A 460,338-nucleotide genomic window follows, 5' to 3' on the forward strand; every position below is an offset into this window, starting at 1 on the left:
CGTGTTTCGGTGGTCATAGCGTGAGGGAAACGCCCGGTTACATTCCGAACCCGGAAGCTAAGCCTCACAGCGCCGATGGTACTGCAGGGGGGACCCTGTGGGAGAGTAGGACGCCGCCGAACAACTTTTACAGTGAAGCCCCCTGACCATCGGTCAGGGGGCTTCACTGCGTTACGGACTCACATCAGCAGCCGCAGGGCGAGACCGGCCGCGAGTGCCCAGACCGGCGCCCCGACCCCGTAGGCCGATACCCCGGATGCAGCAACGACGAAGGTGAGAACCGCTGCCTCGCGTCCCTTCTCCTCCGCGAGGGCGGCGGCGAGTGCGGAGCCGAGCGTGGGGAGCAGGGCGAGACCGGCGATCGCCTCGACCAGCTGGGGCGGGGCCTGGGTCAGCAGGGCGGCGGAGACGCCGGCGGTCAGGCCGAGCAGGATGTAGCAGGCGCCCGCCGTCACGGAGGCGATCCAGCGGCGACCGCGGTCCGGGTGGGCGTCGGGGCCGGCGCACAACGCGGCGGTGATCGCGGCGAGGTTGACGGCGTAGCCGCCGCCGAGGGCCGTCGCGGTCGTGGTGAGACCGGTGGCCGTCAGGACGGATCGGATCGGCGGGTCGTAGCCGAAGTGACGGAGCACGGCGATGCCGGGGATGTTCTGGGAGGCCATGGTGATGACGTACAGCGGCACGGCGATCCCGATCACCGCCGACCAGGTGAGCGTCGGTGTCGTGAGGGTGACCCGCGGCAGCAGGGAGTCGGCGGTGCCGCCGAGGTGCAGGGGGGTGCGGACCGCGAGGACCACCAGCAGCGCCACGAGAGCACCCGGGGTCGCCCACCGGCGTGCCCAGCGCAGCAGAAGGGCCCACACGGCGAGGACCGGCAGCATGAGGCCGGGCAGGTGGAAGGCGGCCTGGACGGGGGCCAGACAGAGCGGCAGCAGTACGCCGGCGAGCAGCCCGGTGGCCAGCCCCGTCGGGATGGCGGCGACGAGCGAGCTGAGCCGGGGCCAGAGACCCGTCAGGGTCAGCAGCAGTCCGCAGACCAGGAACGCGCCCACCGCCGCCCGGTAACCGCCGGCCGGGATGCCGGCGCTCGCCAGCAGCGCGGCGCCCGGCGTGGACCAGGCGATGCTGATGGGTTGGCGGTGACGCAGGCCGAGCCAGACCGCGAGGCCGCCCATGCCGAGGCAGAGCAGCAGCAGGCCGCTGACGGCCTGGTCGCGGTCGGCGCCGACGCCGCGCAGGCCCGTAAGGACCAGGGCGAAGGAGCTGCTGAAGCCGACCACGGCTGTGATCAGTCCTGCGGTCAGTGGTTGGACGGGTATCCGTCCCGGCGAGTGTTCCATAAACGGAACGCTATCGGGCGCGAGATACTCGGGGCCATGGAGAATTCCGGGCCCTGGTCGGCGGAGGCCGCCGTAGCGACGGGCGGACGTATCCGTGCGCTGCGTGCCCAGCGCGGGATCAGCCTGTCCGAGCTGGCACGGCGGGCAGGGGTCGGCAAGGCCACGCTGTCCGGCCTGGAGACGGGCACCCGCAACCCCACCGCCGAGACGCTCTACGCGATCGCCGGACAGCTGGGCGTCCCCCTGGCGATGCTGTTGTCCACGCCGGGAGGGCCGCTGAGCGTCCCCGAGGTGCGTGGCACGGCCGTCGCGGCGCAGTTGTTGGAGGCCTTCCAGGACGGCGGGGTCAGCACGGAGCTCTACCGTCTGGAGATCCGGCCGGGCGTGCTGCAGACCTCGCCCGCCCATCCGGCCGGCGTGGTCGAGTACCTGACGGTGTTCTCCGGCACGGCCCAGGTGGGCAGGGTCGGGGAACCGATCGTCGTGCGCGCCGGGGAGCACGCGTCCTGGGACTCCGACACGCCCCACACCTACGCCGCGCTCGGCGACGAACCGGTCCGGGCCTCGCTGCTGATCCGCCACCCGCTGGAGCCGGTGGGCTGAATCCGACCCGGCGCGCGCATCGTCACAGGTAGGCACTACGGTGAGCGCATCGAAAGGGGGTCGGCGCCGTGCAGAACCTGACGCTGGACTGGCAGTCGGCGGGCACGCTGGCGGTGGCGGCCTTCGGGGCGTCGCTGGCCGCGCGGCGCGTCGGCTCGCCCTCGCCGCGGCGGGTCAATGTGGGGCTCGTGCTGCGTGAGGCGGCGACGGTGATCGCGCTGTTCGCGGTCTGGCAGTACGCCGGCCAGCTGTCGGTGATGAGCACGGACGGTGCCTTCTCCCGGGGCCAGGCGATCTGGGATGCGGAGCGGTGGCTCCATCTGCCCAGCGAGGCGACTCTGCAGAACTGGGTGCTGCCGCATCCGTGGTTGGCGCAGGCGGCGAACTACTACTACGCGTCGATGCACTTCGGCGCCGTCATCGTGATGCTGGTCTGGCTCTTCCTGCGACACCGGCAGGCGTATCCGTGGGTGCGCATGTCGCTGGTCCTGGTCACGGCCTGGTCGCTGCTGGTGCAGCTGATACCCGTGGCCCCGCCGCGGCTGCTGCCTGGCAGCGGCATGGCGGACCTGGCGGTCCAGTACGGGCAGTCCGTCTACGGGACGACGATCGGTGGGCTGCAGGCCGACTCGTACTCGGCGATGCCGTCGGTGCACGTGGCCTGGTGCGTGCTGGTGGCCGTCGCGGTGATCAAGGTGAGCAGCAGCCGGTGGCGCTGGCTGGTGATCGCCCACCCGCTCCTGACGGTGGCCGTCGTCGTGGTGACCGCGAACCACTACTGGCTGGACGGGGTCGCCGCGATCGCGCTGCTGCTGCTGGCCTATCTCGTGCAGTGGTACGCGGCCCGGTTGCGGGCCGCGTACCTGCTGCGCCATGCCCTTGCAGGCGAGGCGGAGGCTCCCCTCGGGTCTCCGCCCGCCCCCGTGCGATCGGTCAGCGGACGGGGAGATTGAGCCCGGCCCAGCTGCTGCCGCCGAGCGAGACCGTCGCCGCGTACCAGGAGAGCAGGCCTGCGACCGCGGCCACCCAGCCGGCCGTCTTGTCGAGGCCGGAGCTGCTCGCGAAGGCGCCGACCGCCCACAGCACCAGGGCGACGGTGAACAGACCGTAGACCCCGCGGAGCAGCAGGCTCGCGCCGCGCCACTGCGATGCGGTGAGCGCGAGTGCCAGCAGGGCCCAGAGGATGAAGAAGAGTCCGGCCGCGTTGGCCGACGAGGGTGAGGTCTCGGCGGCGACGACCCAGAGGGCGCCGAGGCCGGCGAAGGCGGTTCCGGTGGCGTTGCTGCCGGCCCGGAACTCGACCAGCCCGCAGATGAACAGGGCGATCCCGCCGACCCAGAAGGTCAGGGCGTGGGTGTCGGCGGCGGTGGTGTTGTGGATGACGCCGGTGGAGACGATGCCGTAGGCCAGGAGGGTGAGGCCGAGGGCGAGGTAGCCGAGCGATCCTGCTGCGGCACCGAGAGTGAGGGAGCGGTTGTTTGCCACCGCGGCTTCGTTGCTCACGGGGGCTCCTTTCACTGGTGATGCTGGTCGACGGTCGGGTCGGTTTCCGGCCGCCGGTGTCCGACAACTGTCCAGTACCCGACAGTGACGGGGCGTCAACATACCGTAATCAGAGTGATATCGAGCAATTCCGAAAATCTGCCGCAGAGGCGCTGGTGACGGGTGTAAAGGGCGTGTCCGATCGATGGCCGGGGCGCCTCAGCCGATGGACAGGCGGTAGTCACCGGCTGCACAGCCCGTGACGCGCCACCCGCCGGGCACCTGGTGCACGGTCAGCTGGGTGAGTCCAGTGGCGGTCGGCGTCGGTTTGGTCGTGCCGGGGTACCAGACGTCGAGGGTGCAGGCCGGGCCGGTCGTCGTCGCGAGCGGGGCCACACCGGTGAGCGAGAAGGCGCCGCTGACGGTGTCGGAGGTCAGCGCGGTGAGGGTGCCGGGGGCGGTGCGCGGGTAGGCGCGGGACAGTACCGCGACGGTCCCCGCCGAGGGGGCGACGTCCTTGCCCGTCGCGCAGTCGACGCCGACGAGGTTGCCGACCACGGTCGCGTGCTGGTCGCTCTCGGGGCTGCCGCAGGCCTGCTTCCAGACCCAGTAGGCGTCGCCGATCCGCGCCTGGTCCTCGGCGGCGGCGAAGCGGTGCAGCATCGCCGGGTTGCCGGCGGGGTCCGCGGGGCTGCCCGTGGTGGACGTGGTGGAGCCGAACCAGCCCCACTCACCCGCCCACAGTGGCATCCCGTAGACCTTGGCCTGCTGTTCGGCCAGTGCGAAGCCGCGCTCGACGGATACCAGCGTCAGGCCGAGCGACTGGTCCATGGTGATCGACTCGCTGTACAGGTGCGGTGCGAAGACCAGGTAGGGGTCCGTGCTGAAGCCGCGCGGCGGCGCGGCGTCGAAGCCGAGCCCCGACCAGAGGACGCTGGGCTCGATGAAGACCAGGTGCGGGAAGCCGCCGGTCGCCTGCCGTTCGGCGGCGCGGATCGCCTGGACGGCCCGGTTCTCGTAGGCGCCCAGCAGCACGGAGGAGGTGGCCGGAGCGTCGTCGCCGACGCCGGGCTCGTTCAGCACGCCGTAGCCGGCGACGGCCGGGTCGTTGGCGAAGGTGCGTGCCACCAGGGACCAGGTGCGGACAAGTTCGCTCTGGATGCCGTCGGTGTCGTGGTAGAAGGCGCTGAACGCACGGGTGTTGGCGGGGGTGAGGTCGCGGCTGAGGGCCTGGCAGCGGGAGGCGCCGTCGATGAGGGTGGCCCAGGCGGGTGCGCCGTCGTAGCCGAGGGAGGGGGTGCTGCCGCTCGGGCAGGTCGTGCCGGCGGGTGCGGCGAGGGCCGGGCCCCAAGCGTCCTCGTGCATGTCGATGTCGGTGTAGAGGCCGTGCCGGGCGGCCATGGCGACGGTGGCCTTGATCCGGTCCAGGTAGGCCTGGTCGAACTGTCCGCGGCTGGGCTCCAGCGCCGACCAGGAGACGTCGAGCCGCACCACGTCGAAGCCGAGGGCCGCCATCCGGGCGAAGTCGCTGTCGCCGAGCGGGCGGACGGCGGCCCGGCCGGGCGTCGGCGGGGCGGCGTAGTCGACGAGTTGGTTGACGTTGACGCCGCGCAACAGCACCTGGCGGCCGTTCACGTCGCTGATCAGGGCGGGCGCGGTCGTGGTGGCCGGTCGGACGGTGAGCGCGGGCAGCGGCGCCCCGGCGGTGGCGCGGGCACCGGCGTCGACGACGGGTGTGGCGGTCGCCGTGCTGGGGGTGGCCTGGGCCAGCAGCCAGGAGCCGAGAGCCAGCGCGGTGGCCGAGGCGAGGACCGTCGCGATGCGGCGCCGCTGCCCGGAGATCACCTCGAGCAGGCGGCTGATCAGCAGCAGTGTGGGGACGACGCCCCAGCCGAAGGCCACGCCGAGGGAGAGCCCGGTGCCGATGCGGAGCCCCGCGTCGGGGATCACGAACAGGTCGGTGCCCTGGAGATCGCGAGGCAGCGCGAGCAGGGTCTGCACCACTCCGGCGGCCGCGCCGCCGCCGAGGGCGGCGAGCCAGCCGCCCAGCAGCAGGTCGGCCGGACGGGTGTAGTCGAAGCGCCGCGAGGACCGGGCGAGCAGGATCGCGCCCACGATCGCGGCCGTCACCAGCTCCACGGCGAACCGTGCGGGTCCGAGGTCGAGCCCGAACGGCTGGCGGCGCAGGCTCAGTTGCTCGCCGTAGAAGGCCGCGGCGGGGGAGCCCTCCCAGAGCATCGGCCCGACGAGCGGGCCGAGCAGGGCGAGCGGCAGCGCCGTGCCGGTGAGGCACCAGCGCCACCCGTAGTGCGGCTGCGCCGACAGGCGGCGTCGCTTCGGCTCCTCGGGCCGGGGCCGGTACCGGTGCGCGTAGGCGCCGAGCACGGCCGGGATCCACCCGATCAGTGCGACCCGCGAGGCGGGCAGTCCGCAGTCCCACAGGGCGGTCGCGACGAGCGTCCGGGCGCCCCCGTGCACGCCTGCACCGGCGGTCTCGGCGACCATCTGGGCGAGGCGCGCGAGGGCGGTGGCGAGGACGGTGACGCCCCACAGCCGGAACACCATCCGCTTGCGTCCGGTGCTCTCGGCCGCGCCGCGGAAGGAGACGGCGGTGCCCCACGCGGTGACCAGCACCAGCACGGGCAGGAACACCGCGACCCCGGCGACGGACCAGAGCCCGCGGAGGGGCGTCACCTGGAACGCGGACCACGGCAGTGGTGCGAAGAGCGAGGTGGGATCGGCATAGGCGGCGGCCGCGCAGACCGCGACCAGCGAGCCGGCGGTGACGACGGCTGCGAACGGGGCGCGGCGTGAGGGGCGGGACACGCGGCCGATGCTAGGGACGCGCGTAGGCGCGCAACAGGGGTCACTCCTGTCTCACAGCAACTCGGCGTGCCCAGACCCGGACAAGCCGGGGCGACCCGGCTGTGAAAGTTTGGCGCAGGGAACCGGGCTCGTGGTCCTCGCCGTCCTGGGCTGTCATGACTGCTCTCGGGCAACTCTTCCGTTTCGGCTGGACCCAGGCGCAGTGCTGCGCGTTCTCGGTTCTGCTCTTCGCCGGCATGGCCGCTGTCCGCCTCGCCCCGGCGCTGCCGCTCGCGCGCTACGACCTGCTCCTCGCCTGCGGCATCGCGCTGACGGCGCTGATGTGGACGCTGGGCGTCGAGTCCGGCCGCGACGTGCTGGCGGTGCTGGCCTGCCACGTGCTGGGGCTGGCGCTGGAGCTGGTGAAGGTCCACGTCGGCTCCTGGAGCTACCCCGAGCACGCCCTCACCAAGCTCGCCGGGGTCCCGCTGTACAGCGGCTTCATGTATGCGGCGGTCGGCAGCTACGTCTGCTGCGCCTGGCGTCTCCTCCGCCTGCGCGTCACGGGCTACCGCCCGCTCGCCGTCCCGCTGCTCGCGGCCGCGCTCTTCGTCAACTTCCTCACCGACCACTGGCTCCCGGACGTCCGCCTGCCTCTCGCGGCTCTTCTTGTCGCGGCGCTGTGGGGTACCACGGTCCGTTTCACTGTCGGCGGCCGCGACCACCGCATGCCGCTGACGCTCTCCTTCGTCCTCATCGGCTTCTTCCTCTGGCTCGCCGAGAACATCGCCACCTTCCTCGGCGCCTGGCGCTACCCGTACCAGCGTCACGGCTGGCAGCCGGTCTCGACCCACGAGTGGGGCTCCTGGACCCTGCTGATCGCCGTCCTCTTCGCCCTGGTGCGCCTCTTGGCGCCGGGAGCGCAAGAGAGGAACGGGCGGCGTGTCCGAGCAGCCCGCTGACGCGGGAGGACTGAGGGCCGGGCTCGTCAGCGCGCCTGGGGTGCCGGGGCGCCCAGGACCCGTAGGGCCAGGATCGCCATGTCGTCGGAGGCGGGGTCGGCGGCGAAGCGTTCCACCGCGCGCAGGACGCGGGTGGCGACGGCGCCGGCGGTGAGGCCGGTGCAGGTGGTCAGGACGGAGGCGAGGCCGTCGTCGCCGAGCATGCGGGGTCCGTCGCGGCGTTCGGTGATGCCGTCGGTGACGCAGAGGAGGACGTCGCCGGGGTCGAGGACGAGGGTCTCCGTCTCGAGGTCGAGCTCGTCGAGGACGCCCAGCAGCGGCTGCGGCGAGGCTGCGGGGGTGACGGTGCCGTCGGGGCGCAGGCGCAGCGGCAGGGGGTGGCCCGCGCAGACGGTGCGCAGTTCGACGGTGCCGTCCTCGCGCGGGGTCATCTCGCCGTAGAGGAGGGTGAGGAAGCGGCCGCGGTCGCCCTCGTCGAGGATGGCGGCGTTGAGACGCTGCAGCACTTCCGGCGCGGAGAGACCCTCGCGGGCGAGCAGCCGCAGCGAGTGGCGGGCCAGGCCGGTGACCGAGGCGGCCTCGGGGCCGGTGCCGCAGACGTCGCCGATGGCGAAGCCGTAGGTGCCCTCGCGGATCGGGAAGATGTCGTAGAAGTCGCCGCCGACCTCGTTGCCCTCGCCGGCCGCGCGGTAGATGACCTCGACCTCGACGCCGGGCACCCGCGGCACCGCAGGCGGCAGCAGACTGCGCTGCAACGCCCGTGAGGTGGCCGTGCGTTCGAAGTAGAGGCGGGCGTTGTCGAGGGCGAGCGCGGCCCGCCGCGACAGGTCCTCGGCCAGCTCCAGGATCTCGCGGCGGAACTTCTCCTCGGCGGGCTTGCCGAGCGTCAGCATGCCGATGACGCGGTTACGGGCGACCAGCGGCAGCACCACGGTGTCGCCGCCGACGGTCGCGACGGTGGCCAGCGCGGTGCGCTGGGCCGCGGTCTCGCCCGCGCCCTGGGTGCGGGCGCGCAGGGTGGCACGCAGCGCGGCGTCCTGGGCGGCGTCGGTGGGCGCGGGCCACTCGCGCGCGCCGGGCGTGTTCAACGGCTCCGGGGGCGCGATGCGCTCCAGCAGGGCGCGCAGACCGTCGATCTGCTCCTCGTCCTCGTGCAGGACGTAGGCGAGCTCGGGGACGGAGGGGTCGACGCCCGTGTAGGTCGTGTAGACGGCGCACCAGGAAGCGAGCGTCGGCACGGTCATCTGTGCGACGAGCGCGAGGGTCTGGTCCCGCTCCAGCGTGCCGGCCAGCAGGTCGGAGGCCTCGACGAGGAACGACAGTGAGCCGCGTCGCAACCGCTCCAGCTCCGTCAGCCGGGCGCTCTCGACGGCGAGAGCGATCCGGTCGGCGGCGAACTGCAGCCGCAGCGCGTCGTCGTTGCGGTACTGGCCCGGTGACTGCGCGGCGACGCCGAGGGAGCCGGTGAGGCGGCCCTCGACCTTGAGCGGCACCGTCACGACCGAACGCAGACCGGTGCCACCGAGCAGCGGCACCGCGCCGGGGGAGTCGGCGAGGTCGTCGTGGACGGTGGGCAGCCGGGCGGAGTCGTAGCGGCCGACGCCGGACTCCACGGGCACCCGGGCGAAGCGCTGTCGGCCGGACGGCAGTCCGCAGCTGGCGCGGACCTCCAACTCGGTCTCGTCGTCGGTGGCGAGCAGCAGGTAGGCGGCGTCGCCGTCGAGCAGGTCGCGGGCGCGCTCGACGGTGCGCTGGAGCAGGCCGTCGAGGTCGTCGGGCGCCTGGCCGCCGGTGAGCGGGCCGAGGAAGGCGTCGAGGGCGGGGCCGTCGGCACGGGTGCCACCCTCCGCGCCACCCCCCTTGGCGGCGCGCGAAGGGGTCTGCAGCACCGCGCGCTCCTCCTCGCGCACGAGCAGGCAGACGGTGGAGGGGTTGCCATGGGTGTCACGCACGCGCAGGTGCGCGCCGTAGACGCCGAGCAGGCGGCCGTCGCCGCGCCGCATCGCGTAGCTGCCCTCCCAGCGCGACAGCCGCAGCGCCTCGTCGACGCCGAGACTGGTGCCGGGCGTCTGCGGCCACGCGGCCAGCTCCGCGAAGGGGCGGCCGACGGCCTTGACGGCGGGGTGCTGGAAGAGCAGCTCGGCGTCCTGGTTCCAGGCGGAGACCAGGCCTTCGCCGTCCACCTGCACGACGGCGACGTGGACCTGCTCCTCGGCCTCGGGCAGCTGCGCGTCGGGGGTGACCGGGCCGGCGGCGCGGGTGCCGGTGGGGCGTGCGGGCAGGTCGAGGGTGAACCAGACGCGCTTGTCGGTGGCGGTGTAGTCGACGCCCCAGCGCGAGGCGAGCGCCGCGCACAGCAGCAGGCCGCGGCCGCCCTCGCGCTCCAACTCGGCGGTGGGGGCCGGGCCCTCGTCGGCGCCGGGGTAGATGGGCAGGGCGCGGCGCGGGTAGCGGTCGCCGACCTCGATGCGAACCTGCTCGCCCTGGCGCAGCAGTTCGACCAGGGCGGCGGTGCCCGCGTGCACGACCGCGTTCGTCACCAGTTCGCTGACCAGGACGACGGCGTCGTCGACGACCTCGCCGAAGCCCCAGCCCTGGAGCGTGTCGCGGACGAAGGCGCGTGCGCCGGCGACGGAGCGGCCGACGGGTTCGAACGTGGCGGCGGCCCGCGCGGTGGCCTCACCCACGAGCGCCTCCTCCTTCATCTGGGCTGCCGGGTCACTGGGACAAACACCGACCCACGCCGCCAGGTTACTGATCCGCGGTACCACTTGGGGAGCTAAGCCGGTACGTTCGGTGACTCGATCTGCACCTGACAGGCAGGGTCGGACCAGGTGACGCGGTTCAGCGGAGCCGATACCCGTCCACGGCCCTCCCTCAACCCGTCGCGGTCGTTAGATTGTGTGGAAGCGTCCCACGCGCGGCAATCAACGCAACTCTGGAGGCACGCCGGTGGATTCGAGCAGGGCGACGGCGGTCGTGGCGAAGCCCGGCGGCACGCGGCCACCGCGCCGCAGCGGCCCCGGCGCGGACGCGGCCGATCTGCGCAAGCTGCTGACCGCGCTGACGGCCATGCGCGACGGCAACTTCCGCAAGCGGCTGACCGTGCCCGGGGACTCGGTGATCGCGGAGATCGCCGCGGTCTTCAACCAGGTCGCCGAGCGCAACCAGCACCTGACCGGGGAGTTGGCCCGGGTGCGGCGCGCGGTGGGGCGTGAGGGCCGGCTCGGCGAGCGGCTGGAGGTGGGCTCCTGCGAGGGCGCCTGGGCGACGGCCATCGACAACTCCAACGCGTTGATCGACGACCTGGCCCGACCGATGGCCGAGGTCGGCCGGGTGCTCGGCTCGATCGCCGAGGGCGACCTGCAGCAGCGGATGGAGCTGCGCGCGCTCGGCCCGGACGGCGGTTCGCACCCGCTGCGCGGCGAGTTCCTCAAGGTCGGCCGGACCGTCAACGGCTTGGTCGAGCAGCTCTCGGAGTTCACCGACGAGGTGACCCGGCTCGCCGTCGAGGTCGGCACCGAGGGCAAGCTGGGGGGCCAGGCGCGGGTGCGCGGCATGTCGGGCTCCTGGAAGGACCTGACCGACTCGGTCAACATGATGGCCAGCCGGCTGACCGCGCAGGTGCGCGACATCGCGCTGGTCACCACGGCCGTCGCCAAGGGTGACCTGTCGCGCAAGGTCACCGCGCAGGTCGCGGGCGAGATGCTGGAGTTGAAGAACACCGTCAACACGATGGTGGACCAGCTCTCCGGCTTCGCCTCCGAAGTCACGCGCGTGGCGCGCGAGGTGGGCACCGAGGGCAAGCTCGGCGGCCAGGCGCAGGTGCCGGGCGTGGCCGGCACCTGGAAGGACCTGACCGACAACGTCAACCTGATGGCGGTCAACCTCACCGACCAGGTGCGCAGCATCGCCCAGGTGACCACCGCCGTGGCGCGCGGCGACCTGTCCCAGACCATCGAGGTCGACGCCCGCGGCGAGATCCTCGAACTGAAGAACACCATCAACGCGATGATCGGCCAACTCTCGGCGTTCGCCGACGAGGTGACGCGCGTCGCGCGCGAGGTCGGCACCGAGGGCATCCTCGGCGGCCAGGCGATGGTGCCCGGTGCCGCGGGCGTGTGGCGCGGCCTGACCGACAACGTCAATCTGATGGCGTCGAACCTCACCTTCCAGGTGCGCAACATCGCGACCGTCGCCACGGCGGTCGCGCGCGGTGACCTCACCCAGCGGATCACGGTCGACGCCCGCGGCGAGATCCTGCAGCTGAAGACGGTCCTGAACACGATGGTCGACCAGCTCTCCGCTTTCGCGGACGAGGTGACGCGGGTCGCCACGGACGTGGGCACCGAGGGGCGTCTGGGCGGTCAGGCGCGGGTGCCGGGGGTCTCCGGCACCTGGAAGGACCTGACCAACTCGGTCAACCTGATGGCCAACAACCTGACCAACCAGGTCCGCAACATCGCCGAGGTCACCACGGCGGTGGCGCGCGGCGACCTGTCCAAGAAGATCACCGTCGACGCGCGCGGCGAGATCCTGGAGCTGGTCACCACCGTCAACACCATGGTCGACCAGCTGTCCGTCTTCGCCGACGAGGTGACCCGGGTGGCCCGCCAGGTGGGCACCGAGGGCATCCTCGGCGGCCAGGCGCGGGTCAAGGGCGTCGAGGGCATCTGGCGCGACCTGGCCGAGAACGTCAACGGCATGGCGTCCAACCTCACCTTCCAGGTGCGCAACATCGCCCAGGTCGCGACGGCGGTGGCCGGCGGCGACCTGTCGAAGAAGATCACCATCGACGCGCAGGGCGAGGTCGCCGCACTGGCGGACACCCTCAACACGATGGTCGACCAGCTCTCCGGCTTCGCCGACGAGGTGACCCGCGTGGCCCGCGAGGTGGGCACCGAAGGCATCCTGGGCGGGCAGGCGCGGGTGCCGGGCGTGGCCGGCATCTGGAAGGACCTGACCGACAACGTCAACCTCATGGCCGACAACCTGTCCGGCCAGGTCCGCAACATCGCCCAGGTCACCACGGCCGTCGCCAAGGGCGACCTGACCCGCAAGATCGACGTCGACGCCCGCGGCGAGATCCTGGAGCTGAAGACCACCATCAACACCATGGTCGACCAGCTCTCCGCCTTCGCCGACGAGGTCACCCGCGTCGCCCGCGAGGTCGGCACCGACGGCCGCCTGGGCGGCCAGGCCCGCGTCCCCGGCGTCGCCGGCACCTGGCAGGACCTGACCGAGTCCGTCAACGAGCTGGCGGGCAACCTGACCCGCCAGGTGCGCGCCATCGCCCAGGTCGCCACCGCGGTGACCCGTGGCGACCTGAGCCTGCGGATCGACGTGGACGCGGCCGGTGAGCTCGACGAGCTCAAGGACAACATCAACCAGATGATCGCCAACCTGCGCGAGACCACCCGGACCAACCAGGAGCAGGACTGGCTGAAGACCAACCTGGCCCGGATCTCCGGCCTGATGCAGGGCCGCCGGGATCTGGAGGCGGTCAGCTCGCTGATCATGAGCGAGCTGACCCCGGTGGTCTCCGCCCAGCACGGCGCCTTCTTCCTGGCCATGCCGGCGCTGCGCAACGAGATGACGGTGGACGCGGGCGAGGAGGCGATCGAGCACGACACGGTGCTGCGGCTGATCGGCTCCTACGGCTACCAGCGCCGGGCCATGCCGACCTCGTTCCACCTGGGGGAGGGGCTGGTCGGGCAGGCGGCGATCGAGAAGAAGCCGATCCTGCTCAAGGACGCCCCGCCCGGATACCTGAAGATCGCCTCCGGGCTCGGCGAGGCCGCGCCGGTCAACGTGATCGTGATGCCGGTGCTGTTCGAGGGCCGGCTGCTGGGCGTGATCGAGCTGGCCTCGTTCAACCCGTTCACCAAGATCAGCATGGACTTCCTGGACCAGATCGCCGAGATGATCGGCGTCACCGTCAACACCATCGCGGTCAACACCAAGACCGAGGGCCTGCTGCTGGAGTCCCAGCGCCTCACGGCCGAACTGTCGATGCGGTCGGCGGAGTTGGAGGCCCGGCAGGAGGAGCTGCAGCGCTCCAACGCCGAGCTGGAGGAGAAGGCCGAGCAGCTCGCGGTGCAGAACCGCGACATCGAGATCAAGAACTCCGAGATGGAGGAGGCCCGGCAGGTGCTGGAGGAGCGCGCCGAGCAGCTCGCCCTCTCCACCCGCTACAAGTCCGAGTTCCTCGCCAACATGTCGCACGAGCTGCGCACCCCGCTCAACTCGCTGCTGATCCTGGCCAAGCTGCTCTCCGACAACGCCGACGGCAACCTCAGCCCCAAGCAGGTGGAGTTCGCCGAGACCATCCACGGCGCCGGCTCCGACCTGCTCCAGCTGATCAACGACATCCTGGACCTGTCCAAGGTCGAGGCGGGCAAGATGGACATCCGTCCGGCCCGGATCGCGCTGGTGCAGCTGGTCGACTACGTCGAGGCGGGCTTCCGGCCGCTGACGGCGGACAAGGGCCTGGACTTCGCCGTCCGGGTCTCGCCGGAGCTGCCGGTCACCCTGCACACCGACGAGCAGCGGCTCCAGCAGGTGCTGCGCAACCTGCTCTCCAACGCGGTCAAGTTCACCGACTCCGGCGCCGTCGAGCTGCTGATCCAGCCCGCGGGCGGCCCCGGCGGCGAGCACCCGGTGCCGCAGGCGATCCGCGAGCAGCTGCTGGAGTCCGGCGCGATCGCCGACCCGGAGGAGCCGCTGATCGCCTTCTCGGTCACCGACACCGGCATCGGCGTGCCGCAGAACAAGCTGGGGGAGATCTTCGAGGCGTTCAAGCAGGCCGACGGCACCACCAGCCGCAAGTACGCCGGCACCGGCCTCGGGCTCTCCATCTCCCGTGAGATCGCCCGGCTGCTCGGCGGCGAGATCAACGCCGAGAGCGAGATCGACCGGGGCTCCACCTTCACCCTCTACCTGCCGTTGCGCGAGGCCGCCGAGAACGAGGCCGTCGCTGCCGACGGCCACGGTCAGGCCGGGGTGAGCCCGGCGGAGCTGTGGGCCCAGGAGGTCATCGAGGCGGCCCACGAGCGCCGTCGCGCACCTTCCGTCCAGACCGGCGGCTCCCACGCGGGCTCCGCCGACCGGTTCGTCGCTCCGGCCCAGGTCGCCGCGCCCGCGCCGGAGCCGACCTCCCTGGCCCGTCCGGAGGAGATCGAAGCCGGGGAGCAGGAGGGGGCGCGCGAGGGGACATTCGCGCCGTTCTCCGGCCGGTTCAGTGGCGAGAAGGTGCTCATCGTCGACGACGACATCCGCAACGTCTTCGCGCTCACGAGCGTGCTGGAGACGTACGGGCTCTCGGTGCTGTACGCGGAGAACGGGCGCGAGGGCATCGAGGTGCTGGAGCAGCACGAGGACGTCGCGCTGGTGCTGATGGACATCATGATGCCGGAGATGGACGGCTACGCCACGACCGAGGCGATCCGCTCCATGCCGCAGTTCGCGGGTCTGCCGATCATCGCGCTGACGGCCAAGGCGATGAAGGGCGACCGGGAGAAGAGCCTGGCCGCCGGGGCGTCCGACCACGTCACCAAGCCGGTCGACACCGACCACCTGCTGGGGGTGATGGAGCACTGGCTGCGGGCCAGGCGGCCCTGAGGGCCGATCGTCCAGGCGTGCACGGGACCGGGGCATATGCGTCGCACACCGTGCGCGGGACGGTTGGCGGGGGTGGACGAGAGGGCATCTGACCGGAGCCTGATCTCCCGTGATCCCCCAACGGTCCGTCAGTACCGAGTTGTCCCCACTCGTCAGGGTGGTGGCTCGGTGGCACAGGAACGGGATAAGGTCACTCGGCGTTGCCAACGGTGCTGGGACGGTGACCGGAGGCGGGCAGTTCACCGGGTGCGGGCAGTGAGGTGCGGCTAGCATGACCGTCGGCAGGACAGTGGTGGACACACGGGTGACGTACGAATCCGACACGTACCGCGGCGCGGCCGCGCCCGCGGTGGGGGCGGCGCGAGGAGGGCAGGCCAAGGTGCAGAAGGCCAAGATCCTCCTGGTCGACGACCGGGCGGAGAACCTGCTCGCGCTGGAGGCGATCCTCTCCGCGCTCGACCAGACCCTGGTCCGGGCCGGCTCCGGCGAGGAGGCGCTCAAGGCGCTGCTCAACGACGACTTCGCGGTCATCCTGCTCGACGTGCAGATGCCCGGCATGGACGGCTTCGAGACCGCCGCCCACATCAAGCGCCGCGAGCGCACCCGTGACATCCCGATCATCTTCCTGACGGCGATCAACCACGGCCCGCACCACACCTTCCGCGGTTACGCGGCCGGCGCGGTGGACTACATCTCCAAGCCCTTCGACCCGTGGGTGCTGCGAGCCAAGGTCTCCGTCTTCGTCGAGCTCTACATGAAGAACTGCCAGCTCAAGGAGCAGGCCGCGCTGCTGCGTCTGCAGCTGGAGGCCGGTCAGGGCCCCGGCGCCGGGCTGCTGTCGGAGCTCTCGGCCCGGCTCGCCGCCGTCGAGGAGCAGGCCGAGGCGCTCACCAAGCAGCTCGCCGAGGGCACCGACCAGGCCGCCGTCGCCACCGCCACGCACCTGGAGCGCCGCCTCGCCGGTCTGCGCCGCGCCATCGACGCCCTCGAGCCCGGCAACCCGAACCGGAACGGCACGACGGACGCCTGACGGCGTGTCGCGCTTGACGGGCGGCCCTTTCCCGCCCGTGCCGCGACACGACCGGAGCAACCTCGTGCAGCACGTGTTGCGCCCCTGCCCACGCTAGTAATCTGAACGCCATGGCCACACGCACGTCCGGAAGCGGTTCGTCCACCCGAGGCGCGGGGACGGCGAAGAAGGCCACACCCGCCAAGGCGCCCGCGAAGAAGGCCGCGGCGAAGGCACCCGCCAAGAAGGCCGCCCCCGCGAAGAAGGCACCCGCCAAGAAGGCGGCGCCCGCCGCGCCTCCGCCGAGGCCACCGAAGCCGATGGCCTACCGTGCCGTGCGCGGGAGTTGGCTCGGCGTCGCCAACGGTGTCGGCGCGGTCGCCCGGGGCTTCGGCAACGGCGCCAAGAACCTGCACCCGGCCCACCGCAAGGACGGGCTGGCGCTGCTGCTCATCGCGCTCGCGCTGCTCATCGCCGCGGGCTCCTGGTCCGACCCGCAGGGCTGGCTCGGCATCGCCGTCACCGACGTGGTCAAGGGTGCCTTCGGCAAGCTCACCGCCGTCGTGCCGGTGCTGCTCTTCGGCATCGCCGTCCGGCTGATGCGCCATCCGGAGCGGCCCGAGGCCAACGGACGGATCGTCATCGGCCTCGGCGCGCTGACCGTCGGCGTCCTCGGCCTGATCCACATCAGCTACGGCGCGCCCAGTCTGTCGGCCGGTGCCCCGCGCATCCGCGAGTCCGGCGGGCTGATCGGCCTGGCCGCCTCCCGCTGGCTGATGGCCGCCGCGGGCCCCGCGCTCGCCGTGCCGTTCCTGACGCTGGTCTCCTTCTTCGGGCTGCTGGTCGTCACCGCCACGCCCGTCAACCAGATCCCGCAGCGGCTGCGGCTGCTCGGTGAGCGGCTCTCGATCGTCGAGCCGCGCCCCGACGCCTACGGTCACTTCGACGAGGAGGCCGGGCTCGACGGGCTGGACGGCCTCGACGGGATCGGCTTCGGTGACTTCGAGGGGGAGCCCGGCACGCCGGAGGAGCGCGCGGTCCTGGAGGCCAAGCGCAGGCAGATGGAACGCGACGGCGAGACCGCGCCGCGCCGTCGCCGCCCCCGCCGCCGCGTGGGCACGGCCGCCCCGGACGGGGAGCAGCCGGACCCCTTCGACACCATCGGCGTCGCCGCCGCGGCCGCCGCCGAGCTCGACGGCGCCGTCATGCACGGCGTCCAGCCCTCGGCCGCGCTGGCCGACATGCTCGGCCGCGTCAAGGACCGCACCCCGCCGTCCGACCTGCCGGTCGACGTCCCGCCGATGCCGGACCACGCGCCCGAGGCGCCGGTCCCGGCCGCGCGCACCGAAGCCGCCGACCACGAGCGGGGCGCCGCGACGCCGGACGACGCCATCCCGCCGCTCCGCTCCGAGCAGCTGAAGCTGCCCGACGGCAACCACTACCGGCTGCCCTCGGTGGACCTGCTGACCCGCGGTGGCCCCGGCAAGGCCCGTTCCAAGGCCAACGACGACGTGGTCGCCTCGCTCATGGGTGTCTTCGCCGAGTTCAAGGTCGACGCCGCGGTCACCGGCTTCACCCGCGGCCCGACGGTCACCCGCTACGAGGTCGAGCTCGGCCCGGCGGTCAAGGTCGAGCGGATCACCGCGCTCGCGAAGAACATCGCCTACGCCGTCGCCAGCCCCGATGTCCGGATCATCAGCCCGATCCCGGGCAAGTCCGCGGTCGGCATCGAGATCCCGAACACCGACCGGGAGATGGTCAACCTCGGCGACCTGCTGCGCTCGCCGGCCTCCACCAGCGACCCGCACCCGATGCTGGTCGGCATGGGCAAGGACGTCGAGGGCCAGACGGTCATGGCCAACCTCGCCAAGATGCCGCACATCCTCGTCGCCGGCGCCACCGGCGCCGGCAAGTCCTCCTGCATCAACTGCCTGATCACCTCGGTGCTGATGCGGGCGACGCCGGAGGAAGTGCGGCTGGTCCTGGTCGACCCCAAGCGCGTCGAGCTCACCGCCTACGAGGGCGTGCCGCACCTGATCACGCCGATCATCACCAACCCGAAGAAGGCCGCAGAGGCGCTCCAGTGGGTCGTCCGCGAGATGGACCTGCGCTACGACGACCTGGCCGCGTTCGGCTTCCGCCACGTCGACGACTTCAACCGCGCGGTGCGGGCCGGCAAGGTCCAGCCTCCGCTCGGCAGCGAGCGCGTGCTGCAGCCCTACCCGTACCTGCTGGTGATCGTCGACGAGCTCGCCGACCTGATGATGGTCGCCCCGCGCGACGTCGAGGACTCGATCGTCCGCATCACGCAGCTCGCCCGTGCCGCCGGCATCCACCTGGTGCTCGCCACCCAGCGTCCCTCCGTGGACGTCGTGACCGGTCTGATCAAGGCGAACGTGCCCTCCCGACTCGCTTTCGCCACCTCCTCGCTCGCCGACAGCCGCGTCATCCTCGACCAGCCCGGCGCCGAGAAGCTGATCGGCAAGGGCGACGCGCTCTTCCTGCCGATGGGCGCCGGCAAGCCGGTGCGCATGCAGGGCGCCTTCATCACCGAGGAGGAGATCGCCGCCGTCGTCGAGCACTGCAAGGCGCAGCTCCAGGCCGAGTACCGCAGCGACGTCACGGTCGGTTCGGGCCCGAAGAAGGAGATCGACGAGGAGATCGGTGACGACATGGATCTGCTGATCCAGGCCGCCGAGCTGGTCGTCTCCACCCAGTTCGGCTCGACCTCGATGCTGCAGCGCAAGCTGCGGGTCGGCTTCGCCAAGGCGGGCCGGCTGATGGACCTGATGGAGTCGCGCGGCATCGTCGGTCCGAGCGAGGGCTCCAAGGCCCGCGACGTACTGGTGCAGCCGGACGAGCTCGACGGGGTTTTGCTCACCCTCCGGGGGGAATGAGCGCGCGTACGCGTATCCGTTCGGTTCTGCTGGTCGTTGTCAGGACCTGGCGGGAACCATCGTGCGCGCTTTTGCGTGTCGACTTCCGACACTCCGTCAACACGTGCCTCAGCGGTGCGCGGAAGGTCCTGATAACGATCAGGACGCAGAGCTTCCCTTTCGGCCGAATCCCGGTTGAGCGGGGCTCAGACCCGCCCCCTAGACTGGTGTTTCGACGGCGTTCCCGGGGGGTCGCGACTTCCTTGCGAAGCCCCTGAGAAGCCTGGCCGCCCACGTTCGAAAGGCGCCCCTTGTGACCACCGGCACGACCGCCACCGGATCGACCGAACCCCTCGCGAACGAGCCCTCCATCGGTCAGGTGCTCGGTAACGCTCGCGTGGCCGCCGGGCTGACCGTCGACGAGGTCAGCGCCGACACGCGGGTCCGCGTGCCGATCGTGCAGGCCATCGAGGAGGACGACTTCAGCCGCTGCGGCGGCGACTTCTACGCCCGCGGCCACATCCGCGCGCTGGCGCGCGCGGTCGGCGTCGACGGCGAGGAGCTGGTGCGTCGCTACGACGCCGCCCACGGCGGCGCGCCGCAGGACGCCAAGGTCCCGCTGTTCGAGAACGTCGGCGACCGCCGCATCTCGGCCGAGCGCCGCCGCCCGAACTGGACCGCGGCGATGGTGGCCGCGATCGTCGTGGTCGTCGCCGTGATCGGCTTCAACCTCGCCCAGTCGGGTCCGCACTCGACCCCCGCGGCGGCGAACACCCCCTCCGCGGCGGCCACCCCCTCGATCGGCCCCGTCCTCCACCCGACCCTCCCGTCCTCCTCCCCGGCCCCCGTCAAGGGCAGCGCGATCGCGGCGGCCCCGGCCGGCAAGGTCACGGTGAAGCTGCTGGCGCAGAACGGCGACAGCTGGATGATGGTCAAGGACGGAACCGGCCAGGTCGTCTTCGAGGGCGATCTGGCCCAGGGGCAGAGCAAGACCTTCACGGACAACAAGCAGCTCAAGCTCGTCTTCGGCAACGCCGGCGGCGTCCACGTCTGGGCCAACGGCAAGGACCTCGGCACCGCCGGCGGCGACGGCCAGGTCGTCAACGTGACCTACACCCCGGGCGACCCGGTCGCCGGCTGACCTTTCGGCAGTCGGCGCGGTTGCACCATCAGGGGCGCGGGGAACTGCGCGAGCAACCACCCGGGGCGGATGGCCCTGCACGTTCAGGACCATCCGCTCGTCGGTGGCGTGTCGCGCAGTTCCCCGCGCCCCTGTTGGGCTTCTCTCCTGCCCAATGCTCAGGCTTCCGGAAAACCTCGGTAACCTTGGCGACATGCCCGAACGCCGTACAGTCGCTCTCGTCACCCTTGGATGCGCCCGCAACGAGGTGGATTCCGAGGAACTCGCCGGGCGGCTGGAGGCCGACGGGTGGGAGCTCGTGGCCGACGCCGCCGATGCGGACGTCGCCGTCGTGAACACCTGCGGCTTCGTCGACGCCGCCAAGAAGGACTCCGTCGACGCCCTGCTGGAGGCCAACGACCTCAAGGGTCATGGCCGCACCCAGGCCGTCGTCGCGGTCGGCTGCATGGCCGAGCGCTACGGCAAGGAGCTCGCCGAGGCGCTGCCCGAGGCCGACGCCGTGCTCGGGTTCGACGACTACGCGGACATCACCGAGCGTCTGCAGACCATCCTCTCCGGCGAGAAGCACATCTCGCACGTCCCGCGCGACCGCCGCAAGCTGCTGCCGCTCTCGCCCGCCGACCGCCAGTCCGCCAAGGACGACGTCGCGATCCCCGGCCACGGCGAGACCCCCGAGCAGAAGATCGACGACCTGCCGGAGGGCCTCGCGCCCGCCTCCGGCCCGCGCACGCTCCGCCGCCGCCTCGACGACAACCCGGTGGCGAGCGTCAAGCTCGCGTCCGGTTGCGACCGCCGCTGCAGCTTCTGCGCGATCCCGGCCTTCCGCGGCAGCTTCGTCTCCCGCCGTCCCTCGGACGTGCTGAACGAGACCCGGTGGCTCGCCGAGCAGGGCGTCCGCGAGGTCATGCTGGTCAGCGAGAACAACACGTCCTACGGCAAGGACCTCGGCGACATCCGCCTGCTGGAGACCCTGCTGCCGGAGCTCGCCGCCGTCGAGGGCGTGGAGCGCGTGCGGGTCAGCTACCTGCAGCCCGCGGAGATGCGGCCGGGCCTGATCGACGTGCTGACCTCCACCGAGAACGTCGCGCCCTACTTCGACCTCTCGTTCCAGCACTCGGCGCCGAACGTGCTGCGCCGCATGCGCCGCTTCGGCGACACCGACCGCTTCCTGGACCTGCTGGACCAGATCCGGGCCAAGGCGCCGGAGGCGGGGGTCCGCTCGAACTTCATCGTCGGCTTCCCCGGCGAGACCGAGCACGACCTGGCCGAGCTGGAACGCTTCCTCACGGGCGCGCGTCTCGACGCCATCGGCGTCTTCGGCTACTCCGACGAGGAGGGCACCGAGGCCGCCGGCTACGACGGCAAGCTCCCCGAGGACGAGGTCGCCGAGCGCCTCGCGCGCTTCAGCCGCCTCGCGGAGGAGCTGACCTCGCAGCGGGCCGAGCAGCGGATCGGCAGCACGATCCGGGTGATGGTCGAGTCCAACGACGGCGAGGACGGCGTGATCGGCCGCGGCGCGCACCAGGCGCCGGAGACCGACGGGATCACGATCCTGCTCGGCGACGTCGAGGACCTCGCACCGGGCGACTTCGTCGAGGCGAAGGTCACCGCGAGCGAGGGCGTCGACCTGTACGCCGAGGTGACCGGGCCGGTCGGAGCGCGAGCGTGAATCAGACCTCGGGGGGCGGGGTCGCGAGAACCGGCACCGGCGCTCCTCCGGCCTCGGAGCCCGGTGACACCGGCGGTCAGGCGGGACTGTGGAACATCCCGAACCTGCTGACGATGCTCCGTCTGGTGATCGTCCCGATCTTCGCGGCGCTGTTGTTCGCTGACGGCGGACACGACCCGAAGTGGCGCGCCTACGCGTGGGCCGCCTTCGCGATCGCGATGATCACCGACCTCTTCGACGGCGAGTTGGCCCGCCGGATGGGTCTGGTCACCGACTTCGGCAAGATCGCCGACCCGATCGCCGACAAGGCGATCATGGGTACGGCCCTGATCGGCCTCTCCGTGCTGGGCGATCTGGCCTGGTGGGTGACGGTGGTGATCCTGGTCCGGGAGATCGGCATCACCCTGATGCGCTTCTGGGTGATCCGCTTCGGCGTGATCCCCGCCAGCCGCGGCGGCAAGATCAAGACGCTGACCCAGGGAATCGCGGTCGGCATGTACGTGTTGGTGCTGACGGGCCCGCTGGCGTCGGCACGCTGGTGGTTGATGGGCGTCGCCGTCCTGCTCACCGTGGTGAGCGGCCTCGACTACGTGCGCCAGGCGCTGGTGCTGCGTCGTGCGGGCCTGGCGGCACGCGCCGGGCAGCCGGCGGCGTGAGCGCCGAGCGGGCGCTCGCGGAGCTGGTCCGCGTGGGCGCGACCCTCGCCGTCGCGGAGTCGCTGACCGGCGGCCTGCTGGCGGCGGAGTTCGTGGCCGTGCCGGGCGCCTCCAAGGCGTTCCGCGGCTCGGTCACCGCTTACGCCACCGAGCTCAAGGGTTCCGTCCTCGGGGTGGATCCGGAGTTGCTGGCCGCGCGCGGCGCGGTCGACCCGGACGTCGCCGCGTCGATGGCCCGCGGCGTCCGTCTGCTGATGGGTGCGCATTTTGCGCTCGCGACGACGGGCGTGGCAGGACCGGACCCGCAGGACGGTCAGCCGGTCGGCACGGTCTTCGTGGCCGCATCATGGACCACCCCCGCCGGGGAGAGTGGAGAATCCGTCTCTGCCCTACGCCTGTCAGGGGATCGTGCCACAATCCGACGCAAGGCGGTTTCGGCCGCCGTGGACTTGCTCGTCAGCGTACTGGAGGGCAAACCGGTGGGTTAGGAACGCCGTTCCCACCGGGAAGAACACAAGGGATGGGCCGGAAAGATTCGCGGACGATACCGCGAACAACAGGGGAGGGGCCATGGATGCAGCCCAGAGTGAACACGACCAGGCTCCCCGCACGTGATGCGGGGCAGGCGGTACGGTGGGGCTGTGAGGTTCCGAGCCGCGGTCCAAGGAGGGAGCAACCGATGATCCTGCTCCGTCGTCTGTTGGGTGACGTGCTGCGTCGGCAGCGCCAGCGCCAGGGCCGCACCCTGCGCGAGGTGTCGGCTGCCGCGCGGGTCTCGCTCGGCTACCTCTCGGAGGTCGAGCGCGGACAGAAGGAGGCCTCGTCCGAGTTGCTCTCCGCGATCTGTGACGCCCTGGACGTGCGCATGTCCGAGGTCATGCGAGAGGTCAGCGACGAGCTCTCGTTGGCCGAGCTGGCCGCCGGTGAGGCGGTCCGTCCGGCCCTGCTGGAGCCCGTGCCGGTACCGCCGGCCGAGCGTGTGCCCTCGCTGGTGCCCAAGTCCAGCGCGATGGACGTCGTCGCGGCGTAACCGCTGCCGCGTCGTGTCAGCCCCTCTCCCGAGCCCCGTGTGGCCCAGGGGAGGGGCTGTTCTTGCTGCGCACGCATACGCTGAGGCTGGTTCCGTTCCCCGTGCGGGAGGAGATCGATGCTCTCGATACCCCGGCGCAGGCCGCTCGTCTGGGCGCTGTGCGCGGTGCTCAGCGCCGCCGCATGGGCGCTGCTCCTCACCGGCGCGCTGACCGGCCGTGAGACGGCCGGGGTCGGCCTGCTGTTCGCGGGCGGCTGGAACGTGAGCCTGCTACCCGTCCACGCGCGCCCGTGGGCCGCGCGGCGCGATCGCCACGCGGCCCCGACGGAACAGGTCCCGCCGCAGGAGCCTCAGAACGCGGAGGCGTGATCGCGCACCCAGGAGTGGAAGCTCCGCGCCGGACGGCCGGTCACCTTCTCGATGTCCGCCGTGGTCGGGACCTGCCGGCCGACGGAGCCGGCCCACAGGGTGAGCATCGCGTCCAGGATCGGCGCCGGCACGTGGGCACTCAGGGCCTGCCGCACGGCCTCCACCGGCAGCTCCTGGTAGCTCAGCGGGCGACCCAACGCCTCGCCGATGATCCGCGCCTGGTCGGCGTGGGTCAGCGATTCGGGTCCCGTCAGCCAGTAGATCTGCCCGCCGTGCCCGTCCTGGGTGAGCGCGGCCACCGCGACAGCGGCGATGTCCGCCTCGTGGACCGGCGCAGACGCGGCCTCGGCGTAGGCGCCACGCACCACGTCCCCGGCCTTGGTCTGGCCGGCCCACATCAGCGTGTTCGCGGCGAAGACCTGCGGCCGCAGGAAGGTCCACTCCAGCGAGGAGCCGCGGAGCGCCTGCTCCGCCTCGTGGTGGTAGGCGGCGATCAGGTCGCTCTGCGCCTCGGCGTCGTCGTCGACCGCGCCGGAGGAGAGCAGCACGACCTTGCGGACGCCGGCCTTCTCGGCCGCCGCGACGAAGCCCGCGGTCGCGCCCGGCACGGCGAACAGGAACACCGTCTCGACACCGGTGAGCGCCTGCTCCAGCGAGGCCGTGTCCGCGAGGTCCCCGGTGGCGACCTCCGCCTCGGCCGGCCAGGCGGAGTCCTGCGGGGCCCGGCTCAGCGCGCGGACCGAGTGGCCCTGCTCGACCAGCTGCTCCAGCACGTTGCGGCCGACGTTGCCCGTGGCTCCGGTGACCAGAATCATCGCGTTCCCCATTCGCAGATCCGTTGTTCCGCCGTCCTTCCTGGGCGGCAGAAGAGACACTAGGACCCGTTGCGGACAGGTCCGGTCCTCAAGGGACCGGAGGAGTCGAAGGGATTTCGGGACCTTGCTGGAGACCTCGGCACGGCTGCTGCGTCTGCTCTCCCTGCTCCAGTCACGGCCCGACTGGCCCGGCGCCGAGCTGGCCTCCCGGCTGGGCGTCACCACCCGGACGATCCGCCGCGACGTCGACCGGCTGCGGGACCTCGGCTACCCCGTCGAGTCCACGACCGGTACCGCGGGCGGCTATCGGCTCGGCGTCGGCGCGGCACTGCCGCCGCTGCTCCTGGACGACGACGAGGCGGTCGCCGTGGCGGTCGGCCTGCGGGCCTCGGCGGCGGGCTGCGTGACCGGCAACGAGGAGAGCGTGCTGCGGGCGCTCGCCAAGCTGGAGCAGATGCTCCCCGCACGGCTCCGCTACCGCGTCAGCGCCATCCAGGCGGCGGTGCAGCCGTTGACGGCGCCCGGCGGGCCGAGCGTCGCCCCCGATCTCCTCGCGGCGCTGGCCGGCGCGTGCCGGGCCCATGAGGGCGTCCGCTTCAGCTACCAGGGCCGCACCAGGCGGGTCGAGCCGTACCGCCTGGTCCCCACCGGCCGCCGCTGGTACCTGCTCGCCTTCGACCTCGACCGTGACGACTGGCGCACCTTCCGCGTCGACCGGGTGGACGGCTCACTGCAACCGGGCGCCCGCTTCACGCCTCGACCGGCACCGGCCGAGGACCTGAACGCCTACCTGGGTGACCGTCTCACCTCCAGCCCGTACCGCTTCCAGGCGACGATCCGGTTCTTCGCCCCGCTGGAGCAGGTCGCCGAACGGACCTCGCCGACGGCGGGCCGGCTGGAGCCGGAGGGTGAGTCCACCTGCCTGTTCCACGCGGGGGCGTCGTCACTGGACGAGCTGGCGGTGCATGTGGCGCTCAAGGGAGTGGACTTCGAGGTCCTGGAGCCGCCCGAGCTCAGGCACCACCTGGCCCACCTGGCCGAGCGCCTCAGCCGGGCCGCGAGCGCCGCCACGCGCGAAACCGCGTGACGGCCCCCGGGCCTGCGGGCCTGCGGCCCTGGCCCTCGGCGCTGCGCGCGGAGCCCGGCTTCGGCCTCGGGGCCGGGGGCTTCCGGTCTCTGGCGCCGTGCCGGGCCTCCGGCCTGCGGGCCTCGGCGCTGGGGGCGGAGCCGGGCTTCGGTCTCGGGGCGGGTGGTCGCCGGTCTGCGGCGGTGTGCCGGGCGACCGGCCTGTGGCATTCGGGGCGTGGCGCGGGTGGAGGGCCCGGCTTCGGCCTCGGGGGGCTTTCGGTCTCTGGCGCCGTGCCGGGCCACCGGCCTGTGGGCCTCGGCGCTGGGGGCGGAGCCGGGCTTCGGTCTCGGGGCGGGTGGTCGCCGGTCTGGGGCGGCGTGCCGGGCGACCGGCCGGGGCCTTCGGGGTGTGGTGCGGGTGGAGGGGGCGGGGTGGGCCGGGATGCCTGCGGCCGCGCTTGCGACGGGCGGTGGGGCTCAGCCCCGGACGCGGAGCCCCCGCGGTGTCGGGACGAAGCCTGCGGCTTCGAGCGTCGGGCCGAGCGAGGACGTGAGCGCGGGCTCGCCGTTGATGCGTTCCACGACCAGGTCCCGCAGCGCTCCCTCGTGCACGGCCCGGACCAGCGCCGTCGCCGCGTGGCCGAGGCGGACCGGATCCGTCGCCCAGGTGAGGAGTGTCTTGCCCCCGCGTTCGACGTAGGCGACCAGCTCGCCGTCCACCAGGGAGACCAGCGCGCCCGCCTTGCGGCCCGGCTTGTGGGCCGACGCGCCGCCACCGCCCGGTGGCTCCGGCCACCCCAGCGCCGCGCCGTAGGCGTTCGCCGGGTCGGCCGCCGCGAGGACCACCGCCTGCGGTGCCTCCTCGGCACCGCCCTCCGCGCGCCGGTCCAGCGCGGTACTCACCGCGCGCAGCCGGTCGATCGCGCCGTCGGAGGCGAACTGGGCGGCGCCGAGGCCGTCCACGACGTAGCCGCGGCGGGTGCGGCCGGTGTCCTCGAAGGCGGACAGGACCCGGTAGACGCCGGCGAAGCCACCCGGCGCCCGCTCGGCCTGGACCGCGCCGCGGGTGACGACGCCGTGGCGGTCCAGCAGCGTCTGGGCGAGCGCGTGGGCGCGCTGCGTCGGGTCGGTGACCGCCGCGGGCAGGAGCGACCAGCGGCCGGCCGTCGTCGGCAGCTGCGGGACGCGCGGCATGGGGCGGGCGACGCCGTAGCGGGCGCGCGGGGTCGCGCGCGGGGCACGGTGGGCCGTCGCGCCCGGGGTGCGGCCGGAGCCGAGCACCGCGCGGAGCGGGGCGAGGGTGTCGTTGGTGATCCGGCCCGACCAGGTCAGGTCCCACAGGGCCGCGGCGAGCTCAGTCGGCGAGGTCTCGGCCCCGGGCAGCTGCCGCGCGACCTCCTCCGTCAGCTGACGGAAGAACAGCCCGTAGCCCGGCGCCAGCGCCGCGAGGACCGCGTAGTGCAGGGGGGTGAGCTCCAGCGGCAGCGCCTCCGGCAGCAGCAGCGGGGCGGCGTCCGCCGGGTGCAGGGCGACCCAGCCGTCCTTGCCGGGCAGGGAGCCCGCACCCGCCCAGAAGACCTCGCCCTGGGAGGTCAGCTCGTCGAGCATCGCGGGGCTGTAGTCGGCGACGCGGGAGGGCAGGATCAGCCGCTCCAGCGCGGACGCGGGCACGGGAGTGCCCTGGAGCTGCTCGACGGCCCGCAGCAGCCCGTCCACGCCGCGCAGCCGGTTCCCTCCGCCGAGGTGCTGCCACTGCGGCAGGAACGCCGCCAGGGCCCGCGGTGGCACCGGCTCGACCTCGTGCCGCAGCGCCGCGAGCGAGCGGCGGCGCAGGCGGCGCAGGACCTCGGCGTCGCACCACTCGGTGCCGGAGCCGCCGGGGCGGAACTCGCCCTGGACGACGCGGCCGGTGGCGGCGAGGCGCTGCAGGGTGCCGAGGACGACGGCCGGGCCGAGGCCCAGCCGGGTGGCCGCGTCGGCGGCCGCGAAGGGGCCGTGGGTGCGGGCGTGGCGGGCCAGCAGGTCGGCGAGCGGGTCCTTGACGGGTTCGGTGAAGGCCTCCGGGACGCCGACCGGCAGGGGCGTGCCCAGGGCGTCCCGCAGCCGGCCCGCGTCCTCGATCGCGGCCCAGCGCTGCTCGCCCGCGATGCGCACCTCGATCGCTCGCCGCGAGGCCTGGAGCTCGCGCGCCCACCCCGCCTCGGCGCCGCGCTCGGCGAGCTCCGCGTCGGACAGCGGACCGAGCAGGCGCAGCGCGTCGGCGACGCCCTCGACGTCCTTGACGCGGCGGTCGGGGGTGAGCCGCTGCAGCTCCGCCTCCAGCTCGGCCAGCACGTTCTCGTCCAGCAGTTCGCGCAGCTCGGCCTGGCCGAGGAGCTCCGCGAGCAGCCGCGAGTCCAGCGCGAGCGCGGAGGCGCGGCGCTCGGCGAGCGGTGAGTCGCCCTCGTAGAGGAACTGGGCGACGTAGCCGAAGAGCAGCGAGCGGGCGAAGGGCGAGGGTTCGGGGGTGGTGACCTCGACGATGCGGACCCGGCGTGACTCGATGTCCCGCATCAGCTCGACGAGCCCGGGGACGTCGAAGACGTCCTGCAGGCACTCGCGGACGGCCTCCAGCACGATCGGGAAGGACCCGAACTCGGCGGCTACGGAAAGCAGTTGGGAGGCCCGCTGGCGCTGCTGCCAGAGCGGGGTGCGGCGGCCCGGGTTGCGGCGCGGCAGCAGCAGCGCCCGGGCGGCGCACTCGCGGAAGCGCGAGGCGAACAGCGCGGAGCCGCCGACCTGGTCGGTGACGGTCTGTTCGATCGTGGTGGCGTCGAAGACGACGGCCTCGGCGCCGACGGGCGCCTCGTCGGCGGCACCGGCTTTGAGCGGGGCCTCCGGGTCGGGGAAGTCCAGCAGGTCCGCGTCCGGCAGGCGCAGCACGATGCCGTCGTCGGCGTGCATGACCTGCGCGTCCAGCCCGTGACGCTCGCTCAGCCGGGCGGCCAGCGCGAGCGCCCACGGGGCGTGGACCTGCGCGCCGAAGGGGGAGTGGACAGCGATCCGCCAGTCACCCAGTTCGTCGCGGAAACGCTCCACCACGATGGTGCGGTCGTCGGGGAGGTGGCCGGTGGCCTGGCGCTGCTCGGAGAGGTAGGCGAGCAGGTTGCCCGCCGCCCACGCGTCCAGCCCGGCTTCGGCGAGGCGGCCGGTGGCCTTCTCGGTCGGCAGTGCGGCGATCTCGCGCAGGAACCCGCCGACGGCGCGGCCGAGCTCCAGCGGGCGGCCGAGCGCGTCGCCGTGCCAGAACGGCAGCTTGCCCGGCACGCCCGGGGCGGGGGAGACGAGCACCTTGTCGTGGGTGATGTCCTCGATCCGCCAGGAGCTGGTGCCGAGGGTGAAGACGTCGCCGACGCGGGACTCGTAGACCATCTCCTCGTCCAGCTCGCCGACGCGACCGCCGCCCTTCTTCGGGTCGGCCCCGGCGAGGAAGACGCCGAAGAGCCCGCGGTCGGGGATCGTCCCGCCGGAGGTGACGGCGAGCCGCTGGGCGCCCGGCCGGGCGGTGACGGTGCCGGTGACGCGGTCCCAGACGATGCGGGGACGCAGCTCGGCGAAGGCGTCGGACGGGTACCGCCCGGCGAGCATGTCGAGCACACCCTCGTAGGCGGAGCGCGGCAGCCCGGCGAACGGCGCGGCGCGCTGGACCAGCGTGAGCAGCTCGTCGACGTCCCACTCGTCCATGGCCGTCATCGCGACCAGCTGCTGCGCCAGCACGTCGAGCGGGTTGCGCGGCACCCGCAGTGCCTCGATCTTCCCCGCGCGCATCCGCTCCGTCACGACGGCCGACTGGACCAGGTCCCCCCGGTACTTGGGGAAGACGACGCCGGTCGACACCGCGCCGACCTGGTGTCCGGCGCGGCCGACGCGCTGCAGCCCCGAGGCGACGGACGGCGGCGACTCGACCTGCACCACCAGGTCGACCGCGCCCATGTCGATGCCGAGCTCCAGGCTGGAGGTGGCGACGACGGCCGGCAGCCGGCCGGACTTCAGCTGCTCCTCGACCTCGGCGCGCTGCTCCTTCGACACCGAGCCGTGGTGTGCGCGGGCGAGGACGGGCGGTGCGGCCTTGTTCGCCCCCGCCTGCGCCATCAGCTGCGCGGGCGCGTGGGCGGCCGGGAGCGCCTCGCCCGCGGCGCGCTCGACGGCGATCTCGTTGAGCCGGTTGCACAGCCGCTCGGCAAGACGGCGGGAGTTGGCGAAGACGATCGTCGACCGGTGCGCCTGCACGAGATCGGTGATCTTCTCCTCGACGTGCGGCCAGATGGAGGCGGCCTGCTGCGGGTCCTCCTCGGGCGTGCCGTGGGTACCCCGACCGCCGGAGAGCTCGCCCAGGTCCTCGACCGGGACGACGACGGAGAGGTCGAACTGCTTCTCCGACGGCGGTTGGACGATCGTCGTGCTGCGGCCCGGGGAGAGGTAGCGGGCGACCTCCTCGACCGGGCGGACGGTGGCGGAGAGCCCGATCCGTCGGGCGGGCTTCGGCAGCAGCTCGTCGAGGCGCTCGAGGGAGAGCGCGAGGTGGGCGCCTCGCTTCGTCCCCGCGACGGCGTGGACCTCGTCGAGGATCACCGTCTCGACCCCGCGCAGGGCGTCCCGGGCGTTGGAGGTGAGCAGGAGGAAGAGCGACTCGGGGGTGGTGATCAGGATGTCCGGCGGGTGCGTGGCGAAGCGCCGCCGCTCGGCCGGCGGGGTGTCGCCGGAGCGGATCGCCACCTCGATCTCGGGCTCCGGCAGCCCCATCCGCGTGGCTTCCTGCCGCAGGCCGGTGAGCGGCGCGCGGAGGTTGCGCTGCACGTCCACCGCGAGCGCCTTCAGCGGCGAGACGTAGAGCACCCGGCAGCGCTTCTTCGCCTCCGCGGGCGGCGGCGCGGACGCGAGCCCGTCCAAGGCGGAGAGGAACGCGGCCAGTGTCTTGCCCGAGCCCGTCGGCGCGACGACCAGCACGTCGCTCCCGGCCGCGATCGCCCGCCACGCCCCCTCCTGCGCCCCGGTGGGCGCGTCGAACGCCCCCTCGAACCACGCCCGTGTGGGCGCGCCGAAGTTCTCCAGGGCGGACGGTGCGGGCTTTGCGCGTGCCATGCGCCCATCGTGCCCGCTGGGACTGACAAACGCGGGCCTTCACTTGCAGCGACCCCAGGGGCGCGAGGAACTGCGTGAGGAACCCTCCCCAGGCGGACGGCCCTGCTCGCTCGGGATCGGACTGCCCGGGGTGGCTTGTCGCGCAGTTCCCCGCGCCCCTGGGGCTGCGCCCCTGAAGGCCCCCGGCTGGCGGAGCTCGACGGGCGAAATCCGGCAAACCGTACATATCGTCGGAACATCCCTCGCCCGGGGCGCGGTCACGCGCCACGACCTCTGGAGGCCTGGTGGCGCGTGCCGCGAAGGGCCTGCGATCGGCGACGGCGCGGTGCGCCGTCGTGCTGGCGCTGGTGACCCTGCTCCTGGGTGGCGCCGTGCCATACGTCGGCGGCACCGGCCGTCTGTACCTCGCCTACCTCGTGGTCGCCGACCGCGCCGACTCCGGTGGGGTCGCCGTAGCGGACCAGGCGATCAGGGACGAGGAGGGCATGGTCGGCCAGGAGTACCCGCAGATCGGTGTCGTCCTCGCCTACGCCTCCGCCGCCGACTTCGGCGCGCGGGTCCGGGCGCACCCCGGGATCGCCGCGGCCGGTGCGAGCCGGACCGCTCCGGTGCCGGATCCGCGGGTGGGTACGCCCTACGGCGGGGCGCAGGGCACGGCCTCCGTGGTGTCCGCCAAGCGCGGCGGCGACGTCGCGTCCGGCGGCGACCTCGCCCCCGCCGACGACGTCCCGCTCGCCGCCGACCCGCACGGCCGCACCCAGTGGAACCAGCAGATGGTCGGCGAGAGCGACCGCCTCTCCGCCGCGGACAGCGCCGCCCTGAAGGACGTGGTCGTCGCCGTGCTGGACTCGGGCGTCGACGACACCCACCCGGACCTGCACGCCGCCGTCGACCCCTCCCGTTCCACGTCCTGCGCGACGGGCACGCCGGACACCCGGGCGGGCGCCTGGCGGCCCGACCCCTCGCTGGGCGAGAGCGGGCACGGCACGCACGTCAGCGGGATCATCGCCGCGGACCGTCCGGGTGACGGCGTGGTCGGTGTCGCGCCCGGCGCCCGGATAGCGGCGGTGCGGCTGCTCGGCGAGGCCGGCCAGTACTACGGCGAGAACATCGTCTGCGGCTTCCTGTGGGCCGCCGACCACGGCGCTTCCGTGATCAACGACAGCTACTTCGCCGACCCGTGGAAGTACAACTGCCCGGAGAACGCGGACCAGGCGGCCATCACCGCCGCCGTCGGTCGCGCGGTCAAGTACGCGCAGGACAAGGGCGCCGTGGTGGTCGCCTCGGCGGGCAACGACGGTCAGGACCTGGCCGGCGCGCGGATCGACGACCGCAGCCCGAACGACCGCGCGGACGGTGCCGCCGCCCCGATCCGGCACCTGGGCGCGGAGTGCATCCGCCTGCCCGGCGGCCTGCCCGGCGTGCTCGACGTGAGCGCGCTCGTCGCGGACGGCAGCCTGGCGGCCTACTCCAACTGGGGCTCCGGCCAGATCGCGCTGGCCGCCCCGGGCGGCGACCCGGACGGCGGCGTGGCGCAGGCCATCGTCTCGGACTGGCCGGGCGGCCGCTACGCGGCCCTCGCCGGGACCTCGATGGCGGCGGCGACGGTCAGCGGCGTCGCCGCGGTCGAGGCGGCCCGCCACCCGGACGTCCGCGGCGCGGCGCTTGCGCGCCTGCTGGAGCAGCGGGCCATGCCGCTGGGCTGCCCCTCCCGCAGTCCGACGGGCAAGGACTGCCCCGGCGGCCCCTACTACGGATACGGCCTGGCCGACGTGCGGTGACCCGGCCTCAGACGGTGAGCAGCCGTTCGAAGTAGCCGACGAACAGGTCCTGCAGCTGTTGTGTCAGGGCCGGGACCTGTTCCTCCGGGGCCTCGACCAGCAGTGGCAGCACGCCCTTGTACGCGGCGAGCATGACCGTCGCGCCGAGCTCCAGTCGCGTCGCGGGAAGGTCCGGCCCGTAGAGGGTGAGCAGGGCCGTGATCCGCTGGTGGGTGCGTGCCATCAGTGGCGCCTGGAGGTCCATCACGTGACCCGGCGCGCTGCCGCCGACGAAGAGGACGATGCAGGCCGGGTTGACCCGGTGGAACTCGACGATCGGGCCGAGCGAGACGGCGAGTGCCTGCTCCAGCGTGACCACGGACGGGTCCAGCACCGCGAACGGGGCGAGCAGCGCGTCCAGGTTGTCGGCGTAGTACTCCGCGAGGGCCGCCGCGATCGCGTCCTTGTTCGGGAAGTACTGGTAGAGCGAGCCGGGGGAGACGCCCGCCCGTGCGGCGATGGCGTTGGTCGTGGTGGCCGCGTACCCGGACTCGGCGAAGACCTGGCCGGCGGCCTCCAGCAGCTGGGCGATCCGGCGCTCCCCGCGGGCCTGACGCCGCTTCGGGCGTTCGGTGGCCGGCGGTTCGACGGGGGACGAGGTCTCGGCTGTCACCTTGCCGATGGTAGGGCCGTTGACGAATGCGAGCAATCACTCGTAATCTCGTGAACAGGAAATGCGAGTAAAGACTCGCGTTCTTGTCCGGGCCTTGACCTGCCCTTTTTCGGTGCATCGCGCCATCTGCCACCTCTTCCGCTCGTCCAGGGGGACACCCATGTCCGCAACCGTCGACACCGTCGGCACAACCGCTCTCGCCGCGCCCGCGCCCGCGCCGGGCGAGCGTGCCCCGGGCCGGGGCTGGACGCTCGCGATCGTCTCGATCGCGACGTTCATGCTGATGCTCGACCTGACCGTCGTGAACGTAGCCCTGCCCGACCTGCGCAACGCCCTGCACGCCGACTTCTCCGGCCTCCAGTGGGTCCTCGACGCCTACGCGCTGACCCTCGCCGCCTTCCTGCTGACCGGCGGCTCGCTCGCCGACCGGCTCGGTCGCAAGCGCGTCTTCATCGCGGGCTTCGCCGTCTTCACCGCCGCCTCCCTGCTCTGCGGCCTCACCCCGGACGTGCTGACCCTCAACCTCGCCCGCGGCCTCCAGGGTGTCGGCGCGGCCGTCCTCTTCGCCGTCGGACCGGCCCTGCTGGGCCACGAGTTCCGCGGCAAGGACCGGGCCATGGCCTTCGGCGTCTTCGGTGGCGTCTCCGGCCTCGCGATCGCCTTCGGCCCGCTCATCGGCGGTGCACTGACCAGCGGCGTCGGCTGGCGGTGGATCTTCCTGGTGAACGTCCCGATCGGCGTCGTCGCCATCGTCCTGAGCTCGCTTCGGATCCGCGAGTCCCGCGAACCCGGCACCCACGGCGTCGACTGGGCAGGCCTGGGCCTCTTCTCCGTCGCCCTCGGCGCGCTCGTCCTCGGCTTCCTGCGCGGCGAGGCGGAGGGCTGGACCAGCCCGCTGATTCTCTCCCTCCTCGCCGGATCCGTCGCGCTGCTCGCCGTCTTCGTCCTGGTCGAGCGGCGGCTCGGTGCCGCCGGGATGCTGGACCTCGCGCTCTTCCGCAACCGCACCTTCAACGGCATCTCCGCGGCCACGCTGCTCGGCAACGCGGCCGGCATGTCGTCGATCTTCCTGGAGGTCTCCTACGTCCAGAACGTCCTCGGCGCGACGCCGTGGCAGGCGGGCCTGCGCTTCCTGCCGCTGACGCTGATGCTGTTCGTCGTCGCGGCGGTCACCGGCAGCCTGACGGTGGCGGTCCCGCCGCGGCTCCTCGTCGGCACCGCGATGGCCCTGATGGCCGGCGGGCTCTTCGCGATGCGGTTGATCGACGTGCACAGCGACTGGACCGCGATGCTGCCCAGCATGCTGCTGACCGGCGCCGGGATGGGCATGTTCAACCCGCCCCGCGCGTCGCTCTCCATCGGCGTCGCGGAGCCTGCGCGGGCCGGTATGGCGGCCGGCATGGGCGAGACGTTCCAGCAGGTCGGCATCGCGATCGGCATCGCCGGGTTCGGCGCGCTCTTCCAGCACCGCGTCGGCGACCTCTTCGCGGCGGCGGTCCCGTCGCTCCCCGCGTCGGCGCGGGAGGCGGTCGCGGCGGGTGCGGGCGACCAGGTCGCCCGCACCGCGGGCCCGCTGCGGACGGCTGTCGCGGAGGCGGCACGGGCGTCCTTCGTCCACGGGCTCTCCGACGTCCTCACGCTGTGCGCGATCTGCGCGGCCCTCGCCTCGGCGATCGCCTTCGCGACGATCCGCCGCCGCGACCTCCACGAGAGCGCGATCGCTGGGCACTGAGGCCCAGTTGCACCCTCCGGCGGCGCAGCCGCCAGGGGCGCGAGGAACTGCGCGACAGGCCACCCACGGCCTTGAGATCCCGAGCGGACAGGGCCATCCGCCCCCGGAGGGTTGCTCGCGCAGTTCCTCGTGCCCCTTGGGGTGGCAACCACCTGCGGGAGCACGGCCCTGACCGGTCGCGCCCACACGGAGGAGCCGCACATCAGCAGAGCCCCGTGCCGCTCGGGCTCTGCATGGCGGACGTTTCAGCACCGCTCTCCGGTGGCGTGGGAGTCTTCCTGGAGGGGAGGGTGATGTCATGGGCGAAGAGCGCGCACACTACTGGCAGCATCCCGCGCTGCCGGGCGTGGACCTGCTGCGGGCGCACTACGTGCACCACACCTTCGGCAAGCACACCCACGACACCTACGTGCTCGCCGCCATCACCGAGGGCGTCGAGGCCTTCCAGTACCGCGGAGCGCTCGAGATCGCCCCGGCGGGGAGCGTCGCCCTCGTGGAGCCGGACCGCGTGCACACCGGGCACGCGGGGGAGCCGGACGGGTGGAGCTACCAGGTGCTGTATCCGAGCGCCGAGCAGGTCGTCGCCGTCGCCGCCGAGTTGGGTGCCACACCCGGCGCCCCCGGTTTCGGGACGGCGGTCGTGCACGACGACGAGCTCGCCCGGCTCGTTCTGCGGACCCATCTGGCCGCCGAGCAGAACCAGGCGCTGGCCGCCGGGACCTTCCTGCGCCTCGCGCTCGCGCGCGCCGTGCGCCTGCACTCCTCACAGCGGCTGGTCCGCGACCTGCCCGCGGCCGGGCGCGACGCCGCCCGCACCGCGCGGGACCTGCTCGCGTCCGGGCTGGAGGCGCCGCCCACCCTGGAGCAGCTCGCCGCCGCTGTCGGGACGGGACCGTTCCCGCTGCTGCGGGCCTTCCGGGAGGCCTACGGGCTGCCGCCGCACGCGTGGCTCACGCAGTACCGGGTGCGGACCGCGCGCACGATGCTCGACGCGGGTGTCGCACCGGCCGACGCGGCTGTGGCCGTGGGCTTCGTCGACCAGGCGCACCTGACCCGGCACTTCCGGCGGATCGTCGGCGTCCCGCCCGGCGCCTACCGGCGGGCGCGCAAGAACGTACAAGAAACAGGCGGGCCTGCACCGGCAGCATGAGCCGCATGACGGCACCCGCTCACCCATCCACGACCACCCCGCCCCCACCGACCTCCACCACGACCACCAGCACGACCGCGAGCGCTCGGACCGACCGCGCCGTGATTCGGGACTCGCTCGGGGTCGGCGTGGCGGTCGGGGTCTCCGGCGTCGCCTTCGGCGTGGCCGGGACCGCCGCCCACCTGACGGTGTGGCAGACCTGCGCGCTCAGCCTGCTGGTCTTCACCGGCGCCAGCCAGTTCGCGCTGATCGGCGCGCTGGCCGCGGGTGCCGCGCCGCTCGCCGCCGTCGTGGGCGCGCTGTTCCTCGGGGTGCGGAACTCCTTCTACGGGCTGCGCCTCGCGGAGCGGTTGGAACTGCCGCGCTGGGTGCGTCCCCTGGCGGCGCAGACGGTGATCGACGAGACGGCGGCGGTGTCGCTGGTCCAACCCGACCGGCGCTCGGCGCGGCTCGGTTTCGCGGTCACCGGGATCAGCCTCTACCTGATCTGGAACGCGACGACCCTGGCCGGGGCGCTGGGCGCCGACGCGCTGGGTGACCCGTCCCGCTACGGACTGGACGTGGCCGGTCCCGCGGTCTTCCTCGCCCTGCTGGCCCCCCGTCTGCGCGAGGGCGGCGCGGAGCGGGCGACCGCGCTGGTCGGCGCGGTGCTGGCGTTGGTCGCCGTGCCACTGGTCCCGGCGGGCGTCCCGGTGTTGATCGCGCTCGCGGCCGTGCCGGCCGTGCTGCTGCTCGGACCGCGACGGCAGGCGCAGGAGCAGGCTCGGCACCAGGCGCAGGAGCAGCAGCAGGAGCAGGCACGGGAGGACGGACGATGAACACGACCTGGCTGGCGATCCTGGGCACCGCGGTGGGCTGCTACGGCCTGAAGCTGCTCGGCCTCTCCGTCCCGACGGGCCTGCTGGACCGGGCCGCCGTTCGGAGGTTCGCCGCGCTTGCGCCCGTCGCCCTGCTGGCCGCGCTGACCGCGCTGCAGACCTTCGGGCAGGGTGCCCACGGGCTGACCCTGGACGCCCGGGCCGCCGGCCTCGCCGCGGCCGGGGTGGCGGTCTGGCGGCGGGCACCGTTCCTGCTCGTGGTGGTGGTCGCCGTCGCGGTCACGGCCCTGGTCCGCGCGGTGGCCTGAGGGCGAGGTCGGCCGCGCGGGCGGGAAGACCGCCGTCAGCCCGCCGCGCGCGGCCCGTCCAAGGGGGCGTCGGACGGGACGCCCAGCCGGTCGGCGTCCCGCTCCGGGCGGACCAGCAGGGCCACCAGGACGCCCGTGACGCCGACCATCGCGGCGCTCAGCAGGTAGGCCTCGCGGTAGCCGGCCGCCAGGTGACTGCCCGTCGTCAACGAGCCCACGACCAGCGGTGAGAGGACCCCGGCGAGGGAGTAGACGAAGGCCGTCGCGCCCAGCACGACACCCCGGCGGTCCGGCGGCGTGATCCGGGCGACCGCCGTCTGCGCGAGGATCAGCATGATGGTGGAGAGCACGCACGGCCCGACCGCGAGGACGATCTTGAGCGGCACCGAGTCGGTCAGCGCGAACCCCGCGCCCGAGACCGCCGCGACCACCGCCGCGGTACCGGTCCAGCGCGACAGGGCGGTGAACGTCCCGCCGCCCAGACGCGAGCGCTGGGCGAGCAGGCCGAAGCCCGTGACGGCCAGCGCGGAGCTGAGCCCCGTGCCCATGGTGACCAGGCCCGTCTGCGTCGCCGTCAGCTTGGCGACGTTGCGCAGGTAGTCCGCACCCCAGGTGAGCGAGGAGACGGTGGCCCAGTAGGAGGCGAAGGCGCCGAGCGAGCAGGCGATCCAGGTGCCCGTCAGCAGGATCCGCCGCAGCGGCAGCGCCGCAGCGGTGGGCGGGAGGGCCCGTGATGCCGCCTCGCCGCGGATCGACTCGGGGCCCTCGCGCCCCAGCCGCAGCCAGACCACGGCCCAGGCCAGGCCCGCCACGCCCACCGCGCCGAAGCCCCAGCGCCAGCCCGCACCGTTGATCACGGCCGTGAGCAGCGGCGCGGCGACGGCGACCCCGGCCGCCGAGCCGAGGCCCAGCACCGCCGTCGGCAGGCTGCGCTCACGGTCCGGGAACCAGGTGTAGAGGCTGTGGGTGGCGACCGGGAACGCGGGCCCCTCCGCCGCGCCGAGCAGCACACGGGTGGCCACCAGTGTCCCGAACCCGGCCGCGCCGAGCAGCATCGGCAGCTGCGCGACGGACCACAGCAGCGCCAGCACCAGCAGCAGCGTCGTGGTACTGATCCGGCGGGTGAGCGCGGAGACGCCGAACGCCGCCAGGCTGAAGAGCGCGAAGAAGGCGGCTGCGGCGCGCCCGTACTGGGCGTGAGTGATGCCGAGGTCGTGCATCATCGGGGTCGCGGCGAGCCCGAGGACGGTCTTGTCGGCGAAGTTGACCAGCATGAACGCCAGCAGCAGCCAGGTGGCCCGCCAGCCGGCGGACCGGACGGCCCGGCCCGAGGAGCCGTCGGCCTGGACGGCGGGACCGTCGGCCGCGTCCGGGGTCACGGTGGTCACGAGGTACCTCCACACGATCATGCCTGCCTGCTTGCACGCGCTGCGTGCAAAGGAGCCTGCCTGCCGTCGGCGGACGGCGACAACGGACGGCGTCACACATGACCGCCCCGCATACTGTGATGCGTCACAGAGGGGTCGGAGGAGCACGGATGGCCGAGGATGGCTGAGGGCGCGTCCCAGCTGCCGCTCTCGCCGCAGGCGCGGGCGCTGGCCGCGCGCTGCGAGGGGCAGGTCAACGAGCTGGCGCGGCGGATCACGCGTGAGGACTTCGCCGTCTTCCCCGGCTACGAGGTGCTGCCGGAGGACATGAAGCACACCGAGATGGCCGCCACGGTCCGCTACGGCCTGCGTCTCTTCTTCACCCTGGTCCGGGAGGACCGGGTCGGCCGTGGCGAGGAGTTCCGGCTGTTCCAGGAGCGCGCGGCCCAGCGCGCCGAGGAGGGCTGGCCGCTGCACCTGCTGCTGCGCACGCACCTGATCAGCCGTCACGCACTCTTCCGCACGCTGCGTGCGGCGGCGGAGCCGGGGGAGGAGGCGGCCCTGGCCGAGCTCGCCGACCTGCTGCTCGGCAGCTCGGCCGAGGTGATCGGCGCGGTCGCTGAGAGCTACCAGGTCGAGCAGTCCGCGCTGCTCGTGGAACGGCGCGAGCAACGCCGCACGCTCGCCCGCGCACTGTTGGCCGGGTTCCCGGTGCTGCCCGGACGCCTGGAGGAGGCCGGCCTGCAGCACGGAGCGCTGGTCCTCGCCTTCGACGTCGCGGCGCCCCGGACGCACTCGCCGGAGCAGCCGCCCTCCGTCGCGCTCGGACGTCGGCTGCGACGGGTGCAGGCCGTGCTGGAGCGGACCTTCGAGACGGAGGTGCTCGTCGTCGCCGAGGCGGAGGGCGGGTACGCGCTGGTGCCGGCCGAGGCCCTCGGCCCGCGCGGAGCGGAGCCGGCCCGGGTGCCCGACACGCTGGCCGCGCGGCTGGGCCGCACCTGCGAGGCCGACGTCTGGCTGGCCGCCGCCGCGGCGCCGGACGGCCCGCGGATCGCCTCCGCGGGCCGCACGGCGAGCGAGGTGCTGCGGCTCACCCGCGCGCTCGGACGTCGCCCCGGCGTCTACCACCTCGACGACGTGCTGCTCGAGTACCACCTCTCGCGCTCCGACGAGGCGAGCGCGCCCCTGGCCGCGCTGCTCGACCCGCTCGCCGACCGCCCCGAACTCCTCGACACCCTGCGCGCCCACCTCGCCCACCAGCAGGACCGCAGGGCGACGGCGCGCGAGCTCGGCCTGCACCCCAACACCGTGGACAACCGGATGGCCCGCGTGGGCGAGTTGATCGGCATCGACGTCACCGCGCCACGCGGCTACGCCCTCGCGCTCACCGCGCTGACTCTGCGCGATCTTCGTGGACCGGCCTGAGCGGACGCGATACTGGGCGCATGCGCCTGACCGAGTTCTGGAAGCGGATGTACGCCCACTTCGGCGAGAGCTATGCGGAGAGCTTCGCCACCGACCACGTGATGACGGAGTTGGGTGGCCGCACCGTCCAGGAGGCGCTGGCCGCGGGCTGGGAGGCGAAGGACGTCTGGCGCGCGGTCTGCGTCAGCATGGGAGTCCCGGAGTCGAGCCGGTAGTTGCATCCGCCCCTGGGTGGTGCAACTGCCTCGTTTGCCGGAATTCGACCTGTCTGCGTAAGACTGTCCGCGTGGCAAGCAGTGAACAGACCCCCGATCCCGTCGTCGACCCCGCCCGCCCGCGCCCGAGCGGCATGCCCCGCTGGCTGCCCCGCGCCGTCGTGCTCGTGCTGCTGCTCGTCGGGCTGTTCCAGCTCGCCAGTTGGGCCTTTCTCCAGCTGACCGGATTCCTTGCGACACTGCTCGTCTCGTTCGTGATCTCCCTGGCCATGGAACCCGCCGTGGACCGGATGGCGGCCCGTGGCATGCGTCGCGGGCTCGCCACCTTCCTGGTGTTCCTCGTCACGATCGTCGTCACCGCCGGCTTCGTCGCCGCGATGGTGACGCTCCTGGTGGACCAGGCCGGCCAGGTGGCCACGCAACTGCCGCACCTGCTGCAGGAGGCGCTCGACCGGTGCAACAGCACCTTCGGCACCGACTTCTCCATGGACAAGCTCCAGCAGGCCCTGCTGAACAACGCGGGCAGTGTCGAGCAGTGGGCACAGAAGGCCGCCAACAACATCTGGGGCGTCTCCAGCTCTCTCCTCGGCGGCGTCTTCCAGCTCTTCACCATCGCCCTGTTCACCTTCTACTTCACCGCCGACGGGCCCCGGCTGCGGCGGGTCGTCTGTTCGGTGCTGCCGCCGCACCGCCAGCAGGAGGTGCTGCGGGCCTGGGAGGTGGGCATCGAGAAGACCGGCGGCTACCTCTACTCCCGCGCGTTGCTCGCCTTCTGCTCCGCGGTCGCGCACTTCGTGGTCCTCGCACTGCTGGGCATCCCCTACGCCGCCGCGCTGGCGATCTGGGTCGGTGTGGTCTCGCAGTTCGTGCCGACCATCGGCACCTATCTGGCCGGCGCGCTGCCGATCCTGGTCGCTCTCACGGTGAACCCCTGGTACGCGCTGTGGATCCTGGTCTTCGTGATCGTCTACCAGCAGGTCGAGAACTACCTGCTGCAGCCGCGGATCACCGCGCGGACCGTGGAGATCCACCCTGCGGTCGCGTTCGGGTCGGTGATCGTCGGTGCGGCGCTGCTCGGCGCGGTGGGTGCGCTCATCGCAATTCCGGTGACGGCGACGGTGCAGGCGTTCGCCGGCTCCTACATCCGACGGTACGAACTGGTTGATCATGCGCGAGTCGGACGGGAGGCTGGACCGAAGAAACGGGAAGAAGCGAACAATGCAGACAAATAACCGCTTGACTTAAATTCGAACGCACGTTCCCTATACTGGATTGCGGCACGTTATCCACAGGCTTGCCCTCAACGGGGGCCGTTTGTCAGTGGTGCGCGCTAGCGTCTTCGGTGATGAAGCGTTCAGCACAGACCCCCAAGGTGGCACCCATGGCAGCAGCGAACGATCGCGAGCGGGCCCTCGAGACAGCCCTCGCACAGATCGAGCGACAGTTCGGCAAGGGCTCCGTCATGCGCCTCGGCGACGAGGCCCGAGCTCCGATCGCGGTGATCCCCACGGGGTCGATCGCCCTCGACGTGGCGCTCGGCGTCGGCGGCCTGCCGCGCGGCCGCGTCGTCGAGGTCTACGGCCCCGAGTCCAGCGGTAAGACGACGCTGACCCTGCACGCGGTCGCCAACGCGCAGAAGGCCGGCGGCGTCGTCGCCTTCATCGACGCCGAGCACGCGCTCGACCCGGACTACGCCAAGAAGCTCGGCGTCGACACCGACGCCCTGCTGGTCTCCCAGCCGGACACCGGTGAGCAGGCGCTGGAGATCACGGACATGCTGATCCGTTCCGGCGCCGTCGACCTCATCGTCATCGACTCCGTCGCCGCACTCGTGCCGCGCGCCGAGATCGAGGGCGAGATGGGCGACTCCCACGTCGGTCTGCAGGCCCGGCTGATGAGCCAGGCGCTGCGGAAGATCACCGGTGCGCTGAGCCAGACCAACACCACCGCGATCTTCATCAACCAGCTGCGTGAGAAGGTCGGCGTCATGTTCGGCTCGCCCGAGACGACGACGGGTGGCCGCGCGCTCAAGTTCTACGCCTCGGTCCGCCTCGACATCCGCCGGATCGAGACGCTGAAGGACGGCACGGAGGCGGTCGGTAACCGCACCCGCGTCAAGGTCGTCAAGAACAAGGTGGCCTCGCCGTTCAAGCAGGCCGAGTTCGACATCATCTACGGCCAGGGCATCAGCCGCGAGGGCGGCCTGATCGACATGGGTGTCGAGCACGGCTTCATCCGCAAGTCCGGCGCCTGGTACACCTACGAGGGCGACCAGCTGGGCCAGGGCAAGGAGAACGCCCGCAACTTCCTGCGGGACAACCCGGACCTGGCCGACGAGATCGAGAAGAAGATCAAGGAGAAGCTGGGCGTCGGCCCGAAGCTGGACACCCCGGCCGAGGCCGCTCCGGCCGTCGGTGAGGCTCCGGCCGCCGCCGCCGCCGCCGGCGCCAAGGCGCCCGCCGCTCGCGGCAGCAAGGCCAAGGCCGCCGAGGCCGTCCCGGCGGAGGTCAAGGCCTGAGCGCGGTGACGCCGTCGTCGACCGAGAGCGCGTGGGGTCCGCGCGATTGGTCCTCCCACGGGGGCGGCGGCAGCTGGCCGGAAACGCCGGCTGACCTCGCCCCCGCCCCGGGCTCCAGGCCGAGCCCCGGGGCGGAGCCCCAGCCGGGCGAGGCCCGGTTCGGCGACGCCCCGTTCGGCGAGGCTCGCTCCGACAAGCCGGCGCCCGGGCGCGGTGCACGCGGGCGGCGGTCCGACCGACGGGGCGGCCGACGATCCGCGGACGCGGCCGGTGGGGCGTCCGACGAGGCTTCGGGTGAGGACGCGCCCGTCGGGGCCGCGGCCGATCCCGCCTCCCGGGCCCGGGACATCTGCCTGCGGCTGCTGACCGGGCAGGCCCGCACCCGGCGCCAGCTCGCCGACGCGCTGCGGCGCAAGGAGATCCCCGACGAGGTCGCCGAGCAGGTGCTGGACCGGCTGACCGAGGTCGGGCTGATCGACGACGCGGCCTATGCACGCTCCTGGGTGGAGCAGCGGCAGCGCAGTCGGGGCCTGGCCCGGCGCGCCCTGGCCGGGGAGCTGCGGGCCAAGGGCGTCGACAGCGCGTTGGTCGCCGAGGCCGTGGCCGAGGTCGATCCGGACGACGAGGAGGCGGCGGCCCGCCGCCTGGTCGAGCGCAAGCTCTCCTCCACCCGCGGTCTGGACCGTCAGGTCCGGCTGCGCCGCCTCGCGGGCATGCTGGCCCGCCGCGGCTATCCGGAGGGCCTGGCCCTCCGCGTCGTCCGCGCCCTGCTCGACGAGGAGGCCGCCGAGGACGACGAGTCCGCCGTCGGCCTCGAGAACGACCACCTCGACTCCGGCGAGGAGTGACGCGGGTGCGTCCCGGTGCTGTTGCGTACCGGTGTTGCCTCCTGAGGCGGACGCGACCCGCGCCGCCGCTGCTACCGAACGGTCAGGAGCAGTCGCCATCTTGACCGTTTCGTAACCCGGACCTAGCCTCACCATGAGTGATGAGGGGCCGATGCCAGCCTCGCACCGAGATCGCACTGTGATCACGGCGTGATCCCGCGCCGGACGGGGAGGGCTGATGACGCTGGCAGTCGGCACGACGACGGCAGTCCCGATCCTGATGCTGGTTCTCGGCCTGATCCTGCTCTGCGTCGCGGCGTTGGCGGTGCGCCAACTTCTGCACGGTGCCCGGGAGCGGGCGTTGGAACTGGACCGGCGCGAGGAGCGCAGCGCGGAGCGCGAGGCCCGCATCGACGAGGAGCAGCGACGGCTGCTGCAGCGGGAGTTGGACACCGCCCAGGCCCAGGCCGAGGTCTCCGTGCGTACCGAGGAGCTGCGTGCCGAGCGGCGGCGGATGCTGGAGGAGGTGGCCGGCCTCAGCGCGGCGGAGGCGCGGGCCGAGGTGGTCCGCTCGGCCGAGCAACAGGCCAAGCGCGAGGCCGTGCTGACCGTCCGCGAGATCGAGCGGCAGGCGCGGGCGGACGGAGAGGCCCGGGCCCGGGAGATCGTGGCCTCCTCGATCCAGCGTGTGGCCGTCCAGGGCACCACCGACTACGTCGTGACCGCCGTGCGCCTGCCGGGCGAGGAGATGAAGGGTCGGATCATCGGCCGCGAGGGCCGCAACATCCGCTCCTTCGAGTCCGTGACGGGCGTCAACCTCGTCATCGACGAGACGCCCGAGTCGGTGCTGCTCTCCTGCTTCGACCCGGTTCGTCGGGAGGTGGGCCGGCTCACCCTGGAGGAGCTGATCGCCGACGGCCGGATCCATCCGCAGCGCATCGAGGACGCGTACCAGCGCAGCCTCGTCGAGGTGGAGCGGCTCTGCCAGGCGGCGGCGGAGGAGGCCGTCGCCCAGGTCGGCATCGACGAGCTCCACCCCGAACTGCTGCGCCTGCTGGGCCGGTTGCGCTACCGCACCTCCTACGGGCAGAACGTGCTGGGCCACCTGGTGGAGTCCGCGCACCTGGCCGGGACCATGGCGGCGGAACTCCACGTCGATCCGACCCTGGTCAAGCGCTGCAGCCTGCTCCACGACATAGGCAAGGCCGTCACCCACGAGGTCGAGGGCAGCCACGCCCAGATCGGCGCGGAGCTCGTCCGGCGCTACGGCGAGTCGGAGGAGGTGGTGCACGCGGTGGCGGCGCACCACAACGAGATCGAGCCGCAGACGGTCGAGGCGGTCCTCACCCAGGCCGCGGACGCCTGCAGCGGCGGACGCCCCGGCGCGCGCCGGGAGTCGGTGGAGCTGCACGCGCGCCGTCTGGAGAAGCTGGAGCAGATCGCGCGGCGGCACGAGGGCGTCTACAAGGTCTACGCGATGCAGGCCGGTCGCGAGGTGCGGGTGATGGTCCTGCCGGAGGCGGTGGACGACCTGCAGGCGCAGGTCATCGCGAAGGACGTGGCCCGCGAGGTGGAGAACGAGCTCACCTACCCGGGCCAGATCCGCATCACGGTGATCAGGGAGAGCCGGGCGACGAGCTTCGCCCGGTGAGACCCCCGGGTGGGCCGCTACTTCGAGACGGTCAATCCCTCCGCCTTCCAGGCCTGGAAGCCGCCGATGAGGTCCGTTGCGCGGTGGAGGCCCAGGGCCTGGAGGGAGCGGGCGGCCAAGGAGGAGGCGTAGCCCTCGTTGCAGACCACGATGACCAGGCGGTCGTGGTCCGTCGTCTCGGGCGAGCGGTGGCTGCCCTGGGGGTCCATGCGCCACTCCAGCTCGTTGCGCTCCACGACGAGCGCGCCGGGGATCAGCCCGTCCCGGTCCCGCAGTGCGGCATAGCGGATGTCGACCAGCAGCGCGTTCTGCTCGACGAGCGCGGCGGCGGCCTCCTGCGGCGTCAGCCGGTGAAGGTGGGTGCGCTCCCGCTCCAGCAGCGCGTCGATCCCGATGGGTGTGCTCACCAGTCCTCCTGCGTCTCGACCGCGGCCACGCTCAGCACGTCGCCCTGCCGGGCGTAGCGGCGCAGTTGCGGCAGCGGCGGGTGGTAGACGTGCACCGAGACGGCGTGGCCGGTCGCGGACGGGTTGATCACCTGGTGCACGTGGTGGGGGCCGAAGGCCCGGCCGCGGCCCGCTTCCAGTGTGCGCTGCCGGTCGACGCCCTCCTCCAGTTCCAGGCTGCGCCAGCCCGCGCTGGGCAGCGGCATCACGAGCGACAGTTCGCTCAGCTCACCGAGCGCGGTGACGAACGCGCCGCTGGAGCCGCCGTGGTCGTGCCAGCCGGTCTCGGAGCCGGGCGGCCAGCCGATCAGCCAGGCCTCGCTGCCGCCGGGGCCCTCCAGCCGGATCCAGGTCCGCTCGGTCGGATGCAGGGCGAGCCGGGCCAGTACCTCCGGATCGGTGGCGGTGGCGCGGGCGAACTCCAGCAGCGTCGCGAGGTCGGGTGCGGAGGATGAGGATGAGGGTGCGGGCACGGGTGACGGGGGTGCGGAAGTCTGCAGCACGGTGGCGTCCTGGGGTCGTCGGAGCGATGACGGGGCGCCGCCGGGCAGCGGGACCGGGCGTGCGTGCGCGTCAGGGCGCGACGGATGCGGTCAGCGGGCGCGGCGGCGTGGGGTGCCGTGTGAAGGGCTGTCCGTGACGACAGCGAGAAGTGTTCTTCTCCAGCCGGGCGTCAGGTCAGCCCGGGGTACAGAACAGGCGGGGGCACCGGACGACGTCCAGTCGCGTGCTGCGGACTGACCGCAAGACGATGATCCCCATGGCGGGAGTAGAGCACGCGCTCAGAAGATGGTCAAGAAGGCTTCCACCATGAGGACGGGCCTCAGGGCTGTCCGGCAGGAAGCGTCTCGAGCCGAGGGGCGCCCTCGCCGGTGCCGGCGCCGCGGGGGACGGGTAGCTCGGAAGCGGCGTTGCGGGCCCGGTCCGCCAGTGCCACGAGCTCCTCGGGCCGGCTCCCGGGTGTGGCGGCCACCAGGTGCCCGTCGGGGCGGATCAGCAGCACGGTGTGGGCGGGGGCGCCGGGGTAGCTCTCGGTGACGAGCAGTTCGGCGGGGACGGGCAGCTCCTGGGTCACCTCGGTGAGCTGCGGCATCAGCCCGGCGCCGAGCCAGTGCTCGGTGGCCCACACGCCCGTGCCCGGGGCGACGAGTACCACCAGGAAGCCGCGCCCGAGCCGGGCGCGCAGCCGGTCCCGGGTGCCGTCCGCGGTGATCACGGACAGGTCCTGGACCAGCACGCCCGGGCTGGTCGGGCTGAGCCCCGGCGTGAGCGCGGCGCGGCCCTGGCCCGGCGCCGGGTAGGCGGGCGCGCCGCCGAGCCGGCCGGTGCCGAGGCTCCCGTCGGAGAGCAGCTCGGCGTTGCGGCGCAGCGAGCCCGAGAGGAGGCTGCGGCGCGCCTCCAGCAGCGGGGTGCTGGGCTGCAGCAACGGCATCGCCTGGTCGACGGCGCGCAGCCGCGCGATGACCGCGCTGCGGCGCTCCTGCTGGTAGGTGGTCAGCAGGCGTTCGGGCGCGTGACCGTGCCAGACCAGGCCGAGCTTCCACGCGAGGTTGTCGACGTCGCGCAGGCCCTCGTCGAGGTTCTGCATGCCGAGCGCGCCCAGCAGGTGCGCGGCGTCCCCGGCGAGGAACGCGCGGCCGACCTGGAAGCGGGTGGCGAGGCGCTGCTGCACGACGTGGTCGGCGCTGGAGATCAGCTCGTAGCCGGGCACCCGGCCGTCGTTCCACGCCGCGAGTGTCGCCCGCAGCTGTTCGATCAGTTGGTCCGGGCTGAACCCGGGCGCGCGCGGGGGCAGGCGCCAGTCCAGCCGCCAGACGCCGTCCGGCAGCGGCCGGGCCACGACCTCGCGCGCCGAGGGCGCGCCGGAGTGGCGCGGCTGGTCGCGGTGGAGCAGGGCCTCGCCGGGGAACGGGAGGTCCGCGCGGATCGTCGCGACCGCGTAGTGGTCGGCGGCGGCACGTCCGGGGAAGCGCAGCGCGAGCCGCTTGCGGACGGTCGAGCGCGGGCCGTCGCAGCCGACCAGGAAGCTGCCGTGCAGCCAGGTGCGCTGCGTGCGCACGCTCACAGCGGCCTCGCCGGGCTCCTGCTCCAGCTCCAGCAGCGCGGATTCGGGCATCAGCTCGACCAGCCCGGTGGCGGAGACGGCGTCCCGCAGGCCGCGCAGCAGCCGGTGCTGGGCCAGGTGCAGGACGTCGTCGTGGCGCAGCTCGACGCTGTGCAGTTCGCGGCCCCGACGCAGGGTCCGCCAGGCGGTCCAGCCCCGACCGTCGGCGGTGACCCGGCCGTACCCGATGCGCTGGAGCAGTTCGACGGTGTCGGCTCGCAGGACGGTCGAGCGCGCGCTCTCCGGGGCGAGCCCCGTGCCCTCGTCCAGCACCAGGCTCGGCACGTCGTGCCGGGCGAGGGCGAGCGCGAGCGCGAGGCCGATGGGACCGGCACCGGCGATGATCACGGGGTCGGAACCGGAGGGGGCTGGGCCAGTCATAGAAGGAAATGGACCAGATCGCCTGTACCGCCGTCAAGCAGCGTCAGGCGTACGCCGGTTCACTTCACACGCCCGTGCGAACGGCTACCCGTTTCTGCGAGGCTGAAGATGCACGATCAGGGGTGCGGGGAACTGCGCCACAAGCCACCCACGCAGGTGGTGCACCGAACGCGCAAGGCCATCCGCACAGGGTGGTTTCTCGCGCCCGGGCGGCGGAGCCGCATGTGTCGGAGCCTCGCGCCCCCGGGGGTGCAACCGCAGGAGGGGCCTATCTCCTGCGGAGGCGGGAGACGAAGTCGCGGGCGCGGAAGGTGCGGGGGGCCGAGAAGAACTGCTCCGGGGGTGCCGATTCGACGATGCGGCCCCCGGACATGAACAGGACGCGGTCCGCCGCGGCGTGGGCGAACCCGGGGTCCTCGGTGACGATGAGCATGGTGCGGCCGTCGGCCGCCAGCTCGCGAGCGAGCTCGTGGAGGTCCGCCGCGGGTTCGTCGAGGACCAGCACCTTGGGGTCCAGGACCAGGGCGCGGGCCAGCGCGACCCTGCCGCGACCGGACGGGCCCAGCTGCCGGCCGCGCAGGGCCGCCTCCGACTCCGCGCCGACCTTCCGCAGCGCGCCCGCCGTGCGCTCCGCGGCCACCTCGGGCGCGGTGCCGCGGGCCTCGATCTGGCAGCGGGTCAGTTCGCCGAAGACGGTGCGGCCGAGGCCCAGCGCACCGGCCAGGGCGTGTTCGACGGTCTCCGGCGGCGGCACCAGGCCGACGTCTGCCCGCGCCCTGCGCCGCGCGCGCCCGCGCCCGCCGGTGGGGAGGGGTGCGCCGTCGAGCAGGATCTCCCCCGAGTCGATGCGCTCGGCGCCGTGGATGGCCCGGCACAGGGTGGTCTTGCCGGCGCCGGGCGGCCCGACCAGGGCGACCACCTCGCCGCGCGAGAGCTCCAGGTCCACCTCGTGCAGGGCCTGCACCAGCCCGTGCCGCTTGCTCACGCCCCTCAGCTGCAGCAGCCCGGCGGGCGGCGCGGCGGCGGAGGTCACGGCGGTCCCACTCCTCGGGGCGTTGCAGGGGCGTTGCGTCGGTGCGGAACTTCAGGCGGTTCGGTCGGGCAGACTCCAGGTCTTCCGGATGGAGGTGGAGGACGCCCGTTCCCGACTCTACGGGGCCGTTCGCGCGCGCATCACACTTCTGAGGGTGATTTGAGGATCATGTGTTCTCCGGGTGCCGATCCGCGCTCCGGATCATCGCAGCTCGGTAACGGAACCCGCCGGTCACGCGCCGCCACTTGACCTGAGCCGGTCCGATGAGGGTGGATGCCTGCTGGAGACCGACCCAACCCTGGCGGGAGGAGTGACCCGTGCGCCTGCTCCTGGTCGAGGACGACGAACACGTCGCCGCCGCCTTGATGGCCGTGCTGGGCAAGCACGGGTTCGAGGTGCGCCATGCCCGTTCGGGGAACGAGGCGCTGGACGCCCTCGTGCCCGACGGCCGTCCGCAGTTCCGGGTGGTGCTCCTCGATCTCGGGCTGCCCGACCGGGACGGGTTCGACGTGTGTGACCAGATCCGGCGCCGCTGCGGCATCCCGGTGATCATGGTCACCGCGCGGGCCGAGGTCCGCGACCGTATCCACGGGCTGAACATCGGCGCCGACGACTACATCGTCAAGCCCTACGACATGGGCGAGCTGCTGGCCCGGATCCACGCCGTGGCCCGTCGCGACGCCGCCGCCCGCCCGGTTCCGGCGCAGGCCCAGGCTGCGGGGGACGACGCGCAGGGGCTGCTCGACCGGGCCTTCGGGCTGGTGCTGGACCAGGCGTCGCGCCGCGCCACCGTGCACGGCGAGGACGTCGCGCTGACCCGCAAGGAGTACGAGCTGCTGGCGCTGCTCGCCCAGAGCCCCGGCGTGGTCTTCCGGCGCGAGCAGATCATCAGTGAGGTGTGGCGCAGCAGCTGGGACGGGACGGCCCGGTCGCTGGAGGTCCACGTCGCCTCGCTGCGCCGCAAGATCGGCCTGCCCGGCCTGATCGAGACGGTGCGGGGCATCGGCTACAAGCTGGCCGTGCCCGACCATCTGGTCCGCGACTGACACGACCGCCGGAACCCTCCCATGCGTACCCGCCTGCTCGGCATCCTGCTCGTGCTGCTCGCCTGTGTGCTGCTCGCGCTCGGCGTTCCGCTGGCCGCCAGCGAGGCCCAGACGGAGCAGCAGCGCGTCGTGGTCGACCGGATCGACGACACGGCGCGCTTCGCCGCGCTCGCACAGAACCCCTTCGGCCAGCCGGACTCGGCCGACGCCGGCGAGCAACAGCGCACCCTCGACGCCGAGCTCCGTCGCTACCACGACGTCTACGGCATCTCGGCCGGGATCTTCGACCTCTCCGGCAAGGAACTGCACGCCTACCCGTCGAGCTGGCAGAACGCGCTGAGCGGTGACTCCGCCGAGCCCTTCCGCGAGGCGCTGGACGGGCGCCGCAGCCACGACCCCGCCCAGGTCTGGCCGTGGGACGGCCCCTCGGCCCGGCTCGTGATCGCCTCCCCGGTCGTCTGGGACGGGGACGTGGTCGCGGTGGTGGTCACCGAGTCGCCGACGGACGGGCTGCGCGCCCGGGTGCTGAGCGCCTGGCTGTGGCTGATCGGCGGGGAGTCCCTTGCCGTGCTCTTCGCGGTCGGCGGCGCCGTCGTGCTGACCCGGTGGGTGCTGCGGCCGGTGCACGACCTGGACAAGGTCACCCACGACATCGCCACCGGACGCCTCGCCTCCCGGGTCGCCCCGGCCGGCGGACCGCCGGAGCTGCGCCGTCTGGCGCACGCCTTCAACGAGATGGCGGACCACGTCGAGCTGGTGCTCGACCAGCAGCGGGCGTTCGTCGCGGACGCCTCGCACCAGCTGCGCAATCCCCTGTCCGCGCTGATGCTGCGGGTCGAGGTGCTGGGCATGGAGCTGCCCGACGGCCACGACGAGGAGATGGCGGGCGTGCGCGAGGAGGGCCGCCGCCTCGCGCAGGTCCTCGACGACCTGCTGGGCCTCGCCCGCGCGGAGAACGCCCGCCCGGCGGCGCTGCCGACCGACGTGGGCCGGATCGTCGCCGACCGGGTCGAGGGCTGGAGCGCGTACGCGCGGGAGCGCGGTGTCTCCCTCGACCTCCGCGTGCCGCAGGGCGACCCGCTGACGGCGCTGGCCGATCCGGTGGGGCTGGGCAGCGCGCTGGACGCGGTGCTGGACAACGCGCTCAAGTTCACGCCCGAGGGCGGCGCGGTGCGGGTGGAGACGCAGGCGGAGGCCGCTGCGGTGGTGATCCGCGTGACGGACGGCGGTCCGGGCCTGGACGAGGACGAACTCGCCCGCATCGGCGACCGTTTCTGGCGCAGCCCGCGCCACCAGAACACCGACGGCTCGGGCCTCGGCCTGTCCATCGCCCGCGCCCTGCTCACCGCGAACGGCGGCGCGATCGACTTCGCGGCCCAACAGCCCAAGGGGTTGACGGTCACCGTGACGCTGCCGGTCGGATAACCGGAGCCTCGCGGCCCCGAGTGGTGCAACCCATTGACCGAGCCAGTGGGCACTGGGACATTGGCCGATGGGAGCGTCAGCCCGGCGCTGCGGGGAGGGCCATGATCGACGGGGCGCGCGAGCATCGGGTCGTCACCGACGACGGCGTGGAGCTGGCCGTGGTGGAGGCGGGTGATCCGCTGCGGCCGACACTCTGGTTCCTGCACGGGTATCCCGACTGCCGGGATGTCTGGGCGCCCGTCATGGACCGGCTGCGGGACCGCTACCACGTGGTCGCCTACGACGTCCGGGGCACCGGTCGCTCCACCGCGCCGCCGTCGGCCGACGGCCGGGACGGGTACACGCTGGAGCGCCTGGAGGAGGACTTCCTCACCGTGCTGGACGCGCTCGCGCCGTACGGGCCGGTGCATCTGGTCGGGCACGACTGGGGGTCGGTGCAGGGTTGGGAGTTCGCGACCTCGCCGCGGCTGCAGGGCGGGCTCGCGTCGTTCACCAGCATCAGCGGGCCCTGTCTCGACCACGTCGCGCTGTGGGCGCGCACGCGCCTGCGCCGGCGGACCTCGGCGGACCTGCGGGCCCTGCTCGACCAGGCGGTGCGGTCCTGGTACATCACGGCCTTCCGGCTGCCGCGGCTGCCGGAGGCGCTGTGGCGCGGACCGCTGGCGCACGGCGGGTGGGCGGCGCTGTGGCGGGCGCTGGAGCGGACCCGGGTGCCGGGGCATCCGGCGCCGACACTGGCCCGGGACGCGGTCGCGGGTCTCTGGCTCTACCGTGCCAACACCCGCCGTCGTGCCCGCGAGCCGCGCCCGGACCGGGTGGCGCGGGTGCCGGTGCAACTGGTGGTGCCGGAGCGGGACCCGTTCCTCGGGCCGCGCCTCTACGACGACCTCGACCGATGGACACCGGTCCTGCGTCGGCGCACCGTGGACGCGGGGCACTGGCTGCCGCTGACCCGCCCCGCACTGGTGGCCGACCTGATCGCCGAGTTCGTCGACGCCGTTCGCGTCGGTAGCATCCCGTCCGTGGGTCGCGATCATCTCGTGGACCCTTCCCCGGCCCTCGGCCGGGGGCACCCCCATCCGGCGCTCTGACGGCGCCTGACGGAGCGTCGCGGGCAACCAGGCAGGCGGCGGGAGCGGAGGAGGACGTCATGAGCGACGGCATGAACACGGTGCCGCGCCCGAGCCGGGAGTACCTGATCGACCACCTGGCCCAGGCGGCCGGGACCACCGTGCGCAACGTCCGCGCCTACCAGGACCGCGGCCTGCTGCCCCGCGCCGACCGACGCGGCCGGGCCAACGTCTACGACGACACCCACCTGGAGCGGCTGCGTCTGATCGCCGCCCTGCTGGACCGCGGACACACCCTGGCCGGCATCAAGGAGCTGCTCGACGCCTGGGAGGACGGTCGCAGCCTCGGCGGGGTGCTGGGGCTGGTGGCCGAGGTGACCGCGCCCTGGTCCGACGAGCGCCCCGAGTACCTGGACCGGGCCGACCTGACGGCCCGCTTCGGCGGCCTCCGGGACCCGCAGGCCATCGCCGCCGCCGTCGGCCTCGGCGTGCTCGAGCCCGTCCGGGACGGGGACGGCGCGGCGGTGGCGCAGCTGATTCCGCAGCCCAGAGCCGTCCCGGAGCTGGGAGCGCTCCCGGACGCGAGTGGCGGTTCAGGGGGCGACGAGGAGCCCTTGGCCGAGCGTTACCGGGTGCCGAGCCCGGCCCTGCTCGAGGCTGCCGCGCGGCTGCACGAGCTGGGTGTGCCGCTCGCGGCCAGCATCGCGCACCTGCAGGAGGTACGGCGCGACATGGAGCACCTCGCCCGCCGGTTCGTGCACTTCGCGGCCGTCGAGGTGTTCCCGCGCTACGTCGGCTCCGCGCCGCTCACCGACGCCGACGCGGCCCGCGCGGCCGAGGTGGTGCGCCACATGCGGCCGCTCGCGCAGTCCGTCGTCGACGCGGAGCTGGCCCGCGCCATGCGGCACGAGGCGACGCTGCTGCTGGAGGCCTCCGTCGCCTCCCTGCCGGGCCCCGTCCGCGACGCGGTCGCGGAGGAGCTGTGAGAGCCGCGGGACAAGCGGTGGGCGTCAGGGCTTGACCGAGACGTAGTAGCGGCGGGCGCCCTCCGCCAGCGGCAGCGGTTGCGTGTAGATCGCGGACCGGACGTCCACGAGCTGGGCGGCGTGCACGCGCTGGCCGATCGCGTCGCGGCTGCTCATCACGACCTCGGTCATCCGCTCCACCAGTGAGCTCGGCACGTCCGCGCGGGTGACCAGCAGGTTGGCCACCGCCAGCGTCGAGACGGACTCGTCCGGCTCACTGGCGGGGTAGGCCCAGCGCGGCACCGTGGACGCGCGGTAGATCTGGGTGTTCCGGGCGCCCGGGTCGACCTGCTGCGCCAGCTCGTCCATCTGCGTCGAGAGCGTGCCGAGCGGCACCAGCCGCACGTGGTCCTGCTTGGTGAGGGCGATGATGCCCTCGGTCGGCAGGCCACCGGACCAGAAGAAGGCGTCGATGCGGTGCGCCTTCAGCGCGGCCGGCGCGTCCGCGATCCCGTACGGCAGCTCCTGCAGGTCCCTCCCGGCCTGCAGATGGGAGATGGCCAGCACCCGGTGGGCGATCAGCTGCACGCCGCTGCCGGGCTGGCCGGTGCCCACGCGCAGGCCCTGGAGGTCCTTGACGGACTTCACGGGGGAGTCGGAGGGGACCACGAGCTGCACGTAGTCGTCGTAGAGCTGGCCGAGCGCGCGGAGCTGGTCCTTGCCCGGTCCGGAGAAGTGGGCGACCGCGTCGGCGGTGGCGATGCCGAAGTCGTCGCGTCCGTCGGCGACCCGGGCCAGGTTGTCCGGACCGCCGACGCTCGGGTCCAGCGCCAGCCGGACGCCCGGCAGCCCGTGGTCCACCGCGGCCTGCAGCAGCGTCCCGTAGAGCGCGTACACGCCCGAGGGCGCGCCGGTGGCCATCCGGAAGGTGCCGGTCGGGTAGTCCGGACCGCTGTCGGTGCCCAGCCAGCCGCCCAGTGCGGTCACCGCGACCAGCGCGAAGGCGAGGCCCAGCCGCACACGGCGCAGCCCGAGCAGGCGGCGCAGTCGGGGCGGCAGGGTCACAGGCATGCCGGGATCCTGTCAGCCCCGAAGGCCAGGGCCAAGGGGGTGACCGAGAATCGGACGGAGCGGCCGCGTCGTGGGGCGGGCGGACCGGTCAGCCGCGGGAGCGCTCCCGCGGGGCATCCGCCCGTGGGGCCTTGCCCCGGCCGCGACCGGCCCGGGCGGCTGTGGTCCCGGCCGTGGTCGGTGTCTTCCCGGACCCCGACCCGCCCGACTCGGACTGGGCCTCGACCTCGGCGGTCGCGCGCTCCGCCTCCTGGTGTGCCCGGACCAGCCGTTCGCCGCGGTCCGGTGCCATGTCCAGCCGCACCAGGATCGACGGGACCGCGATGCTGGGCAGCAGCAGCTGCTGCATGCCGGCGATGTACTCGGGCAGGTCCTGGTAGCCCGTCAGCAGGCCGGACATCATCTGCAGGCCGGCGAAGGCGCCCACGCACAGACCCGCCGTCCTCGGCACGTCGACCTGGGGCAGCAGCTCGCCCTGCTCCCGCGCGGCCTCCAGGACGCGCAGGATCGAGTCGTTCCAGTCGTGGAACGGCTGGGACCGCGCCGCGATGGGCGTGCGCTCGTCCAGGGTGAGCCGGACGCTCGCCCGCACCAGCGGTTCCGTGCGCAGCCGCTGGGCCAGCACCTGGGCCGTGTCGATGAACTCCTGGAGACGGATGGGCTGCGGCAGCACCGCGGACTCGTCGCTCTGTGCCTCCAGGACGGCGTTCGCCAGTTCCTCCTTGGAGGCGAAGTGGAAGTAGAGCGCCCCCTTGGTCACCTGGGCGACGCTCAGCACCTCGGCGATGGTGGCCGCCTGGTAGCCGTCCCGTTCGAAGACCGCCGCCGCCGCCTCGATGATCTTCCGTCGTGTGGCGACGGCCCGCTCCTGCTGGGCCAAGAATCCGTCCTTCCGCGCGTAACCGGTATCAGACCTATCAGTTTGTTCCTCGCCAGGTTACCTCTTTGTGTCGTCCCCGGGGAGCCTTGAAAAAAAACCACGTGCCTCGTATGTTTTCAGTCGCGCTAGCCAGTCCGGGGCATTCCATCCGAATCAGCACCATCCGACTGGAACGGGGAACCGCAATGAGTCCCAGCCTCACCGCCTCCGCCTCCTCCCTCGCGGAGCTCACACACCGGATCGAGCAGGTCGAGGTCCTGCCGACCGACTGGATCAGGCTCGGGGGCGATCGCTACCTGATCTCCGCCCGCTGGCTCCACCCCTTCTTCGTGCCCGTGCACGGCTACTCCTTCGACCCCTTACTCGTGGTCGAGAGCATGCGCCAGAGCAGCATCCTGGTCAGCCACGTCGGCTTCGGGGTGCCGACCGACCATCGGTTCGTGATGAACAGCATGTCCTTCGCCGCGGAGCAGGGCGCGCTGTCCGGCGCGGAGCGGGGCTGCACCGAGACGGGCGGCGACGCCGTGATCGAGGTGCACTGCACCGACGTGCTGCACCGCGGCCGCCAGCTGGCCGGGCTGCGCACCGAGGTCCAGGTGCGGTTCGGCGGACGGCTCGTGGCGACGGGGGCCGGGAACATCGGGTTCGTCCGCCCCTCCGTCTACGAGCGGCTGCGCGGACACTGTCCGCTCAGCACCGATGCCGCGGTGCGGACGGCGCCGCTCCCCACGCCGCTGGACCCCTGGCTGGTGGGCCGGGCGAGCGAGGAGGACGTGCTGCTCGCGCCGAGCGGCCAGCAGGACTGCTGGCAGCTGCGGTGCGACCCCACGCACCCCGTCCTCTTCCACCGCCCGAGCGACCACGTCCCCGGGATGATGTTGTTGGAGGCCGCCCGGCAGGCGGCCCACGCGGCCACCGTGTCCAGCAGACCGTTCGTGCCCCTGGGCGGCGGGCTGAAGTTCCACCGCTACGCCGAGCTCGACCAGCCTGTCTGGATCCAGGCGTACGCCGTGGACCTCGGTCGGGACGGCTGTTCCGTCGTCGTGCGCGGGCGGCAGAACGACACCCTGGTCTTCGAGGGCGTGCTCGCGGCCGGGGCCGACGCGTGATCCTGGTGACCGGTGCCACCGGCCGGGTGGGCCGCGAGGTGGTGCGTCTTCTCGCGGACCGCGGTCCGGTGCGGGCGCTCGTGCGCAGCCCCGAGCGCCTCGCGGCACTCGGTCCGTGCGGGGCCGGGGTGGAGGTGGCCGTCGGCCGCTACGAGCAACCGGAGACGATCGCCGCCGCGTTGCGCGGGATCCGCCGGGCGTTCCTGGTCACCACCGACCCCTTCCGCCCCGACGACGAGGTCTTTCTCGGCGAGGCGCGCAGGGCGGGGGTCGAGCACGTGGTCAAGCTCTCCGCACTGGCCGCCGCCGAGGAGGACGCCCAGGACCTGATCAGCCGTCGGCAACGCGCGGCGGAGCAGGCGCTGCGGACCTCGGGCCTCGGTTGGACGCTGCTGCGTCCCCGCGCCTTCATGTCCAACTCCCTGGCCTGGGCGGACGACATCCGCTCCACGGGCGTCGTGAGCGCGCTGCACGGTGACGCCCCCGCTGCCGTGATCGACCCGCGGGACGTGGCCGAGGCGGCCGTCCACGCGCTGACGCAGGCCCGGTGCGTGGACACCGCGCTCGCACTGACCGGCCCCGAGGCCCTCTCCGCCCGGGAGCGGACCGCCCGGCTCGCCGGGCTGCTCGGCCGGCCGCTCGGCTTCCGCGAGCTCACCGTCGAGGAGGCGCGGGCGGGCCTGGTCCTGCGCTACCCGCCGCAGGTGGTGGACGCCCTGCTGGAGAGCGCGGTTCGGCTCCTGGACGGCCGCAAGGCTGCCGTCGAGCCGGACTTCACCGCGACGACCGGCCTGCTGCCGCGCTGCTTCGACGTCTGGGCCGCCGACCACCTGTCGGCCTTCGCGGCGGTGGCGTGAGGCCGCTGCGCCCCCACGGCCCGCCGGTCCGCGCCCCTGTTCCGCCCCACCCCTTCCGCCGCACCCCTTCCGCCGCGCACCCGCTCCGACCGTGACCCGGCCGGAGCGGGTGCGCGGCGTTGCGGGCCGCCGCCGCGAGCCCGGCACCGGGTCACTGGACCGGTGCCGGCCCGCTCGCCGACGCCAGCAGCGTCGCCGCCTGCGGGGTGGCGATCCGGGGCAGGACGAGGCGCCAGAAGGAGCCGAGCCTGCTCGGCTCCAGCCAGCACAGACTCTCCTGGCTGAGCATCACCAGGCCGTGGAGCAAGGCTGTGAGCACGGTCTCCAGCTCGTCGAGGGCGGCCTCGTCGGTGAGCTCGCCCTCCTGCCGCGCCCGACGGAGCAGCGAGGCCACCAGCTCCTGCCAGGCCTGGCGCAGGCGCCCACCGCTGCGGTGGCGTTCGAAGCCGAGCCGGACGCCGGCGCGGACGACCGGGTTCACGCTCAGGGTGTCCATCACCCGGTGGGAGACCTGGATCAGTTCTCCGAGCGCGCCGCCGGGCGTCCCGTGGGCCGCGGCACGGGCGGTCGCCACGCAGCGGCGCAGGTCGTCCTCCGCGTACTCCTCCACCGTCGCGGCCAGGGTGGCCTTGCTGTCGAAGTGGAAGTGCAGGGCCCCCGTGCTGACGCCACAGCGCAGGCTGATGTCGTTGAGCGTGGTCTCGGCGTACCCGCGACGCTCGAACTCCTCCGCGGCAGCTCGGATCAAGGCGGTACGGGTCCGCGCCGCACGCTCCTGCTTGGTCACTGTGGCCTCCTGACGCCAGGCAGCGGCGTGTGATGGGTGGTGCGTACAACTGAGTTGTCCGCATCAGCAAATAATAGACCGTACGCGCTGTTTTAGGGACCGGTGTGCCGGTGTTCGGACCTCGTTCGACCCTGGTGGTGGGCGTGCTCGGAGTGGTCGAGGCCTGATCTGGTGGGCCCCGTAGCGTCCTGAGAGGTTCTGAGGTTTGACAAACGGACCGCGCGGTTTGTAAATTTTCAGCCAGACACCCGCGCCGGCGTGGACCGGAAGCGAGCGAGATTTGGGGGATTGATCGTGAGTCTTCCTCTACGAAATCAACAGGACCAGGCGTTCGGGGCGTGGCGGGTCCTCGTCGTCGAGAACGACGAGGTGGAGGCCCAGTTGCTGGCGCTCCGGCTCAGACGCCACGGACACGAGGTGGAGAGCGTCGCGACCGGCGACGCCGCGTTACGCCGCTGGGACCAGGCCGATCTGGTGCTGCTGGACCTGGAACTGCCCGACCTCGACGGGCTCGAGGTCTGTCGGGGCATCCGCGAGACCAGCATGCTGCCGGTCATCGCGGTCACCTCGCGCGACTCCGAGCTCGACTGCGTCCTGGCGCTGCAGGTCGGCGCCGACGACTACATGGTCAAGCCCTACGGCTTCCGGGAGCTGATGGCCCGGATCGAGGCGGTGATGCGGCGCTCCGGCCCCCGTCGGGTGTTGCCGGTGACGATCGCCTACGGGGAGCTGCGCATCGACGCGGGCACCCGCGAGGTCTTCCTGGCGGGGCAGCGGATCGAGCTGACCCGCAAGGAGTTCGACCTGCTGCGGCTGCTCGCGGCCAACCCCGGCGTGGTGCTGGAGCGCGAGCGCCTGTTGGAGGAGGTCTGGGGCCAGACCTGGTCGCGCCGGACCCTCGACACCCACGTCAGCAGTCTGCGGGCCAAGCTCGGCGCGAGCGACTGGGTGATCACCGTGCGCGGCGTCGGCTTCCGGCTCGGCCCGGCCGAGCGTGGCGCCGCGCGCGACGGCCGCAGTGACGACGAGCGCGACGGTGACCGCGACGACGATCGGAGGTCGGCATGACGCCGGCGGCGTACGGGGAGGAGGGGCTGCCGCGCTGCGTCGGCCACGACTGCTCCGAGGGGGAGCGGGCGCAGGAGGGCGCGGCACGGGAGGGCGCGACCTCGGCGGAACCCGTCGGCCGGACGGTCCTGCCGGACCTCCGGCTCTGTCACCGCTGTCTGCGCCGCTTCCGCGTGCGTCTGACCGAACTCCCGCAGCTCCACCGGAGTCTGGAGGACCTGCTCGGCGGTGGGCCGCAACGGGGTCTGCGCGAGCGGGTCTCGGGCGCCGCCCGGGCTCCCGGGCTGTTCTTCAACGAGCGTGCGGCCGAGGCGCGTTCCGGGATCCTGACGACACTGGGCAGCTGGGCCGGCCTGGTCGCCGCCGAACGCGGCGTCGGCGTTCCGGAGCGCAGCGTCGAGGCGCTGTCCCGGTTCCTGCTGCGGCATCTGCTCTGGCTCGCCGCACACCCCGCGGTGGCGGACGCGACGGGCGAGACGGCCCGCCTGGTCGGTGCGGCCCGTGCCGTCACCTATGCCGAGCCGGTGCGCCGGACCTTCGTGGGCGACTGCGAAGTACAGGACTGCAGCGGCCGGTTGAGCGTCTCCGTGGGCGGTGGCCGGGCGGTGTCGGAGGCCGGCGTGCGATGTGACGCCGATCCGGCGCACCGCTGGACCGTCGAGCAGTGGTCCCAGCGGGAGGGCGCCGCCCGGGCGCCCGAGCGCTGGCTGGGCGCCAAGGACGTCTCGCTGCTGTGGGGCGCCTCCATGGGCACCGTCTACCGGCTGGCGAGTGAGCAGTCCTGGCGCCGGGTGAGCCGCGGCGGTCGCACCTTCTACGCGGAGAGCGACGTGCGTCGCTGGTTCACCCGCCGCACGTCAATTCTCTGACAGTCGGCTGCGCAGGATTGACCCAGCTCTGAAATCAAGGGCGTTGAGCCCCGGACCCGGACCGAAGAACATATTCATCAGGGTCCGGTGCTCTGTCCGCACGAGCATCGGGCCCTTCTTCACGGGCACATTCCCCGCCGTCAACGAAAGGGAATCCAATGTTCAGCACCCTGATCGTGGCCCGCATGCAACCCGGGTTCAGCGACGATGTCGCCGGGCTTTTCGGTGAGTTCGACGGGACCGAGATGCCGGAGCTCATGGGGACGCGCGGGCGGCAGCTCTTCAGCTACCGCGGCCTCTACTTCCACCTGCAGGACTTCGACGCCGACCACGGTGGTGCGGTGATCGAGGAGGCGAAGACGCACCCGCTCTTCGTGAACATCAGCGAATCCCTGAAGCCGTTCATCGGCGCCTACGACCCGGCGACCTGGCGGTCCCCCGCGGACGCGATGGCGACGCGTTTCTACCACTGGCAGAAGAAGAGCTGACGAGCCGACCGGAAGGGAGTGCGCTACATGTCACGCCGTGTAGTGATCACCGGAATAGGCGTTGTCGCCCCCGGTGGAATCGGCGCCAAGGAATTCTGGAACCTGCTCAGCCAGGGGCGTACGGCGACCCGTGCCGTCACTTTCTTCGACGCCTCGCCGTTCCGTTCCCGGGTGGCCGCCGAGGTGGACTTCGACCCGCTGGCGCACGGGCTCGGCCCGCAGGAGATCCGCCGGATGGACCGGGCCGCGCAGTTCGCCGTGGTGGCGACCGGCGAGGCGCTGGCCGACAGCGGGATCGGCGCGGACGGCATCGACCCGTACCGCACCGGCGTCAGCGTCGGCAGCGCGGTCGGTGCCACGATGAGCCTGGACCGGGAGTACCGGGTCGTCAGCGACGGCGGCCGGCTGGACCTGGTCGACCACCGCTACGCGGTGCCGCATCTCTACGACGCCTTCGTGCCCAGCTCGTTCGCCCGCGAGGTCGCCTGGGCGGCCGGGGCCGAGGGCCCGGCCGCGGTGATCTCCACCGGCTGCACCTCGGGCCTGGACTCCGTCGGCTACGCCGTCGAGCTGATCCGCGAGGGCGGCGTGGACGTCATGGTCGCCGGCGCGACCGACGCGCCCATCTCGCCCATCACGGTGGCCTGCTTCGACGCGATCAAGGCCACCACCCCGCGCAACGACGACCCCGAGCACGCCTCCCGCCCCTTCGACCGCAGCCGCAACGGCTTCGTGCTGGGGGAGGGGTCGGCGATCCTGGTGCTCGAGGAGTACGAGCACGCCAAGCGCCGCGGGGCTCACCTCTACGCCGAGATCGCCGGGTTCGCCTCCCGCTGCAACGCCTTCCACATGACGGGCCTGCGGCCGGACGGTGCGGAGATGGCCGAGGCCATCAAGGTCGCCCTGACCGAGGCCAGGATGAACCCGGAGGAGATCCACTACATCAACGCGCACGGTTCGGGCACCAAGCAGAACGACCGCCACGAGACCGCCGCGTTCAAGCGCAGCCTGGGGGAGCACGCCTACCGGACCCCGGTCAGCTCGATCAAGTCCATGATCGGGCACTCGCTGGGGGCCATCGGCTCCCTGGAGATCGCCGCCTCGGCGCTGGCGATCGAGCACAACCTGGTCCCGCCCACGGCCAACCTGCACGAGCCGGACCCGGAGTGCGACCTCGACTACGTGCCGCTGACCGCCCGCGAGCAGACCACCGACGCGGTGCTCTCCGTCGGGAGCGGGTTCGGCGGCTTCCAGAGCGCGATGGTGCTGCGGAGGGTGGCATGAGCCCGACCGACACGAGGACCGAGGCGGAGCAGGCGGTGGCCACGGAGCAGGGGGGCCGCGCCGCGACCCGGCCGGCGCCGCCGGTGGTGACCGGCCTCGGCGTGGTCGCGCCCAACGGCCTGGGCACCGAGGCGTACTGGGCGGCCACCCTGCGCGGTGAGAGCGGGATCGGCCCGGTCTCCCGGTTCGACGCCAGCGGCTACCCGCTGCGGCTGGCCGGCGAGGTGCCGGGCTTCGCGGCGGAGGAGCTGCTGCCCGGGCGGCTGCTGCCGCAGACGGACCACATGACCCGCCTGGCACTGGTCGCCGCCGACTGGGCGCTGGCCGACGCCGACGTCCGGCCGCAGGAGTGGCCCTCGCTCTCCCTGGGCGTGATCACGGCCAGCTCGGCGGGCGGCTACGAGTTCGGCGAGAACGAACTGCGGGCGCTGTGGAGTCGGGGCGCGCAGTACGTCAGCGCCTACCAGTCCTTCGCCTGGTTCTACGCGGTGAACACCGGTCAGATCTCCATCCGCAACGGGATGCGCGGACCGAGTGGTGTCGTCGTCGCGGACCAGGCGGGCGGGCTCGACGCGGTGGCGCAGGCGCGCCGGCAGATCCGCAAGGACACGATGCTGGTGCTGACCGGTGGCGTGGACGGCTCGGTCTGCTCCTGGGGCTGGGCCGCCCGCCTCGCCGGTGGCCAGGTGAGCACCTGCGCGGATCCCGCGCTGGCCTACCGGCCCTTCCACGCCGAGGCGGCCGGGCACGTGCCCGGCGAAGGCGGCGCGCTGCTGGTCCTGGAGGACGCCGGTTCGGCCCGTGAGCGCGGTGCCCGCGTCTACGGAGAGATCGCGGGCTACGGCGCCACCTTCGACCCCGCTCCCGGCAGCGGCCGGGTCGGCGGGCCGGAGCGGGCGATCCGGGCCGCGCTGGCCGACGCCGGTGTCGCAGCCGAGGAGGTCGACGTCGTCTTCGCCGACGCGGCGGGGCTCCCGGAGAGCGACCGGGTCGAGGCCGAGGCGATCGGAGCCGTCTTCGGGCGGCACGGCGTGCCGGTGACGGCACCCAAGACGATGACCGGACGACTGCTCTCCGGTGCCGCCCCGCTGGACCTGGCGGCGGCCCTGCTGTCGATCCGGGACGGTGTGATCCCGCCGACCGTGAACACCACCGCGGCCGCCGAGCTCGGCCTGGACCTGGTGGCGGGCGGGCCGCGGGTTGCTCCCGTCAAGACCGCGCTGGTGCTGGCCCGCGGCGAGGGCGGCTTCAACTCCGCCATGGTCGTCCGCCGCTGAGCGCGGCGCCGACACCCCCGCACGCAGCAACCAGACCTACCGAAGAGAGGTTCCGCTCATGCCCAGCAAGGTGATGGCGGCGCAGCCGGCCGTGCCGGCCGGCGCCAAGCCGACCGAATGCGACGTGCTCATCATCGGGTCCGGCCTGGCCGGATCGGTGAGCGGCGCGATCCTCGCCCGTCAGGGCGCCTCCGTCGTGCTGATCGACGCGGCGCAGCACCCCCGGTTCGCCATCGGCGAGTCGATGACCCCGCAGCTGGTGGAGTGGCTGCACATCCTGAAGTCGCGCTTCGACGTCCCCGAGATCGGCCACCTGATCGACACCAGGTCCGTGGCGGAGCACATCGGTCCGCAGCACGGCAAGAAGCAGAGCTTCGGGTTCATCAAGCACGAGGCCGGTCAGGAGCCGGACCCGGAGCAGGCGAACATCTTCGTCATACCCAAGGCGCTGACCGAGGCGAGCCACCTGTTCCGGCAGGACACCGACGCCTACTACTTCAACGTCGCCGCGAAGTACGGCTGCACCACCCGGCAGAACTGGCGGGTGCAGGACCTGGACTTCGACGACGACGGCGTCACCGTCACCGGGGCGAACGGCGAGCAGTTCCGCGCCAAGTACCTCATCGACGCGAGCGGCTTCCGCTCGCTGCTGGCGGAGAAGATGAACCTGCGCGAGCAGCCGGCGCGGTTCAAGCACCACGCGCGCTCGATGTTCACCCACTACATCGGGGTCAAGCCCTTCGACGAGGTCTCCCACCACCCGCAGAGCCTGCGCCCGCCGGCGCCCTGGCACGGCGGCACGCTGCACCACCTGATCGAGCGCGGCTGGTTCTGGATCATCCCCTTCGACAACCTGAAGGGTTCGCGCAACCCGCTGTGCAGCGTCGGCCTGACCATCGACGAGCGGACCTACCCCAAGCCCAAGGACCTGACCGGGGAGCAGGAGTTCCGTCAGTTCCTGGACCGCTATCCGGCGGTCAAGCGCCAGTTCGTCGGGGCCAAGCGGGTGCGCGAGTGGGTCTCCACCGACCGCCTGCAGTACTCCTCCTCGCACTCCATCGGCTACCGCTGGTGCCTGATGTCGCACGCGGCCGGCTTCCTGGACCCGCTCTACTCGCGCGGCCTGTCCAACACCTTCGAGGTCGTCTTCGCGCTGGTCACCCGCATCCTGGACTCGCTCAAGGACGACGACTGGTCGGTCGAGCGCTTCCAGTACGTCGACCAGCTGGAGCGCGGCCTGCTGCAGTACAACGACGACCTGGTCAACGCCTCCTACATCTCCTTCTCCCACTACCGGCTGTGGAACGCGGTCTTCCGGGTGTGGGGCGGCTACCTCACCCCCGGCGTGATGCGGCTGCACCGGGCCCGTGTGCAGTACGAGCTGGACGGCAACGAGCAGCACCTGCGGGACCTGGAGAAGGCGCCGTACCCGGGCCTGTGGTGGCCCACCGACGAGTTCAGGCAGCTGCTGGAGCTCACCTCGGACGCCTGCCTGCGCTACGAGGCCGGCGAGATCGACGGCGACAAGGCCGCGGACCTGGTCTTCGAGGCGCTGAACAACTGCGAGGGGCTGAACCCGGTCTTCGGCTGGAAGGACGACGAGGACACCCGCTTCGTCTACCCCTCGACGCAGATGGTGGCCAAGTTCATGTACTGGTCCCTGCGCAAGGCCCCGAACGGCGAGATGCGCGACCTGGCCCACTCGCTCGTGGGCAGCGCGGTGCGCTCCGCCCTCCGCGGCCGCAAGCCCCTGTGACCCCTCCCGGCCCGCGTACCGAAAGGCGACCTCCCGTCATGTCCGAAACGACGATGCCCAAGACCGGCGGCCCGGAGACGGCACCGCAGGCGGCCGCGGACCAGAGCGCCACGCTGTCGTCCTGGTCCACCACCCGGCCGCAGATGGAGAACACCTCGGCCCTCACCCAGGCGTTCACCCGCTTCAACGTGTACCTGTACTCGAAGCCGCCGTCCCCGGCGATCAAGAAGATCAACCGCTCCTTCCTGCACCTCAACATCTTCCTGTACCGGGCGTCCAAGGGCCGGATCCTCGGCCGCTTCGGTCGCCTCGACGCGATGCTGCTGACCACGAAGGGGGCCAAGTCCGGCCTGGAGCGGGTCACCCCGGTCGGCTACATCTACGACCGCGGCCGCTACATCGTCTGCGCGGCCCCGGGCCACTTCGACGTGCCCGGCGGACCGCAGGCCAAGCACCCGGCCTGGTACCACAACCTCCGCGCCAACCCGGGCGCCCACGCCCACATCGGCCCGGAGCAGCTGGCGGTGACCGCCGAGATCCTCAAGGGCGAGGAGCGCGACCGGATGTGGACGCGCTTCACCGAGGTCTTCCCCTTCATCGCCGAGTTCCAGAAGCGCGCCAGCCACCGGATCCCGGTGATCGCGCTGACCCCCGACGACCGCGACCCCCAAGAGCTCTGACCGCTCCCGAGATCCAGGAGACCCGCATGAAGATCGACCACCTCGACCCGGCCGTCCCGCTGATGGCCCAGTTCGGCACCGAGACCGGCCCGATCGTCCTGGTCAACACCTTCGTGGTGCCCGCCGACCTGTACGAGGAGTTCCTCACCATCTGGAAGGAGGACGCGGCCTACATGAAGTCCGCCCCCGGCTGCATCTCCACCCAGCTGCACAAGGGCACCGCCGGCAGCAGCCTGCTGGTCAACGTCGCCGTCTGGGAGTCCACCGCGGCGCTGTTCGCGGCCTTCAGCAAGCCCGAGTTCCAGCAGTCCGCCGCGAAGTACCCCGAGGGCATCGTCGCCTACCCGCACATCTACGAGCGCATCGCCGTCGAGGGCATCTGCGTCGCCTGACGCCCCTTCCACCGAAGAGATCGAAGGAGCAGGGGAAGCCATGAAGCAGGGCAAGGTCGCGCTGGTCACCGGCGCGTCCCAGGGGATCGGCCGGGCCGTCGCAGCCCGGCTCGGCGCGGACGGCCACAGCGTCGTGGTCAACTACCGCGCCGACGCGGCCGCCGCCGCCGAGGCGGTGGCGGCGGTGGAGGCGGCCGGCGGCCGCGCCGTCGCCGTGCAGGCCGACGTCACCGAGCCGAAGGAGGTCGTCCGGCTCTTCGACGCGGCGACCGAGCACTTCGGCGGCGTGGACGTGCTGGTCAACAACGTCGGCGGGATCCGCTTCGCGCCGCTGGCGCAGGCGTCCGACGAGGACTTCGACTGGCACTTCGACCTCAACACCCGTTCCACCTTCACCGCCCTGCGCGAGGCCGCCCGGCGCATCGGCGACGGGGGACGGATCGTCGTCATCTCCAGCGGCATGACGCTGACCCACCGGGCCACCGCCGGGCTCTACATCGCCAGCAAGGCGGCGATCGAGGCGCTGGCCGGTGTGCTGGCCCAGGAGCTCGGGCCGCGCGGGATCACCGTCAACAGCGTCCGGGCCGGGCTGACCCTGCAGACCGGATCCGAGCGCGACCTGACGGACGAGATCGCCGCCCAGGTGATCGCGCGCACCCCGCTGCGGAGGCTCGGCCTGCCGGACGACATCGCGGAGGTCGTCGGCTTCCTCGTCTCCGAGCAGGGCCGGTGGGTCACCGGCCAGTCGATCTCCGCCGGTGGCGGCGGGTTCTGACGCGCCGCCCCACAAGGACGACCGCACCCCAGGAAGGGCCACAGCCATGTCGCACAGCCACCCCGGCTCCGCGCCGACCGCCGGTCTCGACGGCTGGGAGCGTGCCCCGTTCACCGCGGCCGGGATCACCCACGAGGTCCTGCGCAAGGGGAGCGGCCCGGGTGTGGTCCTGCTGCCCGAGCTGCCCGGCATCACCCCCGAGGTGCTCGGCCTCGCGCAGCACCTGGTCGACGCCGGCTTCGCCGTGGCGGTCCCCTCCCTGTTCGGGACGCCGGGCCGGCGTGCCACGGCGGGCGCGATGCTCACCGTGACGCCGAAGGTCTGCGTGGCGAAGGAGTTCCGCGCCCTCGCGACCGACGCCGAACGGCCGGTGGCCGCGTACGTCCGGGCCCTGGCCCGGGACCTCGCGGGACGGACCGAGGGGCCGGGCGTCGGGGTCGTCGGGATGTGCTTCACCGGCGGCTTCGCCCTGGCGGCGGCGGTCGAGAAGAGCGTCCTCGCCCCGGTGCTGAGCCAGCCCTCCGTGCCGCTGCCGCTCGGATCGGCCCGTCGGGGCGATCCGGGCGTGTCCGAACGGGAGCTGGCCGAGGTACGGCGGCGTGCCCGGGAGGACGGACTGTGCCTGCTGGGCCTGCGGTTCAGCCGGGACGGGCTCAGCCCGGCGGAGCGCTTCACCGGGCTGAGGCGCGCGTTCGGCGACGCCTTCGAGGTCATCGAGCTCGACTCGGGCCCGGGCAACCCGGCCGGCCTCCCGGCGAGCGCCCACGAGGTGCTCACCGTCCAGGTGCGCGAGCAGGAGGACCATCCGGCCCAGCAGGCCCGGGCCCGGGTCGTCGCCTTCCTGCGCGAGCGGCTGGGCTGACGTCGTCGGCGCGCGGAGCCGACACCCCATCACCATCACGAAGGAGGAACTGTGTTCCGCAAACTGCACGGCAACCCGTGGGCGATCCTGGTCGTCCTCAGCCTCGGGTTCTTCATGACCCTGGTCGACCTGACGATCGTCAACATCGCCATCCCGAAGCTCACCGACGACCTGCACGCCTCGCTCGACGAGGTGCTGTGGGTGGTCAACGCCTACACGTTGGCGCTGGCCACGCTGATCATCACCGCCGGTCGCCTGGGTGATCTACGCGGCAAGTCGCGGATCTTCATCAGCGGTGTGGCCCTGTTCACCCTCGCCAGTCTGGCCTGCGGCCTGTCCGCCAACGCTGGGGAGCTGATCGCGTTCCGCGCGGTGCAGGGTCTCGGCGCGGCGATGCTGATCCCGCAGACGCTGTCGATCATCGCCGACGTCTTCCCGGCGGAGAAGCGCGGCGCGGCGCTCGGCATCTGGGGCGCGGTCGCCGGTGTCTCCGGCGCGGTCGGCCCGACCCTGGGCGGCCTGCTGGTCAGCCACTTCTCCTGGCGCTGGGTCTTCTTCGTCAACATCCCGATCGGCGCCGTGGTGCTGCTGTTCGCGATCCCGGTGATGCCGAAGGCCACCCGCAGGATCGCGCACAAGCTGGACATCCCCGGGGTGGTGCTGATCTCGGCCACCCTGTTCTGCCTGGCCTTCGCCCTGACCGAGGGGGAGCGCTACAACTGGAACGGCTGGATCGTGGCGCTGATCGTCGCCGCCGCGGTGCTGCTGGTCGCCTTCCTCGCCTACGAGCGCAGCCGCCAGCACGACGAGCCGCTGCTGCCCTTCTCGCTCTTCCGCGACCGCAACTTCTCCGTGGTCAACGTGGTCGGCGTGGCCGTCTCCTTCGGTGTGCTCGGCCTGCTCCTGCCCACCACCATCTACCTGCAGTCGGTGCTCGGCTTCAGCCCGCTGAAGACCGGCCTGACGCTGGTGCCGCTGGCCATCGGCTCCATGATCACCGCAGGTCCGGCCGGCATCCTCGCCGAGAAGTTCGGTGGCCGGTTCATCCTCTTCGTCGGCCTGGCGGCCTTCGGCGGCGGCATCACCTGGATCCTCGCCGAGGCGAGCACCACCAGCTCCTGGACCGCGTTCATCGGCCCGCTGGCCCTGTGCGGCCTCGGCGCGGGCTGCACCTTCGCGCCCATGGGCTCGGAGATCATGCGCAACGTGCCACCGCGACTGACCGGTGCCGCGTCCGGTGCCAACAACGCGCTGCGGCAGATCGGTTCGGTGGTGGCGGGGGCGATCCTCGCCGCCGTCCTGCAGAGCCAGCTGCTCTCCCAGCTGCGCACCCACGCGCAGACCAGCGCCGCCCAGCTGCCCGCGGCCTACCGGGGCGGCTTCGTGGACACCTTCGCCCGCGCCGGTGCGAAGAGCCTGGAGGTCGGCACCAGCGGCAACCAGGGCGGCTGGAGCACCTCCGGCCTGCCGGCCGACGTGGCCGCCACCTTCCACCGGCTGGCGGGCGAGGTCTACCAGGGCGCCTTCGTGGACGCGCTGCGGCCGACCATGCTGATCCCCGCCGTGGTGATGTTCGTCGGCGCCCTCTCCTGCCTGCTGCTGAAGGGCGGCCCCGTCCCCGGCGGCGGCGGTCACGGCATCCCGGCCCCCGCGGCCGAGGGCGCCGAGCGGTCGGACGCCGAGCCCACCGCGGCGCACAGCTGACCCGCTGACACCTTCCGCACCCACCCCCACCCGCGGCCCGGGGTCCCCACGCCCCGGGCCGCCCCATGCGACGAACCCCACGAACCCGACGGACAGGAACGACGATGATCAGCCGAAGAACCCTTCTCGGTGCGGGTGCCGCCACCCTCGGCCTCACGACGCTCGGGGTCACCCGGGCCCCGGCGCTGACCTCGACGCAGTGGAGCAGCCTCGCCTCCCGACTGACCGGGACCCTCGTCCTGCCGACCGACAGCACCTACGCCACGGCCAAGCAGATCGAACTGATGCAGTTCGACTCGATCAACCCCCAGGCGATCGCCTACTGCGCCACCCCCGCCGACGTGTCGCTCTGCCTCGGCTTCGCCCAGCAGAACGGCGTGTCCATATCCGTCCGCAGCGGCGGCCACAGCCTGGGCGGCTACTCGCTCGGCAGGGGCCTGGTGGTCGACGTCTCGCGGATGAACTCCGTATCCATATCCGGTGGTTCCGTGCAGGTCGGCGCCGGCGCGGAGAACGTCGACGTGCTGGACGCGCTCGCCCCCTCCGGCCTGGCCCTGGTCGGCGGGGCCTGTCCGACCGTCGGTGCCGGCGGCTTCGTCCAGGGCGGTGGCCTCGGCTTCCTCAGCCGCAGCTACGGCATGGCCTGCGACCAGCTGACGGCGGTCCAGCTGGTGACCGCCTCCGGCCGGCAGCTGACCGCGTCCGCGACCCAGAACACGGACCTGTTCTGGGCCCTGCGCGGCGGTGGCGGCGGCAACTTCGGCGTGGTCACCGGGTACACCTTCGCGCCGGCTCAGCTGAGCATGGTCTCGATCAACAACCTGGTCTTCGATCCCGCGAACACCGTCGACATGCTGGACGGTTTCCAGAACTGGCTGGTCGACGCACCCTGGACGATCGGCGGGGCGGCCGTGGTGGCCCTGAACGACGCCGCTGCGGGCAACCCGGTGAGCCCCACCGTCCTGCTGGTGTCCACCGGCACCGCCACCGAACTGGCCGCCGAGGTCACCCGGCTGCTGACGTACACCGGCGCGGCCGTCGCGCAGAACCCGGCGACCATGCCCTACCAGGCGCTGATGACGAACATCTACGGCTGCGCCTCGCTGACCGAGCTCCAGTGCCACCTGGTCACCGCGCCGAGCGGACAGCTGCCGCGTACCGCCTACGCCCGCGAGCGCAGTCGGCTCTTCAGCGGCCCGGTCTCGCGTGACATGTGGTCCGCCGCGCTCTCGGTCTTCGACAAGGACCGGATGACGGGGCAGACCCACGAGCTCCAGGTGATCTCGATGGGTGGCGCGGTCGGCGACCTGGCCCGGACCGACACCGCCTTCGTGCACCGCGACTCGCTGTTCACCACGGTCTTCTCCGGTGTCGTGCAGGGGAGCAGCGCGAGCACGACGGCCGCCGGCACCGCGCAGGCCTGGGTCGACGCCGGCTTCAACGCGATCGACCCGTACTCCAACGGCGAGACCTACCAGAACTTCATCGACCCGGAGCTGAGCGGCTGGCGCAGCGCCTACTACGCGGAGAACTACTCGCGGCTGGCGTCGATCAAGCAGTCCTACGACCCCAACGGGGTGTTCCGGTTCGCCCAGAGCATCCTCTGACCGCCTCGAGGACGCTCCGAGAAGAAGCTCCGAGAAGGAGCTTCGAGAAGAGGGGACATGACCGTCTCGGACATCCAGCAACCCGACCTCTCGCCCGCCGTCGACGGCCGGACGCTGCGCAGCGTGTGCGGGCTCTTCGTCACCGGCGTCACCGTGATCACCAGCGGGGCGGGCGACACCGCCACCGGGACCACGGTGAACTCGTTCACCTCCGTCTCGCTGGACCCGCCGTTGGTGCTCTTCTGCCTGCACCGCGACTCGCGGCTGCGTTCCGTGGTGGAGCAGTCGCAGGCCTTCGCCGTCAACTTCCTCTCCAGCCGGCAGGAGCAGCTGGCGCTGTCCTTCGCCGGCGCGCAGACGGCGGACTTCGGCGGGGTCCGGCACCAGGGCTCGGCCACCGGCGTGCCGGTGCTGAGCGAGGCGCTGGCCTACCTCTCCTGCCGTCTGGTCAACGAGTTCGACGGCGGGGACCACGCGATCTACCTGGGCGAGGTGGTGGAGCTCGGCCTGCCGCAGCGCCACCACGACCCGCTGATCTTCTTCCGCGGTTCGCTGGGCGCGCTGGAGGACCAGACGCCGCCGCACCACCCCATCTTCGACGGCTGAGCGCGTCGAGAGCTCACCGAGAGGGAGTACCGATGACGACCAACCAGAGGCGGGCGGCCCGCTTCAACAAGGCGTTCGGCAACCGCCTTGCCGGGCCACTGCTCTCCCGTATGCCCGGCTTCGGCGCCGTGCTGCACAAGGGCCGCAGGTCCGGACGCGTCTACCGGACGCCGGTGAAGATCTTTCGGACCGCGGGCGGCTTCACCATGTCGCTGCCGTACGGGCCGAAATCCGACTGGGTACGTAACGTCCAGGCGGCCGGCGGCTGCCAACTGGTAAGCCTGGGACGGCGGTTCGATCTGGTGGAGCCGCGGGTGTACCACGACAGGGAACAGCGGGTGATTCCCCGGCCGCTGCGCCCGCTGCTCGCCCGGTTCAAGGCGTTCGACTTCATCGAGCTGCGGCTCGCCCCGGCGGGCGCCGGGCGGGCTGAGCGATGAGCGCGCCGTTGGCGCCGGAGACCGTCGCCATCGCGGACGTCGCGGTGGTGCTGCTGGTGGCCCTGCTCGTGGGCCGGTTCACCCGTCGGCTGCACCAGCCGCCGGTTGTCGCCGAGATCCTCACCGGCATCCTGCTCGGGCCGAGCCTGCTGGGCCTCTTACCGGGGCACCTGCCGGCCCACCTCTTTCCCGACCAGTCCCGTTCACTGCTGAACGGGATCGCCCAGGTCGGCCTGGTGGTCTTCATGTTCCTGGCCGGCTGGGAGCTGGACCTGCGCAGCTTGCGCGGACGGGGCCGCTGGCTCGGCGCGACCGCCGGGCTGACCATGGCGGTGCCCTTCGCCGTCGGCGCCGGCGCGGGTGCCCTGCTGGTCGGCGGCTTCGGGCCGAAGGGGGTGAGCCACGGAGACTTCGTGCTCTACCTGGCCACGGCCTTCTCGATCACCGCCTTCCCGGTGCTGGCCCGGGTGCTGCGCGACAACGGTCTCTCCCGCAGCCGGGTCGGTAATCTCGCCATGGCCTGCGCCGCCGTCGGGGACGTGCTGGCCTGGTGCCTGCTGGTGCTGGTGGTGGCGCTGGTCTCGGCCAAGGGACAGTCCCAGTTCTGGACCGTGCTGGCGGAGACCGCCGGCTACGGGCTGGTCCTGGTGGTCGTGGTGCGTCCGCTGCTGTCCCGGCTGGTCGACCGGGCGGGAGCGCGCGGAGGCTACGGGACGCTGTTCACGGCGACCGCGGCCGGGCTGATGCTCTCCGCCTACGCCACCGGGTGGATCGGCATCCACACCATCTTCGGCGCCTTCGCCTTCGGCCTGGTGATGCCGCGGCGTCCGGCGACCGAGCTGCACGAGCAACTGGGCGTCCCGATGGAGCGCCTGGCCGCGCTGCTGCTGCCGGTCTACTTCGTGGTGACCGGGCTTTCGGTGGACGTCAGCGCGCTCGGCGGACGGGGCCTGGTGGCGCTGCTGGTCGTCCTGGCGGCCGCGGTGAGCGGCAAGGCCGTCGGCGCGGTGGTCCCGGTGCGGCTGTCCGGACTGGGCTGGCGCGAGTCGTTGGCCTTCGGGGCACTGATGAACACCCGCGGCCTGACCGAGCTCGTCGTGCTCGGTATCGGGCGCCAACTCGGCCTGATCACGGGCGAGATGTTCACCATCATGGTGCTCATGGCGCTGCTCACGACGGCCATGGCCGGCCCGCTGCTGCGGGCGCTGAGGATGGTCCCGGCCGCCGTGCCGGGCCGGGCCGAGGCGGAGACGGTCACCGACCGCCAGCCGCGCCCGGCCGCGGTGAAGTAGGCCCTGGACAGGGCCGGGCGCTCACTCGTCCGGATCCGAGTTGAGCGAGCCGAGCTTGTCGGGGTTGGTCACCGCGTAGATGCCCTGGACCCGGTCGCTGGTCGGCTCCAGGTCCACCACCAGGACCGCGTAGGGCGCCTCCGCGGAGAAGATCACCGCCGAGGGGTCGCCGTTGACCGGTCGGTAGCGGATGTCGAGGTCGTGCGGTGCCCGGTTCGCGTAGCCCGCGAGCAGGCGCATCACCTTCTCCCGGCCCGCCACCGGGCGCAGCCCGGCGGTGCGCACCTTGCCGCCGCCGTCCGTCCACATGGTGACGTCCGGCGCCAGGATCTCCAGCAGGGAGCTCAGGTCGCCGCCGAGCGCGGCGGCGATGAAGCGCTCGGTCACCTCCGCCTGCACCCGCGGGTCGGTCTGGTAGCGCGGCCGGCGGGCGTGCACGTGCCCGCGGGCCCGGTGGGCCAGCTGGCGCACCGCCGAGGGGCTCCGCTTGAGGATGTCCGCGATCTCGGTGTGCGCGTAGCCGAACACCTCGTTCAGCACGAAGACCGCGCGCTCCAGCGGGGTCAGCGTCTCCAGCACCACCAGCATGGCCAGCGAGACCGACTCGGCGCGCAGCGCCCGCTCGGCGGTGTCCGAGACCGGGCCGGCCGCCATCTCCTCGGTGATCAGCGGCTCGGGCAGCCAGGGGCCGACGTAGGTCTCCCGGCGCCGGGTGATGCTGGCGCGCCGGGCCAGCGCGTGGTTGACCGCGATCCGCACCAGGTAGGCCCGGGGGTTCTGCACCTCCTCGTGGCCCGCCTCGTCGGAGCGCTGCAGCCGGCTGGTCCAGGAGAGCCACGTCTCCTGCAGCACGTCCTCGGTGTCGGCCACGCTGGCCAGGAGGTTGTAGACGATCGAGAACAGCAGCTCCCGGTGGCTGACGAAGACCCGCGTCGCGCCGTCGAGGCGCTCCGCCTCGTCCGCCGCCCGGGCCTCACCCGGCTCGTCGAATGACCCGTCGAACATCCGCGTTCCTCCTGTCCCGCAACCCTTCGCAGCTGAGATGCCCGCAGGGGCGCGAGTGTGACATCCGCCCGCGGATTGTGTTTCGGGTCACACTCGCCCGCCGTCACGTCACGCCTGCGGGCCCCCGAACCCTCTGATGAACGGACCCGCCCGGACCCACCGGACGCGTCCCCTCCCGGATCGAGAAAGGCACGACCATGGTTGCCACCAAGGAAAAGATCAACTTCGCCGTCATGTACGCGACCCACGACGCGTTCCGGCGCGACCTGGGCCGCCTCGAGCGCGCCGTCACCGCGGGCCGGGCCGCCACCCCCGAGGTGCGCGCCGGCTGGGAGAACTTCAAGCGCCAGCTGCACGTCCACCACACCGTCGAGGACGCCGAGCTGTGGCCGCGGGTGCAGCGCGCGGTGGCCGGGCGGCCGGCCGATCTCGCCCTGATGGGCGAGATGGAGGCCGAGCACGCCAAGCTCGACCCGCTGCTCGTGGCGGTCGACAAGGCGATGGCCGTCAACGCGCCCGACCTGCCCTCCCTGGTCGGCGAGCTGTCCCAGGTGCTGCGCGACCACATGAAGCACGAGGAGGAGAGCGCCCTGCCGCTGATCCAGGAGGTGCTGACCCTCAAGGACTGGGGGGCGTTCCGCGGCGGCATGGCCAAGGCCCAGGGCCCGAAGGGCGCCGCCGTCTACATCCCCTGGATCATGGACGGCGTCAACAACCAGGGCCGCGAGGAGTTCCTCGCCGAGATGCCCGCCCCGGTCAAGGTCATCAACAAGCTCTTCTGGGAGTCCCGCTACCAGAAGCGCAAGCTCTTCGGCGCCTGAGCCGTCCTGAACCGTCCTGACCAGATCGCGCCCCTGGCGTGTCCGCCTCCCCTCGCGGACCGCCGGGGGCGCGGTCGTTTTCCGACCTGCATCGTCCCGAAGGGAAATCACCCATGAGCAGCTCCGCCTTCACCCTCGACGACCTGCGCCGCATCCTGCTCGAGGGCGCCGGTGCCGACGAGGCCGTGGACCTCGACGGCGACATCCTCGACAAGGACTTCGAGGAACTCGGCTACGAGTCGCTGGCCCTGCTGGAGACCGGCGGCCGGATCGAGCGCGAGTACGGCATCCGCCTCGACGACTCGGTGCTGACCGAGGAGCCCACCCCGCGCTCGCTCATCGAGGCCGTCAACACCGCCCTGGCCGCCCAGCGTCCGGCCGCCGCCTGACCGGCGTCCCGAGCGCCCCGCAGGAAGGAGCGAACATGTCGCAGCAGGAGCAGCACGAGCAGCAGAAGGGCCGGGTGGCCCTGGTCACCGGCGCCACCAGCGGCATCGGCCTCGCGGTCGCCCGGCTGCTGGCCGGCACCGGTCACCGTGTCTTCATCGGCGCCCGCAGCGCCGAGACCGTCTGGGCCACGATCAAGCAGTTGCGCGAGGAGGGCCTCGACGTCGACGGCGCCGAGCTGGACGTGCGGTCCGGCGAGTCGGCCACGGCCTTCGTACTCGCCGCCGTCGAGCGGTTCGGTCCGGTGGACGTCCTGGTCAACAACGCCGGCCGCAGCGGCGGCGGGGTCACTGCCGACCTCACCGACGAGCTGTGGGACGACGTCGTCGAGACCAACCTCACCAGCGTCTTCCGGATGACTCGTGAGGTCCTCAACTCCGGTGGGATGCGCCACCGGACGTGGGGCCGGATCGTCAACATCGCCTCCACGGCGGGCAAGCAGGGCGTGATCCTGGGCGCCCCCTACTCCGCGTCCAAGCACGGGGTGGTGGGCTTCACCAAGGCCCTGGGCAACGAGCTGGCCCCGACCGGCATCACCGTCAACGCCGTCTGCCCCGGCTACGTGGAGACCCCGATGGCCCAGCGGGTCCGCCAGGGCTACGCGGCCGCCTACGACACCACCGAGGACGCGATCCTCACCAAGTTCCAGGCCAAGATCCCGCTCGGCCGCTACTCGACGCCCGAGGAGGTGGCCGGTCTGGTCGGCTACCTGGTCTCGGACACGGCGGCGTCCATCACCGCGCAGGCGCTCAACGTCTGCGGCGGGCTCGGCAACTTCTGACCGTTCCGTGGCGCGGGCCGGCCGGAGGACCCGGTCCGGCCCGCGCCACGGTCCTGCCCCGAGGAGGACCGGAATGACCACGTACGACCTGCGTGAAGTCGAGCACGAGATCACCGTCGACGCCCCGGCGGAGAAGGTGTACGCGTTGATCTCGGCGGTGGAGAACTGGCCCCGCGTCTTTCCGCCGACCATCTGGGTGGACAAGCTGGACGAGGAGGGGGCCGAGGAGCGGATCCAGATCTGGGCCACCGCCAACGAGCGGCCCGCCGGCTGGACCTCGCGCCGCCGGCTGGACCCGGAGCAGCTGCGGATCACCTTCCGCCAGGAGGTCTCCACCCCGCCGGTCGCGGCGATGGGCGGCGCCTGGCTGATCGAGCCGCTCCCGCAGGGCGGCACCCGGGTCCGGCTGCTCCACGACTACCGTGCCGTCGACGACGACCCGGCCGGCCTGCGCTGGATCGACGAGGCGGTGGACCGCAACTCCCGCAGCGAACTGGCGGCCCTCAAGCGCAACATCGAGGAGGTCGTCGCGGAGGACGAGCTGACCTTCTCCTTCGAGGACACCGTGCACGTCGCCGGGTCCGCCAAGGACCTCTACGACTTCGTGCTGGAGGCCGACCGCTGGGCCGAGCGGCTGCCGCACGTCGCCTCGGTCACGCTGGAGGAGGTGCAGCCCGGCCTGCAGAGCCTGGAGATGGAGACCCGGGCCAAGGACGGCTCGGTGCACACCACCAAGTCCTACCGCGTCTGCCGGCCGCACCACCGGATCGCCTACAAGCAGGTCACACTGCCCGCGCTGCTGGCCCTGCACACCGGCTACTGGACCTTCACCGAGGTCGAGGGCGGTGCCACGGCCTCCTCGCAGCACACCGTCGTGCTCAGGCGTGAGGCGATCACCACGGTGCTCGGCCCGGACGCCACCGTCGCGCAGGCGCGGCAGTTCGTCCAGGACGCTCTGAGCACCAACAGCCTGGCGACGCTCGGCCACGCCAGGGACTTCGCCGAGGCCCGGGCCTGACCGTGGCCCCGACCAGGTGGGACACCGACGTCGTCGTCGTGGGCGCGGGACCGGTCGGGCTGCTGCTCGCCGGTGAACTGCGCCTCGGCGGCGCCGAGGTGATCGTGTTGGAGCAGTTGGGCGCCCCGACGACCGAGTCGCGGGCGTCCACCCTGCACGCCAGGACCCTGGAACTGCTCGACAGCCGGGGCCTGCTGGAACGTTTCGGCGCCATGCCCCGGGAGTTCCGCGGCCACTTCGGCGGGCTGCCCCTGGACCTGGCCCGGCCCGGCCCCTGGCCCGGTCCGTACCCGGGCCAGTGGAAGGCCGCGCAGACGCTGACTGAGAAGGTCCTCGGCGCCTGGGCCGCCGACCTCGGTGCCCGGGTGCTGCGCGGCCACCGGCTGCGGGCGCTGCGGGCGGACGACACAGGGGTCGAGGCGGTCGCCTCGGCCCATGGCGGCCCGGTGCGCGTGCGGGCCCGCCACCTGGTGGCCTGCGACGGCGAGAACAGCACCGTCCGCCGGCTGCTGGACGCTCCGTTCCCCGGCCAGGACGCCCGGCGTGAGCTGCTGCGGGCCGACGTGGCCGGTCTCGACATCCGCGACCGGCGCTTCGAACGGCTCCCGCAGGGCCTCGCCATCGCCGCCCGCCGCCCCGACGGCGTCACCCGGGTCATGGTGCACCGCTTCGGCGAGCCCTTCCGCACCCGCCCCGGCGCGCCCGACTTCGCCGAGGTCGCCAAGGACTGGCTGGCCGTCACCGGCGAGGACATCTCCGGCGGCGAGCCGCTGTGGGTCAACGCCTTCGGCGACGCCAACCGCCAGTTGGCCCACTACCGGCACGGACGCGTGCTGTTCGCGGGCGACGCCGCCCACGTGCAGATGCCGGCCGGTGGACAGGCGCTCAACCTCGGTCTTCAGGACGCGTTCAACCTCGGGTGGAAGCTCGCCGCGCAGGTCCGCGGCACCGCGCCCGAGGGGCTGCTCGACAGCTACCACGCCGAGCGCCGGCCGGTCGGCCGCCGGGTGCTGGCCGACATCGCCGTCCAGGCCGACCTGCTCATGGGCGGTACCGAGGCCCAGTCGCTGCGCGAGCTGCTCGGCGAACTGCTCACCCTCGGGCCGGTCCAGGAACAGCTGGCGGGCCTGATCAGCGGTGTCGACGTGGACTACGGGCGCGAGACGCCCGACCTGCTGGCCGACGGCGCGTGCGGCCGCCGACTGCCGCCCCTGCCGCTGCACACCGACGCCGGCCCGACCACCACCGCCGCGCTGCAGCGCACCGCCCGCGGTGTGCTGCTGGTGCTCGACGAGGAGGCGGCCCAGGCCGCCGTCCTGCACGCCCGCGCCTGGGCCGACCGCGTCGAGCTGGTCACCGCCCGCGCGGACGCCGACGGGCCGGGTCCGCTCGCCGGGGTCGGCGCCCTGCTGCTCCGCCCGGACGGCCACCTCGCCTGGACCTCGGACGACGGGGACGACCCCCGTCCGGCCCTGCGCCGCTGGTTCGGGGCGCCCGTCACCCCCGCACATCCCCTCCCCGCCGCACCTCGGTCTGTGAAGGACAGTCGATGAACACGAACCTCACCGGCCCCGCGCCGGAGAAAGCGCCGGAGAGCGCGCCGGCCACGTCGCCGGAGAACCGCTACGACGTGGCCGTCCTCGGCGCCGGCATGGCCGGCGGGATGCTCGCCGCGGTGCTCGCCCGACACGGCGTCAAGGTCCTGCTGCTGGACGCCGGCACCCACCCGCGCTTCGCGGTCGGGGAGTCGACCATCCCCTACACCTCGACCATGACGCGGGTCATCGCCGAGCGCTACGACGTGCCCGAGCTGCTGCCGCTGGCCAGCTTCGCCGGGGTGCGCGAGCACGTCGCGCCGATGTCCGGTCGCAAGCAGAACTTCGGCTTCGTCTACCACCGCGAGGGCCACCCGCAGGACCCTGAGCAGATCAACCAGCTCGTGGTGCCCGAGTGGCAGCGCACCGAGACGCACCTGTTCCGCCAGGACGTGGACGCCTACCTCTTCCACCTCGCCGTCCGCCACGGCGCCGAGGCGCGCACCGCCACCAGGATCACGGAGATATCCGTCGACGCCGCCACCGGAGCCGTGCTGCGTTCCGACCGCGGCGAGGAGTTCCACGCCTCCTACGTCGTCGACGGCAGCGGCTTCCGCTCGCCGCTCGCCGACGCGTTCGGCCTGCGCGAGCAGCCCACCCGGGCGCGGCACCACTCCCGTTCGCTGTTCACGCACATGGTCGGGGTCACCCCCTACGACGACGCCCCCTCGGCACGCGGCCACAAGCAGCCCAGCCCCTGGCATGCGGGCACCCTGCACCACGTCTTCGACGGCGGCTGGCTGTGGGTGATCCCCTTCGACAACCACGACGGCGCACTCAGCCCGCTGTGCAGTGTCGGGCTCACCCTGGACGAGCGGGTCTTCCCCAAGGGCGAGGCCGACGCGCAGCAGGAGTTCGACGCGTTCCTGGCGCGGTTCCCGCAGATCGCCGAGCAGTTCCAGGACGCCCGGGCGGTCCGGCCGTGGGTGAGCACCGGCCGCCTCCAGTACTCCGCCAACCGCACCGTGGGCGACCGCTTCTGCCTGACCGCGCACGCCGCCGGATTCATCGACGCGCTCTACTCGCGCGGCCTGACCAACACCATGGAGATCGTCAACGTGCTGGCCTGGCGCCTGATCGAGGCCTCCCGCGACGGGGACTGGTCCACCGAGCGCTTCGCCCACGTCGACCGCCTGCAGCAGGGGCTCTTCGACGTCCACGACGACGTCGTCTACAGCTCCTTCGTCGGCTTCCGCGACTACGAGCTGTGGAACGCCGTGCTGCGGGTCTGGGAGGCGACCAGCATCATGCCGACGATGACGCTGGAGCGCGCCTACCGCAGCTTCCTGCAGTCGCGCGACGACCGCGTCTTCCGTGAGCTGGAGGCCTCGGACACCCCCGGCCTGCCGGCGCCCGTCGGCGCCGACGTCTCGGCGCTGCTCACCTTCACCCGCGAGACCTGCCAGGCGGTCGAGGCCGGGGAGTTGGCGTCCGGCGAGGCCGCGGCCCGGATCCTGGCGCGGGTCGAGGCGGCCGACTTCCTGCCGCGTCCCTTCGCACTGGGCGACCGGGACAACCGCTGCTTCGAGGCGACGCCGGAGCTGATGCAGCGGGCCATGGAGTGGGGTCGCACCGAGGCCCCCGCCCACATCGGCGCACTCTTCGGCTGACGGCCGTCGACTGATCACAGAGGAGGACTGATGGACACGGACGTGATCGTCGTCGGGGCCGGACCCACCGGGCTGATGCTCGCCGGGGAGCTGCGTCTCGGCGGCGCGCGGGTGATCGTGCTGGAGCGACTGACCGAACCGACGGGCCAGTCCCGCGGGCTGGGCTTCACCACGCGGGCCCGCGAGTCGTTCGAGCAGCGCGGTCTGCTGCCGCGGTTCGGAGAGGTCACCAGCAGCCCGCAGGGACACTTCGGCGGCATGCAGTTCGACTACGCGGTGCTGCCGGGAGCCGACTTCGGCGCCCGCGGGATACCGCAGTCGCGCACCGAGGCCGTGCTCGAGAACTGGGCGCTGGAGCTGGGCGCCGAGGTGCGCCGCGGCGTGGAGTTCCTGGACGCGGTCGACCTGGGTGACTCCGTCGAGGTGACCGTGAGCACCAAGGACGGCGTCCGCCGGATGAGCGCCGGCTACCTGGTCGGCTGTGGCGGCGGGCACAGCCCCGTCCGCAAGGCGGTCGGATTCGACTTCCCCGGCAGCGCGCCCTCGCGCGGGATGTACCTCGCGGACGTGTCCGGCTGCCGGATCCGGCCGCGCTTCCTCGGCGAACGCCTACCCGGCGGCATGGTGATGGCGGCGCCGATCGGGCCGGACACGCACCGGATCATCCTGGTCGAGGACGGCGCGCCGCCGGCCGAGCGCGGGCGCGTGCCCGACTTCGTCGACCTGGCCGCCGCCTGGCAGCGGCTGACCGGCGAGGACATCAGCTCCGGGCGGGCGGACTGGGTCGGCACCTTCTCCGACGCCAACCGCCAGGTGATCGAGTACCGGCGCGGCCGCGTCCTGCTGGCCGGCGACGCGGCGCACGTCCACCTCCCGGCCGGCGGCCAGGGGTTGAGCACGGGCGTGCAGGACGCCGTCAACCTGGGCTGGAAGCTGGCCGCCACGGTGCGCGGCTGGGCCCCCGAAGGACTGCTGGACAGCTACCACAGCGAGCGGCACCCCGTCGGGGCCCGGCTGCTGATGAACACGGCGGCCCAAGGGATGCTCTTCGTCGGGCCCCCGCAGTTCGACCCGCTGCGGGAGCTCTTCGGCGAGCTGATGAACTACGAGGACGTGCGGCGGCACCTGGCCGGCGTGGTCAGCGGCGTCGACATCCGCTACGACGTCGGTGACGGCGACAACCCGCTGCTGGGCCGGCGGCTGCCACCGCGCCGCCTGGTCGGCGGCGCGCCCGCGGCCACCACCGCCGAACTGCTGCACCCCGCCCGGGGCCTGCTGCTCGACCTGGGCGACGACCCGCTGCTGCGGGAGGCCGTGGCCCCCTGGGCGGACCGGCTCGACGTGGTGACGACCCGTCCCGAGGCGGAGGGGCCGGACGACGCCTTCGCCTCCAGCGTCGCGCTGCTGGTCCGCCCGGACGGCTACATCGCCTGGACCGACTCGGACCGCGACCGGCTGGAGACGGCACTGACCCGCTGGTTCGGCGCCCCGGCCGCGCCTGGCGTCGCCGGGGTCGGCGGTGCCCCGGCCGCGGTCGGCGCGGGCACCGGCGTGGCGTCCGAGGGGAGGTGAGCGGGCGGATGACCGTCACCACTGAGGCACCCCGCCGGGACGCCGCCGCCGTCGGCACCGTCGCGACCACCCTGGACGCCGCGGGTGTCCCGCTCTCCGCCCTGCTCCAGGAGCCGGACCGGACGCCTCCGCGCGCGGTGATCGTCGCCCTGCACGGCGGCGGCATGCGGGCCGGCTACTTCGACGGGCGGGCGCATCCGGACGTCTCGCTGCTGCGGCTCGGCGCCCGGCTCGGCTACAGCGTGCTGGCGGTGGACCGTCCCGGTTACGGCCGGTCCGCCGCCCGCTTCCCGCAGGGCCGCACCCTGGCGGAGCAGTCGGCGCTGCTGCACGCCGCGCTCGCCGACTTCGCCCGGCGTTACCCGGTCGGTGCGGGCTTCCACCTGCTCGGCCACTCCTACGGCGGCAAGCTCGCCCTGACCGCCGCGGCCGAGGACGGCGACAGCACGACGCCGAGGGTCCTCGGGGTCGACGTCTCCGGGTGCGGGCACCGGTACGCGGACGACGCCGTGGACGCCGGCGGCAGGATCCGGCGGGTGCCGTGGACGTGGAACTGGGGCGCCCTGCGCTTCTACCCGCCCGACACCTTCCGCTCCAGCGCCGCCATCGTCTCCGCCATGCCCGAGCAGGAGGTGGCCGAGGCCGCGCGCTGGCCCCGGCTCTTCCGCGGGATCGCCGCCCGGATACGGGTGCCGGTCCGGTTCACCTTCGCGCAGTCGGAGAGCTGGTGGCGCCACGACGAGGCCGCGACGGCCGAGCTGTCCGCCGCCTTCCCGCGGGCACCCCAGGTGGTGATCGACCGTCAGCCCGACTCCGGCCACAACCTCAGCCTCGGCTGGGCGGCCCGCTCCTACCACCTGCGGGCGCTCGGGTTCTTCGAGCAGTGCCTCGGCGCGCCCGAGATCCAGCTCGCCCAGGCACCCCTGGCCGTGGGCTGATGGGGGCCGCTGCCACGCGTCCGGTCCCGGGCGCCGCGCTGACGCTGCCGACCGTCGGCTCCCAGCTGCACCTGTGGGTGCTCTGGCACGAGTGGCTCGGCGACCGTCCCGAGGAGATGGTGACGGCGGAGCTGAGCGAGCAGGAGCAGCGCCGCGCCGCCGGTTTCGTCCGCGACTACGAACGGCTGACCTACTTGTCGGCGCACATCTCACTGCGCCGGGTGCTCTCCGCCTACACGGGCATCGCGCCCGGAGATCTGCCACTGGCCCGGGAGCCCTGCTCCTGCGGCCACGGCGGCGGCCAGCACGGACGGCCCGTGCTGGCCGGCCCCCGTCCGCTGATCCAGTTCTCGCTCTCGCACAGCCACGGGGTGGTCCTGATCGCCGTCGCCCGCGAGCGCGTCGGCGTCGACGTGCAGCGGGTTCCCTCCGCGCGGACCACCGAGCGGTGCATCCCGGAGCTCCACCCGCGGGAACAGGCGGAGCTGAACGCCCTGCCCGACGAGGACCGCCCGCTCGCCTTCGGCGAGCTCTGGAGCAGGAAGGAGGCCTACCTCAAGGGGCTCGGTTCGGGGCTGACCCGCAGTCCCGCCCTGGACTACCTCGGGCGCCACAACGACGGACCGCAGGGCTGGCAGGTGCGGAACGTGCCGAGCTGTCCGGTGCACGTCGCCGCGGCGGCGCTGCTCTCCCCGGACCCGATGGACGTCGTGGCCCGCCGGCTGCCGACCGAATCCCTCTACGTGGACGACGCCACCCAGCTGATCGCCTCGGAGCGGCGCGTCTGCCCCAACTCGACAACCTCGAGCCATCAGGAGTGAGCGAACATGCCGACAGCGCACACGGGGGCGACCGGACTGGCCGCGAGACCGCTCGGGCACGAGCCGGCGGCGGCACCGGCCTCACCACCTCGGGACCGGCCCGCCGAACACCCCGGTGACGGGGCCGCCGGACACCCTGGCGACCAGGTGCCGGACCTGGAGCGGATCAGGGCCTCGGCCCATGCCGGTCCGGACGAGTCGGCGACCGAACGCCAACACGCCAAGGGCAAGCTGACGGCCAGGGAGCGCATCGGGCTGCTGCTGGACGAGGGCAGCTTCACCGAGATCGAGACGCTGCGCCGGCACCGGGCCACCGGCTTCGGGCTGGAGAAGAAGCGGCCCTACACCGACGGCGTGGTGACCGGCTGGGGCACCGTCTTCGGTCGGACCGTCTTCGTCTACGCGCACGACTTCCGGATCTTCGGCGGCGCACTGGGCGAGGCCCACGCGCAGAAGATCCACAAGTTGATGGACCTCGCGCTGGCCTCGGGCGCACCGCTGGTCTCGCTCAACGACGGCGCCGGCGCCCGGATCCAGGAGGGCGTCAGCGCGCTGGCCGGCTACGGCGGCATCTTCCAGCGCAACACCCGGGCGTCGGGCGTGATCCCGCAGATCTCGGTGATGCTCGGCCCCTGCGCCGGTGGCGCGGCCTACAGTCCCGCGCTGACCGACTTCGTCTTCGCGGTCCGCGGCATCTCGCAGATGTTCATCACCGGCCCCGACGTGGTCCAGGCGGTGACGGGGGAGAAGGTCACCCAGGACGGTCTGGGCGGGGCCGACGTCCACGCCGCCAACTCCGGTGCGGCCCACTTCGTCTACGACGACGAGGAGACCTGCCTGGCGGAGGTGCGCTACCTCCTCTCGCTGCTCCCCTCCAACAACCGCGAGCTGCCCCCGGCCGCCGCCTGCGAGGACCCGGCGGACCGCGGCAACGAGGTGCTGGAACGCGTCGTGCCCGCCAGCGGCAACCAGTCCTACAACATCCGCGAGGTGATCGAGGAACTCGTCGACGACGGCGAGTTCATGGAGGTGCACGCAGCCTGGGCGCCCAACCTCGTCTGCGCACTGGGCCGCCTGGGCGGCCACGTGGTCGGGATCGTGGCGAACCAGCCGGCGGCGATGGCCGGGGTCCTGGACATCAAGGCGAGCGAGAAGGGCGCGCGGTTCGTCCAGTTCTGCGACTCCTTCAACATCCCGCTGGTCACCCTGGTCGACGTCCCCGGCTTCCTGCCCGGCGTGGACCAGGAGCACGAGGGCATCATCCGGCGCGGTGCCAAGCTGCTGTACGCGTACTGCAACGCGACCGTGCCACGGATCTCCGTCGTGCTGCGCAAGGCCTACGGCGGCGCCTACATCGTCATGGACTCCCGCTCGATCGGCGCGGACCTCGCCTACGCCTGGCCCACCAACGAGATCGCGGTGATGGGCGCCGAGGGCGCGGCCAACGTCGTCTTCCGCCGCGAGATCGCCGCCGCGCCGGACGCCGAGGCGATGCGGCGCGAACGGATCGAGCAGTACAAGCGCGAGCTGGTCCACCCCTACTACGCGGCGGAACGCGGACTCATCGACGAGGTGATCAGCCCCGCCGAGACCCGATCGGTGCTGGTCCGCGCGCTGGCGATGCTCGGCCGCAAGGACGCCGCACTGCCCCGCCGCAAGCACGGCAACCCACCCCAGTGAACGGAGTCGACGATGGAAGCCACGAACGAGGCGCCGACACCCGTCGTGCTGCGGGTGGTGCACGGTCGGCCGACCGCTGAGGAGCTGGCCGTGGTCACCGCGGTTCTGCTCGCCCGCGCGGCGGCCGCGGCCGACGCCCGCACGGCGACGGTGCTCTCCCTGATCTCCCGCTCCGACCAGGCCGGCTGGCGCCGGCTGGAGCGGGCGGGTGGCTTCGAAGGCCCCCGCAGCTGGCAGCGTGCGGCCGCGTGACCGTCCCCGGTCGACCCGCGCGCCCGACCGGCCGTCCCACGATCCGACCCCGATCCGACCCCGATCCGACCCACGAGGAGGCTCCGCCACCATGTCGATGACCAACGACGACATCGCCGGGATGCTGTTCACGCAGCTGCGTGAACTCAGCGACCGCGACGAGGTCACGCGGCTCTGCGACCGCTACGTGTTCCACCTGGACCGCGACCGCTACGACGACTCCTGGCTGGGCACCGTCTTCACCGACGACGCCCAGCTCAGCTTTCCCTTCGGTGAGTACCACGGGCTGTCCGGCATAGCCGAGTTCCAGGAGATGACCCGGCGGGTCGAGCGCACCCACCACATCAGCGCCAACCACGTGATCGAGCTGGAGGGCGACAGCGCCCGCGTCCGTGCGCAGCTGACCGCGGTGCACGTGCCCCGCGCCGCCGCGCCGAGCGAGCACTTCGGCATCGGCGGCCACTACCACGCCGACCTGGTCCGCGGCGAACAGGGCTGGCGCATCCGTAAGTTCGTCTTCGAGCTGGCCTGGCAGTCCGGGCACGCGCCGGGGATCGAAGAAGCGGCCTGAGCATGGACGCGCCGGCGACTCCCGCCGATGCCGATGATCCCTCCCCACCCGACATCGGCAGAGCCCTGCGATCCGCGGGGCTGCGGCTCGCGCAGCTCAACCGCCGGATCGGCGTCGCGCTCGGGCTGCGCGACGTCGACATGGACTGCTTCGAGCTGATCACCCGGCTGGGCCCGATGACGCCCGGCGGGCTGGCTCGGGCGGCGTCCCTGCACCCGGCCACGGTCACCGGCATCCTGGACCGCCTGGAGCGCGCCGGATGGGTCGGTCGCACGCGCGATCCGGCCGACCGGCGGCTCGTCCGGATCCAGGCCCTGCCGGAGCGCTACACCGAGGTCTTCACGCTGTTCGCGGGGATGAACGACGCCGTGGAGCGGATCTGCTCCGGGTACCGCGACGATGACCTCCGGCTGATCGCGGACTTCCTGCAGCGGGTGGCGGAGGCCGGCCGCGTAGCCGTCGCCGCCCTCGCCGAACGCCCGGCCGCCCCACGTCCCGCCGAGCGACCGACCGATCGTCCGACCGCGTCCGCCTGACCGCGGCAGCCGCCCGGCCCGCACCGCCGGGCGGCTGCCCGGTCCTGCCCGGTCCTACCCGTTCCCGCCCGTTCCCGCCCGTTCCGGCCCGGAACTCGAACCGGACCGCAACCTGGAGCCACGCCGATGACCGACCTCGCCCTGCCCCGTTCGCTCGACCCCCTCGACCTGTCCCGTCCGCTCGCCCTGGCGAGCGCCCTCTCCCTGGCCGCGGAGGCCTTCCCCGTTCTCGGGGTCGACTCGGTGGAGTTCGCCGTCGGCAACGCCAAACAGGCCGCCCACTACTACTCCAGCGCCTTCGGCCTGCGGCTGGTCGCGTACCGCGGGCCGGAGACCGGCTGCCCCGAGTCCGCCTCCTACGTCCTGGTCAGCGGCCGCATCAGGTTCGTGCTGACCTCGGTGGTCCGCGCCGAGACCGAGCGGGCCGAGTGGCTGGCCGACCACGTCGCCCGCCACGGGGACGGGGTCGTCGACGTCGCCATCGCCGTCCCCGACGCCGCGCGGGCGCACCGGCTGGCCGTCGCCCGGGGCGCCACCAGCCTGCTCGAACCGACCGAACTCGCCGACGAGCGTGGGTCGGTGCGGATGGCGGCCGTCGCCACCTTCGGCGACACCCGCCACAGCCTGGTCGAGCGCGGCGCCTATCCCGGTCGCCACCTGCCCGGCTTCGTCGACCGCGAGCCACTGACCGCGCCGCCCGCCCGGGAGCTGCTGACCGCCGTCGACCACTGCGTCGGCAACGTCGAGCTGGGCCGCATGGAGCACTGGGCCGAGTTCTACCGCCGGGTCTTCGGGTTCCGCGACATGAAGGAGTTCGTCGGCGACGACATCGCGACCGAGTACTCGGCGCTGATGTCCAAGGTGGTCGCGGACGGCGCACTGAACGTCAAGTTCCCCCTGAACGAGCCGGCCGCGGGGCGCCGCAGGTCCCAGATCGACGAGTACCTGGAGTTCTACGGCGGTCCCGGTGTCCAGCACATCGCGCTCGCCACGGACGACATCGTCACCGCGGTGCGCCGGCTGCGCGCCTCCGGCGTGGAGTTCCTGACCACCCCGGGCAGTTACTACGACACCCTCGGCGAGTGGGTCGGGGAGACCAGGGTGGCCGTCGACGAACTGCGGGAACTCGGCATCCTCGCCGACCGCGACGAGGACGGCTACCTGCTGCAGATCTTCACCAAGCCACTCCAGGACCGGCCGACGGTCTTCTTCGAACTGATCGAGCGTCACGGCGCGGAGGGCTTCGGCAAGGGCAATTTCAAGGCGCTGTTCGAGGCGATCGAGCGCGAGCAGGCCCGGCGCGGCAACCTCTGAAGGGAGAGGACCCCATGACGACACCCACCGTTCCACAGGCCCGGAGAGTCGGGCAACTGCCCTCGCTCACCGGGCTGCGATTCCTCTGCGCACTGTCCGTCTTCTTCACCCACGCCTGGTTCGTGGCGGACATCTTCGCCGGTGCCCATGCGCAGCAGGCGGTCAAGGCCGTGCTGCCGCTCGGCATGGTCGGCGTCTCGGTGTTCTTCGTGCTGAGCGGGTTCGTGCTCACCCTGACCGCCCCCGCGCAGGAGTCCGCCCGGCTCTTCTGGCGGCGTCGCGCGGCCAAGATCTACCCCAACCACCTGGTGGTCTGGGCGCTGCTGCTGGTCTTCGTCCTCGCCACCGGCCAGGCCGTGACCGGCGGCAAGGGCGGCGCCTTCCCCTGGCTGCCGGCCCTTTCGAACCTCCTCCTGGTCCACGCCTGGCTGCCCGGGCCCGGCTTCACCGCGGGCCTGAACATCGTCACCTGGTCCCTGTGCGTCGAGGTGTTCTGCTACCTCATGTTCCCCTGGCTGCTGCCGAGGATCCGCAGGATCCCCGCGGCCCGGCTGTGGATCGCCGCCGGGGCCACCGTGCTCGTGGTCTGGTCCGTGGCCGCGATCGCGGCGCAGTTCACCGGCGGCCGCACGGTGCCGGGGGTCGGCGTCAACCAGTGGCAGTTCTGGATCCCCTACTTCTTCCCGCTGGGCCGCCTGCCCGAGTTCGTGCTCGGCATGCTGCTCGCCCGGATCCTGAGGGAGCGTCGGGTGCGCGTGCCCGGCATGGCCCTGTCCGGTCTCGCCGTCGTGCTCGCGCTCGGAGCGGCCCTGCCGGTGCTGCCCTTCGCCTTCCTGCCGGCGGCCGTGACCGTCGTCCCCGTCGGCGCGCTCGTCCTGGCGGCGGCCCGCGCGGACCTGGAGGGCCGGCGCTCCTGGCTGCGGCGCCCAGGCCTGGTGCTGCTGGGCGAGGCCTCTTTCGCCTTCTACGTCGTGCACTGGCCGGTGATCATGGTGGCGCACTGGGCCGTCGGCGGAGGCCGCTGGTCAACGCCGGTCGCCCTGGCCGCCACCGGCGGCTTCTTCGTCCTGGCCCAGCTCGTCGCCCTGGCACTGCACCGCGGCGTGGAACTGCCCGCGATGGCCCGCTTCGCCCGCCCGCGCCCGCGCCCGCACCTTGCGGTGGCGGCGACGGCAGCGGCAACGGCGACGGCGACGGCGACGGCCGGGACGCAGGCAGCGCCCGTCGCCGAGGTCCGGGTGCCGGCCGCCGGCGTCCCGACCCGGAGGTGACCGGTGAGCGGCACCCTGCCCCGCACCTCCCCGCCACCCGTCGTCCGGCCATACGTCCCGGCACCTGTCGTCCCGGCACCGGCTCCCCCGCCGGCCGAACGTCGCCTGCTCGCCTTCGTCCGGCTCGGCCGCCCCAAGTTCCTGGTGCAGAGCCTGATGGTGGTCGGCCTCGGCGTCACCATGGCGGTCCGTGACGGGCACCCGTTCCGGCCCGGGTGGTTCCTGCTGACCCTCGGCTTCGCCTGGTGCACGCACCTGATGACCCACTACTGCAACGAGTACTTCGACCTGGAGGCGGACCGTGCCAACGCCGCGCCGACCTCCTGGACCGGAGGCAGCCGGATCCTGGTCAGCGGGCAACTCCAGCCCGAGGTGAGCCTGTCGGCGGCGTTCGTCCTGGCCTTCGTCGCCCTGGGCCTGATCGCGCTGATGCCAGGAACCGAGGCCCGGCTGACCGCGGCCGCCATCGCCACCCTCGCCTGGTTCTACACCGCGCCGCCGCTGCGCCTGAACTACCGGGCGCTGGGGGAGCTCGCCTGCGCCGTCGTCCTCTACGGCCTCGGTCCGCTGCTGGCCTGCCTGCTCCAGGCGGACCGGCTCACCGCCGACGACGTGGTCGGCGCCGGCCTGGTCTGCACCCTGCAGTTCCTGCGCATGTCCGTGATGAACCTGTCCGACATCGACGGTGACCGGGCCACCGGCAAGCGCACGCTGGCCGTCGCGCTCGGCGAGCGCCGCCTGGTCGCGGTGTACTGCCTCGGTCAACTGCTTGCCCCTGCAGTCCTGCTGACGGCCTGGGCGCTGAGCCGGGCGCTGCTGCCGGACCTGCTGGCCGTCGCGGTGACCGCCCCGGTCGCCGCCTGGGTCGCCCGGGAGCTGCTGCTCGGCCGGCTCCGCGACCCGGCGCGGGCCAACGCCATCACCTTCCGCGCCTCCATGCACATGCCGCTGACCGCGTGCGCGCTCACGCTGGCCCTGCTCGGTGACGCGCTCACCGGTCCGCACGGCGTCCCGGTCTCCTGGCTCGCCGTCTACGGCATCGCGCTGGCGGGTTTCTGGACCTGGCTCGGCCGGGCGGTCCGCGCCAACGGCGTCGCCGCCCACGGCGTTCCCGCCGACCCACCGACGACGCAGGAGGATCCGCGATGACCACGACCGTGCAACCCGCGTCCCCGCCCGCGTCCACCCGGGCGCTCGCGGCCGACCTGACCGGTCGGGCGCGGGACCTGGTCGAGCCGTACCTGCGCGAGTCGGTGGCCCTGCTGGAGCCCGGCCTCGCCGCCATCTGCGGCTACCACCTGGGCTGGACGGGCCCGGACGGCTCACCGGCCGTTCCCGCCGTCCCGGCGGGCAAGGCCGTGCGTCCCGCCTTCGCCCTGCTGGCCGCCGAGGCCGTCTGCGGATCGGTCCGCCACGCGGCCCCGGCCGGCGCGGCCGTCGAGCTGATCCACAACTTCAGCCTGATCCACGACGACATCATGGACCGCGACGAGGAGCGTCGTCGTCGCCCCACCGTGTGGAAGCAGTTCGGCGTGCCCGCGGCCATCCTGGCCGGCGACGCCCTGCAGACGCTGGCCTTCGACGTCCTGCTGCGCCACGGCGGTCGCCGTGGCCCGCAGGCGGCCGAGCGCCTGGCGGACTCGCTGCGCGAGCTGGTCGACGGGCAGGCGCGGGACCTGTGCTTCGCCGAGCGCCCGTGGACCGGTCCGGAGGCGGTCACCGTCGAGGAGTACCGCGCCATGGCCCTCGGCAAGACGGGAAGCCTGCTGGCCTGTGCCTCCGGGCTGGGCGCCCTGCTCGGCGGCGGCACCGCGCTGCAGGCCGCCACGCTCGCCGAGGCCGCGGGCCAACTGGGCCTGGCCTTCCAGTGCGTGGACGACATCCTCGGCATCTGGGGCGATCCGGCGCTGACCGGCAAGCCGGCCCGTGGCGACCTGCGGGAACGCAAGCGCAGCCTGCCGGTGCTCGCCGTGCTCTCCGGCGCCGATGCCCCGGCCCGCCACCTCGCCGACCTGCTGACCGCCGAGCCCGGCGAGGCGGAGCTGCTGGTCGCGGCGGACCTCATCGAGGAGCAGGGCGGCCGCGCCCTGTGCGAACACGAGGCCACCACGGCCCTCGCCCGCGCCCACGCGCTCCTCGACCGAGTCGCCATGCCCGCCTCCACCCGCGCCGGCTACGCGGCCCTCGCCGCCGCCTGCGTCGCCCGCACGAGCTGAGCCCTCCGGGGCCCTCGGGGGGTGTTCCGTCCCGTTCGCTCCGGATCACCTGCGACGAGTCCTCAGGGAGGGCCTCTCATGACCACTGTTCAGAACGGCCTGCCGCGCCCTGGGCGCGTCGAGCCCGAGCGGGCTGCGTCGACGACGGCCGACGCCGTCAGCGCGGCGAGCGGGCGGCTGCTGGCACTGCAGCGCGAGGACGGGTCCTGGGACAACCCGCGCCCCGGCGCGGTGTCCGGCGCGGGCGGGGCCGTGCTCGCCTTCGTGCTCGCCCACGAGTCGGGCGAGCCGGGGGAGCCCGGGGACGTCGCGTTGACCGACCGTGCCTGCGCCTGGCTGCTGCGCGTGCGCCGCAGCGACGGTGGCTGGGGCACCCTGGACGGCTGCCCCTCCGACGTCGTCGCGACGTCCATGGCGGCGACCGCCCTCGCCCTGTGGAGCCGAAGCCGTCGAGGCTCGGAGCTCCCGGACGCGGCCGCCGCCGTCAGCGAGGCCCTGGCGTGGCTCGGCGAGCACGGCGGCGTGCCCGGCATCGTCGACCCGACGGTACGTCAACTCTGCGGACTTGTCCTGGCGGCGGCCGATCTGGCCAGACCCCGGGGACTGCCCGGGGTGCCCGTCGAGGTGGTCCTGCTGCCGGCGCGGCTGCGGCGGCGCGCGCTGTCCTACCTGTCGCCGCCGCTCGTCGCACTGGCGCTGCTGCAGCGCCGTTTCGGACACCTCGGCCCGCTGCGCCGGGGCGTGCACCGGCTCGCGCGCCCCGCGGCGCTCCGGCTGCTCCACGAGGTCACCCGGGCCGAAGGCGGCGTCGGCTCCTTCGGTGGCGACCCGTGGCTCACCGGCCTGGTCACCGCGGCGCTCGCGGTCAACGGCGCCGCGCCCGACCTGGTGCGTTCCGGCCTCGCCTACCTGCGTCGCACCGCGCAGCCGGACGGCTCCTGGGCGATGATCCACGGCATGGAGGCCGAGCGGGTCGAGCTGACCGGCCCCGCCTTCGCCGCCGCCGCGCTGGGCGACGCGGGACACGCCGCCTCCGCGCGGCTGACCACGACGCGCGCCTGGCTCGCCGACTGCCGGCAGAGCCGACCCTTCCCGCTGTACGACTGCCCGCCCGGCGGCTGGACCTGGTCCGGTGCGAAGGGCTGGCCGAACGTGCTGGACTCACTGGCGGTCCTGGAGGTGCTGGCCCAGGGTCCCGCCGACGGGCCCGCCCTGACTGAGGGCCTGGCCTGGCTGCGCTCGCGCCAGGACCGTCGCGGCACCTGGAGCACCTTCGTGCGCAACACGCTGGTGCCGCTCGACGGCCCGTGCCCCTACATCACGGCGAGGGCGTTGCGGCTGCTGTTCCGGACCGGGGTGCCCATCTCCGATCCGGACTGGAGCCGGGGGCTCCGCGCGCTCTTGAGCCGCCAGCAGGCCGACGGGGGTTTCGAGGCGCTGTGGCACCGAGGGCCGGTTCCGGCCACCGCCGCCGTCCTGCGGCTGCTGGCCGAGCTCGGCCTCGCCACGACGCCGGCCGCCCGCCGGGCCGCCGCGCGGCTGGTCGCACTGCAGCGACCCGACGGCTCCTGGTCGACCGAGGACCCGGCCGAGCCCGGCACGGTGGACGAGACGGCCCGGGCGGTCCTCGCCCTCACCGCCCACGGCGCGCACCCGGCCGCCGCGCGCGGCGAGCGGTGGTTGGTCGACCGGCAGCGGCCCGACGGTTCCTGGGAGCCGGGCCAGACCTGCGTCTACATCCGCGGCCACGTGCACTACAGCGACCATCTGATGGCCCAGGGCCTGGCGCTGTCGGCCCTCGCCGCCCGGCTCGACACGGAAGCGAGAGTCTGATGCGCGACCTGCCCCCTGCGAACGGGACATGCTGGGACGTGATCGTCTGTGGTGCGGGCGTGGCCGGACTGTCGGCGGCCCGCGCACTGGAGCTGCTGGGGCTGCGGGTGCTGCTGCTGGAGAAGCAGCGGGTCCCCGTCGCGATCGCCAAGGGCGAGGTGCTGCAACCCAGTTCACTGGAGGTGCTGCGGGAGTGGGGCGTGCTGCCGCTGCTGCGGCGGCGTGGCGCCGTGCCGCTGCACGGCCTGGCCGTGCGGGAGCCCGACGGGCGGGCCCTGATGCATTTCGACTACCAGGCCGTGCCCGGCCGCGATCGAGGGCTGCTCTCCCTGGACTATCCCGCGATCCTGGACGCCTTCCGCGAGTCCCTGGGGCCCGGCGTCGACACCCGCGCCGGGGTGTTGGTGGACGCGCCCGTCATGGACGGCGACCGGGTGGTCGGCGTCCACTGCCGCGCGCAGGGCAGGCCTGAGCTCTTCCACGCCCCGCTCGTGATCGCCGCCGACGGTCGGTCCTCCCGGCTGCGCCGGGCGACCGCCGTCACCGCCGAACCGAGCGGATACCCCCACCGGTTGCTCTCCTTCGAGCTGCACGCCGCCGGCCCCGAGGGCCAGGAGGTGACCAGCTACCTCAGCCCGCAGGGACTCCGGCTGCTCTACCCCCTCCCCGACGGCCGGCTCCGCCTCTACGCGCAGGTCCGCCCGGAGGAGCTGCGCGGCGCCGGGCGGGCCGAGTTGGAGCGCTGGTGCGCCGACGCCGTCGCGGGCACGCCCGCGCTGGCGCCGCTGGCGGCGCCGCTGCGCGCCGCGCTCGGGACCCGGCAACTGCTGACGCTGTGGCGGTTCACCGCCACGGCGCTCACCGCGCCCGGCCTCGCCCTGATCGGCGAAGCCGCCCACTGCGTCCACCCGATGGCGGCGCAGGGCATGAACACCGCGATCGCGGACTCGGCGACGCTCGCCCGCTCCCTCGCGGCCTGCCGCCGCGTCACCGGCGCCGCGGACGGCGTGCCGCTGGCCGCTTCGCAGGTGGACCGGGCCCTCGCCCTCTACGCGGCTGAACGCCGCGACTGGGTGCGGCACATGGACCGGATGAGCCACGACGCCACCCGGCTGGTCACCCAGGTCTCCTGGCCCGCCCGCGCGCTGGGTCGCCGCGTCCTGCGCCGGATCGACGCCAACCCACGGCTGCGCCACCGCGCCACGGTCAACATGGCGGGCCTGGTGATGGAGCCGTTCACGGTCCTCGACAGACTCCACCAACTCGGCCTCCCGGACCCCCGGTCCCGCCGAGTCCCGACCAGCTGACCCCCCTGCACCCCGGGTGCTTCGCACCCGTGCCCGCGCGCTGCGCCGGTGACCGCGCGCACCAACGCGCGCACCCGTCGCCACGCGTTGCGCCCGTCACCGTCCGCACCCGTGACCGCGCGCTGCGCCCGTCCCCATGCGCTGCGCCCGTGATCACCCGCCACGCCAGTCATCACCGGTCACCACGCGCTGCACCCGTCATGACCCGCCGCGCACCTCATCACCCGTCACCAGGAAAGGAAGGTCGACCATGACCGGAACCGGCCACGCCGTCGTGCTCGGCGCAGGCTTCGCCGGGCTGCTGGCCGCCGCCGCGCTTGCGGACCACGCCGAGCGGGTCACCCTGGTGGAGCGGGACGTGCTCCCGGCACAGCCCCCCTGGCCGGCGGGCCCGTTCTGCGGGGTGCCGCAGGCGCGACACGGGCACCTGCTGCTCCAGTCGGGCGCCACCGCGCTCGAGCGGCTGCTGCCGGGCTTCACCGCCGAGCTGTCGCAGGCGGGAGCACGGCGGCTCGCCATGCCGGGGGACCTGCTCGCGCTCACCGCCGCCGGCTGGCTGCCGCGGACCGGGGAGGCGTCCCACGCCTGGAGCCTCAGCCGGAACCTGCTGGACTCCCTGGTCCGCACCCGGACGCTGCGGCGGCCGGCCGTCACCGTCCTCGCGCGGACCCGCGCCACCGGGCTCGTCGGTGACGCCCGCCGGGTCACAGGCGTGCGGCTGCGCTCGCTCGACGCCGGGACGGACCGCACCCTCGCCGCCGACCTCGTCGTCGACGCGACCGGCCGCGGCTCCGCCGCGCCGCGCTGGCTGGAGGAGCTGGGTCTCACCCCGCCGACCGAGGAGCGGGTCGACTGCGGGCTCGTCTACGCCACGCAGCTGGTCCAGCCACCCGAGCCGCTCGCCCACGACTTCCCCAGCGTCTCGGTGCAGACCGGAGCCGGACACGGGCCCGGACGGTCCGGCGTCGTCTTCCCGATCGAGGACGGCCGCTGGCTGGTCTCCCTGTCCGGCACCCGCGGCGCCGAACCGGGCCTCGGCCAGGCCGCCTTCCACGCCTTCGCCCGCGCCCTGCCCTCCCGGCTGCTCGCCGACCTGCTGGAGCTGTCCGAGCCGCTGGACCGGATCCACCGCTTCGGCAACACCGCCGACCGGCGCCGCCGCTATGACCGGCTGGTACGCGGCAACGGCCACTGGCCCGAGGGCTTCGTGGTCGTCGGCGACGCCGTCGGCCACACCAATCCCTCCTACGGCCATGGGCTGTCGGTGGCGGCCCTCGGCATCGCCGCATTCGCCGCCGAGCTGGACCGGCGCGGCCTGTGCGCCCCGGGGCTCGGCCGACGCGTTCAGCAGCGCCTGGCGGTCGCCGGCCGGGCCGCGTGGACCTTCGCCGTCGGCCAGGACCTCCTCTACCCCGGCGTCGTCGGAGCCTCCCCGACCACCGCCGACCTGCGCGCCGCGCGGCTGGGGGAGCGACTGCACCGGGCCGCGTTCCGGCCCGAGGGGCGCCGGCCCGCGGACGACGCCCTCCTCGCCGACCTGGTCCGGATCGGCACCCTGACCGCCTCCCCTGCGGCCCTGCTCCGCACCGCCCCCCGCGCCCTGCTGCGTCGCGCCGGGGCCGCCTCCGCGACCGCCTCCGGCGCCGCCTCCCGAGCCGCGGTCCGGGTGCCGGCCGTCCCCGCGCCACCGCTGACCGCCCACGAGCGCTCGGCCCTCTCCCTGGCCCGGGCGGTCGCGCCCGTGTGAGCCCTTACCCTTGCTGTGTGAGCGAGGGTGTGATGAGCGACAGCAGAAGCTACGAGATCCGTACCTACGGATGTCAGATGAACGTCCACGATTCGGAGCGGCTCTCCGGTCTGCTGGAGGACGCCGGCTACGTCCGTGCCGCCGACGGCGGTGAGGCGGACGTGGTCGTGTTCAACACCTGCGCCGTGCGCGAGAACGCGGACAACCGCCTCTACGGCAACCTGGGCCGCCTCGCCTCGGTCAAGGCGCAGCACCCGGGCATGCAGATCGCCGTCGGCGGCTGCCTGGCCCAGAAGGACCGGGACACCATCGTCAAGAAGGCCCCCTGGGTCGACGTCGTCTTCGGCACCCACAACATCGGCCACCTCCCCGCGCTGCTGGAGCGCTCGCGGGTCCAGGAGGAGGCCCAGGTCGAGATCCTGGAGTCGCTGGAGGTCTTCCCCTCGACGCTGCCGACGCGACGCGAGTCCGCCTATGCGGCGTGGGTCTCCATCTCCGTCGGCTGCAACAACACCTGCACCTTCTGCATCGTCCCCGCCCTGCGCGGCAAGGAGAAGGACCGCCGTAGCGGCGAGATCCTCGGCGAGGTCGCGGCGCTGGTGAACGAGGGCGTCGTCGAGGTCACCCTGCTCGGCCAGAACGTCAACGCCTACGGCTCCGACATCGGCGACCGTCAGGCCTTCGGCAAGCTGCTGCGCGCCTGCGGCGAGATCGACGGCCTCGAGCGGGTCCGCTTCACCTCCCCGCACCCCAAGGACTTCACCGACGACGTCATCGCCGCGATGGCGGAGACCCCGAACGTGATGCACCAGCTGCACATGCCGCTGCAGTCCGGCTCCGACGAGGTCCTGCGCGCGATGCGCCGCTCGTACCGGCAGGAGCGCTACCTCGGCATCATCGAGCGGGTGCGGGCGGCGATGCCCGACGCGGCGATCACCACGGACATCATCGTGGGCTTCCCTGGCGAGACCGAGGAGGACTTCGAGCAGACGATGGAGGTCGTCCGCCGCGCCCGCTTCGCGCAGGCCTTCACCTTCCAGTACTCCAAGCGTCCCGGCACGCCGGCGGCGGAGATGGAGAACCAGATCCCCAAGGAGGTCGTCCAGGCCCGCTACGAGCGCCTGGTCGAGCTGCAGGAGCAGATCTCCTGGGAGGAGAACAAGAAGCAGGTCGGCCGCACCCTGGAGGTGCTGGTCGCCGAGGGCGAGGGTCGCAAGGACGAGGCCACCGCCCGCCTGTCCGGGCGGGCGCCCGACAACCGGCTCGTGCACTTCACCCGTCCCGAGGAGCCGGTCCGACCCGGTGACATGGTGACGGTGGAGATCACCTACGCCGCCCCCCACCACCTCCTCGCGGAGGGCCCCACCCTCTCCGTCCGCCGCACCCGCGCGGGCGACGCCTGGGAGCGCCGCCAGGCGCAGGCCGCGGCGGCGAGCGCGAAGCCGGCGGGCGTCATGCTCGGCCTCCCCACCATCGGCGCCCCGGCGCCGGCGCCCGCGGCGGAGTCCAAGGGCTGCGCCTGCTGAACCGGGTTTCGGCACGGGAGCCGGTTGCCCGGTGCGGACGGCCCTGCGCGTTGAGGACCATCGCATGTCGGCGGCCTGTCGCCCCCGCGCGGCGGAGCCGCACAGGCAGAGCCTCCCGCCCCTGGCGGCCACGCCGCCAGGGGTTGCTGCAACTGGCCGGTTGTCGTGCGGCGTTCTGCGGGTAGGGTCGGGATCATGTTCGTCGCCGCCGCAGTCTGCCCCTGCCCGCCGCTGCTGGTGCCCGAGGTCGCCGTCGGGGCCGCACCGGAGCTGGATCCGCTGCGGGAGGCCTGCGACGAGGCGTTGCGCGAGCTGCTCGCGCAGAAGCCGGACCTGATCTGGGTGATCGGCCCGGGCCCCGACCACCGGCTGTTCGACCGGGGTGGGGTCGGCGGTTTCCAGGGCTTCGGGGTCGACCTGACCGTGGGTCTGGGGGAGCGGCACGAGGGCGACACCCTGCCCGCCTCCCTCGCCGTCGGCGCCTGGCTGCTGGAGCGTGCGGGCTGGGCGGGCCCGGCCCGCGCCCTCGCGGTGCCGGACTACCTGGAGTGGCCGATCTGCCGTGAGAACGGCACCGAGCTGCGCGATGCCGCGCCGCGCGTCGCGCTGCTCGTGCTCGGCGAGGGCAGCGCCCGCCGCACCGTCAAGGCTCCCGGGTACCTGGACGAGCGGGCCGAGCCCTTCGACGCCGCGGTCGCGGCGGGCCTCGCCGCCGGCGCCCTGCCGGAGCTCGACGCGGAGCTGGCGTTCGAGCTGATGGCGTCCGGCCGCGCCCCGTGGCAGGTGCTGACAGGTGCCGCCGGCAGCGACGAGCAGCCGGCCGCTTCGGCTCGGCTGCTCTACGACGACGCCCCGTACGGCGTCGGCTACTTCGTCGCGTCCTGGTTGTCCTCGGGCGTCTGATCCGGGGCCGCGTCGGTCGGCTTCTCGTCCTTCGGCTTCTCGGTCGCCTCGCCCTGGATGGTCTCCTGCGGTCCGCCCATCTTGTTGACGGCGTCCTTGGCCTTGTTGCGGCCCAGGTCGATCTGGGACTTGTACTTGCCCTTGGTGGCCTTGTCGGCCATGTCGCCGACCTTGTCCACTCCCGCGCCGATCTGTGACTTGTGGCTGCCGGCGTAGTCGGTGGCCTTCTTGGTGGCCTGGTTCATGGCTTCCTTGAGGGAGTCCGTGATGCCCATGACCGCTCCGTTCCTTGCCGAGGGCTCGAGAGCCCAGAACCGGGCAATAAGCCCATCAATACCCATATGGTATTTCCGCTCGACGGATTTGCCAGACTAGAGGGGTGACCAGTCCCGCTCCCGCGTCCCCCGCACCGGCCCTCGGCCGGGCCCGCGTCGTCGCCGTCGTCGGCGCCACCGCCGTCGGCAAGTCCGACCTGGGCGTCGCCCTTGCCCGGCATCTCGGCGGAGAGGTCGTGAACACCGACTCCATGCAGTTGTACCGGGGCATGGACATCGGCACCGCCAAGCTCACCCTGGACGAGCGCGGGGGCGTGCCGCACCACCTCCTCGACATCTGGGATGTCACCGAGGCCGCCAGCGTCGCCGAGTACCAGCGTCTGGCGCGTAAGCAGATCGACGCGCTGCTCGCCGAGGGTCGCACGCCGATCCTGGTCGGCGGATCGGGCCTGTACGTGCGCGCCGCGATCGACGAGCTGGAGTTCCCCGGCACCGATCCCGAGGTCCGCGCCCGGCTGGAGGCGGAGCTGGAGGAGCACGGCTCCGGCGCGCTGCATGCCCGCCTCGCGGCGGTCGACCCGCAGGCCGCGCTGGCCATCCTGCCCAGCAACGGCCGCCGCATCGTCCGCGCGCTCGAGGTCGTCGAGATCACCGGCCTGCCGTTCACCGCCAACCTGCCCGGCCACGACTCCGTCTACGACGCCGTGCAGATCGGCGTCCGCATGCCGCGCCCGCTGCTGGACGAGCGGATCGCGCTGCGCGTGGACCTGATGTGGGAGGGCGGCCTGATCGACGAGGTCCGCGCGCTGGAGGCCCAGGGTCTGCGCGAGGGGCGCACCGCCGCGCGGGCGCTCGGCTACCAGCAGGCCCTGGCCCAGCTGGACGGCGACTACGACGAGACGGAGGCCCGCGCCGAGACGGTTCGGGCCACGCGGCGGTTCGCGCGCCGCCAGGAGTCGTGGTTCCGCCGCGATCCGCGCGTCCACTGGTTGGACCGCGACCCCGCGACTCCGGCCGCCGAGATGCTGGAGCAGGCCCTCGCCCTGTTCTGAGCGGTCCCGTCCACCTGTCGACCGCTGGTCGGCCAGCATTCGCACGTCTGTTGCCGACGATCGGACGCCCGGTTACGACCTGATCACGTCATGGCCACGGATCACCGAGAACGCCATGTGCGGGCGTCGCCGCACACCCGCGCCGTGCCATCATCGAGCATCGAGAGCATCGGTGGTCCGGTGGAGCGTGAACTCCCCGGCGAATGGCGCAGGGGAGGCCGCGTGTCCATGGATACCGGCCCCGACACGCATCGCCTCCCGGACGACCCCTTCGACTCCGAGGACCAGGACGCGGTGCAGGCACAGGAGCTTCGAGCACGGGAACTGACGCCGCTTCCGTCGCTGCCCGCGCAGGACGAGAACGCGCTGCACCCCCGTGAGCTGCGCCCCGAGGGGCGCCTGCGGGTCTGGCAGGTTCTCCCGATCGCCGCGCTGGCCATCCTCGGCTCACTGATGTTCGCCTTCCCGTTGGCCTTCGAGGGCGGCGCAGGCGGTTCCGGCGACTCCGGCGGCAGTCTGGTCGGCATGCTGGGTCTGCTGCTGACCGCCGCCTCCGCGGGCTGGGGCGCGATGGCCGCGCGCCGAGCCGGCTACGTCTTCCCCGGCCTGCCGCGCGCCGGTTCCGGCAAGCGCGCCGGCTGGCGGCCGTTGCTCGCCTACACGGCGACGGCGCTGGTCCTGCTCGCCCTGGGCCTCTGGCGCGTCGCCCACCTGCACGGGTAGTTCCCCCGCACGGTCGGCGCCGGAGGCTGCTGCAGCCGCCACGTGGGGCGCGATGTGATCACCCGTACCATGGATCACGTGAACGACATGGTGAAGGGCATCCGCTTCCTCAAGGGCCACGGGACCGAGAACGACTTCGTCATCCTCCCCGACCCCGACGGTCTGCTGGAGCTGAGCCCCGCCCAGGTGGCGCTCCTCTGCGACCGCCGCGCCGGTCTCGGCGCGGACGGCATCCTGCGCGTGGTCCGTTCCGCCGCGCACCCCGAGGCGCGCGAGCACGCCGAGGCCGCACCCTGGTTCATGGACTACCGCAACGCCGACGGCAGCATCGCCGAGATGTGCGGCAACGGCGTCCGCGTCTTCGCCCGCTACCTCGTCGAGGCCGGGCTGGTCGAGCCCGGGGAGTTCGCCGTCGCCACCCGCGCCGGCGTGCGCCACGTCCGCACCTCCGCGGAGGGCGACGTCACCGTCGGCATGGGCAGGGCACTGCTGCCCGGCCCGGACACCGGTATCGAGGTGACCGTCGGCGACCGCCACTGGCCCGCGCACAACGTGAACATGGGCAACCCGCACGCGGTCGCCTTCGTCGAGGACCTCGCCCACGCCGGCAACCTGTTCGGCGCACCCGAGGTCGCCCCCGCCGCCGTCTACCCCGAGGGCGTCAACGTCGAGTTCGTCGTGGACCGCGGCCCGCGCCACGTCGCGATGCGCGTGCACGAGCGCGGCTCCGGCGAGACCCGCTCCTGTGGGACGGGCACCTGCGCGGTGATGGTCGCGACGGCCCGCCGCGACGGCGTGGACCCGGCCGTGACGGGTGAGCCCGCGACGTACACCGTCGACGTGCCCGGCGGGCGCCTGGTCATCACCGAGCGCCCGGACGGCGTCATCGAGATGACCGGCCCGGCCGTGATCCTCGCAGAGGGCGAGTTCGACGCCGACTGGCTCGCCCGCGCCTGACCTCCGAGGGGCCGCCCCCGCGCGGCGTGAGGCCACCTGGTCCGGGTTGGTTCGGCGCGATCCGCCGTGATCCAACGGATCCAACGGATCAAGCGGATCCGCCGTGATCCGGTGAACCTCTTATCCTTGCCAACCGAGGGCCGGTTCAAATCCCCCGAATGGGTGATCAAGGTGACGTTGGGAACACGTGGCGTCGCTGTGTGTGTTGCACTCGCTAGCATGGACCACCGGAGCTGCCGCCTGCGCCGGTGATCGCTGCCGGAGGTGCGCATGAATGCCGGTGATCTCCACGCCGTACCGGGCGTCCCCGGCGTCCCCCTGGAGGGGGCGCCGCTGGAGGGGCGCAGAACCGTCTCTGCAGTGTCGGCCTCTGCGGTGTCCGCAGTCCGCGCGCTGCCCGGGCTGCGCCGCGCCGCCCTCGGCCGGACCGGCCTCGGGCGCGCCGGGATGGCCGCGCTGCTGGCCGGAGGGCGTGCCCAGCCGCCGAACGCCCTGGTGCCCGTGGTCCGCGCGCACCGCCTGCACCATCCCCAGGCGCGCCTCGACCTCGCCCTGCTCGACCGCGCCTACCGCGTCGCCGAGGCCTCGCACCGCGGTCAGATGCGCAAGAGCGGCGAGCCCTACATCACCCATCCGCTGGCCGTCGCCATGATCCTGGCCCAACTCGGCGCCGAGACCACGACGCTGGTGTCCGCCCTGCTCCACGACACCGTCGAGGACACGGCCATGACGCTGGATCAGGTACGTGCGGACTTCGGTGACGAGGTGGCCTACCTCGTCGACGGTGTCACCAAGTTGGAGAAGGTCGACTTCGGCGCGGCGGCGGAGGCCGAGACCTTCCGGAAGATGCTGGTGGCCACCGGCCGGGACGTCCGGGTCATGGTCATCAAGCTCGCGGACCGGCTGCACAACATGCGCACGATCCGCCACATGAAGCCCGCCAGCCAGATCCGGATCGCCACCGTCACCCGAGACGTGCTGATCCCGCTCGCCGAGCGCCTCGGCATCCAGGTGGTCAAGACCGAGCTCGAGGACATCGTCTTCGCCACACTCCACCCGGAGGAGTACGCGGCCACCAGCGTCCTGCTCGGCGCCCACAGGGCCCGTTACGAGGGCGGCGGCCCCGGCCCTTCCCCCGCTGTCGCCCCGCCGGGCGCTGCGGGCGCTACGAGCGCTACGGGCGCTGTGGGCACGGCGGGTCCGGCGGGCGGCGCGGGGTCGGCGGCCGGCCTGGTGCCCGCCGCGAGCACCGCCACTGCTCCCGTCCCCGGTGCCTCCGTCGACGGTGCTCCCGTTGACGGTGACGGGGTCGCCGCGGCTCCCGCCGCCGGTGCTGCCGCCGACGCGGAGGGGCCGGTCACGGCCCCCCTGGAGCTGTTCGCCGCACAGCTGCGCCGTCAGCTGCGCGACGCCCGGGTGTCCGCCGAGGTCAGCATCCGGCCCCGGCACTGCGTCTCGCTCCAGCGCGCCCGCCTCCGGGGCCGCGCCGAGCTCGGGCCCACGGACTTCGGCCGCCTGCTGGTCGTCGTCGAGGAGAACGCCGACTGCTACGCCGTCCTCGGTGAGCTCCACACCTGCTGGACGCCGCTGCCCGGTGAGTTCAAGGACTTCATCGCGGCCCCCAAGTTCAACCTCTACCAGTCCCTGCACACCTCGGTCGCGACCGAGCAGGGCGCGGTGGTGGAGGTGCTGGTGCGCACCGCGCGCATGCACCAGGTCGCCGAGTTCGGCGTCGTCGCCCTCGGTGCCGACGCGACGGGTGATCTGCCGGGCGGCACGTCCGGAGCCCCGCTCGCCGAGGTCGACGGCCGCGACCCGCTCGACCACACCGACCCGGCCCGGCCGGGCTGGCTCGCCCGGCTGCTGGACTGGCAGCGCGAGACGCCCGACCCCGACACCTTCTGGTCCCAGCTCACCGCCGACCTCGCCGGCGACGGCGAGATCACCGTCCTGGCCGGTGACGCCCGCGACGGCGGCCGGCCCGCACGGCTGCAGCTGCCCGCCGGCGCCACCGGCGTCGACGCCGCCTACGCCGCCGGCGAGGAGCAGGGCCACCGATGTATCGGCATGCGGCTGGGCGGCCGCCTCACCGCCCTGTCCACCCAACTCCGCGACGGCGACACGATCGAGCTGCTGACCGAGCCGCCGGGGGAGGAGACGGTCGGGCCCGCCCCCGAGTGGCTGGCCCACGCCCGCACGCCCGGCGCCCGGATCGCCATCGAACGCTGGCTCGCCACCCACCCCGACCAGGAGTCCGGCCTGTCCACCGGCCCGCTGCTCGGTGCCCCGCGCGGCCACCAACTGCTCGGCGGCGGCCCCGTCGACGTGGGCCGCGCCGTGATCGCCGCCCCCGCCCTGCCTGAGGCCTCCGTCCGTCTGGCCCGCTGCTGCACGCCGGTGCCGCCGGACGAGCTGCTCTGCTTCGCGATCCGCGGCGGCAGCCTGGCGGCCCACCGCGCGGACTGCCCCACCGGCACGGCCATGCGCGCCGCCGGGCGCCCGCCGGTCGAGGCCCGCTGGCTGGAGAGCCCGACCCCGACGGGTTACCGGGTGACCATCCAGGCCGACGCGCTCGGCCGTCCCCGCCTGCTCGCGGACCTCACCGCCGCCATGTCCGGCGCGGGCGTCGACATCATCTCCGCCGAGGTCGAGCCCCCCCGCGAGCTGCAGGTCCGCCACACCTACACCGTCGAGCTGCCCGACCCCGAGGCGCTGCCGGAGCTCATGCGCGTCATGCTCCGCGTGCCGGGCGTCTACGACGTCTACCGGGCGGCGGCTCCCGGCGGGCTGCGCGGTTTCGGCAGCCTCGGTGGGCTCGGCGGGCTGTCCGAGCGCTCGGGGCTCTCCGGGCGAAATGATGGTGACCGGAGCCCGAGGGGCGTGCGACCATCGAGGGGATCGAGGGGAATGCGCGGCAGACCTGCTGCGTTGTCATCCCTGGGGGATTCCTCCCAGCAGGAAGACTGCGACCCTGAAGACCGACTCCTCTAAGGATGCGATGACCTCCACGTTCGAAACCCGCGACGCCGACGCGAACGACGGCCGCGGCGCCCGCCGCCCGGCCGACCTGCGCGCAGAGGCACTGATGGACGAGGACCTCGCGGGAATCGACGGGGTTCCCGGGCGCCTCTACACCAACGACTACGACGGCGACCAGTACGACCGTTCCGACCGCGCCTCGCTGCGCCGTGTCTCCGGGCTCTCCACCGAGCTCGAGGACGTCACCGAGGTCGAGTACCGACAGCTCCGTCTGGAGCGTGTGGTGCTTGTCGGCGTGTGGACGGACGGCACCGTCGAGGAGGCGGAGAACTCACTCGCCGAGCTCGCCGCCCTCGCCGAGACGGCCGGCTCCGAGGTGCTGGACGGCGTGATCCAGCGCCGTGACAAGCCCGACCCCGCCACCTACATCGGTTCCGGCAAGGCTGCCGAGCTGCGCGAGATCGTGCTCTCCACCGGCGCCGACACGGTGGTCTGCGACGGTGAGCTCTCGCCCGGCCAGCTGATCCACCTCGAGGACGTCGTCAAGGTCAAGGTGGTCGACCGGACCGCGCTGATCCTGGACATCTTCGCCCAGCACGCCAAGTCCCGAGAGGGCAAGGCCCAGGTCTCGCTCGCGCAGATGCAGTACATGCTGCCGCGCCTGCGCGGCTGGGGTCAGTCGCTCTCCCGGCAGATGGGTGGCGGTGGGTCCGGCTCCTCGGGCGGCGGTATGGCCACCCGTGGTCCCGGTGAGACCAAGATCGAGACGGACCGGCGCCGGATCCGCGAGAAGATGGCGAAGCTTCGCCGGGAGATCGCGGACATGAAGAAGGGTCGCGACACCAAGCGCCAGGAGCGCCGTCGCAACCAGGTGCCCTCGGTCGCGATCGCCGGCTACACCAACGCCGGCAAGTCCTCGATTCTCAACCGGCTCACCGGAGCCGGCGTGCTGGTGGAGAACGCCCTGTTCGCCACCCTGGACCCGACGGTCCGCCGCGCCGAGACGCCTGGCGGCCGCGTCTACACCCTGGCCGACACGGTCGGTTTCGTCCGGCACCTGCCGCACCACCTGGTCGAGGCGTTCCGCTCGACCATGGAGGAGGTCGCCGACGCGGACCTGATCCTGCACGTCGTCGACGGCGCGCACCCCGAGCCGGAGGCCCAGCTGGCCGCCGTGCGCGAGGTCATCGTCGAGGTCGGCGCGCACAACGTGCCCGAGCTCGTGGTGATCAACAAGGCGGACGTCGCCGACCCGCTGGTGCTGGCGCGCCTGCTGCGGCGCGAGCCGCACGCGATCGCCGTCTCGGCCCGCTCCGGCATGGGCATGGAGGAGCTGCTCAAGCTCATCGAGTCCGAGCTGCCGCGTCCTTCGATCGAGGTCACCGCGCTGGTCCCGTACACGCGCGGCGACCTGGTGGCCAAGGTTCACCGCGACGGCGAGGTGCTGGGCGAGGAGCACAACGGCGAGGGCACCGTGCTGCGCGCCCGCGTCGGCGCCGAACTCGCCGCCGAGCTGGAGGCGTTCGTGCTGGAGCCGCTGGCCCTGGCGGCCGCCGAGGGCTGAGCCCCGCAGCCGTCCCTGGTCACAGGCCCGCACGTCCCCCGAACCCCGGGGACGTGTGGGCCTTCGCCGTTCCCGCAGCTACGTGCAGCTGGTGTGCGGGGTTTGTGCAAAGCCGTTTCTCCTTGGCGCTCATGGTCGTTGAGCCGGATGGAACGTCACCCGAAGGGGGTGCGTACCACCGCAACCGGGGCTGCTCGTTCGGGTGGTTGCCCGTCCGCGAGGAGGTACTTGAGCCCATGTCCAGCAGGGCCCCCAGGTCTGCCACGGCGCCGACGACCGCGAGGAACCAAGGGAGCGCGAGCAGTCGCAGCGCGAACAGCGGTACTGCGGACAGCCTGAGCGCGAACAGCTCCGGTGCGAGCAACTCCGGCGCGAGCACCCTCGGCGCGAACAGCTCCGGTGCGAGCAGCTCCGGTGCGAACGCTCTCGGCGCGAGCAGCTCCGGTGCGAACGCTCTCGGCGCGAACAGTGGTGGCGCGGAGGCGATCCTCGGGCGGCAGGCCGCGCGAGAGTCGGCCGCCCGTACCTACGCCCGCTCGCTGCCGATCGTGCCGGTCCGCGCCCGAGGCATGACCGTCGAGGGGGCCGACGGTCGCCGCTACCTCGACTGCCTGGCCGGCGCCGGAACCCTCGCGCTCGGCCACAACCACCCCGTGGTGCTGGAGGCCATCCGCGCCGTGCTGGAGGCTGAGGCCCCCCTGCACGTCCTCGACCTGGCCACGCCGGTCAAGGACGACTTCACCACCGCGCTCTTCGAGACCCTGCCGCCGTCGATGGCCCGCGACGCCCGCATCCAGTTCTGCGGCCCCGCCGGGACGGACGCCGTCGAGGCAGCCCTGAAACTGGTCCGCCTGGCGACCGGCCGCAACGGCCTGCTCGCCTTCACCGGCGGCTACCACGGCCAGAGCGCCGGCGCACTCGCCGCGACGGGCGACGTCGCCGTCCGTGCCGGGCTTGGCGAGGGGGGTGGCGCGGGCGCCTCGGTGACCCGGCTGCCCTATCCGTACGCCTACCGCTGTCCGTTCGGTGTCGGTGGCGCGGCCGGCGCCCGCTTGGGCACCCGCTGGACCGCCTCCCTGCTCGACGACCCGAAGGGCGGCGTCGAGCGCCCCGCCGGCATGCTCGTCGAGGTCGTGCAGGGTGAGGGCGGTGTCATCCCGGCACCCGACGCATGGCTGCGCGAGCAGCGCGAGTTGACCGCGCGCCACGGCATCCCGCTGATCGTCGACGAGGTGCAGACCGGCGTCGGCCGTACCGGCGCCTTCTGGGCCGTCGAGCACTCCGGCGTGGAGCCGGACGTGATGGTCGTCTCGAAGGCCGTCGGCGGCAGCCTCCCGCTCGCCGCCATCGTCTACCGCGCGGAGCTGGACGTGTGGTCGCCCGGCGCCCACGCCGGCACCTTTCGTGGCAACCAACTCGCCATGGCCGCAGGCGCGGCGACCCTCCGCTTCGTCCATGAGCAGGGCCTTGCCGCCCGCGCCGCCGAGCTCGGCGCCCGCATGCTGGCCCGCCTGCGCGGCCTCCAACGCGAACTGCCCGTCATCGGCGACGTGCGCGGCCGAGGCCTGATGATCGGTGTCGAGCTGGTGGACCACCAACTCGCCCCCGACGACCTGGGTGCCCGCCCAGCCGCCCCCGAGCTCGCCCAGGCGGTCCGGGCGGAGGCCCTCCGCCACGGCCTGATCGTGGAGCTCGGCGGCCGCCACGGCTCAGTGGTCCGGCTGCTGCCCCCGCTCACCATGACGGACGAGCAGGCGGAGGCGGTGCTCGAGCGTCTCGCCGACTCCATCGTCGCGGCCGGCCGCGCGCTGTACGGCCCGGCCTGGCTGTCGGCCGCCTCGGCGGTCCCAGGCACCCTCGCGTCTTCGGTCTCCCCACGGGGCGAGGCCACAGCACCACACCGCGTCCCTGCCGCCCGATCCGCCGCGCCGGAGCCCACGACTCTGCCCGGGTCCGCCGCCGGGCCTGCGTCCGCAGCCGGGTCCGGGTTCGCTTCCGGGCCTGCGTCTGCTGCCGGGTCCGCTTCCGGGCCCGCATCTGCTTCCGGGCCTGCGTCCGCCGCCGGGTCCGCTTCCGGGCCTGCGTCCGCCGCCGGTCCTGCGTCTGCTTCTGGGCCAGGGGCCGCCGCCGGTCCTGCGTCTTCTTCTGGGCCTGCGTCCGCCGCCGGTCCTGCGTCTGCTTCTGGGCCAGGGGCCGCCGCCGGTCCTGCGTCTTCTTCCGGGCCTGCGTCCGCCGCCGGGCTCGTGCCGGCTTCCATGCCCATGCCCATGCCCCGTTCCGGCGGTGCGACGTGAGCCCCGGACGCCCGCGTGGCCAGGGCCCTGAGGAGGGCGGCGCGATCGAGCGCGGTGGCGTTGCCGATGCCCGCGACGCGGCTGGTGCCGATGGGTCCGACGGCGCCGACGGCTCTGCGGAGACGGTCGGCTCGGGTGGTGAGCAGCTTGCGGGCGGCACCGACGTCACCGGCCGACGTCTGGGCGAGCTCCCCTTGGGAGCGGCGACTGCGACCACATCCCCCCACGCGCCTGCAACGGGGGTGGTGACCGGATCTGACCCAGGGCCGGCGCCGGCCCGCCTGCGGGGGGATGTCGCCGGCATGGAGGTCGCGCAGCGCAGCCTCGCGCCGCGCAGCCTCGCGCCGGGCGCCGCGCTCGCGGGGGGAGCGGACGGCCCGGAGGCCCTCGCCCCCTACCTGGCCCAGGTGTTGGGCGCGCTGCGGGTCGGCGCGGAGGCGCGTGGCGGGCCCCTGCCCGCCGGCGGGCCGACCGGTGTGGCGAGCGTGCTGCGTGACCTGCTCACTCCCGGCGCCCTCCTGCCCGAGACGGGAGACCCGGACGCCCTCGCGGAGCTGACCCGCGCGCTCGCGTCGACCGCCGTGGATCCCGCCGATCCGCTCTGCGCGGCCCACCTGCACGTCCCGTCGCTGGCTGTCGCGGCCGCGGCCGATCTGGCGGTCGCCGCACTGAACCCCTCCCTCGACTCCTGGGACCAGGCGCCGGGTGGGACCGAGTTCGAGACGGCGGTGCTGCGCCTGCTCGCGGAGACGGTCGGGTTCGAGCGGCCCGAGGCAGCCCGCGGTGTCTTCACCACGGGCGGCACCGAGTCCAACCTCATGGCCCTGCTCGTGGCCCGCGACGCGGTCCTGGCGCGCGAGTTCGGTGTGCAGGGGGGTGGCGCGATCCCCACCGAGGCCGCCGGACGCCTCCGGATCTTCTGCTCGGCGGTCGCCCACTTCTCGCTCGCCCGTGCCGCCGGGGTCCTCGGCCTCGGCGCACACGCGGTCGTCCCGATCGAGACCGGCGACGACGGAGCCCTCGACCCGCGCCTGCTCGACTGGAGCCTCGCCGACGCCCGCACCGCCGGGAACGTCCCGTGCTGCGTCGTCGCGACAGCCGGAACCACGGACCGTGGAGCGATCGACCCGCTGCGCAGCATCGCCGCCGTCGCCCGCCGCCACGCCGTGCCGTTCCACGTCGACGCCGCCTACGGCGGCGGCGCGCTGTTCTCCCGCCGCCTGGCTCCGCTGCTGGACGGGCTGGGCCTGGCCGACACGGTCGCCCTCGACCTGCACAAGCTCGGGTGGCAGCCGGTCGCCGCGGGTGTCCTGCTGTCCGCGGACGCGGCCACGCTGAGCCCGCTGGAGCAGCGCGTCGCCTACCTCAACCCGGCGGACGACGAGGAGGCGGGCTACACCTCGCTGCTCGGTCGTTCGCTGCGAACGACCAGGCGCCCTGACGCCTTCAAGGTCGCCGTCACGCTGCGAACCCTCGGCCGGTCCGGCCTCGGTGCCCTGGTCGACCGCTGCCACGATCTCGCACGCCACGCGGCTCGCGTGATCGCAGCCGAACCCCGCCTCGAACTGGTGGCGGAACCGGTGTTGACGACTGTGCTCTTCCGCTATCTCCCGGAGGGCGAGGGGGGCTCGGACGACACCGTCCGCGCGTCCGAGAGCCCGTCGCGGCAAGCCGCTTCGGCGGCATCCCTGCCGACGGCAGTCCCTTCGGCGGCGGCCTCACCGGCAGCTCCTTCGGCAGATCCTCCAGCAGCTCCTGCGGCAGTCCTCTCGGTCGGCGACGAGGTCAACGCCGAGTTGCGGCGACTGTTGCTCGCCAACGGGACGGCCGTCGTCGGACGCACCGAACTGCCCGGGCCCGGCGGGGGAGTCCGGCTCAAGCTGACCCTGCTCAACCCTCACACGACCGAGGCCGATCTCGACCGCCTGCTCGCCCTCGTCGTCGCGGCCGGTGCCGCCGTCGAGCGCGACCGACGCGGCGGTGACGGACCCGGCCGGCGCCGCCCCAGCACGACCCAGGAGAAGCCCGCGTGACCACCGTCCCCGCGCAGCAGTCCCCCGCCTCCAGCACCCCGGCCGAGCCCGTGCGCCCCGAGTCGGTTCGTGAGGGGCGCGCTCGCGCCGAGTCGGCCGAGGAACCGTTGCACCATCCCGATCCGTCCGTCGTCGCGGACGCTGCGGCCACCGAGAACCTGCTGCGGTGCTGGGTCCGTGAGACCGGGACGGCGGTGCCCGAGGCCGGGCAGTGGTTGGACGTCCCCGTGGCGGACGGGCTGCTGCTGCGCGCACCCGTCCGCTACCGTTCCGCCGCCGGTTGGCACCGCTTCGGCCGGGCCGTGCTGCAACCCGCGACAGGAACGGCCACCGGCCCTGCCGCCGCCGACGCCGTCATCGTGGCTGCCCTGCTCGCCCGTACGGCGGGGGTGCGCGGAGGCACCGAGCACCACCTCGCCGACTCGCCTGGTCCCGCCGGCTCCGCCCATCCCGTCGCTCCCGCTGATCCCGCCGAGCGGGCCGACTCCGCGGACCTCGCCGGTCGCGTCGCCGACTCGGTGCGCCGCACCGCCCGGTTCGTCGCGGAGCGGAGAGCGGCCGCCGAGCCGGGGCCGGCCGCGACGCCGTTCCTCCGCTCCGAGCAGGCCCTGCTGCTCGGACATCCGCTGCACCCGACCCCGAAGAGCCGCGAGGGTCTCGGCGACGCCGAAGCCGCCGCCTACGCGCCGGAGTTGCGCGGCGCCCTGCGGCTGCACTGGTTCGCCGTCGACCGCGCGCTGGTTGCCGCGGGTGAGGGTCTGCTGCCGGCGTGGGCGGCGTCGTCGGGGCACACCACCGGTCGGCCCGACGGCTCCGTGACCTGCGCCGGTCCGCAGGACGACCGGCTCGGCGTGGACGGCACCGCGCGGATCACCGCCGCGCTGCGTGGCGAGGACGCGCCACCCCCACCGGAGGGCACTGTCCTGGTCCCCGTGCATCCCTGGCAGGCCCGTGAGTTGAGCAATCGGCCGGAGGTGCGTGCGCTGCTCGACGACGGGCGGCTGCACGACCTCGGGCAGGCGGGTGGCCTCTGGTACCCGACCTCCTCCGTGCGCACGGTCTACCAGCCGGGCACCCCGTGGATGCTCAAGCTCTCGCTCGGGCTGCGCATCACGAACTCCCGGCGGGAGAACCTGCGCAAGGAACTCCTGCGAGGTGCCGAGGTGCACCGCCTGCTGGAGGCCGGGTTGGGCGCCGAGTGGCGCCGTGCGCACCCGCGGTTCGACATCGTCCGCGACCCGGCGTGGATCGGCGTCGACCTCCCCGGCACGGCCGGTGACCCGGGTGCGGCCGGAGGCTTCGACACCGTGCTGCGGCAGAACCCGTTCGGCGCCCAGGACCGGGCCCACTGCCTGGCCGGTCTCGTCGCGGAACGGCCGTGGCGGGGCGGGTACGCCTCGCATCTGGCCGAGCTCGTCCTCCGGCTCTCCGCCCGGACCGGTCGGCCGGTCCCGACCGTGGCGGCCGAGTGGTTCCTCCGTCACCTCGACGCCGTGGTGCTCCCGATCCTCTGGCTGGACGGCCACGCGGGCATCGCCCTGGAGGCGCACCAGCAGAACACGCTCGTCATCCTCGACGAGGAGGGCTGGCCGGTCGGCGGCCGCTACCGGGACAACCAGGGGTACTACTTCCGCGAGTCCGCAGCGTTGTCCCTCGATCGGCGTCTGCCCGGTCTCGGACGCGCCAGTGACACCTTCGTCCCGGACGCCGTCGCTGACGAGCGGTTCGCCTACTACCTGGGCATCAACCACCTCCTCGGTCTGGTGGGCGCGTTCGGCTCCCAGGGGCTGGCCGACGAGCGCGTGCTGCTCGCGGCGCTGCGCAGCTTCCTGGCCGGGCGCGCGGCCGGTACCGGATCTCCGCTGCCCGCCCGGCTGTCGCAGACGCCCACCCTGCGCTGCAAGGCGAACCTGCTGACGCGCCTCCAGGGCCTGGACGAGCTCGTCGGCCCGGTCGAGACACAGTCGGTCTACGTCCCCTTCGCCAACCCCCTGGCGGTCGCGCCGATCACCGGTTCCGCCCCCTGCGGGCCGACGGCGGGGCACGAGGCGCTCGCGGGGGCCGGCGCGTGAGTGACCAGCACCACCCCTGGGCGGGCGTCGACCCCGTCGGGGCCCCGGCGGGGTCCGCAGCCTCGGCGCCTCTCTCGTCGGTCCGTCCGGCCGTCGGGGCGCCGTCCTCGGCACCGCTCTCGGCGACGAGGTCCGCAGCCGCGCTGCCCGCGCAGCACCGACCCCCGGCACCGGCCAAGGCCGCACCGACGCTCTGGTCGCGCCCGCCCCGGCCGCGACGGGACGACCTGCTCGACGGGGTGGCCCGCTGGGGGGTGATGCACACCCGCCACGGGGGCTTCCGGCTCCAGCCCGTCCGGCTGCCGCGAGATCTCGCTCTCCTCGTGGAGTGGATGAACGATCCTGTCGTCTCCGCCTTCTGGGAGCTGTGCGGGCCCGCCGACCTCACCGACCACCACGTCCGCGACCAGCTCGACGCCGACGGGCGCAGCATGCCCTGCCTCGGGCTGCTGGACGGGACGCCGATGAGCTACTGGGAGGTCTATCGGGCCGATCTCGATCCACTGGCCCGGCACTATCCGGCCCGGCCGCACGACACCGGTCTGCATCTGTTGATCGGTCCGGCCGCACAGCGCGGACGCGGCCTCGGCGGGACCCTCATCGCCGCCCTCACCCAGCGGATCCTGCGCGAGCGACAGGCCTGCCGCCGCGTCGTCGCCGAGCCCGACGTGCGGAACCTGCCCTCCGTGCGGGCCTTCCTCCGGGCCGGATTCCGCTACGACTCCGAGCTGCTGCTGCCGGAGAAACATGCCGCGCTCATGGTCTACGACCGGGTGCGATGAGCGCCCGCGTCCGCAGGCCGCGACCATCCTGTCCCCTCCCTTCCCCCTCCTCAGTCGTCGTGCAGTCACGCTGCAGTCACCGTGCGAAAGAGCCATCCCGTGGATCCCTCACGTTCACCGGTCGGAGCCGGCGCCCACCGCCGACCGGACCAGCCCGACCCGTCCCGCCGTCTGCAGCCCCTCGAGCCGCTGCCCTTCGTGTCGCAGCCCTTCGAGTCGCAGCCCTTCGAGTCGCAGCCCTTCGAGTCGCAGCCTCTCGCTCCGCTGCCCCTCGGCCCGCAGCGACTCGACGGTCAGCGCCAGGCCTCGCAGCCCCTGGGCACACCCGGCGTCGTCCATGACCTCGTCGGCGTGGGGCTTGGCCCCTTCAACCTCTCCCTGGCGGCCCTGGCCGACCGGGTACCAGGACTGCGATCCGTCTTCCTCGAGGCCAAACCGGAGTTCAGCTGGCACCCCGGCCTGATGATCGAGGGCGCGCGGATGCAGGTGCCCTTCCTCGCAGACCTCGTCTCGCTGGTGGACCCGACCAGCCCATGGTCGTTCCTGGCCTACCTCGGTGACCGTGACCGGCTCTTCCCGTTCTACTTCGCCGAGCAGTGGCACCTGACCCGCCGGGAGTACGCCGACTACTGCCGCTGGGCCGCCACCCGCCTGCCGAACTGCCGCTTCGACAGCCCCGTCAAGGCCGTCCGCTGGAACGCGGAACAGGCGCTCTTCGAGGTCGAGGTGCCGGGCTACGAGCCCTACCTCGCCCGGCATCTGGTGCTCGGCGTCGGCACCGAGCCCGTCGTCCCGCCGGCCTTCGCCGAACTGCTCGCCACCGCAGGCCCCGTGCTGCACTCGGGGGAGTACCTCACCTCTCCTCGCTCACCCCTCACGCCGGCGGAGGGCAGTGACAACGGTGGCGGCCTGCGCCCACTCGGTGACGTCACCGTCGTCGGCTCGGGCCAGTCCGGTGCGGAGGTTTTCCTCGACCTGCTGCGCCGGCGGGGCCAGGCGGCCGGACCGAGGCTCCGCTGGATCACCCGGAGCGCCGCGCTGGCGCCGATGGAGTACTCCAAGCTCGGCCTCGAGCACTTCACCCCCGACTACACGCGGTACTTCCACGGCCTCCCGGAGCCCGTGCGGGACACCCTCGTGCCACGTCAGTGGCAGCTCTACAAGGCGGCCAGCGCCGAGACCCTCGCCGCCATCCACGAGGCCCTGTACGAACGCACCGCGGCTCACGGCGCGCCGGACGTGGAGATCGTCCCGGGCACGGAGGTGCTCGCGGCCCGTCGGGGCCCCTGCGGTGGGCTCGAACTCCACTGCGTGCACCCGCAGTCGGCCGCCGAGTACACGCTCCGCACCGATCTCGTCGTCCTCGCGACCGGCTACGCCGCACGTCGACCGGCCCTGCTCGACCCCATCGACCACCTGGTCGACTGGGACGCCAAGGGCCGGTACCGCGTCGGCCTGGACTACCGGGTCGGGCTCTGGCCCGGAGTCACCGCCGGCCTGTACGTCCAGAACGCCGAGCTGCACACCCACGGGGTGGGCACGCCGGACCTCGGCCTCGGTGCCCACAGGGCCGCGGTGATCCTCAACGCCGTCTGTTCCGATGTGCTCGGCCGTCCGGCGCACCGGCTGCCCGAGGCCACGGCATGGACCACCTTCGGTCGCCCGGGGAGTGCTCGGGACCTCCCGGCCGAGCACGTCGAGCGCTCCGCTCCTGAAAGCCCCGCAGCCCTGGTTCACCCCTGACATCCAGAGCCGGGAGCCACTAGGCTCGCCACATGGATGATCTTTCCCGGGTGCCCTCGGCCCTGCCCACCGGCCCACTGACCGTGGCCGCCGGCCAGGCCGCCTGCACCGCCCTGGACCTCGTCGCCAACGCGGCCACCGCCGCCGACCTGGTCCGCCGCGCCGCCGATCGCGGCGCCGACCTGCTCGTCCTGCCGGAGCTCTTCCTGACCGGCTACGAGCTGCCCGGCATCACCGCCGACCCGGACCGCCACACCAGCGGCGCAGCCGACCCTCGCCTCGACCCCCTGCGCGAGGCCTGCGCCCACCACCGCACCGCCCTCGTCGTCGGCGCGCCGACCCGCACCGAATCCGGGGCGCTGCACATCTCCGCGCTCGCCTTCGACCGTGACGGAAACGTAGCAGCCACCTACGACAAGCAGCATGCGACGCCCTCGGAGCGTGCGGCCGGCTTCTCCGCCGGCTCCTGCGGCGCCACCGTGGTGCTGGACGGCTGGCGGCTCGGCCTCAGCATCTGCTTCGACTCGTCCTTCCCGGAACACGCCCGCGCCGCCGCGCTCGACGGCTGCCACGCGTACCTGAACGGTGCGATGTTCAGCGGCCCGTTCGCGGCCAAGGCGGGCGGCTTCCTCTTCCCGGCCCGCGCCATGGACAACACCTCCTACACGGTGCTGGCCAACCACTGCGGTCCCAGCGGCCCCTATGTCGGCGGCGGGCGCAGTGCGATCTGGGGTCCGCTCGGCGAACTGCTGGCCGACGCGGGCACGGCCGATCCGGGCCTGGCCGTGGCCGAGTTCTCCCCGCAGGTGCTGCGCGCGGCGCGCGAGGAGGAACCCGTGCTGGTGGATCCGGGTCTGAGCGCACCCGTCCGGCCGCGAATTGTCGGTGGTGCCCTCTAGGGTGGGAGGGCTATGAGTGACAGCATCCTTGAGCCCGAACCGGCCGTTTCCGGCGCCGCCTCCCAGTCGACGGTCGAGCCGACGGTCGAGCCGACCGGCGAGGCCGGTCCCGACGCGGACAACCCCTCCCGCATCCGCGAGCTGCTGCATGCCGCAGTGACCGCGGTCGGCGGTGTCGAGCGGCCCGGCCAGGTCGCGATGGCCGAGGCCGTCGCCGCCGCGGTGGACAACGGGGAGCAGTTGCTCGTCCAGGCCGGCACGGGCACGGGTAAGTCGCTCGCCTACCTGGTCCCGTCCCTCGCGCACGGCGACAAGGTGGTCGTCGCCACGGCGACGCTGGCGCTGCAGCGCCAGCTGGTCGAGCGCGACCTGCCGCGCACCGTCGACGCGCTCCATCCGCTGCTGCGGCGCAGGCCCACCTACGCCATGCTCAAGGGCCGGTCCAACTACCTCTGCCTGCACCGGGCCCACGAGGGTGCGCCGAGCGACGACGAGGACGGTCTGTTCGATCCGGCCGAGGTCCTCGGCGGCCCCAGCAGCAAGCTGGGCCAGGACATCGTCCGCCTGCGCGACTGGGCCGACGAGACCGAGACGGGCGACCGCGACGACCTGTCACCGGGGGTCTCCGACAAGGCCTGGCAGCAGCTCTCGGTCAGCTCCCGTGAGTGCCTGGGCGCCACCAAGTGCCCCTACGGCGGCGAGTGCTTCGCCGAGAAGGCGCGCGAGCGGGCCAAGCTCTCCGACGTCGTGGTCACCAACCACGCGCTGCTCGCCATCGACGCGTTGGAGGGCGCGCCGGTCCTGCCGGAGCACAGCCTGCTCGTCGTCGACGAGGCCCACGAACTGGTCTCCCGGGTCACCGGTATCGCCACGGCGGAGCTCACCACGACGGCGGTGAACCGGGCCGTCAAGCGCGCGGCGAAGCTCGCCAACGAGAAGGCCGTGGACAGACTCCAGGCCGCCGCGGAGAACTACCACGGCCTGATGGAGATCGCCGACGGCGGTCGTGTCGAGGAGCTCCCGGAGAACCTCTACTTCGCCGTCGCGGCGATCCGCGAGGCCGCGCGTGAGGTGATCACCTCGCTGGGCGAGATCCGCGACCGGGGCGTCACCGACGAGGACGCCGTGCGCAAGCAGGCGATGGCCTCGCTCGAGACGATCCACGACACCACGGATCGGCTGCTCGAGGGCAGCGTCTACGACGTCGTCTGGATCGACCGCAACGACCGCTTCCTGGCCGCGCCCGCCTCCCTGCGGGTGGCTCCGCTCAGCGTCTCCGGCCTGCTGCGGGAGAACCTCTACACCGAGCGTTCCGTCGTACTCACCTCCGCCACCCTGAAGCTCGGCGGCGACTTCACCGGAGTCGCGGCGTCGCTCGGGCTCTCCTCCACGGGGCGCGACGACGTGGGGGAGACCCTGGACGGCACGGCGGCCGTGCCGGTGTGGCGGGGGCTCGACGTCGGCTCGCCCTTCGACTACCCCAAGCAGGGCATCCTCTACGTGGCGCGCCATCTGCCGCCCCCCGGCCGCGATCCCGAGCGCCCGGAGATGCTGGACGAGCTGGCCGACCTGATCGGTGCGGCCGGCGGCCGCACCCTCGGTCTCTTCTCCTCCATGCGCGCGGCCCAGAATGCCGCGGAGGCGCTGCGTGACCGGGTTCCCGGGGAGATCCTGCTCCAGGGCGAGGACACGTTGGGCGAGTTGATCAAGCGCTTCTCGTCCGACGCGGAGAGTTGCCTCTTCGGCACACTGTCGCTCTGGCAGGGCGTCGACGTTCCGGGCTCGGCGTGTCAGCTGGTCGTGATGGACCGGATTCCCTTCCCGCGTCCGGACGATCCGCTGATGAGCGCGCGCCAGAAGGCGGTGGAGGAGCACGGCGGCAACGGATTCATGGCTGTGGCGGCCACCCATGCGGCGCTGCTGATGGCGCAGGGTGCCGGGCGCCTGGTCCGGTCGGCCGCGGACCGTGGCGTCGTCGCCGTCCTGGACTCCCGTCTGGCGACGGCCCGTTACGGCGGCTTCTTCCGGTCCTCGATGCCGGAGTTCTGGTACACCACCGACCGGAACCAGGTTCGACGCTCCCTGGCTGCCATCAACGCCTCGGCGGAGCCGATTCGAGTGCGCTGACCGCGACCCGCCCGGAGGCGTCCGGAGGGCCGACATGCGAATAGCGGGCCGTCATCCCGGTGCTGCGAGGCACCGACGGCCCGCGGTGTGGCGACGCGTCTTCGACTGCGCGTCGCCACCCGACCTCAAAGACGCCGGAGAACGGCTACGACCTTGCCGAGAATCGTGGCGTTGTCGCCCGGAATGGGCTCGTAGGCCGAATTGTGCGGCATGAGCCAGATATGTCCGTCTTCGCGCTTGAGGCGCTTCACCGTGGCCTCGCCGTCGATCATCGCGGCGACGATGTCACCGTTCTCGGCGACGGGCTGGCGGCGGACGGTGACCCAGTCGCCGTCGCAGATCGCGGCCTCGATCATCGAATCGCCGCTGACCTTCAGTACGAACAGCTCACCGTCACCGACGAGCTGGCGCGGGAGCGGGAAGACGTCCTCGACCGACTGCTCGGCGAGGATCGGGCCGCCGGCCGCGATACGGCCGACGAGCGGCACGTAGGAGGTGGCCGGGCGACCGCTGTTGGCCTCGGGGACCGGGCGGGCGACCTCCATGCCGCGCACCTCGTAGGCGCGCGGACGGTGCGGGTCGCGACGCAGGAATCCCTTGCGCTCCAGCGCCATCAGCTGGTGGGCGACGGAGGAGGTGCTGGACAGGCCCACGGCCTGGCCGATCTCCCGCATGCTCGGCGGATAGCCGCGACGCTGCACGGAATCCCGGATGACCTCGATGACGCGGCGCTGGCGCTCGGTCAGCCCCGCCTCATCCGTACGGATGCCCGGCGGGCGCCCCGGGAGCGCGCGTGCGGGGCTTTCTTGAATATCCAAGGAGTGTCCCGAGGAGTGCGTGACGGAAGCGCCGCTAGCCTGGTCCGGAACGAGCCCGGAGGCGAGGTTTCGCGTTTCTTCCTGGGTGGCGAACTGGGAGCGTTCCTGCACCGGGACGGTGCTGCTTTCGGCGATGGTCACGGCGGCCCCTCTCAACCTACGGACGTTCTCCCTTGAATAGGCCAACGGTAGGTCCTATCGAAAGGTTGCGCCAAACACACGTTCGAGTGAATTATTGCCAGAAACCCTGAAGTGATCAAGGTTCCGGGTGTATTTCTACTCGCTCGTACGATCGCTTGTTCGAGTCGAATCCTCTCACGGATCACCTCCGGATGTGCTCGAAACCCCTTCCTTGCGACCGGTCGGCGCCCCTTTCGCGGCGCCTCGCGACTGACCTGCACCGATCGCGAAGCGTGAGCCGATCGACACGACACGCGGTGGCGCGTCGGTGCGTGACACACCAGATCTAGTGGTTAGATAGGGGACCGCAGCCCACAGATTGTGGTCTGCCTCGGAACGAGCACAGCCAGGCCAGGAGGGGAGCGGGACGTGCACTGCCCCTTCTGCCGTCACCCGGACAGTCGAGTCGTGGACTCCCGTACCACCGACGACGGCAGCTCGATCCGACGCAGGCGCCAGTGCCCCGACTGCAACCGCCGGTTCACGACGGTGGAGACCGCCGCCTTGATGGTGGTGAAGCGCAGCGGGGTCACCGAGCCCTTCAGCCGCGACAAGGTGATCAACGGGGTGCGCAAGGCCTGTCAGGGCCGGCCGGTCACCGAGGACGCCCTCGCACTGTTGGGTCAGCGGGTCGAGGAGGCCGTCCGCTCCACCGGGAGCGCCGAGCTGTCCGCTCATGATGTCGGCCTGGCCATACTGGGCCCGCTCAGGGAGCTGGACGTCGTGGCCTACCTCCGGTTCGCCTCGGTCTACCGGGCCTACGACTCGCTCGAGGACTTCGAAGCCGCCATCGCCGAGCTCCGCACCGAGCTGCCCGGCGAGCGGACCCCCGTGCCCGCGCCCACGCCCTGACCCTCGGCACGTCCCAGGCTGCGCGCGGCACCACCATCGGCACTCTGTGCCGATCTGTACGACATGAACCAAACGAACCAGCAGGCGACCCCGGGAAGCAGCGGGGCGCTCAGGGCGTTTGCCCAGGAGGAGGCGGCAATGACAGACACCACGAGCGGCTCCCGCGCCGGCCGGAACGGAGCGGCCAAGGGCAAGGCCGAGGCGAAGGCCAAGGCCGGCGCCGGGCTGACCGTCGAGCGCATCTTCACCACCCCGGGCGTGCACCCCTACGACGAGGTGACCTGGGCGCGTCGTGACGTCGTCATGACCAACTGGCGTGACGGCTCGATCAACTTCGAGCAGCGCGGCGTCGAGTTCCCCGACTTCTGGTCGGTGAACGCGGTCAACATCGTGACCAGCAAGTACTTCCGCGGCGCGGTGGGCACGCCCCAGCGCGAGTGGAGCCTGAAGCAGATCATCGACCGCGTGGTGAAGACCTACCGCGCCGCCGGTGAGAAGAACGGTTACTTCGGCACCGCCGCCGACGCCGAGATCTTCGAGCACGAGTTGACCTACGCCCTCCTCCACCAGGTCTTCTCGTTCAACTCGCCGGTCTGGTTCAACGTCGGCACCACCCAGCCCCAGCAGGTCAGCGCCTGCTTCATCCTCGCCGTCGACGACTCCATGGAGTCGATCCTCGACTGGTACAAGGAAGAGGGCATGATCTTCAAGGGCGGCTCCGGCGCCGGCCTGAACCTCTCCCGCATCCGCTCCTCCAAGGAGCTGCTCTCCTCCGGCGGCAACGCCTCCGGTCCGGTCTCCTTCATGCGCGGCGCCGACGCCTCCGCCGGCACCATCAAGTCCGGTGGCGCCACTCGCCGCGCGGCCAAGATGGTCGTGCTCGACGTGGACCACCCGGACGTCGAGGCCTTCATCGAGACCAAGGTGAAGGAGGAGGAGAAGATCCGCGCGCTGCGCGACGCGGGCTTCGACATGGACCTGGGCGGCGACGACATCACGTCGGTGCAGTACCAGAACGCCAACAACTCGGTGCGCGTCTCGGACGAGTTCATGCAGGCCGTGGAGAAGGGCGAGCAGTTCGGTCTGCGCGCCCGGATGACCGGCGAGGTCATCGAGACCATCGACGCCAAGGGCCTGTTCCGCAAGATGGCCGAGGCCGCGTGGGCCTGCGCCGACCCGGGCATCCAGTACGACTCGACGATCAACCACTGGCACACCAGCCCCGAGTCCGGCCGCATCAACGCGTCCAACCCCTGCTCGGAGTACATGCACCTGGACAACTCCAGCTGCAACCTCGCCTCGCTGAACCTGATGAAGTTCCTGCGCGACGACGACAGCTTCGACGCGGAGACCTTCGCCAAGGTCGTCGAGCTGGTCATCACTGCGATGGACATCTCCATCTGCTTCGCCGACTTCCCGACCGAGAAGATCGGCGAGACCACCCGCGCCTTCCGCCAGCTGGGCATCGGCTACGCCAACCTCGGCGCCCTGCTGATGGCCACCGGCCACGCCTACGACTCCGAGGGCGGCCGGGCGTTCGCCGGTGCCATCACCTCGCTGATGACCGGTACCGCCTACAAGCGCTCCGCCGAACTGGCCGGTGTCGTCGGCCCGTTCGACGGCTACGCCCGCAACGCCGAGCCGCACCAGCGGGTCATGCGCCAGCACGCGGAGGCCAACGACGCTGCCCGGCGCATGGACGACCTGGACACCCCGGTCTGGGCCGCGGCCACCGAGGCCTGGCAGGACGTCGTCCGCCTCGGCGCGAAGAACGGTTTCCGCAACGCGCAGGCCTCCGTGCTGGCGCCGACCGGCACCATCGGCCTGATGATGGACTGCGACACCACCGGCGTCGAGCCCGACCTGGCCCTGGTCAAGTTCAAGAAGCTCGTCGGCGGCGGCTCGATGCAGATCGTCAACGGCACCGTCCCGCGGGCGCTCAAGCGCCTGGGCTACCAGGACGAGCAGGTCGAGGCGGTCGTCGCCTACATCGGTGAGCACGGCAACGTCGTGGACGCCCCGGGCCTGCGGCCCGAGCACTACGAGGTGTTCGACTGTGCGATGGGCGAGCGCTCCATCTCCCCGATGGGCCACGTCCGGATGATGTCCGCGATCCAGCCCTGGATCTCCGGCGCCATCTCCAAGACCGTCAACATGCCGGAGAGCGCGAGCATCGAGGAGGTCGAGGAGATCTACTTCGAGGCCTGGAAGCTCGGCGTCAAGGCCCTCGCGATCTACCGCGACAACTGCAAGGTCGGCCAGCCGCTCTCGGCCAAGACCAAGTCCTCGGACGAGGCCAAGGCCGTGGCCCCCGTGTTCGCCGCTCCGGCCGCGGTCACCGAGAAGGTCGTCGAGTACCGCCCGGTCCGCAAGCGTCTGCCCAAGGGCCGTCCGGGCATCACCACCTCCTTCACCGTGGGTGGCGCCGAGGGCTACATGACCGCCAACTCCTACCCGGACGACGGCCTCGGCGAGGTCTTCCTGAAGATGTCCAAGCAGGGTTCGACCCTCGCGGGCATGATGGACGCCTTCTCCATCGCCGTCTCGGTCGGCCTGCAGTACGGCGTGCCGCTGGAGACCTACGTCTCGAAGTTCACCAACATGCGCTTCGAGCCGGCCGGCCTGACCGACGACCCGGACGTGCGCATGGCGCAGTCGATCGTCGACTACATCTTCCGTCGCCTGGCGCTGGACTTCCTGCCGTTCGAGACCCGCTCGGCGCTCGGCATCCACTCGGTCGAGGAGCGTCAGCGCCACCTGGAGACCGGTTCGTACGAGCCGGCCGACGAGGAGGACGTCGACGTCGAGGGCCTGGCCCAGTCCGCCCCGCGCGCCGCGGCGGCCCCCGCCCCGGTCGTCATCCAGACGGCGACCGCGGCCCCGGCGGCCCCGCACAACACCGCGGAGCTGCTGGAGATCCAGCAGGGCATCAACTCCGACGCCCCGCTCTGCTTCTCCTGCGGCACCAAGATGCGCCGCGCGGGCAGCTGCTACCTGTGCGAGGGCTGCGGCTCCACCAGCGGCTGCAGCTGACAGCCGGCCTGACCGCCGCGGCGGACCGGTGACGGTTCGCACGGATTGACCGACAGTGTCCCCCGGAGCCTCCGCTCCGGGGGACATTTCGTCGTTGCACGGAACAACGCAGGTCACTAGGGTGCGCGCGTGACTGCGGATGATCAGGGGACGGGCGACGAGCTCTGGGACGAGTTCGTCCGGGAGTTCCACAAGAGCAAGGGGATCCACGAGCCCAGTGCGGCCGAGCGCACGCCGGTGGCTCAGTCGGCCGGGCGCTCGTGGCGGCGGTGGCTGCTGATCGGGGCCGCCGGTGCCGGGACGCTGGCCGTGCTGGCGGGTGTCGGCCTGTTCTCCAGCTCGCCGCGGCACTCCGCCGCGGCGGGCACGGCGGATTCCTCGCCCCGTCCGGGAGGGAGCACCCCTGTCCAGGCGGCTGCCAGGACCCCGTCGGCGGGCGGATCGGCTGAGGCGGTCACAGCTGCGCAGGCGTTCCCGGCACGGGTCGGCGGATACACGCGGGTCGCCTCGGTCACGGACAAGGTGTGCACCGGGACGGACACGGTCGGGCCGACCCTCGCCGGGCTGATCACCCAGAGCCGCGGTTGCCGGGGTGTCGCCATCGCCCTCTATCGGGATGCGGCCGGTGACGAGTTCGACCTCGACGTGTTCAGCATGAACGACCCACAGGACGCGGCCCACCTCGTCTTCGCCCTCGGAGCGAACCCCACCGACGACGAGGTGGTGGTGCAGGTTCCGCCCGCGAACTCCGGGCTGCGGGCGCTGCCGGCGGACAGCGGCCTCGTGCAGGCGTTCGCCGGGACCAAGCGCCTTGCGGTCGTCGGTCTCGCCCAGTGGTCGGACGGACGTTCGAGGGACTTCCAGGCGCTGACCGACAAGCTCTCGCCGCTGCTGGACGCGGTGACCAAGGAGGCGGGTGGCCATGCCGGTGCGTGACGGAGCGCAGGGTGGTCCGGGGCTGGTCACGGCCGACGATCTGGCGCACGGGGTCGCCCTGACCGTGGCCATGCTGCGGCAGCCCGCCGCCCTGGAGGCGGACTGGAGCCGTCCCGCCGGATCGCTCACCTGGGACTGCTGGGAGACCGCCGAGCATCTGGCCGACGACCTGTTCGCGTATGCGGCCGAACTCGGGTCCCCGGTGGGGGCCACTCCGGAGCCCGTGCCGTTCGTGTTGGCCCGCACCGCTCCGGACAAGCCCAGGAGCACGATCTTCGCGCAGCGGGACGCCGGGCCGTCCGGGCTGCTCCGGGTGCTGGAGTCCTGCGGAGCGCTGCTCGTCGCCATGGTGCGGACCGCTCCGCCCGAGGCCAGGGCGTTCCACGGGTTCGGAATCGCCGACGCCGAGGGCTCGGCGGCCATGGGGCTGGTGGAGACGCTCGTCCACGCCGACGACCTCGCGCAGGGGCTCGGGATTGCCTGGGAGGCTCCGGCGGACCTCTGTGCCCGGGTGCTGCACCGACTCTTCCCGGACGCCCCGGGCGGCTTCGCGCCCTGGCCGACGCTGTTGTGGGCCGCCGGCCGCGGTGAGCTGCCGGGGTTGGCCCGGCAGGAGTGGTGGCGCTGGGACAGCTCGGTGCGGTGAGACGGCGAGGCCCGTCGGCCCCCACTGGGTTACGGTGGCCGGTATGGCGCGGCCGAAGCGAATTGTCCTGATCCGACATGGTGAGTCGGAGGGCAACGTGGACGAGACGATCTACGAGCACGTCCCGGACCACGCGCTCACGCTGACCGCCCGGGGACGGGAGCAGGCCCGCGCGGCCGGTGCGGAGCTGCGGGCGCTCTTCGGCGTGGAGCGGGTGCAGGTGTACGTCTCGCCCTACACCCGCACCTGGCAGACCCTGGAGCTGCTCGGCCTGGAGCAGGCGCGCATGCGCGTGATGGAGGAGCCCCGTCTGCGCGAGCAGGACTGGGGGAACCTCCAGGACGTCGACGACATCCGCAGACAGCGCAAGCTCCGTGACGCGTACGGGCACTTCTACTACCGCTTCACTCAGGGTGAGTCCGGAGCCGACGCCTACGACCGGGTGGGCGCCTTCTTCGAGACGTTGCACCGCAACTTCCAGCGAGCCGACTACCCGCCCAACGTGCTGCTGGTCTGCCACGGGCTGCTGATGCGGCTGTTCTGCATGCGGTGGTTCCACTGGAGCGTGGACGAGTTCGAGGTGCTGTCCAACCCCGACAACGGGGAGATGAGAACGCTCGTTCTGGGGACGGACGGCCGCTATACGCTGGACCGTCCGTTCGACCGCTGGACCTGATCCGCCGGTCCTGATCTGCTGGTGTCGCACCGGCTAGGAGCCCAACCGTGTTCATCGTCACCCTCTCCTACACCGCCCCGATCGAGCAGGTGGATGCGCTCCTGCTGGAGCACCGGGCCTGGTTGGACGAGCAGTACGCCAAGGGCGCGATGCTCGCCTCGGGTGCGAAGGTGCCGCGCACGGGCGGCATCCTCCTCGTCGGCGGCCTGGACCGGGCCGCCCTGGACGCCCTGCTGGCCGAGGACCCCTTCGCCAAGGGCGGCGTCGCCCACTACGACGTGGTCGAGTTCACCGCGACCAAGACCGCCGAGTGCCTCGCCGACTACCGGGAGCAGCCGGCGTTCTGAAACGCCGTTCGCAGCCGGTCGCGCAGGTCCGGATCGGCCTCGACCAGCGGGGGCCGGACGGGGCCCGCAGGCAGGCCCGCGTCGGCCAGCAGCGCCTTGGCGGTCACGGTTCCCGGCGCCTCGTCCATCATCGTCTGCACCAGCGGCAGCAGCTGCTGGTGCAGACGCAGCGCCTCCGCGTTGTCCCCGCGCGCGTAGGCGTCGAGCACGGCCAGGGTCTGCCGGGGAGCCACATTGGCGACGGTGCTGACGACCCCGACGGCGCCGATCGCCAGCAGGGGAAGGTTGAGCTCGTCGGCGCCGCAGTAGTAGTGCAGGCCCGTGTCGGCGATGGTCCGTGCCGCTCCGGCGAGGTCGTAGCTGACATCCTTGACCGCGACGATCCGCGGATGCTCCGCAAGGGACCGCAGGGTCTCCCCGGACAGCCGGGTCCCGGTGCGGTGGGGGATGTCGTAGAGCATCACCGGGAGTGAGACCGCGTCAGCGACGGCGCTCAGATGGCGGCGCACGCCCTCCTGTTGGGGGCGGCTGTAGTACGGGGTCACCACGAGGAGGCCGTCGGCGCCGGCACGCTCGGCCGCTCGGGCGAGAGCGACGGACTGCGCGGTGTCGCTGGTCCCGACGCCCGCGATCACCCGGGCCCGTCCACCCACGGCCTCGACGACGGAGCGCGTCAGCAGGTCCTTCTCCGCGTCGGTGGTGGTGGGCGATTCCCCGGTGGTTCCGCTGAGGACGAGGCCGTCGCATCCGGAGTCCACCAGGTGCGCGGCGAGCTTCTGTGCGCCGTCGGCATCGAGCGTTCCGTCCGGATGGAACGGCGTCACCATGGCGGTCAGGCAGCGGCCGAGGGGGAGGGCGCGGGAACCGCGGAGGCTGGTGTCGTTCATGCTTCCAGCCTGAACGGCACCAGCCGTGTAGCACCAGCAATGATTACTGCAGCCAACAGTTCACAGTTGCTCATCGATGTGAGGGCTGTGACCCGTGGGGCTCGTCATGCGGCTTCAGCATGGGGTGGATCCGAGGAGGTGGGCGGTGCGGGCGGCGGGGCCGGCTGCGCCATCAGACCGAGGCGTTGCGGAGGCTTCATCACGAAGAGCGCCATCAGCAGGGCGATACCTGTGAAGACCAGGGACACCTGGAAGGCGGAGGTCATGCCGTGCACGAAGACCTGGTTCGGATCACGGTGCGGGAACAGCGCCTTGGCCTCGTTCCGCTGGGCGGTCGCGAAGACCGTCACCAGGATGGCCAGTCCGAGGGAGCCGCCGACCTGTTGGGTCGTGTTGAGCAGGCCCGTTGCGGAGCCCGTCTCGTGCGGGGCCACCCCGGAGACGGCGGTCAGCATCACCGGTACGAAGATGCAGCCCATGCCGAAGCCGAAGATCATCGTCGGGCCCAGTACGCCGCCCGCGTAGCTGCTGTGCACGTCCAGCTGGGTGATCCAGTAGGCGCCGCCGTTGATCAGGACGGTGCCGAGGATCATGAACGGTTTCGCGCCGAATCGGGTCTGCAGCCGCGCCGAGAGCTGCGCGGCCACGATGATCGAGAGGCTCATCGGCAGGAAGCCCAGTCCGGCCTGGATGGGGCTGAAGCCGAGGATGTCCTGGATGAACTGGGTCATGAAGAAGAAGATCCCGAACATCGCGGCGGCGAGGCAGAGCATCAGCACGTAGGCGCCGGAGCGGTTCCTGTTGCGGAACATTCGCAGCGGGGTGATCGGCTGGGCGGTCCGCGACTCGATCACCAGGAACGAGATCAGCAGGACGGCGGCCGCGGCGAACGAGGCCAGGGTCCAGACGTCGGACCAGCCGTCCTCGGCGGCGCGGATGAATCCGTAGACCAGCGAGACCATCCCGAGCGTGGAGGTCAACGCGCCAGGAAGGTCGAACCGGCCGGGGTGGCGTTCGGAGTCGTTGATGTAGAGGGGGGCCAGCAACGCGAGCGCGATGCCGATCGGGACGTTGACGAACAGCACCCAGCGCCAGGAGAGCCAGGAGGTGAGTATGCCGCCCATGAGCAGACCGATGGCGCCGCCGGCGCCGGCCACGGCCGAGTAGACGCCGAAGGCACGGTTCCGTGCGGGGCCCTCCTTGAAGTTGGTGGCGATCAGCGCGAACGCCGTCGGGGAGGCGATCGCGCCCCCGATGCCCTGGAGGGCCCGTGAGGCCAGCAGCATCCAGGACGTGGTGGAGAGTCCGCCGAGCAGCGAGGCGCCACTGAAGATCAGCACGCCGGTGATCAGTGTGGGTCTGCGGCCCAGGATGTCGCCGATGCGGCCGCCGAGCAGCAGCAGGCCGCCGAAGGTCAGTGTGTAGGCGTTGAGTACCCACGAAAGGCTGGTCGGGGTGAAATGCAGCGCGGTGGAGATGTGGGGCAGCGCGATGTTGACGATGGTGATGTCCAACACGACCATCAGCTGCGTGGTCGCGATGACCGCCAGGGAGATTCCGGCATGCTGGCCACGCTTGGCCTGGGCCGGAACGCTGCGGGTCAGGGTCTTCGAAGTGGCCACGGTTCCCCCTGGGAGGTGTGCCACGGTGGATGGTTTCGGGAAAAGGCTTGGAATGAACGGAGGCGTTCACTAACGTCGACCCTAGACCCGGACAAATACGGACACAAGACTCAGATGCCGTCAGCTTCGGGGGTGGAGAGGAATGCACAGGACAACGCCCCCCGTCCCGTCACCCCCGGTCGCGGTCAGGCGCCGGGGTCGAGCTCTTGAGCAGGCGATCTTCGAAGCCACCCTGGAGCAGCTGATCGCCTCCGGCTACGCCCGGCTGAGCATGGAGGCCGTGGCCGCGGCCGCGCAGACCGGCAAGGCCTCCCTCTATCGCAGATGGGGGAGCAAGGAGCAGCTGGTGCTCGACGCACTGGGCGCCAACCTGCCGCCCACCGGAGCGCCTCCGGACACCGGGGGCCTGCGCACCGACCTCCTGGCCGTGCTCGACCGGCTGCGCACGGCCATGAGCTCCCGCCCCGGCTGTGCGGCCCGCGCGGTGATCAGCGAGCTGGACCACGAGCGCGCGGCGGCCTTCATCGGCCTGGTCCACCAGCTGATCCTGGACCCGGCCCACCTGCTGCTCCTGCAGGTGGTGCGGGCGGCGGCGGAGCGCGGTGAGATCCATCAGGAGGCCGCCACGCCGATGGTGCTCGACATCGTTCCCGCGATGATGATGTACCGGGCCAAGACCCGGCAGGGGCGCTTCACCGAGGCCGAGGCGCTGGCCCTCGTCGACGAGGTGCTACTGCCGGTCCTGGGATTCACCGGCCGAGCCTGATCCGCCTCGGACGGGGCCAGGTCCGGGTGGGGCCGGGAGGGCAGGATCGTGCCGTTCCGGGGCCGTTAGGCTGAACGCATGCCTGTGGATCCGCCCTCCCATTCCGTCGAACGCTCGCTGCGCCGAGCCGGCGCCCAGCTGGTCGCAGGAGTCGACGAGGTGGGACGCGGTGCCTGGGCCGGTCCGGTCACGGTCTGCGCCGCGATCACCGGTCTGCGCAAGCCACCCGCGGGGCTCACCGACTCCAAGCTGCTCACCCAACGGCGCCGGGAGGAGCTCGAGCCGCTGCTGGCCAAGTGGGTCCACGCCTACGCCCTCGGGCATGCCAGCCCGCAGGAGTGTGACGAGCTCGGCATGACCGCCGCCCTGCGCCTCGCCGCCGTCCGGGCGCTCGAGGCGTTGCCCGAGCAGCCCGACGCGGTCATTCTCGACGGCAAGCACGACTACCTCGGCGGCCCCTGGCGGGTCCGCACGGTGATCAAGGGCGACCAGTCCTGCATTGCCGTCGCCGCAGCCTCGGTGATCGCGAAGGTGCGTCGGGATGCGCTGATGGCACAGATGGGGGAGCGCTACCCCGACTTCGCCTTCGCGGACAATGCCGGCTACCCCTCGCCCGTGCACCGGGCCGCGCTCGAACGGCTGGGGCCGACCGAGCAGCACCGCCTCTCCTGGGCCTATCTGGAGGAGTTGCCCGAGTGGCGGCACCTGAGGGTCCACCGTGAGCCGGTCGACGCCGGCGAGCAGCTCTCGCTGGGGTTCTGACCGAGCGGCTCTCGCCGGTGTTCTGACCTGGCGTCGGCAGCGGTGACCGGCATTCCGGTACCGGTCCGCGATGGCCTGGAGGCGACATCGGGTCTGCTTCCAGGAGACCCGCGCGTGCACGTTCGGCCATGGAGCTGTCCGACGGGCGAGCCCCCCTATCCGCTGCTCACAGGCAACGAGTAAGCTCTGGGGCGCTGTTCGGCGCCATCCAGTGCGCCGCCAGAAATCGTGCCGAGGAGCTGGAGATCCACAAGACCGACTCGGGCCAGGGCGTTCCATCCACCGACGAGACGGACCCGGTAGCCCGCACCGCCGCGACCGCAGTACCTTCCCCTACCAGTGTGGCCGCCGCGCCGCGTCCCGGGCCCCGTCCCGGTCCGCCCGCCCGGCGTCCCGTTCCCGGCCCCCCGGCCGGGCCCACGCGCTCCGCCAAGCCGGGATCCCCGGCCCGCCGGAGCGCCGACGCACTGCCGACCCTGCCGGAGCTTCAGTTGCTTCCGGCTGCTCCCGACACCGCGCTGGACCGCGCGGACGAGGCGGTCGACCTGTTGCTCGACGCCGGTCGCGCACCCGGGCAGATCCTGGTGCTGACGACCGATGCCGCACACCCGTGGCAGCAGCACGAGCAGTCCTTCGGCGCGGAGCGCTACTGGGCTCAGCTCGAGGCGGGTGACGACGTCTTCTACGCCTCCGCGCAGGACTGCAGGGCGACGCGCCGCGAAGCCGTCGTGCTGGCGGTCAACGGCGGGGACACCAGTACCGTCCAGGACGCGCTCGCCGTCGCGCTGGCGCGAGCCACGACGCTGCTGATCGTCTGCGGGGAGACCCCGCTGCCGGCGCAGCGTTAGGGCCTGTCCGGCATGGCCGTCCCGGCGGTTCCGGTCCTCGGACCGGAACCGCCGAGGCGCTGTGCGAGAAGAGGTCGCTTCGGGTGTCAGTGGGCTACGGCCTGCGCGACCGGGGCGGCCGGCATCAGCGCGGGGCGAGGCCGTGTGCCCTCGATGGCGACCGCCATCGAAGAGAGTGCGGGTGCGCGTTCTCTACTGGGAAGTTCGCTGACCGTGCTCACGGCGCGACGTGCCCAGGACCCGGCCTGCGGACTGCGTCCACGGCGGTGCTCGCCAAGGACCTGCCAGCCCTCCTCGGTCAGCGTGATGTAGGCGCCGCACCGCAGCCCGTGCAGGACCGAGGCGTCCTGGAGGGCCCACATCCAGGCGCCGTCGAGTTCGGTCCAACCCGCCGGGGTGTCGCGGCACTGCAGGACCACCGTACTGTGCACCGGCGACTGCCGACGCAGGCCGTGCGGGACGACGTGACGCAGATGCGCGAGCAGGACGTTGCGCAGATGCCAGCCGTCGGTGATCCGCTCCGGGACCACGAAGGAGGCGCCGGCCACGACCCGCCCGTCGCCGGCGAGTACGCCGAGCACGGTGACCCCGGGGTGGGGGAGGTGGATGCGGTGCAGCTCGTCCACCACGGATCGGGGGTCGAGCAACGTGGGCAGGCTCGACTCGGCCCAGGTGGTCGGGTCGACTGAACGCTCCGGTGCCGGGATGCGCGACTCCCCGGACAGCTTGAGGGGATGGCCGATGCTCAAGATCCTCCTTCCCCGTGCCCGCGCGCGGGCACCTCGCACACCAGCCGTGGACGGAGCGTCTGGCCGGGATACCTGCCAATTCTCACGTGCTCCGCACGGACCGGCAACGGTGATCCCGCCGGAAGTGTCCCTGCTTCTGGTGATCCGGTGGATAAGTCCCGCTCGGCACGCCGCATGGTCTCCACCGTTCGGCCGTGCTGACGGCCGACAGCGGGTCAGGAGGACTGCGCCAGAACCAGCGGGAGCACCGCAGGCGCGCCGGCCCGGCGAAGCAGCCGCGAGACGACCGCCAGCGTCCAGCCGCTGTCAGCGAAGTCGTCGACCAGCAGCAACGGACCACTGCGGGCTCCGTCCTGGCCGCCCTCGGCCAGGGCGGAGACCAGATCGGCGGGCAGCACGAAGGCGTCGTGGAGCTGATTGAGGCGCTGGGCGCTGTTGCCGCGCCCGCCCCGTCGCATGTCGACGCCGGGGGCGTACTCGACCTGGCCGAGCAGCGGCAGCCTGCCGATCCGGGCGATCCCTGCGGCCAGGCTCCCGATCAGTTCAGGCCTGGTCCTCGAGGCGATGGCCACGACGGCCGAGGGGCGCTGCTCCCAGGCGGAGGGTCCTCGGGACCAATCCGCCAAAAGGGTGACGACGCCGTCGAGCACCTGGGACGGCACCGGTGCGTCAGGTGTCTCGGGGGAGAGCAGGGCACGCAGTCTCGTGCCCCAGCCGATGTCGGAAAGACGCCCCAGCGCCCGCCCGGTCGCGGCCTGCTCACCGGCCGGGATCCGCCCCTTGAGCGCGACTCCGACGGCCGACATGCCCGTTGGCCACATCCGGCGGGGCTCGATCTCGATGCCCGGCCGGCCCAGAACGGCCCGTGCGGCCGTGAGCGTCTCGGCGCTGACCTCCGTGGAGCGGTGCTCGCCGGTGCAGTTGTCGCACCGCCCGCAGGGCGCCGCTTCGGGGTCGTCCAGCTGACGACGGAGGAACTCCATGCGGCAGGTCTCGGCAGCCGCGTAGTCGAGCATCGCCTGCTGCTCGGCGACCCGGGTCTCGTTGACCCGGGCGTATCGGGCCGTGTCGTAGGCCCAGGGCTGCCCCGTGGCCACCCAGCCGCCTCGTACGCGACGGACCGCGCCGTCGACGTCGAGCACCTTGAGCATGGTCTCCAGGCGGGTGCGCCGCAGATCGACCCGGGCCTCCAGGGCGGGGGTGGAGAGCGGCAGCGGCTCCCCCGCAGGGGTGGCGTGGCCGGCGAGCGCCTCGAGCGTCGTTCGGACCTGCTCCTCGCCGGGGAACGCGAGCGAGGCGAAGTAGCGCCAGATGGCGGCGTCCTCGGCTCCGGGCAGGAGCAGCACCTCCGCGTGCTTGATGCCGCGCCCGGCCCGGCCCACCTGTTGGTAGTAGGCGATCGGGGAGTTGGGCGACCCGAGGTGGACCACGAAGCCGAGATCCGGCTTGTCGAAGCCCATGCCCAGGGCGGAGGTGGCGACGAGCGCCTTGACGCGGTTGGCCAGCAGGTCCGCCTCGGCGGCCTGTCGCTCCGCGTCCTCGGTGCGACCCGAGTAGGACGCGACGGTGTGGCCGCGCTGCCGCAGGAAGGACGTCACTTCCTCGGCTGCGGCGACGGTCAGCGTGTAGATGATGCCGGAACCGGGGAGCTCCTCGAGCCGGTCGGCGAGCCAGGCGAGCCGGTGAGCCGGGTCGCCCAGGTGGAGGACCCCGAGGCTGAGGCTCTCCCGGTCCAGCGGGCCGCGCAGGACCAGGGCCTCTCCTCGGGCACCGGGCTGCCGTGCCGGCCCGGTGTGGGTGCCGAGCTGCTCGGCGACGTCGGCGGTGACGCGTGCGTTGGCCGTGGCCGTCGTGGCCAGGACCGGGACACCGGCCGGGAGATCCGCCAGCATGGTGCGCAGCCGGCGGTAGTCGGGGCGGAAGTCGTGGCCCCAGTCGGAGATGCAGTGTGCCTCGTCGACCACCAGGAGACCGGTGGCGGCCGCGAGCCGGGGCAGTACCTCGTCCCGGAAATCCGGGTTGTTCAGCCGCTCGGGGCTGACCAGAAGGACGTCGACCTCTCCGCCGGCGATCTCGGCGTGGACCGACTCCCACTCCTCGGTGTTGGAGGAGTTGATGGTGCGCGCCCTGATCCCCGCACGGGCGGCGGACTCGACCTGGTTGCGCATCAGGGCGAGCAAGGGCGACACGATGACCGTCGGCCCGGCGCCGGAGGCCCGCAGGAGGGCCGTGGCGACGAAGTAGACGGCGGACTTGCCCCAGCCGGTGCGCTGCACCACCAGCGCCCGACGCCGGTCGACGACGAGCGCCTCGATCGCGCGCCACTGGTCCTCGCGCAGCCGGGCGTCGCCGCCGGCGAGCGAACGCAGCACCGCGTCGGCCTGCGCCCGCACGGCGGTGCGGTTCTGGAGCTGGGTGTCATCCATGCGCTCATTGATAGTCGGCGGCGCCGGCAAAGGCGAACCCGGCGCGTCAACCTGTGGATAACTGGCCTGCGCGATCAGGACTCACTGGATCGGGTGATCGGGTTTTCCACAGCCCCCGTGTTGTCCACAGATTCGGGGCGGTCCGCACGCGACGCCTTGCCTTTCGACACGCTCGCCGCATGAACGAGCACAGCACTCCGCCGCACTCCGCGGCCTCGCCCTCCCCGTCCGACCCTCCCGTGTCGGCCTTCTCCGCCTTCGAACCGCCCGTGGTGCGGATGAAGTCCCCGGCCGACATGGCCGACGCGCTGCCCTACCTGTTGGGCTTCTATCCGAGCGACAGCGTGGTGGCGCTCGGGCTGCAGGGTTCGCGTCGCCGGCAGGGAGGTTCCGTCCGCGTCGACATCCCCGCCTCGTCGGCTTGGCCGGCCGCCGCCGAGGAGGTGGTCGGATTCCTGCTGGCGCTGTCGGAGCAGCGCGACCGCCCGCCGGACGCGGTCATCCTCTACCTCTGCCAGGACCCCGAGCTCGGCGGGAGCCCCCGCGCGGTCGCCGAGCGCCTGCGGCCCCTTGCCTCGTTGCTGGCCGAGGGGTTCGCCGCCGCCGGCGTCCCGGTCCACGAGTCCCTCTGCGTCTCGCAGGGGCGGTGGTTCTCCTACACCTGCACCGACTCGGCCTGCTGTCCCGCCGAGGGGGCTCTGGTCCGGCCTCCGGGCAGCACCTCGGCCGTCGCCGCTGCGGCGGCCTTCGCCGGGATCCAGGTCCGCGGCAGCCTTCGGGACATGCACCGGGAGTTGGAGCCGGTGGTGGCCGAGGCGGCGGGTCCCCTGCTGCAGGCCTTCGAGCGGGAGATGCCCGCGATCTCGGCCGAGCTCGCCCGCGAGGGGGGTCGCGAGCGGCTGCGGGAGGCCACGGCCGCGCTCGTCGACGCCGCGGTGCTCCGGTTCGGGCGCGGCGACCGCGAGCTCGACGACCACGACGCCGCACGGATCGTGTTCGGCCTCCAGGACCGGCTGACCCGCGACCGGGCGGCCGAGTGGCTCGACCCGCCCGACGTCGCCCACGCCGCGACCTTGTGGCGCTATCTCGCCAGGCGCTGCGTCGGCCCCTTCGCCGATCACGCCGCCGCCCCGCTGTCCCTGCTCGGTTGGACGGCCTGGGTGACGGGTGACACAGTCACCGCAAGGGTGGCCCTGGGGCGTGCCCTGGCCGTCGATCCGACGTACACCTTCGCGAACCTGCTGTACGAGGCGATCAACTGCGGAGCGGTCCCCGACACGCTGTGCGCCACCCTTCGGGCGGAGCGCGCCGCCCGCATCCGGAGGGGCGGCCGGCGTCGGCGGGGGAGGCTTCCTCGCTGTCTGGGCCGATCAGTCGATTGAGGCCCCACTGTTTATCGTCACTGAGACGACTAAGATGCGGCGCATGTCGCGTTACGATCCGTCGGCCTTCCCTCCTTTTGCGGTCACCGTCGACCTGGTGGTCCTGACCGTGCGCGACCACGTCCTGTGCGCGTTGATGGTCCGCCGAGGCGAACCGCCCTTCCAGGGCTTCTGGGCACTGCCGGGCGGATTCGTCCGTCCCGACGAGGGCCTGGTCGAAGCTGCCGCCCGTGAGCTGGCCGAGGAGACCGGCCTGCGCGCGCACGGCGCTCCCGGCCAGGGGCCCGGCGTCGGCGCCCACCTGGAGCAGCTCGCCACCTACGGTGACCCGCAGCGCGATCCGCGGCTCCGTGTGGTCAGCGTGGCCTACCTGGCCCTGGCTCCGGACCTGCCCACTCCGAGGCCCGGCGGTGACGTCCGCAGCGCCCGCTGGGCGCCGGTCGAGGAACTGCTCGGCCGTGGCAAGGGGGACGACGGGATGCTGCTCGCCTTCGACCACAGTGCGATCCTGGCGGAGGGAGTCGAGCGGGCCCGGTCCAAGATCGAGTACTCGGCGCTGGCCACGGCCTTCTGTCCCACGGAGTTCACCGTCGGCGAGCTGCGCCGGGTGTACGAGTCCGTCTGGGGCGTGCAGCTGGACCCGCGCAACTTCCACCGGAAGGTCACGGGGACGCCCGGCTTCCTGGTGCCGGCCGGCGGCACGACGACGCGTCAGGGCGGCCGACCTGCGCAGCTGTTCCGCGCGGGGGGAGCCACGGTGCTGAACCCGCCGATGCTCCGCCCGGACAACTGACGTCGGCCGACGGTCGACGCCCACGCGCCGTATCGGTCAATCCCACGCAAAGTAACTATGTCGGTCTATCGTGCTGGCGTTGGGGGTGATCAGCGCGGAGGTGCCCGACCGTGGCTCAGACTGTCCAGACCCAGGCCGACGAGGCCGCCCGGGGCCAGCAGGTGCGGCAGGGGCACCACCCGTTCCAGGCGATCGGGTTGACCAAGGCCGGGCGGCGAGGCCGCCCGCCGGTCCTGTTGGATGTGTCCTTCGACGCTCGGGCGGGGCAGGTCACCGTCCTGCTCGGCCCTGAGGGGTCCGGGCGCACCACCGCTCTGCGTCTGGCGCTGGGGCTCGACAAGGGGCAGGGGGCCGCCCTGTTCCACGGGCGCCCCTACCGGCGCCTGTCCCGCCCCGAACGCGAGGTCGGGGTGGTCCTCGGCGAGGCCGACCGGCCCGCCGGTCACCCCGGACGCAGAGCCAGGGCACACCTTCGGATGATGGCCGCCGCCGCAGGCGTCCCGGCCCGGCGGGCCGACCAACTGCTGGAGCAGACCCGCCTCGGGCCCGCGGCCGAACACCGGCTGCGGACCTTCTCGCCCGGCATGAACCGCCGCCTGCAGCTGGCGCAGGCGCTGCTGGGTGATCCGGGCACGCTCGTGCTGGATGAGCCCACCGAGGGGCTCTCGCCCAAGAACGTCGAGTGGTTCCATGCCTTCCTGCGCGCCTTCACGGCCGGCGGCGGGGCGGTTCTGGTCACCTTGCGCAGTCCGCAGCAGGCGGCGCAGCTCGCGGACCGGGTGGTCACCATCGACCTCGGCCGGGTCCTGGCGGACCAGCCGGTCGAGGAGTTCCGCCGTACCCGGCTGCGCGACGAGGTGTCGGTCCGTGGCCCGCAGGTGGGCCGCCTGGCGGACCTGTTGTCGGCGAGCGGCGCGACGGTCCGCCACGACGGCGGTAACGCGATCGCCGTCGAGGGGATGGCCCGGACCGAGATCGGCGAGCTGGCCTTCCGGCACGGCATCCTGCTCCACGAGCTGGCCGACCACGTCGTCGAACACGCCCCCGCGCCGGGGCCGCGTCCCGCCGAACCCGCGGGCGCCACCCTCGCGCGCGCGAGCGTCGCGCTCGGCCCCGGGGAGACGGTCACCACACACGTGATCGTCCCCGCCGAGCCGGGCCCGGCCGTGCTGCCCGCACGGCGCGCCCCGGAGGTCGGCGAGCCGCTCTTCGACGACGAGGACGACTGACCGCCGGGGAGCGGTGCCGCAGCCGATACCGGGAGCCGGGCCACGTGCCCGCGCACCCGGGAGCGGGCGTCCGGGCCGAGCGCGGGAACCGCGCGCCGGAGCCGAGGAGCCCCTCTCCGGGGACGGCGGACGCGGCCCGGAGGTCGGTCCGGAGGCGCGTCCGCGCAGGCAGCGGCTGCGTCGGTCGGCGCCCCGAGGCCCCGAGGCCCCGAGGCCCCGAGGCCCCGAGGCCCCGAGGTCCCGGGTCCCGGGTCTTGGAGCCCTCATCCCGGGCGTCACCCCTGAGATCCCGGGCGTCGCCCCCGACGCGGCACAGCGACGGCCACAGCCAGACAGCGATGCAGAAGAACCGCGACGGACGACGAGAGCGAGCGACCCGTGCACGCACTGACCTATGAGCGCCGACGACTGACCGGGGTGCGATCCACCTGGCTGGTGCCGGTCGTGGTGCTGGCAGCCAGCGCCACTGTGGCCGCGCTGACGCTGCGGCAGGCCGCCGCAGCCGGCTCGCCCGCAGCCGATCCGCTGCGGGTGCTCACGGCGGGGCTGCCCCTGCTCCCGCTGCCGCTCGCGGCCCTGGGGGCCGGGGTGGTCGGGGCGCTCTCGGCCGGTCACGAGTTCCGGCACCCGGCGCCGCTCGCGCTGCTGCGGCCGCTTCGGCGCCGGCTCGCGCTGCTGGTGGCCAAGCTGGTCGTCGTCGGCGCGTTCGGAGCGCTGCTCGGCGCTGCCACGCTCCTGCTGGACGCGGCCGTGCTGCACGTCGCCGACCACGGCGCGGCGGCGGCGCTGGAATCGGCGGCGCTGCACGGGCATCTTCCGCCCGCCCTCGGGGGCTATCTCGCACTGGTCCTCGCAGGCGGCTGGATCGGGCTGCTCGGTGCGGTCCTGTTGCGCAGCGCCGCCGCGGGGATGCTCGTGCTGATCACGGTCCCGGTGCTGATCGAACCGGTCGCTTCGGCGGTGTTCGGGCAGGCGGCGGGCGGGAACGGAGGGTCGGCGTTGCACTGGCACCGCCTCTTCCCCGTCGACGGGCACCACGCCTGGCTCTACGGCGCCGTGTCGGGGCTGCACAGCGGGACGACCGTCTCGGACCTGGGCCTGGCGATCGCGGTCGTCGCGCCCGTCGCCGTGCTGCTCCTCGCCTACCTGGTGCTGCTGCCGCGCCGCAGCGCCCTCTGAGTCGATGCGGGGTCTCCGCTGGGCCGGGAGATGCGGTCCGAGCCGCACGGGGCGGTGACGTCAAGAGCGCGTCGTGGCATGAGCGGGGCACAGGTGGGGCAATAACAGCCGATATGGCGTCAATTGTGTAGTGATGCGCGATCACCCTTTCGTGTGCTTTTCACGAAATTCCTCAAGGGCGCCCGCGCCATCGCCGACAAAGGAGACGTGAGTACCGTTGCGCACCCCACGATGCCCCCCGCCCAGATGACGTCCACTCAGCTGGACCGCTTCCCCGTAGGCGCTTCGCACAGCTCGGCCCCTGGTGTGTCCCACGCCACGAGCGGCGCTGCGCTGCACTGGGACAGCTCCGACCCCGACCTCGGCCGGGTCGGCCGCCGCGCCGCCGGAAGTCGCGGTCGAGGCCTGCACGGACAGCTGGTCCAGCAGCTCGGTCAAATGATCGTTTCCGGTGACCTCGGCGCTGACCGCCCGCTGGTGCCCGAGGAGATCGGGCAGCGGTTCGAGGTCTCCCGCACCGTCGTCCGCGAGTCGCTGCGCGTGCTGGAGGCCAAGGGCCTCGTCAGCGCCCGCCCCAACGTCGGCACCCGGGTGCGCCCGGTGTCCGACTGGAACCTGCTCGACCCGGACATCATCGAGTGGCGCGCCTTCGGACCGCAGCGCGAGGACCAGCGTCGCGAGCTCTTCGAGCTGCGCTGGGCCATCGAGCCGCTGGCCGCCCGCCTCGCGGCCGGCCACGGCCGGGACGAGTCCCGTCAGCGCATGCACGACATGACCGAGATCATGGGGCACGCGGCCGCGCAGGGCGACGCCCTCACGTACAACCGCGCCGACGCGGAGTTCCACGCGGTCCTGATGGAGCTCGCCGGCAACAAGATGCTGGAGCACCTCGCGGGTATCGTCGGCTCGGCGCTGCAGGTGTCGGGCGGCCCGGTCACGGCTTGCGACCGCCCGTCGGAGCCGTCCGTGGGCCTGCACGTCCGCCTCGTCGACGCGCTCGGCACGGGGGACGGCACGGCGGCCGAGGCCGCGATGCGGTCGCTGCTCATGGTGCACCCGGAGGTCGACCCGCTCGTCCCCGGCCCGCGCGAGCACTGAGGCCGCTCCGGCCGGGCCGTTGCCGCCCGGCCGCGCCATCGGACGGCGGCTCCGTCGTACGGCCGCGCCGTCGCGCATCCGTGCCGAGCAGTGCCGCACCACCGCACGACTGCTCCACCGCCGCACCACGACCGCCCGTACGACCTTCGGCAGGCCGCCGCCGCCATGAGCGATCACGTCATGGCCGCGGCGGCCTGCGGCGTTCCCGGGCCGTAGGGCGTGTGCCGGGGAGCAGGGCGGCGCGGGGCGCCCGTCGGGCGGATCGCGCTACCCGATTCAGGCGACACTCGGAATGAGCCCGGATCTGGCATCGTTGAACGGGGTAGACCTCCGTTTGGCAAGCGACTCCCGAAGTATGTGACCTGCGCCACGTAAGTAGGGCGTAACGCTTTGCCGCGCCGAGCGATGTGTACCAGGGCGGTGACTGATCCGTACTGATCCGCCAAGATCCATAGTTTTTGCAGTCTCCGGAAGGCCGCCATCGCGGCCGGCCTTCTGTCCACTCACGTCCGAGAGGTTGTTCGTGTCGGCCAGCACATCCCGTTCTCTCCCTCCCGAGATCTCCGAGTCCGCCGCTCTGATGGCGCTCATCGAGCGGGGTAAGGCTCAGGGGCAGATCGCCGGTGATGACGTGCGGCATGCCTTCGAGGTGGACCAGATTCCGGTCACCAAGTGGAAGAACGTCATGCGCAGCCTCAACCAGGTCCTCGATGAGGAGGGTGTGACGCTGATGGTGAGCGCTGCGGAGTCTTCCGCCCCCAAGCGCCCCCGGAAGAGCGTCGCGGCGAAGAGCACTGCCACGAAGACGACGGCGACCAAGTCCGTCGCTCCGCGCCCTGCGGCCGCGAGCACGACCCGTACCGCTGCTCCGCGCGTCGCCGCCGCGTCGCCGGTGACCGTTTCGGTCACCGAGACCGTGACCTCCGTCGAGGTCGAGGCGACCCTGGTGGCTGCCCCGTCTGATCCGGCGAAGAAGGCCGTGGCCAAGAAGGCCGTGGCGAAGAAGGCCGCGCCGGCGGCCAAGAAGACCGTTGCCAAGAAGACCGCCGCCAAGGACGCCCCCGGCGCCGAGAAGGCCGAGGGCGAGGAGGAGCTGCTCAGCGACGACGAGCTGCTCGAGGGTGGCGCCCCGGCGGCTCCCGCCGAGGGCGAGGCTCCTGCCGAGGGCGAGGAGGAGTCCGAGGGCTTCGTCCTGTCCGACGAGGACGAGGACGACGCACCGGCTCAGCAGGTCGCCGTGGCCGGTGCCACTGCCGACCCGGTCAAGGACTACCTCAAGCAGATCGGTAAGGTCCCGCTGCTCAACGCGGAGCAGGAGGTCGAGCTCGCCAAGCGCATCGAGGCCGGTCTGTTCGCCGAGGACAAGCTGGCCACCGAGGACAAGCTGGCGCCGCGTCTGCAGCGCGAGCTGGAGATCATCGCCGAGGACGGTCGCCGCGCCAAGAACCACCTGCTGGAGGCCAACCTCCGTCTGGTGGTCTCGCTGGCCAAGCGCTACACCGGTCGCGGCATGCTCTTCCTGGACCTGATCCAGGAGGGCAACCTCGGTCTGATCCGCGCGGTCGAGAAGTTCGACTACACCAAGGGCTACAAGTTCTCGACGTACGCCACCTGGTGGATCCGTCAGGCGATCACCCGCGCCATGGCCGACCAGGCCCGCACCATCCGTATCCCGGTGCACATGGTCGAGGTCATCAACAAGCTGGCCCGCGTCCAGCGCCAGATGCTCCAGGACCTGGGCCGTGAGCCCACCCCGGAGGAGCTGGCCAAGGAGCTGGACATGACGCCCGAGAAGGTCGTCGAGGTCCAGAAGTACGGCCGCGAGCCCATCTCGCTGCACACCCCGCTCGGCGAGGACGGCGACAGCGAGTTCGGTGACCTCATCGAGGACTCCGAGGCCGTGGTCCCGGCCGACGCGGTCAGCTTCACCCTGCTCCAGGAGCAACTCCACTCGGTGCTGGACACCCTGAGCGAGCGCGAGGCCGGCGTCGTCTCCATGCGCTTCGGCCTGACCGACGGTCAGCCGAAGACGCTGGACGAGATCGGCAAGGTCTACGGGGTCACCCGTGAGCGCATCCGCCAGATCGAGTCCAAGACCATGTCGAAGCTGCGCCACCCGTCGCGTTCCCAGGTCCTGCGCGACTACCTGGACTGACGGTCGACGGATCCCGTCGCCGAATCCGAGAGGCCCCCGACCGCACGCGCGGCCGGGGGCCTCTCCGGTTGCGGGCCCTCAGGCGCCTTACTGCTGCTTGCGGCGCTTGAAGAGCCGGACGATCCAGGCGATCAGCACGGAGCCCACCCCTCATTCCATGGACGGTCCATCAGGGGGTGAGTGTAGGGGCCGAGTTGGGCCCCCGGGCAGGTTCCGCTCACCCTTCGTGCGGATGTTCTGGCGCCCGGACGTGCGTGGTTGCGGGAACGGAGGGTGATCGCCTGGATACCCTGTGGCGCGACGGGAGTGTGTGCGGCGAAGGGAACAGGGTGGGATCCAGGCGGCAGAGGTGTGGGGAGCCACCGAAGCGCAGGCGGACGCTGATGGTGCTGTTCGCGGCGTTGCCCGCGGCGTTGGCCACCCCGGCGACGCCGGCGGCGGCGATCGTGGGCGGCGTGCGGGCCAGCACCACGGACCATCCGTGGATGGTGGCCGTCGCCAGTCGGTCCGTCTACGGGGACTCCCGGTCGGGCCAGTTCTGCGGCGGTACGCTCGTCAGTCCCACCAAGGTGGTGACCGCCGCGCACTGCCTCTACGACGAGACGACCGGCGAGCGGGTGAACCGGCCCGACCTCGACGTGATCGTGGGGCGGACCGACTTGGCGGGCTCCGTGGGGCAGGAGGTCCCGGTCGTCAGCACCTGGGTGGATCCGGACTACGCCATGTCCACCAACGAGTGGGATGTGGCGGTGCTCACCCTCGCCGAGCCGCAGGATCCGAGCAGCGTGCTGCCGATGGTGGCTCAGGGCGCCACCGCACCCTATGCGGCGGGTACCGCCGCCACCGTGTTCGGCTGGGGAGACCTTCGCGGGAACGGCACCTATCCGACCACCCTGCACCAGGTGCAGGTGCCGATGGTCGCCGACTCGACCTGTGCGGCCGACTACCACTCGGGGCCCTCGGGCAGTTACGACGGCCGCACCATGGTCTGCGCGGGTCTGCAGTCCCTGGGCGGGCGGGATGCCTGCCAGGGGGACAGCGGAGGGCCGTTGGTGGTTGCCGGGCGGCTCGTGGGCGTCGTCTCGTGGGGCGAGGGCTGTGCGGAGCCCGGCCATCCCGGCGTCTACACCCGGCTCGCGGCGATGGCGGACGCCGTGCGCGGCCAGCTCTGACGGCGCCGCCGGCGCGGAGGGTGCGCCGGTCCCAGGAGGGCCGTCGGCTCCGAGGGCGGGTGCGCGGTGTGACGAACGCGACGCACGCAGCGAGCACGACGGACACGTGAGCGGGACGGACACGTGAGCGGGACGAAGGGGAGAGCGGGACGAACACGACGATGGGCGGCGGACCGGTTGGTCCGCCGCCCATCGCCCGGGACAGCTCTGTTCGTCAGTTCAGCTCGTCTTCAGCGAGGCACTGAACCCTGGCGCTGCTTCGGCGCCTTGCGGCTTCGCACGGGTGCCCACTGTGCACCCGGCGTGTCCGCCTGGATGCGCACGGTCAGCGCTCGTCGGCCTCGACCGTGGCCGTGGTGGCCGTCAGGCGGCCGCTCTCGTCCTGTATCTCGGCGGCGATCTTCTTCAGCTCCGGCTCGAACTTCCGGCCGTGGTGAGCGCAGAAGAGCAGCTCTCCACCGGACACGAGCACGACGCGGAGGTAGGCCTGGGCGCCGCAGCGGTCGCAGCGGTCGGCCGCAGTCAGCGGGGTCGCGGGGGTGAGAACGTTAGTAGTCACGTCGCCTCTTCTCTAGCTCGACGAGCTGTCTTACCAGGGTCAACATCCAACCAGGCCGGTTTCGTTCCCGCTCGGTCTTTCTTTTTGAGCGACGTCCGGGGCTTTGGATGGAGACGGCGGTCTTGGTAGCGATGCTGTCGGTGGTGCGTGTGGTGCTTTGATCTGTGTTGCGTTGTTGTACTGGAGGACGTGCCCGGAGCGCGAACGGTTCATGCCTGCCGCCATCGATGACCGACCTTCACTCGAACGTGTTATCGAACGCTCGTGCGAGGTGCGCGTAGCATAAGCCACGATGAGCTGGAAGCAATAGCCCCAGCCCACGCACCGGTAGCCTGCATCCCGGCAGCATTCCTGCCATGGTGCCTTGGCCCCCTGCCTGGAAGCCAGGGAAGGGGCGTTTGTTCGCAGCCAGCGGAAGTGCGCATGACTTCCGTCACCTGAACGGACAAGCAACAGTCGGAAAACCAGTAGTCCCGTAGTAGCGAAGTCCCAGCCAAGTCCCAGCGAAGTCCCGCAGTAGCGATGGTTGCAGTAGCGAAGGTTAAGGAGCAGGACCGCGTGACCGCCGAACAGACCGTTCCCGCAAGTGCCCAGCAGGACGGCTCCAACTACACCGCGCGGCATCTCCTCGTCCTCGAGGGCCTGGAAGCGGTCCGCAAGCGTCCCGGCATGTACATCGGCTCCACCGACAGCCGGGGCCTGATGCACTGCCTCTGGGAGATCATCGACAACGCCGTCGACGAGGCCCTGGCCGGCTTCTGCGACCACATCGACGTGTTCCTGCACGGGGACGGCTCCGTCGAGGTCCGCGACAACGGTCGTGGCATCCCGGTCGACATCGAGCCGAAGACCGGCCTGTCCGGCGTCGAGGTCGTCATGACCAAGCTCCACGCCGGCGGCAAGTTCGGCGGCGGCTCCTACGCCGCCTCCGGCGGTCTGCACGGTGTCGGCGCCTCCGTCGTGAACGCACTCTCCGCCCGCCTCGACGTCGAGGTCGACCGCAGCAGCCACGTGCACGCCCTCAGCTTCCGCCGCGGTGCGCCCGGTTCCTTCAAGGGCGACGGGCCGGACGCCGCCTTCACCCCCGGCAGCACGCTGGACAAGAGCCGCAAGGCCCCGCGCGGCAAGACCGGCACCCGCGTCCGCTACTGGGCGGACCGGCAGATCTTCCTCAAGGACGCCAAGCTCTCCCTGGAGCACCTCCACAACCGGGCCCGGCAGACGGCCTTCCTCGTGCCGGGCCTGACGATCGTCGTGCGCGACGAGCGCGGCGTCGACGGCGCGCCCGTGGACGAGCAGGTCTTCCGCTTCGACGGCGGCATCGCGGAGTTCTGCGACTTCCTCGCCCCCGACAAGCCGGTCTGCGACACCCTGCGCTTCACCGGCCAGGGCACGTTCAAGGAGACCGTGCCGGTGCTGGACGAGCTCGGCCACATGACGCCGACGGAGGTCGTGCGCGAGCTCGGCGTCGACATCGCGCTGCGCTGGGGCACGGGTTACGACACCACGGTTCGTTCCTTCGTCAACATCATCTCCACGCCCAAGGGCGGCACCCACGTCGCCGGCTTCGAGCGCTCGATGGCCAAGACGTTCAACGAGGCGCTGCGCGCCGCGAAGCTGCTCCGGGTGGCCGAGGACGACATCACCAAGGACGACGCGATGGAGGGCCTGACCGCGGTGGTCACCGTGCGTCTGGCGGAGCCGCAGTTCGAGGGCCAGACCAAGGAGGTGCTCGGCACCTCGGCCGCGCAGCGGATCGTTGCGGCCGTGGTGGCCAAGGAGCTCAAGGAGTTCCTGACCTCCACCAAGCGCGACGCCAAGGCGCAGGCGCGCACGGTGATGGACAAGGTGGTCTCCGCCGCCCGCACCCGGGTCGCAGCCCGTCAGCACAAGGACGCGCAGCGTCGCAAGACTGCGCTGGAGACCTCCTCGCTGCCCGCCAAGCTGGCCGACTGCCGCAGCGACGACGTGGACCGCACCGAGCTGTTCATCGTCGAGGGTGACTCCGCGCTCGGCACCGCCAAGGTGGCCCGCAACTCGGAGTTCCAGGCGCTGCTGCCGATCCGCGGCAAGATCCTGAACGTGCAGAAGGCGTCCGTCTCGGACATGCTCAAGAACGCCGAGTGCGGGGCGATCATCCAGGTGATAGGGGCCGGCTCGGGCCGCACCTTCGACATCGACCAGGCCCGTTACGGCAAGGTCATCATGATGGCCGACGCCGACGTCGACGGCTCGCACATCCGCTGCCTGCTGCTGACCCTCTTCCAGCGCTACATGCGGCCGATGGTCGAGGCGGGCCGGGTCTTCGCGGCCGTCCCGCCGCTGCACCGGATCGAGCTCACCAACCCCCGCAAGGGCCAGGAGAAGTACATCTACACCTACTCCGACAGCGAGCTGCGCAACACGCTGCTGGAGCTCCAGCGCAAGGGCCAGCGCTGGAAGGACCCGATCCAGCGCTACAAGGGTCTCGGCGAGATGGACGCCGACCAGTTGGCGGAGACCACCATGGACCCGCGGCACCGCGTGCTGCGCCGGATCAACCTGGGCGACCTGGACGCGGCCGAGAAGATCTTCGACCTGCTGATGGGCAACGACGTCGCGCCGCGCAAGGAGTTCATCGTGGACTCCGCCTCGACGCTGGACCGCTCCCGCATCGACGTCTGACGAAGATCGGCAAGGCTCGTCCACCCGGGGGTGGAGAGGCGGCGTCGCCGCTTCTCCACCCCCGTCTCCATCCCTGCTCCGAGGCCCGGCGGGCCCCGTGTCCGTAGCTTCGAAGGTGTCGGCGGAACCCCGCCGCGGAGCCCAGGGAATCGAAGCAGGAGACGATCGAGATGCCCGCCGTTGCCAATACAGTGCTCATCATCGCGGTGGTCGGTTACGTACTCTTCCGCCAGTTCCAGCCGCGGCAGTGGAACCCCAATCCGCGGCGGATGCTGGTGGTCCCGGCGGTGCTCGCCTTCATGGCGCTGCGCGACCCGCACCTGCTGGACGCGCACCACGAGGCGCTCTCGGCGGCCTTCCTGATCGGCGGGGTCGTGCTGGAGATCGGCCTCGGCACGGTGTGGGGCTTCACCACCCGGATCTGGGCCGACGCCCAGGGGGCGGTCTGGTCCAAGGGCACCATGGCCAGCTTCTTCGCCTGGATCGGCATGATGATCGTGCGGATCGCGCTCTACGCCGCCGCGGCCGCGCTGGGCGTCGCCCAGGGACAGTCCGGCCTGCTCCTCGCGCTGGCCGCGCTGCTGCTGGTCCGGGGAGCCGTCGTGACGTGGCGGGCAAGGGAGTTCGCCCCGGCGTACCGTAGCCCTGCCGGAGCGCTGTGAATGCCGGGAGCGCTGTGAGCGCTGTGAGTGCCGTGAGTGCGGCGAGCGTCGGCGGGAAGACTGAAGCCGCCGGCACGCGGACCGCGAGCGGCGCCGGGCAGCCGCCGGACGGCACGGGGAACGGCAGGAGTGACGTGGACAGCTGGACGGAATGGCCCTCCCGGGAGGCTCTCTCCCGGGAGGGCCTCGCCGTGGGCCGACGCATGCTGGGCTGGGTCGGGCGGATCGGCGGCCTCGTCGGCGGCCTGTGGGCGACCTTCGCCAACGAGCACCTGAGCGCGCAGCAGGTGGGCACGGTGCTGGCGGTCACAGCCGTGGGTGTCTTCGCGTTCGCGGGCTTCATCCGGTCGGCGCCGCGGATGAACCTGCGGCGCAGCCTGCTCTGGCTGACGTTCGCCTACGTCCAGGCGATCCTCTGCGGGCTCAACCACGCCCCGGTCATGGGCATCATCCTCATGTGCGGCATCGCCCTCGCCTCGATCCAGCGGCTGCCGATCATCGCAGCAGCGCCGTTCACCCTGATCGGGACCACGATCTTCCTGGCGGTCGTGCCGCACGACGTCCGGAACTGGGGCAACGCCGTCACCATCCTGGGCCTCGGCATCCTCGGCTACATCACCCGCCAGGACTGGGAGGCGCGCGCCCAGACCCAGCGCACGCTGTCGCAGGAGCGGGCGCTGCGCACCGCCGAGGCGGAGTCGGCGGCGTTGGCGGAGCGGGCCAGGATCGCCAGGGAGATCCACGACGTGCTCGCGCACAGCCTCTCCGCGCAGCTGGTCCACCTGGAGGCGGCCCGGCTGATGGTCGAGGGCGAGGCCTCGCGCGAGCAGATCCGCGAGCGGATCGTGGCCGCACGCCGCATGGCCCAGGACGGACTGCTGGAGACCAGGGCCGCGCTCTCCGCGCTGCGTGGCGAGTTCAGGCCGATCGGCGAGTTCCTGATCAACCTGACCGCGGACGCGTCCGCCAAGCTCGAGGTGGTCGGCACGCCGCGTCCGCTCACCGCCGAGGCCGGCGTGGCGGTCCGACGGACGGCCCAGGAGGCGCTGACCAACGTCCGTAAGCACGCGCCCGGCGCGGTGTGCTCGGTCCGGTTGTCGTACCTGGACGATAGTGTCGAGCTCGAGGTGGTCGACCAGGGCGGCTCGGGCCCCAAGGGCGGCAGTGGTGGTTCGGGCCGTGGCGAGCTGGCGTCCTCCGGCAGTGGTCTCGGGCTGCTCGGCATGCGCGAGCGGGCGGAGCTGCTCGGCGGGTCGCTGGAGGCCGGGCCGACGCAGGGTGGGTTCCGGGTGCTGTTGCGGATCAAGGGCTGACGGCGCGTCGGCCCACGGTGGTTACGATGGGTCAGATGAGCGAGCAGCCGGTGCGGGTGGTGGTCGCGGACGACCAGCAGGTCGTGCGCGAGGGGATCGTCATGCTGCTCGGGCTGCTGCCCGGCATCGAGGTGGTCGCGGCGGCGGCAGACGGCGAGGAGGCGGTGGCCCTCGTGGCCGAGCACGCGCCGGAGGTGGTGCTGATGGATCTGCGGATGCCGCGTTGCGACGGTGTCGAGGCCACCCGCCGGATCCGTGCCGAGCACCCGGGAACGGCGGTCATCGTGCTCACCACCTACGCGGACGACGACTCGCTCTTCCCCGCACTCCAGGCCGGGGCACGCGGTTACCTGACGAAGGACGCGGGCAGCGAGGAGATCGCCCGCGCGATCCGCGACGTGCGGTCGGGTGCGGCGGGCCTCTCGCCGCAGGTGCAGGCCCGGCTCCTGGAGCGGCTGTCGGCGGCGCAGCCGCCACCGGCGCCGGAGTCCGCGCCCGCGTCCGAGCAGGCGCCCGAACCGGGGCTCGCCCCGGCGCCCGCTCCGGCGAGTGCGCCCGGGCCGTTGCCGGACGGGCTGACGGCACGTGAGGCGGAGGTGCTGGGGCTGATCGCGGCAGGGCTCTCCAATCAGGAGATCGCCGCCCGGCTCTTCGTCAGCGTCGCGACGGTGAAGACGCACATCAACAATCTCTTCGCCAAGACGGGCGTCCGGGATCGGGCACAGGCCGTGGGGTACGCGTACAAACACGGGCTTCATCACCTGATGGGGTGAACGTCCGTACACCCGGCCACGGCGGTCGGCCGGGCTCCTCATCCTTGTGGCGTGAGTCCTCAAGAACTGCAAGACCTCGCAGCTGCCGAGGCGCCGACAACGGCGGCCGACGATTCGACCGAGCATCCGACGGAACTTCAGGAAGGCTCCTTCGACTGGTGGTCCGCGCCCGCCGCCGTGCGGGAGAAGCAGGAACAGCGCCGGGAACAGGAGCCGACCACGGCTGACGCGTCCGCCGACGCGCCCGCCGCGGCGGACATCTACCGTGCCGTGCACGAGAGCCCCGAGTTCCGGGAGATCCGCGCCCGGTACCGGAGCTTCGTCTTCCCCGCCACCGCGGCATTCCTGCTCTGGTACCTGCTCTACGTGGTGCTGGCCGTGTCCGCACCCCAGTTGATGGCCCGTCCGATCGCCGGACCGTTCAACACCGCCTGGCTGCTGGGCCTGCTCCAGTTCGCCAGCACCTTCCTGCTGACCTGGCTGTACGCCCGGCACGCCCGCGCCCACCGGGACCGCGCCGCGCTCGGACTGCGCTGGGAGACCCAGGACCGACTCCGGTGACGCCGTGGCTGCCGCTGCCGCTGCGGCCTCCGCTGACCTGCGCGGGCCCCACGAGGGGGGATTGACCATGGCCGCTGGCCTCTTCGTGCTCGTCGTCCTGGTGACGTTGGGCATCACCTTCTGGGCCGGCCGTCGCAGCCGCGCCGCGGAGGACTTCTATGCCGCGGGGCGGGATTTCAGCCCGATGCAGAACGGTTTCGCCATCAGCGGCGACTACATGTCGGCCGCCTCCTTCCTCGGCGTCACCGGACTCATCGCCCTGTACGGGTACGACGGGCTGCTCTACACGATCGGCTTCCTGGTGGCCTGGCTGCTGGTGCTGATGCTGGTGGCGGAGCTGGTGCGCAACTGCGGCCGCTACACCCTGGCCGACGTGCTGGCGCTGCGCATGCGCGAGCGGCCGGTACGCGTCGCGGCCGGCGTCTCCGGAATCGTGATCTCGCTGCTCTACCTGCTCGGGCAGATGGTGGGCGCGGGCACGTTGGTCTCGCTCCTGCTGCACCTGCACTCCTCCGCCGCCCGTGCCGGAGCCGTCGTCGGGGTCGGCGTGCTGATGGTCGTCTACGTGACGGTCGGCGGGATGAAGGCCACCACCTGGATCCAGATCGTCAAGTGTGTTCTCCTGCTGGGCGGAACGGTTCTGCTGACGGTGCTCGTCCTGCTCCGGTTCCACGGGGACGTCGGTTCGCTGATGCACTCGGCGGCCCAGGGCAGCGGCCAGGGGGCGGCGTACGAGCTGCCGGGGCTGCGCTTCGGGCACAAGCTGACCGACCAGCTGGACTTCGTCAGTCTCGGCCTGGCGCTGGTGCTGGGCACGGCGGGCCTGCCGCACATCCTCTCCCGCTTCTACACCGTGCCGACGGCGCGCGCGGCACGACGCTCGGCGGTCTGGGCGATCGGTCTGGTCGGCGTGTTCTACCTGATGACGATCGTGCTCGGGCTGGGTGCGGCCGCACTGATCGGCGCACCGGCGATCAAGGCCGCCAACGGCGCCGGCAACACGGCGGTGGCGCAGCTGGCCGACGCGCTGGGAGGAACGGTTCTCTTCGGCGTGATCTCGGCCGTCGCCTTCGCCACCATCCTCGCGGTGGTCGCGGGCCTGACCATGGCCTCCTCGGCCTCGTTCGCCCATGACCTGTGGGCGCAGGCGTTCCGGCACCCGGAGGAGGAGCCGCCGACGGAGCGGCAGGAGGTGGTCGTCGCGCGGATCGCAGCCGTGGTGATCGGCGCCGTCGCGATCGTGCTGAGCCTGTACGCGCAGAAGCTCAACGTGGCGACGCTGGTCGCGCTCGCATTCGCGGTCGCCGCCTCGGCGAACCTGCCGGCGCTGCTGTTCACGCTCTTCTGGCGGCGGTTCACCACGCGCGGGGCGGCCTGGGCGATCTGGGGCGGGCTGGTTCCGGCGCTGGTGCTGGTGGTCTTCTCGCCGGTCGTCTCCGGCAACGCGGCCGCGGTCTTCCCCGGCGCGCACTTCGACTGGTTCCCGCTGCAGAATCCGGGCCTGGTCTCGGTGCCGTGCGGGTTCCTGGCCGGCTGGCTGGGGACGGTGACCTCGCGCGAGCGCGCCGAGCCCGACGCCTACGCGGAGCTGGAGGTCCGGGCCCTCACCGGCGCCGGCGCGGTCTGAGGCGGGCCCGCACCGGACACGGTCCGAGCGGGCAAGGGTGCCAGACACCCGGCAAGGGTGCCGGAGACGCACCGGACACGCATGGGCCCCCGGGCGCGACGGGGGAGGCGCGCCCGGAGGCTTACTTCCAGCGTATCCCTCGTCCGCTCCGGGAGTGAGTCTCTTCGGCATTTCCCGCGTTACCGAGGGTTCTGCTCGTTCTGCGCACGGTGACAGGGGTAGGCAAAGCGCCGCCCACCAGGCACAATCGCCGGGACGCGGGCGTGGCAACGGGGCTTTCGCCCCAGTTCACCCGGGTTGGAGGCCGAGATGTTCTCTCGTCGCAAACTCTCCGGCCGCATCCTGGTCAGCCAGCTCGCGATCCTCGGCGTCACCAGCGTCATCGGATTCGTGCTGCTGGCCTTCGCCCAGCGTGCGCAGATCGACCACGTGAAGGAGCAGCAGGCGCTCTCCATCGCCCAGGTCGCCGCGTCCGACCCGCAGATCGTCGCTGCCATGAGCGGGGGCGACCCGAAGCCGGGCCCGCACGGGCCGGTCCAGACGGCCGCGAACCGGATCATGGACGCCACGCGCGCCCGCTACGTCGTCGTGATCGACCGGAACAAGGTGCGGCACTCCCATCCCCTACCGGGGCTGATCGGCCAGACCGTCACCGAGCCCGTCGTCGCCCTCGACGGGCAGGACCACTTCTTCATCGACAACGGTTCGACCGGCCGCTCGGCCAACGCCCGCACGCCGTTGAAGGACTCCTCCGGCCGGATCATCGGCGAGGTGTCCGTCGGCATCGACGAGCGCAACGTCTTCGCCACCCTGCTCAGTGAGCTCCCGCCCTTCGCGCTCTACATCGGTGCGGCGCTGGCGGTCGGCGTGCTCGCCTCCTACGCGCTCGCCTGGCGGCTCAAGCGGACCACCTTCGGCCTGGAGCTGGAGGAGATCGCCGGCCTGCTGCAGGACCGGGAGGCGATGCTGCACGGTATCCGCGAGGGCGTGCTCGCCTTCGACCAGAGCGACAGGGTCAGCGTGGTCAACGACGAGGCGCGCCGCCTGCTCGGGCTGGGCACGGCGCTGGGCTCCCGGCTGGAGGACCTGATGCCGGAGGGTCGGCTGCGGCGGGCGCTCGCCGGCGAGCTGGGCCCGGACGAGATCCACGTCCTCACCGACAGCCACTGCCTCGCCATCAACCGGATGCCGGTGGTGCTGCACGGGCGTGCCCTCGGCGCCGTGGTCACCGTGCGGGACCGCACCGAGATCGTCGGCATGTTGCGCGAGCTGGACTCGGTTCGCGGCCTCACCGACGCGCTGCGGGCGCAGCAGCACGAGTTCGCCAACCGCATGCACACCCTCGCCGGGCTGCTGGAGCTCGGGGAGCAGGAGCAGGCGCTGGACTACGCGGTCGAGCTGGCCTCCACGGACCGGACCCAGGCCGCGAAGGTCCGGGAGCGGATCGCCAACTCGCTGATGGTCGGTCTGATCGTCGCCAAGTGCACCGTCGCCGCCGAGCGCGGTGTCCGGCTGACTCTCGACCCGGCCTCCAAGCTGAGCGCCGACCCAGGTCACCTGCGTCGACTGCTCACGGTCGTGGGCAACCTGCTCGACAACGCCGTGGACGCCACCACCGGGAGCAGCCCCGCCAACGTCGAGCTGCTGATCCTGGAGACCCCGCACGCGATCACCGTCCGGGTCTCGGACAGCGGTCCGGGTGTCCCGGACGAGGCCCGCGCGCACATCTTCGAGGACGGGTGGTCGACCCGGCCCGATCGCGGCACCGCCCGGCGCGGGCTCGGCCTGGCCATGGTGCACCGGCTGGTCACCCGGCACGGGGGAGAGATCACGGTGAGCCAGGGACCCGGGGCGGTCTTCACCGTCCGTCTGCCGCTGCCGGACACGGAACCGGCCCCGCTGGGAGCGGTGTTCATCTCCGCTCCACCGGTTCTCGATCTGGAGGCCGGCGCGGCGGTGAGCGCCGGGAACGGGGGAAGGCCCAGGACGACAGCGACGACAATGACAACGACGGCAACGACGGCAACGACAACGCCGACCGCAGGAACCAACTCGGGAAGGACGCGCTGGTGATCAGAACCCTGGTCGTGGACGACGACTTCCGGGTGAGCGGCATCCATGCCGCCTACGTGGCCAAGGTGACGGGCTTCGAGGTCGTCGGGCAGGTCCCGACGGTGGCGGCGGCCGAGGACGCCGTCCGCGCGCTCCGCCCGGAGCTGCTGCTGCTCGACGTCTACCTGCCCGACGGCACCGGCCTGGACCTGCTGCGGCGCCTCGCTGCGCAGCCCCCCGACCCTTCGGCGCCGCACGCGGGCCGCCCCGACGCGCTCATGATCACGGCCGCCCGCGACCTTCACTCGGTGCGCGAGGCGATGCAGCTCGGGGCCATCGGCTACCTGGTCAAGCCGTTCGGCTTCGCCGCGTTCGAGCAGCGCCTGGTGGCCTACGCGGAGCTGCGCCAGCGCATGGACGCGCTCGTCGGCGCGGAGGAGACCGACCAGGCCGACGTCGACGCCCTCTTCAGCGCGGGTCGCTCCGCGCCGCTGCCGACGCTGCCGCCGAAGGGCCACTCGGCGCCCACGCTCGCCCTCGTCCGCGACGCGGTGCGCACCGCGCGCCGCGACCTGTCGGCGGCGGAGGTCGCCGAGCTGACCGGCGTCTCCCGGGCGACGGCCCAGCGCTACCTGTCCTACCTGGTCCGGGAGGGGCTGGCCCGCCTGGAGCTCCGCTACGGCACCACCGGCCGCCCGGAACACCGCTACCGCGCGGCCTGAACGCGGCGCGCGCAGCGGGGGAGGCCGGCGCGGACGCCAGAGCGGGGACGGTAAGGACGGCGGCACGGTCCAGTCGCCCGTCGGTGCCCCGCGCATGCGCATGTCCCCGCGTCCCCGGGGCTTCGGCGTCCAGGGGCCCTCGCGCCGCGCGTGCGGGTCTCGGGGCCCCGGCTCTGCGCACGCCCCCGTGGGCGTGCCGCTCGGGCCTCAGGCGTGCGGGGGCCGGGACCGTGCCGCGTCGCGGCGGATGCGGTAGAGGACGCCCGCCTGGAGGGGCCCCTCGGGTGCGGTCGGGTCGACGAAGTCGTCGGCGGGGTCGTAGGTCATGCCGATCCGGCGCATGACGGCCTGGGAGCGAACGTTGCGTTCGATCGTCGTGGCGAGGATCTCGTCGAGGCCCAGCCGGTCGAAGCCGAAGTCGAGGCAGGCCAGTGCGGCCTCGGTGGCGAAGCCGTGGCCCCAGGCCGAGCGGGTGAGCCGCCAGCCGATCTCGACGCCGGTGAACGACATCTCCTCGTCCGTGTCGTCCAGGCCGGCGAAGCCGATGAACCGGCCGCTGTCGCGGACCTCGACCGCCCACCAGCCGTAGCCGCGGGCTGCGAACTCCTCCTGGAACTTCCGTACGGACGCCTCGCTCTGCTCGCGGGTCATGACCTCGCCCAGGTGCTCGCGCACCTCGGGGTCGGCGTTCATCGCGGCCCAGGGGGCGAGGTCCGAGTCGCGCCAGGGGCGCAGCAGCAGGCGGTCGGTGCTCAGTTGGGTCGTCTGGGTCATAGGGACAAGCGAAGGGCAGTACCTGACGGAGCGCAATCGCTTTCTCGCCCGGGGCACGGTTCGCGGAGCATGAAGACGTCGACCGGGTCCTGGGTCTCCAGGGTGAAGCCGACGCGCTCGTAGAGTCGGCGGGCGGGGCTGCCCTGGAGGACGTTGAGGCGGACGCGGGTGGCGTCCCGGTCGCAGCGGGCCAGGAGGTCGCGGAGGACGGCGGTGCCGATCCCGGCGCCGTGGACGGCGGGGGAGAGGTAGAAGTGCTCCAGCCAGTGGGCGTCCGGGTCCGGGCGGAGGGAGACGCACCCGACGAGGGTGCCCGAGGACTCGATCACCCGGGTGTGGCGGGGCTCGTAGGCGTCACGGAACCGCTGTCGGACGCGGTGGGGGTCGTAGCGGCCCAGGCGTTCCAGGTCCGGCCGCATCGCGGCGGCGCGGATCTCGACCAGGGGTTCGAGATCGTCGGAGCCGGCCGGACGGAGGTTCCACTCGATCATGGGCGGACAGGCTACGCGGTGGCCGCCCAGGCGGTCACGGGCAGGGCGCCCAGCGAGAGCACGTCGTAACGGTCCGGGGTGGTCGGAGCCTTGAGGCAGCTCTCGGGGCGGGCGGGGGTGGCGGCGCTGCGGCGGACCTGGGCCTGCCAGGCGCGTCCGTCGCGGTGCTGGACGCGGACGAGCCAGCGGTCGGGGTCGGCGGGCGCGGCCGGGTCGCCGGTCTGGGTGACCGTCAGGGCGTCGGCCTCGTCGACGGCGTGGTTCTGACGGACGGCCAGTTCCGCCGCCTGGCCGGGGCGGTCCCAGTAGGACCGGCCGCGGCAGAACTCCGGGACGATGCGACCGTGGTGGGTGGCCTCCAGGACCTCCTTGGCGGTCGGCGCGGTCAGGCGTCCGTAGGTGTAGCCGTAGGGCAGCACCAGCATGGTGGGCGCGAAGCGGTGGCCGCCGAGGTGGGTGACCTCCCAGACCTCGGCGTGGCCGGCGGCGGCCAGTTCGCTCGCCAGAGGACGGCCGAGCAGCGCGCAGCAGCGGTCGCGGCGGCCGTTGGTGCAGACGAGGGCGAGCGGGTCGCCCTCGTGGGCGGTGCCGAAGCCGCCGTGCTCGCCTGCGCCGACCGCGGCGAAGTCGAGGTCGCGCAGGGTGTGCGGGTCGGCCAGCTGGGTGGTGCGGACCCAGCTGCGGCCCGGGGCGGTGTGGGCGAGGTGGACGGTGCGTTCGCCGGTGGGGGGACGGTCGGCGTGCTTGCCGGGGCGCCGGATCAGGGCGATCTCGACGCCGGTGCCACGGGTGAGCTGCTGCAGGTCGCGGCCGAGTTCGGGGTGGAAGTGGCTCTCGGTGAGGGCTCGCGGCCCCCACGGGCCGGTCTGCTCGATCAGCAGCCAGGAGGCGGCTCGCGGCGCGCTGCCGCCGAGCGGTTCCGCCAGCTCCTCCGAGACTCTCGCACAGATGCTCACAGAGGCAAGGTTAGCCTTACCAACATCACCGTTGTCCACCGGAGTGACGCCACTTGAACACCGGCGGCACCGCCGGATGCGACAGCCGGACGCGATGGCCGGACGCGACGGCCGGGCGCGACCGCCCGGGGCCCCGTGCCCCGGAGCCCCGGCACCCCGGAGCCCGGCCCCGGAGCCCGCCGGTGGTCAGGCAAGCGGGTTCGGCACCTCGGTCCAGTGGTCACCGGACGGTCGGCCGTCCAGGCGCATCAGGGTCAGCGCCTTGACCGGCAGCGGATCGGCCAGCAGTGCCCGCCGGTCCGCGGGGTCGCGGAGCACCGCCGTGGCGGCGAGTCGCGCCTCCGTGGCGATCGCCCGCCACAGGCGGGCCTCCAGAGCCCGGTCTCCACCGCCGAAGCCGGACACCAGGCCGCTGAGGACGCCGCCGACCAGCGAGCCGAGCAGCTTGCGTCGCAGCACCTCCGGGTCGTCGCTGAGGTTGTGGCCGGTCAGGGGGGCGTGCTGCGGGGCAGCCACCAGGCCGGCGCGGGCCAGACGCGCGGGGCTGACCCGGATGTCGGCCAGGTCGCGGTAGACCAGCCGGACCGGGCGGTCGGTGTCGTCCAGCACCAGCAACAGGTTCTGGCCGTGGGCCTCCAGCGCCACGCCCCGGTCCCACAGTGTGAGCAGCGGCGGCCAGGTGAGGCGGGCGAAGGCGGCGCACCAGGCGACTGGGTCCTCGGTCTTGAGCGGGTGCGCGGCGAGGGCTGCGAGCGGGACGACGCGCTCGCCCGGCCGCAGCCCCGTTGCTGGGGACTCGCGGACGATCACCGCGAGGTCGGCGGAGGGCTCGCCGTCCAGGAGCGCGGCGCCGGCGGCCAGGTTCCGGGTGACCCGCAGGGTGCCGCGGAGGGGGGCGACCAGGCTCTCCAGCAGGGCGGAGACGGCGAGGGCGTTGCGGACCGAGGCGCCGGAGATGTCCCGGACGGCGGAGGTCATCCGCAGCGACAGCGAGGTCTTCAGGTGCGGGCCGCCGTCCCGGGGCGCGAGGGTGCGCACGGACATCAGCGGCGCCGCGGGCAGCGTCGGTCCGAGGGGCAGCACGCCCAGCCGGGGCAGGACCTCGCGGGCCTGCCAGGGGTGGACCGGGAGCAGCACACCGCCCTGTTCGTCGCGCAGTCGGGCGGGCCAGTCACCGACGACGAGCGCCCGCCGCGCGGGCAGTGGGGCGAGTTCCAGCGCGACGTCGGCACCGTGCTCGGGGGCGTAGGCGAGCTGGTCGGCCACGGTGAAGCCGGGACGGCTGCGGGAGCAGGGGTGGTACGGGTGGCCGTCGACGATCGACCGTTCGGCCGCCACCAGCGAGTGCCGGGCGTTCCGCGCCTGCGTGGACGCCCCGGCGCGCTGGGGGAGCGGACCGTCCGCCGCGTCCGGCAGTGCGGGAGCGGTGACGGCACCCGCGCGGGAGAGCGCGAGCGAGACGACGCTGTGCTCGAGCTCTGCGAGCAGCGTCGCGGAGCCCGGCAGCGACAGCGCTTCGAGCAGCGCCGCCGGATGGGTGAACGGGGTCTCGCCGAGGTTGACGGTGTAGCCGGGGGCCGGGGCGTCCGCGTCGTGGGGGCGGCGCTCGGGTCCGGTGAGCCGCCCCCGCACCTCTGCGGGCAGCGGCAGCGGTTCGATCTGCAGCGCGCGCCACAGCCGCGCCAGCACGGCGGCGCGGGCGCCGGGGAGTGCGGTGGCGAACGCGGCGTCGAGGCTCGGCCGCACGTCGTGCAGCTCGGCCGCGAAGGCGGCCTCGGCCGGGCGGAGGTCGGACGGGTGAGTGTGGTCCGTGGCGCGCATGAAGGTGAGGTACCCCGGATTGGGAGAGGATGCGTCTGGACAGATCATCTGCTGTCTGCTTCGACACGGACAAACCGGTCCGCGTCGGCGAGGAGGTCGGGGCCGACACGGCGGACTTCGACGGGGTACGGGGTGCGGAGGGCGAGTATGCACGGCGGCGGAGCGACCCGAACCGATATGGCGTCCAGCGGTGCGGCGTCCGGAGGTGCGGCGTCCGGCGGATCCGAGAGCGGTGGCGCCGCGTCCGACGGGCCGGTGACGGCGCCCGTGCCCGCTGTGGCGGTCGTCGACGGCGGGACCGCCTGGCAGGGGTGGGCCCCCGGGGAGGCCGAGGCCGGGACGGCGCTGCTCAACTGCCTGGTACGGGAGTTGGCCGAGCCGCGCCGGGGCGGTGCGTCCGGGTACCGGCTGACCGGGACCGGGCGGACGCTGAGCGTGGGCCAGGGACGGTGGCCGCAGCCGCCGCTCGCCGTGGACGGCGTGCCGGTGCCCGGTTTCGACGCGCTCCTCGCGCTGGTCGAGGACGAGGCGCGGGCCCGTACCGGCATGGACAACGCGACGCTGGCGGCGGAGATCCGTGACAGCCGCGACGTCGTCGCCACCCTGCTCGCCGCCCGGGCGTCGACGACCCCCGCGAGCCACGAAGGCGACCGGTCCGACCCGGGCGACCGGCACGAGCAGCACGACCCGTACGACCTGTACCTCCGGTCCGAGCAGGCGCTGCTGGCCGGGCACCGCTACCACCCGGCGCCGAAGACGCGCGGGGGCGGGGTCCCCGAGAGCTGGCTGCCCTACGCGGCGGAGGCGGGGGCGCGCTTCCCGCTGACGCTGCTCGGTGTCCGTGAGGACCTGCTGGGCGGGGAGGGGTCGACGGGTGCGGTCGACGCGCTGTGGGGTGACGCCGCGCCGCCCGGCTACCGGGTGCTGCCGGCGCACCCGTGGCAGCTGGACCTGCTGCGGACCGGGCCGACGTCGGCGCCGGCGCAAGCGGCCTTCGCCGACGGGCGGTTGCGGGTGCTCGGCCGGACCGAGGAGCTCGTGCACGCGACCTCCTCGCTGCGGACGGTCTACCTCCCGGACGCCGACCTCGCGCTCAAGTTCAGCCTGGAGGTGCGGATCACCAACGACATCCGCCGCCTGTGGTTGCGCGACCTGCGCTGGCTGCGGCCGGTGGACGAGGTGTTGGCGTCCCTGCCGATCGCGCCGCTGGTCCTCGCCGACCAGGGCTACCGCACGCTCGCCGGGCACGGTGAGGACGGCTGGGAGGCCTATGCGGTCCTGCAGCGCGAGGGCTTCGCGCGGCGGCTGCGGCCGGGGCTGACGCCGCTGCTCGCGGCGGGCGTCAGCGAGGGCTTCGCGGGGAACCCGCTGGACGGCCTGACGGCCGAGCAGGCCTTCGTCTGGTGGCTCCGCTACGTGGAGCTGCTCGCCCCGCCCGCGCTGGACGCGCTGCGCGACCACGGTGTGGTGCTGGAGTGCCACCTGCAGAACGTCCTGGTCGCGGTGGACGGCGAGGGCCGGCCGGAGCAGGTGCTGTTCCGCGACCACGAGGGCGTCAAGCTCACCGTGGAGCGTCACGGGGCGCTGCTCTCGCGCTTCGGGCCAGACGTGCCGAACCCGGGCGTCACCGCGGCCAAGGGCCGGGACCGGCTGCTGTACTGCCTGGTCGTCAACAACCTGTCCGAGATCGCAGGCGCGATCACGGCCCGCCACCCGTCCCTGGCCGACGAGCTGTGGCCGGCCGCGCGCCGCCTCCTGACCGGCCTGGGCGACCACGCCGCTCACGCCGCTCACGCCGCTCACGCCGACTACGCGGACGTCCTCGACGTCCCGCACATCCCGGGCAAGACCAACCTCCTCCTGCGCTGGCTGGACGCGGACGGCGGCGACTCGACCTACACCCCGCTCCCGAACCCACTCGCACGCTGAGCGAGAAAAGGGGATTGTGCGGCTGCTCACCGCCATGGAAAGATGATCATCAGTTCGCGCCGTCTGGTGCGCCCATGTGATGAAGGACTGAGCCATTTGATCTCGGCGACCCGCAGCGGCCGCCGGCAGGACTGAGCGTCACTCGCTCGTCCGGTGCCTTGAGTGCGGCCCCACGACTCTCTGTCATGACTTTTGCGCCCGGCGCTTCGGCGTGCCCGGGCAGCCAGACATCGTGAGGTCAACACATCGTGGACATCTCTGTCCAGAGCTTTGCCGTCGCCCATCTCCGTTGCCGTCCTGAGGTCGTGGAACGCGGCGGATTCGTCATGGGGTTCGACCCCGGCACGACCAACCCGTACGTCAACTACGCGACTCCTGTCCTCGGCGCCGAGCCGAGCGCCGAGGACGTGCGGTCGCTCGTCGAGGAGTTCCGGAGCCGGGGGCTGATGCCCCGGCTGGAGTTCGCGCCCGACAGCGCACCGGGCGTGCAGCCCGCGCTGCTTGCCGCGGGGTTCGCGGTCGAGCAGGAGCACGAGTACCTGGTGTGCACGCCCGCGACGTTCGTGCCGGCGCCACGGGGAGAGGGCACGCCGGTCGTGGCCGCACCGGCGTCGGACGAGGACTACGTGGCCCTGGACTCGGCGCTCGCCGAGGCGTTCGGCGGGGAGTTCCCGGCGTCGGCGGAGGGCGCGGCACGGTTGCGGCGCACCGCGGAGAGCGGGGGAGCGGCGCGTCTGGTGCGGGCGCCCGGGGGCGTGGTCGCGGGCGGGGCCATGTGCACGGCCCCCAAGGTGGGGACGGCGGAGCTCGCCGGGGTGGGGACGCGCCCGGGGTTCCGCGGGCAGGGGATCGCCCGTGCGGTGACGGCCGAGCTTGCGGCGACGCTCTTCGCGCGCGGCGCGGGCAGCGTGTGGCTGGAGTACTCGGGTGAGGGCTCGCGGCGGGTCTACGAGCGGGTCGGCTTCCGTCCGAGTGGCACCCGGCTGTACGTCTCGCTCCCGGCGGACGACGATCGTGGGTAGGCCTATACCCACCTGAGCTGTAGGTTCCGGTCCATCGCGCCCGTGCTGTCCGGCGCAGCAGCATGGGCGCGTGGCCGCGGCGTGCGGCCCCGACGACGAGAGGGGGCGGACATGCCGCCGGTGCTGATGGACCGGGAGCCGTGGACCCTGGTGGTGATCGTGGTGCTGACCGCGGTGTGCGGGGTCGTGGCCGTGCGGGCGGAGCAGGCCGGGGCGCACCCCGGCGGCTCGGACGGAAAGGATCGCTTCCAGGTCCTGCTGGGGCGGGTCGGTTGGCCGCTCGCGGCCGCGCTGGTCGGGGCCGCCGCGTACGCGGCGGTGCTGGCGATGCTGATGGACCTGCACCTGCCCGACAGCTCCGGTACGGAGATCACGGTGGCGGGCTTCGGCGCGAGCGGCTTGCTCGCGTCGGCGCTGCTCGTGACGGGTCTGCTGGTGGCGGCCCTGCCGTCGCCCCCGCGGACGGCCGTGCGGTGGCAGCTGCCGGTGGTCGCGGTCGTGAGCTGCGAAGCGCTCCTGGTGTCCGGGCCGTTCACGATGCCGCAGGGCCGGACGCCGATGGACCTGGTGGTCGGCGGCACGAGTGGGCTCGTGCTCGCGCTGCTCGCCTGGTGGGGCCTGCTGTGGCTGACTCGCCCCCGAGCCGGCGGAGCCGCCGCCGGAGTCGGAGTCGGAGCCGCTGCCCGAGCCGGAGCGGCAGCTGGTTCCGGGGCCGTGCCCGGCCCCGGGCACGCGTTCGGGTACACGTTCAGCGCCGGGCGCTGGGCGTTGCTGCTGCCGGGCCTGGTGGCGATGGTCGGGGACGTGCTGGGGCTCGAACTGTGGGTGCCCGCGTCGCCTGCGAACGGGATGCTCGTGCCCGCCTTGGCAGAGCTCGTGGTGGGTCTGCTGGTCCTGGCGTGGGTCGGCGTCGTCGTCCGGCGGTGGCCGGGTCCGGCGGCGGACTTCGTGGCCCTGGCCCTGACCGGGGTCGGCGCCTACGGGATCGCCCAGGGGGCGTTCGGGCGGACGCTGGTCGTCGTGGGGACGTTCGGCTCTCCCGGCGACCTGATGCCGGTGCTCCCTGCGGGCTTCGGTCACAACGCGGCGGTCCTCGGCGGGATCCAGGGAGCGATGCTGCTGGCGCTCGGTCTCTGGCTGGTGCCGCGCACGGTGCTGCCGGACGTGCGGCGTCTGCTGGGGCGTGCGCCGGACCCGGCGCTGAGTGCGCGCGTCCAGGTGCTGACCGAGACGCGGGCGGAGGCCGTCAGCACGGCCGCCGCCGAGCTGCGGCGGATCGAACGGGACCTGCACGACGGCGCGCAGGGGCGGCTGGTCGCCATCGGGATGAACCTGCGGGTGGCCGAGGGGCTGCTCGCCGAGCGCCCGCAGGAGGCGGCGGCGCTGATCGTGGAGGCCCGCCACGCCTCCGCCGCCGCGCTGGAGGAGCTGCGCGACCTGGTCCGCGGGATCTACCCGCCGATGCTGGCCGACCGAGGGCTCGGGGAGGCGCTGCGGGCGCTGGCGCTGGACCTGCCGCTGCCCTGCGAGACCGAGATCGAACTGCCCGAGCGGCTGGACGCGCCGGTGGAGTCGGCGGTGTACTTCGCCGTGGCCGAGGTGGTGACCAACGCCGTGCGGCACGCGGAGGCGACGGGTCTGCGGATCCGGGCGGAGCTCTCGGACGGCCTGCTACGCGTCGAGGTGACCGACGACGGCGTGGGTGGAGCGGCCCCCGCGGCCCCCGCGGACCCCACGGCGGGCAGCGGACTGGCCGGGGTGGAACGGCGGTTGGCGGCGTTCGATGGCATTCTGGCGATCAGCAGCCCGCCCGGGGGGCCGACGATCGTGGTGATGGAGGTGCCATGCCCATAGGGCACGCCCGGCTGCCCGAAGGGCCGGTCCGGCTGGTCGTCGCGGAGGATCTCTACCTGTTGCGCGAGGGCCTGGTGCGGCTGCTCAAGGCGCGCGGCTTCGAGATCGCGGCGGCGACCGACAGCGCGTCGGCCCTGCTGGACGCGCTGCTGGAACACCGGCCCGATCTCGCGATCGTGGACATCCGGCTGCCGCCGACCAACACCGACGACGGCCTGCGGGCGGCCCTCGCCGCGCGGGAGCGACTGCCCGGGCTGCCGATCCTGCTGCTGTCGCAGTACGTCGAGCCGGTGTACGCGCAGGAGCTGTTGGCCGACCAGGAGGGCGGGGTCGGCTATCTGCTGAAGGACCGGGTCTTCTCCGACGACCAGTTCGTCGACGCGATCCGGACCGTCGTCGCCGGTGGCACGGTGATGGACCCGCAGGTGGTCACCAAGCTGCTGGGTCGCCGCAGCCGCAGCGAGCCGCTGGCCCGCCTGTCGGAGCGGGAGCGCCGGGTGCTCGAGCTGATGGCCGAGGGCCGGTCCAACAGCGCGATCGCGAACCGGCTGTTCGTCAGCGAGAAGGCCGTGTCCAAACACAGCACCAGCATCTTCACCAAGCTGGAGCTGGCGCCGTCCGACGACGACAACCGCCGGGTGCTGGCGGTGCTCGCCTACCTGATGGCGACCCCGAGGTAGCCGCGGGGCGCGAGAGGGCGGCAAGGCCGAGGCCTTGCCGCCCTCCCTCGTCACGACCGGATCAGGTCGCGGTCGCCACGCAGGTGATCTCCTTGGCCAGCGGGACACCGGAGCCGTCGCGGCGCGGGTCGCGGGCCGGGAGCTCGGCAGGGGATCCGTTGGCCGTGGCCGCACGGGCCGGGGTGGAGCCGGCCCAGGCGAAGACGAGCTTGTCCTCGCCCTTCAGGAAGCGCTGGCAGCGGACGCCGCCGGTGGCCCGGCCCTTGCGCGGGTACTGCTCGAACGGCGTGGCCTTGGCCGTGCCCTGGCCCATCCCGTCGAGCGCGTCCGTGGCGCCGGAGACGGTGACGACCACGGCGTCCTGGGCCGGGTCGACGGCCGTGAAGGAGAGCACCTTCGCATCGTCGGCGAGCTTGATGCCCGCCATGCCGCCCGCCGGGCGGCCCTGCGGGCGGACCTGGCCGGCCGGGTAGCGCAGCAGCTGCGCGTCGGAGGTGATGAAGACCAAGTCCTCCTCGCCGGTGCGCAGTTCGATGGCGCCGACGACGCGGTCGCCGTCCTTGAGGGCGATGATCTCGAACTCGTCCTTGTTGTCCGGCCAGTCGGGCACGACGCGCTTGACCACGCCTTGCTCGGTGCCGAGGGCGAGGCCGGGCGAGGACTCGTCGAGCGTGGTCAGCGCGAGGACGGACTCGCCGGTGTCGAGCTTGACGAACTCGGCGACCTTCGCGCCGCCCGCCAGCGCGGGGGTGTGCGCGCTGGGCGGCAGCTGCGGCAGGTCGATCACCGGCAGCCGCAGCACGCGGCCCGCGTCGGTGACGACGCCGATGTGGCCGCGGGCGGTGGCCGGGACCGCCGAGACGATCACGTCGTGCCGGGCGCGCTTGCCGTCGGAGCCGTCCGGGCCGTCCACGTCCGGAGCAGGAGCCTCGGCGTCGGCGGTGCGGGCCAGCAGGCCGGTGGAGGAGAGCAGCACCCGGCACGGGTCGTCCGCGACCTCCAGCGGAACGGCGGTGGTGGCCACCGAGCCGGCCTCCAGCAGCACGGTGCGCCGCTCGGTGCCGAACTTCTTCGCCACGGCGGCGAGTTCGTCGGAGACGAGCTTGCGCAGCACGGCGTCCGACTCGAGGATCTCGGTCAGCGCCGCGATCTCGGCGTTGAGCTTCTCCTGCTCCGCCTCCAGCTCGATCCGGTCGAACCGGGTGAGCCGGCGCAGCGGGGTGTCGAGGATGTAGGCGGTCTGCGTCTCGGACAGGCCGAAGCGCTCGATCAGGCGCTCCTTGGCCTGCCCCGAGTTGTCACTCGACCGGATGATCGAGATGACCTCGTCGATGTCGATGAGCGCGGTGAGCAGACCCTCGACCAGGTGCAACCGGTCCTGGCGCTTGCGGCGGCGGAAGTCGCTGCGTCGGCGGACCACCTCGAAGCGGTGGTCGACGTAGACCTCGAGCAGCTCCTTCAGGCCCAGCGTCAGCGGCTGGCCGTCGACCAGGGCGACGTTGTTGATGCCGAAGGTCTCCTCCATCGGCGTCAGCTTGTAGAGCTGCTCCAACAGCGCCTCGGGCACGAAGCCGTTCTTGACCTCGATGACCAGACGCAGGCCGTGGGCACGGTCCGTCAGGTCCTTGACGTCGGCGATGCCCTGGATCTTCTTGGCGTTGACCAGATCCTTGATCTTGGCGATGACCTTCTCCGGGCCGACCGTGAACGGCAGCTCGGTGACGACCAGGCCCTTGCGGCGCGGGGTGACGTCCTCGACGGAGACCTTGGCGCGGATCTTGAACGTGCCGCGGCCGTTCTCGTAGGCGTCGCGGATGCCGTCCAGGCCGACGACCAGACCGCCGGTGGGCAGGTCGGGGCCGGGGACGAAGCGCATCAGCGCGTCGAGGTCCGCATTCGGGTAGCGGATCAGGTGGCGGGCGGCGGCGACGACCTCGGAGAGGTTGTGCGGCGGCATGTTGGTGGCCATGCCGACCGCGATGCCGGAGACGCCGTTGACGAGCAGGTTCGGGAAGGCGGAGGGGAGGACCTCCGGCTCCTGCTCGCTGCCGTCGTAGTTGGGCCGGAACTCGACGGTGTCCTCGTCGATCGTCTCGACCATGGCCATGGCGGCCTCGGTGAGCCGGGCCTCGGTGTAACGCATGGCGGCCGGCGGGTCGTCGTTGCCCAGCGAACCGAAGTTGCCGTGGCCGTCGATCAGCGGCAGCCGCATCGAGAACGGCTGGGCCATGCGCACGAGGGTGTCGTAGATGGCGGTGTCGCCGTGCGGGTGCAGGCGGCCCATCACCTCGCCCACGACACGGGCGCTCTTGACGTGGCCGCGGTCGGGCCGCAGGCCCATTTCGTTGGCCTGGTAGAGGACACGCCGGTGGACGGGCTTGAGACCGTCCCTGGCGTCGGGGAGCGCCCGGGAGTAGATCACCGAGTAGGCGTACTCCAGGTAGGAGCTCTGCATCTCGTCCACCACGTCGACGTCGAGGATGCGCTCCTCGAAATCCTCTGGCGGAGGGGTCTGCGAACTGCGGCGGGCCATCGCGGCGGCGCTCCCTAGGACGGCATGCGCGCCTCCGGCGGAACCGGTCGGTGGGCATGGGTGGGCATGGTCGGGGACCATTCTGGACCAGCGGGGTGACAAACCCGGCCACCGCGTCCCCTGCCGGTGCAGCACAATGGGGCTTTCGGGGGTTCATCACCCCGGACGACGAGTCTCGATCGTGTGCAGACCGGAAGGAACGACGCGGATGGCCCAAGGATTCACCATCAGCGAGCACACCCTGGCCAACGGGCTGAGGGTCGTGCTCTCCGAGGACCACCTCACCCCGGTCGCCGCGGTCTGCCTCTGGTACGACGTCGGCTCCCGCCACGAGGTGGAGGGGCGCACCGGGCTGGCCCACCTCTTCGAGCACCTGATGTTCCAGGGCTCGGCGCAGGTTTCCGGCAACGGCCACTTCGAGCTGGTGCAGGCGGCCGGCGGTTCGCTCAACGGGACCACCAGCTTCGAGCGCACCAACTACTTCGAGACCATGCCCGCGCACCAGCTGGAGCTGGCGCTGTGGCTGGAGGCCGACCGGATGGGCTCGCTGCTCGCCGCGCTCGACCAGGAGAGCCTCGACAACCAGCGCGCTGTCGTGAAGAACGAGCGCCGCCAGCGCTACGACAACGTGCCCTACGGCACCGCCTTCGAGCGGCTGACGGCGATGGCGTTCCCCGACGGCCATCCCTACCACCACACGCCCATCGGTTCGATGGAGGACCTGGACGCCGCCACCCTCGGCGACGCGCAGGACTTCTTCCGCACCTACTACGCGCCCAACAACGCGGTGCTGGCCGTGGTCGGCGACATCCACCCGGAGCAGACGTTCGCGTGGGTGGAGAAGTACTTCGGCTCGATCCCCGCCCACGACGGCAAGCGCCCGCCGCGCGACGGCGCCACCATCGTGCGCCCCGCGGACGCGCCGATGCGCGAGCACGTCGTTGCCGAGGTCCCCTCGCGCGCCGTCATGCAGGCGTACCCGCTGCCGCTGGACGGCACCCGCCAGGCCGACGCGGCCGACCTGGCGCTGACCATCCTCGGCTCCGGCGAGTCCAGCCGCCTCTACAACCGCCTGGTCCGCCACGACCGTTCGGCCGTCACCGCCGGCTTCGGCCTGCTGCGCCTCGCGGGCGCGCCGTCGCTCGGCTGGCTCGACTCCAAGACCTCCGGCGAGGCGACGGTCGAGGCCGTCGAGGCCGCCATCGACGAGGAGCTCGCCCGCTTCGCCGCCGAGGGCCCCACGGCCGCGGAGCTGGAGCGCGCGCAGGCGCAGATCGAGCGCGAGTGGCTCGACCGGCTCGACACCGTCGGCGGCCGCGCGGACGAACTGTGCCGTTACGCCGTCCTGTTCGGCGACCCGAAGCTCGCCGACACCGCCCTCGCCCGGGTGCTGGGCGTGACCGCGGAGGAGATCCAGGCGGTCGCCCAGAAGTACCTGACGCCGGACAACCGCGCGGTGCTGACGTACGAGCCGTCCGTCACCGCCCAGGACTCAGAAGGCCAGATCGACGAGGACGAGGAGGTGCAGGCATGACCATCGCCTCCACCATGACCTTCCACCCGCGCCCCGAGCCGGGGCAGCCGACCCCGTGGAACTTCCCGGCGCCGACCCGCGCCACCCTGCCCAACGGCCTGACGGTGCTGCGCTGCGACCGTCCCGGCCAGGCGCTGGTCGCCGCCGAGCTGGTGCTGGACGTACCGCTCGCGGCCGAGCCGCGCGAGCAGGAGGGCGTCTCCACGATCCTGGCCCGGGCCTTCTCCGAGGGCACCGAGTCGCTGACGGCGGAGGAGTTCGCCGCGGAGCTGGAGCGCGCGGGCGCCAACCTGGACGCCCACGCCGACCACACCGTGCTGCGGGTCTCCCTGGAGGTCCCGGCATCGCGGTTGGAGCGCGGTCTCGCGCTGATGGCCGACGCGGTCCGCGCGCCGGCCTTCCCGGAGCACGAGATCGAGCGGCTGGTCGCCAACCGCCTCGACGAGATCGTCCACGAGCAGGCCAACCCGGCCCGCCGCGCCGCGATCGCCTTCTATGCGGAGCTGTTCGACGCCGCCGACCGCCTGTCGCGGCCGCGGTCCGGCAGCGCGGAGACGGTCGAGGCGATCGACCGCGCCGCGGTGACCTCGTTCTACGCCGCGCACGTGCGCCCCGCGACGGCCACCCTCGTCATCGTCGGCGACTTCTCCGCCGTCGACTTCGACGCGGTGCTGGCCGCCACGATCGGCCAGTGGACGGGGACTCCCGGCACCCACGCCGGCTTCGCGCCGGTGCACGGCGACGACACCGGCCGCGTCGTCATCGTCGACCGCCCCGGCTCGGTGCAGACGCAGCTGCTGATCGGCCGGGTCGGCCCCGACCGCCACGACCCCTCCTGGGCGGCGCAGATCCTCGGCACGTACTGCCTGGGCGGCACGCTGACCTCCCGTCTGGACAGGGTCCTGCGCGAGGAGAAGGGCTACACCTACGGTGTCCGGGCCTTCGCCCAGCCGCTGCGCTCCGGCGCGGACGGCTCGGGCCGGGCGCTGCTCGCCATCTCCGGCTCGGTGGACACCGAGTCCACCGCCCCTGCCCTGGCGGACACCTGGCAGATCCTGCGCACGCTCGCGGCGGAGGGCCTGACGGACGAGGAGCGCGACGTCGCGGTCCAGAACCTGGTCGGTGTGGCACCACTGCGCTACGAGACGGCGTCGGCCGTCTGCTCCACCCTGGCGGACCAGGTGGAGCAGGAGCTGCCGGACAACTACCAGGCCGAGGTCTACCGCGAGTTGGCCGAGACGACGACGGCCGCGGCCACCGCAGCCGTCGTCGCCGCGTTCCCCCCGGAGCGCCTGGTCGCGATCCTCGTCGGTGACGCTGCGACGATCGCCGCACCGCTGAAGGACCTGGGCCTGGGTGAGGTCACCGTCATCACGGCCTGATGGCCAGGGGCGCGGGGCTCTGCTGATGTGCGGCTCCGCCGCTCAGGCGCGAGCAACCACCGGCGTGCGGATGGCCCTGTTACTCGGGGACCATCTGCTCGTCGGTGGCCTGTCGCGCAGTTCCCCGCGCCCCCGAGCGTGGTGCAGCCTCGGGACGTCCGCTCAGCACCCGCCAGCCCAACAGCGCGGTGAGCGCCAGGCACACGCCCGAGACGGAGAAGCCCGCCCGCGCGCCCAGGTGCTGGATCACCGCCGCCACCGCCACGCCCGTGAGTGGGACGGAGCCGGGGAGGGCCATCGACCACAGGCCCATGACGCGGCCGCGCATCTCCGGGGCGGAGCGCAGTTGGGCCAGGGTGTTGGCGGACGCGATGAACCAGATCGAGGTCAGGCCCGTCAGGGCCATCGCGGTGAAGGCCAGCGGGGTGGTTGGCGCCCACGCCGTCAGCAGGATCGACGCGCCCGTCGCCAGGGCAAGCGCGCGGACCCTGCGGCCCGTCGGTTCCGGTGAGCCCGCCGCCAGCAGCGCGCCGGGGAGGCCGCCCACGCCGAACGCGGCCAGCAGCGCGCCGTAGCCGCCGCCACCGAGGTGCAGCGCGCGCTGGGCGAGCGTCGGCAGGGCGAGGTTCATCGTGAAGAGGATGCCGCTCGCCGCGGCCATCGGCAGCAGCACCCGCAGCAGCGGCGTCGACCAGGCGTAGCGCAGGCCGGCGCGGATCGCGCCCCGCTCCCGGGGCGGCCGCGCGGACGCGGGGACGGCACCGGGGACCCGGAGGCGGCGCAGCACCAGCAGCGGGGCGACGAAGGCGGCAGCGTTCACCAGGAAGCACCAGGTCGCGCCGCCGGTGGCGAGCAGCGCTCCGCCGAGCGCGGGGCCCATGACGCGGGACGCGTTGAGGGCGACCTCCCACAGGCCCACCGCGCTGGCGACCGCGTCACGGCCGACCAAGTCGACGACCAGGACCTGGCGGGCGGGGCCGTCCACCGAGGAGACCACGCCGAAGAGCAGCGCCACGGCCATGATCACCCAGACGCCGAGGTGTCCGGTGGCGTTCAGCGCGGCGAGCAGTGCGCCGAGCGCGAGCATCAGCGCCTGTGTGACGAGGAGCAGGCGCCGCCGGTCGTGTCGGTCGACGAGCGCTCCGGCCCAGGGGCCGAGCAGCAGCAGCGGACCCCAGGAGCAGATGGTGAACGCGCTGAGCCAGAACGCGTCCCCGGTCCGCTGGAGGATGACCCAGGACAGGGCCACGCTCTGTGTCATGCCCCCGGACGCGGACAGCACCTGGGCGCCGAACCACCACCGGAAGTCCCGTCGTCGCAGCGCGACGCCCACTGTGGCTAGCGTTTTCCGCATCGAGCCCTCCCCTGTTCCGCTCCCCAATTGGACTAGACCTTAGCCTCTTCACAGAAGTGTGACGTAGGTCACATTCGATAGGGGCATTTCCGGGGAGCATCTCCCCGTTTAGCTGTTTGAATAGAAAGCGGGGACAGCATCCCCGCTTCTGCACCGGAGAAAGGAGTCGCCGTGGTCCAGGTACCGGTCACCGAGAAGGCCGAGAAGCCCGCCACGGGGCTTCGCCGGCGAGCCGACGCGGCCCGCAACCGGGCCCGCATCCTCGAGGCCGCACAGGACGCCTTCATCGAGCACGGCGCGGACGTGCCGCTCGACGAGATCGCCCGCCGCGCCGGGATCGGCAACGCCACCGTCTACCGGCACTTCCCGGACCGGCGCGCGCTCGTGCGCGGCGTTGTCCTGGAGGTCATGGAACGAGCCATCGGCGTGGCCGAGCAGGCCTACGCGGAGGAGACCGACCCCTTCGAGGCGCTGAGCCGCCTCGTGCACGACTCCGTCAACTGGAAGATCGGCGCCCTGTGCACGATGCTCTCCGAGTGGACGGACCTCGAGGAGCCCGAGGTCTTCGCGACCAAGGAGCGCCTCGACACCATCGCCCGGACCATCGTCGGTGCGGCGCAGGCAGCGGGCAGCATGCGTGAGGACGTCGGCAGCGACGACGTCTTCATGGCGGTCGCCCAGTTGGTGCGACCGTTCCCCGGCGCCCCCTACGACAGCCTCCAGCCTTTCGTGCACCGCCACCTGCAGTTGCTGCTCGACGGTCTCCGGGCACCCGCCCGGACGCCGCTGCCGGGCAGCCCGCAGACGCTGGAGGACGTCCGCCGCGAGTGTCTGCTGTCGCGCGCCGCGCGGCGCATCTGCCGGCAATGACGCCGCAGCCCTGATCCGTCACCCTTTCGCTTTCGTCTTCGCTTTCGCCTTCGACTTCGACGCGCGCGCCGACACGCCGCGTTCGCGTTCGCGAGCAACACCGTCATCGTCACCGTCACGCCCGCCGACCGTGGGCTCATGCCGTCCTGTTACGGGGAAACACTCATGTCTGCTTCCGCATCGGTCGCGCCTGTCGATCAGGCCCAGCCGGACCCGAGGCGCTGGAAAGCGCTCATCTTCATCGCCATCGCGCAGCTGATGGTCGTCCTGGACGCCACCGTCGTGAACATCGCCCTGCCGCACGCGCAGGCCGATCTGCACATCTCCGACGCCAACCGCCAGTGGGTCATCACCGCCTACAGCCTGGCCTTCGGTGGCCTGCTGCTCTTCGGCGGTCGCGTGGCGGACCTGTGGGGGCGCAAGAAGGCCTTCATCGTCGGCCTGATCGGCTTCGCGCTGGCCTCGGCCATCGGCGGCGCGTCGGTCAACGCCGGCATGCTGCTCGGGGCGCGTGCCCTGCAGGGTGTCTTCGGTGCGCTGCTGGCCCCGGCCGCGCTCTCGCTGCTCGCGGTCACCTTCACCGAGGCCAAGGAGCGCGCGACCGCGTTCGGCATCTTCGGCGCCATCGCCGGCGCCGGCGGCGCGGTCGGCCTGCTGCTGGGTGGTGCGCTGACCGAGTACGCCAACTGGCGCTGGGCCCTGTATGTCAACATCATCTTCGCGATCGTCGCGGTGGCCGGTTCGATGGTCTTCGTCCACGAGCGTGAGGACGAGCGCAACCGCAACCGCCTCGACATCCCCGGCGTGCTGCTGGCCACCTCCGGCCTGGTCGCCCTGGTCTACGGCTTCACCAAGGCGGAGGAGTCCGGCTGGGGTTCCGCCGTCACCATCGGCCTGTTCGTGGCCTCCGCGGTGCTGCTCTCGCTGTTCGTCCTGGTGGAGTCCCGCACCAGGCACCCGCTGCTGCCGCTGCGCGTCGTGCTGAACCGCAACCGCGGTGGCGCCTACCTCGGCCTCGGCCTCGCCATCATCGGCATGTTCGGTCTGTTCCTGTTCATGACCTACTACCTGCAGGGCATCAAGCAGTACAGCCCGGTCATGACCGGCGTCGCCTTCCTGCCCATGGTCGTCGGCATGATCACCGGCTCGACGCAGATCGGCGCCCGCCTGATGAACCGCGTCCCGGCGCGCTGGCTGATGGGCCCGGGCCTGCTGGTGGCCGCGCTGGGCATGCTGATGCTCACGCAGATGCACGTGGACAGCAACTACTGGACGCTGATCCTGCCGGCCGAGTTCCTGCTCGGTATCGGCATGGGTACCTCGTTCATGCCGGCCATGAGCCTGTCGACCCTCGGCGTGCAGCCGCAGGACGCGGGCGTCGCCTCCGCGATGATCAACACCTCGCAGCAGGTCGGCGGCTCCATCGGCACCGCGCTGCTGAACACCATCGCGGCCAGCGCCACGACCAGCTGGCTGGTCGCCCACCACTCCACCGACCAGCACAACCCGCTTGCGGCGGTGCACGGTTACGACGTGGCCATCTGGTGGGCCGTGGGCATCATGTTCTTCGCCTCGCTGCTGGTCTTCGTCCTGGTCAACGCGGGCCGTCCGGAGCACCACACGGTGGCCGGCTCCGGCGCCGAGCAGGACGCGGGCGTCCCGGTCGTCATGCACTGACGCTGACGCCTCGTCAACGACGAAGCCCCCGACCCCTCCGGGTCGGGGGCTTCGTCGTGCCCGTCGTCGTACCCGTGATCGGTAAATGCGTTGCGACCCCTCCCACGCCCATGGCTAGATAGGCGCAGCGACCGGACGTGACAGGCCGGTCCCCGAGACGGTGGAGAGGAGGCAGTCCCATGCGGGTCGAGAAGCAAGCCCGGTGCCACATCAGCACCGAGGCCGCCTCCCTGCGGCGACGCCCCTCCACCGCCCTCGGCTTCCGCCGCTGAGGCGGCGATCCCCTCCCGCGCGACCGCGCTCCTCCGCGCCGGTGCGCCCTCAGACTTGTAGCCTGTTCCCAGGAGAACACTTCCCATGTCGTACACCGAGATTCCGGGCATCAACGTGCCCATCCGCATGTGGACCGACCCCGCGACGGTCGAGGGCCAGGCCCTCCAGCAGCTGCGCAACATCTCCTCGCTCCCGTGGATCCACGGCCTCGCCGTCATGCCCGACGTCCATCTGGGCAAGGGCGCGACGGTCGGTTCCGTGATCGCCATGAAGGGCGCGGTCTGCCCGGCCGCGGTCGGCGTGGACATCGGCTGCGGCATGAGCGCGGTCAAGACCTCGCTCACCGCCCGTGACCTGCCCGACGACCTGAGCCGGCTGCGCTCGAAGATCGAGCAGGCGATCCCGGTCGGCCGCGGCATGCACGCCGACCCGGTCCGGCCGGGCAGCATCCACGGCTTCGCCACCGGCGGCTGGGACGACTTCTGGTCCCGCTTCGACGGCCTGACCCCGGCGGTGAAGGCGCGGCGCGAGCGCGCGTTGCAGCAGATGGGCTCGCTCGGCTCGGGCAACCACTTCATCGAGGTCTGCCTCGACAAGTCGGGCGCGGTCTGGCTGATGCTGCACTCGGGCTCGCGCAACATCGGCAAGGAGCTCGCCGAGTACCACATCGGCGTGGCCCGCTCGCTCCCGCACAACCTGAACCTGGTCGACCGCGACCTGGCGGTCTTCATCGCGGCGACCCCGCAGATGCAGTCCTACCGGGACGACCTGTTCTGGGCGCAGGAGTACGCGAAGCGCAACCGCGCGGTCATGATGGCGCTCTTCCAGTCCGTCGTGAGCAGGGAGTTCCGCAAGGCCAAGGTCACCTACGACCAGGTCATCTCCTGCCACCACAACTACGTGGCGGAGGAGCGCTACGACGGCGAGGACCTGCTGGTCACCCGCAAGGGCGCGATCCGCGCCGGCGCGGGCGACTACGGCATCATCCCCGGCTCGATGGGCACCGGTTCGTACATCGTCCGCGGCCTGGGCAACGTCGACGCGTTCAACTCCGCCTCGCACGGTGCGGGTCGCAAGATGTCCCGTTCCGCGGCGAAGCGCAAGTTCGGCGTCCGCGACCTGGTGGAGCAGACGCACGGCGTGGAGTGCCGTAAGGACTCCGGCGTCGTCGACGAGATCCCGGGCGCGTACAAGCCGATCGAGAAGGTCATGGCGCAGCAGACCGATCTCGTCGAGGTCGTGGCGCAGCTGAAGCAGGTCGTCTGCGTCAAGGGCTGACAGCGGCGGGCACGAGCACGAGCACGGGAATCAGGGGGAGCCGGAGCGTGGCCGAGGACGTGCTGTGGGAGCGGGACCTGCATCAGCGGGGTTCCGGGCGCACGCTCGCCGTCGGAGGCGACTGTGTCGTCGTCCACGAGCGCTGGACCCGGCTGGTCTGCCTTGAGCGGCAGGACGGCCGGGTCCGCTGGGACGCGCCCTTCGGCCTCTGGCCGCGCTCCGTCGTGGTCCACGGGGACCGCTGCTACGGCATCGCGCAGAACGTCGATGCGCTCACCTGCTGGGACGTGCGCACCGGGGCGGTCCTGTGGACCGTCCCGCTGCCGCGTTTCACCGGTTACCTCACCGCGGTCGACGACACCGTGCTCGTCGGTGGCTGGCGCGGCTACACCGACCTGACGGCCCTCGACGCGGACACCGGGCAGGTGCGGTGGAGCACGTTCGGGCGCCCGGCCACCGTCCACCCCCTCGCCGTCGGCCAGGGGGTTCTGGTCGCGGCACCCGATGGCGACGAGGTGCGCCTTCTCGACGTCCGGGACGGCCAGGTGCTGCGTTGCTGGACCCTGCCCGAACCGCTGCGGTCCCAGGACTACGCGCAGATCTTCACCCGCGCCGGCTCCGACCGGATTCTCGCCCCCTGCGGGCGGCGCACCGTCGTCGAACTGCGCCCGGACACGGGTGACCTGCGCACCCTGCTGCGACACGATCGGGACCTCGCTCCGGTCCGGGCGCGGGTCGCCGGGGGACTGCTGTGGGTGTGGGACACGGCGGGTTGTGCCGCCTACGATCCCGAGGACGGGGCGCCGCGGTGGCGGGTCGACCTCCGGCAGCGACTGGCTCCCGGCGTCGTGGCTGTCGGGGACGGGTATGTCCTCGGCGGGGACCAGGGCACGCTGCTGCGGCTGGACCGTGCAGGCCGGGTGGCCCGACGCACCTCGGTCAGCCGGCGCATCGCGGCTGTGCGCGGGGCGGGTCCGACCGAGGATCCCGACATTCTGGAGGGTTCCGGTGAGCCGGTCGGCGTCGCGCAGCCGCAGCACCCAGTTGCACCAACTGGTCGCCGGGTCGGGGGACCCGGCGACCAGTCGCGCGTAACGGGCCCGGAGCTCGGCCGTGGTCTGCGGGGCGCCGCCGATGAAGGTGTGCAGGTCCGGGTCGGCCAGGACGGTGGCCATCTCCTCGGCGTGCTCGACCCGCAGGGGTAGCACGTCCAGTCGTGTGGTGGTGAAGGCCTCGGGTCGGATGATCGACATTCCGGCAGCCTCGCCGGACCACTGACGTGGCGTCAAGCCAGCGCGACACCTGTCTGTCTGCTGTGTGATCGCCCAGAAGCTTCCGGCTTCGACTGGGTTCGCCACCAATCGTCCTGAAGCACCCCGCCTTGCTTGAATCGGGCCCGCCCGGTCCGACCAACAACGGAGGCATGCATGGCCCACCGCTCCCTCACCCGCTTCACCAGTCGAAAGGCGCTGCTCGTCGGCGCTCTGCTGGTCCTGGCGACACCGGGTTCCGCGTATGCGAACAGTGTCGCGGTCACCGTGCGGACTCCGGGAGCCACCGCGGGCCCGACCGCGATCGACTCCTCCGTGTCCACCGACGCCCAGTGCGGCAGCGGTCTCGTCTCCGGCGGCGGGATCGACCAGGCCATCGGCACGGGCGCGGGCGTGAACGGCAACCACGTGCTGAGCAGCGAGCCCAGCTCGGACGGGACGAGCGAGTACACCGGCACGACGGGTGTCGTCGGCACCGACGTCGCCTACTGGATCGCCAGGGGCGGCAGTGGTGGGCAGGTCAACTCCTCCTTCTCGACCACGCCGTACGCGATGTGCCTCACCAGCACCCTGATCGGCCACACCCAGGTCGTGATGAACAAGGCCAACACCCCCACCACTGCCGCGACCGTGGGCCTGGCGACCGCGACCTGCCCGTCCGGCACGGTCCTGCTCGGTGGCGGTGCGCTGGTGACGCCGGGCAACACCGGCAACTTCAAGGTGATCGGCAGCTTCCCGACCTTCGCCGACAGCGCCCACGACCACGGGAAGATCGCCGCCGCCGACGGGGCGACCAACCCCGACTCATGGACGGCCGTCGGGTGGGACAACAGCACCAACGCCGCCAACGAGACCTACGCGTACGCGATCTGCAGCGGCAGCGGGATCAACGTCAGCGGCGTCACCGTGACCGTCCGGTTCGGTGAGGTGAGCGGGCCGAACACCGGCAGCACCGGCCAGAACGCGACCGCGACCTGCGGCAGCGGTGACGGGAAGCTGGTCAGCGGTGGTGCAGCCATCAGCAGCGGCGGCGTCAGCACCACGGACTTCACCGGGCCGGGTTCGGGAGGCGACCACCTCAACGGCAGCTTCCCGAGCGACTCCAGTGGCAACCCCGTCGCCAACGGGGCCACCACGGCGGCCTCGTGGACCGCGTTCGCGCACACCGGCGGCATGGCCTCGACGAGCAACCACACCGACGTCTGGGCGCTGTGCGCCAACGACGGTGTCTGAGAACGACGTTCACCCCCTGAGAGGCACAGGCTCCATGCAGCACACGAAGAACGACGACCGGACCACCCGCGCCGCACTGCTGCGCAGGGCGCTGGTCCCCGCCGCCGTCCTGGTCCTGGCCCTGCCCGGGGCCGCCGACGCGCACACCGCGAGCGTGACCGTCGCGAGCCCGGGACCGACGATCGGACCCGGGACGCCGTTCACCGGCGTCTCCTCCCATGCCGACTGCGCCCAGGGCCTGGTGACCGGCGGCGGTGCCGACCAGTCCACCGGCGACAACCGGGCCGGGAACGGCAACCACGTGATGGGCGTCGTTCCCAGCGCGGACGGCGTCACCGAGTACACCGGCACCCCGGGCGTCGTCGGCACGGACGCCACGCACTGGCTCGCGTTCGGCGGCAGCGGCAGCAACTCCAGCCCGGCGTTCGCCACCACCCCGTACGCGATGTGCCTGACCAGCAACGGTATCCGGCACACCCTGGTGGTCATGGCGAAGGCGCCCGGGCCCAGCGTCGGGCAGACGGCGCAGCTCGTCGTCGCCACCTGCCCGGCCGGGACGGAGCTGCTCGGCGGCGGGGCGCGGTCGACCCCGGCGAGCGTCGGCAGCCTCAAGCCGATCGCGAGCTACCCGACGTTCGCCGACGCCGCGCACGATTTTGGTGCCAAGGCCGCTGCCGACGGGGAGACCGACCCCGACTCCTGGGCGGCGGTCGGCGGCATCGGCGGCGGGCGTGACGACGACAACACCACCTACGCGTACGCCATCTGCACCGGTGAGGGCGTCGACGTGCGCCATCTCGCCACCACCGTCCGCTTCCACGAGGTGACCGGGCCGACGGCTGCCAGCACCAGCCAGGCGGTGACGGCCGGTTGCACCGACGACGACGGGGTGCTGGTCAGCGGTGGCGCCGCAGCGAGCGGCGGGAACGTGACGACGACCGACTTCACCAAGGCCGGGTCGGGGGGCACCCACCTGATCGGCAGCTTCCCGAGCGACGCTGCGGGCACCCCCGTCGCCGACGGGACCACGGCCGCCGACTGGACCGCCGACATCCACGCCGGCGGGTCGCCCTCGCCGAACACCTCCTCCGACGTCTGGGCGCTGTGCCTGAACGTCCGTCAAGGGCCGCGCGAGTAGCGCGGCGGGTGCGGCCGGGCCCCGGCCGCCGGGTCAGGGTCCAGCCGGACAGCCGAGTGTGATCGTGTACTGACTGTGAGTAGCATGGCCGCGTGGACAGCGACCTGGACGGGAGCGGTACGGCGGGTGTGCGGGTGGTCGTCGTGGACGACCACCCGCTGTTCCGGGAGGGGCTGCGTGCCGCCCTGGAGAGCACGCCGGACGTGCGGGTGGTCGCCGAGGCCGAGACGACGGCGGCGGCGCTGGACGCGGTGGCCGCGCAGCAGCCCGACGTGGTCGTGATGGACCTGTCGCTGCCGGACGTCTCCGGTATCGAGGCCACCAAGCGGCTGGCGCAGCTGCATCCGGGCCTGCCGGTGCTCATGCTGACCACCTCCGACGACGACGGCAGCCTGCTCGGCGCGCTGCAGGCCGGGGCACGCGGCTACCTGGTCAAGGGCGCCGGGCGCGACGAGGTGCTGCACGCCGTGCGGACCGTGGCGCACGGCGGCGCGGTCTTCAGCGGCGACGTGGCCGCGCGCATCTCCGCGCTGCTGACCGGCGGCGCGCGCCGTGACGCGGAGCAGCTCTTCCCGGAGCTGACCGCGCGGGAGGTCGAGGTGCTGGACCTGGTGGCGCGCGGCCTGGACAACCGGCGCATCGCCCGCGACCTGTTCCTGGCGGAGAAGACGGTCCGCAACCACATCTCGCACATCTTCGACAAGCTCGACGTCGCCTCCCGGGCCGAGGCCGCCGCGCGGGCGAGGGACGCGGGCCTGGGCGAGCCGTCCCGCCCGGCGGGTCCCACGCAGTGACGCGGACGGGACCGCCGCCCCATGCGCCCGGGACGGGCCCCGCAGCAGGATGTCAGACCCGCCATGGCGGACGGGGGTGGGAGCGAGAGGGGCCGCAGCGCCATGGCCGAGCCGAGTACGCCGAGCATGCCGAGCACATCGCCGCCCGCCGTGCGGGCCGGGGGCCGACGGATGGGAGCGGCCTACGCCGCCTGCGGGGTCGCGCTCGGCGCGTGCTTCGTCTGGCTGGCGCTGGCCTGGACAGGCCTGGGCGGCTCACGGCTGGCCGGGCTGGACTTCGGGCCCTCGGGCTCGCACATCCTCTTCATGCTGGCCTGCGTCCTCGCGGGCACCTTCAGCCTGGCCCACCCCGCCGGAGGGGCGGTCGGTCGGCTGCTGCTGGTGGCCGGAACCGGCGAGCTGGTCGGGCAGGCCGCCGGCATCGCGGGTGCGGCGCTGGGGAGTGCCCACGGCGTGCGGACCGGTGTCGTGCTGGTCGGCTTCGTCGGCGACTGCCTGGCCATCTTCCTGCTCTACGGCCTGCCGTTCTGGCTCCCCGACGGGACGCTGCCGGGACGGCGCTGGGGCCGGCTGCTGGTCGCGGGGATCGCGGTGTGGACGGTCGGGGAGGTCTACCTCGACACCGGCACCGGCGCCACCTGGTACGGGATGCCCAACCCGCTGGCCACCGACGAACCCTGGGTCACCGTCAAGAACGCGCTGGGGCCGGTGCTGCAGGCGCCGATGGTGTTCATGCCGGTCAGCCTGTCGGCGCTGGGTTTCCTGGTGCTGGCGGTCCGGTCGTGGCGGTGGCGCGGGTGGGGTCGCCGCACGGACGCTCCGCACGGCCGGTCGCGGCTGCCGGGCGCGCTGCTGGTGCTGGTGGTCCCGTTCCTGCTGCTGACCGTGGGGAGTTACGTGGACTACTTCTTCCCGCTGCCGACCGCCGCGCAGCTGGTGCTCTTCTACGGCCCGCTGGCGCTGTTGCCGCTCGGCCTGGTCCTCTTCTTCGCCCGGGACCGTTCCGCGCACCTGGACCGGGCCACCCGCCGGGTGCTGGCCGTCCTGGTCATCCTCGCCCTGCTGGTGGTCGGCTACTTCGCGCTGGCGGTCGGGCTCTCCGACGTGCTGCCCGGCACGCGGACACCGGGCGCGCTGGTGCTGGCGGTGGGCTCGCTGGTGATCGGCCTGCTGCTGCGGGCGACCGGCGGGTGGGCGGTGCGCGTCGTCGACCGGTCCTACTACGGGGACCGGGCCCGGCCCTACCACGTGGTGGGCGAGTTGGCCGGGCGGCTGAGCCGGACCGTGGCGCCGGGGGAGGCGCCGCGGCTGCTGTGCGAGAGCGTGGTCAGCACGCTGCGCTTTCCCGCCGCGCGGGTGCTGGTGCGCACCAGCGAGGGGAACCGGCCGACGGCCGTGCTGGGGGAGGCGCCGGGGCGTGCCTGGCACCGCTTCGCCCTCGTCTTCGAGGGCGAGCAGGTCGGCGCGCTGGAGGTCGCCGCCCGCGTGGGTGAGCCGGAGCTGGACCAGCAGGACCACGACGTGCTGCGGCTGCTCGCCGACCAGTCCGCGCCCGCGATCGCCTCGCTCGGCCTCTACCAGGAGCTCCAGGAGAGCCGCGAGCGGATCGTGGTGGCCCGGGAGGAGGCTCGGCGCCGTCTGCGCCGTGACCTGCACGACGGCCTGGCGCCGGCCCTGTCCGGGCTGCGCCTCCAGGTCGACACGGCGCGCGCGGGCCTGGCCGGGGACGACCCGGCGAGCGGGCGGCTCGGCGGCGTCTCGGAGGGCATCGGTGACGCGATCACCGAGCTGCGCCGGATCACCGCCGGGCTGACGCCGGTGGCGCTCGACCGCGACGGCCTCGGTCCTGGACTGTGTCAGCTGGCCGCCGGGCTGGCCGGGCGGCTGCGGATCGGCGTCGAGCTCACTCCGGACCCGCTGCCCGGCCTGCCGGCCGCGGTCGAGGTGGCGCTCTACCGGATCGCGGCCGAGGCCCTGCACAACGTCGTCCGGCACGCGGGCGCGAGCCGCGCGTGGGTGCGCCTCTGCGTGGCGGACGGATCGGCCGCGCTCGAGATCGGCGACGACGGGACCGGTCTGGACGTGCCGCAGCGCGGTGGCGGCACGAGCCCGGCGCCGGGCGGCGGGGTGGGCCTGCGGTCGATGGCGGAGCGGGCCGAGGAGCTGGGCGGTTCGCTGCAGGTCGTCGGCGGCCCGGGGGAGGGCATGGGCGTGGTGGTCCGCGCCGAGATCCCGATCCGGCACGCCGGATGACCGGGTGCGGGCGGACCGGCGTCCGGATGCCCGAACGGGACCGGTCCGGGACGCTGGTCCCATGCGCCCGGGACCCCCGGCGGCGGACAGTCGAGGTCGGAGGCGCTTCCCGTCTCCGACCACAGGGGGCAAGACAGCGAGGAGCCACCCATGACCGTCCATCCCACTGCCGGTCGCAGCGACGCCGTGAGCGCGACGGCGTGCAAGCATCCACCGTGCCCGCCGACGTGCAAGCACCCGCCCTGCCCGCCCGAGGAGTGCAAGCACCCCGGCTGGACCTGCGCACCCGCGCCGGGCGACCGGGACGACTGATCCCGCACGCGACAGAGCGCCTCGCCGACGGCGAGGCGCTCTGTCGCGTGCGGGCTACATGCCGCCCATGCCGCCCACGTCCATGACGGCACCGGGCATCACGGCGAACTCCCGCATCATCCCGGCGTCCTCGTGCTCCAGGATGTGGCAGTGGTACATGTACCGGCCCGAGGCGCCGCGGAACTGGCCGGCGACGGTGACCATGGTGCCCGGTGGCACCCGCATCACGTCCTTCCAGCCGGTCAGCGTCGGATCGATCGGCAGCGACTCCAGGTGGGCCACGGGGGCGCCCGGCGCGGTGCCGCCCTGGGACTGGACGAACGCGGCCGTGTCGTAGCCGTCGACGGAGAGCGGCTGGAAGCGGGTCAGGTGGATGTGGACCGGGTGCAGGATGCCGCTCAGGTTGAGGATCTTCCAGACCTCCCAGCCGTCCTGACGGACCCGCCAGTTGAGTTGGTCGTCGAAGTGCCGGGCGAGCCGCCGGTAGGTGGTGGTCACGCCGTTCTCGTCGGTGACCTGGATGATGCCGTCCTCGACGCCGCCGGTCGGCGCCTGCGACGCGGGGACCTCGCCGAGCTCCCACAGCCCGAGCGTCCCGTCCGCGTCGGCGGCGAGGGCGAGGACGCGGTGCATGTGGTCCGCCGGGAGCAGCTCGTGGGTGAGCCGGTAGTAGGACGCCGAGAGGGTCTGCGGCAGCTCGAAGGTGTCGGCGGGCGGCAGGTCCGCGACGCGGAACTGCAGCACGTCCGGCTCCGGCAGGCGGCTCGCGGGCAGCGGGTCACCGGGTTTCACCCCGGGCGGCAGCGGGTCACCGCGGAAGGGGGCCTGCGCCGAGTTGACCAGCCGCAGCGTGCGGCCGCGCAGTGCGCGGAAGTCCACCAGCACGTCGGCGCGTTCGGCCGGGGCCAGGGTCAGGCCGTCGCCGGTGACCGGCAGCGGCGCGCCCAGCAGGCCGCTGTCGGTGCCGATCAGCCACGTGGCGCCGGTGACCACCGCGCCGGCCTCGTCCAGCAGGTGCAGCCGGTAGGTGCGGGCGTTGGACGCGTTCAGCACCCGGAACCGGTACCAGAGCGGCCGCACCTCCAGGTGGGGCCAGATCGCGCCGTTGACCAGGGTGTACGGGCCGAAGAACGGCAGCGTGCCGGTGGTCTTGTGGAGCAGCCGCCCGGTGAACCGGCCCGAGGCGTCGGTCTCCAGGTTGCGGTCACAGACGATCAGCGGGATCTCCCGGTCGCCGCCCGGCAGGTGGAGCGCCTCCTCCTCGTCGTCCCGCAGCAGGTACATCCCGACCAGCCCGGCGAAGACGTTGAGACGGGTGATGTTCATGGCGTGGTCGTGGTACCAGAGCGTCATCGCCGGCTGGTCGTCCGGGTACTCGGACAGCTGGGCGTCGCCGTGCAGGACGGCGTTCTCCATCCAGCCGTCGTTGCCGCCGCCGGTCACCGCGCCGTGCAGGTGGGTCACCTGCCAGGCGGGCAGCGCGGCCACACCCTTGACGGGCCGGGCGAGGCCGATGCCGGGGTCGTTCATCGCGAGCGAGGGGTTGCCGGGCCCGTCGGCGAGGAAGGCGGACACCACCGGGTAGGGCGTCGTGGTGCCGTTCTCCCAGGTCATGTGGACGCGCTGGCCGCGGTGCAGGTCCAGCACGGGGCCGGGGAAGTGCCCACCGTAGGTCCACAGCGGGGTGGGCGGCAGCTGCGAGTGCAGCCGCAGGCTGACGCCCTCGGTGCGGAGGGTGAACCGTGGTCGCGGGTCGGTCCGGTCGGCGCGCATCCGCGGTGGGATCGGCAGCGGGTCGACGAACTTGGCGAGGACCGTGGTGCCGGCGGGCGTGTCGACGGTGGCTGTGCCGGTGGTGGCTGTGCCGACGGTGGACGGGTCGACAGGGGATGGGTCGGTGACGGTCATGGCGCCTCCTCGGAACCGGTGACTGTGGTGGTGTGTGTGGCCGCGGTGACACGGCTCCGACGCCCGGCCGTTCCAGGCTCCCGAACCCGGGGACGGGTGGCATGAACGCCACGACTTGTCGGTACGGGGAACCGAAGCACGCGGGGCGCACGGGTTCGTGGCCGCACCCCCGCACGGCCGTCGGGTGCGTTCATCGGGGCACGAGGTCGCCGGGACGGCGCGCGTCGAGCCAGCGGCCGTCCGGGGAGCCGAACTCCGCCTGTCCGTCGGCGTGGGAGTAGACGGTCTCGCCCCGGCGGACGGTCCGCAGCACCCGGCCGGTCATCGTCCAGCCCTCGTAGGCGGACCAGCCGCACTTGGACTGGATCGCGCCCGGTGCGAGCATCCAGCGTTCGTCCGCGTCGAAGAGCACGAAGTCCGCGTCCAGGCCCGGACGCAGCCGGCCCTTGCGCTCGTCCAGGCCGAACAGCCCGGCCGGGCGCTCGGCCAACAGTCGCGCCAGGCAGGAGAGCTGGGCGTCGGGGGAATCCTCGGGGGCGCGGCGGCGCAGCCCGGTGTGGACGGCGGTCAGCATCTCCTGCACGCCCGGCAGCCCGGGCGGGGCCTCGGCCGGCGGGCGCAGCTTCTCCGCACGGGTGTGCGGGGCGTGGTCGCTGCCCAGCGTCGCCACCTCGCCGCCCACGACGGCCTGCCAGAGGCGTTCCCGGTCCGAGCGGTCGCGCAGCGCGGGGCTCAGCCGCGCGCGTGCTCCCGTCCGCGAGGTCTCGGTGGCGGTGAACGAGAGATGGTGGGGCGTCACCTCGAAGGTGACCGGGAGTCCCGTATGGGCGGCGGCGGTCAGCAGGTCCGCCTCCTCCGCGCTGGAGACGTGCAGCACGTGGACCGCCGTGCCGTGACGGCGCACCAGCTCCACCACCCGGGCCACCGCCACGATCCCGCCGCTGCGCGGCCGGTGTCGCTCGTAGCCGCCGTAGCCGGCCGGGGCGCCGCGCCAGGAGTCGAGCAACCCGAACACGGCGTCGTCCTCGGCGTGCAGCAGCAGGCGCAGACCCGCCTCGGCGGCGGTGCGGAACACCTTCTCCAGCTGCGCCGGATCGCGGACGACGTCCGGAGCGGTGTGGTGGCCGGCCAGGAAGACCTTGACGCTGGTCGCCTCGCGCGGGCCCACGGAGCGCAGCGGGGACGGGTCGTCGCCCGTGACCCCGAGGTGGAAGCGGTGGTCCACCAGCGTGGTGCCGGCAAGCAGTTCGGCTTTGCGGTGGGCCTCCTCGGCGGTGTGCAGCGGCGGCAGGGTGTTGGGCATGTCGATCACGGTGGTCACACCGCCCGCGACGGCGGCGCGGCCGGCGTGCGCCCAGTCCTCCTTGTGCGTCAACCCGGGTGTGCGGAAGTGCACATGGGAGTCGATCAGCCCCGGCAGCAGGTGCCGTCCGCCGCCGTCGAGCGTCCGCCGGGCGGGCGGACGCTCGCGCGGTCCGAGCAGGCAGGCGATCCGGCCGCTCGACACGGCCAGCCCACCCGCCACCACCCCGTCCCCGCTGACCAGGCGCACACCCGTGACCACCAGGTCGTAGGGCTGCTCCTGCCCCGGGCCCTCCTGTCCCGGCCCCTCGTGGGCCGGCTGCTCGCTGTTCCCCGGCGCGTGGACCGGTTGCCCGTGGAGCTCAGTCATCGCCGACACCCACCGCGACCGTGCCCAGCGCCACCGTCTCCTTGCCGCCGACACTGACGTAGAGCAGCTCGTCGTCGGGCCCGTCGCCGGTGGCGGCGTAGGACGCGACCACCTGACGGGCGGGGGTGTCGATGACCAGCCGTCCAGGAGCGGTCTGCACGCCACCGGCCGCCGCCAGCAGGCGGTTGGGGACGGTCCCGTGCAGCGCCGACGCGGCGGCCAGGCAGACGGCCCCGGTCAGCGCCAGCTCGGGATGCCAGCCGCCGACCGTCAGCGCGCGCACCGCCAGGTGTCCCGGTGCCACCGGCACCACCGCAGCGACCTTCGGGAACGCGCCGTTCAAGGGCCAGCCCAGGCGCGCGGCCTGCCGCCTGCGCAGCCGCTCCAGCGTCGCGTACAGCTCCGGCTGCTCGCCACGGAACAGGGCTTCGCGGTCCCGCACGCCCAGCCGGGCCCCGTCGACGAACAGGTACGGGTTGGCCATCCGCACCACCCGGCCGCCGTCACGCAGCAGGGTGCCCAGGCGGGTGCCGGGTGGGGCGACGAAGTGGGCGGTGAAGACGGTGTGCCGCGCGGAGGCCTGGTCCACCTGGCACACCACCTGGTCGCCGTTGTTGAGCACCCGGGCCCGGATCCGGTCGCCCGCCCGCAGTGCGGGCAGCCGCCCGGCCTGCGCGGCGGCGGTCACGGCCGCGAGCAGCGAGTGCCCGCAGGTGCCGCTCAGGTCGAAGTGGTCCGGGGCGTCCGGCATCGCCTGGACGAAGCGGTAGTCGACGTCGAACAGCGGGTGGGCGGAGGGCGCGATCAGCGCCCACTTGAGCACCTCGCCGGCGCCGCGCGTGCTGGCCAGGGACGGGAGCCGGCGGCGGATCCGGGTGAGCGCGTCGACCAGCTCGTCGCCGTCGGCCGGGAGCGCGTCGGCGTCCAGCACCAGGGTCGGGCCGGGGGCGCCGATCGCCCGCGCGAGCGCGGCGAAGCCGAGGCGGGTGTCCGCACGAGCGGCCAGGGGCGGTGCGGCCAGTGGGGTGGTCAGGGTCGTGGCGGTCATGACGCCACCTCCAGCAGTTCTCGGTCCTCGGCCGGGCGCGCCGGGGCGCGGCGCACCGCGAACTCCTCACGCCACAGCTCGAACATCAGCAGCGACCAGGTCGCCAGGGCCAGGCAGTCCGCCGGACGGGTCTGCTGCGCCCGCAGCAGCCGCTCCACGGCCGCCGGGTCGAGCAGGCCGCCGGTGCGCAACCGGGCGGGGGAGAGCACCTCACGGGTGAAGGCCCACAGGGGGGTTCCGGGCGCGAGCATCGCGGTGACCGGCAGGGTGAAGGGCTGCTTGGGCCGGTCCAGCACGCTGCGCGGCAGCAGGCCGCGCGCGGCCGCGTAGAGGGCGACCTTGCCGCGCCCGCCGTCCGGCGAGAGCCGTTGCGCCTGCGGCAGCGCGCGGGCGAGCTCGCGCACCGGCCGCTGGCAGAACGGCAGCCGGACCTCGACGGCGTGCGCCATGCTCAGGTGGTCGACCCGCCGCAGGTGGTAGGCGGGCAGCCGGACCTGCGTCTCGAAGTCGGTGAGGACGTCGAGGCGCGGCCGGTGCTCGGCCTGCTGCCGCAGCTCCTCGGTGATCGCGTCCGAGGCGCTGCCGCGCTCGGCGACGAACGCCCGGTAGTCGGCGCTGTAGAGGCGCGGCCGGGCCTCGGCCGGGATCGCCGCGAGTGCGTCCACGTAGGCGGGCAGCCACGCGCCGGGCGCGGTGGCGGCGGCGTGGACCCGCCCGTACCCGGCGAAGACCTCGTCGGCGGCGTCGCCGGTCAGCGCCACCTTGAACCCGGCGCGGTGCACGGCCTCGAACAGGCCGTAGGTGCTGAGCGTGATCGGGTCCGCGTTGGGCTGGCCGAGGTGCCAGGCCACGGCCGGCAGCAGCTCGGGGAAGCGTGCCGCGTCCAGCTCCACCTGGTGGTGCGCGGTGCCCGCGCGCTGTGCGACCTCGCGGGCGAAGTGCCGTTCGTCGTGCGGCCATTCGCCCCGGTAGGCGATGTTGAACGAGTGGACCCGCCGCGCCCCGGCCGCCGGGTCGGCGGCCATCATCGCGGTGACCAGGCTGGAGTCCAGGCCGCCGCTGGTGATCGCGCACACCGGCGCGTCGGCGATCGCCAGTCGCCGGACCTCGCCCGTCAGCGCCTCCCGCACCTGCTCGCCCGGCTCCCCTCCGGTGACGGCCGGGCGCTCCGGCGCAGGACGTCGGTACAGCCGCAGGCCGCGTGAGCGCGAGCAGACGGCGGTGGTGCCGGGCGGCAGCACCCGCACCCCGTCGACGAGGGTCTGCTCGCCGAACGGCGTCTTGGTCGCCAGGTAGCTGTCCAGCCCCGGTTCCCACAGCGCGGGCCGCTCCTGTCCGAGCGCCAGCAGTGCGGGCAGCTCGGAGGCGAAGCGCAGGTGCCGGCCGTCCCAGCGGTAGTAGATCGGCTTCATCCCGGCGTCGTCCGTGGCGAGCACGAGCGTCGGCTCCGCGCGCAGGTCGACGAGGGCGACGGCGAACATGCCGTCGAGGTGCTCGGCGAAGTCCTGGCCCAGCTCCTGGTAGAGCGCGGGGAGGACCGCCCCGTCGCAGTGGTCCGCGAAGCGGTGGCCGCGGCCCTCCAGCCGGGCCCGGAGCTCGGCGTGGTTGTAGATCTCGCCGTTGAAGACGGCCTTGAGCCGCCCGCCGTCCCCCTCGTAGGGCTGGTGTCCGCCGGCAGGGTCGGTGATCGCGAGCCGGTTGCTGCCCAGCGCCCAGCCGGGCCCGTGGGCCAGCCGCGCCTCGTCCGGTCCGCCGTGCCGCTGGAGCGCGCCGGCGGCGCGCAGGTCGTGCGGCGAGAGGTCGGCGTCGAAGTGGCCGTGGATTCTGCACATGATCGCCATGCCTTCCTCCCCCGGCCTTCGGCCAGGGGCACCCTCAGGGGTCTCTCGGTGCCTCCAAGTTCTCCGGCCCGCCGTCCCGCCCGCCTGAGCCCACGGTCCCGTCCGCGCCCGGGTCCGGGTCCCGTCCGGGCCCGGGTCCGGGTCCCGTCCGGGCCCGGGTCCGGGTCCCGTCCGGGCCAGGTCTGGGTCCCGGGCTCCGGAATGCGGGCGGGTGGTGTCGCGGGAGGCGGGGCTGTGGCAGGATGCGCCGCACAGGATCGGTTGACATTTTGTTGAAGGCGGGGGGATGGACGCTTCGCTGGGCAGGCGTGCCGGGGTGGAGTTCGTCGGGACGCTGGCGCTCGTCGCGGTGGTCGTCGGGTCGGGTATCCAGGCGGTGCGGCTGACGCCGGACATCGGCGTGGAACTGCTGGTGAACGCCCTGGTCACCGCGTTCGGGCTGGGGGTGCTGATCACGCTGCTCGGGCCGGTCTCCGGGGCTCACCTGAACCCCGTGGTCACCCTGGCGAGTTGGTGGACCGGGCGGCGTGAGGGCGGACCCCGGCCGGTCGAGGTGGGCGTCTACGCACTCGCGCAGACCGCCGGCGCGGTCGGCGGGGCGTTGCTCGCGGACGCGATGTTCGGCGGGCCGACGCTGCGGTTCTCCCGGCAGCCGCACGACGGTTGGCACCTGTGGCTCGGTGAGGCGGTGGCCACGGCCGGGCTGGTGCTGCTGGTCGTCGGGTTGGGCAGGATCGGCCGGGAGGCGCTCGCGCCCGTCCTCGTGGCCGCGTACATCGGCGCGGCGATCTGGTTCACCTCGTCGGGCTCCTTCGCCAACCCCGCCGCGACGGTCGGCCGGGCCTTCACGGACAGCTTCACCGGGATCGCCCCCGCCTCCGTGCCGCCCTTCGTGGCCGCCCAGGCGGTCGGCGCCGTCGCCGGACTCGTCCTGGTGACGCTGCTGTTCGGCCGGGTGACGGAGGCGGCGGGGAGACGAAGCCGCGTCGCCATCGATGCCGATCCGTGCTGTCCCGCCCCGCGGGCCGCTGCGGACAATCAGGCGGTGTGAGCCCAGCCCCCGACCAGAAGCCCGCCCCGGTCCGAGTCCGAGTCCGGGACCGAAGCCGAGAGCCCGAGCGGGACCGCTACCTGGACCTGCTGCGGGCGCTCGCCATCTCCTGCGTGGTGGTCGGGCACTGGCTCATCACCGCGCTGACACACCGTGACGGTGCCCTGGCCGCACCGGAGTTGCTGGCGACCGTGCCCTGGACGCAGTGGCTGACCCTGGTCTTCCAGATCATGCCGCTGTTCTTCCTGGCCGGCGGCTGCGCCGCAGCCGGGTCGTGGAGCCGCGCGCAGGGCCGTGCGTGGCCGTGGATCCGGCAGCGGACGGTCCGGCTGCTGCTGCCGACGGGCGTGTACGCGGGCCTGGCCCTGCTCGCCGTCGCGGTCTGCGCGGCAGTCGGGGTGGATCCGGGCCTGCTGGCCATGGTCGGCTGGGCGCTGGCCATGCAGTTCTGGTTCCTGCCCGTCTATCTGCTGATCACCGCGCTGACCCCGGCCCTGCATGCGGCGCACCGCCGGTTCGGCCTGGCCGTCCCTGCCGTGCTCGCGCTGACCGCTGTCGCCGTCGACGTCACCGTGCTGCGGGCCGACGCGCCTGTGCTCGGGTCGCTCAACTACGTGCTGGTCTGGGCCGTCGCCTACCAGTTGGGCTTCTGCTGGGCCGACGGACTGCTGACGCGCCACCCCGCGCTGCCGTGGGCGCTGGCCCTCGGGGGAGGGCTCGGATTCGCGCTGCTCGTGGCCTGGGGCCCGTTCCCGGTCAGCCTGATCCTTGTCTCCACGGAGACCGTCTCCAACACGGACCCGCCGTCGGTGGCGATGCTGGCCTGGGTCGTCGCGCAGTGCGGCCTCTGCGTCGCGATCGCCCCGGCGGCACGCCGCCTGCTGCGCCGGGAGTGGTTGTGGCGCGTCGTCCGGCCGGTGGGCCGGGCGTCGATGTCGGTCTACCTGTGGCACATGGTCCCTGTCCTGGCGGCCGCCGGACTGTTCTACCTCACCCGACTCGCCCCCGAGCCTGCGATCGGATCGGGTGCCTGGTGGGTGCTGCGACTGCCCTGGCTCGCAGTTCTGACGGTCCTGCTGCTGGCCCTGCTCGCGGCCCTGACCCCCCTCGAACGCGCGCTGCGTGCGCTGGCCTCCCGGCTGCGGCCGGAAGCGACGGTGCGCTTCCGGCCCGCCTTCGTGCTGGGCTTCGCGGCGGTGGTCTGCGCCCTCGCCGTCTTCGCGCGCCACGGCTTCGCCTTCGACGGCCGCTTCCCGCTCCTGGCGGCTGCCTCCTTCGTCACCGGGCTGCTCCTGACCTGCTGGCCCGGCCCCGCGCCTGCGCTGGAGCCTCCGCCGGAGGCGGAGGTCGTCGGCGCGTAGGGGCGCGCCCCGGCGCCCCGGCGGCCGGCGGCCGATCGGCCGGGCGGGTCGGCGCCCTGGCGGCCGGCGGGTCGGCCGGGTCGGGCTACGGGAGGCCGGCCTGGTTGGCGAGGAGGCGCAGCGCCTCGTCGAGCGCGGCACGCTGAGCAACCGTGAGCCCGGCGGCGAGCTCGTCGTCGAGGGCGCGGCCCGCAGCCTCGCAGCGGTCGAGGAGGCGGCGGCCGTCCGATGTCAGGGTCAGCACCTGGCGTCGGCGGTCGTGGGGATCGCGGACGCGCTGCACGGCGCCGAGCTGCTCCAGATGGTCCGCGAGGGAGACGACCAGGCTCGGGGCGACGCCCATTCGGGCAGCCAGCTCCTGCTGGGACGCGGCGGCTCCGGCGCCGAGGACCACCATCACGGCGACGTGTTTGGGCTTCAGGCCGAGCTCGAAGGCGTCCAGTGCGCGAGTGAACCGGTCGGTCGCCACCGTGCCGAGCGTGCCGAGCTTGAAGACCAGCGTGGCGGTGAGCCCCGGGAGTTGATCCGTCCGCGGGCTGTTGACATCACTCATGGGTTGAATGATAGCGTGTCGATATCGTTCACAGCTCGAATGATTCAGGGGGAGATGCACTGTGGCATCGTCATCCGTTCTGCTGACCGTGCTCCTCGGTGTCAACGCCGTGGCTGCGCTGGTCTCTTCCGGCTCTGCTCTCGCGGGCATGCTGCGACCCGGCCTGGCGCTCGCGTCCGGCGAAGCCGTCACCGGAGGCGTGCGGTTCTACGCCTCCGCCTACGCCCTGCGGGCCGTGCCGTTGGGTCTGCTCACGGCCGCGCTGGCCGTCGTGGGGGATCGCCCCGCGCTTGTGCCGGTGCTCGTCGTTGCGGGGCTGGTGCAGGTCGGCGACTCCACGCTCGGCGCCCGTCGGCGCCACCTCGGCATGGCCTTCGGAGCCGGGCTCTTCGCCGCTCTCCATCTCGCCACGGCCCTCTGGCTCAGCATCCGTTGACACACCCCGAAGCCAACGTTCCCATTCACGAGGAGAGACGACGATGACCACGAACGCCACCCGCCCCCAGTCCCCCGCGGTCCGGCCCCGCCGCTCCGCGCTGCTGCACCCGCTCGCGCTGACGGGTATCGCCTACACCGTCAGCTGGACCGCCGGACTCTCGATCGGTGCGCCGAGCCCCGGCATGCACGACTCCGGATCCTCGATCGTGGCCCAACTGCGGGGCCACAGCGGCATGATGGACCTGCAGTTCGTCCTCACCGAGGGGTTGCCGGCCATCGGACTGGTCCTGATCTGCCTCGGTCTGGCGCGGGGGGCCGCAGGAACGCGCGGGGCCCGCACACTGGGCGCGGCCGGGCTGGCGGCTGCGCTCGTCTCGGCCGTGCAGTGCGTCCTCGGCCTGCTGCTCGTCTCGGCGAGCGCGCCCGGCACGGTGCAGGCGCTGTGGCAGACCACCGTGCGACTGGACGGCGCGAAGATGCTCGCGCTCGCCGTCGTCGGGGCGGTGACGGCTGCGAGCGCGTCCTTCCCGAGGTTCCTGCGGCTGCTCGGCGGCGGGCTCGCCGTCTCGCTCATCGCCTCGGCTCTCGCCTACGGACTGCTGCTGCCCTCCCTTGCCTGGCTGGCCTACCCGGGCGGGCTGCTCCTGCTGGCCTTCGTCACGGCCGCGGGTATCGTGCTGGCCCGCGCCCGCGTCGGCCGGTCGGTCAGCTGAGGCTGAGGCTGCAACCCTCCGACACCGGTGCGACCGGGGGTGATGCGGCCGCGGACGCGCCCGGGGCGTCTGCGGCAAAGCGGGCGAACGGCCTCGGGCGGTCGAGGCTCCGGCGCCGTTCCGGGGTCGGACGGGGGCGCGGACGAGGGGAGTGAGGCAGTTGATGAGCGGGACGAACGCCGGGGTGGGCGCGATGGGCGAGAGGGGTGGGTCGGTGGTGCTGGAGAGCGGCGTGACCTACGGGGTGTCGGGCGAGGCGATGGACGTGCACCGCCCAGCGGGGGAGCCGGTCGGGACGGTGCTGCTCTGGCACGGGCGCGGTCCACGGGAGCGGGACGTGCTGGGGGCGCTTGCCGCGGAGGCTGCGGCGCGCGGACTGTTGGTGCTCGTGCCGGACTGGCGCCCCTACGCGGAGGACGCCGGGTGGACGCAGCTGCGGGAGTCGGTCGCGTTCCTGCGCGCCCACGCGGCCGAGTGGGGCGGGGACGCCGACCGTGCCGTGCTGGCGGGCTGGTCGCTGGGTGCGCGGGCGGCGGCGGCCGTGGCCCTGCGGGCCGACGCGCTGGGTGCTGGCGTGCTGGGGGAGGCCGGCGTCGGCTGGCGTCCGGCCGCGGTGGTCGGGATCGCGGGGAACTACCTGACCTCGCACGATCCGAGGATGGGGCCGCCCGCGATCGAGGACCTGGCGGGCACGCGGCAGAAGCCGATCCCGGTTCGGCTGGTGCACGGCACGGCGGATCCGGTGGTGGACGCGCGGAACACGCAGGAGTTCGCCGCCGCGCTGGAGGCGAGCGGGTGGCCGGTGGGCCTGGCGCTGCCCGGGACCGACCATGCGGGCGTGGTGATGACGGAGTTCGTGCCGGAGTTGGGCCGCTGCCGTGCGCTGCTCACGGGTCACGCCCGCGAGGGCGGATTGGCAACCGTACGGGCCCTGGTGGAGGCAGCGGAGGCGGTGGAGGCAACGGAGGAAACGCGTCAGGCCTAGGGGCGAGAGCGTCGCTCACAAACGAGAGCACTGCTCTTGACTGCGCCGCCCGCTCTCCTGGACACTGGTCTCAGGCGAGAGCGGTGCTCTCGAACTGCCTTCGATCTCGACCGAGGAGCACGCCGTGATTCCCAAGCCACTGCACCACGCCAACGAGCTGCTTGCGTTCGTCCTGGAGCTGGTGGCCCTGGGCGGGCTCGCCTGGTGGGGCTTCCACACCGGCCACAACCTCGCCCTGCACCTGCTGCTCGGTATCGGTGCACCGCTGCTGATGGCCGTGGCCTGGGGCACCTACGCCGCCCCGCGGGCCAAGCGCCCCCTGCCGATCCCGGCGCTGCTCGTCTTCAAGCTGGTCGTCTTCGGCCTGGCGGCCGCCGCGATCTACGCCACCGGCGCGCACACCTTCGGCCTGGTCTTCGCCGCCGTGGCGGTGGTCAACACCCTGCTGGCCACCGCCGACCGCAACTCCCTGGCCCGCCAGACCCACTGACCCGACCGGGCGGGCCCGCCGGGCGCTGCCCGGGCGGGCCCGTTTCCGCGCGGCTCCTACCCGCGCGGCAAGTCCTCCTCCCAGAACTCACGGTCGCCCCGAGGCGTGGCTGCGCCTGCACCGTGCAGGTCGTGGAGCTTCTCTTCCTGGCCGCGCAGTTCGACGCGGCGGATCTTGCCGGAGATGGTCTTGGGGAGGTCGGCGAACTCGATGCGGCGGATGCGCTTGTAGGGGGCGAGTCGCCGGCGGCAGAAGGCGAGGATGGAGCGGGCGGTCTCGGCGTCCGGTTCGTGCCCGGGGGTCAGGACGATGAACGCCTTGGGCACGGAGAGCCGCAGCGGATCGGGGGAGGGGACGACCGCTGCCTCAGCCACCGCCGGGTGCTCGATCAGCACGCTCTCCAACTCAAACGGCGACAGCCTGTAATCGCTGCTCTTGAATACGTCGTCACTCCTACCGACGAAGAGGTAGTAGCCGTCGGCGTCTCGCTGGGCGACGTCGCCGGTGTGGTACCGGTCGCCGGCCATGGACTCGGCGTGCCGCTTGGGGTCGTCCTGGTAACCGGCCATCAGGCCCAGCGGCCGGCTCGTCAGCGGCAGGCACAGTTCGCCGTCGACCCCGTCCTCGGTGATCTCAGCGCCGGTCACCACGTCGACCAGGACCACGTCGTAGCCGGGCAGCGGGCGGCCCATGGAGCCGGGCTTGACCGGCTGACCGGGGGCGTTGCCGATCTGTGCGGTGGTCTCGGTCTGGCCGTACCCGTCGCGCAGGGGGACGCCCCAAGCCTGTTGGATCCGCTCCACCACCTCGGGGTTGAGCGGCTCGCCGGCCCCGACGAGTTCGCGCAGCGGCGGCTGCCACTGGGTGAGGTCCTCAAGTAGCAGCATCCGCCAGACCGTGGGCGGCGCGCAGAACGAGGTGACCTCGTGCCGGACCATGGCGTCCAGGAGCGGTCGGGCGGCGAAGCGGGGCTGGTTGACGATCAGGATCTCCGCGCCGGCGTTCCAGGGGGCGAAGAAGTTGCTCCAGGCGTGCTTGGCCCAGCCGGGGGAGGAGACGTTGAGGTGGACGTCGCCGGGGCGCAGCCCGATCCAGTACATGGTGGACAGGTGGCCGACGGGGTAGGAGCGGTGGCTGTGCTGGACGAGCTTGGGGCTGCTGGTGGTGCCGGAGGTGAAGTAGAGCAGTAGCGGGTCCTCGGCGCGGGTGGGCCCGTCCGGGGTGAACGCGCCGGTGTGGTGGGCCGTGTCGGCGTAGTCGAGCCAGCCCGCGACGGGGGCACCGACAGAGATCCGGGTCCAGTCGCCGTCCAGTCCGGTGAAGCCGGGAGTGAGCGCGGACTCGGCGACCACGTGCCGCACACGGCCGCGGGCGAGCCGGTCGGCCAGGTCGTCCGGGGTCAGCAGGGTGCTGGCGGGGATGACGACGGCGCCGAGTTTGATCGCGGCGAGCATGACCTCCCACAGGGCGACCTGGTTGCCGAGCAGCAGCAGGATCCGGTCGCCGCGGACCACCCCCTGGGCACGCAGCCAACCGGCCGTGCGGTCGGAGCGCTCGCGCAGTTCGGCGAAGGTCAGTGCGGTCTCGCGCAGCAGCGTGCCGTCCGCGTCCAAGTCGACCACGCGCAGGCCGACCGCGTGGTTGTCTTCGGCCTCCACGTCGAACCAGTCCAACGCCCAGTTGAAGTGCTCGCCCTCCGGGCGCGGGAACGCCCGGGCGGCCTCCAGGTCGCCCCGGCTCGCCAGCAACTGGTCCCGGGCGGCCCGGAAGTCGCGGTAGGCGGCAGAATCCCGTCGAGCGGTCGTGCCCGATGCCATGTCGTCGTCCCTCGGTTTCGGCTGCCCGGTCGCATTTCCTGCGGTCAGCGGTGGGTTCATCGGCACGCTGCCACTCCTGCCGAGTTCTGGTCAAGGACCCACGGTTCAGCGGTGCCTCCGCGTCGGGCTGCCCGAGGGTGGCCCGGGGCCTTGATCGTCCGGCCAGGCGCGGCTCAACGATTCGTGGAGCAGACCGGGTGCGACCTAGACCATCTGCTGCTCCCGAGGATCGATCGGATGTCAGAAGACGGCCGGTGTGCCGTTTGACAGGCTCTTCAGCAGATGGCGATTCGTCAAAGAGGGGGAACGACATGGAAATGAGCGACCTGATGGCCGAGGGCCTGACTGTCGACGACCTGACCATCGAGGAGCTGAACGACGTGGCTGCGGGCGGTTGCGTCAGCTCTGCGTCCTCCGTCAGCACGCCGGTCAGCAGCGTGGGCAGCCTGGCCTCCGCCTGCCTCTGATCTCCGCCGTGCCTGCGCCCCGGGCGGAGTCGTCATGGCGAGCGAGGCCCTGACCGCCCAGCTGAACAGTTCGTTGCCGATGGCGTCGGCCGGCTGACGCCATCGGCAACACCACGGAGAGAGTTGGCAGTTGATGGACGAGTTGGCAGCATCGGTGCTCCGCTTCATCGCGGACCCGAAATCCCAGCCGATCGGCGACAACGAGATGTTCGCGCGGCTCGTGGTCGAGAAGCCGTTGATGCGGGTGGGTGAGGTTTGGGTCGCCTCTCGGCATGACGTGGTCAGCGCCCTGGCCAGGCACCCGAACTGTGTCCTGCGGATGCCGGACGGGTGGTCCGGGAGCCAGCACGCCGACGACAGGATCGGCGAGTTGCTGGAGGGACTGCTGCCCATCCAGCCGACCGCCGACCACCGGCGACTGCGACGCCTCGTCTCCGGCGGATTCAGTGCCAAGTCGATCTCCGGCCTGCGGCCGGTGGTTCAGTCCATCGTGGACGAGTTGTTCGCCGAGCCTCTCGAGCGGGGCGAGTGCGAGTTCATCGGTGAGGTGTGCGGTCCGCTGCCGGTGTACACGACCGTCGCCATGCTCGGTCTCCCCGAAGCAGACCGTCCGCAGGTCTTCGAGTGGGCCCGTGCCGTCAACGCTCTGGTCCTCGCCGAGGTCACCGGCCGGTTCGGCGGCTGGTCGGGAGCCGCAGCCCCCAGCGAGGCCGGCACCGCCGGCCTGACCGAGGTGGTCGGCTACGTCGAGGACCTGGTCCGACGGCGACTGGCCGATCCCGGCGAGGACCTGATTTCCCGCCTCGCCCGGGAATCCTCGGGCGAGGACGGCAAGCTCTCTCATGCCGAACTGGTGTCCATGGTCCTCACCCTCTTCATGGCCGGCATCGACACCGTGGGCAGCGGGCTGGCCAACGTCGTGACGGCGCTTGACCAGAACCCGGAGGCGTGGCGGCGGGTGGTGGTCGATCCGAGCCTGGCCCGCGCCGCATACGTGGAGGGCACGCGGCTGCTGCCGGCCCTGCCGATGATGGGACGGATCGTCGACGCGGATGTCGAACTGCACGGAATCGTCATCCCCGCGGGCAGCACGGTGCTGCTGATGTACGGGGCTGCCAACCTCGACCCCGCCGCGTTCACCGACCCGACCCGCTTCGACCTGGACCGGACCGAGACCAACCACCTCTCCTTCGGACACGGACCCCACTACTGCCTCGGCGCGGGCCTCGCGATGCTGCAGGGCGAGATCGTTCTGGAGACGCTGGCCCGGCGGGCCCCGGGGTTCCGCATTGTCGACGGGCCCGCCGAGCGCCGGGGCGAGTTGGCCTTCCACAGCAGGGCCAGCATGCGGCTTCGGTTCGCCTCCGGGGAACCGCTCGTGGGTGCTGTGGCATGAGCGTTCTGGCCGGCCTGCGGGCCGTCGCGCGTAGCCCGGGCAGACCGGGGGACCGAGACCCCGATCGTCGCCCAGGCGGAGGAAGCCGACTGCGGCCCCGCGTGCCTCGGCATCCTCCTCGGTCATCGTGGAACGCCGGTACCTGCCGCCCAACTGCGGTCGGACTGCGGAGTCTCGCGCGACGGGACGACGGCAGCGGACCTGATCCGTGCCGCCGGGAAGTACGGCCTCGTCGGCCGGGGCGTGCGGCTGCGCGGCGTCGGAGCGGGAGGACGAGCAGGAGCAGGAGCCGAGGCTGTACTGGAGGCCCTGCGAGCGCTGGGCCGCCCCTCGATCGTGCTGATCCGCACGAGTCACTTCGTCGTTCTGGAGGCGGTGGCCCCGGACGGGACGGTGTCCGTCAACGACCCAGGCCGCGGCCGTTACCGACAGTCCGGGGCCGACTTCCTCACCGAGTTCAGTGGCGTCGCGCTGACCTTCACGGGCGGGGCGCCGGCGCGGGGCGGGCGTGCCCGGCTGCCGTGGGTGAGCATCTGCAGGGCCTGGCTTGCGCCGGCGCGCAGGAGCGTGGCCCTCGCGGCCCTCCTCGGTCTGCTGGGCGGCACGCTCCTGGCGGCGGAGGCGCTCGTGCTCGGGCGCGTCGCGGCGGGCGTGGCGACCGGGCACCGGGTGGACGGCCCCGCTCTGGTGGCTGCCCTGGCCATCGCCGCGGCCGCGACGGCCGTCGGCTTCGGTCAGCGGCGACTGCTCACCTCGACGCTCGCCGGGGTGTCCGCCGTACGTGTCCGAGGCCTGCTGGAGCGGATCCTGACGCTCCCGACCTGGTTCACCCTGCGTCGTCCGGTTTCCGCCCTGCTCAGCCAGGTCCGCTTCGCCGAGACCGCCGCAGTTCTGCTCGCCCACCGGGTGGTTCCGCTGGTCAGCGGTACGGCCTTCCTGCTGCCGGTGACGGTTGTGCTGTACGTGCTCTCACCCGCTCTGGCACTCACCGCCGTGATCGGCGTCGCCGCGGCCGGGGTGCTGCGGGCGACCGGGGACCGGCGCTCGGCTGCGCCTCGTCGACTGCTCGTGAACGAGGTCACCCGGCGCAACGCGACGGCTCATGCCGCACTTTCGCGCATGGCGGCCATGCACGCTGCCGGCTCCGACAGCGACCTGTTCGCGGAACTGACCGGGCTGCAGGGGCGCGACCTGCACGCCCGGGACCAGGCAGCCGCCCGGGCGCGCCCGTGGCAGGCCGCCGCCGCGGCGACGGAGACGGCCATGGTGGCCGCGGCCTGCGTCCTGGCGGCGGAGACGGCTGTCGCAGGCTCCGCCGCCATCGGGCACGCGGTTGGCGCCCTCGTCACGCTGGCCCCCTTCGCGGTGACGGCTCGGACTGTCGTCGACACGCTCCAGGAACTCCCGGAGTTCGTCGGCCGGATCGCCGTCCTGGACGAGGTGGCGGAGGCGGTTCCCGAGCCCCGCTACCAGAGGCACGCCAGGGCGGACCGTCCGGCTCCCAAGCTGCAGGGTCGGCTCGAGGTGGCCGACCTCGCCTTCGGCTACGCACCCAACCGCCCGCCCCTGCTGGACGGCCTCGACGTCACGCTCGCACCGGGCGAGCGCATCGTGCTCCTCGGAGCCGCCGGCAGCGGCACGTCGACACTGCTCCGACTGCTGGTCGGGGCTCTGCAGCCGTCACGGGGGCGGATCCTGCTCGACGGCACGCCCATCCAGGACCTCCCGCGCGAGGTTCTGCTCGGCTCCGTGGGGTATGTGCCCCAGACCCCGTGCCTGTACCCGGCGAGCGTCGCGGACAACGTCACGCTGTTCGACGACGCGATCGACGCCGCACAGGTGGTGCGGGCTCTGCGCGACGCCTGCCTGGACGAGGTGGTCGCCCGGCGCGGTGGCCCGTCGGTTGCCCAGGTCGCCCCGGGCGGCCGGAACTTCGGTGGTGGTGAACGCCAACGCATGGCGTTGGCGCGGGCGTTGGTCAGGGAACCGTCGATCCTGCTGCTCGACGAACCTGTCAGCGCGGTGGATCCGTCCCTGGCCGCACGTCTGGACGCCATGCTTCGCCGCCGGGGTGTGACCGTCGTCGTCGCGACGCAGCGCGCTGAGATGATCGGCCCCGCCGATCGGGTCCTGAGACTTGAGAACCGCCGCCTCACGCCCAGCACCCCCGTTGACGCGGGAGCCGTCAAAGCGGTGCTCCGGTGAGCGGGCCGGGGCGCCGGCCCACCGCCGACCGGCAGGTCCTCGACCCCTGGGAAGCGGTGTTCCGGGAGGCGTTCGACCGTCTCGACCCGACTCCTGTGGACGAGTGGGCAGCGTCGGTGCCACCGACATGCCTGGACCCGGTGAGCGCCGCCGCGCTCGCATGCGGTGCCCGGGCCGTGCGCATCGCGCCGACCGACCTCACCTCGCCGGTCCTGGCACCGGCCCTGGTCATCGACGCCGTAGGGCGGGTGGCCACTCTGCTGCCGGGTGAGCGCCGTTCGGCGGAGGAGGCTGCGACCGATCGGGTCGCCTGGCGTCTCCACCGCAGACTGCCGGAGGAGGTCGGCGGGCTGCGGGGCCTGGTCGCGCAGGCGCGGGCCGGACTGGGGCGGACGGCGCCGCTCGTGGTGCTCGCGGCCGGCCTGCTCGCGGCTGCCGTCGTTGCTCTCCTGCCCGTCCTCGCGGTCGAGCTCGGCGAGCGCCACGGGACGCAGGCGTTCCTGGTCGTCGCGCTCGCCGTGCCGTTGCTCGCACTTGTGCTCGGGCTCCGCGAGCGGGCCGCCACGAGTGTGCAGCGGGGCGTCCACGCCGCGTTGGAGCCGGCGCTGTGGGACCGGGTGCTGGACCCGCAGTCGCGCGCGCTACGGGGCCGCTCGCCGCGCACCTTGCTGGGTGCCGCGGGTGTGGTCACCCAACTGCGCAGTCTCGTGGCGGGAGCGCTGCTCGACGGACTCCTGGCGTTCTCCCTGGTCGGCTGCACCCTCGCGCTGCTCGCCGTGGTGGAGGTCCGGCTGGCGATCGCGGCTCTGGCGGTGCTGGTCTCCGGGATGGGCCTGCTCTGGTTGCGTGCCTCCTCGGTCGGAGTGCCCGTCGATTCGGGCGGCCCGACCGAGGAGGCGGGCGCCCTGGTGCAGGCGGCGCTGACCGGTCTCGACGAGATCCACCTGTACGCCCGTGAGGCCGCGGTCCTCGACCGTGCCGCCGACGCGCTCCCGGCCGCGCGGACCGATGGAGCCGAGGAACAACTGGCGGCCGTTCGAACCGCCTTGTGCATCCTGCTGCCCATCGCGGTTCTCGCGACCGGGTGGTTCAGCGGTGTCGGCCAGGCTCGGCTGCTCGCGGCCTGCGCGGCGGTCACCCAACTGGCCTTCGCCTTGGGGCGTGTCGACAACCTTGCTCGGCAACTTCTGATACTCGGCCGGGATCTGGTCGGCGGAACCCTCGCGGTGCTCCGGGCGACGGACCGGCCGGCAGAGGACCGGCTGCCTGCCGGCGTCCTGCGCGGCGAGATCGAGGTTGCACGGGCGACGTTGACGTACGACGGCGCCGACCGGCCCGCGCTCGCTCAGGTCACCCTGCGCGTCGAACCGGGAGAGTTCGTGGCCTTCGTGGGCCCGTCGGGCGCGGGAAAGTCGTCCCTGCTCCGCCTGGTTGCCGGGCTCGAGGATCCGGAGCACGGCGAGGTCCGTCTCGACGGCACGCCGCTGTCGCGCCTGATCCCGGCCACGGTGCGGACACAGACCGGGTTCGTGCCGCAGGACGCCGAGGTCCCGAGAGGCACCGTGCGCTCCGTCGTCCTGGGGACGGACTTGCCCGGACTCGACCAACTGGCGTGGGAAGCGCTGGGGGACGCCGGTCTCGCCGACCAGCTCCGGGCGCTTCCGATGGGACTTGCCACGGGCGTCTCCGGCGGGACCAGCGGCTTCTCCGCCGGTCAGCTCCAGCGGATGCTGCTGGCCCGGGCATTCGCCCGCCGGCCGCGACTCCTGCTGCTGGACGAGATCGATGCCGTGGCCGGGGAGCGGCTCTGCCGTCACCTGCGGGGCCTGCGAATGACCAGGATCGTCGTCACTCACAGTGAGCTCCTGGCGCGGGCGGCCGACCGGGTGGTCGTGCTGGACGGCGGGGCCGTGGCGGAGACAGGGCCCTACGACGAGCTGATGGCCGGCCGAGGCGCACTGTTCCGCCTGTTCCATGCGATTTCCGAGGTTGATGACTCGTGAGGAGAGCTCTGAGGATGACTGTTCGATTCAAGAGGTTCATGCGGGCCGACGTGGTCGCCGGCGACGGCGTCTACCTGACGTCCGAGCGATCCGGCCAGATCCGGTTGCAGGGCGCGCTCGTCGAGAGCCTGGCCCCATGGCTGGACGGTAAGCACGACCGGGGCGAGATCCTCTCCGCTCTCGCCGACCGGTTCTCCGTCGAGCGCGTGAACGCCGTGCTGGACAAGCTGGTTTCGGTGGGGCACGTGATCGAGGGGGAGCTGGCGGAGGACGAGCGGGCGGCCGGCTTCTGGGAGATGCACGGCAGGAACGGCGATGCCGCCCTGACGTCGGTGCGCGACAGCAGGGTGCAGTTCGTCCGGTTCGGGGACGTCTCCGAGGAGGGGATCGCCGCTGCCGCGGCCGCTGCCGGGCTCAGCCTGGGTGGGACGGACCCCTCCCTGACGGTGGTCCTGGTCGACGACTACCTCCACCCGGAGCTGCAGGCGTTCAACGAGGAGTCCCTGCGTGCCGGGAGGCCATGGCTGCTCGCCAAGCCGATCGGTGGTGTGGTCTGGGTGGGGCCGGTGTTCGAGCCGGGCCGGACGGCCTGCTGGTCCTGCCTGGCCGTGCGCCTGAGCTCCAACCAGATGGTCATGCACTACCTGCAGCAGCGCAACGGACTGGCCTCGCCGCCGGTGACCTCGCTCGCGGACCTGTCGGCGACTCGCCGGATGGGCGTCGAGTTCGCCGCCCTGCACGCGGCCAAGTGGCTCGCGGGCGGTCTGGCCGCGGAGCTGCCGACGTCGGGGCCGGATGCGGGCACCGGGTACCGACGCACCGAGGTCGTCACCTTCGACCTGGTGGGGCTGCAGAGCCAGAAGCATGTGCTGACCCGTCGCCCGCAGTGCCGTGCCTGCGGCGACCCGGGCCTGCAGAGCCGCTTGCAGGAGACGCCCGTGCGGCTGACCAGCCGCCCCAAGCTGGAGGTGGTGGACGGCGGCCACCGGTCGAAGTCGCCCGAGAAGCTCCTGGCCGAGTACGAGCCGCTGATCAGCCCGATCACCGGTCCGGTGAAGCAACTGATCAAGACGCCGATGGAGATGGAAGGCCTGCACACCTACTACGCAGGTCAGAACTTCGCCGTGCCGATGGGGCATGTCTCCGACCTGCGAGCAGGGCTGCGCAGCGCCGCGTCCGGCAAGGGGATGAGCGATGTCCAGGCCCGCGCCTCGGCGGTCGGTGAGGCGATCGAGCGGTACAGCGGCCTGTTCCGCGGCGACGAGGCCCGGATCACCGCGTCCTATCGCGAGTTGGGGCCGGAGCGGGCGATCGCTCCCAACGAACTGCACCAGTACAGCGACGCCCAGTTCGCCACGCGCGACGAGTGGAACGCCCGAGGGTCGCACTTCCAGCGGGTCTGCGACCCGTTCGATCCGGAGCAGCGGATCGACTGGACCCCGGTGTGGTCGCTGAGCCGACAGCAGACCCGGTATCTGCCGACCGCCAGCCTGTTCTTCGGCTACCCGCTCGAGCGAGGCAACCGGTACGGCGGCGCCGACTCCAACGGCAACGCGGCCGGCACCTCGTTGGAGGACGCCGTGGTCCAGGGCTTCATGGAGTTGGTGGAGCGCGACAGCGTGGCGATCTGGTGGTACAACATGGTGCGCCGGCCCGGTATCGACCTGGCCGGCTTCCAGGATCCGTACTTCGAGACCTGGCAGCAGCGTTACCGCGCGGCGGGGCGTGAGACGTGGGCCCTGGACCTCACCACCGATCTCGGCATTCCGACGGTGGCAACGGTCTCGCGCCGCATCGACAAGCCGGTCGAGGACATCCTGATCGCCTTCGGCGCGCATTTCGACGTGAAGATCGCCATCTCCCGCGCGATGACGGAGATGAACCAGTTCCTGCCCGCGGTGATGCATGCGACCGCCGAGGCCGAGAACTACACGTTCCCCGATCCGGACCAGCACAACTGGTGGCGGACCGCCACCCTGGCCAACCAGCCGTACCTGAGGCCTCTCGACGGGCGACTGCGGGCGGCGTCCGACTTCACCGCTCCCGGCACCACCGACCTCGTCGAGGACGTGCGACTCGCCCAGCGGATCGTGGAGGGGGCGGGCATGGAGATGCTGGTGCTGGACCAGACCCGCCCCGACATCGGTCTTCCCGTGGTGAAGGTGCTGGTCCCCGGGATGCGGCACTTCTGGACGCGGTACGCCCCGGGGCGCCTGTACGACGTCCCGGTGGCCATGGGCTGGCTCGACCGGCCGATGTCCGAGGCGGATCTGAACCCTGTCGCGATGTTCCTGTGAGGACCGTTCTTGTGAGGACCGACATGCAGAACAGCTCCACCCTTGCCACCCTTGCTCCGCCCGCTGCGCCGGCGGAGATCCGCGAGTGTCCGGTCGGCTTCCGTTCCGACGTGGTGATCGACGTCCGCGACGGGGTGCTCCGGCTGCTCAGCCCCATCGGCGGCTACGCGCTGAACGGTGTCGCCCCAGCGGTCGTCGAGGCGCTGCGCGACATCGTGGCATCCGGCACCGCGCTGGCCGACGGCGTCGAGAAGCTCTCGGACACCGAGGCGGGCCAGTTGTACACGATCGCGGAACGGGCGCCCAAGCTGGCCGAGTTCGGCATCCTTCTCGGGGGCCGACTGCTGGTGAAACTGGAGGCGACCGCCCGGGACGCGCACTACGAGAAGGCGGCAGTACCGCTCGACGTCCGCGTCAAGCTGTCGAAGTTCGTGCTGCTCCGCTCGCACGCCGGGGCCCTGGTGCTGGAGTCGCCGCTCGCGCGCCACCGGGTCACGCTCGTGGCCCCCGCAGCCGGTGCGGCGATCACCGCCCTGGGAGGGGGCTGCACCGGAGCGGATCTGCTGGGAGAGCTGCCGGAGGCGGCGGTCAGCAGCCTACTGGGGCACCTGGTCGGGGCGGGTTTCGTGGAGACCGAGGCCGTCGACGGCGGGGTGAACGGCTTTCCGTCCGACACCGATCCCGTGCTGCGCCAGTGGGACTTCCACGATCTGGTGACTCACTCCCGGGCCCGCACCGGCCGGTTCGACCAGCCCTTCGGGGGCATTTTCCCCTTCCTCGGCGAGATCGAACCGCAGCCGGCGCTGAAGCCGGTTCCGACGGGTCCGTCGATCGTGTTGGACCGGCCCGAACTCGAGGACATCCTGGCGGTCGACCCCTCGCTCACCACGGTTCTCGAGGCCCGCACCTCGGTCCGGGACTACGGCGAGACCCCGCTGTCCGTGGCGCAGATCGGGGAGTTCCTCTACCGGACAGCGCGGGTGCGGGCCGTCTACGGCCCGTCGGAGGCCACCCCCTACGAGGCCTCCACCAGGCCGTATCCCTGTGGTGGCGCCGCCTACGAGCTGGAGCTGTACCTGACCGTGCGCCGGTGCGACGGCATCGAGCCGGGATGCTACTACTACGACCCCGTCGGGCACCGTCTCGTGCTCGTGAACGAGGACCCGAGCGATCGTCAGGCGATGTTGCACGCCGCCTCGGTCGCCACCGCGATGCAGGCCAACGCGGACATCCTGATCACCATGACCGCACGGCATCAGCGCCTGTCGTGGAAGTACCGGTCCATGGCGTACTCGGTCAGCCTCAAGCACGCCGGTGTGCTCTACCAGACCATGTACCTGGTGGCCACCGCGATGGGACTGGCGCCCTGCGGCCTCGGCAGCGGTGACGCCGACCTGGCTGCGAGGGTGCTGGGGCTGGACTACCTGACCGAGTCCAGCGTCGGCGACTTCATCCTCGGTAGTCGTGCCGTCCCGCAGGAGGGAGCGACCGCCAGGCGGCTGCCGGAGAACTGGCGGCCGGTCAACGACCCCCAGTGGGGTGTGCAGTCGCAGTCGACGCTCTTCCGGCGGTTCCGAGGACCGGCGTGACGGCGCTTCGCGTGCCCGACATCGGAACCCTGCCGCCCGCTCAGGACGCCAAGCCTCACGTGTCACTCGTGACGGTCCTGCGCGCGGCGGGCCTCCCGGCGGCGGCGGTGGACGAACTGGCGGCCCCCGGGACGATGCGTGCCCTGCGGGAGGCCGCCCGGCACGAGTCGACGGCAGCGGAGCTGGCGGCCGTCCTGACCGACGACCTCTACCGGGTGGTGCCGTCGCTGGAGGACAAGCGAGGTCGCAGAGCCGCAGTGGCCCTGCGCCGGGACGTCCACAACGGCCGCCTCTCTGCTGCGGGCGAGGCCCGCCTGCAGGTGCTGGCCCCGTCCCTCTCCGACGCGTTGCACGGCCGCATCGAGCGATGGGCCGGGCTGCTGAGGACGGCGGGGGAACGCCGGAGCGAGGCCGCAGACCTGCTGGACGCGGAGGCTGCCCGGGCCGGAGAGGCACTGGCCCGGCACCTGTCGACGCCGCGCATCACCTCCGGGCTGGCGCTGGCCAGCCCGGAGTTCACCGACCGTCTGCTGGCAGGCCCGCTGTCCTGGCGGCCGGAGTCGCGCGCGGCGCGCAGCGCCACCGCCTATCTCACCCGGATCGCGCTCAAGACCAGCCCGTTCAGCTCGCTGACCAGCGTCGGGGTCTCGTCCTTCGCAGGAAGTGCTCCCGGCGGCGGCGCCCTGCCGACCGCCGGAACACGGGTCGTCAGCTCCGCGCGCCCGCTCGCGGTGGCGCTGCTGCTGGCCATGGTCCGCCACCCGGAGGCCGCCTCCGTACTCGACGTCGCCCGGGTGCACGGACTGCGTTCCGTCGACGGTCGACGGCTGGCCACCCTCCCGGACCGTTGGGTGTCGCAGCGCACGGCCTTCCGGGTGGACGCGCTCACCGACTGCGGCCTCTACGCGTGGCTGCTCGACCTGCTGCCCGAGAAAGGCGTCCGGTTCGGCGATCTGGCGGTGAACGCCACTCCGGTCGGGGCCGACGCCGGGCTCGCCCGCCGTCTGGTCGAGATCGGACTGCTCCAACCCGTGCTGCCCTGGCGTGCCGCCTCGGGCCGCGACTTCCGCGCGCTGGCCCAGTGGGCCGGCCGCCGGCTTCCCCCCACGCTGAGCCCACTGGCCGAGGCGCTGGCCGGGTTGGCGGAACAGGAGCGGATCGTCGTCGAGGAGACGGCCGCGGCGCGACGTACCGTCGCGGTCAGAGCCGCTCGATCGGCTGCGGCGGACGCCTTCGAGGCACTCGGTCAGGCGACGCCCCCGTGGGTGCGTGATCATCCGCTGTTCCACGAGGTCGACGCCTCACCTCGGACGGCGGGCCCGGAGCTTCCCCCGCCCGTCCGCGACGATCTCGCGGAGGTGGGGCGTTGGCTGGTGCCCCACACCTGGCGGCATCCTCTCTACGACGAGCTGCTGCGGTGCTTCGTCCGACGCCACGGTGCCGGCGCCACGGGGGTGGACCTGGTGGAGTTCCTCTACGCCTTCCTGGATCGCGCTGATCCGACCGCGCTGGCCGGCCTCGTGCCGAAGGCCGACCGGGCGACAGCGGGGGACCCGCAGCGCCTGCTGGGCGACGGCACGGTCGCGCCCGCTCATCACACGGTCTTCTTCCAGGTGTCCGCGGGCACGGCGGCCCAGGTCGCGGCCGGGGAGCACGAGACCGTGGTCAACGCGGTCCACACCGGCGGGATGGGCCTGCTCGGCCGATGGGCGGGTGTGCCTGTGATCGGGGAGCGGCTCGGTGCGCCCCTGGCTGACTGGGCGTACCAGCTCCACCCCGGCTGCCGGGTGTACCAGGTGTCGCCGTGGGCGGACTGGTCGGACCTGCAGCGGCCGGTCCTGCGAGCCCTGCCTCTGTTGCGTGCTCCGGGTGATCTGCCCACTCAGGGTGACCTGGAGGACGCCGAAGAGGCGACCGGGATGGACGGCCTGACCTTGGCGCACCAGCCTCGCGGCGCAACCCTGCAGGTTCTGGGACGCGACGGTCATCCGGTGGCCTTCAGCTACCTCGGCTCCATCCCCCAGCACCTGTTGACCGGCTTCGCCCAGCTGCTCTGCCTGTTGTCCAATCCCTGGCTCACCATCGGCCGGATCGACCGGGACCGGCATGTCCTCGACGACGACGACGGGGGACGGCCGGTCTTCCGGCCTCGGCTGCAACAAGGACGGATCGTCTGGGCGAGGGCGCGATGGACCTTCCCGGCCGAGGCGCTTCCGCGACCCCAGGAACACGGTTCGGTCCTGGACTTCATCGATTCCGTGCACCGATGGCGGGAGCAGCACGGTCTCCCGGCGGAGGTGTTCGCCACGCGGCTCAGCCGTTCGCCGGGCCGGGTCGTCAAGGAGAAGCCGCAGTGGCTCGGCTTCGACCACCCGCACGCGATCTGGGCCGCGCTCGGACACATCCCGCCGGGTGTCACGGCAGTTGACTTCGCCGAGGCTCTGCCGTCCCGGAGCGGGCACTGGGCGCTGGACTCGGAGGGGCGAGGGGTTGCGACGGAGTTTCTGGGGATGATGCGGCATGGGTGAGCGCCTCGCGACGACGGCGGTCCCGGCGGACGAGTGGCTCTACTACCGGATTCACGTGGATGCCGCTGACGCCGGGGACCGCCTGCTACGTGAGGTCGTCTCCCCGGTGATCGGACAGCTGAGCGCCGGGCTGCCCGAGGACTCGCGATTCCGATGGTTCTTCCTCCGCTTTGCCGACCCCTCGGGCCTGCACATCCGGCTGCGGCTGAACGCGTCACGTCATTCGCTCGGTGAGGTCGAGAGGACGCTGGACGCGGCTCTTTCCGCCGCGGCCCGCCAGGAGACACCGATCTGCGATTCGTACAGGAAATACCTCTATGCGCCCGAGGGGTGGAAATTCGGCGCAGGAGCCGGAATCCGCCACGCGGAGGAACTGTTCCAGGCCGGCAGTGAAATGGCGCTGGAGGTTCTCGCGGAGCCGGGGCCGGCCTCGCGGGTCGACTACGGTGCGGCTCATCTGCTCATGATGGTCGGGGCGTTGCCGCCGGCCCAGCAGGCGAGCTTTCTGCATCAGTACGCCTGGTACTGGTCGGGCGGACCGACCAGGCGACCGGGCATGGCCCCCAGGGGCGGACCGTTGCACCGTGACCGCTCAGCCGGAGAGTTGGAGCGTCTCCTGGCCGGGGCGCGCCGCGCGCTGGACGCGCCGGCGGGAGGCTTGGCGCTGCTCCGGTACGGCCATCGGGTCCGCAAGGCGATGCGGGCGAGCGGCAGGAGTCCGATCCCCAGGTCCGACTACTTCCTCCTGTTCCACCACCTCCACCTCACCAACAATCGCATCGGCGTTTTCCCGGCTGCGGAGTCCGCGCTGGCGAGAATGCTCTGGCTGGCCATGCGCCGAGGAATTGTCCAGCCGTCAACGCCCGACATGACACATGTCATGCCGAACGCATGAACAATGCGTACGGAGCTGGTGACCTCTACAACTGGTGGCCGCGCGACGAAATGACATAGCATCATTCCATGCTCAATGAGTCAGTCATCGAGGTCCGCGATCTCCGCAAGAAATACGGTGATTTTCCGGCGGTCGACGGAATTTCGTTCGAGGTACGACGCGGCCAGATCTTCGCGCTGCTGGGTACGAACGGCGCGGGCAAGACGACCACGCTCGACGTGCTGGGAGGCTTCCTGCGACCCACGAGCGGCTCGGTCCGGGTACTCGGCCTGGACCCGGCCCGGGACCGGGCCAAGCTCGGCTCCCGCCTGGGGATCATGCTGCAGGAGGCCGGCTTCTTCGAGAGTCTCACCGTCGCCGAGACGATCGACGCCTGGCGTCGGTTCACCCCAGGGGCGCGGCCCCGCGCGGAGGTGCTGGAGCTGGTCGGGCTGACCCACAGGACGTCAACCGGGGTCGGTCGTCTGTCCGGTGGCGAGCGGCGGCGCCTCGACCTCGCGCTGAGCCTGCTGGGCGGACCCGAAGTGCTGTTCCTCGACGAGCCGACCACGGGGCTGGACCCGGAAGCACGACGCAACACCTGGAACCTCCTGCGGGAGTTGGCGCAGCGCGGGATGACCGTCCTGCTCACCACCCACTACATGGAGGAAGCCGAGTTCCTCGCGGACCGCCTCGCGATCATGGATCGGGGCAGCATCGTCCGGGAGGGTTCGCTCGCCGAGATCCGGGCGAGAACCGCGTCGACCATCACCTTCAGTCTCCCGGCACCGCTGACCCTGGCAGACCTGCCCCGGCCGGAGAACACGCAGGTGGAAGAAGAGGCGGGCCAGGTCAGCGTCACCACCCGGGAGCCACAGCGGACACTCGGGCTCCTGCTCGGTTGGGCCGACACGCGGAACCTGGACCTCACCGACATCCATGTGGACGCCGGCTCGCTGGAGGACGTCTTCCTGGACATCGCGACCGGCGAAAGGACGACTCGATGACCTGGCTCACCTACGCCGCCGCCCAGTTCCGGCTGTCCCAGCAGGTGTACTGGAAGCGCATCGGCATCGCGCTGACGGGCACGGCACTGCCTCTGGGGCTCGGAGCGTTCCTCCCGCTGCAGGCCCGACACACCGTCATCTCGCGTATGCCGGGCAGCCTCTACGTGCTCACCGGGCTCATGGCCTTCGCCCTGTTCTTCACCGTCTACAACCTGGTGAACGCGGTCACCTCGCGGCGGGACGCGTTGATCTACAAGCGGCTCCGGGCTTCGGCCCTGCCCGACAGCTCGATCTTCGCGGGCGAGGCCCTGGCGGCCGCGATCCCGAGCTGTGTGGTCGCCAGTCTGCTGATGGTCTACGGCGCGGTGTTCCTGGGCTCGGGGGCACCACATGACATCGCTCTGCTGGTCCTGGGCATCCTGCTGGGTTCAGCCATGTTCACCATGCTCGCCATCGGTGTCTCGGGCGTCCTGCCGGGCGCGGACACCGCCATGTGGATCGTCACGCCGGCCATGGTGGTGTCCATGTTCTGCTCCGGGGTCTACTCCCCGGTCTCCCAACTACCCGCCTTCCTGCGGCTGGTCGCGCCCTACCTCCCGATGACACCGGTCGTGCGCGTTGTGCGTACCGCCTACCTGGGGCAGGAGTCCTTGCCGACGGATCTCGGTGATCTCGGTGTTATGTTGGCATGGACCGTCATCGGCTTCGCCCTGGCCCGGAGACTGTTCCGCTGGGATCCCAGGCGGACGAGTTGACGACACGACGGAGCCCGCGGTGACCCCGTCGGCGGCGTGGAGGTGGGGGAACGATGGGGACACGGTCGCGCCTGGCCGCTGCCCGCTCGGTGACCGTCCTGCTGATGTCCCTCTGCGTCCTCTACGGCGTGGAGCCGCTGTTCTCCTCCGGGTTCAGCCGGTTGAACGCTGCCCAGTCCGGTGTCGCACTGGGGGGCATGGCGGCCTTCTTCGCAGCTCTGCTCCTCGCTGTTCGGCACGGCGGCCAGGCCGGTCCGAGATGGGGCAACAAGCCGTGGTCCCTGGTCTGCCTCGGCGTCATCGCTGTCGGCCTCTACCTGCAGTTCGGTCCGGCGCTGGTCGCACTGCCGGCCCTCTTCGGCGGAACCGCCGGGTTCGCCCTGAGCCGCTACCGGGCGGTGCCGGTCGTGCTCGGCACCCTGGCGAGCATCTATCTCGCGATCTCGCACCAGGGGCTCCCCGAGGCGCAGGTCGTGGATCTGATGGGACGTGCGGTGATCGAGATGTCGGTGATCTACGCCGTGGGGAAGATCGCCTTGCTGAGCCGCGAGATCGAACGCAATCGGGTGGAGTTGGCACGGCTGGCGGTGGTCGAGGAGCGTCTCCGGTTCTCTCGGGACCTGCACGACGTGCTCGGCCACAGCCTCTCGGTGATCTCCATCAAGGGCGAGGTCGCGGCGAGGCTGACCGACCGGGACCCGTGCACCGCGACCGAGGAGATGAACGCCGTGGTCGAGATCGCCCGGCGGTCTGCAGGGGAGATCCGCAGTCTCGTGCGCGGCTACCGCGGGCAGTCCCTGGACGCGGAGCTCGAAGGAGCGGTCAGTGTGCTGGAGGCGGCGGGAATCCGGAGCTCGGCGGATGCCGTACCGCGGGCGCTGCCGGCCCAGGTTCAGGAAGTCCTGAGCTGGGTGATTCGGGAGGGCGTGACCAACGTGCTCAGACACAGCCGGGCCACCCGGTGCGAGATCACCATGCGCGCCGTCGGCGGAGACCTCGTCCTGGACCTCGTCAACAACGGGATCCGAGCGGATCGGCAGGCCCAGGGGAGGGGGGCGGGCAGCGGTCTTGTCGGCCTTGCCGAACGACTGGCCGGTATCGACGGGAGGCTGTCCGGTGAGCGGATCTCCGAGGACGAGTTCCGGCTGAGGGCCACGGCACCGCTCGTACGCGGCGGGACCCACGACCCGACCGGGGAGCCCTGGGGCCAGGCGGAGAAGGAGGGAGAATCGTGATCCGGGTTCTGATCGCGGAGGACCAGGAGCTTGTTCGCACCGCACTTGCGAGACTCGTCTCACTGGAGGACGACATCACCGTGGTGGCCGAGGCCGCCGACGGTGAGGAGACGATGGTGCTTGCGACACAGGTCGCTTGCGATGTGGCGGTGCTCGACATCGACATGCCGGGCATGGACGGTCTGATCACCGCGGAGAAGCTCCGCGTCGCCCACCCGGAGATCTCGGTGCTCCTGCTGACCAGCCATGGGCGCCCTGGCTATCTGAGACGCGGGGTCCAGGCGGGGGCCCGGGGATTCGTCACCAAGAACATCTCCGGCAGCCGGCTCGCCGACGTCATCCGAGAGGTCCACGCAGGTGGGCGGTACCTTGATCCCGAGATTGCCGCCGACGCCATGTTCATCGGCGAATGCCCGCTGGGACCAAGGGAGTTGGAGATCCTTCGGCTTGCCGAGGACGGTCGGCCGCTCGCGAGCATCGCGCACGACCTGGCGCTGAGCGAGGGGACCGTCCGCAACTACATGTCGGCGGCCGTCACCAAGCTAGGGGTCGGCAACAGGGCCGGCGCCGTCCGATACGCCCAGAGCATGGGCTGGCTGTAAATACCACCAGAATGGGAGAGGCACGATGAGTCTGTTCCGGAAGAAGGACGAGAACAAGGACGACTCCGGCCACGAGCCGCTGGAGAAGGTCATCGGCTACAAGGGCGACAAGGGCAAGAAGAAGTCCGAGGACAAGGACGACGCCGCCGCTCGCAAGGACAAGATCAAGCGCATCTCGGGCGGCTTCGGCGCCAACGCGAGCTGATACACAAGAGTCCCGGTGGCGTGGAAGTCGCATCGACTTCCACGCCACCGGGACTTTTGCTCGGGAGTGCCGTTACCTCATTTCCATGGCGAGCGAGGAAAGCCCTAATTCATAGGCGGCGGCGACCGCCTGCGCCCGGCTGCGTACCGAGAGTTTCTGCAGAATGTGATGCACGTGCGATCTGACCGTGGATCCGGAGATGAAAAGGCGATCGGCCACCTCGGAATTTGAAAGGCCTCTCGCCAGCAGACCGAGGACATCAGTCTCCCGCTCGGTCAGTTGCGTGATCGAGGCACCGACCCGGGAAGCGGACGAGTTCTGCATGACGGAATCGATGTGCCGGGAGACCGTGAGGGGTATCAGGACGGCATCTCCGGCTGCGACCACCCGAATCGTCTGGATGAGCTCCCCGGGCGTCACGCTCGGCGTGAGCACGGCCCGCGCGTTGAGTGTCAGCACGTCAGAGGGGCTGAGCTCTACTCCGATGTCCGCGAGGGTCACCACCTTGGCAGCCGTCGCCATCTCTCGGTGGGCCGCGATGTCGATCTCCGACAGCGACACGACGGCCACATCCGGACGTGTGTCCCTCATTTTCTGGACCGTCTCGCCGGCGCTCGAGGACTGGCCGATCACCTCGAAATCCTCCTGCGCCGCCAGCAGTGCGCCCAGTCCCGCACCGGAGAGCGGGTCGTCGGAACAGACGGAGATGGTTATCCTCAAGGTTTTTCCCCCAGATTGCTTGAGACCGGCGCCTATCCTGTTCTTGTATCAGATCATGCATCATCGATGTGCACAGATCAAGAACTGGACGGTTGCTTGAGCATCATTTGAGACTCAAGGGTCCAGGGTTGCAAGATGCTGGACAAACAGGACATAGCGTCCATGAATCGGATGGGCCGACTCCACTTCTTCTGTATTGTTGAATACTGTCCCAACGAATTCATTCGGAAAGTCGGCGGATTCCAATTCGCTCCGGACTGAAATGCAGGTGTCCCGGCCGTTGGCCTGTCGGTCGGCAGCTCCTCAACGAAAGGCTGAGTGCACGGGCGTCGCGTAGGCCATCCGCTGCTCCCGAAGATCGATCGGATGCCAGAAGACGGCCGGCGTGCAGTTTGGCAAGCTTTTCGGCAGAGAGCGATTCGTCTGGGAGGAGGGAACGAAATGGAAACGACTGAGCTCATGGTCGAGGACCTGACCATCGAGGAGCTGAACGACGTGACCGCGGCTGACAGCTGCGCCGGCTGCGCGTCCAGCGTCAGCACGCCGGTCAGCAGCGCGGCCTGCGTCGGCACCGCCAGCTTCTGATCCACACCGGGCACATGCCAAGGGAGGGGACGTCATGTCCAACGAGAACCAGATCACCGGCGACGCGCAGGTCCTGACGGTTGAGGACCTGGGCATCGAGGAGCTGGACGAGGTCGCGGGCGCGGGCTCGTTCAGCTGTGTCGGCACGGCCAGCACCCCGGCGAGCCTCGGCAGCGCCGCCTGCTGGAGCAGCCTCTAGGCTGACGACTGAAGGGGCCCCTCTGTCAGAGGGGCCCCTTCGGGCTTCCGTCGGGCTGTCGGCTCGCTCCTCGGTCAGAGTGTGGGCTCGAACGTGGGCCCTGAACCGTCTGGGCCCTGTCCCGGGTGTGCCCAGCGACCGCGCCGACGAGTGCGCGCCGCGCAGCCGGTTGGCCACCTGTCGGAGCGCGAGCTCGGGGCGGCGAAGCTCGGCTGGTCGCGCGCCACACGGAACTCGGTGTCATCGCGTCCTTCTCCCGCGGCGGAGCCGCAAGTCGGCAGAGCCCCGCGCCCCTGGATGGTGCAGGGGCAGCCTCAGGCGGCGGGCAGCTCGTCGAGGCCCTCGCCGACCAGCTTCGCGAGGCGGTCCAGTGCCGCGTCCGCGTCCGCCGCGTCGGAGGCGAGGACGACCTCCTCGCCGGCCTGGGCGCCCAGTCCCAGCAGGGCGAGCATGGACGCGGCGTTGACCGGGTCGCCGCCGTTCTTGGAGATGGTCACCGGCACGCCCACCGCACCGGCGGCGCGGACGAAGATCGAGGCGGGACGGGCGTGCAGGCCCTCCGGCCAGCCGATGGTGACGCGGCGCTCAGCCATGGTGCGTGCCTTTCGCGTGGTGCAGGAAACTCGGACAACTCAGGATATTCGGAACATTCGGCTCCACGGTGGAACCTCGTCCCATGTTGTCTAGACCATTCTGGCACGCCTCCCGCTGGAGCGGACCGTCCTGCTCCGGATCGGGACCTATTCGGGCCCAACGTCCCGCCCGGTCCCACCGGAAAAGTCGCCCACGACCGCTTCTGCGTCGCACCGTACCCGTGCCGGTTCCGCGGTTAACCTGAGCGAGTGAGCGAGAGCCGCGAGAGCTACCCGGCCCACTGGGAGGCCGACATCGTGCTGCGAGACGGCGGCACGGCCCGGATCCGCCCGATCGTCCCGGACGACGCGGACCGGCTCGTCGCCTTCTACCAGCTGGTGTCGGACCAGTCGAAGTACTACCGCTTCTTCGCTCCCTACCCGCGGCTGTCCGCCAAGGACGTCCGGCACTTCACCCACCACGACTTCGTCGACCGGGTCGGCCTGGCCGCGCTCGTCAACGACCAGTTCATCGCGACCGTCCGCTACGACCGCATCGACGAGACCGGCCGGCCGTCCGGCACCGGCACCGAGGCGGAGGTCGCGTTCCTGGTGCAGGACGCGCACCAGGGCCGCGGTGTCGCCTCCGCGCTGCTGGAGCACATCGCCGCGACCGCGCGCGAGCGCGGCATCCGCCGCTTCGTCGCCGAGGTGCTGCCGGAGAACCGCAAGATGGCCAAGGTCTTCACCGAGGCCGGCTACACCCAGCAGCGCAGCTTCACCGACGGCGTGCTCCATTTCGAGCTCGACCTGGCGCCGACCGAGGAGTCCCTCGCGGTCATGCGCGCCCGCGAGCACCGCGCCGAGGCGCGGTCGATGCAGCGCCTGCTCGCACCCCGCTCCGTCGCGGTGATCGGCGCCGGACGCAACCCCGTGGGCGTCGGCCGTACGCTGCTGCGCAACCTGCTGGCGGGCGGCTTCACCGGCCCGCTCTACGCGATCAACCGTGCCGCCGCCGACCCGACCGCAGAGCTCGGTGAGCTCGACGGCGTGCCCGTCCACGCCTCGATCGCCGACGTCGCGGAACCGGTCGATCTCGCCGTCGTCGCCGTCCCCGCCGAGCAGGTGCCGGACGTCGTCGCGGACTGCGGTGCGGCGGGCGTGCGCGGGCTGGTCGTGATCACCGCCGGGTACGCCGAGACGGGCCTCGACGGCCGTGCCCGCCAGCGTGAGCTGGTCCGTCAGGCACGCGCGGCGGGCATGCGCGTGCTCGGCCCGAACGCGTTCGGGTTGATCAACACCGATCCCGCCGTGCGGCTCGACGCCTCCCTCTCGCCGCAGCTGCCCCGGCGCGGGCCGCTCGGCATCTTCACCCAGTCCGGTGCGATCGGCGCCGCGCTGCTGGAGGCCGCGCACCGACGCGGCCTCGGCATCTCCTCGTTCGCCTCGGCCGGCAACCGGGCCGACGTCTCCGGCAACGACCTGCTCCAGTTCTTCGAGGAGGACGAGGCCACCGGCGTCGCACTGCTCTACCTGGAGTCCTTCGGCAACCCCCGCAAGTTCAGCCGCCTGGCGCGGCGGGTGGCCGCGCGCAAGCCGCTCGTCGTGGTCAAGGGCGGCCGTGACACCCGCAGCATCCCCGCCGGGCACGCGGCGGCGATCCGTCGCATCGCCGACTCCACCGTCGACACCCTCTTCCAGCAGGCGGGCGTCATCCGCGTGGACACCATCACCGAGCTGTACGACGCGGCCGACCTGCTCGCCCACCAGCCGCTGCCCGCGGGCCCGCGTCTGGCCATCGTCGGCAACTCCGACTCCGTCGGCCTGCTCACCCACGACGCGGCGCTCGGCGCCGGGCTGCAGCCGCTGCTCCCGCACGACCTCACCACCAGCGCCACCCCGGACGACTTCCGCCGCGGCCTGCGTGCCGCGATCGACCGCCCCGACAGCGACGCGGTCGTCGCCGTCGTCATCCCCCCGATCGGCGCAGGCGGCTTTCCCAGCTTCCCGGGCTCCGGGCTGATCAGCCGCACCAACCTCCCGCCGGTTGCGGAACGCCTCCCCCTCCTCGACCTCGCCCCTCTCGCCGCCGCCCTCCGCGACAGCGCGGCGCGCGCCCGTGACGCGGGCAAGCCCATGGTCGTCGTCCACCTCGCCATGCCGGAACTGGTGGACCTGATCAGCGAGCCCCCAGCAGAGCCGACCACGCCCGCCCCCGCTCCGGGCTCCACGCCGGGTGTCGCGCCCGGGCAGGCGGCTGCCTTGGTGCCCGCTGGCTCCGCGCCGGGTGCCGCGCCCGCGCAGGCCGCTGCCTCGGTGTCTGGTGGTTCGGTGCCCGCTGGCTCCGCGCCGGGTGTCGCGCCCGGGCAGGCGGCTGCCTCGGTGCCCGCTGGCTCTGCGCCGGGTGTCGCGCCCGGGCAGGCGGCTGCATCGGTGCCAGCTGGCTCCGCGCCGGGTGCCGCGCCCGCGCAGGCCGCTGCCTCCGGTGGGGCGGGCGTGCCCACGGTCGGTGGCCCAGCGCCCTCGGCCGCGCCGGGAGTGCGGGGCGCGCCCGCGGTCACTGCCGCCGAGCCCGTGCCAGGCGGCTCCGCCGCCTCCGGCGGGCCGGGGGAGGGGAACGAGCCCCCGGCCCAGCCGCGGGCCGGGAGGGTGCCCGGGTATCCGCGCCCCGAGCGGGCGGTGCGGGCGCTCGCGCATGCCGCGCGGTACGCGCAGTGGCGGGTGTGGAGTGCCGAGCCGCGGGCGTTCCCGGAGTTCGACGACGTCGCCGAGCAGCGGGCGCGCGCGATCGTCGCCGAGGCGCTCGGGGGCAGCAAGGAGGCGGTGCTCGACGCGGCGACCGCCGCCCGGCTGCTGGCCTGCTACGGAGTCCGGGTCGAGAGCGGCGATCCCGGCCCGAAGGAACCCGGCGCCGTCGACACGACCGTCTCCGCCAGCGTCGATCCGGCGGTCGGCGCGATCCTCGCCTTCGGGCTCGCGGGCGTCGCCTCCGAGCTCCTCGGGGACGTCGCACACCGGCTCGTTCCGGCCACCGCGGCGGAGTCCGCCGGGCTGATCCGGGAGATCAAGGCCGCACCGCTGCTCTTCGGCTGGCACGGCTCGGAGCCGGTCGACACCGACGCGCTGGAGCTGCTCCTGCTGCGCGTCTCGCAGCTCGTGGACGACCTGCCCGAGGTGGCCTCGCTCACGTTGGAGCCTGTTCGGGTGGGGCGGAAGGGCCTGACGGTGCTGGGAGCGGAAGTCCGGCTGGCCCGGTTGCCCGCCCGGACCGACCTCGGACCGCGCGCGCTGGCATGAGCCGGGCCCGGCTCGTGCCAGGATGGTAGGTATGGCGAAGACCGGTACGACGACCACCACCCAGGGGCTGCGCTCCGCGATCGAGCGCAGCGGCTACTACCCGACCCTCGTGTCCGAGGCCGTCGAGCAGGCCGTGGGCAACGAGGGTGTCGAGGCCTACCTGGTGCACCAGGAGACCACCTTCGACGCCAACGAGGTCCGCCGCCACGTCACGGTGCTGGTGCTGACCGACACGCGCTTCATCGTGAGCCACACCGACGAGCAGGGCGCGGACGACACCTCGCCGGTGCCGTACGCGACGACCTCCACCGAGAGCGTCAAGATCGGCCAGATCTCCTCCGTCGTCGTGAGCCGCGTCGTGGCGAACCCGGAGACCTACGTCCGTGGCTCGCTGCCGCGCGAGGTCGTGCTCACGATCGGCTGGGGCGCCGTCTCCCGGATCGACCTGGAGCCCGCCGCCTGCGGCGACCCGAACTGCGACGCCGACCACGGCTACACCGGCTCCACGACCGCCGACGACCTCTCGCTGCGCGTCAGTGAGGCGGGCGACGGCCCGGAGACCGTCGGCCAGGCGCTCGCCTTCGCCCGCGCCCTCTCCGAGGCCACGGCGCGTACGGCGGACTGACCTCGGTTCCCTGCGCAGCCCGTCCGCGTCGTCCACGTCGCCCGTGTCCCGTAGAAACGACTTGATGACTCTCCCTCACACCGCCGCGCCCGTCCCCGCCTACGGCACGGCCGCCCTGGCGGACGTCCTGCCCGCCGTCGCCGCGGGCCTCGGGCTCACCGAGGCCGACGGCGTGCCCACGACGGGCCTGACGCTCCCCGCCGCCGACCGCGTCTGCGTCTTCCTGATCGACGGTCTGGGCTGGGAGCTGCTGCGCGGCCACCCGGACGAGGCGCCGTTCCTCACCTCGCTGCTGCCCAGCTCGCTCGCGGGCACCGGCCGCCCGCTGACCGCGGGCTTCCCGGCGACGACGGCCACCAGCCTCGGCTCCTTCGGCACCGGCCGCCCGCCCGGCGAGCACGGCCTGGCCGGCTACCTGGTGCGGATCCCCGGCCAGCGCCGGCTGATGAACCAGCTGCGCTGGCAGCCGCACGTCACCCCGCGCAGTTGGCAGCCCTATCCGACGGTCTTCCAGCGCGCCCACGCGGCCGGTGTGGCCACCTGCCAGGTCTCCTCGCCGACCTTCGAGTTCACCCCGCTGACGGAGGTCGCCCTGTCCGGGGGCGAGTTCCACGGCCGGCTGACCGGTGAGGAGCGGATGGACCTCGCCGCCGAGCGGCTGGCCGCCGCCGACCGCGCGCTCGTCTACACCTACTACAGCGAGCTCGACGGCATGGGCCACCGCCACGGCGCCGACTCCGACGCCTGGCGCGGCCAGCTGATGGCCGTGGACCGGCTCGCCCAGCGCCTCGCCGAGCAGCTGCCGCCCCGCTCCGCGCTCTACGTCACCGCCGACCACGGCATGGTCGACGTGCCGACGGACCCCGCGGTCGGGGCCCGCATCGACCTGGACGCCCCCGAGCAGGAGGACCTGCGCGCGGGCATGCTCCTCCTCGGCGGCGAGGGCCGCGCCCGCCACCTCTACGCCCGCCCGGGCGCCGAGGCCGACCTGCTCGCCGCCTGGCGCGAACGCCTCGGCGACCGGTTCTGGATCGCGTCGCGGGACGAGGCGATCGCGGCGGGCTGGTTCGGCCCCGTCGTGGAGGACCGGGTGCGTGAGCGCATCGGCGACGTCGTCGCCGTCGCGGCCTCCGACGCGGCGGTCACCGCGACCCGGCGCGAGCCGGGGGAGTCGTCGATGATCGGCATGCACGGCTCGCTGCTCGACTCGGAACTGCTGGTGCCGCTGCTGGAGGTGCGTCGTGGCTGAGCTGGTCTTCTTCTCCGGGACCATGGACTGCGGCAAGTCCACGCTGGCGCTGCAGATGGACCACAACCACCGCGCCCGCGGCCGGGCCGGCATCATCTTCACCCGCAACGACCGCGCGGGTGAGGCGACGCTGTCGAGCCGGCTCGGGCTGAGCACGGCCGCCGTCGAGGTCGACGACGGCATGGACTTCCACCACCACGTGGTCAAGCTGCTGTCCGCCGGCGAGCGGATCGACTACCTGATCTGCGACGAGGCCCAGTTCTTCGACGCGACCCAGGTCGACCAGCTGGCCCGGATCGTCGACGACCTCGCCATCGACGTCTTCACCTTCGGCATCACCACGGACTTCCGGACCCGACTGTTCCCCGGCTCGGCGCGGCTGATCGAGCTGGCGGACCGGGTGGAGGTGCTGCAGGTCGAGGCCCTGTGCTGGTGCGGCGCGCGGGCGACGCACAACGCGCGCACGGTCGGCGGCGTGATGGTGGTCGAGGGCGCGCAGGTCGTCGTCGGCGACGTGGTCGTCAACGACGACCAGATCGGCTACGAGGTGCTGTGCCGCCGGCACCACCGCAAGCGCATGACGTCCGCGACGGCGCGGGCAGGTGCCCTCTCGCCGGACGTCCTCCCCTTCGACGGCGCCCACCCGATGCTGGGTCAGCAGCGCTAGACCCCGGTCGGGGCGGCAGCTCTGACGGGCCGAGGCCCGCCGGTCGGACGGCAGGCGCACAACACCGACATGACCGTCGACCTGTTGAGCCGCCGGGCAGGTTCGTCAGACCGTCTGGAACTCCGCTGCGGCGCGCGCGGCGGAGGCGGCGAACGGGAGGCCGTCGAGGGTCCAGTGGCGGTCCGGGGTGAGGCCGAGGGAGGCGAAGATCTGGGGGACGACGTCGACGTGCCGCAGCGGGCCGGTGACCGAGCCGGGAGTGAACTCCGGGCCCGCGCAGGCGATCCACGCCGTGCGCTCCAGCAGGCTGTCGCCGCCGTGGCCGCCCTCGTCGACGTGGCCGTGGTCGGTGACGACGATGACCGTCCAGTCCTCGTCGGCGTAGGTGGGCCGGGCGCGGACGGCGTCGAGGAGACGGCCGAGGCGCTCGTCGGCGCGCAGGATCGCGGCACGGTAGTCCGCGCCGCAGCCGCGCAGGTGCGCGGTCTCGTCGACGGCACCGAGGTAGACGAAGGACGCCTCGGGGTCCTCCTCCCGCAGCACCGCGACCGCGTCGCGGACCATGCGCTCGTCGACGGCCTCCCAGTCCTCGCAGGTCTCCGCTGCGGGGGCGACGAAGCTGAGCCGCCCGGGGCCGTTGAACAGAGGCCCGCCCGCGCGCGCCAGCACCAGCGGCTCCCAGGCGGCGGCGACGTACGTGCGGCGGCCGAACCCGTGGGTGAGGCGGGTGAGGAAGTCGGGGAAGACCGCCAGGCGGTGCCCGGTGAAGTCGTTGTTCCACACCGCGTGCTTGGTGACGTGTACGCCGGTCGCGATGGTGGCCCAGCACGGTCCGGACATGGTCGGCGTGCCCGGGTCGATCAGCACGGGGGCCAGGAAGCCCGCTGCGGCGATCTCGTCCAGCCGTGGCGTGTCCAGCTCGCCGAGCAGGTCGAGGCGGACGCCGTCGATGCCGACGACGAGGACGCGACGGGCGCGCGCGTGCGGGTCGGACTGGTGCGGGAGGTGCATGTGGTGCCCCTGGGCTTCGGCGGGCGATCGGACTCCCGTCACCCTAACGGCGGAGCAGGGGGTGGGTAAGCGCTTTCCATGCCTTCGGGCCGGTGAACTTGTCACGACAACTCGGTGAACGCGGGCTCACGGCTCCGAGAGGCGGACCAGCGCGAACGGCCCGCCCTGCGGGTCGCGCAGGAACGCCGCGGCGCCGTAGCGGGCCGGGGGCGGGGTCTCCTCCAGGCTGCCGCCCAGCGCCAAGGCCGTCTTGACCGACACCTCGAGGTCGGCGACGGCGAAGTAGACGCGCCAGCGAGGGCGGGGATCCCCGGGGCCGGTCTCGCGGATGCCCGCGACACGGTGGCCGCCGTAGCGCAGCAGCATCGCGCCGTCGTCGCGGCCGATCTCGGCGCGGCCCGCATGGACGGCCGCGAGCCCGAAGGTCTTGGCGTAGAAGTCGGCGGCGTTCAGCGGCGAGGGGGTGCGCAGTTCGCTCCAGACGACAGAGCCGGGCGCGCGGCGCAGCTGCCAGCCGTAGTGGGCGCGCGGCTCCCACAGGCCGAAGACGGCGCCGGCCGGGTCCGCCGCGACCACCAGCCGACCGGCGTCGTCGGCGGAGTCGATGGGGCCGAGCGCGACCGTACCGCCGCAGTCGCGTACCCGGCCCGCCACCTCGTCGGCACTGTCCACGGCGAAGTAGGTGATCCAGTCGACGGGGAAGCCGACCGAGTCGTCGACCTGCCCGATCCCCGCGACGAACAGGCCGTCCACCGTCGCCCGCACGTACGGGCCGAGCCGGCCGGGGCCGCGATGGAACTCCCAGCCGAGCAGGGCGGCGTAGTAGGCGCGGGCCGCGTCGAGGTCGTGCGCCATCAGGCTCACCCAGCAGGGGGTGCCCTGCGGTAGCCGCAAGCTCTCCGTCACCTCCCTGATGCTGCCACCTCGGGACGGCGAACGCTGCGGTTGGCGCGAGAATGTCCCCTGGCGGGGCGTATCGGGATACTGGGGCCATGACTCAGCCCGCCTCCCTCCTGATCGGCCCTGACGACCTCGCCGCCCTGCTCACCGGGGAGCACCCCCCGGCGGTGCTCGACATCCGCTGGAGTCTGGGCGGACCGCCCGGCGCGGAGGAGTACGCCAAGGGCCACGTGCCGGGCGCGCACTACGTCGACCTCGACCGAGAGCTCGCCTCCGCGCCCGGCACGGGCGGCCGCCACCCGCTGCCGACGCCGGAGGTGCTCCAGGCGGCACTGCGGCGCGCCGGGGTCCGCGCGGACCGCGAGGTCGTCGTCTACGACGCGGCCACCTCGATGTCGGCAGCCCGCGCCTGGTGGCTGCTGCGCTGGGCCGGCCACGGTCACGTGCGGGTGCTGGACGGCGGCCTGCAGGCGTGGACCGAGGCGGGCCACCCGCTCTCGCTGACGGAGCCGGAGGCCGAGTCCGGCGACTTCACCGTCGTCCCCGGCTCGGTGCCGACGATCGACGCCGACGGCGCGGCGTCCTGGGCGGACGGCCACGCCCGGGTGCTGCTGGACGCCCGTGCGGGGGAGCGCTACCGCGGCGAGACCGAGCCGGTGGACCCGCGCGCGGGCCACATCCCCGGTGCGACCTCGGCGCCGACGTCGGAGAACGTGGACGCGACCGGCCGCTTCCTGCCTGCGGCGGACCTCGCCGCCCGCTTCCGCGCGCTGGGCGCGCGCGAGGACACGGAGATCGCCGTCTACTGCGGCTCCGGCGTCACGGCCGCGCACGAGGCGCTGGCCCTGGAACTCGCGGGCCTGCGGGCCACGCTCTACCCGGGCAGCTGGAGCGAGTGGTCCGCCGACCCCTCCCGCCCCGCAGCCACCGGCCCGGACCCGCGCTGAGGGAAGCCCTCGGGGCGCGGGGAACTGCGCGACAACCCACCGACCTGCGGACGGTCCTCACCGAGCGGGGCCATTCGCACGCCGGTGGTTGCTCGCGCAGGTCCCCGCGCCCCTCAATGGTGCACCTAGCTGAAGGAGCACAGCCGGCCAGGTCGCGCCCGCACGGCGGAGCCGGTTGCGCCGATCTGCGGCTGCGCCGCGTGGCAGCAGAGCCTCGTGTCTCCGGAGAGTGCTCAAGCTCAGGCAAGAGCGAGAAGTGACAGAGCGTCAGTCCTGCTTCTTGCGGCGGGTACCGAAGACGATCTCGTCCCAGCTCGGCACGGCCGCCCTGCGGCCCGGGCGGACGCCGTCCGCCTCGGCCTGGCGGTCGGTGGAGCCGATGAGGCGGTCGCGGTGGGGGGTGGCCATACGAGGCATCAGGATGTCGGCGTAGGCCGCACCCGCACCCGCACCCGCTGCAGCCGCCGCGGACGGGATCTCGGTCTCGGCCGCGGTGAGGGTGGACTCGTCCGCCAGCGCCGACGGCAGAGCCGTGGGCACGACGTCGAGGAAGTCGACCGAGTCCAGTTGGTCCGCCACCGATGCGGAGGCCGCGGACGCCGCCGCGCTCGCCGCGGGCGACACCGCCGGCTCCGGCCCGCGCTCGACGCGTTCCACGCGCTCGACCCGCTCCGGCCGCTCCAGTGAGAGCCGCTCGATGGAGGGCCGCTCGGGCGCGTGCGGGCGCATGCCCATGCCGCGGTCGGCTCCGGGGAGCCGGGCGATGCGGGGGACGAAGGGGTGGGTCGGCTCGGCCGCCAGTGCGGGTGACTCGCCGATCAGCGCGCGGGCCTCGTCGTCGCAGGGCTGGACCAGCCGGCGCGGCGGGTCGTAGGTCCAGCGCGCCTGACGGGCCGTCGCGTCGGCGCGGAAGCCGAGAATGATCTCCCAAGTGCCGTCGTCGCGGCGGTAGGAGTCCCAGACCGTGCTGTCCTTCTCCGCGCCGCGCAGCAGCAGGCGCTCGGCGACGGCGTCGCCGAGCTGCGGGCCGGTGGACTCGCCCGCGCGGCGCACAGGCGTCTTGCGGGCGCGCTCGGCCATGAACGCGCGCTCGGCCAGGACGGGGCCCTCGAAGCGCCGGACGCGCTCGACGGAGATGCCGGCCTGCTGGGCGACCTCCTCGGCCGTCGCGCCGGCGCGGATGCGGGCCTGGATGTCACGGGGGCGGAGGTGGCTCTCGACGTCGATCTGACCGAGGCGGGGCCGGTCACCGCGCACGGCGGCGCGCAGCCGCTCGTCAATCGGAAGGAAGTATTCCGTCGAATCGGCAGCCTTGAGCACCAGTCGTGAGCCGTCACTGCTGACGGCTACGACGCGCAGTTCGGGCACGGTTACCTCCCGGGTGGTGCCTGCCGACGTCACCTGCGTCGCTGCTCCCGTAACGAGTGTGGCGTGCCGACGGGCGGCGGACCACAACATTGCAGAGTTACCCGGCGGGTCAGCCTCGGTCCGCGACTCACCGTTATGGCACAGTTACTTCTTTTGACTGCCTGTCACTGTTCCATTGTTCCGACTCCCGGGCGTCGCGCCTTGCGCGGCGAGCACCCCGGGACGAGCGTCGCCGACCGCGCGCAGCCGGGCTTCACGCAACACTACTCCAAACGTGGCCCCCGGATGGTGCGGCTCGCGGCTCAAGTCTGCCGCGAATCGCTGGATTCTCAAGGGTCGCCACTCCGATGGCGGTCGTCCGCGCGGCTTACGGTGATCATCTTCACACATTTCGGCCATCCGGAACCACGGGGTCCTTCGAACGGTCGTACCTGGTGCACCATGGACAAAAGGCAGCATCGAGGGGCGTTGATGGAGGATCTGGACAACAAGGGCGGGAAGCCCAAGCGCAGGACCCTCGATCTGAGCCTCACGCAGGTGGCCTCGAGCGCGCTCGCGGCCGTGGTCGGTGCGGTGCTCGCGTCGCAGTTGGGCGTCTACGGGACGTTCCTCGGCGCGGCCGTGGTCAGCATCGGGGCGACGACCGGAACGGCCGTGTTCCAGCACGTGTTCCGGCGCACCGGCGAGCAGTTCCGGGAGATGGCCACGACGCCGACGCCGGTCGAACACGCGCACCGCGCGGACGCACCGGCCGAGGCCGAGAAGGCGCAGGTCTTCGACCCCTTCGACCCGGGCGGCGAGCACACCCGGATGATGGCGCGAATCAATCCCCCGGAGCAGGGCGAGGCCGTCGGCGTCTACCGAGGTCGCACCAGTCTCAAACCCAAGAGTTGGAAGGTCTACGCCGTCACGGCCACGATCGTCTTCGTGGTCGCGATGGCCACCGTCGGGATCATCGAGCAGGCCTCCGGCACGCCCGCTTCCCAGTTCTTCGGTGGCGGCGGTGGTGGCGGCACGCCGGACACCGGCACGTCCGCCCCGGCGGATCCCTCATCGGGGGCGTCGACGGAACACTCGGGCGGCAGCGGTGGGAAGAACGGCGGCGCGTCGACGGAGCCGAGCAGTCCGAGCACCTCGCCGAGTCCGCACCCGAGCGGCAGCGCCGGCCCGACCCCGGACCCGGCCCCGCCGACCCCGAGCCCGCAGGGTTCCACGGGCTCGGGCGACTCGGGCTCCGGCAGCTCGGGCTCCAACTCGGGTACGGGCAACTCGGGTTCGGGCGGCGCGGATTCGGGCAAGGGCACGTCCGGGGACGCCGCCACCCCGCAGGGCGCGCCGTCCCCGTAGCGGCGGCCGGCCCCCGGGCTCAGTCGCCCAGGACCTGCCGCAGGTAGTCGTTGGCGAAGCGGCGCTCCGGGTCGACCTTGTCGCGCAGGGCGGTGAAGTCGCCGAAGTGCGGGTAGGCGCCCGCGAGGTACTCCGCGTCGCGGGTGTGCATCTTGCCCCAGTGCGGTCGGCCCTGATGGGCTGTCATGATCCGCTCCACCTCGGTGAAGTAGCTCTGCTGCGCGCTGCCGCGGTACAGGTGCACCGCGATGTAGGCGGTGCTGCGGCCGCTCGCCGTGGAGAGCCAGAGGTCGTCGGCGGGGGCCACGCGGACCTCGACAGGGAAGGAGATCTTCCAGTCGGAGCGCTCGACCGCACGCTTGAGCTCGCGCAGTACCGTGGTGGCCGCCTCGCGCGGGACGGCGTACTCCATCTCGACGAAGCGGACCCGGCGCGGGCTGGTGAAGACCTTGTAGGACACGTCCGTGTAGGTCCGGTCCGACCAGGCCTTTCCGGCGATCTTCGCGATCGTCGGGATCGTCTTCGGGAAGGTCCGGCCGACCCGGCAGGCGCCCTCCCAGACGGTGTTGGAGAGGAAGTCGTCGTCGAGCCAGCGCTTGAAGTCCGGCAGGGGGGCGGCGGGGCCGCTGCTGCGGTTGTTGCGCTTGGTGGTGCAGCTCTCCGTGTGCGGGAACCAGTAGAACTCGAAGTGCTCGTTGCCGTTCGCGAGTTCGTCGAAGCGGTCGATCACCTCGGCGAACGACATCGGCGCCTCCTTCGCGGTCAGCAGGAAGGCCGGCTCCACGCCGAAGGTGATCGCGCTGACCACGCCCAGCGCGCCGAGCCCGAGCCGGGCGCCGGCGAACAACTCGGCGTTCTCGGTGGGGGAGCACTGCGTGACGGTGCCGTCCGCGAGGACGATCTCCAGAGCCTTGATCTGCGCGGCCAGCGAGGCGGAGGTGCGGCCGGTGCCGTGCGTGCCGGTGCTGGTCGCCCCGGCGACGGTCTGCACCATGATGTCGCCCATGTTGGTCAGGGCCAGGCCCGCGTGCTCCAGCAGCAGGTTGAGCCGCTCCAGTGGGAGGCCGGACTCGACGGTGACGGTGCCGCCCTTGTGGTCGATCTCCCTGATCGCCGTCAGCCTGTCGGGGCGGACCAGGACGCCGTCCGTGGCGGCTATCGCGGTGAACGAATGACCGCTGCCGACGGCCTTGACCGGGAGTCCGGCGGCCGCGGCCGCGGCGATCAGCTCCGACAGTTCCGCGACGGAGCCGGGTGCGACCACCCGCCTCGGCCGTGCCGTCTGGTTACCGGCCCAGTTGCTCCACAGGCCTGGCTGGGTCGTCTGACTCGACACGTGCACCCTCCTGCTGCTCCGGCGCCGACCGGAGCCGGCGCGACCCGAGGAACGCCGTGACGACCGAGAGCGCCGCCGCGGCCACGGTCACCCAGTAGCCGGCGGAGGCACCCGCGGCGTCCACCACCCAGCCCGCGGCCGAGGAGCCGAAGGCGACCCCCACGGCCAGCCCGGTGGTGGTCCAGGTCATGCCCTCGGTCAGCTTGGCCGGAGGCACGATCCGTTCCACCAGCCCCATGGTGGTGACCATGGTGGGGGAGATGGACAGCCCGGCGACGAACAGCGCTGCCGCCAGGGCCACGAGGTTCTTCACGAATAGGAGCGGCAGCATACTCACCGCCAGTGTGATGATCCCCACCAGGAAGCGACGGGAGAGCGGACCCTTCAGCTCGAGCGCGCCGAAGACGATGCCGGCGATGCAGGAGCCGAGCGCGTAGACCGCCAGCACGACGGAGGAGAGCGCCTTGTGGTGCAGGTGGTCCGCGAAGGCCACCGTGGTCACCTCGACGCTGCCGAAGACCGCGCCGGTGCCCACGAAGGTGATCACCAGAACCAGCAGGCCGCGGGTGCGCAGTGCGGAGCTGCCGGAGGCGTGCGCATGCGGGTGGACGGGCGGCTCGGTCCGCCCCTGGGCGCAGAAGAGCAGCGTGCCGACGGCCAGCAGCACCGTGGCCAGCAGCGGCCCGGCCTCGGGGAACCACGAGGTGGACAGGCCCACCGCGAGGATCGGGCCGACGATGAAGACGATCTCGTCGACGACCGACTCGAACGAGTAGGCGGTGTGCAGCAGCGGCGAGCCCTGATAGAGGTGGGCCCAACGGGCCCGGACCAGCGAGCCCATCGCGGGCATGCAGCCGACCACGAGCGCGCAGACGAAGAGCGTCCAGTCCGGGGCGCCGAACGCGGCGCACAGGAGCAGCGCGCCCATCGCGGCCACGGTGACGCCCGTGGCCCGCAGCGCGATCCGGCTCTGCCCGTAGCGGTCGACCAACCGTGCGACCTGCGGCCCGAGCAGTGCCGCCGCCAGGGCCATGGTCGCCGAGACCGCCCCGCCGAGCGCGTAGTCGCCGCGCAGCGAGGAGAGCATGGTCACCATGCCGATGCCGACCATCGACATCGGCATCCGCGCGATGAATCCGGCGGCGGAGAAGGCGAGGCTGCCGGGAGCCTCGGCGAAGATCCGGCGGTAGGTGGAGAGCGCGGACGACGCGGCGGACACAGACAGCTCCGTAAGGAATATGGGTGGTTTAGACAGCTTACGTGGAGCCCTGGCGACCCGCCCGGGGATTCCCTCATCCGAGACGGCGGCCGTGGCGGCGTGGACAGGCCGCAGGTCCGCGGCGGGTGCGTGCAAAGATCGGGGCATGTCCGACGCGCATGCTCCGTACGACGCCCTGCTCCTGCTCTCCTTCGGCGGCCCGGAGGGCCCCGAGGACGTCGTGCCCTTCCTGGAGAACGTCACCCGGGGGCGCGGCATCCCCAAGGAGCGTCTGGCCGAGGTCGGGCAGCACTACTTCCTCTTCGGCGGCGTGAGCCCGATCAACGCCCAGAACCGCGAGCTGCTGGCGGCGCTGCGCGCCGACTTCGCCGACCACGGGCTGGACCTGCCGGTCCACTGGGGCAACCGCAACTGGGCCCCCTATCTCGTCGACACGCTGCGCGAGATGGCGGCTGACGGCCACCGGCGCGTGCTGGTCCTGGCCACCAGCGCCTACGCGAACTACTCCGGCTGCCGCCAGTACCGGGAGAATCTGGCCGCCGCACTCACCGCGCTGCGCGAGGAGGGCGCGCCGGGCGCGGCCGAGCTGCGGGTGGACAAGCTGCGGCTCTTCTACAACCACCCCGGCTTCGTCGAGCCGATGATCGAGTCCACGCTCGCCGCGTTGGAGTCCCTGCCGGAGACGGTCCGGGCCGGCGCACGTCTGGCGTTCACCACGCACTCGATCCCGGACGTCCTGGCGGACACCTCCGGCGCACCCGCGGACCCGGCCCGGAGCACGCCCGGCGGCGCGTACGTGGCCCAGCACCGGGAGGTCGCCCGCCTGATCGCCACGGCGGTCGCGGAGGCCACGGGCGTGGTGGACCGGCCGTGGGAGCTCGTCTACCAGAGCCGCAGCGGCGCCCCCCACATCCCGTGGCTGGAGCCGGACATCTGCGACCACCTGGAGGCCGAGCAGGCCGCGGGTGCGGCGGCGGTCGTGATGGTGCCGATCGGCTTCGTCTCCGACCACATGGAGGTCAAGTACGACCTCGACACCCAGGCCCGGGAGAAGGCCGACGAGCTGGGCCTGCCGGTGGCGCGGGCCGCCACGGTCGGCGCGGACCCGCGCTTCGCCGCGGCCGTCCGCGACCTCGTCCTCGAACGTGCGGCCCGCGAGCGCGGCGAGCGGGTCGGCCCTTGCACGCTGGGAGCGCTCGGGGCTTCCCACGACGTCTGCCCGGTCGGCTGCTGCCCCGCCGCGCGCGGCGCGGCACCGGCAGCGGCAGGCGAGGACTGGATCAACTGAGGGCCAGTTGCAACGCCCTGAGGGGCGCGAGGAACTGCGCGGCCAGCCACCCTGCGTGGCGAGTCCCCGAACGAGCAGGGCCACCCGCACACCGGTGGTGTCTCGCGCAGTTCCTCGCGCCCCTGGGGGAGTGCAACCCATTCACGGAGGCAAGTTCAATGACTGATCGTCAGAACCTCTACGCCGAGCTCCTCGACGTCGCCGTCGAGGCTGCGTCGCGAGCCGGGGTCCTGCTCAGGGACGGCCGCCCGGCCGATCTCGGCGTCGCGGCGACGAAGAGCTCCGCGGTCGACGTGGTCACCGAGATGGACCTCGCCGCCGAGAAGCTGATCACCGAGCTGCTTGCCGAACGGCGCCCGGACGACGGGCTGTTGGGGGAGGAGGGTGCTTCCCGGCAGGGGACCAGTGGGGTGCGGTGGGTGATCGACCCGCTCGACGGGACGGTCAACTACCTCTACGGGCTGCCCGCATGGGCCGTCAGCATCGCCGCCGAGCTGGACGGCGAGGTCGTCGTGGGGGTCGTCGAGGTGCCGCCGCGCGGTGAGCGCGTGCAGGCCGTGCGCGGGCAGGGCGCGGCGTTGAACGGGCGGGCGCTCGCGGTGAGGACCGCGCCCCCGATGGACCGGGCGCTGATCGGGACCGGCTTCGGCTACCTGCAGGCGCGCCGCGCGCGCCAGGCTGAGGTCGTCGCCGCGCTGCTGCCGCGCGTGCGGGACATCCGCCGGGGCGGCTCCGCCGCGGTGGACCTGTGCGACGTCGCGGCGGGGCGGCTGGACGGGTACTACGAGCGGGGGCTGAACCCCTGGGACTACAGCGCGGGAGCGCTCATCGCCGCGGAGTCGGGCGCGCTGGTCTCCGGGCGCCCGGGTGAGCCCGCGAGCCCGGAGCTCACCGTCGCGGCGCCGGACGGGCTCTTCCAGCCCCTCCAGGACGCCTTGGAGAGCCTCGGCGCCTGGCACGACTGAACGGAAGCCCGGCGGGAGCCGAGGCCCGCGCAGCCCTCGCCCCGGCAACGACTGCGCCCCGGACGTGGTCCGGGGCGGGCGGGTGCGGGGCGAGGGTGGCGAGGGTTGTGTGGGACCGGGAAGGTTCAGGCGGCCGTGCGCGGGGCGGCGGGCATCAGTTCGATGCCGTGCTCCGCGGCGAGCCGGCGCAGGTCGTCGAGCTCGGACTGTTCGACCTCGGCCAGGAAGTCGTCACCCGACTCCAGGGCCCGATGCAGGTCCTGCTCGGCGGTGCGAATGCGCTGGAGGATGCCGGCGGTGAAGGCGTCCATGAGGCTGACCCCCTTGCTGGTGTCGTGGCGGCCCCGGGATCACGGGGGACCCGGCGCGGATGGCCGCACGGCGGGCGGGTGCGAGGCACGTGTGGAAACGCACGTGTGACTGGAGCGCACAGTGCGCTTGTGCATCGCGGGTGTAATGAGCGTCCTGCCCAAGCGGCCCGAGGCGGAAACCTCGCCGCGAAAGCGAAATGGGTCACACTCGCCGGTTCCGCGCCGGGGTCGACCCGTCCCACGCCCCGGGTCGTCCCTTGTCACGCCCTGCTTACCAGTGCTTTACGGCGGGTCGAGGCAGGATGGAAGCCTGGCCGGACCTGCCGTGCCACCCGTGTGCACGCCCTTGCCGGGGCGTGCCCGTTCCGAAGGGACCCTTGGTGCGAGTTCTCGTGGTCGAGGACGAGCAGTTGCTCGCCGACGCTGTCGCCACCGGCCTGCGCCGTGAGGCCATGGCCGTGGACGTGGTCTACGACGGCCAGGCCGCGCTGGACCGGATCGCCCTCAACGAGTACGACGTCGTGGTGCTCGACCGGGACCTCCCGCTCGTCCACGGCGACGACGTCTGCCGCAAGCTCGTCGAGGAGGCGCTGCCGACCCGCGTGCTGATGCTGACGGCCGCCGGTGACATCAGCGACCGCGTCGAGGGTCTGGAGCTGGGGGCCGACGACTACCTGCCGAAGCCGTTCGCTTTCAGCGAACTCGTCGCGCGGGTGCGGGCGCTGGGGCGGCGGGCGACGACGCCGCTGCCGCCGGTGCTGGAGCGTGCCGGGATCTCGCTGGACCCGGGCCGCCGGGAGGTGCTGCGCGACGGCAAGCCGATCGCGCTGGCGCCCAAGGAGTTCGCGGTGCTGGAGGTGCTGATGCGGGCCGGTGGCGCCGTGGTCTCCGCCGAGCAGCTGCTGGAGAAGGCCTGGGACGAGCACACCGACCCGTTCACCAACGTCGTCCGGGTCACCGTGATGACGCTGCGCCGCAAGCTCGGCGAGCCGCCGGTGATCATCACCGTGCCGGGTTCGGGATACCGGATCTGAGCCGTGGCCAGTGCAGACACCTCCGGCGGCCGGACCGATCACTCGGACCGCATCGACATCAGGGAGTCGCTGCTTCCCTTCCGGCCCACCCTGCGCATCCGGCTGACCATGTTCTACGGCGGGATGTTCCTGCTCGCCGGGCTGATCATGGTCCTGGTCATGTACCTCTTCGTCGACCAGGCCTTCGGCAGTGCGACGCAGTTCCCGCCGATCAGCATCGGCGCGAACGTGCAGGTGCACCTCTCCGACGGCACGCCGCTGACCGGTGACCAACTGCGTCACTACCTCGACGCCTACCAGCGGGCCCACACCGACGCCGCGCTGCACCTGCTGGTGTGGAAGTCGCTGGCGGCGCTGCTCGCGCTGCTGATCCTCGCGGTCTTCTTCGGCTACGCCATGGCGGGCCGGGTGCTCAGCCCCCTCGGGCGGATCACCCGCACGGCGCGCCAGGTGGCCTCCTCGGACCTGCACCGCCGGATCGAGCTGGACGGTCCGGACGACGAGCTCAAGGAGCTCGCCGACACCTTCGACGACATGCTCGACCGGCTCGACCGGGCGTTCGAGTCGCAGCAGAAGTTCGTCGCCAACGCCTCGCACGAACTGCGCACGCCGCTGGCGATCAACCGGACCCTGCTGGAGGTGCAGCTCTCCGACCCGGCGGCGCCGCCGGAGCTGACGCAGCTGGGCAAGACCCTGTTGGCCACCAACGAGCGCAGTGAGCAGCTGGTCGAGGGCCTGCTGCTGCTGGCCCGCAGCGACAACGAGTTGACCGAGCGCAAGCCGGTGGACCTCGCCGAGGTGGCCCGGCAGGCGCTCGAACAGACCCGTGGCGACGCCGCCGCGCGGGGGGTGCGGATCCGCTCCGCGCTGCCGGAGCCGGCGGGCGAGGTGATGGTCTCCGGCAACGGCGTGCTGCTGGAGCGGGTGGCGCTGAACCTGATCCAGAACGCGGTCAAGTACAACCTGGCCCAGGACGGCTGGGTGGACGTGCAGGTGCACTCCGCGGTCAACGGCGGCGGCGAGCTCGTGGTGGTCAACAGCGGGCCCGTGGTGCCCGGCTACGACATCGAGAACATATTCGAGCCGTTCCGGCGCGGAAAGGGCCGCGAGCGGACGCGGAGCGACAAGGGCGTGGGTCTCGGGCTCTCGATCGTCCGCTCGGTCGTGCGGGCGCACAACGGCGCCATCGAGGCCGTGCCGCGCGCCGAGGGCGGTCTGCTGATCCGTGTCCGGATTCCCGCCGCCAAGGCGCCGACGCTGCCGCCGGCGCCCGTCCGGGGTGCCATCGGCTGAGACCCGGCCCCACCCGTCACCAGGCCGACCTGCGGCGCTGCGGAATTCACCCTTCCGCGCCGCGGGTCGGCTTTCGTTTGCCGACCGGCAAGTAACCAAATCCCCAGGTTGTGACCTTGCACCGGCGCCCTTGCCAGGGTTCGCCTCGTCAACCTACGGTGGCGTAACCTACGGAACCGTAGGTGAGAGTGCTCCACGCCGTGTGCACCGCCGTCCGCAGTGCCGCACTGCGAGCCGTACCGAGAGTTGGATTGCCGTGACGATCGCCCCCGACCGCCCCGCCGGCCGTACCCACTGGTCCGACGCGCAGCTCCTCCACGCCCTGGAGGAGGTCGTCGAGCGCGAGCTCAACCGTCACCTCGGCGTGGCCAAGGAGTGGATGCCGCACGAGTACGTGCAGTGGAGCCTCGGCCGCGACTTCGACGGGATCTTCGGCGGCGAGGCCTGGGCGGTCCAGCAGTCCCCGGTCACCGACGTCGCGCGGGTCTCCCTCGTGGTGAACCTGCTCACCGAGGACAACCTCCCGAGCTACCACCACGAGATCGCCTCGATGTTCGGTCGTGACGGCGCGTGGGGCACCTGGGTGCACCAGTGGACGGCCGAGGAGGGCCGCCACTCCATCGTCATGCGCGACTACCTGCTGACCTCGCGCGCGGTCGACCCGGTGGCGCTGGAGCGCGCCCGGATGACGCACATGGCCGAGGGCTTCGAGTCGGACAACAACCACTCGATGCTGCACTCGGTGGCCTACGTGGCCTTCCAGGAGCTCGCCACCCGCATCTCGCACCGGAACACCGGCCACAACTCCGGAGACCCCGTCTGCGACCGGATGCTGGCCCGGATCGCCACCGACGAGAACCTGCACATGGTCTTCTACCGGAACCTGCTCAAGGCCGCCCTGGAGATCGCCCCGGACCAGGCCATGCGCGCCATCGCCGACGTGGTGACCGGCTTCCGGATGCCCGGCCACAGCATGCCCGGCTTCGAGCGCGCGGCCGTGCAGATCGCCGTCGGCGGCATCTACAACCTGCGGATCCACCACGACGACGTGCTGCAGCCGGTGCTGCGCAAGCTGAAGGTCATGGAGATCACCGGCCTGGGCCCCGAGGGCCTGGAGGCCCAGCAGGAGCTCGGTCTCTTCCTCGACGGGCTCGACACCCAGGCGACCCGCTTCGACGAGCGCCAGGCGGCCATTCTGGCCCGCCGACAGGCCGCGCAGGAGCGCCGCGCGGGCTGACCGACGGCTGAACGTCCGCTGGGTGTCCGCTGAGAGCCTGCTGACCGTCCGCGCACTCCGGCTCGCGCAGGGTAGCGGGAGGGCTCGACGGACGCCCGACAAGTCCGGACTTTCCAGAACCGTGATGAAGCTCACAAAGAGGTGTGTCACTGTGGGTGTGCGCACATTTTCAGCCAAAGTGGCGCGAGAAGGCTGATGACGGACAGTGATCGAGCGGGTCGGCGCACGGCCCCTTGGTTTCGGTGTTTCCGCTCGTCATGATCACGGTAAGTGGTCAGTGGAGGGTATCCGCCGGAGCCCTCGTGACCTCCCCGAATCGACCTCGCGATCACCTCTTCGGGGGTCTGGTCGGGTGTCGATTGAGTAACGGGCCTTGAAGTAAGGCAAAATCTCGCCCTCGGGTCGGGCACAAGTCCGACTCCCTGCGCGTTACGTGCGCTGGAGACAACCGCAACACGCCCAAAGGGGGAGAGTGATATGGCGACTGACTACGACACCCCACGCAAGACCGACGACGACCTCGAATCGGACAGCATCGAGGAACTCAAGGCACGCCGGAACGAGAAGACGACCAGCTCGGTCGATGTCGACGAGTTCGAGGCTGCAGAGGGTCTGGAGCTGCCCGGAGCGGACCTCAGCAATGAGGAACTGTCCGTGCGGGTCCTGCCTCGTCAGGCCGATGAGTTCACCTGCTCGAGCTGCTTCCTGGTGCACCACCGGAGCCAGCTGGCCAATGAGAAGAACGGCCAGCCGATCTGCCGGGACTGCGCCGCCTGATCGAGCGGTGCGAGGAAGGGGACTTCATGGGACCGTTCCGCAAGCCGCAAAGATCCGTAGGCGCCGGGCAGGAACCTGCCGTGGACAAGTCCGTCGAGGACGAGACCACGGCCGACCTCGCCCGGATCGCCGACGAGATGGAGGTCTGGGACGGGTCCGCGGGTGCGGACTCCGTCCCCGCCGCCGAGCAGGGCCGTATGGCCGCGCTCGCGCGGAAGCTGGGGCGCAGCCTCGGCAGGGGCGCCAAGGACGGTGCGGTCGGCCTGGTCGACCGCCTGATGGCGGCGGCGCCCCGGATCAAGGTGCGCGACGTCGCGACGTTGCGCGCCCACCACCCCGACGCGCGTAGCGCGGAGGAGCTGGCCGACCGGATCGCCGCGGCCGGCGCACGCGCGTCCGGCGCCGTCGGTGCGGGCGCGGGCGCCGCCGCGATGATGCCGGTGCCGGCCGCCATGCCCGTCGAGATCGCAGCCGAGCTGCTCGCGGTCGCGTCGGTCGAGTTCAAGATGATCGCGGAGCTGTACGAGGCCTACGGCCAGCCCGCGCAGGGCAATGCCAAGCAGCGAGCCCTGGCGTACCTGTCCGTCTGGTCCGAGCGCCGCGGCCTCGATGTGGCCTCACCGGCGACGATCCTGGCCCTCAGCAAGACTGCGGGCCTGCGCACGGCGCTGCGCAAGCGGCTCACCCGTGCGGGCGTCCGCAAGCTGCCCTCCCTGGCCCCGCTGATGGTCGGCGCCGCGGCGGGCGCCTACGTCAACCGCCGCGACACCGCCAAGCTCGCCGCCGAGATCCGCCGCGACCTGCGCGAACGCCGCCCCTCCGACCCGTCCTACTGGCTCACGGCCCGCCCGGACCCCGACGAGCCGTAGCCACCCCGCCGAGCCCTGCCGGCGACCCCACGCTGCCCGAGGGGCTTGTGGACGCCAGGAGCGGGCTTCCGCCATGCCCTGGCGGCCCCTGAACGGCATGACGTTCCCGGGGCCTCGGCCCTTTGGCCCCCTGGGCCCCGACCCTTCAGCCTTGGGCCCCTCCCTCGGCCCCGGGCCTGCCCCCGGTTTCCCGGCCCGTGGCCCCCGCGCAGCCGCTCCGGGCGGTGCCGCCGCCTCGCGCTGCCCCGAGGGGGCTCGTGGACGCCGCGAGCGGGCTTCCGCCATGCCCTGGCGGCTCCTGAACGGCGTGACGTTCTCTGGGCCTCGGTCCGTGGCTTGGCCCCTTGGGCCCCGGCCCCGGCCTTTCAGCGCTGGGCCCCTCCGGCTGCCTCTGGGCCTGCCCTCGGCTTGCCGGCCCGGGCCCCGCGCAGCCGCTCCCGGCGCTGCCGCCGCCTCGCGCTGCCCCGAGGGCCTCGTGGAGGCCGGGAGCGGGCTTCCGCCATGCCCCGGCGGCCCCTGAACGGCATGACGTTCTCTGGGCCCCGCCCCTTTGGCCCCCTGGACCCCGGCCCCGACCCTTTCAGCCTGTGGGCCCCTCGGGCTGCGCCTGGGCCTGCCCCAGTTCCTCGGCCCGTCGCTTGGCACCTGGCCCCAGCCCCAGCCCTCCAGCCGGTGGGCCCGCCCGCGGCCCCTGGCCCTGTCCTCGGCTTCCCGGAGCTTGGCGCCGCCCCCAGCTCCTCGGCCCGTGGGCCCCCGGCTCCCGCCACCGGCCCCTCGGTCCCCCAGCTCCTCGGCCTCGGCCCCCCAGCTCCTCGGCCTCGGCCCCCCAGCCCCGGGGCCCGCACCCGTCATGGGTGACGGTGTGGCCGCGGTTGCCGTCAGGGAGGCTGTCAGGAGGGTCAGGACGGACCAGGGAAGGCTGGCGGGCCGACGCTGTTCAGGAGGGCGCCGCCGAGGCGCGTGGCGGTGTTCCAGGTGGCGACCAGGGGCGGCTGGGCCCGGGCGCCGCCGGTGACGGCCGAGGCGGTGGGGAGGGAGGGTGGAGGCTCCGCCCCAGTGGAGGCCCCAGAGGGCCGTGGCGGCGTACAGGAGGGCCGCGGAGTGGCCCGGGAGGGTCCGCAGCGCGGCGGCCAGCAGGGAGAGCACCACGCTCGCGAGCGTCAGCGCGCGTAGCGCGGTCGATGAGGGCGACGGTGACGGCTGTGCCGACGACGGAGGCCCCCCCGGGCACCAGCAGCGCCCCACCCCGGCGGCCGAGGAACGCCGCGATGCGTCGCCGACGCCACCGCGGAGACCGTCGCCGCCATCGCGGCCGCGCGCGACAGGGTGGCCGCGCGCGTCGCGTGCCGGTCGCGCAGTCTGGCGGCGGTCTCGGCCTACTTGGAGGCCGTGGCGGCGTCCTGACGGGCTGCCTCCAGGGCCGCGGCGAGGCGGTCCGGGGTGCGCGTGGAGAGGTACAGGTACGGCGTCGGGTCCTCCGGGTCGGTGACGACGACGCGCAGGGCGGTCGGGATGTATCCGCGCATCAGCATGAACGCGCGGGCGTCGGCCTTGGTGGTGCGCCAGGCGAAGGCCGCCTCCCGGTCCAGCGGCTCGGCCTCGCCGAGCGCGGTGACGGGGATCTTCGCCTCGCCGGCGAGCAGGTGGCCCTGGGTGACCCGGATCCGCGGCGAGCCGTAGCTGCTCAGCAGCACGGCCCCGCCGACGCCGCCCGCGACCAGGCCCAGCAGCGCCGCGATCGGGCTGAAGACGAGCAGGACCAGCATGAAGGAGATGCCGCAGCCCACCGGCAGCAGCCACAGGACCGCCGGGGCGGAGAGGCGTTCGTCGTACATGGCGTCCATTGTGCGCCGCGCGGGCGGCGCGCCCGACCGCGGGGCGGGTGAAACGTCCACTGCCTGTAGGGTCACCGAGTGACCGATGCAGCACGACCCAGCCTCACCCCGCCGCCGGACGCGGTTGCGCCCGTCCGCCACCCGGACGCGCCCGCGCCCGGGCAGTTGATCGAGCCGCACTACGAGTTCTGCTTCGGCTGCGGTCCGGCCCAGCCGTCCGGCCTGCACCTGGCCGCGCGGGCCGGTGAGGGCGTGGAGATCTTCGCGGAGTTCACCGTCGCGCCCACCCATCAGGGCGGCCCCGGTCTGGCCCACGGCGGTGTGCTGGTCACGGCCATGGACGACGCGCTCGGCACGCTGAACTGGCTGCTGCACTCCACCTCGGTCACGGCGCGGCTGGAGACCGACTTCCGCCGCCCCGTCCCGGTCGACTCGACCCTCTACCTGCACACCTGGGTCGAGGCCGTCGCCGGCCGCAAGATCTTCTGCCGCGGCGAGGCCCGGCTGGACGCGCCGGACGGCCCGCTCGCGCTGACCGCGCAGGCGCTGTTCATCCAGGTCCCGCTGGAGCACTTCGTCAACCACGGCCGTCCCGAGGACATCAAGGCGGCCATGGACAACCCCGACCTGCACAAGCGCGTCCGCGCCTTCGAGGTGAACCCGTGAGCTCCGACCTGCACCCCGTCGACGTCCTGATCCGGCGGATCGACGAGGACCTGCCCGTCCCCGCGTACGAGCACCCCGGCGACGCCGGTGCGGACCTGCGCACCACCGTCGACGCCGTCCTGGAGCCCGGCGAGCGGGCCGTCCTGCCGACCGGTGTCGCCATCGCGCTGCCGGACGGGTACGCGGCCTTCGTACACGCGCGCTCCGGTCTGGCCGCGCGGTGCGGCATCGCCCTCGTCAATGCCCCCGGAACGGTCGATGCCGGGTACCGTGGTGAGATCAAGGTGATCGTCGTCAACCTCGACCCGCGCGAGCGGGTGGTCTTCCACCGGGGGGACCGGATCGCCCAGCTGGTCGTCCAGCGGGTGGAGAAGGTCCGCTTCCACGAGGTGGCGGAACTGCCGGGGTCGGCGCGCGCCGCAGGAGGCTTCGGGTCGACGGGGGGCCATGCCGCGGTTAGCATTCCCGCGGCCGGGCAGAAAGACTCTTCGGTACCCGACCGGGAAGGACAGTGACCGTGTTCCGTCGTCGCGCCAAGGGCGAGGACGCTGGCAATCAGCTCGACGAGCTGGCCGACGCCGACAGCAACGAGTTCGAGGACGCCTCCGACCTGGAGGACGGCGAGGGGGAGCGGGTCGGCCTGCCGCCGGCGCCGCGTCCCGAGGGCCCGTTCGACATCAACGAGGTCGAGGGCGCCGCCAAGGACGGCCGGGTGGACCTGGGCGGTCTGCTGGTCCCCGGCGTCGACGGCATGGAGCTGCGGGTCGAGGTCGCGGGCGACGCGATCGTCGCGGCCACGCTGGTGCTCGGCAACAGCGCCATCCAGCTGCAGGCCTTTGCCGCGCCGCGGTCCGAGGGCATCTGGGGCGAGGTCCGCGACGAGATCGCGGACGGCATCCGGCAGCAGGGCGGTGTGGTCGACGAGGAGGAGTCCAACCTCGGCTGGGGCCTGCGCGCCCAGGTCCCGGTGCAGCTGCCCGACGGCACGCGCGGGGTCCAGCTGGTCCGCTTCGTCGGCTGCGACGGGCCGCGGTGGTTCCTGCGCGGCGTGATCAGCGGCCAGGCGGCCATGCAGGACGATGCGGCGGCGGTGCTGGAGCAGGTCTTCCGCCAGACGATCGTCGTCCGCGGTGACTCGCCGATGGCGCCCCGCGACCCGATCGTGCTGCGCCTTCCCGAGGACGCCCAGATGGTCCCGGACGGCATGCCCCAGCAGGGGCGTCCCGCCTCCATGGGCGACCTCAACCCCTTCGACCGGGGCCCGGAGATCACCGAGGTCCGGTAGCGCACCACCCGTAGGGGCGCGGGGAACGGCGCGAGCAACCACCCTGTGCGGATGGCCCTGTCCGATGAGGACCATCCGCAGGTCGGTGGCTTGTCGCGCAGTTCCCCGCGCCCCTTGGTGTGGCAACTACCTGCGGGAGCGCACGCTCACCAGAGTGACGGCTTGCGGGTGGCCCACGGGCGGGCGGATTCCAGTTGGGCGGACAGGGAGATGAGGGTGCTCTCCTCGCCGTAGCGGGCGCCCAGCATGACGCCGATGGGCAGGCCGTCCGCCGTCCAGTGCAACGGCAGGCTCACCGACGGCTGGCCCGTCGCGTTGTACAGCGGGGTGAACGGCGTGAACGACGCGATCGCGTCGAACTCCGCCGCCGGGTCGGCGTCGTTGCGGAGGCCGCCGACCGGTGCCGGGGGCTGGGCGAGGGTGGGGGACAGGATCACGTCGTAGGCCTCCATCAGCTGGGCGACCAGCAGGCCCACCGCGCGGAACGCGTAGAGCGCCATGGCGAAGTCGGGGCCGGGTACCTCGCGGCCGAGCGCCCGCAGGTGCCGGGTGAGTGGCATCAGCTTGGACTCGTCCTCCTCCGCCACCGGCGTCTGCGTCGCCATGACCGCCCAGACCTGGCCGAAGACGTTGCGCAGGGTGTCGTCCGCCGGAAGGTCGAGGGTCTCGACCGAGTGCCCGAGCGAGGCCATCAGCTCGGCCGCGGACTCCGTCGCGGCCAGGCAGTCCGCGTGGACCTCCACGCCCGGCACGGGCGCCTGCGTCAGGACGGCCACCCGCAGCGCGCCGGGCTCGCGGTCGGCGAAGCCGCGGAAGGTCTCGCCCGCCCCCAGGGAGGGCGCCGCGTAGGGCTCCCCGGGCATGCTGCCGGCCAGGACGTCCAGCAGAGCGGCGGCGTCCCGCACGGTGCGGGCCAGCGGGCCGGAGGTCGAGAGCCCGGAGATGTCGTAGAACGTAGGCCCGGACGCGACGCGCCCGCGGCTCGGCTTGATGCCGAACAGCCCGCACACCGACGCGGGGATGCGGATGGAGCCGCCGCCGTCGCTTCCGTGGGCGAGGGGGGCGAGGCCGGAGGCCACCGCCGTGCCCGCGCCGCCGCTGGAGCCGCCCGCGGAGCGCTCCAGGTCCCAGGGGGTGCGGGCGGGGGGAGCGACGAGGTTCTCGGAGTAGCAGGGGAGACCGAACTCGGGGGTCTGGGTCTTGCCGAGCAGGACCGTCCCGGCGGAGCGCAGGCGGGTGACGACGTGGTCGTCGACGGCCGGAACGTTCTCGGCGTAGGCGACCGAGCCGAGCGTGGCCCGCACGCCCGCGACGAAGTTCAGGTCCTTGACGGGCACCGGGACGCCGAAGAGGGGCGACAGCGGGCGCTCCTCGCGGCGGGCCTCGGCCGCGTCCGTCTCGGCCTGGCGGGCCTGTTCACGGGCAATGTCCGCGGTGACCGTGACGTACGCGCCGACCGTTTCGTTGAGCCGGTCGATCCGTTCCAGGTAGTGCTCGGTCAGTTCGACGGGGGAGAGCTTGCCCGTCGCGATCAGCTCACCTTGCTCCAACGCGGTCAGGTCGTGCAGCTGGGTCATGCCCCGGCCTCCTCAACGTCCCTACTTATGGGTAACTCCCGGCGCGATCCTCGCACCGGGAGTCGGAGACCCGCCAGGGGCCTGCACGGAGGAGCGCTCTACAGCCCCTGCCAGTGCGGCTTCGCCGCGTAGGTCGCGCGGAAGTAGTCGGCCAGCTTCAGTCCCGCCGCCGCGGCCTCGTCCACGACCACGGTCGCGTGCCGGTGCAGCTGCAGCGCGGAGGCGGGGACGAGGGCGGAGACGGGGCCCTCGACGGTCGCCGCGACGGCCTCGGCCTTGCCCGCGCCGGTGGCCAGCAGGACGAGGTGACGGGCGTCGAGGATGGTGCCGATGCCCTGGGTGATGACGTGGTGCGGCACCTGGTCGATGTCGTCGTCGAAGAAGCGCGCGTTGTCGACCCGGGTCTGCTCGGTGAGCGTCTTGATCCGGGTGCGGGAGGCCAGCGAGGAGCACGGCTCGTTGAAGCCGATGTGGCCGTCGGTGCCGATGCCCAGCAGTTGCAGGTCGACGCCGCCGGCGTCGGCCAGGGCCTGGTCGTAGGCCTCGCAGGCGGCGGTGATGTCCGCGGCGTTGCCGTCGGGGCCGAGGAAGGAGGACTCGCCGAGGCCCAGCGGCTCGACGACCTCGCGCAGCACGGTGGAGCGGTAGGACTCCGGGTGCCCGGCGGGCAGGCCGACGTACTCGTCGAGCTGGCAGATCCGGGCGCGGGAGGCGTCGACCCCGCCGGAGCGGACCTTCGCGGAGAGCGCGGTGTAGATCGGCAGCGGAGTCGAGCCCGTGGCCACGCCCAGAAGCGCGTCCGGCTTCCGGGCCAGCAGGTCGGCGATCGCCGTGGCGATGAGCTCGCCGCCCGCTGCGGCGTCAGGAACGATCACAACTTCCACGCTGGCCTACCGATCTGGAGAGAGTGGTGCCACCTGCACCATGTGGTATAGACCAATCTAGCAGCAGCGCACCCGCCCGCGCTCCCCCTCTTTCGTAACAGCGTCCGAGGTCAGCTGCCGCACCACTACTCCGCACGGGTGGCCAGGTCACGTACCCTCGTGGGGGCCGAAAGCGGCTCGGGCAGGAGAATGGTCGGCATGGGACGCGGCAGGCTGCGCATCTATCTGGGGGCGGCCCCGGGTGTGGGGAAAACCTTCGCCATGCTCGGCGAGGGGAAGCGCCGTGCCGAGCGCGGCACGGACGTGGTCGCCGCGTTCGTGGAGACGCACGGACGGGTGCACACGGCCGACCAGGTCGAGGGCCTGGAGGTCGTGCCCCGCCGGACCATGACCCACCGCGGTGCCGACTTCACCGAGATGGACCTCGACGCGGTCCTGGCCCGCCGCCCCGCCGTCGCCCTGGTGGACGAGCTCGCCCACACCAACGTGCCCGGCTCGCGCCACGACAAGCGCTGGCAGGACGTGGAGGAACTGCTCGACGCCGGGATCGATGTCATCTCCACGGTCAACATCCAGCACCTGGAGTCGCTCGGCGACGCCGTCGAGGGCATCACGGGCGTACGGCAGCAGGAGACCGTCCCCGACGAGGTGGTGCGCCGGGCCGACCAGATCGAGCTGGTCGACATGGCGCCCGAGGCGCTGCGCCGCCGCCTCGCCCACGGCAACGTCTACGCGCCCGAGAAGATCGACGCCGCGCTCGCCCACTACTTCCGTCCCGGCAACCTCACCGCCCTGCGCGAGCTGGCGCTGCTCTGGGTCGCCGACCGGGTCGACGAGTACCTGCAGCGCTACCGCGCCGAGAACCACATCGCCTCGACCTGGCAGGCCCGCGAGCGCATCGTCGTCGGCCTCACCGGCGGGCCCGAGGGCCGGACCCTGATCCGCCGCGCCGCCCGGATCGCGGCCAAGGGCTCGGGCAGCGAGATCCTCGCCGTCTACGTCTCCCGCAGCGACGGGCTGACCAGCGCCTCGCCCAAGGAGCTGACGGTCCAGCGCGGCCTGGTCGAGGACCTCGGCGGCACCTTCCACCACGTGCTCGGCGACAACGCGGCCGAGGCGCTGCTCGATTTCGCCCGCGGCGTCAACGCCACCCAGATCGTCCTCGGTTCCAGCCGCCGCAAGCCGTGGCAGTGGATCTTCGGCCCCGGCGTCGGCGCGACCGTAGCCCGTGAGGCCGGCGACATCGACGTGCACATCGTCACCCACGAGCAGGTGGCCCGCGGCCGCGTGCGACCGATCCGGCGGATCGCCAACCTCGGCCTGCCGCGCACCGTGGCCGGCTGGCTCGTCGGCGTCGGCGGGCCGCTGCTGCTGACCTGGCTGCTGGGCTACTTCCCGGACACCAGCTCAAACCACACCGAGATGCTGCTCTACCTGGGCCTGACCGTGGGCGCGGCGCTGCTCGGCGGGCTCTTCCCGGCGCTGGCCTCGGCGGCGGTCGGCTCCCTGCTGATCAACTGGTTCTACACCCCGCCGCTGCACACCCTGACGATCAGCTCGGTGCAGAACATCATCGCCGTGGCGGTCTTCCTGGCCGTGGCGCTCTCGGTGGCCTACGTCGTCGACCTCGCCGCCCGCCGCACCGCCGAGGCGGCCCGCAGCCGGGCCGAGGCGGAGACGCTGAGCTTCCTCGCGAGCACCGTGCTCGGCGGCAACAGCGGGCTGCCGGCCCTGCTGGAGCGGGTCCGGGAGACCTTCCAGATGGAGTCGGTGGTGATGCTGGAGCGCCCCGACGAGTTCACCCCGTGGCGCACCGCCGGCTGCCTCGGGCCCAACCCCGTCAGCCGCCCCGAGGACGCCGACGTGGACGTGCCGGTCGGCGACCACCTCGCGCTCGCGCTCAGCGGGCGGGTCCTGCCGGCCGGCGACCGCCGCGTGCTCGTCGCCTTCGCCGCCCAGGCGGCCGTGCTGCTGGAGAAGCGCCGCCTGGAGGAGGAGGCCGCCGAGGCGCGCCGCCTGGCCGAGGGCAACCGCATCCGCACCGCGCTGCTCGCCGCCGTCTCGCACGACCTGCGCACGCCGCTGGCCGGGATCAAGGCGTCCGTCACCTCGCTGCGCTCCGACGACGTGGCCTGGGAGCCCGAGGACGAGGCCGAGCTGCTGGCCGGGATCGAGGCCGGCGCCGACCGCCTGGACCACCTGATCGGCAACCTGCTCGACATGAGCCGGCTGCAGACCGGAACGGTCGTGCCGATCGTCCGCGAGATCGATCTGGACGAGGTCGTCCCGCTCGCCCTGCTCGGTGTCGCCTCGGACGCGGTGCGCACCGAGATCCCCGAGACGCTGCCGATGATCTCCGCCGACCCGGGCCTGCTGGAGCGGGCGCTCGGCAACGTGATCGAGAACGCGGTCAAGTACAACGCCGGCAACCGGGCCGGCGCCGACGGCGGGACCTGCCGGGTCGCGGTCTCCGCGAGCGAGCTGAACGGCCGCGTCGAGGTGCGCGTCGCCGACCACGGCCCGGGCATCCCGGACGAGGCCAAGGACAGGGTCTTCGAGCCGTTCCAGCGCTACGGGGACGCCCCGCGCGGGGCCGGCGTCGGCCTCGGCCTCGCGGTGGCCCGAGGCTTCGTCGAGGCCACCGGCGGCACGCTGACGGCCGAGGACACGCCAGGCGGCGGGCTCACCATGGTGTTCACTCTTCCGTGTGCGGCCGCGGCTGTGGCCGTGGTTCCGCCGCTCACCCACCCAGCGCTCACCCCTGAAAGGCAGCAGCTCACATGACCCGGGTCCTGGTCGTCGACGACGAACCCCAGATCGTCCGCGCCCTGGTGATCAACCTCAAGGCCCGGCACTACGAGGTGGACGCCGCCCACGACGGCACCTCCGCACTGGAGCTGGCCGCCGCCCGCCACCCCGACGTGGTCCTGCTCGACCTCGGCCTGCCCGACATGGACGGCACCGAGGTGATCCGCGGCCTGCGCGGCTGGACCAAGGTGCCGATCATCGTCCTGTCGGCCCGGCAGACCTCCGACGAGAAGGTCCAGGCGCTGGACGCCGGCGCCGACGACTACGTGACCAAGCCCTTCGGCATGGACGAGCTGCTGGCCCGGCTGCGTGCCGCGGTCCGGCGCGGGGCGCCGGTCGGACCCGAGTCCGAGAGCGCGATCGTCGCGACGGACACCTTCACCGTCGACCTGGCCGCCAAGCGGGTCACGCGGGAGGGCAAGGACATCCGGCTCACCCCGACCGAGTGGCACCTGCTGGAGGTCATGGTCCGCAACAGCGGACGGCTCGTCAGCCAGAAGCAGCTGTTGCAGGAGGTCTGGGGCCCCGCCTACGGCACGGAGAGCAACTACCTGCGCGTCTACATGGCGCAGCTGCGCCGCAAACTGGAGCTCGACCCGAGCGCGCCGCGGCACTTCGTCACCGAACCGGGCATGGGGTACCGCTTCGAGTTGTAATGCCTGCGGGTAAGGCCTCCGGGTCACGTGCGGGCTGTACCCTTCGGGCATGAGCAGTGAGATCGCCGGGGCGCGCCCGCAGGGCCGGTTGCGCCGCATGTTCAGCAAGCTGAGCAGCAGCAACGAGGAGCTGAACGCGGAGCTGCTGCGACAGGACGTCGAAGAGACCGGCGCCATCCCGATCGCGGCCTGCGGGGACCGCCAGGAGGTCACCGTCTCCGGCACGCTGCGCGCGGTCACGCTGCGCCCGCGGGCCGGCGTCCCCGCTCTGGAGGCCGAGCTCTTCGACGGCAGCGACGCGCTGGACGTGGTCTGGCTCGGCCGTCGCTCGATCGTGGGAATCGAACCGGGCCGCAAGCTCATCGCGCACGGCCGGATCAGCCACGCGCGCGGGCGCCGGGTGCTGTTCAACCCGCGCTACGAGCTGCGCCCCCAGGGACAGGAGTGACCGGGTGAGCCACCGCGCCCCCTCCGCCGACGCCGCCGATGCCGGCGACAACGGCGCCGCCAGTCTGATCGAGGCCTTCGGCGGCGTCCGCGGCATGATCGACATGACGCTGCCGGGTCTGGTCTTCATCGTCGTCTTCACGATCACGAAGGACGTCGCGGTCTCGTCCTGGTCCGCGCTGGGGCTCACCCTGGTGCCGGTCGCCTGGCGGCTGTGGCGCCGGGAGACCCTCAAGCACGCCTTCGGCGGCGTGCTGGGCGTCGGGATCGGCGCGTTCATCGCGATCGAGTCCGGCAAGCCGCAGAACTTCTACCTGACGTCGATGATCTACGGCCTGGTGCTGCTGGTCGCCTACGCGGTCTCCGCGCTGGTGCGCTGGCCGCTGCTGGGCGTCATGCTGGGGCCGGTCCTCGGCGAGAACATGACCTGGCGGACCCAGAACCCGGGCCGACTGGCCGCGTACACCAAGGCCACCTGGGTCTGGGTCGCGCTGTTCGCGCTGCGCGCCCTGATCCTCTTCCCGCTGTACTGGGCGGGGCAGGTGACCTGGCTCGGCGTCGCCAAGATCGCGCTGGGCGTTCCGCCGTGGTTGGTCGCGATCTACCTCTCCTGGCTGATCCTGTCGAAGGCGCCGCCGCCCATCAAGGTGAACCTCGAGGACGACCACGAGACGGAAGCCCCGGAGCAGCAGGCCGCCCGTGCGGTCGATGACGCCGTCGAGGGTGCTTTCCACGACCTGGCGTCGAGCCCGGTCCCGCAGGAGCGCTCGGAGCGGTAGTGGCCACGCGCCAGGGGCGCGGGGAACTGCGCGGCAAGCCACCCTGTGTGGTGACTCGCCGAACGAGCAGGGCCATCCCGGCAGGGTGGTTGCTCGCGCAGTTCCTCGCGCCCCTGGACGTTGCGACTAACTCTCAGCCGCGAAGAGAGCCTCGAGCTCCGTTTCCTTCTCCGCCGTGGCGACGAAGAGGAGCTCGTCGCCGGCCTCCAGGACGTCGCTGCCGGAGGGGACCAGGACGCGGCCCTCGCGGATGATGGTGACCAGCGCCGTGTCGTCCGGCCAGGCGATGGACTTGACCTGGGTGCCCACCACCGGCGCGTCCGAGCCGAGGGTGAGTTCGACGAGGTTGGCGTCGCCCTGGCTGAAGCGCATGAGGGTGACCAGGTCACCCACGCTCACGGCCTCCTCGACCAGCGCGGACATCAGGCGCGGCGTGGAGACGGCCACGTCGACGCCCCAGGCCTCGTTGAAGAGCCACTCGTTCTTCGGGTTGTTCACCCGGGCCACGACGCGCGGGACGCCGTACTCGGTCTTGGCCAGCAGCGAGACGACCAGGTTGACCTTGTCGTCGCCGGTGGCCGCGATCACGACGTTGCAGCGCTGCAGCGCGGCCTCGTCGAGGGCCGTGATCTCGCAGGCGTCGGCCAGCAGCCACTCCGCCTGGGGGACCCGCTCCACCGAGATGGACTTGGGGTTCTTGTCCACGAGGAGCACCTCGTGGCCGTTCTCCAGCAGCTCGCCCGCGATGGAACGACCCACCGCACCGGCTCCGGCGATTGCGACGCGCATCAGTGCTCCTCCGGGCCCTTCGCGAAGGCGGCCTCGACGGCCTCCAGATCGGCGGTGCGCAGCATCACATGCACCAGGTCGCCCTCCTGGAGGACCAGGTCGGCGGTGGGCAGGATGCCCTGGCCGAGCCGGGTGACGAACGCCACGCGCACGTCGGCGTCCTGCTCCAGCTTGGTGACGCGGTGGCCGATCCACCCGGAGGCGAAGGGGACCTCGGCCAGCTGCACGGCGCCGCTCGGGTCCTGCCAGTGCGGTTCGGCACCGGAGGGGAGCAGACGGCGCAGCATCTGGTCCGCGGTCCAGCGGACGGTGGCGACAGTGGGGATGCCCAGGCGCTGGTACACCTCGGCCCGGCGGGGGTCGTAGATCCGGGCGGCGACGTTCTCGACGCCGAAGTTCTCCCGGGCGACGCGCGCCGCGATGATGTTGGAGTTGTCGCCGCTGCTGACCGCGGCGAAGGCTCCGGCCTCTTCGATCCCGGCCTCGCGCAGTGTGTCCTGGTCGAAACCGACCCCGGTCACGCGCTTGCCTGCGAAGTCCGACCCGAGACGGCGGAACGCCGTGGGGTCCTGGTCGACGACGGCGACCGAGTGACCCTGCTTCTCGAGGGTGCGCGCGAGGGTCGATCCCACGCGTCCGCATCCCATGATGACGATGTGCACGACCGTCCTTCCGGTGTCGGTTGTTCGAGGTCGATGGTGACACCCTCTTAACGCTCTCTTGTCACCAGGGTGGCACTGTCGGGAGGATTTGGTACCCAGAGCGCAGCAGTTGGACCATCTTCCCCTCGGAACCCTCACACCAGGTCACCAGGGCTTTCCGCCTGCGATGCCGCAGTTTTGGACCCTCACTACCTGCGAACCTTCGGAAGCATCTACCATCCTCTGCGTGCCAAAACTCACTGACCTGCCGAAGCGAATCCTTATCGGCCGCGCGTTGCAGAGCGACAAGCTCGGCGAGACCCTGCTGCCCAAGCGGATCGCTCTGCCGGTCTTCGCCTCCGACGCGCTCTCCTCGGTGGCCTACGCCCCCGAGCAGATCTTCCTGTCCCTGTCGGTGGCGGGCATCGCCACGATCCACTTCTCCTGGTGGATCGGCGCGATCGTCGGCCTGGTCATGCTGGTCGTCGTCGCGTCCTACCGACAGAACGTGCACGCCTACCCGAGCGGTGGTGGCGACTACGAGGTCGCCACCGTCAACCTGGGCGGCAACGCGGGCCTCACCGTGGCCGCCGCGCTGCTGGTCGACTACGTGCTCACCGTGGCCGTCTCCACGACCTCGGGCGTCGCCAACATCGTCTCCGCCGTCCCGTCGCTGCACGGGCACGAGGTGGCGCTGTCGGTCACGCTCGTGGTCGTCCTGATGGCGATGAACCTGCGTGGCGTGCGCGAGTCGGGCACCGCCTTCGCGATCCCGACCTACGCCTTCATGGGCGGCATCTTCGTGATGATGGTCTGGGCGGCGGTCCGGAACTTCTTCTTCGACTCGCACATGCACGCCGCCAGCGCCGGCTTCTCGCTGGTGCCGCAGGCCGGGCACGTGGACCCGACCGGCATCGCGATGGTCCTGCTGCTGCTGAAGACCTTCTCCTCCGGCTGTGCCGCGCTGACCGGTGTCGAGGCGATCTCCAACGGCGTCCCGGCCTTCCGCAAGCCGAAGAGCAAGAACGCCGCGACCACGCTGCTGATGATGGCCGTGATCGCCGTCACGATGCTCATCGGCATCATCTGGATGGGCAACCTGACCGGCCTGAAGATGGCCGAGGACACCAGCCAGCTGCACGGCGCCCCCGCGGGCTACCAGCAGAAGACGGCGATCGCGCAGATCTCCGAGGCGGTCTTCTCCAACTTCCACCTGGGCTTCTACTTCATCGCCGCGGTCACCGGCCTGATCCTGGTACTGGCCGCCAACACGGCCTTCAACGGCTTCCCGGTGCTCGGCTCGATCCTCGCCCAGGACCGTTACCTGCCGCGCCAGCTGCACACGCGCGGTGACCGGCTCGCGTTCTCCAACGGCATCATCCTGCTGGCGAGCGTGGCGATCGTCTTCATCATCGGCTACGACGCCGACCCGAACCGTCTGATCCAGCTCTACATCATCGGCGTGTTCGTCTCGTTCAACATGAGCCAGACCGGCATGATCCGGCACTGGACCCGCCTGCTGAAGACCGAGACCGACCCGGCCGAGCGCCGCCGCATGATCCGCAGCCGTGTGATCAACGCGGTCGGCCTCACCTGCACCGCCTGCGTGCTCGTGGTCGTCCTGGCGACCAAGTTCATGTCCGGCGCCTGGATGTCCTGCCTGCTGATGGTCGTCTTCTTCATCACCATGAAGGGCATCAACAAGCACTACACCCGGGTCTCCGCCGAGCTCGCGCTCGACGACGCCCAGGCCGAGGCGGAGGCGCTGCCGGCCCGCGTGCACGGCGTGGTGCTGGTCTCCAAGCTGCACAAGCCGACCCTGCGGGCGATCGCCTACGCGCAGCTCTCCTCGCGCAGCAGCGCCCGCCTGGAGGCGGTCACGGTCGACGTCGACCCGCTCGACACCAAGGCACTCCAGGAGGAGTGGGAGCGCCGCGGCATCGAGGTGCCGCTGAAGGTGCTGCACTCGCCCTACCGCGAGATCACCGGCCCGATCGTGGAGTACGTGCGGCAGCTGCGCAGCAGCAACCCGCGCGACGTGGTCACGGTCTTCATCCCCGAGTACGTCGTGGGCCACTGGTACGAGCACCTGCTGCACAACCAGAGCGCGCTGCGACTCAAGGGCCGTCTGCTGTTCAAGCCCGGCGTGATGGTGACCTCGGTACCCTGGCAGTTGGAGTCCTCCGAGCGCCGCCGCAAGCAGCGCCCGTGGAACGCGCCGGGCCAGATCCGGCGTGGCGATGTCGGACGCCGCGAGGAGCGGCCGAAGGCGTCGAGCTCCGTCGCATCCGCTTCTGCCGCTAAGGACGACCAGGCGTGACCTCCCGCCGCAGCACCACCGCCCGTCGCACCGCCCCTTCGGACTCGCCGTCGCTCGTCGGTGAGCGCTACGAGGTCGAGGTGGGCCCGGTGGCCCACGGCGGCCACTGTGTCGCCCGCCACGAGGGCCGGGTCCTGTTCGTCCGGCACGCGCTGCCGGGCGAGCTGGTGATCGCCGAGGTGACGGACGGCACCGCGACCTCGCGCTTCCTGCGCGCCGACGCGGTGGAGGTGCTGCGGCCCGCCAAGGAGCGTGTCGCCGCGCCCTGCCCCTACGCGGGGCCGGGCCTGTGCGGCGGCTGCGACTGGCAGCACGTCACGCCGGGCGGGCAGCGCAAGCTCAAGGTGGCGGTGCTGACCGAGCAGCTGAAGAAGCTGGCCGGGATCACCCCGGAGGAGGCGGGCTGGGACGGCAGCGTCGAGCCCGCCCCGGGCGACAAGCTCCCGGCGGGCCAGGTGCCGGCCTGGCGCACCCGCGTCCAGTACGCGGTCGACCCGAAGACCGGTAAGGCCGGTCTGCGCCGTCACCGCTCGCACGAGGTGGTCCCCGTCGAGCAGTGCCTGATCGCGGCGCCCGGCGTGCAGGAGCTCGGCATCGAGCGGCGCGAGTGGCCGCAGATCGCGAGCGTCGAGGCGATCGCCGCGACCGGCTCCTCGGACCGCTCCGTCGTGCTGGTGCCGACTCCGGGCGGCCGGCTGCCGATCGTCGAGCTGGACCGGCCCGTCTCGGTGCAGCGCATCGACGACCACGGTGGCTACCACCGCGTCCACGGCCGCAACTTCGTGCGCGAGCGCGCGGCGGACCGCACCTGGCGGGTCAGCAACGGCGGCTTCTGGCAGATCCACCCGGCCTCCGCCGACACGTTGGTGAACGCCGTGCTGGACGGGCTGGAGCCGCGCGACGGCGAGAACGCCCTCGACCTGTACTGCGGCGTCGGTCTCTTCGCGGGCGCGCTCGCGGACCGGCTGGGGGAGTACGGCGCGGTGCTCGGCATCGAGTCGAGCAAGCAGGCCGTCGAGGACGCCCGCCACAACCTCTCCGACCTGATCGGCGAGAAGCGGGTCCGCATCGAGGTCGGCCAGGTCGAGAAGCTGCTGCCGCGCACCGGCATCAGTGAGACGGACCTGATCGTCCTGGACCCGCCGCGTGCGGGCGCGGGCCGCGAGACGGTGAAGCACCTGGCCGGTCTCGGCGCCCGTCGCATCGCCTACGTGGCCTGCGACCCGGCGGCGCTCGCCCGCGATCTCGCCTTCTTCGCCGACGCCGGCTACCAGCCGGTCACGCTGCGCGCCTTCGACCTGTTCCCGATGACGCACCACTTCGAGTGCGTGGCGATTCTGGAGCCCCGCAGCGGGGAATGAGATCCCTACTGGCCTGAATGTCCTTGTCTCAAACTGACCCCTTCCTGTGCTAGCGGAATCGCGCTAGCTTCAACGTATGAGCAAAAAGCAGTTGAATGTCCGGGTTGATGCCACCACGGCGGAGATCGCACGGACCAGGGCGGAACAGGAAGGGATCAGCATGAACCAGTACATCGAGAAGCTGGTCCAGCAGGACTTGGGCGAGACAGGGCGGGCCTTCGTGGATGCCGCGGCGCAGTTCATGAAGGAGTACGAGGCGGTCTTCCTCGCGGAGTTCGGTGGAGATCGAGAGGTCACGGCACAGCGTCGCTGAGGGGGCTCCGTCGTTGAATGTGAATGTCGAGATCGACCTGTCCTGGCTGCTCATGGTCGCCGAGCAGTACACACCGGGCGACCCCCGGGTCACCGACTACGGCTCCCTGGTCGCGGCGGTGACCCGGCATCAGGCGGAGATCTTCGACGTGCTCGTCTACCCCGAGCCCGAGGACCGCGCGGCGGCGCTGATGCACCAGCTCATCCGGGTGCCCGCGCTGGAACGCAACAACGAACTGTTCGCGACGGCCGTGGCCTTCGCCTACCTGGTCGCCGGTGGCGCCACGGTGGCCACCACGACCCGCGAGATGCGCGCCCTCTCCCGGGCCGTCCGGGAAGGGCGCCTGGGTGTCGGCGGTACCGCGGAGCGCCTGGCCGCGTGGGTCGTCGACCAGGCCCCCGAAGGCGCGATCGAGGGCGCCGAGGACTCGGAGGACTCCGAGGCCGATCCGGACGACGAAGGCCCCGACGAGGACTGAACCGCACCATGCTCCACGACATCGTCTCCTGGCTCCGCTGCCCCGTCTGCGCCGACGGGTTGACGCTCGACCAGAACGCGCTGCGCTGCCCCGCCCGCCACTCCTTCGACGTGGCGAAACAGGGCTACGCCAACCTCCTCCCCGGCGGCGCCCACACCGGCACCGGCGACACGGCCGCGATGGTCGCGGCCCGCGTCGACTTCCTCGGCGCCGGTCACTACGCGCCGATCGCCGAGGCGCTGGCCCGCGCCGTGCCGGGGGACACCCGCCGCGTGGTCGATCTGGGCGCCGGCACCGGCTCCTATCTGGCGCGCGTGCTCGACGCCGTCCCCGCGGCCGCAGGACTCGCCCTGGACATCTCCAAGTTCGCCCTGCGCCGCGCGGCCAGGGCACACCCGCGCGCCGGCGCGGTCGTCTGCGACGCCTGGCAGCCTCTGCCGCTGCGTGACGGCGTGGCGGACGTGGTGCTGAACGTCTTCGCCCCGCGCCGCGGCGAGGAGATCCGCCGTGTCCTGCGGCCCGGCGGCCGCCTGCTCGTGGTGACCCCGACCCCGGCCCATCTCGGCGAGCTGGTCCGCGAACTGTGCCTGCTCGGCGTCGACGACCGCAAGGACGAACGTCTCGCCAAGGCGCTGGAGCCCCACCTCGCTCCGCGTGGCGCCGAGGAGGTCAGGTTCACCATGAAGCTCTCGCACGCGGAGGTCGCCACGGTCGTCGGCATGGGCCCGAGCGCGTGGCACACGGACGCGGACGCGCTGACCGCGAGGATCGCGGGGTTGCCGGATCCCGTGGAGGTGACGGCCGCCGTCCTGGTGAGCGAGTTCGTTGCAGGACCATAGGGACGCGAGGCTCCGACCGGTGCGGCCCCGCCGTGTGGGCGCGAGTGACCACCGGCGTGCGGATGGCCCTGGGCGCCCCGGCCCGACTGCACGCCGGTGGCTTGTCGCGGAGTTCCTCGCGCCCCTGGCGTGCTGCAACTTCCCTCGGCTGAGTGGATCACCCGTCGCCGTGACGTTTCCGCTTTCCGACGTCCGCATAGCGTCAGGGGCATGCCTCTTCGCCCCGCGGTGACCGAGCTCCGGCTGACCGCGTTCAAGTCCTTCCGCGACGCCGTCCTCCCGCTCGAACCGGTGACGCTGCTGCACGGCGCGCCCGGCGCGGGGAAGAGCAACGCCCTGGAGGCGCTCGTCGCGCTGGCCGCCCTCGCCGAAGGTGAGCCCGTGGACGCCGCGTTGGGAGCGGTCCGCGGCGCCGCCGCGGACTGTGCGCCGTTCGGGGAGGACCTGATCCGGCTCGGCTGCACCGTCACCGGCCCCGTCGGTGAGGCGCGGCTCGACGCCAACCTGCAGGTGCGGCGCGACGGCGCACTCGTCGTCGCGGAGCGACTCACGCTGGGCGGGCGGCTGCTGGTCACCACCGGCACCGTGGACCCCGCCGGCGGGCGCGTGGACGTCGCCTGGCACAGCGACGGGCGGCAGGGGGACATTCGGGCGCCGCTCTCCGCGTCCGCGCTCGTCACCGCGCAGCTGCCGCTGCGCGTCGCGGGGGCGACCAGTGGGGAACGCCTGGTGCTGGGCGCCTCCGAGCAGGTGGTGACCGCCCTGCGGGAGAGCTTCGCGCTCGATCCGGCCCCGGCCCTGATGCGTACCTGGGCGCGGGCGGACGACGCCGCCCGGCTCCGCGGCACCGCCGAGAACCTCTCCGCCGTCATCGCCCGGATCGAGGGGGAGTGCCGAATCCGCTTCGGCAGACTCGTGCAGGCGGCCCGGGACATGGGCGCCGTCCCGGTCACCGGCCTCGGCGCGCTGCGCCGCACCGCGTCGGACGGGACGCAGCGGGTGTGCGCGGGCCTGGACGAACCCAGCGGTCGCCGCGTCGGCGCGGACGCGCTCTCCTCCGGCGTCCTGCGTCAACTCGCGTTCGCCACCGTCCTGCTGACCGGTCCCGGAGTGCTGCAGATGAGCCCGGCGCTGGAGATCCCGGATGCGGAACGCCTGCTGCAGGTCCTCGCGGACGACCTCGACCTGGGCCTGCCGGGCGACCGCACCGCCGCGCTGCTGCGGCTGGCCACGGAGGTCGCCGCACGCGGCCACGTCCGCCTGCTGGCCACGGCCGGCGCGGAGCCACTCGTGCCCGTGCCCGGGGTCCGCGCGGTGCTCTGCAGTCGCGACGGAGCCGGACGGAGCCTCCTTCAGCCCGCGGTGAACTCGTCGTTCCCGGCGGCCTCGACGGCTTCGGCAGCCTCGGCCGCGTCGACCTCGGCGCTGCCCTCACGGTAGATCTTCGCCGAGCTGATCCGGCCGTCCCGCAGGTGGTAGAAGCCGGCGACCGGGGCCTCGCGCCGGTGGCCGGAGACCGTGAAGTGCTCGACCATCTGGCAGGCGGCCCGGTCGCCGTCCACGAGCAGGTTCTCCAGCGTCAGCGTGGGGAGCAGGTGCTCCAGCGCGCCGGTGAACAGCTCGGTCAGTTCGGTGCGGCCGCGGGCCACGGACCTGCCGGTGATCCACACCGCGTCGTCGGTGAACCCGGCCAGCAGGGCCGGGAGATCCCGGTCGTTGAAGGCACGCAGGTGCTCGCGGATGGCGGTTTCCGTCGCGGTGGCGTTCACCTGGGCAGTCTCGCACGGGCCGGGTCGGACAGGGGAGAATCGGCGCATGGACGCTTCCACGCCGCAGGGCGAGCAGGGCCAGGAGCAGGGACTGACCGTCGAGGTGCTGATGGGCCGACTGCGGGCCTTCGCCGCGGCGCGGAACTGGCAGCCGTACCACACGCCCAAGAACCTCGCGGCGGCGCTGAGCGTGGAGGCGGCCGAACTGCTGGAGATCTTCCAGTGGCTGACGCCGGAGCAGGCGGCCGAGGTGATGAGCCACCCCAAGCGCGCGCACCGGGTCGAGGACGAGGTCGCGGACGTGCTCGCCTATCTGCTCCAGTTCTGCGGCGCCCTCGGCGTCGATCCGCTGGCCGCGCTGGCGGCGAAGATCGAGCGCAACGAGCTGCGCTTCCCGGCGGCGGAGCCGCAGCCGCTGGACTGATCCCGTCACACCTGCGGGTGGCCAGGTTTTCCACACCCCCGGCGTTGTCCACAGATCACGGGCGGTTCGGAGCGGGCGTCGTTGGTCGGGCGGAGTCTGGGCGCAGACGGAGATTCCGTCGCCTCGACTCCGAGGGGTGGGTGGCGTCATGGACGCGCTGCGACTGATCAGGACGACCCGGCACGCACTGGCGGAGGCGCGCTCGGCGGCGGACGTGACGGCGGAGGCCTGGCAGGCCTGCCGGGTCACCGAGGCCGTCGCGCTGACGGCGGCGCTGGCGCTCACCGAGCGGGCGCTGGAGGGCGGCACCGGCTGCGGGCCGGTGGAGGTCGCCCGCGCGTTGGCCGAGGCCGCCGCCCACGCGGCCGAGTGCGTCGGCCGCCCACCGGACGAGCCGGTGACGGGCGACCGGGCCGCCAGGCTCAGTGCGCTGGCGGATCCGGTGGCGACGGTGCGGGAGCTGCGGGTGCTGCTGCGGGAGGCCTGCCAGTCGCTGCTGGTCGTCGCCCTGGGGGCGGACGAGCAGAGCCTCTACTGGTGCTGTGTCGACGGCGTCGACGCGGCGTTCGAGGCTCGGGAGCTGGCCACCGAGCTGATGCGGGCGCTGGGCGCGGAGCCTGCGCAGCTCGCGGGATCCGAGGAGCCGCGCGATCTGCGGGAGCCGCCGCAGGTGCCCGAGGGGGTGGAGCCGGCCCGGGTTCGGGTGGGGATCAGGGTCGAGCCGCCTCCGGGTTGAAGGCCCCGTCCTCCCTCTGCTCCTCGGGGCGGGGCGCCGCGGGCTGGAGCTCGGCGTCGAGCTGGACCAGGTCGGCGTTGAGGGCGGCCAGCATCCGCTCCATCTGCGCCAGCAGGTTCTGCGGGCTCTCGGGTGCGACCGGTGCGTCGGACATGGCTGGGCTGAACCTCCTGGGAGCGGGAACGGACCCGGCAGACGGCCGGTCCCGTGCGGCCAACGAGCCAAAACGCCGCGCGGTCACTCCCTGTCACTCCCAGGTGGGACCCCAGGGGCGCGAGGCTCTGCGCGAGCAACCAACCTGTGCGGATGGCCCTGCTCGTGCGGCGACTCACCACACAGGGTGGCCTGTCGCGCAGCTCCTCGCGCCCCTGGACAGTGCAACTTCCCGGAGCTGGAAGGCTCAGTTGTGGGCGTGCAGCTCCGCGTTCAGGCCGCCCCAGCTGCCGCTGCGGGCGATGACCTCGACCGCGCCGGACTGCGAGTTGCGGCGGAACAGCAGGTTCGACTGGCCCGACAGATCGACGGCCTTGGCGATCGCGCCGTCCGGGGTGGTGACGCGGGTGCCCGCGGTCACGTAGAGGCCGGCCTCGACGACGCAGTCGTCGCCGAGCGAGATGCCGATGCCCGCGTTCGCCCCGAGCAGGCAGCGCTGACCCACCGACACGACCTGCTTGCCGCCACCGGAGAGGGTGCCCATGATGGACGCGCCGCCGCCGATGTCGCTGTGGTCGCCGACGACGACGCCCGCGGAGATGCGGCCCTCGACCATCGAGGTCCCCAGCGTGCCGGCGTTGAAGTTGACGAAGCCCTCGTGCATGACCGTGGTGCCCTCGGCCAGGTGTGCGCCGAGGCGGACGCGGTCGGCGTGGGCGATACGGACGCCGGCCGGGGCGACGTAGTCGGTCATGCGCGGGAACTTGTCGATCCCGTAGACGGCCAGCTGGCCGCCCTCCGCGCGTACCGCGAGCCGCGCGGACTCGACCTGGGCGACGGGGGTGGGGCCGATGCTGGTCCAGGCCACGTTGGCCAGCAGGCCGAAGATCCCGTCCAGGTTCTGGCCGTGGGGCTGGACCAGGCGGGCGCTCAGCAGGTGGAGGCGCAGGTACACGTCGTGGGTGTCCAGCGGCTTGTCGTCGAGCGAGCCGATCACCGTGCGGACCGCGATCACCTCGACGCCGCGGCGCGGGTCCACCCGCAGCGCGGCGGCCGCGCCGGCGCCCAGCTCGGCCTCGGCCTGCTCGGCGGTCAGTCGGACGGTCCCGGCCGGGCCGGACTCCTCCGAGCCCGCCGCGACCAGCTTCGGCGCGGGGAACCAGGTGTCGAGGACGGTGCCGTCGGTGGCGACGGTGGCCAGGCCGACGCCGACGGCGCCGCCCTTCGGAGCGGTGAGGGTCTCAGTAGTCACGCCTGCACGCTAACCAATCGGGTGGGCGGATGCCGAACCCGTCCCGCTGGACGGACTGCGTGTCCAACCTGCGGAGCCCTGGTCGTCGACCGGGCCGTTCGGTGACCGGATCGTTCCGGGCCTCGACCCGATGAGGCCTTATCCGAGGGGATACCGCCAGGCCAGACTGGATGTCATGAGTCGCGCACTGATCGTCATCGATGTCCAGGAGTCCTTCCGCGCCCGGGCCGAGGGGCCCGAGGGGTGGGCCGGGATCGACAACCCCAAGATCGCCGAGCCGGTCAACCGCCTGGTCCGGTTCGCCCGCGAGCAGGGCGACACCGTGGTCTGGGTCCTCCACTCGGAGCCCGGGACCGACACCGAGTTCGACCCCGCCAACGGGCACGTCCGTCTGCTGGAGGAGCTGGAGCAGCCCCTCCCCGGCGAGGTCACCGTCCACAAGACCAGTCACAACGCGTTCACCACCACCAACCTGCAGCAGCAGCTGACCGAGCGGGGGGTGACCGAGCTGGTCCTCTGCGGCATCCGCACCGAGCAGTGCGTGGAGACCACCACCCGGGTGGGCAGCGACCTCGGCTACCGCTGCACCTTCGTCACGGACGCGACCACCACCAACCCGATCGGCTCGCTGAGCGTCGCCGCGATCATCGAGCGCACGGAGGCGGTGCTGCGGGACCGCTTCGCCGAGATCACCACCGTCGACGAGCTCGTCGGCCCGGCTGCGCGATGATGCGGGGGTGACGCGCCGCATCGCCTTCCTCCTGGTGCCAGGGGTCCATCTGCTGGACCTGGCCGGCCCCGCCCAGGTCTTCGGGACGGCCGGGGCCTTCGGGTACCCCTACGAGCTGCACTACGTGGCCGAGCGGGAGCTGGTGCCGAGTGCCCAGGGGCTCCCGCTCCAGGCCGGCACGGTCTGGCCGGAGCTCGGGCCGGACGATCTGCTGATCGTGCCGGGCTGGCTCGTCCCGGACCCGCCGGCCGTCACCCCGCTCCCGCTGTTCGACCCCGCCTCGCTGGACGCGCTGCGGGCCCACCACGCTGCGGGCGGCACCGTCGCCAGCGTCTGCGCCGGCGCCGAGGCCCTGGCCGCGGCGGGCCTGCTCGACGGGCGGCGCTGCACCACCCACCACGACCTGCAGGACGACCTGGCCCACCGGTACCCGCGGGCGCAGGTGGTGCGGGACGTGCTGTTCACCACCGACGACCGGGTGGTGACCTCGGCGGGGATCGCCTCGGGGATCGATCTCGCGCTGCACCTGGTGGCGGGCCACCACGGACCGGCCGCGGCGGCCCAGGTGGCGCGGGACATGGTCGTCTACGCCCGACGCAACGGCCACGAGCCGCAGTCGAGCGCGATGCTGCGCCACCGCTCGCACCTGGACGACACGGTCCACCGGGTGCAGGACCTCATCGACGCCCGGTTCGCCGAGCCGCTGCCGCTCTCCGTCCTGGCGGCCGCGGGTGGGGTCAGCGAGCGCACGCTGACCCGCGCCTTCGCCCGGGCTACCACGGGCCTGACGCCGCTGCGCTACCAGCAGACGTTGCGGGTCGAGCGGGCGGAGCTGCTGATCGGCCATGGCGCCACGATCGAGGCGGCCGCTCGCGAGGTCGGCTTCGACGACGCCCGGATGCTGCGTCGGCTGCGCTCTCGCACGACGTCTGACGGCTGATCAACTCCCAGGTAGGGCACAGGTAATTCACAGCTCTCTCTCAGTCCTTACTCTCTTGCCCCTTGTTGTCACCCCGAATCGGGGTGTGTGATGTGGACTCGTCAGAACTCCACTCCCTTCCCCACAACGGAGGCATGAGGATGTTCAGGATCCGACGCGGCACGACCGCGTCCATCGCAGTGGCGAGCGGCTTAGCCTTAGCGGCGCTCTTCGCCGGGGCACCCTCGGGTGTCGCCGCCGCGCACCCCACCCCGCGGCCCGCCGCCCCCCAGGCGGGCGCCGTCCACTACGTCCGTTCCCACGGGCACGTCTACCGGGTGGAGACCCACGGCCGTCACGGCGTGATCCCGATGCGCGGCGCGCGCGGCGACGCCGTGCGCCGGCAGGTCGGCCGCGCACCCGCCGACAGCACGCTGGTCTACAACGGTGGGCCCGTCCAGCACCAGGTCAGCGTCTACCTGGTGTTCTGGGGCAATCAGTGGGACAGCGACAGCAACGGCGTGGAGCAGTACCAGACCGACCTCTTCAACGGTCTCGGCACCTCGTCGGACAGCTGGTCCACCGTCACCTCGCAGTACACCGACAGCAGTGGCCAGGGCCCGTCCTTCGGCGGATCGGTCCTCGGCGGCACCTGGGTGGACGACTCCGCTCCCGCCCCGGCCAACGCCCAGCAGTCCGACATCGCCGCCGAGGCCGACGCCGCCGCGTCCCACTTCGGCGTCGGCGGCCCGGACGTGCAGATCGTCGTGATGAGCCCGAGCGGCACCTCGCCCGACGGCTTCCCCAACAGCGGCTTCTGCGCCTGGCACGACTACGACGGCAACGTCTCCTACACGAACATGCCCTACGTCCTCGACGCCGGCTCGGGCTGCGGTGCCGGCTCGGTGGCGAACCAGCTGGACGGGTTCAGCATCGTCGGCGGCCACGAGTACGCCGAGTCGCTCACCGACCCGCAGCCCTCCAGCGGCTGGGTCGCCTCCGACGGCGAGGAGGACGGCGACCTCTGCGCCTGGCAGAACCTGGGCACGATCTCCCTGCCCACCGGCGACTTCGCGATGCAGCCGACCTGGAGCAACGCGGCCGGCGGCTGCGCGATGTCGGGCTGATCCACTCCCGACGGCTGCACCAGCAGGTGGCGGGCCGGGCACGGTCAAAAGTCCGTGGGCGAAAGTCGAACGCTTGGTCATACTCGACTCTGTGTTCCTGACGATCAGCACCATCGGCACCGACCAGCGGCCCGCCACCGACCTGGGCTTCCTGCTGCACAAGCACCCGGACAAGTCCCAGTCCTTCACGACCGCGCACGGCCTCGCGCACGTCTTCTACCCGGAGGCGAGCGCCGAGCGCTGCACGGCCGCGCTCCTGTTGGAAGTGGATCCGATCTCCCTGGTCCGCCGGGGCCGCGGGGCGAAGGGACGCGGCTCCGGCTCCCCTGACTTCGCGCTCTCCCAGTACGTGAACGACCGCCCCTACGCGGCGTCCTCGCTGCTCGCGGTGGCCCTGAGCGCCGTCTTCAAGAGCGCCATGAAGGGCGACTGCAAGACCCGCCCGGAGCTCGCCGCCGAGCCGCAGCCGCTGGTGATCGAGCTGCCCGCCGTCCCGGCCAAGGGCGGCGCCGAGCTGGTCCGCGGTCTGTTCGAGCCGCTCGGCTGGCAGGTCGAGGCCGAGCCGCTGCCGCTGGACGTGAGCTTCCCGGAGTGGGGCGACTCCCGCTACGTCGGGCTGCGGCTGACCGGCGCGCTGCGCCTCGCCGAGGCGCTCAGCCAGCTCTACGTGCTGCTGCCGGTGCTCGACGACGCCAAGCACTACTGGGTCTCCCCGGACGAGGTCGACAAGCTGCTCGCCCGCGGTGAGGGCTGGCTGGCCGAGCATCCCGAGCGACAGCTGATCGTCCGGCGCTACTTCTCCCGGCGCTGGTCCCTGGCCCGTGCCGCGAACGACCGGTTGGAGCTGGCACGTCTGGCCGAGGCCGACGACCGCGAGCCCGAGGAGCTGGACAACGCCGTCCCGGAGGAGACCGCGACCGCCGAGGGCGAGCCGGAGGAGCCCAGGCCGGCGCCGCTGGCGGTGCGCCGCCGTGCCGCGATCGTCGAGCGGCTGCGCGAGGCGAACGCCAAGCGTGTCCTCGACCTCGGCTGCGGAGAGGCGGCGCTGGTCGCCGAGCTGCTCAAGGACCGCAGCTTCACCGAGATCGTCGGTGTCGAGGTCTCCGCCCGCGCGCTCGCGATCGCCGCGCGGCGGCTGCGCCTGGAGCGGATGAACGAGCGGCAGGCCGCCCGCGTCAAGCTGATGCAGGGTGCGCTGACCTACACCGACGCCCGCCTCACCGGCTACGACGCCGCCGTCCTCTCCGAGGTGATCGAGCACCTCGACGAGGAACGGCTGCCCGCGCTGGAGTACGCGGTGTTCGGTGCGGCCCGCCCCGGCACCGTCGTGGTGACCACGCCGAACGTCGAGTACAACGTCCGCTGGGAGACGCTCCCGGCCGGTCAGGTCCGGCACGCCGACCACCGCTTCGAGTGGGACCGGGCGCAGTTCCGTGCGTGGGCGGAGCGGACCGCCGGGACGTACGGCTACACCGTGGCCCTCGGACCCGTCGGCGACGAGGACCCGGAGGTCGGCCCGCCGACCCAGCTCGCCGCCTTCACCCGCATCGACGACACCACCGCGACCACCACCCCGAAGGGAGAGTCCCGATGACCGACACCGAGGCGCGCTCGCCGCGCACCCTCTCCGTTCCCGACCTCTCCCTGGTCGTGCTCGTCGGCACCACCGGCTCCGGCAAGTCCAGCTTCGCCGCCAAGCACTTCCTGCCCACCCAGGTCGTCTCCTCCGACGCCTGCCGCGGCCTGGTCTCCGACGACCCCAACGACCAGACCGCCACCGGCGACGCCTTCGACGTGCTGCACTACATCGCGGGCAAGCGCCTCGCCGCCGGCCGGGTCACCGTCGTCGACGCCACCAACGTGCAGCCGGAGTCGCGCCGTCAGCTGATCCAGCTGGCCAGGGAGCACGATGTGCTGCCCGTCGCCATCGTGCTGGACCTGCCGCCGCAGCTCTGCGCCGAGCGCAACTCCCGCAAGCCGGACCGGGCGCACTTCCCGCCACGGGTGCTGCAGCGCCAGCAGGGCGAGCTGCGCCGCTCGCTGCGCCACCTGGAGCGCGAGGGCTTCCGCAAGGTGCACGTGCTGCGCACCGAGGAGGAGGTCGACGCGGCCCAGGTCGTCTACGAGAAGCGGTTCAACGACCTCAGGCACCTGACCGGCCCGTTCGACGTGATCGGCGACATCCACGGCTGCCGCTCCGAGCTGGTCACCTTGCTCGGCCGGCTCGGCTACGCCGTCACCCGGGACGCCGAGGGTCGCGCGGTCGACGCCGCGCACCCGGACGGCCGCACCGCCGTCTTCGTCGGCGACCTGGTCGACCGCGGTCCCGACACGCCGGGCGTGCTGCGCCTGGTGATGGGCATGGTCGCGGCGGGCCACGCGCTGTGCGTGCCCGGCAACCACGAGAACAAGCTCGGCCGCGCCCTGGCGGGCCGCAAGGTGACCGTCAGCCACGGCCTGCAGGAGTCGCTGGACCAGCTGGCCGCCGAGCCGCCGGAGTTCGTCGCCGAGGTGCGGGAGTTCATCAAGGGACTGGTCAGCCACTACCTCCTCGACGGCGGCCGGCTGGTGGTCTGCCACGCCGGTCTGCCGGAGAAGTACCACGGCCGCACCAGCGGCCGGGTGCGCTCGCACGCCCTCTACGGCGACACCACCGGCGAGACCGACGAGTACGGGCTGCCGATGCGCTACCCGTGGGCGGAGGAGTACCGGGGCCAGGCGCTGGTCGTCTACGGCCACACCCCCACCCCGACCGCGAACTTCCTGAACAACACCATCTGCCTGGACACCGGCTGCGTCTTCGGCGGCAAGATGACCGCTCTGCGCTACCCGGAGCGGGAGCTCGTCGAGGTCGAGGCCGAGCAGGTCTGGTACGAGCCGGTCCGGCCGCTGATCAGCGACGCTCCCGGAGCCCGCGAGGGCCGTCCGCTCGCGCTGGGCGACGTGGCCGGCAAGCGCATCGTGGAGACCACCCACCACGGCCGGGTGGCCGTGCGCGAGGAGAACGCCGCCGCCGCGCTGGAGGTGATGAGCCGGTTCGCGATCGACCCGCGCCTGCTCGCCTACCTCCCGCCGACCATGGCGCCGGTCGCCACCTCCCAGCGCGAGGGCTACCTCGAGCACCCGGACGAGGCGTTCGCCGCCTACCGGGCCGACGGCGTGCGCCAGGTGGTGTGCGAGGAGAAGCACATGGGCTCGCGCGCGGTCGTCCTGGTCTGCCGGGACGCGGAGGGGACGGCGGCGGAGAAGCGCTTCGGCACGGCGACCGGCGGCCAGATCTGGACCCGTACCGGACGTGCCTTCCTCGACGACCTCACCGTGCCGGGTCTCCCGGCCGAGCACGGCGCCCTGACCCGCGCCGTCCTCGCCCGGCTGCGCGCGGCGGCGGAGGACGCGGGCCTCTTCGACGAGCTCGACAGCGACTGGCTGCTGCTCGACGCCGAGTTGCTGCCCTGGTCGCTGAAGGCCGAGGGCCTGCTGCGCCGTCAGTACGCCGCGGTCGGCGCGGCGTCGGGCGCAGCGCTGCGAGCGGCGCGGACCGCGCTCGCGACGACGGCCGGGCGCGGGGTCGAGGGCCTGGACGTGGCCGACCTGGCTGAGCGCCAGGACCACCGTGCGCAGGACGCGGAGGCGTTCACCGAGGCCTACCGGCGCTACTGCTGGACCGTCGAGGGCCTGGACTCGGTGCGCCTCGCACCGTTCCAGCTGCTCGCCGCCGAGGGTGCGAACCTCGCCGTGCGCCCGCACGACCAGCACCTCGCCTGGATCGACCGCCTGGTCGACGCGGACACCTCGCCGCTGCTGCGTCCGACGCGTCGGCTCGTCGTCGACACCGAGGACGCGGAGTCCTGCGCCGCCGGCGCCGCGTGGTGGGAGGAGCTGACCGCGCGCGGCAGCGAGGGCATGGTCGTCAAGCCGATGGCCGCCCTGGTGCGGACGGAGGGCAGCCGCCTGGTCCAGCCGGGCGTCAAGGTCCGTGGCCGCGAGTACCTGCGGATCATCTACGGCCCCGACTACACCCGTCCCGCGCACCTCTCCCGCCTGCGCTCGCGCTCGCTCGGGCACAAGCGCTCGCTCGCGCTGCGCGAGTACGCCCTGGGCATCGAGGCGCTGGACCGCCTGGCGGCCGGGGAGCCGCTGTGGCGGGTGCACGAGACGGTGTTCGCGGTGCTCGCCCTGGAGTCGGAACCGGTCGACCCCAGGCTGTAGTTGCACAACCGGGGGCGCTGCGCGCGCCCCCGGTCCGACCGCACGGAACAACCGGACAACGGAACGACAGAACAGCCGGCAAGGGCAAGGAACAGCACATGACCTACCGCATCCACCGCGTCCAGCCCGAGGACTGGGAGCGCGTTCGCGACATCCGCCTGCGGATGACCAAGGACACGCCCCTGGCGTACCTGGAGTCCCACGAGGACGCCCTCGCCCACGGCGAGGACGAGTGGCGGTTCCGCGCGGCACGCAACACCCAACCCGGCAACACCGGGTACGCCGCCGTGGTGGTGGAGACCGGTGAGTGGGTCGGCTGCATGAACTCCTACGTCCCGGCCCCCGATCCCGGCGAGGCGCCGGACCGGGCCTGGCTGGTCGGGGTCTGGGTGGACCCGGCGCACCGCGGCCGTGCGCACGGTCTGACCGACGTGCTGCTGGACGCCTGCCTCGCCTGGGCCCGCGAGGAGGCGGGCGTGCCCGAGCTGTACCTGGAGGTCCACGAGAGGAACGAGCGCGCCCGCGCCTTCTACGAGCGCCGCGGCTTCGTGGGGACCGGCCACACCCAGCCGTACGACCTCGATCCGACGACGCTGGAGCTGGAGATGAAGCTCACCCTCCGGGATGCATAACCATTCATTAGGGCGTACGTATATGCTGGTCCGGCAGTGACCCCTTCCCGCCCGCTCACGTCCGCCAGGAGACCGGCATGGCCTTCAATCTGCGCAACCGGCACTTCCTCAAGGAGCTGGACTTCACCGCCCAGGAGTTCGGCTTCCTGATCGATCTGTCGGCCCAGCTCAAGGCGGCCAAGTACGCGGGGACGGAGCAGCCGAGGCTGCGCGGCAAGAACATCGCCCTGGTCTTCGAGAAGGGCTCGACCCGCACCCGCTGCGCGTTCGAGATCGCCGCGGCGGACCAGGGCGCGCACACCGTCTACCTCGACCCCTCGGGCTCCCACCTGGGGAGCAAGGAGTCCGTCAAGGACAGCGCGCGGGTGCTGGGTCGGATGTTCGACGGCATCGAGTACCGCGGTCACGGCCAGGAGATCGTCGAGGAGCTCGCCGCGTACGCCGGCGTTCCGGTCTGGAACGGTCTCACCGACGAGTGGCACCCCACCCAGATGCTCGCCGACATCCTGACCGTCCGCGAGCACAGCACCAAGCCGCTGCGCGAGGTGGCCCTCGCCTACCTCGGCGACGCCCGCAACAACATGGGTAACTCCCTGCTGATCACCGGCGCCCTCCTCGGCATGGACCTGCGCATCGTCGCGCCCAAGGCGCTCTGGCCCACCGACGAGGTCCAGGCCGAGGCCCGCCGCCTCGCGGCCGGGAGCGGTGCCCGTCTCACCCTCACCGACGACGTCGCCGTCGGCGTCGCCGGCGCGGACTTCCTCTACACCGACGTCTGGGTCTCCATGGGCGAGCCCAAGGAGGTCTGGGCCGAGCGCATCGAGCAGCTCACGCCCTACCAGGTCTCCATGGACACCGTCCGCGCCACCGGCAACCCGGACGTCAAGTTCCTGCACTGCCTCCCGGCCTTCCACGACCTCGGCACCGAGGTCGGCCGCCAGATGCACGCCGCCACCGGCATGTCCGAGCTGGAGTGCACCGACGAGCTCTTCGAGTCCGAGCACTCCGTCGTCTTCGACCAGGCGGAGAACCGACTCCACACGATCAAGGCGATCATGGTCGCCACCCTCGGCGGCTGACCTGCCCGGTTCGGTCGGTCACCCGGAAGAGGGCGGGCGCTACGCCGTAGCCGCGCGCGCCCGTTCGCCGAAGGTGCGCAGCCGCTCCACCAGGGCCGGGGGCGACTGAACCGTGAACGGCAGGTCCAGCATCAGCAGGCGGACCGCCATCCAGTCGAGGCGGTCGGCGTCGACGGACCAGCGGGAGCCGCCGTTCGGCAGAGGTTCGAGCTCGCCGGTGGTCGCCTGCCCGAGGTGGGCGCGGACGGTCTCCGGCTCCGCGGCGAAGTCGACCACGACCGGGGCGGACGGCCACATGCCGCGCAGCTTGTCCTGCACGAAGGCGGCCGCGTCCGCCGCCGGCAGTTCGCGGGCGGTGGCCCGCGCGCCCGTCGCCGTCGGGTCGGCCAGGCGGTCGACGCGGAACAGGCGCCAGTCGTCCCGGTCGAGGTCCCAGGCGACGAGGTACCAGCGGCGGCCGTTGGCCACCAGGCGCTGCGGCTCGATGTGCCGGCGCGTCTCCGTACCGGCGGCCGCGCGGTAGGAGAAGCGGACGCGTTCGTGGTTGGTGATCGCGCCGGCGAGAACCGTCAGGACCGCCGGTTCGACGCGTGGACCGCCGCCGGTCATGGCGACCACCGCGGTGCCGAGCGCGCCCACCCGGTAGCGCAGCCGGGAGGGCAGCACCTGCTCGAGCTTGGTCAGTGCGCGCAGCGAGGCGTCCTCGATGCCGTCGACCGCGCTGCCCGCGGCCGCGCGCAGACCGACCGCGATGGCGACGGCCTCCTCGTCGTCCAACAGCAGCGGTGGCAGCGCGCGGCCGGCGATCAGGCGGTAGCCCCCGATCGTGCCCATCGTCGCCTCGACGGGGTAGCCGAGCTCGCGCAGGCGGTCGATGTAGCGCCGGATCGTGCGGGTGCTGACGTCCAGCCGGTCGGCGAGCTCGGTGCCCGACCACTCCCGCGGGGTCTGCAGCAGCGAGAGCAGGTTCAACAGGCGCGCCGAGGTGTCCATCATGCCGTCCAGGGTTCCAGACGGCGCGGACAGTCGGCCTCCCGGCGGGCGCTCCCAGGCGCACGCGCTCGGACGGACGCGCTCGGACGCACGCATTCGGACGGACGGGTTCAGGCGGACGGGTTCAGGTAGACGCGGGGGATGCGGGCACCGATGCGCGTGACGATCTCGTAGGGGATCGTGGCGCAGGCCGCCGCCCAGTCCGCAGCGGTCGACTCCCCGTGGTCGCCGGGGCCGAACAGCACCACCTCGCTGCCCACCGGGGGAGTGTCGCCGCCCAGGTCCACCACGCACATGTCCATGGCCACCCGGCCGGCGATCGTGCACCGCTTGCCGTCGACGAGCACCAGCTCGCTGCCCGACGCCGCCCGGGGGACGCCGTCCGCGTAGCCGACGGGCAGCAGGCCGAGGGTGGTCTCGCCGGCGGTGACGTAGTAGTGGCCGTAGCTCACGCCCTGGCCCTCGGGAACCTGGTTGACCAGGGCCAGCGAGGCGCGGAACGACATCACCGGGCGCAGCCCGTACTCCTCCGGGGCGCCGAGACCGGGGCCCGCGGAGACGCCGAACATGGCGATGCCGATCCGCACCATGTCGAGGTGGGTCTCGGGCAGTGTGAGGGCGGCCGCCGAGTTGGCGAGGTGGCGCACCTCGGGGCGGACGCCCTGCTCCTCCGCGTACGCCGTCATCTCCCGGAACAGGGTGAGTTGCGCCGCGATGGAGGGGTGTCCGGGCACGTCGGCGCAGGCGAAGTGGGAGTACAGCCCGACGATCCGGACCAGTCCCTCGGCCTGCGCGCGCAGGGCCGCCGCCACGAACTCGGCCCAGGCCTCACCCGGCCGGACACCGTTGCGGCTGAGTCCGGTCTCGGCCTTGAGGTGCACGCGCGCGGGGCGCCCCGCTGCCCGGGCGGCCTCGGTGACCTCCTGCAGGGCCCACATGCCGCCCAGGGAGACGTCGATGTCGGCCTCGATCGCCTCCCGCCACGGCCCGCCGGGCACCCAGAGCCAGCACAGGATCCTCGCGGTGAGCCCTGCCGCGCGCAGTTCCAGGGCCTCCTCGGCCGTGGTGGTGCCCAGCCAGCTCGCCCCCGCGGCCAGTGCCTCACGGGCGCAGGTCACCGCGCCGTGGCCGTACCCGTCGGACTTGACGACGGCCATCACGGCGGCGTCCCCGACCCGGGCGCACAGCGTCTCCATATTCGCGCGCAAGGCGCCCAGATCGACTTCTACCCGTGCCCGCACCGCCGCGGTGTCAAACATTCTTTCCCCACGTTCTCGGAGACCGATCGAGGCGGCCCCGACTGTTTGCCTGACATTTCATCGGTACACGCTCCGCAGCTTCTGTGTGTTGGCGACTTCGGGTGCCGACCAAAGGGCGCCGGGTATCGCCGTGTCAAGATCGCGGAGTCGGCCGCAGTGTAGACGGCTGTTCCTGTCGGCGTGAAGAGCCGCTTCCTGTACGCAAGTTGGACGACCGTTCAAGTCACATGCCTTCAACTGCGTTCTGTGTCTCGGATGTTAAGACTCCGAAACGGATGAAGAACCTCCGTTGCGTCTTGTCATGTGAGAAACAGGCCCTTGGCGGTGGGTGTTCTGATACCAAATGGCCCTTTTAGAAACCGAACAAACAAGGCATATCACTCGAATGGGATGCACCCTGAGTAGTCGTGCCGGATCGGGGCGCGCGGATCCGGCCGGCTCGGTTTCCTCTTGATGTCCCCCCGGTGGGCATGCCAAGATCCGAGGACCGCCGCCGAGCTGACCGACCATAGGGCAGTCGCCGGCGACGTGCAGGCGATTCGCTCCACGCAACATCCATTCGGGTGCAATCAAGGGGACCGCACTGAACAGCGCTCGAGTTGTGAACCACGTGCAGGACAGCAATGGCAAGCAGAGGCAATTCGACGACGAACGACTGCCCGTCACGTTTGGGCGGTACGCGCCGCGCCTGGTCGAGGCCCTTCCTCCGGTCGACGTCGAAGGTCGGATCCTGAAGGCCTATGCGATGTTCGCGAATCCGGACGGCTCGCAGCTCCGACCGGAGCCGGAGTGGCTGCGACAGCAGGCCGCCTCGGTGCTGGTCGACCCCCTGCAGGAGGGGGACCATCCGGCCGGTTTTCTGATTCTCCATCACGGTGCCGACGGCACCTACCTGTTGGTGAGCCAGTGGTTCGGCGGCGACATGCTCAAGCACTGGGTGCGCGGCTCCGTCGTCGACGCCGAAGGGAACACGACGTTCGCCCCCCTGGACCAACGCGACCTCGTCGCCTGCGTCTGGGAGCTGGAGGTTGTCAGGTTCGAGCGCGACGCCTGGGTGAACACCGTGCTGGTGCCCGGTCGCCTGGACGGGGACACCCTCGACGCCTATCTCGCCACGACCTTCTCAGGATGGGTATGAACCGCGACATACGCGTGCAGCCGATCGAGCCGCACCACCTGGACGCGCTGCTGGAGCTGTGCCGCGAGCACGCCGCCTACGAGCAGTCGGACTTCCGGGAGAACGGCCAGGTGGAGCGCTGGAAGACGGCGTTCTTCGCGGAGCGACCGGCCCTGTACGGCTGGGTCGCGACCGACGCCGGGACACCCTGCGGCTTCATGACCGTCACCGTCGACTTCGCCACCTGGGGTGCCGAGCCCTTCGCCTACATGGACTGCCTCTATCTCCAGGAGTCGTACCGCGGGCTGGGGATCGGCCGGGTGTTCTTCGAGCGACTGCGGGAGTTCGCCGCCGCCAAGGGCTGCGGCCGGGTCGAGTGGCAGACCCCTCCCCACAACGAGCTCGGCATCGGCTTCTACCGCCGCATGGGTGCCGGCAGCAAGACCAAGGTTCGCTTCCACTTCTACGTCGATGGGCAGGGCGTCTCGTGACGCAGAGTGTTGGCGCGGCGCCGGCCGCGATGCCGCCGTGGTCCGTCGACCCGGCCGACCAGGCGAACCCCGCGCCGGCGCTGGGCGACCTGGTCCTGGCCGCAGCGACCAACTGGCCTGACCGGCCGGCTCTCCATGACGGACAACTCGGCTTGAATTTCGCTGAGTTGGAGCAGCAGGCACGGGCCTGCGCCGCCTGGCTGCGCGAGCAGGGGGTCGTCGCCGGGGACCGGGTCGCCGTCCTGGCGGAGAAGTCCGCGATCGTGCCGGTGCTGGCCATCGGGATCTGGAAGTGCGGCGCCGTCTACGTCCCGCTGGACGCGACGCAGCCCCTGCCGCGGCTGCGCGGCCTGCTCGGCCGGCTGCAGCCGCGCGCCGTGCTCGCGCTGGACGACCGGGAGCCCGCCGTCGAGGACGTCCGCTGGACCGGCCGCACCGAACTGGACGCGGCCCTGTCGCGCCCCGTCGGCGAGGTTCCGTCGGTGCCGCACGGTCCCGAGGACCCGGCCTACATCATCTTCACGTCGGGGTCGACCGGGACTCCCAAGGGTGTCGAGATCAGCGCGGGCAGCCTGGTCGCGTACTTCGGCAACCACAACCAGGTGCTCCGGTTCGTGCCCGGGTCACGCGTCTTCAGCCTGTCCCCGTTCCACTTCGACGTGTCGATCGAGGACACGCTGCTGCCGCTGTCCCTGGGGGCGTTCGTCCACCAGTTCCGCGGCATGCACGCCGGTGCCATCATGCGCGCGATCATCAAGCGCGAGCGGATCACCCACCTCATCGCCGTCTCCACGCTGCTCACCATGATCACCGAGGGTGGGCGACAGGTCAGCAGGGAGAACTTCCCCTTCCTGGAGATGGTGATGACGGGTGCGGAGGTGTGCGACCCGGGCGTGATCAACGTCTGGAAGGACGCCCTGCCCGAGGTCCGCGTCATCAACGTCTACGGCCCGACCGAGGCGACGATCGTCTGCGTCGCGCACGAGATCGTGACCGCGGATCCGGAGCGGCGCAGCTCGTACCCGATCGGCCGACCGCTCCGCGGGGTGGTCGCGCGCTTGGTGGACGACGAGGTCGAGGTCCACGAGCCGGGCCGGATAGGCGAGTTGTGGATCGGCGGCGAGCAGGTGATGCTCGGGTACTTCGGCCAGCCGGAGGAGACCGCGCGGCGCGTCGTCGAGGTCGACGGCGTCCGCTACTACCGCACGGGTGACCTGTGCAGCTACGACGAGAACGGCGACCTCGTGTTCTGCGGCCGGAACGACGACGAGGTGAAACTGGCCGGGCGCCGGATCCACCTGGGCGAGATCCGGCAGACGGTGCTGAGCTGCCCGGGTGTCGAGCGGGCGGCCGTGGCACTGGTCCCGCGCAACGGTCACGACGTGATCGCGCTCGTGGTGCTGGCGCCGGAGCAGGCCGTGGTGGCGCAGGTGGAGCAGCTTCTCGCCGACCTGATGCCGGAGTACATGCGCCCGACGGTGGTGGCCTGGTCGCCCGAGCTGGCGGTCTCCTCGACCGGCAAGACGGACGAGGGCCGGCTGATGCGCGCGCTCGCCGAGGTCACCCGGGAGTCGAACGCCACCCACTTCGTGCTCTCGGCCGAGGGGGAGTTCGCGGCCGTCGACGGGGGCGTCCGTGTCTGATCCGGCACAGCCGCCGCTGAACGCCGAGTTCCGCCGCCTTGCCGCCGCCAGGAAGATCATGGCGGGTCCGTCGACGACGGGCTCGCCGACGGTGGACCGGGCCAACGCCGAGCGCTGGATCGCCCGCTTCGGGGGTGTGGTCCAGCCGGACGACGGCGCGTCGGTCGAGGCCGGCGCGCACTCGGTGACCGTCCGGCCGGCGCAGGAGGACCCGGACAGCCCATGGGTCCTGTACATCCACGGCGGCGGGTTGGTCTACTACTCGACGGCCGTCTTCCAGCCCTTCCTGCGCACCCTCGCGAACGACCTGCGCGCCCCGGTCGAGGCGTTCGACTACCTGAAGGCGCCGGAGCACACCGCCGAGGAGTCGGTCGAGCAGCTGCAGCGCCACATCGCCGAACGCTGCCGCGCCCTGGCGGGCCGGCCGCTCGTCCTGGCCGGGGACAGCGTCGGCGGGCTGCTCACCCTCTACCTCGGTCTGCGGGCGCTGCCCGACGTCTTCTCCCGGCTCGTGCTGATCTACCCGGTGCTCGACCTGAGCACCGAGCGCGAGTCCTACGAGACGTTCGGCGAGGGGTACTTCCTGGACCGGGAGCACATGCGGCGGTTCCGGTCGGTGCTGGAGCCCTTCTTCACGGCCCGCGGCTTCGACCCGTTCGCGCTGACGGACAGTGAGCTGGCCGGGCTGCCGGCGTGCTCGGTCGTGACCGCCGGCTGCGACGTCCTGCGCGACGAGGGGCTCGCCTGGGTGGAGCAGTTGGCCGACCGGTCGGCCCGGCCGCACCACCAGCACTTCCCCGACCTGCCGCACGACTTCTGCCTGTACACCGGAAAGCTCGAATCCGCCCGGGGCGCCGTGCTCCGGATCGCCGCCTCGGCCTTCTCCGCCGAGGCCTCGCACCACCGTTGATCCGCACCCTAGTCAGAGGGCAGAACCCAGATGTCAGTCACAGCCGAGGCGGCCGCACTCCCGCCGTGGTCCGTCGATCCTGCCGACGCGGGCAACCCGTCGCCCGCTCTCGGTGACCTGCTCGCGGCTCCCGCCCGCAGGTGGCCGGACCGGGACGCCGTCAACGACGGGGAGGCGAGCTACACCTTCGCCCAACTGGAGCAGGGCGCACGGACGGTGGCCGCCCGGCTGACGGAGCGGGGCGTCGCCGCGGGGGACCGCGTCGTCGTCCTGACCCAGAAGCGCGCGGTGATGCCGATCCTCGCCCTTGCGGTGTGGAAGTGCGGCGCCGTCTACGTCCCGCTCGACGCCGGCGAGCCGGCGGGCCGCCTGGAGGGACTGCTCACCCGCCTGCGGCCGACGCTGGTCGTCGCCCTCGACGACCGGGATCCGCTGGCGCCGGCCGACCGCTGGCTCGGCGGGACCGAGCTGGCCGAGGTCCTGGCCGGACCGGCGGCGACCCACACCACCGTGCCGCACCCGCCCGAGCAGGCGGCGTACATCATCTTCGCCTCCGGCCCGACCGGTGAGCCCCAGGGAGTCGAGAACAGCGCCGCCGCGCTGCTCGCCTACTTCGGGCGGCACAACCAGGTGCTGCGCTTCACCCCGGAGTCCCGGGTGCTGAGCCTGTCGCCGTTCCAGGTCGACGTCTCCTTCGAGGACACGCTGCTCCCGCTCTCGGTGGGCGCGTTCGTCTTCCAGTTCCGCAACCTGCCGGCCGGCGCCGTGGTGCGTGCGGTGCTCTCCCGGGAGCGGATCACCCACCTGATCGCGGTCTCGATGCTGCTGGCCATGATCACGGGCGACGGGCGACAGCTCACCCGGGCGAAGCTGCCCGACCTGGAGTTCGTGATGACCGGCGCCCAGGTCTGCGACCCCGAGGTGCTCGGGAGCTGGGCCCGGCAACTGCCCGACGTCCGCGTCGTCCAGGCCTTCGGACCCCCGGAGGCCACCGTGTTCGGCCTGAACCTCGAGATCGGGCCGGACCTGCCGGAGCGGGGCGACGCCGTCGGCCCGATCGGCCGGCCGTTCGACGGCCTGCGGGTGGCGCTGGTCCAGGACGGGGTGGAGATCCGGCAGCCCGGGGCCGAGGGCGAGCTGTGGGTCGGCGGCGACCAGGTCATGCTCGGCTACTTCGACCAGCCGGAGGAGACGGCCCGGGTGGTCGTCGAGCTGGACGGGACCAGGTACTTCCGCACCGGCGACATCTGCAGCCTGGACGACGCGGGCGCCCTGGTGCTGCGCCGCCACGGCGACGCGGACATCCGCTGGTTGGCCGGCCGCCGGACCCACCTGAGCGAGATCCGCCGGGCGGCCCAGAGCTTCCCCGGCGTGGCACGGACCCTGGTGGCCGAGTTCCCGCGCAACCGCCGGGACACCCTCGCGCTGGTCGTCCTCCCCGAGGAGGGGCAGGCACCGCAGGCCCCGGCCGACCTGGACGCGCACCTGCGGGGCCTGCTGCCCGACTACATGCGGCCGACCGTCCTGGCCTGGGCGCCGGCGGCCGCCGCCGCGCCGACGGTGCCGGACGGCGACGAGCGGCTGGTCGAGCAGCTCACCGCGGCGGCCCAGCAGTCGAATTCCCCCTACTTCGCAGTGTCGGCCGACGGTGCCGTCGAGACCATAGATTGAGGTGGAGAGCAATGTCTGATGCAGTGAAGGACAAGGTCGCCGAATACCTGGAGGCGGCTCTGGGCGGCCCGGTCGACCTGGCCCCCCTCCCCGACGACACGGCGCTCAGCAGCCTGGGCCTGGACTCCCTGCTCACCATCAGCGTGCTGGTCACGCTGCTCGAGGACTGCGGCGTCGACCTCGGTGAGCACGCCGACTCCCTGGTGACCCCGAGCACCCTCGAGGATCTGTACGCCATCGCCAACCGGTTCATGGCACCGGAGGAGCCCGCCGCGGAAGAGAGCGGCCTCTCCCGGGAGCAGCGCTCCCAGCTGGACTACTACCAGGAGAAGTTGGCCTACGAGATCGACTCGGCGGACCTGCAGGCGGCGCTGGACGACGGCCAGGACATCGTGGTCGTCGACGGCCGCAGCAGCGAGAACTACGCGGAGGAGCACATCCCCGGCGCGGTCAGCATTCCGCACCGGTCGATCTCCCAGGAGTCGCTGGCCGGCCTCTCCAGGACGTCGCTGTACGTGGCGTACTGCGACGGCATCGGCTGCAACGCCTCGACCAAGACGGCGATCAAGTTCGCCTCCGCCGGCTTCCGGGTCAAGGAGCTGATCGGCGGACTCGACTGGTGGAAGCGCGACGGTCACGCCACCGAGGGGGAGGCGGGCCGCCACGCCGGCCACGCCCTGGTCTCCTGCGGCTGCGCGGGCTGAGCAGAGAAGAGGGGAAGTCACAGGGTGAGTACCACGGAGATCGACCAGTCGCAGTTCGACGTCGCAGTGGTGGGCGGGAGCATCGCCGGATGCGCCACCGCGATCCGGTTCAGTCAGATGGGTTACCGCGTCGGCATCTTCGACAAGAAGCCGATGAACGACGAGTTCCACAAGCGGCTCTGCACCCACTTCATCCAGCCGCATTCGGTGCCTCTGCTGGCCGGGCTCGGACTGGCCCACCTCACCGAGCCCGAGTGGTCGGTGCGGACCAAGGCGGTCTTCGTCACGCCCGGCGGCGTGATCGACGGTCCCGGCGGCTATGTCGCCGGCCCGCCGGACTCCTACGCGCTCAACCTGGAACGGCGCGTGCTCGACCCGGCCCTGCGCGCGGCCGCCCGGAAGCAGGGCGTCCAGTACCTCGACTCCACCCTGGTGGAGTCGCTGGTGGAGGACGAGTCCGGCTGGATCCTGGACACCACCGGCGAGAGCGGCTCCCAGCGTTTCCGCGCCCGCCTGGTGGTGGCCGCGGACGGCCGTCGGTCGAGCCTGGCCAAGGAGCTGGGCAACCCGGCCGAGAGCCACCCCAACGACCGCGCAGCCCTGTTCGGCTACTTCACCGGGATCAGGCCCCGGGAGGACAACCGTTCGATCTTCATCATGAACGACCGGGACCTGGCCTGCGTCTACCCGCTCGTCGGCGGCCGGACCCAGCTCGTCCTGTTCGCCGAGAAGTCGCGGGTCGAGGGGTGGTCGGGCCAGGACGGCCGGCTCCGGGAGTTCCTGAAGTACTTCGACGACCTGGCCGACGCGCCCTCCACGGCCGAGGCGGTCCCGGAGTCCGGTCTGCTGGGCTACACCGACTACCCGAGCCAGGTACGCCAACCGGTGGTCGGCTCGGTCCCGTTCGTGGGCGACGCCGCCCTCTCGGTGGATGCGATGAGCGGCGTGGGCTGCGGATTCGCACTGGTCACGGCCGATCTCCTGGCCCAGTCCTTCGCCGACCGCTCCCTGGACAAGGCCGGTGTCGCGGACGGTCTGGAGGAGTACCGGCGGCGGTACGCCGAGACGGTGCAGCCCCACATCGAGGGCATCTACGGCGACTCCCTGGTCGAGAAGAACGAGGCGACCAGGAAGCGGATGTTCACGACGATCTGCGCCAGTGAGGACCTGAGCCAGAAGTACCTGTCCCTCAGCGGACGCCTGCTGATGCCCGGCGAGTTCCAGCGGGACCTGATGCGGGCGCTGATGACCCGGGGCAGCGCCGGACTCAAGCGCTGACCGAAGAGACGCCGAACACCGAACGCCGCACACCGAACGCCGAACAAAGAGACAGAGATATCGCTATGCAGAAGACTTCGCCCCTCGTGGGCGTGCTGTTCGGCGTCACCGCCAACATGATCTGGGGGCTGGCGTTCCTGCTGCCGGCGGTGCTGCCCACCTCGGACGCGGTCGGGCTCGCCGTGGCCCGGTACCTCTCCTTCGGGCTGCTGTCGCTCGTGGTCGTCGCGGTCACCCGCGGCGCCGGGATGCGCGGACTGGGGCGACGGGTCTGGCTGACGGCGTTGGCCTTCGCCTTCGCCGGTCACCTCGGGTACTACCTGTTCCTGGTGCAGGGGATCGGCCACGCGGGGGCGCCCATCACCACCGTGATCATCGGCACCCTGCCGGTCACGGTCGCGCTGGCGGGCAACTGGGCCCGTAAGGAGTTCCCCCTCTCCCGCCTGGCACTGCCGCTCGGGGCCATCGTGGTCGGCCTGGTCCTGGTCAACCTCGAGGAGGTGGACTGGCACAACGTCTTCAGCGGCCACTCCGGGTCGAGCTGGGTGCTGGGCATCGGGGCGGCGCTGACGGCCCTCGGCATGTGGACCTGGTACGCGGTGGCCAACGCGAACTTCCTGCGGCGGCATCCGGAGATCGCGCCGATCACCTGGTCCACCATGATGGGCGTCGGCGCCCTGGTGCTGTCCCTGGTCGCCCTGCCCATCGCCGCCGGCGCGGGCGCGATCCACGTCGGCGCCGGACACTCGCTGCTCCCGGTGCTGGGCGGAGGCCTGCTGCTCGGCATGCTCGTCTCCTGGTTCGGCACGGTGCTCTGGAACCGCGCCTCGGGGTCGGTGCCGATCTCGATCGCGGGGCAGCTCGCCGTCATCCAGATGATCTCCGGGCTGATCTACGTCTTCACCTGGGACAGCCGGATGCCGCCGCCGGTGGAGCTGGTCGGGATCGCCCTGCTGATCGGCGGAGTGCTGCTGGCCATCCAGCGCATCCGCACCACCCCGGAGGCCCGCCGCGTGACGGCCGACGCCGCCCCTGTTGCCGACGCGCCCGCCGCGGCGGTCGAGTCCGGCCGCTAGGAAGAGGAGAGAAGCCCATGCCCCGTGTCGCGTTCACGACCTTCGCGATCCTGAAGAAGCCCTACGGGAACCCCGAGGTCCAGGAGTTCGACGACCTGACCCCGCCCACCTTCGAGCAGGCGGAGAACAGCCCGGGGTTCATCGCCCGGGCGAAAGAGGCACCCGAGCAGAGCCAGATCACCAACTTCGAGCGTGACTGGGGTCGTTGGGGCAAGTTCGAGGTGCCGCGCTTCTACACCGGCGGCCGGACCGACGACACCGACAGCCGCGCCTCCACCCTGTCGCTCTGGCAGGACCTCGAGTCCGTCCTCGCCTTCGTCTACGACGGCCTGCACCGCTCGACCCTGAGCCGACGGCACGAGTGGTTCCTGAAGCCCGAGTGGCCCAGCTACGCGGCCTGGTGGGTGGCCGACGACGAGATCCCGACCTGGTCCGACGCCTGCGCCCGGCTGGAGCACCTGCACGACCAGGGGCCCACTCCGTTCTCGTTCACGCTCCGTCAGCCCTTCGACGCCGACGGCGCCCCGACCCAGCTGCGCCGCCCGGCCGAGCGGCAAGCGCCCCGTTCCTGAGCACCGCCCTCCGCACGACACCACACCACACCACACCACCTGGGGATGTCTCCGTGATCTCACGCTCCTTCGACCGATCGGCGATGAGCTGGTCCTACGAGATGCACCTTCAGCCGCTGCTGTCCGCAACGGACATCGAGGGACTGCCCTTCGGCTCTGTCTTCGGCAGCGTGCCGGCGCACTCCGTCTCCAAGCGGCACGCTCACCACGACGGCGAGATGTTCATCGTCCTGGCCGGCAAGGCCGTCGTCGTACTCGGCGACGAGGAGCGTGAGTTCGGCCCCGGCGAGGTCGTCCACCTCTCGCCCTTCGGCTTCCACGAGATCCGCAACGAGTCCGACGAGCCGTTCGACATCGTCTCGGTCTACTGGGAGCACATCCCGAGCGCCGTCGCGGCCCTCGACAAGCTCCCCCCGCACGAGCAGCTCCCCGCGCGGGCGCTGGTCTTCTGCCCACCGCCCACGCCCAACGGCGGCCTGCACCTGGGCCACCTCTCGGGCCCCTACGTCCGCGCCGACATGCTGGTCCGCGCGCTGCGCAGCATGGGTCGTGACGCCCGCTACGTCACCGGCACCGACGACCACCAGTCGTACGTGGCCTCCGCGGCCCGGCTGCGGGGCACGGAGCCGGGCGCCGTCGCGAAGGCGGAGGGCGACACCGTGATCGCCACCCTGCGCGCGGCCGAGGTCGGCTGCGACCGGCTCACCCGGCCCGCGGGGGACCCGGAGCACGCGGACCGCATCAGGGCGCTGTTCGACCGCGTGGTCACCTCTCCCGCCGTCACGGAGCAGGAGCACCCGACGGCCTACTGCCCGACCTGCGACCTGTCCCTGCACCAGGCCTTCGCCCGCGGCTTCTGCGCCCACTGCGAGGCCTCCAGCGACGGGGAGATCTGCGAGGCCTGCGGCCGGCCCAACGAGGCCCGTGAACTCACGGGCCTGAAGTGCCGGATCTGCGGCACCCCGGCGACCACCCGCCCGGAGCGGGCGCTCTGGCTCGACCTCAACGCCTACGCCGAGCAGCTGCGCGAGTACCTGCGCGGCGCGTACACCTCGCCCGACCTGCAGGCGCTGGTGGAGCGGCTGCTCGACGAGGGGCTGCCCCCCTACCGGCTGGGCCGCACCACCGACTGGGGCGTCTCCCTGGGCGAGGGCCAGGCCCTCGACGCCTGGGCCGACCTCGCGCTGACCTTCCTGGACGCGGCCCGGGCCGAGTCCGAGCAGGGCGGTCCGGCGAAGATCACGCTCTTCCTCGGCTACGACAACAGCTTCTACTACGCGGTCCTGCTGCCGATCCTGGCCTTCGCGGCCGGACTGGCCGACCACCTGCCCGCCGCGTTCGTCACCAACCAGTTCCTCCACCTGGAGGGCGAGAAGTTCTCGACCAGCCGCGGCCACGCGGTCTGGGCCGACGACGCCATCGCCGCGGCGGGACCGGACGCGGTGCGCCTCGCCCTGCTCAGGAACGCCCCCGAGGGCCGGGTCACCCAGGTCAGCCACGAGAGCGCCGGGCACCTGGCGCAGGACCCGCTGTACCGCGGCGCCCACGCGTGGCTGGCCGGCTTCGCGGCGCTGGACGAGGAGTGCGGCGGCAAGGTCCCGGGCACCGGCGCCTGGACCGACGCGCACCGCGAGTTCTACCGGCACCTCAACCTGATCACCCGGCAGCTCGACGGCCTGCTGCTGCCCGAGTCGTTCAGCGCGCGCGGCTACGTCCAGCTGCTGGAGTCCTTCGTGGTCCGCGCCGCCGAGTTCCGGGCGACGGACACGCCGATGCGCCGGGTGGGCTCTCTGGCGGAGGAGGCCCGTACCAGCCTGGCCCTGGAGTACCTCGCGGCCAAGGTGTTCGCGGCGCTGGCCTGGCCGGTCACCCCGGTCCTGGCCCAGCAGGTCTGGGACTGGCTGGGCCTGACGGGCCACCCGGTGCGCGAGACCGACTGGTCCTTCCTGCCGACCGGCGCCACCTGCCTCGCGCCCGCGCCCGAGCTCGCGACGGCCACGCAGGCCGCTGCGGGCGAGCGACCGTGAGCCAGGACCGCGTCCTGGCGTCCGGCGACGGGGAGCTCCCCGCCCGCGCGGACGTCGTGGTGGTGGGCGCCGGGATCACCGGCGCCTCCGTCGCGCACCAACTCGCCCACCGCGGGGTCTCCGTCCTCGTGATCGAGCAGGCCCCGCGGTCGGGTGCGGGTGCCACCGGCGCCTCCGGCGGCATGGTGCGCGCCTACGACCAGGACCGGGTGGTCGCCGGGCTCGCGCTGCCGAGCCTGGCCGTCTACCGCGATCCCACCCGCTGGGCGTCCGGACGGTCCCCGCTGCACGCCGTCGGCGCCGTCACCGTCGCCGATCCGGACCGGGCGCCCGCATTCCACGAGGCCGCCGAGCGCATCAACGGCGAGCTGGGCACCTCGGCGCACCTGGTCGCCGACCGGGCCGAGGTGTGCGGCATCGGGCTGGCCGGCGGCGTGGCTTTGGTCGAGCCCGAGGCGGGTTGGGTGTCGCCGACCGAGGTCACCGAGGACTGGCTGCTCCAGGCCCGCACCGCCGGCGCGGTGGTCCGCCACGGCGTCCGGGTGCTCGGCGTCGCCGGGCGCGGCGGACGCCCGGTGGTGGTCACGGACGCGGGCGAGGTGAGCGCCGGGGCCGTGATCGCGGCCGTCGGGCCCTGGGCGGCGGACCCGGTGCCGGGCCTGCGGCCCGCAGCGCCGGTCCGGTCGCGCTCCATCCAGGTGACCATCCTCGAGCGGCGCCCGCCCGCACCCGAGCACGCGACCTTCGTCGACCTGCGCACCGGGCTCTACGCCAAGCCGGTCGGCCGGGACCGGACCCTGGTCGGCATGCCGCACCTCGTCTGGGACTCCCCGGTCGACGCCGAGCCGGACCCCGCGCACGCACACGCCACCGTCTCCGCGCTCACCGCGCACTTTCCCTGGCTCGGCTCGGCGCGGCAGCTCCGCACCGTCCGCGCCGCCGACGCCTACGGCGGGCCCGCGGCCGAGGGCCGCGCCACGTCGCTGCTGGAGCCCACCGGGATGCCGCACACCTGGTCGGTGCGCGGCTGGGACGGCGGCGGGGTCAAGACGGCCCCCGAGGCCGGCCGCCGCATCGCGGCCGCCTGTCTGGCCGACGCCCTCCCCGAGCTCGCCTGATCCGACCGCGCACGGCGGGACCGACGTCGCGTCGGTCCCGCCCCGCACGCATGACCTCGCCCCACGCTCGCTCTCCGTCCAGGAGGAACAATGACCCACGTCCACGATGTCATCGGCATCGGCTTCGGCCCGGCCAACCTCGCCCTGGCCATCGCCCTCGAGGAGGAGGGCTACGACCTCGACGTGCGCTTCCTGGAAGCGCGGCCGGGGCCGTCCTGGCAGAGCGCCATGATGCTCGACGGGTCGGACATCCAGAACCACCCCGTGCGCGACCTGGTCTCGCTGCGCAATCCGCGCAGCCGCTACAGCTTCATCAACTTCCTCTTCGAGACCGGGCGCCTGCTCGAGCACCTCAACGTCCCGATGGAGTTCCCGCTGCGCAAGGAGTACGCGCAGTACGTCACCTGGGCCGCCGGCCACTTCGAACGGCTCGTCGACTACGGCGTGCACGCCACCGGCGTCACCGTCGAGCGGGACGCCGAGGGCAACCCGGTCCACACGGTCACCACCTCGACCGGGGAGACCCTCCGGGGCCGCGCCCTGGTCATCGGCACCGGGCGAACCCCGTTCGTCCCGGAGCCGTTCGACGCGGTGGAGTCGCCGCGGGTCTTCCACCTGACCCGCTACCTGCCCGCACTGCGGGAGTTGGAGGAGCTGAGCCTCGCCGCCCGGGGCGAGCGGGCGCCGCGTGCCGTGACCGTCGTCGGCGGCAGCCAGAGCGCGGTCGAACTCACCCTCGACCTCGCCCGCCGCTACCCCGAGGCCCGGGTGACCACCCTCGCGCGCTCGCTGACGCTGCGCCAGAAGGACACCAGCCCGTTCAGCGAGGAGGGCTACTTCCCCGAGTTCACCGACTACTACTACCGCGCGCCGCGCGACCGCAAGAACGCCATCGACTCGTTCATGCGGCTGACCAACTACTCCTCGGCCGACGGCGACGTGCTCCGCGAGCTGTACCGGCTCGTCTACGAGCAGCGCCTGGACGGGGACCAGAAGGTCGTCGTCAGCGGCAGCCGCCAGGTGCGCAGCATCGAGCCGGGCGAGGACGGCGTGCGGCTCGGCATCGAGGAGCTGAACACCGGGGCGGTGGAGGAGAGCCAGGTCGACTTCGTGGTCCTGGCCACCGGCTTCCGTGACCTCGGCCCTGCGGCCCACCAGGAGCGGGTGCCCGCGCTGATGCGCGACATCGCCGACGAGTTCGCCTTCGACGGCGACGGCTACCTGTCGGTCGGCCAGGACTACGAGGTGCGTCCGCTGGTGGCCGGAACGCCCGCGCTCTACCTCAACGGCCTGTGCGAGTCGAGCCACGGGATCGGCGACGCCGGCTCGTTCAGCCTGCTGTCGCTGCGGGCCAAGACCATCGCCGAGAGCCTGCGGAAGCGTCTCGACTGATGGAACCCGTACCCAGGCCGGAACCGAGGATCGCCGCCGGGCTGGCCGGCGGCGTCCTCGGCGCCGGGATGCTGGTCGCGCCACCGGTGGTCGCGGCCCTGGCGGCGGGCGACAGCCTCCTGGTCTGGGCGGCGCACATCCTGCTGGGCGGGTCGGTCAGCCTCCTGCTGTCCGCGCTGGTCCGGGCGCGCCTCGGTCCCGACACGCTGTCGGGGGCGGTCGGCGCGCTGCTGGGGCGGTGGGCCCGGCGGGCGGTCGACGGAGTCTTCGCCGTCGCCTTCACCGCCGGACAGGCGGCCATCGCCTGGTTCGCGGCCACGTGCCTGCTGACGGCCGCCCACGGGACGGTGCCACGCCCGGGGGCGGGAGTGCTGCTGCTCGCGCTCGGCATGCTGGCGATGGCGGTGGCCGCGGCGCTCGGTCCGTTGTCGCTCCCGGGCGCGGTGCTGCGGCTGCGTCCCTGGGTCGTCGGGGCGTTGGCCCTGGCGGACGCCGTCTGGGTGTGGCCGGCCGTGCACACGGCGGGCCCGCCCACACCGCTGGCCGTGACCGGGTGGTCCCCGTTCGCGGTCCGGTGGCTGGCCTTCGCCGCCCTGTTCTTCGCCGGCGTGGGTTGGGAGGCGGTCACCCGGGTCGTGCCGACGGCCGCAGCCGGACCGCGCCGCACCGTCGTCGGCGTGGTCCTGGGCACGGCCACCGTGGCCGTGGTCTACCTGGGCCTGGCCGAGGCCCAGCGGCTGGCCGCCGGACCGGAGCCGGAGTCGGCGCCGGCACCGCTGCGCTGGTTGCTCGCCGGTGCCACGGCCGTGGTGCTGACCTCCTACTGCTTCACCAACGTGCGCACCGCCGCCCGGATCGCCGCCCGGCTGCGTCCCACCGAACCGGGTCGCACCGAGCCGGGTCGCACCGAACCGGGCAAGGCTCTCATCGGTGCCGTCGGCGCCGCGTGCTGCGCCTTCGCCTGCCTCGGAACGCGCGACGGCGCCGTGCCGCTGCTGCTGCTCGGGCCGGCCGCGGCCGCGGTGACCGGCTACGCCCTGGCGGCGGTCGCGGCCGTGCGCCGCGGCCACCCGCTCCTGCGCGTGGGAGCGGCCGTGGTCCTGCTCGTGCTCCTGGCCACGGCGGTCCTCGCCGTGCCCGCCCTGTTGGGCGGTTGACGGACGGGCGCGATCCGCCCGCACCGCCGACCGTCCCGCAGTACTCCCCGTTTTCTCCTTCCCGACCGGCCATCTGACCGAGCCACAGCTCCGAGGGGACACCATGAACGTCACCACCATCGAATCCGAAGTCCGCACCTACTGCAGGAACTGGCCGGTGGAGTTCGAGCGGGCGGCCGGGAGCCGCATGTTCGACCGCGACGGGCGCGCCTACCTGGACTTCTTCGCCGGGGCCAGCGCCCTGAACTACGGTCACAACCACCCGGCGCTCAAGCGGGCGCTGATCTCGTACCTGGAGCAGGACGGGGTCACCCACAGCCTGGACATGCTGACCGTCGCGAAGCAGGAGTTCCTCACCGAGTTCGCGGCGCGGGTGCTCGGCCCGCGCCAACTCGACTACCGGGTGCAGTTCCCCGGCCCCACCGGGACCAACGCGGTGGAGGCCGCGCTCAAGCTGGCCCGCAAGGTGACCGGCCGGCAGTCCGTGGTCGCCTTCACCGGCGGCTTCCACGGCATGTCGCTGGGCTCGCTGGCCGTCACGGGCAACGCGAGCAAGCGCGGCGGGGCCGGCGTCCCGCTCGGACACACCTGGCGCATCCCGTACGACGGTTTCGCCGGGGGCGAGGTGTCCGGGCTCAAGCTGCTGGACTCCATGCTGTCCGACAGCAGCAGCGGCATGGACCTCCCGGCGGCCGTCATCGTGGAGACGGTCCAGGGCGAGGGCGGCGTCAACGTGGCCGGTCCGGTCTGGCTGGCCGACCTCGCGGAGCTCTGCCGCCGCCGGGGCATCCTCCTGATCGTCGACGACATCCAGATGGGCTGCGGCCGCACCGGCTCCTTCTTCAGTTTCGAGTCGGCCGGGATCACCCCGGACATCGTCTGCCTGTCCAAGTCCATCAGCGGCTACGGCCTCCCGATGGCCCTGACGCTCTTCCGCACCGAGCTGGACGTGTGGCAGCCGGGGGAGCACAACGGCACCTTCCGCGGCAACAACCCGGCGTTCGTGACGGCGACCGCCGCGCTGCGCGAGTTCTGGGCCGACAGCACCCTGGAGAAGCAGACCGCCGAGCGTGGTCTCCGCTTCGAGGAGGTGCTGGGGGAGCTCGCCGCCCAGTACCCGGAGCACGTGTCGGAGCTGCGCGGCCGCGGCCTGGTCTGGGGCCTGGCGTTCCGGGAGCCGGACCTGGCCCGGCAGGTCGCCGCGACCGCCTTCGCCGCCGGACTGCTGGTGGAGACGGCGGGCTCCAACGACGAGGTGGTCAAGCTGCTGCCGCCGCTGACCTCGACGGACGAGGAGCTCGCCGAGGGCCTCGGCATCCTGCGGGAGTCCGTGCGGTCCGTTGCGGAAGCGTATTGATCCACTTCGGTACCGCCCGTAGGCTGCGGCGTGTACGGACTGCGTGTTGAACTACTGACCGGAGGAGTTCCGTTGGACCGTCAGCTCGGGCGTAGGCCCGCCCTGGTCGTGATGAGCGACCTGGCCGCTCTGGCCCGTCAGCACCGTCTGATCGTCGACATCGCCGAGCGCGGGTTGACGGTGCTGGTCGTGGTCGGACCGTCGACCGACCTGGAGAAGCTGGACGGCCACATCCGGGACGGCGGGCATCCGCTGTCCCGGATCGCGGAGGTCCGTCAGCTTCCTGATGCCGCAGTCGGTGCCGTGCTGGCATCCGTGCAGGACTGGATCACGGACTACGACGTGCGCGGCGTGATCTGCGCCGGCGAGGTCTTCGTCGACGCGACGGCCGTCCTGGCCGAGGTGCTGGGCCTGCCCAGCACCGGGACCTGGGCGGCCCGGGTGTGCCGCGACAAGGTCATGCAGCGCGTCGTGCTGCGGGACCACGGACCGAAGTGGCGCGCCTACGCCCCGCACGACCGGCACCGCGCCGCCTCCGAGGTCTACCCGTGCGTCGTCAAGCCGGCCGGGCGGATGTTCAGTTCGGGTGTCGTCCGGTGCGACGACGCCGGGCAGCTGCAGGACGCGCTGGGCCAGTACGGGCCGGACGAGACGATCCTGGTCGAGGAGCTCGTCACCGGTCCCGAGTTCTCCGTCGAGGCCCTGGTGCACCGCGGCGAACTGCTGTGGAGCGGCGTCACCGGCAAGACCACGAACGAGGACAGCGGCCGCTTCTTCACGGAGATCGGCCACACCAGCCCGGCCAAGCTGCCGCCCGCCGACACGGAGGCGCTCGTGGCGGCGAACGCGGCCATCCTGAAGGCGTTGCGCTTCGAGAGCGGGATCACCCACGCGGAGTTCCGGCTCCGCGACGGGCAGCCGGTGCTGATGGAGATCGCCGCGCGACTGCCCGGCGACGCGATCACCATGCTCTGGAACCTCGCCACCGGTCTGCCGTTGGAGCCGGCCATCGTCGACCTCGCGCTCGGGGTGCGGCCGGACTACCCGGCGCCGACGCGGCGGGCGCTGCAGCGCTTCACCGAGCACCGCCCCGGCCGGCTGGTGGACGTCACCTGCGCGGAGGCGCCGGTGTCGTGGATCTCTGAGGACGCCTTCTGGCCGATCGCGGTGCCGTCGGCGGACCCGCAGGCTCCGGCCCGTGCCGTGTCGGTCATGGTCGGCGTTCCGCGCGGCACCGAGCTCGGGGCGCTGAACGACTCCTACGGGCGCTCGGCGTCCGTGGTCGTCGACCTCCCCTGGGAGGCGGAGCCGGACCGTGAGGCGCACACCTTCACGGACCGGGTCGAGTTGGTGATCGAGGGGGGCTGACCCCCGGTCTGCCGCGCAGGTGCGGCCCGGCGTCACCGCGGCTTGCGGACGCCGGGCCGCACCTGTCTGCCCCGGAGGGAATCAGACCGGAGCCGACGCGGACTCCGGCTGGGCCGCTGCCGAGGCGGCGACCCGCCGGTCCAGTGCCGTGCCGATACGCAGTTGGGCCGCGCCGGCGACCAGGCCGGCGACGAGGCAGCCGGTCCAGAGCGGCGCCGCGCCCCAGGCGTGGATCACCGATCCGCCGAGCAGCGGTGCCAGCACCGCCGAGCCCGTCCAGGCGACCTGGTACAGGCCCTGGTACCGGCCGCGCAGGTGGTCGGGGGAGAGCCGCGCCACGAGCGCGAAGCCGGTCGGCGTGTTGCCGATCTCGCCCAGCGTCCACACCACGACCGAGAGCGCGTAGACCCCGGCCGAGTGCCCGAGCAGCAGTACCGCGTAGCCGATCCCGATCACCGCCGACGAGGCGGCCAGCACGCGGGATTCGGGGAACTTCCGGTAGAGCCGGGTGAGCGGCAGTTGGGCGAGGGCGACCACGATCCCGTTGAGCGCGACCACGCGTCCGAAGGCGCTGGGGGAGAACCCGTCCACACCCATGGAGATCGGCAGACCGCTGTCGGCCTGCGCGAGGATGGTGAGCACCAGGAAGCCGGCGACGACGAACGCCACGAACGTCCGGTCGCGGAGCACGGCCCCCATCCCCTGGCCCGCCGCGGCCTCGTCCGCCGCTGCTGCGGCCCGCTGCGGGCCGGCGACCCGGGTGGCGATCAGCACGGCACTGAGCACGGTGGTGCCGGCGTCCAGCCAGAACAGGGCGGTGTACCCGGTGAGGGTGACCAGGCCGACCGAGAACATGGCGACGGAGTAACCGATGTTGATCGCCCAGAAGTTGAGCGAGTAGGCCCTGGCCCGGTCCGGCTCGGGGATGACCTCGGCGATGAGCGCGTTGTTCGCGGGCCGCGTCGCGTTGTTGGCCAGGCCGACGGCGAAGCCGCCGAGCAGCAGCGCCCAGGGCGAACGGCCGTACGCGAGGGCGACCATGCAGGTCGCGGTGGCGACCTGGGCGCCCACCAGCGTCGGCTTGTGCCCGAGGCGGTCGGCCAGCACTCCGCCGAAGGGCCCGGAGACGAGCGACCCGATGCCGATCGCCGAGACGACGGCGCCGGCGAGGACGGTGCCGCGGTGCAGCTCGCCGGTGACGTAGTAGGCGAGCAGCGGCATCACGAAGCCGCCGGCGCGGTTGACCAGTTGGGCCGTCCAGAGCCACCAGAAGTCGCCGGGCAGTCCGCCGAAGGTCGCCGCGGCCGCCGACCGCGCTCGTGCCACTGCTCGCATCTGCACAAGACCACCCCGTCAGAACCATGGTGCAGGTGAGTGGATCTTACGAGACGGGCTGCCCGGTGAACCAGTGCGCCCGGACGGCGTCCGTCGGTCGCTGCTCGCCCATGCTGTCCAGCCCCCAGCCGGCGAGGGCCTCGACGACCTGGCGCAGTGCCAGGCCGCGTTCGGTCAGCTCGTAGACCGTCGCGCTCGCGGGCGGCTCCAGCCGCCGGCGCGTGACCACGCCCTCGGCCTCCAGCTGCTTGAGCCGCGTGGCGAGGATGTCGGTGGAGACGCCCGGCAGATCCGCGTGCAGGTCGGTGTAGCGCCTTGCGCCGCGCAGGAGTTCACGGACGATCAGGAGGCTCCAGCGCTCTCCCACCGCGTCCAGGGCGCGGGCGACGGCGCAGTACTGGTCGTAGCTTCGGCGTGACATGGGCGTCAGCATAGCCAAAAGGTTGGACTTTCAAAGTGCGAGCTTGGTAGAACAAAGCAGTCGCGTCGGTTCGGGTCCGCAGCAGGAGTGACGGTCGGGAGGCCGCAGATGGAGTTTCGGCAGTCCAGCAAGCTGAAGGACGTGTGCTACGAGATCCGTGGCCCGGTGGTCGACCAGGCCAACGCGCTCGAGGAGGCCGGCCACAGCGTGCTGCGCCTGAACACGGGCAACCCCGCGCCGTTCGGTTTCGAGGCGCCGGAGGAGATCCTCCAGGACATCATTCGCAACCTCCCCAACGCGCACGGCTACAGCGACTCCCGCGGCATCCTGCCCGCCCGGCGCGCGGTCGTGCAGTACTACCAGCAGCGCGGCGTCGCGGGCGTCGGCGTCGACGACGTCTATCTCGGCAACGGCGCGTCCGAGCTGATCCAGATGGCCGTGCAGGCGCTGGTGGACGACGGCGACGAGGTGCTGGTGCCCGCGCCCGACTTCCCGCTGTGGACGGCCGTGGTGCGCCTCGCCGGGGGCAAGGCCGTGCACTACATGTGCGACGAGGAGGCCGACTGGTACCCCGACCTCGCCGACATCGCCGCGAAGATCACCGACCGCACCAAGGCCGTCGTCGTCATCAACCCCAACAACCCGACCGGCGCGGTCTACTCGAAGGAGCTCCTTCAGGGCATCCTCGAACTCGCCCGCCGCCACGGCCTGATGGTGTTCGCCGACGAGATCTACGACAAGATCCTCTACGACGGTGTCGAGCACCACTGCCTGGCCGCGCTGGCCGACGACGTGGTGACGCTGACCTTCAACGGCCTGTCCAAGGCCTACCGGGTGGCCGGCTTCCGCAGCGGCTGGCTGGTCGTCTCGGGGCCCAAGGAACAGGCCCGGGACTACCTGGAGGGCCTCACCATGCTGGCCGCCATGCGGCTGTGCCCGAACGTCCCGGCGCAGTACGCGGTGCAGGCCGCGCTCGGCGGGCACCAGTCGATCCACGACCTCACGCTGCCGAACGGGAGGCTGACCGAGCAGCGCGACATCGCCTGGCGGACCCTCAACGACATCCCGGGCGTGAGCTGCGTCAAGCCCAAGGGCGCGCTCTACGCGTTCGCCAAGCTCGACCCGGCCGTCCACAAGATCGTCGACGACGAGCGCTTCGTGCTGGACCTGCTGCTCCGCGAGAAGATCCACATCGTCCAGGGCACCGGCTTCAACTGGCCGGCTCCGGACCACTTCCGCTTCGTCACGCTGCCCCGGGCCGACGAACTGGAGACCGCCGTCAACCGCATCGGCCGGTTCCTCGCCACGTACCGCCAGTAGTCCGCTCCTGTAGGACATAGGCCGTCCTACATGCCTCATAGCGTGGTTCCTGTCAGGGAGAGCGCAGCAGCAAGGGGCAGGAGAGAAGAGATGAGCACCACCGACCGCAGGCGTTGGATCGCCCTCGCCGTCGTCATGACGGCGAGCTTCATGGATCTGGTCGACGCGACGATCGTCAACATCGCCATTCCGAGCATCCAACGCGACACCGGCGCCGGGTTCAGTGCGATCCAGTGGATCACCGCCGGGTACGCGCTCGCCTTCGCGGTCGGTCTGATCACCGGCGGGCGCCTGGGCGACATCTACGGCCGCAAGCGGGTCTTCCTGCTCGGCACCGCCGGCTTCACCGCCGCCTCCCTGCTGTGCGGGCTGGCCGCCAACCCGGAGATGCTGGTCGCCACCCGGATGCTGCAGGGCGCGACGGCGGCGCTGATGGTGCCGCAGGTGCTGTCGATCATCCACGCCACCTTCTCCGGGGAGGAGCGCGGCAAGGTCTTCGGGATGTTCGGCGCGATCATCGGCCTGGCCGCCGTCACCGGTCCGCTCCTCGGCGCGCTGCTGACCACCTGGAACGTCTTCGGCCTGGAGTGGCGCCCGATCTTCCTGATCAACCTGCCCTTCGGCATCGCCGGCCTGGTGCTCGGCCGTCGCTTCATCGACGAGTCGAAGGCCCCGCAGGCGCTCAAGCTGGACCTGGTCGGCGTCGCGCTGGCCACGGCCGGTCTGCTGATGGTGATGTACCCGCTGGTCCAGGGTCGCGAGAACGGCTGGCCGGTGTGGGGCTGGGCGCTGATGGCGGCGGGTGTGGCGACGCTCGGCGGCTTCGTCCGGTACGAGCGGTTCAAGGGCGCCAAGGACGGCTCCCCGCTGGTCGAGCTCGGCCTGTTCAAGGCGCGCAGCTTCGCCGCCGGCATCGGCGTGCAGCTGGTCTTCGGCATCGGCTGCGGCATCTTCTTCCTGGTCTGGACGCTCTACATGCAGATCGGCCTCGGCTGGACCCCGCTGCACGCCGGCCTCACGGGCCTGCCGTTCACCGTCGCCTGCTCCGCGGCCGCCGGGATGTCGGTCCAGCTGCTGGTGCCGCGCCTGGGCAGCCGCCGGGTGCTCCAGCTCGGCGCGCTGACCACGGCCGCGGGCGCACTGATCTACGTCGGCGAGGCCTACCGCTACGGCCAGGGCGTCCACTCCTGGCAGATGGCGCTGCCGCTGCTGGTCATGGGCGCCGGGATGGGCATGGTCTTCTCCCCGCTGACCGACGCGGTGCTGTCCGAGGTCCCGAAGCAGCACGCGGGCTCGGCCTCCGGCCTGATCAACACCACCAACCAGCTCGGCAACGCGTTCGGTCTGGCGCTGGTCTCGGTGGCCTTCACCGGCTCGACGGTGGTCCGCTCCTTCGGGCACGCGATGTTCTGGATGGTCGGCGCGCTCGCCGTCGTCACGGTGCTGCTGGCCGCCCTGCCGAACCGCGGCGGACAGAGCGTCGAGGCCGTCGCCGGCGGCGCGGCGGACACCGTCGACCAGCCGGTTCTGGTCGGCTGACGAGGCTCTCCCCATCGGGTGGCCCGGCCGCTCGCGACCTGTCGCGGGAGGCCGGGCCTCCCGGTTTCGCGTGATTCACCGGCGTGTACTAGGGTGTTATCTCGACATCAAGATATCTGCCGCTACACTCGACCTGGATCGCGTGAGCAGCGCGCCCGGAAGACCCAGAACACAGGGAGAAGTCGTGTCCGCGAACAGCTTCGACGCCCGCAGCGCACTGCAGGTGGGCGACGAGTCGTACGAGATCTTCAAGCTCGACAAGGTCGAGGGCGCCGCCCGCCTTCCCTACAGCCTGAAGATCCTCCTGGAGAACCTGCTCCGCACCGAGGACGGCGCGAACATCACCGCCGACCACATCCGGGCGCTCGGCGGCTGGGACCCGAACGCGGAGCCCTCCGAGGAGATCCAGTTCACCCCGGCCCGCGTGATCATGCAGGACTTCACCGGCGTGCCCTGTGTCGTCGACCTCGCCACCATGCGTGAGGCCGTCAAGGAGCTCGGCGGCGACCCCTCCCGGATCAACCCGCTGGCCCCGGCCGAGATGGTCATCGACCACTCGGTCATCGCCGACAAGTTCGGCACCAAGGACGCGTTCACCCAGAACGTCGAGATCGAGTACGGCCGCAACAAGGAGCGCTACCAGTTCCTGCGCTGGGGCCAGACCGCGTTCGACGAGTTCAAGGTCGTCCCGCCGGGCACCGGCATCGTGCACCAGGTCAACATCGAGTACCTGGCCCGCACCGTCATGGTCCGCAACGGCCAGGCCTACCCCGACACCTGCGTCGGCACCGACTCGCACACCACCATGGTCAACGGCCTGGGCGTGCTGGGCTGGGGCGTCGGCGGCATCGAGGCCGAGGCCGCGATGCTGGGCCAGCCGGTCTCCATGCTGATCCCGCGCGTGGTCGGCTTCAAGCTCACCGGCGCGCTGCCGGACGGCGCCACCGCGACCGACCTGGTGCTCACCATCACCGAGATGCTGCGCAAGCACGGCGTCGTCGGCAAGTTCGTCGAGTTCTACGGTGACGGCGTCGGCTCCGTGCCGCTGGCCAACCGCGCCACCCTCGGCAACATGTCGCCGGAGTTCGGCTCGACCTGCGCGATCTTCCCGATCGACGGCGAGACCATCAACTACCTGCGCCTGACCGGCCGCAGCGAGCAGCAGCTGGCGCTCGTCGAGGCGTACGCCAAGGAGCAGGGCCTCTGGCACAACCCGGCGGTCGAGCCGGTCTTCTCCGAGTACCTGGAGCTGGACCTCGCCACCGTCGTGCCGTCCATCGCCGGCCCGAAGCGCCCGCAGGACCGCGTGATCCTGGCCGAGGCCGCCACCAAGTTCCGCTCCGCCGTGCGTGACTACATCACCACCTCGGACGAGTCCGGCGAGGAGTCCTTCCCGGCCTCCGACGCCCCGGCGTCCTCGAACGGGATCCACAACCCCTCCGTGGTCACCGCCCCCGACGGCTCGACCTACGAGATCGACAACGGCGCCGTCGTGATCGCCTCGATCACCTCCTGCACCAACACCTCCAACCCCTCGGTCATGCTGGGCGCCGCCCTGCTGGCCAAGAAGGCCGTGGAGAAGGGCCTGACCGTCAAGCCGTGGGTCAAGACCACGCTGGCGCCGGGCTCCAAGGTCGTCATGGACTACTACGAGAAGGCCGGCCTCCTCCCCTACATGGAGAAGCTGGGCTTCAACCTGGTCGGCTACGGCTGCGTGACCTGCATCGGCAACTCGGGCCCGCTGCCCGAGGAGGTCTCCAAGACCGTCAACGACCACGACCTGGCCGTCGTCTCGGTGCTCTCCGGCAACCGCAACTTCGAGGGCCGGATCAACCCCGACGTCAAGATGAACTACCTGGCCTCGCCGCCGCTGGTGGTCGCCTACGCCATCGCGGGCAACATGAACGTCGACATCACCCGTGACGCGCTGGGTGCCGACGCCGAGGGCAACCCGGTCTACCTGCACGACATCTGGCCGACCGAGCAGGAGGTCGCCGACGTCATCGCGACCTCGATCGACCAGGACATGTTCACCAAGGACTACGCGGACGTCTTCGCGGGCGACCACCGCTGGCAGTCCCTGCAGGTGCCGACCGGCAACACCTTCGAGTGGGACGCCGAGTCCACCTACGTCCGCAAGCCCCCGTACTTCGAGGGCATGGCGCACGAGCCGGCTCCGGTCACCGACATCACCGGTGCCCGCGTCCTGGCCAAGCTGGGCGACTCGGTCACCACCGACCACATCTCCCCGGCCGGCAACATCAAGGACGGCACCCCGGCCGCCGAGTACCTCAAGGCCCACGGCGTCGAGAAGCGTGACTTCAACTCCTACGGCTCGCGCCGTGGCAACCACGAGGTCATGATCCGCGGCACCTTCGCCAACATCCGTCTGCGCAACCAGATCGCGGCCGGCACCGAGGGCGGCTACACCCGCGACTTCACCCAGGCCGACGGCCCGGTGTCGTTCATCTACGACGCCTCGCAGAACTACCAGGCCGCGGGCACCCCGCTCGTCGTCCTGGCCGGCAAGGAGTACGGCTCCGGCTCGTCCCGCGACTGGGCGGCCAAGGGCACCGCGCTGCTCGGCGTCAAGGCCGTCATCGCCGAGTCCTACGAGCGCATCCACCGCTCGAACCTGATCGGCATGGGCGTCCTCCCGCTGCAGTTCCCGGAGGGCCAGACGGCCGACTCCCTCGGCCTGACCGGCGAGGAGACCTTCTCCTTCACCGGCGTGACCGAGCTGAACGAGGGCCGCACCCCGAAGACCGTCAAGGTCACCACGGACTCCGGCGTCTCCTTCGACGCCAAGGTCCGGATCGACACCCCCGGCGAGGCGGACTACTACCGCAACGGCGGCATCCTGCAGTACGTGCTGCGCTCGCTGATCAAGTAATCGGCGCCCGCTAGCTCTCCGAGCGGCCCTGCTCCCCTTCGTCTTCGGGGGAGCGGGGCCGCTCTGCTGTTCGCGCCGCGCGGCTGAGCAGGAAGAACGCGACGAGCGTGACCGCGATGACCACGACGGCCACCGCGATGTATCCCCACCAGCAGGCGAGGGCGAAGCCCACGGCCCCCACGGCCAGGACCGTGGCCGAGGCCCAGCGCCGGCCTGTCCACGGCGCCTCGCGCCGCCGGTGGGCCTGGACGAGCTGCCCGAGTGCACTCGCCGTGATGATCAGCGGCGGAACGCGCGTCCACAGCGGGGAAGCCTCCTGCCGCAGCAGCAGGTGCCCCTGCCCGCGGATGGTCAGCACCAGCCCGGCGACGAAGACACCCGCGCCGGCCACCGCGAGGAGCAGACCCATCACACGCATCAACGCGACCCGGACCTCCGAGACCGGCTGGTCGCGCGTCCACAGCCGCTGGTCCTCGACGTACTGCTGGGTGTAGCCGTTGCGGTTCGCGAAGAGCAGTGCGCCGAAGGTGCCCATCAGGCCACCTCCGACGAGCATGATCACGCCGCCGCCCGTACCGGTCATCGTCGCCCCCGTTCGACTGTGTCCGCGCTCGGATTGTGCTCCGCCCAAGTCGTTGACGGTTATAACCCTGCATGTAACCCTAAGGGGGTTATAGATGCTCGGAGCATCCGTCGGAGGCCCGCATGCCCAAGATCAACGTGTATCTGCCCGACGACCTCGCCGCCGCGGTGAAGGCGGCCGGGATCCCCGTCTCGGCCGTGTGCCAGAAGGCGCTGGCCGACGCGGTGCAGGTGGTGACCGTCGCCCGTAAGGGCGTCGCCGCCCTGCGCGACCCCGGCTTCGACCCCGGCTCCCGGCCGGAGTTCGCCGGGCGGCTGGGCGAGCGCATGACCGCCCGGCTCCGCGCCGCGATCGACCTCGGTCGGCAGGCTGCGGGGGAGGGTCCGCTCGGCACGGCGCAGCTGCTGGTCGGCCTGCTCGACGAGGGCGACAACCTGGCTACCCGCCTGCTCCCGGTGATCGGCGCGGACGCCGACGCGCTGCGCGAGGCGGCGGTGGCGATCGCCGTCGAGGAGTCGCTGCCCACGGCCGCGGCGACCGAGGGCGGCTTCTGGGCCGGCATGACGATGGCGGCCCGCGGTGCGATCGCCGCGTCGCTGGAGGCGTCGATCGAGCTCGGCCACAACTACATCGGCTGCGAGCACCTGCTGCTCGGGCTGCTGGCCGAGCCCGAGAGCGGTGCCGGTCAGGTCCTGCATGCGGCCGGTCTGGACGCTCCTGCCGTCCGCCGAGCCGTCGGCTCCGCGTTGGCGGGTTTCGCCCAGGCCCGCCAGACCGCGACGCCCGCCGGTGGGCAGGCGCTCCAGCAGGTCCTCGACCGCCTGGAGGCCATCGAGACGCGCCTCGGCGCGGCGGGGCTGTGAGCGGTCAGCCCGCGCCGCGCCCGCTTGCGCGCCCGGCGCGCGGAGTCGGCCGGATCCGGCTACCGGATTCTGCCCTTCCGTAACCCGGCAGGGGAAGGTCTGTGGTCGAACCGTTATCGGCGGGGCTCGGTCCGTCAGCTGTCGGCGACGCCGGTGAGGAGGGCGCCGCCGACGGAGAAGAGGCGGGCGCAGCGCTCCGTCATGGCCTCGGGGGACTGGTCGGGGTGGTGGATCCACCAGCGGACCAGGGCGGTGGTCAGGCCGCGCCAGGCGAACATGAGCGCGTCGGCGTCGAGCGGGTCGTCCAGTCCTGCCCCGCGCAGCAGGTCGGCGGTGCCGGACGCGGCGAGGGCGTCGATGGCGCCGCGGTAGTGCGCCGCACGGCGGGCGGCCTCGCTGTCCGGTGGCAGCGGGTCGGCGTAGAGGACGAACCACGCCTCGCGTTGGCCCTCGAGCTCGGTGAACAGCCCATGCAGGACGCGCAGGGGCGTGGACTTCGCGGTCGGCGCGGTGGCCGCCGCCATCGCGGCACGGATCGCTGCCAGCAGCCGTTCGCCGACCGGCTCCAGGCAGGCGAGGAAGAGCTCCTCCTTGCTGCCGAAGTACTGGTGCACCAGTGGCTTGGTGACGCCCACGCGCGCCGCGACGGCCGCCACGGTGGTGGCGTCGTATCCGTGGCGGCCGAACTCCTCGGTGGCCGCGGCCAGCACCTGACGTTGGCGATCCGCGCGGGGGACGCCCTTGGTGCCGGCCCTGGAGGCAGTGCTTGTCATGGGCTCAGATCTTACCCTAGGGTAATTTACCGCTGGGTAAATTGACCTCCGCTGGGAGCCCCCTCATGCCGCCCGAGACCTCGCCCGACGCCCCCCTCACCTCCTCCCGCACACGCTCCTGGTGGGGCTGGGGCTACGCCGACGCCCACCCCGACGACGCGGAATGCCTCGCCATGGGCGCCCTGCTGCCCGGCACCCTGGCCCGGCCGCTGCCGGTGCCGCGCGTCGCCGACCTGGGCATCGGCAGCCCTGCCGTGACGCCCCCGCCCTCCTTGGCGCAGCTGGTCTCCGCCGATCCCGAGGACCGCGCCGCACACGCCCTGGGCAAGGCCTACCGCGACGTCGTCCGCGCCCTGCGCGGGCGGCCGGGCCGGATCCCCGACCTGGTCGCCCGTCCGGCCGGCGACCAGGACGTCGCCGACCTGCTCGACTGGGCCGGCGGGCAGGGGGTGGCCGTGATCCCGTTCGGTGGCGGGTCCTCCGTGGTCGGCGGCGTGGAGTACCGCGGCGACGCCCACCGCGCCGTGCTGTCCCTGGACCTGACCGCGATGGACCGGGTGGTGGAGATCGACGTCACCAGCCGTGCGGCCCGGATCCAAGCCGGCGCGCTCGGTCCCGTCCTGGAGGGGCAGCTCCGGCCCCACGGCCTGACCCTGCGCCACTTCCCGCAGAGCTTCGAGTTCTCGACCCTCGGCGGCTGGCTCGCCACCCGCGCCGGCGGTCACTACGCCACCGGCCGCACCCATGTCGACGACTTCGTCCAGTCGATGCGGGTGGTCACCCCGGCCGGCGTGAGCGAGTCCTGGCGGCTGCCGGGGTCCGGCGCCGGGCCGTCGCCCGACCGGCTCTTCCTCGGCTCGGAGGGGACGCTCGGCGTCATCACCGAGGCGTGGATGCGCCTGCAGGAGCGCCCCCGGCACAAGGCGTCCGCGTCCGTGGCCTTCACCGACTTCCGGCGCGCGTTGGACGCCGTCCGGGAGATCGCGCAGTCCGACCTCGCACCCGCCAACTGCCGTCTGCTGGACCCCGGTGAGGCCGCGCTGTCCGGCGCGTCGCGGGACGGGTCGAGTGTCCTGGTGCTGGGCTTCGAGTCCGCCACCGCTCCGGTCGGCGACCGCCTCGCGACCGCGCTGGAGCTGGCCCGCGCCCACGGGGGCACGTCCGACGGCGACACGTCCCGTGAGGCCGACGCCGCCGATTCCGCCGTCGGCGCCTGGCGTTCGGCGTTCCTGCGGATGCCCTACCTGCGCGACGGCCTGGCCCGGATGGGTGCCGTCGTCGAGACCTTCGAGACGGCCGCCACCTGGGACCGGATCCCCGCCCTGATCGACGAGGTCCGCACCGAGGTGGGCGCCGCAGCCGTGAAGGCCACCGGACACCCGGCCACGATCAACTGCCGACTGACCCACGTCTATCCCGACGGCGCCGCCCCCTACTTCACCGTGCTCGTCGCCGGCCGCCCCGGCGGCGAGGTCGAGGTCTGGGACGAGATCAAGGCCGTCGCGAGCGAGGTCCTGTACCGGCACCGGGCCACCGTCACCCACCACCACGCCGTCGGCCGCGACCACCGCCCCGGGTACGACCGCCAGCGCCCGGAGCCGTTCGCCCTCGCCCTGCGCGCGGCGAAGGACGCGCTGGACCCGCACGGCATCCTCAACCCCGGAGTGCTGCTCGACTGAGACCCCGAAAAACCAGGTGACGTGCGACATCGCACGGGGATAGCTTCGGGTTGTGAACGTCATGGGCCGAACCACCACCGCGACCGCGCGAGCGACCAGCTCGCCGGTTGCCGCCGCCTGACGTCCAGTCACTCCACACCCTCGGCGACCGGGAACGGTCTGCCGAGGGTTTCTCGCGTTCACCCCCGTGGCTTCGAGTTCTTCGACGCCCGTGCAGGCCTTTCCCCGGCGCCTCCCGCTGCCGTACGTGAAAGGACCCGCCATGAACACCATGACCACCGACATGACCACCGACGAGATCGTCCGCAGGTTCGTCGAGTACTACGAGGGCCGCGGCCACCGCCGGATCACCGGCTCGACGCTGCTGCCGCCGCCCGGGGACCCGGTGCTGTTCACCACCTCGGGCATGCATCCGCTCACCCCCTACCTGGAGGGCCGCCCGCACCCGCTCGGCCGCCGCCTGGTCAACGTCCAGCGCTGCCTGCGCACCACCGACCTCGACGAGGTCGGCGACCGCACCCACCTCACCGTCTTCGAGATGCTCGGCAGCTGGTCGCTCGGCGACTACGAGGGGCCGCAGAGCCTCGACTGGGGCTACGGGCTGCTCACCGAGGGCTTCGGCATCGACCCGCGCCTGCTCCATGCCACCGTCTTCGGCGGCGACGAGCAGACCGGCCCGGACACCGGCTCCCTTGAGCTGTGGCAGGGGCTCGGCGTCCCCGTCGAGCTCACCGTGGAGGACAACTGGTGGTCGAACGGGCCGACCGGCCCCTGCGGGCCGGACTCCGAGATCTTCCTGTGGACGGGCGACGGCCCGCCGCAGTCCACGCCGACCGGCGACGAGCGGTGGGTGGAGATCTGGAACCACGTGATGATGCGCCACCGACGCCTCGACGACGGATCGCTGGTACCGCTGCCGCAGCGGAACGTCGACACCGGCCTCGGTCTCGAACGGCTCTCCTCGCTGCTCCAGGGGCGCCGCTCGGTCTTCGACTGCGACGTCTTCGACCCGTGGCGCCGGCTCCTGCCGCCGCTGTGGCCGCTGGGCGACGACTCCTCGCTGCGGCTCGTCGGCGACCACCTGCGCTCGTCCGTCGTGGTGATCGGCGACGGCGTGCGCCCGTCCAACACCGGCCGCGGCTACGTGCTGCGCCGCCTGGTGCGCCGCGTGCTCACCGTCCTGTGGCGCGAGCACCCCTCCCGCACGCTGGGCGACCTGCCCGAGGAGCTGGTCCGGCACACCCTGGACCGCTTCCGCCAGGACGTCGACCCGGGCGTCGTCCTCGGCGTGCTGCGGGAGGAGGAGCGCCGCTTCGTCTCCCTGCTGGAGCGCGGGCGGCGCATCCTCTCCCGCCCGCGCTTCCGCGGCCCGTTGGGCGAGGAGGACTTCCACCACCTCCACGACACCCACGGCCTGCCGCGCGAGCTCGTCCTGAGCCTGCGCCAGGAGTGACCTGCGCCCGTCGTCAGCCGTTCCAGGCCTTCATGGAGTTGCCGTTGACGAGGCTGTTGGCGCCGCTGGTGTCGTCGAAGGTGTAGCCGGAGGCGCGGCACGGGCCGTTGTCCCCGTAGAAGGTGACCAGCAGCGTGTTCCCTGCGCGGACGGCTCGGAGCGCCCGTGCGTCCGGGCTGTCCGCGCAGCCGCGGGCGAGCGCGGCGGACAGGCCGAGAAGGCGCCAGGAGGCCATGGGAGTTCCCTGTGACAAGCGCCACGGCCTGAGCGCGTCCGTCGCCGCTGTTCCGATGGGCGGCTCGCTGTGGTAGTCACCTGCCTGACGGAGGGGGAGACGGATGGGAAGTCCGACACACCACGGGCCGGGGCAAGTCTCCTGGCCGGTTCGCCTGGTGATGGTGTGTTCGGTTGTCCTGCTCCTGATGGGCGGGGGCTTTGGAGCCCTGCTGTTCCTCATGGCCGGCATGTCGGACGGTCCGGGGCCGAAGCCGTCCTGGCCGGGGCTCGGCGTCGGCGCAGTGGTGATGCTGCTGTCCGTGGGCACGCTGGTCTGGTGCTTCGAGTCGGGCCGCCGCGGCAGAAGAGCACGTCTGGCTGTGCTCTTCTCCGTCGCGGGCGCCTATCTGGTCTGCTTCGCGCTCGCCCGGCTCCTCCTCCCGTGAGCCCGGGTGCCGGTTCCTGCGCGTGCCATGCCTGCTCTGCCGTCGTTCCGCCTGGTGGCGCGGTGCAGCCCACGCCTGGGGCGGAGCGCCCCGCGGTACCCCCGATCCTGTCGGCGTCGCTCGAAAATCGAAAATATGTTCCTATACTGGTGGGGTGAACACCTCGCCCGTCCCGCCCGGCTGGCCGGAACGCGTCCAGCCCCCTGGCAGCCCCGGCTGGGAGGAGTCCGCCCGACGGTGGCTCTACGACCAGGTGCCGGGCGAGTGGCGCCGCTACCACGTGCTCTACAAGCACCCACTGATGCTCGCCCGCGACGTCCGCTACCTCACCGACGGCTCGCTCCAGGTCGCCCGCAGCGCGTACTCCCGCGCCCGGGTGGAGCTCGCCGACCACTTCGAGCCCCACGCCATCGAGGAGCGCCTCCGCGCCTATGCGGAGGAGGGCGCCCGCCTCAGCGTCCTGGCGCGGCAGGTGCAGCTGGTGGAGGACGCCCTCTCCGGCGTGCGCTGGGTGCCGAAGCTGTAGCCGGAACCCGCTACGCCCCCTGGGCGAAGGCGCGGGAGAGGCGGCGCAGGCCCTCGGTGATCTCGGCGGGGGTGTGCGTGGTGAAGGACATCCTCAGGGTGGCCCGGTCCGGATGGGTGGCGAAGAAGGGCGCGCCCGGGACGTAGGCGACGTCGTGGGTGACGGCGGTGCGGAGCAGAGCGGTGGCGTCGCGGCCGTCGGGGAGGCGGACCCAGAGGAACATGCCGCCGTTGGGATGGTTCCAGGTGCTGCCCGCCGGGAGGGCGTCCGGCAGGCCGGCCAGCAGGGCGTCGCGGCGGGCGCGGTAGGCCGTGCGGACCGTGGCGAGGTGGGCCTCCAGATCCGCGTCGGCCAGGTAGCGGGCGGCCGCCGCCTGGTCGACGGTCGAGCTGTGCAGGTCCGCGGCCTGCTTGGCGATGACGCAGGCGCGGCGCAGCGCGCCGGGCGCGCGGAGCCAGCCGAGGCGCAGGCCCGGAGCCATGATCTTGGAGAAGCTGCCCAGCAGGACCGTGCGGTCCTCCGCGCCCGGGAAGGCGGAGATCCACGGCAGCGTCTCGCCGTCGTACCGGAGCTCGCCGTAGGGGTCGTCCTCGACGACCCACAGCCCGCGTCGGGCCGCGATCCGTGCGACCTCGGCGCGGCGCTCCGCCCGGAGGGTGCGGCCGGTCGGGTTCTGGAAGGTCGGGATCAGGTAGAGCAGTTTGGGCCGCTCCGACGCCACCAGCGCGTCGAGCGCGTCCGGCAGGATGCCGTCCGCGTCGCTCGGCACTGGGACGACCCGCGCTCCGGCGAAGCCGAAGACCTGCAACGCGGCCAGGTAGGTGGGGTCCTCGACGAGCACCGTGTCGCCCGGCTCCAGCAGTGCGGTGGCCAGCAGCGACAGGCCCTGCTGCGAGCCGCCGGTGACGAGCAGGTCCTCCGCGTCGGTCGGCAGTCCGCGCGCGGTGAGCCGGGCGGCGACGGTTCCGCGCAGGGCCGGATCGCCCTCCGTCGTGGAGTACTGCAGCACATGCCGCGGCGTCTCGCGCAGCACCGCGTCGTACGCGGCGCGCAGGCCGGCCGCGTCGAACAGTTCGGGGGCGGGCAGGCCGCCGGCGAAGGAGATCACCTCGGGGCGTGCGGTCAGCGCCAGGATCTCGCGGACGGGCGAGGCCCCGACGCCCGCGGCGCGGGCGGCGAGCGCGGGGACGGCGGCAACTGCCTCGGCGGTTGCGGTTGCGGTTGCGGTGGTGGCGGTCTGCGTCATGCGCAGCGAGCTTAAGCACGAATGCTCGGACGTCCGACGGTATTTCACATCGCGGGCAGCTTGTCCTCTCACGCGGGCGGTGATACCCATGCGCATAGCTGACGCATCGTCAGCTATGGCGCCTCGGAGGGACGGAACCCGTGACGGTCACCACGCTGCGCTTCAACCAGGTCACGCCCGGCCTGGACCGCAAGGACGTCGCCGCCCGCTACCACGCCACCGTCGAGATGGCCGTGTTCGCGGAGGAGCGCGGTTTCGACCTGATCACCCTCGAGGAGCACCACGGCGCCGCCGACGGCTGGAGCCCCGCCCCGACCCTGACCGCCGCGGCGATCGCCGGCGCGACCCGCCGGATCCCGATGATGCTGTGCGCGCTGATCACCCCCCTCTACGACCCGCTGCGCCTGGCGGAGGAGCTGACGGTGCTGGACCACCTCAGCGACGGACGGGTCACCACCGTCGCCGGGATCGGCTACCGCCCGGCCGAGTACGAGCTGTTGGGCGTGGAGTGGAAGGAGCGCGGGCGCATCCAGGACGAGGTGCTGGGCGCGCTGCTCGCGGCCTGGACCGGCGAGGAGTTCGACCACCGCGGCCGCAGGGTGCGTCTCACGCCGCCCCCGCTGACCACTCCGCACCCGCCCCTGATCGTCGGCGGCTCCTCCAAGGCGGCGGTCCGCCGCGCGGTCCGCCTGCGGCTGCCGCTGTTCACCGCGGCGTACCTGCCCGAGCTCGTCGACCACTACGCGGCGCTGGCGGAGGCGGCCGACTGGCACGAGGGCTTCGTCCTGCTGCCGCCGGAGCGCACCCGCATGGTGCACTGCACCGAGGACCCGGACCGCGCGTGGGCGACGCTGGGTGAGCACTTCCTGCACGAGGCGCGGACGTACGCCTCGTGGCAGACCGCGGACATCCGCTCGGCGGTGGCGACGAAGGCGCTGACCGTCGAGCAGCTGCGAGCGGAGGGGGTCTACTGCTGCCTCACCCCGGACGAGTGCGTGGCCGTCGCGGCGGAGGAGGGCCCGATGGGCACGTTGCTGCTGCATCCGATGTGCGGGGGCATCCCCGTCGAGACGGGCTGGGAGAGCCTCCGCCTCTTTGCTGAGCGCGTGATTCCCAGGCTGTAGTTGCACCACCCAGGGGCGCGAGGAACTGCGCGACAAGCCACCCAGGCAGATAGGGCCCCGAACGCGCAGGGCCATCCGCACGCCGGTGGTTTCTCGCGCAGTTCCTCGCGCCCCTGGAGGCTACGCCTCCTGGAGGGCGCAACCACCTCTACTGCGCCAGGTAGCCCCGGAGGAGCTTCTTGCACTCCGCGATGAGGACCGGGTCGCCCTCCGGGTCCTGCCGGAAGGCCAGGCGGAGGACCGCGTCCGCGCATTCCAGGGCGACGTGCAGCGAGATGCGCGCGGCCGCGCGGTCCTCGCCGCCGATGAGGTCGCCGAGGAGCTCCCAGAGGCGGTCGGCGACGGCCGCGTTGTTCTCCAGGACCGCGTCCAGCAGGTGCACGCTGCGTGGGTCCTCGCGGCCCACCGCGCCGAAGTCGACGACGCCGAAGCCGGGGACGGAGCGGTGCATCGCGACGTACTCCTCCACGGCCAGGTCGACCATGGTGGTGATGTCGGAGGGCTGCTCGGCCTCCATGCGGCGGGTGAGCCGGTCCATGAAGTGCTTGAGATTGCGCTCCGCGAGCGCGCCCAGCAGGCCGTCGACGCCGGTGAAGAACTGGTAGAGCGTGCCGATCGGCACCTCCGCCCGGCGGGCGACCTCCTTGGTGGTCAGCGCCATGTAGCCGACCTCGTCGAGCAGCTGCGCGCTGACGTCGAGGATCCGGTCGAAGCGCTCCTGGCTGCGCCGCTGCACGGGTCGGCGGCGGACGGTGCCCGGGCTGGGAGCGGGTACGTGCATGGTGCCACTGTGCCCGATCGAAAGCGGGCTTGGCGAGCCCCTTACGTGAGCAGTTCTCATGTTCGTCTGTCCACTGCCGCAGGGGTGGCACCTGAACACAGGGACTGCCTTCGCCTGTGGCAAGGGGAGGGTGGCCGTGCCCGGCCGCGATTCGGCAACGTTTGGCGTATCAGTTTCCGTTCAGCCTTGACATGAGATCACCCCATTGGCTCTGCTTGAAGTTCAGAAGTTGTATTCAAGGCCGAAACCAAGGCCCGCAGGATGGAAACGATCATGTCCGTGGAAACGCCGGGTTCACAGTCGTCGCTGCACAGGGCCAACCTGGAGCGTGTGCTCCGGGCGGTCCGGATGGCCGGATCGCTGACCCAGGCCGAGATCGCGCGGAGCACGGGGCTCTCCGCCGCGACGGTCTCCAACATCGTCCGCGAGCTCAGCGAGGCCGGGACGGTCGTCGTCACGCCCACCTCCTCCGGCGGGCGCCGCGCCCGCAGCGTCTCGCTCAGCGCGGACGCGGGCATCGTCGTCGGTGTCGACTTCGGCCACTCCCACCTGCGGGTGGCGATCGGCAACCTCGCGCACCGCGTGCTCGCCGAGGAGAGCGAGCCGATCGACACCGACGCCTCCGCCGACCAGGGGTTCGGACGCACCGAGCAGTTGGTGGCCCGACTGCTGGAGCAGACCGGCTTTCCGGCGGAGAAGGTCATCGGCGTCGGCCTCGGCGTGCCGGGCCCGATCGACGTGGAGACCGGCGCGCTCGGATCGACCGCGATCCTGCCGGGCTGGACGGGCATCGCCCCGGCCAAGGAGCTCTCGCGGCGCCTCGGCATGCCGGTGCTGGTCGACAACGACGCGAACCTCGGCGCGCTGGGCGAGCTGGTCTGGGGCGCCGGGCGCGGCCTGTCGGACCTCGCCTACATCAAGGTCTCCAGCGGCGTCGGCGCCGGCCTGGTGATCTCCGGGCAGATCTACCGCGGCCCGGGCGGCACCGCCGGCGAGATCGGGCACATCACGCTCGACGAGGCCGGTCCGGTCTGCCGCTGCGGAAACCGCGGCTGCCTGGAGACCTTCGTCGGCGCCCGGCACATCCTCGGCCTGCTGCAGCAGAGCCACGGCGTGGACCTGACCATGCCCAAGGTGGTGCAGCTGGCCCAGCGCGGCGATCTGGGCTGCCGCCGTGTGATCGCGGACGTCGGCCGCCAGATCGGCACCGGCGTCGCCAACCTCTGCAACCTGCTCAACCCGCGTCGGGTGATCCTCGGCGGCGACCTGGCCGAAGCCGGGGACCTGGTGCTGGACCCGATAAGGGAGTCGGTGGCCCGTTACGCCATCCCGAGCGCCGCGCGGCAGCTCTCCGTGGTACCCGGAACGCTCGGCGGACGGGCGGAGGTCCTTGGAGCCTTGGCGTTGGTGATGTCCGAAATGAGTGATTCCAACGCATTGCCGACGGCCTGACGTCCGCATTCCGGCAACCCACGCGCCGCCATGTCTTCAGGAAGATAACGAAAGGATTCGGATCAGCTGTTCATCGACTTTAATTATTGACGCCAACCGGGTGTGCGGGGTTGACTCCTCACACCTCGGTCGCAGTGTGGCGACCGCGTCAGGGAGGCACCCCAAACGATGAACAGCACACTGCGCACCGCGGTCGTGGCGACCACCGCCGTCTCGATCGCTCTCGGCCTCGCCGCTTGTGGCAAGGCCGGCAGCAGCTCCTCCAGCTCTTCTTCCTCCTCCAGCACCGCCGCCGCAGGCGGCTCGCAGGTCATCGGCCTGCTGCTGCCGGAGAACACCACCACGCGCTACGAGCAGTTCGACAAGCCGCTCTTCGTGGCCAAGGTCAAGCAGCTCGCCCCGAACGCGACGGTCCAGTACGCGAACGCCGGCGGCAGCGCGCAGACCCAGGCGCAGCAGGTCCAGACGATGATCAACGCGGGCGTCAAGGTCCTCGTGATCGACGCCCAGGACTCCGCGCAGATCAAGTCCTCGGTCGCGGCCGCCAAGGCCAAGGGCATCAAGGTCGTCGCCTACGACCGCCTCGCCCAGGGCCCGGTCGACGCCTACGTCTCGTTCGACAACGAGAAGGTCGGTGAGCTCCAGGGCCAGGGCCTGCTCGCCGCCATGGGCTCCGCCGCCACCCCGTCCGCCAAGGTCGTGGAGATCGACGGCGACTCGGCCGACCCGAACGCCGCCGACTTCAAGAAGGGCTTCACCACCGCCGTCGCCGGCAAGGTGAACATCGCCTACGACGCCTCGGGTCTGTGGAAGCCGGACGTCGCCGCGCAGAAGGCCACCGCCGCCTTCAACCAGCTCGGTGCCAAGAACGTCGCGGGCGTCTACTCCGCCAACGACGGCATGGCCGCCGGTATCGTCACCTCGATGAAGAACGCCGGGGTCAAGGCGCCGATCGGTGGCCAGGACGCCCAGCTCGACGCGGTCCAGCGGATCGTGGCCGGCACCCAGTCCTACACGGTCTACAAGGCCTACAAGCCGGAGGCCGAGGCCGCCGCGCAGCTGGCCGTGGACCTGCTGAACGGTCAGTCCATCACCTCCGTCGCCACCGCCACCAAGACCAGCGGCTCCGGCGACCAGGTTCCCTCGGACCTGCTCACCCCGGTCCTGCTGACCAAGGCGAACATCAAGGACACCGTCGTCGCGGACGGCCTCTACACCGTCGCGCAGATCTGCACCGCGGACTTCGCCTCCGCGTGCACCGCCGCCGGCCTTCAGTGACCGCCGGCCCCCTCGGGGCCGACTGATCGTCAGTCATTCGTCCGCGCACGGGATTCCCGTGCGCGGACGGGTGCGGCACATTCAAATCGAACGCTTTATGCACGACCTCGCAGGCGCCACGGACGGCGCGGCATCCCACCCGAGGCACCGGGTGGGAAGAAGGAGTTGGTTCACGTGACAAGCGCGCCCGTACTGGCGTTGCGCGGAGTCTCCAAGCGGTTCGGCGCCGTCCAGGCGCTGACCGACGTCGAGTTGGAGGTCCACGCCGGAGAGGTGGTGGCGCTCGTCGGTGACAACGGCGCCGGTAAGTCCACCCTGGTCAAGACCATCGCTGGGGTTCACCCCATCGACGAGGGTCAGATCGAGTGGGAGGGACGGCCCGTCTCCATCCACAGGCCGCAGGATGCACAGCACCTCGGCGTGGCGACCGTCTACCAGGACCTCGCGCTCTGCGACAACCTGGACGTCGTCAACAACCTGTTCCTCGGGCGCGAGCTGAAGCGCCGCGGCACCCTCGACGAGGTCGCCATGGAGCAGAAGGCCAGGGAGCTGCTCAGCACCCTGTCGATCCGCATCCCGAGCGTGCGCATCCCGATCGCCTCGCTCTCCGGCGGTCAGCGTCAGGTCGTCGCGATCGCCCGTTCGCTGATCGGCGACCCGAAGGTCGTCATCCTGGACGAGCCGACCGCCGCCCTCGGCGTCGAGCAGACCGCCCAGGTCCTCGACCTGGTCGAGCGGCTGCGCGAGCGCAACCTCGGCGTCATCCTGATCAGCCACAACATGGCCGACGTCCGCGCCGTCGCGGACACCGTCGCGGTCCTGCGCCTGGGGAAGAACAACGGCACCTTCCCCGTCCAGCAGACCACGCAGGAGACCATCATCGCCGCCATCACCGGTGCCACCGACAACGCGGTGACCCGGCGCGCGGCGCGCACGACGGAGGTCGCACAGTGAGCAACGACACCAAGACCCCCGCGTCCGCGCCGATCCCGGCCGTCGACCCCCGCCTGCTCCAGCGCGAGGCCGGACTGCAGGGCTACGTCAACGAGTTCGTCCGCAAGGTGCGCGGCGGCGACATCGGCTCGCTGCCGGTCGTCATCGGCCTGATCGTGATCTGGCTGACCTTCGGTCTGAGCAACAGCCAGTACTTCGCCCCGTCGACCGCCACCTACATCGCCTACTGGATGCCGGGCGTCGGCCTGCTCGCCGTCGGCCTGGTGTTCGTGCTGCTGCTGGGCGAGATCGACCTCTCGGTCGGTTCGGTCAGCGGCCTGTCCGCGGCCGTCTACGCGGTGCTCGCGGTGACCCACGGCCTCAACCCGTGGCTGGCGGTGTTCACCACCATCCTCACCGGCGCGGCGATCGGCGCGCTGCACGGCTGGATCTTCGCCAAGATCGGCGTGCCCGCCTTCATCGTCACCCTGGCCGGCTTCCTGGTCTGGCAGGGCGTCATGCTCTGGGTGCTGGGCTCGACCGGCACCATCAACCTGACCGACGTGGGCCTCAACCACTTCCTGTCGGGCAACTCCTACGTCCTCAACGGTGACGTCTCCGGCGGCTACATCCTCGCCGTGCTGGCGGTCGCCTCGATGGCCTACGGCAGCTTCGGCGAGCAGGCGCGCCGTCGCAAGGCCGGTGTGCCGTTCAAGCCGACCAGCGAGCTGCTGATCCGCGTGGGTCTGGTGGCCGTGGGCGCGTTCGTGGCCGCCTACGTGCTGAACCAGGACCGCGGTGTGCCGGACGCGCAGGTCATGTTCCTCGCGCTGCTGATCATCTGCGACTTCGTGCTGCGCCGGACGTCCTTCGGCCGCAAGATCTTCGCGGTCGGTGGCAACATCGAGGCGAGCCGTCGCGCGGGCATCTCGGTGGCCGCGATCCGGATCTCGGTCTTCTCCATCTCCGGCGCCTTCGCCGCGCTGGGCGGTCTGACCATCGCCGCCGAGACCGGCGCGGCCAGCCAGTCCGGCTCGGACCCGAACAACCTGATGATGGCGATCGCCGCGGCGGTCATCGGCGGCACCAGCCTCTTCGGTGGTCGCGGCCGCGTCTGGTCCGCGTTCCTCGGCATGCTGGTCATCTCGTCCATCCAGTACGGCCTCAACATGGAGAGCCTGAACCAGGACGTCGAGTACATGATCATGGGCGTTGTGCTGCTGGCCGCAGTGATCGTCGACTCCCTGGCCCGCCGCACCCAGAAGTCCTCGGGCCGCGGCTGACCCCGGCCCCGTCAGGCCCCGTCCGTCCATCCGGTTCGTCCGAACGGACGCACGAAAACGCCGTCGGCCCTCCGCAACGTGGTCGGCTCTCTTGAGGGGGAGAGCCGGTCACGGGGCTGACGGAACGCAAAATGACCGCCCGGCACCGATACCGCTCCGGTGCCGGGCGGTCGCGCGCGTGCAGGGGACAACTAGACTGAGCGAACTTGGGCGTCCACGGCCGCCCGGGTGCGAGAGGGCGGCGGGCGAGGAAGCCCGGCGCCGGACAGAGACAGAGGAGGAACGGGTGGCCCTGCTGACCCGCATTCGGGGACCGCGCGATCTTGACCGTCTCAGCCCCGGACAGCTGGCCGTTCTGGCCGAGGAGATCCGCGGCTTCCTGGTCGAGGAGGTCTCCAAGACGGGCGGCCACCTCGGCCCCAACCTGGGCGTCGTCGAGCTGACCATCGCGCTGCACCGGGTCTTCGAGTCGCCGAAGGACCGGATCCTCTTCGACACCGGGCACCAGTCCTACGTCCACAAGATCCTCACCGGCCGTCAGGACTTCAGTCGGCTGCGCACCAAGGGCGGCCTCTCCGGCTACCCCTCGCGTGCCGAGTCCGAGCACGACGTCATCGAGAACTCGCACGCCTCCACCGTGCTGGGTTACGCCGACGGTCTGGCCAAGGCCAACGAGCGCCTCGGGCACGCCGACCGCACCGTCGTCGCCGTCATCGGCGACGGCGCGCTGACCGGCGGCATGGCCTGGGAGGCGCTCAACAACATCGCCGAGAGCGACCGCCCGGTCATCATCGTCGTCAACGACAACGAGCGCTCCTACTCGCCGACCATCGGCGGCCTGGCCAACCACCTCGCCACCCTGCGCACCACGCAGGGCTACGAGCGCTTCCTGTCCTGGGGCAAGGACGCGCTGCAGCGCACGCCGGTGGTGGGCCAGTCGCTCTTCGAGACCCTGCACGGCGCCAAGAAGGGCCTGAAGGACTTCATCGCCCCGCAGGGCATGTTCGAGGACCTGGGCCTGAAGTACGTCGGCCCGATCGACGGCCACGACGTCTCCGCCCTGGAGTCCGCGCTCAAGCGCGCCAAGGGCTTCGGCGGGCCGGTCATCGTCCACTGCCTCACCCAGAAGGGCCGCGGCTACCGCGCCGCCGAGCAGAACGAGGAGGACCGCTTCCACGCGGTCCCCGTCATCCACCCCGACACCGGCCTGCCGGTCAAGACCGCCGGCCAGGACTGGACCTCGGTCTTCGGCGAGGAGATGGTGGCCATCGGCCGCGAGCGGGAGGACATCGTCGGCATCACCGCCGCGATGCTGCACCCCGTCGGGCTGGCCCCCTTCGCCAAGGAGTTCCCGGACCGCATCTACGACGTCGGCATCGCCGAGCAGCACGCCGCGGTCTCGGCGGCCGGCCTCGCGACGGGCGGCCTGCACCCCGTCGTCGCCGTCTACGCGACCTTCCTGAACCGCGCCTTCGACCAGGTGCTGATGGACGTGGCGCTGCACAAGTGCGGCGTGACGTTCGTGCTGGACCGAGCCGGCGTGACCGGCGCCGACGGCGCCTCGCACAACGGCATGTGGGACATGTCGATCCTGCAGGTTGTGCCCGGCCTGAAGCTGGCCGCCCCGCGCGACGCCGACCAGCTGCGCGCGCAGCTGCGGGAGGCGGTCGCGGTCGAGGACGCGCCCACCGTCGTCCGCTACTCCAAGGGCAACGTCGGCCCCGCGGTCCCGGCCGTCGGCCGGGTCGGCGGCATGGACGTCCTGCGCGACGGCGGCGCGGACGCCGACCTGCTCATCGTCTCCGTCGGCGCGATGGCCCAGACCTGCCTGGACGCGGCCGAGAAGCTGGCCGCCCAGGGCATCGCCGCCACCGTCGTCGACCCCCGCTGGGTCAAGCCCGTCGACCCGGAGCTGGCACCTCTCGCCGCGCGGCACCGCGCGGTGCTCACGGTCGAGGACAACGGCCGCGTGGGCGGCGTCGGCGCGACGATCGCGCAGGCGCTGCGCGACGCGGGTGTGGACGTCCCGCTGCGGGACCTGGGCATCCCGCAGGAGTTCCTGGACCACGCCACCCGCGACGAGATCATGACCCAGATCGGCCTCACCGTCGACGGCGTGGCGGAGAAGGCGGCAGCGCTGGTCGCGAAGGTGTCGCTGGACCCCGCGACGGTGCTCTGAGTACTGGCGCACGATTGAGTTGCACTCTCCAGGGGCGCGGGTCGGAGCCGTTCAGCGGCTCCGCCGCGGGGCGCGACAAGCCACTGACGAGCGGATGGTCCTGAACGAGCAGGGCCGTCCGCGCAGGGGGCTTTCTCGCGCAGTTCCCCGCGCCCCTGTCCTGTGCCTCCTCCTCGCCGTTGTCCTGGTGACCCGGGTTCCGTCGTTCCTGCGACCGTTCTGGAACCCCGACGAGGGCTACCTCGCCACCGAGGCGAGGATGCTCGCGCACGGCGGGACGCTCTACGGCGACGTCGTGGACCGCAAGCCGCCCCTGCTGCCGTGGCTCTACCAGGGCGCCTTCGCCCTCTTCGGCTCGCACTCGCTGTGGCCGCTGCGCGTCCTCGCCGTCCTCGCCGTCCTCGTGACCGCGCTGCTCGTCGCGTCCGTGGCGCAGCGACGGTGGGGGGCCGGGACGGTGGCGGGCCTGCTCGCCGCCGCGCTGAGCGTCTCGCTCGCGCCCGCGGACACCCAGGCGGCGACCTTCGAGGTCTTCATGCTCCCCGCCACCGCCGCCGCGTTCTGGTGCGCGGACCGCAAGCACTGGGCGGGCGCGGGCCTCGCCGTCGCCCTCGCCGCGATGGTGAAGCAGACCGGGGGAGTGGTGCTGCTCCCCGCGCTCTTCCTGCTGTGGCGCACGGACCGCCGCCCCGCCGCCGTCGCGCGGCTCCTGCTCGCCGCCGCGCTGCCGGTCCTCGCCCTCGCGCTGCTGACCGGTCCGAAGAACTTCCTGTTCTGGGTCGTCTCCGGCTCCGGCGACTACGCCTCCCTCGACGGCGCCTGGGCCACCGCGCTGGGCCGGGCCACCGGGAACGCCGCGATCCTGCTCGCCGCGGTCGTGCCCGCGGTCGTGCTGCTGGCCCGGCAGTGGCGCGCCTCGCTCCGCGAGGACGCCGACCTGTGGATCTGGCTCGCCGGGTCGGCCGTGGGTGTCGCGGTCGGGTTCCACTTCTTCGGGCACTACTACCTCCAGCTCGTGCCACCGCTGGCGCTCCTCTGCACCGGCGCCCTGCACCGGGCCGGCTCGCCGGCCTGGACGCGGGCCGCGCTCGGTTGGGCGGGCGTCGCGGCAGCGGTGTTCGTCACACTCGGTCTGACCGCGTCCACGCAGCCGGTGACCCGTGTGCAGACCGTCGCGGCGGCCGTCGACGCGAACACCGCGCCGGACCGGACCGTGCTGGTCTGGGGCATGCACCCGGAGATCTACTGGCTCGCCGACCGCGCCCCCGCGAGCCGCTACCTCACCGCCGGACTGCTGACCAACTTCGCCGGCGGCCGCGACGGCAGAGGAGTGGGCGTCCAGAAGGCCGTAGCGGGCTCCTGGGCGACGTTCGAGCGCGAGATGAGGGATCACCCGCCGACCCTCGTCGTGGACGACTCCCAGGGCGCTCCGTACGCCCCCGCGGCCGTCCCGCCGATCAGGGATCTGCTCGCGGCACGGTACGAGCGGATCGGCACCGCCGGAGGCGCCGTTATCTACCGGCTACGCGGCCGTTAGCCGGAGATCCGGTTGAAGTCTTCACACGTTCGCATGAGAGGCTGACCCCCGTCCGTCCGCCGACCGAGCAGTGGGCCGGTACGGGAACGGGACACCCAGCAGGGACCGAGTAGTCGAGGACAGGTGGAAGTGAAGCCCTCCACGGACAAGAGCCCCCAGGAGCCGGCCGGGGCGTCGGTTCGCAAGACCCCGTGGCGACGCTGGCTGACGGCCGGCGGCATGGTCGTCGCGATCTTCGTGGTCGCGGGCCTGATCGGCTCCGTGGTGCGGGCCCACAAGGAGACCCAGCTGGCGCCGCCGGAGGGCGCGACCGGTGCCAGCGCGCTGGCCGTGCCGCAGTGGGGTCACGCCGCGGTCACCCTCACCGTCTACGAGGACATGCGGGACCCGGCCACGCTCGCCTTCGAGAACACCTACGGCGCGACCCTGCGCCAGCTGGTCGCCTCCGGGGTGGCCAACGTCTACTACCGCGAGACGACGGGCGTGGACAAGGCCCAGGGCGGCAGCGGCTCGCTCCAGGCCGGCAACGCGCTGGGCTGCGCGCTGGACGCGAAGAAGTTCGCCGACTACCGCGCGGTGCTGCTGAACAACCAGCCGACCGAGTCGGACGACGCGTTCGGCTCCGACAGCCACCTGATCACGCTGGCCAAGAAGGTCAAGGAGCTGGACACCGACGTGTTCCGCGCGTGCGTGGACAACGGTGACCACAAGGTCTGGGTGCAGGACTCGAACAAGGCCTTCACCGCGTCGAACTTCGGCCCCGGCCCGGTCCTGACGATGCTGGTGGACCAGACGAACACCAACGAGGCGCAGGCGCAGGCGATCATCTCCTCGACGCTGACCCTCACGCCCAAGCAGCTGCAGGACCGCGTCCTCGCCGCCGCCGTCCAGGCCACGCCGACCTCGGCGGACCTCCCGTCCGTAGCGGTCACCAACGGCGCGACCCCGACCCCGGCTGCCGCCCCGACCACGCCGGCGCCTTCGCTCTCGGCGAGCGCGAAGCCGGCCAAGGCGAAGAAGAAGCCGACCGCTTCCGCGTCTCCCTCCCTGCACTAGGCACCACCTCAGGGGCGCAGTTCCCCGCGCCCCTGAGGACCAAAGGCGAAGGGCGGCTCCCCCGATCACTCGGGAGAGCCGCCCTTCGGCGTTCGTGCAGGTTACGCCGGGACGCTCGCGACGCCCTGGGCGAGGAAACGCTTGCCGTTGACCCGCTCGGAGACGCCCTCGCGGTCCAGGTACGGGGTGATGCCGCCCAGGTGGAACGGCCAGCCCGCGCCGGTGATCAGGCAGAGGTCGATGTCCTGCGCCTCGGCGACGACGCCCTCGTCCAGCATGAGCTGGATCTCCTGCGCCACCGCGCCCAGCGCGCGCTCGCGCAACTGCTCCTCGGTGAGGACCTTGTCGCCCAGCTCCAGCAGCGCGACGACCTCGGGGTCCAGCTCCTGCTGGCCCGACGCCCAGGTGTAGAAGCCGCGCTTGCCGGCCTTGACCACGCGGCCCAGGTTCTCGGAGACGAAGAAGCGCTCCGGGAAGGCGTTGTGCAGGGTCTCCGACACGTGCAGGGCGATGGCCGGGCCGACCAGCTCCAGCAGCACGATCGGGGACATCGGCAGACCGAGCGGCTCGACGCCCTTCTCGGCGACGGCGATCGGCGTGCCCTCGTCGATGATCTGCTGGATCTCACCCATGAAGCGGGTGAGAATACGGTTCACGACGAACGCCGGGGCGTCCTTGACCAGAACCGCGGTCTTCTTCAGCTTCTTCGCGACGCCGAAGGCCGTGGCCAGCGAGGCGTCGTCCGTCTGCTCGCCGCGGACGATCTCCAGCAGCGGCAGGACCGCGACCGGGTTGAAGAAGTGGAAGCCGACGACCCGCTCGGGGTGCTCCAGCTTGGACGCCATCTCGCTGACGGACAGCGAGGAGGTGTTGGTCGCCAGGATGCAGGTGGGCGAGACCACGGCCTCGACCTCGGCGAAGACCTGCTGCTTGACGCCCATCTCCTCGAACACGGCCTCGATGACGAAGTCCGCGTCGCCGAAGGCGGCGGCCTTGTCGAGCGAGCCGGTGACGAGGCCCTTGAGGCGGTTGGCGTTGTCGCCGTTGACGCGGCCCTTGGCGAGCAGCTTGTCGATCTCGCCGTGGACGTAGCCGACGCCCTTGTCGATGCGCTCCTGGTCGATGTCCGTGAGGACGACCGGCACCTGGAGGCGGCGGGCGAAGAGCAGGGCCAGCTGCGAGGCCATCAGACCGGCGCCGACGACGCCGACCTTGGTGACCGGGCGGGCCAGCGCCTTGTCCGGCGCACCGGCCGGGCGCTTGCCGCGCTTCTGGACCAGGTTGAACGAGTAGATGCCGGCGCGCAGCTCGTCACCCATGATCAGGTCGGCCAGCGCGGCGTCCTCGGCGTCGAAGCCGGCCTGCAGGTCGCCGTCCTTGACCTGGGCGATGATGTCCAGCGCCCGGTAGGGGGCCGGAGCCGCACCGTGGACCTTGCCGTCGACGACGGCGCGGCCCCAGGCCACGGCGTCGTCCCAGGCCTGGCCGCGGTCGATCTCGGGACGCTCGACCGTCACGGCGCCGGTGAGGACCTGGGCGGTCCACAGCAGCGACTGCTCGACGAAGTCGGCCGGCTCGAAGATCGCGTCGGCGATGCCGAGCTCGAAGACCTGCTTGCCCTTGAGCTGCTTGTTCTGGGCCATCGAGTTCTCGATGATGACCTGGACGGCCTTGCCCGCGCCGATCAGGTTCGGCAGCAGCGTGCAGCCACCCCAGCCCGGGACCAGACCGAGGAAGCACTCCGGCAGCGAGAAGGCCGGCAGGCCCGAGCTGACGGTGCGGTAGGTGCAGTGCAGGCCGACCTCGACGCCGCCGCCCATCGCCGCGCCGTTGTAGAAGGCGAAGGACGGGACGGGCAGGGCCGCGATCCGCTTGAAGACGTCGTGGCCGCCCTTGCCGATGGCCAGTGCGTCGCTGTGCTCCTTGAGCACCTCGACACCCTTGAGGTCGGCGCCGACCGCGAAGATGAACGGCTTGCCGGTGATGCCGACGGCGACGATCTCGCCGGCCGCGGCCTCACGCTCGACCTGGTCCAGCGCCTCGTTCAGCTTGGCGAGGGAGCCCGGGCCGAAGGTGGTCGGCTTGGTGTGGTCGAAGCCGTTGTCCAGGGTGATCAGCGCGAAGCGGCCGGCACCCAGGGGCAGGTCGAGGTGACGCACGTGAGCGGTCGTCACGACCTCGTCCGGGAACAGCTCGTGAGCCTTGAGCAGCTGCTCGGTGGTGGTCGTCATCACTTGCTCCCGTGACCGTCGAAGTGCGGGTTCTCCCAGATGACCGTCGCGCCCATGCCCATGCCGATGCACATGGAGGTGAGGCCGTAACGGACGTCCGGACGCTGCTCGAAGCGGCGGGCCAGCTGCGTCATCAGGCGCACGCCGGAGGAGGCCAGCGGGTGGCCGAAGGCGATCGCGCCGCCGAACGGGTTGACCCGCTCGTCGTCGTCCGCGATGCCGAAGTGGTCCAGCATGGACAGGACCTGGATGGCGAAGGCCTCGTTGATCTCGAACGCGCCGATGTCGGCGATCGTCAGACCGGCCTTGGCCAGCGCCTTCTCGGTCGCCGGGACCGGGCCGATGCCCATGACCTCGGGCTCCACGCCGACGAAGGCGTAGGAGACCATGCGCATCTTGACCGGCAGGCCCAGCTCGCGCGCGACGTCCTCGGCGGCGATCAGGGAGGCGGTGGCGCCGTCGTTCAGACCGGCCGCGTTGCCGGCGGTGATCCGGCCGTGCGGGCGGAACGGGGTCTTGAGGCCCGTCAGCGACTCCAGCGTGGTGCCCGGGCGCATCGGCTCGTCGGCGGTGGCCAGGCCCCAGCCGGTCTCGCCGCCGGCCGGGTCGGTGCGGCGGATGGCCACCGGCACCAGGTCGGGCTGGATGTTGTTGTCGGCGTAGGCCTTGGCGGCCTTCTCCTGGCTGCGGACGGCGTAGGCGTCGCAGCGCTCCTTGGTCAGGTGCGGGAACCGGTCGTGCAGGTTCTCCGCGGTCATGCCCATGAACAGGGCGGACTCGTCGACCAGCTTCTCGGAGAGGAAGCGCGGGTTCGGGTCCACGCCCTCACCCATGGGGTGACGGCCCATGTGCTCGACGCCGCCGGCGAGGGCGATGTCGTAGGCGCCGAAGGCGATGCCACCGGCCACGGACGTCACGGCGGTCATCGCGCCGGCGCACATGCGGTCGATGGAGTAGCCCGGGACGGTCTTGGGCAGGCCCGCCAGCAGCGCGGCCGAGCGGCCCAGGGTCAGGCCCTGGTCGCCGATCTGGGTGGTGGCGGCGATGGCGACCTCGTCCACGCGCGCCGGGTCCAGGTTGGGGTTCCGGCGCATGAGCTCCCGGATCGCCTTGATCACCAGGTCGTCGGCGCGGGTCTCGGCGTAGATGCCCTTGGGGCCGGCCTTGCCGAAGGGGGTGCGGACGCCGTCGACGAAGACGACGTCCCTCGCGGTACGAGGCACGGTGGCTCTCCTCCCAAGCGCCCGTTTCGCAGCGGGCACGGTGTGGTCACAGCGGAACGGCGAACGTCCCGAGAGTGATGCTACCCGCCGGTAACCAACGCGCCAAGGAGGGGAGGGATGAGCTCTGGGTCACTCCCGCCGGGAGCCGTTGGCGGCGCTGTCGGCGGCGATGCCGTTCGGGCTCACCTTCGCGGTCACGAACGCCTTGGCGATCACCGGGGAGACCTGCTCGACCTGCCAGGCGCGGGCACCGAGGGCGGAGAGCGCGTCCGCGACCGACTCGACGGTGACGCGGGTGGGCGGAGCCCAGGCCAGCCGTCGCACCAGCTCCGGGGTGACCAGGTTCTCCTGCGGCAGGTGCAGCCGCTCCGCGAGGGTGGTCACCGCGGCGCGGGCGGAGGAGAGACGAGCGGCGGCGAGGGGGTCCTTGTCGGCCCAGGCGCGCGGCGGCGGCGGACCCTCGTGCGCAGCGGTCGCGGGCGGCAGCTGCGCCTCGGGCACCGCGCGGGCGGCGTCGATCGCGGCTATCCACTGCTCCAGTGCGCGCCGGTGCACGCGCGGCCCGAAGCCCGCGACGGCCTGCAGCGCGTTGATGTTCGCTGGCATGGCGAGCGCGGCGGCCACGATGGCCGCGTCGGACAGCACCCGGCCCGGGGAGACGTCCCGCTCGCGCGCGACCCGGTCACGCGTCTGCCACAGCTCGCGCACCGCGGCCAACTGACGACGACGGCGCACCTTGTGCACGCCGGAGGTACGCCGCCACGGGTCCACCCGCGGCGGCGGCGGGGGAGCGGCGACGATCGCGGCGAACTCCTGCTGCGCCCACTCCAGCTTCTGCTGGTCCGCCAGCTCCCGTTCGAGTGCGTCCCGCAGCTCGACGAGGACCTCCACGTCCAGTGCGGCGTAGCGCAGCCACGGCTCCGGCAGTGGGCGCGTCGACCAGTCGACGGCCGAGTGCCCCTTCTCCAGGCTCAGCCCGAGCACGTTCTCCACCATCGGCCCGAGGCCGACACGGGGGAACCCCGCGAGGCGGCCGGCGAGCTCGGTGTCGAACAGGCGCGTGGGCCGCATGCCCAGCTCCGCGAGGCAGGGGAGGTCCTGGTTGGCGGCGTGCAGCACCCACTCGACGTCGGCGAGGACGGCGCCGAGCGCGGACAGGTCCGGGCAGGCGACAGGGTCGATCAACGTACTGCCGGAGCCTTCTCGCCGCAGCTGCACCAGGTACGCCCGCTGGCCGTACCGGTAGCCGCTGGCCCGCTCGGCGTCGATCGCGACGGGGCCGTGGCCCTGGGCGAACCGGTCGACGATCGCGGCGAGGGCCGCCTCGTCGGCGACGACCGGCGGAATGCCCTCGCTGGGCTCGAGAAGGGGGACCGCGTGGACCGCTTGCCCGGGGGCGTCGCTGCTGACTTGGTCGATGGCGTCTTCACGGGCGTCGGTCACGGAAGAAAGACTACGCCCGTAGGCGGTGGATGACCTTCCGCACGTCCGCCACAGGGGCACCAGGCAACACCCAGGGGCGCGGGGAACTGCGCGAGCAACCACCCTGTGCGGATGGCCCTGCTCGTTCGGAGACTTACCACCTGGGGTGGCTTGTCGCGCAGTTCCTCGCGCCCCTGACAGTGCAACCAGCTATGGGAACGAACCTGGAAGGCTTGTCGCGCCCAGGCGGCGGAGCCGCAAATCAGCAGAGCCTCGCGCCCCTGGGGGCTTGTCCGCTGAAACGTTCCCGCGAGCTAGTGGATGATGCCCGTGCGGAGAGCGACAGCGACCATGCCGGCGCGGTCGCCCGTGCCGAGCTTGCGGGCGATGCGGGCCAGGTGGGACTTGACCGTCAGCGCGGAGAGCCCCATGGCGACACCGATCGCCTTGTTCGACTGCCCCTCGGCCACCAGCCGCAGGACCTCGACCTCGCGGCCGGAGAGCTCGCGGTACGCCTGGGGTGCCGGCTGGCCCTGCGCCGGAGCAGCCTGCGGCATGCCCGGCGCGCCACCGGGCGGGATCTGCGCGCCCGGGAGGCCCGGACGACGCATGTGGGACGCCGCGCCGGGAAGGCCCGGACGCAGGGCCGGCACGCCGTTCATGCCGGGGCGCTGCGGGACGCCGTTGCCGACCCGGGTGCCGGTCACGACGTAGCCCTTCACGCCGCTGGCCAGCGCGCTGCGGACCGCGCCGATGTCGTCGGCCGCGGACAGCGCCAGGCCGTTGGGCCAGCCCGCGGCGCGGGTCTCGGCGAGGATGGCGAGGCCGGAGCCGTCCGGGAGGTGGACGTCGGCCACACAGATGTCACGGGGGGTGCCGACCCGTGGCCGGGCCTCGGCGAGCGAGGAGGCCTCGATCACGTCGCGCACACCAAGGGCCCAGAGATGCCGGGTGACCGTGGAGCGAACGCGCGGGTCCGCGATGACCACCATGGCGGTGGGCTTCGTCGGACGGTAGGCGACCAGGTTTGCGGGGTGCTCAAGGAGAACGGACACCAGGCCTCCTGTGGTGAGGTGCCGGGAAGAGGGTCACTGTCTGCTTCGGCACCATCGGTGCCCGGCTTTAGCGAATGATCACGATTGAGTGAGCGGCAAATCGGGCAGTTCGGATATTTTGTTCAGCTCGATTGAGCCTAAGTCACCCGTAAGTGATCAAAAGCGGTCGACACGCCGAACACGTGACCCAAATGTCCGAAATCGGATACCCCAGCGTACGCCGAAGCTGACGAACCTTCACCTGAACGAGAGAAGGAAACTCACGCCCCACCGCGCGGCTGCCGCCGCGTCGGCATCGGCACCACGCTGCTCGCGGGCCCCGACGTGACCGCACCACCGGCGCCCGGAGCGGGCAGCGGGAGCGGTGACGGCGGCAGGCCCGCGCACTGGCACAACAGCTCGCCCCACGCACGCAGGTGTGCCCCGAGGTTCAGGCCGGCGTCACCGCGCGCGATCGGCGTCCAGGACGCCCGGATCTCGATCTCCGTGCTGGACGGACGATCCGCCATGCCGCCGAAGTACTGCGAGTACGCGCGCGAGACCGTGCCGCTGGGCTCGGTGTAGGCGCAGCCGAACTGCTCCAGCGCGTCCGTCAGCCAGGACCAGCCGACCTCCGCGAGCAGCGGGTCGTCCGCGATCTCCCGTTCCAGGTCCGCCTGCGTCAGCGAGACCAGTCGGAACTCGCCCTGCCAGGCCTCGTGCCCGGACGGGTCGTGCAGCAGCACCAGCCGGCCGTCGGCCAGCTCCTCGCCGTCGGCCTCGACGGTCGCGGTCAGCGCGTGGGCGTAGGGCGCGAGCCGGCGCGGCGCCGGGGTCTGCCCGAGGGTGATCTCCGGCCGCAGCCGGGTGCCGAGCAACTCCGCGACCGCGGCACGGAACACCTCGGGTACCGCTTGCTCCCCCGATGCCCCGTCGCCGAACGCGGATCCGCCCTCGTGCCTCGGCTTTCCGCCGCTCACCCCAGCCATGCCGGAAGACTATGCGCCCGGCTCGTCCGCGCAGCGCAGACACCACGGAAGAGCGCCGCTTCGGGCGTGCGAAGATTTCACCGTGACCGAGAGCGCAAGCAGCAAGAGCAGCCCCACGTACGACTCCGCGTTCATGCGCGCGTGCCGAGGGGAGGAGGTCCAGCACACCCCTGTCTGGTTCATGCGCCAGGCCGGTCGTTCGCTCCCCGAGTTCCGCAAGGTCCGCGAGGGCATCGCGATGCTGGACTCCTGCATGATGCCGGAGCTGGTCAAGGAGATCACCCTGCAGCCGGTCCGCCGGCACGACGTGGACGCGGCCGTCTACTACAGCGACATCGTGGTGCCGCTCAAGGCCATCGGCGTCGACCTGGACATCAAGCCCGGCGTCGGCCCCGTCATCGCCCACCCGGTGCGCACCCGCGCGGACCTCGCGCAGCTGCGTCCGCTGGAGCCGTCGGACGTCCCCTACGTCACCGAGGCCATCGGCCTGCTGACCGCCGAGCTCGGCGAGAAGCCGGTGATCGGCTTCGCCGGTGCGCCGTACACGCTGGCCAGCTACCTCGTCGAGGGCGGCCCGTCGCGGACCTACGAGAACACCAAGGCCATGATGTACGGCGACCCGGAGCTGTGGGCCGAGCTCGTCGACCGCCTGGCCGTCATCACGGCCGGGTTCCTGAAGGTGCAGATCGAGGCCGGGGCCTCGGCGATCCAGCTCTTCGACTCCTGGGCGGGCGGGCTGGCCCCGGACGACTACCGCCGCAGCGTGCTCCCCGCCTCGCAGAAGGTGTTCGCGGAGGTCGCCTCCTACGGCGTCCCGCGGATCCACTTCGGTGTGGGCACGGGCGAGCTGCTGGGCCTGATGAGCGAGGCGGGCGCGGACGTCGTCGGCGTCGACTGGCGCGTCCCGCTGGAGGAGGCGGCCCGCCGGATCGGCGGCACCAAGCCGCTCCAGGGCAACCTGGACCCGACGGTCCTGTTCGCCCCCGAGTTCGCCGTCCGCGCGAAGACGGACGAGGTCCTCGCCTCGGCGAAGGCCTCCGGCCGCGGCCACATCTTCAACCTCGGCCACGGCGTCCACCCGACCACGGACCCGGACGCGCTGACCCGCCTGACGGCCTACGTGCACGAGCAGACCCAGCGCTAGCCGAAAGGGGCGCGGGGAACTGCGCGAGCAACCACCGGCGTGCGGATGGCCCTGCTCGTTCGGCAAGTCACCACACAGGGTGGCTTGTCGCGCAGTTCCTCGCGCCCCTGCTGTCACTCCTCGTCTGCCTCGGGCTTGCGCCGACGGGTGAAGCGGTACGCGCCGTAGGCGATCAGTGCTGCGAGGGCCAGGAACGGGAAGCTCGCGCTGACAGCGATCAGCAGCCCCCGCCCGACCATGTACAGCGCGTGCCAGCCGGAGGCCAGCGCATGTCCGGCCGCGCTCCACGCGCCGTCGGTCTTCGGCTTCGCCGGCGGCGGGGGCGTCGCCGTCTGGAAGAGCTCCACCGTCACGGTCGACAGCGCGACCTGGCCGCGCAACGCCGCGACCTGGGACTCGAGAGAGTTCAGATCGGACTCCCGCGAGGTGACCGCCTGCTCCAGGGTGATCATGTCGCTCAGTGAGCCCGCCTGCTTCATCAGCGTGGTGAGCCGGTCGATGCTGGCCTTCTCGCTCGCCACCCGCGCGTCGAGGTCGACGACCTGCGAGGTGACGTCCTGGCTGGACCGCTGCTGGGCCAGGACCGTGCCGAGGGAGCCGAGCTGCCCGAAGACGGTGTCGTACGACGCCGAGGGGATGCGCAGCACCATGATCGCGCCCTCGCCCGCCGCGTTCGACGGGATGGGCAGCGTGGAGGCGGCCGTCGTGTCGCCCACGGTCCACGACAGCGTGCCCGCGTCGCCGACCTGCTCGGAGTCGAGGTAGCCGCCGACGGACTGCACCAGCGTCTGGGCCTGCTTCACCGCCGCGTCGACGTGCGCGCACCGCAGTTGGATCTGGCCGCTGTAGATGACGGACCGGTTCGATGCCGCAGCCGCCGCGCCCGACGACCCGGGCGAGGGCGCCGTGCTCGCCGCTCCTGCCGAACCCGCCGCGCCCCCCGCCGAAGCCGCCGCGCCCCCCGCTGCCGCGCCGGGTGCGTGCACGGGGGCCGCCCCCGCCGCGCTGCTGTTGCTGCTGCCCGCCTCGGAGCAGCCGGTCAGTGCCAGCCCCACCACCAGGAATCCCGCCGCCAGCGACGCCCCGAGCCGGCGTCTGTGGTCCCTCGATCGCATGTGTTCGCTCCCCTCGTCACGGATCTCGCGGATTGGATGCCCGATCCGGGGGTGCGGTTCCCGACACCGTGTCAACAAGGCGGTAACGAAAGGATCGAGCCCCGGCCACGGTCAGCGGCGCGGAGCCGGTGTGCGAGAGTGAAGGACATGGACCGCACGACGCACACCCCCACCACCGACCAGTCCCGACCGCTCCCGCACGTGGTGGTGGTCGGCGGCGGGATCGCCGGACTCGCCGCCGCGGCGCGGCTGCGCGGCGTCGTCGGCGGGGGCGCCCGGGCGCGCGTCACGGTGCTGGAGGCCTCGCCGCGGTTCGGCGGCAAGCTGATGTCCGGCGAGGTCGGCGGGGTCGGTGTGGACCTCGGTGCCGAGTCCGTGCTGGCCCGGCGACCCGAGGCGATCACGCTGGCGCAGGCTGTCGGCCTCGCGGACGCCCTGCAGCCGCCGACCACCGCCAAGGCGTCGATCTGGACCCGTGGCGCGCTGCGCCCCATGCCGACCGGCCACCTCATGGGCGTCCCCGGCGACCTCGACGCGCTCGCCGCCTCCGGCGTCGTCTCGCCCGAGGGCCTCGCCCGCGCCGCCGAGGACGCGACGCTGCCGCGCACCGAGGTCGGCGCCGACGTCGCCGTGGGGGAGTACGTCGCCGCGCGGCTCGGCCGCGAGATCGTCGACCGCCTGGTCGAGCCGCTGCTCGGCGGCGTCTACGCCGGGCACGCCGACGCGATCTCGCTCGCCGCCGCCGTCCCGCAGTTGCTCGCCATCGCGCAGCGCGAGCGCTCCGTGATCGAGGGCGTGCACGCGGCTCTCGCCACCGCCGCGCAGAACCCGAACCCGGCCCCCGTCTTCACCGGCATCGACGGCGGCATCGGCCGCCTGCCCGGTGCCGTCGCGGACGCCTGCCGCGCCGCCGGGGCCGAGCTCCGCACGGACACGCCCGTCGCCTCGCTGCGGCGCACCGCCGAGAGCTGGACGGTCACCACCGAGGGCGGCGAGGAGTTGGCCGCCGACGCCGTCGTGCTGGCCGTCCCCGCGACCGTCGCGGCCCGACTCCTGGCCGAGCTCGCGCCCGGCGCCGCGGCCGAGCTGGGCGGGATCGAGTACGCGGGCATGGCCCTGGTCACCCTCGCCTACCACCGCGCCGAGCTCGGCCCGCTGCCCGGCAGCGGCTTCCTCGCGCCGCCCGTCGACGGCCGGGCGATCAAGGCGTCGACGTTCTCCAGCAACAAGTGGGGCTGGCTCGACAAGGCCGCCCCCGAGAGCTTCGTGCTGCGCACCTCGCTGGGGCGCCAGGCCGAGGAGGCCGTCCTCGACCTCGACGACGCCGAGCTGGTCGCCCGCTCCCGTGCGGACCTGCGCGAGGCCGCGGGCATCACCGCCACCCCGTACGCGACGGCGGTGACGCGCTGGCACGCGGGCCTGCCGCAGTACCCCGTCGGGCACCCGGAGCGCGTCGCCCGCGTGGAGTCGGCGCTCGCGGCGCTGCCCGGCCTGGCGCTGTGCGGCGCGGCGTACCACGGCGTCGGCATCCCCGCGTGCATCGCCGACGGGTGGCGGGCGGCAACCGCGGTGACTGCCGGCGAGGTCTCGCCGGACCTGGTGTCCGGCACGAAGTGAGCAAGGGAGACAATGGCCCCATGAGCGACCAGAACACTGAGCACACCGAGAAGGCGAAGCCGAAGGCTCGCGAGCTGAACGACGTCATCCGCTACACCCTGTGGTCGGTGTTCCGCCTCAAGGACGTGCTGCCGGACGACCGCACCGCGCTGGCGACCGAGGTCGAGGAGCTGTTCGCGCAGCTCGCCGAGAAGGACGTGACCGTCCGCGGCACCTACGACGTCTCCGGCCTGCGCGCCGACGCCGACCTGATGATCTGGTGGCACTCCGAGAGCAGCGACAACCTGCAGGAGGCGTACAACCGCTTCCGCCGCACGGAGCTGGGCCGCCGCCTCGACCCCGTCTGGTCGAACATGGCGCTGCACCGCCCCGCGGAGTTCAACAAGTCGCACATCCCGGCGTTCCTCGCGGACGAGACGCCGCGCGAGTACATCTGCGTGTACCCGTTCGTGCGCTCGTACGACTGGTACCTGCTGGAGGACGCGGAGCGGCGCGAGCTGCTGGCCGAGCACGGCAAGATGGCCCGCGGCTACCCCGATGTCCGCGCCAACACGGTCGCGTCCTTCGCGCTGGGCGACTACGAGTGGCTCCTCGCCTTCGAGGCGGACGAGCTGTACCGCATCGTCGACCTCATGCGCCACCTCCGCGCTTCCCGCGCGCGCCTCCACGTCCGCGAGGAGGTCCCGTTCTACACGGGTCGTCGCAAGGCTGTCGCCGACCTGCTGGCCGGTCTGGCGTAGCCGGACAGGGGCGCGAGCAATCACCGGCGTGCGGATGGCCCTGTTACCGGGGGACCATCCGCACGCCGGTGGCTTTTCGCGCAGTTCCCCGCGCCCCTGACGCCTGCACCTACCTGCGGGAGCGAATGGTCAATCCTGCCCGCAGCCGCGCGTCACGCAGCGCCCTCGGGCCGCGGAAGGTGACGGTGGTGAGCGGGTCGGGGTTACGGCGGCCCGGGCTGAGGGCGCGAAGCAGTTGCTGGCCGGCCGGGGCCGCCCAGGGGGTGACCGGGTGGAACTCCGCGCGGGCCATCAGCAAGGTGCCGGCCGTCAGGATCAGCGGCAGGAGGAACCACGCCGCAGGCTCCAGCAGGCTCTCGTGCGCGCCGGTGAGCAGGTTCCGCACGCCGACGGTGGCCAGCGCCGTCGTCCCGAGAGCCACCGTGGCGAGCAGCGCGACGCGGACCGCCATGACTGCCTGGGCCATCGCCGCGCGGGTGCCGGGGGAGACCGCGAGGCCGACCTCGGCGAGGGAGCGGGCCAGGGTGACGACGGACGGGCCGACCGCGACCTCGCGGCGGACCTCCTCGGTCCGCCGCTGACCGTCGGGGCCGAGCGCCGCGATGACCTCGGACTCCAGTTGGGTGTCGGGCACCGGGCGGGCCACCGAGGTCCAGCCGGTGTGGGCGATGTGGAGCAGGCCGCGGCCGGTCATGTCCAGGAGCGTCACGTCCACGACGCGTTCCGGACCGCCCGCGAGGTACGCCGCCTCCGCGGTCGACGCGCGCGCCTCAGGCGGGTTCGGCGCCGACGCGGTGGTCAGCCGGGGGTCGCTCGCGGCAGCCAGTCGGCACAGCCGGAGGGACGACAGCGCTGCCAGCAGGAACGCGGGCACCAGGAACAGGTACGGCATGATGGCCAACCAACCCGAGTGGCGGCCGCTCCTCAAGATGCGCCCGGCGACGGATACCCAACCGTGATCGACCGTCACTCCTCCGGCGCAACGCCACGGCCAGTGCGAGCCAGGCCAGCGCGGCCAGCACCACGAAGCCGGCCAACGGCGGCCGGGCCGCCGGTGAGGCCGCCGGTGACGCCTCGGACGCGGTCGTGCCCATCGTGGCGTGGGACCAGCGGAACGTGGCGATCGCCGCGAGCAGCAGGGCCAGTAGCAGTGCGCCGAGCAGAAGTCGTCGGGCCGCGCGGAAGGCGCGGGCACTGTGGCGGGCGCCGGAGCTGGTCCACAGGACCAGCCCGGCGGCCGGGCCGACGCCGACCGCCGCCGCGACGAACAGTGGATCGAGGCTCATCCGGACACCTCCTCCGAAGAGGGAAGGAGCCAGGTCCCCCGCACCTGGCTCCACAGTGGAGAGCATGTCCGCCGGCAGGCGCTCCGGGAAGAGCCGGACGGGATTCTCAGAGCTAGATTTGAGCTTTCCCCGGCCTTGCGGTGTCGAACTCGTGCGGTCCCGAACTGATCCGGTGGAGGCGGCGGCCGGCCTCCGTCATCCGTCGCAGCAGGTCGTGGGCCTCGACGGGGGTGATCAGGCGTTCGCGCGCGGCTGCGGCGGCCAGGTCGTAGGTCTCCAGGGTGGTGATCCCGCGGCGGCGGGCGTAGCGGGCGGCGTCGCGGTCGTCGGAGATCCAGACGGAGCGGCGGAACTCCGGTTCCTTGGTGATCAGGGCGAGCGTCTCGGCCTCGCCGAGATGCTGGGTGGGGCGGCGCCGGTCGCCGCCGAAGACGGCGCGGCGCAGCCGTTCGACCTCGGTGCGGACGCCCGCGTCGGTGATCTCGATCGGTTCGCCGAGTGCGCCGCCGTCCACGAGACCGGTCAGCGGCGGCAGGTGGCGGGCGGAGAGCCGGGCCTCCCGGGCGACCGCCTCGGACCAGCGGCCCCGACCGTCGAGCACCTTCTCCAGTAACGCGAGCCGGTCGACGGCCGCGAAGTTGCAGAGCACCGTGTTGTCGGGGAACCACCACTGGGTCCGACCGGTCATGGCTGGTACATCAACTCCCCCTGGGCGGCCGACGACTCGGACGGCTCCAGGCGGCCCTCCAGTTCGTCGGGCGCCATGCCGAGCAGGGCGGCCAGCGGTCGCAACGTCGTCTCGCCCGCCTCGAACGCGGACCAGAGGCCCTCGGCCAGCCGAGCGGGCGGGCGTTCGGCGGCGGCGACGGCGGCCTCGCGCAGGTAGGTGTCCATCGCCGCGGTGGCCAGGTGGCATTCGGCGGTGGTGCGACGGCGCAGCCGCGCGTGCTCGGCGGCGCTGATCAGGTCCAGACGGCGCAGCCGGGCTGCGAGCGCGCTCGGGGACACCCGGAAGCGGACCACGAGTTCGGCGAAGTCGAGGGCCTCGGCCGCCACCCGTACCTCCGCCTCCGGCATCAGCAGGGCGGCGGCGAAGGCGTTGGCGCGGACCTCGTCCGGTTCGGCCTGGCGGCCCGGGGCGACGGGCGACTCGGCCAGTGGCTCGGCGGCGTCGCCCGCCAGGAGGTGCCCGAGCTCGTGCGCGAGGGTGAAGCGCTGCCTGGTCCACCGCTCGTCGCGGCGGGCCAGGGCCAGCCGGAAGCCGTCCTCCTGCCAGGCGAAACCGTCCACGGCGCCGGGCAGTTCGGTGACGGCGAAGTCCACGCCGAAGGCGTGCTCGCAGGCGGAGAGCAGCTCGCCGGTGGCGAGCAGCGCGGGCTCGGCGTCCACCAGTGCGTGGACGCGCCCGCGCGCGTCGAGGGCCAGCAGCTCGCCCTGCCGGTCCGGGTCGCCCGCCGGCAGCGGCGGCAGGTCGGGCAGGGCCGGGGCGCGGCCCAGCAGGTCGAGGACGTCGTAGGCGGAGGTGAACCGTTCGGCGCGCTCGGTCAGGCTCGGCCCGTGCCCGGCGGCGTCCCCGCGCGCGGCGACGCCGACGGGGGAGTGCTGTCGACCGGTCAGCAGCCAGTCGACGCTGACCTGGGCGGCCTCCGCGATGAGCGCGAGGTCGAGAGAGCTGAAGCGGCGGATGCCGCCGAGGGACTTGGAGAGCTTGTCGGGCGTGATTCCCGCGAGCGCGGCGAAGGCGGCCTGGCTCAGCCCGGCCCCCCGGATCACCTCGCGTACCCGCCCGGAGACGGATTCGTCCATGCCCTACACAGTACGACGGTGTTGCGAGAATCGCAACGCTGCTACGGTTCCGGTCAGGGGTTCCGAAGAGTGAGGGGGAGGCGGCCATGAGCACGCCCGGGTATCAGCAGGTCCAGATCTCCGAGGTCGCGCGCGGCCGGCTGGACGGTTCGCGGCAGGGGCGCCCGTGCTTCACCTCCGACCTGTCCGTCAACGAGTTCGTGCTCGTCACCGAGTCGGGATTCGAGCCGCTCGGCATGGTGATGGGCACCAGCGTCTACCACGTCGGCGTCCAGTACGGGAACTGGAAGGTCAGCCAGGAGCTCGGCGTCCTCACCCAGGCCATGTACAACGTCCGTGAGTTGGCCATGGCCCGGATGGAGGCCGAGGCCGCGCAGCTCGGCGCGGACGGCATCATCGGCGTCTCGCTGCGCCCGATGAACTACGGCTTCCTCGCCGACGTCGTCGAGTTCATCGCGGTCGGCACCGCGGTCAAGGCGACCGACGGCACCAACTACCGCGCCCCCAACGGCAAGCCCTTCACCACCAACCTCTCCGGCCAGGACTTCTGGACCCTCTGGCAGCACGGTTGGCTCCCGCGCCGCCTGGTGCTGGGCAACTGCGTCTACCACGTGGCCCACCAGACGCTGCGCCAGACGCTGGCCCAGGTCGGCCAGAACGCGGAGATGCCGCAGTTCACCCAGGCCCTGTACGACGCCCGCGAGCTGGCGATGGCCCGCATGCAGTACGAGGGCCAGCAGTTGGGCGCGGACGGCATCGTGGGCACGTTCGTCGACGACTTCCGCTACTGGGGCGAGCACGGCGTCGAGTTCTTCTCCCTCGGCACGGCGGTGAGCAAGGTCCGCCCGGACGTCAACCCGATCAAGCCGACGATGACCATGCCCTTGAACGGGTAGCGGCACCCCTCAGGGGCGCGAGGCTCTGCCGATCCGCGACTGCTCCGCCGGCCTTCGGTCGGGAGACGCCCCCTGCGGGGGCGCCCCTGGGGTCAGCGTCGGAACAGCCACGAGCCGACGCGTCCCGTCCGTTTCTCCGCCTCGCGGGACGCGGCGACCGCCGCGAAGCCGTAGTCGCGCATCCGCTCCTCGTAGGCGCCCACGGCGCCGACCAGCGCGGCCGGGGAGTCGTCGCGCCGCTCCGCGAGTGCGCGGCAGAGCAGCGCAGCGTCCTGCAGCGCGGTGTTCGCGCCGGAGCCGCGGGCGGGGCTCATGGCGTGGATCGCGTCACCCAGCAGGGTCACCCGTCCCGGTGGCCAGGCCGGGACCCGTTCCGCGCTGCGGATCACGGCGAGGAAGGTCTGCTCGACCTCCGCCGCGGCGACCAGTTCGCGCAGGTCCGCGTGGAAGGTGCGGACCGCGCGGCAGGCGAGGGCGTGCAGTGCGGCGGGGTCGGCCTTCTCCAGCTCGGATTCCGCCGCGCCCAGGTCGCGGGCCCGCGCGGTGACGGCCCACATCAGGTAGTCGGGCGCGGGCGAGAGCCGGATCTCCGGCGCCAGTCGCGCCGCGGCCGCCGGGGGCTGTTCGCGCAGCCGGACCAGGCCGGTGGCCAGGCCGACACCGCCTCCGACGAACGCGGTGAACCCCTCCAGCAGCGCGGCCGGCAGCAGGGCCCGGGTCCGGTCGGTGAGGAGCGTGCGCCCGTACAGGCAGCGTCCGCCGGTGTCCTCGACGACGGCGTGCGGCAGCAGTTGGCGGCGCACGGTCGAGTGCACGCCGTCCGCGCCGACCAGCAGGTCCGCCCGTGCGGTGTCCCCGTCGGCGAAGCGCACCTGCACGCCCTGCCCGTCGATGGCGTAGCCGGTGACCGCGCGGCCGTGGTGGATCCTGTCCGCGAGCCCGGCGCAGAGCAGCTCGCGCAGCGTCCTGCGGTGCACGGAGGTGCTCAGGGTGCCGGGCGCGTACGGGTCCTGGCCGCTGTCGCCGGTGACCTCGTGCAGGACCCGGAGTCGTCGGCTCAGCACGGTGAAGCGGCGGCTGGGCTGTCCGCAGGTCGCCTGGAACAGCTCGAAGAGGCGCGGCGGCAGGCATCGCTCCAGCGCGAGCCCGGCGCGCGCGTCGAGATGCAGCCGGTAGCCCTGCGGCCGGATGTCCGGGCCGGTGTCCCGCTCGTAGACGTCGACCTCGATGCCGATCCGCCGCAGGCCCTGGGCCAGGCAGAGCCCGCCCAGTCCGGCTCCGGCCACGGCGACCCGCAGTTCCCCGTTGCGTGCTTCCCCCATGCGCGCCTTCTTCCCGTCCTCGGCGGGGGTAATCGGGCGGGCGCGCCGGGGAGTCATTTACCAAGATTCGTGGCATAAATGCGGTTATGTACGATTCGTGAATAATCGTCTTCTTGCCGCCTCCATCGGTGGTGTCTGCTGCATGCTGGGTGTCGTGGCGGTGTCGGCGGGCCTGGCCCCGGCGCGCGCGGCCGTCCCGGTGTCCGCCCTGGCCAGCTCCGTGCTCGTCCAGTTGACGAACACCCAGGTCGACGCGATCGGCCTGACCGCCTACGCGGGCAGCTACGGCACCGCTGTGAGCACCTCCGTCGGTCAGGACGACCCGGGCGACTTCAGCGACCCCGACGGGATGCTCTCCAGGATCAGCATCGCCACGCAGAACGCCCGCACCTCTGCGCAGACCTCGAAGTACTACGCCCAGGCCAACCTGACGGCGCTGCAGGTCGACTTCAACAGCAAGGCCCTGGTCCGGCTCGGGGAGGCGGCCGGATCGGTCTCCTCCTTCGACTCCTACGCGGAGTGCGTGCCGCCGCCGGTCGGGCCCTACGCGCTCGCCTACAACCGGTCCGCGGGCAGCGTGATCACCGTGCTGGGCCGGCAGGTGAGGATCGGGACCACGAAGCTCGACATCACCGGCGCCGACCTCGGCGTGCCGACGATCGGGACGAGCACCCTGACCGTCGTCGTCGCCCCGCACGAGAACCCCGCCGCGCAGAACCGCCAGTCCTCGGCGGACGCCTGGCTCGACATCGACGTCTCCGGCACGCTGAACGACACCTCGGGCACACAGGTCTACCAGGGCGCCATCACCCGGCTCCGCCTCGGCGAGGTCCACGCCAACTGCGCGGAGAACGGCCCGACGCCGACGCCGACGCCGACGCCGACGCCCACGCCCACGCCCACCGACACGGGCACTCCCACGCCGACGGACACCGGTACGCCGACCCCCACGGGTACGCCGACCCCCACGCCGACGGACACGGGCACGCCCACCCCCACGCCGACCAACTCCACCAACAGTGGCTCACCGACCCCGACCGGGTCGCCCACGGGCACGGTCACTCCCACGCCCCCACCCACGCCCACTCCGACCGGATCGGGCACCACCGCGCCGCCCGTGACGCCGACCCCCACCGATTCCGAGGGCGGCGGGGACCTCGCCCACACCGGTGCTGACGGCCTCACCCCGGTGCTCGCGGTCCTCGGCGCGGCCCTGGCCGCCGCCGGTGCGGGCGTGCTGCGGATCGGTCGCCGCACCGGTCGCGCCCGCCACCGTTAGTCGCAGCCACCGCGCGTGCCGCCCCGGCCGTGCAGGGCCGGGGCGGCGCCTCACACCGTGTTCAGTGCCTCGGTCGGGGAGAGCCGGGCCGCGCGGGTGGCGGGGTAGAGGCCGGCCAGGGTGCCGATCAGGACGGCGGAGCCCAGGCCGGCCGCCAGGCCCTGCGCGGGGACCGACGCGGGCCAGTGGCGCCAGACGGCGTATCCGGCGCTGATCGCCGCGCCCAGGGCGACGCCCGCGAGGCCGCCGCCGCCGGAGAGCGCGACCGACTCGGCCAGGAACTGGAGCCGGATCTGCCCGCGCCCGGCGCCCAGGGCCCGGCGCAGGCCGATCTCCTGACGGCGCTCCAGCACCGAGATCACCATCGTGTTGGCCACGCCCACCCCGCCCACCAGCAGCGCGACCGCGCCGAGGCCGAGGAAGAGCGAGGTGAACGCCGACTTCGCGGCGAGCTGCGCCGCGAGCGCGTCGGAGGGGCGGCTGACGTTGACGTCCTCGGGGTGGCCGGGGTCGGCGGTCTGGGCGAGAACCCCCCGCACGGCGTCGACCTGCTCGTCCGTGGAGCGCTCGTACACCGTCGTCGGATGCCCGTCGAATCCGAGGTCGCTCTGCGCCTCGGGCCAGCCGACCAGGGCGGAGCGGTCCAGCTCCGGCGCCAGCGTGACGGGTGCCAGCACGCCGAGCACGGTGAACCAGCGCCCGGAGAGGTAGACCTGACGGCCCGGCCGGTCGATGCCGAGGGTCGCGGCGGCCTGGGCGCCGAGCACCACCGCCGGATAGCGCTCGGTCGCGCCGTTGAGGAAGAGGCCCTGGGCGAGGGTGCCGCGCACGGTGCCCAGCAGGTCGGTGCGGGCGGCGACGACGGCGATGCCGCCGTTGGCCAGCGGGTCGATGCGGTCCGTGCGCCGGACCGTCGCGCCCTGGACCAGGCCGGTGTCGGTGGCCGACTGGACCGGGCCGATGCGGCGCACCATCGCCGCCGCGTCCAGCGGCAGTTCCGTCGGGTGCCCGAACACGTCCTGGCCCGGCGAGACGGTCAGCATGTTCGTGCCCAACTGGCCGATCCGGGCCAGCAGATCGGCCCGGCCCGCCTCGCTGATGCCGAGCACGGCCACCATCGCGGCGATCCCGATGGCGATCCCGAGGCCCGACAGCAGCGCCCGCAGCGGCCGCCCGCGCAGACCCGCGACGCCGACGCGGAGCACGTCCGAGGCCCGCAGCCGGCTCGGCTGCGGCAGTGCGACGGTCGTGGTCACGGACATCGTTCCCGAGCGCGGGCTCATCGCGCCGCCTCCCCGCCCGTGACCGTCGCGCGCTGTCGGGCCGGGCCGCTGTCGGAGCGCAGCCGACCGTCCAGGATCTCGACGACGCGCGGCAGCTGTTCGGCGATCGTGCGATCGTGGGTGATCACGGCGATGGTGGACCCGCCCTGGTGCAGTTCGTGCAGCAGCGTCATGATCCCCGACCCGGCCGAGGAGTCCAGGTTGCCCGTCGGCTCGTCGGCCAGCACGACGGCCGGCCGGGCGACGATCGCGCGGGCGATCGCGACGCGCTGCCGCTCCCCGCCGGAGAGCTGCTGCGGGCGATGGCGCAGCCGGTGGCCGAGGCCGACACGGAGCAGCGCCTCCCGGGCCGCCTCCCGTCGGCGGCGCGCCGCGACGCCGCTGTACAGCAGGCCCTGCGCGACGTTCTCCACGGCGTCGAGGCCGGGGGAGAGGAAGAACTGCTGGAACACGAAGCCGATCGAGCGCGCCCGCAGCGCGGAGAGCCGCCGGTCGGGCAGCAGCGCGGTGTCGTGGCCGAGCAGCAGTACCTGCCCCTCGGAGGGGCGGTCGAGCGTGCCCATCAGCTGCAGCATCGTCGACTTGCCGGAGCCGGACCGGCCGACGATCGCCAGCATCTCGCCCGCGTCGACCCGCAGCGAGACACGGTCGAGCGCCCGCACGCCACCGGGGTAGACCCGGCTCACGGCGCGCAGCTCCAGCACGGTGGTGGCGGTGGTGGAAGTGGTGGCGTTCGTGGCGTTCACGAGGACGGCACCTCCACCGGCAGACCGGGCGTCAGCCCGGGGCCGCTGACCTCGACGCGTCCCTGCGCGAACATGCCCAGCGTGACCGGCAGCAGCGTCGTCGTCCCGCCGCTGCCGACCCGCTCGACGGCGTAGCCGCCGCCGGCCAGGGCGAGCAGAGCCGACACCGGGACGGTCAGCACACCGGTGTGCACCTCGCTGGTGAACGAAACCGTGACCGGTGCCCCGTCGAGCGACCCGGCCGCGTTCGGCTGGTCGAGGGTGATGTGGACGGGCAGCGTCGCACCCTGGACGGAGCCGCTGGCGGCCGTGCTCCCGGGGTCGGTGCCGCCCGACCCGGACGCTCCGGTGGGACCGTTGGCGCCGCCTGCCGCGCCGGAGCCCCCGGTGGAGGCCACCGTGCCGACGTCGGCGATGTGGCCGGTGACCGTCGCCCCGCCCGGCAGCGCCACCGTCACCGCCGCCCCGGCGCGGGCCAGCTGCTGCTGGTCCACCGGCAGCGGGACGGTGACCAGTCGCCGGGTGGAACTGAGCGAGAGCAGCACGCCCGTCGCGGGCGCGCCCAGCACGGCGCGGACCCCGGTCACCCGCACCTGGCCCGGCTCGACCACCACCTGGCCGGGCGCGAGGGTCCCGGTCTGCGGCCGGCCGAGGTCCGACTGCCACTGACCGACCGCGTCCGCCGTGGCCTGCGAGTAGTGGTCGTCGTCCGCGAGATCCGGCCCGTAGCCGAGAGCCCGCAGCGCCCGCTTGAGCTCCCTGACGTCGGGCCCGTCGTCGACGCCGACCTCCAGGGTGCGCCACAGCGGCACCGAGCCGTAGACGAGCGGCACCGGCAGCCCGTCCACCTCGTAGACCCGTGAGCCCTCCGAGATCCGGTCGCCGACCGAGGGCAGCCAGGTGAGCGTGCCGCCGCCCGGGGCGGCCGGGACGTCGTAGCTGTCGGCGTAGCCGAGCGTCCCGTCGATCTGCTGGTACTGCCGCAGGTCCGCGCGCGTCACCGGCGCGGTGACGAGGTGCGCCGGCGCGGCGGCGGGCGCGGCGGAGCGGCCGCGCCAGGCGAGCACGCCACCGGCGGTGGCGCCGCAGCAGAGCACCAGCACCAACGCTCCGACCGCGATCCGGCGGCCGCGGTGCCGCTCCTCCTCCTCGACGACGGTGACCGGCGGGGTCTCCACCTCGGTCATCCGTTCACCCCCCGCTGCCCGGCGCGGCCGAGGCCGAGGAGCCCGCGGCGCGGCAGGCCAGGACCGCCTGCTCGGTCTTCGGGTCGCCCGCGCCGCTGATCCGCAGCGGCTGGCCGGGCTGCGGGTCCGGCACCGAGATGCCGTGCGCGCGCAGGCACTCGGCGAGCGCCACCGCGCGGGCGACGGCCGTCGGGTCGCCGCCGCCCTTGCCGTCGGCGCCCAGGAAGTGCTGGCAGGTCTGCAGCGCCGCCTGGGTCGCCGCGTCGCCCTTGGTGCCGGCCGGCAGCTGCACGGTCGTGGCCCCGGCCTGCGGGTCGGGCACGTTCACGCCGTGCTGCCGCATGCACGAGGCGAACTGCAGCAACTGCGTGGTCCGGTCGGCGGTGGCGGAGGCCGAGGGGCTCGCCCCGGCTGCGCCGGTGCCGACCGCGGCGACGCCGGGGGATGGCGTGGAGCTGCCGCAGCCACTGAGCACGACCAGCGCGACGGCGGAGGCGAGCGTGGAGGCGAGAGCGCTCGGGAGCGGACGACGCGGTCGGCGACGGCCCGCTCCGGGTACTGACGATGTGGTCATGCCCCTGGTGTAGTGAGTCGGATGTTGCACAGCCGTCTCCGGCCACGGATACGGCGGCGAAAGGTCGCCGCCGATAGGACGGAGTGACGAAGGGGGTAGCAGGGATGCGGGTACTCGTGGCCGAGGACGAGGCGGTTCTCGCCGAGCTGGTGGCCGAGGGGCTGCGCGCGCACGCGATGGCGGTCGACGTCGTCCTCGACGGCGACGACGCACTGGAGCGTCTGGACGTCAACGACTACGACGTGCTGGTGCTGGACCGGGATCTGCCGGGCACGCACGGCGACGAGGTCTGCCGGGAGCTGGTGCGGCGCGGGGCACGCACCCGGGTGCTGATGCTCACCGCCTACGCCGGGGTCGGCGACCTCGTCGAGGGGCTCGGCCTGGGCGCCGACGACTACCTGGGCAAGCCCTTCGACTACGAGGAGCTGGTCGCGCGGGTGCAGGCGCTGGGCCGTCGGGCCGGGCGGGCGCTGCCCCCGGTGCTGCGGGTCGGCGGCCTGGTGCTGGACCCGCCGCGTCGGCAGGCGTCCCGCGACGGGCGTCATCTGCGGCTCTCGCTCAAGGAGTTCGCCGTGCTCCGGGAGCTGATGGCGGCCGAGGGAGCGGTGGTCAGCACCGAGGAGCTGTTGGAACGGGCCTGGGACGAGAACGCCGACATGTTCACCAACGCGGTCCGGATCACGATGAGTCGGCTGCGGGCCAAGCTCGGCGAGCCGCCGATCATCGAGACGCTCACCGGGGTGGGGTACCGCATCCGGACGGAGTCGCCCGCGTGAGCGGCCCCCGGCCGGGCCCCCGGCGACGCGCCCGCCGCCGCTCGGTGCGGCTGACGCTCACCGTCCTGTACAGCGCGCTCTTCCTGGCGGCCGGCACGGTCCTGCTGGGCCTGGTCTACCTGCTGTTCCGGCAGGGGCTCAGCCACAACGTCACCGTCCTGCCCAAGTCCGACCTGCCGGGCCACAGTGTCAGCGGGCTGAGCGCCCGGCAGATCAAGGAGCTGGCGGACCACTTCAACCAGGCCACGCTGCACCAGCTGATCGTCACCTCGGCGTCGGCGCTCGCGGCGACCATGGCGGCGGCGGTGCTGCTGGGCTGGTGGACGGCGGGGCGGGTGCTGCGTCCGCTGCACCGGATCACCGCCACCGCGCGCCGGCTGTCGTTCGAGAACCTGCACGAGCGGATCGCCCTGGACGGCCCCGCCGACGAGCTGCGCGAGCTGGCCGACACCTTCGACGCGATGCTGGACCGTCTCGACTCGGCGTTCGACAGCCAGCGCCGGTTCGTGGCCAACGCCTCCCACGAGCTGCGGACGCCGCTCGCCGTCCAGCGCGCCGCCATCCAGATCCGGCTGGCCCGGGCCACCCCGGCGGAGATCCCGCGCGTCCAGGCCGAGCTGCTCGCCGCCAACCGGCGCAGTGAGCAGCTGATCGAGGGACTGCTGCAGCTGGCGCGCAGCGACCGGGGGCTGACCAGGCGCGAGCCCGTGGAGCTGGTGGAGGTCCTGCGCGAGGAGACCGAGGCGTGTCGGGCGGTCGCCCAGAGCGTCGGACTGTCCCTGCGCCGGGTCGATCCGGAGGCGCCGGAGACTCCCGCGACCGTCCTGGGCGACCGCGTGCTGCTGGCGCAGCTCGTGGTGAACCTGCTGCACAACGCGATCCGCTACAACGTCCGAGGCGGTGCGGTCGCCGTCGGCGTGACCGTCGACGGCGCGCAGGCCCGGCTGAGTGTCGCCAACACCGGCCCCGTCGTCCCCGTCGACCAGGTCGAGCAGCTCTTCGAGCCGTTCCGCCGGCTCGGCCGGCGCGGTGAGCCCGCCGGCCCGACGGCGGAGCTGGGCTTCTCCGCCGGGCTCGGCCTGTCCATCGTCCGGTCGGTCGCCACCGCCCACGGCGGCACGGTGACGGCGACGGCCAACCCCGCCGGCGGTCTCACCGTGGAGGCCGTCCTGCCGCTGGCCGAACCTTCCGCGCGCCGCGACCCCGGCTCCCGTCGGACGGCGGAGCCGCGCCCGGCCCGGGCCGCCTCGTGACGGCCTCATCCGGCGGGGGCGTCGAGGCCGCGTGCCGCGAGAGCGGCGGCGATCTTGGCGGCGCGGACCGCGTCCGAGCCGGCGGGCGAGGCTGCCGCGTCGGGGCCGAGGTAGGCCTCCGCCTGGAGCGCGAAGAGGCGGGCGTAGCGGCCCCGCAGGGCCATCAGCTCCGGGTGGGTGCCCTGTTCGGCCACCCGGCCGTCCTCCAGGACCAGGATGGTGTCGGCCTCGCGGACCGTGGAGAAGCGGTGCGAGATGTACACCGTGGTGCGCCCGTGGGCGAGTTCGCGCAGGCGGGTGAAGAGCGCGTGCTCCGCCTCGGCGTCCAGCGCGGAGGTCGGCTCGTCCAGCACCAGCAGCGGCGTCTCCCGCAGGAACGCCCGCGCCAGGGCGACCTTCTGCCACTCGCCCCCGGACAGCTCCACGCCCGCCGCGAACCACTTGCCCAGCGGGGTGTCGTAGCCGGCGGGCAGCGCGTCCAGCAGGGCGTCGGCGCCCGCGCGGCGGGCCGCGTCCGCGACGGCGGGGCGGTCCTCCAGACGGGATACCTCGCCCAGGCCGATGTTCTCGGCGGCCGTGGCCTGGTAGCGGACGAAGTCCTGGAACAGGGCGGCCACCTGGCCGCGCAGCGCGTCCGGGTCGAGGCGGCGGATGTCCGTGCCGTCCAGCAGGATCCGGCCCTCGGCCGGGTCGTAGAGCCGGCACAGGAGCTTGATCAGCGTCGACTTGCCGGCGCCGTTGCGGCCGACCACGGCCAGCGTCCGCCCGGGCGCGAGGGTGAAGCTGACCTCGCGCAGCGCCCACGCGTCGCTGCCCGGGTAGCGGAAGGACACGTTCTCGAAGACCACCTCGCCGCGCAGCGGGGCGGGCAGCGGCAGGGGTTCCTCGGCGTCCGCCTCCGGGGCCTCGACGGCGAGGAGTTCGTAGAGCTTGCTGAGGTAGAGGTTGTTCTCGTACATGCCGGTCAGGCCCTGGAAGACGCCCTGGATGGCACCCTGGAGCGCGGTCGCCGCCGCCGTGTAGAGCGTCAGGTCGCCGAGCGAGAGCCGACCGTGGACGGCGGCCAGTGCGACGTAGAGGTAGGTGAGCGACCCGGCCAGCACGGTCAGTCCGCTCCAGGCGGCGCCCACCAGGTAGCGGCGGGTCACCACCGAACGCAGCCGGCGGTAGGCGGCGGCGCCCAGCAACCGGAAGCGGTCCGTCAGGTACGGCGCCAGACCGAAGACCTTCACCTCCTTGGCGAAGGTGTCCGTGGTCACCAGCCGGGAGAGGTACTCCATCCGGCGGCGCACCGGCGAGGACCACTGGGCCAACAGGAAGCCGCGCATCCCGTACCGCGAGTCGGAGACGAACGCCGGGACCGGTGCGACCAGGGCGACCAGGGCGAGCCACGGGCTCAGGCCGATCAGCAGTGCCGCCATGCCGACGAAGGTGATCACCGTCTGCACCAGCCCGAAGGCGCCGCCGATCATCGTGACCGGCCGGGTCGCGGCCTCCTGCTGCGCCTGGCGCAGCAGGTCGTAGGAGTCCGGGCCCTCGAAGAACGGCAGCCCGAGCCGGCCCGCGTGCCGCATCACCCGCAGCTGGACGCTCTGCGCAGCCTTCTCCTGCAGCAGTTGCTGGGTGATGTTGCGCAGCGCCGCACAGCCGGTGCTGACGGCGTAGATGGCGAACTGCGCCCCGGCCAGCACCACGATGGCGCTCGCGCTGCTCATCTCCGGCAGCCGCACCTGGCCCCAGGGCAGCGGCAGCGCGAGCGGCACCCGGTCGGGCAGGTGGCGCACCCGCAGCTCCACCGCGCGCACCACGGTGTTGACCAGCAGCCGCCCGGTGACGGCCACGGCCGCCGGGACCAACCCGGCCACCACCGTGGCCAGCCCGAGCAGCACCGTCAGCAGCGGCCCGGCCCGCCAGACCAGCGCCAGGACCCGGCCGAGCCCGACGACCGTCGCGCCGACCGCGCGCAGCCCGCGCGGGGCGGCCGTCGCGGGCCCCGGCACCGTCGTGAGGTCGGCGTCCTCCTGGCCGACCGGCCCGGTCAGGCCGCTGCCGCCGGTCACGGCGGCCCGCGAGGTGTGCACGATCTGGACCATCAGCTCTCCACCAAAACCGCAAGGGACAGGACAGGGGGAACGTCATGACGGACGGCCAGCACGAGGTCCCGCTCATACCGCGCGAGGTGTTGTTCGGGAACCCGGCGCGGATGAGTCCCGCACTCTCCGCCGACGGGGAGCGGATCGCCTTCCTCGCGCCGCACGAGGGGGTGCTCAACGTCTGGGTCGGCTCCTGGCGCAAGGGCGACCACCGGCCGGTCACCGACGACCGCGGTCGTGGCGTGCGCACCTTCGCCTGGGCGCACGACGGACGCCACCTGCTGTGGCTGCAGGACCAGGACGGTGACGAGAACACCCGCCTGTACGCGGTCGATCCGGCCGACGGCGTCACCCGGGAGCTGACCCGGTTCCCCGGCGTGCAGACCCGCATCTGCGGACTCAGCCGGGAGGTCCCGGGCACCGTCCTGGTCGGCCTCAACCTGCGCCGCCCGGATCTGCACGATGCCTACCGGCTCCACCTGGAGACCGGCGAGCTCGTCCTCGCCGCCGAGAACGAGGGCTTCTCCGGTTGGATCACCGACGCCGCGCTGCGGGTGCGCGGAGCGGTGCGGGCGCTGCCCGAGGGCGGCTGCGAGATCCTGGCCCGCGACGACGAGCAGGCCCCGTGGCGGGTGGTGCACGCCGTCGGCGCCGAGGACGAGTCGACCACCCGGCCACTCGGCTTCGACGCGGAGGGGCGTCGGCTGCTGCTGCTCTCCTCCAAGGACGCCGAGACGGCCCGGCTGCTCTCCCTCGACCTGACCGACCCCGACGCGCCGGGCGAGGTGCTCTACGCCGACCCGGAGTTCGACGTCGTCGGGGTCGGCTTCGAACCAGGCGGGCGCCGCCCGCAGTTCGTGCAGGTGCGGCGCGAGCGTGGCGAGACCGAGGTGCTCGACCCGGCCCTCGCCGAGGACTTCGCGCTGCTGGACGCCCACGCGCCCGGCGACCTGACGGTGCTCGGCCGCGACGACGCCGACCGGTACTGGCTGGTCCAGTACAACAGCGACCGGGCGCCGGCCGCCTACTGCGTCTACGACCGCGTCGGGCGCACCGTGGAGTTCCTCTTCAGCCACCTGCCGGAGCTGGAGGGCTATCGGCTGGCGCCCATGGAGCCCTTCTCGTTCCGCGCCCGCGACGGGCTGACCGTCCGCGGCTACCTGTCCTTCCCGCCCGGCGCCGAGCGGCGGGCGCTGCCCGTGGTGGTCTGCGTCCACGGCGGCCCGTGGACCAGGGACGTGTGGGGCTACCGGGCCGAGCCGCAGTGGCTGGCCAACCGCGGCTACCTGTGCGTCCAGGTCAACTTCCGCGGCTCGACCGGCTACGGCAAGCGGTTCGTCAACGCGGGCGACCGGCAGTGGGGCGCGGCGATGCAGGACGACCTGCACGACGCGGTGGCGCACCTGGTCGCGTCGGGGCTCGCGGACCCGGACCGGGTGGCGATCCACGGCGGCTCGTACGGCGGTTATGCCGCGCTCGCCGGGGTCGCCTTCACCCCGGACGCGTTCCGCTGCGCGGTCGCCGTGGCCGCGCCGTCCGACCTGCGGTCCTTCATCACCTCGGTGCCCGCGACCTGGGGTCCGCTGCGCGGCACCCTGCACCGCCGGATCGGCGATCCGGTGGTCGACGCCGAACTGCTCCGCGAGCGTTCGCCGTTGGCGTCGGTGGACCGGATCCGGGTGCCGCTGCTGGTCGCCCACGGCGCCAACGACCCGCGGGTGCGGCAGGAGGAGGCGGAGCAGCTGGTCGCCGCGCTGGAGCGGAACGGGGTGCCGCACGAGTACCTCCTCTTCCGGGACGAGGGCCACGGGTTCGTCCGGCCACGCAACCGGCTGGCCTTCTACGCGGCCGCCGAACGCTTCCTGGCCGAGCACCTGGGGGGCCGGGCCGAATCGAGCGAGCAGCCGGACTGACGCACGAGCGGAGCGGGGCCGGTCCTCACGGACCGGCCCCCGGGCCCTGCTCCGGCGCTCAGCCGAGCGTCAGCAGGCCCTCGCGCAGCAGCCGGCGGACCAGGACGAGACGGCCTTCGTCGTCCAGGCGGCCGGGCAGCGACGCGGGGGTGAAGCTGCCCTCGCCGGAGACCGCGAACCGGACGTCCTCCGCGACCTTGGCGGGGAAGCGGAGCACCTTGCCGTGGAACTCCAGCCGCACGCCGGCCGAGTCCTCGGTGAGCTGCCACAGCAGGTCGGACCGCCGCCGGACCCGGGTACCGGTCTCCAGGGAGCTCAGCCGCTCCAGGTCCACCAGGTGACCCCGGAGCACGGGCTGACGGCCCACCAGGGCCCGGCTGACGGCCCGGTCGATCAGACCCTCGGGCGCTGCCGCGTCCGGCACCGACCGCAGCAGCGCGTCCAACGTCCGGCGGGCCTCCTGCCGCAGCGCCTCGTCGCCGACGAAGCCGGGCGGCAGGGCCTCCCGGTAGCGGGGGTCGCTCTCCAGCACCTGGTCCAGCGCCTCGCGCAGCAGCGTGGCGTAGAGGACCGGCAGTACTCCGACCGTCAGGTGCAGCGAGGCCTCGCCGTTCGAGGTGGCGTCGTGCACGGTGCCACGCGGCATGTACATCAGGTCGCCGGCCCTGAGGTCGAACTCCTGGACCGGTTCGCCGGGCCCGCCCTGCGGGCGGACGTACGGCTGCGAGGTCAGCGGCAGCCGGGTCGGCGAGTCGTACAGGCGCCAGTGCTTGGAGCCCCAGATCTGCAGCACGAACACGTCGTGCGTGTCGTAGTGGGTGTGCAGCCCCTGCTGGCCGGCCGGCGTGAGGTAGGCGTTGGCCTGCATGGCCGCGCTGAACTCCTCCGACAGCGCGCGCACCAGCGCGCCCAGCGGCTCCCAGCGCTCGTGCAGGAACTTGAAGACGACCGTGGACCCCTGGCGGTACTGCTCGTAGAGCACCTCCAGGGCGTTGGCCTGCCCGCCGGGACCGGAGGCCACCATCTCCGCCAGCGGGATCTCCCGACCCGACACCACCAGGCGCAGGTCGGAGGAGCGGATGCTGGAGGTGGAGAGGATCCGGTCGACGTCGTGCAGGGTCAGCGGGTCGGCGTAGTAGTCGGGGTCCTCGCGGTGCACCACGAGCGGCTTGCGCTCCCAGTACTCGCGCTTGAAGGACGCGGGGTCGAGGGGACGGAGCAACCTGGTGAGATCGAGGGAAGGCCGCGCCGAGGGCGCGGCCTTCCGTCGATCGTGCGTGACCGTCATCCGGTCAGATCACCGGGTCGCGCGGGTCGTTGTCGGAGATGACGATGACGCTGTCGGACGGGTCGTTGTCGGAGATGACGAACTCCGGCTTCGCCAGCGGCGGCTGGCCGACCTCGATCTCCTCGGGCGAAAGCGAGAAGCTCTCTTCCATTTCGATCCCCCAGTTCTCCTGGACTCCCCGGGGCGGTCGCCTCGGGACGCCGAGAAGCATGCCCCGGGCCGTGCGTGTACCGTCAAGCGGCGCCGGAACCGGAATGACCGGTATTCCCCCTGGTCAGCGTCACAGAAGTCCTGCGTCCTGTACGCCTTTCCCGGGACGCCGGAGGCCCCGACCGTATCCGTGCATCCGAGACATGAGAGGGAAACGGACTGGAGACGTCGACGAAATGTACGCCGGTCTAGACAGGTTCTCGCTGTACGAAGGAGAGCCATGGCAGATACGACGAGCAGCGCGGAGCAACGTCTCCGCGCTGTGCAGGAGATGCTGGCGGGGGAGCCGGTGGCCGAGGTGTCGCGCAGGTATGAGGTCTCCCGACAGTCGCTGTACCGCTGGCGGAGCCGATACGAGAAGGAGGGTTTGGCGGGCCTTCAGGCCCGCTCCAGACGACCGCACAGCAGCCCGGGGCGGTTGCGCGGCTCGGTCGAGTCGCTCATCTGCGCGTTGCGGGCGGAGCAGCCCGGATGGGGTTCGCGGCGGCTCGTGACGGAGCTGGCCCGGCGCGGCATCGTGCCGTTGCCGTCCCACTCCACGGTCCACCGGGTGCTGGTGCGCAACGAGTTGATCGCCAAGGTCCGCGACGGAGCGGCCTCGCACTGGGCGGAGGCCGGCGACGAGCGGGACCGCCGGATCGCCCGCCTGGAGGAGGAGGTGCGACGCCTCACCGCGCGACTGGACTCGGCCGCCCCGCGTGATCCCGCGCCCTGTCACTGATGTCACCGGGCGTCCCGCACGTGCCGCCCGTCCGGGAACGGAACGGGCCTCGACGGGGACGACCGAAAACCGACGGTCGACGGATGGCGTCCCTCCGGTCGGCGGGGTCTCCCCGCCGACCGGAGGTCGGGTCGAACGGCCGGCGAACGGGACAGCGGCGCCTCCCGGGAGTCCGGGAGGCGCCGCCGGGGTCCGCGAGTCCGGGCTCACGCCTCCTTGGGGCGCAGCGTCAGGGAGATGGAGTTGATGCAGTACCGCTGGTCCGTCGGAGTGTTGTAGCCCTCGCCGTCGAAGACGTGGCCCAGGTGGGAGCCGCACTTCGCGCAGCGGACCTCGACGCGGCGCATGCCGTGACTGTCGTCCTTGATGTACTGGACGCGGTCCTCCGCCAACGGCGCGAAGTAGCTCGGCCAGCCGCAGTGCGACTCGAACTTGGTCTCCGAGCTGAACAGCTCGTTGCCACAGGCGCGACAGGCGTACACGCCCACCGTCTTGGTGTCGGTGTACTCACCCACGAACGCCCGCTCCGTGCCGGCCTCGCGCAGCACCGCGTACTCGGCCGGGGAGAGCTGCTCGCGCCACTCCGCGTCGGTCTTCTCGATCTCGTAGCCCATGGTCCGCGCTCCTTCGGTCGGTCCGGCTCGCTCAGGCGAGGGTGTCCAGGCGGGAAAGGATCTCCGGGCCGAGGAAGGTGACGTCCCCGGCGCCCATGGTCAGAACGAGATCGCCCGGCTTCGACATTCCCGCGACGATCTCGGGCACGGCCGCCAGCGAGTGGGCACCCTGCACGTCCGTGCCGGCGGCCCGGGCCGCCTCGATGACGATCTCGCTGGTGATGCCGGGGATCGGGTCCTCGCGGGCCGGGTAGATGTCGAGCACGACGACCTGGTCGGCGAGCGCCAGCGCCTGGCCCATCTCCAGGCCCAGCTCGCGGGTGCGGCTGAACAGGTGCGGCTGGAACACCACGACGACCCGGCCCTCGCCCGCGGCCTCGCGGATCGCCTGCAGGTCGGCGGCGATCTCGGTGGGGTGGTGCGCGTAGGAGTCGATCACCTGGACGCCGGCCGACTCGCCCTTGAGCTGCAGTCGGCGCCGCACGCCCTGGTAGCTGCTGAGCGCGGGAGCCAGCTCCGCGGCCGGCACGCCCAGGCGCACACCCGCGGCGAGCGCGGCGACGGCGTTGTGCGCGTAGTGGCGGCCCGGGACGTTGACGGTGAAGGTCAGCTCGTCGCCCGTCGGCAGGGCGAGGGTCACCTCGCTGGTCATGCCGCGCGGGGCGATCTTCACGATGCGGAAGTCGGCGCCCTCGGCCTCGCCGACGGTGACGATGTCGAACGCGCGGCCCGCGACGCGGGACGCGAGCTCCGCCGCGCCCGCGTGGTCGACGTCGACGACCAGCGCGCCGCCCGGGACGATGCGGTCGGCGAACGCCTCGAAGGACTCGTAGATCTCGTCCATGGAGGCGTAGTTGGCGTGGTGGTCCAGCTCCACGTTGAGGACGATGGCGACCTCGGGCGTGTACTTCTGGAAGCTGCGGTCGCTCTCGTCCGCCTCGGCGACGAAGATCTCGCCGGTGCCGTGGTGGGCGTTGCTGCCGGGCTCGTTCAGATCCCCACCGATGGCGAAGGACGGGTCCAGCCCCAGCGCGGTGAGGCTGACGGCCAGCATGCTCGTCGTGGTCGTCTTGCCGTGCGTCCCGGCGACGGCGAGCGCGCGGCGCCCCTCCATCAGCGCGGCGAGCGCGTCGGAGCGGTGCACGATCGGCAGGCCTCGGCGGCGGGCCTCGGCGATCTCCGGGTTGTCCTCCCGGATGGCGCTGGACACGACGATGGCGCTGGCCCCCGCGGGCACGTGCTCGGCGGCGTGCCCGATGTGGACCTCCGCGCCGAGCTGGCGCAGGGCCAGCACGACCGTCGACTCCTTGGCGTCGCTCCCGGAGACCTGCGCGCCGCGCAGCGCGAGGATCTTGGCGAGCCCGGACATGCCGGCGCCCCCGATGCCGATGAAGTGCGGGGCGTTGAGCGGGGCGGGCGAGGCGGTCATGGTGTCGGGCTCCGGGGGGCGCATCGACGACGGGCGGTCGCCTCGATTCTGCCGTATCCGCGGGGGCGGACGATGCAGGCGGGGACCGTCAGGGGCGCGGGGCCCCGCCGATGTGCGGCTCCGCCGGGTGGGCGCGAGCAACCCCGGAGTGCGGATGCTCCTGCCCGTTCGGCGCCCCACGTGGGTGGGTGGCTCGTCGCGCCCACGCAGGGGGCACCCCCGGCCGAAGGCCGGGGGAGGAGCCGCGCATCAGCAGGGCCTCGCGCCCCTTGGCGGCCGCCTAGTCCTGCTGGGCGAAGAGCTGGAGGACCGGGACGCCGACCTTGTGGCGGGCCTGGGAGGCCCAGTCGCGGTGGAAGAGGCCCTCGACCCAGTGCGGGGCGGCCAGCACGATCACCTCGTCCGCCGAGACGTCCTTGATCAGGTCCTGCAGCCCCTCCAGCGGGTTGTGGTCCACCACCGCGCCCTCCGCGCCGCCCGCCCCGCCGTTGCGCAGTGCGTGCAGCGTGTGCGCGAGGGCCTGGTCCGCGGCGCTCAGCGCCGCCTGGCCGTGGGGCTCCTCCCGCTCCTTCGCGGCCTGCTCCAGGTAGCCGAAGGCGACGTCGTCGATGGCCCGCAGCAGTTCGTCCTGCTTGCCGCGCGGCTGCATCACCACGTGGAAGAAGACCGGCTCGTCGCCATGGAGCGTGGTGACCAGCTCGACGTCGGCATCCGACAGCGCCTTCTCGATCAACAGAACGGTAGTGAACACGTGCGTCCTTCTTCCCTCGTCAGCAGGTGAACCTGTGCGCTGCCTTTGCATCCTCCCGCAATATGCGGAGGGTATCCCTCCGTTATTGCGCAATCTTCACGCTACGGGCGTACCGGGCGAAGAGGAAACCTTTCTCCTCCAGGAGCCCGATCAGTTCCATGCGCTGAGCGATCGACTTCGCACCATGGGCGATCCGGGGTGCGTCACCCGAGGCGATCAGGGGTGCGAGCGTCGCACAGAGTTCGTCGAGATGATCACCCTCGGCCAACTGACCGAGAAGCCGGGGGCCGCCCTCCGTCAGGATCCGGGGCAGGCCGCGGCCGGCCAGCGCCGCGACCGCGCGGCCGACGTCCACCCGCGCTTCGCCCGCGACCACCACGTCCGCGACCTCGCGGACCCGGGCGAGCCGGTCCGCCGGAGCGGCGTCGGCCGTCACGACGATCGTCGGCACCAGCGGGGAGGTGAACAGCGGCAGCGACAGGTCCAGGTCCAGGCCGGCGCTGACGATCGCGATCACCGGCGCGGGGCCCTGCCCGCGCGCCGCCCGCTCCGCGGTGAACTCCGCGCGCGCCTTCGCCGGGCGGTACCCCTCGGCGCGCACCGTCTGGGCGCCCACCAGCACCACGTCCGCCAGCGCCCGCAGCACCCCGAAGATCCGCTTGTCGGCGGGGGAGGAGAGGCCCTCCGACAGACCGTCCAGACGTGCCGCGCCGTCCAGGCTGGTCACCATGTTGGCCCGCACCCACGGCCGACCGGCGTCGGTGACCTCGGCCGGGTACGCGTAGGCCTCGGCGAGCGCGTCGAGACTCCACGGGACGTCGTCGTTCTGGCCCGGTCTGGAGGTGAGGTCCGTCACATCCGGGGCGTACGGAAGCAGTCTGCGCACATGGGGCAGTCTTCCACGCCCCCGAGGACCGTACCCTTGGGACTCGTGTCGCCTGCCCCTCACATAGCCCTCGCCGAGCGCCGGCCCGTCGTCGCCGCGGAGCGGCTGATCGCCGAGATGGTCCCGCCGCCCCGCTTCCAGCAGGCGCGCTTCAGCACCTACATCCCGGACCCGCAGCAGCCCAGCCAGGCCGAGGCCGTCCGGGTGCTGGAGGCCTTCGCCGCCGGACTCACCTCCCGCGACACCGCCGCCAAGCCGGCCAAGAAGCGCTGGTTCGGCCGGGGGACGCAGCCCGCCGAGACCTCCGGCCCCGGCGGCGTCTACCTCGACGGCGGCTACGGCGTCGGCAAGACCCACCTGCTGGCCTCCCTGTGGCACGCCACCCCCGGTCCGAAGGCCTTCGGCACCTTCGTCGAGCTGACCAACCTCGTCGGCGCGCTCGGCTTCCAGCAGGCCGTGCAGGCCCTCTCCGGGCACACGCTCCTCTGCATCGACGAGTTCGAGCTGGACGACCCGGGCGACACCGTCCTGGTCTCCACCCTGCTGACCCGCCTCGCCGAGGCCGGGGTCAAGCTCGCCGCCACCTCGAACACCCTGCCCGGCAAGCTCGGCGAGGGCCGCTTCGCGGCGACCGACTTCATGCGCGAGATCCAGGGCCTGGCCTCCCGCTTCCGCAGCCTGCGCATCGACGGCCAGGACTACCGCCACCGCGGCCTGCCCGAGGCCCCGCCCCCGTACAGCGACGCCGAGGTCACCACGCTGGCCGCGTCCCACGGCGAGGGCGCGTCCCTGGACGACTTCGACGCCCTCCTCACGCACCTCTCCGACGTCCACCCCAGCCGCTACGGCGCGCTCCTCGACGGCGTCGACGCCGTCTTCGTGCGCGGTGTGACGCCCGTGCCGGACCAGAGCACCGCCCTGCGCCTGGTCGTCCTCGCGGACCGGATGTACGACCGCGAGCTGCCGATCGTCGCCTCCGGCGCGGCGTTCGACTCCATATTCAGCGAGGAGATGCTGAACGGGGGGTACAAGAAGAAGTACTTCCGCGCCATCTCCCGCCTGGTCGCGCTCGCCCGCGACAGCAAGCAGATCGCCGCCGCGGGCTGACCGGTTGATCCACCCGCTGCTCGCCGAGCGCTTCAGCCCGTACGCCTTCGAGCCCGGCCCGGTGGCCGACCGGGAGCTCACGCTGCTGCTCGACGCGGCCCGCCGGGCACCCTCCGCGGGGAACTCGCAGCCGTGGGGGTTCCTGCCGGTGCGGCCGGGGGAGGCCGCCCACGACCGGGTCGTCCCGTACCTGGCGCGCAGTTCCGCGCGCTGGGCCGTGGACGCCGGGCTGCTGGTCGTCGCCCTCGCCCGCCGTTGGGTCGACGACCCGGAGATCACGTACTCCGAGTTCGCCGACTACGACCTCGGCCAGTCGGTGGCGCACCTGACCGTCCAGGCGCAGGCCCTCGGACTTCAGGTGCACCAGTTCCGGGCCTTCGACCTCGACGGCCTCACCGCCGAGCTGAAGCCGCTGCCCGGGTGGGAGATCGTCTCCATGCTCGCGGTCGGCCGCGCGGCGGACGAGCCTCCGCCCACCCGCGAACGCCGCAGCACCGTCGACCTGACCACGGCCCCGTTCCGCGTGTCCGAGGCCTAGACCCGGGCCACGGCCGGGACGTGGGCACCGGAGGCGATCAGCGCCGGGCCCTGGCGTTGCGGTCGGGATGCCGCCGGCGCTCTCCCGGGCGGCGCCTCCCGATTTCGGGGCCGTTTGTCAGTGCCGGGCCGTACGGTTGGTGGCGTGAGGCCTACCACCGATCTTCAGCGGTCCATGGCGCCCTTCGAGGTCGTCAGTCCCTACCAGCCCAACGGCGACCAGCCCGCCGCCATCGCGGAGCTGGAGCGCCGCGTCCGCGCGGGCGAGAAGGACGTCGTCCTGCTCGGTGCCACCGGTACCGGCAAGTCCGCCACCACCGCGTGGATGATCGAGAAGCTGCAGCGGCCCACGCTCGTCATGGCGCCGAACAAGACCCTCGCCGCCCAGCTGGCGAACGAGTTCCGCGAGCTGCTGCCCAACAACGCGGTCGAGTACTTCGTCTCGTACTACGACTACTACCAGCCCGAGGCGTACATCGCGCAGACGGACACCTACATCGAGAAGGACTCCTCGATCAACGAGGAGGTCGAGCGGCTGCGCCACTCGGCCACCAACTCGCTGCTCACCCGGCGGGACGTCGTCGTGGTCGCCTCCGTCTCCTGCATCTACGGCCTCGGTACGCCGCAGGAGTACGCGGACCGGATGGTCCAGCTCAAGGTCGGCGACGAGATCGACCGGGACGCGCTGCTGCGTCGCTTCGTCGAGATCCAGTACAACCGCAACGACGTCGCCTTCACCCGCGGCACCTTCCGGGTGCGTGGGGACACGATCGAGATCTTCCCGGTCTACGAGGAGCTCGCGATCCGGATCGAGATGTTCGGCGACGAGATCGAGGCGCTCTCCACGCTGCACCCGCTCACGGGCGAGGTCATCAGCGAGGACGAGTCGGTCCACGTCTTCCCCGCCTCCCACTACGTGGCCGGCCCGGAGCGCATGGAGCGCGCCATCGCCGGGATCGAGACGGAGCTGGAGGAGACGCTCGCCCGGATGGAGAAGCAGGGCAAGCTGCTGGAGGCCCAGCGGCTGCGCATGCGCACCACGTACGACATCGAGATGATGCGTCAGATCGGCACCTGCTCCGGCATCGAGAACTACTCCCGCCACATCGACGGGCGCACCGCCGGCACCGCGCCGAACACCCTGATGGACTTCTTCCCCGAGGACTTCCTCCTCGTCATCGACGAGTCCCACGTCACCGTGCCGCAGATCGGCGCGATGTACGAGGGCGACGCCTCCCGCAAGCGGTCCCTGGTCGAGCACGGCTTCCGGCTGCCCTCGGCGATGGACAACCGGCCGCTGAAGTGGGAGGAGTTCGTCGAGCGCATCGGGCAGACGGTCTACCTCTCCGCCACCCCCGGCAAGTACGAGCTCTCCCGCTCCGACGGCCAGGTCGAGCAGATCATCCGTCCGACGGGCCTGATCGACCCGGAGATCGTCGTCAAGCCGACGGAGGGCCAGATCGACGACCTGGTCCACGAGATCCGCAAGCGCACCGAGAAGGACGAGCGCGTCCTGGTCACCACGCTGACCAAGAAGATGTCGGAGGACCTCACCGACTACCTCCTGGAGCTCGGCATCCGGGTCCGGTACCTGCACAGCGACATCGACACGCTGCGCCGCGTCGAGCTGCTGCGCCAGCTGCGCGCCGGCGACTACGACGTGCTGGTCGGCATCAACCTGCTCCGTGAGGGCCTCGACCTGCCCGAGGTCTCGCTCGTCGCGATCCTGGACGCGGACAAGGAGGGCTTCCTGCGGTCGCCCACCTCGCTGATCCAGACGATCGGCCGTGCCGCGCGTAACGTCTCCGGCCAGGTGCACATGTACGCGGACCGGATCACCCCGGCCATGGACCATGCGATCTCCGAGACCAACCGGCGTCGCGCGATCCAGCAGGCGTACAACACCGATCACGGCATCGACCCGCAACCGCTGCGCAAGAAGATCGGCGACATCCTGGACACCCTCACCCGCGAGGACATGGACACCGCCGAGCTGCTCAGCACCGGCTACCGCCAGTCCGGCGGGGGCGGTCGGGGCCAGAAGGCGCCCGTTCCGGTGCTCGGTCTGAAGGCCGACGCCAAGGAGGCCAAGAGCCTTCCGGCCGCCGAGCTGGCCGAGCTGATCGCCGAACTGACGGAGCGTATGCACAATGCCGCGGCCGAATTGCAGTTCGAGGTGGCGGCGCGTCTGCGTGACGAGGTGAATGAACTGAAGAAGGAGTTGCGCCAGATGCGCGAAGCCGGAATGGCCTGAGTGTTCGACGCCCGATTCCTCCGTACGCCGGTCCCATCGAGCGCTTATGGTGCTCGATAGAGGATGCACAGGGAACGGACAAGGGTCCGCGGGCGTTCCGACACCATTGGGGAGGGCCGAGCCATGTCGGTGAGTCTGAGCACGGGCCAGCGCATCCGTCTCGAGGGGCAGTCGGGCCCGCCGGTCATCCGGCTCGGGCTCGGCTGGCAGGGGGCGCCGCGCAAGCGGCTCTTCGGGTCGTCGCGCCGACGTGCGGTGGATCTCGACGCCTCCGCGGTGCTCTACGCCAGCGGCACCCTGGCGGACGTGGTCTTCTTCCGGCATCTGGTCAGCAACGACGGGTCGGTGCGCCACGCCGGGGACCTGCGCGTCGGTACCTCCGGCCCGTCGGAGCAGTCCGAGGACACCGAGTCGATCACGGTGGATCTCGGACGCATCCCGCCCCGGATCACCCAGATCGTCTTCACGGTGAACTCCTACAACGGCCAGAGCTTCGCCGAGGTGCAGCACTTCCACTGCCGACTGGTCGACGAGGCATCCGGGGCGGAGCTGGCCCGGTTCACCCTGAGCGGCGGCGGGGAGCACAGCGGCCAGGTGATGGCGAAGGTGGACCGCGACGAGGACGGCGCCTGGCAGCTCACCGCGATCGGGGTGCCCGCCCAGGGGCGCACCTTTCGGGACATGCTCCCGGTGATCGAGCAGTACCTCTGAGGCCTGGTGTGAGAGAAGTCTCTTCACGGGACGAATGTTTGGAGTCGATCTTTATATCTGCCTAATGTGCGGGGGTCCGTCCCCACAGCCGACGGACGCCGGCATCGGGCACGCCGAGTCCAGCCCCTCGACGCCGGGAAACGACGAGTCACCAGGGCCGGAGCGGGGGAACCACAGGTAAGCCGCCCCTGCCCTTTTCCGGGTCGGGGCTCGGGGTGAAGCCGCGTCCGCGCGGCCGGGCCACACTTCTCCGGTCCGAATCCGACAGCTCACCTCGCAGGCGTCGGAGAGGCCCGCCCCATGCGCCGCACCCTGTCGACCCCTGCCCGCATAGCCGCGCTCAGCGCCGCACCCGCCCTGCTGCTCGGTGGCGTCGCCGCCACCCAGGCCCAGGCCGCGACGCCCCGCGTCACCGAGACCGGCCTGACCGCGACCACCACCGCCTCCGGCACCACCGCGAAGCTGACGGTCACGTCGAGCTCCTGCGTGACCTTCCGTTCCCTGGGCGTGGCCGTCCGCGACGCGGCCGGCCACAACCTGGACTTCCCGCAGTGGCGCAGCAACGCGCGCGTCTGCTCCGGCGGCCTGACCCTCACCGCCTCCCGTCAGTTCCCGGCCGGCAGCTACACCATGTTCGGTGCGTACCTGGACACCGCCGGCACCTGGCACAACCTGGCCTCGAAGACGCTGACGGTCGGGGGCTCCTCCGCCAAGCCGACGCCCGCTCCGACGCCGACGCCGACGTCCACGCCGACGCCCTCCCCGTCGACCCCGGCCGCCACCGGCTCCATCCCGGCGGGCGTCGCCTCCTCCACCACGCCCATCTGGTCGGACGAGTTCAACTCGCTGAACACGAGCCGCTGGGTCTCCAGCACCACGACGTCGTACCAGTACGGGAACCACAACCCGAACGACAACAAGCTCGACTGGCTGGACCCGAACGACGTCTCCGTCGCGAACGGCGTCGCCACCTTCACCGCGCAGCCCAGCTCGCACACCCTGGAGAACGGCCAGCAGGCCTGGACCACGGGCCTGCTCACCACCGAGGGTTCGCAGGAGGGCTTCCAGGTCAAGACCGGCGACTACGTCGAGGCCCGCGTCAAGCTGCCGAGCCAGCAGGGTGCCTGGCCGGCGCTGTGGACCTGGAAGAACGGCAACGGCGAGATCGACTCCTTCGAGTACCACCCGGACAACCCGAACCTGCTGGAGCTCTCCAACCACGTCAACGCCGCGCACGACTACTACACCGACGCGAACGCGATCAAGCCGGGCGGCTGGGTCACCATCGGTACCAAGTACGGCGCGAACTCGGTCGACTGGTACATCAACGGCGTCAAGGTCTACTCGGACAACACGGGCGTGGGCGCGAACTGGTCCGCGTACCTGATCCTGAACCTGTCCCTCTCCGCCGGTCAGTACCACCCGGCCCCGAGCGGCAGCACCCCGATCACGTTCGCGGTCGACTACCTGCGCGTCTACCACTGAGCGGGATTTGTTAGCCTGGTCGGGTAAGCGGAGGGGAGTACTCCCTGAAACGACGCGTCCGTCATCACGGCGGTGCCACGGCACCTCCCGGGCGCGTCGGCCCGGCCAGGCACTGGCAGGGCGGAGGAGACCTCCGGCAGTGAAGCGCGTGTCGCTTCTGCCGGAGGAAGGACGTCCATGGACGTTTCCATCGCCATGTGGGTCACCACCATTGTGGTCCTCGCCGCCCTGATCGCCGTCGACTTCTTCGTCGGCGGACGCAAGCCCCACGAGGTCTCCGTCCGCGAGGCCGCCGTCTGGTCCGCGATATGGATCGGCCTCGCCGGGCTCTTCGCCGGTTTCCTGTGGTGGCACTCCGGATCGGCGCCCGCCGGACAGTTCCTCGCCGGCTACGTCACCGAGAAGTCGCTCAGCGTCGACAACCTCTTCGTCTTCGTGCTGATCATGGCGAAGTTCGCTGTTCCCCGGATCTACCAGCAGCGGGTGCTGATGATCGGCGTGCTCATCGCGCTGGTGTTGCGGGCGGTCTTCATCGCGGCCGGTGCGGCCGTGATCGCCTCCTTCTCGTGGATCTTCTTCCTCTTCGGCGCGTTCCTGATCTGGACCGCCTGGAAGCTGATCAAGGAGGCCCGGGCGGGCTCCCAGGACGAGGAGTTCCAGGAGAGCAAGCTGCTGCGCGCCGTTGAGCGCCGCTTCCCCACCGCCGACGGCTACCGGGGCACCCGGCTCACCGTCGTCGAGGGTGGCCGCCGTCTGATCACCCCGATGCTGCTGGTGATCCTGGCCCTGGGGACCACCGACGTGCTCTTCGCGATGGACTCGATCCCCGCGATCTTCGGCCTGACCCAGGACGCGTACATCGTCTTCACGGCCAACGCCTTCGCGCTGATGGGCCTGCGCCAGCTGTACTTCCTCATCGGCGGCCTGCTGGACCGCCTGGTCCACCTCTCCTACGGCCTGTCCGTCATCCTCGGCTTCATCGGCGTGAAGCTGCTGCTCCACGCGCTCCACGAGGCGGGCGTCCACGCCGCTCCGGAGATCGGCACGCCGCTCTCGCTCGCCGTCGTGGTCGGCGTGCTGGCCGTCACCACGGTCACCTCGCTGGTCTCCTCGCGCCGCGCGGCGGCGCGGGAGAGGGGTCGGCAGCAGGATGACGCGACTCCGTCGGCGAGGATGGGGGCATGAGCGAGACGGAAGAGACCGCGAAGAAGCCGGCCCAGCGCCGCACGGGCCGCCGGCCCGGCGGCGCGGACACCCGTGGCGCGGTCCTGGAGGCGGCCCGCTCGGAGTTCGCCGCGCGCGGCTACGAGAGGAGCAGCATGCGCGGCATCGCCCGGGTGGCCGGGGTGGACGCGGCGCTGCTGCACCACTACTTCGGCAGCAAGGAACAACTGTTCCTCGCGGCGCTGGACTTCCCGATCGAGCCCGGCCAGGTGGTCCAACTGGTCCTCTCCGGCGAGCCGTCGGAGCGGGGCGAGCGGCTGGCGCGCTTCGTTCTCGCCCTCTGGGAGCAGCCGGAGGTGCTCGACCGCCTCCTCGCCGTGCTGCGCACCGCGGTGGGCAGCGAGCAGATCGCGCAGGTCCTGCGCGAGTTCATGGTCGGCGAGCTCATCGTCCGCCTGGCCGCGGAGCTGGGCGGCGACCAGGCCGAGCTGCGGGCGGAGCTGGTCCTCTCGCAGATCATCGGCCTGGCGGTGGCTCGTTACGTGATCCGTGCCGAGCCGATCGCGTCCGCGACGGCGGACGAACTCGTCCCCTTTCTGGGCGCGACCCTCCAGGGTTATCTGGGCAACTGACAGGTGCCTGCACCCTCCAGGGGAGCCTTGACGGGAAGCCTTGCTCGGCACGAAACTCAACGCATGGTGAATTCAACTCCCGCCGTCGACGTGCGCGGGTTGCGCGTCACGCGGGGTGGCAGGCCGGTGCTGGACGGGATCGATCTGGTCGTCGAGCGGGGATCGGTGACGGGCCTGCTGGGTCCGAGCGGGTGCGGGAAGACGACCCTGCTGCGCAGCGTCGTCGGGGTGCAGCGCATCGAGGCCGGGGAGGTGCGCGTGCTGGGCCTGCCGGCGGGGGCGCCGGCCCTGCGGGACAGGGTCGGGTACGTGACGCAGGCGCCGTCCGTCTACGCGGACCTGTCGGTGCTCGCGAACCTGCGGTACTTCGCCGAGGTGCTCGGCGCGCCGAAGGCCGACCCGGAGCGGGTGCTCGAGGAGGTCGGCCTGCGGGAGCACGCCAAGGACCTCGTCGGACAGCTCTCCGGTGGGCAGCGCGCCCGCGTCTCCCTGGCGGCGGCGCTGCTCGGAGCGCCCGAGCTGCTGGTGCTGGACGAGCCGACCGTCGGGCTGGACCCGGTGCTCCGCCAGGAGCTGTGGCAGCTGTTCCACCGACTCGCCGCCGGTGGCGCGACATTGATCGTCTCCAGTCACGTCATGGACGAGGCCGCGCGCTGCACCGCGCTGCTGCTGATGCGCGAGGGGCGGCTGCTCGCCCACGACACCCCGCAGGCGCTGCTCGACGCGACAGGAGCCGCCGACATCGAGGCCGCCTTCCTCGCGCTCGTGGCCGGGGAGGGGGCGCGATGAACCCGCACCGCACCCTCGCCACCGCCCGCCGCGTCCTGCTCCAGCTGCGCAGCGACCCGCGCACGGTCGCCATGCTGCTGCTCGTCCCGTGTCTGCTGATCGTGCTGCTCAAGTACGCCTTCGACGGGCGGCCCGAGGTCTTCGACAGCCTCGGCGCGCCGCTGCTCGGGATCTTCCCGATGATCGTGATGTTCCTGGTCACCGCGGTCGCCACGCTGCGCGAGCGGACCACCGGCACGCTGGAGCGGCTGCTGACGATGCCGCTCGGCAGGATGGACCTGCTGCTCGGCTACGCGCTCGCGTTCGGACTGGTGGCGTTGGTGCAGGGAGTGCTGGCCTTCGGGCTGACGGTGGGGGTGCTCGGGCTGAGCGTCACCGGGCCGAGCTGGGCGCTGCTCGCCGTCGCCGTGGCGGACGGGCTGCTGGGGATGGCCCTCGGGCTCTTCGTCTCGGCCTTCGCCGCGACCGAGTTCCAGGCCGTGCAGTTCATGCCGGCGTTCCTGCTGCCCCAACTGCTGCTCTGCGGGCTGTTCACGCCGCGCGACACCATGGCCGACTGGTTGCACGCGATCTCGGACGTGCTGCCGCTCAGCTATGCCGTCGACGCGATGAACAGGATCACCTCGCAGAGCGGGTTCAGCGGTGCGCTCGCCGTCGATCTGGCCGTGGTGCTGGGCTGCACTCTGCTGGCGCTCGCTCTCGGCGCGGCCACGCTGCGCCGCCGAACGGCCTGATCAGGACTGGCCCCCTTGTCCGGATTGTCCTAAGGTCCGAAGAGACTCGAGGGACGAAAGGGGCGAAACATGATGATCCTTGCGATGATCGGATTCTCGATCGCCGTCATCGCCATCTGCACGGGCCTGCTGGTCTTCATGATGGGTGGCTTGAAGTTCCCCGACGAGGGCCGGTCCAAGCCGTGACCGCCGCCTGCGGCGAAACATCAGCGCCCCGCACCGGGCAGGCCGGTGCGGGGCGCTGATTCGTGCTGCTGAGGCTGAGGTCAGCTCTGCGGGACGATGTTCTCGGCCTGCGGGCCCTTCGGGCCCTGCGTGACGTCGAACTCGACCTTCTGGCCCTCGAAGAGCTCACGGTAGCCCTGCGAGCTGATGTTCGAGTAGTGGGCGAAGACGTCGGCGCCGCCGCCGTCCTGCTCGATGAAGCCGTAGCCCTTCTCGGCGTTGAACCACTTCACGGTACCGGTGGCCATAGGAATCCCCATTCTCCAGAGTTGGTCGGCCGCAGCAGAAGCGCGCAGCCGAGTCGCCGGAATGATCACCCTGGTCGGAGAGACCTCAGAAAGCACGAACGCCCGTGATCGCGACCACGGGCGGTGAAGCTTAGGGAACCACGACTGCAACTGATTCAAGACTACAGGATCTGGTTCACGTCACTCTTCGGCGTGGCGTACCGCGAACTTCGTGGTCCGTTGATCGAGAACCGTGTACCGTCATGGCTTGCATCACCGCAGAATGAGTGGAGAAATACAGATCATGGCGACCGGTACCGTCAAGTGGTTCAACGCCGAGAAGGGCTTCGGCTTCATCGAGCAGGACGGCGGCGGCGCCGACGTCTTCGCTCACTACTCGAACATCAACTCCACCGGCTTCCGTGAGCTGCTGGAGGGCCAGAAGGTCGAGTTCGACGTCACGCAGGGCCAGAAGGGCCCGCAGGCCGAGAACATCACCGTCATCTGACGGCACCCGGCTCACGCACGACGCCCCACAGCGGTTTGTCCGCCGTGGGGCGTCGTCGTTCCCGCCCTCCGCTGCGCGAAGCCCGTCCTTCAGACCGAGAACCGCAGGAACTCGCTGGTCGCGCGCTTGGGCGCGGCCGGGTCGGGGAGGATCGCCAGCGCCTCCAGGCTCGGCTGCCGTTCGACCCAGGCCAGGCCCTGTTCCGGGCCCATCGCGAACGCGGCGGTGGCGAACGCGTCGGTCCGCGCCAGGCGCGCCGGGCCGGAGGAGACCAGCGTCAAGGAGAGCAGGCCGGCTGCCGACTCGCCGGTGCGCGGGTCCAGGATGTGCGCGCCGCGCTCCGCAGTACCGGAGGTGGCGACGACCAGGTCCCGCCCGGCCAGCACGGCCGCGAGCGAGCCGGGGCGGAAGGGATCGGCGACGCCGACCCGCCAGGGACCGCCGACCGACTGCACGTCGCCGCCGCCGTTGACGCAGTGCTCCGTCGAGCCGGCCTCGCACAGCAGTGCGCAGGCTTGCTCCACGGCCCAGCCCTTGACCCAGCCGCTCGGGTCGAGCCGCCCCTCGGGGTAGGCGCTGAACCAGCCGTCGGTCAGCTGCTCGACCTCCGCGCAGCGCTCCAGCACCTCGGCCAGCTCCGGGCTCGCGTCGTCGACGCACGCCTCACCGTGGGCGATCCGACCCACCTCGCTGTCGGCCCGATAGGGCGAGAAGCGGGCGTCGATCGCGTGCAGCCGGGCGACGGCCGCATGCAACGCCTCGTCCACGGCCGGGCTCGGGTCGCGGACCACGAACGAGAAGACCGTGCCCATGACGTGCTCGGCGTGCCTGGTGATCACTTGAGTCCGGCCCGGTCGAGGGCGCTCTGCAGCGACTGCGTGTAGCCGTCGCTGGTGTAGGTGGCGCCGGAGACCGCGTCGATCTGCGCGCTCTGGGCGGCCAGCGCCTCCTGGTTGAGGACGGGCAACGCGTAGCTGTTGATGTCCTGGTCCCGCTGCATCCCGTTGGGGTACTGCAGCACGTCGATCTTGCTGATCCTGCCGCCGCTCACGTCGATCCGGACCTGGACCGGGCCGTAGCGGGTGTCCACCGCGTCACCGGTCCAGCTGCCGGTCTTCGTCGTGCCCGAGGTCCCCGAGCTCGCCTTGGCGGACGGCGTGCTGCCCCCCTTCGACGAGCCCGACGAGCCCGACGAGGTCGAGCCGGACGAGCCCGAGCCGGACGAGGTCGAGGTCGACGAGGAGCCCGAGTCGGCCGCCGCGTTGCCGCCGGAGCTGCTGCTCGTGTCGCTGCCGGAGCTGATGACCGGCGCCTGGGACGAGGCCGACGCGGTGCCGTGCGGCTTGAGTGACAGCAGCAGGACGACGCCGGCCGCCGTGGCGGTGGTGGTGACGATGGCGCGGCGCATGGCAGGCCTCCGAGGGAGCAGGGACGGGATCAGAAGCTGAAGGACTCGTGGTGGATGCGGTGCCGGGGCACGCCCGCCGCGCGCAGCGCGGTGACGGCGTGCTCCATGAACGACTCCGGCCCGCAGACGTACACGTCGTGGCCGACCAGGCCGGGCACCAGGCTGGTCAGCACGCGCGGCTGGATCGGGTCGCCGACCTCGCTGCGGCGTCCCACCAGGAACTGCAGCCGCGCCCCGCGCGCCTCCGCGATCGCGGTGAGCTCACGCCGGAAGAGCAGCTCCTCCTCCGCGCTCGCCCGGTAGAGCAGGGTGAGGTCGCCGCGCCTGGCCGGCAGGGTCTCGAACAGGGCGCGCACCGGGGTGATCCCGACACCGGCGGCCAGCAGCAGCACCTGTCGCGAGCGCCGACGTCGCGCGGTGAACGCCCCGTACGGGCCCTCGGCGCGGACCTTGGTTCCCGGCGCCAGGCGGGCCACGGCGGCGCTGTGCCCGCCCAGGTCCTTGACCGTGAAGCGCAGGTAGTCGCGGGTCGCCGGGGCCGAGAGCGAGTAGGGGTTGGCCGCGAGGCGCAGTCCCTTGGCCAGGAACTGCAGCCGGAAGAACTGGCCCGGCTCGGCGCCGAGCTCGTCTAGGTGGCGGCCGGTCAGGAAGAGCGAGACGGTGCCCGGACCCTCAGTGCGGACCTCGGCCACGCGCAGCTGGTGGCGACGGTCGAACCGCCACGGTCGCACCAGCCGGAACCAGCCCAGCAGGACGGCAGTGCCGAGGTACAGGCCGTACCAGAGCAGCCGCTCCGGGCCCTCCCCGAGGTCGGCGCCGTTGCTGAGCTGGTGGGCGAAGCTCAGGGCGACGGCCAGATAGGTGGCCAGGTGCAGGTAGTACCAGGTCTCGTAGCCGAGGCGCCGGCGCGCGGCCCGGGCGGAGAAGAAGCCGGTGGCGAGCAACAGCAGCGTGCCGAAGGTCGCCTTCAGCATGTCGGGGTAGGTCAGCACCATGGTGACGCCCTCGCCGATCACGTTCTTCCGGGCCGTCAGCGCGTAGCCCCAGATGATCGTGACGATGTGCGCGCTCACCAGCCCGACGAGGTAGCGGCCGCCCATCGCGTGCCAGCGGGCGAGCCGGTCGGCGCCGACCTCGCGCTCGAGCAGCGGGATGCGAGACATCAGCAGCAGCAGGACCGGCGCGGTGAATCCGGCCAGCAGGCCGGTGATCCGCCCCGCGTTGGTCAGCCACTGGTCCAGGCCCACCACGCCCAGCGTGTTCTTCCACCAGAAGCCGACGACGGCCAGGGCCCCGACGGTGATGGCGGCCAGCACCAGCCGCGGCACGGTGTCCACGGGCAGGCTGGACCCGGGCGGGCCGCCGCGGTGGGCGCCCGCCCGTGCGGCGTGTTGTTGCGTGGTGGCGCTCATCGGCTGCTCCCTCCGGACGGTGGACGTTTTCGGTAACCCTGACAGCGCAGGTTCAGAATTCCCTATGAGTAAGAGCCCGATCAGAGGCCGAGCGGGCGCTGTTCTTGCTGGTCAGAAGCGTGTCGGGCGATGGCGTGCGGGCTTCTGCGGGCGAAGTGATCTCATTGCTTTCTCATGGCTGCTCACTCGACTGCAGCAGAATGGCCCCATGTCCCAGGAGACCCTCATGTCCACGCCCACGCGGCGCATCCTCGTCGTCGACGACGAGCCGGATCTCGTCGAGGTGCTGTGCGGTGCGCTGCGCTACGAGGGCTGGGAGACCCGCGGCGCGGGCAACGGCGCGGAGGCCGTGGAGCTCGCCGCACGCTGGCAGCCCGACGCCATCGTGCTGGACATGATGCTCCCCGACTTCGACGGTCTGGAAGTGCTGCGTCGCGTCCATGCCGCACGGCCGGAGGTGCGGGTGCTCTTCCTGACCGCACGGGACGCGGTCGAGGACCGGATCGGCGGCATCTCGGCGGGCGGGGACGACTACGTGACCAAGCCGTTCAGCCTGGCCGAGGTCGTGGTCCGGCTGCGCGGCCTGCTGCGGCGCGCCCAGCCCGTCTCCGGGCCGTCCGGTGCGGTGGACGAGGCCGCCGACACCGAGGACGTGCTCACTCTGGCCGACCTCGTGCTGGACGAGCGCGCCCACGAGGTCACCCGCGGCGGCGAGCTGATCGACCTCAGCCCGACCGAGTACGCGCTGCTGCGCTACCTGCTGCGGCACCCGCGCCGGGTGCTGAGCAAGGCGCAGATCCTCGACGCGGTCTGGTCCTACGACTTCGGCGGGCAGGCGCACGTCGTCGAGCTCTACATCAGCTACCTGCGCAAGAAGGTCGACCACGGCCGCGAACCGCTGATCCACACCGTGCGCGGCGCGGGCTACCTGATCAAAGCCCCGCATGCCTGAGCAGCACCCGCCCGGCCCGGAGTCCCGGCGTCGCTGGTTCGTCCGGCGCCGCTGGTTCGTCCGGCCGCCCCGCACCCTGCGCGGACGTCTGGTCGCCGGCCTCCTGGCTCTGCTCGCGCTCGCGAGCACGGCCATGGGCCTGGTCACCGTCTCCGAGCTGCACAGCTTCCTCGTCGCCAAGGTCGACCAGCAGCTCGCCGAGACCGGCGGCCGGTACGCGGCCAGCCTGGATTCGGTCCGGCACGGCGACACCCGGGCCCAGTCCACCGGCACCCTCGGCGTCACCCTCCAGGGCGGCCGCGTCACGGGCGCCGGCGTGGTCGACGGGGACGCCGACGACCGCGCCGGCGGTGACCCGGACGACCATCCCGCGTTCGGCCCCACCACCCAGGCCGTCCTCGCCGCCCTCCCGATCGGCGGCGGACCGGTCACCCGGCACCTGGGCGCGCTGGGGGAGTACCGCCTGGTCGCCCAGCACGGCGCCGAGGGGGAGACCCTCGTCACCGGCCTGCCGCTGACCCAGGTCGACGGCACCGTGCACCGGCTGCTCCTGGTCGAACTCCTGGTCTTCGCCGGACTCTTCGCCCTCACCGCGGCCGGCGGCACCTTCTGGGTGCGGCTCGCGCTGCGCCCCCTGGAGCGCGTCACCCGCACCGCCGAACAGGTCAGCGCGTTGCCGCTGGCCAGCGGTGAGGTCACCCTGCGCGAACGCGTCCCCGACGCCGACCCGCAGACCGAGGTGGGACGCGTCGGCCTCGCCCTCAACCTGATGCTGGGTCACGTCGAGGACGCCCTCGCCCAGCGCCAGTCCGTCGAGGAACGCCTGCGCGGCTTCGCCGCCGACGCCAGCCACGAGCTGCGCACCCCCGTCGCCGCGATCCGCGGCCACGCGGAGCTGGCGCTGCGCAGCCCCGAGCCGACACCGGAATCCGTGCGGCACTCGCTGCGCCGCATCGAAGCCGAGTCGCAGCGGATGGGCGCCATCGTCGAGGACCTGCTGCTCCTCGCCCGCCTCGACGCCGGCCGTCCGCTGGCCCGCGAGGAGGTCGACGTCACCCGCCTCGCCCTCGACTGCGTCACCGACGCCCGCGCGGCCGGCCCCGACCACAGGTGGCAGCTGGAGCTGCCCGAGGAGCCGGTCCTCGTCACCGGCGACGCCGACCGCCTCCGCCAGGTCGTGGCGAACCTCCTGGCCAACGCCCGGGTCCACACCCCCGCGGGCACCCGCGTCTCGCTCGCCCTGCGCGCCACGCCGGACCGGGTCCGCCTGACCGTCTCCGACACCGGCCCGGGCATCCCGCCCGACCTCACCCCGCACGTCTTCGAACGTTTCACCCGCGGCGACCGCGCCCGCTCCCGCGCCACCGGCTCGACCGGCCTCGGCCTCTCCATCGTCGAAGCCGTGGCCACCGCGCACGGCGGCACCGTCACCGTCGACTCCGAGCCGGGGCGCACCGTCTTCGAGGTCGTCCTGCCGGTGTAGTGCGCCGGCTGCTACGCCTGCGCGAGCAGCGCGCGGAGTTCGCGGACGCGGATGTGGTCCGGGCCGAAGAGCTGCTCCGTGGTCGTCTGGACGGCGTGCAGAGCGGCGGTGGCCTCGTCGCGGCGGTTGAGGGCGCGCAGGGCGCGGGCCTGGGTGACGGCCGTGGCGGCCGCGGTCTCGACCGTGAGGTGCGGGGGCCGGGGCGTCGCGGCGAGGACGTCGAGGGCTTCCTGATGGCGCCCCTGCGCGGTCAGCGCGGAAGCCAGGTTGACCGTGAGGACGTAGGCGTTGCTCGTCGCCGCGACGCCGCCCTCGACGGAGGCGATCACCAGGCCCTGGCGGGCCGCCGACTCCGCCTCGACGGCGCGGCCCTGGCCGGTCAGCGCGACCGAGAGCAGGATCAGTCCCGACAGGCGTACCGCGACGCCCGCGGCACCCGCGACGCTGGCGGCCGAGTCGATGAGGAGGCGGCTCTCCGTCTCGGCCTCGGCGAATCGCTCCGCGTGGCACAGCGCGGCCGCGCGCTGCGCGCGCGTCACCCGGACGAGGGCGCCTTGGTCGACACCGTTCCCCGCGAGCTCGGCCAGCTCCACCCAGGCCTGCGCGGACTCCTCGTGACGGCCCAGGGTGTCCAGCGTCCCGGCGTACAGCACCCAGGCCTGCAGCAGGGTCTGACTCGTCCCCAGCCGCTCCCTCTCCGCCACGACCGCCGCTGCCTGCTCGCTCGCCTCCGCGACGGCGCCCGTCGCGCGCAGTGCCCCGGCGAGGCGGTAGCGCAGCTCCAGCGTCACGTCGTGCTCGGGCCCCAGCCCGGCCAGGGCCTGGTCCAGCCAGGTGCGCAGTGGGTGCACCATCTGCCCCTGGCGGCCGGACGCGAAGTACGGCTGCGTCCCCAAAGCCTTCGCGGCCAGGTCCGAGGCCAACCGCTGCCGCGCCCGCCAGTCCTGGAAACGCCCCATCCCCAACCCCTCCTCGGTTCCCGGCGCGCCATTGTGCCAGGTGACTCGGGACGCCTCGGGCCCCCTATGCCGCGACCGAGGTCTCGGCCAGCAGAGCCCGCAGGCGAACGACGCGGGGGTGCGCCTCGGTGTGACGACCCTGGGCGGTGAGGGCCGACGCCAGGTTGACGTCGAGGATGCGTTGGAAGTTGCCGACCTGGACGGTGCTCGTGGCCGATTCGGCCAGTGCCGCGCGCAGGGTCTCCTCAGCCTCGGCCGGGCGATCCTGGTCGACGAGCGCCTTGCCGACGGAGTTCAACGCGGACAGCCTCGGATACACCCGCAACCCGACCGGCATCCGGTCGACTTCTTCGAGGAACTTCCGCGCCTCCGCCTCCTCGGCGCGGCCCATCATGCAGAGCTGCGCCGCGATGCAGGAGAGCGCGTAGAAGCGGGCGATGCGCCCCTGCCTGTAGTCGTCTGCCCCGTCCGCTACCGTCCGGAACTCGCGAATGGCCTCCTCGCTCCGGCCTTCGTCAGCGAGGGCCCGGCCGTGGAACTGCCGGATCTCCAGGGTCAGGGGGTGTCTCTCACCGAGCGCCCCGGCGTCGTCGGTCGAACAGTCCCATGCCTCACCTCTCCGGGAACAGCACTGCCCGTCCACGGCAACGGGGGAATGGCGTGGACGGGCAGGCGGGAGAAAATCTCGCACAGGAGATGATCACTTGTCGAGAGCTTGCGGAGCCCGATCTTCCACCGCAGTGAAACCGTGACATTCACGCACGGGCAGACGCGGGTAGCGCGGCAGGGTGTCGTCCGATGCCGCGCCGCCGCAGCGCAGGTACGCGGTGCCGCGGCGGGTCTCGTTCAGCAGCCGGTGGGCGCAGCCGAGGCAGAGCCCCGGGTGGGCGCCGAGCTTGGCGAGGGCGCTCGTGGCGTCGCTCACCAGCCCCGGGCCTCCCACTCGGCCAGGTGCGGGCGCTCCGCGCCGAGGGTGGTGTCGTCGCCGTGGCCGGGGTAGACCCAGGTCTCGTCCGGCAGCGGGGCGAAGAGCTTGGTGGTGACGTCGTGGAAGAGGCTGCGGAACGCCGCCGGATCGCCCCAGGTGTTGCCGACCCCGCCGGGGAAGAGGCAGTCACCGGTGAACAGGTGCGGGTGGCCCTGGGGGTCGTCGTAGAGCAGGACGATCGCGCCGGGGGTGTGGCCGACCAGGTGCCGGACGGTGAGGCTGACCTCGCCGACCTTCAGCGTGTCGCCGTCGTCGAGCGGGAGGTCCGTCGGGACGGGGATGCCCTCGGCGTCGATCCGCCCGGCCGCCGTCCGCGCACCGGTGGCGCGGACGACGTCGGCGAGGGCGCTCCAGTGGTCCTGGTGCCGGTGCGTGGTGACCACGGTGGCAAGGCTGTCGCCGACGGTCTCCAGCAGGACGGGCGCGTCCGCGGCGGCGTCGATCAGCAGCTGCTCGTCGGTGGCGCGGCAGCGCAGCAGGTAGGCGTTGTTGTTCATGGGCCCGACGGCGACCTTGGTGATCACCAGATGCGCCAACTCCCGGACGTCGGGCGTCCCGCCGACCTTCACCGCTCCGTGGTAGCTCATGGGATCAGCCTAGCGGCGGGAGCGCCGGCAGGGCCGCCTTCGGGTCCTGCGCCTGCGCGCGGCCGATCAGCACGTCGAGGCCGCCGCCGTCGGAGCGTCCGGTGAGCCAGGCCAGCAGCGCGGACCCGGGGCCGATCACGGTCACGTCGGGGGTGCCCGAGGGCCTCGGCGCGCCCGTGTCGTGGACGGACCGGGGGTCCGGCTCGTTCTCCTCGTCGGCCGGGAAGTCGGTGTCGACCAGGCAGAGGCTCGGCAGCCCCTCGCGGCCGGCGAACCTCGCGCTGACGCGCGCCAGCTGCTGCCGCACGAACGCCTCCGGCCAGTCGCCCGGGGCGCAGGCGTCCTGCAGGCCGAGGTCGACGTGGTGGTACTCGACCTCCTCGATCCGCCTGGCGACCACCTCGTGCGCGGGGAACGAGCCGAGGCGGTGCGGGACGTCGACCGCCCACGCGGCGTCCGGCATCGCGGCCGCCGCCGCGTCGAAGCGGGCCGCGCTTGCGCGCAGATCGGCCGCGTGCTCGGCGAGGGTGCGCTTCGCGCCCGCCTGGATGTCGTGCTCGCGGGCCTCGAGGCTCGGGTACATGGGGGTGGGCACGCCGGTGCGCGCGCCGGTCAGCAGGTTGGTGAGCCCGTCCGCGTTGCGGGCGAGGTGGGCCAGGACGTGGCCGCGGGTCCAGCCCGGGAGCAGCGACGGCTCGGCGAGCTGCTCCTCGCGCATGGCGTCCACGGTCGCCAGCAGGCGCGAGGTCGCGGCGGCCAGGACGGGAATGTCAGTGGTGGGTGCGATGCTCAAAGGATGTCCCCCATAGCCGTAGCCGGTTCGGTCGTTACGCGGAGCACTTGTCCGTCGTTCCCACGAGCGGAGCGTTCCACGCGCTAGCGTTTCACCCGATCGGGCGAACACGGTCGATTGCCTGAAAAATCGAACACGTGATCCCATTACTCTTGACTATCGATACTCATTTAGTGGTTCCCGTCCGTTCATCCCGCTTTTGAAGGGCGCAGTAGCGTGGCAGACCGCCTCATCGTCCGCGGTGCTCGCGAGCACAACCTCAAGAACGTCTCGCTGGACCTGCCGCGTGACTCCCTCATCGTCTTCACCGGCCTCTCGGGCTCCGGCAAGTCCTCCCTCGCCTTCGACACGATCTTCGCCGAGGGCCAGCGGCGCTACGTCGAGTCGCTGTCCTCCTACGCCCGCCAGTTCCTCGGGCAGATGGACAAGCCCGACGTGGACTTCATCGAGGGCCTCTCCCCGGCCGTCTCGATCGACCAGAAGTCGACCTCGCGCAACCCTCGCTCGACGGTCGGCACGATCACGGAGGTCTACGACTACCTCCGCCTCCTCTTCGCCCGCATCGGCCACCCGCACTGTCCCGAGTGTGGCCGCCCGATCGCCCGGCAGTCGCCGCAGCAGATCGTCGACAAGGTGCTGGAGCTCCCCGAGGGCACCCGGTTCCAGCTGCTGTCGCCGCTGGTCAAGGGCCGCAAGGGCGAGTTCGTCGACCTCTTCGCCGACCTCCAGACCAAGGGCTTCTCCCGCGCCCGGGTGGACGGGCAGACGATCCAGCTGACCGAGCCGCCGACGCTCAAGAAGCAGGAGAAGCACACCATCGAGGTGGTCGTCGACCGCCTCACCGTCAAGAAGAGCGCCCAGCGCCGCCTGACCGATTCCGTCGAGACCGCGCTCGTCCTCTCCGGCGGCACGGTCGTGCTCGACTTCGTCGACCTCCCCGAGGACGACCCGGAGCGCGAGCGCATGTACTCCGAGCACCTCTACTGCGTCTACGACGACCTGTCCTTCGAGGAGCTGGAGCCGCGCTCCTTCTCCTTCAACTCGCCCTTCGGCGCCTGCCCGGAGTGCACCGGCATCGGCACCCGCATGGAGGTCGACCCGGAGCTGATCGTCCCCGACGAGGAGAAGACCCTCGACGAGGGCGCCCTCCACCCCTGGTCGCACGGCCACATCAAGGACTACCACCTGCGCCTGATCAAGGCGCTGGGCAAGGAGCTCGGCTTCCGGACCGACATCCCGTGGGCGGGCCTGCCGGCGCGCGCCAAGAAGGCGCTGCTGTTCGGGCACAAGACGGAGATCGAGGTCACCTTCACCAACCGGTACGGCCGCGAGCGCTCCTACACCACGGGCTTCGAGGGCGCGGTCCCGTTCGTGCAGCGCCGCCACGCGGACGCGGAGAGTGACAGCGCCCGCGAGCGCTTCGAGGGTTATATGCGCGAGACGGCCTGCCCGGCCTGTCACGGCGCGCGCCTCAAGCCGGTCGTCCTCGCGGTCCGGATGTCCGGCAAGTCGATCTCCGACGTGTCGTCCATGTCCATCGCGGACTGCGCCGAGTTCCTCGGCGGCATGGAGCTGAACGACCGCGAGAAGACGATCGCCGAGCGCGTGCTCAAGGAGGTCAACGAGCGGCTGAAGTTCCTGGTCGACGTCGGCCTGGACTACCTCTCGCTCGACCGCGCCGCCGGCACGCTCTCCGGTGGTGAGGCGCAGCGCATCCGCCTGGCCACGCAGATCGGCTCCGGTCTGGTCGGCGTGCTGTACGTGCTGGACGAGCCGTCCATCGGGCTGCACCAGCGCGACAACCACCGCCTGATCGAGACCTTGGTCCGCCTGCGCGACCTCGGCAACACCCTGATCGTCGTCGAGCACGACGAGGACACCATCCGCACCGCCGACTGGGTCGTCGACATCGGCCCCGGCGCGGGCGAGCACGGCGGCCGGGTCGTCCACTCCGGCTCCCGCGAGGGCCTGCTGAAGAACAAGGAGTCGCTGACCGGCGCCTACCTGTCGGGCCGCAGGGCGATCCCGCTGCCCGAGGTGCGCCGTCCGCTGGACACCAAGCGGCAGATCACGGTCCACGGCGCGCGTGAGCACAACCTGCGCGACGTCGACGTCTCCTTCCCGCTCGGTCTCTTCACGGCCGTCACGGGTGTCTCCGGCTCCGGCAAGTCGACGCTGGTCAACGACATCCTCTACACGCACCTGGCGCGCGAGCTGAACGGCGCGCGCAGCGTGCCGGGCCGCCACACCCGCGTCACGGGCACGGATCTGGTCGACAAGGTCGTCCACGTCGACCAGTCGCCGATCGGTCGCACCCCGCGGTCCAACCCGGCCACGTACACGGGCGTCTTCGACCACGTGCGCAAGCTCTTCGCCGAGACGACGGAGGCGAAGATCCGCGGCTACCTGCCCGGTCGCTTCTCCTTCAACGTCAAGGGTGGCCGCTGCGAGAACTGCGCGGGCGACGGCACGATCAAGATCGAGATGAACTTCCTGCCGGACGTCTACGTCCCCTGCGAGGTCTGCCACGGCGCCCGCTACAACCGGGAGACACTGGACGTCCACTACAAGGGCAAGTCCATCGCCGAGGTCCTGGACATGCCGATCGAGGAGGCGCTGAGCTTCTTCGAGGCCGTCCCGGCGATCGCGCGCTACCTGAAGACCCTCTCCGAGGTCGGTCTCGGGTACGTCCGTCTCGGCCAGTCCGCGACGACGCTCTCCGGCGGTGAGGCGCAGCGCGTCAAGCTCGCCTCCGAGCTGCAGAAGCGCAGCAACGGCCGGACCATCTACGTCCTGGACGAGCCCACCACGGGTCTGCACTTCGAGGACATCAGCAAGCTGATCAAGATGCTGACGGGCCTGGTCGACAAGGGCAACACGGTCATCGTCATCGAGCACAACCTCGATGTGATCAAGACCGCGGACTGGGTCATCGACATGGGCCCCGAGGGTGGCTCCGGCGGCGGCATGGTCGTCGCCGAGGGCACGCCGGAGGAGGTCGCGGCGGTGGGCGAGAGCCACACCGGCAAGTTCCTGCGCGACATCCTCGGCGAGGAGCGGGTCTTCGACTCCGTTCCCAAGCCCCGCAAGAAGCCCGCGGCGCGGAAGAAGGCCGCGACGGCCGCGGCGGCGAAGAAGTAGGCCGCTGAGCCCGCTCACAGGGACGGCGCCTAAGGTTGACGGCGGTTCCCCGCGAGGGCGGGGATCCGCCCGATACCGAGGAGAGCCCGCCGCCGTGAACAGCGAGAACACTTCCGAATCGGTCGGCTGCTGCCGTCGCCGGCTGCTGCGCGGCGCGGCTGCGGTCGGCATCGCCGGGGCCGGCGCCGCCGTGCTCTCCGCCTGCGGCGGTTCCTCGGCGGCCTCCTCGCAGAAGGGCCCGGTCACCCTGGGCCCGACGAGCGACGTGCCCGTCGGCGGCGGCAAGGTCTACCGCACGGAGCAGGTCGTGGTGACCCAGCCGAGCGCGGGCACGTTCAAGGCGTTCAGCGCGGTCTGCACGCACGCGGGCTGCGTGGTCGACGGGGTCAGCAACGGCGTGATCAGCTGCCCGTGCCACGGCAGCCAGTTCAAGACCACCGACGGTTCCGTGGCCCAGGGCCCGGCCCAGACGGCCCTGCCCTCCATCCCGGTCACCGTCCAGAACGGCAAGCTCGTCGCGACGCTCAGCTGAAACCGGGGGCGCGAGGAGCTGCGCGACAGGCCACGGACGTGCGGATGGCCCTGCGCGTTGGTGACCATCTGCTGATCAGTGGCTTGGCGCGCAGAGCCTCGCGACTCTAGAGGTGTTGCAACAACTTCTCGGCGGCGAGGGCCGCGCCGATGCGGCGGTACAGCACCAGCGCCTCCCGGAGCTCCGTTCTTGAGCGAGCCGTCTCGCCCAGCGCAGCGTGGGCGCGGCCCAGACCCTCCAGGGCGCGCGCTTCCTCCAGCGGGCTGCGGACGCGGCGGGCCAGCACCAGGGCCTCCTTGTGGCAGGCGAGCGACGCCTCCGCGCCCTCCGTGGCGAGCCGCAGCGCGCCCGTGCTGTTGAGGACCTCCGCCTCGCCGTGCGGGTCGCCGAGGTCGCGGAAGAGCTCGCGGGCCTGGGCGAGCAGCTCCGCCGCCTCCGAGGTGCGCCCCAGCGCGTGCAGCGCGCGGCCGAGGTCGTGGCGGACGTTGGCCTCGCCGTTGCGGCTGCCCGACGCCTGGAAGATCCGCAGGGCCTGCTCGTTCAGGTCCGCGGCCCGCTCCGGCGCACCGGCGGAGAGACTGACGCGGCCCAGGTCCCACAGCGAGCGGGCGATCGCCTGCTCCGCGGCGGTCGCCCGGAACAGCCGCAGAGCCCGCCCGAACAGCTCGGCCGCGGCGTCGAGTTCGCCGAGGTCGTGGTGGATGCGGCCGAGCGCCTGGCAGGCGGTGGCGGCGCCGAGCTGGTTGTCGATCGCCTGGAACGCGGCCAGGCCGCGTTCGCCCAGCTCGACCGCGGCGCGCAGGTCCCCGCCGAGCTGGTGGACGCGGGCCAGGTCGCACAGCACGTGGCCCTCACCCCAGCGCTTGCCCATGGCGACGTAGAGCCGCAGCGCGCGGGCGCCGCTCGCGCCGCCCTTGGCGAGGTCGCCGGTGAGCCGGTAGGCGCGGCCCAGCTGGAAGAGTGCGTTCGCCTGGCCGAGCTCGCTACCCATCTCCCCGAAGAGCTCGAGGGACCGCTCCAGCAACGGCAGGGCCGTCGCGTAGTGGCCGGTGAACAGGTGGACCGTCCCGCTCTCGTAGATCGCGCCGGCCTCGCCGAGCCGCTCGCCCTGCGCGCGGTAGAGCTCCAGGGCGTCCGTGTGGGCGCGCTGCGCCTCGGTGAACTCACCGCGCTGCATGTGGATGCGGCCCAGTTCGGTCAGGCACTCGGCCCGGCCGAGCCGGTCGCCGCCGGCACGCGCCGCCTCGGCGGCCTGCCGCAGCAGGGCGACGGCGTCGGGCAGTGGGCCCTCCTGGTGCAGCAGCGGGGCCAGGGCGAGGGCGAGGGCGATGCCGGAGGCGCGCCGACGGGGGAGCCGCCCGCCGGCGAGGGCGAAGCGGGCGAAGGCGAGCAGGTTCTCCCGCTCGGTGCGCATCCAGGCGAGTGCCGCCTCCTCGCCGCGCTCGTCCGGTTTTCCAGCCGTCGCCGTCGCCGCTCGGGGCGATCGGCGCAGCCGGGCCGCGGCCTGCTCGGCGTCGCGCTCGTAGTGGGCGAGCAGTCGGTCGAGGGCCGTCCGGTACTCGTCGGCGTCCCAGTGGCCCGGTGCGCGGCAGTAGAGCCGGATCAGGTCGTGGAAGCCGTAGCGGCCGGGGACGTGCTGGGTCAGCAGGTTCTGGTCGAGCAGGGAGTCCAGCAACTGCTCGGTCAGGACGGTGTCCGCGCCGAGCAGGGCCGCTGCGGCGGCCACGTCCACATCGGCGCCGGGGATCCCCGCGAGCAGGGTCAGCAGTCGCTGTTCGGTGGCGGGCAGGGCGGTGAACGAGGTCGCGAAGACGGCACTCAGGCCCCGGTCCTCGCGCTCCGCCTCGCGCTGCGTCCTGCGCTGCGTCCCGGGCTCCGCCTCGCGGTCCGTGCCGTCCAGCTGGTCGAACCGGGGGAGCCGGTGGTGCTCGTCGCGCAGTCGGTCCACGAGATCGGTCAGCCGCAGCGAGCGACGGCGGCGCAGCTGAGCCGCCGCGATGCGCAGGGCGAGCGGTACGAACCCGCACAGCGCGGCGAGTTCGCGGGCCTCGGGCTGGTCCTCGGGCACCCGGTCCGGGCCGGCCACGCGGCGCAGCAGCGTCAGCGACTCGTCCTCGCTGAGCACCCGCAGCGGGACGGCGAGGGAGTCGTCCAGACCGGTCAGCCGTTTGCGGCTGGTCACCAGGACCAGGCAGCGGGAGGTGGCCGGGAGCAGCGGGCGGATCTGGGCGCTGCCGACGGCGTTGTCCAGGACGATCAGAGTGCGCGTCCCGGCCAGTCGGTCGCGCAGGCGCCGGGCACGTTCGGCCGGGTCCTTGGGGATCGTCTGCGGCGGGACGTCGAGGGAGCGCAGCAGCGCGTCGAGGGCCTCGGCGGTGGTCATCGGGGTCGCGTTGGGCGTCCAGCCGCGCAGGTCGAGGAAGAGTTGGCCGTCGGGGAAGTCGCCGCGCACCCGCTGGGCCACGTGCACGGCGAGCGCGGACTTGCCGACGCCGGCCATGCCGTCGACGGCCGCGACGACGGCCCAGCCGGTCTCCTCGCCGTCCGCCGCGTGTCGGGCGCAGGCGAGCAGGCGCTCCACCTCCGCCTCGCGTCCGGTGAAGGCCCGGGCTTCGGACGGGAGTTGGCAGCGTGCCGGCGGAACGGCGCCGGTCGCGCCCGAGGCGGCCGTGGTGGGAGCTCGGGCCGGATCCGGTGTCAGGGCCGGGTTGTGCGAGGTGCGGGGCGGCGCGGACACGGCGGCGGCCGGGATCCCGGGGGAGTCGGTGATCGCGGCGGGTGGTTCCTCGGTGAGGGCCTGGAGGTAGACCTTCTGCACGGCCGCGCCCGGGTCGACGCCCAACTCCTCACTGAGCCGCAGCCGCAGGCGGGTGAAGACCTCCAGGGCGTCCGCCCGGCGGCCGTCGCGCAGCAGGGCCGTCATCAGGTCGCGCTGGAGCTCCTCGGCGAGCGGGTGCTCCGCCGCCCAGCTGGCGAGCTCCGGGATGAGGTCGTGGTGGCGGCCGAGCCGCAGTTCGGCGGCGGCGCGCCAGGAGCGCAGTTGCAGCCGGGAGGTCTCCAGGGCGTGCTGGAACGGGTCTGCGGGCTCCGTCTCGGCCAGCGTGGGCAGGTCCTCCAACAGGCGTCCCCGCCACAGCCGCAGGGCGGCCGCGGCGGCGCGGCTGACGGACTCCCAGTCGCGGGCGAGCCGCGCGCTGCGGGCGTCCTCGGCAAGGCGGCGGAACTCCTCGGTGTCCAACTCGCCCGGCTCGACCCGGATCAGGTAGCCGGAGGCGGTGGTGCGGATGCGGTCCTGCTCGGCGGGCCCGAACAGTCCGCGCAGGCGGGCCACGTGGTTCTGCAGCGAGGCGCGGGCGGTCGGCGGGACGGCATCGCCCCACAGGGCGTCCAGCAGGCCGTGTGTGGGCGCGGTCTCGTTGGCCCGCAGCAGCAACGCGCCGAGCAGCAACCGGCCCTTGCGCGAGGTCAGCGGCACCACCGTGCCCGCAGCGCCCTCGACCAACAACGGCCCGAGCAGCCCGAATCGCATCTCCACCCCACCCTCGGATCGCCCCGGCGACCGAGAAGGAGCCCAGGCGCGTTGGATGCTAACAGTCCGGTTCGACTGCGGCCGACCCCGCTCCAACTGCGGTTTCGGTCCTCGGCCGGTGGACTGTTGGTGATCCGTTGGCGCGTGCGTGGAAGATCCCGTTATCGGCCTGGCCGACGGTCCGGGGGGAGCGTCGGCCCGGCCAACGGGGGCACAGGCGTCCCCAGCACGCACCGTCGTGCCGAGCCGGGGGACGCGCCGGAGGGCTCGGCACCCGCTCCGGGGCGGTGGGACGCCGCCGCACGGGCTCGCATCGGGGGATACGAGCCCGTGCGGCAGATGCCTCTGCCGCGGGCCTCCGGGCGTGGCGGACGCCTACTCGACGACCGACTCCACCGTACCGGCGGCGACCGTCCGGCCGCCCTCGCGCACCGCGAAGCCCAGTCCGGGCTCCAGCGGCACGGCCTGACCGAGCGTCACCGTCGCCTCCACCGTCTCGCCCGGCCGCGCGACCGCGACGTCCTGCGGCAGCAGCACGTCGCCGACGACGTCCCCGGTCCGCAGGTAGAACTGCGGGCGGTAGCCGCTGGCGATCGGCGTGCGGCGGCCGCCGTCCGCGGCGGGGAGCAGGTGCAGCCGCGCGGTGAACACGTGGTGCGTGGAGGCGCTGCCCGTCGCCGCGACCACCATGCCGCGTCGCACCTGGCCGCGCTGGACGCCGCGCAGCAGCAGGGCGACGTTGTCGCCCGCCTCCGCGCTCTCCATGGTCCGGCCGAAGGTCTCCACGCCGGTCACGACGGAGGAGAACTCCGCGCCGTAGCCGCGCACGTCGACCTTGTCGCCCAGATGCACCGTGCCGCGCTCGACCGCGCCGGTCACCACCGTGCCGCGGCCGGTGATGGTCAGCACGTTCTCGACCGGCATCAGGAACGGCACGTCGGTGTAGCGGACGGGCGTGGGCACGTGCACGTCCACCGCGTCGAGCAGGTCCAGCAGTGCGGCCGACCAGACCGGGTCGCCCTGCAGCGCCCGCAGCCCCGACACCCGCACGACCGGCAGCCCGGCGCCGTCGTAGCCGTGGGCGCTCAGCAGCTCGCGGACCTCCAGCTCCACCAGGTCCAGCAGCTCCGGGTCGCCCGCGTCGGCCTTGTTCAGCGCGACGACGACGTGCTGGACGCCGACCTGCCGGGCCAGCAGCACGTGCTCGGCGGTCTGCGGCATCACGCCGTCCTGCGCGGAGACCACGAGGATGGCGCCGTCCAGCTGGGCCGCGCCGGTGATCATGTTCTTCACGAAGTCGGCGTGGCCGGGCATGTCGACGTGGGCGTAGTGCCGGGTGGCCGTCTCGTACTCGACGTGCGCGATGTTGATGGTGATCCCGCGGGCGGCCTCCTCCGGCGCCCGGTCGATCCGGTCGAACGGCACGAAGGCGGCGCCCCCGTGCTCGGCCAGCACCTTGGTGATGGCGGCGGTGAGCGTGGTCTTGCCGTGGTCGACGTGACCCATGGTGCCGATGTTGAGGTGCGGCTTGGTCCGCACGAAGGCCTGCTTGGCCATGACGCTTCTCTTCTCCGGGTGTTGACTCCTGACGGGACCTCAGGGCGGGGCCGACCTTCCCCGGCAGAGGTCCCGGGGGATCGACCCGGGGAAGGTCAGCTTCGCGCGCCGTCGAGTGCGGCTGCGGCTGCGATCGTCAGGGCAGCAGCCATCGCACCCGCGACTGCGGGGAACTGGGCGATGGCGTACCGGAACATGCGCACCATCGTGCCGGTCGGCCCGTGCCGCACGCCAACGGTTTTCGGGTGGCGCCGGGGCCTCGGGCGGCGCCCCGCCCTCGGGCGTAGCCTGGGATGGAGGTGTGCGAGATACGGAGGCACATCATGCTCGGCGACCTGATCGGCGAGGAGCAGGGGCAGGTCACGGCCCAGAGAGTCGTCCCGTCCGAGCACGGGCTGCCCCCGACCGTCGAGAGCTCGTTCCAGGCCTCGGGCACCCTGCTCGGGGTCACCGTCACCGACCTGGGGACGTATGTCGGCACGCTACGTCACGACGGGACGCTGTACGGCGAGGGGACGGGTGTGATCATGAGCCCCGACGGGGCGACGGCCAGTTGGCGGGGCACCGGTGTCGGCGTCTTCACCGAGGGCGGATCGATCTCCTGGCGCGGTTCCATCGTCTACCTGAGCGACGCGCCCGCCTTCGCCGGACTGCGCGGCGTCGCCGGCGCCTTCGAGTGGGAGACGAACGCGTCGGGAAAGGCGAACGGAAAACTCTGGGCCTGGCGTTGAGGCTTCGGGCATGACGAGGGCAGGGACCACCGAGGACGTGGTGATCCGGGTCTGCGGACTGCGGATGCGCTACGGGCCGTTCGAGGCCGTGCGCGGGGTGGACCTGGAGGTCCGGCGCGGCGAGATCTTCGCGTTCCTGGGACCCAACGGGGCCGGCAAGACCACCACGGTGGAGATCCTGGAGGGCTACCGGCGCCGGACCGCGGGGGAGGTGAGCGTGCTGGGGGAGGACCCGCAGCGCGCCGGACCGGCCTGGCGGGCACGGATCGGCGTGGTCCTGCAGGAGTCCCAGCCCGAGCGCGACCTCACGGTCGCCGAGTGCGTGCGTCTGTACGCGGGGTACTACCCGGCGCCGCGGCCCGTCGGCGAGGTCCTGGAGCTGGTCGGCCTCGCCGAGCAGGCGGACTCGACGGCCACCCGGCTCTCCGGCGGACAACGCCGCCGTCTCGACGTCGCGTTGTCGCTGGTCGGTGACCCGGAGTTGCTGTTCCTCGACGAGCCGACCACCGGTTTCGACCCGAGCGCCCGCCGGGCCGCCTGGGACATGATCGCGGGCTTGCGCTCCCTGGGCGTGACCGTCTTCCTCACCACGCACTTCATGGACGAGGCCGAGCACCTGGCCGACCGGGTGACGGTGATCGCGGACGGCCTGATCGTCGCCGAGGGCACCCCGGAGACCATCGGCGGACGTGAGCGCGCGGCCGCGGAGATCCGCTTCTCGCTGCCGCCGGGGACGGCCCTCGCGGACCTGCCGGCGCCGGTGCTGGCCGCGCTCGCGGACGGCGAGGGCGACGGGGCACGCCTGCTGCTGCGGGCGGACCGCCCGCTGACCGTGCTCGGGCCGCTGGCCGGGTGGGCCGAGTCCCTCGGCCACGACCTGCTCGACCTCGAAGTCCGGCGCCCCAGCCTGGAGGACGTCTACCTGGCGCTGACCGCGAACGAACGGGAGGCGGCGGCGTGACCTCGACGAACGGCACGACCTCGACGAACGGCACGACCTCGACGAACGGCACGACCGCGGCGCACCGCGCGGCGACGGATCGCACGACCTCGACGCACCGGGCACCACCGGGGGACGTGGCCCGGCTCGCCCTGCACCAGTTCCCTTACGACCTGCGGGCGTTCCTGCGCAATCCGCAGTCGCGGTTCTTCACCCTCGCGCTGCCGGTGCTCTTCCTGGTGATCTTCGCGTCCGTCTTCGGCGGTCACAACACCGTGAAGGTGCCCGGCGGGACGATCGACACCTCCGTCTACTACGTGCCGGGGATCATCGCGCTGGGGATCATCGGCGCGTCCTTCGTCAACCTGGTGATCTCCGTGACCGCGCAGCGCGAGGCCGGCGTGCTCAAGCGGCGGCGCGCCACGCCCGTCCCGGCCGCCTCGGTGATCGCCGGGCGGGCGCTGACCGCGGTGGTCGTCGCCGTGGTGATCACGACCCTGCTGCTGGTGATCGGCTGGGCCCTGTACGGCGCGCACATCCCGGCGCGGACGGCGCCGGCCATGGCGGTCACGGTCGTCCTGGGCGCGCTCTCGTTCTGCTGCCTGGGCTACGCGCTCGCCTCGGTGATCCGCAACGAGGACGCGGCCCAGCCCGTCACCCAGGCCGTGATGCTGCCGCTGTACTTCATCTCCGGCGTCTTCATCGCCTCCTCGGTCCTGCCCCGCTGGCTGGTCGACATCGCGAACGTCTTCCCGGTGCACCACCTCGTCGCCGCGCTGCTGACCGCCTACAACCCACATACCACCGGCGCGGGCTTTGCCTGGACCGACCTGCTGATCGTCGCGGCCTGGGGGCTCGGCGGACTGCTGATCGCCCTGCGCCGCTTCAGCTGGCTGCCACGCGGCGGCTGAGGAGGCACGCACCCATGGCCATCGAGACACAGACCCGACGCGGACGGTGCCCCCGCCACGGCACCGTGGAGGCCACCCGCGAGGTGCCCGCGATCACCTTCCCGTGGCTGTACCACTGGGTGCGCCGCAGCCTGGCTTCGCGCAGCGAACCGTTCCGCTGCCCCGACTGCGGCGCACCCGTGGAGGCATAGTCGTCGGTCAGTCGCAGGGACCGTCGGCCTTCCATACGGCCCAGGACGTCGGGTCGCCGGGGACGGCGCCGGTCGAGACGTACGTCGCCGTGTAGTTCTTGCCGGCGTACGAGACGAGCGCACCCGAGGTGTAGGTCGTGGTGGAGTTCCACGGGGTGGCGCAGGTGCCGCCGGTCGTGGTCGGGGTGGGCGTCGGTGTGGGGGAGCCGGTCGGCGTCGGTGTGGGCGTCGGAGACACGGTCGGCGAGGTGGTGGGCGTGGGGGTCGGCGTGGGTGTGCCCCCGCCGCCGTACGGGTCGGCGATCACGGTGACCGTCCGGTCCTGCACGCCCCAGTTGTTCGCCTGGTCCCCTGGGAGCCAGATGTCGACGGTGTCGTTCTGGATCCAGGTGCCGAGGTCGGCGGCGTAGCAGGTGCCGTAGCCCGGCACGGTGAAGTACGTGCCCCACGGGATCACCCGCGGGTCGGTCGCGCAGACGCCGAGTTGGGCGTTGTAGCCGGAGGCGTCCTGGCCGGTGTTGTCGTAGGAGGTCACCATCACCGGGATCTGCGTGCCGACCGCCACGTCACCCGCGCCGGGGGCGAGCGTCCCGTTGGCGCCGAGCCAGTAGGGGACGGACAGTCGGCCGAGCGAGGCGTCTGAGTTGCTGGTGTCGTACATCGCGACGACGTCGTAGTACGCGCCCTGGCACGGCGCGGTGTCGGTGACGGTCAGCGGGCCGGTCTGGCCCCAGTAGCTGATGTAGCCGATGTCCACGCCGTCGCGCCACACCTTGTAGGCGACGGCGTTCGGGACGGGCGCGACGGTGACGGTGACCTGTCCGTTCGCCAGCGTGCCGGTGAGGGTCGGCGCCGCGGGACGGGTGGAGAAGTTCACGGCCCCGGCGGTCTGCAGCGGCGCCACCCAGGGGGTGACGCTCCGGGCGGGCGGCGTGATCCCGGCGGCCCAGAACGGGCAGGCGGGCAACGTGCTCGCCGCCTCGCCCGCCTGCCCGGCGCGGACGTCGGCCGAGGCGGGGGCGCCGGCGAGCAGGGCGAGGAGCGCGACGAGCGAGGCGGCCGCAGCCGCCACCGTGAGCCATAACCGGGTGCGTGAACGGGCGCCAGCGCGCATGGGGATGGGAGGCATGGCCTGCTTCCTGCCGGCGGGGTGTGGGGGAGGCGCCGCAGGGTGGGCATGGCATGTACACCCGTAGGCGCTGCAGGCCAGTGAATCCAATCGCCTGAGTACCCGTCAAGGGGTCTAGACCACTATTGTCCAGACCAATTCCTGGCCGGAGGGAGCCCCTCCGGGGCGAGGTCGGGAAGTCCCGGTGCTGGTCGGACAGGCCTACAGCCAGCCGCGGCGCATGGCCTGGGTTCCGGCCTGGAAGCGGCTCGTGGCGCCGAGCCGACTCGTCAGCTCGGCGAGTCTGCGCCGCAGCGTCCGGTCGCTGAGGCCCAGTTGGCGGGCGATGGCGTCGTCCTTGAGGCCGCTGTTGAGCAGGTGGAGGAGGGCGCGGTCCTCCGCGGACACCTCGTCCGTCGGCGGGGCCTCGGTGAAGATCGGGGTGGCCGTCGCCCAGTTCGCCTCGAACAGTTCCACCAATGCGTCGCAGAGCGTCGAGCGGCGGACGAAGACGGCGGTGGACCGCAGGCCCTCCTCGCTCGCGGTGAGCGGCAGCATCGCGTCGCTCCGGTCGACCAGCACCATCTTCATCGGCACGCGCGGCATCACCCGGGCCCGCTCGCCGAGGCCCACCATGGCCCGCAGCCGGTCGGCGAGCACCGGGACGGTCAGCACCTCGGTGGCGTAGATCGCGCGGACGCTGACGCCGCGCGCCAGTACCGGATGCTCGATCTCGGAGGCGCTCCGGTGCGGGGTGACGTACGGGGGCGCGTCGAAGGCCAGGATCTCGTGCTGGGCGCCGGCGATCAGCTCCTGGACGCGGTGCGTGATCTCGGCGGGGCCTGCGATGACCTCGACCAGCCGGTGCGGATCGGTGCGCAGGGTGCGCTCGTGGTAACGGGCGGCGTAGGTGTCCACCGCGGAGGCGACCCGTTCGAGCCCGGCCTGGTGGGAGCGGATGAGCGCCGAGAGTCCGGCGCGCGGGTCGACCGGGACGTAGCGGGGGGTGCGGCCGGGGAGGCGCTCGGCCAGGCCGTCCGCCGTGAGGGTGTCCAGCGTCCGGCGTGCCCGTTGTGGCGAGACGCCCAGCTCGTCGGCCATGGCGGCGGGGGTGGCCGACTCCTGGTGCAGCAGGATCTCGTAGGCACGCTCCGCCACGTCGTCCAGTCCGATCGAGTCCAGCACGGGCCTCACTCCAGCAATTTGTCATTCGAAGATACAAAAGTCCGAGGCGGGCAGGTTATCCGACTGGCCTAGGGTGGCCAGCGGCCGGGTGCGGCCACGTTCTGGCCTGTCATCGGCCCTGTCCGGGCTGCAACAGTGCGTCCACCCCCATCGTGGTGACAAGGAGTGGACGTGTCGTCAACAAGACGTCGAAGGACAGGCATACGCTCGGCGGCCGCCGTCGCCGTACTGGCCGCCACCGCGGCCGTGAGCGTCGCGCCGGCGGCCCGTGCCCAGGGCCCGGGCGGTTCCGGCACCGTGCGGCTGACCGCCGCCAAGCTGGCCGAGCTGAGCGCCAAGTACACTCCGCGGGCCGACGGCACCCCCGGTCTGGTGGCCGCGGCGGCCGAGGCGAACGGGGCCGGGACGTCGGGCTCCAGCGGCACCAGGAACGCGACCGGAACCGCCGGCGGCACGGGCGGCACCGCCGCCACGGGCGCCGCCGGCAGCGCCTCCACAGGCACCGGCGTCACCCAGGAGTCCGGCTGGCAGACCGCGCGCGGGGCGGCGTCCACCCTCGCGCTGGGCGGTACCGGCGACTGGGTCTCGGTGTTCTCCGGCGGCGGCCTCGCCCGCTACGACAAGGCCGGCAAGCCGGTCTGGACGACCACCGGTGAACAGCTGTACGGCGACTGGCAGGTCAAGCCCACCGTCGCCTACCAGGACGAGCCGTTCACCGCCGTCATGTACGAGGGCTACGACCCGTACCAGCCCGGCTCCGTCGGCACCCACCCCTACGCCCAGGCCGACTTCAACCACGACGGCGTCGCGGACGTGGCCGTGGCCTACTCGGTGGGCGCCAGCCCGGACCGGCCGTTCACCTCGCCCGGTTCGGACCTGTCCAGCGGCACCTTCCTCTCCGTCCTCGACGGCCGCACCGGCAGGATGCTCTGGCACACGCTGGTGCCCGGCACGGTCGGCTCGCTGCTGACCGAGGGCGGCAAGCTGATCGCCGCCGAGCAGACCGGCCCGGACTGGTCCTACAACCCGGTCGCGACGCAGGGGGACAGCCGTTCCTCCCTGCTGGCCTACTCCTTCGCCCCCGGCAAGGGCGGCACGCTGACCGGCAGCACCGCCTGGACCTACTCCACCAAGGCGCCCTGGGCGTCCTGGGGCGACCTGACCGCCATCAGTGGCGACCGGTTGACCACGAGCTGGTCCGACACCCCGATGGGCCTGGGCAGTCCCCGCCCCGCCGACGGCCACGTGCTGGTGGTGGACACCGCCACCGGCAAGGCCGAGGTGGACGTGAGAACCCCTGGCTACCCGCGGCTGATGACCCAGCAGCCGGGCTCGCAGAACATCCTCGTCGCCGAGCAGAACGACCCGCTGGACGCCGTCCGCTGGGACCTGACCTCGATCAACTCGGTGACCGGCAAGCGCACCGTCGTCACCTCGCGCAACGGCACCATCCCCGAGGCGTTCGTGGTCAACCCGACCGCCCACGGCGACCAGGCCGCCATCGGCGTGGCCGAACTGGGCATCAACGCGGACCTGAGCGACGGCCAGTCCACCATCTCCGGCTGGAGCAGCAGCGGCAGGACGCTGTGGAGCCACCAGACCGCGAGCACCGTGGGCCAGGCGAACGCCCCGACGCTGTCGCTCACCTTCGACCCGCACGGCAGCGGTGAGGTCTACGCCGCGGTCAGCGACGCCACCGGGATGACCCTCACCAACCCCGAGGGCATCTACCACAACCAGCTGCTGACCTTCGACGGCAGCAACGGCAAGCTGCTGTGGCGCCGGGACGGCGACGTCGTCGGCGACCAGGTCACCCCCTACCGGGGAGGGATCCTGACGGTGGGTTACGACCTCACCGCCCACGTCTCCTCGGGCCGCACCGGCGCAGGCGTCACCGAGCCGCTGCTCGGCGACACCTACTCCGCGGTCTCCGTGGACGTCAACGGCGACGGCGTGAAGGACCTGGTCGTCGCCGGCCAGAGCCACGGCGTCCTCGCCCTGGACGGCCGCACCCTGAACGACCCGGCGCCGCGCATCCTGTGGTCGACCCCGGTCAGCGCGGCCGTGCACCAGCTGAAGCTGGCCGCCGTGACCGACAAGCACGGGCGCACCGCTCAGCGCCTGGTCGCCGCCACCTCGCACGGCATCGCGGTCCTGGAGACCGACGGCCGGCTCGACAGCGACGTGGACACCGGAGCCTTCCAGTACGGCACCGCCGTCACCGGCGGCGAGATCGTCGCCAACGGAACCGCGGGCGTCTCCGCCTACACCGCCGACGGCACCACCAAGTGGACCTACCAGCCCAGCGCCGCCGTCGGAAAGAACGTGGCGTACTCCACCGCGGCCGTCGACGTCGACGGCCGGCTGATCCTGGAGTACGGCGGCGTCGCCGCCGGGTTCAACCAGGGCATCACCGACCCGGCCCCGACCGCCGTGTCGCTGGACGCGGCCACGGGCCAGGAGATCTGGTCCGAGCAGCCCGACGTGGACAACGCGGGCTGGATCGAGGCGCAGTCCGGCGTCTTCGCCGGCGCCGACATCCCCGGTACCGACGGCCACGGCGTGGCCCTGGCCTGGGGCGCGGACAAGCCCGGCCTGGCACACCTGGTGCAGATCCTGGACAGCCGCACCGGAAAGGTGGTCACCACGCACCTCTCCGTCGGCGCGCAGACCTTCAACGGGTTCGTCGCCTCGGCCAGGTACGGCCTGATCGAGCTGCACTGGTACGACACGACGACCTTCCCGGCGGACGGCTCGGCGCCGTACGACTCGCGGGTCTACGTCAACGACCAGCAGGGCGCGATCGCCACCACGACCGACGGCCACGAGGTCCTCGTGGGCGGCGCGGGCGGCCTGGAGGAGTACAGCCTCCCGCTCACCACGCCGGCCGGCGAGTCCGACATGATGCCCGACAGTGAGGCGTTCTCCGAGTTCGCCGGCACGGTCACCCCGATCGGCACCGGCAAGGACGGTGCGACGCAGCTGCTCGGCCTGCCCTTCGACTGGACCGCCTACGCGCTGTCCTCCTCGGTCGGTGCCTTCGTGGTGGACTCCTTCGCCCTCGACAGCTACTTCCACGGCATCACCGTGAACGAGGTCGTCGGCAGCGGCTCCGCAGCCTCCACCTCGTCCGCCACCACGGCGCCGGCCGCGACGACGGACGCCACCGCTGCCCCGGTCCCCGAGCAGACCGTGGGCACCGGCACCGCCACCACCTCGCTGCGGATCAGGTCGGAGCAGCTGGCGAGCGCGGTGAAGGCCGACGCCGCCGGCAGCGACGCCGCCGCCGCGATCCGCGGCTACACCCCGCAGCAGATCCAGGGCCGCCTCGGACTGACCGGTGACGGCACCGGCCAGACGGTCGCCATCGTCGACGCCTACGACTACCCGACGGCGACGGCGGACCTGAACGCCTTCTCCGCCCAGTTCGACCTGCCGCAGACCTGTGGAAGCGCGAACGCGACCAGCGACTGCTTCGACTTCTCCCAGGTCTACGCCGACGGCACCCAGCCGGCCGGCAACACCAGCTGGAACGAGGAGGCGGCGCTGGACATCGAGTGGGCCCACTCCATCGCCCCGCACGCCCGGATCGTGCTGGTCGAGGCCGCCGACGCCTCGGCGCAGGGCCTCTACCAGGGCGTGGACAAGGCCGCCTCGCTGCACCCCGCCGTCGTCAGCAACAGCTGGGGCATGACCGAGTTCTCCGAGGAGTCGTTCTACGACGGCCACTGCAAGCTCGCCGACTCCGTCTGCACCCAGTCCACGGGGGACGCGGGTTACCCGGCCGGTTACTCCAGCACCAACCCGTACGCGCTCGCCATCGGCGGCACCAACCTGAAGTTGGACGCGAGCGGCGCCACGCTGGGCGAGTCCGCCTGGTCCTCCACCGGCGGCGGCCTCAGCTACTTCGAGAAGCGCCCGGCCTACCAGGACGGCGTCCAGTCGTCCGGCTACCGGGCCACCCCGGACGTCAGCTTCGTCGCCGACCCGCAGACCGGCGTCGCGGTCTACGTGACGCTCTCGGGCCGCGGCTACTGGATGGAGGTCGGCGGCACCAGTCTCTCGGCGCCCTCCTGGGCCGCGATCATCGCCGACGCCGACCAGCTCCGGGCGGCGGCGGGCAAGCCGCACCTGGCCGTCGCGGGCCCGTCCGGCGACACTGCCCACGGCGACGTGTACGCGCTCGGCACGAAGCTCAACGACATCACCACCGGGTCCAACGGCGGCTGCGGCAGCGAGTGCACGGCCGGTCCGGGCTACGACACCGTCACCGGCCTCGGCTCGCCGCTGGCGGGCGTGGACACCGCCCTCGCCGGGCTGCGGTAACCGCCCCCACCGGCAGCACACCCACCGACTGGCCCCGCCCGCCTTCCCCACCGCACGGGGAAGGCGGGCGGGGCCGCACGGGCCTGCGACAATCGGCCATATGACTGTCGAGGCCCTGCCGTTCGCACCGGAACACGCTTCTTCGGACGAGCTGGGTGACTGGTACCGGCTCCTCGTAGAGGTGGACGGCGCGGACTTCCCGAGTTTGCCCGTGCCGCCGTTCGAGACCTACGAGCGGCGCATGCGCACACCCACGACGAGCCTTCGGACCCTGCTGCACTGGGGGGTGGGGCACGCCGGCGGATTGCTCGGCACGGCCGGCGCCACCATCCTGACGGGGGAGAACAGCGAGTTGGCCCATCTCGTGGTGCGGGTGCCGACGGCGGGCCGCCGGGCCGGCGTGGGCACGCGGCTGCTCCGGGCGGTGCTGCCGGCGATCCGCGGACGTGGCTGCAGGACGGTCTCCGGTCACGTCAAGGCCGGGGCGGACGGCGAGGAGTGGGCGAAGGCGCTCGGCTTCCGCCAGGTCCTCCGCATGACCTCGTTCCGGCTGGACGTCGCCGGTACGGACCCGACGCGCTGGCAGACGGAGCCGGTCCCCGGGTTCCGGCTCCACCAGTGGGCAGACGTTGCGCCGGACGACCTTGTGGAGGGATTCGCCCGGGCACGCAGTGCCATGGCTGACCAGCCGCTCGGCGAGTCGGCCTACCGGCCCCCCACCTGGACCGTGGAGCGCGTACGGCAGTTCGAGGCCGAGATGCGCAAGGCCGGGCAGTCGTGCCGGTATGTGGTGGCCGTCGACGAGCGCACCGGAGCGGTGGCGGGCTTCACCGAGGTCGCGATCGATCCCGGGGACGAAAGCCACTGCCGTCAACTGGACACGGGCGTCGTGGCGGAGTTCCGGGGGCTGGGCCTCGGCCTGGCGATGAAGTCCTCGATGATGCGCCGGCTCACCGCCGAACTGCCGCGGCTGGAACAGGTGCACACGGAGACGGCACCCGAGAACGTTCCCATGATCCGCGTCAACAGCAGGCTCGGTTACCAGCCCGAGCACACCGAGGTGAGCGTCCAGGCCGACGTCGGCGCGCTGGAAGCCCTCCTGGACTCCCGCACCCCCTGACCGTCTCGCGCACACGGGACGCGACCCGGTCGTCACTCCTGGTCGGTACGGTAGGGGGCATGGCCGACCCGTCCACCTACCGTCCCGCGCCCGGGCAGATTCCGGACTCGCCCGGGGTCTACAAGTTCCGCGACGCCGACTCGCGCGTGATCTACGTCGGCAAGGCCAAGAGCCTGCGCCAGCGCCTGGCGAACTACTTCCAGGACCTGGCCAACCTGCACCCGCGCACGCGGCAGATGGTCACCACCGCCGCGTCCGTCGAGTGGACGGTGGTGGGCACCGAGGTCGAGGCGCTCCAGCTGGAGTACACCTGGATCAAGGAGTTCGACCCGCGCTTCAACGTGAAGTACCGGGACGACAAGAGCTACCCCTTCCTCGCCGTCACCATGAACGAGGAGTTCCCGCGCGCGCAGGTGATGCGCGGGTCCAAGAAGAAGGGCGTGCGCTACTTCGGGCCCTACGGCCATGCCTGGGCGATCCGCGAGACGCTCGACCTGATGCTGCGCGTCTTCCCCGTCCGCACCTGCTCCGCGGGCGTGTTCAAGCGCGCCGAGCAGATCGGACGCCCCTGCCTGCTCGGCTACATCGGCAAGTGCTCCGCTCCCTGCGTCGGCCGGGTCTCGGCCGAGGAGCACCGCGACCTCGCCGAGGAGTTCTGCGACTTCATGGCCGGCCACGCCGGCACCTACGTCAAGCGCCTGGAGGCCCAGATGCGCGAGGCGGCCATGGAGATGGAGTACGAGAAGGCCGCCCGGCTGCGCGACGACATAGAGGCGCTCAAGCGGGCGATGGAGAAGAACGCCGTCGTCCTCGGCGACGGCACCGACGCCGACCTGCTCGCCTTCGCGCAGGACGAACTCGAGGCCGCCGTGCAGATCTTCCACGTGCGCGGTGGTCGGGTGCGCGGGCAGCGCGGCTGGGTGACGGACAAGGTCGAGCAGATCGACACCCCGCTGCTGGTCGAACACGCGCTGGTGCAGCTGTACGGCGAGGAGAGCGGCGAGGGCGTCCCGCGCGAGGTGCTGGTGCCGGCGCTGCCCGAGCCGGTCGAGCCGGTGCTGACCTGGCTCGCCGAGCGGCGCGGCAGCAAGGTGGACCTGCGCGTCCCGCAGCGCGGCGACAAGCGCGAGCTGATGACCACGGTCGAGCGCAACGCGCTGCAGGCGCTCGCCCTGCACAAGACCAAGCGCGCCGCGGACCTCACCACCCGCTCCGTCGCGCTGCAGGAGATCGCCGACGCGCTGGGGCTGGACACGGCACCGCTGCGGATCGAGTGCTACGACATCTCGCACCTCCAGGGGCAGGACGTGGTCGCGTCCATGGTCGTCTTCGAGGACGGGCTCGCCCGCAAGTCCGAGTACCGCCGGTTCGCGATCAAGGGGTTCGAGGGCCAGGACGACGTCCGCTCCATGCACGAGGTGATCACCCGCCGCTTCCGGCACCAGGAGCAGGCCCCGGCCAAGGACGAGGAGACCGGCAAGGCCCGGCGTTTCGCCTATCCGCCGCAGCTGATCGTCGTCGACGGCGGGCAGCCGCAGGTCGCCGCCGCGCAGCAGGCGCTGATGGAGGCCGGCGTGACCGATGTGGCACTCTGTGGACTGGCCAAGCGCCTGGAGGAGGTCTGGCTGCCGGACGAGGACGACCCGGTGGTCCTGCCCCGCTCCAGCGAGGGGCTCTACCTGTTGCAGCGGGTGCGCGACGAGGCGCACCGCTTCGCCATCACCTACCAGCGCCAGAAGCGGGCCAAGCGCGCCACGAGCAGCGCCCTGGACACTGTTCCGGGCCTCGGGGAGTCCCGGCGCCAGGCGCTGCTGAAGCACTTCGGCTCGCTGAAGAAGCTGAAGGCGGCGACCATCGACGAGATCTGCGAGGTTCCCGGCGTGGGACGCCGCACGGCGGAGGCCGTTGCGGCAGCGTTGGCCTCACGTACACCGAGTGCTCCGGCGGTGAACATGGCCACCGGCGAGATTATGGAAGAGTCGGACATCATGGGCGTCACATCCGCGGGCGATTTCACTCCGGAGAGTGATCAGGGGAAGCCCTAGACGACATCGCGCGTTGTTTGTACTGATGTGACCGAAAGCGGGGAGAAAGCAGTGAGTACGCCTGAGAGGCTGGTGCCGGCCGAGCCACAGGACAGCTCCGAGGTGCCGGAGCTGGTGATCATCTCCGGGATGTCGGGAGCCGGTCGCAGCACCGCCGCCAAATGCCTGGAGGACCTCGGCTGGTTCGTCGTCGACAACCTGCCGCCCGCCTTGATACCGACCATGGTCGATCTCGGTGCCCGCTCCCAGGGCGCGGTGGCGCGGATAAGCGCCGTCGTCGACGTGCGCGGTCGCAGCTTCTTCGACGACCTGCGCACCGCGCTGGACGACTTGGAGAAGAGTGGCGTCCGGCTGCGCGTCGTCTTCCTGGAGGCCTCCGAGGAAGCGCTCGTCCGCCGCTTCGAGAACGTGCGCCGTCCGCACCCGCTGCAGGGTGACGGCCGGATCGTCGACGGCATCGAGCGCGAGCGGGAGCTGCTGCGCGAGCTGCGCGGCGAGGCCGATCTCGTGATCGACACCTCCAACCTCAACGTCCACGAACTGCGCGCCAAGATGGACGCGCACTTCGCCGACGAGGCCGAGCCCGAGCTGCGGGCGACCGTCATGTCCTTCGGCTTCAAGTACGGCCTGCCCGTCGACGCCGACCTCGTGGTCGACTGCCGCTTCCTGCCGAACCCGCACTGGGTGCCGGAGCTGCGCGCCCACACCGGCACCGACGAGGAGGTCGCCCGGTACGTCTTCGACCAGCCCGGTGCCAAGGAGTTCCTCAACGGCTACGCCGAGCTGCTGCGGATCGTCACCGAGGGCTACCGCCGCGAGGGCAAGCGCTACATGACGATTGCCGTAGGCTGCACCGGAGGAAAGCACCGCAGTGTGGCGATGTCGGAACGGCTGGCCAAGCGCCTGACCGCCGACGGCCTGGAGACGGTGCTCGTCCACCGGGACATGGGGCGAGAGTGACGAGGCGGCGGCACGGTCGGTAGCCGGCCGCCCCTCGCCGCACTGAGGCGATAGGGGCGCGGGTTGGCGGGTAGCTACAGCAGCGCGGCCGGCGGGCCGGGCGGGGCGTTCCGAGCGGCGCGCCGCCGCGGCAGACGGGCCCCGCGGATCGTCGCCCTGGGCGGCGGTCAGGGGCTCTCCGCCTCGCTGCGCGCCCTGCGGCGGCTGACCGCCGAGCTGACCGCCGTGGTCACCGTCGCGGACGACGGCGGCTCCAGCGGCCGGCTCCGTGACGAGCTGGGCGTGCTGCCCCCCGGCGACCTGCGCAAGGCGCTGGCCGCGCTCTGTGGCGACGACGAGTGGGGCCGTACCTGGTCCGAGGTGATCCAGCACCGGTTCCAGAGCGACGGCGAGCTGCACGGCCACGCCGTCGGCAACCTGCTGATCGTTGCGCTGTGGGAGAAGCTGGGTGACCCGGTCGCGGCCCTGGAGTGGGTGGGCCGTCTGCTGGGCGCGCACGGGCGGGTGCTGCCGATGTCGGCGGTCCCGCTGCACATCGAGGCGTCGGTGCGCGGACTGGACCCCGCCGAGCCTGATGTGGTGAGCATCGTCCACGGCCAGGCCGAGGTGGCCGTGACGCCAGGTACCGTGGAGGCGATCAGGCTGCTGCCCGAGGACCCGCCCGCGGTCCCCGAGGCGGTGGAGGCGGTGCACGCCGCGGACTGGGTCGTGCTCGGCCCCGGTTCCTGGTTCACCAGCGTGCTGCCGCATCTGATGGTCCCTCAGCTGCGCGACGCGGTGGCCGGGACGCAGGCCCGCAAGGTGCTCGCGCTGAACCTGGTCGCCCAGCCCGGTGAGACCGAGGGTTTCTCGCCGCAGCGGCACCTGGAGGTCTTCCTCGAGCACGCCGGTGGCGTCGAGCTGGACTTCGTCCTCGCGGACTCCGCGGCGGTGGGCGCCGTCGCGGACTGCGAGGCACTGCGGGACGCGGCGAAGCGCCTGGGCGCCGAACTCGTCCTGGCGCCCGTCGCGGCGAGCGACGGAGCGCGACACGACCCGGAGCTTCTGGCCGCAGCGTACGACCGGATCTTCAGAACGCATGGAAGGATCGCGCCATGGCGATGACGGCAGCTGTGAAGGACGAAATCAGTCGGCTTCCCGTCACCCGGGCTTGCTGCCGCAAGGCAGAGGTGTCGGCGATCCTCCGCTTCGCGGGCGGTCTGCACATCGTGAGCGGACGCATCGTGATCGAGGCCGAGCTGGACACCGGAGTAGCGGCAAGGCGGCTGCGCAAGGATCTGCTGGAGATCTTCGGACACTCCTCGGACCTGGTGGTGATGGCCCCCGGCGGGCTGCGCCGCGGCAGCCGGTACGTGGTGCGGGTGGTCAAGGACGGCGATCTACTGGCCCGACAGACGGGCTTGGTGGACGGGCGTGGACGCCCGATCCGGGGTCTCCCCCCGGCGGTGGTCTCCGGCGCGACGTGCGACGCGGAGGCGGCATGGCGAGGTGCGTTCCTCGCGCACGGCTCCCTGACGGAGCCGGGACGGTCCTCCTCCCTGGAGATCACCTGCCCGGGTTCGGAGGCGGCGCTGGCGCTGGTCGGCGCGGCGCGCCGACTGGGCATCCCCGCGAAGGCGCGGGAGGTGCGGGGTGTGGACCGGGTGGTCATCCGTGACGGTGATGCGATCGGCGCGCTGTTGACGCGCCTGGGGGCGCACGAGTCGGTCCTGGCGTGGGAGGAGCGGCGCATGCGCCGCGAGGTCCGGGCCACGGCGAACCGACTGGCGAACTTCGACGACGCGAACCTGCGCCGCTCCGCGCGGGCCGCGGTGGCAGCGGGAGCCCGGGTCGGGCGAGCGCTGGAGATCCTGGGCGACGACGTGCCGGAGCACCTGGCCGCGGCCGGGCGTCTGCGCATGGAGCACAAGCAGGCCTCCCTGGAGGAGCTCGGCTCCCTGGCGGACCCGCCGCTGACGAAGGACGCGGTCGCGGGCCGGATCCGCCGCCTGCTGGCGATGGCCGACAAGCGCGCGACGGAACTGGGGCTGCCGAACACCGAGCACAGCCTCACCGAGGAGATGGTGGCGGGCTGAGCTCCCGCAGGTAGTTGCACTTCCAGGGGCGCGAGGAACTGCGCGACAAGCCACCGTCTGTGGTGAGTCGCTCAGCGGGCAGGGCCATCCGCAGAGGGTGGTTGCTCGCGCAGTTCCTCGCGCCCCTGTTGTTTGTGCTACTTTCCCTAATGAATTAGGGAAAGGGGTCAAGCGATGGAGTTCCGCGTGCGCAAGGGGAGTGGCATCCCCGCCTACCAGCAGATCGTGCAGCAGGCCGAGCAGGCCCTGCGGGTCGGCGCGCTGCGGCCCGGTGACAAGCTGCCCACGGCGCGTGAGGTCGTGGCCGCCACCGCCGTGAACCCGAACACCGTGCTGCGGGCCTACCAGGAGCTCCAGCGGGCGGGGCTGGTCGAGTCACGGCAGGGCCTCGGCACGTTCGTCGTCGGCACGCTCGGCCGTGCCGAGGGCGCGGCCGAGGAGCTGCGCGGAGAGCTGGACGCCTGGGTCGCGAAGGCGCGCGAGCAGGGCCTCGAACGCGAGGACGTGCTCGCGCTGACGGCCGCCGCCGTCGACCGGCAGTTCCGGACCGCGGATGCCGGGGAGCCGGCGTGATACCCGGCACCGCCGCCCTGGAGATGGTCGGGCTGACCGTGCGCCACCGGCGCCGCACCCTCCTCGACGCCTGCTCGCTGCGGCTGCCCCGAGGCGCGGTCTGCGGACTCGTCGGGCCCAACGGCGCGGGCAAGAGCCTGCTGCTGTCGGCGGCTGCCGGCCTCGTCGCCCCGGACGCCGGTCGGATCACCGTGCTGGGGCGGTCCGCCGGGAGCGACCGGGCACTCCCCGAGGTCGGCTTCCTGGACCAGCACCGCAGCCTGTACCCGCGGATGACCGTCGCGGAACTGCTGGAGACCGGGCGGCGGACCAACGTCCGCTGGCACCAGGACCGGGCCCTGGAGCTGCTCCGCCTCGGCCGGGTGCCGCTCGGCGCGAAGGTCGGGGCCCTCTCGGGCGGGCAGCGCACGCTCGCGGCCCTCGCGCTGGTGCGCGGCAAGGCGCCGCAGCTGATGCTGCTGGACGAGCCGCTCGCCGAGCTCGACCCGCTGGTGCGCCGCGCGGTCCTCGGCCTGCTCCTGGCCGACGTCGCCGACCACGGCACCACCGTGCTGCTCTCCACCCACATCCTCACCGACCTCGACGAGGTCGTGGACCACCTGGTCCTGCTCGACAGCGGGCAGGTCCGGCTGGCGGGCGAGCTGTCCGAGCTGCTCGCCGCGCACCGCTACGTCGACCGGGACGGCGGCCGCGTCCTGGTCCGGCAGGAGACGGGCGCTCCGGGCGACGACGCCCCGACCCTCGACGAGCTCGTCGTCTGCTACCTCCATGCGCCCGGGACGGGCCGCTGGCTCGCCCCCGGCATGCGCCCCGACGCGACGCAGGGAGCGCTGATCGCATGAGCGCGCCCACGTGGCAGCTGGTGCCGCTGAAGGTGAGGCGCATCGAGGAGCAGCCCGCTCGCATCGGCGTCCTCGTCGTGGCCGGGCTTGCCCTGCGCCGTCACCGGCGGCTGATCGTGACGACCGGCCTGGGCCTGCTCGTCCTCGCCTGCTGGACGCTGACCGCGGCCCGGTCCGTCGCCGCCTCCCAGGCCGACTGGTTCGGGGCCGACTGCGGCGACGCCCGTGCGACAACCGCCTGCGAGGCGCTCGGCTTCGACCTGACCGGGGCGGTGCGTTCGGCCCTGTACGCGCAGCTCGCCCTGGTGACGGTCCCGCTGCTGGTCGGCGCGCTGCTGGGGGCGCCGCTGTTGGCCAGGGAGTACGAACAGGGCACGCACCGGACAGCCTGGACCCAGGCCGTCACCCGCGGCCGGTGGCTCGCCGGCCAACTGCTGGTCCTCGGCGGGACCTCACTGCTGACCGGCCTCGTGGCGGCGGCGCTGGGCGTCCGGTTGATCCAGGCCTCCAGCCCGGCGGTCTTCCCGGAGTCGTCCGGCTTCGGACCGGTGCTGTTCAACTCCTTCGGCCCGCTGCTGGCGGCCGGCACGCTGCTCGCCTTCGCCGTCGGGGTGCTCTGCGGAGCACTGTGGCGGCGCACGCTCCCGGCGATCGGCGCCACCGTGGCCGGATACGGCGGCCTCGCGCTGCTGCTGACAGCGATCCGGGGCCACCTCTGGCCGGCCCGGACGATCTTCCCGCCGCACGGCTACGACCTGCGTCCGGACGACTGGCTGATGTCCGACGGCGTTGTCACCGTCGACGGCCATCGGCTCTCCTACGCGCAGTGCGGTCCCGAGGGCGACTGTCCCGCCGGATCGCGCACCTTCGAGATCTACCACCCCGCCGCCCAGCTCTGGCCGATGCAGTGGACCGTCGCCGCGATCATGCTCGCGCTCGGTCTGGCCGCCGTGCTGCTCAGCTACCGCGCGCTCGAACGCAACCGCCTGTAGCCCACCTCGCTCCCCACCCCTCGTCCCCGCGTCCGCGCCGGAGGAGTACTTCGTCATGCCCACTTTCACCCGCCCCCGGCTGGCCGCCGTCGACGGACTGCGGCTGCTGGCCGCCGCCGGCGTCGCCGCCTACCACTACCTGGGCACGCCGACCCCCGACTTCTGGGGAGTCGGCCGCGACCTGCCGACGGCCGCCCCGCTGCTGCACGCGGTCAGCGGGTACGGCTGGCTCGGTGTCGAGGCGTTCTTCCTGATCAGCGGCTTCGTCATCTGCATGAGCGCCTGGGGTCGCACCCCCGCGCAGTTCGCCGTCTCCCGGATCGCCCGGCTCTTCCCGCTCTACTGGGCGGTCGTCGTCCTGATCGTGCTCGTGGGCAGCCTCGCCGGGGTGGCCGGGCAGCACTCGGGCGCCCCGACCGATCTGCGCACCAGCCTGGGAAATCTGACGATGATTCCGGGACCGTTGGGGCTGCAGGCCACCGACGGCGTGGCCTGGACGCTGTGGGTGGAGGCCCGCTTCTACCTGCTGATGGGCGGGCTGCTGCTGGTCGGGCTGACCTACCGGCGCGCCGTCGCCTTCGGGTTCCTCTGGCTCACCCTCGCCGCCATCGGCCGCGAGCTGCACTCGGCGGTGCTGGACGAGTTCCTGCTCAGCCAGTACGCGGGGCTCTTCGTCACCGGCATCGCTCTCTACCTGATCCACCGTTTCGGGCCCGACCTGCTGTTGTGGCTGCTGGCCGGCTTCGCCTGGTGCTACACACTGACGGTGCTGCACGACAGGGTCGCCCAGCACGCCGTCCCCGCCGCACGCGGGGCGAGCCCGAGTTGGCCGGTGAGCGCGGCCGTGCTGTCCGGATTCCTGGTGCTGCTGGCGCTGGCCGGTTCCGGCCCGTTCAAGGGCCTGCGCTCCCGGGTACTGATCCACGCGGGCGCGCTCACCTATCCCTTCTACCTGGTGCACCAGAGCCTCGGCGTTCCGGTGGCCCGCGGTGTGCTCAAGATGCTGCCCGGCGCCGGGCTGCTGCCGGCGGTCGGAGCGGGCCTCTGTTTCTCGTTGCTGCTGGCCACGGCGCTGAACCGGTGGGTGGACCGCCCCCTCGGCCCGCTGCTGCGCCGCCACCTCACGGCGGCCCTGGACGCGCGGCCCCATGCGCGTTCCCTACCGGAACGCATCCCCCTGTTCGCAACTGGAGAGAGTGCCAAAAGTCCCCTGTCCACGGGCCGGTCGGATGTGCTCAAGAACACCTTGCGGAGGTAGGGTCGTAACCGGTCGGGGACATCCCAAAATTTCCAGCTCGTCGGCCGGCGAAGGCCGACGTACCAGCGAGGAGATCGGTTCGTGACGATCCGGGTAGGCATCAACGGTTTTGGCCGAATCGGCCGCAACTACTTCCGAGCGATCGCGTCCCAGGGCGCCGACATCGAGATCGTCGGTGTCAACGACCTCACCGACACCAAGACCCTGGCGCACCTGCTCAAGTACGACTCGACCCTGGGCACCTTCCAGGCCGAGGTCACCCACACGGACGACACCATCACCGTCGATGGCAAGACCTTCAAGGTCACCGCGGAGCGCGACCCCGCCAACCTGCCCTGGGGCGAGCTCGGCGCGGACATCGTGATCGAGTCCACCGGCATCTTCACCAAGGCCGACGGTGCGAAGAAGCACCTGCAGGCCGGCGCCAAGAAGGTCCTCATCTCGGCTCCCGCCACCGACGAGGACATCACCATCGTCATGGGCGTCAACGACGACAAGCTCGACGTGGCGACGCAGAGCATCATCTCCAACGCCTCCTGCACCACCAACTGCGTGGCGCCGCTGGCCAAGGTCCTGCACGAGGCCTTCGGCATCGTCACCGGCTTCATGACGACCGTGCACGCCTACACCAACGACCAGGTCACCCTGGACTTCCCGCACAAGGACCTGCGCCGCGCCCGCGCCGCTGCCCTGAGCATCATCCCGACCTCCACCGGTGCCGCCAAGGCCACCGCGCTGGTGCTGCCGGAGCTCAAGGGCAAGCTGGACGGCACCTCGCTGCGCGTCCCGGTGCCCACCGGCTCGATCACCGACCTGGTGGTGACCCTGCAGCGCGAGGTCACCAAGGACGAGGTCAACGCCGCCTACCAGAAGGCCGCGCAGGGTCAGCTGAAGGGCATCCTCCACTACAACGAGGACCCGATCGTCTCCCGCGACATCGTCAACTCGCCCTTCTCCTGCATCTTCGACGCGCCGCTGACGATGGTCCAGGGCAACCAGGTCAAGGTGTTCGGCTGGTACGACAACGAGTGGGGCTACTCCAACCGTCTCGTCGACCTGACCGTCGCGGTCGGCGACCAGCTCTGAGCTGCGGCTGACGAGTACGAAGTCGGATAAGCCAGTGTGAAGCAGACAGGGTCCGGACGGTATCGTCCGGACCCTGTGTGCGTGTCACCGATCAACGCCCACTCCACGAAGCAGAAAAGGGACTCAGCCCGATCATGCAGACCATCGACGACCTGATCGCCGGCCCCGGCGTCGCCGGCAAGCGCGTCTTCGTCCGCGCCGACCTCAACGTGCCGATGTCCGACGGCCTGATCACCGACGACGGCCGTATCCGTGCCGTGCTGCCGACCATCGTCAAGCTCGTCGAGGCCGACGCCAAGGTGATCGTCGCCTCGCACCTGGGCCGCCCGAAGGGCGAGCCCGACCCGAAGTTCTCGCTGCTGCAGGCCGCCGAGCGGCTCGCCGAGCTGCTGGGCAAGCCGGTGGCCTTCGCCCAGGACACCGTCGGCCCGGCCGCGCACGACGCGGTGAACGGCCTGGAGCCCGGCCAGGTGGCCGTCATCGAGAACCTCCGCTTCAACGCGGGGGAGACCAGCAAGGACGACGCCGAGCGCGGCGAGTTCGCCGACCAGCTCGCCGCCCTCGCGGACCTCTACGTCGGCGACGGCTTCGGTGCGGTGCACCGCAAGCACGCCTCGGTCTACGACCTGCCCGCCCGCCTGCCGCACGCGGTCGGCCTGCTGATCGGCACCGAGGTGGGTGTGCTCAAGCGCCTGACCGAGGACGTCGAGCGCCCGTACGTGGTCGTGCTCGGCGGCGCCAAGGTCTCCGACAAGCTCGCCGTGATCGACAACCTGCTCGGCAAGGCCGACCGCATCCTGGTCGGCGGCGGCATGATGTTCACCTTCCTCGCGGCCCAGGGCCACCAGGTCGGCACCTCGCTGCTGCAGGAGGACCAGATCGCGGTCGTCAAGGAGTACCTGGCCCGGGCCGAGCGCGAGGGCGTGGAGTTCGTGCTCCCCGTCGACGCGCGCGTCTCCGCCACGTTCCCGGACCTCAAGACGAAGGCCCCCGTCGACGACGTCGAGGTCGTCGGCGTGGACGCCATGCCCGCCGGCAAGATGGGCCTGGACGTCGGCCCGAAGACCGAGGAGCTGTTCGCGGCCAAGCTGGCCGACGCCAGGACGGTCTTCTGGAACGGCCCCATGGGCGTCTTCGAGCACCCGGCCTTCGCCGACGGCACCAGCGCCGTCGCCAAGGGTCTGCTGGACTCCGACGCCTTCACCGTCGTCGGCGGCGGCGACTCGGCCGCGGCCGTGCGCCTGCTCGGCTTCGACGAGACGAAGTTCGGCCACATCTCCACGGGTGGCGGCGCCAGCCTGGAGTACCTCGAAGGCAAGACCCTCCCCGGGCTTGCCGCACTGGAGAAGTGATACCTGACATGACCGACATCGTTCGCAAGCCGCTCATGGCCGGCAACTGGAAGATGAACCTCAACCACCTCGAGGCCATCGCCCACACCCAGAAGCTGGCGTTCGCCCTCACCGACAAGGACTACGACGCGGTGGAGGTGGCGGCGCTGACGCCGTTCACCGACCTGCGCTCGGTGCAGACCCTCGTCGACGGCGACAAGCTGAAGATCAAGTACGGCTCGCAGGACATCTCGGCGCACGACTCCGGCGCCTACACCGGCGAGATCTCCGGTCCGATGCTGGCCAAGCTGAAGTGCACCTACGCGACGATCGGCCACTCGGAGCGCCGCCAGTACCACGGCGAGAACGAGGAGATCGTCAACGCCAAGGTCAAGGCCGCGTTCCGCAACGGCATCACGCCGATCCTCTGCGTCGGCGAGGGCCTGGACATCCGCAAGGCCGGCAACCAGGTCTCCTACACCCTCGCCCAGGTCGACGGCGCCCTCGCCGACGTCCCGGCCGAGCAGGTGGCCACCATCGTCATCGCCTACGAGCCCGTCTGGGCCATCGGCACCGGCGAGGTGGCGACCCCCGAGGACGCGCAGGAGGTCTGCGGCGCGATCCGGGTGCGCCTGGCCGAGCTGTACGACCAGGCGGTCGCCGACGCCGTCCGCGTCCTGTACGGCGGCTCCGTCAAGGGCAGCAACGCGGCCGGGATCATGGCCAAGCCCGACGTGGACGGCGCCCTGGTCGGTGGCGCCTCGCTGGACGCGGAGGAGTTCGTCCGCATCGTCCGCTACCGCGACCAGGCTGTCTCGTAGCCGAAGCCCTGGTCGAGAATGTTGCAGCCCCGAGCGGCTTTCCACTTAGGATGTCGCACGCCTAAGGTGATAGGGCCCGGGCTTGTCGCCCGGGCCCTGTCGCCAGCACGTTCCACACCCGAAAGATAGGTCCGGTTGTGATCCTCGGTTTCTCCATCGCGCTGATCTTCTTCAGCGTGATGATGGTCATCCTGGTCCTGCTCCACAAGGGCAAGGGCGGCGGCCTGTCCGACATGTTCGGTGGCGGCATGTCCTCCACCGGTGGTGGTTCCGCGGTCGCCGAGCGCAACCTGGACCGGATCACCATCTTCATGGGCGTCGGCTGGTTCGTCTGCATCATCGTCCTCTCGCTGCTGATGAAGGCCAAGAACGGCTGAGTCACCGCAGCTCAGCGGGGTGAAGTCAGGACTTCTGACGGAGCGTCGCCACCACGCCTATCATGGGTGACGGTCGTCTCCGAAGAGGGTGTGGGGCGACGCTTATGCGTTCCGTACACTAGGACGACCTTGGCCCGGGGAGCGCCACCCGGGACGACTTTCGCAGTACCGCACCATCACGCAGGGAGTCAGACCGTGGCAAGTGGCAACGCCATTCGTGGCAGCAGGGTCGGGGCCGGGCCGATGGGAGAGGCCGAGCGTGGCGAGTCCGCCCCGCGCCTCCGCATCTCCTTCTGGTGCGCCAACGGACACGAGACGAAGCCGAGCTTCGCCTCGGACGCGCAGATCCCGGACACCTGGGACTGTCCGCGCTGCGGTTTCCCGGCCGGCCAGGACGAGGAGAACCCGCCCGCGCCGCCGCGCACCGAGCCGTACAAGACCCACCTCGCCTACGTGCGTGAGCGTCGCAGCGACGCCGACGGCGAGGCGATCCTCGCCGAGGCGCTCGCCAAGCTCCGCGGCGAGATCTGACCGGTGCGGCCCGGAGGCCTCTCCGACGGGATGTCAACTCCCGTACCGAGGAGGCCTCCGGTGACTTCTGACCCGTTACCGGTCGAGCCCTTGCCCGCCACGGCCTGGGCCGTCCTCGGGCTGCTCTCCTTCGGGAGGGAGCTGACGGGTTACGAGCTGAAGAAGTGGGCCGAGCTGACTCTCGCCCACTTCTTCTGGAGCCCCTCCTCGGCCGAGCTCTACGCCGAGCTGCGCCACCTCGAGCGGTCCGGCCACGTCGCCGTGGACACCCTCCCGGGTGAACTCGGTGCGCGACGTCGCTACCGGCTCACTCCCTCCGGCGAGGACGCCCTGCGCCGCCGGCTGGCCCACACGCCTCTGCCGCCGGTCGACCCACCGCCGGCCTTCCATCTCTGGCTGGGACATCTCCACGACCCGGCCCGCCTGCGCGAACTGCTGCGCGCCGCCCGGGCCCTGGCCGACAAGCGCGCCGCCCAGGCCGAGACCGACGCGCTCGCCCTCGCGGACTCCCCGGAACTCACCCACGCCGCCCGCGCCCTGCGCCTCGCCGCCCGCGCCCACGCGGACGAACGCGACCGCCTCGACGCGGCGTTGGACGACCTCGAAGCCTGAGCGTCAGCCGCTGCGCTGCGCCCGCCGGGCCCGGTGGGCGGCGACGGTGGTCCGGCTCGCGCAGGCGTTGCCGCAGAAGCGGCGGGTGCGGTTGCGTGACTGGTCGACGAAGAAGTGCGGGCAGCCCTCGGCGGCGCAGCGGCCCAGCGTCAGGCCGGGGTCGCGGGTGGCGAGGTGCGCGAGGGTGGCCGCGACGGTCCGCCCGATCCACGGCACGGCGGGGGAGCCGTCGGCGGCGAAGTGGATGTGCGGGGCCCCGGCCCCGTCGTGGTCGGAGAGGCGCATCTGCGGCGGGAAGCGCTTCAGCAGCAGCTCGACGGCCGCCGGTGACGCCTCGTCGGCGATCTGTCCGAGTGCCTCGCGGAGCAGGGTGAGCAGCGGAGTGAGCTCCGTGCGATCGGGACGGGCGATGCCGTGCTGGGTCAGCATCTCCGCCGAATCGTCCGACAAGTCGTCGGCGTGACCGGTGTTCACGAGCTCGACCGCGAAGCGGGTCACGTTGCCCAAGTAGTCGACGTAGTGCACTTGACCACCTACATGAAGATCCATACGGTAGGCGCCATGATAACTGACGCCACCTACGCTGCGGTGCCTGCCGCCCGGCAGCTGCTGCTTCTCGGAGCCTGGGATCTCGCTCTCGGCCTGTTGGCGGGCGCCGACGGCGAGGGTGTGCCGGAGCTGCGGGCGCAGATCCTGGTCGAGCGGAACTGGTGGCGTCTGGATGACCCGGCGGCCGCGCTGGCGGCAGCCGACGCGCTGCCGCACGCCCCTCTGCTGCGCGGCCAACTCGCTTACACGCGCCTGCTGTTCGACCCCACCCCGAGTGACGACGACGCCGCGCTCGCCGGGTCGGCGTTCCAGTCCGCCGCGGACGACCCGGCGACGGCCGGCTGGGGGAGCTTCTGGCAGGGAGTGCTGCGGCAGAACATCCACGAGGACGACGCGGCGGCACGGCCCTCCTTCGACGAGGCGCTGCGTCGCTCGCGCGAGGAGGGCGACCTCCTCCTGGAGTCCTACGTGGTGCGCCATCTCTCCGACTACGAGGCGGACCCGACGCCGCTGCTGCGCCGCTCGCTCCAGCTGCGGGCCGCCCTCGGCGCCCGCCCGCAGGTGGCCGCCGCGCAGATGTCGCTCGCGGGGGAACTGCCGGAGGGCGCGGAGCGCGCCCTCCTCCTGGAGGCGTCCCGTGCCACGGCCGAGGAGTTGGGCCTGACCTGGGTGCTCAGGTTCCTCGTCTGAGCGGCTGAGCCGCTGAGCCGCTGAGCCGCTGAGCGGTCGGTCTCGGCTAGACCGGGACCTTCTCCGGCTCGGCAGCCGTCAGCTCCGCCGCCGTCGCAGCCGCGCGGCGGCGCCGACGCCAGGCCAGCGGGAAGTAGAGCAGCGTCGAGCCGCCGACGGCGAAGAGGCAGTAGGTGACCGCCTGGGTGCCGTTCGCGACGTACTGCTGCCACGCCGCCCAGGCGCAGACGCCGGTCAGGCTGAGGGTGATCAGCGAGAGTGAGAGCGCCCCGCCGGGGATGCGGTAGGGCCGCTCCAGCTCCGGTTCGCGGATGCGCAGCGCGATCAGCGCGGCGACCTGGAGCAGCAGCGAGATGTTGGTGAGGAAGACGTCCACGATGATCAGGTTGCTGAAGCTGCTGAGGCAGAACAGCGCGTAGATCACCGAGGAGCCGACGATGGAGACGACCGGCACCTGACGCCGGGCGCTCTTCCTCGCCACCCACTTCGGGAAGTAGCCGTCCTCGGCGAGGACGAAGGGCAGACGGGCGTTGGAGGCCAGCAGCGCCGAGAACATCGCCACCGAGGCGAACATGCCGCCGACCGTCACCGTGATCTGCAGCCACGGCCCGGCCAGGGCCTTGGCGACGTCGGAGAAAGAGCCGCTCTGCCAGTTCTTCCACCCGGCGGTGCCGTCCGCGCCGACCGCGAGGGAGGCCAGCGAGGGGAGCAGGTAGCCGACGGCGATGAGGACCACCGAGATGGACAGTGCCTTGGGCAGGTGCTTGCGCGGGTTCTCCATCTCCCCGGCGACGGTCGAGACGCTGTCCCAGCCGCTGTAGTTCCACATCGCCAGGAAGAGGCCGGCGCCGAACGCGTTCCAGGTGGACTGGTTCGGGGCACTGGTCAGTTCGCCCACGGGGTTGGTGCCGTGGGTGAGCAGGTGGACGAAGCCGACGACGCTGAGCAGCAGCATGGGGGTCAGGCAGACGATCGCGAAGATCACCGAGGAGTCGCCGACCCAGGCCGCGCCCATCAGGTTCACCGCCGTGAAGACGACGATGACGGCGAGGCAGATGAACCAGTTCAGGTCGAAGGCGAAGTTGCCGAGGTGGAACAGCACGTGCTGCCCGGGTGCCACGACCGAGGCCATCGACTGCAGGTAGCTGGTGAACAGCACCGGGTAGACGGCCATGTCGACGAAGCTGCACAGCCAGCGCAGGACGCCCTGCTGGAAGCCCCAGAAGTCACCGAGCCCGCGCCGGACCCAGTGGTAGAACCCGCCGTCGACGGGGATCGCCGTGCCGAGCTCGGCGCAGACCAGCGCGTGCGGAATGCTGTAGATCAGTGGCGTGACCACGATCAGCAGCAGGCCCATCCCGGGGCCGGAGGTGGAGAACAACCCCTCGATGCCGTAGGCACCGCCGGAGACGCTGAAGAAGATCAACGCCACCAGGGGCATCAGTTTCACCCGACGGGGTGCGGGCAGAGACGTCACGGCCGGAACAGCGGCGGTCGGTGGCATTCCCACCCCGATCTTGCGATTGTCGAACAGAGGAGCGGAAGGATTATCTCCGGATTTCTGGGCTTCGGGGCAGTTTGCACTGCGTCAACCGTCTGTGTACATCCATGACACCTTGTCGCCGCTGAGGCGCTGGACGGCGAAGGGCCCGTCTCCCGGTGCGGGGGAGACGGGCCCTTGACGCAGGACGCCTACGCGACGTCCGGCGGGTAGAGCTGGGGCGGGATCTTCGAGGCCGCCGCGCGGTCCAGCAGCCACAGGGTGCGGCTGCGGCCGACCGCGCCGGAGGCCGGGGCAAGGATCGGCCCCGGGCCGGAGAGGGCCAGGGCGACCGCGTCGGCCTTGTCCTCACCGGCGGCCAGCAGCCAGACCTCGCGGGCGTGGCGGATGGCCGGGAGGGTGAGCGAGACCCGGGTCGGCGGGGGCTTGGGCGCGCCACGCACGCCGACCACCGTCAACTCGGTCTCCCGCACCCCCGGGTGCTCCGGGAAGAGCGAGGCCACGTGCGTGTCCGGCCCGACGCCCAGCAGCAGTACGTCGAAGCTGGGCACCGCCACCCGGTCGGTCGGCGAGGCCGCCTTGGCCAGCTCCGCCGCGTACGCGGCGGCCGCCGCCTCCGCGTCGGTGCCGAAGGCGCCGCCGGAGGCCGGCATCGGGTGCACCCGGGCCGGGTCCAGCGGGACCGCGTCGAGCAGCTCCGCGCGTGCCTGGGTGTCGTTGCGCTCGGCGTCGCCCTCCGGCAGGAACCGCTCGTCGCCCCACCACAGGTCCAGCCGCGACCAGTCGATCGCGTCCCGGGCGGGGGAGGCGGCGACGGCCGCGAGCAGCGCGTTGCCGTTCCGACCACCCGTCAGCACCACCGAGGCGAAGCCGCGCGCGGACTGCGCGTCGACGATCCGGGTGATCAGCCGTGCCGCCGCGGCAAGGGCCATGAGCTCCTTGTCGCGGTGCACGACCAGCTGCGGCGCCGTCACTTCTGCGTCCGGGACGCCGAAGCCGTGGACTTCTTCGCCGCCTTCGCCGGAGCGGCCGGGGCCGCCTCGGGCGCGTCGACGACCTCGCGGGTGGAGGAGGTGGAGTGGAGGTTCTCCACGCCGTACCGCACCGCCGACGCGTAGATCAGGTCCGGGTCCAGACGGCGCAGCTCCTCGGCGATCAGCTCCGAGGTCTCGCGCCGCTTGAGCGCGACCATCCGGTCCGGCTGGCCCGGCATGGACAGCTTGGCCAGCAGGCCGTCCGGACGGTCCAGGCAGACGTCCCCGTCCGCCGTGTGCATCCGCACCGCGGTGATGCCGGGGCCCTGGCTGACCTTGCGCTCGACCTTGATGCTGAGCCGCTCCGCCAGCCACAGCGCCAGCAGCTCGGTCGAGGGGTTGTAGGACTCGCCCTCCACCGTCGCGCTGTCGACGGTGACGTGCTTCTGGTCCAGCGCGGCGGCCAGCATCGAGCGCCACGGGGTGATCCGGGTCCAGGCCAGGTCGGTGTCGCCGGGCGCGTAGGACGCGGCCCGGGCGGCCAGCTGGTCCACCGGGTTCTCCGCCGTGACGGCGTCGGTGATCCGGCGCTGGGCCAGCGCGCCGAGCGGGTCCTTGGCCGGGTCCGCCGGGGCGTTCTCCGGCCACCAGACCACGACCGGCGCGTCCGGCAGCAGCAGCGGCAGCACCACGGACTGGGCCTGACCGGCCAGCTCGCCGTGCAGACGCAGCACCACCGTCTCGCCGGTGCCCGAGTCGGAGCCGACCCGGACCTCGGCGTCCAGGCGCGCCTGCGACCGTGCCCGGGGCGAGCGCCCCGGACGGCGGATGACGGCCAGGATGCGCGAGGGGTGCTCGCGCGAGGCGTCGGAGGCGGCCTTGAGCGCGTCGTAGGCGCTGCCCTCGTCGGTGACGATGACGAGGGTCAGCACCATGCCGACGGTCGCCGTGCCGATGGCCCGGCGGGCGTCGATCAGCGCCGCGTTGATCTTGCTGGAGTTGGTGTCGGTGAGGTCGATCTTCATGGGCGGCGCCAGCTCCTGCCGTCTCGTGCGAGCATCTCGTCCGCCTCGGCCGGACCCCAGGTCCCGGCCTGGTACTGCGCGGGCTTGCCGTGCGCGTCCCAGTACTTCTCGATCGGGTCGAGGATCCGCCAGGACGTCTCGACCTCCTGGTGGCGCGGGAACAGGTTCGCGTCCCCGAGCAGCACGTCCAGGATCAGTCGCTCGTAGGCCTCCGGGCTGGACTCGGTGAAGGACTCGCCGTAGGCGAAGTCCATCGTCACGTCCCGCACCTCCATCGAGGTGCCCGGCACCTTGGAGCCGAAGCGCACCGTGACGCCCTCGTCCGGCTGGACGCGGATGACCAGCGCGTTCTGCCCCAGCTCCTCCGTCGCCGCAGCGTCGAAGGGCAGGTAGGGCGCCCGCTGGAAGACCACCGCGATCTCGGTGACGCGCCGGCCCAGCCGCTTGCCGGTGCGCAGGTAGAACGGCACGCCCGCCCAGCGGCGGTTGTTGATCTCCAGCTTGATCGCGGCGTAGGTGTCGGTCTTGGACTTGGGGTTGATCCCCTCCTCCTCCAGGTAGCCCGGCACCTCCTCGCCGCCCTGGAAGCCGTGCGCGTACTGCGCCCGCACGGTGTGCTTGCCCAGGTCGTCCGGGATCTTGACCGAGGTCAGGACCTTGAGCTTCTCCGCGACCAGCGCCTTCGGGTGGAAGGAGGCGGGCTCCTCCATCGCGGTCAGCGCCATCAGCTGCAGCAGGTGGTTCTGGATGACGTCACGGGCGGCGCCGATGCCGTCGTAGTACCCGGCACGGCCACCGATGCCGATGTCCTCGGCCATGGTGATCTGCACGTGGTCGACGTAGCCGCGGTTCCAGATCGGCTCGAACATCGCGTTGGCGAAACGCAGCGCCAGGATGTTCTGGACCGTCTCCTTGCCCAGGTAGTGGTCGATCCGGAAGACCTCGTCCCGCGGGAAGACCTCGTGCACGACCTGGTTCAGCTCCTGCGCGGAGGCGAGGTCGTGTCCGAACGGCTTCTCGATGACGGCGCGGCGCCAGGAACCCTTGGGCGGGTCGGCCAGACCGTGGGCCTTGAGCTGCTGCACCACCTGCGGGAAGAACTTCGGCGGCACGGACAGGTAGAAGGCGAAGTTGCCGCCCGTGCCCTGCGCCTTGTCCAGCTCCTCGATGGTCTCGCGCAGCTTCTCGAACGCCGCGTTGTCCACGAACTCGCCCTGGACGAAGCGCATGCCCTTGGCCAGCTGCTGCCAGACCTCCTCGCGGAACGGCGTGCGCGAGTGCTCCTTGACGGAGTCGTGCACCACCTGGGCGAAGTCCTCGTCCTCCCAGTCGCGGCGGGCGAAGCCGACGAGCGAGAAGCCCGGCGGCAGCAGGCCGCGGTTGGCCAGGTCGTAGATCGCCGGCATCAGCTTCTTGCGCGACAGGTCGCCCGTCACACCGAAGATGACCAGGCCCGACGGCCCCGCGATGCGCGGGAGCCGTCGGTCCGCCGGGTCACGCAGCGGGTTGATCCACACGTTGGTCTCGCCGAAGTCGTCCGCCACCACGTCGTCGAGGACGGGGTCGTCGGATACCGCTGCGGGATCGGTCACTTCGTTGCGCCGCCCTTCGCGTCCAGGGACTGCTGGACGGTCTCCAGCAGCTCCTTCCAGGAGATCTCGAACTTCTCGACGCCCTCGTCCTCCAGCACCTGGACGACGTCGTCGTAGGAGATGCCGAGCGCGGCGACCTGGTCCAGCACGGCCTTGGCGTCGGCGTAGTTCGGGGTCACCGTGTCGCCGCGGACCACGCCGTGGTCGGCGACGGCGTCGAGGGTGGCCTCCGGCATGGTGTTGACGGTGCCCGGCGCGGCCAGCTCCACGACGTACATGGTGTCGTCGTAGTTCGGGTCCTTGACGCCGGTGGAGGCCCAGAGCGGACGCTGCGGCTTGGCGCCCGCGGCGGCCAGCGCCTTCCAGCGGTCGCTGCTGAACACCTCCTCGTACGCCTCGTAGGCCAGGCGGGCGTTGGCGATGGCCGCCTTGCCCTTGAGGTCGAGCGCCTCCTCGGTGCCGATCTTCGTCAGGCGCTTGTCGATCTCCGTGTCCACGCGGGAGACGAAGAAGGAGGCGACCGACTCGATCGTGGCGAGGCTGTGGCCGTTGGCCTTGGCCTGCTCCAGACCGGTCAGGAAGGCGTCCATGACGGCCTTGTAGCGGTCCAGCGAGAAGATCAGCGTGACGTTGACGCTGATGCCCTCGGCCAGCACCGCGGTGATCGCGGGCAGGCCCTCGACCGTGGCCGGGATCTTGATGAAGGTGTTCGGGCGGTCGACCAGCCACCACAGCTGCTTGGCCTCGGCGACGGTCGGCGCCGTCTCGTGGGCCAGGCGCGGGTCCACCTCGATGGAGACCCGGCCGTCGCGGCCGTTGCTCGCGTCGTAGACCGGGCGCAGCACGTCGGCCGCGTCGCGGACGTCGGCGGAGGTCATCATGCGGACGGCCTCGTCCACGGTGACGCCGCGCACGGCCAGGTCGGCGAGCTGGGCCTCGTAGCCGTCGCCGGAGCCGATCGCCTTCTGGAAGATCGACGGGTTGGTGGTCACGCCCACCACGTGCTTGTCGCGGACCAGCTCGGCGAGGTTGCCGGAGGTGAGCCGCTTGCGGGACAGGTCGTCCAGCCAGATCGCAACGCCTTCGTCGCTGAGGCGCGCCAGGGAGTCAGTCATGTTGATGCTCTTTCCTCTGCGTTACGTCTGGTTCAGCTACCGGCCGCAGCCAGAGATTCCTTCGCGGCGGCCACCACGTGCTCGGGGGTGAAGCCGAACTCGCGGAAGAGCACCTTGGCGTCGGCGCTGGCGCCGAAGTGCTCCAGGGAGACGACGCGGCCGGCGTCGCCGACAAAGCGGTACCAGGTCAGCGCGATGCCGGCCTCGACCGCGACGCGGGCCCGGACGGCCGGCGGCAGGACGCTGTCGCGGTACTCCTGGGTCTGCTCCGCGAACCACTCGATCGACGGCATCGAGACCACGCGGGTCGGGATGCCCTCGGCCTGCAGCGCCTCGCGGGCCGCGACGGCCAGCTGCAGCTCGGAGCCGGTGCCGATGAGGACGACCTTCGCGTCGCCACCCTCGGCCTCGGTGTGGACGTAGCCGCCCTTGGCCGTGTCCTCGTTGCGGGCGTAGGTGGGGACGCCCTGACGGGTCAGCGCCAGGCCGTGCGGGGCCGGGTTGGCGCTGTGGCGGCGCATGATCTCCTCCCACGCCACCGCGGTCTCGTTGGCGTCGGCCGGGCGGACCATGTTCAGGCCCGGGATCGCGCGCAGCACGGCCATGTGCTCGACCGGCTGGTGGGTCGGGCCGTCCTCGCCGAGGCCGATGGAGTCGTGCGTCCACACGTAGGTGACCGGCAGCTTCATCAGCGCGGCCAGGCGGACCGCCGGGCGCATGTAGTCGGAGAAGACCAGGAACGTGCCGCCGTAGATGCGGGTGTTCCCGTGCAGCGCGATGCCGTTCATCGTCGAGCCCATGGCGTGCTCGCGGATGCCGAAGTGCACCGTGCGGCCGTACGGGCTCGCCTCCGGCAGCGGGTTGCCGACCGGGAGGAACGACGAGGAGGCGTCGATGGTGGTGTTGTTCGAGCCGGCCAGGTCGGCCGAGCCGCCCCACAGCTCCGGCAGCACCTTGCCCAGACCCTGCAGCACCTTGCCGGACGCGGCGCGGGTGGCGACGGAGGAGCCGACCTCGAACGCGGGGACGGACCGCTCCCAGCCCTCCGGCAGCTCGCCCGCCTGGACGCGGTCGAACAGCTCGGCGCGCGCCGGGTTGGCGGTGCGCCAGTCGGCCAGCTGCTTCTCCCAGACGGCGTGGGCCTCGGCGCCGCGGTCGCCGACCTTGCGGGCGTGCGCGAGCACCTCCGGCTCGACGACGAAGGACTGCTCCGGGTCGAAGCCGAGCACGCGCTTGGTGGCGGCGACCTCGTCCTTGCCGAGCGCGGAGCCGTGCGCGGCCTCGGTGTTCTGCGCGTTCGGGGCCGGCCAGGCGATGATCGTGCGCATCGCGATGATGGACGGCTTGCCGGTCTCGGCCTTGGCGGCGGTCAGCGCGTCGTTGAGGGCGTTCACGTCGATGTCGCCGGACTCCGACGGCTCGATGCGCTGGACGTGCCAGCCGTACGCCTCGTAGCGCTTGAGCACGTCCTCGGAGAAGGCGGTCTCGGTGTCGCCCTCGATCGAGATGTGGTTGTCGTCGTAGAGGAAGACCAGGTTGCCCAGCTTCTGGTGGCCGGCCAGCGAGGACGCCTCGGAGGCGATGCCCTCCTCCAGGTCACCGTCGGAGACGATGGCCCAGATGGTCTGGTCGAACGGGGAGGCGCCCTGCGGGGCCTCCGGGTCGAACAGGCCGCGCTCGTAGCGGGAGGCCATGGCCATGCCGACGGCGTTGCCGACGCCCTGGCCCAGCGGGCCGGTGGTGGTCTCGACACCCACGGTGTGGCCGTGCTCCGGGTGGCCCGGGGTCAGCGAGCCCCAGGTGCGGAACGACTCCAGGTCCGCAAGGGTCAGGCCGTAGCCCGACAGGTAGAGCTGGATGTAGAGCGTCAGCGAGGTGTGGCCCGGCGAGAGCACGAAGCGGTCGCGGCCGACCCACTGGGCGTCCGCCGGGTCGTGGCGCAGAAAGCGCTGGTAGATGAGGTACGCGGCCGGGGCCAGGCTCATCGCCGTACCGGGGTGACCGTTTCCGACCTTCTGGACCGCGTCCGCAGCCAGCACGCGCACGGTGTCCACCGCGCGCTGGTCGAGCTCGTCCCATTCGAAGGTGTTACTCGGCGTCGTGCTCACCCTGAATCAGGGCTCCTTCCGTAACGTCTTCCGACTCGAGCCAGGAGCCGACAACGGCGGCGGTTTCTGGGCACAGAGCGTTGACCCGCTTTACAAACGCGAGCCTACCGCTCATGCGTGCGTGCGTTCCCGCTGAACGACGCAGACCGGTTACGCGCTGCGATGACCGTTCGCCCCACGTTCACCCTGCTGACGACGGGGTTTGTGCCGACACGGCCCCCCGCCGCAATAGCGGAGATATGGAACGTCTAAGGTGGCGTGGTACTGCTGAGCTTCATCAACCAGGGGTGTTCGTGACCGCCGTCGAATCCCGTCCGGCCGGTCTGGTCGAGGGGACCCCCGGGCAACGGCCGCTGACGGCCCGCCTCGGGGCCTTCATCGCACTGACCAAGCCGCGGATCATCGAGCTGCTGCTGATCACCACCGTTCCGGTGATGTTCCTGGCGCAGCGCGGAGTTCCCGACCTGCTGCTCGTGCTGGAGGTCGTCGTCGGCGGCTACCTCTCCGCGGGTGGTGCCAACGCGCTCAACATGTACATCGACCGCGACATCGACGCGTTGATGACCCGCACCGAGCGCCGCCCGCTGGTGACCGGCATGGTCTCCCCGCGCGAGGCGCTGGTCTTCGGCATCGCGCTGGCGATCGGCTCGACGCTGTGGTTCTGGGCGTTGGTCAACCCGTTGAGCGCGGCGCTGTCGCTGGCGGCCCTCCTCTTCTACGTCGTCGTCTACACGATGGGGCTGAAGCGCCGGACGGCGCAGAACATCGTCTGGGGCGGCATCGCCGGCTGCATGCCGGTCTTCATCGGCTGGTCCGCGGTGACGAACTCGCTGGCCTGGCCGCCGGTCGTGCTCTTCCTCGTCATCTTCTTCTGGACGCCGCCGCACTACTGGCCGCTGTCGATGAAGGTGAAGGACGACTACGCCAACGCCGGCGTGCCGATGCTGCCGGTGATCGCGACGAACGAGGCGGTCGCCAAGCAGATCGTCGCCTACAGCTGGGTCATGGTCGCCGTCTCGCTGACGCTGTGGCCGCTGGGCCACACCAGCGTGGTCTACCCGGTCACGGCGGTGGCGCTGGGCGCGCTGTGGCTGAAGGAGGCGCACGGCCTGCTGGCCCGCGCCAAGGCCGGAGTGGTGGGCGCGAAGCTGAAGGAGATGCGGCTGTTCCACTGGTCGATCACCTACCTCACGCTGCTCTTCGTCGAGATCGCGATCGACCCGTTCTTGAAGTAGGCGAGCCTGAAGTAGCCCTCACCGTTTTCTCGACCGGGCCCCGATGTGCAATAACGCACATCGGGGCCCGGTCGTATGTCGGCGTACCCCTGAGTAATCTGCTGTTCATGACCACCGAAGAGACCACCGCCGCCGTCCTCTCCCCCCGGGACGAGAAGCGCGCGCAGCGGATCGCCAAGAACGTCAAGGCCTTCGCCGCCGAGCACGGTGGCACTGCGGACGGCGTCGTCGAGTACGTCGGCAAGATCGCCACCCGCATCGCCCTGGTGGGCGCGGACGGCCAGTGGGGCGACCAGGTCGCCCCGTCCATGGCCGTCGCGGAGCGCGCGGTGGAGCTGTCCGGTGTCACCCGCCACGACAGCTTCGAGGGCGAGTTGGGCCTGAAGGTCAAGACGGGCGAGTACGAGTGGAAGCGCATGGCGGGCATCCAGATCTGATCCACAGACGAAGGAGCCCCCGGCCGACGGCCGGGGGCTCCTTCGTCTGTGTGCGTCAGGCCGTCGCGACCAGCGCCTCGATGTCGGTCGGTCGGCTGAGCTCGCCGACCTGGGGCCGCACCCGCAGCGAGAGGTGCAGGCGCAGCACGGCGACCCAGCACAGCGCGGCGCCGAGCATGTGGATGCCCACCAGCAGCTCAGGGACGTGCGTGAAGTACTGGACGAAGCCCAGCACGCCCTGCGCCAGCAGCACGACCAGGAACTCCTTGGCCAGGCGCCGGGGGGCCGTGGGTGCGTCCACGGCCATCAGGACGAAGATCAGGGCGACGGCCAGGCCGACGGAGATCATCGCGAAGTCGGCGTGGAACTGGGTGATCTTGTCCCAGTTGAACGGCATGCGCTTCACGTCGCTGCTGTCGCCCGGGTGCGGGCCCGAGCCGGTCACCAGGGTGCCGGCGGCGATCAGCAGGGCCGTCATGGCGACGGTGACGCGGGAGAGGTGGATGATCGGGCGGCCGACGGTGCGGACCGGCTCGCCGTCGCCCTCCCGGGTGCGCTGCCACATCGCCAGCGAGGCGAGGATCTGCAGCATCGACAGCAGGAAGTGGCAGGAGACCACGTAGGGGTTCAGGTGCGTCAGCACCGTGATCCCGCCGACGACCGCGTCGCCGACGATGATCCAGAACTGGTACCACCCGAGCCGGGTGACCTCCTTGCGCCACGGCTTGGCGCAGCGCGAGGCCAGGATGGCGATGCCGACGACGATGCAGATGACGTCGGTCAGCATCCGGTTGCTGAACTCGATGATCCCGTGGACGCCCATCGCGCCGGTGGGCGCGAGGGTCGTCGAGGTGCAGGTGGGCCACGTCGGGCAGCCGAGGCCGGAGCCCGTGAGGCGGACCGCGCCGCCCGTCACGATGATCAGCACGCTGCACACCAGCGTGGCCAGCGCCGCGCGGCGGACCCACTGGTCCGGCACGGTCACCCGCTCGGCGAGGTAGGAGAAGGGGGTACGCACGACGTCCATCGTAGGTGCCCCGATTCGCGATCTTTGCCCGGGGTGACGCGTGCCACGGCAGGTCGCTCGAAGCGTTCGAGGACTGCCGTGGCACGCGTCACATGTCAGTCAGGGCGTCAGGCGGTGTGACGGCCCCGGCGCTTGCGGAGCAGGAACACCGCCGCGCCACCGACCAGCACGAAGCCCGCGCCGACACCGGCGATGACCGGGGTCGCGCTGCTGGCGCCGGTCTCGGCCAGCGGCGGGTGCGAGGCCGAGGGGGAGGGGGTGGGCTTGGTGGTCGGCAGGTGGCTGCCGCCGGTGGGCTTGCACGTCAGCGCGCCGGTGAAGGTCTTGCTGAAGTTCGGGCCGGTCACGGTGATCGTGTACTTCTGGCCCTCCTTCTCCTTGACCAGCACGGTCTTGGTGGCGCCCGGCGCCACCGTCACCTTGAGGGAGCCGACCGAGGCCGTCCACGGCTGGTCGCCGCCGTTGGTCAGGGTGACGTCGACGCCGCCCTGCTTGCAGTCCTCCTTGGCGTTCGCGGCCGGCACGGGGCCCTGCGGGGCCCACTGCGCCTGCGCGACGGCCTTGACCGAGACGGGCGCGGTGCCCGCGAGGATCATGGTCTGGCTGGAGCCGTCCACGGCCTTGAAGGCCCGGCCGACCGGCAGTGCGGTGGTGGTCGTGGCGTCGACCTCGGCGGAGCCGGCGGCGGTGCCCTGGGGCACGTCGACGTAGAGCTTCTCGCCGTTGACGGCCGTGGTGACCGGCTTGCCGGTGCCGTCGACCAGGGTGACGCCCGCGGGGGCGGAGAGCGAGAGGTCCACCGACGAGCCGCTGGTGGTCACGGTGACCGGGCCGAGCTTGCCGCCGCGGCCGGCCACGGAGGCGGGGGAGAGGGCGAGGGAGGGGGCCGGCTCGGCGCTGTCCTGCGCGTTCTTCTCCAGCCAGGAGGCCAGAGCGTTGGCGTTCTGGTCCTCGGGCACCGCGTTCGCGTTGTCGGAGTAGAACCAGATCGCGGCCTGGGTCGCGGCGGCGGCCTGGTCCGCGGACAGGCTCGCGACGTTGATGTCGCCGGCCAGCACCGAGGGGGAGACCACGGGGTAGGAGTGCTGCAGGATCCACTGGATCTTGCCGCGGTTCGGGTTCTGGGAGAGCGTCGACTGCGCCCAGCCGGTCTCCTGGTACTGCACCCCGTTGTGCGTGTCGTGGTGCAGGTCGATGCAGTAGACCGCGAGCTGCTGTCCGCCGTCCTGCAGGGCCACGGTGCCGCCGTAGGCCTGGTGGCCGTCGACGTCGATCGCGCCGGCGTGGATGAAGTCGCCGAGCGTGGCCGTGGCGCTGCCGTTCTGGTCCGCGTGCGCCGTGCCGCCTACTGCCAGCGTGCCGAGCGCGATCGCTCCCGCCGACACGAGACCCGCCGCGATGCGGACGGCCCCTCCCCGCGACGATATTCCGAGCATGGACGTGCCTCTCCCCTTGTGCAGAACATGCCAAAGACCTGGAACCGGAGTTGCGGCGTCTGGTGGCAATGCTCCGGATGACTCTCGATGTGGGCGGAATCCTAGTGAACTCTCGGGTAGCTGTGTGACGCGGGGGTCGGAAGTGACCGCAGCTGTTACAGAGCTGTCGAGAAACTCTCAGTTTCCTCTGAGGTGGCGTCATATAACAAATGCAAATGAATATTCCGGGTGATCCGGACATTGGTCACACAGTAGCCCTTACACACATTGACACTTTGTTCACACCATCCTTACGTTTCATCACCACAGCGAGGCGCGGGGAGCGATGAAGATGCGCATAGTGGTGACCGGTGGTGCCGGGTTCATCGGATCGCACCTGTGCGACCGGCTGATCGCGCGCGGCGACGAGGTGGTCTGTGTCGACGACCTCTCGTCCGGCCGCCCGGACAACATCGCCGGCCTGCTGGGCTCCGAGCGCTTCACCTTCCTCGACCAGGACATCATCGAGGGCCTGGACGTCGCCGGCCCGGTCGACGCGGTGATGCACCTGGCCAGCCCGGCCTCCCCGCCCGACTACCGGCGCCGGCCCCTGGAGACCCTCGCGGTCGGCAGCCGCGGTACCGAGAACGCGCTGCGCCTGGCCCACCGTCACGGGGCCCGGTTCGTGCTCGCCTCCACGAGTGAGGTCTACGGCGACCCGGTGGTCCACCCGCAGCGCGAGGACTACTGGGGCAACGTCAACCCGATCGGCCCGCGCAGCGTCTACGACGAGGCCAAGCGCTACGCCGAGGCGGTCACCTCCGCCTACCGCCGCACTCTGGGCGTCGACACCGGCATCGTCCGCATCTTCAACACCTACGGTCCGCGCATGCGTGCCGACGACGGTCGCGTCGTCTCCAGCTTCCTGGTGCAGGCGCTCAGCGGCGAGCCGCTCACCATCTACGGCGACGGCAGTCAGACGCGCAGCTTCTGCTACGTCGACGACCTGGTCACGGCCCTGGTGGCGATGATGGAGAGCGACCAGGCCGGTCCGATCAACTGCGGCAACCCCGCCGAGCGAACCATCGCCGAGCTGGCCACGCTGGTCGGCGAGATCACCGGCTGCCCGGTGGTGACGGAGCACCACGAGCTGCCCCAGGACGACCCGACCCGCCGGCGTCCCGACATCGGTCGGGCGCAGGCCCTCCTGGGCTGGTCCCCGCAGGTCGAGATCGAGGACGGCCTGCGCAGCACCGCGGCGTGGTTCGCCTCCCGCCCCGAGGAGGTCGCCTCGGCCGCCGCCGACCTGCGCGGCGGTCAGCTCGACGAAGAGTCCCGCGTCGGTGATGACCTTCGCGCTGTCCCCGCGTTGGCCGGCTGAGGCGGGGCCGAACGTGGTGATCTCGTCGCCCTCTCGACAACACGACGACCGACCGCAGCCGCCCTCCGAGGAGGAGCAGCTCGGTGACGCCATCCGCGAGCTGTCCGGTGGCAACGTGCGGGAGATCCGGCCCAGCGGTCCCACCTTCGGGGACAGGCTGGAGCTGCGCGCACTCAGCGCCGACCTGATGACGCCCGCGCTGCGGCGCGGCGACCGCATCCGGATCGCGCTGTTCTCCGTCGGCTGGATGGTCTGCTTCATCTACTTCTGGTTGTGGTGGCTCCAGCCGCAGAACCGCAGCAGCTTCACCGGCATGATGCTCAACAGTGCCGTGCTGCTCTACGTCACCGCGATCCCGCTGTACTTCCTGCTGTCGGTGGCGTGGCTGCGCAAGCCCGACCCGAAGGTGGCGGTGCCGGAGCTCCGGGTCGCCTTCGTGGTGACCAAGGCCCCCTCGGAACCGTGGGAGACCGCCCGGCGCACACTCGAGTGCATGCTGGCGCAGGAGTACCCGCACGCCTACCACGTGTGGCTCTGCGACGAGGACCCCACCGACGAGGTGCTCGTGTGGTGCCGGGACAACTACGTGGGCGTCTGCACCCGCAAGGGTGTCGAGGCGTACCACCGGACCTCCTGGCCGCGGCGCACCCGCTGCAAGGAGGGCAACCTCGCCTACTTCTACGACAACTACGGCTACCAGTACTACGACGTGGTGGCCCAGCTCGACTGCGACCACGTGCCCGAGCCCGGCTACCTCGCCGCGATGGTGCGTCCCTTCGCCGACCCTGCGGTCGGCTACGTCGCGGCCCCCAGCATGTGCGACGCCAACGCCGAGGACTCCTGGGCCGCGCGCGGCCGCCTCTACCGTGAGGCGGTCTGGCACGGCCCGGTGCAGCTCGGCCACAACGGCGGCCTGGCACCGATGTGCATCGGGTCCCACTACGCCGTGCGCACCGAGGCGCTGCGCGAGATCGGCGGGATCGGCCCGGAGCTGGCCGAGGACTTCTCCACCACCTTCCTGCTCAACTCCGCCGGCTGGCAGGGCGCCTTCGCCATCGACGCGGAGGCCCACGGCGACGGCCCGCTGACCTTCGCGGACGCGCTGACCCAGGAGTTCCAGTGGTCGCGCAGCCTCACCACGGTGCTGTTCGGCCTGCTACCGCGGCACCTGCCGCGCATGCGCGGCCCACTGAAGGTGCGCTTCGGCTTCTCGCTGGTCTACTACCCGCTCAACGGCGCGGTGCTGACGTCCGGACTGCTGCTGGCACCCGTCGCGGTGCTGGCCGGCATCCAGTGGGTGCACATCGACTACCTGTCCTTCGTGTGGCACATGGCGTCGGTCTCGGTCTGGCTGCTGCTGCTGGTCCGGCTGCTGCGGAAGCGCGGCCTGCTGCGGCCGGCCGCGGCGCCCGTGCTCAGCTGGGAGAACTGGCTGTTCACGCTGACCGGTTGGCCCTACGTGGTGCGCGGCGTGGTGGCCGGGGCGATGAGCGTGATCCGGCCCCGGCAGATCACCTTCAAGGTCACCCCCAAGGGCTTCGGCGGCATGCCGGAGTTGCCGGCCAAGCTGCTCGCGCCCTACCTGACGTTCACCCTGTTCCTCTCCTCGGTCGCGCTGTACGGCGAGTACCGCGGCCACGTCCTCGGCTACGTGCTGCTGTGCATCTTCGGCGCGACCTCCTACAGCGTGGTCAGCATCCTGGTGCCGCTACTGCACATCCGTGAGGCCGCGCGGGCCGCCGGGGCGCGCTGGAGCAAGGCCCTGCGCACCGCGCGGCTGCCACTCGCCCTCGGCCTGGCGACGCTGGTCCCGCTCGGCTTCGCGATGGCGCACTACGTGCCCCACCTCGCGGCTGTGCTCGACGTGCACCTGCACCTGCCCTAGTCGTTCCGAAAGGCCCACTGATGTCCACGCTTTCCGCATCCGTGCCCACCGTGCTGGTGACCGGCGGGGCCGGGTTCATCGGCAGCCACACCTGTGTGGAGCTGCTGGAGCACGGCTACCGGGTGGTCGTCGTCGACGACCACTCCAACAGCTCGCCCGAGGCGCTGCTGCGGATCGAGAAGACCGCCGGCCGTGCGCTGCACGCGGTGCACATCCTCGACATGCGCGACGTGGAAGCGCTGGCCGAGGTGTTCCGCACCCACCGGATCGACGCGGTCGTGCACTTCGCGGCGAAGAAGGCCGTCGGCGAGTCGGTCCAGATCCCGCTCGACTACTACGAGGTCAACGTCGGCGCGACGGTCTCGCTGCTGCGCGTCATGCGCGAGCACGGCGTCGAGCGGCTGGTCTTCTCCTCCTCCTGTTCCATTTACGGCGACGCGCGTCCGGTGCCGCTGGACGAGCACGAGCCCGCCCGTCCGACCAACCCCTACGCCCGGTCCAAGTGGATGTGCGAGCAGGTCCTCGCCGACACCTGCCGGGCTTGGCCGGAGCTGTCCGCGCTGGCGTTGCGCTACTTCAACCCCGTCGGCGCGCACCCGGGCGGGCTGCTCGGGGAGGACCCGCGCGGGGTCCCCAACAACGTGATGCCCTTCGCCATGCAGGTGGCCGTGGGTCGCCGGGAGCAGCTGAGCGTCTTCGGCGGCGACTACCCGACCGAGGACGGCACCGCCGTGCGCGACTACATCCACGTGGTGGACGTGGCCGACGGGCACCGGGTGGCGCTGGAGCAGCTCGGTGTTCGCCCGGACAGCGCGGGCGCCGCGGCCCGCACCGGTCTGCAGGTGCTCAACCTCGGCACGGGAGTCGGCACCTCGGTGCTGGAGCTGGTCGCGGCCGTCGGCCGGGCCTGCGGCCGACCGGTCCCGCACGAGATCGTGGGCCGCCGCGAGGGCGACGTGACCCGCCTGGTGGCCGACCCGAGCGCGGTCGCCGCCGCCTGGGGATGGCGCACCACCCGCACCCTCGACGACATGTGCGCCGACGCCTGGCGTTTCCAGCAGGCGAACCCCATGGGCTACGACGCAGCCCCCTGACCCCCTATCACGTACGCGAACAGCCGGCTGAGGAGAACACCATGCGCATCACCGTCATCGGGACGGGTTACCTGGGCGCGGTGCACGCGGTCTGCATGGCCAAGGCAGGGCACGAGGTGCTGGGCGTCGACCAGGACGCCGCCAAGATCGACGCGCTGGCGGCGGGCCGGGCGCCGTTCTTCGAGCCGGGCCTGCCCGAGCTGCTCGCGGAGGGGTTGGCCAGTGGCCGGCTCTCGTTCACCACGGACGCGGCCGAGGCCGCCACCTTCGGCGAGGTGCACTTCCTGTGCGTGGGAACCCCGCAGCAGCCCGGCTCGAACGCCGCCGACCTCCGCCACCTGCACGCCGCCGTGGAGGCGCTCGCCCCGCACCTGCACCGGCCCTGTCTGGTCGTCGGCAAGTCGACCGTGCCGGTCGGCACGGCGGCGGCGCTGGCCGCGAAGGTCGCCGAGCTCGCCCCCGTCGGCGCGGCCGCCGAGCTCGCCTGGAACCCCGAGTTCCTGCGCGAGGGCTTCGCCGTCGAGGACACCCTGCGGCCGGACCGCCTCGTCGTCGGCGTCACCGGCGAGCACGCCGAGGAGGTGCTGCGTCGGGTCTACGCCCCGGTGCTGGCGCTGGGCACGCCGTGGATCAGCACCGACCTGGCCACCTCGGAGTTGGTCAAGACCGCGGCCAACTCCTTCCTGGCCACCAAGATCTCCTTTATCAACGCGATGGCGGAGATCTGCGACGCCACCGGCGCGAACGTCACCACGCTCGCCGACGCGATCGGCCACGACGTCCGCATCGGCCGCCGCTTCCTCGACGCCGGCGTCGGGTTCGGCGGCGGCTGCCTGCCCAAGGACATCCGGGCCTTCCACGCGCGCGCCCAGGAGCTCGGCGTGGGGTCCGCGTTGGACTTCCTGGAGCACGTCGACACGGTGAACCTGCGTCAGCGCGCGCGGACCGTCGACGCGGCCCGCGAGCTGCTCGGCGGTGAGCTCGCCGGTCGCCGCGTGACCGTGCTGGGCGCCACCTTCAAGCCGGACAGCGACGACATCCGCGACTCGCCGTCGCTGCACGTCGCCGAGCTACTGCTGGCCGAGGGCGCGGAGGTGCGCGTGCACGACCCGGAGGGGTTGGCCAACACCAAGTCCGCCCACCCGGGCCTGGAGTGCGTCGAGTCACTGGAGGACGCCTGCACGGGCGCCGACCTGCTGCTGCACCTGACGGCCTGGCAGCAGTACCAGGAGCTGGACCCGGCAGAGGTCGCCGCCTCGGTGCGCACGCCGCTCCTGCTGGACGGCCGCAACGCCCTCGACGCAGGCCGCTGGGCCGCCGCCGGCTGGACGGTCCGCCTGCTCGGCAAGCCCGCCCCGGCCCCGGCGGGCTGACCCCGCTCGCTTCCGCTCCGCTCGGCCCGCGCTACGGCGCGGGCTGAGTCGCTCCGACAGCCGTCGCGACGGTCAGCGGCGCGCCGAAGTAGTCCGTCGCGCCCGGGTCGTCGCCGAAGAGCGCCCTCAGATCCAGCCCGGCCTTCAGCAACGCGGAGCCGACGGGCAGTTCGGGCGCCGGGGTGCGCGTCGGGTCCCACGAGGCCGCACGCGTCCACCGCAGCCTGGCCGGGGCGATCGTCGCCGTTCCCTTGCCCTGCGCGACCTCCTGGTGGCTCACCGCGCGCCAGGCGGTCAGCGTGCCGTAGTCCGAGGTTCCCCAGACGACCCGCCAGGCCGCCGCGGGTGTGTCGTACTCGTTGCCCTGGAGCAGAAGCTGCGCCGTCGTGTAGGCCTGGTGCGAGTCGACGACCGCGCCGCCGCGCGGCGAGAGCAGGTTGTCCCGCACCGTCGAGTTCGTGATGTGCAGCCCGAACTTGAGCAGCGGCGCCTTGGAGTTCGCCTTCGTCTGGACCACGGTGTTGTGGTGGACGTCGATGGAGTCCAGCCAGCCGGACAGGTCGACGGAGCCGTAGCCGGGGAACTTGCGCGAGTCGTCGCGGCTGACGTTGAAGCGGATGGTGTTGCGCGCCGACGGCTGGGCCTTGACCGCGGAGAAGTCCATGAAACCCGGGCCGTCGTTGTCGAAGGACAGGTTGGCCTGGATGACGGAGTCGGTGGTGTTGCGGTCCAGGTCGAAGCCGCCGCCGTCGGCGCTGCCGCCGGTGTGGTTGTCGTGCGAGACGTTGTGCTGCATGACGACCTTGGTCGCGTCGTACGCCCAGATCCCGACCGGCCCGTTGGCGGCCACGCCGTGCGTCCCGTTCCCGAACGCGACGCAGCCCTGGACCAGCGCGCCGTCGGCGCTGCCGACGGCGATGCCGCTGCCGGAGTTGCTGGTCCTGTTGCGTGGGTTGCCGAGGTTCGCGTACGCCTGCACCCCGGTGACCCGGAGGTTCTGCACCGCGTAGCGAGGGGCGGCCGGGTCCAGCGGGCCGCCGTAACTGACCAGGCCGTTGTCGCGGTTGCCGTGCAGGGTGCTGTCACTGATCGCGACATCGCTGAAGCCGACGGCGCCGTTCGCGGCGCTCACCGCGATCCCGTCGCGGAAGCCGGAGACGTCCACGCGGGCGACGGAGACGTGCGCCAGCCGGGCACCGGTGGTGAGGTCCGTGAACACGTCGATGCCCGCGTCCAGGCTCCTGCCGACGCCGGGTCCGGTCAGCACCAGGTCGCTGATCTCCACGCCCGCGGTGTCGAACACCGACAGCCCAGGTGTGTCCGTGCCGACGATCGTGGCGCGACCGCTCCCGTAGGAGCCGACCTGCACGGGCTTCGCCGCCTGGCCGGCCTCCCCGGCCTTGAGCGTGAGATGGCCGGTGAACCGGTCCCCGCCGTGCAGCAGCAGCCGCTCACTGGGCTTGAAGACGTGCTGGTCGACGCGGGTCAGGGTGCGCCACGCGGTGCCGGGCGTGGTGCCGGACGCGTTGTCGTCGCCGGTGGCGCTGACGTAGAACGTCGGTATCTGCGGGCCCTTGGCCCTGGTGCTGGCGTCGCCGTGGTTCTCGATCGCGAAGTTCACGCCGAGGACGGCGACCCCGGTGCCCAGCAGCAGCACCAGGGTGCGTCGGCGCGGATTGCCGCGGAACGGCCGGAACCAGGCGTGTCTACCCGATGGAAGGGAATCAGTCACCGGGTCGAACCTCCTGCCGCACGCCGGGCGCGGGCAGTTTTTCAGGTGACCCCATGAGCAGTCAACGCAGGTCCGGCTACTCCCAGCGGAAGAAGCGCGCCGCCGCGGCGAGGCCGACGACGGCCCAGGCGGCGAGGATGCCGAGGTCGCCCCAGGGCATGGTCGCGCCCTGCTGGAGGACGGTGCGCAGACCGTCGGAGAGCGCGCTGATCGGCAGCGCCTCCAGGACCGGGCGGACCGCGCCGGGGAACTTCGACAGCGGCACGATCACGCCGCCGGCGAGCAGCAGCAGGATGAAGACCAGGTTGGCCGCGGCGAGGGTCGCCTCCGCCTTGAGCGTGCCGGCCATCAGCAGGCCGAGGCCGGAGAAGGCGGCGGTGCCGGCGACGATGAGCAGCGCCACTGCGAGCGGGTTGCCGTGCGGGTGCCAGCCCAGCGCGAAGGCGATCGCCGTCAGCAGCACGACCTGCAGCACCTCGGTCACCAGCACGCTGCCGGTCTTCGCGGTCATCAGGGCCCAGCGGGGCAGGGGGCTCGCCCCGAGGCGCTTGAGCACGCCGTAGCGGCGCTCGAAGCCCGTCGCGATGGCCTGGCCGGTGAACGCGGTGGACATGACGGCCAGCGCCAACAGGCCGGGCGCCAGGAAGTCGACGCGCTTGCCGGGACCGGTGGTGGACACGATGTCCACCGCGCTGAAGAGGAGCAGCAGGACGCTGGGGATGACGATCGTCAGCAGCAGCTGCTCGCCGTTGCGCAGCAGCAGCCTGGTCTCCAGCGCGGTCTGCGCGCGCAGCATGCGGCCGAGCGGGGCCGCGCCCGGGGCGGGGGTGTAGGTCGTCGTCGTGGTCACGAGCGCAGGTCCCGTCCGGTGAGTTCGAGGAAGACGTCTTCGAGGGTGCGGCGCTCGACCGAGAGCTTCTCCGGGAGCACACCGGCCTGAGCGCACCAGCTGGTGACCGTGGCGAGCAGCTGCGGGTCGACCGGCCCCTCGACGAGGTAGCTGCCCGGCGTCAACTCCGCGGCGGAGGAGCCGTCCGGCAGGGCCTTGAGCAGCGCGCCGAGGTCCAGGCCGCTGCGGCCCTGGAAGCGCAGCGTGTTCGCGGCTCCGCCGCGGCACAGCTGCTCCGGGCTGCCCTGGGTGATGACCTTGCCGCGGTCCACGATGGCGACGTCGTCGGCGAGCTGCTCGGCCTCGTCCATGTGGTGCGTGGTGAGCACGATGCTCACGCCGTCGCGCTTCAGGTCCCGGACCAGGTCCCAGGTCGCACGCCGCGCCTGCGGGTCGAGCCCGGCGGTCGGCTCGTCGAGGAAGACCAGCTCCGGCCGCCCCACGACGGCCATCGCGAGCGCGAGCCGCTGTTGCTGGCCCCCGGAGAGGCGGCGGTAGACGGTCCTGCCGCAGGAGCCGAGGCCGAGGCGCTCGGCCAGCTCGTCGACGTCGAGGGGGTTCGCGTGCAGCCGGGCGGTGTGCCGCAGCATCTCCATCGCGCGGGCGCCGGGGTAGACGCCACCCGATTGGAGCATCACGCCGATGCGCGGCTTCAGCTCCGCGCCCTGGGTCACCGGATCGAACCCGAGGACCCGGACGGTGCCGGCGTCGGGGCGACGGTAGCCCTCGCAGGTCTCGATGGTGGTGGTCTTTCCCGCACCGTTCGGTCCCAGGACCGCGGTGAGCGATCCGCGCCGAACCGTGAGGTCCAGGCCGTCGACGGCGGTCTTGGCGCCGTACCGCTTGATGAGGCCCCGAATCTCGACGGCGGGGGCGTGGTCATGCATGCGGTCGAGTCTACGAACCACCCCGCCGCAGGCCACAGATTAGGTAACCCTTAGTGATGGACCGCACTTTCCGCTGCGACCTGCGGCGCTTGTTCGTCCGGACGGAATTACGCAACAATGGTGTTGTGAAAAACGTGCGCGAGCAGGCTGAGGGACGCGAGGCGGTCGACACGACCGCCCCCGCGGGCTCTTCGCGCGAGCGTGTGGCCAGGTCCATCCTCGACCACGGCCCCTCCAGCGCGGCCGACCTCGCCGTGCGCCTCGGCCTGACCCAGGCCGCCGTGCGTCGGCACCTCGACGCGCTGACCGCCGCCGGCTACGTCACCTCGCGGGAACAGAAGGTCTACGGCCACCGCGGCCGCGGCCGCCCCGCCCGGGTGTTCCTGCTGACCGACTCCGGCCGCAGCACCTTCTACCAGGCCTACGACCAGCTCGCCGCGGACGCGCTCGGCTTCCTCGTGGAGGCCGTCGGCGGCGGTGAGCAGGGCAAGGAGGCGCTCGTGGCCTTCGCCCGGGCGCGGCTCGCGCGCGACGGACAGCGGTACGCGCATCAGCTCGGCGACTGCTCGGACACCGAGGCCAAGGCGCAGGCCCTGGCGGGCGCGCTCAGCGCGGACGGTTACGCTGCCACGGTGCGCAGCGCCCCGCTCGGCGAGCAGCTCTGCCAGCACCACTGCCCGGTGGCGCACATCGCCGAGCAGTTCCCGCAGTTCTGCGAGGCCGAGACGGAACTCTTCTCGCAGCTGCTGGGCACCCACGTGCAACGGCTGGCCACGATCGCCCACGGCGACGGGGTCTGCACCACCTTCGTGCCGCGGGCGGCCCCGCCGCCGCAGCACGAGAGACACACACCAGAGACCACCAGCACGACCGATTCGACCGCCGCATCCGGGAGGAACCCCGCATGACCACCACCGCTCACCCGGAGCTCGAGGGCCTCGGCAAGTACGAGTACGGCTGGGCCGACTCCGACGCGGCCGGCGCGGCTGCCAAGCGCGGTCTGAACGAGGACGTCGTCCGGGACATCTCGGCGAAGAAGAACGAGCCCGAGTGGATGCTGAAGCTCCGCCTCAAGGGCCTGAAGCTCTTCGGCAAGAAGCCCATGCCGACCTGGGGCTCGGACCTCTCCGGCATCGACTTCGACAACATCAAGTACTTCGTGCGCTCCACGGAGAAGCAGGCGGAGTCCTGGGAGGACCTGCCCGAGGACATCAAGAACACCTACGACAAGCTCGGCATCCCGGAGGCGGAGAAGCAGCGCCTGGTCGCCGGTGTCGCCGCGCAGTACGAGTCGGAGGTCGTCTACCACCAGATCCGTGAGGACCTGGAGGAGCAGGGCGTCATCTTCCTCGACACCGACACCGCGCTGAAGCAGCACCCGGAGCTCTTCCAGGAGTACTTCGGCACCGTCATCCCGGTCGGCGACAACAAGTTCGCCTCGCTGAACACGGCCGTGTGGTCCGGCGGATCGTTCATCTACGTGCCGAAGGGCGTGCACGTCGAGATCCCGCTGCAGGCCTACTTCCGGATCAACACCGAGAACATGGGCCAGTTCGAGCGGACGCTGATCATCGTCGACGAGGACGCCTACGTCCACTACGTCGAGGGCTGCACCGCCCCGATCTACTCCTCGGACTCGCTGCACAGCGCCGTCGTCGAGATCATCGTCAAGAAGGGCGGCCGCTGCCGCTACACGACGATCCAGAACTGGTCGAACAACGTCTACAACCTGGTCACCAAGCGCGCCGTGGCGTACGAGGGCGCGACCATGGAGTGGATCGACGGCAACATCGGTTCCAAGGTCACCATGAAGTACCCGGCCGTGTACCTGATGGGCGAGCACGCCAAGGGCGAGACGCTCTCCATCGCGTTCGCGGGCGAGGGCCAGCACCAGGACGCCGGCGCCAAGATGGTGCACATGGCGCCCAACACCTCCTCCAACATCGTCTCCAAGTCGGTGGCGCGAGGCGGCGGCCGCACCTCCTACCGCGGCCTGATCGAGATCGGCGAGGGCTCCAAGGGCGCCAAGTCCAACGTGCTCTGTGACGCCCTGCTGGTGGACACGATCTCCCGCTCCGACACCTACCCGTACGTCGACGTCCGCGAGGACGACGTCTCCATGGGTCACGAGGCGACGGTCTCCAAGGTCTCCGAGGACCAGCTCTTCTACCTGATGAGCCGCGGCCTGACGGAGTTCGAGGCGATGGCGATGATCGTCCGCGGCTTCGTGGAGCCGATCGCCAAGGAGCTGCCGATGGAGTACGCGCTGGAGCTCAACCGGCTGATCGAGCTGCAGATGGAGGGGGCTGTCGGGTAACAGCCTGGCGTCTCCGATCTGCCCTTAGTCCTTTCCAGAAAGCGAGTAGCACGACAGCCATGGCTGACGTCACCACCACCCCCGGGGGAGCCACCACCTCCGGCTCGATCAAGGTCGCCGGTGTGCCCGGCGAGTTCTCCCAGCCGGCGGACGCCCGCAGCGAGGCCCTCGCCTCCTACGACGTCGCGGACTTCCCGGTCCCGCACGGCCGCGAGGAGAACTGGCGCTTCACGCCGCTGCACCGTCTCAAGGGCCTGCACGACGGCACCGCCGAGGCGACCTCCGGCGCGATCAAGGTCGACGTGACCGCCCCCGAGGGCGTCCTCGTCACCGCCGTCGAGCGCGACGACGCCCGGGTGGGCGCCGCCGGCAAGCCGGTCGACCGCGTCGCGGCGCAGGCGTTCTCCAGCTTCGGCAAGGCCGGTCTGGTCTCCGTCCCCAAGGACGCCCAGCTGACCGAGCCGATCCGGATCACCATTCACGGCCAGGGCGGCGTCGCCTACGGCCACCAGGTGATCGAGGTCGGCGCGTTCGCCGAGGCCGTGGTCGTGATCGAGCACACCGGTGACGCCGTGCTCGCCGCCAACGTCGAGTACCTGATCGGCGACGGCGCCAAGCTGACCGTCGTCTCGGTCCAGGACTGGGAGGACACCGCCGTCCACGCCGCCCAGCACACCGCGCTGGTCGGCCGCGACGCGAGCTTCAAGTCCGTGATCGTCACCCTCGGCGGCGACGTGGTGCGCCTGCACCCGCGCGTGATCTACGGCGGCACCGGCGGCGAGGCCGAGCTCTACGGCCTCTACTTCGCCGACGCCGGCCAGCACCTGGAGCACCGCCTCTTCGTCGACCACGACACGCCGCACTGCCGCTCCAACGTCGCCTACAAGGGCGCGCTGCAGGGTCAGGACGCGCACGCGGTCTGGATCGGCGACGTGCTGATCCGCGCCGAGGCCGAGGGCACCGACACCTACGAGCTCAACCGCAACCTGCTGCTGACCGACGGTGCGCGGGTCGACTCGGTGCCGAACCTGGAGATCGAGACCGGCGAGATCGTCGGTGCCGGCCACGCCTCCGCCACCGGTCGCTTCGACGACGAGCAGCTCTTCTACCTGCAGTCGCGCGGCATCCCGGCCGACGAGGCGCGTCGCCTGGTGGTTCGCGGCTTCTTCGCCGAGCTGGTCCAGCAGATCGGCCTGCCGGAGCTCCAGGAGCGCCTGATCGAGAAGATCGACGCCGAGCTGGAGGCGTCCGTCGGATGAGCAGTAACGGCTTTGTGCGCGTCGCCGCGCTGAGCGAGCTGGAGGAGGACACCCCGAAGCGGGTCGAGGTCGACGGCGTCGCCGTCTCGATCGTCGCCGCCGAGGGCGAGATCTTCGCCATCAACGACATCTGCTCGCACGCCAACGTGTCGCTGTCCGAGGGCGAGGTGGAGGACTGCATGATCGAGTGCTGGCTCCACGGCTCGCGCTTCGACCTGCGCACCGGCAAGCCCTCGGGCCTCCCTGCCACGCGGCCCGTCCCTGTCTACCCCGTAAAGATCGAAGGGGACGATGTGCTCGTCTCCGTCACCCAGGAGTCCTGAGTCCATGGCAACGCTTGAAATCCGCGACCTGCACGTCTCCGTCGAAGCCGAGAACGGCCCGCGCGAGATCCTCAAGGGCGTCGACCTGGTCGTGAAGCAGGGCGAGACCCACGCGATCATGGGCCCGAACGGCTCCGGCAAGTCCACCCTGGCCTACTCGCTGGCCGGCCACCCGAAGTACACCATCACCTCCGGCACGGTGCTGCTGGACGGCGAGGACGTGCTGGCCATGTCCGTGGACGAGCGCGCCCGCGCCGGCGTCTTCCTGGCCATGCAGTACCCGGTCGAGGTCCCCGGCGTCTCGGTCTCCAACTTCCTGCGCACCTCCGCCACCGCGATCCGCGGCGAGGCCCCCAAGCTCCGCACCTGGGTCAAGGAGGTCAAGGAGGCCATGGCCGACCTCCAGATGGACCCGGCGTTCGCCGAGCGCAACGTCAACGAGGGCTTCTCCGGCGGCGAGAAGAAGCGCCACGAGATCCTGCAGATGGAGCTCCTCAAGCCGAAGATCGCGATCCTCGACGAGACCGACTCCGGCCTCGACGTCGACGCGCTGCGCGTCGTCTCCGAGGGCGTGAACCGCGTCCGCGAGACCGGCGAGGTCGGCACCCTGCTGATCACCCACTACACGCGCATCCTGCGCTACATCAAGCCGGACTTCGTCCACGTCTTCGCCGGCGGCAAGATCGTCGCGTCCGGCGGCCCCGAGCTGGCCGACCAGCTGGAGGAGAACGGCTACGAGCAGTACGTGAAGGGCGGTGCAGCCGAGTGATCCATACCTCTCGCACGCTGGACGTGGACGCGATCCGCAAGGACTTCCCGGTCCTGTCGCGGATCCTGCCCAACGGCAAGCCGCTGATCTACCTGGACAACGCGGCCACCTCGCAGAAGCCCAAGCAGGTCCTCGACGCGCTGACGGCCTACTACGAGCTGCACAACGCGAACGTCCACCGCGGCGTGCACACGCTCGCGGAGGAGGCCACGGCGCTGTACGAGGGCGCGCGTGACGCCGTCGCGTCCTTCATCAACGCGCCGAGCCGCGACGAGGTCGTGTTCACCAAGAACGCGAGTGAGTCGCTGAACCTCGTCGCGAACATGCTCGGCTGGGCCGAGGAGCCGTACAAGGTCGACGCCGACTCCGAGATCGTCATCACGGAGATGGAGCACCACTCCAACATCGTCCCGTGGCAGCTGCTGGCGCAGCGCACCGGCGCGAAGCTGAAGTGGTTCGGTCTGACCGACGACGGCCGGCTCGACCTGTCGCACATCGACGAGATCATCACCGAGAAGACCAAGGTCGTCTCGTTCGTCCTGGTCTCCAACATCCTGGGCACCGTCAACCCGGTCGAGGCGATCGTCCGCCGCGCCCAGGACGTGGGCGCGCTGGTCGTCATCGACGCCTCGCAGGCCGCCCCGCACGCGGTGTTGGACGTGCAGGCGCTGGAGGCCGACTTCGTCGCCTTCACCGGCCACAAGATGCTGGCCCCCACGGGCATCGGCGTCCTGTGGGGCCGTCAGGAGCTGCTCGAGGACCTTCCTCCGTTCCTGGGCGGTGGCGAGATGATCGAGACCGTCTCCATGCAGTCCTCGACCTACGCCCCCGCGCCGCACAAGTTCGAGGCGGGTACCCCGCCGATCGCGCAGGCGGTCGGTCTGGGCGCGGCCATCGAGTACCTGAACGGCGTCGGCATGGACGCGATCGCGGCCCACGAGCACGCGATCACCGAGTACGCGCTCGGCCGCCTCCAGGAGGTGCCGGACCTGCGGATCATCGGCCCGACGACGGCCCAGGACCGTGGCGCGGCGATCTCCTTCACCCTGGGCGACATCCACCCGCACGACGTGGGCCAGGTGCTGGACGAGCAGGGCATCGCCGTGCGCGTCGGCCACCACTGTGCGCGCCCGGTCTGCCTGCGCTACGGAATTCCGGCGACCACGCGGGCGTCGTTCTATCTGTACTCCACCGAGGCGGAGGTGGACGCCCTGATCGACGGGCTGCACCACGTCCGCGCCTTCTTCGGCTGAGAAGAGAGGGACAGCGGCGCTGTGAAGCTCGACTCGATGTACCAGGACATCATCCTGGACCACTACAAGAACCCGCACGGCCGTGGCCTGCGCGACGGCGACGCCGAGGTGCACCACGTCAACCCGACCTGCGGTGACGAGATCACCCTGCGGGTCAAGCTCGACGGGACCGTGCTGAAGGACGTCTCCTACGAGGGCCAGGGCTGTTCGATCAGCCAGGCCAGCGCCTCGGTGCTGAACGAGCTGCTGGTCGGCAAGGAGCTGGGCGACGCCCAGAAGATCCAGGAGGCCTTCCTGGAGCTGATGCAGTCCAAGGGCCAGCAGGAGGGCGACGAGGAGGTGCTGGAGGACGCGATCGCGTTCGCCGGCGTCTCGAAGTACCCGGCGCGCGTCAAGTGCGCCCTGCTGAGCTGGATGGCCTGGAAGGACGCCACGGCGCAGGCCCTGGCCGGAGCGCCCGTCAAGGAGAGCGCATGAGCGAGACCACTGCGGAGACCGCCGAGACCCCTGAGGCCTCGGAGGGTCCCGCGTTCGAGAGCGTCAGCAAGGGCTCGGTCGCGGTCGACGACCTGATGGAGGCCCTGATGGACGTCGTCGACCCCGAGCTCGGGATCGACGTCGTCAACCTGGGCCTGATCTACGCCGTCCACATCGACGAGGGCGACGTCGCCACCGTCGACATGACGCTGACCTCGGCGGCCTGCCCGCTGACGGACGTCATCGAGGACCAGGCCCGCACGGCCACCGACGGCCTGGTCAAGGACCTGCGGATCAACTGGGTCTGGATGCCGCCGTGGGGCCCGGACAAGATCACCGACGACGGCCGCGACCAGCTGCGCGCCCTGGGCTTCAACGTCTGATCGAAGCTCCCGGTCGTACTCGGTAGTAGCGTCTCAGCGGCGCGGGGCCATGCCCCGCGCCGCTGACGTTTGCAACACAATGTGACTCATGAGGTTTCTTGCGGTTCTGTGCGGAGCGCTGCTGCTGATCACCGTTGTCGGCAGCGTGCTGCGTACGCTCGTGGTGCCGCGGGGCCTCTACTCGGCTCTGGTGTTCCGGCTGACGAAGTCGCTGCGGACGGTCCTGCGCTGGAGCGCGGCCCCGCTCGGCACGTTCCGGGCCATGGACCGCGCGCAGGCGTGGCTGGCCCCGCTGGTGCTGCTGGGCATGCTCACCGCCTGGCTCGGCGGCATGCTCGTCGCCTACTCGCTGCTGCTCTACGGCCTCTCCGACTTCAGCTTCAGCACCGCCGTCCGGGAGGCGGGCTCCAGCCTGTTCACGCTCGGCTTCGCCAGTGGTGACCGGCTGAAGCTCTCCGGTCTGGACTTCGTCGCCGCCGCCACCGGTCCGCTGGTGATCGCCCTGCAGATCGCCTACCTGCCCACCCTCTACAGCGCCTACAACCGCCGTGAGACGGAGGTGACGCTGCTGGAGTCCCGCGCCGGTGAGCCCGCCTGGGGGCCGGAGCTGCTGGCGCGACAGTGGCTGGTGGACACCCAGACCGCGCTGCCCACCCTCTACAAGGACTGGGAGCGGCTGGCCGCGGACATCGGCGAGAGCCACTCCAACTACCCGCTGCTGCTCTCCTTCCGCTCGCCGCGGCCGCAGCGCAGCTGGGTCGTCGCGCTGCTCGCCGTGATGGACGCCGCGGCCATGCAACTCGCCATCGCGCCCAAGTCCGCGCCGCCGGAGGCCCGGCTGGTGCTGCGCGCCGGCTTCAGCTCGCTGCGCGACATCGCCCGGACCATGCGGGTCCCCTTCGACCCCGACCCGGAGCCCACCGCGCCGATCCGGCTCACCTTCGCCGAGTTCGACGCGGCCTGCGCGATGGTCTGCGCGAGCGGGTTCGCCAAGGAGCGGTCGGTCGAGGAGGCGTGGGTGCACTTCCGCGGCTGGCGGATCAACTACGAGGGCATCGTCTACGAGCTGGCCCGCTGGACCGACGCCGTCCCGGCGCTGTGGAGCGGCCCGCGCGACTTCGCGGTCACGCCCATCCCGCCGCGCCGCCCCCAGGACCGTCGCCCCGCGGAGCGGTACTGACGCACGGTGTTGGGTAGGAGCCCAAGCAGGAGGCGGCCATGCACTTCGCCCTCGGCCGGCCCGCGCACCTGCGCCCCCGGCGGCCGGAACGTGACGGCTCGGAGCCCAGCACCGCGCTCAGTGACCTGCCGGCGCGGCGGCTGCTCGCGGGCATCTTCGGGCCGGTCTACGCAGCGGGCGCGGTGCTCTTCTCCCTGATGGCGGCCGCCGCGAAGCCCACCGACAGCGCCGCCAGGAACACCTGGATCGGCTTTGCCGCCGTGTGCGCCGTGCTCGCGGTGATCGCGGCGGTGGACCTGCTCGTCATCCGGGCCCGCATGGCGGCCGAGCGCCGCGCGGGCCTGGCCTGGCGCCACGACCGCCCGTGGGTCATGCGCGGCGACGTGGTCCGACGCGGCGAGGACCGCCCCGGCGGGCGGGGCGAGCTCCCGCCGCCCTGACGGCCGGGCTCAGGACGCTCCCACCCGCAGGTAGTAGGACCAGTAGCCCAGGTGCTCGCCGTAGTGCCGACGCAAGGCCGCAGGGTCGACGGGTCCGCCGTAGACCGCGGCCGCAGGCACGGCGAACTGGCGCATCTCCAGCGGCACGTGGTTCATCCGGCCGAGGCCGCGCAGCAGGATGGCGCTCGCGGTCCAGTCGCCGACGCCCTTGACCGAGCGGAGTGCGGCGTAGGCCTCCGCGTAGGGAGCGGTGCGCAGGTACGTCTCGCCCATGCCGGCGAGACCGCGCAGCAGATGGCCGAGATACAGGGCCTTGCGTTCGTGTCCGACCAGATCGAGCCAGTCCGCATGCGTGAGGTCGGCGAGCAGGTCGGTCTCGGGGAACGCCTGGAACCGCGTGCCGTTCAGCGTCAGCGTGGGGCCGAGGGCGGTGATCGCGCGCTTCGCGCCCAGCGCGTCCGACCGGCTCGTGCGCTGGGAGACCAGGGCCCAGACCGCGATCTCCGCGAGCGTGAGGAACCGGACGTGGTGCAGGCCGTGCAGGCGCCGGACGAGCGAGGCGTAGGCCGGGTGGTCCGCCTGGGCCAGGGCGTAGAACGGGCGCAGGTCGTCGGAGAGGCTCAGGTAGGCGTCGAGGGCGGTCCGCACACGCAGCTCTGCGTCGGCGGCCGGCGGGGAGTGCGAGCTCAGTTCGTAGCGGACGCCCTCCGGCACCGGGGTGAGCTGGAAGACGACGGCGCGGCCGTCGAGGGAGAGCGCCTTGGTGATGCCGGTGTCGGTCAGCACCTGGTCGCCCTTGCAGGCGCCGAAGCCACGCAGGAAGCGGACCGAGGCCCGCAGGTCGAACGGCTGGACGGCGGGCAGGGTGCCGGTGAGGAACGTGGTGGACACGGTGGCGGGCACGAGGGACTCCCTGGTGTGGTGTCGTCGCTGTGCCCACCACGCTAGGAGCGGAGTAGGACAGCGCCTGTCCTACTCCGTCCGTGCTGCTCCACCCCGGTCACCCCGTTCGGTCCCGGTCAGTCTCGGGCGCGCAGAGCGCCTGCGGCCAGGGCCAGGCAGGCCGTCGCGGCGACCGCGGCGAACGTCGCGAACGCCGGGAGGATGCCGTACGCGCGGGCCAGGAAGCCCACGCCGACGATCGGGAGCGAGCTGCCGAGGTAGACCACCACCCACAACGTGCTCAGCTGCGACGCCCGCTGGCCGGGCTCCAGCGCCGCCGACGCCTGGGTGAACAGCGCCCGGAAGGCCAGCCCCTGGGACGCGCCCGCGAGCACGCTGCCGACGAAGAGCAGCGCCGGGACGTGCGCGTATCCGGCCAGGACCACCAGGCCGAGGCCGGCCGCCAGGCCGGTCATGCCGAGCGCGGGGACCACCCGCGAGCGCGTCGGACGTGCGAGCAGCTGCGCGGACGCGGACGCGCCGAGCAGCAGCGCGGCGACGCCCGCACCCGCCAGCGGAGCCCGCGTGTGCAGCAGGGACGCGGCGTAGCTGGGGGCGAGGCTCAGGTACACGCCGAAGACCGCGTAGGAGACGAAGCCCGTCGCCGCCGCGAGCAGGAAGACGCCACGGCCCCGCCGGGGCAGGCTCAGCGAGCGCGGGCGCAGGCTGGTGCGGGTGGCCGCGACCCGCGCGGCCGACGCGGTCGCCTCGCTGCCCGGGGAACGGGGGTGCAGCAGGGCCAGCGGCACACACAGGGCCAGCAGCGCGATCGCGTGCAGCAGGAACGGGGTGACCACCGGGTCCGCGCCGCGGGCCAGCGTGGCGCCCAGCAGCGGGCCGAGTGCGACGCCGCCGGCGGACGCGGCGAGGGTCAGCTTCGCGGCGACGGAGGGGCGGTCGGGCAGCAGGTCGGCGAGGGCCGCGCCCGCCGCGCCGGTGGCGAGGCCGACGGCGACACCCTGGATGCCGCGGCCGAGCGCCAACTCGCCGAGGCTCCCGGCGGAGGCGAAGACCGCGTCGCCGGCGGCCGCGAGGGCGACGGCGGGCAGCACCAGGGCGCGGCGGCCGAGCTGGTCGGACCAGTGGCCGACGGCGGCGAGCACGGGGACGAGCGCGAAGACGTAGACCGTGAACAGGACGGTCGTGTCCACCGGGGTGAGGCCGAGACGGGCCTGCAGCGCGGGGTAGAGGGGCGTCGCCAGGTTCGCGCCGATCAGCAGGAGCAGCAGCACGGCGACGGTCAGGCCGACGCGGACGCCACGCAACGCGTTCCAGCGGCTCAGCGAACGAAGGCGGAGGCGGTCGCGCGGGGCGAGTTCGAGAGGAAGCAGGGCCTCGGTCAGTCGGGTGCCGACCGGGGTCAGGTCCGCCATGGCAGGGTTCTCCTGGCGTCTGTGCTCCGGGCCCGTCCCACGGGGTGTGTGGGGGAAGGTCCGGGTGGAGCAGGCGTGCGGGGGACGTGCGGGCCGTCAGCGCGTGGGTGTGCACGTTCAGCCCAGCGGAGGATACGTGCTGGTCACCCGTCAAGGGAAACGACGCCCGGCCCCGCCAGGGACTACCCTCGGCGTCAGGAGCGGTGTTCGTGCGTCACACAGGTGTGAAGGACGGTCGGGATCATGGCAGCGCGCAGCCGTAAGGACGGCACCATCGGCGAGGGCGTGCCCCTGCCCGCCGACCTCGATCTGGAGACCCTCTACGGAGCCGGCGCGGGTGACGGGCACCCGGACGCGGACGACCTGGACGCCACGGACGAGGACGACCTGGTGCTCGTCCCGCCGGTGCGGCTCGCCGCGGCCGAGGAGCTGGCCGCCGCCGCGCTGGCCGCGCCGCTGGTCGCGCAGACCGTCGCGCTGGCCCGCTGGGTCGGCGAGGGCAAGCCCGTCGACGAGTGGGGCGAGCTCTCCGAGGAGCAGGCGTCGGCCGCGGCCGCCGCGATGGGGCTGGACGGGGACGACGTCGGCGAGGTCGAGCGGGCCTGGGCGCTCGCCGTCGACCTGGAGCTGATCGTCCTGGAGTCCGGCCAGGACAGTGCCGAGGACGCACCGGAGCGCGGCCTCGCCGGTCCGGAGCTGGCGCGGCTGGAGGCGGGCGACCCGGAGGCCGTCCTCGACGCCTGGCTCACCGCCGCGTCGGTGATCGCGCAGACGGCGGTCGAGGCCGCGATCGAGGACATCGAGGCCGCCTCCCGCGAGGACGAGGACGAGGACGAGGACGAGGACGACGGCCCGCAGGGCGAGAAGGCCGACGAGCTGGAGGCGGACGACGAGTCCGAGGAGGAGTACGCGCGACTGGAGGAGGCCCGGGAGGAGGCCCAGGGCCTGCTCGACGACGCCCTCCAGGTCCTCTACGAGACGCGGGCGCTGGCGCCGACCGCGGCCGAGCAGACCCTGCCGCTCGGTGTGCTGGCCGCGCTGCTGGTCGTCCCCGAGGGAGAGGACCCGACCGAGGAGCTGCTTGGCGAGATCACCGAGACGATGGTGCTGCTCGACCCGATGCTCCAGGAGCTCGCCGACCTCGGCATCCTCGACTACCGCCCGATCGACCCGAGCCTGTTCGAGGAGAGCGAGGACGGCGACGCCCCGGTGGCGGAGTCGGAGGAGCTGGACCCGGAGGAGGTCGACCGCTTCGGCCACGTCCGGCTGACCGACCTCGGCCTCTTCGGTGTCCGGCAGTGGCTGCTGGAGGACGGCATCGACGCGCCGCTGGTGGGCGCGCACGCCCAGGGCGACGCCGCGGAGCTGCTGCGCGGCATCTGCGAGTCGGCCAACGTGCTGCCGGAGGAGGAGATCGTCGAGTGGATCCAGGGGCGTGATCCGCTGGCGGCCGCCACGGAGCTGCTGGCCGCCGCGCGCGGCGACGACCTGGTGGCCCCCGTCCGCCGCCTGTACTGCCAGGTCGCGCTGCGACGCCTGGGTGAGCCCGCGGTGCCCGCGGTTCGCGAGGTCCTGGGGGACCCGGAGCTGGTCGGCATCGCCGGCGCGTGGCTGACCGAGCTGGGCGCGACGGACCTGCCGCAGCCCGAGCGGGCCACCGTGCTGTGGACGACGGTCGACGCGCTGGCCGCCCAGCTGATCGACACCGGCGGGCAGGCGGAGGCGATGCGCGAGCTCGTCGAGATGCTGCCCGGCCCCGACGGCCCGGACCGCTTCTTCGACGACCTGTGGCGGGTGGACCACACCTACACCCGTGCGGTCCTGGAGGCGGTGGGCGAGCTGCACCCCGACAAGTCGGTGGCGAAGATGGCCCGCAAGGCGGCATACAAGGCGAAGTCGCAGGGCCGGTGACGATCGTCACAAAATCCTCGCAGTACGGCATTGGTGTTGTTGTCGGGGTACTGACTACTACGTAGTAGGGTGCGCGGGTCACGCAGAAAGAGGCCCTTTTGTCCCGCCCCTTGCTTCCCGAGTCGCCCACCGTCCAGCTGCGAGCCCTGACGTCGTCCCCCCCGCCGCCGTCCCCGTCGCAACCGGAGCCCGTGTCCGAGCGGATCATCCCGCAGCCGCGCCGCCCGCGGCTGTACGCGCTCGACGGGCTGCGGCTGGTCGCCGCGTTGGCGGTGGTCGTCTTCCACTTCGTGGGGTACGACCACTTCGGCTACCAGGGCGCGTGGCACAAGCCGACGGGTGTGGTCTTCCCGACGCTGCACTCGATCGCGTCCTACGGCTGGCTCGGGGTCGAGTTCTTCTTCCTGCTCAGCGGCTTCGTCATCTGCATGTCGTGCTGGGGCCGTTCGGTCCGGGACTTCGCGGTCTCCCGTGTCATGCGCCTCTACCCGGCGTACTGGTGCTGCGTGTTGCTCACCGGCGTCGCGCTTCGTCTGAACGGCGACACGACCATGACGCCGGAGCGGATCCTGACCAACCTGACCATGCTTCACGAGCCGCTCGGCGTCGGGCACGTGGACCCGGTCTACTGGTCGCTCTGGGCGGAGATGCGGTTCTACCTGATCTTCTCGGTCGTCGTGCTGATGGGCCTGACCTACCAGCGGGTGCTCGGTTTCTGTGCGATCTGGCTGGTCGGCGCGGTGCTGGCGCCCGCCTCCGGGCTGTCGCTGCTGGTGACGCTGTTCCAGCCGACCTACGCGCCCTTCTTCGTCGGCGGCATCCTGATGTTCCTGATGTACCGGTTCCGGCCCGGCCCGCTGCTCTGGCTGATGCTGGGAGCCTCGTGGCTGCTGGCACAGCACCAGTTGCTCATCCTGGTCAACGAGGAGGGCGGCTGGTCCGCTCACCTGCGTCTGTCCTGGACGGTGGGCGTGGCTCTGGTGACCGCCTGCTACGCCGTGATCCTCGCGATCGCGCTCGGCAGGCTGACGTTCCTCAACCGCCGCTGGCTGGTCACCGCCGGGGCCCTGACCTACCCCCTCTACCTGCTCCACGAGGAGCTCGGCTGGCTGGTCATCGGGCGACTGGCCGGCAGGGTGGCCCCGGAGGCACTGCTGGCCGGTGTGGTCCTGCTGATGCTGCTCGGCGCCTACCTGATCCACCGGCTCGTCGAGCGACCGCTCGCGAGCCGCCTCAAGACCTGGCTCACGCTGCCCGTGCCCGTGCGGCGCGGCCCGGGGGCGTCGACCGCCGCCTGAGCCGTCCCGCGGACAGCCCGGACCACCGGCCGAAGCGGTTCCGGCGCGAACGGAACTGGCCCCCTCACGAGCGCGTGTGCGAGAGTGTGCGCCGGTTCCGTGGAGGGGGCAAACAGGGATGAACGGTCAGAACGCTCCGGGCGAGATCTACTTCAGCAACAACTACCACGACCTGTGTCAGCAGTACGGCACAGGTGCGGGCTTCCAGTTCGAGTTCGGCTGTTCGCGCTGCCACGACACCTGGCGTTCCGCGTTCCAGCCCTACGCCAGCGGCCGGGTCTCCGGTTGGCTGGACAAGGCCGTCGGCAGCGCCTGGGGGGCGCTCGGCCGGGCCGGCAGCGAGGCGTCCGCCGCGCTGGACGGGTTGGTCGGCGCGAACTGGGGCCCGGCCAAGGACGCCGCGTTCCGGCGCGCCATCGCGGACGCCGAGGGCCACTTCAACCGCTGCGCCCGCTGCACGAGTTACGTGTGCGAGCGGTGCTTCAGCCAGGCGCAGGGCCTGTGCCACGGCTGCGCGCCCGACACCGCCGCCGAGGTCGCGGCCGCCCAGCAGCGCGGCCTGAACGACGCGGCCACCTCCCGCGCCTACGACCTGGGCGGCAGCCAGGGCGCCTCCTACGACCTGGACCGGCCGTTCCAGCTGGTCTGCCCGGAGTGCCGCACCGAGACGCACGGGGCCAACTTCTGCCCCTCCTGCGGACACCGGCTCGGCGGACAGGACGCCTGCGCTTCCTGCCACGCCGAGCTCCCGCCGGGTGCCGCGTTCTGCCCCCACTGCGGCACGCGCCGGTAACGGATCACCCTCGGGCCTGTCCGACGGACGGGCCCTACAGGACGGCGGGCGCGAGCTCGTCGCCGATGGGCCGGTCCTCGTCGGCGCCGCGCATGCGGCGGTCGGGGCGGCGCACCAGCAGGTAGGCCAGGCCCGCGAGGGTGACCGTGCCGACGCCGAGCAGCGCCGCCCAGACCTGGTACCAGGGCGCGCCCACCGGGGCGAGGATGCTGCGCGGCCAGCAGATGTTGACCACCTCGAAGCCGGTCCACACCACCGCGAGCAGGTTCAGCGGGGTGCCGAGCCGGCCGTAGCCCACCGCTCCGGCCGGCTTCCAGGTGCCGCGCAGCCGCGCGACCAGCGCGACCACCGTCAGCAGGAAGAACGGGACGAAGGTCGCCGCGCTGCCGAAGGTGATCAGGCTGCCCATGGCCGAGGTGCTCAGGCCCAGCGGCAGCGCGGCGCAGCTGACCACCGTGGCCGCGACGAGGCCGCCGATCGGTGCCTTGTGCTTGTTGACCTTGCGGACCTGGCGGGAGAAGGGAAACACCTCGTCGCGGGCGAGCGAGTACAGGCCGCGGGCGGCGCCGCCCTGGGAGGCCATCAGGCAGGCGGTGAAGCTGACCAGGACGACCACGACGAACGGCTTGTCGGCCCAGCCGCCGAAGGCGTGGGTGACGGCGGTGGTGACCGGATCGAGGTCCTTGCCGGAGACGACGTCGGCGGGGTTCGGGTGCGCGAGCTCGACCGAGACGGCGTTGAGGATCACCACGAGACCGACGCTGAGCAGCGACCACCACATCGCCCTCGGCACCTGGCGGGCCGCGTCCTTGGTCTCCTCGGCGGTCGAGACGCAGGCGTCGAAGCCGATGAAGGCCCAGCCGGCCACGGCCACGGCGGCCAGCATCGCGCCGGTGTCGCTGACGCCGAGCCCGGCCGGGGCGTGCAGGAAGTCGGTGAGCAGCGAGAAGCCGTGCTGCCGGAAGACCAGCAGCAGCGTGAAGCCGACCAGCACGGAGGCGACCGCCTCGGCGGCGATGCCGAGGCTGACGAACCAGCGCAGCAGGTCGATGCCGTAGGCGTTGACGAGGGTGCAGAAGAGCATGAACCCGGCGGAGGCCAGCACCTGCTCGGTGGGCGTCGGGACGGCGCCGAAGAGCGAGAAGAGCCAGGGCGAGGCCAGGTAGGCGACCGTGGTGTTGCCGAACATCACCGCGAACTGCCACATCCAGCCGCTGAGCCAGGCGAAGGCCGGGCTCGCCAGGCGGCGGCTCCACTGGTAGGCGCCGCCGGCCAGCGGCCACTGCGAGGCCAGCTCCGAGTAGACCGCCACCACCAGGCACTGCCCGATGAGACAGATCGGCAGGGCCCACACCCACGCGCCGCCCGCGATGCTCATACCGACCTGCGCGGCGGCGTAGAGGCCGACCACGGGGGAGACGACGGCGAAGCCCATGGAGATGTTCCCGAGGACGCTCAGGCTGCGTCTGAGCTCCTGGCGGTAGCCGAGCGCGGCCAGCCGGTCCGCGTCGGTCGTGGTCTCGTCGGTCAGGTCGGTCATGGGCTCCCGTTTCCTCGGCTGTGTCGGCTAAAACTAACTTAGTTAGTCACTGGTGTTGAAGTGGGACGATAGCCGCCGAAGGCGGAGAGCGGAAGAGGGGATTTCGGGGTGGGTCGACCCAGCAGGGCACTGCTGACCCGCGAGCGCATCGCGCTCGCCGCGCTGCAGGTGGTGGACGAGGAGGGCCCGGACGGGCTCACCATGCGGGCGCTGGCCGAGCGGCTCGGAGTCAAGGCGGCGTCCCTCTACAACCACGTCGAGAGCAAGGAGGCGCTGGTCGACGACGTCTCCGAGCTCGTCAACGAGGAGATCGACCACGCCCCCCTCGACGACCCCGACTGGCGCGCGGGCCTCGCGGCGTACGCGCGCGGCTATCGCGCGGTCTTCCTGCGCCACCCCAACACCATCGCCCTGCTGGCCCGTCGCCGCGTCGAGGCCTCCCGCGCACTGCGCGGCTACGACGCCCTCCTCGCGCTCCTCGGTCGGGCCGGCCTCGACCCGGCGGACGCCGCGGAGGTCGCGGCCGCGCTGGACTACCTCGTCCTCGGCTCCGCGCTGGAGACCTTCACGGCCGGCTTCACCCGCGAACCGGCCGCGTACCGGCCCGAGTACCCGGCCCTGGCGGACGCCCTGTCCGCCTCCTTCGCCCGCGGCGGCGCGGCACCCGGCAGCGGCGCGCCCGGCCTGGACGACCGGGGCTTCGAACTCGGGCTGCGCCTGCTGCTCGACGGCGTCGCGGCGCGCAGGCCGTAGGTCCTGCTCCTGCTGTCAGCTCGTCACGTCGACCCCGAAACCGGCGCCGTGGAAGACCACCGGGTCGAACGGGTCCGTGGCGGTCACGGTGCCGCCGTTCAGGCGGGTGCCCGGGCGGGCGGACGGGGCGATGGTCAGCGGCAGCTCCTCGGCCTCGTCGCGCCAGGTCAGCGGCGCGCCCGGGTAGCGGCAGGTGAGGACGGTGGCGGAGGCGTCGGGCGTGCAGCGGTAGGCGGAGGGCCTGGCCCAGTGGGTCCGCGTGGGGGCGCGGAAGGTGAAGACCGCCGGGCCGGTGTACTCGTTGGAGGGCCCCGCGTTGCCCAGCACGGCCACCAGCGGGACGGTCTCGCCCGGCTTGCCGCGGGCGGGGAGGACCGTCGCCACCACGTGCACCACGGGGGCTCCCGTCACCACGTCGTAGACGGCCGTCGCCCGGTCGGCTCCGTCCGGGCCGTCGGCCGCGGTGACCGCGCACCGCTCGGTGGCGTGCGGCGGGACGGACGCGCCGAGCTCGACCGTCACCGTGCGGCTCACGGTCTCCCCGGGGGAGACGCCGGCCGGGATGGCGAAGGAGACACCGCCGGCGGGCAACGGCGTCAGGGCCGGCCCCGGATCCGCGGTGTAGGTGTTCGGCTGGAAGCCGTGGACCACGACCGTCGTGGCCCGGTCCGTCGGCAGGGAGCCCGTGTTGGTCACGTGCACGCCCAGCGCCTGTGCCGTGCCCGGCGGGACGGCGACATCCGGCCAGTCGACGGCGAGGTCGAGGGCGAGGTCGAGGGCCCGCCCCTCGCCGACGTGCGCGGGCGGGGTGCAGTGGGCGGGGTCGGCGGTGTCGGCGGGTCGTGCGGCGGCCGTCGCCGCGGGCAGTGCGGCGAGGGCGAGCGTGGCGGCGAGCAGGATCTGGCGGATGGACTGAAGGGGCGTCATGACCCCACGGTCCGCCGCAGGACGGCGCGGGGACGGGTGACGTGCGGGTGGCGGGTGTGGCGTCAGTCGATCGGGGGAGGGGTATCGAAGAGCCGACAGGCCCTAGGGTTGGCTGCAGCGACGGCAGGGGAGGCGCGGTGAGGTATCGCAGCGGCGGGTCCGAGCCCCCGGACGGTCCCGACGGCCCGGACGACCTGTGGCGCGGGGCGGCCGCGCGCGACCAGGAGATGCTCGCCGCCGCCGCGTTCCCGCTCCACGTCCCCACCGCGCCCGTGTTGTCCCCGGTCGCGCTGACGGAGTACCAGCTGACCGACGGCGAGCTGGTGAAGGTCGAGCTGGTGCACGGCGACTGGTTCGCCGGGCCGTCGGTGCAGGTGGTCTCGCTGAGCCCCGGCCGTGGCGGCGAGGGCGTCGGGGAGAACTGGGCGCTGCTGGAGGACCTGCTCGCCACCGAGCGCGAGCGGCTGCGCGAGCCGGGCGTCGCGCGCGCGGCGACCGCCGAGGAGGGCCCGGCCGAGCTGGTCGTCGACGGTGTGCCCGTCCCGGCGACGCTGCGTCGCGAGGGCGCGCTGTGGGTGGCCCGGCTGCGCCTGCCCGACGGGCGCGCCCGGCTGCTGGTGACCGGCCGCGGCGTGGCGCCCGAGGAGGTGGCTCTCGGCCTCGTCGAGGATCTCGCGCCCTACGCGGAGGGCCGTCAGGCGCTGCTCAACGAGCTGACCGTGCGCCGCGCGGCGCGCGCCAAACGGCAGGAGCGGAGCAGCGGGTCGGTCGCCGAGGAGCCGTTGGGGCTGGCCGACCACCGGCGCCTGGTCGACTTCTGCGTCGCCGACGCGGTCCGCGTCGAGACGGCGGTGCGCGCCCATCGGCTGCCGGTCTCGGGTGCGGCGCACGGCGAGGAGCACGGCAGGCTCTGGGAGCGGGCGGTGCGTCAGCAGATGCGGCTGGCCGGGGAGGACCACTCCGAGGCCGACGAGTCCGTGACGGCGCTGGTCAACCAGATCTCCTCACTCGCCCAGCACTCCGACTGGTTCCTCGACCCGGCGAACGCGGACGCCGCCGAGGCGGCGATCGAGGAGAGCATCCGCTTCACCGCCCTCGCCGGTGACGTCCGCAGCGCCCCTGCCCAACACGCCTGGCAGCGCCAGTGGCACAGCCTCGACGAACCCTCGTTGCCGGGCGCCTCCCTCACCCCGGAGGAGCGCCGCCTCCGCGTCGAACTGGCCCTCCAGGCCCGTACGAGCTGGCTCGACCTCTGGCGAACCTGGCTCGCAGCGAGGTGACCTCACGGTCCCGGGTCACGGCTCCGAGGTCACGCTCCCGGCGGCAGGCGCAGCTGGAGCATGGCCAGGACGCGTTCCTCCGGGCGGGAGAGGTCCAGGGAGGTGAGCTGCTCCGCCCGGCGAACGCGGTAGCGGAGGGTGTTGGGGTGGATGTGCAGGGCCGCCGCCGCCTCGCGGACGTCGCCGAAGGCGTCGAGCCAGGCGAGGACGGAGGGGGCCAGTTGGCCGCCGTGCTCCGCGTCGTGGGCGAGCAGGGCGGTCAGCCGCGGGTCGCGGACGCTGGGGGCGGCGGCGAGCAGGTCCAGGGTCTCGGCCAGCAGGACCTGTGCGCGCACCTGGGCGAGGTCCGCGACCTGCGCGTCGACGTGGCCGGCGACCATCGCGTCGAGGATCCGGTCCGCCTCGCGGCGTGACGCGGCCGTACCGGACAGCGTGGGCGCGACCTCGCCGAGCGCGCCGTGCACGGCGACGGAGGGCAGGCCGCTCGGGGAGAGGTGGCGGGTGGCGGCCTCGGCGAGTTCCCGGGCCCAGCCGAGGAGGGTCGCGGGCGCGACGCCGCGCGGGAGCTCGGGCAGCAGCACGTAGACGCGCTCGTCCACGGCCGCGGTCAGCGCGCTGCGGTGGCGGGCGGCCGCGTGGACGGCCATCAGGCTCAGCGTCTCCTCGCGGTGCAGCTCGTCCGAGCCCGGCCCCGAGCCCGGCAGGGCGAAGCCCAGCACCGCCGCCGGGCGCTTCGGGTCCAGGCCGAGGTGGCCGGCCAGCGACTGCGCGCCGGTGGTGCCCTCCAGCACGCCGGAGAGCAGGTTCTGGGTCAGTCGCAGCTCCGAGCTGACCGAGCGGCGCCGCCGCATCAGCTGCAGCGCGGCGACCCGCGCCGCGCCCAGCAGCGCCTGGTCCGCGCGTTCGGTCAGCGGCGTCGCGCCCTCCTGGACCCAGATCGTGCCCAGCTGCCGCTCCCCGGAGCGGATCGCGACGACCAGGCGGCGCCGCAGGCCCAGCTCCGGGTGCTCGTCGATGGCGACGACCGTGTCGCCCGCGCGCAGCTGCTGGAAGACGCCCCACTCGCGCAGCTTGGACAGGTACGGCTCGGGTCCCTGCCAGCCGAGGATGGTGAGCCGGCGCAGGTCGTCGATCTCGTCGGAGTCGGCGGAGCGGGAGTAGGCGAGGATGCGGTTGGCGGTGTCCTCGATGCTGACGATGCCGCCGGTCAGCACGGCGGTGGTCTGCGCGAGGGCGAACAGGTCGCCCTCCTCCGCGCCCGCCTCGGCGGCCAGGGCCGGGCGCCCGCTGCCGAGCGCGGCGCGGGCCAGCGCGTCCAGGTGCTCCCAGCGGACCTCGCGGCGCACCGACAGCAGCGCGATCCCGGCCTGCTCGGCGAAGTCGCGCAGGGTGTCGCGCTGGGCGGGGGAGTCGATCCGGACCGCGACCGCCGCCGCGCCCGCCGCCGCCGCGGCCCGCAGGGCCGGGATCGCGGCGCGTCCGCGCACGCCGATGGCCAGCACCAGCTCGCCCGGCCGCGCGGCCGGGGGGTCCTCGGGGTCCAACAGCCCGACGTCGACGGCCTCCACGTCCAACCCGGCCGGCGCGCACTGGAGCTCGACGACGGGCTCGCCCAGCGACATCAGCAGCTGCCGCAAGGAGATCCCGGCAGCGCCGGGCCCCGGCAGGGGGACGCCCGCGTCGATGTTGTCCGACCCGACATGCTTCATGTCCAGATGCTATGCGATCGGACAAAGAGGAGGGCCGACTCCTGGGCCTAGCGTGAGCACCGGCGCGAGAACCGCGTCGTCCCGATCCGCTTGCGGAGCGTCCACCGCTTGCACCACGACTGCGTGCGGTGGCGATCCGGGGGACAGATCCTGAGGACAACTCGAGAACCCCACGACTCGACGAGGAGCACGCGCGTGTTGGACGCTGTGACCCAGATTCCGACGCCGGTCAACGAGCCGGTGCACAGTTACGCCCCGGGTTCGCCCGAGCGTGTCCGCCTGGAGGCGGAGCTGAAGCGGCTGGGCTCGCAGCCCCCGGTCGAGCTGACCATGACCATCGGTGGCGTGAAGCGCCTCGGTGGCGGCGAGCCGATCGACGTGGTCCAGCCGCACCGTCACGCGGCCGTGCTCGGCACCATGCGCAACGCCACCGCGGACGACGCCCGCGACGCCGTCGACGCGGCGCTCGCCGCCGCTCCGGCCTGGCGCGCGCTGCCCTTCGACGAGCGCGCCGCCGTCTTCCTGCGCGCCGCCGACCTGCTCGCCGGCCCCTGGCGCGAGACCCTGGCCGCCGCGACCATGCTCGGCCAGTCCAAGACCGCGCAGCAGGCCGAGATCGACACGCCCTGCGAGCTGGTCGACTTCTGGCGCTTCAACGTCCACTTCGCCCGCCAGATCCTGGCCGAGCAGCCGATCTCCTCGCCCGGCGTGTGGAACCGCACCGACCACCGCCCGCTCGAGGGCTTCGTCTACGCGATCACGCCGTTCAACTTCACCGCGATCGCCGGCAACCTGCCGACCGCCCCGGCCCTGATGGGCAACACGGTCGTCTGGAAGCCGTCCCCCACGCAGCAGTTCGCCGCGCACCTGCTGATGCAGCTGCTGGAGGAGGCGGGTCTGCCCGCCGGTGTCATCAACATGGTGACCGGCGACGGCCTGGCCGTCTCCGACGTCGTGCTGCCCCACCGCGAGCTGGCCGGCATCCACTTCACCGGCTCCACCCCGACCTTCCAGCACCTGTGGAAGACGGTCGGCGAGAACATCGCCTCGTACCGCAGCTACCCGCGCCTGGTCGGCGAGACCGGCGGCAAGGACTTCCTGATCGCCCACCCGTCGGCCGACCCGGCCGCGCTCACCACGGCGATGGTCCGCGGCGCGTTCGAGTTCCAGGGCCAGAAGTGCTCGGCGCTGTCCCGCGCCTACGTCCCGGCCTCGCTCTGGGCGCAGATCAAGGACGACGTCAAGGCCACGACCGAGTCCCTGACCATGGGTGACGTCTCGGACCTGTCCAACTTCATGAGCGCCGTCATCGACGCCCGCGCCTTCGCGAAGAACAAGGCCGCGCTCGAGCGCGCCGCCGCCGACCCGCAGGTCGAGATCCTCGCGGGTGGCACCTGCGACGACAGCGTCGGCTACTTCGTCCGCCCGACCGTCCTGGTCGGCGCCGACCCGGCCGCGGAGTACTTCCGCGACGAGTACTTCGGCCCGATCCTCGCCGTCCACGTCTACGAGGACGCGGAGTGGGACGCGACGCTCGCGCAGCTGGAGTCCGTCTCCTCCTACGGCCTGACCGGCGCCGTCTTCGCGACCGACCGCGCGGCGGTCGCGCACGCCGCCTCCGTGCTGCGTTTCGCGGCGGGCAACTTCTACGTCAACGACAAGCCGACCGGCGCCGTCGTCGGCCAGCAGCCCTTCGGCGGCGGGCGCGCCTCCGGCACCAACGACAAGGCCGGCGCCGCGCAGAACCTGCTGCGCTGGACCTCGTCCCGCTCCATCAAGGAGACGTTCGTCCCGCCGACGGACCACCGCTACCCGCACATGGGCTGACGCCCCCGTCGTTTCGTCCGCGTCATCCCTCCCGCGTCGTCCTGACGCCCCCTGAACCGCCGCGCCCCCTCAACTCCCCCCGTGGAGGGGGCGCGGCACCCGGGCCACCCACCCTCGTACTTCTCCTGCCCTGGAGTTCTTGACATGCTCCGTTCCACCCTGCTCGCGGCGTCCCGCTCCCCGCGCTCCCGCAAGCTGATCGAGCAGCTCCCCCCGACCCGCGCCATCGTCAACCGCTTCGTCGCGGGCGAGACCCTGGCGGACGGCGTCACGGTCACCGAGCAGCTGGTCGGCACCGGCCGCCGGATCACCCTCGACCACCTCGGCGAGGACACCGCCGACGCGTCCCAGGCCGCGGCGACGGCCGAGGCCTACGAGAAGCTGCTCGCCGCGCTGGCCGAGGCCGGCCTCGCGGACCGCGCCGAGGTTTCCGTCAAGCTGTCGGCGGTGGGCCAGTTCCTGCCCCAGGACGGCGAGAAGGTCGCCCTGGAGAACGCCCGCCGCATCTGCGAGGCGGCTGCCGCCGTCGGCACCACGGTGACCCTCGACATGGAGGACCACACCACCACCGACTCCACCCTGGGCATCGCCCGCGACCTGCGCGCGGACTACCCCTGGCTCGGCGTCGTCCTGCAGGCCTACCTCCACCGCACCGAGGCCGACTGCCGCGAGTTCAGCGGTCCGGGCAGCCGCGTCCGTCTCTGCAAGGGCGCCTACCAGGAGCCGGCCTCGGTCGCGTTCCAGAAGAAGTCCGAGGTCGACCTCTCCTACGTTCGCTGCCTCAAGATCCTGATGGCGGGCCAGGGCTACCCGATGATCGCCTCCCACGACCCGCGCCTGATCCGGATCGCCGGCGAGCTCGCGGCGGCCAACGGCCGTGAGGCGGACTCCTTCGAGTACCAGATGCTGTTCGGCATCCGCCCGGAGGAGCAGGAGCGCCTCATCGCCGAGGGCAACACCATGCGTGTCTACCTGCCCTACGGCAACGAGTGGTACGGCTACTTCATGCGCCGCCTGGCGGAGCGCCCGGCCAACCTCACGTTCTTCCTGCGCGCGCTCGCGACGAAGAGCTGAGCCGCACCCCTCCTCGTACGCCTGCGGCGGAGCCCTCCTGGGCTCCGCCGCAGGCGCGTTGAGAAGGGCTGCAGCATCCGGCGGCCGGATCCGGAGTCGAGCCTCCCCGTCAGCAGCTGCTGGGAGAGGCCGCCACCGGGTCGCTGCCGTTGGCGTAGGCGTGAACCGAGCCTCCTGCGGCGTAGCGACACGAAGCGCCGTCATCGCCGGTGACCAGGGCGTATGCGAACCACTCGTCCGGGTTGGCGTTGTGGATGTTGGTTCCGCCGGAGTAGACGTTCTGGTTGTCGATCGCGTTCAGGTCGGAAGCCTGGTCGGTGACCTCCGGGTAGTTCCCCCACGAGACCGCCTGGACGTCAACGCTCGCGTACGGGTGGGCGTTGCGGTACCCCGTCGACCACTGCCAGTGGGCCATGACCGTTCCGTTGCACGTGTTGTACTCCTGCTCGACCTGGCCGGCATACGAGCCTTCGAGCGTGTAGTTGCCGGGGCTGCCGATGTTGATCCAGCCGCAGGCGGGTTGCCTGGTGGCCGCGTTCGCATCGGCTGCGGTCGCGGTCAGGCCGGCCATGGCGATTGTGGTGGCCGCGAGGGCGGTGGCGACGCGTCGGGCCTTGGGGAGCTTGAGCATGGGGTGCCGTCTCCTGTTCGACGATCGGCCTCGACCCCTGCGGGGAGACCGGCGACGGCCGTCCGTGCGGCCGCGCGTACGACAGTCTTCGGCACCACCAGCTCACCTTCCAGCGCCCCGGTCGGACCCGGTTGAATCCGGTTGCCCGGCCACGCGCGCCGCCGTCGTCGAACGGGGAGCGGCGTGCGGGCCGAGGGGCGAGAGGTCACTGAAGGTCCTCGGGCTGCGGGGTGATCCACTCGTCGACGACCTCGAAGACCGCGAAGTCGGCGTCGGCGTGGAGACCGTGGAGGAGCCCGTGTGCCGGGCGCTCACGCATGGCGTTCAGGAAGGAACGGTCCTGCCAGAGCGTCTGGATGCGCCAGCGGCCGTCCGGGCCGCGCAGGAGTTCGGTCTGGAGGAGGCCGTCGGGCAGTGGCTGGGCGATCAGGCGGTGGTAGGCGGCGATCAGGTCGGCCTCGCGTCCGGCCGGGACGCGCACGTTTGCCTCTGCCAGCACCCACTCGATCATCATCAGCCCCTCGTGAGGCCCCGGGACCAGCGTAGGCCCGGATCGCCACCGCAACGACCGGTGAGTCAGCGGCGGCGGAAGCGCAGCGACAGGGCGGCGGCGATCACGACGCCGACGGCGAGCGTGAGCCCCATGGCCGGGCGGTGGGCCGACGGGGCGACGATGACGCTGCGGACGCCGAGGAGGGCCGCGAACCACAGGGCGGCCAGCGCCCGGCGGTGTCGGGTGCGGGCCGGCTCGGGAGTGCCGGGCGCGGCGACCTCGGTCCACGGGTGCCAGACGAGGACGCCGACGGCGTAGAGGACGACCAGGACGATCGAGATCACGCGCGGGAGCGGTTCCCGCTGGGAGTAGGTCTCCTCGACGCCGGAGCCGAGCAGGAGCGCGAGGACACCGAGGAAGATCCAGGCGCCGGCCGGTCCCCGGCGCGGCGGCGCAGGGCTGGGTGGGGTCACGGCCCCCGAAGGTAGAGCGCCCAGCCGTCGGTCGGAAGGGGTCGCGCGGTACGGCTGCGCGAGAGACTGCGGGGATGGAGTTCTTCTGCTACCACCGCGACCGGCGGGGATCACTCGCCCTGCGCGGCGAACTGCTCGAAGCGCACTGGTCCTACATGGACGGGTACGCCAAGGAGATCATCGCCCGTGGGCCGACGCTGGAGGCGCACGGCGGTGCGCCGACCGGCAGTGTGCACGTCGTCGACCTTCCGAGTGTCGCCGCAGCGCGTGCGTTCGCGTTCGACGAGCCCGGCTACCAGGCCGGTGTGTACCGGGATGTGATGCTGCGTCGGTGGCGGAACCTGCTGGGCCGCACCATGTGGGAGTTCTCGGGCGGCCGGGAGGGCGACCGACGGTTCCTGGTGCTCGGCCTCGGGCCGACGGCGGGCACGGAGCTCGCGTTGCCGCAGGTCGGGCGGGAGGAGCTGATCGCGTTCGGGCCGCTGCTGTCCGACGACGGCGACACCTGGCTCGGCACCGCCGTGCTGGTCAGGGCCGTCGACTCCGACGCGGCCCGCGCGATTCTGGATACCGGTGACTACGCCGAAGTCGAGCTCCACGACTGGCAGTTCGGCGGACGTGCCTGAGCGGTGACCGGCCCGGCGCTGGTCGGTGACGGCCGCTATGATCCGCAGCCACGACTCATCGGAGGGGGAGAGACATGCGATCACAGCGCAAGCGGGTGCTCGGCGTGCTTGCGGCGGCGGGGATGCTTCTCGGACTCGGAGCCACGCCGGCCGGGGCCGCGCCGACGTACATCGGCAAGCAGCACCACATCTACAGCAAGTTGTACGGGGTCCCGACGTCGGAGCGGACCGGGAGCACCTTCTACGCGAACGCCTGGTACATGCAGGACAGCTCCGAGGTCCTGGGCGCGCTCGGGTACCGGCTGTCGCTGTGGAGCCCGAGCGCGGGCACCGATCGCGGGTTCAGTGTGAGCTGGCTGAACCCGCAGACGCACAAGTGGCAGACGTCGAGCCGGACCGACTTCGAGGGCTCGATCCTGTGGATCAGCCTGCCGCTCGGCCTGCCGATGGCGCCGCACCGCTGGTACAAGATCGAGTTGAATCACCGTGGGGAAGGCCGCCCATGTCGGCACCTGGCACGTGAACGAGGGCGTGGTCGGCTACACCGGGCCCAACGGGACGCAGGCACCGGACATGGACGTGGTCAGCGGCCCCGACCGGCTGCTGCGCGTGCACCACTGAGGCTGTCCCGCGGTCGACACCCCGGCGCCCGCTCACCCGTCCGCGTGAGCGGGCGCCGGTTTTCGTCGTGAGGGACCTCCCGTCTGCGCCACCATGGACCCGTACACGGATCCGGGCCCGAGTCGGGGCCGCTGACGGGAGGACACCATGCCCAACCCGCCCGACTGGCGGCGCTTCGTCGACCACGTCGCGTCGATCCCCGAGCGTGTCTACGAGCACTGGGTGGCGGGCGTCGGCTGGGACAACGTCACGCAGTTCGGTGCGGAGTACGGGTGGAACGGCGTGCCGTGGTGCGCGATCTTCGAGTGGTGCATGTTCCACGACGTGGGGATGGACGCGATCGTGCCGAAGACCGCTGCCGTCGCCGAGTTGATGTCGTGGGCGCAGGCCCACGGGCAGTGGTCCGAGTACCCGTCCGTCGGCGCGCTGACGATCTTCGGTGCGGACGTGCACACCGAGATCGTCATGGGGTTCGACGCGGACAGCGTCTACACCAAGGGCGGCAACTCGATCCAGGCCGGGGCGACGGACAACGGTCAGGGCAACGGCGTCTGGTCGCACCAGCACGCGCGACGCGACCCGTATGTCACCGGGTACCTCGCGCCGCGCTTCCCCGACGGGGTCTGCCCGCCGACGGCGGACCCGGCCGACCCGCGCGGTGGTGCCGCGGTCGCGTCGTGGCGGTGGACGGCGCCGGTGGCGGCGCCCGCGTTCGTGGAGGAGACGGTGCTCGCGTACCTGCCGCCGATCCCCGCCGGCGCGGACACCGACGTCCCGGTCGAGCCCGCCGGGACGGAGACCGCCCCCGCGGGTGGGGCGCGCAACGGTCCGATGTGGCTGTGCGTCAGTGCGCAGGGTGCGGACGGCAACGTCGCCGTGTCGATGCGGAGGTCGGGGGGCGCGGGCGGTTGGGGTGCGCCGGTCGAGCATCCGGTCGGCGTCGCGTCGGGCAAGCTCGTGCTCACGCTGCCGACGGACGGTTCGGTCGACGTGGTGCGGCTGCATCCGACGGTGCCGCTCCAGGGTTACGTCACCGGGCGCCAGCCGGTCTGAGCCGAGTGGGGCCGGACGGGCCTCAGCCCGCCAGGCGTTCCTCCGCCGCGCCGAGCCAGATCTGCGCGGCGGTCCCTACGGGCAGCTGCAGTGCCTCGCAGAGGCCGACGACGGTGCCGAACCCCGGGCTGGGCATGCGCCCGGCCTCGATCTTGCGCAGGGTCTCGGGCGAGATGCCCGCGGCCCGCGCGATCACTTCGGGGTCCCGTCCGGCGCGGGCCTCGCGCAGCAGGGCGCCCAGGCGGCGGCCTGCCTCGATCTGCTCGGGCGTGAGGGGGATGCGGACCATGGCCTCATCGTAGTCGCTCGCCGGTATTAAAGTACCCCGGTATTAAAGTACCCGAGCCGTGCTACGCTCCGACTCGGGCTCGGTATTTAAATACCGACCCCCGGGACCGACGAGGAGGCGCAGTGATCGAGTACAAGACGGACCAGGCGATCGACAGGATGGCGGTCACCGGCCGCTTCGTCGCCGAGACGCTCGCCGAGCTCGCCGACCTGGTCCGGCCCGGGGTCAACCTGCTCGACCTGGAGCGCCTGGCCCGTCGGCGCGTCGAGGAGCGCGGCGCGGTCTCGTGCTTCTGGGACTACGCGCCCTCCTTCGGCCGCGGGCCGTTCCGCAACGTCATCTGCCTGTCGGTCAACGACGCCGTGCTGCACGGCCTTCCGCACGACTACGTCGTGCGTGACGGGGACGTGGTGAGCCTGGACTTCGCCGTCTCCGTCGACGGCTGGGTGGCCGACTCCGCGGTGACGGTCGTCGCGGGGACCGCCCGCGAGGAGGACGCGCGGCTGGTGGCGTCCACCCGGGCCGCGTTGGAGGCCGGCATCGCCGCGGCCGTGCCGGGAGCGCGCCTCGGAGACGTGTCCGCGGCGATCGGCGCCGTCGCCGCCGCGCACGGGTACCCGGTCAACCTCGACTTCGGCGGCCACGGCCTCGGCCGCACCATGCACGAGGACCCGCACGTCCCGAACGCCGGCCGCCCGGGGCGCGGCCTGCGCCTGCGCCCCGGGATGACGCTCGCGCTCGAACCGTGGTGGTCCGCGAGCACCGACGAGCTGGTCGTCGACCCGGACGGCTGGACCCTGCGCTTCGCCGACGGCTCGCGCGGCGCCCACGCCGAGCACACCGTCGCGATCACCGAGGACGGCCCCCGCGTGCTGACCCGCCTCGACTGACCCGCCTCGACCGACCCGCCTCGTCCGGCGTGCCTCGACCGGCGCGGGGTCGGTGACCGACCGGAGTGAAGGGCGGCCGAGGCGGGCCGGTTCAGGAGCTCAGGCGCTCAGGAACCGGCAGGCCAGCTGACCTGCGTCGAGTGGTAGTAGTTCACCCCCATCGCCTTCCAGCGCGGGCCCTGCGCCCCGAGCCGTGCGGTGAACGCCGTCTGGTCGTGCGTCGACCAGGGGGACCAGCCCAGCTCCGCGAGGGCCGGCAGGCGCGGGAACGCCATGTAGTCGATGTCGGCGGAGGTGACGATCGTCTCCGTCCACAGCGGGCCCTCCACGCCGGCGACCTGCGAGCCGCTGACGCCGGTGAGGTAGTTGCCCGGGTCCCAGCCGTAGGCGGTGTCGACGTCGACCAGGCCCGCCCAGGTCTGGCCGAGCCTGGTCTTTCGGGTGTACTTCATGTCCAGGTAGGCGTGGTTGGCCGGGGACATCACCACCTCGGTGCCGTTCGCCGCCGCCGCGGCGAGGTTGGGCGCGCTGGTGGTGGTGCCCCAGAACTGCGCCTGAGCGCCCGCGGGCGGGGTGCCCGCGTTGGTGATGTCGTGCCAGCCCATCACCGACTTGCCGTGGGCGGTGACGATCGCCTCGGCCTTGCCGATGAACGTCGCGTAGTCCGAGGCCGAGGTGGAACTGGCCTCGTCGCCGCCGATGTGGAGGTAGGGGCCGGGGGTGAGCGCGGCGAGCTCACCGAGGACCTGGTCGACGAAGGTGTAGGTGAGCGGCAGCGACACGCACAGCGAGCTGAAGCCCACGTTGGTGCCGGTGTAGAGGGCGGGGGCGACGCCGTTGCAGTTCAGTGAGGCGTAGGAGGCCAGCGCCGCGTTGGTGTGACCCGGCATGTCGATCTCCGGGACGACCGTCATGTAGCGGGAGGCGGCGTAGGCGACGACCGCGGAGTAGTCGGCCTGGGTCCAGTAGCCGCCCGTACCGCCGCCGACCTCCGTGCTGCCGCCGTAGGTGGCCAGGTCGGGCCAGCTGTTGACGGCGATGCGCCAGCCCTGGTCGTCGCTCAGGTGCAGGTGCAGGTAGTTGACCTTGTAGAGCGCCAACTCGTCGATGTAGCGCTCCACCTGCGCGGGTGTGAAGAAGTGGCGGGCGATGTCGAGCATCGCGCCCCGGTAGCCGAAGCGCGGGTGGTCGAGGATCGTGCCGCCGGGCAGCGTCCACGGGCCGGGCTGGACCGTCGGGCTCATCACCGAGCCGGGCAGCAGCTGCAGCAGCGTCTGCACGCCGTGGAACAGCCCGGCGGCCTGCTGCGCCTGGATCAGCACGCCGCCGCTCGTGCTGACGGTGAGCTGGTAGCCCTCGGCGCCGACGGACGCCGGGGCGCCGGAGAGGGAGAGGGCGATCGTGCCCGGGCTCGCCGCCCCCACCGTCAGCGGGAGCGCGTATCCGGTGGAGGCGCGCAGGATCCCCGCCAGGTAGCCGCCGGTGTTCGCGTCGTCGGAGGTGATGGTGGCGGTGGCGGGCAGGGTGAAGGTGGTGCCGTCGGCGGTCTCGCTGACCGGGGCCGGGACGACGACGTTCGGGAAGGTGCTCGCCGCGACGGCCGGGCCCGCGCCGGCACCGAGGCCGGCGCAGACCAGACCGAGGGCGGTCAGCACCACGACGAGCAGCCGTCGCGCACTGAGTCGCTTCATGCGCTGATCACCCCGCGACCGTGTCGGTCTTGGCGACGTTCCAGCCGGAGAGGCTGACGACCGGCGTTGCGCCCTGCAGATCGGCGGAGCTGTAGCTCGCGGTGAGCGTCTCCGACTCGCCGGGCCAGAGGGTGACGTCGTTGTCGCTCCAGATGGACGACTGCAGCTCGTTGTCGCCCGCCAGCTCGGTGCCGCTCGCCGTGCCGCGGCGCAGGTCGGCGCGGAGGAAGAAGCCGACGGCGGGGGTGGTGGAGGTGTTGGTGACGGTGACCGTGACCAGCTTGTCCGAGCCGTTCGGCCCTGCCTGGTTGCTGGTTGCGGCGGTGACGGAGACCGTCGCGGGGGCCAGACTCCGCAGCGCGCTCAGGTTGGCGTAGGAGCTCATGGATGCCTGCGGCTGACCGATGGTCTTGGTCCAGTTGACGGCGTCGGTCGTGGTGTTGTTCCAGTAGACGTTGCGGTCCACCAGCACTCCGTTCTGACGCAGCAGCAGTTCGACGAAGTACACCGTGCCCGCGGCCGTCGGGATCTTCGGCGTGAGCACCTTGTTCTGCACCTGCTGCGAGGCGAGCGAGAGCGTGCCGCTGGTCTGGTCGTCCAGCACGCTCCCGGCGGTGTTGTAGACCTTCGCCTCGACGGTCAGCCCACTCTGCGCCGCGCCGCCGAGGTTGTCCACGGTCACGGTGTTGTTGTCCAGGGCGTAGAGCGCGTGCAGCGGCCGGTTGGCCTTCTGCGCTCCGAAGAAGGCGCCGGCCTGGTCGCCGTCGTTGTTCCACAGCGACCAGAGCATCGTCGGCCAGCCCTTGTTCAGCTGCCAGTAGATCGTGCCGGTGGAGGGCTGGGCGGCGTTCGTGGAGTGGTCGACGAAGGCCTCGAACTGGGCGCGGGTGTCCTCGTAGTTCTGGACCTGCGCCTCCTCGACGTACTGGGCGAGACTGGTCGGCGCGCCGTAGCGGTCGGTGACGGCGGTGTCGAGGTTGTCGTTGGTCCCGAAGTGGTAGCCGGTGTGCCGGGTTCCCTCGTAGTTGTCGTGGTACTGGTTGGCGCTCGGGCTCTGCCACAGCGCCGTCTGGTCGGCGGCGGACAGGAAGCGGTTGATCGAGTCGAGGGTGGGGATGGTGTTGCCCGCGCTCTGCTCGCTGTCGTAGCCCCAACTGCCGCCCGCGTTGGTGAGGGTGGCGTCACCGCTGGGGTAGTGCGTGGTGTCGTACCAGTAGTTCGGCGGGACCCAGTCGTACGGGCCCTCCTTCTCGCCGGAGGCGCCGAGCTGCGGACTGGAGTTGTACTCGGCCGAGGAGATGAACGGGCCGGTGTAGTCGGCGGCGGCGAAGCCGTTCAGCGCGAGCGTCTCCTGCGTCGCGGTCGGCGCGTTGTCGCTCCACTGGAAGCTGAAGACGGAGGGGTGGTTGCGCAGGATCTGGCCCAGCGACTGGGCCGTCAGCTGGTAGTCGGCCTGCTGGGCGGTGGTGTAGCTGGTGTTCTCCCAGAAGTCGCAGCACTGGTAGCCGGCGTTGACGAGGATGCCGGCGGCGTCCATCTGCTGGTACCAGTCGGCGGGCATCAGGTGGCCCTCCAAGCGGATGGTGTTCACGCCCATCGCCTTGAACAGCCCGATCTGCTTCGCGGTGTCGGCCGGGTCGTAGCGCAGGAACAGATCCGGATCCCAACCGCCGCCGCGGACCACCAGCGGCACGTTGTTGATTTTGAACGCCCGCACCCCGCTCGGGGCCATGGTCGAGGCGCCGGTGAGGTAGGAGGTGACGGTGCGGATGCCGAAGGTCTCGCTCGTCGAGTTGAGCGTCGTCCCGCTCTGGGCGACGGACGTCGCCAGCGTGTAGAGCGGCTGCGCGCCGAGCTGGTAGGGCCACCAGATCTGCGGCGACGCGAGGGTGAGGGAGGGGAACGCGGTGGGGGTGAAGCTCACCGTCTGCGTGCTGCCGGCCGGGACCGTGACGTTCTGGCTGACGGTGACCGGGGTGCCACCGGTGCCGGGCGGCGTGACCGTCGCACTCACCGTGCCGGTCTGCGCGGCGGTGGTGGTGTTGGTGACGGCGGCCTTCACGGTGAGGGCGGAGCTGGAGAGATCGGCGGCGGTGCTCTGGTCGACGTGTGCGTCGCCGATCACCAGCGCCCCGGCGGTCTGGAGCTGGACCGGGAACTGGATGCCGGTGTTGTTGTCCGGGGGGATCTGGGTCCAGTCCACGTCGTCGAGGGTGAGCATGGTGGTCGGGTTGTTCGGATAGACCTCGATGGCCACGGAGTTGGTGCCGGAGCGCAGCAGGCTCGTCACGTCGAACACGTTGCGGGCGTAGTCGCCGCTCACGGTCGCCGAGGTGGCGACCTCGGTGCCGTCCACCCAGACGTCGGCCTGCCCGACGACGCCGTTGAGGATCAGCTTGGCGTCCTGCCCGGCGGGCGGCGCGGTGAAGTCGGTGCGGTACCACCAGGGCGTGGAGAACTGCGCGATGCTCTCCGCGCCGACCTTGGTCATCTGGCCGAAGCAGGTCTTCATGGTGGTGGAGACGAAGACGTTGGGGCAGCCGCCGTTCTGCAGCAGCGCGTTGATCTCGGTGCCCGGCGCGCCGCCGCCGTCGTTGCCGACGGACAGCCAGTTGGTGGTGCTGAAGCCGGGGGTGGAGATCGCCGCACCGCCCTGGGTGGCGGTGGCGGAGGTGAGCACCCGCCACCCGCCGGTGGCGCCGAGGTTGCTGACGGCGGTGGAACCGGTGGCGGGGTCGGCGAACGCGACAGGCGCGGCCGAGGGGGTGGGGGAGTGGGTGGTGTGGTCGGGGACGGTGAGGGAGACGGCGGCGAGACAGGCCGCGGCGACGAGGACTCCGGTGCGGGGGAGACGGGTTAAGGCCATGGTGCACTGCTCCTCTCTTGTTAAGTTAAATAACTTAATTTGAACGCCGCGAGAGGACAAGAGAGAGGAGCGCAGCAGAGTGGTTCCGCGGTCGCACGGTGGCCCGTGACTGCGATCGCCGCCGCCGTGCAGGAGTTGCTGGAGGTTCAAGGCGCTTGCGCAGCCCGGGAGTTGATCGACCCTCGTCGGTACCGCCCGGCGGCAGCTGCGCCGGGCCTGGGATCAGGCGGCGGCGGCTATCTCCCGGACGCGCTCCTGGCTCTCGGCCTGTCGGGCGGAGTGGTACTCGTCCAGGAGCAGCGCGTAGCGCTCGCGCTCGGTGGGCGTGAGCGCGCGACCGCGGGCGCCCGAGACCAGGGCGCGGATGCGGGAGTTGGCCAGCTCTGCGGGCGAGAGCGGCGTGATGACGTGCGCGTTCAGCATGGGAGAAATCTATCGGTCGGCACTGACAATGCGCTCGCGAGTTTGCGGCGGCCATGTTTGCCGAGGCTCCGAGCCGGGGAGGAGGACCGATTCGGCTGACGGCAGAGGGGGGCGGAGGCGTGACCGAAAGCGTGAGCGGGGGCGGGAGCGAGGAGCGTCGTGAGGAGGCGTCGGTGCGGCTCAGGGCCGAGCCGGGCCGGTACGTGGACGCCGTGCTGCGTGCGGACGGCGCCCTCGTCCTCAAGGGGCAACTGCTGCGACCGGGGCTGCCCGAGTACGAGTACGTCGTGACGCTGCCCGCCGAGCAGGTGCCGGCCCTGCTGGACTCGCTCGGGGTGGCGGCCGTGGGCGGCCTGCTGCCGGCCCTGCTGGACCGCAGTGAGGAGATCACGCCGCGGACCCACGCCTGGTTGCGTGAGCTCGGGCTGCGGCCCGAGCTCTGGGTGCACCTCGAGGACTGACGGGGCCGGCCCGCCGTGCCGCAGGCCGGCGGAGGCGATCACCCGCCCCGGTCGGGGCGTTGGCGTTCCTTCAGCTGGCGGCGGCACTCCGCCGCGAGGTGGGGATAGGTCGCGCCGATCGCCTCGTAGACGCGGCGGCGCAGCGCCTGCTCCGCCTCGACGCGGCCGGCGGCGCCGTGGAGGCCGTCGAGGACCGCGTCGTACTCGGTGAGCGCGTGGCGCAGGTAGTTGACCTGCCACCGGCGCAGCGCGCCGGGCTCGGCGGCGTCGGCGCGGGCCGGGGCCGCGTGGTGGTCCTCGCGGCGGCAGGCGCGTTGGGCGTCGCGCTGGTTGCGGTGGGCGACGGCACGACGGGTCAGGCACTCGGGCGTCAGCCGGGGCACCTGGATGCGCACGCCCTCGACCTCGGCGAGGATCTGGCGGCGCCGACGTTCGGAGGCGAGGCGGGAGCAGCCGGCCCGGCGGGACGCCGCGGTGGCGAGCGCGGCGAAGGCGTCCGTCGCCTCGGCGGCCTCGACCCGGGCGACGGCGTAGAGCCGGGACGGCGCCGCGCCGCGGAAGTGCGGGTTGCGGACCGTCAGGTCGGGCGGGCCGAGCAGTTTGGCGACCATGCTGGGCGTCCAGCCGCGGTGCCGGAGCCCGGCCAGGGAGAGGTGTCGCGCCCGGGGCGCGCTGGGTGTGCTCGGCGTGCCGGCCGTGTTCGGGTCGTTGGGGAGCTGATGGGCGTTCATGGCGACCCCCGCGGGAGGTGGGCTGGTCAGGGCCTGTGTGATCCGGTCTAGCGGGGACCACTGACAGCGCTCGCAGTAACCGGTAGAGTCATGTGACATTGCACGGCGACGGACGGCAGGAGGCACGACGGTGGGCGCTGAGTCGGTGTGGAGCGTGGACCCGCGATCGGGTGAGCGGCGCGGGGACCGGCCGGTGGCGGTGGTCTCCGGAGCGGGCGCGGTGGACGCGACGGTCCGGGCGGCCCACGCGGCGCTGCCGGCGCTCGCGGATCGCGCGCGCCGGTCCGCGCTGCTGCGCGCCGCCGCCGAGCGCCTTCACGCCGCAGGTCCGGAGCTGATCGCCGCCGCCGACGCGGAGACCGCCCTCGGCGGCGCCCGGCTCACCGGCGAGCTCGCCCGGACCGTCTTCCAGCTGCGCTACTTCGCCGAGCTGGTCGACGCCGCCGCCGAGGCGGGCGGCTTCCTCGACATCCGGCGCGACGGCGCCGACCCCGCACTGACCCCGCCCCGCCCCGACCTGTACCGGGTCAAGGTGCCGCTGGGCGTCGTCGGCGTCTTCGCGGCCAGCAACTTCCCCTTCGCGTTCAGCGTGCCCGGCGGCGACACGGCCACTGCCCTGGCCGCCGGCTGCCCCGTGGTCGTCAAGGCGCACCCGGACCACCCCGAGACCTCCGAGCTGGCGGCGGCGGCCCTGCGCGCCGCGGCCGTGGAGGTCGGGCTGCCGGAGGGGACCATCGGCCTGGTCCACGGCTTCGAGGCGGGCCCCGAGCTGGTGCGGCACCCGCTCGTGGCCGGTGTCGGCTTCACCGGCTCACCGCGCGGCGGTCGCGCCCTCTTCGACCTGGCGGCGGCCCGGCCGCGGCCGATCCCGTTCCACGGCGAGCTCGGCAGCGTCAACCCCGTCCTGGTCACCGCGGCCGCGCTGGCCGAGCCGACCGCCGCGGAGGAGCTGGCCCGCGGCCTGGTGGGCTCGTTCACCCTGGGCATGGGTCAGTTCTGCACCAAGCCCGGCCTGGTGCTGCTGCCCGCCGGGGCCGCGGGGGACGCGTTCGAGAAGGCCGTCGCCGACGCCACCGCGCAGGCTCCGGCCGGTGTCCTGCTCGACCCGCGGATGCGCGAGGCCTTCCTCGACGGCTTCGCCGCCCGCGCCGGGCTCGCCGACGTGCAGACCCTCGCCCCGGCCGGCCCCGCGCCGACCGAGGGAGCCCCGCTCGCCGTCCGCTCCGGCGTGCTGAGCGTTCCGGCGGCGAGCGCGCTGCGCGGGTCGCACGAGTCCCTGCTGGAGGAGTGCTTCGGCCCGTCCACGGTCCTGGTCCGCTGTGCGGACGCCGCCGAGGCGGACGCCGTCCTCTCCCGCCTCGACGGCTGCCTGACGGCCACCCTGCAGACCCCCGCCACCGACCCGGACGCCCCGGCCCACCTCGCCGCCCTGGCCCGCTTCGCCGGCCGCGTCCTGTTCGGCGGCTGGCCCACCGGCGTCGCCGTCGCCGACGCCATGCACCACGGCGGCCCGTACCCGGCCTCCACCTCGACCTCCACCTCCGTAGGCGGCACCGCCGTCGAGCGCTGGCTCCGCCCGGTCACCTTCCAGACCGTCCCGGACGCGCTGCTCCCGCGCTGATCGCGCGGCGGAAAGCAGGGGCCCGATCAGCGAGGGCCCGATCAGCAGGGGCGCTCTGTCAGTGGCGGCTGGCAGGATGCCCCGCCGTGGCAGAGCTGAACGATCATCGTGAGACGTCCGCCGAACGCCGGAGCGGAGCCGGCGTCAGGTCGCAAGGAGGCCCGGCCGGGGCCGCTGACGTGCCGGAACCCCGGACGGCCCGGTCGGCGCCGAAGGACCCGACGCGACCGCACGGCCCGGCCCGGTCGGCGGCCGGGGCGCCGGACCCAGGCGCCCGTACCGGGGACGACGGGCCACCCCTGCGGCGGACCCCGGACTACCTGCTGCTCTGGTGGGGCCAGAGCAGCAGCGCCGTCGGGGACGCGGTCAGTTCGATCGCGCTGCCGCTGCTGGCCATCGAGACGCTGCACGTCGGCGCCCTGCAGAACGGTGCGTTGCGGGCTGCGGAGCAGGTGGCGGCGCTCTTCGCGGCGCCGTTGGGGGTGGTGGTCGACCGGCTGCGACGTCGGCGGTTGATGATCGGGGCGGATCTGGCCCGACTGCTGTTGACCGCGCTGGTCGCCGGGGCGGCGCTGACCGGTTGGCTCTCCTTCCCGCTGGTGATCGGCGCCGCGCTGTTGATGGGGCTGCTCGACTCGCTCTTCGGCGTCGCCTACCAGAGCCACCTGCCCGACCTGTTGGAGGAGCGCCACCGGGTGTCCGGGACGGCCCAGTTGGGGACCGGCCGGTTCGGTGCGCTGACGGCGGGCTTCGCGCTCGGAGGCGTGCTGGTGGCCGCCGTCGGCGCGGCCCGCGCGCTGCTGGTCGACGCCGGATCGTTCCTGGTCAGCGCCCTCACCCTGCTGGCCGTGCGCCGTCCGGACCCGCATCACACCGCATCGTACGAGCACGGCACGCAGGCACGGGGCGCGGGCTTCGCCGAGGGGATCCGGCATCTGCGCGCGAACCGGAGCCTGGCCACGCTCGCCCTCGCCATGACGGGGATCTCCTTCGCGCTCTCCCTCTCCATCGCCGTGGAGATGCTGTTCCTGGTGCAGGGCCTGCACGCCTCCGCGTTCGCCGTCGGCGTGGTCTACGGCGTCCCGGTGGCGGCGGG

At 72.3% G+C, this 460,338-nt stretch carries 396 protein-coding genes, 1 rRNA gene, 4 pseudogenes and 1 riboswitch (1 of these 402 only partly in view); of the genes and pseudogenes, 280 read left to right on the top strand and 121 right to left on the bottom strand.

Annotation, left to right across the window (positions count from 1 at the left end; genetic code table 11):
- Nucleotides 1-5 precede the first annotated feature (5 nt).
- Nucleotides 6-122 (top strand): 5S ribosomal RNA (gene rrf / locus BMY61_RS08980).
- 57 nt (nucleotides 123-179) lie between these two features.
- Here rrf and BMY61_RS08985 read toward each other — a convergent pair.
- The gene (locus BMY61_RS08985) at nucleotides 180-1,340 is read right to left on the bottom strand and encodes a benzoate/H(+) symporter BenE family transporter (RefSeq protein ID WP_042441895.1); all 1,161 of its coding nucleotides are present in this window, start codon (nucleotides 1,338-1,340) and stop codon (nucleotides 180-182) included.
- 36 nt (nucleotides 1,341-1,376) lie between these two features.
- Here BMY61_RS08985 and BMY61_RS08990 point away from each other — a divergent pair, with 36 nt between their 5' ends.
- Entirely contained in the window at nucleotides 1,377-1,943 is a 567-nt protein-coding gene (locus BMY61_RS08990) for a helix-turn-helix domain-containing protein (protein ID WP_042441894.1), read from the top strand.
- 68 nt (nucleotides 1,944-2,011) lie between these two features.
- Nucleotides 2,012-2,896, top strand: coding sequence for a phosphatase PAP2 family protein (locus BMY61_RS08995; protein WP_052438259.1), 885 nt, complete (start codon nucleotides 2,012-2,014; stop codon nucleotides 2,894-2,896).
- On the opposite strand, the gene BMY61_RS09000 is transcribed toward BMY61_RS08995, so the two are convergent.
- Both BMY61_RS09000 and BMY61_RS09005 read right to left on the bottom strand, forming a co-directional pair.
- Nucleotides 2,877-3,446, bottom strand: a complete 570-nt coding sequence (locus tag BMY61_RS09000) for a GPR1/FUN34/YaaH family transporter (RefSeq protein WP_236655813.1) — start codon at nucleotides 3,444-3,446, stop codon at nucleotides 2,877-2,879. The two genes, BMY61_RS08995 and BMY61_RS09000, sit on opposite strands and share 20 nt — an antisense overlap.
- 198 nt (nucleotides 3,447-3,644) lie before the next feature.
- Nucleotides 3,645-6,251: a cellulase family glycosylhydrolase gene (locus tag BMY61_RS09005; protein ID WP_052438258.1), complete on the bottom strand. Its 2,607-nt coding sequence runs from the start codon at nucleotides 6,249-6,251 to the stop codon at nucleotides 3,645-3,647.
- A 155-nt stretch (nucleotides 6,252-6,406) separates the two neighbouring features.
- Between BMY61_RS09005 and BMY61_RS09010 the strand changes: the two genes are divergently transcribed.
- Nucleotides 6,407-7,192 (top strand): DUF817 domain-containing protein, encoded by a 786-nt coding sequence (locus tag BMY61_RS09010; protein ID WP_042441893.1) that lies wholly within the window; start codon nucleotides 6,407-6,409, stop codon nucleotides 7,190-7,192.
- 26 nt (nucleotides 7,193-7,218) lie between these two features.
- Here the strand turns inward: BMY61_RS09010 and BMY61_RS09015 are convergent, their stop codons facing one another.
- Complete coding sequence (locus BMY61_RS09015; protein ID WP_042441892.1) at nucleotides 7,219-9,897, bottom strand: SpoIIE family protein phosphatase; 2,679 nt, start codon at nucleotides 9,895-9,897, stop codon at nucleotides 7,219-7,221.
- A gap of 274 nt (nucleotides 9,898-10,171) precedes the next feature.
- Here BMY61_RS09015 and BMY61_RS09020 point away from each other — a divergent pair, with 274 nt between their 5' ends.
- The 9 genes from BMY61_RS09020 (at nucleotide 10,172) to BMY61_RS09060 (ending at nucleotide 23,562) form a co-directional block, all read left to right on the top strand.
- A complete protein-coding gene (locus BMY61_RS09020; protein ID WP_425314678.1) occupies nucleotides 10,172-14,812 on the top strand; it encodes a HAMP domain-containing protein in 4,641 nt (1,546 codons plus the stop codon).
- Nucleotides 14,813-15,191: 379 nt separating this feature from the next.
- Nucleotides 15,192-15,842: a response regulator gene (locus tag BMY61_RS09025; RefSeq protein ID WP_042442031.1), complete on the top strand. Its 651-nt coding sequence runs from the start codon at nucleotides 15,192-15,194 to the stop codon at nucleotides 15,840-15,842.
- Nucleotides 15,843-15,952: 110 nt separating this feature from the next.
- Nucleotides 15,953-18,718 carry an FtsK/SpoIIIE family DNA translocase gene (locus BMY61_RS09030; RefSeq protein WP_042441891.1) on the top strand — a complete coding sequence of 922 codons (2,766 nt, stop codon included), beginning with the start codon at nucleotides 15,953-15,955 and terminating at the stop codon, nucleotides 18,716-18,718.
- A 292-nt stretch (nucleotides 18,719-19,010) separates the two neighbouring features.
- Nucleotides 19,011-19,838 carry a helix-turn-helix domain-containing protein gene (locus BMY61_RS09035; RefSeq protein WP_042441890.1) on the top strand — a complete coding sequence of 276 codons (828 nt, stop codon included), beginning with the start codon at nucleotides 19,011-19,013 and terminating at the stop codon, nucleotides 19,836-19,838.
- A 193-nt stretch (nucleotides 19,839-20,031) separates the two neighbouring features.
- Nucleotides 20,032-21,507 carry a 30S ribosomal protein S12 methylthiotransferase RimO gene (gene rimO, locus BMY61_RS09040; RefSeq protein WP_042441889.1) on the top strand — a complete coding sequence of 492 codons (1,476 nt, stop codon included), beginning with the start codon at nucleotides 20,032-20,034 and terminating at the stop codon, nucleotides 21,505-21,507.
- Nucleotides 21,504-22,163 carry a CDP-diacylglycerol--glycerol-3-phosphate 3-phosphatidyltransferase gene (gene pgsA, locus BMY61_RS09045; protein WP_075003825.1) on the top strand — a complete coding sequence of 220 codons (660 nt, stop codon included), beginning with the start codon at nucleotides 21,504-21,506 and terminating at the stop codon, nucleotides 22,161-22,163. Before rimO ends, pgsA begins: the two co-directional genes overlap by 4 nt.
- Entirely contained in the window at nucleotides 22,160-22,651 is a 492-nt protein-coding gene (locus BMY61_RS09050; protein WP_042441888.1) for a CinA family protein, read from the top strand. The genes pgsA and BMY61_RS09050 overlap by 4 nt, the downstream gene beginning before the upstream one ends.
- 191 nt (nucleotides 22,652-22,842) lie before the next feature.
- Nucleotides 22,843-23,193 (top strand): helix-turn-helix domain-containing protein, encoded by a 351-nt coding sequence (locus BMY61_RS09055; RefSeq protein ID WP_042441887.1) that lies wholly within the window; start codon nucleotides 22,843-22,845, stop codon nucleotides 23,191-23,193.
- Nucleotides 23,194-23,310: 117 nt separating this feature from the next.
- Nucleotides 23,311-23,562 (top strand): hypothetical protein, encoded by a 252-nt coding sequence (locus BMY61_RS09060; protein ID WP_042441886.1) that lies wholly within the window; start codon nucleotides 23,311-23,313, stop codon nucleotides 23,560-23,562.
- On the opposite strand, the gene BMY61_RS09065 is transcribed toward BMY61_RS09060, so the two are convergent.
- A complete protein-coding gene (locus BMY61_RS09065; protein WP_042442029.1) occupies nucleotides 23,544-24,377 on the bottom strand; it encodes an NAD(P)H-binding protein in 834 nt (277 codons plus the stop codon). The genes BMY61_RS09060 and BMY61_RS09065 overlap by 19 nt on opposite strands.
- A 124-nt stretch (nucleotides 24,378-24,501) precedes the next feature.
- Between BMY61_RS09065 and BMY61_RS09070 the strand changes: the two genes are divergently transcribed.
- Nucleotides 24,502-25,464, top strand: a complete 963-nt coding sequence (locus tag BMY61_RS09070) for a helix-turn-helix transcriptional regulator (RefSeq protein ID WP_042441885.1) — start codon at nucleotides 24,502-24,504, stop codon at nucleotides 25,462-25,464.
- 458 nt (nucleotides 25,465-25,922) lie between these two features.
- Here BMY61_RS09070 and BMY61_RS09075 read toward each other — a convergent pair whose 3' ends face one another.
- Nucleotides 25,923-30,566 (bottom strand): ATP-dependent helicase, encoded by a 4,644-nt coding sequence (locus BMY61_RS09075; protein ID WP_042441884.1) that lies wholly within the window; start codon nucleotides 30,564-30,566, stop codon nucleotides 25,923-25,925.
- 284 nt (nucleotides 30,567-30,850) lie between these two features.
- Between BMY61_RS09075 and BMY61_RS09080 the strand changes: the two genes are divergently transcribed.
- The gene (locus tag BMY61_RS09080) at nucleotides 30,851-32,347 is read left to right on the top strand and encodes a S8 family peptidase (protein ID WP_052438257.1); all 1,497 of its coding nucleotides are present in this window, start codon (nucleotides 30,851-30,853) and stop codon (nucleotides 32,345-32,347) included.
- Between the two features lie 7 nt (nucleotides 32,348-32,354).
- On the opposite strand, the gene BMY61_RS09085 is transcribed toward BMY61_RS09080, so the two are convergent.
- Nucleotides 32,355-32,999: a TetR/AcrR family transcriptional regulator gene (locus BMY61_RS09085; protein WP_042442026.1), complete on the bottom strand. Its 645-nt coding sequence runs from the start codon at nucleotides 32,997-32,999 to the stop codon at nucleotides 32,355-32,357.
- Nucleotides 33,000-33,159: 160 nt separating this feature from the next.
- Between BMY61_RS09085 and BMY61_RS09090 the strand changes: the two genes are divergently transcribed.
- From BMY61_RS09090 to BMY61_RS09105, 4 genes are all read left to right on the top strand, one after another.
- The gene (locus BMY61_RS09090) at nucleotides 33,160-34,731 is read left to right on the top strand and encodes an MFS transporter (RefSeq protein ID WP_063773152.1); all 1,572 of its coding nucleotides are present in this window, start codon (nucleotides 33,160-33,162) and stop codon (nucleotides 34,729-34,731) included.
- 298 nt (nucleotides 34,732-35,029) lie between these two features.
- Entirely contained in the window at nucleotides 35,030-35,881 is an 852-nt protein-coding gene (locus BMY61_RS09095; RefSeq protein ID WP_042441883.1) for an AraC family transcriptional regulator, read from the top strand.
- Nucleotides 35,882-35,886: 5 nt separating this feature from the next.
- Nucleotides 35,887-36,699: an AzlC family ABC transporter permease gene (locus tag BMY61_RS09100; protein WP_143094246.1), complete on the top strand. Its 813-nt coding sequence runs from the start codon at nucleotides 35,887-35,889 to the stop codon at nucleotides 36,697-36,699.
- Nucleotides 36,696-37,007 (top strand): AzlD domain-containing protein, encoded by a 312-nt coding sequence (locus BMY61_RS09105; RefSeq protein ID WP_042441882.1) that lies wholly within the window; start codon nucleotides 36,696-36,698, stop codon nucleotides 37,005-37,007. Before BMY61_RS09100 ends, BMY61_RS09105 begins: the two co-directional genes overlap by 4 nt.
- Nucleotides 37,008-37,042: 35 nt before the next feature.
- Here BMY61_RS09105 and BMY61_RS09110 read toward each other — a convergent pair whose 3' ends face one another.
- Nucleotides 37,043-38,395, bottom strand: a complete 1,353-nt coding sequence (locus BMY61_RS09110) for an MFS transporter (protein WP_052438256.1) — start codon at nucleotides 38,393-38,395, stop codon at nucleotides 37,043-37,045.
- A gap of 159 nt (nucleotides 38,396-38,554) precedes the next feature.
- Here BMY61_RS09110 and BMY61_RS09115 point away from each other — a divergent pair, with 159 nt between their 5' ends.
- From BMY61_RS09115 to rny, 6 genes are all read left to right on the top strand, one after another.
- The gene (locus tag BMY61_RS09115; protein ID WP_042441881.1) at nucleotides 38,555-39,799 is read left to right on the top strand and encodes a PucR family transcriptional regulator; all 1,245 of its coding nucleotides are present in this window, start codon (nucleotides 38,555-38,557) and stop codon (nucleotides 39,797-39,799) included.
- Between the two features lie 20 nt (nucleotides 39,800-39,819).
- Entirely contained in the window at nucleotides 39,820-40,014 is a 195-nt protein-coding gene (locus BMY61_RS09120; protein ID WP_042441880.1) for a DUF3046 domain-containing protein, read from the top strand.
- Nucleotides 40,015-40,085: 71 nt separating this feature from the next.
- Entirely contained in the window at nucleotides 40,086-41,246 is a 1,161-nt protein-coding gene (locus BMY61_RS09125; RefSeq protein WP_042441879.1) for an AI-2E family transporter, read from the top strand.
- Nucleotides 41,247-41,395: 149 nt separating this feature from the next.
- A complete protein-coding gene (gene recA / locus BMY61_RS09130; protein ID WP_042441878.1) occupies nucleotides 41,396-42,532 on the top strand; it encodes a recombinase RecA in 1,137 nt (378 codons plus the stop codon).
- Between the two features lie 5 nt (nucleotides 42,533-42,537).
- A complete protein-coding gene (locus tag BMY61_RS44050) occupies nucleotides 42,538-43,380 on the top strand; it encodes a regulatory protein RecX (protein WP_236655811.1) in 843 nt (280 codons plus the stop codon).
- A 217-nt stretch (nucleotides 43,381-43,597) separates the two neighbouring features.
- Entirely contained in the window at nucleotides 43,598-45,010 is a 1,413-nt protein-coding gene (gene rny, locus BMY61_RS09140) for a ribonuclease Y (RefSeq protein ID WP_042441877.1), read from the top strand.
- A 17-nt stretch (nucleotides 45,011-45,027) separates the two neighbouring features.
- Here rny and BMY61_RS09145 read toward each other — a convergent pair whose 3' ends face one another.
- The 4 genes from BMY61_RS09145 to BMY61_RS09160 all read right to left on the bottom strand — a co-directional run bounded on the left by BMY61_RS09145 (nucleotide 45,028) and on the right by BMY61_RS09160 (nucleotide 48,974).
- A complete protein-coding gene (locus BMY61_RS09145; RefSeq protein WP_075003826.1) occupies nucleotides 45,028-45,420 on the bottom strand; it encodes a rhodanese-like domain-containing protein in 393 nt (130 codons plus the stop codon).
- The gene (locus BMY61_RS09150; RefSeq protein WP_236655810.1) at nucleotides 45,414-45,929 is read right to left on the bottom strand and encodes a cupin domain-containing protein; all 516 of its coding nucleotides are present in this window, start codon (nucleotides 45,927-45,929) and stop codon (nucleotides 45,414-45,416) included. Before BMY61_RS09150 ends, BMY61_RS09145 begins: the two co-directional genes overlap by 7 nt.
- Before the next feature lie 350 nt (nucleotides 45,930-46,279).
- Nucleotides 46,280-47,941, bottom strand: coding sequence for an FAD-dependent monooxygenase (locus tag BMY61_RS09155; RefSeq protein WP_082014657.1), 1,662 nt, complete (start codon nucleotides 47,939-47,941; stop codon nucleotides 46,280-46,282).
- A 268-nt stretch (nucleotides 47,942-48,209) separates the two neighbouring features.
- On the bottom strand, nucleotides 48,210-48,974 hold the full coding sequence (locus tag BMY61_RS09160) for an ATP-binding cassette domain-containing protein (protein ID WP_042441875.1): 765 nt from the start codon (nucleotides 48,972-48,974) through the stop codon (nucleotides 48,210-48,212).
- Between the two features lie 317 nt (nucleotides 48,975-49,291).
- Here BMY61_RS09160 and BMY61_RS09165 point away from each other — a divergent pair, with 317 nt between their 5' ends.
- From BMY61_RS09165 to BMY61_RS09180, 4 genes are all read left to right on the top strand, one after another.
- Entirely contained in the window at nucleotides 49,292-50,020 is a 729-nt protein-coding gene (locus BMY61_RS09165) for a response regulator transcription factor (RefSeq protein ID WP_042441874.1), read from the top strand.
- A gap of 21 nt (nucleotides 50,021-50,041) precedes the next feature.
- Nucleotides 50,042-51,445, top strand: coding sequence for a sensor histidine kinase (locus tag BMY61_RS09170; protein WP_042441873.1), 1,404 nt, complete (start codon nucleotides 50,042-50,044; stop codon nucleotides 51,443-51,445).
- Nucleotides 51,446-51,546: 101 nt separating this feature from the next.
- The gene (locus BMY61_RS09175; RefSeq protein ID WP_063773150.1) at nucleotides 51,547-52,536 is read left to right on the top strand and encodes an alpha/beta fold hydrolase; all 990 of its coding nucleotides are present in this window, start codon (nucleotides 51,547-51,549) and stop codon (nucleotides 52,534-52,536) included.
- 59 nt (nucleotides 52,537-52,595) lie between these two features.
- Complete coding sequence (locus BMY61_RS09180; protein ID WP_052438254.1) at nucleotides 52,596-53,501, top strand: MerR family transcriptional regulator; 906 nt, start codon at nucleotides 52,596-52,598, stop codon at nucleotides 53,499-53,501.
- Nucleotides 53,502-53,525: 24 nt separating this feature from the next.
- Here BMY61_RS09180 and BMY61_RS09185 read toward each other — a convergent pair whose 3' ends face one another.
- Together BMY61_RS09185 and BMY61_RS09190 are read right to left on the bottom strand one after the other, a co-directional pair.
- Nucleotides 53,526-54,551, bottom strand: coding sequence for a TAXI family TRAP transporter solute-binding subunit (locus BMY61_RS09185; protein WP_063773149.1), 1,026 nt, complete (start codon nucleotides 54,549-54,551; stop codon nucleotides 53,526-53,528).
- An 88-nt stretch (nucleotides 54,552-54,639) separates the two neighbouring features.
- Nucleotides 54,640-55,431 (bottom strand): ScbR family autoregulator-binding transcription factor, encoded by a 792-nt coding sequence (locus BMY61_RS09190; RefSeq protein ID WP_063773148.1) that lies wholly within the window; start codon nucleotides 55,429-55,431, stop codon nucleotides 54,640-54,642.
- 185 nt (nucleotides 55,432-55,616) lie between these two features.
- Between BMY61_RS09190 and BMY61_RS09195 the strand changes: the two genes are divergently transcribed.
- Nucleotides 55,617-56,540 (top strand): ScbA/BarX family gamma-butyrolactone biosynthesis protein, encoded by a 924-nt coding sequence (locus BMY61_RS09195; RefSeq protein ID WP_042441872.1) that lies wholly within the window; start codon nucleotides 55,617-55,619, stop codon nucleotides 56,538-56,540.
- Entirely contained in the window at nucleotides 56,537-57,397 is an 861-nt protein-coding gene (locus BMY61_RS09200; RefSeq protein WP_042441871.1) for an NAD(P)H-binding protein, read from the top strand. The genes BMY61_RS09195 and BMY61_RS09200 overlap by 4 nt, the downstream gene beginning before the upstream one ends.
- 151 nt (nucleotides 57,398-57,548) lie before the next feature.
- Here the strand turns inward: BMY61_RS09200 and BMY61_RS09205 are convergent, their stop codons facing one another.
- Nucleotides 57,549-58,184, bottom strand: coding sequence for a ScbR family autoregulator-binding transcription factor (locus BMY61_RS09205; RefSeq protein WP_042441870.1), 636 nt, complete (start codon nucleotides 58,182-58,184; stop codon nucleotides 57,549-57,551).
- 294 nt (nucleotides 58,185-58,478) lie between these two features.
- On the opposite strand from BMY61_RS09205, the gene BMY61_RS09210 reads away from it, so the two are divergent.
- The 15 genes from BMY61_RS09210 (at nucleotide 58,479) to BMY61_RS09280 (ending at nucleotide 73,284) form a co-directional block, all read left to right on the top strand.
- Entirely contained in the window at nucleotides 58,479-59,252 is a 774-nt protein-coding gene (locus tag BMY61_RS09210; RefSeq protein ID WP_236655809.1) for a response regulator transcription factor, read from the top strand.
- Nucleotides 59,249-60,121 (top strand): helix-turn-helix domain-containing protein, encoded by an 873-nt coding sequence (locus BMY61_RS46030; RefSeq protein WP_052438253.1) that lies wholly within the window; start codon nucleotides 59,249-59,251, stop codon nucleotides 60,119-60,121. The genes BMY61_RS09210 and BMY61_RS46030 overlap by 4 nt, the downstream gene beginning before the upstream one ends.
- Before the next feature lie 158 nt (nucleotides 60,122-60,279).
- Entirely contained in the window at nucleotides 60,280-60,609 is a 330-nt protein-coding gene (locus tag BMY61_RS09220; protein WP_042441869.1) for a TcmI family type II polyketide cyclase, read from the top strand.
- Nucleotides 60,610-60,636: 27 nt separating this feature from the next.
- Nucleotides 60,637-61,893, top strand: a complete 1,257-nt coding sequence (locus tag BMY61_RS09225) for a beta-ketoacyl-[acyl-carrier-protein] synthase family protein (protein ID WP_042441868.1) — start codon at nucleotides 60,637-60,639, stop codon at nucleotides 61,891-61,893.
- Entirely contained in the window at nucleotides 61,890-63,170 is a 1,281-nt protein-coding gene (locus BMY61_RS09230) for a ketosynthase chain-length factor (RefSeq protein ID WP_082014654.1), read from the top strand. Before BMY61_RS09225 ends, BMY61_RS09230 begins: the two co-directional genes overlap by 4 nt.
- A 58-nt stretch (nucleotides 63,171-63,228) precedes the next feature.
- Nucleotides 63,229-64,926 carry an NAD(P)/FAD-dependent oxidoreductase gene (locus BMY61_RS09235; RefSeq protein WP_042441867.1) on the top strand — a complete coding sequence of 566 codons (1,698 nt, stop codon included), beginning with the start codon at nucleotides 63,229-63,231 and terminating at the stop codon, nucleotides 64,924-64,926.
- A 38-nt stretch (nucleotides 64,927-64,964) separates the two neighbouring features.
- Nucleotides 64,965-65,606, top strand: a complete 642-nt coding sequence (locus BMY61_RS09240; protein WP_082014653.1) for a nitroreductase/quinone reductase family protein — start codon at nucleotides 64,965-64,967, stop codon at nucleotides 65,604-65,606.
- A 26-nt stretch (nucleotides 65,607-65,632) separates the two neighbouring features.
- Nucleotides 65,633-65,998, top strand: coding sequence for an antibiotic biosynthesis monooxygenase family protein (locus tag BMY61_RS09245; protein WP_042441866.1), 366 nt, complete (start codon nucleotides 65,633-65,635; stop codon nucleotides 65,996-65,998).
- Nucleotides 65,999-66,038: 40 nt separating this feature from the next.
- Nucleotides 66,039-66,773 (top strand): SDR family oxidoreductase, encoded by a 735-nt coding sequence (locus tag BMY61_RS09250; protein WP_042441865.1) that lies wholly within the window; start codon nucleotides 66,039-66,041, stop codon nucleotides 66,771-66,773.
- 46 nt (nucleotides 66,774-66,819) lie between these two features.
- The gene (locus tag BMY61_RS09255) at nucleotides 66,820-67,635 is read left to right on the top strand and encodes a dienelactone hydrolase family protein (protein WP_042441864.1); all 816 of its coding nucleotides are present in this window, start codon (nucleotides 66,820-66,822) and stop codon (nucleotides 67,633-67,635) included.
- Nucleotides 67,636-67,686: 51 nt separating this feature from the next.
- Complete coding sequence (locus BMY61_RS09260) at nucleotides 67,687-69,339, top strand: DHA2 family efflux MFS transporter permease subunit (RefSeq protein ID WP_042441863.1); 1,653 nt, start codon at nucleotides 67,687-67,689, stop codon at nucleotides 69,337-69,339.
- Between the two features lie 104 nt (nucleotides 69,340-69,443).
- Nucleotides 69,444-70,946, top strand: coding sequence for an FAD-binding oxidoreductase (locus BMY61_RS09265; protein WP_042441862.1), 1,503 nt, complete (start codon nucleotides 69,444-69,446; stop codon nucleotides 70,944-70,946).
- Between the two features lie 57 nt (nucleotides 70,947-71,003).
- Nucleotides 71,004-71,552 carry a flavin reductase family protein gene (locus tag BMY61_RS09270; protein ID WP_042441861.1) on the top strand — a complete coding sequence of 183 codons (549 nt, stop codon included), beginning with the start codon at nucleotides 71,004-71,006 and terminating at the stop codon, nucleotides 71,550-71,552.
- Between the two features lie 32 nt (nucleotides 71,553-71,584).
- Nucleotides 71,585-71,992, top strand: a complete 408-nt coding sequence (locus BMY61_RS09275) for a nitroreductase/quinone reductase family protein (protein WP_042441860.1) — start codon at nucleotides 71,585-71,587, stop codon at nucleotides 71,990-71,992.
- Nucleotides 71,989-73,284, top strand: a complete 1,296-nt coding sequence (locus BMY61_RS09280; protein WP_082014652.1) for a cation:proton antiporter — start codon at nucleotides 71,989-71,991, stop codon at nucleotides 73,282-73,284. The genes BMY61_RS09275 and BMY61_RS09280 overlap by 4 nt, the downstream gene beginning before the upstream one ends.
- Nucleotides 73,285-73,305: 21 nt before the next feature.
- On the opposite strand, the gene sigJ is transcribed toward BMY61_RS09280, so the two are convergent.
- Nucleotides 73,306-74,289, bottom strand: coding sequence for an RNA polymerase sigma factor SigJ (gene sigJ, locus BMY61_RS09285; protein WP_042441859.1), 984 nt, complete (start codon nucleotides 74,287-74,289; stop codon nucleotides 73,306-73,308).
- Nucleotides 74,290-74,486: 197 nt separating this feature from the next.
- On the opposite strand from sigJ, the gene BMY61_RS09290 reads away from it, so the two are divergent.
- The 22 genes from BMY61_RS09290 (at nucleotide 74,487) to BMY61_RS09395 (ending at nucleotide 99,048) form a co-directional block, all read left to right on the top strand.
- The gene (locus tag BMY61_RS09290) at nucleotides 74,487-75,110 is read left to right on the top strand and encodes a hemerythrin domain-containing protein (RefSeq protein WP_042441858.1); all 624 of its coding nucleotides are present in this window, start codon (nucleotides 74,487-74,489) and stop codon (nucleotides 75,108-75,110) included.
- 113 nt (nucleotides 75,111-75,223) lie between these two features.
- Nucleotides 75,224-75,499, top strand: coding sequence for an acyl carrier protein (locus BMY61_RS09295; RefSeq protein ID WP_042441857.1), 276 nt, complete (start codon nucleotides 75,224-75,226; stop codon nucleotides 75,497-75,499).
- Nucleotides 75,500-75,534: 35 nt separating this feature from the next.
- Entirely contained in the window at nucleotides 75,535-76,338 is an 804-nt protein-coding gene (gene fabG, locus BMY61_RS09300; RefSeq protein WP_042441856.1) for a 3-oxoacyl-ACP reductase FabG, read from the top strand.
- Nucleotides 76,339-76,411: 73 nt separating this feature from the next.
- Nucleotides 76,412-77,356, top strand: coding sequence for an aromatase/cyclase (locus BMY61_RS09305; protein WP_042441855.1), 945 nt, complete (start codon nucleotides 76,412-76,414; stop codon nucleotides 77,354-77,356).
- A gap of 2 nt (nucleotides 77,357-77,358) precedes the next feature.
- Nucleotides 77,359-78,909 (top strand): FAD-dependent monooxygenase, encoded by a 1,551-nt coding sequence (locus BMY61_RS09310; RefSeq protein WP_042441854.1) that lies wholly within the window; start codon nucleotides 77,359-77,361, stop codon nucleotides 78,907-78,909.
- On the top strand, nucleotides 78,906-80,561 hold the full coding sequence (locus BMY61_RS09315; RefSeq protein WP_042441853.1) for an NAD(P)/FAD-dependent oxidoreductase: 1,656 nt from the start codon (nucleotides 78,906-78,908) through the stop codon (nucleotides 80,559-80,561). The genes BMY61_RS09310 and BMY61_RS09315 overlap by 4 nt, the downstream gene beginning before the upstream one ends.
- 30 nt (nucleotides 80,562-80,591) lie before the next feature.
- On the top strand, nucleotides 80,592-82,133 hold the full coding sequence (locus BMY61_RS09320; RefSeq protein WP_042441852.1) for an FAD-dependent monooxygenase: 1,542 nt from the start codon (nucleotides 80,592-80,594) through the stop codon (nucleotides 82,131-82,133).
- Between the two features lie 8 nt (nucleotides 82,134-82,141).
- Nucleotides 82,142-83,071 carry an alpha/beta hydrolase gene (locus tag BMY61_RS09325; protein WP_042441851.1) on the top strand — a complete coding sequence of 310 codons (930 nt, stop codon included), beginning with the start codon at nucleotides 82,142-82,144 and terminating at the stop codon, nucleotides 83,069-83,071.
- On the top strand, nucleotides 83,071-83,892 hold the full coding sequence (locus BMY61_RS09330) for a 4'-phosphopantetheinyl transferase family protein (protein ID WP_052438250.1): 822 nt from the start codon (nucleotides 83,071-83,073) through the stop codon (nucleotides 83,890-83,892). The genes BMY61_RS09325 and BMY61_RS09330 overlap by 1 nt, the downstream gene beginning before the upstream one ends.
- 6 nt (nucleotides 83,893-83,898) lie before the next feature.
- Nucleotides 83,899-85,572, top strand: coding sequence for an acyl-CoA carboxylase subunit beta (locus BMY61_RS09335; protein ID WP_082014651.1), 1,674 nt, complete (start codon nucleotides 83,899-83,901; stop codon nucleotides 85,570-85,572).
- A 12-nt stretch (nucleotides 85,573-85,584) separates the two neighbouring features.
- The gene (locus BMY61_RS09340) at nucleotides 85,585-85,824 is read left to right on the top strand and encodes an acyl-CoA carboxylase epsilon subunit (protein WP_042441849.1); all 240 of its coding nucleotides are present in this window, start codon (nucleotides 85,585-85,587) and stop codon (nucleotides 85,822-85,824) included.
- 91 nt (nucleotides 85,825-85,915) lie between these two features.
- Nucleotides 85,916-86,395, top strand: coding sequence for a nuclear transport factor 2 family protein (locus BMY61_RS09345; protein ID WP_143094248.1), 480 nt, complete (start codon nucleotides 85,916-85,918; stop codon nucleotides 86,393-86,395).
- A gap of 2 nt (nucleotides 86,396-86,397) precedes the next feature.
- The gene (locus tag BMY61_RS09350) at nucleotides 86,398-86,931 is read left to right on the top strand and encodes a MarR family winged helix-turn-helix transcriptional regulator (protein WP_042441848.1); all 534 of its coding nucleotides are present in this window, start codon (nucleotides 86,398-86,400) and stop codon (nucleotides 86,929-86,931) included.
- 126 nt (nucleotides 86,932-87,057) lie between these two features.
- Nucleotides 87,058-88,245 (top strand): 4-hydroxyphenylpyruvate dioxygenase, encoded by a 1,188-nt coding sequence (gene hppD, locus BMY61_RS09355; protein ID WP_082014650.1) that lies wholly within the window; start codon nucleotides 87,058-87,060, stop codon nucleotides 88,243-88,245.
- A 14-nt stretch (nucleotides 88,246-88,259) separates the two neighbouring features.
- Entirely contained in the window at nucleotides 88,260-89,516 is a 1,257-nt protein-coding gene (locus BMY61_RS09360; protein ID WP_042441847.1) for an acyltransferase family protein, read from the top strand.
- Nucleotides 89,517-89,519: 3 nt separating this feature from the next.
- Nucleotides 89,520-90,665, top strand: coding sequence for a prenyltransferase (locus BMY61_RS09365; RefSeq protein WP_052438249.1), 1,146 nt, complete (start codon nucleotides 89,520-89,522; stop codon nucleotides 90,663-90,665).
- Nucleotides 90,662-91,732 carry a polyprenyl synthetase family protein gene (locus BMY61_RS09370; protein WP_042441846.1) on the top strand — a complete coding sequence of 357 codons (1,071 nt, stop codon included), beginning with the start codon at nucleotides 90,662-90,664 and terminating at the stop codon, nucleotides 91,730-91,732. Before BMY61_RS09365 ends, BMY61_RS09370 begins: the two co-directional genes overlap by 4 nt.
- A 78-nt stretch (nucleotides 91,733-91,810) precedes the next feature.
- Nucleotides 91,811-93,565, top strand: a complete 1,755-nt coding sequence (locus BMY61_RS09375) for a prenyltransferase/squalene oxidase repeat-containing protein (protein WP_042441845.1) — start codon at nucleotides 91,811-91,813, stop codon at nucleotides 93,563-93,565.
- Complete coding sequence (locus tag BMY61_RS09380) at nucleotides 93,565-94,872, top strand: FAD-dependent oxidoreductase (RefSeq protein WP_042441844.1); 1,308 nt, start codon at nucleotides 93,565-93,567, stop codon at nucleotides 94,870-94,872. Before BMY61_RS09375 ends, BMY61_RS09380 begins: the two co-directional genes overlap by 1 nt.
- Before the next feature lie 250 nt (nucleotides 94,873-95,122).
- On the top strand, nucleotides 95,123-96,619 hold the full coding sequence (locus tag BMY61_RS09385; RefSeq protein ID WP_042441843.1) for an NAD(P)/FAD-dependent oxidoreductase: 1,497 nt from the start codon (nucleotides 95,123-95,125) through the stop codon (nucleotides 96,617-96,619).
- 32 nt (nucleotides 96,620-96,651) lie between these two features.
- The gene (gene miaB, locus BMY61_RS09390) at nucleotides 96,652-98,145 is read left to right on the top strand and encodes a tRNA (N6-isopentenyl adenosine(37)-C2)-methylthiotransferase MiaB (protein WP_075003827.1); all 1,494 of its coding nucleotides are present in this window, start codon (nucleotides 96,652-96,654) and stop codon (nucleotides 98,143-98,145) included.
- 195 nt (nucleotides 98,146-98,340) lie between these two features.
- Complete coding sequence (locus BMY61_RS09395; RefSeq protein WP_042441841.1) at nucleotides 98,341-99,048, top strand: class III extradiol dioxygenase subunit B-like domain-containing protein; 708 nt, start codon at nucleotides 98,341-98,343, stop codon at nucleotides 99,046-99,048.
- Here BMY61_RS09395 and BMY61_RS09400 read toward each other — a convergent pair.
- Nucleotides 99,012-99,323 carry an antitoxin gene (locus BMY61_RS09400; protein ID WP_052438248.1) on the bottom strand — a complete coding sequence of 104 codons (312 nt, stop codon included), beginning with the start codon at nucleotides 99,321-99,323 and terminating at the stop codon, nucleotides 99,012-99,014. The genes BMY61_RS09395 and BMY61_RS09400 overlap by 37 nt on opposite strands.
- Before the next feature lie 104 nt (nucleotides 99,324-99,427).
- Here BMY61_RS09400 and miaA point away from each other — a divergent pair, with 104 nt between their 5' ends.
- The 12 genes and pseudogenes from miaA (at nucleotide 99,428) to BMY61_RS09475 (ending at nucleotide 118,548) form a co-directional block, all read left to right on the top strand.
- Nucleotides 99,428-100,375: a tRNA (adenosine(37)-N6)-dimethylallyltransferase MiaA gene (miaA, locus tag BMY61_RS09405; protein ID WP_042441839.1), complete on the top strand. Its 948-nt coding sequence runs from the start codon at nucleotides 99,428-99,430 to the stop codon at nucleotides 100,373-100,375.
- A 228-nt stretch (nucleotides 100,376-100,603) separates the two neighbouring features.
- Nucleotides 100,604-101,098 (top strand): hypothetical protein, encoded by a 495-nt coding sequence (locus BMY61_RS09410; RefSeq protein ID WP_236655824.1) that lies wholly within the window; start codon nucleotides 100,604-100,606, stop codon nucleotides 101,096-101,098.
- An 87-nt stretch (nucleotides 101,099-101,185) separates the two neighbouring features.
- A complete protein-coding gene (gene dapF / locus BMY61_RS09415) occupies nucleotides 101,186-102,055 on the top strand; it encodes a diaminopimelate epimerase (RefSeq protein WP_042442002.1) in 870 nt (289 codons plus the stop codon).
- A gap of 375 nt (nucleotides 102,056-102,430) precedes the next feature.
- A complete protein-coding gene (locus tag BMY61_RS44055; RefSeq protein WP_425314676.1) occupies nucleotides 102,431-105,046 on the top strand; it encodes a RelA/SpoT family protein in 2,616 nt (871 codons plus the stop codon).
- A 7-nt stretch (nucleotides 105,047-105,053) separates the two neighbouring features.
- Nucleotides 105,054-106,598, top strand: a complete 1,545-nt coding sequence (hflX, locus tag BMY61_RS09440; protein ID WP_042441837.1) for a GTPase HflX — start codon at nucleotides 105,054-105,056, stop codon at nucleotides 106,596-106,598.
- A 485-nt stretch (nucleotides 106,599-107,083) separates the two neighbouring features.
- Nucleotides 107,084-108,406: pseudogene (locus BMY61_RS48755) on the top strand (diaminobutyrate--2-oxoglutarate transaminase family protein); the annotation flags it as partial.
- Nucleotides 108,407-109,194: 788 nt separating this feature from the next.
- Entirely contained in the window at nucleotides 109,195-110,925 is a 1,731-nt protein-coding gene (locus BMY61_RS09450; RefSeq protein ID WP_075003828.1) for a pyridoxal phosphate-dependent decarboxylase family protein, read from the top strand.
- On the top strand, nucleotides 110,922-112,997 hold the full coding sequence (locus BMY61_RS09455; protein ID WP_063773145.1) for an IucA/IucC family protein: 2,076 nt from the start codon (nucleotides 110,922-110,924) through the stop codon (nucleotides 112,995-112,997). Before BMY61_RS09450 ends, BMY61_RS09455 begins: the two co-directional genes overlap by 4 nt.
- Nucleotides 112,994-113,779: a GNAT family N-acetyltransferase gene (locus BMY61_RS09460; protein WP_052438247.1), complete on the top strand. Its 786-nt coding sequence runs from the start codon at nucleotides 112,994-112,996 to the stop codon at nucleotides 113,777-113,779. The genes BMY61_RS09455 and BMY61_RS09460 overlap by 4 nt, the downstream gene beginning before the upstream one ends.
- 99 nt (nucleotides 113,780-113,878) lie before the next feature.
- A complete protein-coding gene (locus BMY61_RS09465; RefSeq protein ID WP_342342515.1) occupies nucleotides 113,879-115,522 on the top strand; it encodes a lysine N(6)-hydroxylase/L-ornithine N(5)-oxygenase family protein in 1,644 nt (547 codons plus the stop codon).
- A gap of 32 nt (nucleotides 115,523-115,554) precedes the next feature.
- Entirely contained in the window at nucleotides 115,555-116,421 is an 867-nt protein-coding gene (locus BMY61_RS09470; RefSeq protein WP_042441835.1) for a carbon-nitrogen hydrolase family protein, read from the top strand.
- A 12-nt stretch (nucleotides 116,422-116,433) separates the two neighbouring features.
- On the top strand, nucleotides 116,434-118,548 hold the full coding sequence (locus BMY61_RS09475) for an ATP-dependent DNA helicase (RefSeq protein ID WP_082014648.1): 2,115 nt from the start codon (nucleotides 116,434-116,436) through the stop codon (nucleotides 118,546-118,548).
- A 125-nt stretch (nucleotides 118,549-118,673) separates the two neighbouring features.
- Here BMY61_RS09475 and lexA read toward each other — a convergent pair whose 3' ends face one another.
- A complete protein-coding gene (lexA, locus tag BMY61_RS09480) occupies nucleotides 118,674-119,366 on the bottom strand; it encodes a transcriptional repressor LexA (RefSeq protein ID WP_042441993.1) in 693 nt (230 codons plus the stop codon).
- 549 nt (nucleotides 119,367-119,915) lie between these two features.
- Between lexA and nrdR the strand changes: the two genes are divergently transcribed.
- The 6 genes from nrdR (at nucleotide 119,916) to BMY61_RS09510 (ending at nucleotide 126,036) form a co-directional block, all read left to right on the top strand.
- Nucleotides 119,916-120,398 (top strand): transcriptional regulator NrdR, encoded by a 483-nt coding sequence (gene nrdR / locus BMY61_RS09485; RefSeq protein ID WP_042441834.1) that lies wholly within the window; start codon nucleotides 119,916-119,918, stop codon nucleotides 120,396-120,398.
- 138 nt (nucleotides 120,399-120,536) lie between these two features.
- Nucleotides 120,537-123,431: a vitamin B12-dependent ribonucleotide reductase gene (locus BMY61_RS09490; protein ID WP_042441833.1), complete on the top strand. Its 2,895-nt coding sequence runs from the start codon at nucleotides 120,537-120,539 to the stop codon at nucleotides 123,429-123,431.
- A 129-nt stretch (nucleotides 123,432-123,560) separates the two neighbouring features.
- Entirely contained in the window at nucleotides 123,561-124,367 is an 807-nt protein-coding gene (locus tag BMY61_RS09495) for an alpha/beta hydrolase family protein (protein WP_042441832.1), read from the top strand.
- Nucleotides 124,354-125,013: a maleylpyruvate isomerase N-terminal domain-containing protein gene (locus tag BMY61_RS09500; protein WP_042441831.1), complete on the top strand. Its 660-nt coding sequence runs from the start codon at nucleotides 124,354-124,356 to the stop codon at nucleotides 125,011-125,013. Before BMY61_RS09495 ends, BMY61_RS09500 begins: the two co-directional genes overlap by 14 nt.
- A 43-nt stretch (nucleotides 125,014-125,056) precedes the next feature.
- A complete protein-coding gene (locus BMY61_RS09505) occupies nucleotides 125,057-125,689 on the top strand; it encodes a histidine phosphatase family protein (RefSeq protein ID WP_042441830.1) in 633 nt (210 codons plus the stop codon).
- A 47-nt stretch (nucleotides 125,690-125,736) separates the two neighbouring features.
- Complete coding sequence (locus BMY61_RS09510) at nucleotides 125,737-126,036, top strand: YciI family protein (RefSeq protein ID WP_042441829.1); 300 nt, start codon at nucleotides 125,737-125,739, stop codon at nucleotides 126,034-126,036.
- Here BMY61_RS09510 and dapA read toward each other — a convergent pair.
- Both dapA and BMY61_RS09520 read right to left on the bottom strand, forming a co-directional pair.
- Nucleotides 126,012-126,923 carry a 4-hydroxy-tetrahydrodipicolinate synthase gene (gene dapA / locus BMY61_RS09515; protein WP_042441828.1) on the bottom strand — a complete coding sequence of 304 codons (912 nt, stop codon included), beginning with the start codon at nucleotides 126,921-126,923 and terminating at the stop codon, nucleotides 126,012-126,014. The two genes, BMY61_RS09510 and dapA, sit on opposite strands and share 25 nt — an antisense overlap.
- Nucleotides 126,924-127,027: 104 nt before the next feature.
- Nucleotides 127,028-128,545 carry an MFS transporter gene (locus BMY61_RS09520; RefSeq protein WP_063773144.1) on the bottom strand — a complete coding sequence of 506 codons (1,518 nt, stop codon included), beginning with the start codon at nucleotides 128,543-128,545 and terminating at the stop codon, nucleotides 127,028-127,030.
- A gap of 142 nt (nucleotides 128,546-128,687) precedes the next feature.
- Between BMY61_RS09520 and BMY61_RS09525 the strand changes: the two genes are divergently transcribed.
- The 3 genes from BMY61_RS09525 to BMY61_RS48590 all read left to right on the top strand — a co-directional run bounded on the left by BMY61_RS09525 (nucleotide 128,688) and on the right by BMY61_RS48590 (nucleotide 130,921).
- Nucleotides 128,688-129,311 (top strand): TetR/AcrR family transcriptional regulator, encoded by a 624-nt coding sequence (locus BMY61_RS09525; RefSeq protein ID WP_042441827.1) that lies wholly within the window; start codon nucleotides 128,688-128,690, stop codon nucleotides 129,309-129,311.
- A 78-nt stretch (nucleotides 129,312-129,389) separates the two neighbouring features.
- Nucleotides 129,390-130,073 carry a ribonuclease HII gene (locus BMY61_RS09530; protein ID WP_042441826.1) on the top strand — a complete coding sequence of 228 codons (684 nt, stop codon included), beginning with the start codon at nucleotides 129,390-129,392 and terminating at the stop codon, nucleotides 130,071-130,073.
- A 491-nt stretch (nucleotides 130,074-130,564) separates the two neighbouring features.
- Entirely contained in the window at nucleotides 130,565-130,921 is a 357-nt protein-coding gene (locus BMY61_RS48590) for a hypothetical protein (RefSeq protein ID WP_342342516.1), read from the top strand.
- An 86-nt stretch (nucleotides 130,922-131,007) separates the two neighbouring features.
- On the opposite strand, the gene BMY61_RS09540 is transcribed toward BMY61_RS48590, so the two are convergent.
- Together BMY61_RS09540 and BMY61_RS09545 are read right to left on the bottom strand one after the other, a co-directional pair.
- On the bottom strand, nucleotides 131,008-131,670 hold the full coding sequence (locus tag BMY61_RS09540; protein WP_052438245.1) for a hypothetical protein: 663 nt from the start codon (nucleotides 131,668-131,670) through the stop codon (nucleotides 131,008-131,010).
- Between the two features lie 215 nt (nucleotides 131,671-131,885).
- Nucleotides 131,886-134,096 (bottom strand): RecQ family ATP-dependent DNA helicase, encoded by a 2,211-nt coding sequence (locus BMY61_RS09545; RefSeq protein WP_042441824.1) that lies wholly within the window; start codon nucleotides 134,094-134,096, stop codon nucleotides 131,886-131,888.
- 179 nt (nucleotides 134,097-134,275) lie between these two features.
- Between BMY61_RS09545 and BMY61_RS09550 the strand changes: the two genes are divergently transcribed.
- From BMY61_RS09550 to BMY61_RS09580, 7 genes are all read left to right on the top strand, one after another.
- Entirely contained in the window at nucleotides 134,276-135,478 is a 1,203-nt protein-coding gene (locus BMY61_RS09550) for a DUF4192 domain-containing protein (protein ID WP_052438244.1), read from the top strand.
- A gap of 43 nt (nucleotides 135,479-135,521) precedes the next feature.
- Complete coding sequence (locus BMY61_RS09555) at nucleotides 135,522-136,271, top strand: NUDIX hydrolase (protein ID WP_042441989.1); 750 nt, start codon at nucleotides 135,522-135,524, stop codon at nucleotides 136,269-136,271.
- A 110-nt stretch (nucleotides 136,272-136,381) separates the two neighbouring features.
- The gene (locus BMY61_RS09560; RefSeq protein WP_052438243.1) at nucleotides 136,382-137,500 is read left to right on the top strand and encodes an ATP-binding cassette domain-containing protein; all 1,119 of its coding nucleotides are present in this window, start codon (nucleotides 136,382-136,384) and stop codon (nucleotides 137,498-137,500) included.
- A 378-nt stretch (nucleotides 137,501-137,878) separates the two neighbouring features.
- Nucleotides 137,879-138,679 (top strand): hypothetical protein, encoded by an 801-nt coding sequence (locus tag BMY61_RS09565; RefSeq protein ID WP_042441823.1) that lies wholly within the window; start codon nucleotides 137,879-137,881, stop codon nucleotides 138,677-138,679.
- Between the two features lie 153 nt (nucleotides 138,680-138,832).
- The gene (locus tag BMY61_RS09570) at nucleotides 138,833-139,777 is read left to right on the top strand and encodes a FadR/GntR family transcriptional regulator (protein WP_042441822.1); all 945 of its coding nucleotides are present in this window, start codon (nucleotides 138,833-138,835) and stop codon (nucleotides 139,775-139,777) included.
- A 517-nt stretch (nucleotides 139,778-140,294) separates the two neighbouring features.
- Nucleotides 140,295-141,932: an RNA polymerase sigma factor gene (locus BMY61_RS09575; protein ID WP_075003830.1), complete on the top strand. Its 1,638-nt coding sequence runs from the start codon at nucleotides 140,295-140,297 to the stop codon at nucleotides 141,930-141,932.
- Between the two features lie 383 nt (nucleotides 141,933-142,315).
- Nucleotides 142,316-143,104 (top strand): S1 family peptidase, encoded by a 789-nt coding sequence (locus BMY61_RS09580; protein ID WP_042441820.1) that lies wholly within the window; start codon nucleotides 142,316-142,318, stop codon nucleotides 143,102-143,104.
- Nucleotides 143,105-143,429: 325 nt separating this feature from the next.
- On the opposite strand, the gene BMY61_RS09585 is transcribed toward BMY61_RS09580, so the two are convergent.
- Nucleotides 143,430-143,663, bottom strand: coding sequence for a DUF7455 domain-containing protein (locus BMY61_RS09585; RefSeq protein WP_042441819.1), 234 nt, complete (start codon nucleotides 143,661-143,663; stop codon nucleotides 143,430-143,432).
- A 558-nt stretch (nucleotides 143,664-144,221) separates the two neighbouring features.
- Between BMY61_RS09585 and BMY61_RS09590 the strand changes: the two genes are divergently transcribed.
- From BMY61_RS09590 to BMY61_RS09625, 8 genes are all read left to right on the top strand, one after another.
- Nucleotides 144,222-146,327 (top strand): DNA gyrase/topoisomerase IV subunit B, encoded by a 2,106-nt coding sequence (locus BMY61_RS09590; protein WP_042441818.1) that lies wholly within the window; start codon nucleotides 144,222-144,224, stop codon nucleotides 146,325-146,327.
- Between the two features lie 170 nt (nucleotides 146,328-146,497).
- Complete coding sequence (locus BMY61_RS09595; protein ID WP_042441817.1) at nucleotides 146,498-146,989, top strand: DUF1453 family protein; 492 nt, start codon at nucleotides 146,498-146,500, stop codon at nucleotides 146,987-146,989.
- Nucleotides 146,990-147,123: 134 nt separating this feature from the next.
- On the top strand, nucleotides 147,124-148,302 hold the full coding sequence (locus tag BMY61_RS09600) for a sensor histidine kinase (RefSeq protein WP_042441816.1): 1,179 nt from the start codon (nucleotides 147,124-147,126) through the stop codon (nucleotides 148,300-148,302).
- Nucleotides 148,303-148,337: 35 nt separating this feature from the next.
- Complete coding sequence (locus BMY61_RS09605; RefSeq protein ID WP_042441815.1) at nucleotides 148,338-149,075, top strand: response regulator transcription factor; 738 nt, start codon at nucleotides 148,338-148,340, stop codon at nucleotides 149,073-149,075.
- Nucleotides 149,076-149,126: 51 nt separating this feature from the next.
- Nucleotides 149,127-149,636: a DUF485 domain-containing protein gene (locus tag BMY61_RS09610; RefSeq protein WP_236655807.1), complete on the top strand. Its 510-nt coding sequence runs from the start codon at nucleotides 149,127-149,129 to the stop codon at nucleotides 149,634-149,636.
- Between the two features lie 37 nt (nucleotides 149,637-149,673).
- Nucleotides 149,674-151,263 carry a solute symporter family protein gene (locus tag BMY61_RS09615; protein ID WP_042441987.1) on the top strand — a complete coding sequence of 530 codons (1,590 nt, stop codon included), beginning with the start codon at nucleotides 149,674-149,676 and terminating at the stop codon, nucleotides 151,261-151,263.
- A gap of 309 nt (nucleotides 151,264-151,572) precedes the next feature.
- Entirely contained in the window at nucleotides 151,573-153,336 is a 1,764-nt protein-coding gene (locus BMY61_RS09620) for an ATP-binding protein (RefSeq protein WP_063773143.1), read from the top strand.
- The gene (locus BMY61_RS09625; protein ID WP_042441813.1) at nucleotides 153,333-154,037 is read left to right on the top strand and encodes a response regulator transcription factor; all 705 of its coding nucleotides are present in this window, start codon (nucleotides 153,333-153,335) and stop codon (nucleotides 154,035-154,037) included. Before BMY61_RS09620 ends, BMY61_RS09625 begins: the two co-directional genes overlap by 4 nt.
- A 207-nt stretch (nucleotides 154,038-154,244) precedes the next feature.
- Here BMY61_RS09625 and BMY61_RS09630 read toward each other — a convergent pair whose 3' ends face one another.
- The 4 genes from BMY61_RS09630 to BMY61_RS09645 form a co-directional block, all read right to left on the bottom strand.
- Complete coding sequence (locus BMY61_RS09630; protein WP_042441812.1) at nucleotides 154,245-154,811, bottom strand: GNAT family N-acetyltransferase; 567 nt, start codon at nucleotides 154,809-154,811, stop codon at nucleotides 154,245-154,247.
- The gene (locus tag BMY61_RS09635) at nucleotides 154,808-155,302 is read right to left on the bottom strand and encodes a GNAT family N-acetyltransferase (RefSeq protein WP_042441811.1); all 495 of its coding nucleotides are present in this window, start codon (nucleotides 155,300-155,302) and stop codon (nucleotides 154,808-154,810) included. The genes BMY61_RS09630 and BMY61_RS09635 overlap by 4 nt, the downstream gene beginning before the upstream one ends.
- 11 nt (nucleotides 155,303-155,313) lie before the next feature.
- Nucleotides 155,314-156,258: a ferredoxin family protein gene (locus BMY61_RS09640; protein ID WP_042441810.1), complete on the bottom strand. Its 945-nt coding sequence runs from the start codon at nucleotides 156,256-156,258 to the stop codon at nucleotides 155,314-155,316.
- Between the two features lie 186 nt (nucleotides 156,259-156,444).
- Nucleotides 156,445-158,079 carry an IucA/IucC family protein gene (locus tag BMY61_RS09645; RefSeq protein ID WP_042441809.1) on the bottom strand — a complete coding sequence of 545 codons (1,635 nt, stop codon included), beginning with the start codon at nucleotides 158,077-158,079 and terminating at the stop codon, nucleotides 156,445-156,447.
- 267 nt (nucleotides 158,080-158,346) lie between these two features.
- On the opposite strand from BMY61_RS09645, the gene BMY61_RS09650 reads away from it, so the two are divergent.
- The 4 genes from BMY61_RS09650 (at nucleotide 158,347) to BMY61_RS09665 (ending at nucleotide 163,564) form a co-directional block, all read left to right on the top strand.
- Entirely contained in the window at nucleotides 158,347-160,008 is a 1,662-nt protein-coding gene (locus BMY61_RS09650; protein WP_042441985.1) for an IucA/IucC family protein, read from the top strand.
- A 248-nt stretch (nucleotides 160,009-160,256) separates the two neighbouring features.
- Nucleotides 160,257-161,030, top strand: a complete 774-nt coding sequence (locus tag BMY61_RS09655) for a GNAT family N-acetyltransferase (protein ID WP_042441808.1) — start codon at nucleotides 160,257-160,259, stop codon at nucleotides 161,028-161,030.
- A gap of 111 nt (nucleotides 161,031-161,141) precedes the next feature.
- Nucleotides 161,142-162,884 (top strand): sensor histidine kinase, encoded by a 1,743-nt coding sequence (locus BMY61_RS48760; RefSeq protein WP_052438241.1) that lies wholly within the window; start codon nucleotides 161,142-161,144, stop codon nucleotides 162,882-162,884.
- Nucleotides 162,875-163,564 carry a response regulator transcription factor gene (locus BMY61_RS09665; RefSeq protein WP_042441807.1) on the top strand — a complete coding sequence of 230 codons (690 nt, stop codon included), beginning with the start codon at nucleotides 162,875-162,877 and terminating at the stop codon, nucleotides 163,562-163,564. Before BMY61_RS48760 ends, BMY61_RS09665 begins: the two co-directional genes overlap by 10 nt.
- Nucleotides 163,565-163,625: 61 nt before the next feature.
- Here BMY61_RS09665 and BMY61_RS09670 read toward each other — a convergent pair whose 3' ends face one another.
- Nucleotides 163,626-166,097 (bottom strand): DNA gyrase/topoisomerase IV subunit A, encoded by a 2,472-nt coding sequence (locus BMY61_RS09670; RefSeq protein ID WP_042441806.1) that lies wholly within the window; start codon nucleotides 166,095-166,097, stop codon nucleotides 163,626-163,628.
- Nucleotides 166,098-166,305: 208 nt separating this feature from the next.
- Between BMY61_RS09670 and BMY61_RS09675 the strand changes: the two genes are divergently transcribed.
- Together BMY61_RS09675 and BMY61_RS09680 are read left to right on the top strand one after the other, a co-directional pair.
- Nucleotides 166,306-167,631, top strand: a complete 1,326-nt coding sequence (locus BMY61_RS09675; protein ID WP_042441805.1) for a M16 family metallopeptidase — start codon at nucleotides 166,306-166,308, stop codon at nucleotides 167,629-167,631.
- A complete protein-coding gene (locus BMY61_RS09680) occupies nucleotides 167,628-169,013 on the top strand; it encodes a M16 family metallopeptidase (RefSeq protein WP_042441804.1) in 1,386 nt (461 codons plus the stop codon). Before BMY61_RS09675 ends, BMY61_RS09680 begins: the two co-directional genes overlap by 4 nt.
- A 79-nt stretch (nucleotides 169,014-169,092) precedes the next feature.
- On the opposite strand, the gene BMY61_RS09685 is transcribed toward BMY61_RS09680, so the two are convergent.
- The gene (locus BMY61_RS09685; protein WP_082014645.1) at nucleotides 169,093-170,367 is read right to left on the bottom strand and encodes an MFS transporter; all 1,275 of its coding nucleotides are present in this window, start codon (nucleotides 170,365-170,367) and stop codon (nucleotides 169,093-169,095) included.
- A gap of 171 nt (nucleotides 170,368-170,538) precedes the next feature.
- On the opposite strand from BMY61_RS09685, the gene BMY61_RS09690 reads away from it, so the two are divergent.
- From BMY61_RS09690 to BMY61_RS47505, 4 genes and pseudogenes are all read left to right on the top strand, one after another.
- Complete coding sequence (locus BMY61_RS09690) at nucleotides 170,539-171,237, top strand: TetR/AcrR family transcriptional regulator (protein WP_042441803.1); 699 nt, start codon at nucleotides 170,539-170,541, stop codon at nucleotides 171,235-171,237.
- A gap of 165 nt (nucleotides 171,238-171,402) precedes the next feature.
- A complete protein-coding gene (locus BMY61_RS09695) occupies nucleotides 171,403-172,914 on the top strand; it encodes an MFS transporter (protein ID WP_042441802.1) in 1,512 nt (503 codons plus the stop codon).
- Between the two features lie 357 nt (nucleotides 172,915-173,271).
- The gene (locus BMY61_RS09700; RefSeq protein ID WP_042441801.1) at nucleotides 173,272-174,465 is read left to right on the top strand and encodes an RtcB family protein; all 1,194 of its coding nucleotides are present in this window, start codon (nucleotides 173,272-173,274) and stop codon (nucleotides 174,463-174,465) included.
- 59 nt (nucleotides 174,466-174,524) lie between these two features.
- Nucleotides 174,525-175,412: pseudogene (locus BMY61_RS47505) on the top strand (outer membrane protein assembly factor BamB family protein); the annotation flags it as partial.
- Between the two features lie 48 nt (nucleotides 175,413-175,460).
- Here BMY61_RS47505 and BMY61_RS47510 read toward each other — a convergent pair.
- Nucleotides 175,461-175,718 (bottom strand): annotated as a pseudogene (locus BMY61_RS47510) (GNAT family N-acetyltransferase); the annotation flags it as partial.
- Between the two features lie 174 nt (nucleotides 175,719-175,892).
- On the opposite strand from BMY61_RS47510, the gene BMY61_RS09720 reads away from it, so the two are divergent.
- The 4 genes from BMY61_RS09720 (at nucleotide 175,893) to BMY61_RS09735 (ending at nucleotide 181,154) form a co-directional block, all read left to right on the top strand.
- Nucleotides 175,893-176,969, top strand: coding sequence for a hypothetical protein (locus BMY61_RS09720; protein WP_042441799.1), 1,077 nt, complete (start codon nucleotides 175,893-175,895; stop codon nucleotides 176,967-176,969).
- 34 nt (nucleotides 176,970-177,003) lie between these two features.
- Nucleotides 177,004-178,107 (top strand): hypothetical protein, encoded by a 1,104-nt coding sequence (locus BMY61_RS09725; protein ID WP_042441798.1) that lies wholly within the window; start codon nucleotides 177,004-177,006, stop codon nucleotides 178,105-178,107.
- A gap of 92 nt (nucleotides 178,108-178,199) precedes the next feature.
- Complete coding sequence (locus BMY61_RS09730) at nucleotides 178,200-178,901, top strand: response regulator transcription factor (RefSeq protein WP_236655806.1); 702 nt, start codon at nucleotides 178,200-178,202, stop codon at nucleotides 178,899-178,901.
- A gap of 102 nt (nucleotides 178,902-179,003) precedes the next feature.
- Complete coding sequence (locus BMY61_RS09735; RefSeq protein ID WP_236655805.1) at nucleotides 179,004-181,154, top strand: sensor histidine kinase; 2,151 nt, start codon at nucleotides 179,004-179,006, stop codon at nucleotides 181,152-181,154.
- Nucleotides 181,155-181,520: 366 nt separating this feature from the next.
- On the opposite strand, the gene BMY61_RS09740 is transcribed toward BMY61_RS09735, so the two are convergent.
- The 4 genes from BMY61_RS09740 to asnB form a co-directional block, all read right to left on the bottom strand.
- The gene (locus tag BMY61_RS09740; RefSeq protein WP_042441797.1) at nucleotides 181,521-183,374 is read right to left on the bottom strand and encodes a multicopper oxidase family protein; all 1,854 of its coding nucleotides are present in this window, start codon (nucleotides 183,372-183,374) and stop codon (nucleotides 181,521-181,523) included.
- Between the two features lie 190 nt (nucleotides 183,375-183,564).
- Nucleotides 183,565-185,046: a dihydroorotase gene (locus BMY61_RS09745; RefSeq protein WP_082014673.1), complete on the bottom strand. Its 1,482-nt coding sequence runs from the start codon at nucleotides 185,044-185,046 to the stop codon at nucleotides 183,565-183,567.
- Nucleotides 185,039-186,094 (bottom strand): PrpF domain-containing protein, encoded by a 1,056-nt coding sequence (locus tag BMY61_RS09750; protein WP_052438240.1) that lies wholly within the window; start codon nucleotides 186,092-186,094, stop codon nucleotides 185,039-185,041. Before BMY61_RS09750 ends, BMY61_RS09745 begins: the two co-directional genes overlap by 8 nt.
- Complete coding sequence (asnB, locus tag BMY61_RS09755) at nucleotides 186,091-187,935, bottom strand: asparagine synthase (glutamine-hydrolyzing) (RefSeq protein ID WP_244904203.1); 1,845 nt, start codon at nucleotides 187,933-187,935, stop codon at nucleotides 186,091-186,093. The genes BMY61_RS09750 and asnB overlap by 4 nt, the downstream gene beginning before the upstream one ends.
- 286 nt (nucleotides 187,936-188,221) lie before the next feature.
- Between asnB and BMY61_RS09760 the strand changes: the two genes are divergently transcribed.
- Together BMY61_RS09760 and BMY61_RS09765 are read left to right on the top strand one after the other, a co-directional pair.
- A complete protein-coding gene (locus BMY61_RS09760) occupies nucleotides 188,222-188,986 on the top strand; it encodes an aquaporin (protein ID WP_042441796.1) in 765 nt (254 codons plus the stop codon).
- Complete coding sequence (locus BMY61_RS09765) at nucleotides 188,983-190,347, top strand: acyltransferase family protein (RefSeq protein ID WP_082014643.1); 1,365 nt, start codon at nucleotides 188,983-188,985, stop codon at nucleotides 190,345-190,347. Before BMY61_RS09760 ends, BMY61_RS09765 begins: the two co-directional genes overlap by 4 nt.
- An 85-nt stretch (nucleotides 190,348-190,432) precedes the next feature.
- Here BMY61_RS09765 and BMY61_RS09770 read toward each other — a convergent pair whose 3' ends face one another.
- Entirely contained in the window at nucleotides 190,433-190,900 is a 468-nt protein-coding gene (locus BMY61_RS09770) for a MarR family winged helix-turn-helix transcriptional regulator (RefSeq protein ID WP_042441795.1), read from the bottom strand.
- Nucleotides 190,901-190,961: 61 nt separating this feature from the next.
- On the opposite strand from BMY61_RS09770, the gene BMY61_RS09775 reads away from it, so the two are divergent.
- The 4 genes from BMY61_RS09775 to BMY61_RS09790 all read left to right on the top strand — a co-directional run bounded on the left by BMY61_RS09775 (nucleotide 190,962) and on the right by BMY61_RS09790 (nucleotide 193,526).
- Nucleotides 190,962-191,336: a hypothetical protein gene (locus BMY61_RS09775; RefSeq protein WP_063773140.1), complete on the top strand. Its 375-nt coding sequence runs from the start codon at nucleotides 190,962-190,964 to the stop codon at nucleotides 191,334-191,336.
- 43 nt (nucleotides 191,337-191,379) lie between these two features.
- Nucleotides 191,380-192,051, top strand: a complete 672-nt coding sequence (locus BMY61_RS09780) for a hypothetical protein (protein WP_042441794.1) — start codon at nucleotides 191,380-191,382, stop codon at nucleotides 192,049-192,051.
- 163 nt (nucleotides 192,052-192,214) lie between these two features.
- Nucleotides 192,215-193,036, top strand: a complete 822-nt coding sequence (locus BMY61_RS09785; protein ID WP_143094250.1) for an alpha/beta hydrolase — start codon at nucleotides 192,215-192,217, stop codon at nucleotides 193,034-193,036.
- Nucleotides 193,037-193,160: 124 nt separating this feature from the next.
- On the top strand, nucleotides 193,161-193,526 hold the full coding sequence (locus BMY61_RS09790; protein WP_042441793.1) for a YrdB family protein: 366 nt from the start codon (nucleotides 193,161-193,163) through the stop codon (nucleotides 193,524-193,526).
- 56 nt (nucleotides 193,527-193,582) lie between these two features.
- Here the strand turns inward: BMY61_RS09790 and BMY61_RS09795 are convergent, their stop codons facing one another.
- Nucleotides 193,583-195,343 (bottom strand): AMP-binding protein, encoded by a 1,761-nt coding sequence (locus BMY61_RS09795; RefSeq protein ID WP_042441792.1) that lies wholly within the window; start codon nucleotides 195,341-195,343, stop codon nucleotides 193,583-193,585.
- A 311-nt stretch (nucleotides 195,344-195,654) separates the two neighbouring features.
- Here BMY61_RS09795 and BMY61_RS44840 point away from each other — a divergent pair, with 311 nt between their 5' ends.
- The 13 genes from BMY61_RS44840 to BMY61_RS09855 all read left to right on the top strand — a co-directional run bounded on the left by BMY61_RS44840 (nucleotide 195,655) and on the right by BMY61_RS09855 (nucleotide 212,506).
- Nucleotides 195,655-195,810: a thiocillin family RiPP gene (locus BMY61_RS44840; protein WP_201777510.1), complete on the top strand. Its 156-nt coding sequence runs from the start codon at nucleotides 195,655-195,657 to the stop codon at nucleotides 195,808-195,810.
- Between the two features lie 133 nt (nucleotides 195,811-195,943).
- On the top strand, nucleotides 195,944-197,206 hold the full coding sequence (locus BMY61_RS09800; RefSeq protein ID WP_042441791.1) for a cytochrome P450: 1,263 nt from the start codon (nucleotides 195,944-195,946) through the stop codon (nucleotides 197,204-197,206).
- Nucleotides 197,207-197,269: 63 nt separating this feature from the next.
- Nucleotides 197,270-199,411: an ATP-binding cassette domain-containing protein gene (locus BMY61_RS09805; protein WP_269083949.1), complete on the top strand. Its 2,142-nt coding sequence runs from the start codon at nucleotides 197,270-197,272 to the stop codon at nucleotides 199,409-199,411.
- Entirely contained in the window at nucleotides 199,408-201,414 is a 2,007-nt protein-coding gene (locus BMY61_RS09810) for an ATP-binding cassette domain-containing protein (protein WP_042441789.1), read from the top strand. The genes BMY61_RS09805 and BMY61_RS09810 overlap by 4 nt, the downstream gene beginning before the upstream one ends.
- Nucleotides 201,415-201,428: 14 nt before the next feature.
- The gene (locus BMY61_RS09815; RefSeq protein ID WP_042441788.1) at nucleotides 201,429-203,711 is read left to right on the top strand and encodes a TOMM precursor leader peptide-binding protein; all 2,283 of its coding nucleotides are present in this window, start codon (nucleotides 201,429-201,431) and stop codon (nucleotides 203,709-203,711) included.
- A 23-nt stretch (nucleotides 203,712-203,734) separates the two neighbouring features.
- Nucleotides 203,735-205,300 (top strand): SagB/ThcOx family dehydrogenase, encoded by a 1,566-nt coding sequence (locus tag BMY61_RS09820; RefSeq protein ID WP_082014642.1) that lies wholly within the window; start codon nucleotides 203,735-203,737, stop codon nucleotides 205,298-205,300.
- An 11-nt stretch (nucleotides 205,301-205,311) separates the two neighbouring features.
- Entirely contained in the window at nucleotides 205,312-207,828 is a 2,517-nt protein-coding gene (locus tag BMY61_RS09825) for a lantibiotic dehydratase (protein ID WP_143094251.1), read from the top strand.
- Nucleotides 207,821-208,723: a thiopeptide-type bacteriocin biosynthesis protein gene (locus BMY61_RS09830; RefSeq protein ID WP_042441786.1), complete on the top strand. Its 903-nt coding sequence runs from the start codon at nucleotides 207,821-207,823 to the stop codon at nucleotides 208,721-208,723. The genes BMY61_RS09825 and BMY61_RS09830 overlap by 8 nt, the downstream gene beginning before the upstream one ends.
- 68 nt (nucleotides 208,724-208,791) lie before the next feature.
- A complete protein-coding gene (locus BMY61_RS09835) occupies nucleotides 208,792-209,709 on the top strand; it encodes an ABC transporter ATP-binding protein (protein WP_042441785.1) in 918 nt (305 codons plus the stop codon).
- On the top strand, nucleotides 209,706-210,464 hold the full coding sequence (locus tag BMY61_RS09840; protein ID WP_052438237.1) for an ABC transporter permease: 759 nt from the start codon (nucleotides 209,706-209,708) through the stop codon (nucleotides 210,462-210,464). The genes BMY61_RS09835 and BMY61_RS09840 overlap by 4 nt, the downstream gene beginning before the upstream one ends.
- A 53-nt stretch (nucleotides 210,465-210,517) precedes the next feature.
- The gene (locus tag BMY61_RS09845; protein ID WP_052438236.1) at nucleotides 210,518-211,699 is read left to right on the top strand and encodes a sensor histidine kinase; all 1,182 of its coding nucleotides are present in this window, start codon (nucleotides 210,518-210,520) and stop codon (nucleotides 211,697-211,699) included.
- Nucleotides 211,693-212,301: a response regulator transcription factor gene (locus tag BMY61_RS09850; protein ID WP_042441784.1), complete on the top strand. Its 609-nt coding sequence runs from the start codon at nucleotides 211,693-211,695 to the stop codon at nucleotides 212,299-212,301. The genes BMY61_RS09845 and BMY61_RS09850 overlap by 7 nt, the downstream gene beginning before the upstream one ends.
- Nucleotides 212,302-212,326: 25 nt before the next feature.
- The gene (locus BMY61_RS09855; protein WP_042441783.1) at nucleotides 212,327-212,506 is read left to right on the top strand and encodes a hypothetical protein; all 180 of its coding nucleotides are present in this window, start codon (nucleotides 212,327-212,329) and stop codon (nucleotides 212,504-212,506) included.
- Between the two features lie 72 nt (nucleotides 212,507-212,578).
- On the opposite strand, the gene BMY61_RS09860 is transcribed toward BMY61_RS09855, so the two are convergent.
- Nucleotides 212,579-213,226, bottom strand: coding sequence for a response regulator transcription factor (locus BMY61_RS09860; protein WP_042441782.1), 648 nt, complete (start codon nucleotides 213,224-213,226; stop codon nucleotides 212,579-212,581).
- A 441-nt stretch (nucleotides 213,227-213,667) separates the two neighbouring features.
- On the opposite strand from BMY61_RS09860, the gene BMY61_RS44845 reads away from it, so the two are divergent.
- Together BMY61_RS44845 and BMY61_RS44850 are read left to right on the top strand one after the other, a co-directional pair.
- A complete protein-coding gene (locus BMY61_RS44845; protein ID WP_143094252.1) occupies nucleotides 213,668-213,811 on the top strand; it encodes a thiocillin family RiPP in 144 nt (47 codons plus the stop codon).
- 34 nt (nucleotides 213,812-213,845) lie between these two features.
- Nucleotides 213,846-214,010 carry a thiocillin family RiPP gene (locus BMY61_RS44850; RefSeq protein ID WP_143094253.1) on the top strand — a complete coding sequence of 55 codons (165 nt, stop codon included), beginning with the start codon at nucleotides 213,846-213,848 and terminating at the stop codon, nucleotides 214,008-214,010.
- Nucleotides 214,011-214,324: 314 nt separating this feature from the next.
- Here BMY61_RS44850 and BMY61_RS09865 read toward each other — a convergent pair whose 3' ends face one another.
- Complete coding sequence (locus tag BMY61_RS09865; RefSeq protein WP_042441781.1) at nucleotides 214,325-214,603, bottom strand: HPr family phosphocarrier protein; 279 nt, start codon at nucleotides 214,601-214,603, stop codon at nucleotides 214,325-214,327.
- A gap of 249 nt (nucleotides 214,604-214,852) precedes the next feature.
- On the opposite strand from BMY61_RS09865, the gene BMY61_RS09870 reads away from it, so the two are divergent.
- The 4 genes from BMY61_RS09870 (at nucleotide 214,853) to BMY61_RS09885 (ending at nucleotide 220,420) form a co-directional block, all read left to right on the top strand.
- Entirely contained in the window at nucleotides 214,853-217,879 is a 3,027-nt protein-coding gene (locus BMY61_RS09870) for a GNAT family N-acetyltransferase (protein ID WP_075003833.1), read from the top strand.
- 31 nt (nucleotides 217,880-217,910) lie between these two features.
- The gene (locus tag BMY61_RS09875) at nucleotides 217,911-218,504 is read left to right on the top strand and encodes a DUF5998 family protein (RefSeq protein ID WP_042441778.1); all 594 of its coding nucleotides are present in this window, start codon (nucleotides 217,911-217,913) and stop codon (nucleotides 218,502-218,504) included.
- Nucleotides 218,505-218,568: 64 nt separating this feature from the next.
- Complete coding sequence (locus BMY61_RS09880; protein ID WP_042441777.1) at nucleotides 218,569-219,753, top strand: alkaline phosphatase family protein; 1,185 nt, start codon at nucleotides 218,569-218,571, stop codon at nucleotides 219,751-219,753.
- Complete coding sequence (locus BMY61_RS09885) at nucleotides 219,746-220,420, top strand: thymidine kinase (RefSeq protein ID WP_042441776.1); 675 nt, start codon at nucleotides 219,746-219,748, stop codon at nucleotides 220,418-220,420. Before BMY61_RS09880 ends, BMY61_RS09885 begins: the two co-directional genes overlap by 8 nt.
- 105 nt (nucleotides 220,421-220,525) lie before the next feature.
- On the opposite strand, the gene BMY61_RS09890 is transcribed toward BMY61_RS09885, so the two are convergent.
- Together BMY61_RS09890 and BMY61_RS09895 are read right to left on the bottom strand one after the other, a co-directional pair.
- A complete protein-coding gene (locus tag BMY61_RS09890) occupies nucleotides 220,526-221,431 on the bottom strand; it encodes an alkaline phosphatase family protein (protein WP_042441775.1) in 906 nt (301 codons plus the stop codon).
- Between the two features lie 126 nt (nucleotides 221,432-221,557).
- Complete coding sequence (locus BMY61_RS09895; RefSeq protein ID WP_042441774.1) at nucleotides 221,558-222,337, bottom strand: VOC family protein; 780 nt, start codon at nucleotides 222,335-222,337, stop codon at nucleotides 221,558-221,560.
- An 86-nt stretch (nucleotides 222,338-222,423) separates the two neighbouring features.
- Here BMY61_RS09895 and BMY61_RS09900 point away from each other — a divergent pair, with 86 nt between their 5' ends.
- A complete protein-coding gene (locus BMY61_RS09900; RefSeq protein ID WP_042441773.1) occupies nucleotides 222,424-223,278 on the top strand; it encodes a sulfurtransferase in 855 nt (284 codons plus the stop codon).
- 267 nt (nucleotides 223,279-223,545) lie between these two features.
- Here BMY61_RS09900 and sepH read toward each other — a convergent pair whose 3' ends face one another.
- Complete coding sequence (sepH, locus tag BMY61_RS09905) at nucleotides 223,546-224,679, bottom strand: septation protein SepH (RefSeq protein ID WP_075003834.1); 1,134 nt, start codon at nucleotides 224,677-224,679, stop codon at nucleotides 223,546-223,548.
- A gap of 438 nt (nucleotides 224,680-225,117) precedes the next feature.
- Between sepH and BMY61_RS09910 the strand changes: the two genes are divergently transcribed.
- Nucleotides 225,118-225,993, top strand: a complete 876-nt coding sequence (locus tag BMY61_RS09910) for a hypothetical protein (protein ID WP_052438233.1) — start codon at nucleotides 225,118-225,120, stop codon at nucleotides 225,991-225,993.
- A 19-nt stretch (nucleotides 225,994-226,012) separates the two neighbouring features.
- On the opposite strand, the gene BMY61_RS09915 is transcribed toward BMY61_RS09910, so the two are convergent.
- Nucleotides 226,013-227,335 (bottom strand): D-arabinono-1,4-lactone oxidase, encoded by a 1,323-nt coding sequence (locus BMY61_RS09915; RefSeq protein ID WP_042441771.1) that lies wholly within the window; start codon nucleotides 227,333-227,335, stop codon nucleotides 226,013-226,015.
- A complete protein-coding gene (locus tag BMY61_RS09920) occupies nucleotides 227,280-228,548 on the bottom strand; it encodes an MFS transporter (protein WP_042441770.1) in 1,269 nt (422 codons plus the stop codon). The genes BMY61_RS09915 and BMY61_RS09920 overlap by 56 nt, the downstream gene beginning before the upstream one ends.
- A 145-nt stretch (nucleotides 228,549-228,693) precedes the next feature.
- On the opposite strand from BMY61_RS09920, the gene BMY61_RS09925 reads away from it, so the two are divergent.
- Both BMY61_RS09925 and BMY61_RS09930 read left to right on the top strand, forming a co-directional pair.
- Nucleotides 228,694-229,836, top strand: a complete 1,143-nt coding sequence (locus BMY61_RS09925) for a ferrochelatase (protein WP_042441769.1) — start codon at nucleotides 228,694-228,696, stop codon at nucleotides 229,834-229,836.
- A gap of 158 nt (nucleotides 229,837-229,994) precedes the next feature.
- Nucleotides 229,995-230,801, top strand: coding sequence for an inositol monophosphatase family protein (locus BMY61_RS09930; protein WP_042441768.1), 807 nt, complete (start codon nucleotides 229,995-229,997; stop codon nucleotides 230,799-230,801).
- A gap of 125 nt (nucleotides 230,802-230,926) precedes the next feature.
- On the opposite strand, the gene BMY61_RS09935 is transcribed toward BMY61_RS09930, so the two are convergent.
- The gene (locus BMY61_RS09935) at nucleotides 230,927-231,112 is read right to left on the bottom strand and encodes a hypothetical protein (protein WP_042441767.1); all 186 of its coding nucleotides are present in this window, start codon (nucleotides 231,110-231,112) and stop codon (nucleotides 230,927-230,929) included.
- A gap of 380 nt (nucleotides 231,113-231,492) precedes the next feature.
- Between BMY61_RS09935 and BMY61_RS09940 the strand changes: the two genes are divergently transcribed.
- From BMY61_RS09940 to BMY61_RS09960, 5 genes are all read left to right on the top strand, one after another.
- Nucleotides 231,493-232,146, top strand: coding sequence for a response regulator transcription factor (locus BMY61_RS09940; protein WP_042441766.1), 654 nt, complete (start codon nucleotides 231,493-231,495; stop codon nucleotides 232,144-232,146).
- A 51-nt stretch (nucleotides 232,147-232,197) separates the two neighbouring features.
- Nucleotides 232,198-233,439: a sensor histidine kinase gene (locus BMY61_RS09945; RefSeq protein ID WP_042441969.1), complete on the top strand. Its 1,242-nt coding sequence runs from the start codon at nucleotides 232,198-232,200 to the stop codon at nucleotides 233,437-233,439.
- Between the two features lie 256 nt (nucleotides 233,440-233,695).
- On the top strand, nucleotides 233,696-234,676 hold the full coding sequence (locus BMY61_RS09950) for an acyl-ACP desaturase (RefSeq protein ID WP_042441765.1): 981 nt from the start codon (nucleotides 233,696-233,698) through the stop codon (nucleotides 234,674-234,676).
- A 477-nt stretch (nucleotides 234,677-235,153) separates the two neighbouring features.
- Entirely contained in the window at nucleotides 235,154-235,453 is a 300-nt protein-coding gene (locus tag BMY61_RS09955; protein ID WP_042363734.1) for a DUF4193 domain-containing protein, read from the top strand.
- 80 nt (nucleotides 235,454-235,533) lie between these two features.
- A complete protein-coding gene (locus tag BMY61_RS09960) occupies nucleotides 235,534-236,322 on the top strand; it encodes a hypothetical protein (RefSeq protein ID WP_236655802.1) in 789 nt (262 codons plus the stop codon).
- Between the two features lie 1,376 nt (nucleotides 236,323-237,698).
- Here the strand turns inward: BMY61_RS09960 and BMY61_RS09970 are convergent.
- Nucleotides 237,699-238,157: a DUF3093 domain-containing protein gene (locus tag BMY61_RS09970; protein ID WP_425314677.1), complete on the bottom strand. Its 459-nt coding sequence runs from the start codon at nucleotides 238,155-238,157 to the stop codon at nucleotides 237,699-237,701.
- A 78-nt stretch (nucleotides 238,158-238,235) separates the two neighbouring features.
- Here BMY61_RS09970 and BMY61_RS09975 point away from each other — a divergent pair, with 78 nt between their 5' ends.
- The 3 genes from BMY61_RS09975 to BMY61_RS09985 are packed head-to-tail and all read left to right on the top strand — an operon-like array spanning nucleotide 238,236 to nucleotide 240,108.
- Nucleotides 238,236-238,823, top strand: a complete 588-nt coding sequence (locus BMY61_RS09975) for a PaaI family thioesterase (protein WP_042441762.1) — start codon at nucleotides 238,236-238,238, stop codon at nucleotides 238,821-238,823.
- A complete protein-coding gene (gene dut, locus BMY61_RS09980; protein ID WP_174514452.1) occupies nucleotides 238,820-239,338 on the top strand; it encodes a dUTP diphosphatase in 519 nt (172 codons plus the stop codon). The genes BMY61_RS09975 and dut overlap by 4 nt, the downstream gene beginning before the upstream one ends.
- A gap of 2 nt (nucleotides 239,339-239,340) precedes the next feature.
- Nucleotides 239,341-240,108: a DUF3710 domain-containing protein gene (locus BMY61_RS09985; protein WP_042441966.1), complete on the top strand. Its 768-nt coding sequence runs from the start codon at nucleotides 239,341-239,343 to the stop codon at nucleotides 240,106-240,108.
- 146 nt (nucleotides 240,109-240,254) lie between these two features.
- Here BMY61_RS09985 and BMY61_RS09990 read toward each other — a convergent pair whose 3' ends face one another.
- Nucleotides 240,255-241,685 (bottom strand): amidase, encoded by a 1,431-nt coding sequence (locus BMY61_RS09990; protein ID WP_042441761.1) that lies wholly within the window; start codon nucleotides 241,683-241,685, stop codon nucleotides 240,255-240,257.
- Nucleotides 241,686-241,783: 98 nt separating this feature from the next.
- Entirely contained in the window at nucleotides 241,784-242,569 is a 786-nt protein-coding gene (gene nagB / locus BMY61_RS09995; RefSeq protein WP_042441760.1) for a glucosamine-6-phosphate deaminase, read from the bottom strand.
- 198 nt (nucleotides 242,570-242,767) lie between these two features.
- Here nagB and BMY61_RS10000 point away from each other — a divergent pair, with 198 nt between their 5' ends.
- From BMY61_RS10000 to BMY61_RS10015, 4 genes are read left to right on the top strand one after another with little or no spacing between them, the layout of a single operon-like run.
- On the top strand, nucleotides 242,768-245,353 hold the full coding sequence (locus tag BMY61_RS10000) for a sensor histidine kinase (protein WP_075003835.1): 2,586 nt from the start codon (nucleotides 242,768-242,770) through the stop codon (nucleotides 245,351-245,353).
- Nucleotides 245,350-246,033 carry a response regulator gene (locus tag BMY61_RS10005; RefSeq protein WP_042441759.1) on the top strand — a complete coding sequence of 228 codons (684 nt, stop codon included), beginning with the start codon at nucleotides 245,350-245,352 and terminating at the stop codon, nucleotides 246,031-246,033. The genes BMY61_RS10000 and BMY61_RS10005 overlap by 4 nt, the downstream gene beginning before the upstream one ends.
- Before the next feature lie 49 nt (nucleotides 246,034-246,082).
- The gene (locus BMY61_RS10010) at nucleotides 246,083-246,481 is read left to right on the top strand and encodes an OB-fold nucleic acid binding domain-containing protein (RefSeq protein ID WP_042441758.1); all 399 of its coding nucleotides are present in this window, start codon (nucleotides 246,083-246,085) and stop codon (nucleotides 246,479-246,481) included.
- 4 nt (nucleotides 246,482-246,485) lie between these two features.
- Nucleotides 246,486-247,259 carry a DUF3159 domain-containing protein gene (locus BMY61_RS10015; RefSeq protein WP_042441757.1) on the top strand — a complete coding sequence of 258 codons (774 nt, stop codon included), beginning with the start codon at nucleotides 246,486-246,488 and terminating at the stop codon, nucleotides 247,257-247,259.
- Between the two features lie 126 nt (nucleotides 247,260-247,385).
- Here BMY61_RS10015 and BMY61_RS10020 read toward each other — a convergent pair whose 3' ends face one another.
- Both BMY61_RS10020 and BMY61_RS10025 read right to left on the bottom strand, forming a co-directional pair.
- Nucleotides 247,386-248,048 carry a potassium channel family protein gene (locus BMY61_RS10020; protein WP_042441756.1) on the bottom strand — a complete coding sequence of 221 codons (663 nt, stop codon included), beginning with the start codon at nucleotides 248,046-248,048 and terminating at the stop codon, nucleotides 247,386-247,388.
- The gene (locus BMY61_RS10025; protein WP_042441755.1) at nucleotides 248,048-248,710 is read right to left on the bottom strand and encodes a potassium channel family protein; all 663 of its coding nucleotides are present in this window, start codon (nucleotides 248,708-248,710) and stop codon (nucleotides 248,048-248,050) included. Before BMY61_RS10025 ends, BMY61_RS10020 begins: the two co-directional genes overlap by 1 nt.
- Nucleotides 248,711-248,936: 226 nt before the next feature.
- Between BMY61_RS10025 and BMY61_RS10030 the strand changes: the two genes are divergently transcribed.
- The 6 genes from BMY61_RS10030 to BMY61_RS10055 all read left to right on the top strand — a co-directional run bounded on the left by BMY61_RS10030 (nucleotide 248,937) and on the right by BMY61_RS10055 (nucleotide 255,440).
- The gene (locus tag BMY61_RS10030) at nucleotides 248,937-251,009 is read left to right on the top strand and encodes an APC family permease (protein WP_042441754.1); all 2,073 of its coding nucleotides are present in this window, start codon (nucleotides 248,937-248,939) and stop codon (nucleotides 251,007-251,009) included.
- Nucleotides 251,006-252,370 (top strand): class I SAM-dependent RNA methyltransferase, encoded by a 1,365-nt coding sequence (locus tag BMY61_RS10035; protein WP_042441752.1) that lies wholly within the window; start codon nucleotides 251,006-251,008, stop codon nucleotides 252,368-252,370. The genes BMY61_RS10030 and BMY61_RS10035 overlap by 4 nt, the downstream gene beginning before the upstream one ends.
- A 76-nt stretch (nucleotides 252,371-252,446) precedes the next feature.
- On the top strand, nucleotides 252,447-252,683 hold the full coding sequence (locus tag BMY61_RS10040; RefSeq protein WP_042441750.1) for a toxin-antitoxin system HicB family antitoxin: 237 nt from the start codon (nucleotides 252,447-252,449) through the stop codon (nucleotides 252,681-252,683).
- A 19-nt stretch (nucleotides 252,684-252,702) separates the two neighbouring features.
- Nucleotides 252,703-253,161, top strand: coding sequence for a hypothetical protein (locus BMY61_RS10045; protein WP_042441748.1), 459 nt, complete (start codon nucleotides 252,703-252,705; stop codon nucleotides 253,159-253,161).
- A gap of 8 nt (nucleotides 253,162-253,169) precedes the next feature.
- Nucleotides 253,170-254,000 carry a putative RNA methyltransferase gene (locus BMY61_RS10050; protein ID WP_042441746.1) on the top strand — a complete coding sequence of 277 codons (831 nt, stop codon included), beginning with the start codon at nucleotides 253,170-253,172 and terminating at the stop codon, nucleotides 253,998-254,000.
- Nucleotides 254,001-254,210: 210 nt separating this feature from the next.
- Nucleotides 254,211-255,440: an AAA family ATPase gene (locus BMY61_RS10055; protein ID WP_143094255.1), complete on the top strand. Its 1,230-nt coding sequence runs from the start codon at nucleotides 254,211-254,213 to the stop codon at nucleotides 255,438-255,440.
- Here BMY61_RS10055 and BMY61_RS10060 read toward each other — a convergent pair.
- Entirely contained in the window at nucleotides 255,353-255,769 is a 417-nt protein-coding gene (locus BMY61_RS10060; RefSeq protein ID WP_042441744.1) for a nuclear transport factor 2 family protein, read from the bottom strand. The two genes, BMY61_RS10055 and BMY61_RS10060, sit on opposite strands and share 88 nt — an antisense overlap.
- A 46-nt stretch (nucleotides 255,770-255,815) precedes the next feature.
- Between BMY61_RS10060 and BMY61_RS10065 the strand changes: the two genes are divergently transcribed.
- Together BMY61_RS10065 and BMY61_RS10070 are read left to right on the top strand one after the other, a co-directional pair.
- A complete protein-coding gene (locus BMY61_RS10065; protein WP_082014640.1) occupies nucleotides 255,816-256,193 on the top strand; it encodes a nucleotide pyrophosphohydrolase in 378 nt (125 codons plus the stop codon).
- Nucleotides 256,194-256,341: 148 nt separating this feature from the next.
- A complete protein-coding gene (locus tag BMY61_RS10070; RefSeq protein WP_143094256.1) occupies nucleotides 256,342-256,929 on the top strand; it encodes a DUF6099 family protein in 588 nt (195 codons plus the stop codon).
- On the opposite strand, the gene BMY61_RS10075 is transcribed toward BMY61_RS10070, so the two are convergent.
- Together BMY61_RS10075 and dapD are read right to left on the bottom strand one after the other, a co-directional pair.
- Complete coding sequence (locus BMY61_RS10075) at nucleotides 256,904-257,083, bottom strand: hypothetical protein (protein ID WP_042441740.1); 180 nt, start codon at nucleotides 257,081-257,083, stop codon at nucleotides 256,904-256,906. The two genes, BMY61_RS10070 and BMY61_RS10075, sit on opposite strands and share 26 nt — an antisense overlap.
- A 246-nt stretch (nucleotides 257,084-257,329) precedes the next feature.
- Nucleotides 257,330-258,334: a 2,3,4,5-tetrahydropyridine-2,6-dicarboxylate N-succinyltransferase gene (dapD, locus tag BMY61_RS10080; protein WP_042441739.1), complete on the bottom strand. Its 1,005-nt coding sequence runs from the start codon at nucleotides 258,332-258,334 to the stop codon at nucleotides 257,330-257,332.
- A 175-nt stretch (nucleotides 258,335-258,509) separates the two neighbouring features.
- Here dapD and BMY61_RS10085 point away from each other — a divergent pair, with 175 nt between their 5' ends.
- From BMY61_RS10085 to argF, 7 genes are all read left to right on the top strand, one after another.
- Complete coding sequence (locus tag BMY61_RS10085; RefSeq protein WP_042441737.1) at nucleotides 258,510-259,064, top strand: cysteine hydrolase family protein; 555 nt, start codon at nucleotides 258,510-258,512, stop codon at nucleotides 259,062-259,064.
- A gap of 7 nt (nucleotides 259,065-259,071) precedes the next feature.
- Complete coding sequence (locus BMY61_RS10090) at nucleotides 259,072-260,004, top strand: GlxA family transcriptional regulator (RefSeq protein WP_042441735.1); 933 nt, start codon at nucleotides 259,072-259,074, stop codon at nucleotides 260,002-260,004.
- Between the two features lie 140 nt (nucleotides 260,005-260,144).
- Nucleotides 260,145-261,110 (top strand): hypothetical protein, encoded by a 966-nt coding sequence (locus tag BMY61_RS10095; protein ID WP_052438230.1) that lies wholly within the window; start codon nucleotides 260,145-260,147, stop codon nucleotides 261,108-261,110.
- A gap of 91 nt (nucleotides 261,111-261,201) precedes the next feature.
- The gene (locus tag BMY61_RS10100) at nucleotides 261,202-262,704 is read left to right on the top strand and encodes a 3' terminal RNA ribose 2'-O-methyltransferase Hen1 (RefSeq protein WP_042441733.1); all 1,503 of its coding nucleotides are present in this window, start codon (nucleotides 261,202-261,204) and stop codon (nucleotides 262,702-262,704) included.
- Nucleotides 262,701-265,319, top strand: a complete 2,619-nt coding sequence (locus BMY61_RS10105; RefSeq protein WP_042441730.1) for a polynucleotide kinase-phosphatase — start codon at nucleotides 262,701-262,703, stop codon at nucleotides 265,317-265,319. The genes BMY61_RS10100 and BMY61_RS10105 overlap by 4 nt, the downstream gene beginning before the upstream one ends.
- Before the next feature lie 98 nt (nucleotides 265,320-265,417).
- A complete protein-coding gene (locus tag BMY61_RS10110) occupies nucleotides 265,418-265,951 on the top strand; it encodes a GNAT family N-acetyltransferase (RefSeq protein ID WP_042441728.1) in 534 nt (177 codons plus the stop codon).
- Nucleotides 265,952-266,028: 77 nt separating this feature from the next.
- Nucleotides 266,029-267,030, top strand: a complete 1,002-nt coding sequence (argF, locus tag BMY61_RS10115; RefSeq protein WP_042441726.1) for an ornithine carbamoyltransferase — start codon at nucleotides 266,029-266,031, stop codon at nucleotides 267,028-267,030.
- Nucleotides 267,031-267,069: 39 nt separating this feature from the next.
- Here the strand turns inward: argF and BMY61_RS10120 are convergent, their stop codons facing one another.
- Entirely contained in the window at nucleotides 267,070-268,026 is a 957-nt protein-coding gene (locus BMY61_RS10120; RefSeq protein WP_042441724.1) for a helix-turn-helix transcriptional regulator, read from the bottom strand.
- A gap of 107 nt (nucleotides 268,027-268,133) precedes the next feature.
- Nucleotides 268,134-269,282 (bottom strand): alanine racemase, encoded by a 1,149-nt coding sequence (alr, locus tag BMY61_RS10125; protein ID WP_042441722.1) that lies wholly within the window; start codon nucleotides 269,280-269,282, stop codon nucleotides 268,134-268,136.
- Between the two features lie 601 nt (nucleotides 269,283-269,883).
- Here alr and BMY61_RS10130 point away from each other — a divergent pair.
- The 15 genes from BMY61_RS10130 (at nucleotide 269,884) to BMY61_RS10200 (ending at nucleotide 287,163) form a co-directional block, all read left to right on the top strand.
- A complete protein-coding gene (locus BMY61_RS10130; RefSeq protein ID WP_236655801.1) occupies nucleotides 269,884-270,420 on the top strand; it encodes a hypothetical protein in 537 nt (178 codons plus the stop codon).
- Complete coding sequence (locus tag BMY61_RS10135; RefSeq protein ID WP_042441720.1) at nucleotides 270,417-270,890, top strand: GNAT family N-acetyltransferase; 474 nt, start codon at nucleotides 270,417-270,419, stop codon at nucleotides 270,888-270,890. Before BMY61_RS10130 ends, BMY61_RS10135 begins: the two co-directional genes overlap by 4 nt.
- A gap of 29 nt (nucleotides 270,891-270,919) precedes the next feature.
- Nucleotides 270,920-272,533: an amino acid adenylation domain-containing protein gene (locus BMY61_RS10140; RefSeq protein WP_042441718.1), complete on the top strand. Its 1,614-nt coding sequence runs from the start codon at nucleotides 270,920-270,922 to the stop codon at nucleotides 272,531-272,533.
- Complete coding sequence (locus tag BMY61_RS10145) at nucleotides 272,526-273,443, top strand: alpha/beta hydrolase fold domain-containing protein (RefSeq protein WP_236655799.1); 918 nt, start codon at nucleotides 272,526-272,528, stop codon at nucleotides 273,441-273,443. The genes BMY61_RS10140 and BMY61_RS10145 overlap by 8 nt, the downstream gene beginning before the upstream one ends.
- 30 nt (nucleotides 273,444-273,473) lie before the next feature.
- The gene (locus tag BMY61_RS10150) at nucleotides 273,474-275,114 is read left to right on the top strand and encodes an AMP-binding protein (protein ID WP_042441714.1); all 1,641 of its coding nucleotides are present in this window, start codon (nucleotides 273,474-273,476) and stop codon (nucleotides 275,112-275,114) included.
- Nucleotides 275,115-275,125: 11 nt separating this feature from the next.
- Entirely contained in the window at nucleotides 275,126-275,818 is a 693-nt protein-coding gene (locus BMY61_RS10155) for a rhodanese-like domain-containing protein (protein WP_143094257.1), read from the top strand.
- A gap of 24 nt (nucleotides 275,819-275,842) precedes the next feature.
- Nucleotides 275,843-277,096 carry an NAD(P)/FAD-dependent oxidoreductase gene (locus BMY61_RS10160; RefSeq protein WP_075003836.1) on the top strand — a complete coding sequence of 418 codons (1,254 nt, stop codon included), beginning with the start codon at nucleotides 275,843-275,845 and terminating at the stop codon, nucleotides 277,094-277,096.
- A 65-nt stretch (nucleotides 277,097-277,161) separates the two neighbouring features.
- The gene (locus tag BMY61_RS10165) at nucleotides 277,162-278,172 is read left to right on the top strand and encodes a DMT family transporter (RefSeq protein WP_052438229.1); all 1,011 of its coding nucleotides are present in this window, start codon (nucleotides 277,162-277,164) and stop codon (nucleotides 278,170-278,172) included.
- Between the two features lie 17 nt (nucleotides 278,173-278,189).
- Nucleotides 278,190-278,744: a DUF3291 domain-containing protein gene (locus BMY61_RS10170; RefSeq protein ID WP_042441712.1), complete on the top strand. Its 555-nt coding sequence runs from the start codon at nucleotides 278,190-278,192 to the stop codon at nucleotides 278,742-278,744.
- A gap of 53 nt (nucleotides 278,745-278,797) precedes the next feature.
- The gene (locus tag BMY61_RS10175) at nucleotides 278,798-280,771 is read left to right on the top strand and encodes a class I tRNA ligase family protein (RefSeq protein ID WP_042441710.1); all 1,974 of its coding nucleotides are present in this window, start codon (nucleotides 278,798-278,800) and stop codon (nucleotides 280,769-280,771) included.
- Nucleotides 280,768-281,889, top strand: coding sequence for an NAD(P)/FAD-dependent oxidoreductase (locus BMY61_RS10180; protein WP_042441708.1), 1,122 nt, complete (start codon nucleotides 280,768-280,770; stop codon nucleotides 281,887-281,889). Before BMY61_RS10175 ends, BMY61_RS10180 begins: the two co-directional genes overlap by 4 nt.
- Nucleotides 281,890-281,979: 90 nt before the next feature.
- Complete coding sequence (locus BMY61_RS10185) at nucleotides 281,980-283,281, top strand: lysine N(6)-hydroxylase/L-ornithine N(5)-oxygenase family protein (protein ID WP_042441706.1); 1,302 nt, start codon at nucleotides 281,980-281,982, stop codon at nucleotides 283,279-283,281.
- A complete protein-coding gene (locus tag BMY61_RS10190; RefSeq protein WP_042441703.1) occupies nucleotides 283,281-284,438 on the top strand; it encodes a hypothetical protein in 1,158 nt (385 codons plus the stop codon). The genes BMY61_RS10185 and BMY61_RS10190 overlap by 1 nt, the downstream gene beginning before the upstream one ends.
- A gap of 103 nt (nucleotides 284,439-284,541) precedes the next feature.
- On the top strand, nucleotides 284,542-285,795 hold the full coding sequence (gene ectB, locus BMY61_RS10195; protein WP_042441700.1) for a diaminobutyrate--2-oxoglutarate transaminase: 1,254 nt from the start codon (nucleotides 284,542-284,544) through the stop codon (nucleotides 285,793-285,795).
- Between the two features lie 72 nt (nucleotides 285,796-285,867).
- Nucleotides 285,868-287,163, top strand: a complete 1,296-nt coding sequence (locus tag BMY61_RS10200; RefSeq protein ID WP_042441697.1) for an ATP-grasp domain-containing protein — start codon at nucleotides 285,868-285,870, stop codon at nucleotides 287,161-287,163.
- 81 nt (nucleotides 287,164-287,244) lie between these two features.
- On the opposite strand, the gene BMY61_RS10205 is transcribed toward BMY61_RS10200, so the two are convergent.
- Nucleotides 287,245-288,498 (bottom strand): MDR family MFS transporter, encoded by a 1,254-nt coding sequence (locus tag BMY61_RS10205; protein ID WP_236655798.1) that lies wholly within the window; start codon nucleotides 288,496-288,498, stop codon nucleotides 287,245-287,247.
- A gap of 67 nt (nucleotides 288,499-288,565) precedes the next feature.
- Nucleotides 288,566-288,919: pseudogene (locus tag BMY61_RS10210) on the bottom strand (winged helix-turn-helix transcriptional regulator); the annotation flags it as partial.
- A 108-nt stretch (nucleotides 288,920-289,027) separates the two neighbouring features.
- Here BMY61_RS10210 and BMY61_RS10215 point away from each other — a divergent pair.
- From BMY61_RS10215 to acnA, 3 genes are all read left to right on the top strand, one after another.
- On the top strand, nucleotides 289,028-290,239 hold the full coding sequence (locus BMY61_RS10215) for a pyridoxal phosphate-dependent aminotransferase (protein ID WP_042441693.1): 1,212 nt from the start codon (nucleotides 289,028-289,030) through the stop codon (nucleotides 290,237-290,239).
- A 90-nt stretch (nucleotides 290,240-290,329) separates the two neighbouring features.
- A complete protein-coding gene (locus tag BMY61_RS10220; RefSeq protein ID WP_236655797.1) occupies nucleotides 290,330-291,778 on the top strand; it encodes an MFS transporter in 1,449 nt (482 codons plus the stop codon).
- Between the two features lie 184 nt (nucleotides 291,779-291,962).
- Nucleotides 291,963-294,671, top strand: coding sequence for an aconitate hydratase AcnA (acnA, locus tag BMY61_RS10225; protein ID WP_042441690.1), 2,709 nt, complete (start codon nucleotides 291,963-291,965; stop codon nucleotides 294,669-294,671).
- 10 nt (nucleotides 294,672-294,681) lie between these two features.
- Here acnA and BMY61_RS10230 read toward each other — a convergent pair whose 3' ends face one another.
- A complete protein-coding gene (locus BMY61_RS10230) occupies nucleotides 294,682-295,254 on the bottom strand; it encodes a hypothetical protein (protein ID WP_042441689.1) in 573 nt (190 codons plus the stop codon).
- Nucleotides 295,255-295,376: 122 nt separating this feature from the next.
- On the opposite strand from BMY61_RS10230, the gene BMY61_RS10235 reads away from it, so the two are divergent.
- Nucleotides 295,377-296,117, top strand: coding sequence for a Clp protease N-terminal domain-containing protein (locus tag BMY61_RS10235; RefSeq protein WP_042441686.1), 741 nt, complete (start codon nucleotides 295,377-295,379; stop codon nucleotides 296,115-296,117).
- A gap of 134 nt (nucleotides 296,118-296,251) precedes the next feature.
- On the opposite strand, the gene BMY61_RS10240 is transcribed toward BMY61_RS10235, so the two are convergent.
- Nucleotides 296,252-296,890 carry a TetR/AcrR family transcriptional regulator gene (locus BMY61_RS10240; protein ID WP_042441684.1) on the bottom strand — a complete coding sequence of 213 codons (639 nt, stop codon included), beginning with the start codon at nucleotides 296,888-296,890 and terminating at the stop codon, nucleotides 296,252-296,254.
- A gap of 65 nt (nucleotides 296,891-296,955) precedes the next feature.
- On the opposite strand from BMY61_RS10240, the gene BMY61_RS10245 reads away from it, so the two are divergent.
- Together BMY61_RS10245 and BMY61_RS10250 are read left to right on the top strand one after the other, a co-directional pair.
- Complete coding sequence (locus tag BMY61_RS10245) at nucleotides 296,956-298,569, top strand: FAD-binding oxidoreductase (protein ID WP_042441682.1); 1,614 nt, start codon at nucleotides 296,956-296,958, stop codon at nucleotides 298,567-298,569.
- Nucleotides 298,570-298,852: 283 nt separating this feature from the next.
- Entirely contained in the window at nucleotides 298,853-300,022 is a 1,170-nt protein-coding gene (locus tag BMY61_RS10250; protein WP_042441956.1) for an alanine--tRNA ligase-related protein, read from the top strand.
- A gap of 13 nt (nucleotides 300,023-300,035) precedes the next feature.
- Here BMY61_RS10250 and BMY61_RS10255 read toward each other — a convergent pair whose 3' ends face one another.
- Nucleotides 300,036-300,257: a hypothetical protein gene (locus BMY61_RS10255; RefSeq protein WP_042441679.1), complete on the bottom strand. Its 222-nt coding sequence runs from the start codon at nucleotides 300,255-300,257 to the stop codon at nucleotides 300,036-300,038.
- Between the two features lie 187 nt (nucleotides 300,258-300,444).
- Between BMY61_RS10255 and BMY61_RS10260 the strand changes: the two genes are divergently transcribed.
- Nucleotides 300,445-300,684, top strand: coding sequence for a hypothetical protein (locus BMY61_RS10260; RefSeq protein WP_143094258.1), 240 nt, complete (start codon nucleotides 300,445-300,447; stop codon nucleotides 300,682-300,684).
- A gap of 154 nt (nucleotides 300,685-300,838) precedes the next feature.
- Entirely contained in the window at nucleotides 300,839-301,210 is a 372-nt protein-coding gene (locus tag BMY61_RS10265; RefSeq protein ID WP_042414042.1) for a hypothetical protein, read from the top strand.
- Nucleotides 301,211-301,220: 10 nt separating this feature from the next.
- On the opposite strand, the gene BMY61_RS10270 is transcribed toward BMY61_RS10265, so the two are convergent.
- Complete coding sequence (locus tag BMY61_RS10270; protein ID WP_042441674.1) at nucleotides 301,221-302,456, bottom strand: aminotransferase-like domain-containing protein; 1,236 nt, start codon at nucleotides 302,454-302,456, stop codon at nucleotides 301,221-301,223.
- 140 nt (nucleotides 302,457-302,596) lie between these two features.
- Between BMY61_RS10270 and BMY61_RS10275 the strand changes: the two genes are divergently transcribed.
- Complete coding sequence (locus tag BMY61_RS10275) at nucleotides 302,597-303,580, top strand: LLM class flavin-dependent oxidoreductase (protein ID WP_042441671.1); 984 nt, start codon at nucleotides 302,597-302,599, stop codon at nucleotides 303,578-303,580.
- A 148-nt stretch (nucleotides 303,581-303,728) separates the two neighbouring features.
- Here BMY61_RS10275 and BMY61_RS10280 read toward each other — a convergent pair whose 3' ends face one another.
- Nucleotides 303,729-304,361, bottom strand: coding sequence for a TetR/AcrR family transcriptional regulator (locus tag BMY61_RS10280; protein WP_042441669.1), 633 nt, complete (start codon nucleotides 304,359-304,361; stop codon nucleotides 303,729-303,731).
- 279 nt (nucleotides 304,362-304,640) lie between these two features.
- Here BMY61_RS10280 and BMY61_RS10285 point away from each other — a divergent pair, with 279 nt between their 5' ends.
- The 7 genes from BMY61_RS10285 (at nucleotide 304,641) to BMY61_RS10315 (ending at nucleotide 314,079) form a co-directional block, all read left to right on the top strand.
- Nucleotides 304,641-305,813, top strand: a complete 1,173-nt coding sequence (locus tag BMY61_RS10285) for an ROK family transcriptional regulator (protein ID WP_042441954.1) — start codon at nucleotides 304,641-304,643, stop codon at nucleotides 305,811-305,813.
- Between the two features lie 168 nt (nucleotides 305,814-305,981).
- A complete protein-coding gene (locus tag BMY61_RS10290) occupies nucleotides 305,982-307,091 on the top strand; it encodes a sugar ABC transporter substrate-binding protein (RefSeq protein WP_042441667.1) in 1,110 nt (369 codons plus the stop codon).
- A gap of 174 nt (nucleotides 307,092-307,265) precedes the next feature.
- Nucleotides 307,266-308,045 (top strand): ATP-binding cassette domain-containing protein, encoded by a 780-nt coding sequence (locus BMY61_RS10295; protein ID WP_042441662.1) that lies wholly within the window; start codon nucleotides 307,266-307,268, stop codon nucleotides 308,043-308,045.
- Complete coding sequence (locus BMY61_RS10300) at nucleotides 308,042-309,307, top strand: sugar ABC transporter permease (protein ID WP_042441660.1); 1,266 nt, start codon at nucleotides 308,042-308,044, stop codon at nucleotides 309,305-309,307. The genes BMY61_RS10295 and BMY61_RS10300 overlap by 4 nt, the downstream gene beginning before the upstream one ends.
- A gap of 286 nt (nucleotides 309,308-309,593) precedes the next feature.
- Complete coding sequence (dxs, locus tag BMY61_RS10305; RefSeq protein ID WP_042441658.1) at nucleotides 309,594-311,486, top strand: 1-deoxy-D-xylulose-5-phosphate synthase; 1,893 nt, start codon at nucleotides 309,594-309,596, stop codon at nucleotides 311,484-311,486.
- Between the two features lie 187 nt (nucleotides 311,487-311,673).
- Complete coding sequence (locus BMY61_RS10310) at nucleotides 311,674-313,023, top strand: ArnT family glycosyltransferase (RefSeq protein WP_236655796.1); 1,350 nt, start codon at nucleotides 311,674-311,676, stop codon at nucleotides 313,021-313,023.
- Between the two features lie 129 nt (nucleotides 313,024-313,152).
- Complete coding sequence (locus BMY61_RS10315; protein ID WP_052438227.1) at nucleotides 313,153-314,079, top strand: DsbA family protein; 927 nt, start codon at nucleotides 313,153-313,155, stop codon at nucleotides 314,077-314,079.
- A gap of 101 nt (nucleotides 314,080-314,180) precedes the next feature.
- Here BMY61_RS10315 and BMY61_RS10320 read toward each other — a convergent pair whose 3' ends face one another.
- From BMY61_RS10320 to BMY61_RS10340, 5 genes are all read right to left on the bottom strand, one after another.
- Nucleotides 314,181-316,310, bottom strand: coding sequence for a 3-hydroxyacyl-CoA dehydrogenase NAD-binding domain-containing protein (locus tag BMY61_RS10320; protein WP_042441651.1), 2,130 nt, complete (start codon nucleotides 316,308-316,310; stop codon nucleotides 314,181-314,183).
- Nucleotides 316,310-317,533 carry a thiolase family protein gene (locus BMY61_RS10325; RefSeq protein ID WP_042441649.1) on the bottom strand — a complete coding sequence of 408 codons (1,224 nt, stop codon included), beginning with the start codon at nucleotides 317,531-317,533 and terminating at the stop codon, nucleotides 316,310-316,312. The genes BMY61_RS10320 and BMY61_RS10325 overlap by 1 nt, the downstream gene beginning before the upstream one ends.
- A gap of 129 nt (nucleotides 317,534-317,662) precedes the next feature.
- Nucleotides 317,663-318,976, bottom strand: coding sequence for an HRDC domain-containing protein (locus BMY61_RS10330; RefSeq protein WP_042441647.1), 1,314 nt, complete (start codon nucleotides 318,974-318,976; stop codon nucleotides 317,663-317,665).
- 293 nt (nucleotides 318,977-319,269) lie between these two features.
- Nucleotides 319,270-320,010, bottom strand: coding sequence for a response regulator transcription factor (locus BMY61_RS10335; protein ID WP_042441645.1), 741 nt, complete (start codon nucleotides 320,008-320,010; stop codon nucleotides 319,270-319,272).
- Between the two features lie 260 nt (nucleotides 320,011-320,270).
- Nucleotides 320,271-320,978, bottom strand: coding sequence for a DUF3000 domain-containing protein (locus BMY61_RS10340; RefSeq protein ID WP_075003837.1), 708 nt, complete (start codon nucleotides 320,976-320,978; stop codon nucleotides 320,271-320,273).
- A gap of 133 nt (nucleotides 320,979-321,111) precedes the next feature.
- On the opposite strand from BMY61_RS10340, the gene hemE reads away from it, so the two are divergent.
- A complete protein-coding gene (gene hemE, locus BMY61_RS10345) occupies nucleotides 321,112-322,122 on the top strand; it encodes a uroporphyrinogen decarboxylase (protein ID WP_236655817.1) in 1,011 nt (336 codons plus the stop codon).
- 113 nt (nucleotides 322,123-322,235) lie between these two features.
- Here the strand turns inward: hemE and BMY61_RS10350 are convergent, their stop codons facing one another.
- The gene (locus BMY61_RS10350) at nucleotides 322,236-323,237 is read right to left on the bottom strand and encodes a DUF4349 domain-containing protein (RefSeq protein WP_082014638.1); all 1,002 of its coding nucleotides are present in this window, start codon (nucleotides 323,235-323,237) and stop codon (nucleotides 322,236-322,238) included.
- Nucleotides 323,238-323,384: 147 nt separating this feature from the next.
- Between BMY61_RS10350 and hemG the strand changes: the two genes are divergently transcribed.
- Together hemG and hemQ are read left to right on the top strand one after the other, a co-directional pair.
- A complete protein-coding gene (hemG, locus tag BMY61_RS10355) occupies nucleotides 323,385-324,854 on the top strand; it encodes a protoporphyrinogen oxidase (RefSeq protein ID WP_042441952.1) in 1,470 nt (489 codons plus the stop codon).
- A 20-nt stretch (nucleotides 324,855-324,874) separates the two neighbouring features.
- Nucleotides 324,875-325,594 (top strand): hydrogen peroxide-dependent heme synthase, encoded by a 720-nt coding sequence (gene hemQ / locus BMY61_RS10360; protein ID WP_042441639.1) that lies wholly within the window; start codon nucleotides 324,875-324,877, stop codon nucleotides 325,592-325,594.
- Nucleotides 325,595-325,703: 109 nt separating this feature from the next.
- On the opposite strand, the gene BMY61_RS10365 is transcribed toward hemQ, so the two are convergent.
- From BMY61_RS10365 to BMY61_RS10375, 4 genes are all read right to left on the bottom strand, one after another.
- A complete protein-coding gene (locus BMY61_RS10365; protein WP_244904205.1) occupies nucleotides 325,704-326,477 on the bottom strand; it encodes a TIGR04222 domain-containing membrane protein in 774 nt (257 codons plus the stop codon).
- Complete coding sequence (locus BMY61_RS47515) at nucleotides 326,365-326,880, bottom strand: hypothetical protein (RefSeq protein WP_244904204.1); 516 nt, start codon at nucleotides 326,878-326,880, stop codon at nucleotides 326,365-326,367. The genes BMY61_RS10365 and BMY61_RS47515 overlap by 113 nt, the downstream gene beginning before the upstream one ends.
- Before the next feature lie 112 nt (nucleotides 326,881-326,992).
- Nucleotides 326,993-327,568, bottom strand: a complete 576-nt coding sequence (locus tag BMY61_RS10370; RefSeq protein ID WP_042441637.1) for a PIN domain-containing protein — start codon at nucleotides 327,566-327,568, stop codon at nucleotides 326,993-326,995.
- The gene (locus BMY61_RS10375; protein WP_042441635.1) at nucleotides 327,565-328,686 is read right to left on the bottom strand and encodes a helix-turn-helix domain-containing protein; all 1,122 of its coding nucleotides are present in this window, start codon (nucleotides 328,684-328,686) and stop codon (nucleotides 327,565-327,567) included. Before BMY61_RS10375 ends, BMY61_RS10370 begins: the two co-directional genes overlap by 4 nt.
- Before the next feature lie 86 nt (nucleotides 328,687-328,772).
- Here BMY61_RS10375 and BMY61_RS10380 point away from each other — a divergent pair, with 86 nt between their 5' ends.
- Nucleotides 328,773-329,582 (top strand): heavy metal-binding domain-containing protein, encoded by an 810-nt coding sequence (locus BMY61_RS10380; RefSeq protein WP_082014637.1) that lies wholly within the window; start codon nucleotides 328,773-328,775, stop codon nucleotides 329,580-329,582.
- Between the two features lie 92 nt (nucleotides 329,583-329,674).
- Here the strand turns inward: BMY61_RS10380 and BMY61_RS10385 are convergent, their stop codons facing one another.
- Nucleotides 329,675-330,904 carry an FAD-dependent oxidoreductase gene (locus tag BMY61_RS10385; protein ID WP_042441633.1) on the bottom strand — a complete coding sequence of 410 codons (1,230 nt, stop codon included), beginning with the start codon at nucleotides 330,902-330,904 and terminating at the stop codon, nucleotides 329,675-329,677.
- A gap of 97 nt (nucleotides 330,905-331,001) precedes the next feature.
- Here BMY61_RS10385 and BMY61_RS47520 point away from each other — a divergent pair, with 97 nt between their 5' ends.
- Nucleotides 331,002-332,183 carry a hypothetical protein gene (locus BMY61_RS47520; RefSeq protein WP_236655795.1) on the top strand — a complete coding sequence of 394 codons (1,182 nt, stop codon included), beginning with the start codon at nucleotides 331,002-331,004 and terminating at the stop codon, nucleotides 332,181-332,183.
- Between the two features lie 50 nt (nucleotides 332,184-332,233).
- On the opposite strand, the gene BMY61_RS10395 is transcribed toward BMY61_RS47520, so the two are convergent.
- From BMY61_RS10395 to BMY61_RS10410, 4 genes are read right to left on the bottom strand one after another with little or no spacing between them, the layout of a single operon-like run.
- On the bottom strand, nucleotides 332,234-333,445 hold the full coding sequence (locus tag BMY61_RS10395) for an ABC transporter permease (protein ID WP_042441631.1): 1,212 nt from the start codon (nucleotides 333,443-333,445) through the stop codon (nucleotides 332,234-332,236).
- Nucleotides 333,446-333,462: 17 nt separating this feature from the next.
- Nucleotides 333,463-334,212 carry an ABC transporter ATP-binding protein gene (locus BMY61_RS10400; RefSeq protein WP_082014635.1) on the bottom strand — a complete coding sequence of 250 codons (750 nt, stop codon included), beginning with the start codon at nucleotides 334,210-334,212 and terminating at the stop codon, nucleotides 333,463-333,465.
- A complete protein-coding gene (locus BMY61_RS10405; RefSeq protein ID WP_042441629.1) occupies nucleotides 334,209-335,399 on the bottom strand; it encodes a peptidoglycan-binding protein in 1,191 nt (396 codons plus the stop codon). Before BMY61_RS10405 ends, BMY61_RS10400 begins: the two co-directional genes overlap by 4 nt.
- A gap of 4 nt (nucleotides 335,400-335,403) precedes the next feature.
- Nucleotides 335,404-335,973, bottom strand: coding sequence for a hypothetical protein (locus BMY61_RS10410; RefSeq protein WP_143094259.1), 570 nt, complete (start codon nucleotides 335,971-335,973; stop codon nucleotides 335,404-335,406).
- Nucleotides 335,974-336,077: 104 nt separating this feature from the next.
- Here BMY61_RS10410 and BMY61_RS10415 point away from each other — a divergent pair, with 104 nt between their 5' ends.
- Complete coding sequence (locus tag BMY61_RS10415) at nucleotides 336,078-336,749, top strand: response regulator transcription factor (protein WP_042441627.1); 672 nt, start codon at nucleotides 336,078-336,080, stop codon at nucleotides 336,747-336,749.
- On the top strand, nucleotides 336,746-338,002 hold the full coding sequence (locus BMY61_RS10420; RefSeq protein ID WP_042441625.1) for a sensor histidine kinase: 1,257 nt from the start codon (nucleotides 336,746-336,748) through the stop codon (nucleotides 338,000-338,002). Before BMY61_RS10415 ends, BMY61_RS10420 begins: the two co-directional genes overlap by 4 nt.
- Nucleotides 338,003-338,007: 5 nt before the next feature.
- Here BMY61_RS10420 and BMY61_RS10425 read toward each other — a convergent pair whose 3' ends face one another.
- Entirely contained in the window at nucleotides 338,008-340,095 is a 2,088-nt protein-coding gene (locus BMY61_RS10425) for an ABC transporter ATP-binding protein (protein ID WP_063773139.1), read from the bottom strand.
- Nucleotides 340,096-340,139: 44 nt separating this feature from the next.
- Here BMY61_RS10425 and BMY61_RS10430 point away from each other — a divergent pair, with 44 nt between their 5' ends.
- A complete protein-coding gene (locus tag BMY61_RS10430) occupies nucleotides 340,140-342,008 on the top strand; it encodes a S9 family peptidase (protein ID WP_042441623.1) in 1,869 nt (622 codons plus the stop codon).
- A gap of 58 nt (nucleotides 342,009-342,066) precedes the next feature.
- Here the strand turns inward: BMY61_RS10430 and BMY61_RS10435 are convergent, their stop codons facing one another.
- Together BMY61_RS10435 and BMY61_RS46035 are read right to left on the bottom strand one after the other, a co-directional pair.
- The gene (locus BMY61_RS10435; RefSeq protein ID WP_236655794.1) at nucleotides 342,067-343,230 is read right to left on the bottom strand and encodes a cupin domain-containing protein; all 1,164 of its coding nucleotides are present in this window, start codon (nucleotides 343,228-343,230) and stop codon (nucleotides 342,067-342,069) included.
- A 70-nt stretch (nucleotides 343,231-343,300) separates the two neighbouring features.
- Complete coding sequence (locus tag BMY61_RS46035; RefSeq protein ID WP_169791823.1) at nucleotides 343,301-343,447, bottom strand: hypothetical protein; 147 nt, start codon at nucleotides 343,445-343,447, stop codon at nucleotides 343,301-343,303.
- A 279-nt stretch (nucleotides 343,448-343,726) separates the two neighbouring features.
- Here BMY61_RS46035 and BMY61_RS10440 point away from each other — a divergent pair, with 279 nt between their 5' ends.
- Nucleotides 343,727-344,227 (top strand): helix-turn-helix domain-containing protein, encoded by a 501-nt coding sequence (locus BMY61_RS10440; protein WP_052438223.1) that lies wholly within the window; start codon nucleotides 343,727-343,729, stop codon nucleotides 344,225-344,227.
- A gap of 206 nt (nucleotides 344,228-344,433) precedes the next feature.
- Here the strand turns inward: BMY61_RS10440 and msrB are convergent, their stop codons facing one another.
- From msrB to BMY61_RS10460, 4 genes are all read right to left on the bottom strand, one after another.
- Nucleotides 344,434-344,841: a peptide-methionine (R)-S-oxide reductase MsrB gene (gene msrB, locus BMY61_RS10445; RefSeq protein WP_042441619.1), complete on the bottom strand. Its 408-nt coding sequence runs from the start codon at nucleotides 344,839-344,841 to the stop codon at nucleotides 344,434-344,436.
- A 31-nt stretch (nucleotides 344,842-344,872) separates the two neighbouring features.
- Nucleotides 344,873-346,270, bottom strand: coding sequence for a UDP-N-acetylmuramate--L-alanine ligase (murC, locus tag BMY61_RS10450; protein WP_143094260.1), 1,398 nt, complete (start codon nucleotides 346,268-346,270; stop codon nucleotides 344,873-344,875).
- A gap of 280 nt (nucleotides 346,271-346,550) precedes the next feature.
- A complete protein-coding gene (locus BMY61_RS10455) occupies nucleotides 346,551-347,021 on the bottom strand; it encodes a hypothetical protein (RefSeq protein ID WP_042441615.1) in 471 nt (156 codons plus the stop codon).
- Between the two features lie 82 nt (nucleotides 347,022-347,103).
- A complete protein-coding gene (locus BMY61_RS10460) occupies nucleotides 347,104-347,907 on the bottom strand; it encodes a pyrimidine reductase family protein (RefSeq protein WP_042441614.1) in 804 nt (267 codons plus the stop codon).
- 117 nt (nucleotides 347,908-348,024) lie between these two features.
- Between BMY61_RS10460 and zapE the strand changes: the two genes are divergently transcribed.
- From zapE to BMY61_RS10505, 9 genes are all read left to right on the top strand, one after another.
- On the top strand, nucleotides 348,025-349,014 hold the full coding sequence (gene zapE / locus BMY61_RS10465) for a cell division protein ZapE (RefSeq protein WP_342342523.1): 990 nt from the start codon (nucleotides 348,025-348,027) through the stop codon (nucleotides 349,012-349,014).
- Between the two features lie 4 nt (nucleotides 349,015-349,018).
- Entirely contained in the window at nucleotides 349,019-349,552 is a 534-nt protein-coding gene (locus BMY61_RS10470) for a nitroreductase family protein (protein ID WP_042441607.1), read from the top strand.
- A 174-nt stretch (nucleotides 349,553-349,726) separates the two neighbouring features.
- A complete protein-coding gene (gene uvrB / locus BMY61_RS10475; RefSeq protein WP_174514455.1) occupies nucleotides 349,727-351,805 on the top strand; it encodes an excinuclease ABC subunit UvrB in 2,079 nt (692 codons plus the stop codon).
- Nucleotides 351,806-351,928: 123 nt separating this feature from the next.
- Nucleotides 351,929-352,516: a TerD family protein gene (locus BMY61_RS10480; RefSeq protein WP_042441604.1), complete on the top strand. Its 588-nt coding sequence runs from the start codon at nucleotides 351,929-351,931 to the stop codon at nucleotides 352,514-352,516.
- A 139-nt stretch (nucleotides 352,517-352,655) separates the two neighbouring features.
- Nucleotides 352,656-352,812, top strand: a riboswitch (cyclic di-AMP (ydaO/yuaA leader).
- 4 nt (nucleotides 352,813-352,816) lie between these two features.
- Entirely contained in the window at nucleotides 352,817-354,001 is a 1,185-nt protein-coding gene (locus BMY61_RS48330; protein ID WP_082014634.1) for a glycoside hydrolase family 16 protein, read from the top strand.
- A gap of 177 nt (nucleotides 354,002-354,178) precedes the next feature.
- Nucleotides 354,179-355,186, top strand: coding sequence for a TerC family protein (locus BMY61_RS10490; protein WP_042441602.1), 1,008 nt, complete (start codon nucleotides 354,179-354,181; stop codon nucleotides 355,184-355,186).
- A complete protein-coding gene (locus BMY61_RS10495; protein ID WP_042441600.1) occupies nucleotides 355,183-355,797 on the top strand; it encodes a TetR/AcrR family transcriptional regulator in 615 nt (204 codons plus the stop codon). Before BMY61_RS10490 ends, BMY61_RS10495 begins: the two co-directional genes overlap by 4 nt.
- Nucleotides 355,798-355,860: 63 nt before the next feature.
- Nucleotides 355,861-356,586 (top strand): ABC transporter ATP-binding protein, encoded by a 726-nt coding sequence (locus BMY61_RS10500; RefSeq protein ID WP_042441598.1) that lies wholly within the window; start codon nucleotides 355,861-355,863, stop codon nucleotides 356,584-356,586.
- Nucleotides 356,583-357,320 carry an ABC transporter permease gene (locus BMY61_RS10505; protein WP_042441596.1) on the top strand — a complete coding sequence of 246 codons (738 nt, stop codon included), beginning with the start codon at nucleotides 356,583-356,585 and terminating at the stop codon, nucleotides 357,318-357,320. The genes BMY61_RS10500 and BMY61_RS10505 overlap by 4 nt, the downstream gene beginning before the upstream one ends.
- A gap of 266 nt (nucleotides 357,321-357,586) precedes the next feature.
- Here BMY61_RS10505 and BMY61_RS10510 read toward each other — a convergent pair whose 3' ends face one another.
- Entirely contained in the window at nucleotides 357,587-357,793 is a 207-nt protein-coding gene (locus BMY61_RS10510) for a cold-shock protein (protein ID WP_042441595.1), read from the bottom strand.
- Between the two features lie 283 nt (nucleotides 357,794-358,076).
- Here BMY61_RS10510 and BMY61_RS10515 point away from each other — a divergent pair, with 283 nt between their 5' ends.
- A complete protein-coding gene (locus BMY61_RS10515) occupies nucleotides 358,077-358,280 on the top strand; it encodes a cold-shock protein (protein ID WP_042441593.1) in 204 nt (67 codons plus the stop codon).
- An 89-nt stretch (nucleotides 358,281-358,369) separates the two neighbouring features.
- Here the strand turns inward: BMY61_RS10515 and BMY61_RS10520 are convergent, their stop codons facing one another.
- Both BMY61_RS10520 and BMY61_RS48595 read right to left on the bottom strand, forming a co-directional pair.
- Nucleotides 358,370-359,092, bottom strand: a complete 723-nt coding sequence (locus BMY61_RS10520) for an FAD:protein FMN transferase (RefSeq protein WP_075003851.1) — start codon at nucleotides 359,090-359,092, stop codon at nucleotides 358,370-358,372.
- Between the two features lie 23 nt (nucleotides 359,093-359,115).
- Nucleotides 359,116-359,370 carry an FMN-binding protein gene (locus tag BMY61_RS48595; RefSeq protein WP_342342520.1) on the bottom strand — a complete coding sequence of 85 codons (255 nt, stop codon included), beginning with the start codon at nucleotides 359,368-359,370 and terminating at the stop codon, nucleotides 359,116-359,118.
- Between BMY61_RS48595 and BMY61_RS48600 the strand changes: the two genes are divergently transcribed.
- Nucleotides 359,363-359,728, top strand: coding sequence for a hypothetical protein (locus tag BMY61_RS48600; protein WP_342342521.1), 366 nt, complete (start codon nucleotides 359,363-359,365; stop codon nucleotides 359,726-359,728). The genes BMY61_RS48595 and BMY61_RS48600 overlap by 8 nt on opposite strands.
- Here the strand turns inward: BMY61_RS48600 and BMY61_RS10530 are convergent.
- Nucleotides 359,718-361,100 (bottom strand): ferredoxin reductase family protein, encoded by a 1,383-nt coding sequence (locus BMY61_RS10530; RefSeq protein ID WP_042441590.1) that lies wholly within the window; start codon nucleotides 361,098-361,100, stop codon nucleotides 359,718-359,720. The genes BMY61_RS48600 and BMY61_RS10530 overlap by 11 nt on opposite strands.
- A gap of 208 nt (nucleotides 361,101-361,308) precedes the next feature.
- On the opposite strand from BMY61_RS10530, the gene BMY61_RS10535 reads away from it, so the two are divergent.
- The gene (locus BMY61_RS10535; RefSeq protein WP_042441588.1) at nucleotides 361,309-362,052 is read left to right on the top strand and encodes a response regulator transcription factor; all 744 of its coding nucleotides are present in this window, start codon (nucleotides 361,309-361,311) and stop codon (nucleotides 362,050-362,052) included.
- Nucleotides 362,045-363,535, top strand: coding sequence for a sensor histidine kinase (locus BMY61_RS10540; RefSeq protein WP_063773138.1), 1,491 nt, complete (start codon nucleotides 362,045-362,047; stop codon nucleotides 363,533-363,535). Before BMY61_RS10535 ends, BMY61_RS10540 begins: the two co-directional genes overlap by 8 nt.
- Nucleotides 363,536-363,546: 11 nt before the next feature.
- Here BMY61_RS10540 and BMY61_RS10545 read toward each other — a convergent pair whose 3' ends face one another.
- The 5 genes from BMY61_RS10545 to BMY61_RS10565 form a co-directional block, all read right to left on the bottom strand.
- Complete coding sequence (locus BMY61_RS10545) at nucleotides 363,547-364,494, bottom strand: tetratricopeptide repeat protein (RefSeq protein ID WP_042441586.1); 948 nt, start codon at nucleotides 364,492-364,494, stop codon at nucleotides 363,547-363,549.
- Nucleotides 364,495-364,558: 64 nt separating this feature from the next.
- On the bottom strand, nucleotides 364,559-365,137 hold the full coding sequence (locus BMY61_RS10550; protein WP_042441584.1) for a tetratricopeptide repeat protein: 579 nt from the start codon (nucleotides 365,135-365,137) through the stop codon (nucleotides 364,559-364,561).
- A 57-nt stretch (nucleotides 365,138-365,194) separates the two neighbouring features.
- A complete protein-coding gene (locus tag BMY61_RS10555; protein WP_143094261.1) occupies nucleotides 365,195-365,419 on the bottom strand; it encodes a hypothetical protein in 225 nt (74 codons plus the stop codon).
- Nucleotides 365,416-366,069: an MBL fold metallo-hydrolase gene (locus BMY61_RS10560; RefSeq protein WP_042441580.1), complete on the bottom strand. Its 654-nt coding sequence runs from the start codon at nucleotides 366,067-366,069 to the stop codon at nucleotides 365,416-365,418. The genes BMY61_RS10555 and BMY61_RS10560 overlap by 4 nt, the downstream gene beginning before the upstream one ends.
- 4 nt (nucleotides 366,070-366,073) lie before the next feature.
- Entirely contained in the window at nucleotides 366,074-366,862 is a 789-nt protein-coding gene (locus BMY61_RS10565; protein WP_042441578.1) for a maleylpyruvate isomerase family mycothiol-dependent enzyme, read from the bottom strand.
- A gap of 216 nt (nucleotides 366,863-367,078) precedes the next feature.
- Between BMY61_RS10565 and uvrA the strand changes: the two genes are divergently transcribed.
- Together uvrA and BMY61_RS10575 are read left to right on the top strand one after the other, a co-directional pair.
- Nucleotides 367,079-370,003: an excinuclease ABC subunit UvrA gene (gene uvrA / locus BMY61_RS10570; protein WP_042441576.1), complete on the top strand. Its 2,925-nt coding sequence runs from the start codon at nucleotides 367,079-367,081 to the stop codon at nucleotides 370,001-370,003.
- A 94-nt stretch (nucleotides 370,004-370,097) separates the two neighbouring features.
- Entirely contained in the window at nucleotides 370,098-370,535 is a 438-nt protein-coding gene (locus tag BMY61_RS10575) for a Rieske (2Fe-2S) protein (RefSeq protein ID WP_042441574.1), read from the top strand.
- 106 nt (nucleotides 370,536-370,641) lie between these two features.
- Here the strand turns inward: BMY61_RS10575 and BMY61_RS10580 are convergent, their stop codons facing one another.
- Both BMY61_RS10580 and tuf read right to left on the bottom strand, forming a co-directional pair.
- Nucleotides 370,642-374,064: an AfsR/SARP family transcriptional regulator gene (locus BMY61_RS10580; RefSeq protein WP_143094262.1), complete on the bottom strand. Its 3,423-nt coding sequence runs from the start codon at nucleotides 374,062-374,064 to the stop codon at nucleotides 370,642-370,644.
- Between the two features lie 375 nt (nucleotides 374,065-374,439).
- Nucleotides 374,440-375,621, bottom strand: coding sequence for an elongation factor Tu (gene tuf / locus BMY61_RS10585; protein ID WP_042441571.1), 1,182 nt, complete (start codon nucleotides 375,619-375,621; stop codon nucleotides 374,440-374,442).
- A 323-nt stretch (nucleotides 375,622-375,944) separates the two neighbouring features.
- On the opposite strand from tuf, the gene BMY61_RS10590 reads away from it, so the two are divergent.
- The 4 genes from BMY61_RS10590 to BMY61_RS46040 are packed head-to-tail and all read left to right on the top strand — an operon-like array spanning nucleotide 375,945 to nucleotide 378,394.
- A complete protein-coding gene (locus BMY61_RS10590) occupies nucleotides 375,945-376,352 on the top strand; it encodes a hypothetical protein (protein WP_042441570.1) in 408 nt (135 codons plus the stop codon).
- A 10-nt stretch (nucleotides 376,353-376,362) separates the two neighbouring features.
- Nucleotides 376,363-377,313: an ABC transporter ATP-binding protein gene (locus tag BMY61_RS10595; RefSeq protein ID WP_042441568.1), complete on the top strand. Its 951-nt coding sequence runs from the start codon at nucleotides 376,363-376,365 to the stop codon at nucleotides 377,311-377,313.
- Nucleotides 377,310-378,203: an ABC transporter permease gene (locus BMY61_RS10600; RefSeq protein WP_052438222.1), complete on the top strand. Its 894-nt coding sequence runs from the start codon at nucleotides 377,310-377,312 to the stop codon at nucleotides 378,201-378,203. The genes BMY61_RS10595 and BMY61_RS10600 overlap by 4 nt, the downstream gene beginning before the upstream one ends.
- 14 nt (nucleotides 378,204-378,217) lie before the next feature.
- Nucleotides 378,218-378,394, top strand: coding sequence for a hypothetical protein (locus BMY61_RS46040; protein WP_161791189.1), 177 nt, complete (start codon nucleotides 378,218-378,220; stop codon nucleotides 378,392-378,394).
- A gap of 7 nt (nucleotides 378,395-378,401) precedes the next feature.
- Here BMY61_RS46040 and BMY61_RS44860 read toward each other — a convergent pair whose 3' ends face one another.
- Together BMY61_RS44860 and BMY61_RS10610 are read right to left on the bottom strand one after the other, a co-directional pair.
- Complete coding sequence (locus tag BMY61_RS44860) at nucleotides 378,402-379,523, bottom strand: 3D domain-containing protein (RefSeq protein ID WP_143094263.1); 1,122 nt, start codon at nucleotides 379,521-379,523, stop codon at nucleotides 378,402-378,404.
- 201 nt (nucleotides 379,524-379,724) lie between these two features.
- Entirely contained in the window at nucleotides 379,725-380,687 is a 963-nt protein-coding gene (locus BMY61_RS10610; RefSeq protein WP_052438220.1) for a helix-turn-helix domain-containing protein, read from the bottom strand.
- Between the two features lie 171 nt (nucleotides 380,688-380,858).
- On the opposite strand from BMY61_RS10610, the gene BMY61_RS44080 reads away from it, so the two are divergent.
- The 16 genes from BMY61_RS44080 (at nucleotide 380,859) to BMY61_RS48335 (ending at nucleotide 399,636) form a co-directional block, all read left to right on the top strand.
- A complete protein-coding gene (locus BMY61_RS44080; protein ID WP_143094264.1) occupies nucleotides 380,859-385,013 on the top strand; it encodes a S53 family peptidase in 4,155 nt (1,384 codons plus the stop codon).
- A gap of 100 nt (nucleotides 385,014-385,113) precedes the next feature.
- A complete protein-coding gene (locus BMY61_RS10620; RefSeq protein WP_052438218.1) occupies nucleotides 385,114-386,133 on the top strand; it encodes a GNAT family N-acetyltransferase in 1,020 nt (339 codons plus the stop codon).
- Between the two features lie 59 nt (nucleotides 386,134-386,192).
- Nucleotides 386,193-388,178, top strand: coding sequence for an excinuclease ABC subunit UvrC (uvrC, locus tag BMY61_RS10625; protein ID WP_042441563.1), 1,986 nt, complete (start codon nucleotides 386,193-386,195; stop codon nucleotides 388,176-388,178).
- Between the two features lie 51 nt (nucleotides 388,179-388,229).
- On the top strand, nucleotides 388,230-389,138 hold the full coding sequence (rapZ, locus tag BMY61_RS10630) for an RNase adapter RapZ (RefSeq protein WP_042441561.1): 909 nt from the start codon (nucleotides 388,230-388,232) through the stop codon (nucleotides 389,136-389,138).
- A gap of 63 nt (nucleotides 389,139-389,201) precedes the next feature.
- On the top strand, nucleotides 389,202-390,242 hold the full coding sequence (locus BMY61_RS10635; RefSeq protein ID WP_042441559.1) for a gluconeogenesis factor YvcK family protein: 1,041 nt from the start codon (nucleotides 389,202-389,204) through the stop codon (nucleotides 390,240-390,242).
- Nucleotides 390,233-391,213: a DNA-binding protein WhiA gene (gene whiA, locus BMY61_RS10640; RefSeq protein ID WP_042441557.1), complete on the top strand. Its 981-nt coding sequence runs from the start codon at nucleotides 390,233-390,235 to the stop codon at nucleotides 391,211-391,213. The genes BMY61_RS10635 and whiA overlap by 10 nt, the downstream gene beginning before the upstream one ends.
- 174 nt (nucleotides 391,214-391,387) lie before the next feature.
- Nucleotides 391,388-391,786, top strand: coding sequence for a GntR family transcriptional regulator (locus BMY61_RS10645; protein WP_042441555.1), 399 nt, complete (start codon nucleotides 391,388-391,390; stop codon nucleotides 391,784-391,786).
- Nucleotides 391,783-392,628 (top strand): ATP-binding cassette domain-containing protein, encoded by an 846-nt coding sequence (locus BMY61_RS10650; protein ID WP_052438217.1) that lies wholly within the window; start codon nucleotides 391,783-391,785, stop codon nucleotides 392,626-392,628. The genes BMY61_RS10645 and BMY61_RS10650 overlap by 4 nt, the downstream gene beginning before the upstream one ends.
- On the top strand, nucleotides 392,625-393,620 hold the full coding sequence (locus BMY61_RS10655) for an ABC transporter permease (RefSeq protein ID WP_042441553.1): 996 nt from the start codon (nucleotides 392,625-392,627) through the stop codon (nucleotides 393,618-393,620). Before BMY61_RS10650 ends, BMY61_RS10655 begins: the two co-directional genes overlap by 4 nt.
- A 55-nt stretch (nucleotides 393,621-393,675) precedes the next feature.
- The gene (locus tag BMY61_RS10660; protein ID WP_082014631.1) at nucleotides 393,676-394,878 is read left to right on the top strand and encodes an acyltransferase family protein; all 1,203 of its coding nucleotides are present in this window, start codon (nucleotides 393,676-393,678) and stop codon (nucleotides 394,876-394,878) included.
- Nucleotides 394,879-394,959: 81 nt separating this feature from the next.
- Entirely contained in the window at nucleotides 394,960-395,964 is a 1,005-nt protein-coding gene (gene gap / locus BMY61_RS10665; RefSeq protein WP_042441552.1) for a type I glyceraldehyde-3-phosphate dehydrogenase, read from the top strand.
- A 134-nt stretch (nucleotides 395,965-396,098) separates the two neighbouring features.
- Nucleotides 396,099-397,316, top strand: a complete 1,218-nt coding sequence (locus tag BMY61_RS10670; RefSeq protein ID WP_042441550.1) for a phosphoglycerate kinase — start codon at nucleotides 396,099-396,101, stop codon at nucleotides 397,314-397,316.
- An 8-nt stretch (nucleotides 397,317-397,324) separates the two neighbouring features.
- Nucleotides 397,325-398,116 carry a triose-phosphate isomerase gene (gene tpiA / locus BMY61_RS10675; RefSeq protein WP_042441548.1) on the top strand — a complete coding sequence of 264 codons (792 nt, stop codon included), beginning with the start codon at nucleotides 397,325-397,327 and terminating at the stop codon, nucleotides 398,114-398,116.
- 137 nt (nucleotides 398,117-398,253) lie between these two features.
- Complete coding sequence (gene secG, locus BMY61_RS10680) at nucleotides 398,254-398,493, top strand: preprotein translocase subunit SecG (protein WP_042363812.1); 240 nt, start codon at nucleotides 398,254-398,256, stop codon at nucleotides 398,491-398,493.
- A gap of 195 nt (nucleotides 398,494-398,688) precedes the next feature.
- A complete protein-coding gene (locus BMY61_RS10685) occupies nucleotides 398,689-399,024 on the top strand; it encodes an RNA polymerase-binding protein RbpA (protein ID WP_075003839.1) in 336 nt (111 codons plus the stop codon).
- A gap of 60 nt (nucleotides 399,025-399,084) precedes the next feature.
- Nucleotides 399,085-399,636 carry a PadR family transcriptional regulator gene (locus BMY61_RS48335; protein WP_161791188.1) on the top strand — a complete coding sequence of 184 codons (552 nt, stop codon included), beginning with the start codon at nucleotides 399,085-399,087 and terminating at the stop codon, nucleotides 399,634-399,636.
- 3 nt (nucleotides 399,637-399,639) lie between these two features.
- Here the strand turns inward: BMY61_RS48335 and BMY61_RS10695 are convergent, their stop codons facing one another.
- Nucleotides 399,640-400,161 (bottom strand): CGNR zinc finger domain-containing protein, encoded by a 522-nt coding sequence (locus BMY61_RS10695; protein WP_042441544.1) that lies wholly within the window; start codon nucleotides 400,159-400,161, stop codon nucleotides 399,640-399,642.
- A 36-nt stretch (nucleotides 400,162-400,197) separates the two neighbouring features.
- On the opposite strand from BMY61_RS10695, the gene BMY61_RS10700 reads away from it, so the two are divergent.
- A complete protein-coding gene (locus tag BMY61_RS10700) occupies nucleotides 400,198-400,875 on the top strand; it encodes a hypothetical protein (RefSeq protein WP_042441541.1) in 678 nt (225 codons plus the stop codon).
- Between the two features lie 46 nt (nucleotides 400,876-400,921).
- On the opposite strand, the gene BMY61_RS10705 is transcribed toward BMY61_RS10700, so the two are convergent.
- The 6 genes from BMY61_RS10705 to tkt all read right to left on the bottom strand — a co-directional run bounded on the left by BMY61_RS10705 (nucleotide 400,922) and on the right by tkt (nucleotide 409,190).
- Nucleotides 400,922-402,316 (bottom strand): APC family permease, encoded by a 1,395-nt coding sequence (locus BMY61_RS10705; RefSeq protein WP_236655793.1) that lies wholly within the window; start codon nucleotides 402,314-402,316, stop codon nucleotides 400,922-400,924.
- 251 nt (nucleotides 402,317-402,567) lie between these two features.
- Nucleotides 402,568-403,350, bottom strand: coding sequence for a 6-phosphogluconolactonase (gene pgl / locus BMY61_RS10710; RefSeq protein WP_042441535.1), 783 nt, complete (start codon nucleotides 403,348-403,350; stop codon nucleotides 402,568-402,570).
- Nucleotides 403,347-404,375 carry a glucose-6-phosphate dehydrogenase assembly protein OpcA gene (gene opcA, locus BMY61_RS10715; RefSeq protein ID WP_042441532.1) on the bottom strand — a complete coding sequence of 343 codons (1,029 nt, stop codon included), beginning with the start codon at nucleotides 404,373-404,375 and terminating at the stop codon, nucleotides 403,347-403,349. The genes pgl and opcA overlap by 4 nt, the downstream gene beginning before the upstream one ends.
- Nucleotides 404,372-405,892: a glucose-6-phosphate dehydrogenase gene (gene zwf / locus BMY61_RS10720; RefSeq protein ID WP_042441934.1), complete on the bottom strand. Its 1,521-nt coding sequence runs from the start codon at nucleotides 405,890-405,892 to the stop codon at nucleotides 404,372-404,374. Before zwf ends, opcA begins: the two co-directional genes overlap by 4 nt.
- A gap of 71 nt (nucleotides 405,893-405,963) precedes the next feature.
- Nucleotides 405,964-407,082 carry a transaldolase gene (gene tal, locus BMY61_RS10725; protein WP_042441530.1) on the bottom strand — a complete coding sequence of 373 codons (1,119 nt, stop codon included), beginning with the start codon at nucleotides 407,080-407,082 and terminating at the stop codon, nucleotides 405,964-405,966.
- Nucleotides 407,083-407,114: 32 nt separating this feature from the next.
- Complete coding sequence (gene tkt / locus BMY61_RS10730) at nucleotides 407,115-409,190, bottom strand: transketolase (protein ID WP_042441527.1); 2,076 nt, start codon at nucleotides 409,188-409,190, stop codon at nucleotides 407,115-407,117.
- A gap of 293 nt (nucleotides 409,191-409,483) precedes the next feature.
- On the opposite strand from tkt, the gene BMY61_RS10735 reads away from it, so the two are divergent.
- Entirely contained in the window at nucleotides 409,484-410,425 is a 942-nt protein-coding gene (locus BMY61_RS10735; protein WP_042441933.1) for a heme o synthase, read from the top strand.
- A gap of 107 nt (nucleotides 410,426-410,532) precedes the next feature.
- A complete protein-coding gene (locus tag BMY61_RS10740) occupies nucleotides 410,533-410,862 on the top strand; it encodes a hypothetical protein (RefSeq protein WP_042441525.1) in 330 nt (109 codons plus the stop codon).
- Nucleotides 410,863-410,917: 55 nt separating this feature from the next.
- On the opposite strand, the gene BMY61_RS10745 is transcribed toward BMY61_RS10740, so the two are convergent.
- On the bottom strand, nucleotides 410,918-411,889 hold the full coding sequence (locus tag BMY61_RS10745; RefSeq protein WP_042441523.1) for a COX15/CtaA family protein: 972 nt from the start codon (nucleotides 411,887-411,889) through the stop codon (nucleotides 410,918-410,920).
- A gap of 107 nt (nucleotides 411,890-411,996) precedes the next feature.
- Nucleotides 411,997-413,325: a thioester domain-containing protein gene (locus BMY61_RS10750; protein ID WP_042441521.1), complete on the bottom strand. Its 1,329-nt coding sequence runs from the start codon at nucleotides 413,323-413,325 to the stop codon at nucleotides 411,997-411,999.
- A 331-nt stretch (nucleotides 413,326-413,656) separates the two neighbouring features.
- Between BMY61_RS10750 and BMY61_RS10755 the strand changes: the two genes are divergently transcribed.
- From BMY61_RS10755 to BMY61_RS10770, 4 genes are read left to right on the top strand one after another with little or no spacing between them, the layout of a single operon-like run.
- Nucleotides 413,657-414,685 carry a UDP-glucuronic acid decarboxylase family protein gene (locus BMY61_RS10755; protein WP_075003853.1) on the top strand — a complete coding sequence of 343 codons (1,029 nt, stop codon included), beginning with the start codon at nucleotides 413,657-413,659 and terminating at the stop codon, nucleotides 414,683-414,685.
- 13 nt (nucleotides 414,686-414,698) lie between these two features.
- The gene (locus BMY61_RS10760) at nucleotides 414,699-416,570 is read left to right on the top strand and encodes a glycosyltransferase family 2 protein (RefSeq protein WP_042441932.1); all 1,872 of its coding nucleotides are present in this window, start codon (nucleotides 414,699-414,701) and stop codon (nucleotides 416,568-416,570) included.
- A gap of 20 nt (nucleotides 416,571-416,590) precedes the next feature.
- On the top strand, nucleotides 416,591-417,664 hold the full coding sequence (gene galE, locus BMY61_RS10765) for a UDP-glucose 4-epimerase GalE (protein WP_174514449.1): 1,074 nt from the start codon (nucleotides 416,591-416,593) through the stop codon (nucleotides 417,662-417,664).
- Nucleotides 417,665-417,705: 41 nt separating this feature from the next.
- Nucleotides 417,706-419,037 (top strand): UDP-glucose dehydrogenase family protein, encoded by a 1,332-nt coding sequence (locus BMY61_RS10770; protein WP_042441518.1) that lies wholly within the window; start codon nucleotides 417,706-417,708, stop codon nucleotides 419,035-419,037.
- 31 nt (nucleotides 419,038-419,068) lie between these two features.
- Here BMY61_RS10770 and BMY61_RS10775 read toward each other — a convergent pair whose 3' ends face one another.
- The 3 genes from BMY61_RS10775 to BMY61_RS10785 all read right to left on the bottom strand — a co-directional run bounded on the left by BMY61_RS10775 (nucleotide 419,069) and on the right by BMY61_RS10785 (nucleotide 422,545).
- Complete coding sequence (locus tag BMY61_RS10775) at nucleotides 419,069-420,769, bottom strand: right-handed parallel beta-helix repeat-containing protein (protein ID WP_082014629.1); 1,701 nt, start codon at nucleotides 420,767-420,769, stop codon at nucleotides 419,069-419,071.
- A gap of 76 nt (nucleotides 420,770-420,845) precedes the next feature.
- Nucleotides 420,846-421,565: an ABC transporter permease gene (locus BMY61_RS10780; RefSeq protein ID WP_082014666.1), complete on the bottom strand. Its 720-nt coding sequence runs from the start codon at nucleotides 421,563-421,565 to the stop codon at nucleotides 420,846-420,848.
- A gap of 50 nt (nucleotides 421,566-421,615) precedes the next feature.
- On the bottom strand, nucleotides 421,616-422,545 hold the full coding sequence (locus tag BMY61_RS10785) for an ABC transporter ATP-binding protein (RefSeq protein ID WP_042441514.1): 930 nt from the start codon (nucleotides 422,543-422,545) through the stop codon (nucleotides 421,616-421,618).
- A gap of 125 nt (nucleotides 422,546-422,670) precedes the next feature.
- On the opposite strand from BMY61_RS10785, the gene BMY61_RS10790 reads away from it, so the two are divergent.
- From BMY61_RS10790 to BMY61_RS46045, 10 genes are all read left to right on the top strand, one after another.
- Entirely contained in the window at nucleotides 422,671-423,453 is a 783-nt protein-coding gene (locus BMY61_RS10790) for a helix-turn-helix transcriptional regulator (protein WP_236655792.1), read from the top strand.
- Nucleotides 423,450-424,862, top strand: coding sequence for a Fe-S cluster assembly protein SufB (gene sufB / locus BMY61_RS10795; RefSeq protein ID WP_042441510.1), 1,413 nt, complete (start codon nucleotides 423,450-423,452; stop codon nucleotides 424,860-424,862). Before BMY61_RS10790 ends, sufB begins: the two co-directional genes overlap by 4 nt.
- A gap of 59 nt (nucleotides 424,863-424,921) precedes the next feature.
- Entirely contained in the window at nucleotides 424,922-426,121 is a 1,200-nt protein-coding gene (gene sufD, locus BMY61_RS10800; protein ID WP_042441509.1) for a Fe-S cluster assembly protein SufD, read from the top strand.
- The gene (locus BMY61_RS10805; RefSeq protein ID WP_042441507.1) at nucleotides 426,118-426,444 is read left to right on the top strand and encodes a non-heme iron oxygenase ferredoxin subunit; all 327 of its coding nucleotides are present in this window, start codon (nucleotides 426,118-426,120) and stop codon (nucleotides 426,442-426,444) included. The genes sufD and BMY61_RS10805 overlap by 4 nt, the downstream gene beginning before the upstream one ends.
- Before the next feature lie 4 nt (nucleotides 426,445-426,448).
- Nucleotides 426,449-427,213: a Fe-S cluster assembly ATPase SufC gene (gene sufC / locus BMY61_RS10810; protein WP_042441505.1), complete on the top strand. Its 765-nt coding sequence runs from the start codon at nucleotides 426,449-426,451 to the stop codon at nucleotides 427,211-427,213.
- Complete coding sequence (locus tag BMY61_RS10815) at nucleotides 427,210-428,466, top strand: cysteine desulfurase (RefSeq protein WP_042441503.1); 1,257 nt, start codon at nucleotides 427,210-427,212, stop codon at nucleotides 428,464-428,466. The genes sufC and BMY61_RS10815 overlap by 4 nt, the downstream gene beginning before the upstream one ends.
- A 21-nt stretch (nucleotides 428,467-428,487) precedes the next feature.
- Nucleotides 428,488-428,943: a Fe-S cluster assembly sulfur transfer protein SufU gene (gene sufU, locus BMY61_RS10820; RefSeq protein WP_042441500.1), complete on the top strand. Its 456-nt coding sequence runs from the start codon at nucleotides 428,488-428,490 to the stop codon at nucleotides 428,941-428,943.
- Between the two features lie 95 nt (nucleotides 428,944-429,038).
- The gene (locus BMY61_RS10825) at nucleotides 429,039-429,326 is read left to right on the top strand and encodes a metal-sulfur cluster assembly factor (protein WP_042441929.1); all 288 of its coding nucleotides are present in this window, start codon (nucleotides 429,039-429,041) and stop codon (nucleotides 429,324-429,326) included.
- Nucleotides 429,327-429,414: 88 nt separating this feature from the next.
- Nucleotides 429,415-430,506 carry a hypothetical protein gene (locus tag BMY61_RS10830; RefSeq protein ID WP_042441499.1) on the top strand — a complete coding sequence of 364 codons (1,092 nt, stop codon included), beginning with the start codon at nucleotides 429,415-429,417 and terminating at the stop codon, nucleotides 430,504-430,506.
- 38 nt (nucleotides 430,507-430,544) lie between these two features.
- Nucleotides 430,545-430,946 (top strand): hypothetical protein, encoded by a 402-nt coding sequence (locus BMY61_RS46045; RefSeq protein WP_063773136.1) that lies wholly within the window; start codon nucleotides 430,545-430,547, stop codon nucleotides 430,944-430,946.
- Nucleotides 430,947-430,955: 9 nt separating this feature from the next.
- Here the strand turns inward: BMY61_RS46045 and BMY61_RS10840 are convergent, their stop codons facing one another.
- Together BMY61_RS10840 and BMY61_RS10845 are read right to left on the bottom strand one after the other, a co-directional pair.
- On the bottom strand, nucleotides 430,956-431,849 hold the full coding sequence (locus BMY61_RS10840; RefSeq protein WP_042441496.1) for a DNA-3-methyladenine glycosylase family protein: 894 nt from the start codon (nucleotides 431,847-431,849) through the stop codon (nucleotides 430,956-430,958).
- Between the two features lie 116 nt (nucleotides 431,850-431,965).
- Nucleotides 431,966-433,261, bottom strand: a complete 1,296-nt coding sequence (locus BMY61_RS10845; protein ID WP_082014626.1) for an MFS transporter — start codon at nucleotides 433,259-433,261, stop codon at nucleotides 431,966-431,968.
- A 243-nt stretch (nucleotides 433,262-433,504) separates the two neighbouring features.
- On the opposite strand from BMY61_RS10845, the gene BMY61_RS46050 reads away from it, so the two are divergent.
- The 3 genes from BMY61_RS46050 to BMY61_RS10860 all read left to right on the top strand — a co-directional run bounded on the left by BMY61_RS46050 (nucleotide 433,505) and on the right by BMY61_RS10860 (nucleotide 437,263).
- Nucleotides 433,505-435,172, top strand: coding sequence for a hypothetical protein (locus BMY61_RS46050; protein ID WP_052438213.1), 1,668 nt, complete (start codon nucleotides 433,505-433,507; stop codon nucleotides 435,170-435,172).
- A 191-nt stretch (nucleotides 435,173-435,363) separates the two neighbouring features.
- A complete protein-coding gene (locus BMY61_RS10855) occupies nucleotides 435,364-436,470 on the top strand; it encodes an acyltransferase family protein (protein ID WP_063773135.1) in 1,107 nt (368 codons plus the stop codon).
- A gap of 118 nt (nucleotides 436,471-436,588) precedes the next feature.
- The gene (locus tag BMY61_RS10860) at nucleotides 436,589-437,263 is read left to right on the top strand and encodes a zinc ribbon domain-containing protein (RefSeq protein ID WP_042441494.1); all 675 of its coding nucleotides are present in this window, start codon (nucleotides 436,589-436,591) and stop codon (nucleotides 437,261-437,263) included.
- 34 nt (nucleotides 437,264-437,297) lie between these two features.
- Here the strand turns inward: BMY61_RS10860 and BMY61_RS10865 are convergent, their stop codons facing one another.
- The gene (locus BMY61_RS10865) at nucleotides 437,298-438,803 is read right to left on the bottom strand and encodes an APC family permease (protein ID WP_042441492.1); all 1,506 of its coding nucleotides are present in this window, start codon (nucleotides 438,801-438,803) and stop codon (nucleotides 437,298-437,300) included.
- 108 nt (nucleotides 438,804-438,911) lie between these two features.
- On the opposite strand from BMY61_RS10865, the gene BMY61_RS10870 reads away from it, so the two are divergent.
- Complete coding sequence (locus BMY61_RS10870; protein ID WP_042441490.1) at nucleotides 438,912-439,556, top strand: TetR/AcrR family transcriptional regulator; 645 nt, start codon at nucleotides 438,912-438,914, stop codon at nucleotides 439,554-439,556.
- A 15-nt stretch (nucleotides 439,557-439,571) separates the two neighbouring features.
- Here the strand turns inward: BMY61_RS10870 and BMY61_RS10875 are convergent, their stop codons facing one another.
- Nucleotides 439,572-440,483, bottom strand: a complete 912-nt coding sequence (locus tag BMY61_RS10875) for a hypothetical protein (protein WP_042441489.1) — start codon at nucleotides 440,481-440,483, stop codon at nucleotides 439,572-439,574.
- A gap of 137 nt (nucleotides 440,484-440,620) precedes the next feature.
- Between BMY61_RS10875 and BMY61_RS46055 the strand changes: the two genes are divergently transcribed.
- Nucleotides 440,621-441,763, top strand: coding sequence for a hypothetical protein (locus BMY61_RS46055; protein WP_042441487.1), 1,143 nt, complete (start codon nucleotides 440,621-440,623; stop codon nucleotides 441,761-441,763).
- A gap of 29 nt (nucleotides 441,764-441,792) precedes the next feature.
- On the opposite strand, the gene BMY61_RS10885 is transcribed toward BMY61_RS46055, so the two are convergent.
- Nucleotides 441,793-443,472, bottom strand: a complete 1,680-nt coding sequence (locus BMY61_RS10885) for a PucR family transcriptional regulator (RefSeq protein WP_236655791.1) — start codon at nucleotides 443,470-443,472, stop codon at nucleotides 441,793-441,795.
- Between the two features lie 198 nt (nucleotides 443,473-443,670).
- Here BMY61_RS10885 and pruA point away from each other — a divergent pair, with 198 nt between their 5' ends.
- Nucleotides 443,671-445,299, top strand: coding sequence for an L-glutamate gamma-semialdehyde dehydrogenase (pruA, locus tag BMY61_RS10890; protein ID WP_042441923.1), 1,629 nt, complete (start codon nucleotides 443,671-443,673; stop codon nucleotides 445,297-445,299).
- 144 nt (nucleotides 445,300-445,443) lie between these two features.
- Nucleotides 445,444-446,373 carry a proline dehydrogenase family protein gene (locus BMY61_RS10895; RefSeq protein WP_042441485.1) on the top strand — a complete coding sequence of 310 codons (930 nt, stop codon included), beginning with the start codon at nucleotides 445,444-445,446 and terminating at the stop codon, nucleotides 446,371-446,373.
- A gap of 109 nt (nucleotides 446,374-446,482) precedes the next feature.
- Here the strand turns inward: BMY61_RS10895 and BMY61_RS10900 are convergent, their stop codons facing one another.
- From BMY61_RS10900 to BMY61_RS10910, 3 genes are all read right to left on the bottom strand, one after another.
- Nucleotides 446,483-447,004, bottom strand: a complete 522-nt coding sequence (locus BMY61_RS10900) for a hypothetical protein (protein WP_042441483.1) — start codon at nucleotides 447,002-447,004, stop codon at nucleotides 446,483-446,485.
- Between the two features lie 205 nt (nucleotides 447,005-447,209).
- Nucleotides 447,210-447,503, bottom strand: coding sequence for an antibiotic biosynthesis monooxygenase family protein (locus BMY61_RS10905; protein ID WP_143094265.1), 294 nt, complete (start codon nucleotides 447,501-447,503; stop codon nucleotides 447,210-447,212).
- A 77-nt stretch (nucleotides 447,504-447,580) separates the two neighbouring features.
- Nucleotides 447,581-447,970 carry a hypothetical protein gene (locus tag BMY61_RS10910; RefSeq protein ID WP_042441481.1) on the bottom strand — a complete coding sequence of 130 codons (390 nt, stop codon included), beginning with the start codon at nucleotides 447,968-447,970 and terminating at the stop codon, nucleotides 447,581-447,583.
- A gap of 74 nt (nucleotides 447,971-448,044) precedes the next feature.
- Between BMY61_RS10910 and BMY61_RS10915 the strand changes: the two genes are divergently transcribed.
- From BMY61_RS10915 to BMY61_RS10925, 3 genes are all read left to right on the top strand, one after another.
- Entirely contained in the window at nucleotides 448,045-448,596 is a 552-nt protein-coding gene (locus BMY61_RS10915; RefSeq protein ID WP_042441479.1) for a YciI family protein, read from the top strand.
- Between the two features lie 486 nt (nucleotides 448,597-449,082).
- Nucleotides 449,083-449,217 (top strand): hypothetical protein, encoded by a 135-nt coding sequence (locus BMY61_RS48340; RefSeq protein WP_269083948.1) that lies wholly within the window; start codon nucleotides 449,083-449,085, stop codon nucleotides 449,215-449,217.
- Between the two features lie 147 nt (nucleotides 449,218-449,364).
- Complete coding sequence (locus BMY61_RS10925; RefSeq protein WP_052438212.1) at nucleotides 449,365-450,270, top strand: hypothetical protein; 906 nt, start codon at nucleotides 449,365-449,367, stop codon at nucleotides 450,268-450,270.
- A 22-nt stretch (nucleotides 450,271-450,292) separates the two neighbouring features.
- Here the strand turns inward: BMY61_RS10925 and BMY61_RS10930 are convergent, their stop codons facing one another.
- Nucleotides 450,293-450,559, bottom strand: a complete 267-nt coding sequence (locus tag BMY61_RS10930) for a helix-turn-helix domain-containing protein (protein ID WP_042441475.1) — start codon at nucleotides 450,557-450,559, stop codon at nucleotides 450,293-450,295.
- A gap of 122 nt (nucleotides 450,560-450,681) precedes the next feature.
- Here BMY61_RS10930 and map point away from each other — a divergent pair, with 122 nt between their 5' ends.
- Nucleotides 450,682-451,449, top strand: a complete 768-nt coding sequence (gene map, locus BMY61_RS10935) for a type I methionyl aminopeptidase (protein WP_042441473.1) — start codon at nucleotides 450,682-450,684, stop codon at nucleotides 451,447-451,449.
- Between the two features lie 107 nt (nucleotides 451,450-451,556).
- On the opposite strand, the gene BMY61_RS10940 is transcribed toward map, so the two are convergent.
- From BMY61_RS10940 to BMY61_RS10950, 3 genes are all read right to left on the bottom strand, one after another.
- Nucleotides 451,557-453,140, bottom strand: a complete 1,584-nt coding sequence (locus BMY61_RS10940; protein ID WP_042441471.1) for a beta-N-acetylhexosaminidase — start codon at nucleotides 453,138-453,140, stop codon at nucleotides 451,557-451,559.
- 7 nt (nucleotides 453,141-453,147) lie between these two features.
- On the bottom strand, nucleotides 453,148-456,006 hold the full coding sequence (locus BMY61_RS10945; RefSeq protein WP_042441469.1) for a glycosyl hydrolase 2 galactose-binding domain-containing protein: 2,859 nt from the start codon (nucleotides 456,004-456,006) through the stop codon (nucleotides 453,148-453,150).
- 222 nt (nucleotides 456,007-456,228) lie between these two features.
- Entirely contained in the window at nucleotides 456,229-456,429 is a 201-nt protein-coding gene (locus BMY61_RS10950) for a hypothetical protein (protein WP_042441467.1), read from the bottom strand.
- Nucleotides 456,430-456,548: 119 nt separating this feature from the next.
- Between BMY61_RS10950 and BMY61_RS10955 the strand changes: the two genes are divergently transcribed.
- Nucleotides 456,549-456,890 (top strand): hypothetical protein, encoded by a 342-nt coding sequence (locus BMY61_RS10955; protein ID WP_143094266.1) that lies wholly within the window; start codon nucleotides 456,549-456,551, stop codon nucleotides 456,888-456,890.
- Nucleotides 456,891-456,928: 38 nt separating this feature from the next.
- Here BMY61_RS10955 and BMY61_RS10960 read toward each other — a convergent pair whose 3' ends face one another.
- Entirely contained in the window at nucleotides 456,929-457,621 is a 693-nt protein-coding gene (locus BMY61_RS10960) for a hypothetical protein (RefSeq protein ID WP_236655790.1), read from the bottom strand.
- Nucleotides 457,622-457,751: 130 nt separating this feature from the next.
- Between BMY61_RS10960 and BMY61_RS10965 the strand changes: the two genes are divergently transcribed.
- Both BMY61_RS10965 and BMY61_RS10970 read left to right on the top strand, forming a co-directional pair.
- Nucleotides 457,752-459,242 carry an aldehyde dehydrogenase family protein gene (locus BMY61_RS10965; RefSeq protein WP_042441463.1) on the top strand — a complete coding sequence of 497 codons (1,491 nt, stop codon included), beginning with the start codon at nucleotides 457,752-457,754 and terminating at the stop codon, nucleotides 459,240-459,242.
- Between the two features lie 179 nt (nucleotides 459,243-459,421).
- On the top strand, nucleotides 459,422-460,338 hold the 5' portion of the coding sequence (locus tag BMY61_RS10970; protein ID WP_042441461.1) for an MFS transporter. Its footprint extends 508 nt past the window's final position; the window shows 917 of its 1,425 coding nt (coding positions 1-917); the start codon lies at nucleotides 459,422-459,424; its stop codon lies off the right edge, out of view.

Source organism: Streptacidiphilus jiangxiensis, from assembly GCF_900109465.1.
GTDB lineage: Bacteria > Actinomycetota > Actinomycetes > Streptomycetales > Streptomycetaceae > Streptacidiphilus > Streptacidiphilus jiangxiensis.

Bases quoted from the DNA above. Each gene is read 5' to 3' on its own strand.
- BMY61_RS10440 (WP_052438223.1), top strand. From the start codon at position 343,727: ATGGCAGATACGACGAGCAGCGCGGAGCAACGTCTCCGCGCTGTGCAG.
- BMY61_RS10755 (WP_075003853.1), top strand. From the start codon at position 413,657: ATGCGCATAGTGGTGACCGGTGGTGCCGGGTTCATCGGATCGCACCTG.
- BMY61_RS09060 (WP_042441886.1), top strand. From the start codon at position 23,311: ATGCTCTCGATACCCCGGCGCAGGCCGCTCGTCTGGGCGCTGTGCGCG.
- BMY61_RS09555 (WP_042441989.1), top strand. From the start codon at position 135,522: ATGTCGCGTTACGATCCGTCGGCCTTCCCTCCTTTTGCGGTCACCGTC.
- BMY61_RS08990 (WP_042441894.1), top strand. From the start codon at position 1,377: ATGGAGAATTCCGGGCCCTGGTCGGCGGAGGCCGCCGTAGCGACGGGC.
- BMY61_RS09890 (WP_042441775.1), bottom strand. From the start codon at position 221,431: ATGCACCTCCCGCACCAGTCCGACCCGCACGCGCGCGCCCGTCGCGTC.
- BMY61_RS10220 (WP_236655797.1), top strand. From the start codon at position 290,330: ATGAGCACCACCGACCGCAGGCGTTGGATCGCCCTCGCCGTCGTCATG.
- BMY61_RS10055 (WP_143094255.1), top strand. From the start codon at position 254,211: ATGCCTCTTCGCCCCGCGGTGACCGAGCTCCGGCTGACCGCGTTCAAG.
- BMY61_RS09395 (WP_042441841.1), top strand. From the start codon at position 98,341: ATGTTCGTCGCCGCCGCAGTCTGCCCCTGCCCGCCGCTGCTGGTGCCC.
- BMY61_RS09725 (WP_042441798.1), top strand. From the start codon at position 177,004: ATGCAGCACACGAAGAACGACGACCGGACCACCCGCGCCGCACTGCTG.
- whiA (WP_042441557.1), top strand. From the start codon at position 390,233: ATGGCGATGACGGCAGCTGTGAAGGACGAAATCAGTCGGCTTCCCGTC.
- BMY61_RS09120 (WP_042441880.1), top strand. From the start codon at position 39,820: ATGCGCCTGACCGAGTTCTGGAAGCGGATGTACGCCCACTTCGGCGAG.
- BMY61_RS10290 (WP_042441667.1), top strand. From the start codon at position 305,982: ATGAACAGCACACTGCGCACCGCGGTCGTGGCGACCACCGCCGTCTCG.
- BMY61_RS09955 (WP_042363734.1), top strand. From the start codon at position 235,154: ATGGCGACTGACTACGACACCCCACGCAAGACCGACGACGACCTCGAA.
- BMY61_RS09330 (WP_052438250.1), top strand. From the start codon at position 83,071: ATGGGGGCCGCTGCCACGCGTCCGGTCCCGGGCGCCGCGCTGACGCTG.
- BMY61_RS09720 (WP_042441799.1), top strand. From the start codon at position 175,893: ATGGCCCACCGCTCCCTCACCCGCTTCACCAGTCGAAAGGCGCTGCTC.
- BMY61_RS09900 (WP_042441773.1), top strand. From the start codon at position 222,424: ATGACTCAGCCCGCCTCCCTCCTGATCGGCCCTGACGACCTCGCCGCC.
- BMY61_RS10405 (WP_042441629.1), bottom strand. From the start codon at position 335,399: ATGACCGAGGTGGAGACCCCGCCGGTCACCGTCGTCGAGGAGGAGGAG.
- BMY61_RS46035 (WP_169791823.1), bottom strand. From the start codon at position 343,447: ATGGAAGAGAGCTTCTCGCTTTCGCCCGAGGAGATCGAGGTCGGCCAG.
- asnB (WP_244904203.1), bottom strand. From the start codon at position 187,935: ATGGCGATCATGTGCAGAATCCACGGCCACTTCGACGCCGACCTCTCG.
- BMY61_RS09795 (WP_042441792.1), bottom strand. From the start codon at position 195,343: ATGGCATCGGGCACGACCGCTCGACGGGATTCTGCCGCCTACCGCGAC.
- BMY61_RS09090 (WP_063773152.1), top strand. From the start codon at position 33,160: ATGTCCGCAACCGTCGACACCGTCGGCACAACCGCTCTCGCCGCGCCC.
- BMY61_RS10770 (WP_042441518.1), top strand. From the start codon at position 417,706: ATGCGCATCACCGTCATCGGGACGGGTTACCTGGGCGCGGTGCACGCG.
- fabG (WP_042441856.1), top strand. From the start codon at position 75,535: ATGTCGCAGCAGGAGCAGCACGAGCAGCAGAAGGGCCGGGTGGCCCTG.
- hemG (WP_042441952.1), top strand. From the start codon at position 323,385: ATGGACCGCACGACGCACACCCCCACCACCGACCAGTCCCGACCGCTC.
- BMY61_RS09505 (WP_042441830.1), top strand. From the start codon at position 125,057: ATGGCGCGGCCGAAGCGAATTGTCCTGATCCGACATGGTGAGTCGGAG.
- BMY61_RS09385 (WP_042441843.1), top strand. From the start codon at position 95,123: ATGACCGGAACCGGCCACGCCGTCGTGCTCGGCGCAGGCTTCGCCGGG.
- BMY61_RS09470 (WP_042441835.1), top strand. From the start codon at position 115,555: ATGGATGATCTTTCCCGGGTGCCCTCGGCCCTGCCCACCGGCCCACTG.
- BMY61_RS10535 (WP_042441588.1), top strand. From the start codon at position 361,309: ATGTCCCAGGAGACCCTCATGTCCACGCCCACGCGGCGCATCCTCGTC.
- BMY61_RS10845 (WP_082014626.1), bottom strand. From the start codon at position 433,261: ATGGCGGACCTGACCCCGGTCGGCACCCGACTGACCGAGGCCCTGCTT.
- BMY61_RS09500 (WP_042441831.1), top strand. From the start codon at position 124,354: ATGCCGGTGCGTGACGGAGCGCAGGGTGGTCCGGGGCTGGTCACGGCC.
- galE (WP_174514449.1), top strand. From the start codon at position 416,591: ATGTCCACGCTTTCCGCATCCGTGCCCACCGTGCTGGTGACCGGCGGG.
- BMY61_RS09770 (WP_042441795.1), bottom strand. From the start codon at position 190,900: ATGAGTGATGTCAACAGCCCGCGGACGGATCAACTCCCGGGGCTCACC.
- BMY61_RS10235 (WP_042441686.1), top strand. From the start codon at position 295,377: ATGCCCAAGATCAACGTGTATCTGCCCGACGACCTCGCCGCCGCGGTG.
- zapE (WP_342342523.1), top strand. From the start codon at position 348,025: ATGGTCCCGCCGCCCCGCTTCCAGCAGGCGCGCTTCAGCACCTACATC.
- BMY61_RS10500 (WP_042441598.1), top strand. From the start codon at position 355,861: ATGGTGAATTCAACTCCCGCCGTCGACGTGCGCGGGTTGCGCGTCACG.
- BMY61_RS09675 (WP_042441805.1), top strand. From the start codon at position 166,306: ATGGCCCAAGGATTCACCATCAGCGAGCACACCCTGGCCAACGGGCTG.
- BMY61_RS09800 (WP_042441791.1), top strand. From the start codon at position 195,944: ATGGACGAGTTGGCAGCATCGGTGCTCCGCTTCATCGCGGACCCGAAA.
- BMY61_RS09400 (WP_052438248.1), bottom strand. From the start codon at position 99,323: ATGGGCATCACGGACTCCCTCAAGGAAGCCATGAACCAGGCCACCAAG.
- BMY61_RS09740 (WP_042441797.1), bottom strand. From the start codon at position 183,374: ATGACCGTCACCGACCCATCCCCTGTCGACCCGTCCACCGTCGGCACA.
- hppD (WP_082014650.1), top strand. From the start codon at position 87,058: ATGACCGACCTCGCCCTGCCCCGTTCGCTCGACCCCCTCGACCTGTCC.
- BMY61_RS09925 (WP_042441769.1), top strand. From the start codon at position 228,694: ATGTCCGACGCGCATGCTCCGTACGACGCCCTGCTCCTGCTCTCCTTC.
- BMY61_RS09350 (WP_042441848.1), top strand. From the start codon at position 86,398: ATGGACGCGCCGGCGACTCCCGCCGATGCCGATGATCCCTCCCCACCC.
- BMY61_RS09785 (WP_143094250.1), top strand. From the start codon at position 192,215: ATGAGCGGGACGAACGCCGGGGTGGGCGCGATGGGCGAGAGGGGTGGG.
- BMY61_RS46040 (WP_161791189.1), top strand. From the start codon at position 378,218: ATGGCCATCGAGACACAGACCCGACGCGGACGGTGCCCCCGCCACGGC.
- BMY61_RS10505 (WP_042441596.1), top strand. From the start codon at position 356,583: ATGAACCCGCACCGCACCCTCGCCACCGCCCGCCGCGTCCTGCTCCAG.
- BMY61_RS09830 (WP_042441786.1), top strand. From the start codon at position 207,821: ATGGGTGAGCGCCTCGCGACGACGGCGGTCCCGGCGGACGAGTGGCTC.
- BMY61_RS09490 (WP_042441833.1), top strand. From the start codon at position 120,537: ATGACAGACACCACGAGCGGCTCCCGCGCCGGCCGGAACGGAGCGGCC.
- BMY61_RS09325 (WP_042441851.1), top strand. From the start codon at position 82,142: ATGACCGTCACCACTGAGGCACCCCGCCGGGACGCCGCCGCCGTCGGC.
- BMY61_RS10340 (WP_075003837.1), bottom strand. From the start codon at position 320,978: ATGGCTGGGGTGAGCGGCGGAAAGCCGAGGCACGAGGGCGGATCCGCG.
- BMY61_RS10430 (WP_042441623.1), top strand. From the start codon at position 340,140: ATGACGGACGGCCAGCACGAGGTCCCGCTCATACCGCGCGAGGTGTTG.
- BMY61_RS09525 (WP_042441827.1), top strand. From the start codon at position 128,688: ATGCACAGGACAACGCCCCCCGTCCCGTCACCCCCGGTCGCGGTCAGG.
- BMY61_RS09630 (WP_042441812.1), bottom strand. From the start codon at position 154,811: ATGACCCAGACGACCCAACTGAGCACCGACCGCCTGCTGCTGCGCCCC.
- BMY61_RS09935 (WP_042441767.1), bottom strand. From the start codon at position 231,112: ATGGACGCCTTCACCGCCGGCATCCTCCAGCGCATTCGCACCGCCGAG.
- BMY61_RS10750 (WP_042441521.1), bottom strand. From the start codon at position 413,325: ATGCTCGGAATATCGTCGCGGGGAGGGGCCGTCCGCATCGCGGCGGGT.
- BMY61_RS09605 (WP_042441815.1), top strand. From the start codon at position 148,338: ATGAGCGAGCAGCCGGTGCGGGTGGTGGTCGCGGACGACCAGCAGGTC.
- BMY61_RS10540 (WP_063773138.1), top strand. From the start codon at position 362,045: ATGCCTGAGCAGCACCCGCCCGGCCCGGAGTCCCGGCGTCGCTGGTTC.
- BMY61_RS10415 (WP_042441627.1), top strand. From the start codon at position 336,078: ATGCGGGTACTCGTGGCCGAGGACGAGGCGGTTCTCGCCGAGCTGGTG.
- BMY61_RS09230 (WP_082014654.1), top strand. From the start codon at position 61,890: ATGAGCCCGACCGACACGAGGACCGAGGCGGAGCAGGCGGTGGCCACG.
- BMY61_RS09880 (WP_042441777.1), top strand. From the start codon at position 218,569: ATGACTCTCCCTCACACCGCCGCGCCCGTCCCCGCCTACGGCACGGCC.
- BMY61_RS10385 (WP_042441633.1), bottom strand. From the start codon at position 330,904: ATGGGGGAAGCACGCAACGGGGAACTGCGGGTCGCCGTGGCCGGAGCC.
- BMY61_RS10280 (WP_042441669.1), bottom strand. From the start codon at position 304,361: ATGCACGTACCCGCTCCCAGCCCGGGCACCGTCCGCCGCCGACCCGTG.
- BMY61_RS10515 (WP_042441593.1), top strand. From the start codon at position 358,077: ATGGCGACCGGTACCGTCAAGTGGTTCAACGCCGAGAAGGGCTTCGGC.
- uvrB (WP_174514455.1), top strand. From the start codon at position 349,727: ATGGCGCCCTTCGAGGTCGTCAGTCCCTACCAGCCCAACGGCGACCAG.
- BMY61_RS09295 (WP_042441857.1), top strand. From the start codon at position 75,224: ATGAGCAGCTCCGCCTTCACCCTCGACGACCTGCGCCGCATCCTGCTC.
- BMY61_RS10350 (WP_082014638.1), bottom strand. From the start codon at position 323,237: ATGCGATCGAGGGACCACAGACGCCGGCTCGGGGCGTCGCTGGCGGCG.
- BMY61_RS09735 (WP_236655805.1), top strand. From the start codon at position 179,004: ATGGCCGAGCCGAGTACGCCGAGCATGCCGAGCACATCGCCGCCCGCC.
- BMY61_RS09845 (WP_052438236.1), top strand. From the start codon at position 210,518: ATGGGGACACGGTCGCGCCTGGCCGCTGCCCGCTCGGTGACCGTCCTG.
- BMY61_RS10785 (WP_042441514.1), bottom strand. From the start codon at position 422,545: ATGCATGACCACGCCCCCGCCGTCGAGATTCGGGGCCTCATCAAGCGG.
- BMY61_RS10620 (WP_052438218.1), top strand. From the start codon at position 385,114: ATGACTGTCGAGGCCCTGCCGTTCGCACCGGAACACGCTTCTTCGGAC.
- BMY61_RS10040 (WP_042441750.1), top strand. From the start codon at position 252,447: ATGAGCAAAAAGCAGTTGAATGTCCGGGTTGATGCCACCACGGCGGAG.
- BMY61_RS09930 (WP_042441768.1), top strand. From the start codon at position 229,995: ATGACTGATCGTCAGAACCTCTACGCCGAGCTCCTCGACGTCGCCGTC.
- BMY61_RS09635 (WP_042441811.1), bottom strand. From the start codon at position 155,302: ATGATCGAGTGGAACCTCCGTCCGGCCGGCTCCGACGATCTCGAACCC.
- BMY61_RS09990 (WP_042441761.1), bottom strand. From the start codon at position 241,685: ATGACCCAGCTGCACGACCTGACCGCGTTGGAGCAAGGTGAGCTGATC.
- BMY61_RS10745 (WP_042441523.1), bottom strand. From the start codon at position 411,889: ATGGACGTCGTGCGTACCCCCTTCTCCTACCTCGCCGAGCGGGTGACC.
- sufC (WP_042441505.1), top strand. From the start codon at position 426,449: ATGGCAACGCTTGAAATCCGCGACCTGCACGTCTCCGTCGAAGCCGAG.
- BMY61_RS10190 (WP_042441703.1), top strand. From the start codon at position 283,281: ATGGAACCCGTACCCAGGCCGGAACCGAGGATCGCCGCCGGGCTGGCC.
- BMY61_RS10140 (WP_042441718.1), top strand. From the start codon at position 270,920: ATGCCGCCGTGGTCCGTCGACCCGGCCGACCAGGCGAACCCCGCGCCG.
- BMY61_RS10065 (WP_082014640.1), top strand. From the start codon at position 255,816: ATGGACGCTTCCACGCCGCAGGGCGAGCAGGGCCAGGAGCAGGGACTG.
- BMY61_RS09225 (WP_042441868.1), top strand. From the start codon at position 60,637: ATGTCACGCCGTGTAGTGATCACCGGAATAGGCGTTGTCGCCCCCGGT.
- BMY61_RS46045 (WP_063773136.1), top strand. From the start codon at position 430,545: ATGCACTTCGCCCTCGGCCGGCCCGCGCACCTGCGCCCCCGGCGGCCG.
- msrB (WP_042441619.1), bottom strand. From the start codon at position 344,841: ATGGGCTACGAGATCGAGAAGACCGACGCGGAGTGGCGCGAGCAGCTC.
- BMY61_RS10240 (WP_042441684.1), bottom strand. From the start codon at position 296,890: ATGACAAGCACTGCCTCCAGGGCCGGCACCAAGGGCGTCCCCCGCGCG.
- BMY61_RS09840 (WP_052438237.1), top strand. From the start codon at position 209,706: ATGACCTGGCTCACCTACGCCGCCGCCCAGTTCCGGCTGTCCCAGCAG.
- BMY61_RS09175 (WP_063773150.1), top strand. From the start codon at position 51,547: ATGATCGACGGGGCGCGCGAGCATCGGGTCGTCACCGACGACGGCGTG.
- BMY61_RS09335 (WP_082014651.1), top strand. From the start codon at position 83,899: ATGCCGACAGCGCACACGGGGGCGACCGGACTGGCCGCGAGACCGCTC.
- BMY61_RS09255 (WP_042441864.1), top strand. From the start codon at position 66,820: ATGTCGCACAGCCACCCCGGCTCCGCGCCGACCGCCGGTCTCGACGGC.
- BMY61_RS10380 (WP_082014637.1), top strand. From the start codon at position 328,773: ATGAGCACGCCCGGGTATCAGCAGGTCCAGATCTCCGAGGTCGCGCGC.
- BMY61_RS10895 (WP_042441485.1), top strand. From the start codon at position 445,444: ATGCTCCGTTCCACCCTGCTCGCGGCGTCCCGCTCCCCGCGCTCCCGC.
- BMY61_RS09115 (WP_042441881.1), top strand. From the start codon at position 38,555: ATGGCTGAGGGCGCGTCCCAGCTGCCGCTCTCGCCGCAGGCGCGGGCG.
- uvrC (WP_042441563.1), top strand. From the start codon at position 386,193: ATGGCCGACCCGTCCACCTACCGTCCCGCGCCCGGGCAGATTCCGGAC.
- ectB (WP_042441700.1), top strand. From the start codon at position 284,542: ATGAACGTCACCACCATCGAATCCGAAGTCCGCACCTACTGCAGGAAC.
- BMY61_RS09275 (WP_042441860.1), top strand. From the start codon at position 71,585: ATGACGACCAACCAGAGGCGGGCGGCCCGCTTCAACAAGGCGTTCGGC.
- BMY61_RS10925 (WP_052438212.1), top strand. From the start codon at position 449,365: ATGCCCAACCCGCCCGACTGGCGGCGCTTCGTCGACCACGTCGCGTCG.
- hflX (WP_042441837.1), top strand. From the start codon at position 105,054: ATGACCTCCACGTTCGAAACCCGCGACGCCGACGCGAACGACGGCCGC.
- BMY61_RS10900 (WP_042441483.1), bottom strand. From the start codon at position 447,004: ATGCTCAAGCTCCCCAAGGCCCGACGCGTCGCCACCGCCCTCGCGGCC.
- BMY61_RS09530 (WP_042441826.1), top strand. From the start codon at position 129,390: ATGCCTGTGGATCCGCCCTCCCATTCCGTCGAACGCTCGCTGCGCCGA.
- BMY61_RS10395 (WP_042441631.1), bottom strand. From the start codon at position 333,445: ATGTCCGTGACCACGACCGTCGCACTGCCGCAGCCGAGCCGGCTGCGG.
- BMY61_RS09280 (WP_082014652.1), top strand. From the start codon at position 71,989: ATGAGCGCGCCGTTGGCGCCGGAGACCGTCGCCATCGCGGACGTCGCG.
- BMY61_RS09450 (WP_075003828.1), top strand. From the start codon at position 109,195: ATGGAGGTCGCGCAGCGCAGCCTCGCGCCGCGCAGCCTCGCGCCGGGC.
- BMY61_RS09545 (WP_042441824.1), bottom strand. From the start codon at position 134,096: ATGGATGACACCCAGCTCCAGAACCGCACCGCCGTGCGGGCGCAGGCC.
- BMY61_RS09645 (WP_042441809.1), bottom strand. From the start codon at position 158,079: ATGCGCGCCACGGACCACACTCACCCGTCCGACCTCCGCCCGGCCGAG.
- BMY61_RS10740 (WP_042441525.1), top strand. From the start codon at position 410,533: ATGACCACCGAAGAGACCACCGCCGCCGTCCTCTCCCCCCGGGACGAG.
- BMY61_RS10215 (WP_042441693.1), top strand. From the start codon at position 289,028: ATGGAGTTTCGGCAGTCCAGCAAGCTGAAGGACGTGTGCTACGAGATC.
- BMY61_RS09105 (WP_042441882.1), top strand. From the start codon at position 36,696: ATGAACACGACCTGGCTGGCGATCCTGGGCACCGCGGTGGGCTGCTAC.
- dapF (WP_042442002.1), top strand. From the start codon at position 101,186: ATGGTGAAGGGCATCCGCTTCCTCAAGGGCCACGGGACCGAGAACGAC.
- BMY61_RS10375 (WP_042441635.1), bottom strand. From the start codon at position 328,686: ATGGACGAATCCGTCTCCGGGCGGGTACGCGAGGTGATCCGGGGGGCC.
- BMY61_RS09155 (WP_082014657.1), bottom strand. From the start codon at position 47,941: ATGACTGGCCCAGCCCCCTCCGGTTCCGACCCCGTGATCATCGCCGGT.
- BMY61_RS10000 (WP_075003835.1), top strand. From the start codon at position 242,768: ATGGGACGCGGCAGGCTGCGCATCTATCTGGGGGCGGCCCCGGGTGTG.
- BMY61_RS09670 (WP_042441806.1), bottom strand. From the start codon at position 166,097: ATGGCCCGCCGCAGTTCGCAGACCCCTCCGCCAGAGGATTTCGAGGAG.
- BMY61_RS10260 (WP_143094258.1), top strand. From the start codon at position 300,445: ATGGGCGGGGGCTTTGGAGCCCTGCTGTTCCTCATGGCCGGCATGTCG.
- BMY61_RS09595 (WP_042441817.1), top strand. From the start codon at position 146,498: ATGCCCGCCGTTGCCAATACAGTGCTCATCATCGCGGTGGTCGGTTAC.
- BMY61_RS09665 (WP_042441807.1), top strand. From the start codon at position 162,875: ATGCCCATAGGGCACGCCCGGCTGCCCGAAGGGCCGGTCCGGCTGGTC.
- BMY61_RS09700 (WP_042441801.1), top strand. From the start codon at position 173,272: ATGTCGTACACCGAGATTCCGGGCATCAACGTGCCCATCCGCATGTGG.
- BMY61_RS09170 (WP_042441873.1), top strand. From the start codon at position 50,042: ATGCGTACCCGCCTGCTCGGCATCCTGCTCGTGCTGCTCGCCTGTGTG.
- BMY61_RS10050 (WP_042441746.1), top strand. From the start codon at position 253,170: ATGCTCCACGACATCGTCTCCTGGCTCCGCTGCCCCGTCTGCGCCGAC.
- BMY61_RS09180 (WP_052438254.1), top strand. From the start codon at position 52,596: ATGAGCGACGGCATGAACACGGTGCCGCGCCCGAGCCGGGAGTACCTG.
- BMY61_RS10230 (WP_042441689.1), bottom strand. From the start codon at position 295,254: ATGACCGGTACGGGCGGCGGCGTGATCATGCTCGTCGGAGGTGGCCTG.
- BMY61_RS09270 (WP_042441861.1), top strand. From the start codon at position 71,004: ATGACCGTCTCGGACATCCAGCAACCCGACCTCTCGCCCGCCGTCGAC.
- BMY61_RS09185 (WP_063773149.1), bottom strand. From the start codon at position 54,551: ATGCCTGTGACCCTGCCGCCCCGACTGCGCCGCCTGCTCGGGCTGCGC.
- BMY61_RS09010 (WP_042441893.1), top strand. From the start codon at position 6,407: ATGACTGCTCTCGGGCAACTCTTCCGTTTCGGCTGGACCCAGGCGCAG.
- BMY61_RS09100 (WP_143094246.1), top strand. From the start codon at position 35,887: ATGACGGCACCCGCTCACCCATCCACGACCACCCCGCCCCCACCGACC.
- BMY61_RS09620 (WP_063773143.1), top strand. From the start codon at position 151,573: ATGTTCTCTCGTCGCAAACTCTCCGGCCGCATCCTGGTCAGCCAGCTC.
- BMY61_RS09340 (WP_042441849.1), top strand. From the start codon at position 85,585: ATGGAAGCCACGAACGAGGCGCCGACACCCGTCGTGCTGCGGGTGGTG.
- BMY61_RS10885 (WP_236655791.1), bottom strand. From the start codon at position 443,472: ATGAAGCATGTCGGGTCGGACAACATCGACGCGGGCGTCCCCCTGCCG.
- BMY61_RS46030 (WP_052438253.1), top strand. From the start codon at position 59,249: ATGACGCCGGCGGCGTACGGGGAGGAGGGGCTGCCGCGCTGCGTCGGC.
- BMY61_RS10595 (WP_042441568.1), top strand. From the start codon at position 376,363: ATGACGAGGGCAGGGACCACCGAGGACGTGGTGATCCGGGTCTGCGGA.
- BMY61_RS44850 (WP_143094253.1), top strand. From the start codon at position 213,846: ATGTCCAACGAGAACCAGATCACCGGCGACGCGCAGGTCCTGACGGTT.
- recA (WP_042441878.1), top strand. From the start codon at position 41,396: ATGGCAGCAGCGAACGATCGCGAGCGGGCCCTCGAGACAGCCCTCGCA.
- BMY61_RS10645 (WP_042441555.1), top strand. From the start codon at position 391,388: ATGGAGTTCCGCGTGCGCAAGGGGAGTGGCATCCCCGCCTACCAGCAG.
- BMY61_RS09370 (WP_042441846.1), top strand. From the start codon at position 90,662: ATGACCACGACCGTGCAACCCGCGTCCCCGCCCGCGTCCACCCGGGCG.
- BMY61_RS09680 (WP_042441804.1), top strand. From the start codon at position 167,628: ATGACCATCGCCTCCACCATGACCTTCCACCCGCGCCCCGAGCCGGGG.
- BMY61_RS10105 (WP_042441730.1), top strand. From the start codon at position 262,701: ATGACCGACACCGAGGCGCGCTCGCCGCGCACCCTCTCCGTTCCCGAC.
- BMY61_RS09760 (WP_042441796.1), top strand. From the start codon at position 188,222: ATGGACGCTTCGCTGGGCAGGCGTGCCGGGGTGGAGTTCGTCGGGACG.
- BMY61_RS09580 (WP_042441820.1), top strand. From the start codon at position 142,316: ATGGTGCTGTTCGCGGCGTTGCCCGCGGCGTTGGCCACCCCGGCGACG.
- BMY61_RS44840 (WP_201777510.1), top strand. From the start codon at position 195,655: ATGGAAATGAGCGACCTGATGGCCGAGGGCCTGACTGTCGACGACCTG.
- BMY61_RS09195 (WP_042441872.1), top strand. From the start codon at position 55,617: ATGAGTCCCAGCCTCACCGCCTCCGCCTCCTCCCTCGCGGAGCTCACA.
- BMY61_RS09030 (WP_042441891.1), top strand. From the start codon at position 15,953: ATGGCCACACGCACGTCCGGAAGCGGTTCGTCCACCCGAGGCGCGGGG.
- BMY61_RS09820 (WP_082014642.1), top strand. From the start codon at position 203,735: ATGCAGAACAGCTCCACCCTTGCCACCCTTGCTCCGCCCGCTGCGCCG.
- BMY61_RS10830 (WP_042441499.1), top strand. From the start codon at position 429,415: ATGAGGTTTCTTGCGGTTCTGTGCGGAGCGCTGCTGCTGATCACCGTT.
- BMY61_RS10070 (WP_143094256.1), top strand. From the start codon at position 256,342: ATGGACGCGCTGCGACTGATCAGGACGACCCGGCACGCACTGGCGGAG.
- BMY61_RS10480 (WP_042441604.1), top strand. From the start codon at position 351,929: ATGTCGGTGAGTCTGAGCACGGGCCAGCGCATCCGTCTCGAGGGGCAG.
- BMY61_RS09780 (WP_042441794.1), top strand. From the start codon at position 191,380: ATGACCACGAACGCCACCCGCCCCCAGTCCCCCGCGGTCCGGCCCCGC.
- BMY61_RS10120 (WP_042441724.1), bottom strand. From the start codon at position 268,026: ATGATGGACACCTCGGCGCGCCTGTTGAACCTGCTCTCGCTGCTGCAG.
- BMY61_RS09265 (WP_042441862.1), top strand. From the start codon at position 69,444: ATGATCAGCCGAAGAACCCTTCTCGGTGCGGGTGCCGCCACCCTCGGC.
- dapA (WP_042441828.1), bottom strand. From the start codon at position 126,923: ATGAACGACACCAGCCTCCGCGGTTCCCGCGCCCTCCCCCTCGGCCGC.
- tuf (WP_042441571.1), bottom strand. From the start codon at position 375,621: ATGGCCAAGCAGGCCTTCGTGCGGACCAAGCCGCACCTCAACATCGGC.
- BMY61_RS08985 (WP_042441895.1), bottom strand. From the start codon at position 1,340: ATGGAACACTCGCCGGGACGGATACCCGTCCAACCACTGACCGCAGGA.
- BMY61_RS10930 (WP_042441475.1), bottom strand. From the start codon at position 450,559: ATGGTCCGCATCCCCCTCACGCCCGAGCAGATCGAGGCAGGCCGCCGC.
- BMY61_RS10545 (WP_042441586.1), bottom strand. From the start codon at position 364,494: ATGGGGCGTTTCCAGGACTGGCGGGCGCGGCAGCGGTTGGCCTCGGAC.
- BMY61_RS09290 (WP_042441858.1), top strand. From the start codon at position 74,487: ATGGTTGCCACCAAGGAAAAGATCAACTTCGCCGTCATGTACGCGACC.
- BMY61_RS10010 (WP_042441758.1), top strand. From the start codon at position 246,083: ATGAGCAGTGAGATCGCCGGGGCGCGCCCGCAGGGCCGGTTGCGCCGC.
- BMY61_RS09815 (WP_042441788.1), top strand. From the start codon at position 201,429: ATGACTGTTCGATTCAAGAGGTTCATGCGGGCCGACGTGGTCGCCGGC.
- BMY61_RS10590 (WP_042441570.1), top strand. From the start codon at position 375,945: ATGCTCGGCGACCTGATCGGCGAGGAGCAGGGGCAGGTCACGGCCCAG.
- BMY61_RS10960 (WP_236655790.1), bottom strand. From the start codon at position 457,621: ATGAACGCCCATCAGCTCCCCAACGACCCGAACACGGCCGGCACGCCG.
- BMY61_RS09855 (WP_042441783.1), top strand. From the start codon at position 212,327: ATGAGTCTGTTCCGGAAGAAGGACGAGAACAAGGACGACTCCGGCCAC.
- BMY61_RS10580 (WP_143094262.1), bottom strand. From the start codon at position 374,064: ATGCGATTCGGGCTGCTCGGGCCGTTGTTGGTCGAGGGCGCTGCGGGC.
- BMY61_RS09375 (WP_042441845.1), top strand. From the start codon at position 91,811: ATGACCACTGTTCAGAACGGCCTGCCGCGCCCTGGGCGCGTCGAGCCC.
- tal (WP_042441530.1), bottom strand. From the start codon at position 407,082: ATGACTGACTCCCTGGCGCGCCTCAGCGACGAAGGCGTTGCGATCTGG.
- BMY61_RS10825 (WP_042441929.1), top strand. From the start codon at position 429,039: ATGGAGGCCCTGATGGACGTCGTCGACCCCGAGCTCGGGATCGACGTC.
- BMY61_RS10780 (WP_082014666.1), bottom strand. From the start codon at position 421,565: ATGCTGCGCGCGCAGACCGCGCTGGAGACCAGGCTGCTGCTGCGCAAC.
- BMY61_RS09745 (WP_082014673.1), bottom strand. From the start codon at position 185,046: ATGACTGAGCTCCACGGGCAACCGGTCCACGCGCCGGGGAACAGCGAG.
- BMY61_RS09245 (WP_042441866.1), top strand. From the start codon at position 65,633: ATGAAGATCGACCACCTCGACCCGGCCGTCCCGCTGATGGCCCAGTTC.
- BMY61_RS09220 (WP_042441869.1), top strand. From the start codon at position 60,280: ATGTTCAGCACCCTGATCGTGGCCCGCATGCAACCCGGGTTCAGCGAC.
- BMY61_RS10165 (WP_052438229.1), top strand. From the start codon at position 277,162: ATGCAGAAGACTTCGCCCCTCGTGGGCGTGCTGTTCGGCGTCACCGCC.
- BMY61_RS10020 (WP_042441756.1), bottom strand. From the start codon at position 248,048: ATGCGCGTCGCAATCGCCGGAGCCGGTGCGGTGGGTCGTTCCATCGCG.
- sufB (WP_042441510.1), top strand. From the start codon at position 423,450: ATGACCACCACCGCTCACCCGGAGCTCGAGGGCCTCGGCAAGTACGAG.
- BMY61_RS10255 (WP_042441679.1), bottom strand. From the start codon at position 300,257: ATGGCCTCCTGGCGCCTTCTCGGCCTGTCCGCCGCGCTCGCCCGCGGC.
- BMY61_RS48330 (WP_082014634.1), top strand. From the start codon at position 352,817: ATGCGCCGCACCCTGTCGACCCCTGCCCGCATAGCCGCGCTCAGCGCC.
- BMY61_RS10075 (WP_042441740.1), bottom strand. From the start codon at position 257,083: ATGTCCGACGCACCGGTCGCACCCGAGAGCCCGCAGAACCTGCTGGCG.
- BMY61_RS10490 (WP_042441602.1), top strand. From the start codon at position 354,179: ATGGACGTTTCCATCGCCATGTGGGTCACCACCATTGTGGTCCTCGCC.
- BMY61_RS44860 (WP_143094263.1), bottom strand. From the start codon at position 379,523: ATGCCTCCCATCCCCATGCGCGCTGGCGCCCGTTCACGCACCCGGTTA.
- BMY61_RS10670 (WP_042441550.1), top strand. From the start codon at position 396,099: ATGCAGACCATCGACGACCTGATCGCCGGCCCCGGCGTCGCCGGCAAG.
- BMY61_RS09970 (WP_425314677.1), bottom strand. From the start codon at position 238,157: ATGTACGACGAACGCCTCTCCGCCCCGGCGGTCCTGTGGCTGCTGCCG.
- BMY61_RS09410 (WP_236655824.1), top strand. From the start codon at position 100,604: ATGGATACCGGCCCCGACACGCATCGCCTCCCGGACGACCCCTTCGAC.
- BMY61_RS10320 (WP_042441651.1), bottom strand. From the start codon at position 316,310: ATGACGACCACCACCGAGCAGCTGCTCAAGGCTCACGAGCTGTTCCCG.
- opcA (WP_042441532.1), bottom strand. From the start codon at position 404,375: ATGAAGATCGACCTCACCGACACCAACTCCAGCAAGATCAACGCGGCG.
- BMY61_RS10410 (WP_143094259.1), bottom strand. From the start codon at position 335,973: ATGACCACATCGTCAGTACCCGGAGCGGGCCGTCGCCGACCGCGTCGT.
- BMY61_RS10660 (WP_082014631.1), top strand. From the start codon at position 393,676: ATGCCCACTTTCACCCGCCCCCGGCTGGCCGCCGTCGACGGACTGCGG.
- BMY61_RS10185 (WP_042441706.1), top strand. From the start codon at position 281,980: ATGACCCACGTCCACGATGTCATCGGCATCGGCTTCGGCCCGGCCAAC.
- BMY61_RS09475 (WP_082014648.1), top strand. From the start codon at position 116,434: ATGAGTGACAGCATCCTTGAGCCCGAACCGGCCGTTTCCGGCGCCGCC.
- BMY61_RS09865 (WP_042441781.1), bottom strand. From the start codon at position 214,603: ATGGCTGAGCGCCGCGTCACCATCGGCTGGCCGGAGGGCCTGCACGCC.
- BMY61_RS09305 (WP_042441855.1), top strand. From the start codon at position 76,412: ATGACCACGTACGACCTGCGTGAAGTCGAGCACGAGATCACCGTCGAC.
- tpiA (WP_042441548.1), top strand. From the start codon at position 397,325: ATGACCGACATCGTTCGCAAGCCGCTCATGGCCGGCAACTGGAAGATG.
- sufD (WP_042441509.1), top strand. From the start codon at position 424,922: ATGGCTGACGTCACCACCACCCCCGGGGGAGCCACCACCTCCGGCTCG.
- BMY61_RS10150 (WP_042441714.1), top strand. From the start codon at position 273,474: ATGTCAGTCACAGCCGAGGCGGCCGCACTCCCGCCGTGGTCCGTCGAT.
- argF (WP_042441726.1), top strand. From the start codon at position 266,029: ATGGCCTTCAATCTGCGCAACCGGCACTTCCTCAAGGAGCTGGACTTC.
- BMY61_RS09250 (WP_042441865.1), top strand. From the start codon at position 66,039: ATGAAGCAGGGCAAGGTCGCGCTGGTCACCGGCGCGTCCCAGGGGATC.
- murC (WP_143094260.1), bottom strand. From the start codon at position 346,270: ATGACCGCCTCGCCCGCCCCGCTCAACGCCCCGCACTTCATCGGCATC.
- BMY61_RS09015 (WP_042441892.1), bottom strand. From the start codon at position 9,897: ATGAAGGAGGAGGCGCTCGTGGGTGAGGCCACCGCGCGGGCCGCCGCC.
- rny (WP_042441877.1), top strand. From the start codon at position 43,598: ATGACGCTGGCAGTCGGCACGACGACGGCAGTCCCGATCCTGATGCTG.
- BMY61_RS10520 (WP_075003851.1), bottom strand. From the start codon at position 359,092: ATGGGCACGGTCTTCTCGTTCGTGGTCCGCGACCCGAGCCCGGCCGTG.
- BMY61_RS10940 (WP_042441471.1), bottom strand. From the start codon at position 453,140: ATGAAGCGACTCAGTGCGCGACGGCTGCTCGTCGTGGTGCTGACCGCC.
- BMY61_RS09235 (WP_042441867.1), top strand. From the start codon at position 63,229: ATGCCCAGCAAGGTGATGGCGGCGCAGCCGGCCGTGCCGGCCGGCGCC.
- BMY61_RS10945 (WP_042441469.1), bottom strand. From the start codon at position 456,006: ATGGCCTTAACCCGTCTCCCCCGCACCGGAGTCCTCGTCGCCGCGGCC.
- BMY61_RS10155 (WP_143094257.1), top strand. From the start codon at position 275,126: ATGTCTGATGCAGTGAAGGACAAGGTCGCCGAATACCTGGAGGCGGCT.
- rimO (WP_042441889.1), top strand. From the start codon at position 20,032: ATGCCCGAACGCCGTACAGTCGCTCTCGTCACCCTTGGATGCGCCCGC.
- BMY61_RS10495 (WP_042441600.1), top strand. From the start codon at position 355,183: ATGAGCGAGACGGAAGAGACCGCGAAGAAGCCGGCCCAGCGCCGCACG.
- BMY61_RS10875 (WP_042441489.1), bottom strand. From the start codon at position 440,483: ATGACGCCCCTTCAGTCCATCCGCCAGATCCTGCTCGCCGCCACGCTC.
- BMY61_RS09320 (WP_042441852.1), top strand. From the start codon at position 80,592: ATGGACACGGACGTGATCGTCGTCGGGGCCGGACCCACCGGGCTGATG.
- BMY61_RS09360 (WP_042441847.1), top strand. From the start codon at position 88,260: ATGACGACACCCACCGTTCCACAGGCCCGGAGAGTCGGGCAACTGCCC.
- hemE (WP_236655817.1), top strand. From the start codon at position 321,112: ATGCGCGCGTGCCGAGGGGAGGAGGTCCAGCACACCCCTGTCTGGTTC.
- BMY61_RS09910 (WP_052438233.1), top strand. From the start codon at position 225,118: ATGGAGGATCTGGACAACAAGGGCGGGAAGCCCAAGCGCAGGACCCTC.
- BMY61_RS44845 (WP_143094252.1), top strand. From the start codon at position 213,668: ATGGAAACGACTGAGCTCATGGTCGAGGACCTGACCATCGAGGAGCTG.
- BMY61_RS09065 (WP_042442029.1), bottom strand. From the start codon at position 24,377: ATGATTCTGGTCACCGGAGCCACGGGCAACGTCGGCCGCAACGTGCTG.
- BMY61_RS10135 (WP_042441720.1), top strand. From the start codon at position 270,417: ATGAACCGCGACATACGCGTGCAGCCGATCGAGCCGCACCACCTGGAC.
- BMY61_RS10425 (WP_063773139.1), bottom strand. From the start codon at position 340,095: ATGGTCCAGATCGTGCACACCTCGCGGGCCGCCGTGACCGGCGGCAGC.
- BMY61_RS10270 (WP_042441674.1), bottom strand. From the start codon at position 302,456: ATGACGCAGACCGCCACCACCGCAACCGCAACCGCAACCGCCGAGGCA.
- BMY61_RS10860 (WP_042441494.1), top strand. From the start codon at position 436,589: ATGAACGGTCAGAACGCTCCGGGCGAGATCTACTTCAGCAACAACTAC.
- BMY61_RS09695 (WP_042441802.1), top strand. From the start codon at position 171,403: ATGTCTGCTTCCGCATCGGTCGCGCCTGTCGATCAGGCCCAGCCGGAC.
- BMY61_RS09240 (WP_082014653.1), top strand. From the start codon at position 64,965: ATGTCCGAAACGACGATGCCCAAGACCGGCGGCCCGGAGACGGCACCG.
- BMY61_RS09550 (WP_052438244.1), top strand. From the start codon at position 134,276: ATGAACGAGCACAGCACTCCGCCGCACTCCGCGGCCTCGCCCTCCCCG.
- BMY61_RS09685 (WP_082014645.1), bottom strand. From the start codon at position 170,367: ATGCGGAAAACGCTAGCCACAGTGGGCGTCGCGCTGCGACGACGGGAC.
- sigJ (WP_042441859.1), bottom strand. From the start codon at position 74,289: ATGTTCGACGGGTCATTCGACGAGCCGGGTGAGGCCCGGGCGGCGGAC.
- BMY61_RS10915 (WP_042441479.1), top strand. From the start codon at position 448,045: ATGGAGTTCTTCTGCTACCACCGCGACCGGCGGGGATCACTCGCCCTG.
- BMY61_RS09345 (WP_143094248.1), top strand. From the start codon at position 85,916: ATGTCGATGACCAACGACGACATCGCCGGGATGCTGTTCACGCAGCTG.
- BMY61_RS10560 (WP_042441580.1), bottom strand. From the start codon at position 366,069: ATGAGCTACCACGGAGCGGTGAAGGTCGGCGGGACGCCCGACGTCCGG.
- BMY61_RS48760 (WP_052438241.1), top strand. From the start codon at position 161,142: ATGCCGCCGGTGCTGATGGACCGGGAGCCGTGGACCCTGGTGGTGATC.
- miaB (WP_075003827.1), top strand. From the start codon at position 96,652: ATGAGCGACAGCAGAAGCTACGAGATCCGTACCTACGGATGTCAGATG.
- BMY61_RS47515 (WP_244904204.1), bottom strand. From the start codon at position 326,880: ATGAGCCTCGATCCACTGTTCGTCGCGGCGGCGGTCGGCGTCGGCCCG.
- BMY61_RS10950 (WP_042441467.1), bottom strand. From the start codon at position 456,429: ATGCTGAACGCGCACGTCATCACGCCGCTCTCGCCCGCAGAGCTGGCC.
- BMY61_RS10370 (WP_042441637.1), bottom strand. From the start codon at position 327,568: ATGACCGGTCGGACCCAGTGGTGGTTCCCCGACAACACGGTGCTCTGC.
- BMY61_RS10655 (WP_042441553.1), top strand. From the start codon at position 392,625: ATGAGCGCGCCCACGTGGCAGCTGGTGCCGCTGAAGGTGAGGCGCATC.
- BMY61_RS10865 (WP_042441492.1), bottom strand. From the start codon at position 438,803: ATGACCGACCTGACCGACGAGACCACGACCGACGCGGACCGGCTGGCC.
- BMY61_RS10805 (WP_042441507.1), top strand. From the start codon at position 426,118: ATGAGCAGTAACGGCTTTGTGCGCGTCGCCGCGCTGAGCGAGCTGGAG.
- BMY61_RS10530 (WP_042441590.1), bottom strand. From the start codon at position 361,100: ATGAGCGCCACCACGCAACAACACGCCGCACGGGCGGGCGCCCACCGC.
- BMY61_RS10095 (WP_052438230.1), top strand. From the start codon at position 260,145: ATGTTCAGGATCCGACGCGGCACGACCGCGTCCATCGCAGTGGCGAGC.
- BMY61_RS10170 (WP_042441712.1), top strand. From the start codon at position 278,190: ATGCCCCGTGTCGCGTTCACGACCTTCGCGATCCTGAAGAAGCCCTAC.
- hemQ (WP_042441639.1), top strand. From the start codon at position 324,875: ATGAGCGACCAGAACACTGAGCACACCGAGAAGGCGAAGCCGAAGGCT.
- BMY61_RS10085 (WP_042441737.1), top strand. From the start codon at position 258,510: ATGAGTCGCGCACTGATCGTCATCGATGTCCAGGAGTCCTTCCGCGCC.
- BMY61_RS09055 (WP_042441887.1), top strand. From the start codon at position 22,843: ATGATCCTGCTCCGTCGTCTGTTGGGTGACGTGCTGCGTCGGCAGCGC.
- BMY61_RS09750 (WP_052438240.1), bottom strand. From the start codon at position 186,094: ATGACCGCCACGACCCTGACCACCCCACTGGCCGCACCGCCCCTGGCC.
- BMY61_RS10250 (WP_042441956.1), top strand. From the start codon at position 298,853: ATGACCACCGACGAGATCGTCCGCAGGTTCGTCGAGTACTACGAGGGC.
- BMY61_RS09075 (WP_042441884.1), bottom strand. From the start codon at position 30,566: ATGGCACGCGCAAAGCCCGCACCGTCCGCCCTGGAGAACTTCGGCGCG.
- BMY61_RS09875 (WP_042441778.1), top strand. From the start codon at position 217,911: ATGGCGAAGACCGGTACGACGACCACCACCCAGGGGCTGCGCTCCGCG.
- BMY61_RS10110 (WP_042441728.1), top strand. From the start codon at position 265,418: ATGACCTACCGCATCCACCGCGTCCAGCCCGAGGACTGGGAGCGCGTT.
- BMY61_RS10510 (WP_042441595.1), bottom strand. From the start codon at position 357,793: ATGGCCACCGGTACCGTGAAGTGGTTCAACGCCGAGAAGGGCTACGGC.
- BMY61_RS09095 (WP_042441883.1), top strand. From the start codon at position 35,030: ATGGGCGAAGAGCGCGCACACTACTGGCAGCATCCCGCGCTGCCGGGC.
- BMY61_RS09315 (WP_042441853.1), top strand. From the start codon at position 78,906: ATGAACACGAACCTCACCGGCCCCGCGCCGGAGAAAGCGCCGGAGAGC.
- BMY61_RS46050 (WP_052438213.1), top strand. From the start codon at position 433,505: ATGGCAGCGCGCAGCCGTAAGGACGGCACCATCGGCGAGGGCGTGCCC.
- BMY61_RS10005 (WP_042441759.1), top strand. From the start codon at position 245,350: ATGACCCGGGTCCTGGTCGTCGACGACGAACCCCAGATCGTCCGCGCC.
- BMY61_RS09835 (WP_042441785.1), top strand. From the start codon at position 208,792: ATGCTCAATGAGTCAGTCATCGAGGTCCGCGATCTCCGCAAGAAATAC.
- BMY61_RS09380 (WP_042441844.1), top strand. From the start codon at position 93,565: ATGCGCGACCTGCCCCCTGCGAACGGGACATGCTGGGACGTGATCGTC.
- BMY61_RS10245 (WP_042441682.1), top strand. From the start codon at position 296,956: ATGCCGCCCGAGACCTCGCCCGACGCCCCCCTCACCTCCTCCCGCACA.
- BMY61_RS10700 (WP_042441541.1), top strand. From the start codon at position 400,198: ATGATAACTGACGCCACCTACGCTGCGGTGCCTGCCGCCCGGCAGCTG.
- alr (WP_042441722.1), bottom strand. From the start codon at position 269,282: ATGTTTGACACCGCGGCGGTGCGGGCACGGGTAGAAGTCGATCTGGGC.
- BMY61_RS10705 (WP_236655793.1), bottom strand. From the start codon at position 402,316: ATGCCCCTGGTGGCGTTGATCTTCTTCAGCGTCTCCGGCGGTGCCTAC.
- BMY61_RS10205 (WP_236655798.1), bottom strand. From the start codon at position 288,498: ATGCGAGCAGTGGCACGAGCGCGGTCGGCGGCCGCGGCGACCTTCGGC.